We start from the raw sequence: 461,373 nt of genomic DNA, 5'->3' as shown, positions 1-461,373 counted from the left end.
AATCGCACAACAGCAGCACGCGCCGGTCGGCGCGACCGTCCAGGACCGCGCGCAGGCCCGCGATGGCGCGCTCGACGCGGGCTTCGGCGCCGTCCGTCCAGTATTCGGGGTGGCGAGGCGTCGCGTCCATCGTCATGCCGCCAACGCGCCGCTGCCGGCTGCGTCCTCGAGCGCCGCGGCGCAGCCTTCCAGATCGCCTTGCGGCGGCTGCGCGGGTCCGGCGCCGCTTTGCGGCCCCACCCAGTTATGCACGCCCGCCTTCAGTTCCACCTTGCCGGGCGCGTGCAGCTGGATGCCGCCGCCCTCGATCCGCAGGTACGCGCCGGCGGCCGTCGCCAACACCTTCTTCGACGCATTCACGTCCACCGCGCCCTGCGCCGACGCCAGCGTCACCGCCTTCTCCGCCGCCAGCCGCATGCGGGCCTTCTGGCTTTGCAGCCGCAGTTGTCCGCCCGCCGCATGCAGGCGGATGCCTTGTTCTTCAACCGCCCGGCCGCTGCCGCCCAGGCCCTTGGTGAACAGCACGACGCCTTGCGCCACGCACATCGACAGGTTCGCGCCCGCCGCCCAGTTCACGTCCGGGGCGATCTGGCACAGCGTGGCGCCCGCCACCGTGTATGCGTTGTGCGGCGTGTACTGGCCTATTCCGCTGGGCGCGCTGACCTGGATGTGCGGCGTGGTGTAGGCCGGGACACGGACCTCTGCCTCGGCCTTGGTGCCCTCGATGATCTCGCGCACCGCATCCAGCTCGTTCAGCGCGCGCGTCTTGTCTGCGTCGCCAGGCAGATTGGCTTCCTGGCGGCCGGCGCTGGCGGACAGCTCGCCCGCCTGCGCGATGGACTTTTCCATCTGCTTGATGGCTTCTTCGCTGTCCAGCAGGCCGCCGGCCGCGTCCTCGCGCTTGTCCGCGCTGATCAGCAATCCTTCCCCCGCGCGCAGCGCCAGCGCTTCGCTGGTGGCCAGCTCGGCGCCATGGCCCAGGTCCGACAGCCGCTCGTTGTCGCGCTGCTGCTTCAGATGCCCCAGATTCAGCCGCGCCTCGGCCTGCGTGGTCGACGCCGTCAGCCGCGATTGGCCCGGGGTGTCATCCTGCACGAGCTGGTTGTAGCCGCCCATGCCTTGTCCACTCGTGGCAAGCGCCTGGGTCTTGAACCCCGACATCACCACGTTGTGCGCGTGCCCCGCGTCGCTGCCCGCGAACCAGGCAGGCGCGTTGCCGGTCGCCTTGGCCGCCCCGCCCTGGACCTGGTTGTTGGCCGCGTTCTCGGCGCCGGCGCCGTTGTACAGCGCGCCCACGACGACCGGCCGGTCGATGTCGCCATGCAGGAACTGCACCAGCACCTCCTGCCCCAGCCGAGGCACGAAATGGCCTCCCCAATCCGATCCGGCGACGGGCTCGGCCACGCGCACCCAGGCGCCCAGGGCCTCGCTGGCCGGCGCGTTGTCATCGCCGGCCGGATGATCCTGGCGGTTGCTGGACGCGCTGCCGCGCTGCCAGTGAAACTGGATCTTGATGCGGTGATCGCGGTCGGTGTGGACCGGATCGCCGGTCCCCACCACCAGCGCGGTCTGCGCGCCATGGACCGTGGGCCGGGGATGCAGGCGCGCGCCGTGGCCGTCCCGCGTGCGGGGACGGTATTCCAGCGTGGCGGCAATGGCCTCGAAGCGGTTGCGGTAGAAGTCCGCCTCGCCGGCCGCCGATGCGCCGGCCACAGGTTCGCCCGCCGCGCCCAGGGCTTGCGCCACGGCCTGCCCCAGGCTTTCGTCGAAGTTGTTGCGCGCCTCGTGGCGCATGCCGATCACCACGAAATCCGCGCCCGCCCCTTGCGACGGCCCCCAGTGGCCCGTCAGCGTGAAGCGCTGCCCCGGCGCCAGCGTGCGGGCGGTGCCTTCGCCTTCGTACAGCGATTGGCGCACGCGTTGCGCCGCCAGCGCGTTGTGCGCCAGGCGCTCGCCTTGCGCGCCGTCCTCGAACAGGTACTGTCCGGGGTAGTCCGAATCGGCCAGTTCCATCGCATTGGCGAACTTGTCTTCGACCTGGGCGCTGACCTTGCGGGCCTGCATGGCGCGGTAGTCCCAGGTGGCCAGGCGCACCGCATTGGTTTTCCACGCGCGGCCCTGCCGCCAGCCCTGGATGGAATCCTGCTTCTCGGTGGCATCGGCGCGTTGAAACGGGATGCTGTCCTGCGGGCCGGGCTCGAATGCGCCATTGTGGTCCGCGATGACGATCGTGGCCGTGCCGGGCGCGTCCTCGCCGCCTTCATGCTCGACCCAGTAGAACAGCCCCTCTTCGGCCAGCAGGCGCTCGACGAACGCGAAGTCGGTTTCCCGGTACTGGATCGTCAGGCTGCGCTTGGCGTAGGCATCGCGATCCCTGACTTCCCAGCGCCACAGGGGCGCCAGCGCGCCCTGGCCCTGGTAGTCGCCAAACACGCTGTCGACGATGTCGATCACCGACAGGTCCTGGAATACGTAGCTGTCGCGCCGCTGGCGCAGCAGCGCCAGCCACGGTTCGATGCGCAGGCGGTAGCGCGCGAAGCCGCCGTTGGCGCCCTCGAACCGCGCCTCGGTCACCAGGCCGCACCAGACGCGGTGCTCGTCCGGCCCCAGGGCGGTCCGCAGCTTCACCTGCGCGGCCTGGCCGATCAGCGACTTCAGCGGAATGTGGGCATCGTCCGACAGCGCATCCACGTGCAGCACGAAGCCGCCGTCGCTCAGCTGCTCCGTGCCTTGCAACCGCTCCGCCAGCAGCTTGTCCTGCCCGAGCGGCGTCGTCAGGTCCAACAGGCGATCGGCCTGCGTAAAGCCTGCACCCAGCAGACTGGCGGCGGCGAGTTCTAGGGCCATGACTGCATTTCTCCTGGTCAGCTCATCCGGAACCGGAACTCGCCGTTCTTGCCCGCGCTCACACGGATCCTGGCGATGGGCTCACCCTGCGCCATGCGACTCAGGACGTGCTCGGCAATCTCCGGCAGCAGCGTTCCGTTCAGGATGTGGTCCACGTTGCGCGCGCCGGTATCCACTTCGGTGCAGCGGGCCAGCACGGCGTCCACCAGGCCCTCGTCCCATTCGAACACCGCGCGGTGCGTGGCCTGGACGCGGCGGGCGATGCGTCCGAGCTTCAGGCCGATGATGTGCGCCAGCGCGTCGTCGTCCACCGGGTAGTACGGAATGGTCTTCATGCGCCCCAGGAATGCGGGCTTGAACGCCTTGTACAGCTGCGGCGCCAGCAGCGCCGACAGTTGCTCGGGCGATGGGCGCTCGCTGGCCGGCTTGTTCAGGCAGGCCTGCATGATGGCGCTGGACCCCACGTTGGACGTCAGGATGATCAGCGTGTTGCGGAAATCGATCTCGCGTCCTTCCGCGTCGTCCATCACCCCCTTGTCGAACACCTGGAAGAACAGCTCCAGCACATCGGGGTGCGCCTTTTCGATTTCATCCAGCAGCACCACGCTGTAGGGCTGGCGGCGCACCGCCTCGGTCAGCACCCCGCCCTCGCCATAGCCGACGTAGCCGGGCGGCGATCCCTTCAGGCCGGAAATGCTGTGGGCCTCCTGGTATTCGCTCATGTTGATGGTGACCAGCTTGCGCTCGCCGCCGTACAGGATGTCCGCCAGCGCCAGCGCCGTCTCGGTCTTGCCGACGCCCGACGGGCCCACGAACAGGAACACGCCCTTGGGCTTGTCCGGGTCTTCCAGGCCGGCGCGGGCCGTGCGCACGCGCTGCGCGATGGCATGCAGCGCGTGGTCCTGCCCGATCACACGCTCGGCCAGCATGGGCTGCAGTTGCAGCACGGTGCGGATCTCGTCGTTCACCATGCGGCCCAGCGGAATGCCGGTCCACGCCGCAATGATTTCGGCCACGACCTGGGCGTCCACGCAGGCGGGCACCAGGGGCTGCTCCCCTTGCAGGGCGCGCAATTCGTCCATCAGGCCGGCCAGGCGCTGCTGCCCGGGCGTGAGAGCGAGCGGCGCGGAGGCCGCCTTGCGCCGGCTCGCGGCGGGCGCGGGCGCCTGCGGAGCCGGCGAATCCTGGCCCTGCGTCTCCGGGCTCGCCGCTTCCAGTTCGGCCCGCAGGGCATGGATGCGTTCGACCAGTCCGGTCTCGGCCGCGTGCCGGGCCTGCGCCTCGGCCAGCGTCGCCTCCACCGCGGCGATCTCCGCGTCCAGCTCGGCCAGCCGCGCCTGCGGCGCCCCGGTGGCGGCTTCGCGCCGCAGCGCCTCCTGCTCCGTGCGCAGCCGCGTCAGGCGATGGCGCGCATCGTCGATCAGCGCCGGCGTGGCGCTGCGGCCCAGCGCCACGCGCGCGCAGGCCGTGTCCAGCACGCTGACGGCCTTGTCCGGAAGCTGACGGCCGGTGATATAGCGATGCGACAGCTTCGCCGCGGCCACGATGGCCTCGTCCAGGATGCGCACGCCGAAATGGCGCTCCATCAGCGGCGCCATGCCGCGCAGCATCGACGCCGCCAGCGCCTCGTCCGGCTCCTCGACCTTGACGACCTGGAAGCGGCGCGCCAGCGCGGCATCCTTCTCGAAGTACTTCTTGTATTCGCTCCAGGTCGTGGCGGCGATGGTGCGCAGCTCGCCGCGCGCCAGGGCGGGCTTGAGCAGATTGGCGGCATCGTTCTGCCCCGCCTGCCCGCCCGCGCCGATCATCGTGTGCGCCTCGTCGATGAACAGGATGATCGGCGAGGCGCTCTTCTTGACCTCGTCGATCACATTCTTCAGGCGGTTCTCGAACTCGCCCTTGACGCTGGCGCCCGCCTGCAGCAGGCCCATGTCCAGCACCCGCAGCGTCACGCCGGCCAGGGCCGGCGGCACATCCTCCGCCACGATCCGCAGCGCCAGCCCCTCGACCACCGCGGTCTTGCCCACGCCCGCCTCGCCGGTCAGGATGGGGTTGTTCTGCCGCCGCCGCGTCAGGATGTCGATCATCTGGCGGATCTCGGCGTCCCGGCCGATCACCGGGTCGATCTTGCCGTCACGCGCGCGCTCGGTGAGGTTGGTGGTGTACTGGTCCAGGGCGGGCGTCTGCGACAACGCCGGCGCGGGCTGGCCGGTCTGGCCTTCCTGCGCCGCGCCTTCGGCAAAGTCCACGGCCTGGCCCGCCTCTTCCGACCCCTGCGTCAGGGCGGCGAAATCGTGCTTGAGCTCGTCCAGCCGGAACGACTCGAACAGGGACGAGCCCCGCTGCGCCAGTTGCGCCAGGTCGGGCTCCGTCAGCAGCGCCAGCAACAGGTGCCCGGAGCGGATGCGGGTCGTCTGCGTATCCAGCGACGCGATCAGCCAGGCGTGCTCGAACAGCTTGGGCAGGTGCGCCGAAAACACGGGCGTGCGCGTATTGCCGTTCCTGAAGCGGCCGATCTCGGCCTTCAGGTCGGCTTCCAGCGCATCGGTCTGGATGTGACAACGCCGCGCAATGATGCTCACATCGCTGGCCGGCTTTTCCAGGAGCGCCAGGAACAGATGCTCCAGATCCACTTCGTAATGGCCTTGGGCCATGCACAGGCTGGCCGCGCGCTCGGCGGCCTGGCGACAGGTCTGGTTCAACTTCCCGATCAAGGTCTTCAGCGGAGTGCCCATGGATCTCTATGGTGTGATGAGGTCAGTGAATGGTGTGCAGTTCGTAGCTGGCGTCGTCGCGGTCCTCGCGCGCCGGCTCGGTGCATAAAAAGGAATTCCAGCCCAGGCGGACCTCGCCGCCTTCGCCTAGCCGGCACGGCGTGACGCTCTCGCGCGCCAGCACCAGCCGCACCTCGTACTCGAAGGTCATGCCGCCGAACATCGTCAACAGCTTCTCCAGCGCCCGCGCGCGCTCGCCGCCCGGCAGGAAGTCGGTATAGGCCTGGCGCGCCAAGGGGCCGATCCACAGCCGGATGCGCAGATCGCGCTGCCAGATGCGATCGCCCGCCAGCGCGGACACGCCCAGCACGGCGCCCGGCTGTCCGAGCCGCGTGCGGTTCTGCGGCGGCACGTCATACCAGCGGCCCACGAACTGTTCCACCCGCAGCGGCACGCCGAAGTAGTCCTGCAGCACGCGCTGCAGGAACGGCGCCGACACCGGCCGCTGGCGCGCGGCCGCGGCGTAGTGGGCAACGGACTCATCGAACACCCTGCCCGCGCCGTTGTGCAGCCGGTCGCGCAGCGCCGGGTGGCCGATGCCGCCCAAGGCCAGCAACAGCGGCAGGAAATGATGGTCCTGGTCGGTCTCATGCCGCAACGGCATGCGGTACTTCTTCCAGGCGGCGTAGAACAACGCGGCCGCCCGGTTCGAGAAAATGTCGAAGAAGGCGCGCGCGCCCCGGTCGCGCCGCAGGCTCTCCCGGTTCGCCAGCATTTCCGAATAGTGCAGCGGCAGCGCGCCCTGCCCGCCCAGCAGCCCGAAGAACGCCGGCGTCACGTCCACGCGGCCCAGCCGGCCTTCGGCCACGGCGGCCTGGCGCGCCGCTTCGTCGGCCAGCACCTCGCCATGCTTGTCATACGCCACCGCGTCGACGATTTCGCTGGGCGGAAAGCCCAGCCCGGGCGCATTGGGAAAGCGCAGATGCACGGGCACCGTGTGGCGCGTCGCGCCGCGCTCCTGCCGCGCAAAGCACTGCTCCAGCAGGCGCACCGCCTGGAAAAACTTGAAGCGCTGCGGCTCTGCCAGCAGCGCGTCCATCACGCTAGGATGGCGTCGCCGTTGCATGGGGGGCATCGTAGTAATTCCTCCGCGCCGCGGCGCGACAACACGACCAATTGCACGAAACTGTTGGCGTGCACGTACAGGCCGAAGAAGCGGTTGATGACGGCCACGAACGCATGCAGGCTCGTGCCCACGAAGTGGTCTTCGTTGACGGTCAGCCGGATCTCGATGCCGCGCACGAACGTCGCGAAGGGCTCGCCGGGCATCCAGTGCGTGGCCGGCTTGTAGTCCAGGCCGACCAGGCCTTCTATCTGTCGCGCCGCCACCGCCGAGCCCGACAGGTCGTACAGGCGCAGCGTTTCCTTCAAGGCCGGCAGGCCGCTCTGCACCAGGGACAGATGGTTCAGGGCCAGATGGGAAATCAGCCGCCAGTGCGCCGCGCGCCCCTGCTGGAATCGGTGCGAATGCGTCGGCCGGCGCAGCATCCGGATGGCGCGCGCCACCGTCCCGCCTTCCAGGAACAGGTCGCCGCCCGATTGCCCCACGGCGATGTGCGACGGCAGATCGCGATTGGTGCAGGTCAGGTCCAGGCTCAGGGTTTCGGTCTGCGGCACCGACGGATCGAAATCGATATCCACGATCGATATCTCGGTTTCGTATCCCGGGCTGCGCTGGGCCATCGCGGCATCGCGCCGCATCGTCCAGTAATGGCCGGCGGACTCCGGCGACTCGCCGTGATGCAGCGAGTAGAACGGCCGGAAATCCACCACCGCGTCGCCCTGCGCGTTCTGCCGCACCTGGCGCACGCGGTCGATGGAATAGACCTCGTAGCCATAGGCACGCCGCGCATCGGCCACCACCGGATAGGACGCCGCCGCATGCGTCACGCGGATGGGGTCGGCGCGCTGGGGAAACAGGTTCACCACCGGCGTGCAGCCCAGCCGCAGATTGTCCGCCGACGTCGACTCCAGCAGCCGCGCCGTGTTGGAATCGGCGCGCACCCCGCTTACCGGCAGATGCAGCGTGAATTGCCGCACGGTGCCCAGATAGGGGCGCAGGGCCGCCAGGTCGATGTCGACGAAATTGAATTTTTCGGAAAAGACGAAGTACTCGGCCAGCAGGCGATACGCCGGATGCGAGCTGGCCGGAAAGTCGATCAGCGCGTCTTCCTCGGCCAGTCCGACCTGCGCCAGCGGAATCGCGGGCAAACGGTCCCAGCGCCCCGGCTGCCACTCCACATACGCCGCGGCCGCGCGCAGGAACAAGGCGTCGCGCAGCGCCGCCACGAACGACGGTTCACCGTGCAGGTAGACGCGCAGCCGGTCGATGCCCAGCATGCCGAAGTGCTGGTTCTCGCCCTGGCACCCCAGCGTGACCGAGAAGCGGGCGGTGACGCCGGCGGGCAGCTTGGCCGTGGCCGGCGCCGTGGCGCTGGACACGAACCCCGCGCGCTGCACCTCCACGGGCGCCAGCGCGACCTCATACGCCGTGCGGAAACGGCACGCCACGCCGCGCACCGGATGGGATTTCAGCTCGGTGCCGCGGCCGATGCGCACGGGCGCGGTCAACTGCGCCCCCGCGCCGCCCAGGTCGAACTGCGCCACACTGCAAGAGGGAAACGGCCGCAGGTAATGCGGGTACATCACCTCGAACAGCGCTTCGGTGAATTCGGGGTAGTCGTCGTCCAGCTTCTTGTTGATGCGGGCGCTCAGCAACGCGAACGACTCGATCATGCGTTCGACGTGCGGATCTTCGCAGGTCTCGCCCGACAGCCCCAGCCGCGCGGCGATCTTCGGATAGCGCTCGGCGAAGTCGCGCGACGACGTGCGCAGAAAGCCAAGTTCGCGCTCGTAATAGGGCAGCAGTTCTTCCATTGATGTCTTCCTGTCCGGCGCGCCGGGGCACCTGCACCGCGGTTCGATGCGTCAGACCGTGGCCGGGCTCTTGGCCCAGCCCTTGGTCACGGAGTACTGCAGGGTCGATGGCTGCAACGTCGCGTCAAAGGTCACGGGCTCGTGGGCGGGCCCCACGTCCAGCATCGCCGTGATCGCGAAGTACAGCACCGACGTCGCGCGGCCGTCGACCTGCAGCATCACCCGCACGTGCGTCAGCCGCGGCTCGTGCCGCGCGATCGCCTGTTCGAGCGACCGGCAGATGAACTCGCGGTCGTAGTGGCTCGCCAGGCTCAGCCCGGAGAAGTCCGACAGCCCGTACGTCAGCAGCGAACGCTGGCAGTTCGGGTAGCGCCGCAGATCTTCCGCGGTGAACACCATGCGGGTGTTCAACAGGGCCTCGATGTCGCGCGCCACCGTCTCTTTCATTTCCTCGATCGACAAGCGCCGCAGCGCATAGGGCGACTGGCCCTCTGCTTCGAACAGCTTGTCGAAGAGACTCGGTTCGAATCCTTTCATCGGGGCCTCGAAAACAAACACAGCGACGTGGCAGGGCCGCGGCCACGCCGGGCCGCGGTGTTCCTGCCAGCGGGCGCGATCAGACCGAGTAGGTCTTGTCGTTCTTGGTCAGGCTCCAGGCGCCCTGGGCGTTGCCGCCCTGGTTGCCGCCCACCTTCTGCTGCGTGTACTTCCACTGCACGGCGGCGTACTTCAGCGAGAAGGTCTCGTGCGGCAGGCCTTCGGCCACCACTTCCGGCGCCACGCGCGCGATGATCACGTACTTCAGCTTGATTTCCAGGTACTTGACGCGGTTGCCCTCGCCGTCGGCGCGCAGGAAATCGATGGTGACTTCATCGAACGTGGTGCCGCCCGAGGCGTGCTGATACAGCAGCGGGCTGACAACGTCCAGGTCCTTGGTGAAGATCATTTCCCCATGTTCGGTGCGCTCGGCGGTGTGGCCGCCCGAGGTCGAAGCGGTGGCCGAACGCGGCTGGATGATCTCGTGGCGCCACGAGCTGACTTCGATCCAGTCCGGGTGGTCCTTGTCTTGCGACTCGCCCTTGAGCGCCGGATTGCCGAACTTGACGTAGATGTCCTTCATTGTTGATAACCTCTTTCAATGGATGAGTTGTCAGTGCAATGACGCTCAGGATTTCTGGGCCTGGGCCGGCAGTTCGGCGACCAGGCGCAAGGAAATCGAGAGTTCGTCAAGCTGGAAATGCGGCCGCAGGAACGCCACGGCGCGGAAGACGCCAGGACGACCGGGCACCTCGGCCACTTGCACCGAAGCTTCGCGCAGCGGGAACTGCGCCTTCTGTTCCTGCGTCGCGTTGTCGTCCAGCAGCACATACTGCGACACCCAGCGATTCAGGAAACTCTCTACGGACTGCGCAGACGCGAAGCTGCCGATCTTGTCGCGCATCATCGCCTTCAGGTAGTGCGCCACGCGCGACACCGAGAAGATGTATTGCAGCTGCGCCGACAACACCGCGTTGGCGTTGGCGCTGTCCGTGTTGTACTTCTTGGCCTTCTGCACGGACTGGGCGCCAAAGAAGGCTGCGTAGTCCGAGTTCTTGCAATGCACCAGCGGGATCAGGCCCTGGTCGCTCAGTTCCTTTTCGCGGCGGTCGGTGATGGCGATTTCGGTCGGGCACTTGAGCGCGATTTCGCCGTCGTCCGTCTTGAACGTGTGCGTGGGCAGGTTCTCGACCAGGCCGCCGCCCTCCACGCCGCGGATCGCCGCGCACCAGCCGAAGTCGGCGAATGCCGCCGTCAGGCGCGCGCCGAAGGCCCACGCGGCGTTGCACCACAGGTACTTGGAATGGTCGGTGCCGTCCACGTCCTCGACGAAGTTGAAGCCTTCGACCGTCGTGCCCTCCACCGGGTCGTACGGCAGGCGGCCCAGAAAGCGCGGCATCGTCAGGCCGACATAGCGCGAATCCTCCGAGTCGCGGAAGCTGCGCCACTTGGTGTATTCGACCGTGTCGAAGACCTTGGCCAGATCGCGCGGGCGTCCCAGGTCGGCAAAGCTGTCCAGGCCCAGCAGCTCGGGCGACGCCGAGGCAATGAACGGCGCGTGCGACGCGGCGGCCACGTGCGACATCTGTTCGATGAAGTACATGTCCTCCGGCTGGCGCGTGATCTCGAAGTTGCCCAGCAGCGCGCCGAACGGGGCGCCGCCGAACGTGCCGAATTCCTCTTCGTACACCTTCTTGAACATCAGGCTCTGGTCGAAGTCGATCGCCGTCTGGAAATCGCGCACCAGGTCGCGCTTGGTGGTGTTGAGCACCTTGATCTTCAGCATCGGGCTGGTGTCGGTTTCCTGGCACAGGTAGTGCAGGCCGCGCCAGGTGCTTTCCAGCTTCTGGAACTCGGGCGCGTGCATCACTTCGCTGAGCTGGGCCGAGATCAGGCGGTCCAGTTCGGCGACGCGCGCGTCCAGCATGGCCGACAGGTTGTCGGACACCACGACGGTGCCTTTCATCACTTCGCGCACCAGCTCGCCAATGATGTCCTTGGCGCGGTCGTGCTCGGCGGTGGATTTGGCGACACGGCTCTGCTCGACGATCTGGTCCAGCAGCCCGCTCTGCGTCTGCGTGGCGTCGGCGGTGGCGGCGGCGTTTTGCGCGGCGGCGGAATTACTCATTGCGGCCTCCCTTGTCGGTCTCGCTGGTCAGCTGTTGCAGCTTTTCGGTGCTGGTCAGCACTTCGCCCAGCAGGTCTTCGAGCTTGTCGTTGCCGGCAAGCTTGTTGCGCAGATCGGCCAGCTTGGTACGGATGTCCAGCAGCTCGCGCAGCGGATCCACCTGCTGCACCACGGCTTCGGGACGAAAGTCCTCGATGGAACGGAATTTGAGATCGACGCCGAAGGTGCCGCCCTCATCGGTCAGGCGGTTCTTCACCCGATACGCCGCGCGCGGCTCCAGCCCGCGCATCACGTCGTCGAAGTTGTCGACATCGATGTTGACGAACTTGCGGTCCTTCAGGCGGGGCAGCTCTGCTTCGGACTGCGCCGAAAAGTCGCCCACCACGCCGACCACGAAGGGAAGTTCCTTCTGTTCGATGGCGTCGCCCTTCTCCACGTCATACGTGAGCTGAACGCGCGGCGGACGGACTTTCTGCAGTCGTTTCTGAACGCTTTCTTTCTTGGCCATGGCAGGCTCCGTGCAAAGGATCTTGTCTGTCGGTCAGGGGCGCCGCCGTGGGCCGCGCGCTCCCGGAGGTATCACTTGGTCAGCAGGTCGCCGAACGGATTCGGCGCGCGGTTGGGCGGCTGGGCAGGCGGGTTGGCGGGTTGCTGCGGGGAAGACGGGGCTGCGGACGGCGCCGGCGTGGCGGACGTGGCCGGCGAGGCGGAAGCAGCCGGCGACGCGGACGGGGCCGGGGTGGCGGCCACCGGCTCGACCTTGCGCGGTTGGCGCGGACGTTGCGGTCGCTTGCCTTCGGGGAACAACACGTCCTGGCCGAGGGTTTCGCGCATCGACGCAGCCAGCGCCACGGCGTCCGCGCGGGCGTTGCCGGCCAGCAGCGCGTCGGCGCGCAGGTCGGCCAGCGACTGCATGGCCACGCGCAGGCCCCCGACGGCACGCACCGTCTTGGCCACGAAGTCATCCGGATCGCGGCTCAGGGTTTCATCGGCGGCGACGATCGCCTGGCCGTATTTCTGCTGGTCGAAGCGGATCTTCGCGATGTAGGACCACGGCTCGCCCTTGGACGGATTGCGCTGGGCGATCTCCTCGAACTGCGCGACAGCCTGGTCGGCGCTCTTTTGCTCCAGCGTCTTTTGCGCGGCGGCCAGGGACTTTTCGTATTCGGCTTCCGACTGCGGCTTGACGGAGGCGCAACCGGCCATCAATGCAACGACACCTGCGATAACAACGAGGCGGGAAAAGGGCATTTTTTAAGCACCTAGCGGGGTTGTAACTAGGGGCCGTATTTCAACAACCTTTTGTTAGTGCAAAGCTACAGCGAGTGTCTTCATGTTACTTGCCGCCAATTTGCACGCATCATGCCGCGATCTGTATTGCTTCACACACTTCCGGTATAAAGAGCCATGTCCAAACATATCCATTTATCACGTTTGTTCACGGCCCTGGCATGCGCGCTTGCAAGCACCGCCATCACTGGATGTGCGGCCGTTTCGGCCATTGGCGCGGTCGCCGGTTTGACGGGGAATGCGATCGAGATGGCGGGCCTGAAAAAGCCCGAAAACGCGCCTGTGGAAGTGAAATTGGCGATTCACGCCGGAGAAAATTTGAATGCCGGCGCTGGCCAGCCGATGGCGGTAGTTACAAAAATATACTACCTGAAGAATCCTGAGCAATTCCAGCGTGCGCCGCTCACGCAATTGATAGACACTGCCGGGGAGAAAGCGGCGCTGGGGGAATCGATGCTGGGTTCGCGCGAGCTCACGCTCACGCCGGGACAGCGATACGAAACCGTCGAAAAAGTCCCCAAGCAAGCTGACTACATCGCAGTCGCCGGGCTGTTCTACGCCCCCGCGCCCATGCGATGGAAGTACGTATTCAAGGTTGAAAGCGTGGAAGACGACGGCATCGTATTGGGCGCGCACGCTTGCGCGTTGACGGTGGCCACGGGCAGCCTCACGCTGCCGGCGGGCATGCCCGCCTACGATCCGTCGCGCCTGTCCGGCGTGCAGTGTCCGGGTTGACGCGCATCGCGGCCGCGCGCCGTTCGTCCAACCCTTTCATCTATATAGCCATATAGAACCAGGAAAGAAGCAAGAGGGAGCGCTTATTTTGAGTTACTCAGCCAAAGTCCTTTGGGGCGAAGGTTTGTTCCTGCGGCCGCAGCATTTCCAGCGGCAGGATGCCTATCACGAAGACCGGCTGGCCGAGATGGCCCGAGCGCTGCATCCCTATGCGTGGGGTCTGCGTTCGGCGCGCTTCGATGCCGCCGCGCTCGCCAACGGCATGTTGCGCGCCACCGAAATGAGCGCGGTGTTTCCCGATGGCGAACTCTACAGCGCGCCGCATGGCGATGAGCTGCCCCCGCCCGTTGCCCTGACGGCGCTGGACGGCGTGAGCGAAGCCGTGTTCTATCTGGCGATCCATCCGCTGAAGGCGATCGGCGGCAACTACCGCGACGCACAGACCACGGGCAGCTTCGACACGCGCTACACGCATGACAATGCGCCCGCGCCCGATCTCTACACGGGCGCCGCGTCCGCCGAGCTGGCGTTCCTGCGCAAGGACGTGCGCCTGATTTCCGAATTGGAGCCGCGCGATGAGCTGCTGGCGATCCCCGTCGCGCGCGTACGGCGCACCGCCAGCGCGGGCTACGAACTGGACACCACCTTCATCGCCCCCAGCCTGTCGCTCACGGCCTCGGGCGCGCTGCACGAACAACTGCGCCGGCTGCTCGACGCCTTGCAGGCCAAGGTCAACGCGCTCTATGGCTTTCATCGCGAGCCCAGCAAGAACATCATCGAGTTCCGCTCGGGCGACGTCGCCTCGTTCTGGCTGCTGCACACGGCCAACGAAGCCTACGCCACGCTGTCGCACCTGTTCCATCACCCGCAACTGCATCCCGAACGCCTCTTCCAGGAGCTGGCGCGGCTGGCAGGCGCGCTGATGACCTTCTCCAAGGTGCATACGCTGGCCGATCTGCCCGTGTATCGCCACGATGCCCCCGGCCCGGCGTTCGCCCGCATGGACGAGATCCTGCGCGACCTGCTCGAAACCGTGATCTCGACCCGCTACTTCTCCATCATGCTCGAAGAGCTGCGTCCCTCGTTCCACATGGGACGGCTCGATTCGGAAAAGCTGGACGAGACCACGTCGCTTTATCTGGCCGTGCAGGCCGCGATGCCCGCCGCCGAGCTGTCGGAGAGCGTGCCCATGCGCTTCAAGGTGGGCGCGCCCGAAGACGTGGACAAGCTGGTGCTGTCCGCCATGCCCGGCGTGCCGCTCGCCTACACGCCGCAGGTGCCGCCCGCCGTGCCCGTCAAGCCGGGCGCCGTCTATTTCGCCCTGCAGACGCGGGGCTCGCTGTATGACCGCATGCTGCAGGCGCGCAGCATCGCCATCTATGCGCCCGCCGGCATTCCCGAACTCAAGCTGGATTTGATCGCAGTGACCCGCTGACAGGAACGACACCGCCATGACCGCTGACGCCCCTTCCCTGATGCCTGGCGCAACGCTGCCGCCGCGCGCGGCAGAATTTCACGCAAGCCGCCCCGCCAGGTCATTGCTGGACCTGATGTACGACGGCTTCCTGATGCTGTTCCTGCTCAAGCGCGGCCAGGAGCCCGCCGACGCGGCCGCCTTCTCGGCGCGCGTGCAGCAGTTCCTGGCGGACTACGAACGCGCCGCCAAGAAAATGGACATCGCCGCCGAGGACGTCTACGCCACCAAGTACGCGTTCTGCGCGGCCGTGGACGAGACCGTCCTGAACTCCCGCTTCGCGATCCGCGACGCCTGGATGCTTCAGCCGTTGCAGCTCACGCTGTTCGGCGAACAGCTGGCGGGCGAGAACTTCTTCGCCCGGCTGGAGGACCTGCGCGCGCAGGGCGCGCCGCGCCTGCAGTCGCTGGAAATCTATTACATGTGCCTGCTGCTGGGCTTCCAGGGCAAGTACCTGATCGAAGGCCAGGAAAAGCTGGGATACCTGACGGCCCGGCTGGGAGACGAGATCGCGCTGCTGCGCGGCAAGCGCACCGGCTTTGCGCCGCACTGGCCGCTGCCCGACAAGGTGGCGCACACGCTCAAGCGCGATGTGCCGCTGTGGTCGATCATGGCGCTCTTCGCATTGCTGGGCCTGCTTGCGTTCCTGGGCATGGGCCACTTCCTGAACACCGAAATGCAGACCGCGATGGCGCCCTATCACGACATCGTCAAGCTGGGCCCGCGCGCGGCGCATTTGACGATTTCGCTGCCCTAGCGGCGGCAAGCGGGCCCGAGCGGTCCGCGCGGATCGCGCCATACCCGCGATCCGCGCAAAGACCACATCGCGCGCGGCCATGTTTGCCAGCCCTTTCGTCCCTTCCGGCGCGTCCCGCGCGCCGTCGGCGCCGCCGACCGAATACCGCCTAGCCCTATGAACGCCTTGCCTTCTAACGCCCCGGCCTACTCTTCGCTGAACATCGCCACCCTGTCGCAACACGCGCGGCTGCTGCGCCTGACCACCGCGCTGGACACCGAGCTGCTCGTCGAGCACATGCGCCTGCGTGAAGGCATCTCGCGCCTGTTCTCGTTGACGCTGGATTGCCTGGCCGCCAGCGCCGAGCTGGACGTGGCGGCCTTGCTGGGCAAGGAGATCACCGTCAGCCTGCTGCAGGCCGACGGCTCGATGCGGCGCTGGCATGCGGTGGTGGAAGGCGTGGACGCGCTGGGCGCCGACGGCGGCCTGGCCCGATACCGCCTGCACGCCGCGCCGTGGATGGCGGCGCTGGCCTTGCGCCGCGACAGCTTCGTGTATCAGGACCTGTCGGTGCAGGACATCGTCAGCGAAGTGTTTTCGGATTATCCCCAGGCGGCGTTCGCCTTTGAACTGACAGACGCGCCACCGCCTCGTCCCATCTGCACGCAGTACCGCGAATCGGACCTGGAGTTCGTGCAGCGCATCCTGGCCGAGGCCGGCCTGTGCTACCGCTTCGAGCATCAGCAGGACGAGGGCCAGGCCGCCGGCGGCGGCGCGCGCCATCGCGTGGTGATTTTCGATGCGGACGCGGCGCGCCCGGAAGACCCGTCATCGCCGCTGCGCTTTCATCGCAGCGATGCCACGGAAGCCAGCGACAGCATCACGCGCTTTGCCGCCGTGCAGTCGGTGCGTCCGAACAGCGTGACGCGCGCGGCCTGGAACGAACGGTCGTTGACCGCGCACGCCGCCCAATCCCAATCGCAGGTCCGCGTGGAAGCGCTGCCCACGCTGGAGGACTACGACTACGCGGGCCACGGCCGCTACGCCGACGATGACGCCGCCGAACAGGGCGCGGCGCGTTCGCTGCGCGCGCACGAATCGCGGCTGGTGCGCTTCGAGGGCGCCGGCACGGCGCGTTCTCTCGCCCCGGGCCGGGTCTTCGCATTGAGCCAGCACGACCGTTACGCGCAAGGCGGCGGCGGGCAGGCCATCGACGAACTTGCCGGCAACCGCTATGTGCTGATCGACGTCACGCACGAGGCCACCAACAACCTGGGCAGCCAGGCCGCGCAGGTCCTGGACGCGCCCGACATGGAGCGCGGCACCTACCGCAACCGCTTCCGCGCGCAGCCCGAGGCGGCGGCGCTGGTTCCCGCCTGGCGGGCCCGTCCCACCGCGCCCGAAGGCCTGGCCGCCGTGGTGGTCAGCGCGCAGGACGCGCCCATCACGTCGGACCGCGACCTGCGCGTGAAGGTCCAGTTTCCCTGGCAACGTGGCGAAAAGCCGCTGCCGGGCGGCCTGCCGCATCGCACCCATGGCGATGCCAGCGGCAACGCGCCCGGCGACGACCGGTCCGGCACGTGGCTGCGCGTGGCCGGCGCCCAGGCGGGGCCCAACTGGGGCGCCCACCATCTGCCGCGCGGCGGCACCGAAGTGATCGTCGAATTCCTCGACGGCGATATCGACCAGCCTGTCATCGCGGGCCAGCTCTACAACGACGCCGACCTGCCGCCCTGGTCGGCCGGCGAGAACAGCGACGCCAACCACGCCGGCGTGCTGAGCGGCTGGCATAGCCAGGGGCTGGATGGCGCCGGGCGCAACCAGTGGATCTTCGACGACACCAAGGGCAAGCTGCGCACGCGCCTGGCCAGCTCCACGGCGGCCACGCAACTGGGGCTGGGCCATCTGGTGGAACAGGGCCTGGACGAGGCCAGCCGGGGCCAATGGCGTGGCACGGGCTTCGAGCTGCGCACGGATGCCTGGGCCGTGGTGCGTTCGGGCCAGGGCATGCTGATATCGGCCACGGCGCGCGAACAGGGCAAGTCGACGCAGGCCGACGCGCAGGAAGCGCTGCTGCTGCTGCGCGGTGCACAGGACGCCTCGCGCCGGCTCAACGACAGCGCGCGCCAGCATCAGGCGCGGCCCCTGGCCGCCGCCGACGGCTACGATGACCTGCTCAAGGCGCTGGACCCCGAGCAGGACGGCCGCTACCCGCGCCAGGTCAACGGCCAGGCCGCGGGCAAGGCCGCCAATGGCCAACGCACGGCCGAGGCCAATATCGAACGCATCAATGGCCCGCACCTGCTGGTCGATGCGCCGAACTCGCTGAATCTCGCCACACCGGCCAGCGCCGTGCTGCACGCGGGCGAACATCTGCATGCCACCGCGCAATCCGACGCCCATGTGGCGGCCACGCAGACCTACGCCGCCGTTTCGGCCAAGTCGGCAAGCGTCTTCGCGCAGCAAGGTCCGCTGCGCGCGATCTCGGCGCAGGCGCCCGTGTCCCTGCATGCGCACACCGATATCCTGGAGGCGCTGGCGGGCCAGGACATCACCGTGACCTCGTCGGCCGAGGGCATCGAAATCCTCGGCAACCAACGTGTCACCCTGCAGGCGGCGGGCGGCAGCGTCACGCTCGATGGCGCGGACATCGTGTTCAAGGGTCCTGGCCTGTTTTCGGTCAAGGGCGCCACGCACAATTTCGTGGGACCGGGCAGCGATGCCGCCAGCCTGCCTGCCCTGCCCAGCACGACCGTCGATGATCCGCTCATCGTGAGCGCCGAGCTGGTGCACAAGGACGGCGTCGTCGCCGCGGCAGCCAAGAAGGCCGGAGCCAGCCTGATGGCGGGCTTTGGCGGCGCAGCGGGTGCGGGGGCTGGTGAGGCTGCGGCCGCGGGCACGGGCATGGGCGCATTGGGCGATGCCGTGCCTGGCGGCTTGAGCGCGCTGGGCAAGACCGCCGCCGGCGCCGCAGGCAAGCTTTCCCAGTTGGCCGGACAGGCAAGTTCGCTGGCCGGTCAGGCCAATGCGCTGGCCGGCAAGGCAAGCGCGCTGGCCAGCCTGGCCAAGAATCCGATGGGCGCGCTGTCGGCCGCCCCCGGCCTGCTGGGCTCGGTCGCGCCGGGCGCAAGCGGCATGCTGAACAGCGCCGCGTCCGCCGTGGGCACCGTCTCCAAGGCGGCTGACCTCATCAAGAACCCGATGTCCGCCCTGCCCGCCGCCACCGACATGCGGGCGGCCGTCGCGCCGGAGGGCGCGTCCAACATGATCCGCGGCGCGGCGGGACTGGCGGGCGTGGGATCCGGTGCGGCGGGTGTCGGTGCGGGGGTGGGTGCGGGTGCGGGAGCAGAGGCAAGCGCGGCGCCGGCCTCGGCCGCTGGTGACGTTGCGGGCGAGATGGCCGCAGCCAGTACTGCCGAAAGTGCGGGCGCCAACACGGGCGCAACCGCCGCTGGCACTGTTGCCGGAGGCGCAGGCTCCACCGCAGGCGCAACCGCTGCTGGCGCTGTTGCCGGCGGCGCGGGCTCCACCACAGGCGCAACTGCTGCTGGCGGTGTTGCCGGAAGCGCAGGCGCCACCACGGGCGCAACCGCTGCTGGCGCTGTTGCCGGAAGCACAGGCGCCACCACGGGCGCAACCGCCGCTGGCACTGTTGCCGGAGGCGCCGGCGCCACCACAGGCGCAACCGCCGCTGGCGCTGTTGCCGGAAGCGCAGGCGCCACCACAAGCGCAACCGCCGCTGGCGCTGTTGCCGCAGGCGCGGGCGCCGCCACGGGCGCAACCGCTGCCGGCGCTGTTGCCGGAAGCGCAGGCGCAGCGGCCTTTGCCGGTGCGACCTCGTCCGCCCCGGGAAGTCCCGCGGCCGGAACTGGAATGGACATCGCCCAAGACAACGTGGCGACCCAATATGCAACGCAGCCTGCTCCCCCTTCGTCAACGGCCCCGACCATGACCGCGACGGCGGACGCTGCCGCGACGCCGGCATTGGCATCGGCATCGACGGCGGGCGCGGCGGCGCCAAATGCAGAGGCCGTGCCATTGGCCACTGCCGCGACGGCCGCAACGCCCGACGCATCCTCCGGCACGACGCCGATGCACGCCAGCGCGGCAACAGGCGTCGCCTCCACGGATTCCGGGTCGGGCTTGGGTTCAGGCTTGAATTCGGGCTCCGGCTCGGGTTCAGGTTCGGGTTCGGGTTCGGATTTGGATGCTGGCTCGGGCGCGGGCTCAGCCGCAGGCGACGCCTTCAGCCGCGCCGCCGCGACCGCCGACGTCTCGCAACCCTCCTCCACGGGGGTCGCATCGGGTGTCGCCCCCAACGCCATGCCAGCAGGCGCGGGCGGAGCCTTGGCTGCCAGCGCCGCCGATGCAAGCACGCCGGCAGCGTTGAACGCTGGGGCAGACGGCGCGCGTACCGCCACCGCCTTCACCGCAGGAACGGCAGGCGCGGCTGCGGGCGGGGGGCTCGCGGCTGGCGTATTCGCCGCCAGCCCAGCCGCAGGCGCGCTCGCTGGCGCAGCCGCCGCAAGCAACGGCTCGAACCTTGCCGCCGGAACCGGGGCGAACGCAACGCCAGCAGCGGCAGCAACAACGGCAGGAGCAAACGCAGCAACCACGGCAGCGACAACGCCAGCCGCAACGGCAGCAGCAACGGCAGGACCAGGAGCAGGCGCCGGCAATACGACGAACCTCGCTGGCGGAGCAACGAGCACCACCAACGCGCAAGCGACAAGCGCAAACAGCGGCGTGACGAACACGACCGACACGACCGACACGACCAACACGAACGCCCACCTGGCTGCCCGAATCGCCGAGGGCGGCATCGCCACAACGGGAGTGTCGGCGCAACACGGCGCCGGTGCCTCGCCGTCCGACTCCGCCCTGAATGCCGCGCGGCCCTGGACCGCCCCCGATTCCGCCATCACGACACAGCAGGCGGCGATGGCGCTGTTCGCGGGCAGCGCGGCGCATTCCTCCGCGGCCTCGTCCCCGTCCGCCGACAAACCGGCCTCCTATGGCGCCATCAAGCCGGCCACCCCGCCGACCGACCCGCAAGGCGGCACCGCGCAGCACGGCACGGCCCGCGACGGCACCACGGCGCGCCCGGCCAAGCGGCCTGACGCGGCATTGCTCGCCTCGCTGGCTGCGGGCGCGGGCAGCTTGCTCAGCGCCACGGCGTCGGCGGCCAGCGATGCCCGACACCTGGCGTCCGCCGCAACTACCGGCAAGGGCGCCACGCCTTTCGCGGCGGATACGCCCTCTCCCGCCTCTCCGTCCGGCGTGGCCACGTCCGGGATGCCCGGGCGCGACGCGATGCATGCCGATCTTTCCACCGCCGCCACGGCCACGACCGCCCCGATGCAGGACGGGTCCGCCGCCGCCATGTCTGCTTCCGGCACGGTGCAACAAGGTGCGCCATCGCTTGCCGGGTCCGATTCCGTCCTGATCGAAGCGCCGTCGCTTGCCGGGTCCGATTCCGCTCTGAACGAAGCCCCAACGCTCGCCGGGTCCGATCCCGTCCTGAGCGAAGCCCCAACGCTCGCCGGGTCTGACGCCGTCTTGACCCCAACGCAGACGCTGCCGACCTCCGATACCGGCTTGAACACGGCGCCCATCTTGGCAGACGCCTCCGCGCAAACGCCGGGCTTCGTGCCGGGCTCCGGCATGGCAGGCCTGCCGCAAGACGCCGGCATGCCGCCCGGAACGGGCGCAGGCATCGCAGAAACCGGCGTCGCCGCCGGCACCGCGACGTCCGGCAGCGCCGCGGCGGCAGATGCTGCGCCCGCGGTAGCCACCGGGGCCAGCGCCGCTGGCGTGGGCGCAGAAGCAGGTCCGGGCGCAGCGGCGGCGACGGGCGCGAGCGCCAGTGCGTCTGCATCCGCCCGTACAAACATGGATGCCGGAGCAAGCGCAAGTACCGGAGCCGGAGCTGCTGCGGATGCGGGTGCCAATGCTGGAGCCGCTGCCGGTACGGATGCCGGCGCTGGTGCTGGTGCCACTGCTGGTGCCGGTGCCACTTCCGGTGCGGGTGCCACTGCTGGTCCCGGTGTCACTGCCGATGCCGGTGCCACTGCCGGTCCCGGTGCTACTGCCGATGCCGGGGCAACTGCCGCTCCCGGAGCCACTGCCGCTCCCGGTGCCACTGCCGCTCCCGGTGCCGATGCTGCCCCTGGCCCAAGTGCTGGCGCTGTTGGACAAGCCCGTCCGGCCACTGGCACAGGCTCAGCCACTGGCGCAGGTTCACCCCCCATCGCCAGCCCTGGCGCGGCTTCCGCCCCCACCGTCGCTTCCCCGATGAGCGGCCCTGCGGCGACGCCAGGCGTTTCCCCCCCCAACACCGGCCCCGCCACGACGGCCCCGCCCACTGCGGTCTCCCCGGCCGCCAGCCCTGACACCGTGCTCGGCAGCACGACGGCGCGCGCGGCCGGCATGTCCGACAGCGCGCCGGCCACCCGCGCCACCGACCTGTCCGCCGCAGGCGGCGCAGGCGCGGCGGCGGGCGCAGCCACCACCGCAAGCGCCGGCGCAGCGGGCGCGTCGGCCGGCAGCTCCGGCGCCGCGGGCATCGCCGCCGTGGGCGCTGGCGGCGGGCTCGCCGCCTTTGCGCAGCAGGCCAGCGCCGCATCCACGGCCATGAACAGCGCGTCCACGTTCATGTCCGGCGGGGTCAGCGCCAACGTCAGCGCCGCCATCGTGCCCGTCATGACCCAGGCGCTCAATGCGGCGGGCGACCGCGCCGCCGCGCTGGGGTCGGCCGTCGACACCCTCTTCAACCTGCCCGACGTCAAGCAGGCCAACATCCCCGCTGTCGCCGGCGCCATCCTCAGCATGCCGGGGCTGTCGTCCTCGTCCGTGCCCGGCGTGATCGGCGCCATCCTGCAGTCCCCCACGCTGGCCACCGAGACGCTGCCCAAGGTCGCCGAGGTGCTGATGAAGATCCCCGGCGTGGCGGATTCGCCGCTGCCGCAGATCGCCCGCGATGTGCTGGACACGATCGGCCTGGGCCCCGTGGCGCGCACGCAGGGCACCAACCTGCCCGGCGGCATGCCCTCGGCGGGCGGCGCCGGCCACGGGGTGCCGGGCATATCGACGTATCGCGGCCGCCAGGACGGCGCCCGGCTGCAATACGTGAACCTCGAAACCGCGGACGAACGCTGGAACGATGGCAATGCGCTGACCACCACAGAACGGCAAACCCGCCGCCCGCGCATCCACGTGGAGTTCAACCGCCCCGGCGCGCACCGGTTCACCATCACCGTCAAGGCCGACCCCGGCAACATCGCCTACTCCACCCGCGAACGCGGCCGCCGCGCCAGCTATCAGGAACCGCACGCCAACCCGCGCAGCTACGTCACGAACGCCGACGGCACCCGCATCGTCGATGACATCGACCTGCCCGCCGCCGGCCGCAACGTCTACCTGTTCGAAGTGCGCGACGAACGCGGCCAACTGATCAAGACAGAACGCGTCGAGACCGCGCGCCGCCTGTACATCCAGGAAGTCATGTGCATGAGCGCGCGCCCGGCGGCCCACCTGGCCGACGTGACCCCGGTCACGGCGGAGTTCGCGCTGCACGGCATCGACATGATCCAGTTGCCGCGGCTGCAATTCCGGGGCCGCTCGGCAGTGGACGCCGCCGACAACGTCGACGCCCAGCAGGCCATCATGGACGCCGTGCGCCGCGTCTACGCCAACTCCCCCGGCAAACAGCGCGAGCCCTACACCCTGGTGGTGTGCCACGTCGACCGCCTGGCCGCGCCCGGCACCAGCGGCGACATGCGCATGCCGGTGCCCGCCGGCCCCGGCGGGCGCGTCATGACCGTCCCCATCGTCAACGACGACCGCACGCTTGCCAGCCTCTGGTACGAGTTCGACGACAGCGACGACTGGCTGGTCCACGCCCGTTATATCTACACGGACGCCTCGGGCGCGGAACGGTCGATTCCCATCCCGCGCCACCTGATGACGCCGATCCGCGAAAGCTCCGGCGCCGTCTTCTCCGTGAAAGTCGACCTGACCCAGATTTCGTCCACGCCCTTGCGCGGCGTGCTGAACATCCAGTTCAACACGGTGGCCGCCAGCTACGCGGGCCTGGCCATCACGGGCACCAACCTGCTGTTCGTGTCCACGCTGGACCCGTACGCGCCCAACTCGCAGGCGTATCTGACGGAAACGCTGGCGCACGAAATGGGTCACTTGCTCGGCATGGTGCCCAGCGGCCCCGACTGGCCCGGCCTGCGCAACGAAGACCCCTCGGCCGACGACTCCAAGCTGGATCCGCCGCCGCACTTCTACTACAACATGGGGGGGCACTGCTACTTTGGCCTGCCCAACCGGAATGGACAGTACAGCGATGAGATCGGGCAATGCGTGATGTACGGCATCACCTGCGCCAACATCCACTTCTGCCCCAGTTGCAGCAAGGCCGTGCGCAAGGTGGATTGCTCCGAAGGCTGGACCTCATTCTGACGAAGCCACCCGCCACCGAACACCATTGCAGCCCAATACGATTTCGACATGCCCATCATGACTACCGACTGGATCGAGCCCGCCACCTTCGCCTCGGTGCCCTCGCACTCGCAGAAAGAGCACGCCTGCATGCCGCCGCTGCAAGGCTATGACGCGCAGATGCGCATCGCCGCGCCCTCGCGCGTGAAGATCCGCGACGGCAACACGCTCACCATTCCCATCTGCGCGCGCGGCATCCTGCCCGTGGTCGACAACCCGCAACTGCCGCGCTTCGTGGCGGTGGATACGCGCACCGGCAAGGTGTATCGCGGCATCGCGTTCAACTACGTGCGTCCCAAGCTGCCCAATGTGTCGGTCGATCCCAGGGAGGGCGGCCCGACGCCCCCGAAGATCCCCCTGCCGCCCGGCATGACGGTCGAAACGCGCTTCACCACGGACATGGCCGGCGTGCTGCACCTGCCCGCCACGCCGGCGACGTATGAAGTCTATATCGAGGCCGAGGACGTGAAATCGAACACCGTGACCATCGAGGTCGAAGACGGTCAGAAGTAAAAGACGTTCAAACAAAAAAAGACGGCCCTGCTTTGCAGGGCCGTCATGCCATCACCGCCACGCCGCCGCTCAGGGCCGCACGGGCGTCATCTGCCGGATGTTCTGCTCGTTGCGCGCGGCCATCGCGTCCACCCGCTCGGCATTACGCATGTCCTTGGCGCGCTGTTCCATCTCCGCCTTCGTGTCGGTCTTGGCGAACACATCCTTGTCGCGCACGCGGAAATACATCGAGGTGCTGGCCAGCAGATGGTCAGGCCAGCTGCTCAGCATGGCGTCATGCACCAGCCAGTCGAACAGCGTCATGACCTTGGGCGGCAATTGCGTCTTGCCATCGCGCGCATCGCGCCAGGCATTCAGCAGGCGCTTCTGCACGGCGCGTTCAGCCTTCATGTCGGCAAGCGGATCGGGGAGCTTATCCACATAGTCCGGATCGCCCGGCTTTCTCCCGTAGCGCATGTTTTCCATGACGACCGCATCCGGCCCCCAGCTTTCAATCGTGCGAAGCTGCTCCGGGTTGTTGCGCTCCATATCCTGACGCCGCCGTTCGGTGTCGGCGTCTCGCTGCTCAGCCTCTTCAAGGCTCTTGTACTCCGCTTCCAGACGCTCCCACAACGGCTTGAAGCGCTGCGGCGGTGCTTCGCCCCGGCTGGCATTGGCCCGTTCGCGGCGCTCGTTGGCCAAGGCTTCCAGTTCCCGCGCGCGCGCCGTCGTCTCGGGCTTGGCACGCTGCTCTGGCGACAGCATGGACAGGCGGCGCCGCTCTTCCGCGAGTTCCTGTTCGGGGGTGAAGAAATCCCGATCTTTGATCCATTGCTCAGCAGGGTCCGATATCCCCGCGCGAAACACGGGGTCCTGATATCGCACCGCCAGCCAGCGAAGGAAGACTTCCATGTGCGGCACAAAATCGCAGCCTGGTTCATACTTGACGAGTTCGCGATAGGCGGTGACCAGCTGCTGCACGTGGTAGGTCTGGCCTTCGTCCTGCACGGGATTGGCGAGTGTCATCATCCGGTGCGCAATGGGATATGTCTCGTAGAGATATTCCATACTATGAATCGCAGCGCCGTGCGAAATAGCAAGATTCATCATCTCGCGCAACGGGAGCCGCGAGAGTTCGGTTCGAGACCCCAGAGACCCGGGCGGAGAGACACCGGTGACGTCGCCACTAGAACCCGGGTAGAGATACTGCAACCCGCGCGTCTTTTCCAGTGAGTCCAAGCGCTGATTGCGGCGTAGCTCGTGCGCAGCGGCAAAGTGCACCGCCTTCTCCACCGCAGCGGGAACCGTCAACGTCCTGTCTTTGTAGTTTTGCTTGATGATGTCCGCGACAGGGAGAAAACTCAGGAATGCGTTCTCATCCATGATGGACGCCACAGAGTCGAAAAGCCCGAGAAAGCGGATACGTATCTGCGCATCGGGCGCACCGTCTTTACCAATAATGGCCAAGTCCAGATCGTGACGCCGTCGGTATTTCTTAACTATGTCGTTGACGAACTGCTTCGCCAGCACCCCGCCTCTATCTCCACCGAATACCGAGATTTCAATGCGAACGACTTTTTCGGTCCCCGCGTTCGCTGCTTTATAGGCAACTTCGAACTGACGCTTGGCGGCTTCCAGCCTTTTGTCTACCCCTGTTCCCAGGAGGTATGCCACCGTCGCATTGTCACTCACGACCGGAACGCTTTCCAGGACAGTAGCCTTAGCGGCCTCTTTCGTGGCGGTCCATGCAGCTTTCAGCGGGTTCTTCTTGAACCCCGCCCATGCGCCACGCACTGTGGCATGAGCACGATCCTTGAATCTCTCAACATCCAGCGCATTCCAGATCCGTATCGTTTTTTCCGGGAGCGTCTGTACGTCCTTCACAACATCCTTGTAAGCCTTCACCAGCGGTTGATAAGAGCCGTCTTTGATTGAGCCCTTCACCGCCTTGCGTAGGCGTCCTGTGACATCTACGTCCGGAACTTCATCCAGACGCGTGATGTCTTTTGCTGCCCCCGTTACACTGGAGACCGTCTTATCAACCATTTTTCCCCCTGCGGTAGACAGGGCCGCCACGAAAGCGTCGGTCTTCGCCTCTTCGTTGAGTTCGACGCCCAGGCCGGAGTAGTACAACCGCAGCCAGACCTGTTTAACCGGCCGGTCGGCGTCAAATTCGGAGTAGTGAGCCATCCATAGACGGCTAACATTCGAAAGGAAGGTCGGATTGGCCTGATCCAGGTTCTTGTTTCGCCCAAACCCATCAAAGAAAAATCCTATCCGCAGCGTAATTCCGCACTCGGTGCAAGAATCCTTCGGATATGCCGCCTCGTTCTCGGCCATCGCCTTTAGCACCGAGGCCGGGGTGCGATCTTGTTCGGGCAGTTCTACGTTAGACATCCTTGTCTCCCGGCGGCGTGCCTTTCGATTTCAATTGCTCGATTTTTTCCTTGGACAACGCCGCGACAAAGCGGCCAAAGTCACCCGGCTTTCGATTTAAATTCTGCAAAACGGACGCGACATCAGGGTCGTTTTCGAAATTCGAGGCGACGACGAAATAGAGATACATATAGCCTTGCATGTCTCCTTCGTTCTCGATCCGATAACGTGTCCAAGCCCGTTTCGTCACCTTCGCAAGCACGTATCTAAGTTCGTGAATACTTCTGTAATTCACCAGATCTTCTTTGTGATTCTTGTATAGCCAGCGTGTCGTTTCAACGATTGGAATTCTGACCTGCCCTAACAACTGGCGGCTGATGGCCATCTCCATATGCTCGTCTGGGTAGATATGCAACTCCAGAATGGCCGGCCCGTCTCCCGGCGGTATCTTCGCAGGTGGGAAAGCTACCTTCGTTTCTTTGCTGAACAGCACCTCGTCAAACTTTCCGTCGTACATATGTTTGCGCATGAGGTCGGCGTCTCCGCCTTTCCACTTTACGACGAACTCCGTGCCCTTCAAGGTGTAGCAGCAGGAAACACTTCCCTCTCCACCGCCTGATGGGACCATACCCGTTGCCGCCACCCCGCCCGAAGCGTCGACAATCTGCACCAGCTCAAGATCCCAAGGCGTGTAGTTGTAGGTAACTACGCTGACCCCTTGATAAGTGGGCTCGGCGTGGCAGCCCGTTAACAGGCCAAGCCACATCAGAATTCCGATAAGTCCTTTACGCATCGATCACTCCAGATTATCAAAGGGCGCCCAATGGCTGCCGTAACATCTACGACCAGCTCTTTACGCATCCCAGCCATTTCGCCCCTCCCGACGCAGCGCCCGCGCGTCATGTCACACCACATCCGGCGCACCTTCGAGCGCTGGCGCCGTCCCGCGCCCGCCAACGCTATCAGCGCTTCTTCTCACAACGCATCGCGCAGCGTGATGATCGGTATGGCTGTCACAAATCTTTATCTCCAGGAGGCGTGCCAGACGCTTTCAACTGCGCCAGTTTCTCTTCCGGCAGCGCACCGACAGCCTTACCAAAGTCACCCGGATTTCGATTCGGATCTTTCAAAATCCCGGCGATCTCCGCGTCTTTGTAGAAATCCGAAGCCACGGTGAAGTAGAGATACATATACGCCCGCATATCGCCGGATTCTTCGATCCTGTAATTCGTCCATGCCTGCTTAACGACTTTGGGAAGCACGTCCGCCAACTCATGGATACTCTTGTACCCGACCAGTTCGTCCCGGTGGTTTCCATACAACCACCTCACGGTATCGACGATTGGGATTCTGACCTGGCCTAGTAGTTTGCGGCTCAGAGCAAGCTCCATGTGATCGTCGGGGTAGATGTGCAATTCCAAAATGACGGGTCCGTCGCCAGGAGGGGCATCCTGAGATGGCAGATGCACCGTCGTCTCTTTGGCAAAGATCACCTCGTCGAACTTTCCATCGAACATGTGTTTACGCATCAAGTCGGCATCACCACCTTTCCACTTGACCGTGAAGTCAGTGCCTTTTAGCGTGTAGCAACACGAGACACTTCCCTCACCTCCTCCCGATCGAATCATGCCGCTTCCGGCAACGCCGCCGAACGCATCTGCTATTCGAACGGATGTCAGATCCCAAGGCGTGTAGTTGTAGGTAACTACACTGACCCCTTGATAAGTGGGCTCGGCTTTGCAGCCCGCCACCAGGCCCAGGCAAAGCAATACGCCGACCAATGCCTTACGCATCTCGGCCATCCCGTCCAGCCCGATGCAGCGACTGAACCTCATCCCACACCGCATCCGGCACGGCTTCCAACGCCCGCGCCAGCCCGCCCTCGGCACCCGGCCGATACGCGCGCAGTCCCTCGCGGATCAAGGCGTGTTCATCAAAGCGCGGCGAGATCGACACGCCCCAGGCCACGTAGTCGAACGTGTCCTTGTCGCCCGCCACACCGTGCGCACGCGCACGTTCCAGCTGCGCTTCGACGCGCGGCACCAGCGCATCCTGATCGGGATTGCCAGGCAACAGGCCTGCATAAAGGCGGCGCAGCTGCACCGCCAGCTTGTCGGGGTAGTCCAGATCGAACAGCATCTGATGCTGTTCGGGCGTGAAGCGTTCGATCCCGGCCGCGCGCGCGGCCGGGAGCCGGCCCTCGCCGGCCAGCGCGGCCAGCGCGCCATCGCGCTGCGCATAGCGCAACGTGATGACGGGCGCCGCGAAGCGCGCACGCTGCTCGGGCGTCCACACCTGCAAGGCCCGCGCCAGGATGCGGCTGTCGTACCAATGCAGGAAGAACTCGCTTGCGTCCGGCAAGGCGTAGTCGCAGAAGGGGCCGAAGTGCGCAATCAGCTTTTCCAACGGCACGGCCGACGCGAAACTCATCATCGCGTAGCGGCCGCCCGGGCGTTCGTGCAGCGCCTCCAGCACGCGCACCAGCACGGTGTTGAAGTCTTCGTAGCGCGGCCCGCGCAACACGCCCTGCGAGGCGCCGTCGATCTCGATCAGCAAGGGCGCCACATCGCCATAGATGTCCAGGCCCGTCTGCGCCCAGATCGATCCAAAGCTCAGGTCTTGCGTGGTGCGCAGCCGCGCCAGCAGATCGGGATGCCCGCGGAAATCGACGATCGCATAGGCGCGCGCAGCCTCGCCGTAAGGGCCGCGGTGATGGGGCAGTTCATCGAAGGTGGAGCGCAGCGCGTCCTGCCAGGAATATTCCATCGCCGTCATGCCTTGTCGGTGATGGACTGCACGCTCTCCTGGGCATCCAGGATGCAGGTCTTGCAGACAGTGAATTGCGGGAACGGATACGGCATCTGCGTCGGCCCGGCAAATTGCTTGTTGCCGGTCTTGACGTCGATGCGGCCCGGCGCCGTCACGGTGATGTTGCCGCCTTCGATCACGATGCTGGCGCCCGCCGCGTTGGCGATGCGGATGCGCTGGGGCGAGGCGTATTCGATGCCGGCGTTGGCGCTGACCATGCGCAGGTCCTGCTGCGCCTGCACCGTCAGCGTGTCGTGTTGCGAGATGACGTCGACCTCGCCAGTGCCCGCGATGAGATCCAGCCCGGATTCCGCGCCACCCTTCTGCACGCCGGCCACGATGCCCAGCGCCTGCCCGGTATGCACGCGCAGCGAGCCGATGACGGCCAGGTTGTGGTCCTGGCCCGATGACCAATGCACCAGTTCGCCGGCCGCGACCTGGACGTTGCGCCCCGCCGCCTGCGTCAGCCCCGCGCGGCCCGCCATCAACACCAGCGGATCGGTCAGGTGCGGCACCTTGCCGTCGACCACTTCGGTGTGCTTGGCCGACGCGTCGCCCGCGGCGCCGCCCACTGCCTCACCCGCCACGGTGCCCGACACCGCGTGCGCCATGGCGGCCAGCGGCGCGCGTTCGCCATCCAGCCGGCTCGCGCCCGCCGAAGCCGTGCCGCGCGCCGAGGCCAGCCGCACGCCCTGATGCGCGCCGATCACGCCATCGAACGACTGCGCCATGATGTCGGCCTGCCCGGCCAGCGCCAGCGGCGCCGCGGCGTCGCCCGCCGGCTCGCTGCCGCCGGCGGAATACGTGGTGAGCAGCACGCCGCTTCCGCCACGCACCGCGCCGAACGCGTCGGTGCGCAGTTCCGCGCCCACCCCGCGCACGTTGCCGCGATAGTTGCCGCTCTGGTGGATCAGGTGGCCCAGGTTCAATTCGCTGGCCGCCTGCGAGGACTTGATCTGCATGCGCAACTGGCCGTCGCTGTCGTCGAACACGATCTGGTTGTAGCCGTCGCCGCCGAATTCCTTGCTCTTGAAGCCGCTCAAGGCGGCCGCGTTGCGATGCTGATCGTCGCCGCTTGCCGCGCCATGCCATGCGGGCGCGTTGCCGCTGGCCAGGTTGGCCTGCGCGCTGGGCTTGCCATCGGCCGCCGCTGCGTAGACCTCGGTGTTCATCGGCTCGCCCGCCTTGCCGCCGGGCGTGGACGGAATGCCGCCTTCGCCGCGCCCGTTGTAGAGCGCGCCCACGACCAGGGGTTGGTCGATGTCTTCATCCAGGAATCGCACCAGCACTTCCTGGCCGATGCGCGGCACGAAGCTCATCCCCATGCCCGCGCCCGCCTGGCGCTGCGCCACGCGCGCCCAGCGGCTTTTCGCCAGGCCCTCGCCATCGGATTGCCAATGGAAGCGCACGCGCACGTCGCCGCGCGCGTTGCGGTGGATCTCGTCTTCCCCGCTGGCCTCGGTGGCGCCTTCGGCGTTGGTGACGATGGCCGTGTGGACACCGACGGCGGAAGGCGCGCCCGCCAGCCTGGCGCCGCGCGCTGCCCGGGGCAAGGGGCGCCACGGCCGGTCGCAGCGCACCGCGCGGAACCGGTTGGCGTAGCCGACGTCGTGCGCGCGCGCCATCACCGCCGCCTCGGGGCGTCGCACCCCGATCGCGGCGTCGTCCTGGTCCTGGCTTATGTCCTGGCTTCTGTCCTGGCTTCTGTCCTGGCTTCTGTCCTGACTTCCGTCGTGGTCGTAGTCCGGGTCATCGTCCGACGGTTGCCCCTGGCCCGCATCGTCCTCCTCTTCAAAGCAAAGAAAGTCGTCCAACGCGCCCAGCCTGTCCGCCAGGCTGGCGTCGTTCTGTCCGGGCAGGTTGTTGACGCCCACATGTTCCACGCGGTCGAGCGCGAAGACGGGCTCAAAGCCGGATTCCCCCGCGGGCCCCAGCGGCGACATGTCTTGCAGCGTGAAGCGCGTGCCCGACCGGAAGGTGCACACATTGCCGCGGCCGACGAAGGTCTCGGCGCTGGCCTGCACCGCCTCCATCAGCAAGGTCGCCTGAAACTGGGCATGCGTCTGGTTCAGCAGTCCGCCGTGCCCCAGCGGCTCAAACCATTCCAGCCCGGCGCTCTCGTCGTCGGCGCCGCTGGCGGCGCCGGCCAACGCCTGGCCGGCAATGGCGTGCTTGCCGCTGTCATGCCAGGCCAGCACCGTCACGCTTTCCACGCTCCGGCGCATCCGGCGCGCGATGGCCTGCACGCCATCGCGCGATTCGGTGGCATGGGCGCGCTGGAAGCGCACGCCCGCGCCCGCGGACTCGGCGTCTTCGGCCAGGCCGCGGCTATCGGCAAAGATCAGCACGGCGTGGCGCGCGGGCGCGCTGTCGTCTTCGACGGTGGTCCAACCCAATCCGGCTTCCGCCAGAAGACGCGAAAGAAAGGCGTAATCGGTTTCGCGATACTGCGTGGTGTAAGGGCGCGCCGGCAGGTCGGCCAGGTGATTCTCGACGTCGGCGGACAGCTTGTAGGTGTAGCCTTCGTAGCCGTCCAGCACGTGGCGCACGATGTCCAGGACGGACTGGTTCTCATAGATACGGCTGTCGCGCCGCTGCGTGGCCAGCCACAGCCAGGGCGCCACGGTCAGGCGATAGCGCGCCATGCCCGCATTGCTGCCCAGCAATTCGGCCGCACGCACCACGCCGCTGCGGCCGGCCTCGGTGCCATCCGCGCGCGTGGTCCACAGGGTGGCGGGCCGCGTCACCATGTCGTCCAGGTCCAGCGCGGCGTCTTCGGCCAGCGCGACCACGCGCATCTCGCCCAGCATGGACAGGCCTTCGCGCGCGACCCAGCCTTCGACCTGCAGGGACGACAGCGCGCCCTCGCCATCGAGCCGGTAAAGACGGGACTGGGCGCTGAAACCGCCGCTGCTTGCGTTGACAGCCATGGAACAAAAACCTCGTGGGGACGTGGGCAATACCAGCCGATTCCGGCCGGAAGAAATTCAGGGTTCGATCGTGGCCTGCGGCGTGGGGCATTCCACTGCCGTGCCCCATTGGCCTGCGCACACGCGCAGGCGGCACTGCTCGCTCTCGATGAAGCTCAGCCTGCGGCATTCCTTCAGCCGCTCGGACAACGGCGAGCCTGGCATTTCGCGCATGAAGACGCCCTCCGTCTTATAGACGCGCGTGCCCGGCGGCGATGCCGGCGGCAGGCCGTAGCTCATGAGCGCCGACAAGAGCGCGGCATCCTTATCGGCGGGCCGGGTGTTCTTGCCCGGCACCGGCGCGGCGGGCTTGGCCGCGCGCGGCGCATTGGCCTGCTGCGCGAGTTGCGCCGCGGCCTGGCGTGTGGGACCGGGCGCGGGCGCTGCGGCGGCCGGTGACGGCGTCATCGCCAGCACGGACAGGGGGTTGGTGGGCTCGCCTTGCGGGTCGGGTTCGCCGCGTCCCAGGTTCGCATCGCGCGCGGGCGGCGCTTCATCGATGATGGAGGCCACTTCGGGCGGGCTTTCCAAGGCGGCGAGCGGATTGTTGGCGGTGGCCGCGGACGACGGGGAATTCGATGCCTGCTGCGTGGAAGGCGCGGGAGTGGAAGTGGACACGGACCCAGGCACGGACCCAGGCGCGGCGGCAGGGGCCTGCGCCACCATCGGCGCGGCGCCTTCCTCGTGAATCGTCCAGACGATGCCGCCCGCCAGCAGCGCCAGCACCACCGCCAGCGCCATCCAGCGGCGGGCGCGCGAGCCGCGCGTTGTCGTCAGGGGGTTGGCCTCGATTTGCGGCGCACGTCCTTCCAGTGCGGCCAGGATTCGCGTCGAGTCGGCATCGCCACGCGCGGCGCGTGATGCGCCGAGCAGACTCGGCGCGGTCATCGTGGGGCGAGCGTCTTTTTTCTCTTCTGCCATGCGGATTCCCGTGTCAGCAGGAGGCGTGTGCAGCCCCCCTGTAACCAAGCCCGCCGAGAATACCCGATAGGGGTCTTTCAATCATCGATTCTTGTTACGATTTCTAAGGCTCCGACGCTGTTTGCAACGCCCGAGCACTTGCCTCATGGGCGAATAGAACAAAAGATTACGCCTTCACATGAGGGACACATCTTGCTGTTGCTACTGCCCCTGTATTTTTTACTGGCGGTGGGCGTCTCCGCGCTCCTGTTTTTCCCGGCTCTGCGACAAGGCGCGGTGCGGGGATTGCGCGCGTGCGTAACGGGCGTGGCGCGGGGCGCAACGCGTGGCGCGACCCATGCGGGAGGCGCCGTGGGCGGCACCGCGGGCGCCATCGGCAAAGGGGTCGGCGCGTGGATGGACTGGGTTTCAAGGTACCGGTGGCAGGTGGCGATCGGGCTGACAGTTGTGTCCGTTCCGTCACTTTTCGCTTTCGTCATGCGACACAATCACACATTCGTTTACAGCACCTCGATGACCGGTCCGGACCCCCGGATCCAGGCCTTGCTGGAAGGCGAAAGACTGGCTCCGCCCCCCGCCCTGCCCCCCGAAGCGTTCACCACGCGCGAAGTGGAACTGGTGCGTCCGAAGCTGGGCGGCGCGAGCCGGAACTGGGATCTGCTGGATGCCGACTTCCGTCAGCGGCTGCTGCTGGCCTATCGCATCATGCGCGAGCAGCATGGCTATGAAATGGCGCTGATCGAGGGCTATCGCAGTCCCGAGCGGCAGCAAGAGCTGGCCGGCATGGGCTCGCACGTGACCAACGCCGGCGCGTTCCAGAGCTATCACCAGTTTGGCCTGGCCGCGGACAGCGCGTTCTATCGCGACGGCAAGATCGTGATTTCGGAGAAAGACCCCTGGGCGATGCGCGGCTATGAGCTGTTCGGCGAGACGGCGGAGCTTGTCGGCCTGACCTGGGGCGGCCGCTGGAAGATGATGGACTTCGGCCACGTGGAGTTGCGCCGGCCTGGCGTCATGCAACGGGCGCGGGAGGCCGCGAAATAATGGCTCGCGTGTTGAAAAAGGGGCTGCTCGTCCTGGCCCTGTTCGCCGTCGCATGGCTGGCCGTCATCATCTGGTGGCAGGAGTCGCGCACCCTGCCCACCGCCGTGGACATCGGCCTGTATCTGTTTGCGTTGCCGCTGGCGATCCTGATTGCCTTCCTGGTGGGCGCGCGTCTCGTGCGAGCCGCCCGCGCCCCCAAGGCTGCGCCCGTCCAGGCCGGAACAGATGTGCCGGCCGACGTGCCGGCCCGCCCGGCCGAACTGCGGCTCGCGGCGGTCGCCGCGCGCGCCGCCGCGGGCGCCGACGCTCCGGCCATCGTCGAGGCGCTGGCCGAACACAAGCGTCCCGAGCTGGACCCCGAACTCAAGACGCCGCAGGGCTTTCCGATCTTCGCCGCGCGCGTACCCGGCATGGACGACATGGAGCTGTACGCGGCCGCGCGCGATCTGGGCGCGCCGCCGGAAGCCTTGGCCACGGCCCCCTTGCGCGTCACCGCCTTGCTGACCGAAATCGCAAGCGCCCTGACCCGCGATGCGCATGCGCGCGTGACCGAGCTGGACGTGCCCGCGCGCGAAGAAGACTGGCCGCTGTTGCGCCTGGACGTGCTGATGCCGGCCCACTGGCCCGAAGCCGCGCGCCTGCGCGCGCTCGCGGCCGTGCGCGCGGCCGCCGGCGCCTGGCCCGATGCCCGCATCAGCACCGCCGAACATCCGGCCCAAGACGCCATGGCGGCCGACCATCTGCTGCGTCAGCTCGCCAGCGAGCCGCGCGACGCCAAAGCCCAACCGCAATGGCGCATCGTGCTGGCTGGCGACGGCTATATCGACGCGGCACAGGTCGTCCAGTGGGATGGCTTGTCCATGCTGTTGACGCACGCCAATCCGCAGGGCCGCGTTCCGGGCGAAGCGGCCGCCGGCCTGCTGCTGGCGCCGCCCGATGCCGACGCGGACCTGCGGGTCACGCTGTCGCCCGTGCTGCAGCGGCAGAAGTCGGCCGACGCGCGCGGCGCCCAGGCCGAAGCGCCGCTGGCGGACCTGGCGCGCGATCTGCTCAACGCCGCCGACGTCTCGCCCGACAGCGTCGTGCACCTCGTCAGCGACGCCGATCACCGCGGCAGCCGCCCGCTGGAACCGCTGGGCGTGGCCGCGCAATTGTTTCCCCACCTGGATGCCGGCAAAGACTGCCAGGCCGTCGGCGTGGCCTGTGGCCACACCGGCGTGGCGGCGTCGCTGCTGACGTTGGCCGTGGCCGGCGAAACCTGCCTGCGCTTCGACCAGCCGGTGCTGGCCCTTACCCTGCAAGACCCCGCATTGCGCGCTGCCGCGCTGGTCTCCCGGCCAGCAGCCAGCGCCACCGCCTGACCCCTAAAAAAAACAGCGAAAACCATGCGTAGCCCATCAGGATTGCTTTCTCGATTTTCCAGCGCCATGAGCGACGCGCGCTACTGGACCGGGCGCGCGTTCGCCAACCCGCGCACCTTCATGCTCATCGGCCTGATCGCGCTGGCCGTTTTCCTTTTCCTTTTCGCAGACACCCTGCAGATCGGCCTGTCCTGGGCGGGCGCGGCGCTGGGCGTGCTGCTGCTCCTGTGGCTCTGCGTCTACCTCTGGCGGCGGCGCCGCACGCGGCGCGCCAACCAGAAACTGGGCGACATGCTGGAACAGCAGGTGCAGGCGGGTGCCGCCGCCAGCCCCGCCGCCAACCGCAGCGAAATCGACGCGCTGCGCACCCGCCTGGCGCAGGCCGTGCGCACCATCAAGACGTCCAAGATCGGCCAGACGTCCGGCAACGAGGCGCTGTACGAGCTGCCCTGGTACATCGTCATCGGCAACCCCGCGGCGGGCAAGAGCAGCGCCGTCATCAATTCGGGCCTGCAGTTCCCCTTTGCCGACAAGAACGGCGCGGCCGTGCGCGGCGTGGGCGGCACGCGCAACTGCGACTGGTTCTTCACCACGGAAGGCATCCTGCTGGACACGGCCGGCCGCTATTCGGTGCACGAAGAAGACCGCAACGAGTGGATGAGCTTTCTGGATCTGCTCAAGCGGCATCGCCCGAAGGCGCCGATCAACGGCATCATCGTGGCGGCCAGCATCAGCGAGCTGACGGACGCCGGCCCCGAGTTCGCCATCAACCTGGCCAAGAACCTGCGCCAGCGCGTGCAGGAGCTGACCGACCGGCTGGAAGTCTTCGCGCCGGTATATGTGATTTTCACGAAGGCCGACCTGATCGCGGGTTTTTCCGAGTTCTTCGCCGATGCCGACGCGCGCGAGCGCGACCGCGTCTGGGGCGCGACGCTGCCGTACGGCGCCGACGAAAGCCGCGATGTGCTGGCGCTGTTCGACGAACGCTTCGACGAGCTCTATGAAGGCCTGAAGGAAATGGGCACGGCGCAGATCTCGCTGCGACGCAGCGGCGCCCTGCCTCCGGGGCTCTTGACCTTCCCGCTGGAATTCGCCGGCATCAAGCCGGCGCTGCGCACCTTTCTGTCCACGCTGTTCGAAACCAACCCGTTCCAGTACAAGCCCGTATTCCGGGGCTTTTACTTCACCAGCGCGCTGCAGGAAGGCGTGTCGCGCAGCACCTCGACCGAGAAGCTCGCGGAACGCTTCGCCTTGCGTCCCGCCTCGCGCGAAGCGGCGCGCAGCGTGACCTCGCACAATGGGTTCTTCCTGCGCGACCTGTTCTCCAGCGTGATCTTCGCCGACAAGAAACTGGTGCGCCAGCACGCCAGCCCGAACAAGGTCCGCATGCGCTACCTGACCTTCTTCGGCCTGGTGCTGGCGTTGGGACTGGTGCTGGGCGGCTGGAGCTGGTCGTACCTGGGCAACCGGCAACTGGCCAGCAATGTGCAGGCGGACCTGGACAAGGTGGTGCGCCTGCAAAGCGAACGCACCGACCTGCAAAGCCGCCTGGAAGCCATGGAGATCCTGCAGGACCGCATCGAGCAGCTGGACCGCTATTCGACGAGCCGGCCGCTGTCGCTGGGCCTGGGCCTGTACCAGGGCGACGTGCTCAAGCAGCGCCTGCTGGCCGAGTACTACAACGGCCTGCGCCAGTTCATGCTGGTGCCGGTCAAGGCCAGCCTGGAAGATTATCTGGGCCGCGTGGACGTCTCGCAGGCCGCGGCGGCCGGCGCCGCTCGCGCGGCGACGCCGCCACAGGCCCAGCCGGTGCGCGCCAATGCCGGCGATACGCTGTTCCAGGACGCCTCGCCCACCAACGTCGACGACGCCTATAACGCGCTCAAGACGTACCTGATGATGGCCAACCGCGAACACGTGGACCCCACGCACCTGTCCGACCAGATCACACGGTTCTGGCGCGGATGGCTGGAGACCAACCGCGGCGCCATGCCGCGCGACCAATTGATCCGCAGCGCCGAGCGCCTGATCTCGTTCTACGTGGCGCGTGCCGCCGATGCGGACTGGCCGCAGATCGAAACTAACCTCGCCATGGTGGAACGCACGCGCGGCAACCTGCGCAGCGTGATGCAGGGCATGCCAGCGCGCGAACGCGCCTATGCCACGCTGAAGGCGCGCGCCGCCACGCGCTTCCCCGCGATGACCGTCGCGCGCATCATGGGCGAGGCCGACGCCGCCATCGTGGCGGGCAGCTACGCGGTGCCGGGCACGTTCACGCGCGAGGCCTGGGAGCAGTACATCGAACCGGCCATCGGCGAAGCCGCGCGCCACGAAGTGCAGACCAGCGACTGGGTGCTGGGCGTGAATGCGCGCGACGATCTCACGCTGGAAGGCAGCCCCGAGCAGATCCAGAAGAGCCTGGCGACGATGTACAAGACCGAGTACGCGCAGGAGTGGCAGAAGATGCTGCGCGGGGTCACCATCAAGCCCTTTACGAGCTTCGATCAGGCGGTGCAGGGCATGAACCGCCTGGGCGACCCGCAGAACTCGCCGCTGGTCAAGCTCATCAACACCACGTACGAACAGACCTCCTGGGACAACCCGTCGCTGATCAACACCGGCATTGCGCAGGCGCAGACCGGCGTCGTGGCCTGGTTCAAGCGCGTGATCCTGCGCCAGAACCAGCCCGAGCCGACCGAGGCGGCGCCGGGCGGCGAGCAGATTCCGATGGGACCGGTGGGCCGCGAGTTCTCCGACGTGGCGCGCCTGGTCGTCACGCGCGACAACCAGTCCCTGCTGGGCAATTACATGAATGCCCTGTCCAAGATCCGCACGCGCTTTAACCAGATCAACAACCAGGGCGATCCCGGCCCGGGCGCGTTGCTGCTGATGCGCCAGACGCTGGAAGGCAAGGATTCGGAACTGGCCGACGCGCTCAAGCTGGTGGACGAGCAGATGCTCGCCGGCCTGACGCCGGCGCAGCGCGAGACGCTGCGGCCGCTGCTGGTGCGCCCGCTGATCCAGGGCTACGCCGTCGTCATGCAGCCGGCCCAGGCCGAGCTGAACAAGGTCTGGAACGCGCAGGTCTATCAGGCCTTCATGCAGAACCTGTCGGAGAAGTATCCGTTCTCGACCAAGGCGGGCCTGGAAGCCAGCGGCGAAGAGATCGCGCAGGTGTTCGGCCCGCAGGGCAGCATCGCCAAGTACGTCAATGAAACCCTGGGGCCGCTGACCGTGCGCCGGGGCGACATCCTCACGGCCCGCACGTGGGGCGACATGGGCATCGATCTGCAACCGTCGTTCACCGCCAACTTCGCACAATGGGTCGCGCCGCTGTCGGGTGGCGCGGCCGGTTCGGGCGCGGCCAGCCAGCCGCAGACCCTCTTCCAGATCCAGCCCAAGCCCGCGGGCGGGATCACGGAATACACCATCGAGATCGACGGCCAGCAACTGCGCTACCGCAACACGCCGCCGCAATGGGTCAACTTCGTCTGGCCCAACGCGCAAGGCGCGCCCGGCGCGCGCATCACGGCCACCGCCTTCGATGGCACCGTGGTCGAAATCGTGAACGAGCCCGGCCGCTTCGGCCTGGAGCGCCTGATTTCCGGCGCCCAGCGCAAGCCCAACCCGGACGGCAGCTTCGAGATGAGCTGGACCAAGTCCAACATCACCGTCCCGGTCCGGCTGCGCATCATCAGCAATGCCCAGGCCGCCAGCGCCGGCGGCACCGAGCCGGGCAGCCAGGGCCTGCGCAACCTGCGCCTGCCCGCCACGGTCGCGGGCACGTCCTCTCAACCCTCCGTCGCCCCGACGCCTGCCGGAGCGCAGCAATGAGCCATCCGCAGTCCCCCATGTTCCGTACGGCCTACTTCGGCAAGATTCCGTCGCGTGGCGACTTCGTCAAGAACACCTCGCATCCGCAGTTGATGGCGACGCTGGACGCCTGGGTCGCCAACACCATGGAGATCCTGGCGCAGGACCCGCACTGGAAAGCCCTGTACGACGAGGCGCAGCCGGTGCCATTCGCGGTGCTGGGCTCGCGCGGAAAGCTGGCCATCGCCGGCCATCTGCAGCCCAGCCGGGACCAGTCCGGGCGGCGCTTTCCCTTCATCAGCGCGACCTCCGTGGAAGTGTCGCGCCCGCTGGACTTCATCGCGCGCAGCCCGCTGGCCTTCAGCCGCATGTGGAATCGCATGGATGCGGCCGCCTCGCGCCTGATGCAGGAAGGCGACCCGGCTGCCGTGCTGCAGACGCTGAATGACCTGGAAGGCGAAATCCGCACGGCCGCCGATGACGGATTCGACGCCTTCATCGACCTGCAGACGATCGAGCGGGTGGAAGCCATGCTGCGCAGCAACGGCCACGCCGCCAACATGCACGACATCGTGCTGGCGCTGGGCATCCTGCTCGCGCCGGTCATGTCCAGCGGCTCATCGCAGCTGGACACCGGCCTGGCGCTGCCCCTGCCGGACGACCCGCTCTACATCAATCTGGTCGCGACCTACTGGATGACGCTCATCGCGCCGTTCCTCACCCGCGCCGATTTCGAGATCGCCATTTTCATCGGGCGGATCGCGGGCAAGCACCGGCTGGTGGTGGGCTTCCGCGGCGCATCGCCCCAGACGCTGGCGACGCTGCTGTCGACGCCGCAAACCCTGTCGCAGCACTACATCGTGCTGGAAGACGCGCCCTGGGTGCGTGACCACGTCAATGCCAGCCACGGCCTGGCCAAGCTGTCGAGCTATCTGGATCAACCGCGGCTGTCCCTGCGGCAGGCGCTGGAAACTTTCCGCGAAGTCTTTATCGGAGCCTAGGACATGCGCACTCTCTCTCTGGTCCTGGCCGCCGCCTGCTCCTGGTCGGCCTATGCCCAGGACGCGGCCACGGTGGTTCCGGCCAATGTCATTCCCCAACCCGGCCAGGTGGTCGCCAGCGGCGCGGTGCCGGACGAGGCCACCAAGGCCGACGTGCTGCAACGGCTGCAAAAAGTGTATGGCGTGGGCAACGTGATCGACCGCATCGATGTGGGCGGCGTCGTGGCACCGCCCAACTGGTCGCAACACGTCGGCAAGCTGCTGGACAGTCCGCTCAAGCAGATCAACCGTGGCCAGCTTGAAATCGACGGCACGCAGATCCGGCTGCGCGGCGAGGTGGACAACGAAGCCTCGCGCCAGCAGATCGCCAGCACCTTCGCGACTTCGCTCAATCCCACCTACAAGATCGTCAACGGCTTGCGCGTGTCGGCCAGCAAGGACGAGCAGGACGTGCTGGACAACCTGCTGAGCAATCGGGTCGTTGAGTTCGAGACCGGCAGCGCCCGCTTGACGGCGCGCGGCCGCGAGCTGCTGGACCGGGTGGCCGACGCGGTGCCCAAGCTGCGCGCCGACAAGATCCAGATCATCGGCCACACGGACAGCTCCGGCAGCCGCAGCACCAACCTGGCGCTCAGCCAGGCCCGCGCGGACGCGGTGCGGGATTATCTGGTGGACAAGGGACTGCCGGTGTCGCGCTTCGAGGCCATGGGCGCGGGCCCCGACCAGCCGGTGGCCACCAACGCCACGCCGGAAGGCCGCGCCAAGAACCGTCGCATCGAATTCCGCGCGGCGCGGTAAGGGTGCGTGGCGGGCAGCGGGACCGGGCCGGTCCCGCCACGCCGGCGCATGACAGGGGGTGCGCCCGGCCGGCGCCGCGGTCCCCGCGCGCCGGCTCGCCACGTCATGCGGCGGCCAGGCCGCCTCAACTGCCCTCGCCGGCCTTCTTGATACCGAGCAGCTCTTCCAGGCCCGACAGCGTTTCGTCGTTCTTGACCACCGTGCGCAGCCACAGGTGCAAGGACATTTCGCCCCAGCTCGCCGCCTTCTCGGCCAGATACGCGACCGGACTGTGCGGCTCGGTGCGCCGGAAGAATTCGGCCACTTCGCGCAATTGCGCCAGCGCCTGTTCGCGGGTCTGGATGGGGCCGCGCGCGGCGGCCGGTGCAGCGCCGTGCGCCGGCGCATCGACGGCGGGATGAGAATTGGTGGCGGACAAGGTGGGCTCCACTCGGACAGGCTCCGCGGGCGCGATGGACGCGGGCGGCGGGGCCGCTGCCTGGTCGGCGCGGACCAGCAGGCCGGCGTCGCGCGCGAACCGATGCACCAGCTCCCTGACAGTGCGCAGCGACTCGCGCACGCGCGAGAACGCCGGGCTGTCTTCGCCCAGCCGCTCGTCCAGCGTGCGCTCCAATTGCGCGAGCGCCTGCGCACAACCGTCGAGCTGCACATCCAGCTCGGAATAGAACGACGGCGGCGTATCGCGCCGCGCGGCATCGAAGCGGTCCAGCGTCAGCTTGCCGCGCGTCAGTTCATGGGCGTTGTCCGGCGTGCGTTTGACGGCATTGGCCAACTGGCTCGCCGCCTCCCACAGCACCGCGCCGTAACGCGCGCCATCGGCCTGGGTCAGCGGAATCTCGCCGATAAGCTGCTGCGACCGCGACAACAGCCACGCCAGATTGCCGACGCGCTGCTGCACGTCGCCATCTTCCGGCACCGGATGCAGGCCCTCCCAGTAATCGCGGCAAAGCCCATCGATCAGCAGATACCCATCGCGCAGGCCGGCAAATCCGCGCGTCTTGGCCCAGGCTTCCGCCAGCCAGGACGCAATGCGGATGTCTTTGCTGCGATCGCGCAGCACCGTCGTGCAAATGCGCGTCACCTCCGGCCAGTCGGCCTCTTTCAGGTCGATGACCCAGTCGCCCTGGTCGAGTTGCGGATCATCATGCCGACGCGCCTCGCGTATCGCGTCGAACTCAGGCGAAAAAACCAGATCGACGCCGCAAGGCGCGTCGCCGGGAATCGGTTGCAACAAGGCGTTGATGTCGGTCATAGGCGCAAGCATGTAAGTAGGCGCAAATCATCCCACAACTGTTTACGTATAACGTTCAAAGATGACACGTCCTATTACAAAGCGCATCACGATGCTTCGCTATGATTTGCGCTCTACCGAGGAGCCTTCATGACGACGAAATCGATCCGCATGCTGCCCGACGGGCGCTTCATTGCCGGCACCCCGCGCCGCGCGCCCGACGGCACCCTCGTTGGCGGAAACGGCCCGATCACCCGGGCGCCGGACGGCACCTACGTGGCCGGAACCCCGCAACGCGCGCCGGACGGCTCGTACAAAGGCGGCGGCGGCCCCGTGCGCATGGCGCCCGACGGTACCTTCGTGGTCGGCCCCGCGCGGCTCGCGCCGGACGGCTCGTATCTGTAAATCACTTTCTCGCGCGCACCATGTCCCAACGCTCCGTCATCCGCAAAGGCGATAGAACCTCGCACGGCGGCGTCGTCGTGACCGGCGACGAAACCGTCGTCATCTTCGGCCAACCCATGGCCCGCGTCGGCGACCGCGTCACCTGCCCGCAATGCGGCGACACCCACACCATCGTCGAAGGCGTGCAGAACGTCAGCTCGGACCGCATGACGGCGCTGGAAGGCATGCGCACGTCGTGCGGGGCGACGTTGATCGCTAGCCAGCATTTTTATCAGTTGGAATATGGTTGAGGGGGTGTGCGGTTGTGCCTGGGTCTATCCCTTCAAAAGGACGCTTGAAAGGCAGGTCGGAACGAGATTGGTGATCAGGCTCTGGTCCGCGATTCGCCGCACTGTCGCGCAGCCGCTATAGGTCACGCTCGCGGGTGTTCGAAGGGACCGCCACGGTGCCGACACCGCCAAGCGCGTATCGAATTTCCACCGGCTCCTTCTGGGCCAAAGTCTCAGGATTCTCCAACGCCTGGCGCGCGTGGAGGATCATTGCAGGCCCCGATGCCTGCACCACATATCGTTGCGTGGTCCCGATGATAGGGCCTTGGTACGTCTGCCCATTCATCGCTGAGTAGATCTGCACCTTGTCGCCAGCGGTGGCCTTCGCCAGGCTCACGGCAAGTTCCTGATCCAGATCCTGAATGTTCGCGCGTATCAGCCGGATCAGGCCGTTAGCGTCCCCGTGATAAGCACGAATGGACGCCTCAATCATTTCCTCGCGGTTGACCGCCTGCCAATCGATCCCGTACCCCGCCCCATGCGCAAGCTGGCCTATATACTCGCGCAGCGATCTTCCGTTCCCCTCGCGGAAGGGATGAAGGACATTCAGCTCGCCCAGGATTTCGCCTGCGCGTGCACTGAAAGCGTCGCTATCGAGCCCTTTAAGAAAGTTCTCATGGGACAAAGCGCCGGTGATCGTCGGCGCGTACGGCTTGATCTGCAAGAAGCTTGCGAAGCGCGTGTTGCCTTTCGAGATATCGACGGTTCGAATCTCACCAGCCCAGTCATACACATCGCCAAATAGGCGCTTGGTGGATGCGCTGCAAGTGAGCCAGGTCGAATGATCCGTGCACGGGCTCAACAGCCATCTCGTAGGACCGCACGGCGGCGAACGTTGCTTCAGCCCGCTCCAGCAGTTCAGGATCAGAAATTCCCAACCTGTTTTTCAGGACACCCGTCGCTGGGTCCACATAGGGGTCCAAGGTGTCTACTGGATACTTGGCCATCGTCGGCGGCGAAAGCGATCGACAGAAAAAAGCCGGCTGATTAAGCCGGCTTCTGAAAGTCGCCCGAGGCGATTCTCTGCTTCAGATGTCGAATCACATCCGCGAATTGGATCTCACCTTTGGCCACACGATGCAATTCGCTGATGGTTCGCGGGTCGGCCTCGACTCCTTCGAGGCGCTGATGGGCCACGGCGTTACGAATCGCACGGTCGGCGTCGAACTGGGTCGAAAATGTCGACATGGCGTTCCCCTGGTTAAGAAAAGCTATTTTAACTCAGGGGGCAAGGTTCCAGGGCGCGAAGCGTCCGATTCGGCACACCCGGCCGTCCATGCGCGTTGCCCTGATCGGGGCCGTCAAATGCTGCGCGAGCCGCGACGGGCAACCGTCGATCCTGACCCGCAATGACAAACGCCACCCAGGCGGGTGGCGTTTGTCATTGGTACTACTAGAGAATTCTGGTGGGCTGTGAGTGGCTCGAACACTCGACCTACGGATTAAGAGTCCGCTGCTCTACCAACTGAGCTAACAGCCCTGCAAGTCACTCACTTCGGAATCGCTGTTGCGTTTCATTATGTGTGTGCTGCGAAGAAGAAAGATTATATGGGGCTTTTTTTCTTTGTGCAAGTCGTCCTGCAAAAAATTTGATGCGGATCGGCATCACGCCGCGTAGCCGCCGTCCACGGCGAGGCTGGCGCCGGTGAGGTAGCGGCCTTCGGGGCCGGCCAGGAAGGCCACTGTTCCGGCGATGTCGCGGGGTTCGCCGTAGTGGGGCAAGGACAGCACGGCCACCAGGTCCGCGGCGCGGTCGCCGTCGGCGGGGTTCATGTCGGTGTCGATGGGGCCGGGGTGGACGATGTTTACCGTGATGCCGCGCGGGCCCAGGTCGCGCGCCAGGCCCTGGGTCAGGCCGACCAGCGCGGCCTTGCTGGCGGCGTAGAGCGCGACGCCGGCGCGGCCTGCGCGGGCGGCCAGGCAACTGCCGATGTTGATGATGCGTCCGCCGTCGAGCATGGACGCCTGCGCTGCCTGGATGGCGACGAACGGGGCGCGCACGTTGATGTCCATTGTGCGCTCGTAGTCGTCCAGGCTGGCGTCGCCGATGGCGCCGGCCAGGAAGACGCCGGCGTTGTTGACCAGGATGTCGACCGGGCCGAGTTCGCGGATGGCCTCTTTTACGGCGTGGCTGACCGCGGCGGCGTCCGCGGAATCGGCCTGGATCGCCCTGGCGCGGCGGCCCTGCGCCGCCAGTTCCTGCACCAGCACCTGCGCGGGCGCGGCGGAGGAAGCGCTGACGTAGGTGAAGGCCACGTCCGCGCCGTCGGCGGCGAGGCGTCGCACGATGGCGGCGCCGATGCCGCGGCTGCCGCCGGTGACGAAGGCCACTTTTCCGTTCAGGTTCTGCATCTTCAACCTCATTTTGTATTGATCAGTACAAATATCATCGCCGCGGCCGTCGCCTCGCGTCAACAATTTTTTATCGATCAACACAAAATAGGCCGCGCGGGTAAAATCGCGGGCATGGCTGAACGTGGGCGCCCCCGGAACTTTGACCGTGACCAGGCTTTGAAGAAGGCCATGGAAGTTTTCTGGTCGAAGGGATATGAAGGAGCATCGCTGACCGATCTGACGGAAGCGATGGGCATCAATTCGCCCAGTCTTTATGGGGCGTTCGGGTCCAAGGAGAGCCTGTTCCGCGAAGCCGTCGCGCTCTACCGGGAAACCGAGGGAGGTTCCGCGCGGCGCGCGCTGCTCGAGGCCCCGACCGCGCGCGATGCCATGCACGCGATGCTGCTTGCGTCCGCCGAACGCTTCACGACGCCGGGCCTGCCGCCCGGCTGCATGATCGTGCTGGGCGCGCCCGCCGGCTGTGAAAGCCACGCCGGCGTGGGCGATTTTCTGGGGGACAACCGGCGCGAGATGCAGAGCCGCATCCTGGCGCGCCTGAGCGCGGGCGCCGCGCAAGGCGAACTGCCCGCCGGGGCCGACCTGAAGGGACTGGCGGCCTTTTACACGACGGTGCTGCACGGCATGTCCATCCAGGCCCGCGACGGCGCCAGCCGCAAAACGCTGCAGGCGGTGGCGCGGCAGGCGATGCGCGCCTGGGACGCACTGGCCGGCGACGTGACGCCCCCCTCCGGCGCTCCCCCGGGTCGCGCCCGCAACTGACGGATGCCGTCATGTTCCGCGTTGACCTTCGGCGTCTCATCCTGTGGATCAGCCTGCTGTCGGTCATTGTGGTGCTGGCGGGCGGCCTGCACGCCAGTTACCTGGTGCAGCGCGACCTGTTGCTGCAGAACGCGCTTGAAGTGAACCGGGTGTACGCGGCCAAGCTTGCCGTCACCACCGACAGCCTGCTCAGCGACATCCGCCGCTATCTGGCGTACAGCGCCGACGCCCTGGCCGACATGGAAAGCCACCCCGAGCAGATGACCGCCGAGACACGGCGGCTCGAACAGCAGCTCGGCCACTTCAATTCCACCTTCGTCGCGTCGCCGCAAGGCAAGGTGCTGGCGGTGTCGACGTCCTACCCGCAACTGCTGGGGCATCAGCTCGTCAGCGATGCGGTCAGGGAGGCGCTGGCGGCCCGGCAGCCGACGATCAGCGAACCCTTCAAGGCGAGCAACGGCCGGTGGCAGATCCTCTACACCCAGCCGATCTTTTCGCGCGATTACCGGTATCTGGGATTCATTGCCGGTTCGCTCTACCTGCACGAGGACAACGTGCTGGACCGGCTGCTGGACCGGCACTTCTACCGCGACGGGTCGTTTCTCTACGTCATCGACCGCAAGGGCACGCTGATCTACCACCCCGATCGCAGCCAGCTTGGCAAGACCGCGCCCGACAGCGAGGTGTTCGCGCCCGCCCGGCGCGGAGAGGCCGGCGGACGGCGTTTTGTGGACGCCGAGGGGCAGGAGATGGTGGCGGGCTACGCACCCGTGGCCAGCACCGGCTGGAGCATCATCGCCCAGCGTCCCGTGGCCAGCACGCTGCAGCCGCTGGGCGACCTGCTGATGGCTACGGCGCGCAACACCTTGCCGCTGTTGCTGCTTGCCGTGGCGCTGATCTGGCTGCTGTCGCGCTGGATCGCGCGGCCGCTGGGCCAGATGGCCAGCATCGCCAAGCGCATGCAGGATCCGGATTCCGCCGACCGCATCCGCGAGGTCCGCTCATGGTATTTCGAGGCCGCGCAGCTCAAGCGCGCGCTGTCGATGGGGCTGGCGTCGATTCATCACAAGCTCACCGACCTGCGCCGCGAAAGCACGACCGATACGTTGACGGGGCTCTTGAACCGGCGCGGCATGGACGAGGCGCTTGCCCTGGTGACGGCCGAGGGTACGCCGGTGGCGATCGTGGCGGTGGACGTCGACCACTTCAAGCGCATCAACGACCGCTATGGCCACGCCGCGGGCGATCGGGCGCTGCAGGCGCTGGCGCAAGTCATGCGTGAGTGCTCGCGCGGCGGCGATGTGCTCGCGCGCACGGGGGGAGAGGAATTCGTCATGCTGCTGCCGGGCGCCAGCATGACGGCGGCCATCGCCATCGCGCAGCGGCTGCGCATGCGCCTGGCGTCCAGCGAGGCCTCGCCGCTGCCCGCCCCCATCACCATTTCGGCGGGCGTGGCGCACCATCCGGAACAGGGCGCGACGCTGGACGCCGCTCTGCAGCGGGCGGATCAGGCGCTCTACTACGCCAAGAACCACGGGCGGGACGGGGTTTGCGTGGCGGACGATGCCGTGCCGGAAGGTTTCCGGCGGGTATCCGCTCCCTGACCCGGCTTCGGGGCCGCCCCGCGCCTGAACTACTTGCCCTTGGCGGGCGCGGGCGCCTTGGGCGGCTTGCGCATCTGCTCCAGCAGCGGGCCGCAGGCGTTCTCGTCCGTGGTGCTGGGCGCGATCAGCGCCAGCAGGCCGGCCGCGGGCGTCAGCAACACCCCCAGCGCCACCATGCCCGCGCCGCGCGCCGCGAGCGGCGCCACGTGCACGCCCACGTCGGGCGACCCGAAAGACCCGCGCACATACAGCGGCGAGCGCAGCGAAAAGATGCGGAATCCCTTGCTGTCTGGCGAGATGTCCAGGTCCACCGTCTCGTCCTTGAAGTTGGCCGTGCCCGAAATGCTGATCAGCGCGTTCTCGGTATCGAAGACGAAGACGCGCGGGGTCATCACGCCACGCTTGAGTTCAAGGTCGGCCGCGCCGCAGTTGATCTGCACTTCGTCGTCGCCGAACAGTTTGGAGACGACGTAATTGGCCACGTTCAGGCCCGCCAGCTCCATCAGGCTGCGGCTGATCACGCCATCGTTGACCAGCATTTTCACGTCGCCCGTCGCGGTGCCGAGCAAGGCGGCCACGGAGTTTCCGGCGCCGCTTATCGCCAGGTCGCCGTTCAGTTCGCCCAGCGTCTTCTGCATGGATTCGGCCGACGGAAAGAGCTGCTTGAGCTGCAGGCGGCGCGCGCGCATATCGACGCGGCCCGTGAGGGGCGTGCCGGACCCGTCGAGTCGCGCCGTGGCGCTCATGGTTCCGCCCGCCATGCCGAAGCGCAGCGGATCGAGCGTGAGCTTGCCATCCTGCAGCACGACGTGCGCCGACAGGTCGGACAGCGGCAGCTTGCTGGCGTGGACGATGCGCGCGGCGTCCAGCGAGACGTCGGCATCCATGTCGCGCCAGCGGTCGGTGCGAAACGCCTGGGTGGGCAGCACCTTGCCGCCCTTGGGCTTGGCGGGCGCGTCCGCGGACTTGTCCGAGGCGGCGGCCGCCCCCCCGCCCGAAGGCACGCCGATCAGGGGCCCCAGGTCGGCCATGCGCAGGAGCTTGGAGGACAGCTTGCCGGTCAGCTTGGGACGCGGCGCACCCAGCGCGAAAGTGATGTCCCCGCGCAGGTCGCTGTCGCCGACCTTGCCGTTGAAATCCCGGTACTCGAACACCGCGCCGCCCGGATTCTGCAGCTTGGCCACGAGATGACCATCGGTGCTGTAGGGCGGCGTGTCGGGCAGCGTCACGCCGGTCAGCGGATAGAGCTGCGCCATGGAGGCGCCCGACAGTTTCAGGTGCAGGTCCAGCGCGCCCAGGTTGACGGGATCGGTCAGCGTGCCGGCGACCGACGCGCGCGTGCCGCCGATGGCGACGTCGGCCTGCAAGGGGAATGGCTGCCGGGGATCCTGCATTGCCAGCATGCCGCCGACCTTGCCCTCGCCCTTGGTCGGCAGGCCCTTGTACTTGCCGTCGACCTTCCAGCCGAACACGTAGTCGCGCGGGGCCGGGGCCGATCCGTCCTGCGGCACGAAGGACTTGCCGGCCACGTCGGCGAACGGCACGGGCTTGCCCAGCGGGTCGACCAGCACGGTCAGGTCGGCTTTGAGCATCTGGTCGACGAACCCGACGCGTCCTTTGTCAAAGCCGATCTCGTTGATGTCCAGCACCCAGGGCGACGGCTCGCCCGACTCGGGAAGGGTAAAGACCCAGTTCGCGCGACCGTCTTCCAGCCGCTCCAGGTCCGCGGCCGGCTCGGTCAGCTGGATGCGGCGGATGACCACGCGCTGGGCGAGCAGCGGCAAGGGCGCCAGGCTGAACTCGCCGCGCTTGAGCGTGGCGAAATGCGGCGCCTTGGCCCAGGGCGCGTTGGCGATCGTAATGTCGTGGGCGACCACGCGCGGCCAGGGCACCCACGACCGCCAGCCGCCTTCGCCCGTTTCGCGCTCCCAGCGCACGCTCAGGTCGCCGTTGATCGCAAAGGGCCGGCCGAGGGCGGCACTGGCCCGCTCATTGATCATGGGCTTGGCGCGGTTCCAATCAAAAGTGGCGACCACGACCACCAAGACCGCCACCAACAGGGCAATGCCCCCTACAATCCCGATCGCTATTTTTCTTGTTCGCGTCATGGTTACTATCCTTGGCTTGCTGCCGGCCACCCGGTGCCGGCCATGGTTACCACCCAAGGGTATCGCGGCCCGCAGCGCCGGCCGGACTGGGCAGCGCCATAATGTGTACGGATTTTTCCAGGCGTCGCATCGGAGAGGTCCGGCCCGGCGCAGGCGCCCGCGTGACTGGGCAGCAAGCGCCGTACCCGGGCTGCGCGCGACCGTTACAAAGAGAGATGACTCGGGCGGGTGGAATCAGCCGGATTCCCCGCAATTGCCGAATTTTTGACGACGGCGCGGTTCCAATGGCATTTGATCGAATCCGCCCGAGCCGGGCCGGACAGCAGAACAACCTGGAGGCCCGATGCGGCATTCAACCCTGATTTTCGTTGTGGCGGCCTTTGCGCTGCTGACGCTCAGCCGCCTGGCCCTGGCGCTCTGGCAATGGCAGCGCGTGCGCAATGCGGGCGGCCTCGCGCCCCTGCTGCTGCGCGGGCTGCGCATCGACGCGCATCAGATCGCGGTGCTGGCGGCGCTGCCGGCCGTGCTGTCGCCGCTGTTCGGCCACATCCCCGCCGCCGCCGCCGTGACTTCGGTGTGGTACCTGGTTGCCTTCGTCCTGCTGGCTTTCCTGGAAGTGGCCACGCCGCCCTTCATCATCGAGTACGACTCGCGCCCCAACCGGCTGTTCGTGGAATACCTGAAGCACCCGCGCGAGGTCTCGGGCATGCTCTGGCGCGGCTACAAGGGCGCGCTGCTGGGCGGACTGGGCGCCCTGGCGGTGATCGGCTGGGCCGCCTGGGCCCTGCTCGGCCACGCGCGCCCCGATGCGCCCCTGACGTGGTGGCAGATGCCGCTTGCCAGCGTGGCCATCCTGGCGGTGGTGATCCTGGCCATCCGCGGCACTTTGAGCCATCGTCCCATCAATCCCTCGTCGGTGGCCTACTGCGCCGACGGCATGCTCAATACCCTGGCGCTGAACTCGCTCTATAACGTCTTCTATGCGGTCTACAGCATGAAGAACGAGAAGTCGGCGTCCGCGGTGTATGGCGGCATGGACGACGACAAGATGCACGAAATCGTGCTTGCGCAGTCCGGCCTGCCGTATCCGCCGCGCAATCCCGACTTCCCCAGCCTGCATCCCCAGCCCGCGACGCGCCAGACGCCGCGTCCGCTCAACCTGGTGATCATTCTTGAAGAGAGCCTGGGCGCGCAGTACAGCGCCGCGCTGGGCGGGGCCGACCTGACGCCGGAGCTGGACGCGCTGGCGCGCGAGGCCTGGACCTTCACGCGCGCCTACGCCACCGGCACCCGCTCGGTGCGGGGCCTGGAGGCCGTGACCACCGGCTTTTTGCCCACCCCCGCGCAGGCGGTGCTCAAGCTGCCCCGGTCACAGCGCGGCTTTTTCTCGCTGGCCGACCTGCTGGGCCGCCATGGCTATCACTCGCGCTTCATCTATGGCGGCGAGTCGCACTTCGACAACATGAAGGGCTTTTTCCTGGGCAACGGCTTCCGGGAGATCGTGGACCGGCAGGACTTCGTCGACCCCGCCTTCGTCGGCACCTGGGGCGCGTCGGACGAGGACATGTTCAACCAGCTCGACCGCCTGCTGCGCGAGGACGGCGACCGGCCTTCCTTCACGCTGGCCTTCAGCGTATCCAACCATTCGCCCTGGGAGTACCCGGAGGGCCGCATCCAGACCGAGGGCAATCCGGCCACGGTGGAAAACACCGTGCGCTACGCGGACTGGGCGCTGGGCCGCTTCTTTGAACGCGCCAAGGCCTCGCCCTACTGGGAAAACACCGTCTTCCTGGTGGCGGCCGACCACGACTCGCGCGTGTTCGGCGCCAGCCTGGTGCCGGTGCGCCATTTCCATATCCCCGCGGTCATCCTGGGCGCCGGCATCGCGGCGCGGCGCGACGACCGCCTGATCAGCCAGATCGACCTGCCGCCGACGCTGCTGTCGCTGATCGGCGTGGATACGGAACACCCGATGATCGGGCACGACCTCACGCGCAGCACGCCCGGGCGCGCCATCATGCAGTACGACAACACCTACGGTTACCTGAAGGGCGATGACCTGCTGGTGCTGGCGCCCAACAAGACCCCGGTGCAGTACCGCTACACGGCGCCCGAAGACTACGCGCCCGTGCCGCTGGACGCGGGCCTGGCCACCGAGGCGCTGGCGCACGCGCTGTGGCCGAGCTGGGCTTACCGAGAAGGCCGGTATTGCCTGCCGTCGCAGGCTCCGGTGCAGACCGAGCCGCGCACGCAGCCGGCCAGCTGAGCCGGCGGCGCGGCGCGGCCCGGCAACGGGCAACGAGCGATGGGCGACCCGCTCCCAGCTACCGCCCCGCCGGCCGCACGAAGGCCTTGCGCTTTTTCTCGATGACGGCGTGGCAATGGCAATCGGGACTGTGGTCGTTGACCATGCCCACGGACTGCATGAACGCATAAACCGTGGTCGGCCCGACGAATTTCCAACCCAGCTTCTTGAGCGCCTTGGACAGGGCTTCGGACTGCTCGGAGGTGGACGCGCCGTAGGTGGATGCGTCGCTGGCCGGGGCTTCGAAGCGCCAGAAGTAGGCCGCCAGCGACCCCTCGCGCTCGATCATTTCCAGCGCCCGGGCCGCGTTGTGGATCATGGCTTCGATCTTGCCGCGATGGCGCACGATGCCCGGATCGGCCAGCAGCGCCTGGACTTCCTTTTCGCCAAAGCGGGCGAGCGCCGCGGGATCGAAGTTGGCGAAACCGCGGCGGAAGCCCTCGCGCTTGTTCAGGATGGTGCGCCAGCTCAGGCCCGACTGGAAGCCTTCCAGGCAGAGCTGTTCGAACAGCGCGCGATCGTCGGCCTCGGGGCGGCCCCATTCGGCATCATGGTAGGCCATGTATTCGGGGGAGGTGTCCACCCAGCCGCAGCGGGCCAGGCCATCGGGAAAATCGGTTTTGGCGGACAAGGGAATGCTCCTGAGGGCAGACGGGCCACCGATGCTACTCCAGCAACGTCCCGGGAAAAAGTCGTAGCGGCCGGCATTCAAATCCAGATAATATTTCCCGCCTTGATTCGGCGCCGGCCTGTGCCGCGCGCACCCCGGATCAGCATGGCGGTCCGGTGCGATGCGGGCCCCATGCGTCAATGCGGGGAGCCGGACAGGCCAACCCGGACTTCTGCCCCATGTCCCTGCCACTGACTACGCTCATCTCGTTCGTATCGCCCGCCGTGCTGGCCGGCGACGATCCCGCCGCCAATCCCTGCCTGGACTGCGGCGCCTGTTGCGCCCACTTCCGCGTGTCCTTCTACATCGGCGAGCTGGCCGGCGAGAACGGCGGCCAGGTGCCGCTGGACCTCGTCACCCAGATGAGCCCATTGCGAGCCTGCATGAAGGGCACGGAGTTGGGCGGAGGACGCTGCATCTCGCTGCGGGGCGAACTGGGCAAGCCCGGCATCCACTGCGCCATCTACGAAAACCGCCCCACGCCCTGCCGCGAATTCGATATCTGGATGCCGGACGGCTCGCCCAACCCGGATTGCCAGCGCCTGCGCCTGGGACTGGGGCTGGCGCCCGTCCCGCCCCGGCCCGATGCCGAGAACGATCCCGAGGGGCCGCTGCACCCGGACCAGCCCGCCGCGGCCTGAATTCCGCACCGCCCCGCCCTGCCGCCGCGCGGGGACGCCCTAGGCACGGCCCGCGAGATACCGCGTGGGCGTCATCCCGAACGCCGTGCGGAAACTGCCGATGAACGCGCTGGTGCTCTCGTAGCCGACCGACAGCGCGACCTGCGTGACCGACCCGCCGCGGAACAGCATTTCCAGCGCCCGCAACAGCCGCGCCTGCTGGCGCCACTGCCCCAGCGTCACGCCGGTTTCCCGGCGAAAGCGCCGCATCAGGGTGCGCGAAGACATGTTCAGCCGATGGGCCCATTCGTCGATGCCGGCCGTGTCGTCCGGGGTGTCCAGCAGGGTGTTCGCTAGCTCTTGCAGGCGCGGATCGGCCGGCATCGGCAAGGGCACGCACGCCTCCCCGCTGCGCTGCCTGAGCTCTTCCAGCAGCACGTCGAACAATTGCGCCTGATAGGACGGCGGCGCGTCTTGCCACGCGCCCTGGGTAAAGCGCTCGACCAGCGCCTCGATCAGCCGGGAAGAAGGCCACGACCGGCAGACCGGCGGCAAGCGCCCGCAGATGCCGGGGTGCACATGCAGGAACGATCCGCGCGCCTCGCCAAACCAACGCGCCCCGTGCAGCACGCCCGGCGGCACCCAGCCCAGGGTGCCCGGCAGCACCGACAGCACGCGCCCGCCCGACTGCACCACCACCAGCCCTTCGTGGACGAGCACCAGCATGCCCTCTTGATGCACATGCGCGGGCACCGAAATGCCCTTGGATTCGCGCCGCCTGCGCACGCTGGACGGCGTCAGGAGGACGTCGGGCAAGGTGGGAGCGGCGGCCGCTTCAAGCATGATTGGCAGGTTTGAGCTACAGGTTGTCGGGTTCCCGTTAGCGGGTCTACTTGAAAATGTACATCATTCTCATCAATCGGACATCAGCCCCCGAATGGAGAAATTTCATGGACCACACACGGCTGCGCGACGCCGGCATCAAAGCCACCTTCCCGCGTTTGAAGATCCTGGACATCTTCTACCGCCACGCGGACCAGCACATGAGCGCCGCGGACATCCACCGCCGCCTCATCTCGGACCACAGCAATATCGGCCTGGCCACGGTTTACCGGGTGATCACGCAACTCGAACAGGCAGGCCTGCTCCGGCGCACCCAGCTCGATACGCACAACATGGTGTTCGAACTCAGCGACAAAGGCCATCACGACCACTTGGTCTGCACGCGCTGCGGGCAGATCCGGGAAGCCAGCGATCCCGCCATGGCGCAACGGGTCGGGAAGATCGCCAGGCGCAGCGGCTTCGCGCTGGATTCCTACAGCCTCGTCCTCTATGGCAGCTGCGGCTGCGCGGACGACCAACCCGCCCTGCCCCACGGAGCCTTCGAATGAACCCCGATCAGTTTTTCTTCCACGACCTGACGCACTTTCCCATCGTCACAGCGCGCCACGACGGCGCGCAACCGGGTTACTCGACCGGGTGGATCCGGGAAATGGAGTGGCTGGTGGAGAACCCGCACAGTTTTGTCATGGTGGTGCCCGACATGCGGCGCGAGGCCGCGCACGAAGACCGCAAGGCCATGATTGCGTGGCAGACGGCCAACCTGCCGCGTCTGCGGGCGCGCTGCCGGGCGTTCATCGGCGTGGAGCGGGATCCCGCCGCGCGGGACACGCTGCGCAAGCGCGCCGAAAAGATGTCCCGCGCCTTCGGCCTGCCGTTCCTGACCGTGGCCACGCCGGGCGAAGCCCTGCAATGCGCCCGCGAACTGCTGGGGCAGGCGGGGCCGGGCGGCTTCAACGTGGATTGAGGGTCGGATCGCCGATTTAAGACTGGGCGCGCGCGGCCGTTGTTCAAGGCAGGCGCCGACCTTGCGCGGCCGCTTTTCGCCCACCCCCGTCCCGGCCGCCCCCGATGAATCACGCCCTCGCCTGTCTGTTTTGCCAATCCACGCTCGCGCAGGGCGCGGCGCTGCTCGAACAGAACGGCGCGGCCATCTGCAAGGCCTGTGTCGACCGGTTCTCCGTGCGCTTTGCCGAGCGCGCGTGGGCGATGGCGGCCACGCCGCAGGAGCAGCTGGATGTGTTGCTGGAAGAAAGCCGGCGCGCCCTGGAGCAGAGCGAAACGCTGGCCGAGCGGGCGCGTTGCTGCGGCCTCAGCCTGAACGAGCTGTCGGCGGCGCTGCCCGCCCGCTCGCTGTCCTGAGCGGACGGCGGGTCGCATCGCGTCGCATCGCATTGCGTCAGAACGATGTCAGAACGATTCAGAACGATCCCACCGCGCTGCCCAGCGCGATGACGGCGGCCAGTCCGATGATGGGCCCCACGATGCCCACCACGACGATGTTCATGTAGCCCTCGCGGTGCGTCGATCCGCATACGGCCAGCAGCGTCACGACGGCACCGTTGTGCGGCAGGCTGTCCAGCGTGCCCGCGCCGATCACCGACACGCGGTGCATCAGCGCCGGATCGATGCCCAGGGTCTGCGCCAGTTCCATGTACGTGCCGGCCAGCGACTGCAGGGCGATGGTCAGGCCCCCGGAGGCCGACCCGGTCAACGCCGCTAGCACGTTGGTCGCCACGGCCAGCGACACCAGGGGCCCGCCCTCGATCGACAGCACCCAGTCGCGCACCATCGCGAAGGACGGCAGCGACGCGACCACCGCGCCAAACCCGACCAGGCTCGCCACGCTCAGCAACGGCAGCGCCGACGCATTCACGCCCGCGTCCATGGTGTCCCGCACCGAAGGCAGCCGGCGGAAGTTCAGCGCCACCAGCACCGCAATCGCGGCCAGCAGCGCGGTGATCACCGACCAGACCCCGCCCACGGCCGCCAGGCTGGTGCCGCCCCAGCGCGCATCGGCAAGCCAGCCAGTGTCCATGCGCGGCAGGACGACCAGCGTCATCAGCAGATTCACCAGGATCACCACCACCAGCGGCGTCGCGGCCACCAGCGTCGAGGGCGCGTCCGGGCTGCGCTGGCCGTGCTGGATCTCGGCGGGATCGAACTCGCGCGCCACGGTCGCGCGTTCGCGCACGACCACGTCTTCGGACACGTCGACGGCCATGCCCGCTGGCGCGACATAGCCTTCACCCGCGCGCCGCGCCGCGGCCTCCGCGCGCGTCAGCCACCACAGGCCGAATCCCAGCATGATCGCGCTGGCGACAATGCCCAGCCCCGGCGCGGCGAACGGCGTGGTCGCGAAGAACGGCATCGGGATGGCGTTCTGCACGGCCGGCGTACCGGGCAAGGCGGACATCGTGAATGTGGACGTGCCCAGCAGGATGGCGGCGGGCATCAGGCGCACCGGAATCCCCGCGGACTTGAACAGGGCATGCGCCATGGGCGCCAGCACGAAGAAGGCGACGAACAGGCTGACCCCGCCGTAGGTCACGATGGCGCCGGCCAGCACCACCGCCAGGATGGCGCGGCGGGCGCCCAGCTTGCGCGTCATGGCGTCGGCGATGGCCGTGACCGACCCGCTGTCGTCCATCAGCTTGCCGAACAGCGCGCCCAAGAGGAACAGGGGAAAGAACTGCGCCACGAAGCCGGCCGCGCCGCCCATGAAGGTCTGTGTCCAGTGCGCCAGCAGCGGCTCGCCGGCCGCGGCGGCGGTGATCGTGGCGGCGGCTGGCGCCAGCAGCAGGATGCTCCAGCCGCGATAGGCCAGCCAGATGAGCAGTACCAGGGCGAGCAGGATGCCTGAGAGTCCCATGATCAGACCTCGCCCAGCATTTCATCGATGTCGAGCGTGGACCGCTTGCCCAGGTCGGCGCCGTGGGCCTGCAGAAAGCTGTCCGCCGCCTTGCGCCCTTCGTCGCGCAGCATGCACAGGAAGGCCCATTCGGCATTGAGCTTGGACGAATAGCCCAGCTTCACCATGAGGTCCGACGACACCCGGTGGATCCGCATGCCCGCCCACATCGCGCCTTCGCCGTTGCCGGGATCGGCCACCTGGCGCAGCAGCGCGATCATGCGCAGCTCTTTGAGGAGCGAGGCATTGAAGGTCACTTCGTTCAGGCGGTTCATGATCTCGCGCGCGCTGCTGGGCAGCCCCGGGCGTTCGACGGGATTGATCTGCACCAGGATGGTGTCGCGGGACTTGCATTCGCGCACGAGCGGCGTGATGGTGGGGTTGCCGCTGTAGCCCCCGTCCCAGTAGGGGTCGCCGTCTATCATCACGGCCCGGAACATGGTGGGCAGGCAGGCCGAGGCCAGCAGCACGTCGGCGTTCACCTCGGCGTTCTTGAACACGCGGCCGCGGCCCGTGCGCGCGTTGGTCGCGGTGACGAACAGGTGGATGGGCGCCCGCGCCAGCTCGTCGAAATCGATCAGTTCGTCGAGGATCCCGGCCAGCGGATTGGCCGAGGACGCGGTCAGGTCATACGGGGAAAACACGCGCGAGGCCAGGTCGAAGGCGACGAACATGGGCGAGTGGTCCAGCGACCACGAGCCCATCAGCACGTCGAGCGGACTGCGGCGAAAGGGGCTGAACGTGGCCGCCTGCGACACGCGGCGCCAGAAATCGTCGAGCGCGGCGCGGGCCCCGTCGGCGCCGCCGCGCGCGTGGCCCAGCACCAGCACCGCGGCGTTCATGGCGCCAGCCGACGTGCCCGAAATGCCGTCTATGCCCAGCCAGGGCTCTTGCAGCAGGCGATCCAGCACGCCCCAGGTGAACGCGCCATGCGCGCCCCCGCCCTGCAGGGCGAGGTCGATCAACAGGGGCTCGGGTGCTGTCGCTGACGCTTTGGATCGGGCCACGGCGGTACTCCTTGCGGGAGGCTGAGGGGTGAGCTTGCGATCGGTGTGACTGCGACATGCACCATGTTGCGCTGCACATATCGTACGGCTGTTATACGCGATGCACCTGGAAAACGGAAGGCGGCCCGCGCGCCGTCCCGCCGCGGCGCGCCGGCATGGCTTGCGAGCACCGGTATGGCCGGACCTCCCGCGGGGCGGCGCGGCGTTGACGTCAGTCCGCGCGCGCGCGCTCGCACAGTGCGCGTATCCCCGCGATATCGCCCTGGCGGGCCAGGCGGCGGAACTGTTCGCCGAGGTCCCGGAAGGCCGCGTCGCGGGCCTGCAGCGCGCGCGCCCAATCGATCAGGTCCGAGATGGCGCCGCTGTCCAGCAGCCGTTGCACCTGGGCGAGATCGGCGCCGGACAGGCGCGGCGTCTGCACCGGCGCCGGCTCGGCGTCGTTGGCCGTTTGATTGACCGGCAGATGCAGCAGCCGGCCCAGCACATGGCGCAGTTCGACCAGGCTGATGGGCTTGAGCAGACTGGCGTCATAGCGCGCGCCGTCCACGGCCAGCGTGTCATGGGGCGTTGCCGACACCGCGACGACCGGCAGGTCCGGCCAGCGCGCACGGGCGGCGGCGAGCACGGCCGCGCCGTCGGCGCCTTCCATGCGGTGGTCCGTCAGGATCAGGTCGGGACGGCGCGCGTCGCTGGCCTGGATGCGCGCCACGATACCCCGGCCATCGGATTCGCTGTCCACGTCAAAGCCCATGCTGGCCAGTTCCTCGACCAGGAATTCACGGATCTCCGGCGTGTCCTCGGCCAGCCAGAGCAGCTTGCCCGAGCCATCCAGCGTCGGCAGGACATGCGGCGCGGCCGCGATGTAATGATGCGAGATGCGGGATTCGTCCATCTTCCGGACCGGCAGCGACACGCTGACCAGCGTGCCCTGCCCCACGCCGCTCTCCACGACAATGCTGCCGTCCATGCGCTGCACCCATTGCTGGACGATGGGCAGGCCCAGCCCGACGCCCGGCTGGTTGTCCGCGGAAGCCAGCCGCTGGAAGGGTTCGAAAATGCGCTGCCGGTCCTGCGGCGCGATGCCGCAGCCCGTGTCGCGCACCGACAGCACAAGCTGCCCCGACGCCTCGCCCGCCCCGGGCTCCGTGTAGTCGGCCGTGAGCGTCAGCACGCCGCCCCGGGTGAACTTGGCGGCGTTGTCGATCAGGTTGGACAGCACCTGCCGCACGCGCTTGCCATCCATGTCCAGCACGGCGGGCACCGACGCCGACACGCGCAACAGGAACTGGTTGTTCTGCCTGGCCGCGATCGGCGCGGATTCCTTGGCCACGGCGTCCAGCAGGGCATGCACATACTCGGGCGAGACGCGCAGCGCCTGGCCGCCAGCGCCCGCGGCGTAGTCGATCAGGTCATTGACCATGCCCAACATGTGGTCGGCGCTGCGGCGGATGATCGCGCCGCGCGGCGCGTCGTCGCGCCCGCCCGCCTGGATCAGGTCCGCGAACCCGATGATCGAGGTCAGCGGCGTGCGCAGGTCATGGCTGATGCGGGCCAGGAAATCCTGGCGCACGCGGCCGGCCTCGTCGGCCTGGATGAGCGCCGCCTGCAAGGCCTGGGTGCGCTCCGTGACGGCCTGGTCCAGCCGCCTGTGTTCGCGTTCGCGCGCCTGTGTCAGTTCGCGCTCGACCGCCAGCTTGTCCTGGCGGTGCTGACGCGTGCGTCCATGCACCAGGATCGCCAGCATCAGCGAGATCGACAACAGATCCCAGGCCACCTCCGGCCCCCCCTCCCATCGTCCGGGCAGCAGCCCCAGGATGAAGGCCAGCCGCAGGAAGAAGCAGGCGCAGTACACCGCGAAGGACAGCAGGAAGATCCGGGCGTTTGCGTGTCCTCGCCGCCAGCCGTCGGCCATGGACACCAGCCAGACCAGCGCCCACAGCAGCATCAGTCCGATCAGCGTCTGCGAGGCGGCGCGATAGTCGCCCCATGCCGACCAAGCGGTGCCCGCGAGGCCCAGGGCGATCAGGGCGCCATACACCCAGCGCCAGAGCCGCACCCGGTGCAAGTCCGCGAACCGCATCACCGTGAAGCCGAACAAGGTGGCCGCCAGCGTCCCCAGCACGCTGGGCGCGCGCAGCACCGCTTCGCCCCCGCCCGTCAGCACATAGCGATAAAGCAATCCCTGGAAGGCGATGCTGTAGAAAATTTCGATCAGGATGGTGGCGCCCATCAACAGGAACACCAGGTCGCGCTGCGCCACGCCCAGCACCCCCGTGTAGATCACCACCATCAACAGCGCGCCGATCAGCAGCGCCAGGACCAGGGTGCCTTGCTGCGCATCGCCCACGAACGCGGACGGCGTCCACAAGGCCGGTTCCATGCTGATGGCCGAGCGGCTCTGCACGCGGACCAGCACCGTCATCCGCTCGCCGGGCGCGAGCAGCAGCGACACCACCGACACGGCAGACGGCACTTCGCGCAGCTCAAGCGGCTGGCGGTTGCCCGCCAGCACGACCTTCAGGGGTTGCCGCTGTCCGTTGGGATAGAGGTAGAACCGCACGTCTTCCAGCCTGGGCACGCCCAGGGACAGCCAGCGTTCCAGGAAACCCGCGGTGGGATTGTGCACGTCCAGCCTGAGCCAGAACGCCGACGCGGAAAAGCCCCGGTTCAGCCAGGCGGGCGTCACCGGCTGCCAGGGGCCGTCCAGGAGCTCACTGGCGTCCTTGGCGCCGGTCGGGTCCTCGATGCCCTGCAGTTCATGGACTAGCGGCAATTTGCCGGTCACGGCGGTCAGGTCCACCGACGGCGGCGCGGCGCCCGCGCGCACGGGCGCCAGCAGGCACGACAGCACCAGCAGCAACAACAGGGATAGCGGCAGCCATCCCGGCCAACCCAGGCGGCGATCAGGCATGAGGATCGAATTCCTGGCGCAGGGCCGTCGGCGGCATGCCGAAGCGCTCGCGGAAGGCGGTGGAAAAATTACCCCGGTTGCCATAACCCACCGCTTGCGAAATGGCCTGGATGTCCAGGCTGGTCTCGCACAGCAGGCGGCGAGCCTCGCGCATGCGCTCTTCCCGCAGAAACTCGAAGACGGTCGTTCCGGCGCAACGCCGGAAGGCCTGGTTCAGCCGCCGCGCGTTGGTGTTCAACGCCTGGGCCAGCGCCATCAATTCCGGCGTGTGATCCAGCCGCTCGCGCAGCAGCTTGCGGGCGGCGCGGAACAGGACGCCATCCAGCGTCGCCCCCGCCGCCGCGGCGGAGGTGCCATCTTCCGCCCCTGCCGCGGCCAAAGCGGGCGCGGGAGCAGGCGCGGACGCCACGCGCAGGTGTATCAGCAGGCGCAGGCGCACTTCCTCGAAATCGAACGGCTTGGCCACGTAATCCACGGCGCCCGCCGACAGCCCCGCCACCCGTTCGCCGGGCAGGGCCGCCGCAGTCAGGAAGATGACGGGGATGCCGCGCGTGGCCTGATCCGCCTTCAACAGCCGGCAGGCCGCCAGGCCGTCGCAGACCGGCATGGACACGTCCATCAGGATGATGTCCGGCTGCACCATTTGCGCTTTGCGGTAGCCGTCGTTGCCGTCCTCGGCCACATAGACGCGGCAGTCCTGGCTGGTCAGGAAGTCCACCAGCAGCATGCGGTCTTCGGGGCGATCCTCGACCACCAGCACGCGCAGGCCGGCGAGTTGGCCCGGCGCCATCGAAAGGAAGTCGTCGTTCATGCCGCGCATTCTTTCATGCCGCCCGACGCCCGCGTGGCGAACAGGAGACAGTACCGAGGCCGCTGCTCGAATAATTTTCCTTGCGGCAAACCTACCCTGCATTCCAGCAAACCTCGGTAATGGAATAACTGCGCACTTACGATAATGTTTGTTACAGCGCGAAACTAGGATAGTGACAATTCGTTCCCGGCATTTGTAGCTTGCAAGCGACAACGGGGCGGACCGTCACAATTTTTCTATCGTTCCCGGGTGTCGACCACCAGAGGGCCGACATGTTTCGGCGTTTAACAGCGACGAAGAATAGTGTTTACGCACGCCTGAATCGTATGTCAAATAGCATCTATTAAGTCGAAATGTAACAATTCGCCGTCCGAGTTTTCATGCCCCGCCTATCCCGATTCTGCCGTCCCGCCGTCCGTTTCCTGTCCCCCATTTCCCTGCAAGTCGGTCTTGCCTCAACGGTTCTGGCGCTGGTCGCCAGCCCCGTCCAGGCGCAGAACGTGCGTCCGCAACTGCCTTCGGCCGCCGAGCCGGGCCGCCCGCTGCCGCAACCCGTGCTGCCCGAAAGCACGCCCGGCGCACCCCAGGTGACCGTGCAGCAGGGCAGCGCGTCCGAGGCGCCGGCCGGCGCCGACAAGCTGAGCTTCACGCTCACGGACATGCGCGTGGACGGGGTTACGCACTACGCCCCCGCGACAGTGAGCGCGTTCTATCAGGATCTGGTGGGAAAGACGATCACGGTGGCCGATGCCTTCAAGGTGGCCAACGACATCGAACTGCTCTATCGCAATGACGGCTACGTGACCACGCGCGTCATCGTGCCGGAGCAGACCGTCGAGGGCGGCGTGTTCCGCATCGTGGTGGTGGAAGGCTATGTCTCCGATGTGATGTACGACGGCGACATCGGACCGGCGCAAGCCGCGGTCGAGAAGCTGGTGGAGCGCCTGCGCGGCGTGCGCCCGATCAACGTGGCCGAGGTCGAACGCCAACTGCTGCTGGCCAACGACCTGAATGGCCTGATCGTGCGCGCATCGCTGGAGGCTTCGCCCAAGGAAGTGGGCGGCTCGGTGCTGGTGGTGCGCAGTGAACGCAAGCCGGTCGACGCGGCCGTGGGCTTTGACAACCGTGGATCGCCCTATCTGGGCTGGAGCGAAATGACCGGCCAGGTCACGCTCAATTCGTTCGGCGCGCGCGCCGACACCTTCACGCTGAGCGGCCGCCTGGGCTTTCCCTCCTATCGCAGCCAGGCCGTGGCCGGCAACTACGACATGCTGGTCACCGACAGCGGCATGACCTTCGGCCTGGCCGCCAGCTACGCCAAGAGCGAGCCCGGCCGCGACCTCGCCCCGTTGAACGTCGCCAGCGACGTGCAGGCCTACGCGGCCACCGTCACCTACCCGCTGATCCGCTCGCGCCTGGAAAACCTGCGCGCCTTCGGCACGTTCGACGTGCGCAACGTCACCACCGACATCACCGAAGCGCCCTTCACGCGTGACCGCCTGCGCGTCCTGCGCGCGGGCCTGAGCTACGACCGCACCGACAGCTGGAACGGCATCACCGCCATCCGCGGCACGGTGCACCAGGGCCTGGACGCGATGGGCGCGACGCAGCAAGGCGCCGAACTCGCCTCTCGCGCCAATGGCCGTTCGGATTTCCTGAAGTTCACCGCCGAATTGACCCGCCTGCAGCAGTTCACCGAACGCCTGTCCATGGTGGCCACGTTCGCGGGCCAGTACAGCACCAGCCCGCTCCTGGCCAGCGAGGAATTCGCGCTGGGCGGCCCGAATTTCGGCCGCGCCTACGACGATGGCGAAATGTCCGCCGACAACGGCTTGGCCGGCTCGCTGGAGCTGCGTTACGCCGTGTCGACCGACCGCTTCCTGCCGCACGGCGCGCACGTCTATTCGTTCATCGATGGCGGCCGCATCTGGTCGCGCAGCGACAGCGCGCCCCTGACCCGCTCGAACGTGTCCTCCATTGGCGCGGGCATGCGCGCCAACCTCAGCAAAACCGTATACGCCACCTTCGAAGTGGCCAAGCCCACCAGCGGGGATGTCCTGACCCAGGGCAACAAGAATCCCCGCGTGTTCTTCAGCATTTCGGCCCAGTACTAAGCAAGCGACCGACAAGAGACCGACCATGAATGGCAAACCCCGCAGCCTCGCCCAACCCGCTCGCCGCTTGCGCCTGAAGAAAGAAGCCACCCTGCCCGCGCTCAGCACGCTGGCCATGGTGATCGGCTCGCTCGCTTCAAGCGGTGCGCACGCCAATCCCACCGGCGGCAACGTGGTGGGCGGCTCGGCCACCATCATCGACCGTGGCAACGGCACGCTGGACATCAAGCAGTCGACCGGCAAGGCGATCATCAACTGGAAAGACTTCAGCATCGGCGCCAACGAGACGGTCAACTTCCGCCAGCCCGGCAGCAAGAGCGTCACGCTGAACCGCGTGGTCGGCAATGACCCGTCGGCCATCTTCGGCCAGTTGAACGCCAACGGCACGGTGATGCTGGTCAACCCGAACGGCGTGGTGTTCGGCAAGGGCGCGCGGATCGACGTGGGCGGCCTGGTCGCCACCACGGCGAACATCAGCGACAAGGACTTCCTGGCCGGCAAGTACAAGTTCAACCAGGCCTCGTCCAAGACCGATGCCATGATCGTCAACGAAGGCACGATCAGCATCAAGGACAGCGGCCTGGCCGCGCTGGTCGCGCCGTCGGTGCGCAACTCGGGCGTGATTCAGGCCAAGCTGGGGCGCGTGGCCCTGGCTGGCGCCAACACCGTCACGGTGGACTTCCACGGCGACGGGCTGCTCAGCTTCGACGCCACCTCGACCATCAACGAACTGCCCAAGGACGAAAACGGCAAGCCGGTTTCGGTGCTGGTCACCAATACCGGCGAAATCCGCGCCGATGGCGGCATGGTGCTGATGACCGCGCGCACGGTCAAGGGCGTGATCGACAACGTCGTGAACACCGACGGCATCGTCACCGCCCGGTCGGTCGGCACGCAGAACGGCAAGATCGTGCTGTCCGGCGGCGACGCCGGCACGGTCCGGATCGCCGGCAAGGTCGACGCCACGGGCGTGGGCGCGGGCCAGCAAGGCGGCAAGGTCGTCGTCACGGGCGAGCATGTGGATGTCACCCGCACCGCGGCCATCGACGTCTCGGGCGCCGCCGGCGGCGGCGAGATCGCCCTGGGCAGCCTGGGCGTCGCGCCGGACGACGGCTCGGCCGCGTTCAGCGGCAAGTCGTCCAGCGTCAAGGTGGCGGCAGGCGCCACGCTCAAGGCCGATGCGCTGGTCAAGGGCAACGGCGGCAGCGTCACGATGTGGTCCAACGACGCCACGGCGTTTGCCGGCAGCCTGTCGGCGCGCGGCGGCGAACAGGGCGGCGACGGCGGCTTTGCCGAAGTCTCCAGCAAGAAGAACATCGGCCTGACCGGTTCGGTCGACATGCGCGCCCCCAAGGGCAAGACGGGCCTGCTGCTCATCGACCCGACCGACCTGCGCATCGTCGATTCGGGCAGCGGCTCGGGCGCGCTGGACGGCAGCGCGGGCGACGGCACCATCAATGGCGGCGATGCCAACGCCGCCAACAACACTGTGTCGCGCGGCCTGCTGGAAAGCCTGGCCGGCACGACGAACATCAAGCTGGAAGCCACCGGCCAGATCACGATCGCGGACATGGCCGCGATCAACCTGCAGACCGTGTCGGGCAACAGCTTCACGCTGCGTTCGACGCAGACGGGCGGCATCCGCTTCGAGAATTCGAACACCGAAATCAGCACCCAGGGCGGCGCCATCACGCTGGAAGCCCTGGGCGTGGGCAGCACGCTGGACAACATCGGCAAGCTGACCAGCCGCGGCGGCGCGATCACGCTGAACGCCACCGGCGACATCAACCTGGCCAACGTCATCGACGCCGGCAGCGGCGCGGCGCTGGTGCGCACCAGCGCGGGCGCCATCCGCAACACCGGCGGCGCCAATCAGGTGGTGGCGGGCAACACCGTCACGCTGGACGCCAGCGGCGGCAGCATCGGCGAGGCCGGCAACGCCGTCAACACCCAGACCGCCCGCCTGGCGCTGGCCACCGGCGGCAACCTCGCCGTGGCCAACCGCTCCGTACTGAGCTCGCTGGACATCACCAGCCGCCACGCGCAACCCGGCGTCAACAACACGTATCAGCTTACGTCCGCCGGCGGCATGGTGTTCTCGCTGACCGACACGGGCAGCTACCAGCTGAACACGGTCGCCCAGGACGGCCTGAACTTCTCGTTCACGGGCGATCGCACGATCAACGCGGGCAATATCGCGCTGGGCGCCGGCGCCCTGGCGCTCACGTCCACGGCGGGCGACATCCTGGCCCGCAATGGCTCGGACATCATCACCGCCGGCAGCATCGCGCTCAAGGCGGCCGGCAGCACCGGCAACAACGGCGCCATCGGCGCCGCGGCCCAGGCCCTGAATACGCAGACCGCCACGCTGACGGCCGCAAGCGGCGCCGGCGGCGTGTTTCTGAACAATACGGGCAGCCTGGCGCTGCGCTCGATCGACACCACCGGCTCGCTGTCCGTCTGGACTGGCGGCCCATTGACGGTCGGCGCCATCAAGGCGGGCGCGATGGCCACGCTGACGTCGGGCCTGGGCGGCATCGTCGACGACGGCGACGACGCCACCATGATCTCCGCCAACGCGCTGACGCTGTCAGCGCAGAACGGCATCATCGGCGCCGCGTCACGCAGCCTCAAGACCAATGCCAGCAGCGTGTCCGCCACCGCGGGCTCGGGCGGCGTCTATCTGGACAGCGCCAGCACCAACCTGACCATCACCCAGGCGCAGGCCAACAACGCCGGCATCGTGATCACCGGCGCGGGCAGCGTATCGGCCAACAACGTCAGCTCGGGCGGCGGCGCCATCAACCTCACCGGCAACAGCATCTCTGCCGGCCAGGTCAACGCGGGCGGCGGCAACGTCACGCTCACCGCGCGGGCGGGCAGCATCACGGGGTCGTCGGCATCGCTCATCACGGGCAATGTGGTCACGCTGCTGGCCCCGACGGCCAGCAGCGCCTACACCGTGGGCACGGCGGGCACCTACCTGCGCACGGCCGCGGGCGAAGTGAAGGCCACCGGCAACGCCATCTACCTGAGCCAGGCGCTGGGCTCCGTCCTGCTGGATGACCTGAAGGCCGCCAACGGCATTGTCGTCCTGGGCGCGGCGGACCTGACCGCCAACCGGCTGGATGCCGGCACCGGCACCCTGTACCTCAATGCCTTGGGCGGCGACATCCTGCGCGCCAATGCGAACAGCGAACTGGCGGGCAACAGCATCAACCTGCAGGCCCAGCGGCACATCGGCACGGCCAGCGACCGCATCAAGACCGCCACGACCAACCTGGCGCTGGCCAGCGGCGGCGACATCTACGTCGACAACCCCGGCAAGACGCTGACCTACCTGACGGTCAGCAACAGCCATGCCGACCCCGCCCGGCGCAATACCCTGCAGGTGTCCGCGCCCTTCCTCGCCTTCGACGTCAACGACGACCTCGGCACCGCGTATGAGCTCAAGCAGGTCTACAGCTCGCTGCTGAGTCAGTTCGCGTTCACCGGAGACCAGAACCTGAAGCTGGGCAACCTCCGCGCCGGCAGCATGGTCACGCTGACCTCCACGCAAGGCAGCATCCTGGACGATGGCATCGCGGATACGCGGGTCACGGCCAGCAACGTCAGCCTCGTCGCCAACCAGAACATCGGCACGAGCACGGACTACGTGTCGGTCAATGCGCCCTACCTGTCGCTGTCCACGCGCGGCAACCTCTACGCGACCGATATCGCCGACCTGAGCTCCCTGAGCATCACCGCGCGCCACCAGGACGCGGACGACCGCTACGTGCTGGACGTGCGCGCGCCGTCGCTGCTGTTCAACATCACCGACGACGTCGGCGGGCACACGATCCACGAAGTGCGCGACGCCAACGCGGTGAACTTCACCTTCACCGGCGACCGCGACATCACCGTCGGCAGCATCGACGCCGGCTACGGCGGCAACATCACCCTGAACGCGACCGGCGCGATTCACGACGACAGCGACAAGACCACCCAGTTGCTGGCCAACTCGGTGAGCCTGTATGCGGGACGCGGCGTCGGCGCCGCGGGCACGGGGCACCTGGACATCCTGACCAGCTACCTGTCCGGCTCGGCCTCCGATGGCGGCTTCTACGCCCAGTTGCCCAACCCCGTCGGATCCGGCAACACCACCAGCACCGTCACGCTGAACAACATCAGCGCGACGGAAAAGGTGGAGATCGACGCGCGCCAGGGCGACATGCTGGTATCCGGCGCGGTGCGCAGCTGGAACGACGACGTCATCCTGAACGCCGCCAACGGATCGATCCTGAGCAGCGGCTCGGGCAGCGCCTACGCAGGCGGCGGCGACGTGACGCTGACGGCCGCGGGCTCGATCGGCGGCGCCTACCTGGGCAGCGTTCGTTACGTGGGCATTAGCGGCCCGGGCGCGGTCAATGTCCGCGCCAATGCGGGCGGCGACGTCTACCTGAATGGCACCTCCAGCGACATCCGGCTCGTTTCGGTGACGGCGGGCGGCCAACTGGGCTACACCCAGTCGTACGGCACCACCACGGTCGGCAGCCTGCAGGCCACCGGCGCGGCCACGCTGACCAACTACGGGGGCTCGATCCTCGACGACGGCGACGCGGCCACGAAGATCCAGGCCGGCAGCATCGCGCTGTCGGCATCCGGGGCGCTGGGCGCAACGGGCGCCGCGCTGACCCTGCAGGCGCCCGACGTCAGCCTGACCAGCACGGGCGACGTTGCCGTCGACAACCTGGCCGGCCTCACGCGCCTGGCCATCACGCGCAATGGCTCGGCCTACGGAACCTATGCGATCACCGCGCCCAACCTGTCTGCCTTCACGCTGACGGACGACGCCAGCGGCATCCATCTCAAGGACATCGCCAGCGCGACGGACCTGGATTTCGGGTTCTCCGCCAACGGCAAGCACCTGCTGGTCGGCAACATCGATGCCGGCGCGGGCGGCAAGGTCACCCTGGTGTCGGGCGGCAACATCGCCAACGACGATCTGGCCAACCCCGGCGCGATCCACGCGGCGACGGTCTCGCTGACGGCGGGGTCCGGCGCCATCGGTTCGTCGGCTGACGGCGGCACGCTCGCCCTGACCGGCACGTCGGCGCTGAGCCTGACCGCCGGCAGCGACATCCACGTCGACAGCGACACCGTGCTGCGCAACCTGGCGATCAACAGCCTGCGTTCGGCGGGCACGGCCAGCACCATCGAGATCGGCGGCGGCGTGGGCCAGATCATCACCATCAGCGACGACGGCGCCACGCAGTACCTGGAAGAGATCACCGGCGGATTGACGGACTTCAGTTTCACGGGCCGCAAGAACATCCAGGTCGGGACCATCGCCGCCAGCAACTCGGTCAGCCTGACCACGGCCAACGGCGGCGTCAATTCCAGCATCACCAGCGATGCCGGCACGGGCCGCATCACGGCGGGCAGCGTCAAGCTGTCGGCCACCGGCAGCGACAGCTACCTCGCGCGCGACGCCAAGACTGGGGCGATCGGCAGCAGCACCCGCGCGCTGCGCACCGCGACGGGCAACCTGACGATCGCCAACAACGGCGACATCTACCTGAACAACGGCGGTCAGGCGCTCAACAGCATCGACCTCAACCTGACGCGCCGCGATGCCTACAGCGACGTCAATTTCGACACCAATGCGTATTCCTTTGGCGGACTGGGCGGCCAGACGCTGGCGATCTCCGGCGGCACGACCCTGCTGATCGGCGCCGACATGAGCGGCGCCGCGCTGGCCATCAACGCCGATTCGGCCATCTCGACCGCCACGATCAACACCGGCGCGACGGGGTCGGTTGCGTTGACCTCGCGCTACGCGAATTACTCGGTCAACCCGACGATCATCCGCGCCAGCGGCCAGATCACCGGCAACACCGTCAGCCTGAATGCGCTGGGCACGAACGGCAGCATCAACGTCGCGACCAACACCGACAACCTGTCGATCAGCTCGGCAGGCAACGTGTCCGTCTCCAACGCCAAGCAACTGGCATCGCTGGACCTGAAGCTGAACCACAGCAACTCCACCGGCGCCTCCACCAACACCTACGCCATCACCGCCACCGGCCTGGCGTTCTCGCTGACCGATACGGTCGGCCAGAACGGCCTGACGCTCAACAATATCTCCACCGCCGGCAACCTGGCGCTGTCCATCGCGTCCGACCGCACGCTGACGGTCAATCACATTGGCACCGGCGCGGGCGGCTCGGTCGCGCTCACCAGCAGCGGCAGCATCTATGGCGTCAGCACCAGCGCCGGCAGCCCCGATATCATCACGGGCGACCTGACGCTCAACATCACGGGCAATGGCTCTGTCACCGGTCTGATCAATACCTACAATCCGCTGTACACCAGCGTCGATTCGCTGTCGTCGAACGTCAACGGCAGCCTGTGGGTGTCCAACAACAAGACGCTCACGCTGCAGAACAACAGCGTCACCGGCTCCGCCCAGGTCAACGTCACCAACGGCTCGATCCTGCAAGGCGCCGGCACCCGCTTCGTCACCCCGGCGCTGACGCTGACCGCCTCGCAATCCATCGGCGCGGCCGGCAACGCGGTGCTGACCGACACGCGCCAACTGACCACGCAGACCGGCCGCGACCTGTACCTGGACAACGCCTCGAACCTGTTCAGCCTGAACGTCACGGCCAACCACGCGGACACCGCCGTCAACAACGTGGTGCAGGTCGCGGCCCAGGGCCTGACCTTCAACGTCACGGACACCGGCGCCTACAACCTGTTCGACGTGCGCGACACCACCGGCCTGAACTTCTGGTTCACCGGCGACCGCACGCTGAACCTCGGCACCGTCGACACCGGCCCCGCGCACACCGTCAGCCTGGGCGCGACGGGCGCGGGCAGCAACATCGTCAACCTGTCGCCCGCCTCGCACGTCACGGGCGATTCGGTGTCGCTGTTCGCCACCGGCCAGATCGGCGCGGGCCCGGCCGACAAGATCGAGACGACGACCGGCGACCTCTACCTGACGGCGGGCGGCGATGTCTACGTGGGCAACGACCGCGACCTGACCGGCCTGTCGCTGTACGCGACCGGCGTGGCGCCGGCGACCTACGACATCACGTCCAACGAACTGCTGTTCGACGTGGTCCACAACGGCCGCTTGCAGGTCAACGAGGTGCGTGACAACACCGGCCTGAACCTGTCGCTGTCCAGCAGCGTCGGCCAGGACATCGGCATCATCGACACGCTGCCCACCGGCACCGTCCGCCTGTCCTCGAACAACAGCATCCTGGGCAGCGCCGACGACAGCCAGCGCGTCACCGCCGGCCAGGTGACGATCGTCGCCCAGGGTACGGGCGGCATCGGCGCCGTGGGCCGCGAGATCAATCTGTCCGCGCCGCTGGTCAGCATCCAGAACGTCGGCGACGTCTACATCGATTCCGACACGCACATCGATTCGCTCTCGCTGTTCTCGACGGGCAACGGCGCCCGCACCTACAGCATCAACTCGCCGACGCGCGATGGCGGCAACATCGGCTTTACCGCCACCGACGGCGGCAGCGCCAGCGCGGCCGGCCTGGTGCTGGGCGACATCACGGACGCGGGCGGCCTGAACCTGTCCGTCACCAGCGACCGCACCATCACCGTCGGCACGATCGACGTCGGCTACGACAACGTGTCGCTGACCTCGCGCTATGGCTCCCTGCTGGGCGACGGCGACGGCGACACCAAGATCGACGCCGCCTCGCTGACTCTCAACGCCGCCAATGCGATCGGCGCCACCGGCGCCGGCAACGCCATCGATACCCGCGTCAGCACGCTGACCGGCCGCGCCGCCAATGGCGGGGCGTTCATCACGGTGGAAGGCAATACCAGCCTGCCCAGCCTGACCTCGACGGGCGCCAGCTCGGTCAGCAACACTGTCGGCGATATCGAACTGGGTACCGTCAACACCAACGGCAACGCGTTCTCGGTCAACAACACCGGCGGCTCCATCCTGAGCGGCACGATCAACAACGCCACCACCGTCGATCTGACGGCGAACGGCTCGATCGGCAACAAGAGCGCCATCCGGACCACCAACCTGACCGGCGGCACGACCGTCGTCACGCTGAGCGCCCGCAAGACCGACACGGCGGACGGCAGCATTGCGCTGACCGAAGCCTACGGCCTGCGGGTCGCGTCGGCGACCGCCGACGGCAACATCACGCTGACCAACGACACCGCCAGCCTCGGCCGCGACCTCGTCGTGGGCACCATCGCCACCACCGATGGCGCGGTCTCGCTGACGACCAGCCGCGGCAACATCGTCGGCGCGGACAACAGCAACCTGATCACGGCCGATAGCGTTACCCTGACGGCCAACTACGGCACCAGCCGCTCCATCGGGTCGTCCAATGCAAACCGCCTGCACCTGGACACGCCGTCGCTGACGCTGGCCACGCCGGGCAGCATCTACGTCGACAACCTGGCCGACCTGACCGACCTGACCATCAACCGGGCCAACGGACAGGGCAGCAACCTGGGCAGCGCCGGCTTCCTGACCATCGACGCCCAGAACCTGACGTTCAGCGGCGCCGACACCAGCAACACGACCGCGCTGACCATCGTTCGCGACACCACGGGCCTGAACTTCACCTACCAGGCGATTGGCGCGATCAACCTGAACGAGATCGACGTCACGCAGAACGGATCGGTCAACCTGTCGACCAATCCGTATTACTACACCGGCGGCGCGATCCAGGGCATGGTCTCGACCTCGAAGATCACGGCGGGCGACCTGACGCTGTCCACCGGATCGGGCAACACCAGCAACGCCATCGGCTCGGCCGGCAATGCCCTGAACACCCAGGTCAACAACATCACGGCCAACGCCTCCGGCGGCATCTTCCTCAAGCAGACGGGCTCGATCAACCTGGGCAACCTGCGCGCTGGCGAAGACCTGTCGGTCACGACGACCAGCGGCGACATCCTGGTGGGCTCGGTCAGCTACGGCACCAACCGCACGCTGACGCTCAACGCCCAGACCGGCAGCATCCTGGCGGGCGGCGGCGCCATCTCCGGGTCGGGCACGGGCGCCATCACGCTGACCGCGCGCGACGGCATCGGCACGCGCGACGCCGCGATCCAGATCGCCGCGCCGAACAATCCCGTGTCGGCCACCGTCACCGGCGACGGCTCGCTGTACCTGAACAGCACCTCCAACCTGCTGGGCGGCCTGACGACCTCGGTCGCCAACGGTGAAACCCGCGTCACGTCTTCCGGCAACGTGGTGGTGACCAGCATGACGTCGGCCACCGATGCCGCCGGCAATGGCATTTCGGTGAACACCACGTCGGGCAACATCATCGTCAAGAACGTGCAGGCGGGCGCCACGCAGGGCCAGATCACGCTGAACGCGGAGAACGGCTCCATCCTGGCCGACGCGGCCGGCGCCAACATCCAGGCGTATGGCGTCGCGCTCAATGGCCGTTATGGCATCGGCGCGAACACCGCGCAGGGCCGCATCAACGCCACGGGCCAGCGCGTGGAAGCCACCACCGATGGCGCCATGTACCTGGCCGCGGACAACAATGCCGTCTACTCGTACCTGTCGGGCAACGTCATCGACATCGCCGCGGCCGGCAATCTGCAGATCGCGAACGCCATCGCCGCCAACGGCAACGGCACGATCAAGATCGTGGGCAACGGCGCCAACAGCCAGTTGGTGGCCGGCAATATCGACGCGGGCGCGGGCACCGTCAACATCGACTACAGCAAGGCGGGCAGCACCATCGTCGACGACCGCGAGGAATCCACGCGCATCATCGGCAATTCGGTCACGCTGAAGGCCGGCGCGGGCATCGGCGGCGCCGAAGGCTCGGCCGACAACCTGCAGACGACCGCCGCCTCGTTGACGGCCGAAGTCACCGGCAACGGCTCGATCTACCTGGACGACAACCGCGCGGCCGGCACCACGCTCGCGTCTATCGTCACGCAGAACGGCGCCATCGGCATCACCACCGCCGGCCCCACGCTGGTCACCAGCGCCATCAGCAAGACCAACTCGACCGACAATGACATCTCGATCGCCACGTCCAATGGCGACCTGTCCATCAACACGATCGACGCCAAGTCGTCGGGCGACGTCACCCTGAGCGCGGCCGGCTCCATCCTGGGCGCCCTGGCGGGCAACCTGGTCTTCGGCAACAGCCTGACGGCCACGGCGGGCGGCAGCATCGGTTCGGCCACCGACCTGGCCACCGGCCTGGGCGGTATCGCCCTGCGCACCAACGTCGCGTCGCTGGGCGACCTGTCGACCGGCGCCGATGGCGCGGTCATCGTGCTGAACAACGTTGGCGCGCGCGCCCTGACGCTGGCGGGAGACGTGGACCAGGCGGGCGACAACAGCTCGGTCTACATCCGTTCGGCCGGCGACCTGGATGCCCGTTCGGGCCTGACCGGCACCGCCGACAACCTGCTGCTGTCCTCCGGCGGCACCCTGACCGTCGCCAGCGCCGGCGTGCAGGCCCAGGACACCGTCACGCTGGCGGGCGCGACCGACGTGGTCGCCGCGAGCGGCACGCCGCGCACCATCGCCATGCAGGGCGACACGGTGAACTTCACCAGCGGCGCCGCGGGCGGCGACACGACGTTGACGACGCAAGCCGCCAACGCCAACGTCAGCCTGACCGGCACCACGACCGCAGCCGACCTGACGCTGAACAACACCGGCGCGCTGACGGCCACGCTGAACGCGGCCAACGGCGACATCACGGCGACCGCCACCGATACGCTGAACGCTTCCGCCTCGGTCAGCGGCAGCAACCGCACCATCGACCTGACCGCGCAGCACGGCGATCTGGCGTTCGGCGCCATCGACGCCGGCGCGGCCAGCGGCAAGATCATCCTGAACGCCGCCGAGGGATCGCTGGTCGGCAGCGGCCTGGACCTGACGGCCAACAGCCTTGCACTGACCAGCCTGAACGGCATTGGGGACAAGAACGCCGCCTTCGCCACGTCGGCGCGCGAACTCGACGCCCAGGTACTGGGCGCGGGCGACATCGTGGTGGACGGCGCCGGTGCGCTGACGCTCGGCCGCATCGCGACCGCCGACGGCGATATCCAGATCGCCGCCACGGGCGATCTGACCAGCGCGGTCGGCCTGTCGGCCGGCCAGAACGGCGATGTCCTGCTGGCCTCTTCCAACGGCAACGTCTTGGTCAGCCACGCCATCGCCGCCGGTGATGTCAACGACCTCACCGTGAATGGCGCGCAGATCGCCATGACGGCCGGGGCCGTCACGGCCGGCGCCCAGTCCTACACCGGCGACGTCACCCTGAACGGCGACCTGACGGGCACGGCCATCGACATCGCGGGCAACGCCACGCTGGCCGGCGGCACGCGCACGCTGACCGCCACCGGCGCCAACGGCAACGTCGGCATCTCGGGCACGTTGAACGGTAGCGGGCTGCACGCCGCGATCGTCGCCCAAGACGGCGACGTCACGCTGGGCGGCAACGCGCTCAGCCTGGCCAGCCTGACCATCGACGCCGCCCGCATCGACCTGCAAGGCGTCGACACAGTCGGCTCCCAGCAATACAACGGCGACACCACGCTGCGCGGCGTGTACTCGGCGGCCAATGGCGCCTTCGGCGTGGATGGCGCCACCCAACTGGGCAGCGCGGTCTGGGTGCTCAACGGCGACGTCACGTTCACCGGCGAGGTATCGGGCGCCAATGCACTCATCGTCGCCACCGCCGGCACCACCACCTACGGAGGCGCGGTCGACATCGCCTCGCTGAACCACGTGGGCACGGGCCGGGTCGCCATCAATGGCGGCAGCGTCACCACGACGGGCACGCAAAATTACGCCGCCCGTGTCGAACTGGGTGACGACACGACGCTGTCCGGCAGCACGGTCACGCTGCGCGACGGGGTGGATGGCGCGCATGCGCTGCAGATCGACGGCACGGCCTCGCTGGCGGGCGCCATCGGCGCCAACACCCGGTTGGCCAGCCTGACCGTGACCGGCCCGGTCACGCTGAACACGAGCAGCATCGCCACCACCGGCGACCAGCACTACGGCGACGCGGTCACGATGACCCGCAACCAATCCCTGTCCACCACCACGGGCGACGTCACGTTCGACGGCACGCTGGACGGCGCCTACGACGTGGCCATCGTCTCGACGGCAGGCGGCGACGTCACCCTGGGCGGCGTGGGCAACGCCGGGCTGCGCCTGGGCAACCTGACGGTCGACACCGCCGGCGCGACCACCTTCAACGGCGCGGTGTACGCCGCGTCGGCGCAGACCGACGCCCCCGGCACGGTCGCCATCAATGGCGGCCTGGTCGACACCACCGGCATCCAGACGTTCCGCGAACGGGTCGTGCTGGGCGCCGACACGGTGCTCAAGGGCAGTTCCGTCAACCTGCTGGGCGGCGGCGACGGCCCGCATGGCCTGACGATCGACGGCGACGCCGTGCTGAAGGGCCCGTTCGGCGCGCAGGACGCGCTGGCCAGCCTGACGGTCAATGGCCCGGCCAGCCTGGACGGCAGCATCGGCACCACCGGCGAGCAGTCGTATAACGGCGCGGTCGTGCTGGATGGCGATGTGGCGCTGGCCACGCAGGGCGGCAGCGTCGCGTTCAACGACACGGTCGCCAGCAGCCAGGGCGATGCCCACGGCCTGTCGGTGACCGCCGGCGCGGGCAATGTCACCTTCACGGACTCGGTCGGCGACGCCGCCGGCGGCCGCCTGGGCGACATCACCATCGCCAGCAGCGGCGCCACCACGCTGGACGCCCCCGTGTACGCGGCCTCGGTCACGACGGACGCCGGCGGCACGCTGTTCATCAACGGCGGCCTGGTCGACACGACCGGCGCCCAGTCGTACGGCGAGCGGGTCGTGCTGGGCGGCGACACCGTGCTCACGGGCACCACCGTCAGCCTGCTGGGCGGCGGCGACGGCCCGCATGACCTGACCATCGACGGCGACGCCGTGCTCAAGGGCGCGTTCGGCGCCCAGGACGCGCTGGCCAGCCTGACCGTGACCGGCGCTTCCACCTTGGGCGAGGGCAGCCTCGCCACCACGGGCGACCAGTCGTACACCGGCACGGTCACCCTGGACGGCGACATGACGGTGGCCAGCCGTGACGGCGACATCCGCTTCAATGACGCGGTGGACGGCGCCCACGACCTGACGGTCTCGACCGGCACGGGCGACGTCGCCTTCGCCGGTCCGGTCGGTCAGGACGCCCGCCTGGGCAACCTGACGATCAACGCCGCGGGCGACACCGTCCTGGACGGTCCGGTCCGCGCCGCCACGCTGCAGACCCGCGGCAACGGCGACCTGCTGATCAACGGCGGTGCGGTCGACACCACGGGCACGCAGCAATACGGCCAGCACGTGATCCTCTCGGGCGTGGACACCACGCTCACCGGCACGACCGTGCAGCTCAAGGCAGGCGTGGACGGCACCGAGCCGGGGCAGCAGGGCCTGATCATCGCCGGCAACGCGGATATCCAGGGCGACGTCGGGGCCACCACCCCGCTGCGCGGCCTGGCCGTGCAGGGCGCCACCACGATGGGTCCGGGCAAGGTCGTCACCACGGGCGACCAGGTCTACACCGGCGCGGTGACGCTGACCGGCGACCGCGAGCTGACCAGCAGCACCGGCTCGGTCGTGCTGGGCAGCACGCTGGACGGCGGCAATGGCAACAACCTGGCCATCGACGCCGGCAAGAACGTGCAGGTGGCGGGCGACGCCACCGGCCTGGGCTCGCTGACCCTGCGCGCCGTCGACACGATCGTGTTCAACGGCGACGTCACCGCCTACCGCGTGCAGCAACTGGAAGCCAGCACCGCCAGCTACAACGGCGCGGTGCGCGCCACGGGCCCGGACGGCATCGACATCTCGGGCGGCAGCGTGTCGTTCGGCGATGACGTCACCGCCGACACCGGCGCGATCCGCATCGTCAACACGGATCCTGCCGGCACCACCGGCTTTGCCGCCGGTTCGACGGTCCGGGCGGCCACCGGCTTCACCCAGACCGGCGGCGCCGGCCTGACCCTGCCCGCGCAACTGCTGGTCGCCCAAGGCCCCATCAGCCTGGGCGCACCGGCCAGGCTGCAAGGCACGGCCGCCACCATCAGCACCATCGGGGACATCACCGCGGTCGGCCTGAGCGGTCCGCAAACCGCGCTGACGCTGGCCGCCGGCCCGCTGGGCGCGATCCGCATCGGCCTGAACGACGCCGACCCGAGCCACAAGCTGGACGTGGCCGACCTCATCGTTCCCACCGCCGGTTCGGCCGACGTGTGGGGCACGATCGGCGGCAAGACGGGCGCCCTGGGGGCCGCCTCGATCAAGAGCTCGCTGGCCGGCTCGCCGTTCTACCTGAACGGCTTCACGTGGGGCCCGACGGGTGCGATCAACCGGCTGGCCGCCATCACGGCGCCGAGCATGGTCATCCCGACCACGCCGACCGCCGACTCGCTGTTCCGTGGTACGGTCCCACCGGACGGTTTCGGCCCCGACGCCCTGGGCGCGTACGCCGATCCGCAGGTGCTGAAGGTGGCTGACGCCAGCGTCAACTGGCTGTTGCCTTCCGGCGTCAACGCCCTGCTGACCGTACCGGCCGGCAACAACCCGGTGCTGCAAGGCGCCGGCGACAACCCGCAACAACCCGCCGCCGAAGGCAACCCGCCTTCCGACGACGAGCGTCGCAACGACGACGCGCAAACCCGCACTCTTTGATTCGACACCATGACTACGCAGACTTCGCTTCCCCTGTTCTACGAGCAACCCCGTCCCCTGGCTGCCGGCGTGCACGCCAACCTGTCGCTGGCCGGCAACACGGGCTTTGGCTATGCCGCCCGCACCAACGCCGTGCCGCTGGTCGCCACCGAACTGCCGACCGCCTGCCGCCACTTCCCCATCGTCTTCACGGACGGGGACCAGCCCACGCCCGTCGCGGTGCTGGGCGTGCGCGGCCAGGAAAACCTGTTCGTCGACGCAGACGGCCAATGGCGCGCCGGCACCTACATTCCGGCCTACGTGCGCCGCTATCCCTTCATCTTCATGGAGAACGAAGACCGCAGCCAGTTCACGCTGTGCGTGGACGAGAAGGCGGCGTCGGTCGTCGAAGGCCGCGACAATCCGTTCTTCGACGAGGCCGGCGAGCCCACCGACCTGGCACGCAGCGCCCTGGAATTCTGCCGCGACTACCAGAACCAGCACGCCTACACGATGAAGTTCGCGGAAGCGCTGGCCGCCGCCGACCTGCTGATCGAAAACCGCGCCGACATCACCCTGCCCGACGGCCAGCGCCTGGCCATGTCCGGCTTCAAGGTGATCGACGAGGCCAAGTTCAACAAGCTGTCGGACGAAGAGTTCCTGCGCTGGCGCGCCAACGGCTGGCTGCCGCTGGTCTATTGCCACCTGCTGTCGATCAATACCTGGCCCGCCCTGATCAACCAGGTGGCGCCTGCCGCCGGCGTCGAGACCGCCTCGACCGACGCGTAAGTCCCGGCAGCGCGCCGGCAACTTGTCCCTCCCGCGGGTCCGGCCCGGCCCGCGGCGGTGAACGCGCCCGAAAGCAAAAATGGGGGCGCACCCTAAGTCGACATATAGGCGCCAACCCAGGCGTTTTTTGCGGCTTTGAAATTTTCAGCTACCCGTAAGATCGTTTACGCGCGTGGCAACAGGCAAGCTTGCCCAGCATGAAGGGCAAGCGCATTCCCCGCCTCTCCACATCCCCGCCCCCGCAGATTCAAAACCATTGACGGCGGCCGGGGGCCACCGGGCGGCGCCATCGTGCGCCGATGCCGGTCACGTGCCGCCTTGCCCGAATCACTTCCCTTCGTGCGCGCCATGGCTTTTTCAGGACTTGCGCCATTCCGCCGTAGCCCTTGTCACTACTGAAAAGCGAAATGCCTAAAAACAACCTCAAAAAACGGGCGATTGTCCTCGCCTTGCAAACGCTAGGCCTGGCCGGTTCCGGCATGCTGACCCTGGCCGCCTCGCCGGCGATGGCCCAAAGCATCACCTGGAACGGCTCTCAGAGCAGCGATTGGCAAGACCCGCTGAACTGGTCGTCGGCGACGCTGCCGGGTTCGACCGGCAATCTGTTCATCAACAGCATGACGGCCAACGCACCGGTCATCGACCACAGCAGCGCCCAGGCGGGCGTCATCTTCCTTGGCGCGATCGGCGGGCCCTCGCTCACCGTGCGCAACGCCGGCGTGCTGGTCAGCAACACCGCCATCATCAGCAACCCCACGAATGGCTATACCGCGGGCACGTCCGAACTGCAATCCGGCTCGGCCACCATCGACGGCATCGGCTCCCAGTGGACCGCGGAGTCCTTCAACGTCGGCTTTTACGGCACGGGTACGCTGAACGTGACGGGGGGCGGCAAGGCCATCGCCACCACGACCGTCTCGCTGGGCTCGCACGTCGGCTCCCTGGGCACCCTGAACATTTCGGGCGCCGGCAGCGCGTTGCAGTCCGGGCAGCTCACCGTCAGCGACAACGGCACCAGCGTCGTCACGATCTCCAATCAGGGCACGGCGCAGGCGAGCGGCCTGCTGGCGGGCAATAGCGCAGGCTCGACGGGCACGGTCAACATCATCGGCACCGGCGCGTCGCTGACGACCAGCGGCGGCATGACGATCGGCTCGCGCGGCACGGGCACGGTGGACATCAAGGGCGGCGCCACCGCCGCCTCCGGCGCTCGAACCTATGTGGGCATGTACTCGGGCGGCGTCGGCAAGCTTCTGGTTTCCGGCGCCGGCAGCCAGTTCTCATCGTTGAACGACTACATTGCCGTGGGCCTGAATACGGGCGCCAAGGGCGAGCTGACCGTGACGGACGGCGCGCTGGTCGATGCCTTTCAGGTGGTGGCCGGGTTCAACGCATCGGGCGAAGGCACCATCGTCGCGGACGGCCCGCAGACCCGGATCAAGACGTCCAGCGTCTTCCTCATCGGCTTCTATGGCGATGGCACGGCCACCCTGTCCAACGGCGCCACTTTCGAAACCGCCAACCGCCTGCGCATCGCCGATGTGGCGGGATCGACCGGCACCCTGAATATCGGCGCGGCCGCCGGCGACGCCGCCACGGCGCCGGGCGACGTGCAGGCAGCACTTGGCGTGCGCTTTGGCAACGGGACCGGCAAGCTGGTCTTCAACCATACCGGCACGGACTACGTCTTCGCGCCCGCCATCAGTTCCTTGTCGCCCGGCATGGGCGCGATCGACCTGGTGGCGGGATCGACCACCTTCACCGGCGATTCCAGCGGTTTCAGCGGTCAGACCCAGGTACTGGGCGGCGCCCTGACGGTGAATGGCGTCCTGGGCGGCACCCTGAACATCGCCAGCGGCGCATCGCTGCATGGCACGGGCCAGGTCGGCACGACCACGCTGCAAAGCGGCGCCACGCTGGCGCCCGGCCAGGCCGGCGGCACCCTGAACGTGGCGGGCGACCTGACGTTCTCGCCGGGTTCGGTCTACCAGGTGGCGGCCGATTCGCAGTCGTCGGCAAGCAGCCGCGTGGTGGTCAGCGGCACGGCCAACCTGGCCGGATCGGCGGTCCATGTCGGGCCGGACGGCGGGTTCCAGACCCGGCGCGAGTACACCATTCTCAGCGCGGGCACGGTCAACGGGCAGTTCGACACCGTGTCCTCCAACTACGCCTTCCTGGACCCGGCCTTGCGCTACGACGGCCAGAACGTCGTGATGCAGCTTGGCCGCAAGCAAGTGCCCGTGGATCCCGGCACACCCGTGGATCCCGGTACGCCCGTGGATCCCGGCACGCCAAGCACCCCGGGCACGCCCAGCACCCCGGGAACGCCCGGCACCCCCAGCACCCCGGAAACCCCGACCCGTCCCATCGCCTTTGCCGACGCGGCGCAAAGCGCCAACCAGCGCGCCGTGGCCAACGCCCTGGACAGCCTGCCCGAGGGCAATCCGCTGCACGACTACATCCTGACGCTGCCCGAGGGCGCCCCGGCCGCGGCCTTCAACAGCCTGTCCGGCGAAGCGCATGCCAGCGTCACGTCCAGCCTGACGGGTCTGAACACCACCGTGCGCGCCGTGCCCCTCGCCTACCTGCGCGCCAATCTGGGCGCGGGCATGCGCGCGGGCGCGCCGACCGCGCAAGCCGGCGGCACGCCGTCCGCGTCCGCCCTGCCTTCCTCCAATGCGCAGCCCGCCTGGGCCGAAGTCATCGGCAACTGGCAGACCTGGAAGGGCAACGGCGATTCCGCGCAAGTGCGCCAGAAGACCGGCGGCGTCTTCGCCGGCGTCGACCACGCCTTGGGCGGCGGCTGGCGACTGGGCGGCGCGCTGGGCTTTACCGACAGCAACATCCGCGTGGACGACCGGTCCTCCAAGGCGGACGTTGCCGGCTACAGCGCGGCGCTGTTCGGCGGCAAGGTGTTCGACGCCGGCCCCGGCAAGCTGAACCTGATGGCCGGCGCTGCCTACACCTGGCACGACATCTCCACCGAGCGCTACGCCAGCGTCTCCGGCGTGTCCCAGACGCTGACCGCCGACTATGGCGCCAGCACCACCCAGTTGTTTGGCGAACTCGGCTACGCCCTGCCGGTGTCCGAGCGGTTCAGCGTCGAGCCCTTCGCCGGCCTGGCCTGGAGCGATACGCGCACCCGCAGCTTCTCGGAGTCCGGCGGATCGGCCGCCTTGCACGGCCAGAGCGACAGCAACACGCAAACCACGTCCACGCTGGGCCTGCGCGGGTTGATGAACTTCACGGTGGGCCAAACCGAAGGACGCCTGCAGGCGACCCTGGGCTGGCGGCATGCCTTCGGCGATGTGCAGCCCCAGACCGTCATGTCCTTCGATGGCGGCCAGGCCTTCACCGTGGCGGGCGCACCCGTCGCGCGCGACTCGGCCCTGGCCGAGCTTGGCGTCGAAGCCGCGATCACGCGCAACGCAACCATCGGCCTGACCTACAGCGGCCAGTTCGGCGGCGGCAACCGTGAAAACGCCGGTTCGCTCCACATGACCTGGCGGTACTAAGGCGCAAGGTCAGTCGCGGACAGATGCCCGGTCCGGCGCCCGCAGGGGCGGACCGGGCATCTGTTAAAGTCGCCCACAGGCTGCGGCCGCGCGCCGCTTGCCGCCCCCAGTCCAGGCAGGTCTCCCCTCCCCCCTTCTTCTGCCGGAACCCGCCAAGACATGAATCGAATCCTCGCCGCATCCCAGGCATCCTCACCAGGCGGTCCGTGCCAGGGCTGCAAATCCGGCCAGGACGGCGCCATCGACATGGCGTTTGCCTTCCAGCCCATCGTCGACCTCACCACCGGACAGCCCTATGCGTACGAAGCCCTCGTGCGCGGACCCGACGGCCAGCCTGCCGCCTCCGTGCTGTCCCAAGTGGACGACGCCAATCGCTACCAATTCGACCAGCGATGCCGCACGACGGCGATCGAACTTGCCGCAAGCATGGGAATGGACCGATACCTGTCCATCAATTTCATGCCGAACGCGGTCTACCAGCCCGCCGCCTGTATCCGCACGACATTCGAGGCCGCCGAGCGAACCGGCTTTCCGCCCGATCGGATCATTTTTGAAACGGTCGAGGGCGAGAGCATCGTCGACCGCGCACACCTGTTGTCGATCTTCCGCGCCTACAAATCGTATGGATTTCAGACGGCCATCGACGATTTTGGCGCGGGCTACTCGGGCCTCACGCTCCTGGCCGACTTCCAACCGGACCTGATCAAGCTGGATATGGCGCTGGTGCGCGGCATCGATACCGATGTTCCCCGCCAACGCATCGTTGCGGGGGTGCAGGCCATCTGCACCGACCTGGGCATCCGCGTCATTGCCGAAGGGATCGAAACCGTGGGCGAGCGCGACTTCCTGGCCGCGCAAGGCATCACGCTCATGCAAGGGTATTTGTTCGCCAAGCCGGCGTTCAAGGCGATGCCGCCCGTTTCCAATGCCTCCTGATTGTCTTTGCGGCCCCCAGGACGGGGCGGTGGATGACGCGCCATTCATGCACACCGTGGCGGAGTCTGGCGGCAGCCCGCCGCTGTTCGAAGCGGCGTTCATGCAGGCGTGGAACGCCATGGTCATCACCGACGCAGACCTTTCCGCCGGATGCCGCGTGCTGCAGGCAAATCCCGCATTCACCGCCATGACAGGCTATACCCTGGACGAACTGCGCGGCCGCTCACTCCGCCTGCTTCAAGGCCCCGCCACCGACGCAAGCGTCATCGATGCGCTGCGGTCCTGCCTGAAAGAAGGCCGGCATTTCGAGGGCGTGGCGACGAACTACCGGAAGGATGGCTCGGAATACACCGTCCGTTGGAATATCTCGCCCGTGCACGACGGCCGCGGGACGGTCACGCACTTTGTCTCGGTGCAGGAAGACATCTCGGACATGATCCGCGAGGAACGCACCAATCGCCTCCTCGCCAGCGCGCTGGACGCAACCAGCGACCTCGTCATGCTGACCAACGCCAAGGCACAGATCATCTTTGTGAACACGGCATTCGAGAACGCCACCGGCTACCCGCTATCCGACATCAAGCACAAGACCGCGGCCATACTCAAGTCCGGCAAGCATGACGACGCGTTCTATGCAGCCATGTACCGCACGCTGTCGAGCGGCCAGGATTTCCGCGCCACCTTCATCAATCGCCGGCGTGACGGCTCGCTGTTCCATGTCGAACAGACCATCTCGACCATCTTTGACGATGACGGGCGTCCGACGCACCACATCGGCGTCGGCAAGGACGTGTCGCGCCGGGTCCAGCGGGAACAGGAGCTGTTGCGCGCGGCCACCAAGGACAAGCTGACCGGCCTCTACAACCGCCACCACGGCGAGAAAACCCTGCGCGAGGCCTTTTCCCGCGCCCAGGCCGGCGGCAATTCACTCTGCCTCATCATCGCGGACATCGATCATTTCAAGCGCATCAACGACACCTTCGGGCACCTTGCGGGAGACCGCGTTCTCTCGGATGTCGCGGGCATTCTGCGAGCGGCGGCCCGTAGCCAGGACACGGTAATTCGCTGGGGCGGCGAGGAATTCATGATCGTGCTGGCCGATTGCGTCATCGGCGACGCCGTTCTACTGGCCGAGCGCGTGCGCACCCGCGTCCATGCGCATCGAGATTCGGAAGTGGGTCCGCTGACCGTGTCGCTCGGCATCGCACAGCTGGAAGCCGGCGAAACCATCGACGCGCTGATCGCGCGCGCAGATGCAGCCCTCTACGACGCCAAACGGGCCGGCCGCAATGCCGTATCCGTCTCGCCGTGACGCGTCCGTGCGCCCGTCCGCCGTTCGCAGAAACACGGTCCGATGCAAAACGCCGCTGATCAGGTCGCGGCGTTTGATTCAATGGGATAGCCCCGGCCTCTCATCCCGAGGCGATTCGGCGGGACCGCCGGCGATCTTGCCCAACCCCGCCAGCAGCGCCTGTGTCGGCCGCGACGCCTTCCCGGTTTCCGAGCACACCAGGCCGAACTCGCGGTGGACGGCTGGCATCAGCGGCATAACGCGCAGGCCCCGCTGTTCGTCGGGCAAGGTCGATTCGGGCACCAGCGCCACCCCCATGCCTTCCCGCACCAGCACGCAGGCGCTGGCCCAATCACGGACCGTCACCCGCACGTCCGACAGGTGCAGGCCCGCTTGCGTCATCAGGCTTTGCCCGTTCACCGCGCATCCGCCCGTGGCAAGGATGAAGGGCTGCGCGGCCAGTTCTTCCAAGGTGACGCCGCGCTCGCTGGCGCGGCGGCCCAGCGGATGACTGATCGGCAGCACCGCGACCCAGGCATCTCGCCCCAATATCGCCGCGGCGCGGCCGGGCGCCGGGTTCAGCACCACACCCAATTCCACGGTTCCCGCCGCCAGCCAGTCTTCCACTTCTTCATCCGTGCCTTCCAATGCCACCAGCTCGATGCCGGGATGGCGGCGCTGAAAAGTGCGCAGCAGACCGGGCAGCAGCGTCGACATCACCGAGGGAAAGCTCGCCAGCCGGATGCGCCCGCCGTTGAGGCCGCGGCTGTCATCGGCCAGGACACGGATCGCGTCCAGACTCGCCAGCATCGCCCGCGCGTGCGCGATGACCTGCTCGCCCAAGGCCGTCACGCCGATGTGCCGCCGCTCGCGGACGAACACCTGGAATCCCAGCGCCGCTTCCAACTGCGCGATGGCCTGGCTGGCCCCCGATTGGGTAATGCCCACGCGCTCGGCGGCGCGCGAAATATTGCCCGCGTCCGCCACGGCCGCCAGCAGGCGCCAGTGCAGGAGGTTCATCATGGTTATCAGTAGCCCAGCTAATGCTCAAGAAATTGAGCATTAATTTTACGGCCTCACCCTGGACAAGCAGACTGCCACGCAGCGCCCGGCAACACGCGGCGCACCGGTTTTCAACTTTTCCTGGAGGCTTGATGAAGCTGTATTACGCCCCTCACACCTGCTCGCTGTCGCCGCATATCGTGCTGCGCGAACTCGGCCTGCCGTTCGATCTGGTCAAGGTGGACAACAAAACCAAGCAGACCGCCGACGGCCGCGACTTCCGCGCCATCAATCCCAAGGGCTATGTGGCCGCATTGGAACTGGACAATGGCCACGTCCTGACCGAAGGCCCGGCCATCCTGCAATACCTGGCCGACCTCAAGCCTGAAAGCCGGCTGGCGCCCGCTGCGGGCACATGGGAACGCGTACGGCTGCAAGAGTGGCTGAACTTCGTCAGCGGCGAAATCCATGCCGGTTCCGCGCCGCTCTTCAACGCGGCGCTGCCCGAAGAAGCCAAGGCGATCTTCCGCGAAAAACTGTTCAAGCGGTTCGACTTCCTGCAAGACACTTTGACCCGCCAGGATCATCTGACGGGCGCAGCATTCAGCGTGGTCGATGCCTACCTGTACACCGTGCTGGGCTGGTGCAAGTTCTTCGCTATCGACCTCGGCCGCTGGCCCGCGCTGCCGGCGTATGTGAAGCGCATCGGCGCGCGGCCCGCCGTGCAGGCGGCCTTGCGCGTTGAAGCCGGGCAATAACATCGCCAAGCTCGACCTCGTCAATGGTGGCCGATTGAGCTAACCCCGAATCAGTCCGTCTGAATCCACAGGTACTAAAAACTGGGTTAGGGTCACATGCAACAGATAGGTCCTCGCCCAGAGACTAAGCGAGTTCAAATTATCTGAAATTCACCTGTTTGCTCGTAACGCTGATACGCCTCCACGCTACGGCGCATATTCGGCAGCATATCGGGCAGGTCGTTCATCGAGAACCATCCCACGTCGATACTTTCATCGTCGTTGACTACCGGCTCGCCCCTAAACGATCTCGTGTGGAATACGAGGCAGAAATACTGGCATTGATCTCCGTTCGGAAATACATGGGTCTCATATGCAGGGTCGCAGCCGAAGCCAATTGGTCGCAACTCATCGACTTTGATTCCCATCTCCTCTTCAACTTCCCGGATGACCACCTCCTCCAACGTCTCGCCCTCTTCGGCATTCCCTCCTGGCAGCCCCCAAACGCGGAAGTCACTCCGGCGCTGTAAAAGTACATTGCCTGCACCGTTTTGAATGATGATCCGAGCTCCCGGCACGAGGAGCAGTCGACTGCCTACTAGCTCCCTTAGGCGGCCCAGATAGCTATCGGAAAAACTCGCCATATGTAAGTCACTCCTGGTCCTTGCCAATCCGATCCATAAAGTCGCAGCAATATTCTTCAGAGATTCGATTACTTAGCTAGTTTTCCATGAATCTAAACCGCACGCCACACGCGTAATGCCCTGCACGCAAGTCGAAAAAGTGCGCGAACCGATCATTTGCGCATTGATCCGCGTGATCCGGAACCTCCCCAGCACACGCTCAGATCTCCCCAGGTATAACGCACCCAATTTCACGCTTATACCTGTCGGATCTACGTGACAGCGTTCCCCACAAGTATCGGGCTTTGACGAGTTCGGCCGCCTCACCCCGCTGACACGCCTCATCCGCTTCGTGTTCGTCAGGCCGCCGTTTTGCCATCCGGCTTCCTTCAGCCCCCCGGTCTTCGGCTAACTCTTCCCCTTGTCGGGCGAGTAGAAGACTTCCACCTCCGAGCGCGTGCGCCCTGCCGGGCGCACCAAAGAAAAACGCCGCTCAAGAGAGCGGCGTCAGTTCTGGGTCTTGCAAGACCGGGTATTGCAGAAATTGGGGTGGTGGGTTGTGCGAGACTCGAACTCGCGACCAACGGATTAAAAGTCCGCTGCTCTACCGACTGAGCTAACAACCCGACCGAAGCCCGAAATTATGGCGGATTTGGAAGGGCTTGTCAAAAAATGACGGGCAATGGGTTGCCTGCCGCCTGATCCAAAGAAATCGGCCGCCTTGCGGCGGCCGAACTCAGCGCGGGTGATGCAGCCCTAGACCGGGATTACCAGGCCGCCACCACGGCGCCCTTGAACTTGGTCTGGATGAATTCCTTCACGGCCGGGCTGTGATAGATCGAGACCAGCTTGGCGAATTCGGGACGGTCCTTGTCCTTTTCACGCACGACCAGCACGTTGGCGTAGGGCGAATCCGGCGATTCCTGGGCGATGGCGTCCTTCGTGGGATTCAGGCCGGCTTCCAGCGCGAAGTTGGTGTTCACCGCCGAGGCGTCGGTGTCGTCCAGCGAACGCGGCAGCTGGGCGGCGTCCAGCTCGATGAAGCGCAGCTTCTTGGGGTTCTCGATCACGTCGATCGGCGTGGCCTTCAGGCCGGCTTCCGGACGCAGCTTGATCAGCCCGTTGGCCTGCAGCAGCAACAGCGCGCGGCCGCCGTTGGTCGGGTCGTTGGGCAGTGCGATGCGGGCGCCTTCCTTCAGCTCCGACAGCGACTTGATCTTCTTGCTGTAGATGCCGATCGGGAAGATCACGGTCTTGGCGATGCTGACCAGCTTGTAGCCCCGGTCGGCGTTGGCGTTGTCCAGATAGGGCTGGTGCTGGTAGCTGTTCAGGTCCAGGTCGCCCGCGGCCAGCGCCACATTGGGCTGCACGTAGTCGGAGAATTCGATGACCTGGATGTTCAGTCCCTGCTTGGCGGCCTCGGCCTTCACCACATCAAAGATCTGGGCGTGCGGACCGGCAGTGACGCCGACCTTCAGCGGCTTGTCCTGCGCCAGCGCGGGTTGGGCAAAAACGGCGGCGCCCAGGGCGAACGCGGCCAGCGACTTCAAAACCTTGATGCTCATGTTGCGATATCCCGAAATAACGGAAGTAGGAAAAGATGGACTCTGCGCCAGGACGATCAGCGATGCGACATGCGGCGCACGAAGCGGTCGCCGAGGCTCTGGATCGCCTGGACCAAAACGATCAGCACGATCACGACCGCGGCCATGACGTCCGACTGGAAGCGCTGGTAGCCGTAGCGGATCGCCAGGTCGCCCAATCCGCCGCCGCCAATGGCGCCGGCCATGGCCGAATAGCCGATCAGGCTGACGACGGTGACGATGGTGGCCGCGATGAGGCCGGGCAAGGCTTCGGGCAGCAGCACCTTCATGATGATCTGCATCGGCGATGCGCCCATGGCGCGCGCCGCGGTGATCAGGCCCGGATCGACTTCGCGCATGGCGTTTTCGGCGATGCGGGCCATGAAGGGAATGGCGGCGACCGACAAGGGCACGATGGCGGCGGTGGTGCCGATGGAGGTCTGCGCCACCAGCCGCGTGAACGGAATGATCGCGACCATCAGGATGACGAAGGGCACCGAGCGGGTGGCGTTGATGATTGCGCCCAGCACGTGATTCACAGGCTGGTTCTCGAGCATGTTGCCGCGCGCGGTCACGGTCAGCGTCACGCCCAGCGGAATGCCGACGATCACCGCGATGGCGCTGGCCACGCCCACCATCAGCAGGGTGTCAAGCAGCGACGTAATAAGCAGGTCGATCAGTTGCGGACTCATGAGCTATTTCTTCAACGGTAATGTCACGGGCGTTCAAGGCGGCGATCGCGTCCTTGAGCGCGGCGGGCGCGCCCTGGGCCAGCACGAACATCGTGCCCACGGCCACTCCCTGGATGTCTTCGACGCGCGCCTGCACCAGGCCGATGTCCAGGCCGTACTGCCTGGACAGGTCGGACAGGAACGCGCCCGACGCGTCGGTGCCGGTCAGCGACAGGCGCAAGAGGCGCACGGCCTGGCCGGGATTGGCGGCGGCGAGCGTCTGGATGCGTTCCTTGACGGCCGCCAGCGTGGCGTCGGTCAGGTCGGAGGCCGTGGCCGCCGACACCATGTTGCGCGTCACGTCGTGGCGCGGCTGGGCGAACACTTCGCGCGTGCTGCCGATTTCGACGACTTCGCCCTGCGACAGCACGGCGACGCGGTCGCAGACCTCGCGCACGACTTCCATCTGGTGCGTGATCATGACCACGGTCACGCCCGTCTTGCGGTTGATGTCGCGCAGCAGCGCCAGGATGTTGTGCGTGGTTTCCGGATCCAGCGCGGAGGTCGCCTCGTCGCTCAAGAGGACGTCCGGATTGTTGGCCAGGGCGCGGGCGATGCCCACGCGCTGCTTCTGGCCGCCGCTGATCTGGCTGGGATAGCGGTCGCGCAGATGTTCCAGGCCCACCAGCGCCAGCAGGCGCTCGACGCGGGCAGGAATCTCAGCCTTGGACACGCCCGCGATTTCCAGCGGGAGAGCGACATTGCCGTACACGGTGCGGCGCGACAGCAGGTTGAAGCCCTGGAAGACCATGCCGATGCGGCGGCGCTGTTCGCGAAGCTGCGCTTCGCTCAGACCGGTCAGGGCCTGGCCGCCGATGGAGATCTTGCCTTCGTTGGGGCGTTCCAGCAGGTTGATGCACTGGACCAGCGTGCTTTTGCCGGCCCCGCTGGGGCCGATGATGCCGAAGACCTCGCCCTGCTCAATGTGCAGGTTGATGCCGCGCAGCGCCTGGAATTCCCCGTGCGGCGTGGCGTAGGTCTTGGATAGGTTCTCGATGTGAATCATGGCAAGCGATTTTGTATCTTTTCTCTTCTAAAGAGAACGACCGTTTTTATCATTTTTAATAACTACAAGTTATATAAATTGCGGGTGCGGAACCGCGGCTCGGCAAAGACACAAAGGGCAGCCGGGAAGGAAAGCCTTCCTGACTGCCCTTTTGTCGTAGACGGCCGGCCAGTGGCCGCACCGCGTTCAGCGCGCGCGCGAAATGCGGACTTCCGCTCCTCGCCGCTTCACTTCCAGACCTTCGGACGGCGAAATCCGCAGTCCTTCCAGGCCCTTGATGTAGCTGGAGCCCTGCATCTGCATCACGCGGATCTTGTTGCGCATGACGACCGGGTTGTGCACCGGCATGCCGAACATCCAGACCTCGTCCAGGATGCGGGCCGAATTGAACTCGCCCGTATGCTGCGCGGCGGGGCCAAGACAGAGCATGTGCCCTTCGCGGCCGAAGACCGGGAACTGGCCCAGCTCGCAGTCGATGGTCCAGGTGGTGCCGCCTTCGTACCGATGGCCGGTGTTCAGATCCCACCACGCCTCGCCCTTGGGCAGGTACACGCGCACCTGGTTGCCCGGTTCGGTGATGGGCGCGACCAGCAGGGCCGGGCCCAGCAGGTATTGCAAATCCCATTCGTGGGCGTGCGGATCGTTCGGGAACGACAGGGCCATGGACCGCTGCACCGGCAGGCCGGTGCGGGCCGAGTCCTCGATGGCGCCCAGCACATAAGGCACCAGGCGATAGCGCCACTGCATCCAGGTCTTGGCGTGCGCCAGCACGTCGTCGCCGAAATCCCAGGGCATCAGGCCGTCCACGCCCTGGAAGGCGAAGTTGGCCGAGAAGATGCCGGCCGTCAACCAGCGCAGGTACAGCTCGGACGTCATGCCCGAGCGGTCGCGCGCGGCCGAACCGATGTTGTGTACCTGAACCGGTACCCCGCTGGCGCCGATCGACAGCGACGTGCGCAGCGAGTGCCGCAGGCCTTCCCAGGTATTGTCGACCTGCGGCCCCACCTGCCACGGCAGGCGCTGGGCGGCGGGGAAGAGGTCTGCGCTGGGCACCACGCCCTCGGGCGGCACCTTCAACCCGGCCACCGCGTCGAACAGCGCGCGGCGCACGAGCAAGGGGTACATGGTGCGCAGGGCCGGCCCGGTCTCGCCGTTGCGGGCGGTCACGCCATCGGGGATGGCGATCTGGGCATCGCACGCGGGCGCGTCCAGGCCGTCTTCCACCAGTTGGCGATGGCGCTCGACCCACAGGTTGTAGATGTCGCGATAGGTCAGGTCGAGCAGGCCGTAAGGCTGGCCGGAGGTGGCAGCATTGCCGTCGAACACCTGCGCCGAGCCGTCGTCCCGGGTCAGCAGCCAGCCGCGGTCTTCCAGTTCTTCAAACAGCGGGCTGGTCTTGATGACGCCCGGGAAACCGGAGGCCGCCACATGCACGTTGTGCTTGTGAAAGAGGGCCAGCATCTGCTTGGCGTCGGGAAACCGCTGGGCGTCCCATTCGAAGACCGTCTTGTCCGCCTGGAAACCCCACGCGGCCGGCTGGGCCAGCGTCACGGCGTCCACGGGGATCTGGTTTTCGCGCATGCGCGCCACCAGCGCGACCGTCTGCGTCGGCATCTCGCCGGCGGCCTGCTGCAACCACGCCCCCATCGCCCACAGCACCGGTTGCCCGGCGCGGCCGGTCAACGCGCTGTATTGGTTCAGGATTTCAGTGGGTTCGCCCGCGAAGAGGAACAGATCCAGGACGGCGTCGTCCACGGTCAGCACATAGGCGGAGTCGGCCGGCGCGACGCCCACCGAATGCTCCACGCGCCGCATCGTGTTGACGTAAAGCCCCCATCCGCGGGGGCTCCATGCCAATGGCAGGGCGCGATGCTCGGGATCGTCGGAAACCACCGATTCCTCGCGGCGGTTCAGGTCTCCGGGCGTCTCGCCCAGCCCGAAAACGCGCTCATGGGCGGCCAGGGTGAAGCAGGCCGTCCAGACGGCATCTTCGGCCTGGTCCAGCGCGTTGTGCCCGAAAGCGGGCGCATGCGCGGAAACCTCGGACTCGAAGACCAGGTCTTCGTGGCGGTACAGGGCCACGCGCACGGGATTGGTCAGGATCTCGAGGGCAACTTCGCCCTGGGTGATCCGCCAGCCGTCCCCGCCTTCGCGAGGCGCGAGGGCGGCTTCGCCCACCGCCTCCTGGCGCGCGAGCAGCATTTCGGCCACGGCGCGCGCACGCGCGCTGGGCTTGTCATCATTGAAGTGGTTCGCCTCGCCGCAGCGCAGGCGAAAAACTCCCGGCGCATGCGCCTCGACTACCAGGTGCAACCCATCGCCCGCGTCGAAATCGATGCGACTGGGGCGGGACGTCAGCAACTCGACGGAGTCGAGCTGGGTAGTATGGGCAAAGTCGAACTTGGGCGGCACAGAGCATCCCCCGGCTTAAGCCAAAAACCATCAAAAGACGCTATTTTGACGGATTTGAGCTTTGAAATAAACTCGATCCCTCTTTTGGACGGTCATTTCATCCAAAAAAGGGGCATAAAGCCCTTGGTCTGCGCCTGGCCGCGCCGACGCTGCCAATTCGCCGCCAAGTCCCCGAATTGCCGGCCCGAAGGTCAATTGCGGCCTATTGGCGTCAAATTCCGGCAATTTTTACAATTCTACGCTAGCCGGCCGCGGCGCCCGGCGCGCCATCAACTTTTTTCATCGTGGTGAAACAAGCTGGGCCAGATCGGTCTCCAGCGGCAGCGGTTCGCCCATCAGACGGGCCGCGATCAGGTCGCCCATCAGCGCCGACCAGGACAGGCCTCGCGAGGCGTACCCGGTTGCCAGCCACAGGCCGGGCGCGTGCGGCAGTTCGCCGACGGCCGGCAGACGGCCCGGCAGGACCGCGCGCCACCCCGCCCAGCCCGGCAAGCTGCCAGCGACCAGGGCGTCGTACGCCGGGAAGTGACCGCCCAGCAAGCCCGCCGCCTTGTCCAACGTGACGCGCTGGCCCTCGGCGCCTACCTTGGCCTCGGCAGCCCCGTGCACATAGGTGCTGCCGACCACGCAACCCGCGCCGACGTCGGGCAGCAGATACCCTTCGCCCCCCACGATGCAGCGCGGACCGCCGTCGAGCGCCGACGCGGGGACCAGCGTGACCTCCCCGGCCAGCGCATGCATCTGCGCAACGCGCGCAAGCGGGTCCAGCAGGCCGCTGGCCGCCAGCACGTCGCGCGCGCCGGCGGCGTTGGCCAGGATCACGGTATCGGCCCGGGCCAGTTCGACCCCCGAGGCGTCCAGCACGCGCCAGCCCTGCCCCGCGGGCGACACGCGCTCCGCCCGGCCGGGCAGCACGGCCGCGCCTGACGCGGCCAGCAGCGCCTCGATCAACAAGCCGGGCTGCACCAGCATGCCCTGCGAAAAGAACACCCCGCCGCGCGCCACCGGCAGGCCCGCCAATGCGCTGGCCTCTTCGCGCGACACCTGGCGCACCCAATCCTCCGGAAATGCCAGCGCCGCCAGCGTTCCGGCCAGCGCCGCCGACCGCCCCGCGTCGCGCTCGACCTGGACCGTGCCGCACACCCGGGGCGCCGCCCCCGCCGGCAGGCCCTGCCAGCGGGCCCACGCCCGCTCGCTGCCCGCCCGCGACAGGCGGGCGCGCGCGTTGTCATCGCGCGCCAGCACCGGCGTGAGCGCCGCCGCCACGTGGCCCGCGTGCGCCGGCGCTCCCAGCATCCGGCCGGCGTCGAGCACGGTGACGCGCCAGCCGCGGCCGGCCAGCGCCTGCGCAATGCCCGCGCCGGCCAGTCCCGCGCCCACGATCACCGCATGGCGCTCGGACGACACGGCGGCCGGCGCCGCCGCGCGGCCCGCTTCCCGGACCTGCCCCACCGTCATGTGCCATTTGCCCCCGTAACCGGGCGCGCGCCGCACCTCGAACCCGGCATCATCCAGATTCCTGCGCAGTTCCCCGGTGCAGGCCCACGTGGCGACGGTGGCGCCCGGCGCCGCCAGCCCGGCCAGGGCGCGCAGCAGCGGCGGCGCCCACATCTGCGGATTGCGCTCGGGCGCAAAGCCGTCCAGGAAAAATGCGTCCACCCGCGCGCCCAGGCGTGGAGCCAGGACCTGCGCATCGCCAAAACCCAGCGTCAGCGTGACCGCGCCATTCTCGAATTCCAGCCGGTGCAGTCCCGGCAGCAGCGCCGGCCATTGCGCGGCCAGCGCGGGCGCCAGGCCGGACAGCGGTTCTGGCGCATGGCGCGCCAGCAGCGCGCCCACGTCGTCGCGCGAAAAAGGGTGCCGCTCCATGGCCACGACGTGCAGGGCCGCGGGCCGTTGCGGATCGTCCCGCCAGGCCTTCCAGAGCGCCAGGAAGTTCAGGCCCAATCCGAACCCGGTCTCGCAAACCGTGAACGACGCGCGTCCGCGCCAGCGCTCGGGCAGGCCGTTGCCGCGCAGGAACACGTACTCGGCCTGGCCCATGGCCCCGGAGGGCGAGTGGTATACGTCCCCATAGACGGAACTGACCAGTTTTCCGTCGGCGTCGAATTCAACCATTGCAGGAGTCAGGGGAACGTAAGTCACGGCCTTCTAGTCCAATAGATACAAAAATGGCGAAGCGCGGATTATCCCGCCTCATCCCTTGTCGCGTTGGATGCGCACCACGCGGGGCGACGGATTAGTCTGATTGCCACGGGTTTGACGCATACCTGGGCTTACACTGATTTCATGGATACCTACGATCAGCCCCAATCGCTGGCTTCGCCCATTGACCTGTGCGCCGCGATCGACGCGGCCGTCACCGCCGCGCATGCGGGTGCAGCCATCCTGCAATCCTACGCGCACCACCGCGCAGATCTCGTGATCGACCGCAAGGCGCGCAACGATCTCGTGTCCCAGGCGGACCGCGAGGCGGAAGCCTCGATCATCCAGGAACTGAAGGCCCGTACGCCCAAGTTCGGCATCGTCGCCGAAGAAACGGGCGGCAAGGCGCAAGGCGCGGCCACCTGGTACATCGACCCGCTGGACGGCACCACCAATTTCCTGCACGACATCCCGCATTACGCTGTCTCGATCGCCCTGATCGCGCACGCGGGCACGTCGATGTCCGCTAACCAGACGCTGACGCAAGACACGCCCGTCATCGGCGTGGTCTACGACCCCAGCCGCGAAGAACTGTTCACCGCGGTCTACGGCGTGGGCGCCTGGCTGAACGGCCGCCGCATCTCGTGCTCGCGCACGCAGACGATCGAAGACGCCGTGCTGGCCACCGGCTTTCCGTTCCGCGATTTCTCCTTCGCCGCCCAATACATGCCCATGCTGCACGACGCGATCAATCGCGCGCGCGGCGTGCGCCGCATGGGCGCGGCCGCGCTGGACCTGGCCTGGACGGCTTGCGGCCGCTACGACGGCTACTGGGAAATGGGACTGGCGCCCTGGGACGTGGCCGCGGGCACCCTGATCCTGCGCGAGGCGGGCGGCGTGTGCTCGGACATGCACAAGCAAGATCCCTGGCCGATCGGCGGGCGCGTCGTGGCGGGCAATCCCGCCATCGAGCGCGCACTGCACGAGATGATCGCGCCGCACCTGGCCAAGCCAGGCTGAGGCCGCGCGGGCGGCCCCGGCCGCGCTAGGCGGACGTCTTGGCGGAGGTCTTGTCGGAAGGGGCGGCCTGGGCGCCGGGCCGCAATTCCCGGCGCAGGATCTTGCCCACATTGCTCTTGGGCAATTCATCGCGGAACTCCACGAAGCGCGGACGCTTGTAGCCGGTCAGCTTCTCCTTGCACCACTCCTGCACCTGCGCCTCGGTCAGCGACGGGTCCTGCTTCACGACGAACACCTTGACCGCTTCGCCGGAGTGCTCATCCGGCACACCGATCGCCGCACATTCCAGCACGCCGGGATGCTGCGCCACCGCCGCTTCGACCTCGTTCGGATAGACCTTGAAGCCGGACACGGCGATCATGTCCTTCTTACGGTCCACGATGCGCGTGTAGCCCTGCTCGTCCATGATGCCGATATCGCCGGTGCGGAAGAACCCGTCGGCGGTCATCGAGTCGCGCGTCTCGTCGGGCTTCTGCCAATACCCCAGCATGACCTGCGGCCCCCGGATGCCGACCTCGCCGCGCTCGCCCAGCGGCACCTCAACGCCGGCATCGTCCAGGATCGCCACGTCGGTCGACGGCAGGGGCAGCCCGATCGAGCCGGAATACGCCGTCGCGTTGGTGGGATTCACGGTCGCGACCGGCGACGTTTCGGACAAACCATACCCTTCGATCAGGGGCCGCCCGGTGATCTTCAGCCAGCGTTCGGCCACCTGCTGCTGCACGGCCATCCCGCCCCCGAGCGTCAGCCGCAGCCCGGAAAAGTCCAGACGGGCAAAGTCCTCGTTGTGCGCCAGCGCGTTGAACAGCGTGTTGACGCCCGGAAATATGTTGACCGGCGTCTTGCGCCACGCATTGATCAGCGACGGCTGGTCGCGCGGGTTGATGATGAGCACGTTGCGCATCCCGGCGTGCATGGCATACAGGCCGCAGACCGTCATGGCGAACACGTGATAGAGCGGCAGCGCGCTGATGATGGTGAGCTGCTTGTCACCCAGGTCGTGGAGGACCGGCTGCGCGACCGCTTCGGTCTGCAGCACGTTGGCCACCAGGTTGCGGTGCGACAGCATGGCGCCCTTCGGCACGCCAGTGGTCCCGCCCGTGTATTGCAGCACCGCCACGTCGTCCATCGAGATGGCCGGCGGGTTGAACGGCAGGTTCGCGCCTTCGTGCAGCAGCTTGGGCAGCGCCCGGGCGCCGTCGATCTGCCACGGCGGAACGATCTTCTTGATGTAGCGCGCCACCAGGTTGACCAGCGGCGCCTTCAGGCCGCCGAGCAGGTCGCCCGGCCCGGTCACGACGATATGCTTCAGCGGGCCGCGGTTGGAGACCTGCTGCAGCGTGTGCGCGAAGTTCTCCAGGATGACGAGGACCGACGCGCCGCTGTCCAGAACCTGCCGCTGCAGCTCGTCGGCGGTATAGAGCGGATTGACGTTCACGACCGTCATGCCCGCTCGCAGCGAACCCAGCATGCACACCAGATAGGCCGGCACGTTGGGCATCATCAGCGCCACCCGCGCGCCTTTGTCCAGGCCCAGGCTTTGCAGCCAGCCCGCAAACGCGCGCGCATGGGCATCGAGCTGGCCATAGGTGATATCGCTGCCCATCGCGGTGCACGCGATGCGCGCCGCATACCGCTTGCAGGCCCGGTCCAGCAAGTCGGTCAGCGAGGAATAATCCTCGGTGGAGATCTCCGCCGGAACGCCTTGGGGATAATGCGCAAGCCACGGACGCGTCATGGTATTTGTCTCCATTAAACTGGTTTTTGAATGATGATACCCTTTGTGCGTTCCCCCTATTTCACCCGAGTTCCCTCATGAAACTCCTTGAACCCATCGTTGCCTGGCACCAGGATATTTCCAAGATCCGACGCGACATCCACGCGCATCCCGAACTGGCCTTCGAAGAGTTCCGCACCGCCGACGTGGTCGCGGCCAAGCTCCAGGAATGGGGCATCGAAATCGATCGCGGATTGGGCGGCACGGGCGTCGTGGGCATCATCCGGGGCAACCAGCCCGGCGACCGCGCCGTGGGCCTGCGCGCGGACATGGACGCGCTGCCCATGCAGGAGGCCAACAGCTTCGAGCACGCCAGCAAGCATGACGGCAAAATGCACGCCTGCGGCCACGACGGCCACACCGCGATGCTGCTGGCCGCGGCGCAGTATCTGGCCCAGCACCGGGACTTCGCGGGCACCGTGTACGTGATCTTCCAGCCCGCCGAGGAAGGCGGCGGCGGCGCCAAGCGCATGATTGACGACGGCCTGTTCACGCGCTTCCCGATGGAAGCGGTGTTCGGCATGCACAACTGGCCCGGCATGAAGTCCGGCCAGTTCGGCCTGACGCCCGGCCCCATCATGGCGTCCAGCAACGAATTCTCGATCGTCATCAAGGGCAAGGGCACGCACGCCGGCATGCCCAACCTGGGCATCGACCCGGTCATGGCGGCGGTGCAGATGGCCCAATCGCTGCAGACCATCATCACGCGCAACCGCAACCCGCTCGACGCGGCCGTGCTCAGCATCACCCAGATCCACGCGGGCAGCGCCGACAATGTGGTGCCCAACCACGCGGAACTGCGCGGCACCGTGCGCACCTTCACGCTGGATGTGCTGGACCTGATCGAACGCCGTATGGAAGAAATCGCGCGCCACACCTGCGCGGCGATGGACTGCGAAGTGGAATTCAAGTTCCAGCGCAACTACCCGCCCACCATCAACCATGCGGACGAAGCGGCATTCTGCGCCGAGGTATTGCGCGACATCGTCGGCGAAGACAACGTCAACGCCAACGTGCAGCCGACCATGGGCGCCGAAGACTTCGCCTTCATGCTGCAGGAGCTGCCGGGCTGCTACGTCTGGATCGGCAACGGCACCGGCGAACACCGCGACAGCGGCCATGGCCTGGGCCCCTGCATGCTGCACAACGGCAGCTACGACTTCAACGACGATCTGCTGCCCCTGGGCGGCACCTACTGGGTGCAACTGGCGCTCAAGCGGCTGGCCAAGCCCTGATCGTCTACCCGCCGTCCTGCCCGCCGACCGCCAGGCACATCGCCAGGAAGCGTTCGGCGGCGCGGGCGGCGGCATCGGCGTGCGGCACCAGGATGCTCAGCGTCCGCGTAAGCGGCCTGGGCGACAGCCGCAGCGCCGCCAGTGCCCCGTCTTCGTGGCGCATCGACATCACCGACACAAAGCCCACGCCCAATCCGGCGCGCACCGCCTGCTTCACGCCTTCCACCCCGGCCAGCTCCAGGCCGACTGACGGCGCAAGCCCGGCGTCGGCGAACGCCCGCTCGACCAGCCTGCGCACGCCGGAACCGGGTTCGCGCATGACCAGCGGCGACGCCGCCAGGTCCCGCAGCGTCGCGCCCCCGCCGCCCGCCAGGGGATGGTCCGCCCGAACGACCGCCACCACTTCGTCTTGCCGCCACGCATGCACCGCGGTGTCGGCGGGCAATCCGGCGGGAACGTCCCCTTCGATGAACGCCATGTCCAGCGCGGGCAGGCGATTCACGATCTCGCGCGTATTGCCGTCCGACAGGTGCAGGCTTACGGCGGGGTAGGCCTGGCGAAAATCCGCCACCAGCCGCGGCAGCAGATAGCTGGCGGGCGTGGTGCTGGCCCCCAGGCGCAGCGCACCGGTTTCCAGGCCACGCCAGGATTCCCGCACGGCCTGCGCCTGCCGGTATACCTGGCGCAGTTGCCGCGCCTGCTCGGCCAGGCGTTCACCCGCCTCGGTCAGCGCGATGCCGTGCCCGCTGCGGCGGTACAGCGGTTCGCCGAACCATTCCTGCAAGGCGCGTAGCTGGCCCGAGACCGCCGGCTGCGACAGATGCAGCGCCTGTGCGGTGCGGCTGATGTTGCCGGTGTCGGCGACTGCGGCGAAGGTGAGGAGTTGATCCGGCGTCATAGGCCTTCGATATCAGCTTTTCTGATATTCAATATTTACATTGAAGATTTTTCAAATAATACGGCCGGATCTAATATTTCGTCTAGTTATGTAGTTATGCCGGAAAGGCCAGTAATGAACACCTCCACCACGTCCGCCGTCCCCCTCCCCGCCAGCCCGGCCGCCCCGGCCTCCGCTGCGCCCTCCCCCTCGGTCACGCCCTGGCGCGACAAGCTCAACGGCGTGCTGTTCGTGGGCTTGATGGCGGGCGCGGTGATGCAGCTTGCGGATCTGCCTTTCATCCGCCAGTTGGGTTTTTCGCCGCTCGTCGTGGGCATCGTCTGCGGCATGCTGTACGGGAATTTCCTGCGCGGCACCATGCCGGCCGACTGGGGCGTGGGCGTCAATTTCACGGCGCGCCGCCTGCTGCGGATCGCGGTCGCGTTCTATGGCCTGAACATCAGCATCCAGCAGATCGCGGCCGTGGGCCTGCCCGGCCTGGCGGTGTCGGTGGCGGTGGTGCTGGGGACCCTGCTGATCGGCACGGTGGTCGGCCAGCGCCTGCTGGGCCTGGACCGCGACACGGCCATGCTGACCGCCGCCGGCAGCGCGATCTGCGGCGCGGCCGCCGTGCTGGCGTTCGAACCCACGCTGCGCGCCGCGCCCCACAAGAGCGCCGTGGCCGTGGCGACCGTCGTGCTGTTCGGCACGCTGTCCATGTTCCTGTATCCGATCTTCTACCATGCGGGCTGGCTGAATTTCGACACCCAGGCGCTGGGCATCTATATTGGCGGCACCATCCACGAGGTGGCGCAGGTCGTGGGCGCGGCCAGCAACATCGACCCCGCAACCACCGAGGTCGCCACCATCGTCAAGATGACGCGCGTGGCCCTGCTCGTGCCCGTGCTGCTGGTGCTGGGCATGTACCTGCGCAGCGCCGCCACTCAGGCGGGCGGCCACGGCAAGGGCGCCAAGCTCCCCATTCCCTGGTTCGCGGTCGGGTTCCTGGTGCTGGCCATCATCAACTCGCTGAATATCATTCCGGCCGATGTCGTCACGGCCATCCGCCGGCTCGACGTCTTCGCCCTGACCATGGCCATGACCGCGCTGGGCATCGAGACGCGCTTCGCCCAGATCCGCAAAGCCGGGCCGCGGGTGATGGCTCTGGGACTGATCCTCTACGTCTGGCTGTTGGTTGGCGGCTACGGGATCGTGAAGCTGGCAAGCTGATCGCCCCGGCGTCCCGGGCGGCGCGCGCCCGTCGCGCACGCCGCCGTCTCGTTTTTCCTGCATAATCGGCTGGTTCCCTAGCATTGGAGTCGGCCGCATGACCTCCAGCACCAAAACCCCGTTCACGACTCTGCCTGCCCATCGCGACGCGGTGTTGCGCGTCATGCCGATGCCGGCCGACGCGAACATCCACGGGGACGTTTTTGGCGGCTGGATCATGTCCCAGGTGGACATCGCCGGATCCATCCCCGCTGCCCGCCGCGCGGCTGGCCGCGTGGCCACCGTGGCAGTCAATGCCTTCCAGTTCAAAGAGCCCGTGTTCGTGGGCGACCTGCTCAGTTTCTACGCCGCCATCGTCAAGACAGGCACCACGTCGATCACGGTGTCCGTCGAGGTCTACGCGGAACGCCAGCGGCTGGACGCCGAAGTCGTCAAGGTCACCGAAGCCACGCTGACCTACGTCGCCACCGACGAAGCGCGGCGCAGCCGCCCTCTCCCCACTCTTTGAGCCGTATCGCATGACGCAGTCCGCCGCCGCGCAGAAACCGCCCGCGACGCCCCGCCGCCTCGACCCGGAAGACGCCCAGACCGCCCTCGCGGAAGTCCAGGAGCGCTTGCGCCGTCAGCAACTCGTCGAGGACCTGGTGCACCGCCAGGAAGAAGGCGACGCCAAGGCGACGCTCGTCGAAGACCTGGTGCATCGCCAGCACGAGGCCGAGCTCAAGACGCTGGTCGACGGCCTGCACCCGGCCGATATCGCCTTCATCCTGGAGTCGCTGCCCAAGGACGAACGCCAGGCCATCTGGAAACTGGTCAGCCCCGAGCACGACGCGGACGTCCTGCTGGAAGTCGAAGACTGGGTCCGCGAGTCGCTGATCGAGGCGATGGACCGCCAGGACCTGGTGGCCGCGACCGAAAGCATGGACGCGGACGAGCTGGCCGACCTGGCGCCCGACCTGCCCCCGGACGTGGTGGCGGAAGTCCAGAAGGGCCTGACCGAAGAAGAACGCGCGCAGTTGCTGGAAGCCATGGGCTATCCGGAAGACAGCGTGGGCGCCATCATGGACTTCGAGATGGTGCGCGTGCGCGAGGACGTCACGCTCGAGGTCGTGCTGCGCTACCTGCGCCGGCTGCACGAACTGCCCGACCACACCGACCAGATCTTCGTCGTCGACCGCCAGGACAAACTGCAAGGCATCCTGCCGCTGTCGCGCCTGCTGGTCAGCGAGCCCGAAACCGAAGTGCGCGCCGTCATGGATTCGGACTTCCTGACGCTGAACCCGCTGGATTCGGACGCCGACGCCGCCGGCGCCTTCGAACGCTATGACCTGGTGTCCGCCCCCGTGATGGACGACCAGGGCCGCCTCATCGGCCGTGTCACCATCGCCGACGTGGTGGACGTGATGCGCGAAGACTCGCAGGAGCAGGCGCTGTCGCGCGCCGGCCTGCAGGAAGAGGACATCTTCGCCCCCGTCACCACGGCGCTGCGCAACCGCGCACCGTGGCTGCTGTTCAACCTCTGTACCGCCGCCACGGCCTCGTTCGTGGCTTCGCAGTTCGAGGGCACGGTCAGCCACATCGTCATCCTGGCCTTCCTGATGTCCATCGTGGCGGGCATCGGCGGCAACTCCGGCAACCAGACCATGACGCTCATCATCCGGGCGCTGGCCATGGGCCGCATCACCGGGCGCAACCTGTGGCAGCTCGTCAAGCGCGAGCTCTTCGTCACCTTGCTGGTGGGGTTGTGCGGCAGCGTCGTCGCCGCGCTGTTCGCGTGGGTGATATCGCGATCGGTGTCCATCGCGCTGGTCATGATGGCCGCGATGATCTGCAACATGCTGGTGGGCGCCTCGGTCGGCGTGCTGGTGCCCATGTTGCGGGCGCGCTTCGGCAAGGATCCGGCGATGGGCTCGTCGGTGCTGCTCACCTTTGCCACCGATTCGCTTGGGTTTTTCATCTTCCTGGGACTGGCCACGATCTTTCTGCTGTAGCCCGCCAGCCGGGCGCGGACCAGGGACGGCCCGGCGCCGCGCCCTCAGAACGCGTGGCCCAGCTTGCGGACCAGGTCTCCCAGCCGCCAATCGTCGATGCCATGCGCGCGCAACGCGCGCGCCGTTTCCACCACATAGTCCAGGCACGGGCCGGAATGCCCGACCGCATTGCGCACCGACGCCAGCAGGCGGTCATCGCAGAGATCGGCCGCATACTCGCGGCAGGCCCGGTTCAACAGGAACACCAGCCCGCGCACCGGCGCGGCCTCGGTGTGGCAGGTCAGCCAGCGCGGACAGTAGGCGCCCGTGACCATCTCCCGGCGCCACAACGCCTGGAAGACCTCGGGCACATCGCAGGCCGCGATCTGGAAGGCAACCCCGCGGCAGCAGCCGCCGCGGTCCAGCCCGAACACCAGGCCAGGATTGTCCGGCGACCCGCGATGGTCATGCGACCACAGGCACAGGGACCGGTGATAGCCCCGCACGGTGGCCAGCCGCCGCTCGCGCCACGCAAATCCGGGATGCCAGATCAGGGAACCGTAGGCGAACACCCACAGGTCATCGACGCCATTCCAGCCGGCCAGCAGATCATCCACCGACGCCGCTCGCCGCGATTTTTCCAATCCGCCGCAGCCGGCGGGCACTGCCAACGACATAGGGTCCTCTGATATCCCGGTTCACTCCAAGACAGGAGTGAGCGATATCCTACGCCGCCGCCCAAGCAAAAGCATTGCCAGATTGGGCCCGCGCAACACGCAGAAAGAAAATTGCATCCGCGGCGGCACGGGCGCCAGGAAAAAATTTGCGCGCCCCGCGCCTACCCCGCGCCCAGCGGCAGTTCCGTGGTGCTTTTGATGACTTCCATCGAGAAACTGGCGCTGACGTCCAGCAGGTCCACCGCGCCGATCAGCCGGCGATAGAAGCGGTCATAGGCCGCCATGTCCTCGACCACGACTTTCAACAGATAGTCGACGTCGCCGGCCATGCGGTGGAACTCCACCACATTGGGCAAGGCCATGACGGCGTTGATCAGGCTCTGGGTCCATTTCTCGTTGTGCTGGCTGGTGCGGATGGACACGAACACCGTCAGGTTCAGCCCGAGCGCGCGCGGATCCAGCAGGATGGCGTTGCGTGCGATGACGCCGTCGTCCTTGAGCTTCTGGATGCGGCGCCAGCAGGGCGTCACGGAAAGGTTCACCTGTTCGGCGACTTCGGCGACCGAACAGGTGGCGTCCTTCTGCAGCAGCGCCAGTATCTTGAGGTCCGTCTGGTCCATGGGATTCCCTGCGCAATCAATAGGTCCCGGGGTAGCCGCCCCCGTCGATCAGCAGATTCTGCGCCGTCATGTAGCCCGCGTGCGCGGAACAGACGTAGGCGCACAGGGCGCCCAGCTCTTCGGGCTGGCCATAGCGGCCGGCGGGATTGCTGCGCGCCCGCTCGTCCCACAGCTGCTCGAACGTCTTGCCGCCCGGCTGCACCATGCCCTGGATGTGGCGAGTCTGCGCATCGGTCGCAAAGGCGCCGGGCAGCAGATTGTTGATGGTGACGTTGTGGCGCACGGTCTGGCGCGCCAGTCCGCCCACGAAGCCGATCAGGCCCGAGCGCGCGCCGTTGGACAGCCCCAGCTCGGCATGCGGCGCCTTCACGCTGCGCGACACGATATTGACGATACGGCCGAACCGCCGCTCGACCATGCCATCCACCACGCGGCGGATCATGTCGATCGGGCCCAGCATCATGGCGTCCAGCGCCGCGATCCAGTCCTCGCGCGACCAGTCGCGAAAATCCCCGGGCAGCGGCCCGTCGGCATTGTTGATCAGGATGTCGGGATGCGGACAGGCGGCGATGGCGGCGTCGCGCCCCTGCGGCTGGGTCAGGTCGGCCGACACCCACCCCACCCCGATGCCGGTTTCGCGCGATATCTCGGCGGCGGCCTGCTCCAGCGTTTGCGGGTTGCGGGCCGCGATGGTCACGGCCACGCCCTCCCGCGCAAGCTGCAGCGCGCACGCGCGGCCCATGCCGCGGCTGCCGCCAAACACCAGTGCCTTCTTGCCGCCGATCCCCAGATCCATGCCTGCCCTCTCTGCTGTCGCGTTGACGGCGCCGGGCGCCCGCGGCCCGCCGCTCCGAAGCGGTCCAGTATAGGAGCCGGCCCGCCGGCGTGGAATTTTTTTCTGATCCGGCGGGCGCCGGTCCCGCCGCCCGAAAAAAATGGGGCCCCGCGAAGGGCCCCATCGGTGATGGCGGAAAGCGGCTGGCGCCTCAGCCCATCCACTGGCTCACGGGCGCCGCCGCATCCTGCAGCGGCTGCGTCACCACGTCGATCAGCGCCGGGCCGTCGTGTTCCATGGCGGCCTTGATCGCGGCGTCCAGCTTGGACGGATCTTCGACGCGCCAGGCTTTCACGCCGTAGGCTTCGGCGATGCGCGCATGGTCGGTGCGGTTGAAGTCCACGCTGTAATAGCGCTTGTCGTAGCCGGCCTTCTGGCTGGCCTTGATCCACCCGTAGACTGAATTGGAAAACACCACCATCAGCAGCGGCGCCTTGTGGCGCACGATGGTTTCAAGTTCACCCACCGTGAAGCCGAAGCTGCCGTCGCCCATCACCGACACGCACTTGGCGTTCGGACGGCCGACCCAGGCGCCCATCGCCGCCGACATCGAAAAGCCCAGCGCGCCGTGGGCGCGGTTGGTGATGAAATGGCGGCCGGGGCGCGAGACATCGTAGTAGGCCGAGAAATACGGGCACGGCGTGCCGGGGTCGGCGCAGACCACCGCGTCGTCGGGCAACAGGCGGTTCAGCGACTGCACCACGCGCTCGGGAAGAATGGGCGCATCCAGGCTGGCGGCCAGCGGCTCGAGCTGCGCGCGGCGCGCCTGTTTGGCGCGGCCGGCCAGCACCGCGCCGTCCGTGGCATCCGACGGACGGTGCTTGAGGCGCGCCTGCACCTCGGCGCCCAGCGCCTCCAGCGCGAGCTTGGCGTCGCCGACCAGGCCGACTTCGGTCAGGTAATTGGCGCCGATCACCATCGGGTCGATGTCCACGTGCAGGATCGGCACGTTGCGGTTCGGGAAACGCCAGTGCTCGGTCGAGGTCGACCCCGCGCGGCAGCCCACAAACAGCACCACGTCGGCCGCCGCCACCACGTCGCGCGTGGCCATCACGCCGCCGTTGGAGCCCACCACGCCGGCATTCAGCGGATGGGTGTCGGCCAGGCTGCCCTGCCCGCTCACGGTCACGCACACCGCGGCCTTCAGGGCCTCGGCCAGTTCCTGCAGCGCGGCGCTCGCGCCGGCGATGACCACGCCGCCGCCGCAGATGATCACCGGCGAGCGGGCGGCCACCAGGCGCTGCGCGGCGCGCGCCACGTCGGCCGGGTCCGGCGCGAAGCGCATGGCCGGGAAGCTGCCGTGCTCGGGCTGGGCCCACACATCGGACGCGTCCACCTGCTGCTTCATCACGTCATAGGGAAAGCACAGGTGCGCCGAGCCGGGCTTGCCGGTGGTCATGGCGCGGAAGGCCGCCCGCACCATGCCCGGGATCTGGTCCGCGCGGTCGATGGTGCGATTCCACTTGGTCAGCGGGCGGTACAGCGCCTCCTGGTCCAGTTCGGTCAGCGGGTATTTGCCGCGCGAACCGACCGCCACGTCCGAGGTGATGCCCAGCACCGGGATCGACGATTCGTTGGCTTCCACCAGTCCCGGCAGCAGATAGGTCGCGCCGCCGCCGCTCGGGCCTTCGCACACGCCGACCTTGCCCGTCACCCGGGCGTAGGCGTCCGCCATGTAGCCCGCGCTGCGCTCGTCGCGCGTCAGGATGTGCTGCATGCCGTGGTCCAGGCGGTACAGCGCATCGTAAAGCGGCAAGGTGGTGTCGCCGCACAGGCCAAAGATATGTTTGACGCCGTTGTGTTGCAGCATCCGCACCATGGCTTCGGCGCCGTTCATGTGTTCCATGTCATCTCCACGTATTTCAAGGGCCGCGCCCGGGCGGCGGCCTGCCGCCTCCCGGGCCTACGGCGCTCAGTTTTCCAGATTGATGTTGTTGCGCTTGATGAAGGCGTCCCAGCGCTCGTATTCCGACTTCACGTACGCATCCAGCGCCGGGCCATCGGAGGCCACGATCTCGAAGCCCGCTTCCGAGACCTTCTTCTTGATGTCCGGGTCGGCCAGTACCGCCTGGAAGTCCGCCGTCAGCTTCTTGACGGTGGCTTCGGGCGTGCCCTTCGGGGCGAACATGCCGCTCCACGAATACGCGACAAAACCGGGGAAGCCGGACTCGGCCACCGTCGGCACGTTGGGCAGGTCGGGCAGGCGCTTGTCGCCGGCGACCGCCAGCGGCTTGATCTTGCCGGCCTGGATCTGGCCGCGCAGGGCCGCAAAGCTCAGCCACGTCATATTGGCCTGGCCGCCGACCACGGCCTGGATGGCCGGCCCGCCGCCGCCGTAGGGCACGTGCAGCAACTCGACCTTGGACAGGCGCTTGAGCTCTTCGGGCGCCAGGTGGTTCAGCGAACCGACGCCCGTGGACGCGTAGTTGAACTTGTTGGGCGGCTGCTTGGCGGCGGCCTCAAGGAATTCCTTCAGGTTGTTCCCGGGCACGCTCGGGTTCGCGCCGATCACAAGCGGAAAGCGCACGGTCTGCCCGATCGCCACGAAGTCCTTGAACGTGTCATAGGGCAGCTTGGGTTTCACGGCCGGATTGATGCCGTGGTTGTCGAAGCTGACCAGCAGCGTGTTGCCGTCAGGTTCGGCCCGCGCCACGAACGCCGTGGCGATCTGGCTGGCCGCGCCCGGCCGGTTCTCGACGACCACCGCGCGGCCGCCCATCTGCTGCGACAGGCGCGGCTGGAGGATACGCGCCAGGATATCGGTGCTGCCGCCCGGCGGATACGGCACGACAAGCACCAGCGGCCGTTCTTCGGCCACCGCCGGCGTGGCGACAAAAGCGCCCCCGGCCGCGGCCAGCGTGCATACCGCCGCCAGCGCCCGCTTGATCGTTTTATTCATCAGTTTTCCCCTGCTGTTGTGGTGTTGGCCGGCACTACCGAGGCGGGTTCGGCCTGGTCCCGCATGTAAATCGTTGAAAAGCCCGTGCGTATCACGTCCGTAATCTGGTCCAGCCGCCGGCCGATGTGCGCGCTGATGAGGCCCGGCAAGGCGTCGACGTCACGCCGCTGCAGCGCGTCCACGATGCGCAGGTGTTCGCCCTGCGTGTGGCTGCGGCGCCCCTGCTGCATGTCGATCCAGCGCACGAAGTGGATGCGCGCGTTGACGCTTTCCAGCGCCCGCACGAATTCGTCGTTGCGCGAGTAGCGCGCCAGCGCCAGGTGAAAGGCTTCGTCCAGCTCGAGCAGCCGCGCGGCGTCGCTGTCGTCGGGTTCGTCGCGCGAGCGTTCGACGAACGCGCGCAGGCTGGCCAGTTCTTCGTCGGTGGCGCGCTCGCAGGCGGCGCGCACGATGCCGGCTTCCAGCACCGCGCGATATTCGTAAAGGCTGTGGATCTGCTTGGCGTCCAGCAGGCGGGCAATGAAGCCGCGATTGACCGAGCGCGTGAGAAAGCCTTCCACCATCAGCTGGTTGAGCACCTCGCGCAGCGGCGTGCGGCTGACATTCAGGCGGCGCGCAAGCTCGACTTCGTTGATGCGCTCGCCCGGCTTGAATTCAAAACGCACCGCCATGGCCTTGACGGCGCCATACAGCTCGGCCTGCGCGGCCGAGGTGCGGGCCGCGCGGGCAATGGGTCTGGTGGCAGTGTGGGGCAGCGTCATACCGGGTCGCCTGTGGCTGGGTTCCCTATGGGTTGAAGTGCATACTAAAGTGCATACACTTTGACGGGCAACTCGGGTTTGCCCGAAGGCGGCATGCGGGGCAGGCGTGGGCGTAGGCCTGGGCGGGAAAAAAATAACCCGCCTCGAGGGCGGGTTTGCCAGTGTGCGGAATTGCCGATGACGCCGGCGAAGCCTGTAACGCCGATGACGCCGATCATGCCGCTGACGCCGATGACCTGACCCAGATGTCAGATCCCGGATTCCAGCTTACAGCCCGGTATCCAGCGTGTAGTGCGCCCCATCCCGGTTCTCCAGAGTCAGCGCGGACAGGACGGGATTCGTCGCGGCATCGTCCTGCTGCACATGGATGCGCAGGTTCGCCAGCGGCACGTCCCACCCGCCATTGGCGGCTTCGGCGGTCACGCCCGCCACCAGCGCCAGGCGCTCCGCCACGCCGCGGGCATCCGCCGCGCGCGCGTCGATGCGGTGCAGGCTGCGCGCGCCATTGGGATGCGACATCAGCGCCGGCGACCAGACGCACTCCGGCGTCAGGTGACGGCAGAAGTACATGCGGATGCCGGGCAAGGGTTGCTCGGCAAAGCGCACGGTATGGAAACGGGCCTGGACCTCCTGGCCGTCCAGCATGGCGGGACGGGTCAGTTCCTGCACGGGATTCACGGCAAAGCCCGCGTCGCGCAGCCGCGTGTAGGTGCCTTCGGCGTCATAGGTGCGGAACACCAGCGCCTCGAGGCCGAAGGGCGAATCGGCGATCTCCTTGCGCGCGGGCGGCGCGCCGGGCGGCCAGCCCAGCAACTCGACATAGGTGCCTTCCAGCACGATCAGGCGGTTGCACGAACCCAGGTTGTGCACCGACTTGTCGCTCAGGTGAAAACCCTGGCGCTCGTAATGCGGCGCCAGCGCATCCAGCCGGTCACGCACCATGACGACGGCGTGGTCGAATTCAGTGCGGCCGACGGAATGCAGCATGATGGCTTTCCCCTGTGATCAGACCAGCTTGCCGTGGCACTGCTTGTACTTCTTGCCGCTGCCGCACGGGCACGGGTCGTTGCGGCCGACCTTGGGCACGGCATTGCGCACGGGCTGGGCGCCCGTTTCCTGCGCCTCGGACGCCAGCGCCTCGTCGTAGTCGGAGTGGTGGTACTGCACGTTCTGCACATGCGGTTGCGCCGCTTCGGCCTCGGCCTGCTCGACCTGCTCGGACGACTGCACGCGCACCGTCATCAGCACGCGCACCACGTCGTCGCGGACCCGTTCCAGCATGCCCGAGAACAGTTCGAAGGCTTCGCGCTTGTATTCCTGCTTGGGGTTCTTCTGCGCATAGCCGCGCAGATGGATGCCCTGGCGCAGGTAATCCAGCGCCGACAGGTGCTCGCGCCAATGCGTGTCGATCGCCTGCAGCATGATCGAACGCTCGAACTGCGACCACGATTCCTCGCCCACCTGGTCCACCTTGGCCTGGTAGGCGTCGCGGGCCGCGGCCACCACGCGCTCGCGCAGTTCCTCGTCGTTCAGGTTGGGTTCCTTTTCCAGCATCTCGGTCAACGGCAGATGCAGGTGCCAGTCGGCTTCCAGCGCCTTTTGCAGCGCGGGGATGTCCCACTGCTCTTCGACCGATTCCGGCGGCACGTAGGTATTGAACAGCTCCGTCACGGCCGCATCGCGCAGGTTGTGCACGGTAGCGCCGACGCTGGCGGCTTCCAGCACGTCATTGCGCTGCGAGTACAGCACCTTGCGCTGGTCGTTGGCGACGTCGTCGTACTCCAGCAATTGCTTGCGGATGTCGAAGTTGCGGCCTTCCACCTTGCGCTGCGCGGTCTCGATCGAACGCGTGACCATGCCGGCCTCGATGGGCTCGCCCTCGGGCAGCTTCAAGCGCTCCATGATGGCGCGCACGCGGTCGCCCGCGAAAATGCGCATCAGCGAGTCTTCCAGCGACAGGTAGAAGCGGGACGAGCCCGGATCGCCCTGGCGGCCGGCGCGGCCGCGAAGCTGGTTGTCGATGCGGCGCGATTCGTGGCGCTCGGTACCGATGATGCGCAGGCCGCCTGCGGCCTTGACCTGCTCGTTCAGCGGCTTCCAGTCGGCGCGGACCTTATCGATGCGCGCCGTCTTTTCGGCTTCGGACAGCGATTCGTCGGCACGGATCAGGTCGACCTGCTTGTCGACGCTGCCGCCCAGCACGATGTCGGTGCCGCGGCCGGCCATGTTGGTGGCGATGGTGATGTGGCCGGGCTTGCCGGCTTCGGCCACGATCTCGGCTTCGCGGGCGTGCTGCTTGGCGTTCAGGACCTCGTGCGGCAGCTTGGCCTTCTTCAGCAGGCCCGACAGCAGCTCGGAGTTTTCGATGCTGGTGGTGCCGACCAGCACGGGCTGGCCGCGCTCGTGGCAATCACGGATGTCTTCCAGGATGGCGTTGTACTTTTCGCCGTCGGTCTTGAAGACCTGGTCGTTCTGGTCCTTGCGGACCATGGGCTTGTTGGTCGGGATGATGACCGTTTCAAGCCCGTAGATTTCCTGGAATTCGTACGCTTCCGTGTCCGCCGTACCGGTCATGCCGGACAGCTTTTCGTACATGCGGAAGTAGTTCTGGAAGGTGATCGAGGCCAGCGTCTGATTTTCATGCTGGATCTTCACGCCTTCCTTGGCCTCGACGGCCTGGTGCAGGCCATCGGACCAGCGGCGGCCCACCATGAGGCGGCCCGTGAATTCGTCCACGATGACCACTTCGCCGTCCTGCACGACGTACTGCTGGTCGCGGAAGAACAGGGTGTTGGCGCGCAGGGCCACCATCAGGTGGTGCATCAGCGCGATATGGCGGGGATCGTACAGCGACTCGCCTTCGGGCAGGATGCCCAGGCGGGCGAGGATGCCCTCGGCGTTCTCGTGGCCGGCTTCCGACAGGTAGACCTGCTGGCTCTTTTCGTCGACCCAGTAGTCGCCTTCGGGTTCCGGCTCCTGCGGCTTGGGCTCGCTGGCCATGCGCTTGAGCAACGGCGGCACCGCATTCATGCGGACGTACAGCTCGGTGTGGTCTTCGGCCTGGCCGGAGATGATCAGCGGCGTGCGGGCCTCGTCGATCAGGATCGAGTCCACTTCGTCGACGATGGCATAGAACAGCGCGCGCTGGCGCCGGTCTTCAACACGGAATTCCATGTTGTCGCGCAGGTAATCGAAGCCGAATTCGTTATTGGTGCCGTACGTGATGTCGGCGGCGTACGCGGCTTTCTTTTCTTCGTTGGGCTGCTGCGGCACCACCACGCCGGTGGACAGGCCCAGGAAGCGGTACAGGCGACCCATCCATTCGGCATCGCGGCGGGCCAGGTAGTCGTTCACCGTGACCACGTGCACACCCTTGCCGGCGATGGCGTTCAGGTAGACGGGCAGCGTGGCCATGAGCGTCTTGCCTTCGCCGGTGCGCATTTCGGCGATCTTGCCGTTATGCAGGGCGATGCCGCCCAGCATCTGCACGTCGAAGTGGCGCATGCCGAACACCCGCTTGCCGGCTTCGCGCACGACGGCGAAGGCTTCGGGCAGCAGGTCGTCCAGGGACGTGCCCTGGGCGTGGCGGGAACGGAATTCTTCGGTCTTGGCCGCCAGCTCCGCGTCGGAGAGCGCGGAGATCTTGGGTTCGAGCCCATTGATCTGGGTTACCAGCTTGCGATACTGCTTAAGCAGCCGATCGTTGCGGCTACCTATGAGTTTTTTGAGCAGAGAAACCATGCGTATGTCGGCCGCACGAGCCACGCCGCACCCGAAAACGCTTGGGCAGCGTCACCCGTGACTTGATGTTATTGGTTGAGCGGGGGTCCGCTGGGAAACGAACCAGTTTAACGCACCTGGAGCGTAATAGCCTGGACCTATGACCAGGGTAGCACTGTTGGCCGGTTTGACCGGCCAACGCGGCCAGGGTTCACGGCGCGGCGGCCTGGGCCACGGCGGGCGGCGCGTGTTGATGCTGCGGCCCGAGGAAGAGACGCGGATCCAGCGGCTGGCCGGCAAGGCGGACCTCGAAATGCAGATGCGGACCGGTGGACCGGCCCGAGCTCCCGACGCGGGCCACCTGCTGGCCGCGCTCGACCAGGTCGCCCTGCTTGACCAGCAGCGAGGAAGCATGGGCATAGCGGGTGATGAGGCCGTCGCCATGGTCGATTTCGACCATGTTGCCAAACCCCGGCTGCCATTTCGCCTCCAGGACCACGCCGCCGGACGCGGCCACGATGGGCGTGCCCGACGGGGCGGCGAAATCCAGCCCCTCGTGCATGGCCGAGCGGCCGGTCACGGGATTGCGGCGCCAGCCATAGGACGACGACAGATAGGGATAATCGGTGATCGGCATGGCGGTCGGCATGCGCGCCTGATCCGCCGACCGTTTGGTCAGGGCCGCATCCAGCAGCTTCAGGTTGTCGGTCTGCTGCGACAGCCTGGCCTGGATCTCGTCGAGCTGGCGGCCCAGGGCTTCGGCGGACGCGGCGCTGGGCGGCGGATGATCGGTGAAAAGGTCGTCCATCACCTGCGTGGCCTCGGGATGGGCCGGCGCCTCGGCCTGGGCCGACGCCAGTTGCTGGGCCAGTTCCGGATCGGTGTAGGCCACGCCCGCCACCTTGGCCACGCGCTGGCCCAGGCCGTCGATGCTGACCAGCTTGGCCTGCAGCGACCCCACCTTGGCGGCCAGCAGATTCATGTTTTCACGCAGGAAATCGGCGTCGCGTCCGGGCTGCTCCGACAGCGGCCAGCCCATGGTGTGCACGGCGGGCAGGATGGGAGTGATGTATCGTTGAAGCGCCGCGCCGAAAATGGCGGCGGTAATCAGGGCGCCCCCCAGAAACAACGCCAGACGCGCGCCTCCCAGGGTGAAATGCCCGTCCTGGCCGTCGCGGGCGTGCATAATCACGATTTTCAAGGTTTGCTTCCTAAGTCTTTTAAAGCCGGCATGAATAGACCCTCTTCATACCGTCAACGTTCCGGTTCCAGCCGGCGAGTGGAAAATACCGCCCTGGGATGGCTGGGTCATGACATGCGGGGCGCCGGCGTATTGGCGACTGCCCGCAAGCATCTGCAAATTCAGTATGCGGTGGCGGCGGTGTTGCCCGCCCCGCTGGGTGCTGTGTGCCAGGTCGGCAAGCTGGAAAACCAATGCCTGCACCTGGTGGTGCCCACCGCCGCGCACGCGGCCAAAATGCGTCAATTGGCGCCGCGCGTCGCGCGGTCGCTGGCGGACCAAGGCTGGAACCTTAACGAAATTGCCATCAAGGTACAAGCGGGTTTGCCCAAACCTGGCGCCCGTCAGCCGCGCCCTCCCAAAGAGGCGCAACCCCTGGGCGACAAGGCCCTGGGCGCGTTCGAAACGCTGCATGACACGTTGCGGCCCGGTCCGCTGGCCGATGCCGTGGCCAAGCTCTTGAGGCACCACAAGCGTAGCTGAGGCACCCGGCTTTGTCAGGCAAGTCGCCTGGGTCGGAAACGTAGCGAAACCAACTTTTCAGACCGATGGCCATCGGATGGCCTACCGGATTGCGACGATTGCACTAGCGGATGGCAACCTTCGCCATCCTTGGGCAGGAACCCGCGCAGGGTTCGGGGTCAGGCCCCGTGCGCAGGTTCGTCCAGGAAGCCTGCCGTCGGGGGAAAGCCGCCCGTCAGGCCAGCTTCCATTCGTGGCGAAACGCCTGGGGCGCTTCGGCCTGCGATTCGTAGGTGACGATTTCCCAGGCATCGCGCTGCTCCAACAGCGCGCGGGCAAGCTGGTTGTTCAGGCCGTGGCCCGACTTGCACGCCACATAGCGCGCGACCAGCGGCTTGCCAAGCAGATACAGGTCGCCGATGGCGTCCAGGATCTTGTGCTTCACGAATTCGTCGTCGTAACGCAGCCCGTCGCTGTTCAGCACACGGTACTCGTCCATGACGATGGCGTTATCCAGGCTGCCGCCGCGGGCCAGGCCCATTGACCGCAGCGCCTCGACTTCATTGACGAAACCGAAGGTGCGCGCCCGCGCGATCTCGCGCACGTACGAGTGCGTCGCGAAATCGATTTCTGCAAAATTGGCCGTCGAGTCGATGGCGGGATGGCGGAAGTCGATCGAGAAGGCCAACGCGTACCCTTCATGGGGTTCGAGGCGGGCCCATTTCTCGTTGCGTCCTTCGCCTTCACGCACTTCCACCGGCTTCAGAACCCGGATGAACTGCTTGGGCGCGTTCTGCTCGACGATGCCGGCCGAGCGCAACAAATAAACAAAGGTCGCCGCGCTGCCGTCCATGATGGGGACTTCTTCGGCAGTGAGGTCGACGTGCAGGTTGTCGATGCCCAGGCCGGCCAGCGCCGACATGAGATGCTCCACCGTCGACACGCGCACGTTGCCTTGCTGCAGCACGGAGGCCATGCGCGTATCGCCCACGCCAGTGGCCTGGGCGGGCAGGTCCACGACCTGCGGCAAATCCACGCGGTGAAAGACGATGCCCGTGTTCGGCTGTGCCGGGCGCAGGGTGAGCTCCACCCGCCGTCCTGAGTGGACGCCGACGCCTGTCGTGCGGACGAGATTCTGGATGCTGCGCTGTCGGAACATGGGACTTGGGAATTTGAATCAGGAAGCCGGCAAGATGACGAGCAGATTGCCGGCGTAACCGATGTATTGTAACGCTGTCCGATCCATGTCGCCATCTGGCTGGCGTACGGATCGACCTATACCTCCGTCCCTTTTTTAACGTGCAAGGGAAACACGGACCGCTCTGCCTCCGGCTCGCCCGTGGGGACAGGCGAGCCGGAGATGAGGGAGTGCAGTTAGAGCCGGAGACCGGCTCCAGGTTCAGTCCGCCTGCTTGCGCAGGAACGCCGGGATGTCGAAGTGATCCATGCCCGAGCTTTCCAGCGCACGCACCTGGGCCGACGCCTGGCTGCGCGGATTGCGCATGACCGACGGCATGTCCAGGTTGCGATAGTCACCGCCTTGACCGGCCGGCATCGTGCCCATGGGCATGTTGTCGGTGCCGGTGCGCAGCATTTCAGCGGTGTTCTGCACCAGTTGCGGACGGGCTTGCGCACGGCCCAGGCCGGTTGCAACCACCGTGACGCGCAGGTTTTCGCCCATCGACTCGTCGTAGGCGGTGCCGAAGATCACGGTCGCGTCGTCCGAAGCGTAGCTGCGGATCGTTTCCATGATTTCGCGCGTTTCGCGCATCTTCAGCGAGCGGCTGGCGGTGATGTTGACCAGCACGCCGCGCGCGCCGTTCAGATCCACGCCTTCCAGCAGCGGGCAGGCAATGGCGTGCTCGGCGGCCACGCGAGCGCGGTCCGCGCCCGACGCCGACGCCGTGCCCATCATGGCCTGGCCCTGCTCGCCCATGATCGTCTTCACGTCTTCGAAGTCGACGTTGACGTTGCCTTCGACGTTGATGATTTCGGCGATACCCGCGCACGCGTTGTGCAGGATGTCGTCGGCGGAACGGAAGCAATCTTCCTGCGTCGCGTCCTCGTCCATCAGTTCATAGAGGTTCTCGTTGAGCACCACGATGAGCGAATGCACGTGCTTGGCCAGTTCGGCAATGCCGTCTTCGGCCATCTTCAGGCGCTTGTTGCCTTCAAACGAAAAAGGCTTGGTGACCACGCCCACGGTCAGGATGCCCAGTTCCTTCGCCACTTCGGCCACGACCGGACCGGCACCGGTACCGGTGCCGCCGCCCATGCCCGCCGTGATGAAGACCATGTGCGCGCCGTTCAGCGCGGCACGGATCTCCTCGCGCGCGGTTTCCGCCGACGCGCGTCCCTGCTCGGGCTTGGCGCCCGCGCCCAGGCCGGTACGGCCCAGACGGATCTGCACCGGCGCATTGGTAGCCGCCAGCGCTTGCGCATCGGTGTTGGCGCAGATGAAATCCACGCCGTGCACGCCGCTGCGAATCATGTGCGCGACGGCATTGCCGCCCGCACCGCCCACACCAACGACCTTGATTACGGTCCCTTTGGTGTTGTTCTCAAGCATCTCAAAGTTCATCATGATGACTCCCTCACAAGTCCGATTTTGCAAATCACAAAAATTCCCCGACAACCTATATTTTGTGAATCGCCTCAAAGCCGACGCCGACTACATAGGCCCGCCACGGGTTTGAGACGCCTCCTCTTTCTGACGCTCCCCGCAAGACTGCCGCGGTTCGCGCCAAGGAGCAGGCCCCAACCTGCACCCTTTAATTCATGAACCACTCCTTCATGCGCGCAAGCAGGCTCTTGAAATTGCCCGTCTGCGCGGCCACCTTGCGACCCCGCACACGCTGCATGCGCGCCTCCTGCAGCAGCCCCATCACCGTCGAGAAGCGCGGATTGCGCATCACGTCGGCAAGGCTGCCTTCGTACTCGGGCACCGCCACGCGAACCGGCTTGAGGAACACGTCCTCGGCCAGTTCGATCATGCCGGGCAATTGCGCCGAACCGCCCGTCAGGACCACGCCGGAAGCCAGCAGGTCTTCGTAGCCGGAATCGCGCACCACCTGCTGCACCAGCGTGAACAGTTCTTCCACGCGCGGCTCGATCACCGCGCCCAGCGCCTGGCGCTTGACCTGGCGCGGACCGCGGTCGCCCAGGCCCGGCACTTCCACGGACTCGTCCGGGCTGGCCAGCACCTGCTTGGCGACGCCGTAGCGCAGCTTGATTTCTTCGGCATCGGGCGTGGGCGTGCGCAGCATCGCCGCGATGTCGTTGGTGATCTGGTCGCCGGCGATGGGCAGCACGGCGGTGTGGCGGATCGCGCCGCCGGTGAAGATGGCCACGTCGGTGGTGCCGCCGCCGATGTCCACCAGCACGACGCCCAGCTCCTTCTCGTCGGCCGTCAGCACGGCCAGGCTGGAGGCGAGCGGCTGCAGGATCAGGTCCTGCACTTCCAGGCCGCAGCGGCGCACGCACTTGACGATGTTCTGGGCGGCGCTGACCGCGCCCGTCACGATGTGCACGCGCACTTCGAGGCGCAGGCCGCTCATGCCGATGGGCTCGCGGATGTCTTCCTGGCCGTCGACGATGAACTCCTGCGTCAGCACGTGCAATACCTGCTGGTCGGTCGGGATGTTCACCGCCTTGGCGGTTTCGATGACGCGGGCGACGTCGGTGGCGGTGACTTCCTTGTCCTTGACGGCGACCATGCCGCTGGAATTGAAGCTGCGGATATGGCTGCCGGCGATGCCGGTGTAGACGTCGCGAATCTTGCAATCTGCCATCAGCTCGGCTTCTTCAAGCGCGCGCTGGATGGAATTCACAGTGGTCTCGATATTGACGACCACGCCCTTGCGCATGCCGCGCGATTCGTGCTGGCCCAGGCCTAGCACCTCGAAGCGGCCTTCAGGCAGGATTTCAGCCACCACAGCCACCACCTTGCTGGTGCCGATATCGAGGGCGACGATAAGGTCCTTGATGTCACGGGTCATGGCGTTAGCGTTTCTTGGGAGGTTTCGGTGTGGATTTGGATTTGGTTTCCGACGCGGGCAACGGGGCCAGCGCCAGGGCGAAACCATTGGGATAGCGCAAGTCGGCCTGCGTGATGGTGCGCCCTTCCAGGCGCCCCGCCACGGCGGGCCACGCCTGCACAAAGCGTTGAATGCGAGCCGCGAACGGCAAGGCGCCGGGCAGGCCGTGCGGGTCCGGCGCGTCCGCGCCCGGATCGCGCCCCAGGTCCAGCAGCATGCCGTTCGACAGCACGACGCGCCAGGCGTAGCGCGGGCTCAGTTCCAACCGCTCCACATGCATGTCCAGCGGCGCGAACCAGCGCGCCAGCTCGGCGTAGCGCTGCACGACGAGCGCCTCCGTGCCCTCGGGCCCGGAGAACTGCGGCAGCACCGTATCGTCGTCCACCTCGCCCGTGTTGGCCGTGAACGCCTCGCCCCAGGTGTTGATCATCTGGTTCTCGTTCCACAGCGCCAGGGGCTGCTGTTCCTCGATGCGCACGCGCAGCACGTTGGGCCAGATCCGCCGCACGGTGGCATGCCGGACCCAGGGCACCGATTCGAAGATCTCGCGCGCCTCGTCCAGGTCCACCGTGAAGAAGTTGCCCTTGACGCGGCCGGCTATCGCCGAGCGCACGGCGCCCGTCGACACGTAGTGCAGGTCGGTGTCCGGCATCGATTCCAGTTCGATGGCCGCCAAGGTGAAGTACGGACGCTGCGCCACCCACACCACGCCCGCGACGAGCATGGCGCAGACCGCCAGCACGGCGAGCGTGTTGGCGATCAGGTTGGTAGTGCGAGCGTCGTTCCACACGGATTATCCAGGTCAAGCGTTGCGGGCGGGGCTGTGCACCTTGCACGAAGCCTCGGACAGGATGGCCACGCACAAATCGGCATAGCTGATCCCGACGGCCTTGGCCGCCATGGGGACCAGGGAATGGCCGGTCATGCCGGGCGACGTATTCATTTCGAGCAGCCAGGGCCGGTTGTCGCGGTCGAGGATGAAATCCGCGCGCCCCCAGCCTTCGCAGCCCAGCGCCTGATAGGCCTTTACGGCAATCCGCGCGACCTCTTCAGCCACGTCCGCCGGCAGCGCGGCCGGGCAGAAGTACTGCGTGTCGTCGGAGAAATACTTGTGTTCGTAGTCGTAGTTGCCGCCAGGCGCCGCGATCTCGATCACCGGCAGCGCGCGCGCGGCCTTACCGGAACCCAGGACGGCCACGGTCAGCTCGCGACCGGTAATGAACTGCTCGGCCAGGACTTCGCTGTCAAAGCGCGCCGCCGCGGCGTACGCTTCCTTCATGTCGGAATAGCCCACGACCTTGGTGATGCCGACGGTCGAGCCCTCGTGCGGCGGCTTGATGATCAGCGGCAGTTGCAGGCGGTCGGGGACCAGGCGCAGCTCCGTATCGGCGTCGAGCACTTCGAAGTCGGGCGTGGGCAGGCCATGCTGCAGCCAGATGCGCTTGGTCATGGTCTTGTCCATGGCCAGCGCCGAAGCCATTGGGCCGCTTCCCGTATAGGGAATGCCCAGCAATTCCAGGGCGCCCTGGATCGTGCCGTCTTCGCCGTAGCGGCCGTGCAGCGCGATGAACACACGTTCAAAGCCCTGCTGCGCCAGCTCGGCGAGGCTGCGTTCCCCGGTGTCGAACAGATGCGCGTCCACGCCGGCGCTGATCAGGGCCTCCTGAACGCCCTTGCCCGACATGAGCGAGACTTCGCGCTCGGCAGACCGGCCGCCGTACAACACCCCAACTTTGCCGAATTGCTTGCTCATGCCAGTTCTCCCACCTGGGCGGGGACCTTGCTGATCGAACCCGCTCCCATCACGATGACGACGTCGCCATCGCGCACGAAATCCACGATTGCCTGCGGCAGCTCCGCCACGTCTTCCACGAATACCGGCTCGACCTTGCCCGCCACGCGCAGCGCGCGGGACAGGGCGCGCCCGTCGGCCGCCACCAGCGGCGGTTCGCCCGCGGCGTAGACCTCGGTCAGCAGCACCGCGTCGGCAGAGCCCAGCACGCGCACGAAATCCTCGAAGCAATCACGCGTACGCGTGTAGCGGTGCGGCTGGAAGGCCAGCACGATACGGCGATCCGGCCAGGCGCCGCGCGCGGCGGACAGCGTGGCGGCCATTTCCACCGGGTGATGGCCGTAGTCGTCGATCACCGTGAAGGTGCCGCCCCCATGGCTGGCGGGCACGGCGAACTCGCCCGTCTGCGTGAAGCGGCGGCCCACGCCCTTGAACGACCCCAGCGCCTCGCAGATGGCGTCATCCGACACGCCCAGCTCGGTCGCCACGGCGATCGCGGCCAGCGCGTTGCGCACGTTGTGCAGCCCGGGCAGGTTCAACTCCACCTTCAGGGGCGGCAGCAGCGTGTCGCGATGGGTGCGCTGCACGTTGAAACGCATGCGCGTGCCGTCGGCCTGCACCTCATAGGCGCGCACCTGGGCCTCTTCGTTCAGGCCGTAGGTGGTGATTGGACGCGACACGAACGGCATGATCTCGCGCACATTGGCGTCGTCCGAGCACAGCACGGCGCTGCCATAGAAAGGCAGGCGCTGCGTGAATTCAATGAAGGCGCTCTTCAGGCGCGCCACATCGTGCCCGTAGGTATCCATGTGATCGGCATCGATATTGGTCACGATGGCCATCACGGGCAGCAGGTTCAGGAAGGATGCGTCCGACTCGTCGGCCTCGACCACGATGTAGTCGCCCTGCCCCAGCCGCGCATTGGCGCCGGCCGAATTGAGCCGCCCGCCGATGACGAAGGTCGGATCCAGGTCGCCGGCCGCCAGCACGCTGGCCACCAGGCTGGTCGTCGTGGTCTTGCCGTGCGTGCCGGCGACGGCGATGCCGCGCTTCAGGCGCATCAGCTCGGCCAGCATGATGGCGCGCGGCACCACCGGGATGCGCGCCGCGCGCGCGGCGATCACTTCGGGATTGTCGCCCGCGACGGCGGTCGAGGTAACGATGGCGCTGGCGCCCGTGACGTTGCTGGCCGCGTGGCCGATGGCGATCTTCACGCCCAGGCCCGCCAGGCGGCGCGTCACGGCCGACTCGTTCAGGTCGGAGCCGCTGATGTCGTAGCCCAGGTTGAGCAGCACTTCGGCAATGCCGCTCATGCCCGAGCCGCCGATGCCTACGAAATGGATATGTTGAATTCTGTGTTTCATGATGAACGCCCCGCTGCTTGTTCACAGACGTCGGCGATATGGGCTGCCGCATCGGGACGCGCATGCTCGCGAGCCCTGACGGCGACACCCTGCAGTTCTTGTCGGGAGCGCTGGCCCAGCCAGTCCGCCAGCCACTCGGGCGTCATGGCGGTCTGCGGCTGCAGCCAGGCGGCCTGCGCGTCGCTCAGGAAGCGCGCGTTGGCGGTTTGATGGTCATCGATGGCGTGGGGGAATGGCACGAACAGCGCCGCGACCCCGGCAGCCGCCACTTCGGACACCGTCATGGCGCCGGCGCGGCAGATCAGCAGGTCGGCGTCGGCCATGGCGCCCGCCATGTCGTCGATGAAGGCGCGGCAGTCGGCCTGAACGCCCGCCTGGGCGTAGGCCTGCTGCAGCGCGGGCAGATGTTGTTCGCCAGCCTGATGCACGACCGTGGGCCGGCTTTCGAGCGGCATGCGGGCAAGGGCCTGCGGCACGGTGGTATTCAAGGCCTGCGCCCCCAGGCTGCCCCCCACCACCAGCACGCGCAGCGGGCCGGTGCGGCCGGCATAGCGCTCGGCCGGGTTTGGCAGGGCGCACAGATCGGCGCGCACCGGGTTGCCCATGGCCTCGCCCTTGGGCAGCACGCCGGGAAACCCGCTCAGCACGCGGCGCGACATCTTGGCCAGGCACTTGTTGGCGGTGCCGGCGACGGCGTTCTGTTCGTGCACGACCAGCGGCGTGCCGCGCAGCGCGGCGATCACGCCGCCCGGGAACGCCACGTAGCCGCCCATGCCCAGCACCACATCGGGGCGCACGTCGGACAGGCGCGACCAGGCTTGCGCGAACGCGCGCAGCAGCAGGAAAGGCAGTTTCAGCAGGGCCGACGCCCCCTTGCCGCGCACGCCCTGAAAACGCAGCGGCACCAGCTCGATGCCGCGCGGCGGGACCAGCCGGCCTTCCATCTTTTCAGGGTTGCCCAGCCACAGCACGCGCCAGCCGCGCGCGCGCAGCACATCGGCCACGGCCAGCCCGGGCATGATGTGGCCGCCGGTGCCGCCGGCCATGATCAGGATGGTGCGCGAGGCGGTCATACCCGTCCTCCGCGCATCATGATGCGGTTTTCCACGTCGACCCGGATCAGCATCGCCAGCGCGCACAGGTTCATCACCACGCCCGAACCGCCGTAGCTCATCAGCGGCAGCGTCAGGCCCTTGGTGGGCAGCAGGCCGAGGCACACGCCCATGTTGATGAAGGACTGCACGCCGAACCACATCGCCACGCCGTGCGCGACCAGGCCGGCGAACGTGCGCTCCATGGCGATGGCCTGGCGCCCGATGTCGAAACCGCGGTAGACGATGATGGCAAACAGCGTGATCACCAGCATCACGCCGGCGAATCCCAATTCCTCGCCCACCACCGCCATCAGGAAGTCGGTGTGCGCTTCGGGCAGGTAATGCAGTTTTTCGACGCTGGCGCCCAGGCCCACGCCGAACCATTCGCCGCGACCCAGCGCGATCAGCGAATGCGAAAGCTGATAGGCGCTGCCGTAGGCGTTGTCTTCGTTCCAGGGGTCCAGGTACGCGAACAGGCGCGCGCGGCGCCAGGGCGACAGCCAGATCAGCATCAGGAAGGTCCCGACCAGCACGCCGAGCAGGCTGCTGAAGTACTTGCCGTTGATGCCGCCCAGGAACAGGATGCCGATCGCGATGGCCACGATCACCATGAACGCGCCCAGATCGGGTTCAAGCAGCAGCAGCATGCCCACGCCGGCCAGCGCAACAGCCATGGGCAGGAAGCCGCGGGCGAACGCCTGCATGTGTTCCTGCTTGCGCACGGTGTAGTCGGCCGCATACAGCAGCGCGGCAAGCTTCATCAGTTCGGACGGCTGGAAATTCAGCGGACCCAGCGGAATCCAGCGATGCGCGCCGTTGACTTCGCGCCCGATGCCGGGAATCAGGACGGCGACCAGCAAGGTGATCGCCACCACGAAGAGCGGCACCGCAAGGCGTTGCCAGACCCGGATGGGGATCGACAGCACGACGGCGGCCCCGACCAGGCCCGCGCTCACGAAGAGACCGTGGCGGATCACGAAGTAATAGCGGCCATAGGACGCATAGCGCGGGCCGTCGGCCAGCGCGATCGACGCCGAATACACCATCAGCAGGCCGAGCAGCAGCAACGTCGACGCCGCGATGACGAGCGGCAGGTCGAAGTTGCGCATGCGGGTACGGCCGGGCCGTACGGCATTGACGCTGGCGGTGAGGTCGGCGATCAGGCTCATTGGCAGGCCTCGGCGCGACGCACGATGGAATTCACCTGGGGAGCGGCGCTGCGGTTCATGCCACCTCCCCACGATCGCGGGCCAGGTCTTCGACCTCTTCCACGAACACCTGCCCGCGATGCGGGTAGTTGCGGAACATGTCCAGGCTGGCGCAGGCCGGCGACAGCAGCACCGCATCGCCCGGCTGCGCCAGGTCCGCCGCGGCGCGCACGGCGTCGCGCAGCGTTTCGACCGTCACGCACTGCACGCCGGTTTCCTGCAGCACGCGGCCGATCTCGGGGCCGTCGACGCCGATCAGCATCACGGCGCGCGCGTGGCGCGAAACGACCGGGATCAGCGGAGAGAAGTCCTGTCCCTTGCCCTGCCCGCCGGCAATCAGCACCACGGGTTGCCCCAGGCCCTCCAGCGCGGCCACGGTGGCGCCCACGTTGGTGCCCTTGCTGTCATTGATGTAGTCGACGCCGCCGATCGTGCGCACGAAGGCCGCGCGATGCGGTTCACCCGCGTACTCGCGCAACGCGCGCAGCATGGCGCCCCAGCCCAGATCCAGGCAGCGGGCCAGTTGCAGCGCCGCCAGCGCATTCAAGGCGTTGTGGATGCCTCGGATGCGCAAGGCGTCCACGGGCATCAGGCGGCTCATCCGGCCCTTGGCGCGCACCGGTTCGGGCGCATCCTTCTTGCGCCGCGTAGGCGGCGCGGGCTCGTCAAAATCGTTGGGTTCGCAAGACGCCAGCCAGGCAACGCCCTGTCCCAGGTCCAGGCCCATGTCGCCCACCAGCTCCGGCACGTCGCGGCCGAAGCTGCGCACGTTCATGGCATTGAGCGACGGCACCATGTCGACGGTAAGCGGGTCGTCGCGATTCACGATCGCGACGCGCGCCATCTTCAAGAGGCGCGCCTTGGCCTGCGCGTAGGCCTGCATGCCGCCGTGCCAGTCCAGATGGTCCTGGGTCACGTTCAACACGACGGCCGCATCGGCCATCAGCGTGCGCGTGGTTTCCAACTGGAAGCTGGACAGCTCCAGCACCCACACCTGCGGCAGCGATTCCGTGTCCAGCGCGTCCATCAGCGCGGACAGCGCCGCGGGGCTGATGTTGCCGGCCGCAAGCACCGTCAGGCCGCTCGCTTCGACGAGCTGGCGGGTCAGCGCGGTGACCGTGGTCTTGCCGTTGGTGCCCGTCACGGCGAGCAGGCGCGGACGGTACTCGCGCGTCGCGGCCAGATCCGCCAGCGCACGCGCGAACAATTCGATTTCGCCGACGACTTCGATGCCGCGGGCCTCGGCCTCGCGCAGCACGTCGGCGGCGGGCGCCTGCGTGGGCGCCAATCCGGGACTGAGCACGACCTGCGTCACACCGTCCAGCAGGTCCGTCGCGAAGGCGTCCTCGCAACCCAGGCGGTATTCCACGTCGCTTTGCGCCAGCGCGTCGCGCAGCGCGGCAAGACCTCCCGGTTCGGCGCGCGTGTCGGCCACGCGCAAGCGCGCGCCTTGGCGGGCGCACCAGCGTGCGGCGGCGACACCCGTCTCACCCAATCCGAGGATCAGGACGAGCGGCGCGTCAGCGCGGGAGGTTTCCATCATCGTCATCGCAACTTCAGGGTAGAGAGGCCAATCAGCACCAGCATCATGCTGATGATCCAGAAACGCACGACGACCTGGGTTTCCTTCCAGCCACCGACTTCAAAGTGATGATGCAACGGCGCCATGCGGAAAATGCGTCGACCTGTTCCATAACGTCGCTTCGTGTACTTGAACCAGGTCACCTGGATCATCACCGAAAGGGTCTCGACGACGAACACGCCGCCCATGATGAACAGCACGATCTCCTGGCGCACGATGACCGCGATCGTGCCCAGTGCGCCGCCCAAAGCCAGTGCGCCGACGTCGCCCATGAATACCTGGGCCGGATACGCGTTGAACCATAAAAATGCGAGCCCAGCGCCGCCGATGGCCGCGCACAGCACCATCAATTCCGATGCGCCGGGGATGTACGGAAACAGCAGATACTTCGAATAGTCCACGCGCCCGACCACGTAGGCGAAAATGCCCAGCGCACTGCCGACCATCACGGTAGGCATGATGGCCAGGCCGTCCAGGCCGTCGGTGAGGTTCACCGCGTTGCTGGTGCCCACGATCACCGCCCACGTCAGCGCCACGAAACCGAGCACGCCGAGCGGATAGCTCACTGTCTTGAAGAACGGCACGATCAGGTCGGCGCGCGTCGGCAAGGCCATCGTGAAGCCGCTGCCCACCCATGCCTTGAACAGGGGCCACAGTTCGGTATTGGCGGGCGCGGACACCGCGAACGCCAGATACACGGCCGCCACGATGCCGATCGTGGCTTGCCAGAAGAATTTCTGCCGCGCGGGCATGCCTTCGGGGTCGCGATAGACGACCTTGCGGTAGTCGTCGCGCCAGCCGATCCAGCCGAAGCCGAACGTGACCAGCAGCACGACCCACACGAAGCGGTTCGTCCAGTCCGCCCACAGCAGGGTGCTGATGCCGATGGAAATCAGGATCAGCACGCCGCCCATGGTCGGCGTTCCAGTCTTGACCAGGTGCGTTTCGGGGCCGTAGCTGCGCACGGCCTGGCCGATCTTCATTTCCGTCAGCTTGCGGATGACGCGCGGACCCGCCAGCAGGCCGATCACCAGCGCCGTCGCGCATGCCAGGACGGCGCGCAAGGTGATGTATTCGAACACGCCCAAGGCGCGCACATCGTCGGAAAGCAGCCGGGCGATCTCAAGCAGCATGCTGCTCTCCCTGCCCCGAGGCCGTCGTACCGTCATTCGAAGAAAAAGCCGTCACTACCCGCTCCATGCGCATAAAGCGCGATCCTTTTACCAATACGCAGGACGGGCGCAGGCCGCGCAAGGCGGCAACGACTTCGTCTACCGATGCGCAGGCGTGCGCGCCAGGGCCGAATGCGGCGGCGGCCGCCCGGCTGGCTTCGCCTAGCGTGATGAATGCGTCGAGCCCATGCTCGCGCGCGTAATGGCCCACCTCGGCATGCATGGCGGGGCCGTTGTCCCCGATTTCGCCCATGTCGCCCAGCACCAGGACGCGCTTGCCGGCCATGCGCGCAAGCACCTCGATGGCCGCGCGAACCGAGTCGGGGTTGGCATTGTAGGTGTCATCGATGAGCAACGTTCCGTCACCCATTCGCTTGTGCTGCATGCGGCCCGCCACCGGGCTGAATCCGGCCAGCGCGCGCACCGCGGTTTCCAGCGGCGCCCCCGCGGCGATCGCGCTGGCGATGGCCGCCAGCGCGTTGCGCAGGTTGTGCAGTCCGGGCACCGGCAGCATCAGATCCGCGACGCCGACGGGCGTCACGACGCGGCAGCGCGTCGCATCCACTTCCGCGATGATCTGTTCCGCATAGACGTCCAGGCCCGGCTGCAGCCCGAAACGCAGCACGCGGCGCGGCGCGGCCAGCGCGTCCCAGATGTCCGAGTAGGGTTCGTCGCCCGGATACACCGCGACGCCGTCTGCCGGCAGCGCGGCAATCGCCGCGCCGTTCTCGCGCGCGACCGCTTCGACGGTGTGCATGAATTCCTGGTGCTCACGCTGCGCGTTGGTGACCAGCGCCACGGTGGGCGCCGCGATGGCGGCCAGCTGCGCGATCTCGCCAGGATGGTTCATGCCCAGCTCGAACACGGCGGCGCGGTGCTCGGCGCGCAGGCGCAGCAAGGTCAGCGGCACGCCGATGTCGTTGTTCAGGTTGCCGGCGGTGGCCAGGCGTCCCGCCTCGCCCTGCCATTGGGCGAGCATGGCGGAAATCATTTCCTTGGTGGTCGTCTTGCCGTTGCTGCCGGTCACCGCCACCACGGGCAGCGAAAAGCGCGCGCGCCAGGCGGCGCCGATGCGCGTCAGCGCCACCCGCGTGTCGCCCAGGACGAGCTGCGGCATTCCGGCATCGGGCACGCGATGCGCGACGACGGCGGCGCAGGCGCCGCGCGAAGCGGCCTGGTCCAGGTATTCGTGCGCGTCGAAGTTCTCGCCCACCAGCGCGACGAACAGCTCTCCCTCGCCGATGCGGCGCGTGTCGGTGGACACGCCCGGCACCTGCGGCAGCAGCAGCGCCAGGCGCGCCCATTCGCGATCGTCGAAAGGCAGCTTTTCGCCGCCGATATCCTGATAGGTCTCGTGGCCCTTGCCGGCCAGCAGCACCACGTCTTCCGGGCCAGCCGCCCAGATCGTCTGCATGATGGCGCGGGCGCGGTCGACTTCGACGTCCGCGCGCGCCGCTTCGGGAATGCCCGTCAGAATCTGCTGGACGATGGCCTCGGCCGACTCGGTGCGCGGATTGTCGCTGGACACCACCACGTGGTCGGCCAGCTCCGCGGCAATGGCGCCCATGACCGGGCGCTTGCCCGGATCGCGCTCGCCGCCGCAGCCGAACAGGCACACCAGGCGGCCCGAGCGCGCCGTGGCAACCGCCCGCAGCGCCAGCAACGCGCGGGACAGCGCATCGGGCGTGTGAGCGTAATCCACCACCACCAGCGGGCCGCGGACCGTATGCGACGGCGAGTTCACCGGCTCCACGGTCTGCAGGCGGCCGTCGACGGGGTCGGTCGCGGCAAGCTCGCGCGCAATCTGCGCAAATGGCAGGCCCAGCTTGTACAGCACGCCCGCCACCAGCAGCAGGTTCGATACATTGTGCGCGCCCAGCAGGCGCGTCACGATCTGGGCTTCGCCGTGCGGCGACACCAGCGTAAAGATCTGGCCCTGCGACGTCGCCTGCAGATCGCGCGCGCGCATCGCGGCGGGAATGGCGGGATCTTCGCTCAGGCTGTAGCCCATCGGCGATACGCCGTCCGGCAGGCTTGCCAGCATCCGCCGTCCCGCCTCGTCGTCGGCATTGATCACCGCGGCGGTCAGGCCGGGCCAGCGGAAGAGACGCGCCTTGGCTTCTTCGTAGCGCTCCATCGTGACGTGGTAGTCCAGATGGTCACGCGTGAGATTCGTAAAGGCGGCCAGCGCCACGCGCACGCCGTCCATGCGGCCCTGCTCGATGCCGATGGATGACGCTTCCATCGCCACGGCCTTCGCGCCGGCGTCGCGCATCGCGGCCAGCGTACGGTGCACGGTCAGCACATCGGGGGTCGTCAGGTCGCCGCCCAGCGTCTGCCCGTCGGGCAGCACGGCGCCCAGCGTGCCGATGGTGCCGCAAGCCTTGTCGTTGCGGCTCAGCGCGTGGGCGATCCACTGCACCGAGGACGTCTTGCCGTTGGTGCCGGTCACGGCCACTACCGCCAGCGCGGCCGACGGGCGGCCGTACCAGGTATCGCCCAGTTCGCCCAGCAGCGACCGCAATCCGGTCACGGGCAGCAAGGCCGCATCGCCCGCCCCCACCGCCATCGCATCAGTGGCGGGCGCTTCGAACAGCACCGCGCTGGCGCCCAGCGCCAACGCCTTTTCTATATAGAGGCGGCCGTCGCTCGACAGGCCCGGGCAGGCGACGAATACGTCGCCGGGCTCGATGTCGCGCGAATCCAGCTTGAGATGCGCGGTCAGCGACACGCGCGAATGCAACCACGCCACGATTTCAGCAACCGTGGCGACAGGAGCAGAGAGGAAGCCTTTGGCGCTCATCTGCCTGGCTCCTTGATACCAGCAACAATCGTGGATTCGAACGGCGCGTCGGGCCGCACCCCCATCAGCCTCAGGCTCCCCCCCACGATATGGGAGAACACGGGTGCGGCGATCGCGCCGCCGTAGTAACCGCCGACCGTCGGCTCGTCGATGGACACGGCCACCACGATCTTGGGCTCCGACACCGGGGCGAAGCCCACGTACGAGCTCCGGTACCGCTGGGTGCTGTACTTGCCGTCCACGATCTTGCGCGCCGTGCCGCTCTTGCCGGCCACGCGGTAGCCCTGCACCTGCGCCGCCTTCGTGCCCTCGGGGCCGGTGGCGGCCTCCAGCATGGCGCGCACCATCGCGGTGGTCTTGGGCGTGTAGATCTTGACGCTGGTCGGATCGCTGTCGCGCTTGACCAGCGTCAGCGACACCATGTCGCCATTACGGGCGAACACGGTGTAGGCGCGCGCCACCTGCAGCAGCGACACCGACAGGCCGTAACCATAAGCCATGGTGGCCTTCTCGATCAGGCGCCAGCGCTCCCAGGGACGCAACCGGCCGGGCGCTGCGCCAGGAAATCCGATCTGCGGCGCCTGGCCAAGCCCGAGCTCGGTGAAGCGATCCCACATTTCGCGGGATTCCAGCTTCTCGGAGATCATGGTCATGCCGATATTGCTGGACTTGCGCAGCACGCCCGCCACGTCCAGCGTACCGTTGCGGCTCACGTCGCTGATCGTGCTGCCCTGATAGGTGAAGCGGCCATTGCCCGTCTCGAACAGCGTCGACGTGGTGATGCGGCCAAGATCCAGCGCCAACGCCGCGGTGAACGGCTTCATGATGGAGCCGGGTTCGAACGTGTCCGTGATGGCCTGGTTGCGCAGGTTGGCGCCATGGAAGGTATCGCGGTTGTTCGGGTCGAAGGTCGGCACGTTGGCCAGCGCAAGGATCTCGCCCGTGTGCACGTCCACGACCACGGCAGTTGCGCCCTTGGCCTGGTGCTTGTCAACGGCGTCCTTCAATTCCTTGAAAACCAGGTACTGCAGGCGGGTATCGATGGACAGGCGCAGGTCGCGGCCATCCACCGGCAAGGTCACGGCCTGCACGTCCTCGATGACGCGGCCCAGCCGGTCCTTGATGACGCGGCGGCTGCCGGGACGACCCGACAACTGCTGGTTGAACGTCAGTTCGACGCCTTCCTGGCCCTGGTCCTCGACGCTGTTGAAGCCCACCACGTGCGCCATCACGTCGCCGTCGGGATAGTAGCGGCGCGTCTCGGGCTGCTGGTGCACGCCAGGCAAGCCGAGCTGCTTGATCTTGTCGGCCACGTCCATCGAGACCTGGCGCTTCAGGTAGACGAAGTTCTTGTCCTCATCCACCAGGCGACGGCGCAAGTCGGCGGCCGGCGTGTCCAGCAGCTTGGCCAGCGCATCGATCTGCGAGGGCGTCGCCTGCTTCACGTCTTCGGGAATCGCCCAGATGGCGCGCGCCGGCACGCTCGAGGCCAGCACCGCGCCATTGCGGTCCAGGATCTTGCCGCGGGTGGCGGCCAGCGTCAGCGTGCGCTCATAGCGGCGTTCGCCCTGCTGCTGCAGGAACTCCGTCGACAGCCCCTGCAGGAACAGCGCGCGGCCGGCCAGCACGACGAATCCGCCGAACAGCAGGATCAGCACCAGGCGGGCGCGCCACGTGGGCAACTGTCCGCGCAGCACGGGATTGTCGAAGAAGGGCACGCGCTTCATTGCGCCCCTCCGGCGGCCGGCACGGGCGCCTGGTTCAGATAGAGCGTGCGATCCGGGACGATGGAGATCATCTTCAGTCCGTCACGCGCAATTGCATCGACCCGCGCATTGCGGGCCAGTTCGGCGCGCTCGAGCTGCAAGCGCCGCCAGTTGGTTTCCAGGTCGCGAGCGTGCGCCTGATCGCGGCCCAGCTCAACAAAGAGCTGGCGCGACTGATACCGGCTGGTGACCAGGGAAATGGCCGACAGCATCAGCAAAGCCGCAACGATCAGGTTGACGCGACCCATTACCGGCGCCCCCCCTTGCCACCGCGCCGCGGCGGGACGAGGTCGCTGCCGGGCAGCGAACCGGTTTTCACAAAAGCCAGGCCGCCTTCGGCTGGCAGCGGGGTTTCGGTGCGCTCGGCCGCACGCAGGATGGCCGAGCGGGCACGGGCGTTTGCCGCGACTTCAGCGTCTTCGGCAACGACCTTGCCCAGGGAACGCAGGACAGGCTGGGGCATTTCGCTTTCGCGCAGGGGCAGGCGTGCATGCGCGGCGGCCGGACGAGCCGCCGCCGCGATGCATTGCTTGACCATGCGGTCTTCGAGCGAATGAAAGCTGATCACCGCCAACCTCCCTCCCGGGGCAAGCAGGTCTAAAGCTGCCGCGAGGGTGCGCGCGAGCTCTTCGAGTTCCCGATTGATGTAAATCCGTAAAGCTTGAAAGGTGCGTGTGGCCGGATGTTGCCCCTTTTCGCGCGTGCGGACGGCGCTGGCGACGCACTCGGCAAGCTCGAGCGTGGTGCGCAGCGGCCTTGTTGCGCGGCGAGCAGCAATCGCCTTTGCAACCTGAAAAGCAAACCGTTCTTCGCCATAATCCGCTATGACCTCCCGCATCTCATCCACACTGGCTTGCGCCAGCCAATCCGCCACCGTGGGACCACGAGTGGTGTCCATCCGCATATCGAGCGGGCCGTCTCGCATGAACGAGAAGCCGCGCTCGGCATCGTCGATCTGAGGCGACGAAACGCCCAGATCCAGCATCACGCCATCGACCTTGTCGATGCCGCGCTGCTGCAATTCTTCCGCCATGGTGGCAAAGCCCCCATGCACGACCGTGACCCGCGGATCCTGCGCCGCCAACGCATCGGCGACCGCAATGGCCTGCGGGTCCTTGTCAAACACGATCAGCCGCGCCTGCTTTCCCAGGCGGCTGAGTAGCTCGCGACTGTGACCGCCGCGACCGAAAGTGCCGTCGACAAAGACGCCGCTTTCGATGCGCGTGGCCACATCCAGCCCATCCTGCGGCTGCGACCGCGCCGCGCCCTTGCCCCCGAAGCCGGGAAGCAAAAGCGCGTCCACCGTCGGCGCCAGAAGAACGGGCCGATGTTCGAATTCCATAACTCTTTCAGAACGAAAACTGGTTCAACACATCCGGCATACCCTTGGCCAGGTCTTCAGCCTCGCGGCTGGCCAGGGTAGCGGCGTCCCACAGCTCGAAGTGCGAGCCCAGACCGAGCAGCATCACATCGCGCGTCATACCGGAAGCGTTGCGCAGCTCAGGAGCGATCAGAACCCGGCCGGAGCCGTCCAGTTCCACGTCCTGCGCGTTGCCCAGCAACAGCCGCTGCAGTGCGCGGGCCGTCATGGGAAAAGCGGCGATCTGTTCGCGCTTCTTTTCCCACTCGGGCCGCGGGTACACCAGCAGGCAGCCGTCGGGGTGGCGGGTCAGGGTCAGCCGGCCTTCGGCCTGCGACATGAGCGCGTCACGATGCCGGGTCGGAATGGAGATCCGTCCCTTGGCATCCAGCGTGAGCGCGCTGCTTCCCTGAAACACCACATTTACCCCACTTAATTGCACAATTTCCTACTATTTCCCACTCTACGGTATGGCAATGGGGCGGTCAAGCGCGTGGTTGCAATTTTTTCAATCACAACAAGGACTTAGATCAACATGTAAATGCGCAAAAAGAAAAACCTCCCAATAAATCAGGAGGTTGCGACATACTCTAAAAGTCCTACTTCAGAAGTAGCGGCTAATGGGGGCCGCCTACCGCCTTACGCCGGCCCGATCCTTTCGGCTCGCGCGGCCTGCCAGCGGACTGGCACCCCGGGAGCGGGATCGAATTGGCGCAATCGGCGCCAACAGGCCGCGCGCGGTCCTCGAGACCCGCGCGCGAACGGAATTCAATGCAAGACGGGTCTATAGGCCGGATTCTGTACACCAGGTTGCCCTGGCGGACGATCATTCCTCTGCGCGGATCATTGCTGAGCCGCTGTAGCCATCTACCCGCATGCTAGGACGGAGCCGCCCTTCACGGCCGTGAGGCCGCACGCATGCCTATTTGATGTTGCTCCGGATAGAGGTTGCCGCGTTTCACCCTGCGATGCCGCCGGCCGTTGCCGGACGGCGCAATACGGAGATGGCCGTATCGGTGCGCGCAAAACGCGCCCGCGCCGCAGTCTCGTCTCTGTGGTCCTATTCCTCAGCCGCGCCCGAAGACGCAACCGGACGGCCGTTAGCCGTTACCCTGCCCTGTGGAGTCCGGACCTTCCTCGACGGGCTTGCGCCCGCCGCGATCGTCCGACCCGCCTTGCAGCCCGTATTCTATTACAGCCGGCCGCCCCGTCCCCCACGACCGCCCTGCGCCCGCGCAACCGGCCCGCCGGTTCCTGCGACAATACGCGTTGATCCGCTCCGTTGCCGCAGACACTCTCACTACATGGCCCTCGAAACTCTCATCACCTTGACCGACGTCCAACTCGCGTATGGGCACCATCCGCTGCTGGACCACGCTGACTTCGCCATCCAGGCCGGCGAGCGCATCGGCCTCATCGGCCGTAACGGCGCGGGCAAGTCCTCGCTGCTCAGGCTGCTCGACGGCCGCACCCAACCCGACGACGGCGCCATCGCACGCAGTTCCGGCCTGCGCGTCGCCACCGTCGAACAGGAACCCGAACTGAACGACGACGCCACGGTGTTTGACGTCGTATGCAACGTGGAAGGCGACCACGAAGACTGGCAGCGCCCCTCGCGCGCGCGCGCCGTGCTCGAAAAGCTGGGTCTGCCGGCGGACGTCCAGATCGCCGGCCTGTCCGGCGGAACGCGCAAGCGCGTCGCCCTCGCGCGCGCCCTGGTCGACGAGCCCGATCTGCTGCTGCTCGACGAGCCCACCAACCATCTGGACTTCGAAGGCATCGCCTGGCTGGAAGAGATGCTGCGCACCTGGAAAGGCGCCGCGGTCATCATCACCCACGACCGCCGCTTCCTCGATGCCGTGACCACCCGCATCGTCGAACTCGACCGCGGCCGCCTCCTAAGCTTTCCGGGCAATTTTTCGCAATGGCAGGAACGCAAGGCCCAGTGGCTGGAATCCGAGCGGCTGGAGCAGGCGCGGTTCGACAAGCTGCTGGCGCAAGAGGAAGTCTGGATCCGCAAAGGCGTCGAAGCGCGCCGCACGCGCAACGAAGGCCGCGTGCGCCGCCTGGAAAGCCTGCGGGTGCAGCGGGCCGAACGCCGTGAGCGCGTCGGCAATGTGTCGCTCGCGCTGGCCGAAGGCCAACGTTCCGGCAAGCTCGTGGCCGAACTCGAACACGTCGGCAAGCGTTTCGGGGACAAGATCGTGGTGGACGACTACTCCACAACCCTCTTTCGCGGCGATCGCATCGGCATCATCGGTCCCAACGGCGCCGGCAAGACCACCCTGCTCAAACTGATCCTCGGCGAGCTGCAGCCCGACACCGGCACGACGCGCCTGGGCACCAACGTCGCGGTCGCCTACTTCGACCAGATGCGCGCGCAGCTCGACGAAAACGCCTCACTCGTCGACATCATCAGCCCGGGGAGCGAATGGGTCGAGATCGGCGGCGTGCGCAAGCATGTGATGACCTACCTGGGCGACTTCCTGTTCTCGCCCGCCCGAGCAGGCTCGCCGGTACGCAGCCTGTCCGGCGGGGAACGCGCCCGACTTTTGCTGGCGCGGCTGTTCGCGCGCCCGGCCAACGTGCTGGTGCTCGACGAGCCCACCAACGACCTGGACATCGAGACGCTGGAGTTGCTGGAAGAACTGCTGCAAGAATACGCGGGCACCGTACTGCTGGTCAGCCACGACCGGGCCTTCCTCAACAACGTGGTGACGCAGACCATCGCCTACGAGGGCGACGGCCACTGGAGCGACTACGTCGGAGGATACGATGATTGGGTCGCCCAGCGCCCGGCGCCTGCCGCCGCGCCAGCCGACGCCGACAAGGCGGCCAAGCCTGCCGACGACAGCGCCGCGCGCGCGAAGGTGGCACGCCCCAAACCCGCCAAAGCGGGCAAGATCAACGCCTGGGACCTGCGCGAACTCGAAGGCCTGCCGGACGCCATCGCCGCGCTCGAGGCCCAGCAGGCCGAACTGGCGGGCAAGCTCGCGGACGGCAGCCTGTATCGCGACGCCCCGGCGGAAGTCGAGCGCATCAACAGCGAACTGGCCAAGCTGGAAGCCGAACTCGAAGAGAAGTTCGCGCGCTGGGAGCTCCTGGAAGCGCGGCGCGACGGCACGCTCTGAGATCGCCTCTATATAAATAGAACAACGCGACGCGATGAAAAAAGGGGTGACCGGCACAGCCGCTCACCCCTGTCTTTTTTCGCGGGCCGATTGCCCGAGTTCCCGCTCCGGTCCGCGTTCAGACGTGGGCGCGCCACCCCAGGGCCTCGCCGGCGGCCAACGGCACCAGCGTCGTATTGCCGAACGCCAATTCGTCGGGCACCAGATACGTCTCGCGCGACAGCGTCAACGTGCCGGTGTTGCGCGGCAGACCGTAGAAGTCCGGGCCATGGAAGCTGGCAAAGCCTTCCAATTTGTCCAGCTTGCCCACCGCATCGAACGCCGTGGCGTACAGCTCCATCGCATGCAGCGCGGTGTAGCACCCCGCGCAACCGCAGGCATGCTCCTTCAGCCCACGCGCGTGCGGCGCGCTGTCCGTGCCAAGGAAAAACCGCGGGCTGCCGCTGGTCGCCGCCTCGACCAGCGCCAGGCGGTGGGTCTCACGCTTCAGGATCGGCAGGCAATACCAGTGAGGACGCACGCCGCCCTGGAAGATCGCGTTGCGGTTGTAAAGCAGATGCTGCGGCGTGATCGTGGCCGCAATCGGACCCTCCGCGTCGCGCACGTACTCGGCCCCTTCTTTCGTCGTGATGTGCTCGAACACGACCTTCAATGCCGGAAAGGCGCGGCGCAACGGCTTCATGACGCGTTCAACAAAAATCGCTTCGCGATCGAACACGTCGATCGACGGGTCCGTCACTTCGCCATGCACGAGCAACGGCATGCCGCATTCCTGCAGTGCTTCCAGCGCCTTCGTGCACTTGCCCAGCAGATCGGTCACGCCCGCGTCCGAATTTGTCGTCGCGCCCGCCGGGTACAGCTTGACCGCATAGACGTGGCCCGACTCATGCGCGCGCACGATCTCTTCCCCCGACGTGTTGTCGGTGAGGTAAAGCGTCATCAACGGCGTGAACGAGTCCGAATTGACGTCCGTCTTCGCAAGCGCCTCCAGAATGCGGCCGCGATAGGCCAGCGCCTGCTCGGTGGTCGTGACCGGCGGCTTCAGGTTGGGCATGATGATGGCCCGCGCGAACTGGCGCGCCGTATCCGCCACCACGGCTTGCAGCGCAGCGCCATCGCGCAGGTGCAGGTGCCAATCGTCGGGGCGGGTGATCGTAAGTTGAGTCGTGCTTTGAGTAGACATGGAGGGCTTCTTAATCTGCCAGCGGCATGCCCCGTTCAGCCAGCGCGCAGAACAGTGCGCTGCCAAGGGGAATGACGGCATCGTTGAAATCGAAATTCGGGTTGTGCAACAGGCAGCCGGAATCGGCCCCGCCCTGGCCCAGGCGGAAATAGGCGCCCGGCTTGGCCTGCAGCATGAACGAAAAATCCTCGGAACCCATCGAGGGTACCAGGTCGCGCACCACGTTCTCCTTGCCGATCATCTCGGTCGCGATGTCGGCTACCAGGTTGGCGTGCTGCGGCGTATTCAGGGTTGCGGGATAGATGCGCTCATACACGACTTCGGCAGTGCCGCCGAAAGCGCCGGCAATCGCGCTTACCAGTTCGCGCATGCGCGTCTCGACCATTTCCTGGACCGACTTGCGAAACGTCCGCACGGTGCCGACCATCCGCGCTTCACGCGGGATGACGCTCATCGCGCCCGGATGCCCGGCCTGCACCGAACCGATCGACAGCACGGCCGAATCCAGCGGATTCACATTGCGCGACACGATGGTCTGTAACGCAGTGATGATCTGCCCGGCGATCGTCACGGGGTCGATCGTCTGGTAAGGATGCGCGCCATGCCCGCCTCGACCGGTGATCAGTATCTCGAAGCGGTCGGCCGCAGCCATCATCGGCCCCGGATTGATGCCAATCGTGCCGGGCTTCAATCCTGGCCAGCTATGCAGCGCATAGATCGCATCGCACGGAAAGGTATCGAACAGGCCATCTTCCAGCATGGCGCGCGCGCCACCCCGGCCTTCTTCCGCCGGCTGGAAAATCAATACCGCGGTGCCATCAAAATTTCGCGTCTGCGCCAGATACTTCGCCGCCCCTATCAGCACTGCGGTATGGCCATCATGTCCGCAGCCATGCATCAGACCGGGCTTGGTGGACTTGTGCCCGAACGTGTTGTCCTCGGTCATCGGCAATGCGTCCATATCGGCGCGCAGACCGATCATGCGCCCGCTATCGCAACGCTTGCCGCGAATGACGCCCACCACGCCGGTCTTCCCGATCCCGCGATGCACCTCGATGCCCAACGCCTGCAGCGAGCCCGCGACAATGCCCGAGGTGCGGACTTCTTCAAAGCCAAGCTCGGGATGAGCATGCAAATCGCGCCGCAGCGCCGTCAATTCGTCATGAAAAAGCCGAATCGATTCCAACGGAGATCGTGCGTACATAGGACGTTACAGAATGACGTGATAGAGGGGACGGTCTGCGCATTTTAGTTGCTACAGAGGATAAATGCCTTTGTCTTTAGGGGAGAGACACGTTATGCTCCGGCCGCAGGACAATTTTTCCAACAGCCAGAGAAGGAGCGCCGCATTATGGCCACAACCTCCAAACCCGCGACCGCGCGCAAGCCGAACGCTGCATTCATGAAGCCCCTGACCCCCAGCGCCGAATTGGCCGCCGTCATCGGCTCGGAAGCCGTGCCGCGAACCGAGGTCACCAAGAAGATCTGGGAATACATCAAGAAGCACAACCTGCAAGATGCCAGCAACAAGCGCAACATCAACGCCGATGCCAAGCTGCGCCCGATCTTTGGCAAGGATCAGGTCACGATGTTCGAACTGACCAAACTGGTCAACGCACATCTGAAGTAAGCAGGCAAAGGGCGTACGGCGTACGTCCCTGCCTTTGGATTGTCGCGACGCCCTGGCTCACTGCCGGGCGAGCTCGGCGCAATCACGCAAGTCCCCTCGTCCTGCCCCATCATCGCCACGTTCGTGGACTTTCCCTCCCTACCCGCCATAGCCTGATTCCCAAGGCGTGACGCGCTTGCTCATGCGCCTGACGGCACCAGCGCGGCCACTACGCTAGATCTTGGCGTGCAGGCCGACCAACGCGCTGAGATGCAAAAGCGGGTCCCCTGAAAGGAAGAATCCCCACGAAGCGTCAGATCGCTACGTGGGGATTGTGGTGAACCGCTCATCAACACTCGGGTTGACGCCGGCCTTCAGGCGAACTTGCGCGTATCAAGCGTATGACGTGGGCGCGCTGCCTTCCAGCAACGACAACCAGCCGCGGATCAGTCGATAGAGCACCCAAACGATCGTCGCGGCCACGCCAATCCAGCCGACGAAAATGAGCGTCGCGATCCCGCTGATCGCCAGCCACAGCAGCGCCCACCAGAAAGTGCGCAAGAGCCAGTCGAAATGCCCGGCATAGACCGTGCCGGCGGCGTCCGAGCGCTTGAGATACATGAGCACAACGGCCGCAATCGTGGCAATGCCCAGGAATCCACTCGTGAGGAAGCCCAACGCATACAAGCCGTAGGCTACGTGGGTCAACGTGCGCAGGTCCAATGTCGTACCGGGCACGGGGGTCTGGGGATCACTCACGATAACGCTCCAACGAATTGACTCGACCAATCTTACCGCACAAAGCCACCCCGACCACGGGCGTTGTTATTTCGGCACATTCAGCATTGGCGCGGCTTTGCAGGCCGACAGGCGTGCCAAAGACAAAGCCCCACCGGGTACCGGTGGGGCTTTGAGGGTAAGAGCTTGACGATGACCTACTTTCACAGACGTCCGTCCACTATCATCGGCGCAAAGGCGTTTCACTGTCCTGTTCGGGATGGGAAGGAGTGGTACCACCTTGCTAAGGTCGTCAAGCGTAGCTGCTTGAGCAGTTGACATCCGAGTCAACCGTTCGAATCGGGATCCTGCACCGAGAACCTGGCGCCAGACGCACTGCAGAAGGGTGCGGGACTGAGTCGCAATCGACCTTCTGGGTTCTCACTAAAAACAAACCCCCGCAGGGTATGCCTGCGGGGGTTTGCACAATAAAAGCCTGACGATGACCTACTTTCACAGACGTCCGTCCACTATCATCGGCGCAAAGGCGTTTCACTGTCCTGTTCGGGATGGGAAGGAGTGGTACCACCTTGCTATGGTCGTCAGGCGTAACGGGTTGAGCGGTTGCGGGTTAGGCAACGGCTCCAATCTTGGAAGAAGCGCAACGTGTGGTGGTCAGAGCCTGGGCTCGATGATCACCCACAGTGGGTGTAATTGGCGTTGGCTGGCTGCTGACGGGGCAGCCAGTAATTTGTATTGAACGACACTTGGAACGCTATACACCAGGTCATAACCATCAGTGTTATAGGATCAAGCCTCACGGGCAATTAGTATCGGTTAGCTTAACGCATTACTGCGCTTCCACACCCGACCTATCAACGTCCTGGTCTCGAACGACCCTTCAGGGGGATCAAGTCCCCGGGATACCTAATCTTCAGACGAGTTTCCCGCTTAGATGCCTTCAGCGGTTATCTCTTCCGTACTTAGCTACCCGGCAATGCCATTGGCATGACAACCGGTACACCAGAGGTACGTCCACTCCGGTCCTCTCGTACTAGGAGCAGGCTCCGTCAAGTATCCAACGCCCACGGCAGATAGGGACCAAACTGTCTCACGACGTTTTAAACCCAGCTCACGTACCTCTTTAAATGGCGAACAGCCATACCCTTGGGACCGGCTACAGCCCCAGGATGAGATGAGCCGACATCGAGGTGCCAAACACCGCCGTCGATATGAACTCTTGGGCGGTATCAGCCTGTTATCCCCAGAGTACCTTTTATCCGTTGAGCGATGGCCCTTCCATTCAGAACCACCGGATCACTATGTCCTGCTTTCGCACCTGTTCGACTTGTCAGTCTCACAGTCAAGCACGCTTATGCCATTGCACTATCAGCACGATTTCCGACCGTACCTAGCGTACCTTCGAACTCCTCCGTTACACTTTGGGAGGAGACCGCCCCAGTCAAACTGCCCACCATGCACTGTCCCCGATCCGGATAACGGACCAAGGTTAGAACCGCAAACAAACCAGGGTGGTATTTCAAGGATGGCTCCACGTGATCTGGCGACCACGCTTCAAAGCCTCCCACCTATCCTACACAGGCCGGTTCACAGTCCAATGCAAAGCTACAGTAAAGGTTCATGGGGTCTTTCCGTCTAGCCGCGGGTAGATTGCATCATCACAAACACTTCAACTTCGCTGAGTCTCAGGAGGAGACAGTGTGGCCATCGTTACGCCATTCGTGCAGGTCGGAACTTACCCGACAAGGAATTTCGCTACCTTAGGACCGTTATAGTTACGGCCGCCGTTTACCGGGGCTTCGATCAAGAGCTTGCACCCCATCACTTAACCTTCCGGCACCGGGCAGGCGTCACACCCTATACGTCGACTTTCGTCTTTGCAGAGTGCTGTGTTTTTAATAAACAGTCGCAGCCACCGATTCTCTGCGACCCCATCATGCTAAGCGCGCAGGCGCTTCACACTACCGGGGTATACCTTCTCCCGAAGTTACGGTATCAATTTGCCGAGTTCCTTCTCCTGAGTTCTCTCAAGCGCCTTGGAATATTCATCCCGTCCACCTGTGTCGGTTTGCGGTACGGTCTCGTACAGCTGAAGCTTAGAGGCTTTTCTTGGAACCACTTCCAATCACTTCGCAAGCAATGCTCGCTCGTGCCATACCCTTGATTTACGCGCCCGGATTTGCCTAAGCGCCATCTTCGATACAGCAACAGGGACATCCAACACCCTGATGATCTTCCGCGATCCGTCCCCCCATCGCACTGTACGACGGTGCTGGAATATTAACCAGCTTCCCATCAGCTACGCATCTCTGCCTCGCCTTAGGGGCCGACTCACCCTGCGCCGATGAACGTTGCGCAGGAAACCTTGGACTTACGGCGAGGGGGCTTTTCACCCCCTTTATCGCTACTCATGTCAGCATTCGCACTTCTGATACCTCCAGCAGCCTTTACAAGCCACCTTCGCAGGCTTACAGAACGCTCTCCTACCGCGTGCACTAAAAGTGCACACCCGCAGCTTCGGTTTATCGCTTAGCCCCGTTACATCTTCCGCGCAGGACGACTCGATCAGTGAGCTATTACGCTTTCTTTAAAGGATGGCTGCTTCTAAGCCAACCTCCTGACTGTCTATGCCTTCCCACTTCGTTTCCCACTTAGCGATAATTCGGGACCTTAGCTGGCGGTCTGGGTTGTTTCCCTCTTGAGTCCGGACGTTAGCACCCGGTGCTCTGTCTCCCAAGCTGTACTTGCGGGTATTCGGAGTTTGCCATAGTTTGGTAAGTCGCCATGACCCCCTAGCTATAACAGTGCTCTACCCCCCGCAGTAATACTTGAGGCACTACCTAAATAGTTTTCGGAGAGAACCAGCTATTTCCAGATTTGTTTAGCCTTTCACCCCTATCCACAGCTCATCCCCTAATTTTTCAACATTAGTGGGTTCGGTCCTCCAGCACGTGTTACCGTGCCTTCAACCTGGCCATGGATAGATCATCTGGTTTCGGGTCTACACCCAGCGACTGAATCGCCCTATTCGGACTCGCTTTCGCTACGGCTTCCCTATTCGGTTAACCTTGCCACTGAATGTAAGTCGCTGACCCATTATACAAAAGGTACGCAGTCACCCCACAAGGAGGCTCCTACTGTTTGTATGCATACGGTTTCAGGATCTATTTCACTCCCCTTCCGGGGTTCTTTTCGCCTTTCCCTCACGGTACTGGTTCACTATCGGTCGATCACGAGTATTTAGCCTTGGAGGATGGTCCCCCCATCTTCAAACAGGATTTCACGTGTCCCGCCCTACTTGTCTTACGCTTAGTTCCACACACAAAATTTCATCTACAGGGCTATCACCTGCTACGGCCGGACTTTCCATTCCGTTCGATTATCTTGCGTGCTAAAACGTAAAGGCTCTTCCGATTTCGCTCGCCACTACTTTCGGAATCTCGGTTGATTTCTTTTCCTCGAGCTACTGAGATGTTTCAGTTCACCCGGTTCGCTTCCACTAGCCTATGTATTCAGCTAGGGATACTGCATTGCTGCAGTGGGTTTCCCCATTCGGATATCTGCGGATCAAAGCTTGTTTGCCAGCTCCCCGCAGCTTTTCGCAGGCTACTACGTCCTTCATCGCCTGTGATCGCCAAGGCATCCACCATATGCACTTAGTCGCTTGATCCTATAACGCTGTAGGCTATAGGACCTGAGTATTAGCGTTTGTGCCGTTCATAAGTTTCAAAGCAGTCTGAGGCTTATCACCCCAGTCTTGAGAACTTGGAACAAAATTAATGCAATCACAACCCGTGCCCATCTTCATCAGCGAAGCTGATTACTCGATGAACACATTTTCGTTGTGCTTCTTCCAGATTGTTAAAGAACAAATATAGCTGTTGGGTAAAACCCAACTCATAGGATCGTTGATGACGACACTATGAGTTGGCCTCTACATCTACCAGGCGACTTGAAAATCGATGGTGGAGGTGAACGGGATCGAACCGATGACATCCTGCTTGCAAAGCAGGCGCTCTCCCAGCTGAGCTACACCCCCATACTTCGCTTGCCGCGAAATACCTGGTGGGTCTGGTTGGATTCGAACCAACGACCCCCGCCTTATCAAGACGGTGCTCTAACCGACTGAGCTACAGACCCAAAACCTTCTCGGATCAGCAGTCAGGAAGCTGAAGACCCAGGGAAGATTCCCTCGACCCAAGCCTACAACTGATCCCAGCTATATCAAACAACCGATAAGAGTGGACGCTTAACACGAGCACATAAGCTCTGAAAGGAGGTGATCCAGCCGCACCTTCCGATACGGCTACCTTGTTACGACTTCACCCCAGTCATGAATCCTACCGTGGTAATCGCCCTCCTTGCGGTTAGGCTAACTACTTCTGGTAAAACCCACTCCCATGGTGTGACGGGCGGTGTGTACAAGACCCGGGAACGTATTCACCGCGACATGCTGATCCGCGATTACTAGCGATTCCGACTTCACGCAGTCGAGTTGCAGACTGCGATCCGGACTACGATCGGGTTTCTGGGATTGGCTCCCCCTCGCGGGTTGGCGACCCTCTGTCCCGACCATTGTATGACGTGTGAAGCCCTACCCATAAGGGCCATGAGGACTTGACGTCATCCCCACCTTCCTCCGGTTTGTCACCGGCAGTCTCATTAGAGTGCCCTTTCGTAGCAACTAATGACAAGGGTTGCGCTCGTTGCGGGACTTAACCCAACATCTCACGACACGAGCTGACGACAGCCATGCAGCACCTGTGTTCCGGTTCTCTTGCGAGCACTGCCAAATCTCTTCGGCATTCCAGACATGTCAAGGGTAGGTAAGGTTTTTCGCGTTGCATCGAATTAATCCACATCATCCACCGCTTGTGCGGGTCCCCGTCAATTCCTTTGAGTTTTAATCTTGCGACCGTACTCCCCAGGCGGTCAACTTCACGCGTTAGCTGCGCTACCAAGGCCCGAAGGCCCCAACAGCTAGTTGACATCGTTTAGGGCGTGGACTACCAGGGTATCTAATCCTGTTTGCTCCCCACGCTTTCGTGCATGAGCGTCAGTGTTATCCCAGGAGGCTGCCTTCGCCATCGGTGTTCCTCCGCATATCTACGCATTTCACTGCTACACGCGGAATTCCACCTCCCTCTGACACACTCTAGCTCGGTAGTTAAAAATGCAGTTCCAAAGTTAAGCTCTGGGATTTCACATCTTTCTTTCCGAACCGCCTGCGCACGCTTTACGCCCAGTAATTCCGATTAACGCTTGCACCCTACGTATTACCGCGGCTGCTGGCACGTAGTTAGCCGGTGCTTATTCTGCAGGTACCGTCAGTTTCCCAGGGTATTAGCCCGGGACGTTTCTTTCCTGCCAAAAGTGCTTTACAACCCGAAGGCCTTCATCGCACACGCGGGATGGCTGGATCAGGGTTTCCCCCATTGTCCAAAATTCCCCACTGCTGCCTCCCGTAGGAGTCTGGGCCGTGTCTCAGTCCCAGTGTGGCTGGTCGTCCTCTCAAACCAGCTACGGATCGTCGCCTTGGTGAGCCGTTACCCCACCAACTAGCTAATCCGATATCGGCCGCTCTAATAGTGCAAGGTCTTACGATCCCCTGCTTTCCCCCGTAGGGCGTATGCGGTATTAGCTACGCTTTCGCGTAGTTATCCCCCGCTACTAGGCACGTTCCGATACATTACTCACCCGTTCGCCACTCGCCACCAGACCGAAGTCCGTGCTGCCGTTCGACTTGCATGTGTAAGGCATCCCGCTAGCGTTCAATCTGAGCCAGGATCAAACTCTTCAGTTTAATCTCTGTATTTGTTTCGTATTCTTGGTCTGTCTTGACTTACGCCAATTCAAACCAGGTCATACGTCGCTACTCAAAGGAAGTGAGGTATGTTCTTAAACTTGACGTCTAAGGTACTTCACTTCTAGTGAGCACTTGATTTCTTGTGCTTGCGATTTAGGCCAAAACCCAAACCGCTGCACTCGCATCAAGCGCCCACACTTATCGGTTGTTTAATTGTTAAAGAGCGGGTACTGCTAAATTCTGTACTGCTTCTGCTTTCAACTTCGGCTAACTTCGCTTTTGCGTCGTCGCTGTCGTTGCAGCAGAGAAACGAGATTATGAAGAAGTTTTTATCGCTTGTCAAGTCAGCGTGGTTTTAACTTTACGTTTTAACTTCGCTTTCTTGCTGCGACCTCTTCAGGTCTCGCCAGAGCTTTCGCCCTGCCCTAGCAGCTATCGAAACATCAGGGTAAACCCTAAAATTTCGGCAACTGCCAAGCCGGAAACTATAACACCGTTTTGCAGTTCATGCAATTGGCTTTTGCCTAACTTGCATCTAGCCCTGCAACGCTGCAGTGTTCGTGGATATTTCCACCTGGCGGCAACTCCGGAACATAGGTTCTCACTAAAAACAAACCCCCGCAGGGTAACCCTGCAGGGGTTTGCACAATAAAAGCCTGACGATGACCTACTTTCACAGACGTCCGTCCACTATCATCGGCGCAAAGGCGTTTCACTGTCCTGTTCGGGATGGGAAGGAGTGGTACCACCTTGCTATGGTCGTCAGGCGTAACGGGTTGAGCGGTTGCGGGTTAGGCAACGGCTCCAATCTTGGAAGAAGCGCAACGTGTGGTGGTCAGAGCCTGGGCTCGATGATCACCCACAGTGGGTGTAATTGGTGTTGGCTGGCTGCTGACGGGGCAGCCAGTAATTTGTATTGAACGACACTTGGAACGCTATACACCAGGTCATAACCATCAGTGTTATAGGATCAAGCCTCACGGGCAATTAGTATCGGTTAGCTTAACGCATTACTGCGCTTCCACACCCGACCTATCAACGTCCTGGTCTCGAACGACCCTTCAGGGGGATCAAGTCCCCGGGATACCTAATCTTCAGACGAGTTTCCCGCTTAGATGCCTTCAGCGGTTATCTCTTCCGTACTTAGCTACCCGGCAATGCCATTGGCATGACAACCGGTACACCAGAGGTACGTCCACTCCGGTCCTCTCGTACTAGGAGCAGGCTCCGTCAAGTATCCAACGCCCACGGCAGATAGGGACCAAACTGTCTCACGACGTTTTAAACCCAGCTCACGTACCTCTTTAAATGGCGAACAGCCATACCCTTGGGACCGGCTACAGCCCCAGGATGAGATGAGCCGACATCGAGGTGCCAAACACCGCCGTCGATATGAACTCTTGGGCGGTATCAGCCTGTTATCCCCAGAGTACCTTTTATCCGTTGAGCGATGGCCCTTCCATTCAGAACCACCGGATCACTATGTCCTGCTTTCGCACCTGTTCGACTTGTCAGTCTCACAGTCAAGCACGCTTATGCCATTGCACTATCAGCACGATTTCCGACCGTACCTAGCGTACCTTCGAACTCCTCCGTTACACTTTGGGAGGAGACCGCCCCAGTCAAACTGCCCACCATGCACTGTCCCCGATCCGGATAACGGACCAAGGTTAGAACCGCAAACAAACCAGGGTGGTATTTCAAGGATGGCTCCACGTGATCTGGCGACCACGCTTCAAAGCCTCCCACCTATCCTACACAGGCCGGTTCACAGTCCAATGCAAAGCTACAGTAAAGGTTCATGGGGTCTTTCCGTCTAGCCGCGGGTAGATTGCATCATCACAAACACTTCAACTTCGCTGAGTCTCAGGAGGAGACAGTGTGGCCATCGTTACGCCATTCGTGCAGGTCGGAACTTACCCGACAAGGAATTTCGCTACCTTAGGACCGTTATAGTTACGGCCGCCGTTTACCGGGGCTTCGATCAAGAGCTTGCACCCCATCACTTAACCTTCCGGCACCGGGCAGGCGTCACACCCTATACGTCGACTTTCGTCTTTGCAGAGTGCTGTGTTTTTAATAAACAGTCGCAGCCACCGATTCTCTGCGACCCCATCATGCTAAGCGCGCAGGCGCTTCACACTACCGGGGTATACCTTCTCCCGAAGTTACGGTATCAATTTGCCGAGTTCCTTCTCCTGAGTTCTCTCAAGCGCCTTGGAATATTCATCCCGTCCACCTGTGTCGGTTTGCGGTACGGTCTCGTACAGCTGAAGCTTAGAGGCTTTTCTTGGAACCACTTCCAATCACTTCGCAAGCAATGCTCGCTCGTGCCATACCCTTGATTTACGCGCCCGGATTTGCCTAAGCGCCATCTTCGATACAGCAACAGGGACATCCAACACCCTGATGATCTTCCGCGATCCGTCCCCCCATCGCACTGTACGACGGTGCTGGAATATTAACCAGCTTCCCATCAGCTACGCATCTCTGCCTCGCCTTAGGGGCCGACTCACCCTGCGCCGATGAACGTTGCGCAGGAAACCTTGGACTTACGGCGAGGGGGCTTTTCACCCCCTTTATCGCTACTCATGTCAGCATTCGCACTTCTGATACCTCCAGCAGCCTTTACAAGCCACCTTCGCAGGCTTACAGAACGCTCTCCTACCGCGTGCACAATGTGCACACCCGCAGCTTCGGTTTATCGCTTAGCCCCGTTACATCTTCCGCGCAGGACGACTCGATCAGTGAGCTATTACGCTTTCTTTAAAGGATGGCTGCTTCTAAGCCAACCTCCTGACTGTCTATGCCTTCCCACTTCGTTTCCCACTTAGCGATAATTCGGGACCTTAGCTGGCGGTCTGGGTTGTTTCCCTCTTGAGTCCGGACGTTAGCACCCGGTGCTCTGTCTCCCAAGCTGTACTTGCGGGTATTCGGAGTTTGCCATAGTTTGGTAAGTCGCCATGACCCCCTAGCTATAACAGTGCTCTACCCCCCGCAGTAATACTTGAGGCACTACCTAAATAGTTTTCGGAGAGAACCAGCTATTTCCAGATTTGTTTAGCCTTTCACCCCTATCCACAGCTCATCCCCTAATTTTTCAACATTAGTGGGTTCGGTCCTCCAGCACGTGTTACCGTGCCTTCAACCTGGCCATGGATAGATCATCTGGTTTCGGGTCTACACCCAGCGACTGAATCGCCCTATTCGGACTCGCTTTCGCTACGGCTTCCCTATTCGGTTAACCTTGCCACTGAATGTAAGTCGCTGACCCATTATACAAAAGGTACGCAGTCACCCCACAAGGAGGCTCCTACTGTTTGTATGCATACGGTTTCAGGATCTATTTCACTCCCCTTCCGGGGTTCTTTTCGCCTTTCCCTCACGGTACTGGTTCACTATCGGTCGATCACGAGTATTTAGCCTTGGAGGATGGTCCCCCCATCTTCAAACAGGATTTCACGTGTCCCGCCCTACTTGTCTTACGCTTAGTTCCACACACAAAATTTCATCTACAGGGCTATCACCTGCTACGGCCGGACTTTCCATTCCGTTCGATTATCTTGCGTGCTAAAACGTAAAGGCTCTTCCGATTTCGCTCGCCACTACTTTCGGAATCTCGGTTGATTTCTTTTCCTCGAGCTACTGAGATGTTTCAGTTCACCCGGTTCGCTTCCACTAGCCTATGTATTCAGCTAGGGATACTGCATTGCTGCAGTGGGTTTCCCCATTCGGATATCTGCGGATCAAAGCTTGTTTGCCAGCTCCCCGCAGCTTTTCGCAGGCTACTACGTCCTTCATCGCCTGTGATCGCCAAGGCATCCACCATATGCACTTAGTCGCTTGATCCTATAACGCTGTAGGCTATAGGACCTGAGTATTAGCGTTTGTGCCGTTCATAAGTTTCAAAGCAGTCTGAGGCTTATCACCCCAGTCTTGAGAACTTGGAACAAAATTAATGCAATCACAACCCGTGCCCATCTTCATCAGCAGCGCTGATTACTTGATGAACACATTTTCGTTGTGCTTCTTCCAGATTGTTAAAGAACAAATGTAGCTGTTGGGTAAAACCCAACTGATAGCGCTGCAAGCAGCGCTATCAGTTAGTTTCTACGCTGCGCCAAATACATGACGCCAGCCACAACAAACAACCGATAAGAGTGGACGCTTAACACGAGCACATAAGCTCTGAAAGGAGGTGATCCAGCCGCACCTTCCGATACGGCTACCTTGTTACGACTTCACCCCAGTCATGAATCCTACCGTGGTAATCGCCCTCCTTGCGGTTAGGCTAACTACTTCTGGTAAAACCCACTCCCATGGTGTGACGGGCGGTGTGTACAAGACCCGGGAACGTATTCACCGCGACATGCTGATCCGCGATTACTAGCGATTCCGACTTCACGCAGTCGAGTTGCAGACTGCGATCCGGACTACGATCGGGTTTCTGGGATTGGCTCCCCCTCGCGGGTTGGCGACCCTCTGTCCCGACCATTGTATGACGTGTGAAGCCCTACCCATAAGGGCCATGAGGACTTGACGTCATCCCCACCTTCCTCCGGTTTGTCACCGGCAGTCTCATTAGAGTGCCCTTTCGTAGCAACTAATGACAAGGGTTGCGCTCGTTGCGGGACTTAACCCAACATCTCACGACACGAGCTGACGACAGCCATGCAGCACCTGTGTTCCGGTTCTCTTGCGAGCACTACCAAATCTCTTCGGCATTCCAGACATGTCAAGGGTAGGTAAGGTTTTTCGCGTTGCATCGAATTAATCCACATCATCCACCGCTTGTGCGGGTCCCCGTCAATTCCTTTGAGTTTTAATCTTGCGACCGTACTCCCCAGGCGGTCAACTTCACGCGTTAGCTGCGCTACCAAGGCCCGAAGGCCCCAACAGCTAGTTGACATCGTTTAGGGCGTGGACTACCAGGGTATCTAATCCTGTTTGCTCCCCACGCTTTCGTGCATGAGCGTCAGTGTTATCCCAGGAGGCTGCCTTCGCCATCGGTGTTCCTCCGCATATCTACGCATTTCACTGCTACACGCGGAATTCCACCTCCCTCTGACACACTCTAGCTCGGTAGTTAAAAATGCAGTTCCAAAGTTAAGCTCTGGGATTTCACATCTTTCTTTCCGAACCGCCTGCGCACGCTTTACGCCCAGTAATTCCGATTAACGCTTGCACCCTACGTATTACCGCGGCTGCTGGCACGTAGTTAGCCGGTGCTTATTCTGCAGGTACCGTCAGTTTCCCAGGGTATTAGCCCGGGACGTTTCTTTCCTGCCAAAAGTGCTTTACAACCCGAAGGCCTTCATCGCACACGCGGGATGGCTGGATCAGGGTTTCCCCCATTGTCCAAAATTCCCCACTGCTGCCTCCCGTAGGAGTCTGGGCCGTGTCTCAGTCCCAGTGTGGCTGGTCGTCCTCTCAAACCAGCTACGGATCGTCGCCTTGGTGAGCCGTTACCCCACCAACTAGCTAATCCGATATCGGCCGCTCTAATAGTGCAAGGTCTTACGATCCCCTGCTTTCCCCCGAAGGGCGTATGCGGTATTAGCTACGCTTTCGCGTAGTTATCCCCCGCTACTAGGCACGTTCCGATACATTACTCACCCGTTCGCCACTCGCCACCAGACCGAAGTCCGTGCTGCCGTTCGACTTGCATGTGTAAGGCATCCCGCTAGCGTTCAATCTGAGCCAGGATCAAACTCTTCAGTTTAATCTCTGTATTTGTTTCGTATTCTTGGTCCGTTTTGACTTACGCCAATCCAAACCAGGTCATACGTCGCTACTCAAAGGAAGTGAGGTATGTTCTTAAACTTGACGTCTAAGGTACTTCACTTCTAGTGAGCACTTGATTTCTTGTGCTTGCGATTAAGGCCGAAACCCAAACCGCTGCACTCGCACCAAGCGCCCACACTTATCGGTTGTTTAATTGTTAAAGAGCGGGTACTGCTAATTCAATCTAATCACTGCGCCGATTTCTCAGCGCTTAGCGACTATCGAAACTTCAGGGTAAACCCTAATTTTTCGGCAACCGCCAAGCCCTCTACTATAACACAGCTTTTGCAGATTGTGCAACTGGCTTCTGCCTGATTTGCACCGCATCTTGCAACCTCGCCTCTTAGAAGCGACCCTGAACTCAGGGGCCGGTTACCGCACAGGTGGCTGGGAGTGGATTCGGGCAAACCCTGATCCGTCATCACCAGCCAAGCCCAAGACTATAGCACAATTTTTGCGGATCGTGCAACTGGCTTCTGCCTGATTTGCTCCAATCCTTGCACAAACCGCGTGGCCGCCACTGCTGAGGGCTTTTGCGGCAGATCTGGCTAAATCCGCCAGACCTGTTGCACTTGCTTGGCTTCGCTGTTCAAAACTGCTTGAGCAGCGAAGGAGCGAGACTATAGCACAGAAATTTGGCGTGTGTCGCCAGCATGACACCCATTTTGCAGAAATATGATTCTTTATGGGGACGACCTTCCAATTCGTCCCGGTCTGGTCCGTGCGTGGGACGACTCGCCAGCCTTCTTCGCTCTATCTATATAGAACGCTCTATATATAGAGCGCGCGCCGCGGGAGACATGGGCGGCGCAGGTTGGTGTGCGTGAACGGGCGCCCGCCTGCGAAGCACGTTCAACAAGACTAGAGGCGCAACTCCGTCGTTTCCTTGATTTGCTGGAGGGCGAAGAATGAGCGCATGTCGATCACGGCCGGGTGTCGCATGAGGGTGTCCATGGCGAACCGGGAGAAATGCGCGAGGTCGGCCACCTGGATCCGCATCAGATAGTCCATGTCGCCGGACATGGCGTAGCACTCGACCACTTCTGGCCAGAGCTGGACGTCACGGGCGAAGTCGCTCATGGGTGCGTGGCTGGAGCCGCTGTGTTTGTTCAGGCGGATGTTCACGTAGGCGAGCAGCCCCAGGCCTACCTTGGCGGCGTCGATCAGCGCTACGTACTTCTTGATGAAACCCTGTTCTTCGAGGCGCCTGACCCGGCGCAGGCAGGGGCTGGGCGACAGGGAAATCCTGTCGGCCAATTCCTGGTTGCTGAGGCGGCCGTCCCGCTGCAATTCGGCCAGAATCCTTAAATCTGTCCTATCAAGCTCGATTGCGGACATGTTCAACCTCATAATTTGAGTATGGAGCAATATTATTGCTCAACCTATCCCCTTTCGCGCCATGTTTGCAATCGTCTGCCCGTGCTTCGTACCTACAATCTGCGTCTAGACTTGAACAACAAGTCGTCCTCACAAAACATGCAAGGGAGCAGACTTATGAGCAGCGCTTTTCAACCGTGGGAGAACCCGATGGGCACCGCCGGGTTCGAGTTCATCGAATATGCCGCGCCGGACCCCGCCGCCCTGCGCAAGGTGTTTGAACTGCTGGGCTTCAAGGCCATTGCCAAGCACCGCCACAAGGATGTGACGCTGTACCGCCAAGGCGGCGTGAACTTCCTGATCAATGCAGAACCCGATTCCTTTGCCCAGCGCTTTGCACGACTGCACGGCCCGTCGATCTGTGCGATCGGCTTTCGGGTGCAGGACGCCAACGCCGCCTACAAGCGCGCGCTGGAACTGGGCGCTTGGGGGTTCGACTCGCATAGCGGCCCGATGGAGCTGAATATTCCGGCGATCAAGGGCATCGGCGATTCGCTGATCTATCTGGTCGACCGCTGGGCAGGCAAGGAAGGGCACGGCGGCATTGGCGACATCAGCATCTATGACGTGGATTTCGTCCCGCTGGATCCGGCCAATGCGCAGTCCGACGTCAACTGGCGCGGCGCGGGCCTGACGCTGGTGGATCACCTGACGCATAACGTGCACAAGGGCCGCATGGCGGAGTGGTCGGAATTCTATGAGCGCCTCTTCAACTTCCGCGAAGTGCGGTACTTCGATATTGAAGGCAAGGTGACGGGCGTGAAGTCCAAGGCGATGACGTCGCCCTGCGGCAACATCCGCATTCCGATCAACGAGGAAGGCACCGAGGAGAAGGGCCAGATCCAGGAATACCTGGACCTGTACCGTGGCGAAGGCATCCAGCACATCGCGATGGCGACGGACGATATCTACGCAACGGTCGAAACGCTGCGCAAGTCGGGCGTCGTCTTTCTGGACACGCCGGAGACCTACTACGAGCTGCTGGACCGTCGCCTGCCCAACCACGGCGAGGACGTGGCACGCCTGCAGCAGAATCGCATTCTGCTGGATGGTGCGCCGGGCGGCGGACTGCTGCTGCAGATTTTCACCGAGAATCAGATCGGTCCGATCTTCTTTGAGATCATCCAGCGCAAGGGCAATGACGGCTTCGGCGAGGGCAACTTCAAGGCCCTGTTTGAATCGATCGAGCTGGACCAGATGCGTCGCGGCGTAGTGAAGACCGTGGAATAAGGGCCTGCGACGCCGGCACACGGCGTTGCGCCCTGGGCGCCTGATTTTCCAACCCCGCCGCATGGCGGGGTTTTTTGTGGGCGCAACCGCCATGACAAGGCCCCTTGTCGAACGGCGAAAACACGCGCCGCGAAAAGGGGCCTCGGGGACAACGCGCGTCGTGCGACGCTTAACGCTTAACGCTTCAAGCGGTCGTGGAATTGCTTGCGGAACTTGGCGACCTTGGGCGCGATGACGAATTGGCAATAGCCTTGCTCGGGGTGCAAGGCGAAGTAATTGCTGTGATAGTCCTCGGCCTGCCAGAAGCGGGCTGGCGGGAGCAGCTTGGTGACGATGGGCGCATCATAGACCTGCTGCGCCTCGACCTCGGCAATGACGGCCTCTGCTTGCTCCCGCTGGGACTCGTTTTGCCAGAAGATCGCGGATTCATATTGCGGGCCGACGTCGTTGCCCTGGCGCCCCGGCGTGGTGGGGTCGTGGGTGGCGAAGAAGGCGCGCAGCAGATCGCTGTACGAGAGCTGCGCGGGGTCGAATTCGATACGCGCGACTTCGATGTGGCCGGTGTCCTTGCCGCAGACCTGCTCGTAGCTGGGGTTGTCGACGTGTCCGCCGCTGTAGCCCGGCAACACGCTCTGGACGCCGCGCAGGTCGGTGAACACTGCTTCGACACACCAGAAGCAACCGCCGCCTAGAACGGCGACTTCATTGCCCGGTGAGGGTTGTTCTGCCATGACGATTCCTTACTGATAGGCGGCCGCTGCGCGCGGCCCGCGCCCCCGGCTCGATGCCGGGGCATGAGATTCAAGGCTACTGCTTTGCCGGCGCCAGCGACAAGATCCATTCGGCCAGCGCGTGGGCATCTTCGGGAGACACGTGGGTCTGGGCGGGCATGGGGACGGCGCCCCATGCGCCGCGGCCACCGCCGCGGATCTTGCCCGCCAGGTAGTCCACCATGGCGTCGCCCTGCCCCGCATAGCGTTCGGCCACGCTCTGCAAGGGCGGCCCCACCCGCTTGACCTCCACCTGGTGACAGGCCATGCAGGCCTTGCTCTTGGCCAGATCCAGGCCAGTGGTTTGCGCATGCGCCGCGCCGGCACCCAGGACGCCGGCCGCGGCCACCAACAGACTAATCTTCAAATGCATCGGTTACTGCCCCACGGCTCGCGGTGCTGGCGAGCTTGCCGAACTTGGCAAGCACACCGCGTGTATAACGCGGCTTGGGCTGGACCCAGGCCTGGCGACGAGCCGCCAAGTCTTCGTCGCTGATGTTGAGCTGCAGCAGCAGCTTGTGGGCATCGATGGTAACCGAATCGCCCTCTTGAATCAGCGCGATGGGGCCGCCGACAAAGGCTTCGGGCGCGACGTGGCCCACGACCATTCCCCAGGTGCCGCCCGAAAAACGGCCATCGGTGATGAGCCCCACGGTTTCGCCGAGCCCCTGCCCGACGAGCGCGGAGGTGGGCGCGAGCATTTCGCGCATGCCCGGCCCGCCCTTGGGTCCTTCGTAGCGGATGACGACCACGTCGCCATCCCGGATCTGCTGGGCCATGATGGCTGTCATGGCGTCGTCTTCGGAATCGAAGACGCGCGCCGGCCCCGTGATGACGGGGTTCTTCAGGCCCGTGATCTTGGCGACGCACCCTTCGGGCGACAGGTTCCCCTTCAGGATGGCGAGGTGGCCTTGGGGATAGACCGCGCGGTCGATGGGCATGATGACGTCCTGGTCCGCGCGCGGCGCGTCGGGCACGTCGGCCAGGGTTTCGGCAATGGTCTTGCCGGTGATGGTGATGCAGTCGCCATGCAGCAGGCCGGCGTTGAGCAGCAGCTTCATGACCTGCGGAATGCCGCCGGCGCGATGCAGGTCGGTGGCAACGTATTTGCCGGAGGGCTTCAGGTCGCACAGCACGGGCACGCGCTTGCGGATGCGTTCGAAGTCGTCGATGGTCCAGGGCACTTCGGCGGCATGGGCGATGGCCAGGAAGTGCAGCACCGCGTTGGTCGAGCCGCCGGTCGCCATGATGACGGACACGGCGTTTTCGATGGACTCGCGGGTGATGATGTCGCGAGGACGCAGGTTGCGCTTGACCGCGTCGACCAGCACCCGGGCGGATTCGGCGGCTGAGGCGACCTTTTCGTCGTCTTCGTTGGCCATGGTGCTGGAATACGGCAGGCTCATGCCCATGGCCTCGAAAGCGGAACTCATCGTGTTGGCCGTGTACATGCCGCCGCAGGAGCCCGAGCCCGGGATTGCGCATTTCTCGATCTGCTTGAAATCCTCTTCGGGCATGCGGCCCATGGTGTATTCGCCCACCGCCTCGAAGACGGACACGATGGTGAGGTCGTTGCCCTTGTAGCGGCCCGGCTTGATCGTCCCGCCGTAGACGTAGATGCCCGGCACATTGGTGCGCGCAAGGGCGATCATGCCGCCGGGCATGTTCTTGTCGCAGCCGCCGATCACGACGACGCCGTCCATCCACTGCCCCTGCGCGGCGGTTTCGATGCAGTCGGCGATGACTTCGCGCGAGACCAGCGAGTATTTCATGCCTTCGGTGCCCATGGACATGCCATCGGAGATGGTGGGCGTGCCGAACACCTGGGGATTGGCGCGCGAGGCGCGGATCGCGTCGATGGCCGCATCGGCCAGCCGCTGCAGGCCGCTATTACAGGGCGTGATCGTCGAGTGGCCGTTGGCCACGCCGATCATGGGATTTTCGAAATCAGCTTCTTTGTAGCCCAGCGCGTAGTACATGGCGCGATTGGGTGCGCGCGCGACGCCTTGGGTGATGTGGCGGGAACGTTCGTTGTGCGGCATGGTCAGTGTCTCCTGTCGGCCGTCGGGGCGCGGACATGGCGAACGCACCCGGGGAAGCTGGCTCGCTTGCAATGCGAATCTTCAGTGCTCGCCGGTTATTATCATTCAACTTTATTGTGTCGGGCAGAACATGCTGGAATATCCAAAATTCGACCCCATCGCCCTGCAGATCGGGCCGCTCGCCATCCACTGGTATGGGCTGATGTACCTGGTGGGCTTCGCGCTCGTGTACCTGCTGGGCCGCCACCGCATCAAGAGCGGGCACACCACGTCGCTCAATGTGCGAGACCTGGAAGACCTGATCTTCTATAGCGTGCTGGGCGTGGTGCTGGGTGGGCGGCTGGGATATGTGCTGTTCTACAAGCCGGGCTATTACCTGTCGCATCCGCTGGAGGTGCTGTACCTGTGGCAGGGCGGCATGTCCTTCCATGGCGGCCTGATCGGCGTGATCCTGGTGATGCTGCTGTTCGCGCGCAAGAAGGGCCTGCCGTTCTTTGCGATCAGCGATTTCATCGCGCCGTTGATTCCGCTAGGCCTGGGCTTTGGCCGGCTGGGCAATTTCATCAATGGCGAGTTGTGGGGCCGCCCCACTGACGTGCCTTGGGCGATGGTGTTCCCCGATAGCGGCGACGGGCTGCCTCGGCATCCGTCGCAGCTCTATGAGCTGGGACTGGAAGGCATCGTGCTGTTTGCGTTGCTGTGGTGGTTCTCGAGCAAACCGCGTCCGCTCGGCCAGGTGAGCGGGCTCTTCCTGATGGGCTACGGAACGTTCCGCTTCCTGGTGGAATTCACCCGCGAGCCGGACAACTTCCTGGGTCTGCTCGCGGGCGGGTTGAGCATGGGGCAGTGGCTGTCCCTGCCGATGGTCGCCCTGGGCGCCATCATGTTCAGCCTTACTGCAAAACGATCGTCCCGTTGACCGCGACGCTGACCGTCACGTTCCCCGCTTCCAGGGGAACGCTGGCGTCGGCGCTACTGTAGGACCCGCCTTTCGCCATTGCCGCGCCCATCATGCGCGGCATCGGCACGGGGCCGCCCGATCCGCCGAGTTCCAGCTTGGACAGGCGATAGCCCGAGAAGCCGAAGGCATTGGCCGCGGCCAGTGCGCGGTCCTTGAACGCCTGGGCCGCTTCTTTCAGCAGCTTTCGTTCTTCGGCCTCGCGCGCGGCCGGCGACAGCGAGAAGCTGATGTTGGAAATGGCGGTCTTGTCGGACAGCTTGGAAGCGAGGGCCGCGGCGGCGGCGAAATCCTTGGATTCCAGCACGATCTCGCCCTGCCCGCGCCACGACGCGATCTTTCCCTTGTTGTTCATGTTGGGCCAGACGTTGAAATTGCTGGTGCGCACGTCGACGTCTTTGGTGTCGCGCGCCCGCTTGACCGCGTCTTCGAGCGCGGCAGTCAGCTTCTGGCCGGCGGTCGGCTGGTCCGGGGCCTCGACTTCCGCGGACAATGCAATGCGAACGGTGTCCTGCTTGACCTCGGAAGACGCCATGGCTTGCAGCGTCATCTCGGGCGAGCGGTTCGCAGCTTGCTCGGCGGCTGGCGTTGCGGACGGCGCCTGGGCTTGGGCGAAAGCGGGCTGGGCGGCTGCGATGGCGGCCACGGCTGCGCACGCCGCACCAAGTCTGGTGAGCGAAAAAACACGGTGTTTGAACATGGACTGGTCCTAGGAGGGAGGACGGAGGGGGGATGGCCGAGGCACCCGGGGCGGACCTGCGCGCATGGCAGGTCCGCTGGGATAGATGCCCCGCCTGTGCCGTCAAGGCCGGCATCTCGAACCCTGAGGTTCAAGGTGGTCGCGTTCCGAAGAGCATCGGGTTCGTCTGCAAGAGACAATCACTCCAGCTCTGCACTCCCGCAACCAATATGCCAAAAAGACATAGGTTCAGAGAATGTATGGCCTAGTCACGAACACGGCAGGGACAAACTGAAAAATCTTGAATACTGCTTGTGAACTGCTTATGAACGTTAGAGCAGTTTTTCCTGACCCGACAAGGCGTCATCGAGTACTGCGTTCATGTCCTCAATTCTACGCTTGAAGTCGCCGACCGCCAAACCGCCCAGCGGACCATCGGGTGCTTTCATTGCAAGCAGCTCTCCCGCGATCTGCAATGCAGCCATCACGGCGATGCGTTCATTGCTCGACACCTTGCCCGTGCCCTGGATGCGCAGCATGAGCTGATCGACGTGGCGCACGGCGGCCAACAGGGTGGGCTTTTCTTCGGCCGAACACGCAAGTGAGTACTCGCGGCCGAGGATCGATACGTCTACACGTTCCATTAGTGTTGCTCTCCGGACGGCGCACCCGGCAAGCGGGCCAGTACGGCGTCGATGCGCTCGCGGGCCGACGCGGCGGCCACACGCAGGCGCTGTAGTTCTGAGTCGCGCGATTGCAGACTGGCCTGCCATTCGTTTTCGCGGGCGGCGTAGCGGGACTCGAGCGCCTGACGCTCGGCGGTCTCGCGCGCGAGCTGTTCGCGCAGCGTGGCTTCTGCCTGCCTGGCCTGCTCGAGCATGGCGGACACGGCGCCGTCATGATCCTGCAGTTTGCTTTGCAGCGTGACGACCTCGGCTTCGCGCTCGGCGGCGCGTTGCTTGAGCGCGCGCTGTTCGGCTTCGAATTCGTTCACGCGCAGGCGCAACGTGTCGCGCTCGGCGTGGAGTTGGCGGGTGCGTTGCACCAGTTGCCCGATTCGGGCGGCGAGTTGGTCTAGATCTTGCAGCATGGGCGCTATCGTAAACCATCCTGGGTTGGACCGGGCCTCTTCACGCAAGGTGAGAAACCCGGCAATATTCAGTAGGAAATACGGGGGTGATTCGGGGCGCGAAGGTTACCGATTCTTCGAAGCCATGGAAAGTCCCATCGGTCGTAATTGCCGCATCCGGCCGATCCGGCTTTCGCCATTCTTTCTATAAACTTTCACTTAGCTTTCAAAAAGCCCTCAATCTTCCGCCCCCGTTACAAACGAGGATCGGGAGTTCCCCAATTCTAGGGAAAACCCCAGGCTTTCACCGACCTTACAGGGTTTGCATCGTGGCAGGCGTCCATTACCATTCGGCCTTCCAAGAAACCACGTCGTCGCTTTCAGAATAACTAATGGCACCCTGAAGTGCCTTTTTTGTGCCTGTCACTCGCCTTTCGGCGAGCATCCATCCGGCTACAAACCTCTTTTATCTACATGCTGTAAACAGGAGCCAACCAATCATGCAGCTACGCAATCGACAGGACTTCTGGTCGGGGGTGATGTTCATCGCCCTTGGACTGGGATTCGCCTGGCAGGCAGGCAGCTACCAAATGGGTACTGCTGCCCGAATGGGCCCAGGGTACTTTCCTTTCTGGCTAGGCATCGTTCTCGCATTGCTGGGCGCCATCGTGCTGCTTAGCTCGCTGTCCAAGAAGGCCCATGAAACGCACGTCGACAAGTTCGACTGGCGCATTGTCTTCCTGGTGGTGGGCTCCGTGGTTCTGTATGGCCTGATCCTCAAACTGCTGGGCGTGTACATCTCGGTGTTCGTGCTGGTCGTCGTCAGCAGCCTTGCCAGCCATGAATTCAACCTGAAGGTCGCCGTCGCGAACGGCATCTTCCTGGTGCTGTTCACGTACCTGGCATTCATCAAGGGGCTGGGGCTGATTTTCCCGCTGTGGCCGTCGTTTCTGGGCATGAACTAAGGAGCCACCAGCCATGGAATTGTTTGACCACCTGATGATGGGTTTCTCGGTGGCGTTTACGCCCGAGAACCTGATGTACGCGCTGCTGGGCTGCATCCTGGGCACGCTGATCGGCGTGCTGCCGGGCATCGGCCCGGTTCCCACCATTGCAATGCTGCTGCCGATCACGTACGTGCTGCCCCCGATCGCCGGCCTGATCATGCTGGCCGGTATCTATTACGGCGCGCAGTATGGCGGCTCCACGACGGCAATTCTCGTGGCGTTGCCAGGGGAAACGTCCGCGGTGGTGACCGTGCTGGACGGCCACCAGATGGCCCGCAACGGCCGTGCGGGCGCCGCGCTGGCAATTGCCGCGCTGGGCTCGTTCTTCGCCGGCTGCGTCGCCACGCTGCTGCTGGCCGCCTTCGCGCCTCCGCTGGCTGAAGTGGCCTTCAAGTTCGGTCCCGCCGAGTACTTCTCGCTGATGTGCCTGGGCCTGGTGGGCGCTGTCGTGCTGGCCTCTGGCTCGCTGCCCAAGGCGATCGCGATGATCGTGCTGGGCCTGCTGCTGGGCATGGTCGGTACCGACGTCAATTCGGGCGTTGCCCGCTTCGACTTCGGCGTGCCGGAACTGCAAGACGGCATCGACTTTGCCATCGTGGCCATGGGCGTGTTCGGTTTTGCCGAAATCATGACCAACCTGGAGCAGAAGGAAAACCGCGTCGACATCACCGACAAGATCGGCTCGCTGTACCCGAACAAGCAGGAATTCAAGGAAGCCGCTCCCGCCGTTTTGCGCGGCACGGCCCTGGGTTCGGCCCTGGGTATCCTGCCGGGCGGCGGCGCGGTGCTGTCCTCGTTTGCTTCCTACACGCTGGAAAAGAAGATCTCCAGGAATCCGGAGCGCTTCGGCAAGGGCCACCCGGCCGGCCTGGCAGGTCCGGAATCGGCGAACAACGCCGCGGCCCAGACGTCGTTCATCCCGCTGCTGACGCTGGGTATTCCCGGCAACGCCGTGATGGCGCTGATGGTGGGCGCGATGACCATCCACAACATCCAGCCCGGCCCGCAAGTCATGACGAGCCACCCGGAGCTGTTCTGGGGTCTGATCGCCTCGATGTGGATCGGCAACCTGATGCTGGTGGTGCTGAACCTGCCGCTGATCGGCCTGTGGGTCAAGCTGCTCAAGGTGCCCTACCGCATCCTGTTCCCCGCGATCCTGGTGTTCTGCACGATCGGTGTGTATTCGCTGAACTACAACCCGTTCGACATCTTCACCACGGCGATCTTCGGCATCATCGGGTACGTGTGGTCGAAGCTCAAGTGCGAAGGCGCCCCGCTGCTGCTGGGCCTGGTGCTGGGTCCCATGATGGAAGAAAACTTCCGCCGTGCCCTGCTGCTGTCGCGCGGCGACTTCTCCACCTTCGTAACGCGTCCGCTGTCGGCTACCCTGCTGGCCGTCGCTGTTTTCCTGGTGATCCTGGTGGCCCTGCCGGCCATCCGCAAGAAGCGCGAAGAGACTTTCGTCGAAGAAGACTAAGGCAAAGCCTGCCGCCCTGCGGCGGCGCCTTCGCCACAGAATCCCCGGGCCTGACCCGGGGATTTTTTTTGCGCTCGCGCAAGGCGGCGCGAAAGATACAATTAATTACTTCGGGCAACCAATCGTACCCAGTCGAGTCATCTACGTTAAGCTACGGGTTTACCCCACGCGATGATTCACCATGACTTTCGACTGGAAGAATCCCTATACGACGACCCGTACGCCCGTATTTGCCCGCAATGTCGTCGCCACCTCGCAACCGCTCGCCGCCCAGGCAGGCTTGCGGATCCTGGCGCAAGGGGGCAACGCGGTGGACGCGGCAATTGCCGCGGCATCCACGCTGGCGCTGACCGAGCCGGTCAGCAACGGCCTGGGATCGGACTGCTTTGCCATCGTCTGGGACGGCTCCAGGCTGCACGGCCTCAATGCATCCGGGCCGGCGCCTTCCGCCTGGAACGTGGACTATTTCCGCCGCAAGCACCAGGGCGCCGTCCCGGCCCGCGGCTGGGATAGCGTCACCGTCCCGGGTTGCGTGGCGGGCTGGGGCGCGCTGCACGAAAAGCTGGGCCGCCTGTCGTTCGCCGACATCCTGGCGCCCGCCATCGAGTACGCCGAACGCGGTTTCGCCATCACGCCCATCGTGCATCAGAAGTGGGCCGCGCAGGCCGACATCCTGCAGCCGCAACCCGGCTTCGCCGAACACTTCCTGCCGCGCGGCCGCGCCCCGCACATAGGCGAGCGCTTCGTGCTGCCGGGCGCGGCGGCCACCCTCAAGCGCATCGCCGCGTCCAGCGGGCGCGATTTCTATGAAGGCGAGACCGCGCACAAGCTGGTGGCGCACGCGCAAGCGCACGACGCGGCCCTCACGTTGGCGGACCTGCGCGACTACGCGCCCGAGTGGGTGGCGCCGATCAGCCAGTCGTACCGGGGCCATACGCTGCACCAGATTCCGCCAAACGGCCAGGGCATCGCGGCCCTGATCGCGCTGGGCATCCTGCAGAACTTCGACCTGGCGGCGCGTCCGATCGACCATCCCGACACGCAACACCTGCTGATCGAGGCGATGAAGCTTGCATTTGCCGACGTCTACGCGCACGTGGCCGACGCGCGCCACATGCGGATTGCGCCCGAGCAGATGCTGCGCGCGGATTATCTGGCCGAGCGCGCGCGCCTGATCGATCCGCGATCGGCCCAGGCTTTCGCGTCGGGCCATGCGCCGCAGGGCGGCACGGTTTACCTGACCGCCGCGGATCGCAATGGCATGATGGTCAGCTTCATCCAGTCGAACTACATGGGATTCGGGTCCGGCGTCGTGGTGCCCGGCACGGGCGTAAGCCTGCAGAACCGCGGGCACTGCTTCAGCGCCGACCCGGCCCACCCCAACGTGGTCGCGGGCGGCAAGCGGCCTTTCCATACGATCATCCCGGGCTTTCTGATGCGCGACGGCGCGCCGGTGATGAGCTTTGGCGTCATGGGCGGCAATATGCAGCCGCAGGGCCAGATGCAGGCCTTGGTGCGCATGCTGGACTACGGCCAGCAACCGCAGGCCGCTTGCGACGCGCCACGCTGGAAATGGAACCGAGGCCTGGAAGTGGATCTGGAACCGACGGTCTCATCCGCCGTCGCCGACGGCCTGCGCGAGCGCGGTCACGTGCTGCAGGGCATGGACGATCCCTACATGGATTTCGGATCCGGCCAATTCATCTGGCGCCTGGGCGATCCGGCCGTGGACGGCTACGTCAGCGCCAGCGACAGCCGACGCGATGGGCTCGCCGCCGGCTTTTGATTGCGTTAAGGTTAGTGTCCTGAAACAGACCTACCCTTATTGAGCGGAGTCCATTGCATGGCAACGATCGGTACCAAGAGCTACGACGCGGTCGTGGCCCAGAAAGTCGCTTTCCTCGGATTGGGCGTGATGGGCTTGCCCATGGCCGGTCACCTGGCCCGCGCCGGGCATGACGTGACCGTCTATAACCGCACGCCCGCCAAGGCCCAGGCCTGGGTTGCCGAGTTCGGCGGCCATAGCGCATCCACGCCGCGCGAAGCGGTTGCGGACGCCCAGATCGTCTTTGCCTGCGTGGGCAACGACGACGACCTGCGCAGCGTTGTGCTGGGCCCGGACGGCGCGTTCGCCGGCATGGCGCCGGGCGCCGTGTTCGTCGACCACACGACCGCGTCGGCGGACGTTGCCCGCGAACTGCATGCGCAAGCCAAGCAACTGGGCCTGAACTTCGTGGACGCGCCCGTGTCCGGCGGCCAGGCCGGCGCGGTGAACGGCGTGCTGACGATCATGTGCGGCGGGGAGCCGGCCGTTTTCGACGCCATCAAGCCCGTCGCGCAATCCTTCGGCCGCGCGGTCACGCTGGTGGGCCCCCCGGGCGCCGGACAGCTTGCCAAGATGGTCAACCAGATCTGCATCGCGGGGATCGTGCAGGGCCTGTCCGAAGCCATCGCGTTCGGCCAGGCGGCCGACCTGGACATGAAGCTGGTGCTCGACGTGATCAGCAAGGGCGCGGCGCAAAGCTGGCAAATGGAGAACCGTGGCGGCACCATGGTCGACGACAAGTTCGACTTCGGATTCGCGGTGGACTGGATGCGCAAGGACCTGGGCCTGGTGCTGGCCGAGGCGCGCAACAACGGCGCGCGCCTGCCGTTGACCGCGCTGGTGGACCAGTTCTATGGCGACGTCCAGAAGCTGGGCGGCGGCCGCTGGGACACGTCCAGCCTCATCAAGCGCCTGCGCGACTGACGCGGCAGTACTGCTGCATTTCGGCTGCAGTTCGGCTGCAGTTCGGCCAAACAAAAATGGCGAGCCTCGGGGCTCGCCATTTTTTTCGGACATGCCCTCATGGTGTAGGGCGTAGATCGCAAGGCTTGCGATTTACGTCTCACGGCCTAGGGTTCACGGCTCATGGCCCAAGGCCCATGGTTCACGCAGCGAGCGTGGCCTCGCTGGCAGCGGGCAGCAGCGCGTCGATGCGCTGCTTGGCGAGGGCCAGGCCTTCCAGCGCGGCGACTTCGCCCATGGCCATGCCTTCGGCCGCGATGAAGGTCACGTCGTGCATGCCCAGAAAGCCCAGCATCTGGCGCAGGTAAGGCGTCATCGTGTCCGAGGGCGTGCCTTCGGCCTTGCCGCCGCGCGCCGTCAGCACGACCACCTGTTTACCCTTGACCAGCCCCTCGGGCACGCCTTCCGGCGTATAACGGAACGTGACGCCGGCCCGGGCAAGGTGATCCAGATAGCTCTTGAATTGCGCCGGCAGGTTGAAGTTGTACACGGGCACGGCGAACACGATTCGGTCGGCCTCCATCAGCTCGGCCACGAGCGAATCGCTGAGTTCGACGAGGCGCTGCTGCTCCACGGTGCGGGCTTCGGCCGGGGTGAAGAGAGCGCCGGCGGTGTTGCCGTCGAAATACGGAATGGGCTGCGCGCCGATGTCGCGGACCTTGACCGCGGCTGCGGGGTTGGACGACTTGATGCGCGCGATCAAGTGATCGGCCAATTGCTTGCTGTTGGAACGCTCGCCGAGAATCGAGGAAAGGATGACCAGGGTCTTCATTGCAATATCTCCAGTGGGACCGCCCCGGGACGGGCGGCTGGACCTGTCGCCGCCGAGCCCGTCAGGATGATCGGGCGGGGCCTTGCCGCTGCGGCGGCGTTGGCAGATCCGTTGTGCATGGCGTCACTGTAGATGGGTTAATTAGATACATAAATACGGGTATGATGAACTGTTCGTTCCAAACATAGAACAATCATGCAAGATCTAAACGACCTTTACTACTTTTCCCAAGTCGTTGAGCAAGGGGGGTTCAGCGCCGCCGCGCGGGCATTGGACATCCCGAAGTCCCGCCTCTCCCGCCGGATCTCCCACCTGGAAGAGAGCCTGGGCGTGCGCCTCCTGCAGCGCACCACCCGCCGGCTGCGGCTCACGTCCGCCGGCGAACGCTACCTGCACTACTGCCGGGAAATGGCCGCATCGGCGCGGGCGGCGGACGACGCCATGCGCCAATTGCAGGCCGAGCCCACGGGCCCGGTGATCGTGAGTTGCCCGGTGTCGATCGCCCAGGATGTGCTGGCTCCGCTGCTGCCCGAATTCCTGGATGCATGGCCCGCGATTTCCGTGCAGTTGCTGGTCACGAACCGGCGCGTGGACCTGATCCGCGAAGGCGTGGACCTGGCCCTGCGGGTCCGCACCAAGCTGGACACGGACGCGGAACTGGTCGTGCGCCACCTGGGCACGGCGCGCGGCACGCTGGTGGCCAGCCCAGGTTATCTGCAGCGCCACGGCGCGCCGGACACGCCGCAGGACCTGGCGTCGCACACCACGCTGAGTTTCAGCGATCCGCAGAACGAAGTGCGCTGGCCGCTGCGCAATGACAAGGGCGAAGAGGTGCAGATCGAACTGAAGCCGCAGCTCTCGTGCAACGATTTCATCGTCCTGACGGAGGCAGCCGTGCGCGGGCGCGGCATCGCCTTGCTGCCGTCGATCGCGACGCAGGAAGAACTGCGCCGCGGGCAGCTCGTGCCGGTGCTGCCGCAGTGGCAATCGCCCGAGGGCATCGTGCACTGCATCTATCCGTCGCGGCGGGGCATGATGCCCGCCGTGCGCACCCTGCTGGACTTCCTGTCGCAGCGCCTGCCCTCGATGTACCAGCGGCTGGAGAAAGCCGCGGCGCCGACGCCTCAGTAGCCGCGCGTGCGCTCGACCACGCCGGTGATGGGCTCGCCGCGCATCAGGCGCGCGACCTTGCCCGCGATCTGCTCGATGCTTTCGTCGCGCAGCGTGCGTGCCGCGATGTGCGGCGTGACGTGGACGCGCGGGTCATGCCAGAACGGATGGTCCTTGGGCAGCGGTTCCTCGTGGAAAACGTCCAGCGTGGCCCCCGCGATTTCGCCCTCTTCGAGCATCTGCACCAGGTCGTCTTCGACCAGATGCTCCCCTCGGCCCACGTTGACCAGATGCGCATTGGGCAAGAGGCGCGACAGGGTTTCGCGATTGAGGATGCCCTGCGTATCCGGGGTCAATGGCAGCACGTTGACCAGAAAGCGCGTGCGCGCCAGGAAATCGGGCAATGCGGCTTCGCCGGCAAAGGACTGCACGCCGGGAATCTCGCGCGGCGAGCGCGACCAGCCCGCCACCGGATAGCCGAACTCGGCGAGCGTCTGCGCGACGCGCGCGCCCACCTGCCCCAGCCCCAGCACGCCCACCGGCCAATCGGCCTGGCGCGTGCCCTCGCGGGTATCCCAGTGCTGGCGCGCCTGGGCCTGGTCGAAGGCTTCGAAATCGCGCGAGACGCGCAGCAGCGCATACAGCGCGTATTCGGCCATCTGCACCGCCATGCCGGCGTCTTCGAGACGGACGATGCGCACGTGCGGGGGGATCTCCGGCATCTTCAGCAGCGCATCGACGCCCGCGCCCAGATTGAACAAGGTCTGCAGCTGGGTTTCGTGCTTGAAGAGCTCGGCCGGCGGACGCCACACCAGGGCGACTTGCGCGCCGGACGGCGGGCCTTCGGGATTCCACACCGAGATGCGGCAGCCGGGCATGGCGGCCTCGAGGCGAGGCACCCAGGAATCAGGATCGTGATGGGGACAAGCAAAGAGAATATGCATGGTGGCAGCGCGCGAGCGATGAAAACCCCAAGCATGAGGGATGCTGGCGCACAAATCAAACGGCCCGGCATGAAGCCGGGCCGTGTGCGCCTGCATCGAAAGACGGGCGATCAGGCGGTCTGCGGCACCTGGGGCTTGTTCTTGCCCTTGTTGCGACGCAGGTAGGCCCAGACCTGCAGCGCGACCAGCAAGGCGCTCGCGCCGATGAACCACGCGCTGATGGGCCGTTCGATGAACACTCCCAGGTCACCGCGCGACAACAGCAGCGCGCGGCGGAAATTCTCTTCGACCATGGGCCCCAGCACGAAGCCCAGCAGGATGGGCGCCACCGAAAACTCCAGTGTCATCAGGATGGCCCCGATCACGCCGAAGGCAAGGACTTCCCATATCTGGAAGAGGCTGTTCTGGGTGCTATACACGCCCACCGCGATAAAGAACAGCGCGGACGGGAACAGGTAGCGATACGGCACCTGCAGCAGCTTGACCCACACGCCGATGAGCGGCACGTTCAGCACCATGAGCAGCACATTGCCCACCCAGAAACTGGCGATCAGCCCCCAGAAGATGTCCGGATGCTCGGTGATGAGCTGCGGGCCGGGCTGGATGCCCTGGATCAGGAGCGCCCCCAGGATCAGCGCCATCACGGCGTCGCCGGGAATGCCCAGGCTCATCGTCGGGATGAAATCGACCTGCGTCTTCGAGTGCGACGACGCTTCGGGCGAAGCCACGCCGGCGATCATGCCGGTGCCGAATTTCTCGGGCGTCTTGGAGATCTTGCGCTCCAGCGCATAGGCGACAAACGTGGTGATGGTGGGACCGGTGCCGGGCATGGCGCCGAACAGCGTGCCGACGGCCGTGCCGCGCACCATGGGCCAGAAGGCCGTCTTCAGCTCCTGCTTGCTGGGCCGCATGTCGCGCAGGCGCAGCTTGGCGCCGCTGCCGATGATGGTCATGCGGTTCACGCTCATCAGGAAGTCCGCAACGCCGAACAGGCCCATCGAGATCGCGACCAGTTCCAGGCCGTCAGACAGGTCCAGCAGGCCGAACGAGAAGCGGATGGTGCCGGTGTTCACGTCCGTGCCCACCACGCCGCACATCAGGCCGAACAGCGTCATCGCCACGCCCTTGAGCGGCGAGCCGCGCGACATGGTGGCGCCCGCCAGCAGGCCCAGCAGCATGATCGAGAAGATCTCGGTCGGGCCGAACTTGAACGCCACCTCGACCAGCAGGGGCGATGCGAAGATCATGACGATGATGCCGACCGACGCCGCGAAGAACGAGCAGATCATCGTGATGCCCAGCGCCGTGCCGCCCTTGCCCTGCTTGGTCAATGGATACCCATCGAGGCAGGTGACCGCGTGCGGCGGATGCGAAGGCAGGTTGAGCAGGATCGCGCCGATGGCGCCGCCGTACTGCGAGCCGTAGAAAATCCCGGCCAGCATCAGGATGGCGGGCACGGGCTGCATGACGTAGGTCAGCGGCAGCAGGATGGAAATGGCCGACAGCGCGCCCATGCCGGGCAGCACGCCGATGAGGTTGCCCACCAGCACGCCGAAGAACGACCACATCAGGTTGTGCAGTTGGAACGCAACGCCAAAGCCGTACCAAAGGTCTACCAGAGCTTGAGAGATCATGGCGCTTCAACCCCAACGAAACAGCGGAAGCTGCAACTGCAGCGCCCACCAGAAAACGACGACCGCGATCGCGGACATGGCGATCGACAGCAGGATGGCCTGCTTGATCGTGTTCTTGCGGTCGCCCAGCGCCGAGATGAAGACGATGGCGAACGTGGCGGGCAAGAGGCCGCCGTAATGGCCCAGCAGCAGGAAGGCCAGGATGCCGAGCAGGATGCACACGCTGCCGCGGATGTCGGGCATGCCGGTGGGATGGCCCTCTGCCGGCGCGGGCGCGGCAGGTGCGTCCGAGCGCGCCGACAGCGCGATCAGCACGCCGGTCAGCGCCAGCAGGCCGCCGAGCGCCGCGGGAAAGAAGCCCGGGCCCATGTGGCTGAGCGTGCCGATGTGATAGTCGGTTCCGCCATAGATCGCGGCCAGCCCGATCAGGACCATCAGCGCGCCGCCGTAATAGTCCTTTCTGTTGATTGTCTTTTGCACTTCCATCCTCCTTCCTTGTGCCGGGCTGCGCCGGCCCGCGATGCGCCGCCCGAAACGAGCGACGCCCGGCCCCTGACGACAGGCCGGAACGCAGATTACGGAAGGAAGCTGCTAATCCGCTTTCTATGCGCTGTCGGGTTCCTGAATCCGGGGGTTATCCCTGATCGGCAGCGGCGACAGCCGCGAAAAACAAGGCGGAAAGGCGGGAAAAGGCGGGCGCTACTGATCGCCCTTGAGCTGGACCTCGGCAGGTCGCGGGTACTGTGAGACAGTGGGCGCCAGCGGCAGCCACAGCACCGACGCGAGGCCCACCCCGCCCTGGCTGTTGGGCTCGCCGTCGCGCAGCTCGATATCGCCGTCGTTGCGCCGGGCGTAGGCGCGCGCGATGCCCAGACCCAGACCGGAGCCCGAGGACGCCACCGGCTTGTCCGTGCCCACGCGCTCGAAACGCGTGAAGGCGCGTTTGCGCATGACCGGTTCCAGGCCGGGTCCATTGTCGGACACGGCGACCTCGACGCGGTTTTCCACCGGGCAGACGGACACCGTGATGCGGGCGCCGACCGGCGCGTAATGGATGGCGTTGTGGACCAGGTTCGACAAGGCCTCGTGCAGTTCGGCCTCGTTGCCGGACACCTGCACGGGCGTGTCCTGCCCGTCTTCGGCGTCTGCCTGCACCCAGCCCAGGTCCTGCTGCTTCTCGTGCGCCAGCGGCAGGTACTGCAGCACGACTTCGCGCGATACGGCATTCATGTCCAGCAACTGGCGCGGAGTCTGGCCAGCCTGGTTGGCATGCGCCAGCGACAGGAGCTGTTCGGTGAGGCGGCGCGTGCGCCCGAGCTGGTCGACGATGGCGCGCAGGCCTTCGCGCGCGCGCGCCGGATCGCGTTCGCGCAGCGTGTACTGCGCCTGCGTCAGCATGATGGCGAGCGGGGTGCGCAACTGGTGGGAGGCGTCGGCCAGGAAGTTCGATTGCTCGTCGAGCACCCGCCGGTAACGGGCGATGTGGTGGTTGACGGCTTCGACCAGCGGCGCGACTTCGCTGGGCACGCGCGAGGCGTCCAGCGGCGTCAGGTCATCGGAGCGGCGCGCGCGGATGTCGGCCTGCAGCCGGCGCAGCGGCTTCAAGGCCCAGGACACGCCCCACCAGACCAGCACCACGACCAGCGCCAGCATCCGCGCGTCGCGCAGGATTTCCTGGCGCCGCGCGCTGTTCTCGGCTTCGATGCGCTTGCCGGTGCTTTCGGCCACGACGACCAGCACCTGCCGATGCTGGCCCTGGTAATAGAGATCGCGCACCACGGACACGACCCGCACCGGATCGTTGCGATACACGCCGTCGTAAAAGATGGGCTGGCCGTTCGAGCGCGGCCAGGACGGCGGACGCGGCATCTCCGGCATGCCCAGCAAGGTCTTGCCCTGGGTCACGGGCACGGGCGCGTCGTCGGGCAAGGGAGGATCGATTTCCTCGATGCGGAAATACTTGCGCAGGCCCGCCCGGGATTCCAGCATGACCTGCGCATACAGCGGCGTGGCCACCTGCAGGTTGCCGTCCGGCGTGAATTCCAGGCTGCTCTCCAGCACGCGCGCCGGTTCCACCAGGGCGCTGTCGTAGGCTTCGTTGGTGATTTCCGACAGGGTGCGATAGTCGTTCAGGCTGTCGATGACCAGCAGCACCACCACGCCCGGCAGCAGCAGGATGATCAGCAGCGCGCGGATGCCGACGCGCGGCAATCCGGGTATCCGCAGGCTCACCTAGGGTTCCGCGGACTCGCTGGCGACGCCTTCCAGCATGTAGCCCAGTCCGCGCACCGTCACGATGCGCACGTCGCTGCCGGCCAGCTTTTTGCGCAGGCGATGCAGCACGACTTCGATCGCGTCCGGATTGGCTTCGCTGTCATGCGTAAAGACCTTGCCGAACAAGTGCGCCTTGTCCACCGGATAGCCGCTGCGCGTCAGCAGCGCCGCCAGGGCGGCGTGTTCGCGCGGGGTCAGGAACAGCAGGGATCCGTCCAGGGTGAAGGCGCGGCTTTCGCTGTCGTAGGACAGCGAGCCGCACTGCAGGCGCGGATGCTGGCGGCCGCGGCTGCGCCGCACCAGCGCCGTCAGGCGGGCTTCCAGTTCTTCCAGCGCAAAGGGTTTGGTCAGGAAATCGTCCGCGCCCAGGTTCAGGCCGCGCACCCGGTCCTGCAGCGCGCCCTGCGCCGTCAGCAGGAGGACGGGCGTGCGGTCGTCGCGGTTGCGCATTTCGCGCAGGACGACCAGGCCGTGCTTGTCGGGCAGGCGCAGGTCCATGACGATGGCGTCGTACTCGGTGCCGGCCATGAAGGCTTCGGCCGTGCGCGCGTCCGCCGCGTGATCGGGGACGAACCCGCTCTGGGCGAGCGCGCGCATCAGCCAGGACGCCATGTCCCGTTCGTCTTCAACCAACAATATGCGCATGACCGTCCGTTCCTTCGGGCAAATTCTCTGCTGCTCGCTGACCGTGCACCCGTTGGCGCAGGTAGCGGGTCTCGTGATGGCGCCGAAAGAGGATGGCTGACAACTCGTTCAACGCCTGGGTATAGACGTCTCGCTTGAACTCGATGACGGCATCCAGCGGAACCCAGTACTGGCTCCAGCGCCAGGCATCGAATTCCGGATGCTGCGTCGCGCGCAGGCAAACGTCGCTGTCACGTCCCACCAGGCGCAACAAGAACCAAATCTGCTTTTGTCCTTTATAGTGGCCACGCCACTCACGCCGGACAAAGTGATCGGGCACGTTATAACGTAACCAATCGCGTGTACGCCCCAAAATACGGACATGCTCGGGCTTCAAGCCCACCTCTTCATGGAGTTCGCGATACATGGCCTGCACCGGGCTTTCGCCGTACTTGATGCCGCCCTGGGGGAACTGCCATGCATGTTCCCTGATACGCTTGCCCCAAAAGACCTCGTTTCTAGTGTTGACGAGAATGATGCCGACATTGGGGCGGTAGCCTTCGCGGTCAAGCATGGGCCACCCCCACCGAATTCAATACAATTACGGTCGATTATACGTATCTGCTGCCACCTTTAAACATGCGCGCATCCAACTACCACATCAACACCCTCAAAGAAGCCCCTTCCGAAGCGGAAGTCGCCAGCCACCAGCTGATGACCCGCGCCGGGATGATCCGCAAGCTCGCGGGCGGCATCTACACTTACATGCCCCTGGGCCTGAAGATCATCCGCAAGGTCGAGGCGATCATCCGGGAAGAAATGAACGCCGCAGGCGCCATCGAGCTGCTGATGCCGGTGGTGCAGCCGGCCGAGTTGTGGCAGGAATCGGGGCGCTGGGAGCAATACGGAGCGGAACTGCTGCGCATCAAGGACCGGCACCAGCGCGATTTCGTGCTGCAGCCCACGTCCGAAGAGGTCATCACGGACATCGCCCGCAATGAAATCCACAGCTACCGCCAGCTTCCGCTGAACTTCTATCACATTCAGACCAAGTTCCGGGATGAGCGCCGTCCCCGCTTCGGCCTGATGCGCGGCCGCGAATTCACCATGAAGGACGCCTATTCCTTCGACCGCGACGAAGCGGGCGCGCAGCGCAGCTACGACACCATGTTCAGCGCCTATATGAAGATTTTCGGCCGCCTGGGACTTGAGTTCCGTGCTGTGGCGGCCGACACGGGCTCCATCGGCGGCACGCGCAGCCATGAATTCCAGGTCATCGCCGACACGGGCGAGGACCTGCTGGTCTACAACGCGGATTCGGACTACGCCGCCAACATCGAACTGGCCGAAGCCCCCTGCCTGTACCCGACCCGCGCCGCGGCCGCCCAGGCCATGGAAGACGTCGCGACGCCGGGCGCCGCCAAGTGCGAAGACGTCGCCAAGCTGCTGGGCATCCCGCTGGAGCGCACGATCAAGTCCATCGTCCTGGCCACCGATGGCGACAAGGGCAAGGTCGACATCTGGCTGCTGCTCCTGCGCGGCGACCACGAACTGAACGAGATCAAGGCGGGCAAGCTGCCCGGGCTGTCGGGCTTCCGTTTCGCCACCGAAGCCGAGATCGTCGAGCATTTCGGCTGCAAGCCCGGCTACCTGGGCCCGGTCAAGACGGCCAAGCCCGTCCACGTGATCGCCGACCGCACCGTCGCCAACATGGCCGACTTCGTCTGCGGCGCCAACCGCGAAGATTTCCACACCCAGGGCGTGAACTGGGGCCGCGACCTGCCCGAACCGGAACAGGTGGCCGACCTGCGCAACGTCGTCGCGGGCGATCCCTCGCCGGACGGCAAGGGCACGCTGTCGATCCAGCGCGGCATCGAAGTGGGCCACGTCTTCTACCTGGGCAAGAAGTACTCCGAAGCCCTGAAGGCCACCTTCCTGGACGAAACCGGCAAGCCGGCCGTCCTGGAAATGGGCTGCTACGGCATCGGCGTCACCCGTATCGTGGGCGCCGCCATCGAGCAGAACCACGACGCGCGCGGCATCATCTGGCCCCGCGCGATCGCGCCTTTCGAGGTCGTGATCTGCCCGGTGGGCTGGGGCAAAAGTGAAACGGTGCGTGACACCGCGCAGAAACTCTACGAATCGCTGCTCGCGCGCGGCGTGGATGTGATGCTTGACGACCGCGATGCCCGTCCCGGCGTCATGTTCGCCGAGTGGGAACTGATCGGCGCGCCGCTGCGTGTAACAGTTGGAGAACGCGGCCTGAACGATGGTGTGGTGGAATTGCAGGCCCGGCGGGAAACCGAAGCGGCCAAGATTCCGGTAGAGTCCGCGCTTGAAGCCGTGCTGACGAAACTCGACACGCTTTGAACCCGGCCTGAACGCCAGACATACCCTATAGTAGCTACGGACTTCCCTGCGTCCCGACCCGCCTCTTCATTACCCTGTATCGTGACCGATCCGAAGTCTGCCGAATCCACCCTGCAAGTCCGCGTCTACTACGAGGACACGGATGCAGGCGGGGTGGTTTTCTATGCCAACTACTTGAAATTCCTGGAGCGCGCCCGCACAGAATGGCTGCGCGATCTGGGAGTGAACCAATCCGGACTGGCCGCCAGCGAGCAACGGCTCTTCGTCGTCCGCGCCCTGGACATGTCCTACCGCAAACCGGCCAGGCTGGACGATTTGCTTACCATACGCAGCCGAGTCACCAAACTGGGCCGCGCTTCGATACACTTCGCGCAGCGTGCGGAACGCGACGGGGAACTGCTTGCCGAAGGCAACATCCAAGTCTGTTGCGTCGATGCCATCCACATGCGGCCGGCGGAACTGCCGGCCGACGTTCGCGCAAAACTGGAATTCATTCAGGAATAACCATGCAAGTCACCAACGACATGTCGTTGCTTTCGCTGATTTCGCACGCCAGCGTGCCGGTCCAGCTCATCATGCTGATGCTGTTGGGCATTTCGATCATGTCCTGGACCTACATCTTCGCCAAGCGCATGGCCATCAAACGGGCCCATGACCAGACGCGCCGCTTCGAAGACGACTTCTGGTCGGGCGGCGACCTGTCCATGCTGCAGCAGGCCGTGGCGTCGCGCCGCGACGAACAAGGCGCCCTCGCCCGCATCTTCGATGCCGGCATGACCGAATTCCTGAAGGCCCGCCGCGGCAACGCCAGCGGCGACGCCACCGCGGTGCTGGACGGCCCGCGCCGCGCCATGCGCGCCGCTTACCAGCGCGAAATGGACGCGCTGGAATCCCACCTGAACTTCCTGGCGTCCGCCGGTTCGGTGTCCCCCTACATCGGCCTCCTGGGCACGGTCTGGGGCATCATGCACGCCTTCATCGGCCTGTCGAACATGCAGCAGGCCACGCTGGCCTCGGTAGCCCCCGGCATCGCCGAGGCGCTGATCGCCACGGCGATCGGCCTGTTCGCCGCCATCCCGGCCGTGGTTGCCTACAACCGCTTCACGAATGACATCGACCGCATTTCGATCCGCTTTGACAGCTTCGTCGATGAATTCCTGAACATTCTGCAACGGCAGGTGCGCTAATGCCCTCGGTAAGCTCGCGCGGCAGGTCCGGCCGCCGCATGAAGGCCGACATCAACGTGGTGCCGTACATCGACGTGATGCTGGTGCTGCTGGTCATCTTCATGGTGACGGCGCCCCTGATCACGCCCGGGCTGATCCAGCTTCCGTCGGTGGGTGCCGCCTCCGACGTGCCGGTCAAACCGCTGGAAGTCCAGATTTCCGAAGACGGCAAGATCGCGCTGCGCATGCGCGAAGCCGGCGCCACCCTGCAGGACATCGCGCGCACCGAACTGGTGGCGCAAGTGCGTTCGCGCATTACCGCGGAAACCCCGGTGGTCATCGCCGCCGACGGCAAGGTGCCCTACGAGACGGTCGTAAAGGTCATGGACGAGCTGCGCACCAACGGGATCACCCGCCTGGGCCTGCTGGTGGACCAGTCCGCCGCAGCCGCCCAACAGCCCGCTCCCGCCAAGAAACGCTAACGCGCCGCCATCCGCCGGCCCGGCCGGCATGCACCGCACATGACGCCACCCATAATTCGACACCGCAGCGGCCCGCCGGCCACCCCGCCCAACAACGACAACCGGAATTCGCTCATTCTGGCCGTGGCGGTGCACCTGCTGCTGCTGGTCGCCCTGATCTTTGGCGTGAACTGGCACACCGAGAACCCTGGCCCCGTCCAGGTCGAACTCTGGGCGGACGGCAATTCGCCCGTCTCGCCGCCGCCCACGCCGCAGCCCGAACCGCCCAAACCCCAACCGAAGCCGCAGCCCGAGCCGGAGCCCGAAAAGGCGCCCGAACCGCCTCCGCCGCCGCCTCCCCCGCCCCCGCCCGAACCCGAGCCGCAAGTCCAGGCCAAGACCGAGGAGGTTGATCCCGAGATCGCCATCCAGGAGGCCAAGAAGAAGCGCGAGCAGGAAGAGAAGGCGCGCGAGGCCGCCGAGGCCGCCAAGGAAAAGGCGCGTCTCGAAGAAGAGCGCAAGCAGGCCGAACTGAAGGAAAAGAAGCGCCTGGAGCAGGAACGCCAGGCCGCCGAGAAGGCTGCCGCGGAAAAAGCCGCTGCCGAGAAGGCCGCTGCCCAGAAGGCGGCTGCCGAAAAGGCTGCCGCCGAGAAAGCCGCCGCTGAAAAGGCCGCCGCCGAGAAGGCGGCTGCCGAGAAAAAGGCCAAGGAAGAAGCTGCCAAGAAGGCGGCTGCCGAAAAGGCCGCTGCCGAGAAGGCCGCCGCCGAAAAGGCTGCTGCTGAAAAGGCTGCCGCCGAAAAAGCCGCCGCCGAAAAAGCCGCCGCCGAGAAGGCTGCCGCCGCGAAGAAGGCCGCCGCGGACAAGGCCCTGAAGGATGCATTCCGCAACGACGCCCTGGGCGCCGCGGGCATCCCCGGGGGCACTGCCGACCGCAACCAGGCGGGCGGCGGACGCGACAGCGGCTATGGCGCCAAGGTCCGCGCCTGCGTGCAACCCGGGGTGGCTTATCCGCCCCCGCCCCGCAGCGGCTCCGGAAATCCCACGGCGCAATACCGGGTACAGTTAGGCTCTGACGGGAAGGTGAATGGCGTCACGTTGACCAGTTCTTCTGGCAACCCCGGTTTCGACCGCGCGGTCGAGACGGGCATCCGCCGTTGCAACCCGTTCCCGAAGCCCTCGACGGGCCGCTACGAACCCATTATTGACGTTGTCTACAGAATGTATGACTGACAGGAGATTGACGAACATGACTCCCGCTTATAGTCGACGAGTGCCCCCCGCCACGCTCTGGAGAGCGTACGGCATCGCGCTGCTGATGGCGGCCCTGGCCTTGCTGATCGCCATGAAGCCTGCCCATGCCCAGTTGCGTGTCGATATCTCCGGCACCGGCGCTACCCAGTACCCCGTGGCCATCGCGGACTTTGCCGTCGACGACACCCATGGCCGCGCGCTGGCCGAAGTCATCCGCGCCGACCTCACCCGCACCGGACAATTCCGCCTGATCAACGCCGCGGGCTCCGGCCTGAACGTGGACTCCCCGATCGCCCACGACGACTGGCGCGGCAAGGGCGCGGACTTCATCGCCTACGGCAGCATCACCCGCGGCGCCGACGGCCGCTACGACGTGCGCTATCGCCTGGCCGACACGGTCAAGAAGTCGCAGCTGGATGGCGTGGCGTTTTCGGGCACCGAGCAGGAACTGCGCCGTGTTGCCCACCAGATCGCAGACCGCATCTACGAGAAGATCACCGGCGTTCGCGGCGTGTTCTCGACGCGTATCGCGTATGTGCTGAAGAAGGGCTCCACCTACGAACTGCAGGTGGCTGACGCCGACGGCCAGAATCCCCAGGTTGCCCTGCGCTCGCGCGAGCCGATCATCTCGCCGTCCTGGTCGCCCGATGGCTCCAAGTTGGCCTATGTGAGCTTCGAATCCGGCAAACCTGTCGTCTACGTGCACACGTTGGCCACCAGCGCCCGCGCGCCCGTCGCCAACTTCAAGGGCAACAACAGCGCCCCCGGCTGGTCGCCCGATGGCAGCAAGCTGGCCGTCGCCCTGACGCGTGATGGTTTGTCGCAAATTTACGTCGTTAATGCAGCGGACGGCTCGAATCCGACCCGAGTTACGCGTTCTCCCGGCATTGACACCGAACCGAGCTTTACGCCCGATGGGGCTTCCATTATCTTTACGAGTGACCGCAGCGGCGGGCCGCAAATCTACCAAACCGGCTCGACAGGCGGCGAGGCCCGCCGTCTCACGTTTAATGGTGGTTACAACATCTCACCCCGAATTTCCCCCGACGGATCGACGCTGCTGTACGTTGCAAGACGAGACGGCGCGTTTCGAATCGCATCCCTGAACTTGTCCACTGGCGCCGAGACTTTGCTGACTGATGGTCGTGACGATCAGTCGCCGAGCTTTGCGCCCAATGGCATGCAAGTCCTCTACGCCGCCATCCAAAATGGCCGTAGCGTGCTTGCAGGTGTTTCAAGCGATGGACGCGTACGACAGACGCTTTCGGTACTGAACGGGGAAATACGTGAACCGACTTGGGGCCCATTTACCCGATAACACGTGTGACTCTCTTTGCAAAGGAACTATCATGAAGTCGCGCATTGCCAAAAGCCTAACCATCGCCGCTCTGGCCGCCACCCTGGCGGCTTGCAGCTCCGTCCCTCTCGACGATAAAGCGGGTCAGGGCGGAGGCGCTGGCCAAGGATCCTCGGCCTCCGGCCAGATCCTTGATCCCTTCAACCCCCAAAGCATCCTGGCGCAACAGCGCTCGGTGTACTTTGATTTCGACAGCTATACCGTGTCGGACCAATACCGTGGCCTGGTCGAAACCCATGCCAAGTATCTGGCTGCGCACCAACAGCAAAAGATCAAGATCGAAGGCAACACCGACGAACGCGGCGGTGCCGAGTACAACCTGGCCCTGGGCCAGCGTCGTGCCGACGCAGTGCGTCGCATGATGACCCTGCTGGGCGTCAGCGACAACCAGATCGAAACCATCAGCTTCGGCAAGGAAAAGCCGCGCTCGACGGGTACGTCTGAAGCCGACTTTGCCGAAAACCGCCGCGCCGATATCAACTATCTGCGTTAAGCTTTTCGCTTAGTCTGGAGCCCTACCACGCGTCGGGACGGCCAGCCGGCCGTCCCGACGTTTGTTTTTATACCCGGGAATATTCATGCGCGATTACGTTCTGTCCCTGCGTCCCCTGATCATGGCCACTGGCCTGGCGCTTGCCGCCCTGACGGCGCCCGCTCACGCTTTTTCCGACGATGAAGCCCGCAAGGCCATCCTGGATCTGCGTCAGCAGGTGCAGAAGCAGAACGAGCAAAACCAGCGCGCCAGGTTGCAGCTGGCCGACCAGATCCAGGCTTTGCAACAGGAAATCGCCCAGTTGCGCGACCAGCTCGAACTGGTGTCGCGCCAGCAGCCCAGCAGCCGGCCGGGCGCCGCGCCGGGCAACGCGAATCCTCCGGGCGCGTCAGCCGGCGATCCGCAGGAACAGAGCGCCTATGACGGCGCGATGGACCTCTTTCGCAAGGGGCAGTACAAGGATGCGGCCGAATCGCTGGCCGCCTTTACCGCGCTCTATCCCAACAGCCAGCTCGCCCCCAGCGCCCAGTTCTACCAGGGCAGCAGCCGCTATGCGCTGAAGGATTTCAAGGGCACCATCGAGCAGCTGAATGCCATGGTGCAGAATTCGCCGGATAACGCCCGTGCGCCCGATGCGCTGCTGATCATCGCCGGCAGCCAGATCGAGCTGAACAACCGCGCGGGCGCCAAGGCCACCCTGCAGCGCATCGTCCGCGACTATCCGACCACGCCGGCCGCCGCCACGGCCAAGAGCCGGCTCCAACTGCTGCAGTAATGCGCCAAGCCGCCAGCGCGGCCGGCGCATACCGCCACATCCTTCGCCGCCGGGCGGGGCTTCTTGCCCTGCTGCTGGCGGCGATTCTGTTTGCGCTGCTGATCGATTTCACCGTCGGCCCCTCGGGCCTGCCCTGGCGTGAACTCTGGCAGACCTTCGTCCGGCCGGCCGAGGCCGACGCCACGTACCGCGTGATCGTCTGGGACATCCGCCTGCCCTCGGCCCTGATGGCCGCCCTGGTGGGCATGGCGCTCGGGCTGGCGGGCGCCGAAATGCAGACCATCCTGAACAACCCGCTCGCCAGTCCGTTCACGCTGGGCGTGTCGTCGGCGGCGGCGTTCGGCGCGTCGCTGGCCATCGTGCTGCAGCTCGGGCTGCCGGGCATTCCCGCCGGCTGGCTGATCGCGGCCAATGCCTTCCTGTTTGCCCTGCTGGCGGCGTTGCTGCTGGACGCGGTCGCCCGATGGGGCGGCATGAACACGTCGGGCGTCGTGCTGTTCGGCATCGCCATGGTGTTTACCTTCAATGCGCTGGTGTCGCTGGTGCAGTTCACGGCCAGCGCCGAAGCCCTGCAGAACCTGGTGTTCTGGACGATGGGAAGTCTGGCGCGATCAAGCTGGACGACGGTCGGCGTGATGGCGCTTGCGTTCGCCCTGGCGCTGCCGCTGGCCATGCGGCAGTCCTGGAAGCTGACGGCCTTGCGGCTGGGCGAGGACCGCGCCGCCAGTTTCGGCGTGGACGTGCGCCGCCTGCGCGTGTCGGCGCTGGCGCGCGTGAGCCTGCTGTCGGCCCTGGCGGTCGCCTTTGTCGGCACGATCGGGTTCATCGGACTGGTGGCGCCGCACATCGCGCGCCGGTTGTTCGGCGAAGACCACCGCTTCTATCTGCCGGGCAGCGCGCTCGTGGGCGCCGTGATCCTGTCGCTGGCGTCGATTGCGTCCAAGAATCTCATGCCCGGCGTGGTGGTGCCCGTGGGCATCGTCACCGCGCTGGTCGGGATTCCGTTTTTCGTGTCCGTCGTGCTGCGCAGGCAATTGCCATGACCGGGCCCGTCGACGCCAAATCGCACGGCGGATTGACGGTGCAGTCGCTCACCGCCGGTTATGGCGGCGAGGACGTGCTGCGCGGCCTGTCGGTTCCGGCGCTGGCTGCCGGCGAGGTCACGGCGCTGCTCGGCCCGAACGGCAGCGGCAAATCGACCTTGCTCAAGACCCTGGCCGGCCTGCTGCGGCCGCGCGCGGGCGCAGCGACGCTGGACGGGCTGGACCTGACCCGGCTGGATCACGGCGAGCGCGCCCGCCACGTCGTGTACCTGCCCCAGAGCCTGCCGGCGGCCGTGCACCTGCGGGTGTTCGAGTCGGTGCTGGTGGCGGCCCGCGCCAGCGATGCGGCGGCGCCGCCGGCGGACCTGCCCGCCATCGACCGGCTGCTGGCACGGCTGGGCATCGCGCATCTGGCGCTGCATTACCTGGACGCGCTGTCCGGCGGGCAGAAGCAACTGGTGGGCCTGGCGCAGGCGCTGATCCGCCATCCGCGCGTGCTGCTGCTGGACGAACCGCTGTCCGCCCTGGACCTGAATTACCAGTTCCATGTCATGCGGCTGCTGCGGCAGGAAACGCGCGAGCATGGGCTCATCAGCCTCATCGTGCTGCACGACCTGAACGTGGCGCTGCAGCACGCGGACCAGGCCGTGATGATCCATGCGGGGCGGCTGCACGCCGCGGGATCGCCGGCCGACGTGATCACGCCGCAGGCGCTGGCGGCCGTCTATGGGGTGCAGGCGCGGGTGGAGGCGTGTTCGAAAGGCCGCCGGCAGGTGCTGATCGACGGGCTGGAAGAACACCCGGGGTGATCGCCGCCGCGGGCGGCCGGGGCGGGATGGTCACCCGCGCAGCGCCACGTCGGCGACCGGCGCGCCGGTCATGTCCGCCAACTGCGCCGGCGTCAGATTGAACACGGTATGCGGATGGCCCGCGGCGGCCCACAGGCTGTCGTAGTTGAACAGGTCCGCGTCCAGCAGCATCACGGGCTTGACCGCGTGGCCGATGGGGCAGACGCCGCCGATCGCGTAGCCGGTCATGTCGCGCACGAAGCGCGCGTCGGCCTTGGTCAGCGCCCCGACCTGCGCCGCCACCTTGGCTTCATCCACGCGATTGGCGCCGCTGGCGATGACCAGCACCGGCGCGTCGTCGGCGGCGCGCCGGAAAATGATGGACTTGGCGATCTGGGCGACTTCGCAGCCCAGCCCCGCGGCCGCTTCCGCCGAGGTCTTGCCGGTCTGGGGCAGCACCACCACGGGCTTGTCATGCCCCATTTCCACCAGCAGGCGGGCGACGCGCTGGGCGGATTCCGGCAGGGCGGCGATGGATTCAGGCGACATCGATACGAACTCCGTTGAAATGAACCGGGCGCGCGGGCTGGCTGCGCCGGCGGACCGCAGACGAGTTTATCAGCGTCCGGCGATCCCGCCCCGCCGCCCTGCCGGGCTAGAATGCGGACCTGGCTTCACGTCCCACTCTTCATGCGTTCCGAACCCGTCCTGCCTCTGCAAACCGCCTCCATCGGCGGTTACGCCATGTCCTACACCGAGTACGGCAGCGGCACCCCGCTGGTGCTGGTGCACGGCTCCCTGTCCGACAGCCGTTACTGGAAATCGCAGATGGCGCCGCTGGGCCGTTCGTTCCGGGTGCTGGCCGTATGCCTGCGCCGGTACTGGCCCGAGACCTGGGACGGCGAAGGCGGCGGCTTTTCGATCGACCAGCACGCCAGCGACGTGCTGGAATTCATCGACAAGGTAGCGGGCGGCCCTGCCCACCTGGTGGGCCATTCGCGCGGCGGCCGCGTCGCGCTGGAAGCCGCCCTGCGCCAGCCGGACGCGCTGCGCAGCCTGACGCTGGCCGACCCCGGCCTGCCGCTGCCCGGCGGCGGCGACGAGCGCGGCGGCTTTCGCCAGCGCGCCCTGGCGCTCATCCGGCAGGGCGAGGTCGAAGAGGGGCTGGCGCTGTTCGTGGACACCGTGACTGGTCCCAACACCTGGCAGCGCATGGTGCCCTGGTTCAAGGACATGGTGCGCGACAACGTGGGCACGCTTTTCGGCCAGGTGGACGAGCGGCCGGAGACGCTGGGCCCGGCGCAGATCGGCAGCCTGACGCTGCCGGTCCTGCTGATCGGCGGCGCGCTGAGTCCCGCGCCCTACCCGGCCGTGCTGGACGCCCTGTCGCAGTGGCTGCCGCAGGCCCATCGCGTGGACATCGCGGGTTCTTCGCATGGCATGAACCTGGGCAATCCCCGCGCCTTCAACGGCGCCATCCAGGAATTCATCGGCGGCTGATCCGCGCCGGTCAGGGCTCGACCGACGGCGTGTGCTTCAGGCGGCGCAGCACGAAGGTCGAGCGGCTGTGCCGCACGCCGCGCAGCTTGTACAGCCGCTTGCGCAGGAACTCCTCGTACCCTTCCGTGCCCGCCACGGCCACCTTGATGAGGTAGTCGTACTCGCCCGTCACCAGGAACGCCTCCACCACTTCCGGAAGACGGCTGATCTCTTCGCCAAAGCGCGCCAGCGTGTCGTCGTCGTGGTGTTCCAGCGTGACTTCGATCATGACCGTGTCCGGCAGCCCGAGCGCCTTCTGGTTCAGCAGCGCGGCATAGCCTTCGATCACCCCCGACTCTTCCAGCGCTTTGACGCGGTTCCAGCAGGGCGTGGGCGACAACCCGACCGTTTCGGCCAATTTGAGGTTCGTCAGCCGACCGTCCGCGCGCAGGGCGCGCAGGATCTTGCGGTCGGTGTCGTCGATTTTGGGCAGTGTGGGCATGGTTTCCGGGTATCAGGGGGCAAAATCCCTGCTGCGACGAAGTTTACCGGAAGGATATTTTCCGATTCACGGCGAATCGGCGGAAAACAGGAAACCTATTTTGCGCGGCAGCCCGTAGACTTTCCTGCAAGACGGGCATCTATCCCGCCCGTCCGATTTCGGCGCCATCCGCTGCGGCACAACCCGGCGGCCGCGCCGGCAATTCCAACGCAGCAGCCCGCGCGCGATCCGCGCGGATGGAAACCATGTCGCACGCAGCAACCGCAAGAACCGGCCTCGGCCTGGCCGGCACCGCCATGCTTTTCACGGCCCCCGCGCTATTCGCCTCGAATATGGTGGCGGCCCGCTGGGCCCACGACGCCGGCCTCCCCCCTGTTTTCCTCGCCTTCGGCCGCTGGCTGATCGCCCTGCTCATCCTCCTGCCCATTGCCGCGCCCGCCCTGATCGCACATCGGCGGGCGTTGTGGCGCGGCCTGCCCGCGCTGCTGCCGCTGGCCGTGCTGGGCATGGGCGTGGCGGTCGCGCCCCAGTACATCGGCGCCCAGACCACCAGCGCCACCAATATCGCGCTGATTTTTTCGTGCAGCCCGCTGCTGGTGGCGCTGCTGGAAGCGGTGATCTGGCGCCAACCCCTGCCGGCGCAGCGCGCGGCCGGGCTGGTGCTGGCGCTGGGCGGCGTGCTGGTGGTGCTGACGCGTGGCGACGCCCAGGCGCTGGCGCGGCTGGCGTTCGGACAGGGAGACCTGTGGGTGCTGCTGGCGGCGACGGGCTGGGCGCTCTATACGGTGCTGCAAAAGCGCATGGCGTTGCCGGCGGTTCCCGACCGGGCGCGGCTGGCCGCGATGATGCTGGGCGGCGCGGTGGCGCTGGCGCCTTTTGCCGGCATCGAAGCCGCGACCGGCATGGCGCCGCCCTGGACGGACCCGCGCCTGGCGGCCGTGCTGCTGTTCCTGGCGGTGGTGCCCAGCCTGGGCGCGTATTACGTCTATGGCCGGCTGATCAGCCGGGCCGGCCCGGCAACCGCGGGCCTGTCGATGTTCCTGGTGCCGGTCTACGCGGCGCTGCTGGCCTGGCCGCTGCTGGGCGAAGCGCCCCGGCTGTTCCATGGGGTCGGCTTCGCGATGATCCTGCTGGGCGTCAAGCTGGCGTCGTCGCGGATGCGCCAGGCGGCGGCCCCAGCCGCCGCCTGAGATCGCGGCCGGATCGCCGCGATCAGCGGCCCATGCCTTGGGCCGCCATCACTTCCTGCGCCACCTGGCGCGGCGCTTCGGCGTAGTGCTTGAACTCCATCGTGTAGGTCGCGCGGCCCTGCGTCAGCGAGCGCAGGGACGTCGAGTAGCCGAACATCTCGGCCAGCGGCACCTCGGCGCGCACCACCTTGCCGCCGCCGCCCGCGATGTCTTCCATGCCCTGCACCATGCCCCGGCGCGAGGACAGGTCGCCCATGACGTTGCCGGTGAAGTCCTCGGGCGTTTCCACCTCGACCTGCATCATGGGCTCGAGCAGCACCGGATCGGCGCGGCGCATGCCCTCCTTGAACGCCATGGAGCCCGCCATCTTGAAGGCGTTTTCGTTCGAGTCCACGTCGTGATAGGACCCGAAGAACAGCGTGGCCTTCACGTCCACGACCGGATAGCCCGCCAGCACGCCGGCGTTGAGCGCCTCGCGGATGCCCTTGTCCACGGCCGGGATGAATTCGCGCGGCACCACGCCGCCCTTGATGGCATCGACAAATTCATAACCCTTGCCCGGCTCCTGCGGTTCCAGCTTGAGCACCACGTGGCCGTACTGGCCGCGTCCGCCCGACTGCTTGACGAACTTGCCCTCGACCTCGTTGCAGGCCTTGCGGATGGTTTCGCGGTACGCCACCTGCGGCTTGCCGACCGTGGCTTCGACGTTGAACTCGCGCTTCATGCGGTCGACCAGGATTTCCAGGTGCAACTCGCCCATGCCCGAGATGATGGTCTGGCCGGATTCTTCGTCGGTGCGCACGCGGAACGACGGATCCTCCTGCGCCAGCCGGCCCAGCGCGATGCCCATTTTTTCCTGGTCGGCCTTGGTCTTGGGTTCCACCGCCTGCGAGATCACGGGTTCCGGGAACACCATGCGTTCCAGGATGATGATGTGCGACGGATCGGTCAGCGTGTCGCCCGTGGTGACGTCCTTGATGCCGACGGCCGCGGCGATGTCGCCCGCGTAGACCTCGGTGATCTCGCGCCGCTCGTTGGCGTGCATCTGCAGGATGCGGCCCAGGCGCTCTTTCTTTTCCTTGATCGGGTTGTAGACCGAGTCGCCGGACTTCACCACGCCGGAATAGACGCGGAAGAACACGAGCTGTCCGACGAACGGGTCCGTCATGATCTTGAAGGCGAGCGCGGAGAACGGCTCGTTGTCGGCCGGGTGGCGTTCGATTTCGTTGTCGCGCGGGTCGTGTCCCTTGATGGCGGGCACGTCCACCGGCGAAGGCATGTAGTCGATGACGGCGTCCAGCATGGCCTGCACGCCCTTGTTCTTGAAGGCGCTGCCGCACAGCATCGGCACGATCTCGTTGGCGATGGTGCGGGCGCGCAGGCCTTCCTTGATTTCCGCCTCGGTGAGGGGTTCGCCGGAAAGGTACTTTTCCAGCAGGGTTTCGTTGGCCTCGGCGGCCTTCTCGACCATCTTGTCGTGCCATTCCTGCGCCTGCGCCTGCATCGACGCCGGGATGTCCTCGTACTGGAATTTCACGCCCTGGCTGGCCTCGTCCCAGATGATGGCCTTCATTTTGACCAGGTCGATCACGCCCTCGAAATGGTCTTCGGCGCCCACCGGCAACTGGATGGGCACGGCGTCGCCCTTCAGTCGTTCGGCGATCTGGCGGTGCACGCGCAGAAAGTCCGCACCCACGCGGTCCATCTTGTTGACGAAGGCCAGGCGCGGCACCTTGTACTTGTTGGCCTGGCGCCAGACGGTCTCGGATTGCGGCTGCACGCCGCCGACCGCGTCGTAGACCATGACGGCGCCGTCCAGCACGCGCATGGAGCGTTCGACTTCGATGGTGAAGTCGACGTGGCCCGGCGTGTCGATGATGTTGATGCGGTGTTCGGGGTAGTTGCCCGCCATGCCTTTCCAGAAGGCGGTGGTGGCGGCCGACGTGATGGTGATGCCGCGTTCCTGCTCCTGCTCCATCCAGTCCATCACCGCGGCGCCGTCGTGGACTTCGCCGATCTTGTGGGTGATGCCGGTGTAGAAGAGGATGCGCTCGGTGGTCGTCGTCTTGCCGGCGTCAATATGGGCGCTGATGCCGATATTGCGATAGAGATCGATGCGCGTCTTGCGGGTCATGGCCTCTTCCTACGGTTGGATGCAGATGCGTAAATATTACGCGCCATGCGGCAAGATACAAGCCTGCGACGGCCTTGCGGAGCGGGTTTGGCGGGTCCATGGGTTTGCCCGGGGCATACCAAGGTATGACCAAGGTATGGACAAACGTCTCGGCCGATGGCGCGCCCATGAAAAAGCCCCTCTTGCGAGGGGCTGTGGCGCATGCCAAGGGCGCGCGGTGCGCGCCAGGACGGCGCAATTATTTCTTTTCTTCCTTGACCCGATACACGAGCACGGCGGTGGTGGCCAGCGACAGCACCTTGGCGGTGACGCTGCCCAGCAAAAGGCGCGACAGCCCGCTGCGGCCGTGGCTGCCGATGAAGATCAGGTCGCAGCCGGTGTCGGTGGCCGCCTGCACGATGCCGTCGGCGACGTTGAAATTGGACACGGCGCGCGTATCGGCCTTGACGCCTGCGGTGTCGGCGCGGTCGCGGATCTGCTTGAGGTACTTGTCGGCTTGCTCGGCGGAGGCCTTTTCGTAGTCTTCGTCGGTAATGGCATAGGCCGCGGCCATGCCGTCAAAACCGATCGTGGCCGCGAACGGCTGCGTCACGTAGAGGCCGACGACTTCGGCGCCGACCGAGCGCGCGAAGCAGATGCCTGCGTTGGCGGCTTGCGCCGAGAGCGGGGAACCGTCGGTGGGAATCAGGATCTTCTTGAACATCTTGCCTGCTCCTGTTTTGGAGGAATCTTTATGCTACCGGAAAGCCGCGGGGTTCACATCAGGCCGAACCAGCGGGCTTGACGAGGGTCAATGCCGGGTTTATCCCAACTGCTGCGCAGCCGCGAACAGGTTCGTGCAGCGGGTGCCGGTGCGGCAGTATGCCAGCACGGGGCCCGGCAGGGTGCGCAGGAGTTCAGCGAAGCGCGCAACGTCGGCAGCGGTCATGGCGCTGCCCACGACGGGCTGGTATTCGATCTGCAGGCCGGCGGCCTGCGCGGCGCGCGAGACGTCGGCGGCGGTGGGCTGGTCCGGACCGCCTTCGAAATCGGGGCGGTTGATGATGACGCTTTTGTAGCCGGCGGCGGCCACGTCGGCCATGTCGTCGGGCCCCAGTTGCGGAGCGACGGCAAAGTTCTGGGTCAGGGGCTTGATGGGTGTGGACATGACGTTTCCTTCGATGACTTGGCGAGACAGCTGCATATTATTGATTGTAGGACCCGTTTTGCGCGAAGAGTTTTTCCAGTTCGGCCCAGATGCCCCGATGGTCCGCGATGGAGACCGAGAAGCGCAGCATGGTGGACGGCGCCTGCGACGGCGAGAACAGCGTGCCGGGCGCGAGCAGCATGCCGCGGTCGGCGGCGGCGCGGGCCAGCACCTCCGAGTCCCGCCCGCAATCGGCCCAGACGAACATGCCCGCGTGCGGCTCGTGCGGCACCGTCAGGCCCAGTTTCTGCAGCCCCTTCATGCAGCGCTGGCGCGCGTCGTCGACGCGCAGCCGAACGCGTTCGATATGGCGCCTGTACTGCCCTTCCATGAGCACGCGGTGCACGACGCGTTCGCCCAGTTCGGGTGAGGTCAGGCCGGCCAGCATCTTCAGGTCCGCCAGCTTCTGGAGCAGTTCGGGGTTGGCGGCCACATAGCCCACGCGCAGGCTGGCCGCCAGCATCTTGGAATAGCCGCCCACGAAAATGACGCGATTCAGGCGGTCCAGCGCGGCCAGCTTGATGGCGCCGCCCGGATGCAGCTCGCCGTAAGTGTCGTCTTCGACCACCATGAAATCGTGGCGCTCGGCGATGCGCAGGATGCCATAGGCGGCGCCCGCCGACAGGGTGTGGCCGGTGGGATTGTGGACCGAGCCATTGATGATGAAAAGGCGCGGCTTGTGCTGCGCGGCCAATTGTTCGAGCAGGCCGAGGTCAGGACCGTCCGGCCCGCGCGGCACGCCGATCAGGCGGGCGCCAAAGGCGGCCAGCCGGCCGAAAATCACGAACCAGGCCGGATCCTCGACCAGGACGGTGTCGCCGGGCTTGACCAGGTGCCGCGCAATCAGGTCCAGCCCGTGGGTGACGCCGTTGGTCGTAAGAAGGTTGAGCTCGGGATGCGCCGGCACGCCTTCGTTCTGCAGAATTGCGGCGATCTGCTGGCGCAGCGGCGCGAAACCCTGGGGGCTGCCGTAGCTGACGAGGTTGGCGCGCACCGAGCGTCCCACCGCGCGCACCGCGCCCGCCACCATGTCCGGATCCAGCCAGTCGGCGGGCAACAGCCCCGCGCCGCCCGGCATGCCTGGGGCGTTCGATTCGCGGAACATGCTGCGCAGCAGCCAGGCGATGTCCACCCGGGCGGGCGGGGCCAGCGTGCTGGGCGCGGCGGCGGCCACCGCCGTCAGCGGGCCGCTGCGCGCCTTCACGAAAAAGCCCGCGCCCCGGCGCGACTGGACCAGTCCGCGCGCCACCAGCCGGTCGTAGGCCTCGACCACGGTGAAGCGGCTGACGCCGGACTGTTCGGCCATCTTGCGGATGGACGGCAGGCGCGTGCCCGGCCGCAAGCCCTGCTCGTCGATGCGGCGGGCCAGGCCGTCGGCCAATTGCGCCACGAGCGTGGCATCGGCCTGGCGCACGGGTTGCCAGGGCATGGAAGACGAGGGAGGCGGAGCAACTGTCATGGAGATTCGACCAGGCCAGTGATTAAAGTGACATGCCATTGTGTACCGGTACTGTACCGATAGCTATGCGTAGAGTGACAGCAATGCCGCGCGCCCGCAACCGTGGGCGGCGCGATGCACACATTTTTCCCCGGTGCCGTCATGACCCGTCCCGCGCTTTACCCCACGTCCACGGCCTCTCCCGCCGTCCCGTCTTCTCTCTGGGAAGGATACGGCTACGGTTTCCTGGGCGTGCTGGTGTTTTCGCTGACGCTGCCCATGACGCGACTGGCGGTGGCCGAACTGGCGCCCCTCCTGGTGGGCCTGGGCCGCGCGCTGATCGCAGCCCTGCCCGCCATCGCTTTGCTGTGGCTGACCCGCAGCCGCCGGCCCAACCGCCAGGAGTGGCCGGGCGTCATCCTGGCCGCCCTGGGCATCGTCGTCGGCTGGCCGCTGGCGTCGTCGCTGGCGATGCAGACGGTGCCGGCGTCGCAGGGCGCGGTGTTCAATGGCCTGCTGCCGCTGTCCACCGCCGCCTTTGCCGCCCTGCGCAGCGGCGAGCGGCCCTCGGCCGCCTTCTGGGCCTGGGCCGTCTTGGGCGCCGCGCTGGTCACGGCCTATGCCCTGCGCCAGGGTGAAGGCACGCTGACGGCGGGTTACCTGTGGCTGCTCGTGGCCGTGGTGCTGGGCGGCCTGGGTTACGCCGAAGGCGCGCGGGCCTCGCGCACGCTGGGCGGCTGGCGCACCATCTGCTGGGCGCTGGCGATCAGCGCCCCCCTGGTGGCAGGCCCCGTGGCCTGGATGGCCGCGCAACAGCCCCACTGGCCCAGCTCGTCCGTGATGGCCGCCTGCGCCTACCTCGCGTTCGGCTCGATGTTCCTGGGATTTTTCGCCTGGTATCGCGGACTGGCCGCCGGCGGCATCGCCCGGGTGGGACAAGTGCAATTGCTGCAGCCCTTTCTCACCGTGGTGGCGGCTGGCTTGCTGTTTGGCGAAACGGTGGAGGCGGCCACGTACCTGTTTGCCGCGGCCGTGATCGCCGTTATTGCCGGCGGACGCCGCGCCATCGTAAGGACCCCGAAATGAATCTGTTCCCCGCCAACTGGGCCGATATCCCGCTGGCCTCGCTTTCCCTGCTGGGTCCCCTGGCACTGTTTGCGCTGGTCAGCTCCATCACGCCCGGCCCCAACAACGTCATGCTGGCGTCGTCGGGCCTGAACTTCGGATTCCGGCGCAGCCTGCCGCATCTGCTGGGCGTGAACCTGGGCTTCACGCTGATGATCTTCCTGGTGGGCATCGGCCTGGGCTCGGTCTTCCAGCAGACCCCCGCGCTTTACAGCGTGCTGAAGTACGCCGGCGCGGCCTACCTGCTCTACCTGGCCTGGAAGATCGCAAACTCGGGCCCCCTGGACGAGGGCGAGGCGCGCGGCAAGCCGTTCACCTTTTTGCAGGCGGCCGCCTTCCAGTGGGTCAATCCCAAAGCCTGGGTGATGGCGGTGGGCGTGGTCGCGACCTACACGCCCCAGAACGGCTTTTTCGCCAATCTGGTGATCGCGACCGTGGTCTGCGGCATCGTCAACCTGCCCAGCATCGGGATCTGGGTGACGTTCGGCACGGCGCTGCGCCGCGTGCTGCACCGCCCCGCCGCGATCCGCGCCTTCAATGTGGGCATGGCCTTGCTGCTGGTCGCCTCGCTGTATCCGGTCGTGCTGGAACTGCTGCACTGACGGACGTTCAGGCCAGCAGCCCGGCCACCACCGCCGGCGTGACCAGCACATTGAACAGGCCCGCCATCACCATGACCAGGCCCGCGACCGCGCCCTCTTCGGCCGCCAGCTCGCGGGCCTTGGCCGTGCCCGCCCCGTGCGCGCCCATGCCGAACAGCGCCCCGCGCGCCAGCGCCGAACGCAGCGCAAGCCGGCGGCACATGAACTGGCCAATGGCCGCGCCGAAAACGCCCGTGACGATGACGAACACAGCGGTCAGGTCAGGCACCCCGCCCACGTGGGACGAAACCGTCACGGCGAATGGCGTGGCCACCGACCGCGGCAGCAGGCTGAGCCGCAGGTCGGGCGGCAGGTCCAACAGGCTGCCCAGGAGCCACGCGCTGCCCCCCGCGATGCCGCTGCCCACCGCGACGCCCGCCGCCAGCACCGGCCAATAGCGCCGGATCAGCGCGCGCTGCTCGTAGAGCGGCAGCGCGAACGCCACGATGACCGGGCCCAGCATGGCCATCAGCCAGTGCGATCCGGCCATGTAGTCGCGATAGCCCGTATGCAGCGCGATCGCCAGCGCCAGCAGGAGCGCGGGCGCGACGAGCAGGGTGGAGGTCCACCAGTAGGCATGGCGGCGGTAGAAGAGGCGCGCGCACACATAGGCCGCGACCGTGGCCGCCGGCCAGAACAGCAGGTTGAACTCAGCCGACATGGCGATGCATCCAGCGATAGCACAGGTCGATGGTCAGCGCCGTGCCCGCCATGACGAGCGCGGTGCCCAGCAGAATGACGGCCAGCAGTTTCAGGCCGAGCACGCCCAGGAATTCGCGGTGGTCCAGCAGGGACATCACCGCGGGCACGAAGAACAGCAGCATTTCGCCCAGCAGCCAGCTCGCGCCGCGCTGGACATTGCGCACGCGCAGCCGGCGCGTGGCGAGCAATAGCAGCACCAGCGCCATGCCGACGACGCCGCCGGGCACGGGCAGGCCGCTGGCCGCAGCCAGGGCCTGGCCCAGCAGGGAAAAAAGGACGATCAGCGCGATCTGCAGCAGGCGGCTGCGGCGCAGGGCGCTGCGCAGGCGGACGGTGGGGCGGAAATGGGACATGGGACAGAACGGGGGCCAGCGCCTGGCGCGGGTTTTGTGTTTTGCGGTTTGCGTAATACGTTTTACGCCCGCCCATCCCATAGATAAAATGAATTCGACGAATCCACCCCATTCCACATTGGCATACCCATGGAACTGCGCACCCTGCGAGCCCTGGTCGAAGTCGTCCGCCAGGGTGGCTTCACCCAGGCGGCCAACGTCATCCATGCCACGCAGCCCACTATCAGCAAGGCCGTGCGCCAGCTGGAGGACGAGCTCGGCATGCCCCTGCTGGACCGCCAGGCGCAGCCCCCGCGGCTGACGGCCGCCGGCGAAATCGTGTACCGGCGCGCGCTGACCATGTTGGCCGAACGCGACGACCTGCATGCGGAACTGGACGACCTGAAGGGCCTGAAGCGGGGCGTGCTGCGGCTGGGCCTGCCGCTGCTGGGCAGCAGTTCCTTGTTCGCGCCGATGTTCGCGCGCTTTCGCAGCCGCTATCCGCGCATCGAGATCAGCCTCGTGGAACATGGCAGCCGCCGGCTGGAAGAGATGGTGATGGCGGGCGACATCGAACTGGCGGCGTCGCTGCAGCCCGTGCCCGACAACGTCGACTGGCAGCCCGTGGCGCGCGAACCGCTGGTGGCGCTGATGCCGTCCGACCACCCGCTCGCGCGGGCGCAATCCGTGCAGTTGCACGACCTGCGCGAATCGCCCTTCGTCCTGTTCGAAACGGGCTTCGCCCTGAACCGCATCATCCAGGACGCATGCCACCGCGCGGGCTTCTCGCCGGCCATCGCGGCGCGCAGCGGCCAGATCGATTTCATCGTGGCGCTGGTGGCCGCCGGGCTTGGCGTGGCGTTCCTGCCGCGCATCACGGCCAACGAGGCGCTGCACGCCGGGGTGGCCCGCGTGCCGTTGCGCGATGCGGGGACGGATTGGGAAATGGTGCTGGTGTGGCGGCGCGGGGGCTACCTGTCGCACGCCGCCCAGGCGTGGCTGGCGCTGACGCGCGAGGTCCACCCCGCGGCGGCGTAAGGACGAGGCACGCACGCCGCACCTGGCAGGCCGCGCCCCGTCGGCCGCCCCCTCGCCGGCCGCGCCGAGTTATGCTGATGCCGGAACCCAGCCTGACTTCCAGGGTCAGACCATTCATGCCCGCCCTGCCCCGATTTTCCGCCCGCCGACTGTTCGTCGCCGCCCTGCTCGCCGCCGGCAGCGTCGTGGGCTGCACGCAACTGGACTCCTGGCAGCGCCAGACCATCTTTTCCCCGCAATCCGAACCGCAGACCTGGTGGCGCGAGCCCGCCGCCGGCACGCAGGTGTACGACCTGACGCTGGACAACGGCGACAAGGTGCGCGCGTGGTACCTGCAAAGTCCGAAGGCGGGTGCCCCTACCGTGCTGTACCTGCACGGCGCGCGCTGGAACCTGAACGGCAGCGCCTTTCGCATCGATGGCTGGAGCCGCATGGGCTATTCGATGCTGGCCATCGACTATCGCGGCTTCGGCGCGTCCTCGCCGCGCCTGCCCTCCGAAGAAAGCGCGCTCGAAGACGCCATGGCAGGGCTGAAGGAGCTGGCGCGGCTGCAGCCCGATCCCGCGCGCCGCTTCGTGTACGGACACAGCCTGGGCGGCGCGATCGCGATCGACCTGGCCTCGCGCCCGGAACAGCCGGATTTCGCGGGGCTGATCGTGGAGTCCAGCTTTACCAGCATCGGTGCGATGCTGGCGACGCTGCGCTGGGGCAAGGTGCCCGGCGCCAGCCTGCTGGTGACCCAGCCGTTCGCCTCGGTGGACAAGCTGGCGCAGCTGCACACGCCCATGCTGTTCATGCACGGCACCGCCGACCGCGTGGTGCCCCACACCATGAGCGACGAGCTCTTTGCCGCTGCCCGCAACGTGGCGCCGGACCTGAAGCGGCTGGTCAAGATAGAAGGCGCCTCGCACTCGGGCGCCTTCCGGAGCGGCACGCAATACGAGACCGCCGTCAAGACCTTCATGCGGGACGCCAGCCAGGCGTACCAGCGCAAGAAGGGCTAGGTTTTCATGCCCGGGCGGCCGCGGCGTCGTCGCGGCGCGCCAGCCAGCCGATCACCCGGGGCCGGGCGCGGTCATACGCAAGGTTGTAGAAAAACGCGTAGGGCAGGTAGAACAGCACCAGCGCGATGTCCAGCACAAAGGCTTCCCACAGGCTGATGCCCAGCCACCACGCCGCCAGCGGGATCACGATCAGGATCAGGCCGGATTCGAAGCCGAACGCATGCACGACGCGGATGCGCAAGGTGCGCTTCCAGCCCAGGCGGTTTTCAATCCGGTCGAAGCCGGCGTTGTAGATCATGTTCCAGACCAGGGCGATCCAGGCGATCACGGCGGTGAGCACGCCCATTTCAAACAGGGACTTGCCCATCGCCCAGGCCGCCACCGGGGCGCACAGGCCGATGGCGATGATTTCAAACAGAAACGCGTGGAGAAAGCGTTCCTTGAGGGTTTTCTTGGCTTGCGTCTTCTTGGCTTGCGTCATGACCCACCTGCGGTCGGTTGCTACGGAATGACGGCATTGTCTGCGACATTTCCGTTACGATAAAGATGCTATTCATCGGAAAAACCGATACAACGCCAACCGGATATCCCGTGCGCCATTCCCTCGAATCCCTGGCCGCCTTCGCCCAGGTTGCCGCCGAAGGCTCGTTCTCGGCCGCCGCCCGCAAGCTGGGCAAAAGCCAGTCGACCATCAGCGAGACCATCGCCAACCTGGAGGTGGACCTGAACGTGGCGCTGTTCGACCGCAGCCAGCGCCAGCCCGCGCTCACCCCGGCGGGCAAGGTGCTGCTCGGGCAGGCGATGCAGGTGCTGGCCGCGAACGACCGCCTGAACCGCAGCGCCAGCCAGTTGGCCGAGGGGCTGGAGCCCCGGCTCACGGTCGTGCTGTCCGACACGTTCCAGTCGAGCACCTTCGAAGCCATGCTCAGCCAGATCGATGCGCGCTATCCGTCGCTGCGCTTCGAATGCCTGATCGCCGAATACGAGGACGTCGTGGCGCTGGTGCAGCAGGGCCGCGCGCACGTGGGCCTGATGGCGGCGCAGGAAAGCTATCCGCCGGACGTGGCGCACGCCTGTCTGGCCGAGGGGTCCGAGATCGTCCTCTGCGTGGGGCGGTCCCATCCCCTCGCCCAACTGGCATCCGTCACGGCCGACCACCTGAAGGCCGCACGCGAACTGCGCCTGAGCACCTTTGAGCTTGATGACAAAGAAGCGACGCCGGCGCGTTCCACGTGGTCGGCGCCCGGCTACCTGATGCTGCTGGAAATGGCCAGCCTGGGCTTTGGCTGGACGGAATTGCCGCGCTGGATGATCCAGCGATTCGGCGGCGATCAGCTCGTGGAACTGAAGGCGCCCGGATGGCCGCGCCACATCCACGTCGACGCGGTATGGTCCACGCGCCGCGCGCTCGGGCCGGCGGGGGCATGGCTGCTGCAAAGTCTGACGCAGCCATAGCCGGCCCGCTCAATCCGCGCTGAATCCGCGCGCGGCCGACGCCAGGCGCGCGATGCGCACGCCATTGGCCGTCAGCCACTCCCCCAGCCTGGGGCTGGACAGCACCTCGAACTCGGCGCGCCGCTGGCGGGCCAGCGCATCGCCGGGCCCGTCGCCCTGCGCGGGATGGCACATCACAAGGTCGCCGTCGCGCGCGTTGAACAGCCAGGTCTGCAGCAGTTGCGCATAGCGGCGCCGACCGCCACCGAAGGCATAGACGCCCAGCAGGCGGCGGTTGGTCCGCACGCCGCTCGAACGGGCCTCGCGCGCCAGCGCGCGCGCCCCCAGCGCGCCGATCACGCGCGCCTTGAGCGATTCTTTCAGCGGGATGCCGCACAGCATGCCGGGCGCGGTCTGGCGCAGCCAGGGCGTGCGCGTCCCGTAGCGCCGCGCAAGGAGGTCCAGGATGCGCCCGCGGATGCCGGGAAGCTGATGCACGTGCTGATGCCCGTCGACATAATCCGGCGCGCGCCCGAATGCGGCTTCGAAGGCGTCCATCTGCCGCGCAAGCTGCGCGTCGATCCAGGCCGTGTCGAGCAGGCCTGCGTAGGCCTTCAGGATCAGCGCGCCCAGCGCTGGCATGGGATCGCCATGCGGGTCCAACGTCTCCGAGAAGTTCACATGCAGGCCGATGTCCACGTCCAGCGCCGCGAGCCGCGGCGCATTGGCCGCGAACGTGGGGCCCAGCGTCAGGCAGCTCACGGCGCTGATGCGCCGCATGCCGGCCAGCGCGATCATGCCCGCATCGACGGCGGCATTCATGCCAAAATCGTCACCGCACACCACGACGCGTTTGTTCATCGACGCCCCTTTCGTTTCCTGTCCGACACATCCCTCATGCGCGCCCTCATCCGGCAGATCAGCCTGTTCATTGCCGTCGGCTGCGCCGCGGCGGCAACGCACTGGGGCGTTGCCGTGGGCTGCGTCGAAGCGTTCGGCGCCCCGCCGCTGGCGGCCAACCTGATCGGCTGGCTGATCGCCTTCGCCGTGTCCTTCGGCGGCCACTACCGGCTCACGTTTCGACATTCGCCCATACCCTGGACCGTCGCGGCCCGTCGTTTCTTTCTGATTTCAGCCATCGGCTTTGCGATCAACGAATCCGCCTACGCCTGGCTGCTGCATGCGACCACGCTGCCCTACGACACGCTGCTCGCGCTGATCCTGATCGGCCTGGCGTTCGCCACCTTCGTCGCTAGCCGGCTGTGGGCGTTCCGGCACAGACCCGCCGCCTGAGCGCCGCGTCCGCTTCCACGCGCCACATCGCGTGCCGCACACTCGCGACGACGGGCTTGACGCCCTGCAGCGGCGTGTAGACCTCGCCATCCGCATGATTGCCCCAGATCCAGAACCGCGCGCCCTCTGGCGCGGCGCACAGCCGCGCATAGAATTGCGCGGCGCTGACCAGCACCTCTTCGCCGGTGACCGGATCGAACTTCGCGGCGTCGTACAGTTCCTTGCGCCAGTTGTCGCGCACGGGCACTTCGGGATTGAGCCAGTCGTCCACCACCCAGGTCGGCCGGGGCGCGCGCGTGTACAGCGCCAGGTCGAACGGATACGCGTGCAGCGACACGAAAGTGTCCTGCGGCCTGGCCTGTTCGCGCACAACCTGCGCCAGCGGCGCGGCGCTGCCGCGTCCCTGGTTGGCGGCCACGGCGACGGCGATGACGCAGATTGCGCCGGCGACGCCCGCGCTCAGGCGCGCCAGCCGCGGCGTCTGCGCGTCGTCCTGGCCGCGTCCCGCCGCCAGAATGACTTCCGCCAGCAGATACGCCAGCGGCGCCAGCGCGGGCAGCACGTAGCCGATCAGCTTGGAATGCGGCATCGAGAAAAACAGCACCACCACCCCGAACCAGACGGCCGCCAGCCGCCGCAGGGCGCGCGCCGGCCCCTCGGCCCAGAACGCGCGGCGAAACATGCCGCCCGCCCACAGGGACCACGGCAGGCTCAGTCCAGCCAGCACCGGCAGATAAAACCACCACGACTGGGCATTGTTGAAGCCGCCGGCGGCAAAGCGCTGGAAGTGCTGGTAGACGAAGAAATAGTCATAGAAGCCGGGATACCGGATCTGCATCAGCACGAACCACGGCGCCGCGATCGCCAGGAACGTCAGCAGCGCCGACGGCCGGACCAGCGCGGCCAGACCGCGCCAGCGCCTTTCCCAGGCCAGCCAGACCAGCAGGATGGCGCCCGGCAGCACCAGGCCGATCAGCCCTTTGGCCAGCACCGCCAGCGCGGCAAGCGCGGCGGCGGCCATGGCCATCCCCCGCTGGGGCTCGCCGCGTCCGGCCCGCAGCGCGGCCTCCACCGCCGCCAGCACGCATAGCGTGATGAGCCCCGCGACCAGCATGTCCAGATTGGCGAATTGCGCGCCGCCGTAGAAGAACGGCAGGGTGCAGAGGATGAGCAGCGTCAGGCTGGCGGTGGCCGCGCCGCGATGGCGCCGCACGAAGACATACAACCCGCAGGCGCCCCCCCAGGCGGCCAGCAGCGACGGCACCCGGGCCGCCCACGCATGCACCCCGAACACCGAAAACGACAATTCGGTCAGCCAGTAGTAGAGCGGCGGCTTATGGAAGTACGGCATGCCGTCCAGGAGCGGCACCGCGTGCGAGCCGCTGCGCAGCATGTCCCAGGCCACGCCGGCATAGCGGCCTTCGTCGGGCAGCGTCAACGGGCGCAGCCAAGCCAGCCACGCCAGCCAGAACCCGGCGGCCAGCAAGAGCCGGCCCGCCGGCGGGGCCCATTCAGAGCGCGCCGGCTTGATGAGATCCGCCATGTTCAGCCCTGCGCCTTGCCTGCGGGGCGGCCGTGGCTGCGCCGCACCACGAACAGCGGCCGGCCCTTGACCTCGTCGAAGATGCGCGCCACGTATTCGCCCACCACGCCCAGGGAAATCAGGTTGACGCCAGCAAAGAAAAGCACCGCCGTGACGATGGTCGTCCACCCGGAGACCGCATTGCCCGACATCAGGTAATCGCCCACGAGAAACGCCGCATAGGCCAGCGCCAGCACGGCAAACGCGACGCCGACCAGGCTGACCATGCGCAGCGGCCACGTCGTGAACGCGGTCAGGCCGTCAAGTGCCAGCCGGAAGAGGCGCAGGCGGCTGAACCGGCTGGTCCCATGCATGCGCGCATCCGGGGTGTACGGCAGCGCCTCGGCCTTGAAGCCCACCCAGGCGTACAGGCCCTTCATGAAGCGGGTGCGTTCGGGCAGCGCGATCAGCGCGTCGACCACGCCACGGTCCATCAGCCTGAAGTCCCCGGCATGCGGCGGCACCTGCACGCCGCGCGCGTTGCTGAGCAGCGTATAGAACCAGCGCGCGCCCGAGCGCTTGAGCCAGGATTCATCGGCGCGGTCCTGGCGCACGGCGTAAACCATTTCGGCGCCGGCCGCCCAGCGCGCCAGCATCTGTTCGATCAGGGCCGGCGGATGCTGCAGGTCGGCGTCCAGGCAGATCACCACTTGGCCGCTGGCCGCTTGCAGGCCGGCGCTCAGCGCGGCCTCCTTGCCGAAATTGCGCGATAGCTGCACATGGCGGAACCCGTCGTGCTCGGTCCATTCGGCCATCAACGCCTCCGTGCCGTCCGTGCTGCCGTCGTCGGCGACGATGATCTCCCAACTGGTGCACAGCGCGCTCAGCCGATTACGCAGCAGCGGCAGCAGCACGCGCAGGTTCTCGCACTCGTTCAGGCAGGGGATCACGCAGGTGACGCGGGTGTCGTACGGAACGTCGGCCGCCTGCGGCGGCCATACCGATCTCAAGGGCAACGATTTGGCCAGCACCTGCGGCGCTGGCGGGTCGGACCGGAACTGGATATGCATGAGACTCTGAAAACACGAAATGCGCTGCGGGATGCGATGCAGTATGCGCAGGGCCTCGTCGAATTTTCATGAAATGCGATTGCCGGGCCGGTCATCAAGGCTGGTCATCAAGGCCGGTCATTAAAATGGCGGGCCATTTGCTGGTATCTGTTTTCTGTTTTCTGTTTCCTGTCTTCGGATCGTCATGCAATACCAAGTCCGTCCCATGCTGGCCAGCGACGTCGACGCCATCCTCCAGGCCCAGGCCCTCGCCTATCCGCGCTTTCTGCTGGAAGGCGCGGACTTCTTCCTGAACCGCCTCGCCCTTGCGCCGCACTATTGCTGGGTCGCCCGGCCGGACGGGGCGAATACGTCCGGCGGCTTGCTGGGCTATCTGATTTCCTATCCCTGGGACGCCGGACTGCCGCCCGCCCTGGACGAGCCGCTGGCTTCGCTGCCGGCGCAGGCCGATCATTGGTTCCTGCATGACTGCGCGGTCGTGCCGGCGGCGCAAGGCCTGGGCGTGGGCCAGGCGCTGGTGCGCACGGCCGCCGATCGGGCGATGCAGCGCGGCCTGGCGCGCGCGAGCCTGGTGTCGCTGCCCGGCGCAACGGGCTATTGGCTGCGCCATGGCTATGCGCCGGTTACGGCCGGCGCCGCCGGGCTGGCTGGCAAGCTGGCCGGCTACGGACCGGGCGCCAGTTACATGTCACGCGCCTTTCCCTTGGCGCGCGCCGGCGCGTAGCGCGACAACAGGCGTCGCGCCTTTCCCGTGTACAGCGGGGCTTGGCTGGTCGTAAGATAGGTTCACAGTCCGCGAGCGATGCGGCAGCAAATGGTTTGTATAGCCTGACTTGCTGCGCCCCGACGGGGCGCGAAGGTTCGTATGATCTCCCTTTCGCCCGTCCAATCTTTCCTCGCCTGCTGCCTGGTGCTCGTCGTCGGACGGGTCATGACCACGCGGATCGGCATCCTGGGGCGCTACAGCATCCCCGACCCCATCGTGGGGGGCCTGCTGTTTGCGGTGCTGGCCTACCTGCTGTCGACCTGGGGCGGCCTGGCCGTCTCGCTCGAGACCAGCATCAAGCCCACGCTGCTGCTACTGTTCTTCGGGTGCATCGGCCTGACGGCCAACCTCAAGCTGCTGGCCAAGGGCGGCCCCCGGCTCATCGCCTTCCTGCTGGCGCTGATCCCTTTCCTGGTGCTGCAGAATGCGGTGGGGCTGGGCATGGCATGGCTCCTGGACATGCATCCGCTCATGGGCCTCTTGGGCGGCACGATCACGCTGGTGGGCGGCCATGGCACCGGCGCGGCCTACGCGACGCGCTTTGCCGACTTCAACAACATCCAGGACGTGATGCCGCTGGCCATGACGGCCGCCACGCTGGGATTGGTGCTGGGCGGCGTCGTCGGCGGACCGGTCGCGGAATGGATCATGCGCCGGCACAAGGTGTCGGGCGGCCTGGATCAGAAGGCGGCCGAAGGGCAACAGGCCGTCGACCAGGACGAGGCGCAAACGCCGCCCACGCCCGGGACGTTCATCCTGTCCCTGACGGCGGCCTTCGTCTGCCTGGTGGTGGGCGGCTTCCTGGCGGCCATGGTGGAAGACGCTCCGGTCAGCCTGCCCAATTTCCTGTGGTGCCTGGCCACGGGCGTGGTGATCCGCAACGCCGGGCCGCTGGTGGGCATCAAGCTGGACGACCGCGCCACCGACATCATCGGAACGATCTCGCTGTCGCTGTTCCTGGGCATGACGATGATGACGCTGGACCTTTCCAGCGTCGCCCGCCTGGCCGGTCCGCTGGCGTTGATGCTGGTGGTGCAGACGCTGTTCTGCGCGCTGTACGCCGCCTGGGTCGTGTTCCGGATGCTCAAGCGCGACTACGAGGCCGCGATCATGTCCGCGGCGTTCTGCGGCTTCGCGCTGGGCGCGACCGCCACCGCCATCGCCAACATGCAGGCGCTGACGCGCCGCCACGGTCCCGCCCCCGAAGCCTTCATCGTGGTCCCGGTCACCGGCGCGTTCCTGATCGACATCCTGAACGTGATCATCCTGAGCACGCTGATCTCCTTGCCTTTCGTGGGAGGGATTTAGCCATGTTCAAAAGACTGCTGATCGCCCTGCTGTGCGTGCTGCTTGCCGCCTGCAGCCGCGCGCCGGACGCGGACGCGCTGCGCGCCGACGTCGAGCGCAGCCTGGACGCCACCTATGGGCAGGGCCTGTTCCGCATCGCCGACCTCCGGCGCATGGGATCGGCATCCGACAGCACCGCGCCGGCCGGCGAAACCCGGCGCGTGGTCTATTTCGACGTCGAACTGGAGCTTGCGCGCGATGTCTCGCTGGGCGCGTGGGACCAGCCTGGCGCGGCCTCGCTGGTGACGCTGCTGGGCGCCGGCCCCCGCAGCATCAGCGGCGTGAAATCCGGCGGCAACCAGGCCGGCGATCGCATCGTCGCCCACGCCAGCGCCATTTACCGCAAAGAAGAAGGCGACTGGCGGCTTGTGACGCCTGCCGGGTTCAAGGCCGCCGAAGCGCCCTCGCTGGACACGGGCGCGCCGCCCCCGGTGACGCGCCAGCTCCTGGACACGCTGGACCAGATCACGCATTCGGTGACCTACAGCGCGTCCAGCACGGCGCAACATGTGGTGCAGCAGGAACTGGAGCGCTCGGTGGCCCGCATCAACGGCCGGCTGGCCCGGTTGCAGCAAGGCTATCCCCTGGCCGGCGGCCCGGACCGCGGCGAATACCTGGCCTTTGCCCGCGCCCTGAGCGAGGTGGCGCGCGCGCGCCAGATTCGCGTGTCGCCCCTGATCACCGGCGGCGGCGCCGACAACATCGCGCTGCTGCGCAGCGGCGACGCCGTGGTGGGACTGGCGCAGGCCGACACGGCCCGGATGGCTTACGAGGGCAAGGGCCCGTTCGCGGGGCAAGGCCCGTTCACCAGCCTGCGCGCGCTGGGCAGCCTGTATCCGGAAATGGTCCACATCGTCGTGCGCGACGACCCGGCGCTGCGCGGCGTGGCGGACCTGAAGGGCAAGACGATCGCATTGGGTCCGGAGGGCTCGGCGGTGCGGGCCACGCTGGAAACCGTGCTGGCCGCGCATGGACTGCAGGCCGGCCGCGATTTTCAGGTGTCGGACACCCCGTTCGTCGCGGCCCTGCCGCTCCTGCGCTCCGGCGCGGTGGACGCCGCCGCCCAGGTGATCGGCGTGCCGGCCACGCCGCTGCGGGACGCGCTGATTCCGGCGCAACTCAAGCTGCTGCCCCTGGACCTGGCCGCCATCAAGACCCTGACATCCGGCGACAGCGTGCTGATGCCGCTGGACATCGCGGCGGGCACGTATCCCAACCAGCCGGAAGGCATTCCCACCGTGGGCATGGCCGCGCTGATGCTGACCACCACTGACCTGACGCGCGACGAGGCGCTGGTGGTGGTGCGCGCCGTGTACCAGGCCGGGCAGGACCTGCTGGCGGCCGGCTCGACCCAGGGATCGCAGGTGTCCGTGGCCACCGCCCGGCTTGGCCTGAGCGTGCCCCTGCACGATGGCGCCGAGGAAGGCATCGCCGCCCTGGAGCACGGCAAGCCGCAATGAGGCCGTTGCGCTTATGATGGCGCTCCATTTCAGGAATTCCGATGAACAAATTCGACCTCCAAAAGAACCAGGCCCTCAAGCTGGCCGGCCAGCTCAAGCAGGCCGCCACGCCGGACCGCTTTGGCGCCGCTTCGCAGGCGCCCGACCGCCGCGAACAGCGCAAGCTCGACCAGGCCGCCGGCCTGGTGCCGTTTCCGCTGAAACTGTCCCAGGCGCAGGCCGACAAGCTGCGCGCCGCCGCCGCCGAGCGCGGCGTATCCACCAACGACATCGTGGCCGAGGCGCTGCAGACGGCGCTGGGCGCCTGAGCGCGATGCATATCTGGGTCGACGCGGACGCCTGCCCCGCCGTCATCAAGGACATCCTGTACCGCGCCGCGCAGCGCTGGCAGGTGCCTTTGACGCTGGTGGCCAACCAGGCGCTCTACACGCCGCCGTCGCCGCTGATCCGGGCCGTGCAGGTGCCGCGCGGCTTCGACGTGGCGGACGCGCACATCGCGGAGCGCGTGCAGGAAGGCCATCTGGTCATCACCGGCGACATCCCGCTGGCCGCGCAGGTGCTGGAAAAAGGGGCGATGGCCCTCAACCCGCGCGGTGAACGCTATTCGCCGGAAACCATCCGGGAACGTCTGGCGCTGCGGGACATGATGGAAGAACTGCGCGCCAGCGGCGTGGACACGGGCGGCCCGTCGTCGTTCAGCCAGGCCGACCGCAAGGCGTTTGCGAACCAGCTCGACACCCTGCTGGCGCGGGTTGCCCGGCAGCAGGCGCAAAACGGCTGACGCCGCCAGACAGGCGGGCCGTCAATAGAAAGTGATGTAAGCCTTGTAAATGATCGCGCCGATGGCGGTGACCAGGCCCAGCCCCATCAAGGTCATGCCAAGATTGCGGTCACGAAACCCGAAGCCGATCAACATGAGCGCCACGCCAGTGACGATGATGATAAGCATGGTGTTGGTATGCGGACCCATGGCCTTCTCCTGTTTTGCGGTCAATCCTGGCGATCGACCCTGGCGATCAATCGCCGTCTTATTAATGATAGACAGGCGTGGAACAGGCTTGGCGCAACCGGAAAGGGCCGGTTTGCGGCAGATCAGAAGAAGGTTAATGAATCAAAAACAAAAAAGCCAACCGATGAAGGTTGGCTTTTTGCTTATTGCCCGAAGAAGAACAACACCGGCGCCGCGATAAAACTGTGTGCGATACGGGCATTGCTTCTCTGGGGCGCTTCAAAGGCCAGACAGCCTTGGAAGGTCTTTGGTGGGTAGTACTGGGTTCGAACCAGTGACCCCTGCCGTGTGAAGGCAGTGCTCTACCACTGAGCTAACCACCCCGAAAGAGGCGAAATAATAGCACGGATTTTTATACGCGTGCAAGCCGCCCCTTAAAAACTTCAAGCCGGCGCGGCCACGGGCGCTTCGAGCTTGCGCCACACGCACTCGCCGCTCACGGCTTTGTCCAGGGCGGCGAGATAGGCGTCGTGCTCGGCCAGTTCTTCGGCGCTGGCCTTCAGGACCGGCAGGCCGGACGCGTCGAACCTGGCCAGCACCACGCCGCCGCTGCTGGCGCCGGCATTGTCGTCCACGTCGATCAGCAGCGCGTCCTGGCCCCGCGTCATCGCCAGCCAGACTTCCGCCAGCAGCTGCGAGTCGAGCAATGCGCCGTGCAGCGTGCGATGCGCGTTCGAGATGCCGAAGCGGTCGCACAGCGCGTCCAGCGAATTGCGCTTGCCGGGGAACAGCGAGCGCGCGTGCAGCAGCGAATCGGTGACGGTTTCGCAGAAGTCGGTGATCGGGCCGCGGCCGATCTTCGCGAGTTCGGCGTTGAAAAACTTGACGTCGAACGCGGCGTTGTGCGCGATCAGTTCGGCGCCCTGGATGAAGGTGACGAATTCGTCGGCGATCTCGGCAAAGCGCGGCTTGTCCGACAGGAATTCGGTGGTCAGGCCGTGCACCGCCAGCGCCTCGGGATCGCTGTCGCGGTCCGGGTTCAGGTAGATGTGCAGGTTGTTGCCCGTCGCCGTGCGGTTGACGATCTCCACGCAACCGATTTCGACGATGCGATGGCCCTGGGCAGGGTCCAGTCCGGTGGTTTCCGTGTCAAAGATGATCTGGCGCATAACTCACTATTCCGACGCTTGGGGCTGCGAGGCGGGCGGCGTGTGCGCATGAGGCGCTTCGCTGCCGGTCTTGCCTGGCTTCTTGCGTGCGGCGGCAATCAGCGTGTAGGCCACCGGCACGACGAACAAGGTCAGTAGTGTACCCAGCATCAGCCCGCCGACCAGAACCCAGCCGATCTGCTGGCGCGATTCGGCCCCCGCCCCCGTCGACAGCGCCAGGGGCACCGTGCCGAGCACCATGGCGCCGGTCGTCATCAGGATGGGGCGCAGGCGCAGCACGCTGGCTTCGACCACGGCTTCGTACAGTTCCCTGCCCTCGTCGCGGAGCTGGTTCGTGAATTCCACGATGAGGATGCCGTGCTTGGTGATCAGCCCGACCAGCGTGATGAGGCCGATCTGGCTGTAGATCGACAGCGTGCCGCCCGTCAGCCACAGCGCCAGCAGCGCGCCGGTCATGGACAGCGGCACGGACAGCATGATGATGAATGGATTGCGCCAGCTCTCGAACTGAGCGGCCAGCACCAGGTAGATGAAGGCCAGCGCCATCGCGAAGACCAGGTAGATGCTGCCCGACGAATCGCGGAACTCGCGCGACTGGCCGTCCAGGTCCGTGATGATGGTGTTGGGCAGGACCTCGCGCGCCACCTGGTGCATGTGCTCCAGGACTTCGCCCAGCGCGTAGCCGGGCGCGACCGCCGCGTCGATCTTCACGGCACGCAGGCGGTTGAAGTGGTTGAGCGACTGCGGCGACACGCCTTCGTGCACGCCCAGCAGGTTGTCCAGCTGGACCATGCTGCCGTCACGCGCGCGCACGTAGATGCCCGAGATGTCGGTGGGATTGGCGCGGTCGCGCGGGGTCACCTGCACGATCACATCGTATTGCTCGCCTTCGTCCTTGTAGCGGGTGACCTGGCGGCCGCCCAGCATGGATTCGAGCGTGCGGCCCACGACGTCCACGTTGGCGCCCACGTCGGCCATCTTGTCGCGGTCCACGCGCACGCGCAGCTCGGGCGTGTTCAGGCGCAGGTCGGTGTCCAGGTTCAGCAGCCCCGGATACTTGCGCAATTCGGCCAGGAAGATGCCGGTCAGCCGCGCCAGCTCTTCATACGAGGCCTGGCTCATGATGAGGAATTCCACCGGCTTGGAACGCGCCGACTGGCCCAGCGACGGCGGATTGGTCGGGAAGGCGCGCACGCCCGGCAGCGACGCGAACTGCGGCTGCAACTGCTGCGTGATGGTCTGCTGCTTGCGCTCGCGTTCTTCCCAGGGCTTGAGGCGCAGGATCGCGGTGCCGTCCGTGACCGTCGGAAAGCCCACGGTGACCTGGCTGCCGCTGGCCTCGGGGATGTCGGCATAGAACTTTTCGATGCCCAGCATGCTGTCCAGCGTGTAGTTCAGCGTGGCGCCCTCGGGCGAGCTGACGAGGCCGAACACCACGCCGCGGTCCTCGACCGGCGCCAGTTCGCTCTTGACCACCTTGAACAGCACGCCACTGCCCGCCGCCACGGCCAGCCCGATCACCACCACCACCCAGCGATGCCGCAGCGACGCGCCCAGCATGCGCCGGTAGCCATTGCTCATGGCGTTGAGCCAGCCTTCGATCAGGTTGTACCAGCGGCTGTGGCTGCTTTCGTGCCGCAGCAGCACCGAACACATCATGGGCGTGAGCGTCAGCGCCACGAAGCCGGACACCAGCACCGCGCCCGCCAGCGCCAGCGCGAATTCGATGAACAGCCGGCCCGTGCGGCCCGTGGCGAAGGCCAGCGGCGCATACACGGTGACCAGCGTCATGGTCATGGCGACCACCGCGAAGCCGATTTCCTTCGACCCCCGCAGCGCCGCTTCCTTGCGCGGCATGCCGTCCTCGATGTGGCGGTAGATGTTCTCCAGCACCACGATCGCGTCGTCCACCACCAGCCCGATCGCCAGCACCATGGCCAGCAGCGTCAGCGTGTTGATTGAAAAGCCGAACAGGTACATCAGGGCGCAGGCGCCCACCAGCGACACCGGAATGGTGACGATGGGAATGATGCTGGCGCGCAGATTGCGCAGGAAAAAGAAGATCACCAGCACCACCAGGACAATGGCTTCGAGAATGGTGTGGAACACGGAATCGATGGAACGCTCGATGAACACCGACGAGTCGTAGGCGATGTTCAGCTTCATGCCCGCAGGCAGGGTTTCGTTCAGCCGCGCCACTTCCTCGCGCGCCGCCTTGGAGAGTTCGAGCGGGTTGGCGGTCGACTGCCGCGTGACCCCGATATTGATGGCCGGCTTGCCGTTAAAGCGCGACAGGATCCGGTCATTGGCGGCGGCGATCTCCACCTTGGACACGTCCCGCAGCCGCACCGGGTATCCCTTCACGTTGGCGACGATCACGTCCTCGAACTGGGCGGGGGTCTGCAAGTCGGTCGCCGAGACCACCGAGAATTCCCGGGCACGCGACTCGATGCGGCCCGCCGGAATTTCCACGTTCTGGCTGCGCAGCGCAGCCTCCACGTCCTGCACCGTCAGGCCGTAGGCCGCCAGCTTGTCGCGGTCCACGTAGATGCGCATGGACGGCAGGCGCTCGCCAAAGACACGCACTTCCGCCGCGCCCGGCAACACCGACAGGCGCGTCTTGATATAGCGGTTGATGTAGTCGGACGTCTGGATCGCCGAAAAAGAACCCGACTCCACCGCGATGTAGATGATGGGCTGGGAGTCCGCCTCGACCTTGCCGATGATGGGCTCGTCGATTTCGTCGGGCAGGAAGCGCCGCGCGCGCGACACCTTGTCGCGCACTTCGGCCGCCGCGGCATCCGGGTCGCGCGACAGGTTGAACTTGATATTGATGAGGCTGCGTTCGGAACGGCTGCGCGAGGTCATGACGTCCACGCCCTCGATGCCCGCCAACTGGTCTTCCAGCGGCTTGGTCACCTGCGATTCAATCACCTCGGGAGACGCGCCCTTGTAGGTGGTGTCCACCGACACGATGGGCTCGTCGATCTTGGGGTATTCGCGCACGGTCAGGCGCGAATACGAGATCAGGCCGATCAGCACGATGACCAGCGACAGGACCGACGCGAACACCGGCCGCTTGATACAGGTTTCCGAGATACGCATGGCGCTACCGCTGAAAGTGTGGAAGGGCCGGCGCTACGAGCCGTTGCCCACGATGGTGACGGGCGCGCCATCCGTCACGCGCTGCAGGCCCGAAACCACCAGCATGTCATTGGCGGCCACGCCGGTCAGGATCTCGACGCGGCCCTCGCGCCGTTCGCCGATGGTCACTTCGCGCCGCTTCGCCACCCCGTTCTCGACCCGGTAAACGTACTGCGTTTCGCCCGACGGCGATAGCGCGGCCTCGGGCGCGACCAGCGCCTTGTCCTCGCTAAAGAGCAGTTGCACCCGGGCGAACATGCCGGGCCGCAGCACGCCGTCCTGGTTTGCCACGGTGGCGCGCAGCAGGATGGACCTGCCGCCCGCGTCGACCAGCGGGCTCACGGCGTACACCAGCCCCCGGCGTTCCTGCCCGGGCAGCGCGTCCAGGCGCAGGGTCAACTGCTGGCCCACGCCCACTTTGCTCAGATACATCTCGGGCACGCGAAAGTCCACCTTCAGGGGGTCGATCGCTTCGAGCGGCGCCAGGTCCTGGCCCTGGTTCACGTAATCGCCGACCGACACGCTGCGCAGGCCGACGATGCCGGCAAACGGGGCGGAGATGGTCATCTTGTCCAGCCGCGCCTGCGCCAGCGCCACAGCGGCTTCCTGGACCTTGAGCGTGCTGGCCGACTCGTCGCGCGCCTGCTGGCTGACGAAGCCCTTGCCCTGCAGTTCGACGGCGCGGCGGTAATGGCTTTGCGCCAGCGTCAGGTTGGCGCGCGCCTGCGCCAGTTCCGCGCGCGGCACGGAGTCATCCAGGCGTATCAGGAGCTGGCCCTGCTTGACGGGCTGGCCTTCCTTGAATTCGATGGACTGGATGCGCCCGGCCACTTCCGGCCGCAGGACGACCGACTCATCGGAACGCAGGCTGCCGACGGCCGACAGCCCGCGCGCGAAGGGGACTTCCTGGACGGCGGCAACGGCCACCCGGGCCGGGGCGGCGGGAGCGGGTTTGGAGACGGCCTGGGCGGTCGGGGCGGGCGACGCCAGCCAGCGCGGCACAAAAACGCCGAGCGCGGCCCCCGCGGCCAACCCTGCCGCAACCGCGGCCAGCAGTACTGCTTTTTTCATGCGCGAATGTGGCGGTGATGCGGCGCGGGCCGGGCATACCCCACTCGGACGACGCCGCAGGAACTGGATTGAGGGTTGGCACTTTAGCACCCGAATTTACATACTGGAACAATCCTGAAGCCCGATGAAAGAACTAAATCCGCCCGGGGGGCCGATTCGAGGGTATGTCCTGATGCCAGCGGGGCGGGGCCGCCCGCGCTCAGCCGCGCCGGGCCGCCTGGACGCCCAGATTGGCGAGTTCGTCGGCGCGCTCGTTGCCAGGATCGCCCGCGTGGCCGCGGACCCAGCGCCAGGCCACCTGGTGGCGCCGCACCTGTTCGTCCAGCGCCTGCCAGAGCTCGGCGTTCTTCACCGGCTTTTTGTCGGAAGTAATCCAGCCGCGCCGCTTCCAGTTCGCCAGCCACTCGGTCATGCCTTTCATGACATATTGGGAGTCGGTGTGGATCGTGACGGCACAGGGGCGCTTGAGCGCGCGCAGGCCCTCGATGACCGCCAGGAGCTCCATCCGGTTATTGGTGGTCTGGAGTTCGCCGCCGTGCAGCGTTTTTTCGTGCGCCCCGGCGCGCATCAGCACGCCCCATCCGCCAGGACCGGGATTGCCCTTGCAGGCGCCATCGGTCCACATTTCCACTTTCTGTTCGTTCGATTTGCTGTCCTGCATGGTGCTGCGTGCTTGTCCTTGTGCTTGGGCTTGTGCTTATGCTTGCAATGTGATGCGGGCTTGACCGTTCAAGAGGGGTCGAAACCGTCGTCCGCGTGGCGGTTGACCACCACCGACGCGGCGCGCGCGCGCTTGGGTTTGGTCTTCCAGGCCGGCCCGATGATACGCATGCCGGCCACGCGCTTGACCGCCGACACCATGTACACCGCCCCGCCCAGGCTCCACCAGCGGGCGCCGGCCGACTCCAGGAAGTTCCAGCGCTGCAGCCATTTTTCGCTGCGGCAGGCGGGCGCGTAGCAGCCGAACTGGCTCTGATCGACCTCCAGCGACAGGAGCTTGAACCAGTCTTTCAGCCGCGCAAGCGATACCTGGGACGACGGCGGCTGCGGCAGCCAGGGCTCCATGCCCGGCATCCGGGTGCGCGCGCCCCACATGCTCCAGGGATTGAACCCGGAAATGACCACGCGGCCCTCCGGCACCAGCACGCGCTCGACCTCCCGCAGCACGTTGTGGGGCTCGGACGTGCATTCGAAGGTGTGCGGCAGGATCAGCAGGTCCACGCTCTGCGATTCGAACGGCAGGGCCTCGGGCTGGGCGACGACCGCGCGCGATTGCCAGCCGGCCATGCTTTCCTGCTGGGGGGCTTCGGTGCCCACGTAGCCCTTGAACGGCATCCGGTTGGCGCGCAGCAGGTTCATGTCGGCCAGGCCGACCTGCCAGGCGTAATATCCGAAGACGTCCGCGACGGCCGCGTCGAACTGGGCGCGCTCCCAGGCCAGCACGTACTGGCCCGGCGGCGTCTGGAACCATTCGGCCAGTTCTACAATCGGCGGAGTTTCTTCTGCCACGTTTATTCCTTCGAATCCCATGCAAGCCTTGACCGCCCCCGCAGGCGGCCGCGAGCGCAACGCCGCGGTCTTGCCTTTGCCAGCCTTCTCCGACAACTACATCTGGGCCATCGTCCGCGACGGCCTGGCGGCAGTCGTGGACCCCGGCGATGCCGGCCCGGTGCTGCGGTTTCTGGATCAGCAAGGCTTGAAGCTGCGCGCCATTCTACTCACGCACCATCATGGCGACCATGTGGGCGGTGTACCGGAATTGTCCCGCATCGAGGGCATCACCGTATATGGGCCCGCACGCGAAAAGCTGCCGCGCTGCGATGTTCCCCTCGTCGAAGGCGACCGCGTGACCCTGCCGGAACTGGACCTGGACCTGCGGGTGCTGGACGTTCCGGGCCACACGGCCGGCCACATCGCCTATGTCGGCCGCGCGGCCGGCGTCGAACCCGCGCTGTTCTGTGGCGACACCCTGTTTGCCGGCGGCTGTGGCCGGCTTTTCGAGGGCACTCCCTCGCAAATGTTTGATTCCTTGGAAAAATTTTCCGCTTTACCGGCGGATACAAAAGTTTTTTGCGCACACGAGTACACTCTAGCGAACCTTCGCTGGGCGTTGGCCGTCGAACCGGCCAACCGCGACCTGCAAACGTGGCACCTGCGGGCCCAGCAACTACGCGCGGATGGTCACCCCACGCTTCCTTCGACCATTGGGCAGGAACGCGCGACCAATCCGTTCCTGCGCACGCAGCAGCCCGACGTCGTCCAGGCCGCCGCAAGCCGGGCCGGACGCACCCAGAATACGCCGGTAGAGGTCTTTGCCTCCCTTCGTGAATGGAAGAACGATTTCAAGTGACAACCTGATGAATCTATCCCGACTCCTTCTGCCGCTCATGCTGGCAGTCCTCGCCGGTTGCGCAGGAACCAAAGCCCCCGATAGCAAGAACCTCACCACCAATTCCCAAGGCCGTTATATCGCCCGGGACACGTCCCGGACGGTCGACCTGACCAACCCGCCGGTCGACGCCTGGGACCGCATCCGCCGTGGTTTCGCCATCCCCAACCTGAACACCGACCTCTCGCAGCAGTGGACCGATTACTACGCGTCCCACCCCGAGTCGGTGCAGCGCATGGCCGAACGCGCCGGAAAATACCTGTATTTCATCGTCGACGAGATCAATCGCCGCGGTCTGCCCACCGAACTGGCGCTGCTGCCCTTCGTGGAAAGCGCGTACAACCCGACCGCGCTGTCGCGCGCGCAGGCGTCGGGGCTGTGGCAGTTCGTGCCGGCCACCGGCCAGCATTTCAACCTGAAGCAGGACTGGTGGCGCGACGAGCGCCGCGACCCCATCGCCTCGACCAACGCGGCGCTGGACTACCTGGAAAAGCTGTTTGAAATGCAGGGCGACTGGTACCTGGCCCTGGCCTCCTACAACTGGGGCGAAGGCTCGGTGCAGCGCGCCATGGCCAAGAACGAGGCCGCCGGCCTGAACACCGACTACCTGTCGCTGAACATGCCGGACGAGACCCGCAACTACGTGCCCAAGCTGCAGGCCATCAAGAACATCATCGCCGACCCGCAAAAGTACGCGGTGGCGCTGCCGCCCGTGGGCAATACGCCCTACTTCGTGACGGTGCAGAAGAACAGCGACATCGACCTGGAAATCGCCGCCAAGCTCGCCGAAATGCCGCTGGACGAATTCAAGGCCCTGAACCCGTCCTTCAACCGCCCGGTCATCCGCGGCGACCACGGCCCCACCCTGCTGCTGCCGGCCGACCGCGTCGAGATCTTCAACGCGAATCTCACCAACTACAAGGGCGACCTGACCGCCTGGAAGGTCTACCACACGCGCCGCGGCGAGTCCTACGCGTCCATCGCCAAGCGTTTCGGCGTGTCCGAGGCCACGCTGCGCGAGACCAACGACATCAGCCGGCGCCAGAAATCGGCCAATGGCCAGGCGCTGCTGGTGCCGGGCGACCCCGGCACGGGCGGCGTGCAGATCGCCTCCCTGGCCGCCCCGGTGGGCGCGCTGGATTCGGCCCCGCAGGACAACAAGGCCGCCGCGCCGCGCAGCCGCGTGTCGCAGGCGCCCGCCGCCCGCGTCGCCAGCGCCCGTCCCAACGTGCGCAGCCACAAGGTCCGCCAGGGCGACACCCTGTTCTCGCTGGCCAAGCAGTACGGCACCACCGTCGACGCGCTGCGCGCGCTCAACAACATCAAGGGCAGCGCCCTGAAGATCGGCACGCAGCTTCGCGTGCCGGGCACGAACGCCCGCGGCTGACACCCCGCCCGGGATGGCGCGGCGCCCCAGACCGGCGCCGCGCCGGTACGCCCGCTGGACCGCCAAATTCCCTAAAATAGGCGGTCTCCAGAAGGGAAAAAATCAAAGGACACATCTATGGGCTTTCTTGCCGGCAAGCGCATCCTGGTCACCGGGGTGCTTTCCAACCGTTCCATCGCCTACGGCATCGCGCGCGCCTGTCACCAGCAGGGCGCCGAACTGGCGTTCACCTACGTGGGTGACCGCTTCAAGGACCGCGTGAGCGAATTCGCCGCCGACTTCGGCAGCAACATCGTGCTGCCCTGCGACGTGGCCGAAGACAGCCAGATCGAAGGCGCCTTCGCCGAACTCGGCAAGCATTGGGACGGCCTGGACGGCCTGGTCCATTCCATCGGCTTCGCCCCGCGCGAAGCCATCGCCGGCAATTTCCTGGACGGCCTGTCGCGCGAGGGCTTTCGCATCGCCCACGACATCTCCGCCTACAGCTTCGCCGCCATGGCCAAGGCCGCCCTGCCCCTCATGGAAGGCCGCAACGGCTCCGTGCTGACGCTGACGTACCTGGGCGCCGAGCGCGTGGTCCCCAACTACAACACGATGGGCCTGGCCAAGGCATCCCTCGAAGCCAGCGTGCGTTACCTGGCCTCGGCGCTGGGCCCGCGCGGCATCCGCGCCAACGGCATCTCCGCCGGCCCGATCAAGACCCTGGCCGCCAGCGGCATCAAGGACTTCTCGGCCATCCTCAAGTTCGTGGAAAGCCAGGCCCCGCTGCGCCGCAATATCACCATCGAAGACGTCGGCAACGTCGCCGCCTTCATGCTGTCGGACCTGGCCGCCGGCGTCACGGGCGAAATCACCCACGTGGACGGCGGGTTCTCGACCATCGTCCCGGGCATGGAAGAGTAAGCACGCAAGGGGCGGCGCGCCGCCCCGCCGCGGGCGATCTGCCCCCGAACCGCGGGGATCGCCCGCCGCGTTTCAGCCGGGCCGTCCACCCGGCCTCTCAATCCTGCCGCACGATCAGCGTGGACACCTGCACGTCCACCGCCGTCATCAGCTTGTGGATCGGACACTTCTCCGCCACGGCCAGCAACTCGTCGATCTGGGCGTCGGACAGCTCACCGTGCAGCGTCAGCTTCGCGGTCAGCCTGTACACGCCGCGGCGCTCCTCGCTGGCGTCTCGCACCACCTCCACCCCGATCGACTCCAGCGGCAGGCCCTTGCGCTGCGCGTAGACCATCACCGTCATCGCCTTGCAGCCGCCCAGCGCGGTGTCGAAGTAATCGTGCGGATCGGGACCCTCGCCCTGGGGCTGCGGCATGTCCAGCGGCAGGTCGTGGCCTTCGGCCGTCGCGGTGAATTGCAGGGTCTGGGGCGCATTCTGGCGCACGCGGATGCTCATGGGGCTGTTCTCCTGTGATGGGGGTTGCCATGGTCGGCCGCAAGACCGGACGACCGGCACCAGAAGACGGTTGTAGCACTTGCACGCGGCTTTGCGGGGCCGGATCTGTCCGCTGACGAAAAGCTGAACTTAACGCCGCCGGCCCGGTCGGATAAGGCTGACTGAACGTTTACAGGAGGCCGCATGAGCGCCCGGCAATTACTCGATCAACTGTTGCAGTCCGGACAAGGCCTGCTTTCCGACACCACGAACCGCGTGCAGAACGCCACCGGCGGCAAGGGGTCGTCCTTCCTGACCGGCCTGGGCGGCGGCGCCCTGGGCGCCGGCGCGCTCGGCCTGCTGCTGGGCAGCAAGAAGGCCCGCAAGATCGGCGGCAAGGTCGCGATGTACGGCGGCATGGCCGCGCTGGGCGCGCTGGCGTATCGCGCCTATGGCGACTGGCAACGCAGCCAGGCCGGCGCCCCCTCCGCCCCGCCCCAGACGCTGGACCGCCTGCCGGCGCCCGAAGCCGAACAGCACAGCAATGCGGTCCTCACCGCCATGATCGGCGCGGCCAAGGCCGACGGCCACATCGGCCCCGAGGAAAAAGCCCTCCTGGAAACCGAACTGGCCAAGCTGTCGTCCGACGCCCAAGACCGCCAGTGGCTCGAGGCGGAGCTGTCGCGTCCGCTGGATCCCGGCGTGATTGCGCAGTCGGCCAAGACGCCCGAGATGGCGGCCGAAATGTACCTGGCTAGCCTGCTCGTCGTGGACGAGGAAAGCTACATGGAACGCGCCTACCTCGATGAACTGGCGCGCCAGCTCAAGCTGGAACCGGGCCTGAAAGAGAAACTGGAGTCGCACGCCAAGGCGGCTGCCTGAAGCCGGCCGGACCGAGCCGCCGCGCCGCGGCCTGATCCCCCCGCCGCGGCAATGCCGCCTCAGTCCGCCCGCAGGCCGATCGCCTCCGTCAGCGCGGTGTAGCGGTCGATGTCCGCCGCGATCATCTGCTGGAATTCGTGCGGCGTGCTGCTGGCGGGCGTGAAGCCCTGCTCGCGCAGGGACGCTTGCATGTCCGGCCGCCGCACGATTCTTGCCACCGCCGCGTTGAGCTTGTCGACCACCGCGGGCGGCGTCGCCGCCGGCGTCAGGAGACCGTGCCACTGGTCCAGCGCATAGCCGGAGACGCCCTGCTCGGCCACCGTCGGCACGGTCGGCAGCAGCGGCGACCGCGCGGGCGAAGTCACCGCCAGCGCACGCAGCTTGCCCGCCGCGATGAGCGGCGCGGCGCTCGATGCCGTCACCACGCCCAGGCCCACCTGCCCGGCCGCCACATCGGTCAGCGCGGGCCCGCAGCCCTTGTACGGCACATGCTGAAGCACCGCGCCTGTCGCACGGGCCAGCATCTCGCCCGCCAGATGCTGCGGCGTGCCGTTGCCGCAAGAGGCGAAGGGCAGCGGCGCGCCAGGCGCGGCCGCCGCCAGCGCGTCATCGAGATTGCGCAGCGGCGACGCCGCCGGCACGACGAACACCGACGGCACGAAGGCCACATTGATGACCGCGGAAAAATCCTGCTTGGGCGAAAAGCCCAGATTGCGGTAGACGCCCGGATTGATCGCAAACGAACTGTTCACCATCAGCAGCGTGTAGCCGTCGGGCGGCGACTCGGCGACGATGCGCGCGCCGATGTTGCCGCTGGCGCCCGGGCGGTTCTCCACGATCACCGGCTGGCCCAGCGATTCCTGCAGGCTGGCGCCGATGCGGCGGGCCAGCAGGTCGGTGCCGCCCCCAGGCGGGAACGTGACCACGATGGTGATCGGGTGCGACGGAAACGCGGCATCAGCCGGCGCTTCGCCCGACGGAGGATTGCCGCAGGCGGTCAACGACAGCGCAAGCAGAGTAAGGGACGTGAGCAGCAGACGTTTCATGATGCCAACCGATGAAGTCGCGGCGCGGGCGCTGGCCCTTGCCGCAGATTGAGCGAAGCCGGCATGGCCGGCGGACGGACTCAGGCGTCCAGGCCGATGTCGAGCACCTTGGCGCTGTGCGTCAGCCAGCCCACGGCGATCTGGTCCACGCCGGTGGCGGCCACCGCGGCCGCGGTTTCCGGCGTAATGCGGCCCGACGCTTCGGTGATGGCCCGGCCGCGCGCCATGGCGACGGCGCGGCGCAGGTCGTCCAGGCTCATGTTGTCCAGCAGCACCACGTCCACGCCCAGCGCCAGCGCCACTTCAAGCTGCTCCAGCGTGTCCACCTCCAGCTCGATCTTGACCATGTGCCCGACGCCGGCGCGCGCGCGCTCGACGGCCGTCGCCACGCCCCCGGCCAGTGCGATGTGGTTGTCCTTGATGAGCACGGCGTCATCCAGCCCGTGGCGGTGATTGCTGCCGCCGCCCACCCGCACCGCGTACTTCTGCACGGCGCGCAGGCCCGGCATGGTCTTGCGCGTGCACGTGACCCGCGCGCCATGACCAGCGATGGCGCGCGCGATGGAAGCCGTCGCGGTCGCCACGCCGCTCAGGTGACACAGGAAGTTGAGCGCGACGCGCTCGGCGCTGAGCATGGCGCGGGCGTTGCCGTGGATGCGCGCGATCTCCATGCCCGGCGCCAGGTCGCTGCCGTCTCGGCGCGACACCGTGAATTCGATGCGCGGGTCCATCACGCGAAACGCCAGGCGGGCCAGATCCAGGCCGGCGAGCACCCCTTCCTGACGCGCGACCAGTCGCGTCTCGGCAGTGGCGTCGGCCGGCACGATGGCGTCCGTCGTCAGGTCGCCGGCGCGGCCCAGGTCTTCCAGCAGGGCCGCGCGCACCAGCGGCTCCAGCATGACGTCCGGCAGTGGCGGAACAGGCAGGCGGTCGTTCGCGGCGGGCGTGGCGGCTTTAATGCTCATTTTGAGTATTTTGAAGTTAAAAAAAGGCGCGCAAACATTGCGCAACACTTATGCTAAAGACGAGCATAAGCCTTGTCAAGCGTCAAAGCGCGCGCGACAACGGCAGTTTGCTGCCCGCGATGGCGCGTTCCAGCAGCACATCGCGCCGGAACCGGAACAGCTTGGCGGGACGCCCGGCGGTGCCGGTCGCCATGGCGCCGGTCTCCTCCACCAGATCCTGCTGCTCGATGAAGCGGCGGAAATTCTGCTTGTGCAGGCCGCGGCCCGCCAAGGCTTCCACCGCCATCTGCAACTGCAGCAGCGTGAATTCCTCGGGCATCAATTCGAACACCACCGGCCGGTACTTGATCTTGGCCCGCAGGCGGGCGATGCCGGTGGCCAGGATGCGCCGATGGTCGTGCCGCATCGGCTGCCCGGGCAGCGCGGCCTCGCCGCCGCTGCGCCGCACGGCTTCGGGCACCAGCCCCGCCTCGAACAGCAGTTCGTAGCGCTGCAGCACCATGTCCTCGTTCCACGCAGCGCCGTCCAGCCCGAAGGTGATGGCCGCGCGCTGCCGGCGCCGCGCACGCACGGCGTCATCGGCGCTGTCTTCGCACCAGGCGGACAGCCGGGGCACGATCACGTCCTCGACAAGCGCAGGCGTGCCGGTGCGCCGGTCTTCCCATGGAAAGTAGCGATACCAGTCCTGCCATCCGACTTGCGCGACACCGGTCTCGCCCGCTTCACGCGTCAGGCCCAGATAGCTGACCGACATGACCCGGACGCCGGACTCGTCCGAGCGGTCGCCATCGGCAAAGGTGTAGAGCTGCTCGACATAGCCCAGCGGATGATGGGTCTGCGTCTCCACCCACGCGCGCAGGCCCGCCTGCAGCGACCGGTGGGACTGTTCGAACGGCCCCGCCGGCAAGGCGCGCGCATCGTCTGTCGTCAACACGCGCGGTTCGCCGTGGGTCACGGCGACCAGCACGGCAACGAGTTCAGCATGGACGGAGCGTTCGACGGGTTCGGTCAAGGTAGGCGCAGGATCTGGAGAGGAAAGGCGGCGGGAAGCCGCAATGAGAAGGCCGCCGCGAAAAGCCGCCGCGCGGCGCCAGGAATTATAAGGACGGAGTGCTGCAACAGCCCCTTGCAATCGTGACAACCCAATCGGCCATGAGACCGCGCGCTGGTCCTAAGATGGAATTGGACTCAAGGCGCGTCGCCATCCCGGGACGCCCACACACGGAGGGATCGCCATGTTGAAAACCGCCCCTGACCCCAATCTTGCGCCCAAGCCTGCCGACACGGACAAGCCCAGCGCCGATCCGCGCAAGGGCACCGAGGTACTGCCGATGCCGGACCAGAGCAAAGTCGTCGCCGGCATGCCGCGGCGCGGCCGCGCCATCGCGGAACCGGGCGAACCCGGCATCATCGCCCCCGAGGACGATGTGCTGGATACGTCCTACGAAAACCGCAAGGGCTGACGCCGCCCACGACCACCGCCTCCTGACGCGTGTCCCGCACCGTCAGGACGGCGGGCCATCCTTCGCCTCCACCACCCGCTGGGTCGCGCCCCACGCAGCCTCTCACGCTTCCCCCGCAAATTTCAGACTTCGCTGATTGTTCGCCTTCCGTGCGCTCCGCAGACTCTGGCGGTCACAGGAGCCAGGCATGCAGCGAAAGGAAATCATCGAAGCGGGCAAACTTGTTCTGGATGCGGGCGCGGCGCCGCGCCGCACGGACGGTCCACGAAGCATTGTTTGCGAGCACGCCGATAGCGTCGTGCCCATTGCGCAGTACATGGTCCGGGAAATGAAGACCAACCCCTTCACCATCGAAGGCCGAAAGATCGCGGCGGCAAATTCGGCCGATCCGGACGAGTGGCTCGAGCAATGGCGCAGACAGCCTTGGTATGGCCGCATCGGTGGGCCGCCCGATTACTACGGAATAGCGGCGGGACAGAAGGCGGCGGCGTATGCCCTGTGGACCGAGCGCGTCGCGCCGGGGCGCCCGTGGGATCATAAGCGCGTTTTGAAGGAAAAATTCCCGACCGAGTTGGAGCGCGGTTGGCACAAGTACCGTGACTATGAATACTTCTACGATATTTGGTCCAACATCCATTACGGTTACGTCGGGGTTGCCCTGGGGTTCAGCGCACTAGAAATGATTAATGGCGCTGGCTTGGCGCAGTATCTGCACAATCGCTGGAACGCTCAACCACAGCATGACAACCCGGAACTGGGACCATGGCCCGCCAGCGCTGACGATATTCAGGATCATCGCTCAATCAGACTTGGCGCTGAGCTCCTCCGCAATGCTCCCCCTCACGCGTTGACTGTTGAAAAGCTGCTTCAACTGATTGATTCAGCACCGCTGCCTTGGGGCACGCATGGACGCCAGGCGAAACGGGCGCATCGCTGCGCCGCAAAGTAGGGAATCTACCGAGATGCGCTGTCTGAAACTGATATGTCGCGGTCTCTGGGTTTGTTTCCTGGTTTGGTTCCTGTTCATGTGGCTCTGCAGACCGATCGTGGCGTTGCACTATTCCCCGAAAGCCGACGAGACCATCGGTTTTTTTTTGGACACTGAGTTCAGCGTTACGAAGCGCGAGTTATCGCCGGGTCAGTCGGCATTCATTCCTACCGCCATGAACCCGCCCCCTGACATGTGGGTCACGCTCTCCTTTCCCGTAGCCAGCAGAGAGGTGCTTCACATCACCGAACCATTCAGCCGCATAGACGTGTACATCGGCCCCGCAGCCCGGATCGAACGCACGGAAATCCGGCACGGCTTCTTTGCCCGTTTCTCCGCCCCCCGCTTCCACGACCAGTGGCATAAGCAAGCAGTACTAGTCCGAAACGGGCAATCTCGTCGATCAAATCCGCCATTTCGTCGAAAACCGCTTGGGTGTTGCTAGTTGAAACAAGAAAATCGTTTTCTTTCGATGGCCCTGTCCGCGGATTGTTCTTCCTTGGACAGCGCGACGACACAAAAAGAGCGAGACAAGCAACATGACCCAGACTCCCGCGCGACGACGCGCCACGCCCGGCATGCTTTCCCAACAGGGTAGTTTGAGGCTTGCAATCCTGTCTGCGCTGGGGGCTTGTGCGCTGGGTCTGCCCGGTGGCGCTCAGGCCGGCTATCAATGCCTGGGCAATCCGACCCAGAACATTCCCGCTGGCAATTACGGCTACGCCTATTCGGTGTGCGAAGGCGACGCGGGCGAGGATAAGAGCGGCGAAAAGGACGGCGACAGCGGACCGACCGTCTCGATTACCGCGGCGGGCAACTTCGGCGTCGATTCCGCCACGCAAGTGTGGCAGTACCCCATCTTCGATGAAGAGTTCAAACAAGGTGTCGTGACGGGGGTATCGGTCGGCGGCCAGGGCATCGACGAAGGCACGGCGGGCAACAGTGGCCAGATCATCGTCTGGAATAGCGCCAACATCACGCTCAGCGGCACAGGCAAGGGTTCTTTCAACAGCCTGATCACCGCAATGTCCCAGGGGGGCTTGGGCGACCAGTACAACGACAACAACGATTCAAACGGCGGTCACGGCGGTTTGGGAGAGGCGGTGTCGGTGACGAACTCCGGCGTGCTCACCGTGTACGGCACGGTACCCATCGCGGATGCGCGGGGCCTGTACGGCATCAACGCCGTGGCCGTGGGCGGCATGGGCGGCGATCAGAACGACCCCACCTTGAACTACGGCGACCAGGTCGGTGGAGACGGCGGCAATGCCAGCACCGTCACCATCACCGACAGTGGCACCGTCAATCTGGGCAGCAGCGACTCGCGTCTCAAGACCTACGGCAACGGCGCGGCGCTTTCCGCACGTTCCATCGGCGCGACCGGAGGCGACTACAACGGCAACGCCGGCACCGGCGGAACCGTGCAGGTGACCCATCACGGCACGACCAGCAGTTATTGGCAGGTGGACCAGGGCAGCAAGATCTTCGGCATCAACGCGGAAAGCGTTGGCGGCGCCGGCGTCAGCGCGAACCCCAATGACCCCGACAACAGTGACAATGGCGGCAACGGCGGCGGCGATGGCGACACGTGGACCCAGAAGGTTACCGTGGACGCCTACGGCAGCGTGCTGGTGGACGTAGCCGGCTCCAACGCCAGCGTGGCGGTCGAAGGCGCGGGCATTGCCGCGCGGGCCGTGGGCGGCAAGGGCGGCAAGGGCCCCACCAAAGACCACTCGGGCGGCAACGGCGGCAAAGGCGGCGCCGTGACGGTAAACCTGTACTCCGGCGCCAGCGTGACCACCCGCGGCGACAGCCTGCCCGCGATTGCCGCGCAAAGCCTGGGCGGCCAGGGCGGAGACGGCGGCAATGGATCGGCCCTGGCCGGACAAGGCGGCGGCGGCGGATTCGGCGGTGACGCCGGCACGGTTAGCTTGACCACGCAAGGCAGCAGCGTCATCTCGACGTCAGGCATGTATTCCTCGGGCATCATCGCCCAGTCCATCGGCGGCGGCGGTGGCACGGGCAGCGACTTCGTGTCCGTGCTGGGGGGCCAGGGCGGGAACGGCGGCAACGGTGGCGACGCGGCCTCCGTCACGGCCACCACCGCGGGCGCCATCACAACGACAGGCGATCACGCTTACGGCGTGCTGGGGCAATCCATTGCCGGCAGCGGCGGCGCGGGCGGCGCGGACACGTCGAGCCTGGTGGCGCTGGGCGGCGACGGGGCCGGCGGCGGCACGGCCGGCACGGTGACCATGACCAATGACGGCTCGATCACCACGTCGGGCTACAACTCGCACGGCATGGTGGCGCAATCCATCGGCGGCGGCGGCGGGGCGTCGGGTAGCGCGACGGGTCTGCTCAGCGTAGGGGGCGACTCGGCGGGCGCCACCGGATCCGCGGGCGGCAGCGTCGTCGTCACCAATACCGGCGTCATCACCACGGCAAGCAATGCGGCCATCGGCATCGTGGCGCAGTCCATCGGCGGTGGCGGCGGCAGTGGCGGCGACAGCATCGGCGTGCTTGGCGTCGGCGGCAGCGGCGCGGGCGGCGGCACCGGCGGCAGCGTCAACGTGCGCGATCTGGGCACGATCCGAACTTCGGGCAATTTCGGCCTGGGCGTGCTGGCACAGTCGATTGGCGGCGGCGGCGGCAATGGCGGAGACACGTTCACCGCGTCCGTGGGCGTTTCCGTGGCGATCGGCGGCATCGGCAGCGGTGGCGGAGACGGCGGTTCGGTGTGCCTGACCAACAACGGCGCTTGCGACGGCTGGAGCTCATCCAATGCCGCCAGCATCATGAGCCAGGGCGACTACGCGTCCGGTCTGGTGGCGCAAAGCATCGGGGGCGGCGGCGGCAATGGCGGCAGCGTCAAGAATGTCAGCTTCGCCTCTGTCGCCGCCCTGCAACTGGGCGGCAGCGGCAGCAAAGGAAGCGACGCCGGCACGGTCGACGTCAACTACCACGACCTGCAAGTCAGCACGGCCGGCGCGCATGCCATCGGCGTACTGGCGCAGTCCATTGGCGGCGGCGGCGGCAACGGCGGGGACTCCAGCTATGCCGATGCCACCCTGGGGGTCAATGCCGCGCTGGTGATGGGCGGCAGCGGCGGCGGCGGAGGCGGCGGCAATTCGACGACCATCACGTTGAGCAATTCCTACATCGGCACCGGCATGGCCTACGACAGCGCCAGCATCGACGCCGCCACCTATGCCCCGAATGATTCGTTCGGCGTGCTGGCGCAGACCATCGGCGGTGGCGGCGGCAACGGCGGCAGTGTGAGCGCCAAGGATCTGGTGCTGGCCGTGCCCACGGGAGAAGGATCGTCGGTAGCCCTGAATCTCGAGGCCACCGTCGGCGGCAGCGGCGGCACCGGCAGCAACGCATGCAGGTCCGACAACAGCGGCTGCGTGACGCAGGTCGTGCTGAACGAGAAGTCGTCGGTGGCCACCCTCGGCGACGGCTCGCATGCCGTGGTGGCGCAGTCCATTGGCGGCGGCGGCGGCAATGGCGGCGATTCGTCCTCGCTGGCGGCCACGCTGGGCGACGGCGACTCCATCTCGGCCACGGTCGGCATGGCCCTGGGCGGGACCGGCGCGGGCGGCGGATCCGGCGGCGCGGTCAGCGTCAGCCTGGGAGACGCCAACAGCGCCGCGGCGACCATGCCCTCCTCGCTTACGCTGCCGCCTCCTTCCAACCCGTCGCTGCAATCGACCCTCATCACGTATGGTCACTACGCCAATGGCGTGGTGGCGCAATCCATCGGGGGCGGCGGCGGCAATGGCGGCGTAGGCAGCAGCAACGCCTTCTCGAATGGCGGCATGACCAATGTGGACCTGACCATGTCGCTGGGCGGCTCGGGCGGTGGCGGCGGCCAGGGCGGCGCAGTGGATGTGACGGTCAACCCGAACTTTGTGATCCGCACCCTGGGATCCGGATCGCGCGGCGTCGTCGCACAGTCCATCGGCGGCGGCGGCGGGGTATCGCAGGGTGGCACCATCGGCCTGTCGGCCGGCCGATCGGGCGGCGAGGATGCCGGGGACGACCCGGCCGACGCAGATGCAAAAGTGCAGATCAACCTGGGCGCCACGGGCGGGTCGGGTGCGGTGGGCAGCAAAGTGACGGCGGTCATGAACGGCGCGATTCGCACAGAAGGCGGCGATGCCGACGGCATGTTGCTGCAGTCCGTTGGCGGCGGCGGCGGATTGGGCGGGTCGGTGGGCGCGGACGCCTCGTCCAATCCCATTCTGGAACGCCTGGGCGAGTCCGACGACGGCGAATCGTCCGGCAGTGACGAAGGCCACAGCTATGCATTCACGGTTGGCGTGGGCGCATCGGGCGGAACGGGCGGCAATGGCGGCGAAGTCGACCTGAGTTTCGGCGGCAAGATCCAGACCAGCGGCGACTGGGCCGACGGCATCGTGGCCCAGTCGATCGGCGGCGGCGGCGGCACCGGCGGCTCATCGAGCGCCTCGGGCAGCGATGTCCAGGCCAACATCACGCTGGGCGTCGGAGGCCGCGGCGGCGCGGCAGGCGACGGGGGAACGGTGAACTACTACCTGCCCAACTCGCATGGCAACAGCATCGCGACGGCAGGCTACCAGGCCTACGGCATGTTGCTGCAATCCATCGGTGGCGGCGGCGGCCAGGGGGGCGATGGCTCCGATCAGGCCAAGGGCGACATCACGATAGGCGGTGCGTTCGGCGGCTCAGGCGGGGCCAGCGGCAATGGCGGCAATATCCAGCCCTCGCAACTGGATGGCTGGCTGAACGTATCGACGACGGGCGACGAAGCGCCCGCACTGGCCATGCAATCGATTGGCGGCGGCGGCGGCACCGGCGGCGCAGGCAACAGCGATTCGGAAGACCTGGAAGACGGCAGCCATGCCGTGTCCCTGTCGGTCGGGGGCACCGCGGGGGCGTCCGGCCATGGCGGAACCGTCAACGCGACCCTGGGCATCAGCGCCAATACCGCTGGCGACCGCGCCTATGGCGTGCTGGCGCAGTCGATCGGCGGCGGCGGTGGCGTGGGCGGCGCTGGCGACGCCGACAACCTGACCAGCGTCCTGCTGGGCGGGCGCGGCGGCGCGGCCGGTGACGGAGAAGCGGTCACCGTCAACATCAACGACAGCGAAAGCCACATCGGCACGACCGGCGCGGGGTCCCACGCGATCGTGGCGCAGTCCATCGGCGGCGGCGGCGGCATTGCTGGGGATACCTCACGAGGCATTCAGCTGGGGACTTCCGGTTGGTCCGCCTCGGGCGGCAACGAGACCAGCAGCAATGGCAGCGGCGGCGTGGTCAACGTCACCACCAACGGCACGATCTCCACCAGCGGGGCCAATGCCTTCGGCGTGGTGGCGCAATCCATCGGCGGTGGCGGCGGGCTGGGGGGCGATGCCAGCGGCGGCTTTGCCGGCAGCACCAGCGCCAGCGACGGCACGGGCGTCGGCAGCACGGTCACGGTGACGCAGAATGGCACGATAGCCGCTACCGGCAGCGGCTCGACCGGCATATTCGCGCAGAGCGCCGGGCCGCAAGGCGCGGGCCAGGTATCGGTCACTGTCAATGGCACGGTGACGGGGGGTTCGGGATCCAATGCCTATGGCGTATGGATCGTCGGCGACAACCAGAACAGCCTGACCATCAATGAATTCGGCGTCATCTCGACGGCCGGCGGGGCCACCGGCAATGCGGCCATCCGCTACGATGGCGCCACCCTGAACCAATACGGCGACAACGCGCGCGTTGCCAGCATCGCCACGGGCGGCCGCCTGACCGTCCGCAACGCCGGCACGGTATTCGGCAACATCGAATGCGACAACGGCGCCGGCGGCGTTGCGTGCGACGTCGATAACGCCGCCAGCGGCACACTGAGCCATGCCACGCAGTATCAGGCCAACATCAACAACGCCGGCGCAGTGGTCATCGGCACGCCGGGCGCGTTCGACACGCTCACCGTCAGCGGCCACTTCGATCTGCAGTCCAGCGGCTTTCTGCTGGCCGACGTGGACTTCGATAAGCTGCAAGCGCCCCGCATGATCGTGCAAGGCGACACACGCCTGGATGGCCAGATCAACGCACGCCCCATCACCCTGCTGCCCAACCATGAAGTCACGGTCGCCACGCTGGCGGGCGACATCCAGGGCACGCCGCGCGCTTTCGACAGCCCCGTGATCGACTACGAGGCCACGCTTGCCGACCGGAACGTCCGCATCCGCGCAGCCAACGCAAACTTCGCCTCGCCGTCGATGAACCTGTCGTCCAACCCGCGCTCGGTGGCCAACCATATGCAACGCGCATGGGACCTGGGCGGCAACAGCGCCATGGCAACCTTGTTCGCAGCACTGGACATGGCATCGCGCCAGAGCGCGTCAGCCTATTCCGGCCAGTTGTCGGATTTGTCGCCCGGCGTCGCCGTCGCCCCCGCGGCCCAGATGCAGGTGGGCATGGCGCGCTTTGCCGGCGGCATGATGTCGTGCCCGGCATTCCAGGGCGTCGATGCGCTGACCGGCGAACAGGACTGCCTGTGGGGCCAGATCTCTGGCATCAACACCAACCAGGACAGCGGCAACGGCGTGTCGGGCTTCTCGTTCGACGGGGTCACCTACCAGTTCGGCGGCCAGCGACAGGTCAGCCCGGGCTGGTTCGTGGGCGGTTCGGCAGCGTATGAAAACACCCGCATGCGGGGCGATGACGGCCGTGTCAGCGGCAACGGCGACAGCGGCTACCTGGGCGTGGTCGTCAAGCGCGAAGCCGGCCCCTGGACCTTCTCCGCGGCGCTCGGAGGCGGCTACGGCCAATACGACATCGATCGCAGCATCCGCATTCCGGGCCTGGAAAGCCGGGCCAACGCGGACGTGGACGTATACGGCGCCGGACTGCGGCTGCGCGTGGCGCGCACCTTCGCGTCGTCGCAGTACTACCTGAAGCCCTTCGTCGACGTCGATGCGCTTTATTCCCGTTCACCCGGGTATTCCGAATCGGACAACGCCCTGCACCTGGATGTGGAAAGCAGCGACCAGTTCGTCATGGGCCTGTCGCCCACGCTGGAATTCGGCGGCAAGGTTCCGCTGGAGAACGGCGCCATCATGCGGCCGTATGTGTACGGCGGCGTCACCCTGCTGTCCAAGGACGAATACACCGTAAAGGCCGCGCTGCAGGGCGCGCCCGCCGGGAGCGGTTCGTTCGAGACCTCGCTGCCCATGGACAACGTCATCGGCCGTCTGGGCGCTGGCCTGCAAGTATCGAATGCAGGCGGCATCGATTTCCGCTTGCAGTACGACGGCGAGTTCGCGTCCCGGACACAAAGTCATCGGGCTTCGGTGAAGGTCATGATGCCGTTTTGAGGATGGACTAAGACCCTGAACAAGGCATCGTCTGTCTGAGTTGGGGCGCCGCTGGCAATTCGTGCATCGCCGCGCCCCACGCAGACTCTTAATCTTCCCGCGCGAATTTCAGACTTCGCTGATTGTTCGCCGTTCCCGCGCTGCGCAGACTCTGGCTGTCACAGGAGCCAGGCATGCAGGGAAGGGAAATCATCGGGGCGGGCAACCGTATTCTGGATGCGGGCGCCAGGCAGAGAATGATAGTGAGCTACCTGAAGTGGGCAAGCCGAGCAATCTGGGTTTGCTTTCTTGTGTGGATCCTGTTCATGTGGCTCTGCAGCCCCATCGTGGCGTTGCACTATTCCGCGGAAGCCACAGAGCCCATCGGCTACTTTTTGGATACCGAGTCAAGCATTACGAAGCGCGTCCTGACGCCGGGCGACTCGACATTCATCACGACTGCCATGAATCCGCCTTCCGACATGTGGGTCACGCTCTCGTTTCCAGTGGCCAGCCGAGATGTACTGGAAGTCACGAAACCATTCAGCCGGATAGACGTGTATATCGGCCCAGGAGCCCGGATCGAGCGCACTGAAATCCGACACGATTTTTTTGCGCGTTTTACCGAGCCGGACTGACGTGGCGCAAGCCTTGTCGATGTTCGGTGACGCAAAGCATACGCCCACCGCGCACCAACAAAAAAGCCGCTGAATTGTCTACGAATTGTCACGGTATGCCGATCCGAATTGATCCAAGACCTGCGACAGCCCTCGCACTTTCGCAGGCATCCTGGGACCCTAAAGGCGGCATTCTGAGCTGCACGATTGAATATCCCGTCGTGGCGGATCAAGCGGATAAGCCGGCGTACCCGCTTCGAGACTTCCTTGACCGCCAGTGGCCGGAGCCCGAACCCATTTGGATCGTTGATGCGGGGCCGCTGACGCTGGATCTCGATGATCGCAAACGTCTCGTTGAAGTCTACTTGCTGGCCAGTCCTGCCACCTGGACTTTGCAGCCAATAGAGCCGGCACAAGGCGACGTCGCGGAGCCATATCTTGAAGCCCAGTTTGACGAAGGTGGTCACGCCAAGTGCCAGCCCATACAAGAGGAACAATACGACCCGCAACAAGGCATCGTCTGTCTGAGTTGGGGTCCCGCAGACCATTGGCACATCATCTCGCCCACACTGGCGCTTGGACTCGCATCAGACGGCACGCTCATGAAGATTCAAATAAGCGAGTTTCGGCTTCCCATTCCGAAGCCCCGGCCGAAAAGCGCGTGGGAACGTCTGAAGCACAGGTTGATGCAGCTCAAAGCGGGTACATGCCTGCAATGGAAGTCAGGCCAAATGAAAATGCGGTACCTGAGTTGGATATGCCGGGCGATCTGGGTGTGTTTCCTTTCATGGATCCTCTTCATGTGGCTTTGCAGCCCCATCGTAGCGCTGCACTACTCGTCGCAAGCCACGGAGTCCCTTGTCTTCTACCTCTATAGTGATGGGACCATCACGAAGAGCGAACTGGCGCCGGGTAAATCCGATTACACCTCGACCGCCATGAACCCGCCTTCCGACATGCAGGTGATTCTTTCATTTCCCGTTTTGCGGCGAGAAGTGCTGCATGTCACCGAACCATTCAGCCGCATAGACGTGTATATCGGCCCAGGAGCCCGGATCGAGCGCACTGAAATCCGACACGACTTTTTTGCCCGTTTTACCGACCCGGACTGACGTGGCGCAAGCCGTACCGACCTTCGACGAGGCTAGACATATGCCCCGCGCACCAACAAAAAAGCCCCTGAATTCTCTACGAATTCAGGGGCTTGCATTCTTGGCGGACAGAGGGGGATTCGAACCCCCGATACGCTTTTGACGTATACACGCTTTCCAGGCGTGCGCCTTCAACCACTCGGCCACCTGTCCTACTGCATTTTCGAGCACTATTTCGGCGCCGCAGAAAATGCGAATCTGCGATTCTAGCAGAAGCCGCGCGCCCACAGCAAGCGGGCAAAGAAAAAGGGACGCACTACCCGCGTCCCTTCCCCTGCCTGCGCCTTACTTCGACGCGGGCGGGTCCTGCTCCCGGTAGGAGCTGATCGTGCCGTCCGGTTCGGTTTCTTCCAGCCGGACGCGGAATCCCCACAGGCGGGCAAGATGCTTCATGACCTGTTCGGCATCCTCGCCCGCCAGCGGCCGGCCGCGGCTTTTCAGGTGACGCAGCACCAGCGAGCGGTCGGTGTCGCGGTTGAAGCGGACGACCTGGATGTCCGGCACCTGGTTGTCGCGGTTGTGCTGCGCGGCGAGCAGGCGGCGGATGTCGCGGTAGCCTTCGTCGTCGTGGATCGCGGCCACTTCGAGCTTTGGGTTGGCCTGGTGGTCCGAGATGGCGAAGAAGCGGAACTCGCGGATGAGGCGCGGGGACAGGTACTGCGAGATGAAGGATTCGTCCTTGAAGTTGCGCATGGCGAAGTCCAGCGTCTTCAGCCAATCCCCGCCCGCGATGTCCGGGAACCACTTCTGGTCTTCCGGCGTGGGGGCCTCGCAGATGCGGCGGATGTCGGACATCATCGCGAAACCCAGCGCGTAGGGGTTGATGCCGCCATAGCCGCGTTCGTCAAAGCCGCGCTGGCTGACGACGTTGGTGTGGCTTTGCAGGAACTCCATCATGAAGCCGTCGTTCACCAGGCCTTTTTCATGCAGGCGGTTCAGGATGGTGTAGTGCCAGAACGTGGCCCAGCCTTCGTTCATGACCTTGGTCTGGGTCTGCGGGTAGAAATACTGCGCGACCTTGCGGACGATGCGCACCAGTTCCTTCTGCCACGGCGCAAGCTTGGGCGAGTACTTTTCGATGAAGTACAGCAGGTTCTCTTCGGGCTCCGGCGGAAACACCGACGCCTCGGTGCGCGTGTCCTTGTCCGCTTCCATCCGGGGGAGCGTGCGCCACAGGTCGTTGTATTGCAGGCGCGCATGCTCCTCGCGCTCGGCCTGGCGCGCGGCCTCTTCCTTGTACGAGACCGGCGCGGGACGCTTGTAGCGGTCCACGCCGTGATGCGACAGCGCATGGCAGGAATCCAGCAGCGCTTCCACGGCATCGATGCCGTAACGGTCTTCGCAGGCCATCACGTACTTGCGCGCGAACACCAGGTAGTCCAGCACGCCATCGGCGTCGGTCCACTGCCGGAAGAGGTAATTGCCCTTGAAGAACGAGTTGTGCCCGTAGCAGGCATGCGCAATCACCAGCGCCTGCATCGCCATGGAGTTCTCTTCCATGAGATAGGCGATGCAAGGATTGGAGTTGATGACGATTTCGTAGGCCAGCCCCTGCATGCCGCGGCGGTAGAACTGCTCGTTGCGGATGAATTCCTTGCCGTAGGACCAGTGCGGATAGCCAATGGGCAGGCCGGCCGACGCGTAGGCGTCCAGCATCTGCTCCGAGGTGATCACCTCGATCTGATTCGGATAGGTGTCCAGCCCGTATTCGCGCGCGATCTGGGAGATCGCATCGTCATAGGACTGGATCAGTTCGAACGTCCATTCGGACCCCTGGGAGATCGGCCGGGCGCTGCCGGCCGATTCCGGCTCTACGAGAGCACCCATGTTGGAATTCATGCGGCCTCCTTCTTGAACAGGTCGTGGAACACGGGGAAGATCTCGCCGCGATCGCAGATGCGCCGCATGACGAAATGCGGCTCCAGCTTCTGTTCATATTCCGCCCACAGGCTGCTCTTGCGCGCCTCCTGCGAGTCGGGGATTTCAATATAGGCAAAGTAGCGCGTGGACGGCAGCAGGTGCTCGGCCAGAAAGCGCGCGCTCTTGCCCGCGTCGGCGCCGAACGAGTCGCCGTCGCTGGCCTGGGCCGCGTACACGTTCCACGCGGCCGGCGGATACCGCTTTTCCAGGATCTCGCGCATCAACTCCAGCGCGGACAGCACAATGGTGCCACCGCTCTTGGGGTCGTAGAAGAAGGTGTGCTCGTCCACTTCCTCGGCGTTGTCGGTATGGCGGATGAAGACCAGGTCCACGTGTTCGTACTTGCGCGACAGGAACAGGTACAGCAGCGTGAAGAAGCGCTTGGCCAGGTCTTTCTTGCCCTCGTCCATGGAGCCGGACACGTCCATCAGGCAGAACATGACCGCGCGCGCCATGGGGATGGCCACCGATACCCGGTTGCGATAGCGCAGGTCCAGGTCATCCAGGAACGGGACGCGGGCGAGCCGCTCGCGGCAATCCTCGACTTCCTGCTCGAGCTCCTGGATCCGGGCAGCGGACGCCCCCGCCGCCCGGGCCTCTTGCAGGGCGTGTTCGGCGTCTTCCAGGTCGGCCCGCGCCTTCACGCTGAGCGACACCCGCCGCGCCAGGGACGACTTGAGCGTGCGGCTGATGCTCAGCGTGCTGGGCGACCCGGTCGTGGTGTAGCCGGCGCGCTGCCACTTCTTCTGGCTGACTTCGCCAAGCTGGTTGCGCGCCAGGTGAGGCAATTCCAGATCCTCGAAAAAGAGGTTCAGGAATTCGGCCCGCGACAGGCTGAAGGTGAACTGATCCACCGATTCGCCCTCTCCGGGTTCGGACCCGCCATCGCCCTGCCCGCCCTGCGGCCGGTCGAAGGTGTCGCCCTTGGCGAACTCGCGGTTGCCGGGATGCACCATCTCGCGGTCGCCGCCCGCGCCGTGCCGGAAGGTCGGCTCGGAGATATCGCGGGCAGGCAGGTTGATTTCACCGCCTTGATCCATGTCCTGGATCGAGCGGTCACGGATCATCCCGTGCACCGCCTTGCGGATCTGGTCCTTGTAACGCCGTAAAAAGCGTTCCCGGTTAACGGCGCTTTTGTTGCGGCCGTTAAGACGCCGATCGATCAGTGAATTCATGATTCACCTCGCTCAGGATGACTTCCTCACACGGAGATACCACTCGCACAGCAGCCTGACCTGCTTTTCCGTGTAGCCCTTCTCCACCATCCGGTCGACGAAGCTCTGGTGTTTCGACTTGTCCTCGGCCGAGGCCTTGGCGTTGAACGAAATCACCGGCAGCAGGTCTTCCGTGTTCGAGAACATCTTCTTCTCGATCACTTCGCGCAGCTTTTCATAGCTGGTCCAGTTGGGATTGCGCCCGTTGTTGTTGGCGCGCGCCCGCAACACGAAGTTCACGATCTCGTTGCGGAAGTCCTTGGGGTTGGCGATGCCCGCCGGCTTCTCGATCTTTTCCAGCTCGTCGTTCAGCGCGCTGCGGTCGAAGCTTTCGCCGGTTTCGGGATCGCGGAATTCCTCGTCCTGGATCCAGCAGTCGGCAAACGTCACGTAGCGGTCGAAGATGTTCTGGCCGTATTCGGAGTAGGACTCCAGGTAGGCCGTCTGGATTTCCTTGCCGATGAATTCCGCGTAGCGCGGCGCAAGGAAGCCCTTGATGAACTCCAGGTAGCGCCGGCGGATTTCGTCGGGATAGTCTTCGCGGCCGATCCGTTGCTCCAGCACGTACATCAGGTGCACGGGGTTGGCGGCCACTTCCGTCTGGTCGTAGTTGAAGACGCTGGACAGGATCTTGTACGCGAAGCGCGTCGAGACCCCGGTCATGCCTTCATCGGTGCCGGCGTAATCCTTGTATTCCTGCAGCGCCTTGGCCTTGGGGTCGACGTCCTTCAGGCTTTCGCCGTCGTAGACCCGCAGCTTGGAGTAGATGCTGGAATTCTCGGGTTCCTTCAGGCGCGTCAGCACCGAGAACTGCGCCATCATGTCCAGCGTTCCGGGCGCGCACGGCGCTTCGGACAGCGAGCTGTGATGCAGCAGCTTCTCGTAGATGCGGACCTCTTCGGACACCTGCAGGCAGTAAGGCACCTTGACGATATAGATACGGTCAAGGAACGCTTCGTTGTGCTTGTTGTTGCGGAAGGTCTGCCATTCCGACTCGTTGGAGTGGGCCAGGATCGTGCCGTTGAACGGGATGGCCGAGAAGCCTTCCGTGCCCTTGAAGTTGCCTTCCTGGGTGGCCGTCAGCAGCGGATGCAGCATCTTGATCGGGGCCTTGAACATTTCCACGAACTCGAGCAGGCCCTGGTTGGCCAGGCACAGGCCGCCGGAATAGCTGTAGGCGTCCGGGTCGTCCTGCGAATGGCGGTCGAGCTTGCGGATGTCGACCTTGCCGACCAGCGAGGAGATGTCCTGGTTGTTCTCGTCGCCCGGTTCCGTCTTGGCGATGGCGATCTGGCGCAGCACGGAAGGATTCAGGCGCACGACGCGGAACTTGGAGATGTCGCCGTCGAATTCCTTGAGCCGCTTGACGGCCCACGGCGACATGATGCCGGTCAGGTAGCGCCGAGGAATGCCGTATTCCTTTTCGAGCATGTCGCCGAACCGTTCGGGATGGAACAGCCCGAGCGGCGATTCGTTCACCGGCGATCCTTTCAAGGCATAGATCGGAAACTTCTCCATCAGCGCCTTGAGCCGCTCCGCAATGGAGGACTTGCCGCCCCCGACCGGTCCGAGCAGATACAGGATCTGCTTGCGTTCTTCCAGCCCCTGAGCGGCGTGCTTGAAGAACGCGACGATCTGTCCGATCACGTCCTCCATGCCGTAGAACTCCTGGAACGCGGGATAGCGCCGGATGGTCCGGTTGGAAAACAAACGGGAAAGACGTGGGTCGTTGCGCGTATCCACGATCTCAGGTTCGCCGATCGCGGCCAGCATGCGCTCAGCGGGGCTGGCGTAGGCCATGGGATCGCGCTTGGCGAGGTTCAGATACTCTTCGAGCGAGAGCTCTGATTCCTGCTCTCTTGCATACTGCGACTTGAAGCCTTCGACGATGTTTTGCACGGAAACCTCCTACAACACGCGAAAAATTCAATACGTCCCTACATGCCCATTGTGCCTCAGCGCCTGCGCTTTCCTAGACAATCTTGCGACAAGCATTTTCAGCGGGTTTTTATGTTGCTTTCGCCACACATCAACCATAAGCAGGATCGGACCCTTTCTGTTTAGGCTGCCGCCTACGGATACAAGTTCCGCCAGGATTGCAACCAACGTGAGCAAGTTCACTCGTTCGTCTTCAGCATAAGGCCGCATATAGCGTGCCTGACGCAGCCGCACATGAAATGGTCGGCAATGAAACGACGAAATGAGCGATATCCGGTGGATTCTTATGGGCCGGGAACAAACCCGGCTACGCCCGCCATGCGATCGCGGCGGACGGCCTGAACGGCGCTTTGCGTCTTCGTTCAGTAGCGTGCCTGTCGGTGATGAACTGCGCCGATCGCGGCACGGGAATCCGTGGTGACGAGGGCGCGCGGCGGCTGTGCGGTGGTCCGTGAGCGCGTAGCGCCAAGTCATGCGCCTATGCTAAGCCCAATTGACCGTTTTGTGGCAATTCATTTGCGCGCTCGCGTTTCAACGCAGCGCCGCGCACCAGCGCGGATGGCGTGCGCGCGGCTGCGGTTGGCGCACATCATGTATGCGCCACGAACCGCGCGCGACGCGTAGATGCAGGCTGCACGCGGCTTGCAAAGCATTGGCAGCCGTACTTGTGGAGTGCTAACAGCCCTCTTGGCAACGCGCACGGGCGATGTAGCAAGACGGCATGCGCATGAAGAATTAATTCATGTGCGTGAAGCAGCGCGCGCAATGCAGGCGGCGCGCCGCAACCGAACCGCTAAGACAGCGCAGGCAGCGCGACGCTATCCATCAACTGGCGCCACGTGCCGGCCACGCGCGCGCGCACGCACAAATCAGCGCCCACGCGCGCGATATCGGTAAATTCGTAGCGTCGCGCGGCGTCCAGGTGTTCGAGCATCGGCAGGCGCACCATGCCCGCCGCGTCGCCCAGCAGCACCGGCGCCAGGTACAACAGCAGTTCGTCCACGCACCCGGCGGACACCAGCGCGCCGCTCAGGCCCGCACCGGCCTCGACGTGCACCTCGTTGAACTGTTCCTGGGCCATCCAGCGCATCATCGCGGGCAGGTCGACCCGGCCAGGCTCCACGCCCGGCAGGCAGACCACCCGCGCGTTCCTGTCCGCCAGGCGCGCGGCCTTTGCGGCATCCTCGCGGGCGGTGAACACGATGACGGGCCCGCCATCGAACAGCCGGGCGGTCTCGGGGATCTCGAAACGGCCGTCCACCACGGCCTTGCGCGGCTGCCGCGGCGTATCGAGGTCGCGCACGTTCAGCCGGGGATCGTCCTTCAGGACGGTGCCCATGCCGGTCAGGACGACGCAACTGCGCGCCCGCCAGCGGTGGCCGTCGGCCCGGGCCTCGGGGCCGGTGATCCATTGCGACATGCCGTTATGCAGCGCGCTGCGGCCGTCCAGCGACGCGGCCATCTTCATCCACACCCAAGGCAGCCCGCGGCTCATGCGTGAGATGAATCCGGCATTCACGGCAAGCGCCTCTTCGCGGCAGATTCCCGTCGTCACCCCGATTCCGGCGTCGCGCAGGCGCGCCAGACCCTGTCCGTTGACCAGCGGATTCGGGTCTCCCATGGCGACCACCACGCGCGCCGGCCGCGCCGCCAGCACCGCGTCCACGCAGGGCGGGGTGCGGCCGAAATGGCTGCAGGGCTCCAGGGTGACGTACAGCGTGGAACCGGCAACCGATTCGCCGCGCGCCTGCGCGTCGCGCAGCGCGCAGATTTCGGCGTGCGGACCGCCCGGCGGCTGGGTCGCGCCTTCACCAAGCACGCGGCCGTCACGCACGATGACGCAGCCGACCCGGGGGTTGGGGGCCGTGGTGGCCATGACGGTCTGCGCCAGCGCCAGGGCGCGCCGCATCCAGTAGAGGTCGTCGGTGTCGGGGGAAATGTCCATGCCAGGGATTGTATGTCCGCGGTGCGCGCCCCCGGTCATTGGGGACGCACGAGCCGGCGTGGCGGCATGGCGATGTCCGTTTTGGGCCGCCAGCCGTCTTGGATCGCGCTCGCGCCGGCGCGGGATCGGAGTAAAAATAGCGCCATACCCCTTGAAAACCTAGGCCAGGAGGCCCGGAAATGAAACAGGCATTGATCGTCATCGACGTACAGGAATCCTTCCGTCACCGTCCGTTTTGGGACGCATCCGAGTATCCGGCCTTTGTTTCGCAAATCCAGTCCCTGATCGATGGGGCTGCCGCGCAGGATATGCCGGTGCTGCAGGTGTTCCATATCAGCCCGTCCGACGATCCCGCCAATCCGTTTTCCCTGGCGTCCGGCCACGTCAGGACGCTTCAGGAATTGCGGATTTCGCCCTCGGCCGTGTTCCACAAAACGGTCCATTCCGCGCTGTACGCCAAGGACGAAGCCGGCGCCTCGCTGCACGACTGGCTGGTCAAGCACGGGATCGAAGGCGTCATCGTGGCTGGCATCCGCACCGAACAGTGCTGCGAAACCACCTCGCGCCATGCCAGCGACGCCGGTTTCAAGGTGACGTTCCCCACCGACGCCACGCTGACCTTCGCCATGCAAAGCCCGTCCGGCAGGCACTACACGCCGGCCGAGATCCGCGACCGGACCGAGTTGGTCCTGCAAGGCCGCTTCGCCCGCATCGTGCGCGCCGCCGACGCGCTGGCGGCATAGCTGCCGGGCGGGAGGCGCAGATGATCCCGGTGCATTTCGTGGTGCCGCGCGGCATCGTCCTGCTGGACCTGGCCGGGCCGGCCGAGGCGTTCCGCGTCGCCAACAAGCTGTGTCCGGGCACGTTCGAACAGCATTTCTGCGGACCCTCGCGCGACATCGAGAGCGGCATTCCGGGCCTGCACCTGGCGCACGTTCAGGCCCTGCCCGCCCGCCTGCCCCGCAACGCGCTGGTGATTCTTTCCGGCGTGGTGGGCAAGCACACGCGGCTGGACGACGACGACGCACGCGCCATCGTGGACTGGCTGGCCGTGCGCCACCCCGCGGACGGGTTCACCCTGATGACGGTCTGCGCGGGCGCGCTGTTCGCCGCGGCCGCCGGCCTGACGCGGCAGCGCGAATGCACCACGCACCACACCTGCCTGGCACAGCTGGCCGCCATCGACCCGACCGCGCGCGTGCTGGACAACCGCATCTTCGTCGAGGACGGCAACCTGGTCAGCAGCGCGGGCATCACGGCCGGCATCGACCTGGCGCTGCACATGGTGGCCCGCCATTGCGGCCCGCGCGTCGCCAGCGAGGCGGCGCGCGACATGGTCGTCTACCAGCGTCGCGCCGGTTCCGATTCGGCGCTGTCGCCCTGGCTGGACCATCGCAGCCATATGCATCCCGGCGTCCACCGGGTCCAGGACGCGGTCATCCGCGACCCCGCCGCGCCGTGGTCGGCCCGGACCCTGGCGGACCAGGCGCACACCAGCCCCCGCCACCTGACCCGCCTGTTCCGCGAGCACGCGGGCTGCACGCCCATGGACTACCTGTATCAGATCCGAGTCGCGCTGGCGCGCGACCTGCTGCGCGACACCCGGCTGGACCTGGAGCGCGTGGCGGAGAAATCGGGATTCGGCTCGGCGCAGCACATGCGCCGCGTGTGGCGCAAATTCCAGCCGCTGACGCCCGGCTCGATGCGCGGGGCGGCGCTGCAATAACCGCCGCGCGGGGCGCTGTTGCGATCGGCGCCCCGCCGCGCTATTCCTTGCGCAGCTTGCCCGGCAGCAGCGGGCCCTGCATCTCGCGGATGGCCTCGACGAATTCGCCGATGTCTTCGAAGCTTTTGTAGACCGAGGCAAACCGCACGTAGGCGACCTTGTCGAGCTTGCGCAATTCGTTCATGACGAGCTCGCCGATATGCTCGGACGGGACTTCGCGCTGGCCGCTGGCAAGCAGTTGCTCTTCGATCCGCGCGACGGCCGCATCCACGTCCTCGGTGCTGACCGGGCGCTTGCGCAGCGCGAGGCTCAGGCTGGCGCGCAGCTTCACGGGATCGTATTCGCTGCGGCTGCCGTTGCGCTTGACGATCGAAGGCATGGCAAGCTCCACCCGCTCGTAGGTGGTGAACCGCTTGTCACAGGACAGGCAGCGGCGACGGCGGCGGATGGCGTCGCCCTCTTCCGAGACCCGGCTGTCGACGACCTGCGTTTCGGCATGGCCACAAAATGGACACCGCATGTGTGATCCCTAAAGACGCTGGTGGCGCTGGCGGCGCTGGAAGCGCTGGAAGCGCCGGAGGCAATAATTGAGCATATTGTAACGATGGGGCCAGGCAAAGCGCCCGGATGGACGATTTTGTCACTGCGGACGCGTCGCCCCCGCCCCAAAAAACCAAGGGACGGCGCCTTGCGGGGCCGTCCCTCTTGTTTCCTTCTACCGGGATGCGCGAGCGCCGCCCGCGCCCGCGGATTACTTCTTGCCGTACACCGGCAGGCGCGAGGTCAGTTCATTGACCTTGGCGCGCACGGCAGCGATGTTGGCCTCGTCGCGCGGGTTGTCCAGCACGTCGGCGATCAGGTTGGCGGTCAGCTCGGCATCGGCTTCGGTGAAGCCGCGGGTGGTCATGGCCGGCGTGCCCAGGCGGATGCCGCTGGTCACGAAGGGCTTTTCCGGATCGTTCGGGATGGCGTTCTTGTTGACCGTGATGTGGGCCTGGCCCAGCACGGCTTCCGCTTCCTTGCCCGTGATGCCCTTGGAACGCAGGTCCACCAGCATGACGTGGCTTTCGGTACGGCCGGAGACGATGCGCAGGCCGCGCTTGACCAGCGTGTCGGCCAGCACCTTGGCGTTCTTGACGACTTGCTGCGCGTAGTCCTTGAACTCGGGTTCCAGCGCTTCCTTGAACGCCACGGCCTTGCCGGCGATGACGTGCATCAGCGGACCGCCCTGGATGCCGGGGAAGATCGCCGAATTGATGATCTTCTCGTGTTCGGCCTTCATCATGATGACGCCGCCGCGCGGGCCGCGCAGCGACTTGTGCGTGGTCGAGGTGACGAAATCGGCGTGCGGAACCGGGTTGGGGTAGGCGCCGCCGGCGACCAAGCCCGCGTAGTGGGCGATGTCGACCATGAACAGCGCGCCGTTTTCACGGGCGATGCGCGCCATGCGCTCGAAGTCGATGTGCAGGGCATAGGCCGACGCGCCCGCCACGATCAGCTTGGGCTTGTGTTCCTTGGCCAGCTGCTCGACCTGGTCGTAGTTCAGGACTTCGTTTTCGTCCAGGCCGTACGAGATGAAGTTGTACAGCTTGCCCGAAGCGTTGACCGACGCGCCGTGCGTCAGGTGACCGCCTTCGGCCAGGCTCATGCCCAGCACGGTGTCGCCCGGCTTGAGGACGGCCATGTACACACCCTGGTTCGCCTGCGAACCCGAGTTGGGCTGCACGTTGGCGGCTTCGGCGCCGAAGATCTGCTTCAGGCGGTCGATGGCCAACTGTTCGACCACGTCCACGTATTCGCAACCCCCGTAGTAGCGCTTGCCCGGGTAGCCTTCGGCGTACTTGTTCGTGAGCTGCGTGCCCTGGGCTTCCATGACGGCCGGGCTGGCGTAGTTCTCCGAAGCGATCAGCTCGATGTGCTGTTCCTGGCGCTGGTCTTCCTTCTGGATGGCGGCCCAAACGTCCGGGTCAGCCTTGGACAAGGTGAGGTTGCGGTCAAACATGACGGGGGTTTCCTGAGGCGGTATGAAATGAGAAAACGGCGTCGGGTGGGTAAACCCGGAGATTGCTGTGTAGTTTACCCCGTCGCGCGGAATCAATTGCCGCCAAAATTGCGGGATCTTGGCCAAATTGCCCCGGACGGGCGCGAAAACCACGCCATCCCGGCGGGCCCGGAAACGCCCCTCATGACGACTTGAGAAAGTTTCATGCAAAGGCCCCTGCGGCGCCTTCTGCGGATCGCGCCCGTCACCGGAAATGAAAAAGGGCCGCACCAGGCGGCCCTGCGTACATGCCTGTCGACGTCAGGCCGACGTGGCCCCGATTTGCTTGGGCGCCAGCCGGGGATTGAGCGTATAGGTGCCCGTCAGCGACGCCTGCGCCAGCACGTGCTTCTGGATGGCGCGCAGCGCGTCTTCGCCGGTGAAGGAACCCTGCAGATTCAGGCTGGGCACGTCCAGCGCATACAGCGTGAAGATGTAGCGATGGACCAGGGCGTCGTTCCAGGGCGGGCATGGGCCGTCATAGCCGAAATACTCGCCGCTCATGTCGTGGTCGTTGGCGAACCATGATGAATAGGAGTTGATGCCCTGCCGCGCGTCCATGGGCGCCAGGGGGCCGCCCTTGCCGCGCGGGGTGATGCCGTTGGAGAACGCGCCTTCGTCGATCTCGCGCAGGTCGGCGGGCAGGTCCACCAGCACCCAGTGGAAGAAATCGACGCGGGGCAGGTCGGCAGGCACTTCGCGGCCTTCCTGGTTGACGTCGTCGGGGCGCGAAGGCACGTCGGGATCATGGCAGAGCAAGGCAAACGACTGCGTGCCTTCCGGAACGTTGTCCCAGGAAAACTGCGGATTGAAGTTGTCTGCCAGCGCGACGTGCGATTGCGCATCGATCCTGCCGAATGCATAGCGCTCGGGAATCGACTCGTGATCGGAAAATGACAAACTCGAAAGTTCCATGTCGTGCTCCTATAAGTGCCGCAAAGGGCGCCCAGGCCCTGTGTGTACCTTCAGCGTATCAAAACTTCGCTATTACGGGTTCAACTTAACACGCGCGAACTTGCGCTTGCCCACCTGAACGACGTAAGTCCCGGCCGGCAATTGCAACGATTTGTCTTCCACGCGATCGCCATTGACGCGGACCCCGCCCTGCTCCACGTTGCGCTGGGCCTCCGAGCCGGACGCGACAAGGCCGGCCTCGCGCAGCAGTTTGAGGATGCCCACCGGCGCGCCGCCGAGGTTGACTTCGGGGATGTCCTCGGGGATGGCGCCATCCCGGAAACGCGCCTCGAACGAGGCCAGCGCATCGTCCGCCGCCTTGGCGGAATGAAAGCGCGCAATGATCTCCTGCGCCAGCATGACCTTCGCATCGCGCGGATTGCGGCCGCCGTCGATTTCCTGCTTGAGCGCGGCGATGTCCTCCAGCGAGCGGAAGGACAACAGTTCGAAGTAACGCCACATCAGCGTGTCGGAAATCGACATGAGCTTGCCGAACATGGAATCAGGCGACTCCGAAATGCCGATGTAGTTGCCCTTGGACTTGGACATTTTCTCTACGCCGTCCGTGCCGACGAGCAGCGGCATCGTCAGGATGCACTGCGGCTCCTGTCCATATTCTTTTTGCAGTTCCCGGCCCACCAACAGGTTGAACTTCTGATCGGTGCCCCCCAGCTCCAGATCGGACTTCAGCGCGACCGAGTCATAGCCCTGCATCAGCGGATACAGGAATTCATGCACCGAAATGGGGATGCCGCCCTTGAACCGCTTGGTGAAGTCCTCGCGCTCCATCATGCGGGCCACCGTGTAGCGGGAGGCGAGCTGGATCAGCCCGCGAGCGCCCAGGGGATCGCACCACTCGGAGTTGTAACGGATCTCGGTGCGGGCCGGATCCAGCACCAGGCTGGCCTGCGCGTAATAGGTCTTGGCGTTTTCTTCGATCTGCTCGCGCGTGAGCGGCGGGCGCGTGCTGTTGCGGCCACTGGGGTCGCCGATGGTGGAGGTGAAATCGCCGATCAGGAAGATGACGTTGTGCCCCAGGTCCTGGAGCTGGCGCATCTTGTTCAGCACCACCGTGTGTCCCAGGTGGATGTCCGGCGCGGTGGGGTCCAGCCCGAGCTTGATGCGCAGGGGCACGCCCGTGGCGCGGCTCTTGGCCAGCTTGCGCGCAAACTCGGACTCGACCAGCAGTTCATCGCAGCCGCGCTTGGCTGTACGCAGATCGGCTTCGACTTCAGGAGTGATGGGGGCTTCGGTGGGTGACATGACAGGGGGACCAATGCGGCTTCAGCCGACAAAAAGGTGTAAAAAGTGACGAAAACTATCGAAAATTCTAGCCGAATCGGCTAGGATACCGGCCTAATCATACGCAACTGTCATATATACGCAGTTGCGTTCGCTCTACCATCTATTGTTCACAAGATGCGCATCCGCGCCAGCCCTTGCTCCGGAATCCGTTGCATGCCAGGGCCGTTCGTGTCACGCACCCTGCGAGCTCAAGCCACCTGAGAGGGTATTTTCACGATGAATCGTGGCCTCCACGAACTGGCGAGTGGCCTCAAGCGCAAAGTCGCTGCCGTATTTGCGCCCGTCGAGCCCAAGCCCCATCGCTCGGGACTTTTCCGCCGCACTCTTCTCGTCACCGCAATTGGTCTTTTCGCTGGCGCCGCCGCTCTCGGCATGGTGCAGCAACCCGACCGCACCGAACTCCCCCCCTCGCGCGTCATCCAGAGCATTCTGCCGCTGACCGCCGAGCAAGTCGAAGTCAGCAGCCCCAGCGCCGCCCCCTACATCAGCGAAACCCGCATCCGTCCGGGCGACACGCTGTCGGCCGTGCTGCAGCGCCTGGAGCTGGACGCGCCCAATCTGCAGTCCTTCCTGACGCACGACGCCAGCGCCCGCAGCATCTACAAGCTGTATCCGGGCCGCTCGGTGCAGGCTGCCACGGACGAACAGGGCAACCTGATCTGGCTGCGCTACATCCACACGCCCGGCAATGAATCCGACGGGCAGGTCGTGACGCGCATGCTGCACGTCGCGCCGGCCGGCGACAGCTACAAGGCCGAGGAAATCACGGAAAGCACCGACCGCCAGACCCGCGTGGCCGTCGGCACCATCAAGTCCTCGCTCTTCGGCGCCACGGACTCGGCCGGCATCCCGGACTCGGTCACCATGCAGATGGCCGACATCCTGAGCGCCAAGATCGACTTCCTGCGCGACCTGCGCCAGGGCGACCAGTTCCGCGTCGTCTATGAAGTGCGTTCCCATGACGGCCGCTACGCCGGCGCGGGCCGCGTGCTGGCCCTGGAGTTCATCAACGGCGGCAAGACCTACAACGCCGTCTGGTTCAGCCCCGACGACAAGACCGGTTCCTACTACGACTTCGACGGCACCAGCCTGCGTGGCGCGTTCCTGCGCACCGCCCTGAAGTTCAGCCGGATCAGCTCGACTTTCGGCATGCGCATGCATCCCATCCACAAGACCTGGACGGGACACAAGGGCGTGGATTACGCCGCCCCCTCCGGCACGCCGATCCACTCCACCGCCGACGGCACGGTCGAATTCTCGGGCTGGCAGAACGGCTACGGCAACGTGGTCATCATCAAGCACCACGGCAAGTATTCGACGCTGTACGCGCACCAGAGCCGCATCGCCCAGGGCATCACCAAGGGCGCGAAGGTCTCGCAGGGTCAGTTGCTGGGTTATGTCGGATCCACCGGCTGGGCCACGGGCCCGCACCTGCACTACGAATTCCGCGTGGACAATCAGCCCATCGATCCGCTGTCCGTGGACCTGCCGGTGGCCCGCGCCCTCGAACCCGCGGAAGTCCGCGCGTTCAACGACGCGGTGTCGCCGTACAAGCAGCAGATCCTGTTGCTGACGCAGTTCCAGCAGACGCTGCCCGACGCATTGACCAACGTGGCCAGCCGCTAAGGCTGGCCCAGGCAGCAATCCAGCACAGGGCGGTCCGCACGTTACAGGGCGGACCGTTCAAGCAGTCAGGCCCTTGACGGGCACCAGGCCCGCGCGACGGGCGCGGCGGCGGCGCGACATGCGACGGCCGCCTTTTTTGTTTCGAGGCGCCCGTGAAAGACATCAAGCCTTTGCAGCACGACACCGGCACGCTCTTCATCGGATTGATGTCGGGAACCAGCGTCGACGGCGTCGACGGCGTGCTGGCCCGGCTGACGCAGGGAGGTCCGCCCCAGGTGCTGGCCAGCGCCAGCCTGCCCATGCCCGAGAATCTGCGCCGCGAGTTGCTGGTTCTCAATACTTCCGGCGACGACGAGTTGGCCCGCGCCGCGCTCGCGGCCAATGCACTGGTCCGGGTGTACGCGCAGGCGGTGTCGGCCCTGCTCAAGGATGCGAATGTCGCCGCGCACGATGTGACCGCCATCGGCGCGCACGGCCAGACCGTCCGGCATCGCCCCGACCTCGGCTACACGCTGCAGCTCAACGCGCCGGCGCTGCTGGCCGAGCTGACCCGCATCGACGTGGTGGCGGACTTTCGCAGCCGCGACCTGGCCGCGGGCGGCCAAGGCGCGCCCCTGGTGCCGCCCTTTCACGCGGCCGTGTTCGGCAGCGACCACGGCCGCGCCGTGCTGAACCTGGGGGGCATTGCCAACGTGACGCTGCTGGTGCCCGGACAACCCCCGCGCGGCTTCGATACCGGCCCTGCCAACGTGTTCCTGGATGGCTGGTGCCAGCGCCACCTGGGTCGGCCCTATGACGCGGGCGGCCGCTGGGCCGCGACGGGCCAGGTGGTAGCGCCCTTGCTCGAGCAGCTCATCGCGAGCGAGCCCTGGTTCGCCCTGCCCCCGCCCAAGTCCACAGGCCGGGATCTCTTCAATATGAAATGGCTGGACGCACGCCTGGCTGCGTTCGACGGGCCGGCTCCCGCCCCTCAGGACGTCCAGGCCACTTTGCAGCGCCTGACCGCGAGGACAGTGGCCAACGCCATCGACGCGGCCGCCGCAGGCACGCAGGAAGTGTTCGTGTGCGGCGGCGGGGCCTACAACGCGGGACTGATGCAGGAACTGGCTTACTGCCTGCAACGCCCGGTGCAGGCGACCGACGCCCTGGGCGTGCCGGCCCAGCAGGTGGAGGCGCTGGCGTTCGCGTGGCTGGCGCAGGCGTTCGTCACGGGCCAGCCCGCCGGCCTGCCGAGCGTCACGGGCGCGCGCGGGCCGAGGCTGCTGGGCGCGCTGTATCCCGCCTGACACTCCTCCAGCGGCGGCAATGCCGCGCCTGAAACAAAAAACCCTTCGGCAAGCCGAAGGGTTTTTGTCTTTCGTGCCCGGCGATTACACCGAAAACGAAGAACCGCAGCCGCAGGTGGTGCTGGCGTTGGGATTGCGGATGACGAACTGCGCGCCTTCCAGGTCTTCCTTGTAATCGATCTCGGCGCCGACCAGGTATTGGAAGCTCATCGGGTCAACGAGCAACTGGACGCCATCCTTGTCCAGCACGGTGTCGTCTTCGTTCACGACTTCGTCGAACGTGAAACCGTACTGGAAGCCGGAACAGCCCCCACCCTGCACGAACACGCGCAGCTTGAGCTCGGGGTTGCCTTCTTCGGCCAACAGGTCTTTCACTTTGGCGGCAGCCGAGTCGGTAAACACCAGGGGCACAGGCGGCGCGGCCTGCAGGTCGACGGTTTCGGTCACTGCATTCATGGTTCACTCCTGGCCGATACGGCCATATTTCAGTGAGCGGCGTCGCCGCTCGTATAGTGTCACTATAGCGCAGGGCTTGACCAGACTCAAAGTTCCAGTTTGACACTGCGGGTGGCGCGGACGGTTTCGCCCTCGAGGACGCTGACGGTGACGCTTTCGGGGACAAATCCGTCGGGCACGGCCAGGAGACCCTGGCTGCGTTGATATTGATCGAACTGCAGGGCCAGCGACGCCGCCGCGAGGTTCTCGCCCGTCGGGGCGACGGGCCCTGTCTCGGCCCTGACCTGCATGGGCGCCAAATCCACGGTGACGGTTTCGCCCTTGAGCACACCGGTTGCCTGGAACCGCAACGCGCCCGCGAAAGGCGTGGCGCCATTGCGGCCGCTGCGCATCAGCAGCACTTTATAGCGCAGGCCACCGCCCTCGCGATCGATCTGCACGCCGCGGATGTCCACCGAGCCCTCAGGGCCGGGCGGCAGCAGTTGCTCGTAGAACGCAAGCTGGTCACGCACGCGGCCGACCTCGGCCTGCGCGGCGCGGAGCTGGGTTTCGAGCTCTTGGCGGGCCGACCGCTCGATGACGAGTTCGCCATCGGCGGTATCCAGCTGCCCGCGGATGTAGCGCAACTGCGTGGCCTGTTGGCGCATGGCTTCGTCCTGCGCCTCGGCCTGCTGGGCACTGATGACGATGGCGTCCTGCGGACGATAGAGCGCGCGCGCATGGAAGAATCCGGCAGCGCCTCCCAGCAACGCGCCCAGCAGCAGCATCGCGACCAGGCGCGCAAGGGCGCCATGCGTGGCACGCGGCTGGGGACGGGCGGAAGGATCTACGGACATGAAGCGCAAAGAAGGCGGCCAGCCACGCTGGCCGCCGGGGCCTTACGGCAGGATGGCGACCTGGTCCAGGCCGACTGTTTCGGGGATGCCGAACATCAGGTTCATGTTCTGCACGGCCTGGCCGGCGGCGCCCTTGACCAGGTTGTCCTGCACCACCATGACGATCAGCAGGTCGCCGTTGCCCGGGCGGCTGAGCGCGATGCGCAGGTTGTTCGAGCCGCGCACCGAACGCGTTTCGGGGTGGCTGCCGGCAGGCATGACGTCGACGAAAGGTTCATCCGCATAGCGGGCCTCGAACAAGGCCTGGAAGTCGGTATCGCGGGCTTCAGGCTGGATGCGGGCATAGATGGTGGAAAACATGCCGCGGATCATCGGCACCAGATGCGGCACGAACGTCAGCCCCACCTTGCCGCCGGCCAGCTTTTCAAGCTGCGCGGTGATTTCGGGGTGGTGGCGATGGCCAGCTACGCCATAGGCCTTGAAGTTGTCGGACGCTTCCGAGAACAGCGAACCCACCTCTGCCTTGCGGCCGGCGCCCGAGACACCTGACTTGCAGTCGGCGATGAGGGTTTGCGCATCGACGAGCGCCTTGCCGCCTTCGAGCAAGGGCGCCAGCCCCAGGAGCACCGTGGTTGGGTAGCAGCCGGGGTTGCCGATGACGCGCGCCTTGGAGATGGCTTCGCGGTTCAGCTCGACCAGGCCATATTGCGATTCGGCCAGGATGTCAGGGCAGGTGTGGGGGATCTTGTACCAGCGTTCGAACGTGGGAATGTCCTGCAGGCGGAAGTCGGCAGCCAGGTCGATGACGCGGGTGCCCGCGGCGATCAGTTCCTGGGCTTGCGCCATGGCCACCCCGTGAGGCGTGGCGAAGAAAACGACATCGCAGTCGGTCAACGAGGCCTTTTCCGGGGCGGAGAAGGCAAGCTTCACACGGCCGCGCAGGTTGGGATACATGTCGGCGACGGGCAGGCCGTCTTCCTTGCGGGACGTGATGGCAGTCAGTTCCACGTTGGGATGCTGCGACAGCAAACGCAGCAGTTCGACGCCGGTATAGCCGGTGCCGCCGACGATGCCAACCTTGATGCGGGTGTTCGATGCTTGGGCCATGATGAATGCTCTTCGGAGAACGAATAACGATTGTATCGCTCGGGAAACAGGGTATTGCACCGGCGTGCCGGAATTGGCACTGCAATCCTTTTTTCCGACCGGGCGGGTGGCGCGGAGTTCCGCGCAGGGCCGGCAGCGACAGGACATGGCCGGCCCAAAAACAAAAAGCCCGCCGAAGCGGGCTTTTTGCAGGGCATTAACGCTTGCTGAACTGCTTGCGACGACGCGCCTTGCGGAAGCCGACCTTCTTACGTTCGACTTCACGGGCATCGCGGGTCACGAAGCCAGCTTGCGACAGCGACGACTTCAGCGTGGCGTCGTAATCGATCAGGGCACGCGTGATGCCGTGACGGATCGCGCCGGCCTGGCCGGTTTCACCGCCGCCGTGCACGTTGACCTTGATGTCGAACGATTCCAGATGGCCGGTCAGTTCCAGCGGCTGGCGCACGACCATGCGGCCGGTTTCACGAGCGAAGAACTCGTCGACGGGCTTGCCGTTGACGACGATCTTGCCAGTGCCCTTCTTGATGAAAACGCGAGCCACCGAAGTTTTGCGACGGCCGGTTCCGTAATTCCAGTTACCGATCATGGCGTTTCCTTAGATATCCAGCGTCTTGGGCTGCTGGGCGGTGTGCGGGTGCTCGGCACCGGCATAGACCTTCAGCTTCTTGATCATGGCGTAGCCCAGAGGACCCTTGGGCAGCATGCCCTTGACGGCCTTCTGAATGGCACGGCCGGGAAAACGCTCTTGCATTTTCTCGAAGTTCGTTTCACGGATACCGCCCGGGTACGTCGTGTGGCGGAAGTACTTCTTGTCCTTCGCCTTGGCGCCGGTAACGACGATATCGGACGCGTTGATGATGACGATGTAGTCACCGGTATCAACGTGAGGCGTGAATTCAGGTTTGTGCTTGCCACGCAGACGACGTGCGACTTCGCTGGCCACACGACCGAGGACTTTGCCCTTGGCGTCGATCACAAACCAGTCACGTTGGACTTCATGCGGCTTGGCCACAAAGGTCTTCATGATGGTTCCTAAGAATAAAAATGTGCTCTGGCCGGAACATCCTGCCAGTGGTTCTTTCCCAGACTAGGCGTAAAACCCGGGTGAATTTTCCCAAGAACAGAAAAACCGCCTTGGAAAACCCTGAAGTTTCAAGCCTCTAAATCGCCCTCCGCCTAAGCGTTATGAATCCGCCCGTGCAAAGGTCAATATGAGGAAAGCCTGAAATTCTAACACGGATGCTCAAAAATTGGGCAAGCGAGGGGAATTCAAGCGACTGGCGGCTGACCGCCGCAGGGCGGCAGCCGCAAGGTTCATCAGGGGACACATAAGGTCCCCGCCCCATCAGGCGCCCAGGTACGCTTCCAGGACCCGCGGGTGGCCCAGCAGTTCGCGGCCGGTGCCGGTCAGCGCCATGGCGCCGTTTTCCAGCACGTAGCCATGTTGCGCGATCTTGAGCGCTTGGCGCACGTTCTGCTCGACCAGGAACAGCGTGAGGCCGTCGGCGTTGATGGCGCGCAGCGAACGGAAGATCTCCTGGACGACGATCGGCGCCAGGCCCATCGACGGTTCGTCCAGCAGCAAGAGGCGCGGCTTGGCCATCAGGGCGCGGCCGATGGCCAGCATCTGCTGTTCGCCGCCCGACAGGTTGCCGGCCATGCCGTTGATGCGCTCTTTCAGGCGCGGGAACAGGTTGAACACGTATTCCAGGTCGGTGGCGACGTTTTTCAGGCCGCGGCGATAGGCGCCCAGTTCCAGGTTTTCCAGCACCGTCATGGTGGTGAGGATCGCCCGGCCCTCGGGCACCTGCACGATGCCGCGCGCGACCAGTTGGTTCGGCGCCAGGTTGGTGACGTCTTCGCCCTCGAACAGGATGCGGCCGCGCGCCTTGGGCAGCAGGCCCGACAGCGCGAGCAGCGTGGTCGACTTGCCGGCGCCGTTGGCGCCGACCAGGGCGGTGATTTCGTTGGCGTTCAGGTCCAGGTCGATGCCGCGCACGGCTTCGATATGGCCGTAGTTGACCTCGAGCCCGCGGACTTCCAGCATGGCGCTCATTTTGCGGCCTCCGCTTGTTCGGTGTCTTCGTCGTCTTCGCGGCCCAGGTAGGCCTCGATGACCTGCTCATTGTTGCGGATGTCCTCGGGACCGCCGCAGGCGATGATCTTGCCGAAGTTCAGCACCGCGATGCGTTCGCACAAGCCCATGACGAAGCGCATGTCGTGCTCGATCATGAGGATCGTGTAGCCGCGGTCGCGGATCGCCAGGATTTCGCGCATGAGTTCGGCGCGTTCGCCGGTGTTCATGCCGGCGACGGGCTCGTCCAGCAGCAGCAGCTTGGGCTCGGTGGCCAGCGCGCGCGCCAGCTCCAGGCGGCGCTGTTCGCCGTAGGAGAGGTTGTCGGCCAGATCGTTGGCCTTGTGATCCAGGCGCATCCATGTCAGCAGCTCGTGGGCGCGCTCGCGGGCGCGCTGCTCGTGCTCGCGAAAGCCGGGCAGGCCCAGCAGCAGGCTGGGGAAACCGTAGTTCATGTGGCGGTAGGCGCCCACGACGACGTTTTCCAGCAGCGTCATCTCCTTGAAGAGACGGATGTTCTGGAAGGTGCGGGCAATGCCCATGCGCGTGATGCTGTGCGGCTTCTTGCGCAGCACGCTTTCGCCCTGGAACGTGATGGCGCCGCCGCTGGGCGGCAACAGCCCGGTGATCAGGTTGAACACCGTGGTCTTGCCGGCGCCGTTGGGGCCGATCAGGCCGAAGATGGCGCCTTCGGGCACGGACAGGCTGACGTCATGCAGCACATGCAGACCGCCAAAGCTCTTGGAAACGGAAGACAGCTCAAGCATGGCGCTTCCCTCCCTGGCGTCCTTGACGCGTCCAGCGCTTGAAACGCGCCGGATCCCAGATGCCTTGCGGCAGGAACAACACAATCACCACCAGGATCACTCCATTCGCGACCAGGCGCAGATCCGCGAATCCGCGCAGCAATTCGGGCAGCACCGTAATGATGAAGCTGCCCAGCACGGGGCCGGCCAGGCCGCCGATGCCGCCCAGGATCGCCATCGTCAGGATTTCGACGCCGCGGTCGAATCCGTATTCGTTGGGACCGATAAAGAAAGTCAGGTGCGCGTTCAGCGCGCCGGCCAGGCCGGCGATGACCGCGCCGGCCACGAAGGCCAGCATCTTGTTGGCGCGCACGTCGATGCCCATCATGCCGGCTGCCGTTTCGTCGCCACGGATGGCGTCAAAGGAACGGCCGATCTTGGACGCGCGCACGCGCCACAGCACGAACAGCACGATGATCACGGCCAGCAGCACATGCCACCACTGCGTCAACTGCGGAATGCCGTTCAAGCCCAGCGCGCCGCCGGTGACGGACTCGGTGTTCAGAATGGTCACGCGGACCACTTCACCGAAGCCCAGCGTCGCCATGGCCAGATAGACACCGGACAGCCGCAGGGTCGGCAGGCCGATCAGGGCCGCCACCAGCGCGGGCGCGGCCATGCCGCCGGCCAGCGCCACCGCGAACGGCGCGTCGTAGTTCATGGTGAGCAGCGCGGCGGCGTACGCCCCGATGCCCATGAAGGCGGCATTGGCCATGGCCAGCATGCCGCAGGCCAGCGTCAGCCAGATGGAGAGGGCCAGCAATGCGTTGGTGCCGAGGGTGAGCACCAGGTTGCCGTAAATGGCCCAGAAATTTTCGAATCCGCTCATACCTTAAGCCTTGCGTTGAACCACTTTGCCGAACAGACCTTGCGGGCGCACCAGCAGGATCAGGAACAGCAGGCCGAAAGCCACCGCGTCGCGCATGGTGGAGCCGATGTAAGCCACGGACAGCACCTCGGCAAAGCCCAGGAACAGACCGCCCAGCATGGCGCCGCGGATGTCTCCCATGCCGCCCAGGATGATGACCGCGATGCCCTTGTGCAGCATCGGCTGGCCCATCAGGGGGAAAAGCGCGTTCGAGTACAGCCCGATCAGCACGCCGGCCACGCCGCCCAGGGCGGCCGCGGCAAACGAGGTGGTGATGAAGAGCTTTTCGACGTTGATGCCCAGCAGCCAGGCGGCCTTGGGCGACTCGGCGATGGCGCGCAGGGCGCGGCCGAATTGCGTGCGGCGCATGACATACATCAGCACGGCCATCAGCGCGAACGACAGGAAGATGATCCCCAGTTCGATGACGGTCAGGTGCAGGCCCGCGACCTCGATGACTTCCTCGGGCACGGTGCCATGCGGAAAGCGCAGGTTGCTGGCGCCGAAGATGCCTTGGGCGCCGTTATTCAGGATGATGCCCACGCCAATGGTGGCGATCATGGGAATCAGGTGGGGCGCGTTGCGCTTGCGCAGCGGCTTGAGCACCAGGTAGTCGATGATGACCCCGGTAAAGCCGGCGACGAAGAACGCGACCATCAGCGCCGCCCACAGCGGCAGGCTGAACTGCTCGACCACGACCAGTGCTGCGTAGGCGCCAACCATGAACACGGCGCCATGCGCCAGGTTGATCACCCCGAGCACGCCGAAGATCAGCGTGAAGCCGAGCGCGAACAGTGCATACACACAGCCCAGCGACAAGGCATTGACGAATTGTTGTTCGAACATGATGGGACTTTCCAGATCTGATAGGGCCCCCTCGCCGTGCCCACAGCGAGGTCTTTCTGCTTTCGGGGAAGCTATTTACGTGCGACGGCCCTGCGATAAAAAGCGCCTTGCAGACGGCCGGGAGGCCGTCCGCAAGGCGCATCCCCCCGCGCGGGGATGCGTACTGCTTACTTCTCGATGACGTACTTGCCGTCTTTGGTCACGCTGACGATCGGCGCCTGGTCGGCGTCGTAGCCGGCGGGCTTGCCGGCGCGGTCGGTGGCCTGGCGGAACTTGAACGGGCCGGTGGCGCCGGTCCAGGTCACGGACGGCAGGGCGTCGCGCAAGGCTGCGCGGTCCTTGGTCAGTTCGCCGGAGATCTTGGTGTTCTTCAGCGCCTGGGCGACGATGTACATGGCGTCATAGGACTGCGCCGCGAACTGGTCGGGCGCGTTGGTGAACTTGGCCTTGTAGGCGTCGATGAACTTGACGTTCTCGGGGGCCTTGTTTTCGATCGACCACGGGCTGCCGATCCACAGATTGTTCGACGCGCCGCCGGGGGCCAGGTCGAAGATCTTGACCGAGTTCATGCCGTTGCCGCCGATGACCGGCACGTTCAGGCCGAGCTGGCGGGCCTGGACCATGATCGGGGCGCCTTCGGCCAGCAGTGCGGACAGCACGATGGCGTCGGGGTTGGTGCCCTTGATCTTGGTGAGCTGGGCCTTGAAGTCCACGTCGCCCTTGGCGAACGTTTCGGTCGTGGTGACCGGGATCTTCTGGTCTGCCAGGGCCTTCTTGAAGTTGTCGTAGCCGCTCTTGGTGAACACGTCGTCGTTGCCGTACAGCACGGCCACGTTCTTCAGGCCGGTCTTGGCCTTGACGGTGGAGATGGTGGCGGGCAGCACGTCGGCTTCGGTGACCGAGTTGCGGAACACGAAGTTGCCGATGGAGGTGATGCCGTCGGCGGTGTTGGACGTGCCGAAGACGACCGTCTTGGCGGCCTGCGCGATCGGATCGGCGGCCTGGGCCGAGTTCGACAGCGTGGGACCGAAGACCATCAGGACCTGGTCCTTGAAGATCAGCTTCTTGAAGACGTTGATGGCTTCTTCTTTCTTGCCTTGTTCGTCCTCGACCACGAGCACGATCTTGTTGCCGTTGATGCCGCCGGCGGCGTTGATCTCGTCGGCCGCGAGCTGGAAGCCGTTGCGGATCGAGACGCCGTACTGGGCAGCGCCGCCGGACAGGGCTTCCGCCACGCCCAGCTTGATGTCGGCAGCGTGGGCGGCCGGGATGACACCGGCAGCGATCAGCGCGGCCAGCAGCTTTTTGGTCTTGGATTGCATGGTTGTTACCACCTTAAAGTCTGTCTCGGAATATTGGTAATCCGGGCTGATGTAATCCTGCCGGATTGACGTCTATGCCGCCTAAAGGCCGCAAGTTTGCGCGTCAAGACCCGGGATATTACTCCTTTGTATCAGGCCGAAACTCGAATGCCGTTCAACAAAAGCCTATAAACCGCCCATTTTTTTGTAAAAAACGTGTGGTTACTAGCAAAAACCCTAGCGCTCACCGAATGCCATTCGGCACCGGCTTCCTCCTACCTCCTAGCCGACAGCGCCACGCCCAGATACTGGCCGTAAGCATTCTCGGTCAGGCGAAACCACGGCATCTCGCTGTCGCGAAAGCCCATGTAACTATCGTGCATTGCCTTGAATTTGGGGTCTTTGGCGCCCAAATCCTTGTACACCTGCTGAGTGGCCTCGAACGCCGCGTCCATGATCGAACGCGAAAAAGCGCGCACCTGGGCGCCACTTGCCGTCAATTGGGCCAGCGCCGGCGGGTTCAGCGCGTCGTACCGGGCGGTCGCGGCAGCGTGCGCGGCCAGGGCCGCGGCCTGCACCACGGCCTGGTAATGCTTGGGAAGCTCGTTCCAGGCCGCTTCATTGATATAGAGCGATAGCTGTTCACCGCCCGCCCACCAGCCGGGTGCGTAGTAATACTTAGCTACCTTATTCAAACTGAGTTTGGCGTCGTCGTAAGCGCCCGCCCCCGCCACGGCCTGCAGTCCGTCTTTTTCAAACGCCTCGGCCAGCTTGGCCGCATCCGCCTGCTGCGGCGCGACGCCCAGGCGGGCCAGCACGTCGGCGGCCAGGCCGTCGACCTGCATCTTCAGGTCTTTCAGGTCGCCGGTGCGTTTGATTTCCCGGGTGTACCAGCCGCCCATCTGCGCGCCGGTATTGCCCAAGGGGAAATTGATGATCTTTTCGGGTTTGAAGAGCTCGCGCGTCAGCCGCAGGCCGTCGCCATCGCTCATCCAGGCGTTCATCTGGCGCACATTCAGGCCGAAGGGCACGGCCGCATCGAAGCAGAAGGCGGCATTCTTGGCGTAATAGCGGCGCGAGGACACATGGCCGCATTCCACCTTGCCGGTGGAGACGGCCTGCATCAGGTCGGCCGCGGCGACGACCTCGCCGTCGGGGAAATGACGGATATTGAATCTGCCGCCCGTGGTTTCGGCGACGAACTTGCAGAAATTCTCGGCCGCCCCCACGCGCAGATCGAGGGCAGCGGGAAACCCGGAGGAAAGGCGCCAGCTCACCGACGGCATGTCCTGCGCCAGCGCGGGCGTGCTGACGGCGGCGCCGGCGACGGCGCCCAGGCCGGCGCGCTTCAAGAATGAACGTCGTTGCATCACTTTGCTCCTTTACACCGACAACTGGGACTTCGAGCAATACCCGCCGGATATTACACGCTGGCCATGGCCGGGACGGCTAGAGGAAATCCCGAGCCGGTAAGGGATTGCAAGGGGGAGTGCAAAGAGGATGGCCGGGCGGACTGCAAAGCCCGTGGGCGGCGCATTGCGCGCCGCCCGCGCACGGGATCAGGTCCCGGCGATGGCCATCTGCTCGATGAGGATGGAGCCGGTGGTCTTGGTGCCGCGCGAGATGGTGTCCGCGCCTACCGCGACGATCTGCTGGAACATGTCGGCCAGGTTGCCGGCGATGGTGACTTCCTGGACCGCGTGCTGGATCTGGCCGTTTTCGACCCAGTAGCCGAACGCCCCGCGCGAGTAGTCGCCTGTGACGTAGTTGACGCCCTGCCCGATCAGCTCGGTGACGAGAAAACCCGTGCCCAGCTTCTTGAGCATGGCTTCGAAGTCGTCGCCGCGGCGCGTCAGCGTGGAGCTGAAGACCAGGTTGTGCGAGCCGCCGGCGTTGCCGGTGGTGGCCATGCCCAGCTTGCGTGCCGTGTAGGACGACAGAAAATAGCCTTCCAGGACGCCCGCCGACACCACGTTGCGGCGGCGCGTGCGCACGCCTTCGTCGTCGAAGGGCGAACTGCCCATGGCGCCGCGGATGTGCGGGTCTTCGACCAGGTTGATGTGCTTGGGGAAGATGGGCTTGCCCAGCGAATCGACCAGGAAGCTCGCCTTGCGATACAGGGCGCCGCCGTTGACGGCCTGCGTCAGCGCGCCGACCAGGCCCAGCGCCAGCGGCGCTTCGAACAGGACGGGGAACTTGCCGGTGCGCACGCGGCGGGCCGACAGGCGCGACAGCGTGCGTTCGGCGGCATAGCGGCCGATGGCCTCGGGCGAGGCCAGCTTGGCGGGATCGCGTTCCGACGAATACCAGTAGTCGCGTTGCATGCCGTTGCCACGCCCGGCGATGGGCGCCACGGACAGGCTGTGGCGCGAATACGGATAGCCGCCCAGGAAGCCGCGCGTGTTGCCCATCACGAACTGGCCTTCGTAGGTGCCGACGCTGGCGCCGTCGGTATTGGTGATGCGCGGATCGACCTCGCGCGCGGCGCGCTCGGCCCGCAGCGCCAGCTCGGCCGCTTCCTCGGTGGTGACGGTCCAGGCGCGGTGCAGGTCCAGGTCGGGGAATTCGGTGGCCAGCTGGTCGGCGTCGGGCAGGCCGGCGGCCGGATCGGCGGCCGTATGGCGGGCGATGTGCCAGGCGGCTTCGACCGTCTGGCGCAGCGCGGCCTCGGAGAAGTCGGAGGTCGAAGCGGAGCCGCGGCTCTGGCCGGCGTAGACCGTCAGGTCCAGCGAGCGGTCGCGCGTCTGCTCTACGGTTTCGATGTCGTTCTTGCGTACCGAGACGGACAGTCCCAGGCTTTCGGAGACTTCCGCCGCGGCGTCGGAGGCGCCGATCTGGCGCGCGTAGGCCAGGGTTTGCTCGACGAGTTCGGAAAAACGTGCGTGATTCGCCGCCAGCGGCAAGGATGAGGAGGTTTTAACCATTGCAGTCCAATTTGCAGAGACGGTTATCATAGCCAAGTCTGTCATTGCGCAGTTTTCCATGAATTCCCATCCCCAAGAAGATTCCGTCGACGACGGCTACGACGAAAACGGCTACGACCGTCCCAGCAAGTCCCAGGTCAAGCGTGAAATGCACGCCCTGCTGGACCTGGGCAAGCAATTGATCGCCCTGTCGCCCGAACGTCTGAAGCAGTTGCCCCTTGAAGAGCGCCTGTACGAAGCGATCCGCATGGCGCAGCGCACCACCGGCCGCGAAGGCCTGCGCCGCCAGGTCCACTTCGTGGGCAAGCTGATGCGCGATGCGCCGGCCGACGACATCCGCCGGCAGCTCGACATCTGGGAAAACGGTTCGCGCGAGGAAACCGCCGCCATGCATCGCCTGGAAGCGCTGCGCGACCGACTCCTGGATGACGACGACGCCCTCACCCGCCTCTTGAACAACAATCCGCAGGCCGACGTGCAGCAATTGCGCACGCTGATCCGGGCCGCCCGCAAGGAAAAGCTCGCCAACGCGTCGCTGCTGCAAGGCCAGGAACCGCAGAAAAAGCACTACCGCGCCCTGTTCCAGGCGCTCAAGACCCTCACCCTCTGATATCCACCGCCGCCCGTCCATGAACGCACCGACCGACCTGCTCGACTGCATCGAAATCGAAACCGCCCCCAATCCCACGCACGCCGTGATCTGGCTGCACGGCCTGGGCGCGGACGGCAACGATTTCGCGCCCATCGTGCCGGAACTGCGCCTGCCCGCCGGACTCGGGGTGCGCTTCGTGTTCCCGAACGCCCCGGTGCAGCGCGTGACCATCAACAACGGCATGGCGATGCGCTCGTGGTACGACATCCTGGTGATGGACCTGGTGCGCGTCGAAGACGCCCAAGGCATCCGCGCCTCGGAAGCCGCCATCCACAAGCTGATCGCGCGCGAAAACGCCCGCGGCATCCCCACGTCGAACATCGTGCTGGCGGGTTTTTCGCAAGGCAGCGCCATGACGCTGCACACCGGCTTGCGCCTGACCGAGAAGCTGGCGGGCATGATGGCGCTGTCGGGCTACCTGCCCCTGGTGGACAGCGCCGAAGCCGAACGCCAGCACGCGAACGATGCGACGCCCATCTTCATGGCGCACGGCCAGTACGACCCGGTGGTGTCGCTGGCACGCGCCGAGGCGTCCTTGGCCGAATTGAAGCGCCTGGGCTACGACGTACGCTGGCGCACGTACCCGATGCCCCACTCGGTCTGCGCCGAGGAAGTGGCGGACATTTCGGCATTCCTGAATGACGTGCTGGCCTGAGGCGGCACGCGGGATGCAGGACACGGCCTAGGGACGATGGCGGGCGGCGCGCAAGGCGCGGCCCGTGTTCCTGGCCGATGGGCGCGGGGCCCTTCCGCGCCTACGATGGGAGGCGCACCCAGAAACGCTCAAAACCTTATTTTGTATACCAGACGGTATTCCAGCCTTGAATTTTCCAGGCATCGGCGACGCGCGTCCATAGAGAAAAACGCCAATCGCAAAATGCTTGTCGCCCGCTTGTCTTGAATATAGTATTCGATCCAAGCCTTACCGGCCTGGGACCTCCCCGTTCGGGCTTCCCCTGTTTTTGCTGTCGCAGTGCTGTCACGTTGCAGTCGAGTCGCAGTCGAGTTGCAGTCGATCCCCCATTGGCCATGTTGCGCCGATTGTCCGGCGTGGCATTCAAGACGCAGGAGAAAGTCCCGTGAAGACCTTGCCCTTGCCCCGCCTGGCAGGCGCGGCGCTGCTCGCGCTGCTTGCCCCCGTGGCCGCCCAGGCCGAAGCCCTGAATCCCCCCGTCAAGGTGCGCTACGAAGAGGTGGTGCGCTCCATTCTGTACGTGCCCAAATACGTCGCGCTGTCGCAGGGTTACTTCAAGGACGCCGGCCTGGACGTGTCCATGAAGACCTCGCAAGGCACCGACAAAGGCATGACCGCCCTGCTGTCGGGCAGCGCGGACATCGTGCTCATCGGGCCGGAAGCGTCCATCTATGTCCAGAACAGCGAATCCCCGGTCAAGCCCAAGATCTTTGCGGGGCTGACCGCCACCGACGGCTTTTTCCTCCTGTCGCGCAAGCCGGTCGACAAGTTCGACTGGTCCATGCTCAAGGGCAAGGAAGTCATCGGCTTTCGTCCCGGCTCCAATCCGATCGTGTTCCTGGAGACGGCGCTGCGCAAGCATGGACTGGATCCCCAGAAGGACGTGAAGCTGCTGAACAACATCGGCATCCCGGCGCGCGCCGGCGCCTGGATGGCGGGCCAGGGCGAATACGGCATCTTCCTTGAGCCCGAGGCCGGCGAACTGGTGCGCAACGGCAAGGGGCACATCGTGGCCTCCGTGGGCCATGAAGTCGGCCAGGTCGACTACACGGTCTTTACCGCCACGGACAAGTACATCCGCGACAACCCCAAGGTGATCCAGGCCTGGACCGACGTGGTGGCGCGCGCGGAAAAATACGTGAAGGACACGCCCGCCGCCACGCTGGCGCCGCAGATCATGACCTTCTTTCCCGGCATGGACCAGGCCGCGGTGACCGAGGCCATTGAGCGCTACAAGCAATACCAGATCTGGAAGACCACGCCCCTGGTGACGGCGCAAGCGATGACGCAGCTGCAGGACATGCTGGTCGCCAGCGCGGTCATGAAGGACAGCGCCCGCGTGAAGTACGAAGACGTGGTGATCGCCGACTTTGCCAAGAAGGCGCAATGATGGGCGCCGCCATCCACAACCTCAAGCCGGCGGCCGCCACGGCAAAGATCGAACTGCGCGACGTCTGTCTGTCGTACTTCACGCCCGACGGCGAGACCGAGGCGCTGTCGAACGTGTCCTTCAGCCTGGCGCCGGGCGAATTCGTCAGCCTGATCGGACAAAGCGGCTGCGGCAAGAGCACCCTGCTGTCCCTGATCGCCGGCCTGATTCCGCCCACCTCGGGCGCGGTGCTGGTCGACGGGCAGGCGGTGACCAAGCCGAATGCGCGCATCGGCTACATGCTGCAGCAGGACTATCTCTTCGAATGGCGCACCATCCTGGACAACGTGATGCTGGGCGCGGAGATCCAGGGACGGCGCGACGCGCGCAGCGAGGCCCGCGCCGTGCACTTGCTTGAAAAGTGCGGCCTGGGCGCGTTCCTGTCGCACACGCCGCGCCAGCTATCCGGCGGGATGCGGCAGCGCGCGGCGCTGGCGCGCACCCTCGTGACCGAGCCCGACGTGATCCTGCTGGACGAGCCGTTCTCGGCGCTGGATTCGCAGACGCGGCTGGCGATCTCCGACGAAGTCGTGGACATCCTGCGCCGCGAAGGCAAGACCGTGGTGCTGGTCACGCACGACATCGGCGAGGCCATCGCCATGACGGACCGCGTGATCGTGTTGTCGCGCCGGCCCGGGCGGCTCAAGAGCCAGTACCGCATCCACTACGGCGACGGCCAGGTCCGGCCCACGCCCTTCCAGGCGCGCTCGCGGCCGGAGTTCAACACCTATTTCAAACAGCTCTGGGACGAGCTGGACGTCCACGTGGAGGGCTGAGCCATGAACGCGCCGATTGCCAATACCGTCCCGCTGCGCGCCGTGCCCGGCCCCAGCGAAAAATACCTCGACTACCTGCGCCGCGACCGCGCGCGCCGCCGCAATATCCGGGTGGCCCAAGCATTGCTGCTGGCGGTGTTTCTGTGCGCCTGGGAAATCCTGCCGCGCATGCACGTCCTGAACCCGCTGCTGACCAGCTACCCGAGCGCGCTGTGGCCCACGTTCATCGAACTATGGAACCACGGCAGCCTGGGCAAGCACATCATGACGACGTTGTCCGCCACGCTGGTGGGCTTTGCGCTCAGCATGGCGATCGGCATCGTCGTGGCGGCCGCGCTGTGGTGGTCCGACTTTCTCTACAAGGTGCTGGACCCGTTCCTGGTGGTGGCCAACGCCATGCCCAAGATCGCCTTCGTGCCCATCTTCTACCTCTGGCTGGGCTCGGACTACGCGGTGTACGGCATGGCGGTGGCGATTGCCGTATTCGTGACCATCATGGTGATTTACGCGGGCTTTCGCGGCATCGACCTGAACAAGGTGAAGCTGGCCCACACCTTTGGCGCGAGCCGCTGGCAGGTACTGACCAAGGTGGTGCTGCCCGGCAGCGTCCCCACGCTGATCGCCGCCGTCAAGATGAACATCGGCCTGGCGCTGGTGGGCGTCATCGTGGGCGAGTTCCAGTCGGCGGATTCGGGGCTGGGCTTTCTCATCATGAACGGCAGCCAGGTGTTCAAGCTGAACATCGTCATGACGGCCATCGTCATGCTGGCGCTGATCTCCAGCGTCATGTACCTGATCATCTACCGCGTCGAGTCCGCCGTGGCCCGGCGCTACGGCTAAGGAGGCAGCATGGAATTCCCCCAATGGGTGAAGGATCGCGTCGTGGCCCGCCAGGGCTGCCTGCATCCCTACGACGAACTGCCCGGCGCCCGCACCGCGGTGGTGGTGATCGACATGCAGCAGTACTTCACGCTTGCGGGCTACCAGGGCGAATGCGCCCCGGCGCGCGAGATCATCGACCCCATCAACCGCCTGTGCACCGCCGTGCGCGACGCGGGCGGGGTCGTGGTGTGGGTGCAGACGGCCTCCGACAACGCGGACGTGTTCTGGTCGCACCATCACGGCGTGATGCTGACGCCCGAGCGCAGCGCCCGCCGCCTGGAGACGCTGCGCCGCGACTCGCCGGGCTTCGCGCTGCACCCGGACCTGCACGCGCAGGCCACCGACCTGCGCGTCGTCAAGCGGTTCTACAGCGCGATGGCGCCCGGCTCGTCCGAACTGGAGCCGCTGTTGCGCGGCCTGGGCGTGGACACGCTGCTCATCGCCGGGACCGTCACCAACGTGTGCTGCGAATCCACGGCGCGCGACGCGATGATGCGGGATTTCCGCACCATCATGGTCGACGACGCGCTGGCCGCGGTGACGCCGGCCGAGCACGAACACGCCCTGCACGGCTGGATGCTGTTCTTTGGCGACGTGCTGACGGTGGACGAGGCGGCCGCGCGGCTCAAGCCCGCGCAGCCGTCGCGCAAGACCGCCTGAATCTTCTGGCGGGACCGGCGATCAGGCCAGGTTCAGCCAGACCCGGCGCATCGTCGGATCCTCGGGGTCCGGATCGTTGGTGAAGCCCAGGCGGGTCATCAGCGCCAGCATCGGCCGGTTGGTCGACAGCACCAGTCCGTCGATGTATTCCAGGCCCTGCTCGCGCGCGGCGTCGATCAGCGCCGTCATGAGCTGGCGGCCAAGGCCGCGCCGCTGCCAGTCGTCGCCGATCACGAGCGCGTATTCCGCGCCGCGGCCGTCCGGATTGCGCAGGTAGTGGGCGAACCCGACCAGGACCTCGCGCGGATGGCCGCGATTGGCCGGGTTGGGCACCTGGGTGGCCGCCACCAGGGCAAGTTCCCGGTGATAGTCCACCTGCGTGTAGCGCGACACCATGCGCGGCGTGAGCTCGCGCATCATGGACACGAAGCGCATGTAGCGCGACCGCTCCGACAGGCCCCGGATGAACTCCTGCAGGGCTTCGCCATCTTCGGGGCGGATGGGCCGCAGCACCCAGGGGATGCCGTCGGCGAAGCGGCGCACCTGCACCAGCCGCGCCGGATACGGGTGGATCGCCATGTGCGGATAACCGGCGGTCTGCGGCGATTCGCAGCCGGGCGTCTCGGTCAGCGTCATGCGCAGGCCGCCGGCGCGCAGATGGGTTTCGCCCGCGTAGAGCGGATCGATGTCCAGGGATTCGATGTCGGGCAGTTCCGAGACCAGTTCGGACACCAGCACCAGCGCCTGCTGCAGCGCCTCGGCGGCCATGTGGCCGACCCGCGGCGCCAGCACGCGGCGCCACAGCCGGCTGCGCTCGATGAGCTGGCGCGCCAGGTAGCCGTTGAGCGGCGGCAGGTCCATGGCGCGCTCCGCCAGCGACAGCACGGCGTCCGGCCCGCCCGCGCCGAAGCGGATCACCGGGCCGAACTTCGGATCGCGCCGCACGCGGATCGCCATGGGCCGGGACTCGGGTTCGATGGGCGCCACGCTGGCCGGCGCATCGCTCAGCGGCACGTAGAACAGGGCAAGCAGGGTGCGGATTTCGGAGGTGTTCAGTTCACGCCTGCCATCGGCGCGCGCGCGCGCGACGATCTCGCGCGCGGCCGCCAGGTCCGGCACGTGGCCCGCGGGCTCGGGCGGCTGCGTCTGCAGCAGCAACTGCTGGTTGTAGTGGTGGGACGCCAGCACGCCAAAGGCGTCGGCGGCCGACTCGGGCGTGCGGAACGCGGACGTGCCCGCGTCGTCCAGCATGCGCCGCAGCGGACGCATGCCGGCATCGCCCATGAAACAGGTCACCACGGGCTTCTTGGCCGACGGGGCGATCTGCGCCAGTTCGCGCGCCACGGCCGGCATGTCGGCCAGCGCATCGGGCGCCAGCAGCACCAGCACGCCGTCCACGCCGGCGTCGTCCAGCACGGCCTCCAGCATGGCGCGGATGCGCTCGGGCGTCATGGGCAGGTAGGTGATGACGGGATTGGCGGTGGCGGCGTCGGGCTCCAGCATCCCGGCCAGCGCGCGCTGCGTGGCGGGCGCCAGGTCCGCGCGCAGCACGGCGGCGTCGGGGCCGATCAGGTCCATGGCGAGCTGCGGAGGTCCGCTGCCATTGGAGATCAGCGCCACGCGGCGGCCCTTGGGACGGCGCGTGTAGCCCAGCACCTTCACGGCCGAGAAGAGCTGCACGAAGTAGCGCACGCGCACCGCGCCAGCCCGGCGCAGCGCCGCGTCGAAAATGGCGTCGCTGCTGTCGGCATCGGATCGGCCCGCCTTGAGCACGATGACGGGCTTGATGCTGGCCGCGGCCCGCAGCGTGCTCATGAACTCGCGGGCGGGCCCGACGTCTTCGAGGTAGAGGACGATGCTGTCCGTGCGCGGATCGCTCGCCAGGTAGTCCAGCAGCTTGGGCAGTCCCACCACGGCCTCGTCGCCCAGCGACACGGCGGTGGAAAAGCCGATGTGCACGTCTTCGGCCCAGTCCATGACGGCAGCCATGATGGAGCGCGACTGCGCCACCAGCGCCACGCGGCCGGCGCGCGCCAGCACCGGGTGCTGGCTGAAGTTCAGGCCGGCGTGCGGCCGCTGCGCGCCGAAGGAGCGCGGGCCCAGCAGTTCGCAGCGGTTTTCCTCGGCCCAGGCCCGGCACAGCGCCAGCGTGCCGCGCGGGTACGGGTCGGGCAGTTCGTGGGGCAGCAGGATCACCGCGCGGGGTGACAGCGGCGACAGGCGGCGCAGCGTTTCGGGCAGGACGGCGGGCGATACGCAAACCAGGGCCAGGTCGGGGCGTTCCCCCGCGGCCAGGCCCTGCAGGGCGTCCGGCAAGTCGGGCGCCGCGCCGGGCTCGACGGCCAGGACCGTGGTCTTTGCCTTCAGGGCGGGAGACAGGGAACTTGCCGCGGGCAGGGGCCTGTCGGCCACGATGACCAGCGAGCCGGGTTCGAACATGGGCGCAAGAGCGTGTCTCAGCATAGGGAGGGCGGCCTGTTCACACTAATCTAAAATACCGTTCATCGTATCAAGACAAGCCCGCTGTCCGCTTGATGAGGACACTGCCCGACGCCATATTGTGGCGCCGCAGCCGCTAACATTGCCACCTATGACCTCCAACGCCCCTACTCCCATTCGTACCCGCTTCGCGCCTTCGCCCACGGGTTTCCTGCACCTGGGCGGCGCGCGCACCGCGCTGTTCTCCTGGGCCTTCGCGCGCCATCACAAGGGCACCTTCGTGCTGCGCATCGAGGACACGGACGTCGAGCGCTCCACGCCGGAAGCGGTGCAGGCCATCCTGGACAGCATGGACTGGCTGGGCATGCAGCCCGACGAAGGCCCGTTCTACCAGATGCAGCGCATGGACCGGTACCGCGAAGTCGTGGCCCAGATGCTGGCCGCCGGCACCGCCTACCACTGCTACAGCTCGCCCGAGGAAGTCGAGGCCATGCGCGAGGCCGCCCGCGCCCGCGGCGACAAGCCGCGCTATGACGGCACCTGGCGCCCCGAACCCGGCAAGACCCTGCCCGCCATCCCCGAAGGCAGGAAGCCCGTCGTGCGCTTCAAGAATCCCCAGGAAGGCGCCACGTCCTGGAACGACATGGTCAAGGGCACGATCAGCTTCGACAACACCGAACTGGACGACCTGATCATCGCGCGCCCTGACGGCACGCCCACCTACAACTTCTGCGTGGTGGTCGACGACTGGGACATGGGCATCACCCACGTCCTGCGCGGCGACGACCACGTCAACAACACGCCCCGCCAGATCAACATCCTGCGCGCGCTGGGCGCCACCCTGCCCGAATACGGCCACGTGCCCATGATCCTGGGCCCGGACGGCGAAAAGCTGTCCAAGCGCCACGGCGCGGTCAACGTCATGGAGTACGACAACGAGGGCTACCTGCCCGAGGCCATGATCAACTACCTGGCCCGCCTGGGCTGGAGCCACGGCGACGACGAGATCTTCTCGCGCGAACAACTGGTGTCCTGGTTCGACACCAAGCACCTGTCCAAGTCCGCCTCGCAGTGGGATCCCAAGAAGCTGAACTGGGTCAACGCCCACTACATCAAGCAGATGGACAACGCCGAGCTGGCCGAGCGCGTGGCGACGCGCATCGCGGCGCGCGGCGGCTACCCCGAGAAGATCGACCTGCCGGGCGTCATGGGCCTGCTGAAAGACCGCGCCGAGACGCTGGAGCAACTGGCCGACGGCGCCATGCTTTTCTGCGGTGAGTTCAAGGGCGCGCCGGCCGACCTGGCCGAGCAGCACCTGACCGCCTCCGCCCGCGAGGCGCTGGCCGATTTCGCCCAGCGCGCCCAGGATGCCGACTGGACCCGCGAGGCCCTGTCCGTGCTCATCAAGGCGGTGCTGGCCGACCGTGGCCTGAAGATGCCGCAACTGGCCATCCCGCTGCGCGTGGCGGTCACGGGCCAGACGCAGACGCCGGCCGTGGACGCGGTGCTGGCGCTGCTGGGCAAGGAAACCGTGCTCAAGCGCCTGGCCGCCATCTGAACCCAAGGTGCCTGACACCTGCGAGCGACGGCCCATGCAGCAATAGCCTGCCCCCCGGCCTCTGACGCCTAAGACGCCTCAGACAAAGGGCCTTGATCATCCGCGGATGATCAAGGCCCTTTCTGTTTTCAGGCGGGCGGGACCGCTCAGGATCGCTGCAGCGCCGCCCTCGCCTTCAGCGCCCGCGCAAAGAACGCGCCCAGCAGCGGCAACAGCACGGCCGAGCCGCCGAACAGCGCGCCGGCGCCGATCTCGTCCACCACCGCCCCCGCCAGCGCCACGCCGGCCGCCTGCCCCATGAAGAGGCAGGACGCGAACCACGCCACCGCCGTGCCGCGCGCGGACGGCACCATCTGCGTCGCGTTCGTCTGCAGCGTGGCGTGCAGCAGGTAGTAGCCAAAGCCCGCCAGAACGCTGGCCAACAGGCTCCACATCCAGACCGGTCCCAGCAGGTACGACAGGAACGCCACGCCCAGCACCAGCCCGCCCGCGATGGCCAGGCCGCGCTCGCCGAGACGCTTGAGGATGCGGCCGGCGACGACCGTGTAGATCAGCCCGCCCACGGCGTAGACCGCGACCAGCGCGCCGGCGGCGGTCAGCGAGATGTCGAAACGCGCATGCAGGTACGAGGGCGCGAAAGCCAGCGCGCCAAACACCAGCAGCCCTTCGACGAACACCGTCGCCAGCACGACCCGCGCCCACGGCGCGCCCAGCACCAGCCGGGCCTGGGCGATGAAACCCTGACGCACCGCGCCGGGATCGACCTGGGCAAAGCCCGCCGCGCGCTGGCGCCGCACTTCCAGGTGCAGCAGCACGCCCACGATGAGGTAGCCGGCCACCAGCGCCGCGAACGCCCAGCGCCAGCCCACCGTGTCGGCGAACAGGCCGCCCGCCAACTGGCCGGCGGACATGCCCAGAATGGTCCCGGTCAGAAAGCGCGCCAGCGTCGCCTGCCGGCGTTCGTAAGGCACGTTGTCGCCGATCCAGGCCATGGACAGGGGCACGATACCCGCGCCCGCCGCGCCTGACAGCGCGCGGCAGAACACCAGCACATCGAGCGACCCGGCCATGACCGCGCCCGCGCTGCCCAGCGCGCAGGCCACCGTCGCGACGCTGACGACGCGGTACTTGCCATAGCGGTCACCCACCGGACCGAAGAACATCTGCAGCACGCCATAGGCCACGGCGAACGCCGTGACCGCGCGGGCGGCCTGTCCGGTGGTGGTGCCGAATTCCGCCGCCAATTGCGGCAGCATGGGATCACAGATACGGAAAGCGCTGGCGCTGACGAAGGCGGCCAGGGCAAGCAGCGCGATCGCGCGTGCTTCGGAGGACATGGCGGGCATGGGTAACCGGCGGGGAGGCGAATGTCGAAGCCCGCACCTTACCGCAGCGCGGCCATCGTGGCGCGACCGCCGGGCGAATTGTCCGCCCGGCGCAACGGTCAGTAGGCGAGTCGATAGCCCGCGGGCATGCGGCGGGCGGTCAGCAAGGCGCCGCCCTTCCGGATTTCGCGCAGCGCCAGCTTGGTCGGCTCGACCTTCTCGACGCGGTAGCGATTCACGTAGATCGGGTCATCGGGATCGACCGGCTCGCCGGCCGATTTGGTGGTGCGCATCGTGGTGATGCCCTCGGCCACGCTCCAGCAGCCCGTCTCGCGCAGCGCGGGGCGCGTCTTGCGCCCGATCTTGAGCAGGGATTCGTAGGACATGGTGCCGTCGGCCGACAGCACGATCAGCGATTGCATGTCGCCGGCCACGTCGCGCGGGCGCGAATTGGACAACCAGGTGCCGATCATCGGATCGCCCGCCTTGGCGGGCACACAGGCCACCGGCTTGGCCGGTTCCTCGGGCGAGGCTTCGGTGATGGCGGCTGGCTTGCGGGCAGCGCAGCCGGCCAGGATCACGATGGCGCAGGCGACGCCTGCCGTACGCAAAAACACACTGCTCATGACTTCCTCAACACGTCCGTCGACGCGCCGCGCCGATCACACCGGCGCGTACCAGGCGCAACGAACTTCACGCACTCTAAATAGCCGCCTGCGAAGAATCAACGAGGATCCGCGCCGTGTGCATTTGCGCAACAGTGTTCCCGCGAGCGCGCCCGGCATCGGTGCGGAAAGCGCAAAAATGCGTTGGTTTCAAGCGACACTGCGCGACCCGCGCCGCGCCTTCTCGCGCAGCATTTCCTCCATGCGCGCGGCGGGCGGGGACAGGCTGCGTCCGGCCAGCCGGGCGATGCCCAGTTCGCGCTCGATGCGCGGCCGCGACAGGGGAACGAACGCCAGTCCGGGCGAGTCCGGCGGCACACCCAATCGGGCCAGTACCGTCACGCCCACCCCGCGTTCCAGCATGGCCAGCAGCGACATCATGTTGGACACGAACACCTGCCGGTCCAGCATGAAGGCTGCCTGCGGATAGCCCGCAAGCTGGCGATGCGCGATGGTTCCCACCAGGGGCAGGTCTGCGATCTCGCGCCAGGTCACCGACTTGCGGCCGGCCAGCGGATGACCGCGATGGCACACCAGCCCGAAGGCGTCGCGCAGCAGCGGTTCGAATGTCAGCCGGCGGTCGCGCGACACCGGACTGCACACGCCCAGTTCCACCTCGCCTGCCAGCACCATGCGCTCGACGCCTTCGGAGTTGTCGTCAAAGAGCCGCAGCGACACGGCCGGGTAGCGCTCACGATAGACCGCTACCAGTTCGGGCAGCCAGTGCGTGGCCGCGGACGCCACCGACGCCATCGCCAGGCTGCCGGCGCCGCTGGAAGCCAGCCCGCAGAGCGCGCCCGCGACGCGGTCGTGATGGTCGACCAGTTCGCGCGCCAGCGGCAGGCAGTCCTGACCGAAGCGCGTCAGCGTGCCGCGTTGGGTCGGCTCGAACAGCGGCTGGCCCAGGCGCTGTTCCATTTCGCGGATGGAGAGCGACAGCGCGGGCTGCGAACGGAACGCGCGGGCGGCCGCCGCGCGAAAGCTGCCCAGTTCGGCCACCAGCAGGAAATGCCGGTAGTGGGAGACAGAAAGTTCGGGAAGTGGACGCATCGGCGACGGGATTAGTGGAACTTATCAGAGCATAGGAAAAATAAAGTTTTCTCATCATAGGGCGGCTTTTAAGATGGCCGCAATATGACCAACGCTTCCCCGATTTCCTGCCCCTTTCCCGCCACGGACCCGCTGGATTTCAGCGCGGCCGACCGGCTTTCCGTTCGCCCCGCGGGCCAGGGCCGCCTCCTGATCGGCGCCGCGCGCCAAGGCCGTGGACCCGGCCTGCTGTTCGTGCCGGGCGCGTACCACGGTGCCTGGTGCTACGCGCACTATCTCGCGTACTTCGCGGCGGCCGGCCTGGCCTGCGCGGCGCTGGACATGCGCGGCCACGGCGCATTGCCGCAGGATGCCGCGTTCTTGCGCACCACCATCGGCGACCTGGCCGAGGACGTCGTCAGCGCGCTGGACGCGTTGGACGGGCCTGCCGTCCTGGTCGGCCACAGCATGGGCGCCCTGCCGGCACTCCTGGCGGCCGGCCGGCGCCCGGTGGCGGGCGTGGTGCTGTTGGCGCCCTCGCCCCCCGGCGACCTGCCGGGCGCGCTGGCCCTGCCCCCCGTCCCGGCGGACGTGCTTCGCGCGGCGCCGGGCGACGCCGAGATCCGCGCGCGCTTCCTGGCGACCACGCCCGATCGCGATGTCCGTGACGTGGCGCGGCGCCTGTGCGCGGAAAGTCCGCAGGTGCTGAACGACCGATACCTGCTGCGCGTGGCCGTCGACCCGGCGTCGATCCGCGTCCCCGGCCTGTGCCTGCAAGCGGGGCTGGACACGCATGACCGGCATCCGCCGGGCCAGGACGAGGCCATCGCGCGCCGCTACGGCTTTGCCCACGCCACGCTTGCCGGACAACCGCACTGCATGATGTACGCGGACCGCTGGCAGGTCAGCGCCGCCGCCATCCTGGACTGGCACCGCAGCCGGTTCGGCTGACCCGGCGCGCCCCCCCCACTACACAACGACCACAACGACAACGACGCGCCAAGGCGCACTCAGGAGACAGACCATGACCCTTATCCGCTTGCTGCGCCCGGCCCTGGCCGGCGCTTGCGTCCTGTGGGCCGCGACCTCGCACGCCGCCGGCTGGCCCGAGAAACCCGTGACGATCATCGTCCCGTCCTCGGCGGGCGGCGCGGCCGACCTGACCGCGCGGACCTTCGCCCAGTTTTTGGGCGAGAAGACCGGGCAGACGGTAATCGTCGAAGACCGGCCCGGCGCCGGCGGCATCGTCGGCACCAACGCAAGCAAGAATGCGGCGCCGGACGGCTACACCTTCCTCTTGTCCACGAACTCCACGCATTCGGCCAACCAGTTCCTGTACAAGAACCTGCCGTACGACGCGCAAAAGGATTTCGCCCAGGTGGGAATCCTGGGCACGTTCGGCACCGTGGGCGTGGTGTCGCCCGACAGCCCTTACCGCACCGTGCCCGAACTGGTGGACTACGCGAAGAAACATCCCGGTGACGTCTTCTTCGGCTACTACAGCTCGTCATCGCAGGTGCCGTCCGAACTCTTCAAGCAACGCGCCGGCGTCAACATCACCGGGGCGGCCTACAAGAACATCACGCAGATCATTACCGACCTGCGCGGCAAGCAGATCGGCTTTGCCTTCGTCGACTACCTGACCGCCATGGGCCAGATCGACGGCAAGGGTCTCATCCCCATCGCCGTGACCGGCGCGCGGCCGCACGACGCCTGGCCCAGCGTGCCGACCATGTCGACGTACTATCCCGATTTCGTCGTGGCGGGCTGGCTGGGCCTGTCGGCGCCCGCTGGCACGCCCCCCGAGATCGTCGCCAAGATGAACGCATGGATGCAGGCGGCGGTGCAGGACGAGGCCACGGCGCGCAAGCTGCGCGCCCTGGGCCTCACGCCGGAGTCGATGGACGTCGCGCGCTTTGGCGCCTTCGTGCAGGAAGACACCGCCCGCTGGAAAGAATGGATCCGGATATCCGGCATCCAGCCCCAATAACCCGGCCGCGCGGCGTCTGCTCTCTCTATATATCTGCTCTCTATATATAGAGGAGGTATCGAGGGCAGACGCGCCCCGCCTTACAGCGGCAGCCGCTGCTCGTGCTTGATCTCGCGCAGCGCCACGATGGTGCGCGTCTGGCGGATGCCGGGCATGTTGAACAGGAACCGGTGCAGGAAGCGGTCATAGGCTTCCGGGCTTTCCACCAGGATCTTCAGCAGGAAATCCGAGTCGCCGGTCACCGCATAGCACTCCAGGATCTCGGGCGCGTCGCGCACCGACCGCTCGAAGTTCTCGACCGTGTTGGCCGAATGCCGCTCCAGGCTGATCTGCGCAAACATGCAGCCCAGCCCCACCTTGCTGCGGTCGACCTGGGCGCTGTAGCCCTGGATCACGCCGCTCGCCTCCATGGCCTTCACCCGCCGCCACACCGGCGCAGCCGACAGCCCGACCTTCTCGGAAAGCTGTTGCGCCGAGGCCCGTCCGTCCTCTTGCAGGGCCTTGAGGATGCCGATATCGGTCTTGTCCATCTGTCTGTCTCCTGATTTTTATGAAAAACGAAATGTTCATTGCGAATTATAGGGATAGCACGATCCAATAACGCAATAAACCTGACCCCTCGCGAACCTATCATGGTGCCAAACACCAGGAGATTCGCCATGGACGGTACCCCCGCCGCCGCCCCCCAGCTCGACCTTGAGTACCAGCTCGCCGACAACCTCACCCGGGAGTCCGGCCGCATCTTCCTGACCGGCACCCAGGCCCTGGTGCGCATCATGCTCACGCAGCGCCGGGTGGACCGCGAACGCGGCCTGAACACCGCCGGCTTCGTGTCGGGCTACCGCGGGTCGCCGCTGGGCGGCGTGGACATGGCCATGTGGAAGGCGCAGAAGGCGCTGGACGCCAACCAGATCACCTTCCTGCCCGGCATCAATGAAGACATGGCGGCCACCGCCGTCATGGGCACGCAGCAGGCCGGCGTGCGCGCCGACCGCAACGTCGATGGCGTATTCGCCATGTGGTACGGCAAGGGGCCTGGCGTGGACCGCGCCGGCGACGCGCTGCATCACGGCAATGCCGCCGGCGCTTCGCGCAACGGCGGGGTGCTGGTGGTGGTGGGCGACGACCACACCGCGGTGTCCTCCTCGATTCCGCACGCCAGCGAAGCGTCGCTGATCGGCTGGCAGATGCCCATCGTGCATCCGACCTCCATCGACGAATACGAAACGTTCGCGCTGTGGGGCTGGGCGCTCTCGCGCCATTCGGGCGCGTGGGTCGCGTTCAAGGCCGTATCCGAGACCATCGAAAGCGGCCACTCGTTCACGCCCGCCCCGGTCCAGTCCTACCCCATGCCCGCGGACCCGGACCTGCCGCCCGAGTCGCTGGAGTATTCGGCGCGCGATTTCCTGTCGCTGGCTGTCGAGACGCGCATGAACCTGCGCCTGCAGGCGGTCGCCGCCTTCGCGCGCCGCCACAGCATCGACAAGCTGATCTGTCCGGCGCCCAAGGCGACGGTGGGCATCGTCACGGTGGGCAAGGCGCACCTGGACACCATGGAAGCGCTGGCGCGCCTGGGCGTGGACACCGTCACGGCGAACGCCCCGGTCCGGATCTACAAGCCGGGCCTGACCTGGCCGATGGACACCGGCCGCCTGCTGGAATTCGCGCGCGGGCTGTCGCACATCCTGGTCGTCGAAGAAAAAGGCGCGGTGGTCGAAAGCCAGATCAAGGACATGCTGTTCAACCTGCCGGACCGGCCGACGGTCGTGGGCAAGAAGGGACTGGACGGCGAGCCGATGGTGCCGTCGGCCGGTCAGTTGCGTCCGTCGCTGCTGGCCGCGCCGCTGGCCGGCTGGCTCTCGCGCGCCGCCGGCCTGCCCGTCAGGCGCGACCTGTCGGCCTTCGCATGCCAGGCCCCGCTATCCAACGACGCGGACGGCATGCGCCGCCGTCCCTACTTCTGTTCGGGCTGTCCGCACAGCACGTCGACCAAGGTGCCCGAAGGCAGCCAGGCGCTGTCCGGCGTGGGGTGCCACTACATGGCGGCGTGGATGGACCGCGACACGGGCGGCCTCACGCAGATGGGCGGCGAAGGCGTCGACTGGATCGGCCTGTCCCGCTACACGAAAATGCCGCACATCTTCCAGAACATGGGCGAAGGCACGTACTACCACTCCGGGTACCTCGCCATCCGCCAGGCTGTCGCGGCGCGTGCCAACATCACGTACAAGATCCTCTTCAACGATGCGGTCGCGATGACGGGCGGCCAGCCGGTCGACGGCCCGATCTCCGTGCCGCAGATCTGCCAGCAATTGCGCGGCGAGAACGTGGCGCGCATCGTGGTCACGACCGACGAGCCCGAGAAATACCAGGGCGTGGACCTGGGCCCCGGCATCAAGGTCCACCACCGCCGGGAGCTGGACGCGCTGCAGCGCGAACTGCGCGAGATCCCCGGCGTGACGGTGCTGATCCACGACCAGACCTGCGCCGCCGAAAAGCGCCGCCGCCGCAAGAAGAACCAGTTTCCGGACCCGGCGCGCCGCATGCTGATCAATAGCGCCGTCTGCGAGGGCTGCGGCGATTGCGGCGTGCAGTCCAACTGCCTGTCCGTCGTGCCGCTGGAAACGCCTTACGGCCGCAAGCGCGCGATCGATCAATCCAGCTGCAACAAGGACTACTCGTGCGCGGAGGGCTTCTGCCCCAGCTTCGTGTCGGTGATGGGCGGCAAGCCCAGAAAGAGCGCGGCGCCCAAGGCCGACCAGGAACGCCTGCAGCGACTGATCGGCGAGCTGCCGCAGCCGGACACGCCCTCGCCCGACCATCCCTACCGGCTGCTCGTCGCCGGCATGGGCGGCACCGGCGTCATCACCATCGGCGCCATCGTGTCCATGGCCGCGCACCTGGAAGGCCTGTCGGCCGCGGTGCTGGACCTGACCGGCCTGGCGCAGAAGGGCGGCACGGTCGTCAGCCACATCCGCCTCGCCCCCGCGGGCGCGTCCCCCGGCCCCGTGCGCCTGGACTGGCAGCAGGCCGACGCCGCCATCCTGTGCGATCCGGTGGCCGCCGTGGCGCCCGACTCGCTGGGCGCCCTGCGCCACGGCCACACCAAGGTCACGGTCAACACCTACGTCGCGCCGGTGTCGGAGTTCACCCGCAACCCCGATGCCGCGATGCGCCCCGAGGCGCTGCTGGCCAAGATCCGGCATGCGGCCGGCGAGGCGCACACGGCCGCGATCGACGCGCATGAAGCTGCACTCGCGCTGTTCGGCGACAGCATCCTGTCCAACATGTTCATGCTCGGCTACGCCTGGCAGCGCGGCGGCGTGCCGCTCTCGCAGGCCGCCATCTACCGCGCCATCGAGCTGAACGGCGTGGCGGTCGCGGCCAACCGCGCCGCCTTCGACAGCGGCCGGCTCGCCGCGCATCGCCCCGAGGCGCTGGAAGGCGCGTTGCGCCCGCGCGCGCAGGTCGTGCAGTTGCACGTCCCCGAAACCTTCGAACGCGCCGTGGCCCGCCGCATCGAGGACCTCACGGCCTATCAGGACGCGGCCTACGCCCGCGCATACCAGGACGTGGTCGAGGCCGTCGCCGCCCGCGAACGGGAGCTCGCGCCCGACGCCAAGACGCCGAAGCTGGCGATGGCGGTGGCGCGCGGCCTGTACAAGCTGATGGCCTACAAGGACGAATACGAGGTGGCGCGCCTCTATACCGGCGACGCGTTCAAGGCCCAGCTTCAGGGCCAGTTCGAGGGCGACTACAGCCTGCGCTTTCACATGGCGCCGCCCATCTTCGCCCGCAAGGACCCGCGCACCGGCGTGCCGCGCAAGATGACGCTGGGCCCGCGCACGATGTCGGCGTTGAAAGTGCTGACGCGGCTGAAGGGCTTGCGCGGCACCTGGTTCGATCCGTTCGGCCACACCGCCGAACGCAGGATGGAGCGCGCGCTGGTGCGGGAGTACCGCCAGACCATTGAACAACTGCTTGCGGGGCTGACCCAGGACAAGCTCGCACAAGCGGCTACAATCGCCGCCCTGGCAGAAAACATTCGCGGTTTCGGCCACATCAAGGCCGCGAACGTCGAGAAGTACCGGACCGATTTGGCCCGGCTCATGCAGAGCTATACAGCACCGGCCCCGCACGCCATCCCCCTGCGGAAAACCGCATAAACAGCCGGTCTGAGTGGTCACTGACCTGGGCGCGCCTTGCGGGGCGCGCCTAGTGCATTTGGTTACAATCTTTTGTGGGATCCGTCTTATCTTCTTCTTGTCCCTGTAAACCTCGATCACTAGAATTAGTGGCCAACGAGGGGTGCTACACTACATATTGTGGTCGCCTAAGCGCTGATTCCCGCCGGCCACGCCTTACGGACTAGCCTGTCCGGACGTTGCGACCCCCATTACAAGATTCCCATTTCGTACCTGACATGACGTCGTCATGTCGCTATCTACGCGCTTTTTCGCACAGGAGCTTCCATGCAGACTACGATCGCCTCTGTGACCCGGCCTTCGGCCGTGCCGCCCTCTCAATCCGATTCTCCCGCCGACGCCAATGGCGGAAAATGGGCCAGCTACAACATCATCCGCCGCAATGGCTCGGTGGTCGGCTTTGAGCCCAGCAAGATCGCCATCGCCATGACCAAGGCCTTCCTGGCCGTCAATGGCGGACAAGGCGCTGCCTCCGCCCGTGTGCGTGAGCTGGTCGAAACGCTGACCGCCCAGGCCGTCAACGCGCTGGTGCGCAACCGCCCGAACGGCGGCACCTTCCACATCGAAGACATCCAGGACCAGGTCGAACTGGCGCTGATGCGCTCGGGCGAGCATGACGTCGCGCGCGCCTATGTCCTGTACCGCGAAAAGCGCACCCAGGAGCGCGCCGCCGCCGCGGCCGCCGAAGGCCAGCAGAAGGCCGCCGCGCCGCAGGAGCACGTGTTGAACGTCACCGATGGCGGCGTGCGCCGCCCGCTGGACGTGGCCGAACTGCGCGCCACCATCGTGGCGGCCGGCGAAGGCCTGTCGGAATTCATCGACGCCGAAGCCATCCTGAAGGAAACGGTCAAGAACCTGTACGACGGCATCCCCGTCGACGAAGTCTTCAAGTCGGCCATCCTGTCGGCGCGCGCCCAGGTGGAAAAGGACCCGGCCTACAGCCAGGTCACCGCTCGCCTGCTGCTGCACACGATCCGCAAGGAAGTCCTGGGCGAAGAAGTCTCGCAGGACGGCATGGCCACGCGCTACGCCGAATACCTCCCCACGTTCATCGCCCGCGGCATCGAAGGCGGCCTGCTGTCGCCCGAACTGGCCAGCTATGACCTGACCAAGCTGGGCAAGGCGCTGAACGCCAAGCGCGACCTGCAATTCGGCTACCTCGGCCTGCAGACGCTGTACGACCGCTACTTCCTGCACATCCGCGGCACCCGCATCGAACTGCCGCAGGTCTTCTTCATGCGCGTGGCCATGGGCCTGGCGCTGCGCGAGACCGACCGCGAAGCGCGCGCCATCGAGTTCTACGAGATCCTGTCCTCGTTCGACTTCATGAGCTCCACGCCCACGCTGTTCAACTCGGGCACGCTGCACTCGCAGTTGTCGTCGTGCTACCTGACCACCGTCTCCGACGACCTGGAAGGCATCTACGACGCCATCAAGGAAAACGCGCTGCTGGCCAAGTACGCCGGCGGCCTGGGCAACGACTGGACCCCGGTCCGCGCGCTGCGCAGCCACATCAAGGGCACCAACGGCGAAAGCCAGGGCGTCGTCCCGTTCCTGAAGGTCGTCAACGACACCGCCGTCGCGGTGAACCAGGGTGGCAAGCGCAAGGGTGCGGTCTGCACGTACCTCGAAACGTGGCACCTGGACATCGAAGAATTCCTGGAACTGCGCAAGAACACCGGCGACGAACGCCGCCGCACGCACGACATGAACACGGCGAACTGGATTCCCGACCTGTTCATGAAGCGCGTCATGGAAGGCGGTGAATGGACGCTGTTCTCGCCGTCCGACTGCCCCGACCTGCACGACAAGGTTGGCCGCGCCTTCGAAGAAGCCTACGTGGGCTACGAAGCCCGCGTCGCCAGCGGCGAACTGAAGCTCTTCAAGAAGATGCCGGCGCTGACGCTGTGGCGCAAGATGCTGTCGATGCTGTTCGAAACCGGCCACCCGTGGATCACGTTCAAGGATCCGTGCAACATCCGTTCGCCGCAGCAGCACGTGGGCGTCGTCCACAGCTCGAACCTGTGCACCGAGATCACGCTGAACACCAACGAATCTGAAATCGCGGTTTGCAATCTGGGTTCCGTGAACCTGGTCGCACACATGAAGCCGGCTGCCGGCGGCGGTTTCGAACTCGACCACGACAAGATCAAGCGCACCGTGAGCATCGCCATGCGCATGCTCGACAACGTGATCGACATCAACTACTACGCCGTCGACAAGGCCCGCAATTCCAACGCGCGCCATCGTCCGGTGGGCATGGGCATCATGGGCTTCCAGGACTGCCTGCAGATGATGCGCGTGCCTTACGCATCGCAAGCCGCCGTCGAATTCGCCGATCGTTCGATGGAAGCCGTGTGCTATCACGCGTACTACGCATCGAGCCTGCTCGCCGAAGAACGCGGCCGCTATCAATCGTACGAAGGCTCGCTGTGGTCGCGCGGCATCTTGCCGCAAGACACGTTGAAGATGCTGCGTGATGAACGTGGTGGTCACGTCGACGTCGATGAATCGAGCACGCTCGATTGGGATGCGTTGCGCGCGCGCATCAAAGAACATGGCATGCGCAACTCCAATTGCATCGCAATCGCCCCAACCGCCACTATTTCCAATATCATTGGCGTATCTGCGTGCATCGAACCCACTTTCCAGAACTTGTACGTCAAATCGAATCTCTCCGGCGAGTTCACGGTCGTTAACGATTACCTCGTGCGTGACCTGAAGAAACTCGGTCTCTGGGACGAAGTCATGGTCGCCGACCTCAAGTACTTCGACGGCAGCCTGTCCCGCATCGATCGCGTACCTTCCGAACTCCGCGAACTCTACGCCACCGCGTTCGAAGTCGAACCGCGCTGGCTGGTTGAATGCGCGTCGCGCCGCCAGAAGTGGATCGATCAAGCCCAGTCGTTGAACATCTACATGGCTGGCGCATCGGGCAAGAAACTGGACGACACCTACAAGCTGGCATGGACGCGTGGCCTGAAGACCACGTACTACCTGCGCACCCTGGGCGCCACCAGCGCCGAGAAGTCCACGGGACGCGGCGGCGAACTGAACGCCGTCAGCGCCGGTGGCGTGTCCACTGCCTCCGCCGTTGCCGCAGCACCTGTTTTGCCGGAACCCGAAGTTCTCGGGGCGGTTTGCACCATGCGGCCGGGCGACCCCGGCTTCGAAGAGTGCGAAGCCTGCCAATAACCGCCTCCGGAGAATGAATCATGATTAATTGGGACGACGACACCATCGCCACGCAACCTGCACAACCTGCCGCGCCCGCGGCGGGCGGTCAGGCTGCGCCCGAAGTCCGGGCGGCGACGGGTGTGTTCGGCGACTCCGCCATGCCCACGCCCGCCGCGCCTGAACACGCGGCCGGGCTGGCCGCCAGCGGCGCGGCAACCTCGCAGCGCGTCAAGGTTGCCGACAAGCGCATCATCAATGGCCAGACCGACGTCAACCAGCTTGTGCCCTTCAAGTACAAGTGGGCGTGGGAAAAGTACCTGGCCACTTGCGCCAACCACTGGATGCCGCAAGAGATCAACATGTCGCGCGACATCGCCCTCTGGAAGAACCCCAACGGGCTCACCGAGGACGAGCGCCGCATCGTCAAGCGCAACCTCGGCTTCTTCGTGACCGCCGACTCGCTGGCCGCCAACAACATCGTGCTGGGCACCTACCGCCACATCACGGCTCCCGAATGCCGCCAGTTCCTGCTGCGCCAGGCCTTCGAAGAAGCCATCCACACGCACGCCTATCAATACATCGTCGAAAGCCTGGACCTGGACGAAGCCGAGATCTTCAACGCTTACAACGAAGTGCCGTCCATCCGCGCCAAAGACGAGTTCCTGATCCCGTTCATCGACGCGATCGCGGATCCCAACTTCAAGACGGGCACGCCCGAAGCCGACCAGACGCTGCTCAAGTCCCTGATCGTCTTCGCTTGCCTGATGGAAGGCCTGTTCTTCTACGTTGGCTTCACGCAGATCCTGGCGCTTGGCCGCCAGAACAAGATGACGGGCGCAGCCGAGCAGTACATGTACATCCTTCGCGATGAATCCATGCACTGCAACTTCGGCATCGATCTCATCAACACCGTCAAACTGGAAAATCCGCATCTGTGGACGCCGGAATTCCGCGAAGAAATTCGAGAACTCTTCCGCAAAGCGGTCGAACTCGAATACGCTTACGCCGAAGACACGATGCCGCGCGGCGTGTTGGGCTTGAACGCACCCATGTTCAAATCCTACCTGCGCTTCATCGCGAACCGTCGTTGCCAGCAAATCGGTATCGAACCGCTGTACCCGCAGGAAGAAAATCCCTTCCCGTGGATGGCGGAAATGATCGACCTTAAAAAGGAACGCAACTTTTTTGAAACTCGCGTGATCGAATACCAAACCGGTGGCACGCTGAGCTGGGAGTAATGCAGTTCGCCATCGAGCCCGGCGCGGGCACGTCCAATCCCCACCGGATGGACGTCGCGTTCGCGACAGGCTTGATGGCAATCTCCTTGGTCAGGGTGTCTTCGAACACGTAGAACAAGCGGTCGGCTGCCTGTGATCAGGCGCCGATCGGCGCCATTTGAAATGGCTCGCGCCAAAGGAGCGGGGGCCATATCAAATGGCTGTGCCGAATTCATTAGCGCAAACCGTCGTAGCTGTTGCTCGCACAGAACAGCGGCATGCGCCGATGAATAGCCCGGGCACGATCCGCCTTGTCGGGCGGGTCGGGGCACGGGTTTAAGTTCTGGGACCCCTGAACCTAAGGAGCATGACCATGGCAACAGCCAAGAAAGCCGTAAAGAAAGCAGCGGCCAAGAAACCCGCCGCGAAGAAGGCAGTAGCGAAGAAGGCCGCACCGGCCAAGAAAGCTGCCGTCAAGAAAGTCGCCGTGAAGAAAGTCGCAGCCGCCAAGAAGCCGGCCGTGAAGAAGGTTGCCGCCAAGAAGCCGGCCGTGAAGAAGGTTGCCGCCAAGAAGCCGGCCGCCAAGAAGGTCGTCGCCAAGAAAGCGGTAGCCAAGAAGGCCGTCGCCAAGAAGGCCCCGGCCGCCAAGAAGGCCGTTGCCAAGAAGGCAGTCGCCAAGAAGGTCGTCGCCAAGAAAGCTGTCGCCAAGAAGGCCGTAGCCAAGAAGGCCGTTGCCAAGAAAGCGGTTGCCAAGAAGGCCGTCGCCAAGAAGGCCGTTGCCAAGAAAGCGGTAGCCAAGAAGGCCGTCGCCAAGAAGGCCCCGGCTGCCAAGAAGGCCGTTGCCAAGAAAGCCGTAGCCAAGAAGGCCCCGGCCGCCAAGAAGGCGGTTGCCAAGAAGGCCGTCGCCAAGAAGGCCCCGGCTGCCAAGAAGGCTCCCGCTGCCAAGCCGGCTGTTGCCGCCAAGAAGCCTGCCGCCGCGAAGAAGCCTGCTGCAAAGAAGGCCGCTCCGAAGAAGCCCGCCACGCCGCCCACCACGGCTGCCGCCCCGGGCGCGAAGACCGCGCTGAACCCCGCCGCGTCGTGGCCCTTCCCGACGGGCGGTCGTCCCTAATCCGGACACGCCGAAGCATTAGCTTCCTCAGAGCCGCCTGGTATTTTCCGGGCGGCTTTTTTGTCTTCCCCCGCTTCGTCCCATCCAAAAGGCGGAGTCCTGCACCAGGCATCCCGTACTAGGGACGCGCGCAATTTTTACGTCTGGCCGTGCGACAATTGATTCCTCTTTTTTGGGGTGATCGCGTCCATGCTCGGTGAAATCTTCCGCTTCCTTCTCGAAATCGTGTTCACGCTGTTCGGCGCGGCGCTGATTGCCCGCGCCTGGATGCACGCGATACGGCTGCACCCCTTCAATCCGTTGGCGCGCGCGATCTACGGGGCGACCAACTGGCTGGTGATGCCGCTGCGCAAGATCATCCCCGCCGGGAACAAGATCGACTGGACCAGCCTGGTCTGCGCATGGCTTGCCGCGCTGGTCTATCTGGTGCTGCTGTGGCTGGTGGCCATCGGCGCGCTGATTCCCGTCGCCCTGCTGCCCGCCGCCATGGGCTCGGCCCTGATCATGACCGCGAAGTGGGCGCTCAACCTGGTGGTCTGGCTGACGCTGATCCAGGCAGTGCTGTCGTGGGTCAACCCGATGGCGCCCATGATGCCGCTGCTGCAGTCGCTGACCGCCCCGCTGCTCGACCCCATCCGCCGCGTCCTGCCGCGGACCTCGATCGACTTCTCCCCGCTCATTCTCCTGATCGCGGCCCAGATCCTGCTGATGGTCCTGGCCCGCCTGAGCTACGGCATGATGGGCGTGTAAACGCGCGGCGCGCCTGAGTCCCGGCGTCCCGCGCCCGTCGGGCGTTCTCGCGCCCGGCGGGTTCATCCTGGTCTACACCGGAATCGCGCTGTAGATCTCGATCAGCTTCTTGCGATCGATCTTGTGGTTGTTCGACATGGGCAAGGCCGCGCAGGCCACCAGCTCGGACGGCACCATGTAGGGCGGCAGGCGCCCGGCCAGCCGCTCCTTCCAGCCGGACAGCGCGTCCGGCGCCAGCAGCGCCGCCTCCGCGCCCAACACATCCACGCCGGTCACGAATCCAATCAGGCGCACCGCCGTGCCGTCAGGCCGGCGCAGCACCGCGCAGGCGCTGCCCTGCACGCCCGGCAGGCCATGCAGCGCCTCGTCGATCTCGGCCAGCTCGATGCGGTAGCCGTTGAGCTTGATCTGGTCATCCATCCGGCCGCGGCAGAACAGCAGCCCGCCCGCTTCCATCTGCCCCAGGTCCCCCGTGCGGAACGCACGGCGGCCGTCGGCATAGGTGTAGAGCTTGGCCGCGTTCAGGTCGGCGCGATTCAGGTAGCCGCGCATGACGTGGTCGCCCACGATGCAGATTTCGCCTTCATCCACCAGCAGCACGCTGTCGGGCTTGGCGCGTCCGACGGGCAGCGGGTCGTACGCCGCCAGCACCGCGTCGGTGACTTCGATCCAGGTGGTCGCCACCGTGGCCTCGGTCGGCCCGTAGGTGTTGAGAATGGACGCGTCCGGAAAGCGCTGGCGCAACTTCCTGGCCAGCGCCGCCGGCAGCGGTTCGCCGCAGAACAGGAAGGTGCGCAGCGTGGGCAAGGTCGCCGGCGAGAAATCGCGGTTGGCCAGTTGCTGATGCGCAAACGAGGGCGTGGACACCCACACGGTAATGCCGTGGCTGGCCAGCCGGTCCATCCACGGGCCAGGCGCGGCGATCTGCTCGCGCGCATTGAGCACGCAGCTGCCGCCCGACGCCAGCGTGGCAAAGACCTCGTACATGGACAGGTCGAAGCTGAACGGCGCCTGGTTCATGAAGACGGGCGCATCGCCCAGCCCGAAGCTGCCCAGCATCCAGTCGCCGAGCAGGCCGACGCTTTCGCGGCCGATCTGCACCCCCTTGGGATCACCCGTGCTGCCGGAGGTGAACATCACGTAGGCCAGGCCCCGCTCCTCCAGCATGGCGCCCTCGCCCGGCGTGAAACGGCCCGTCGCGGCGTCGAACACGGCGGCCGGGCGCACGATTTCGGCGATGCGGCGCAGGCGTTCGGGCGGATAGATGGTGTCCACGGGCACGAACGGGGCGCCGATGAGGAGCGCGCCGACCATGGCGACGAAGAACGCGGCTTCCTTGTGTCCGTAGATCGCCACCGGCACGTCGGGCGCCACCCCGTGCGCGCGCGCCGCGTCGGCCCAGGCGTGGGATTCGGCGCGCAACTGCGCCCAGGTCAGGCTGCGGTCCGCGGCGGCCACGGCCAGCGCGTCGCTCGCGCGTCCGTCGTCGACGAACTGGAAGGACTTCAAGTCGAAACGCATGCCGATGCTCCCGGCGTCAGATAGGGCTGCGGCCGCTGAAGACGTACAGCGCCAGCGCGGCCAGGATCAGGGTGAGCACGCGCCCGAGAAAGCGCATGACGGGACGCGCCAGCAGCGCCTGCAGGGCCGGCCGGGTGCGCGCGGCGTTGATCAGCAGGTTGTGCCCCACCGAATACAGGCCGAACATCAGGCCGCTGACGATGTAGTGCAGCGACAGGCCGTTCCAGACGCCCATGGCCAGCAGGGTCGCGAAGATGCCGATGTTCTGCGCGGCCAGGCGATGCCGGCCGAAGAACCGGGTCTTGCTCAGGGCCTTGTAGATGGGCATGAACACGACGTCGCGCAGCCATTCCGACAGGCTGATGTGCCAGCGCCGCCAGAAATCCTGCGGATTGAGGGTCGCCAGCGGATTGCGGAAGTTGATCGGCAGGGTAAAGCCGAACAGCATGCCGATCCCGATCGCCATCGTCGAATAGCCCGCGAAATCGAAGAACAGATAGGCGCTGTAGAGCGACGCGTTCAGCGCCACCCCGGTGAACGAATAGTCGTGCGCGTCCAGCGTCGCCAGGCCGTACCGCCAGACCAGCTCGGCCAGGCCGAACTTCTGGATCACGCCCACCATGATGAGCTCCAGCCCGGTCAGCCAGGTGTTCAGGTTGACGCCTTCATAGCCGCGCTTCAGGTCGGCCTGGAAAGCGCGCCAGCGGTACATGGGACCGGCCAGCAGCGTCAGCGGGAAAAACAGATAGATGAAGTAATCGAGCGGCGAGACGCGCTCGTTGCGCGGCGCGAACAGCAGCACGTCGATGGCGCGGAAGGTGGCGAACGACAGCCCGAGCATGGCGCCCAGATGCGACACCCCCGTCTTGACCAGCAGCAGCGGCGTCATGGTGATGATCACGGCGAGCCACGTGGGGATGTAATTGCGGCGCATCGCCCACAGCGCCCCGCCCGAGATGGCGAGCAGCGCGATGGGCTGATAGGGCCGCGCCCAGAACACCGCCATCCAGACGCCCAGGCAGATGACCCCGATGATGTGGCGATAGCCGATGCGCAGCGGCATGCCGGACGACCGGTACGCGACCAGGCCCAGGCCGCCGAACAGGGCGCCGCCGAAGAAGCTCAAGCTTGCGAACAGTTCCATGGCGCGCTCAGAACTGCTGGTATTGGAATTCGACCTTGATCGGCCCGCCGCTGCCCGTCGTGGGCTGCGCCTGCAGCACGAACACGAGGATCACGCCCAGGTACAGGCACAGATGCCAGAAGAAGCGGCGCGCCCACGGCGCGCCCGCATTGCGGGCAGGGTCTTTACGAAAGAATTTCATCGGGAAAAGTACTCCGCAATGCCTTGGTCGGCCATGGCCCAGCCAAGTTCGGCCAGGTGCATGTCGTCGCGCAACATTCCTGGTTCAAAGGGAATGCTGTAGAGATCCAGGCACCCCATCTGATAGCGCGTGCACATGCCAGTGATGGCGTCCACCACCGGATCGAACCGTTCGACGTCCAGGATGAGCTTGGGATTGAACGGCTGGATCACGAAGTACGCCTTGACCTTGCGCTTTTGCAGCAAGGCCATCACGCGAGAGAGGTCGCCGAGTTCGGTGCGGGTGATCGGATCGACGTCGGCGAATTCGTTGCGCGCGGGCGAGTACAGCGGCGCGAGGTACTGCTTGTAGTAGTCGTCGCGCACGTCGTAGGGGTTGTTGCCGCCCAGGGTGCGCTCGACCTCGCGCGCCTCGTGCGTGATCCTGGACCACTGCCCGCTATCCAGGCGGGCGGACTTGGGCCACGACACATAGCGATGCGCGGGGACGGACAGCTTGCTGCGCGGCTTGTCGGGGGCCGGCTCCTTGCGGGCCTCCCACCAGAGCGCCAGCTTGTCCTTGAGTTCGGAAACCTGGCCATTGGCGATGAGCCACAGCAGACCCCAGTTCGCGTTGTCGCTGATCCAGTTCTGCATCTGCTCGCGCGTGCTGGGCTGGTCCCACAGCCGGTCCCAGACCGGGCCCGTGACGTGTTCGGCGAAGGCGCTGCGCGGAAGCTGGCCGCCGGACGCGAACCAGGCCGGGGACAGCATGATCACCAGCCGCGTATTGGGCGTGAGCGAATCGGCCACCGATTCCAGCACGCTGACGATGCCATAGGACTGGAACATCGCGTGCCCGTAGGCGAGCGTGGGCACCTTCAACTCTTGCGGGAAGAAGCGGTAGGGAACGAAGCGCAGGTCGTGGCTGGAGAGTTCGGACGAACCAAGGACCACCAGCGTGCCATCGCTCAGGGCATTGCCCAGGCGGTTCAGGTTGACGTGCTGGGTGCCCCAGTCCGGGCCAAGGTTGGGCAGGTAATTGCTCTTGTCGGCCGCCACGGCGGACCGCGAGGACGCGGGATTGACGACGCGGGAGAGCAGGTCGTCCGCGCCGCAATACGCGGCCACCGCCAACGCCACGGCCGTCGCTGCCGCGGCGGCGTGCGACAGGAAGCGGGTATTACGAAGTATGGGCAGCGACATAGCCGGCTAACACGCGGACCGACTGAAGGTGCTCTGCGATTTCGGGAGCCGGAATGCTGCATCCGTACTCGGACTCGACAGCCAGCGTGATGTCCACGGCGGCGAGCGAATCGACCAGGCCGGTGGCAATCAGTTGCGTGTCGGGGGTGACTTTCTTCATGACGATCGACTCGACGATCTCGCCGATCTTGGTGTGGAGTTCTTGCTCGGTGTGCATAGGTAGTGCAGCCTAACGTCGCCTTTCGGCAAACCATCCCCCGCCCCGGGATTCAGGCGACGAGGATACAGAAAAGAGCTGAAACAAAACTGAAAATTCCAGCCAGCCAGCACGGCGTCCGGATGCAGGTGGTTACATTAAATCCGGGCTGCCGCGCCGTCGCAATCATTGCACTTCGGCCGTGGAATCGCCATGAAACTTATGGTTGAAATGGCGAGAAAAGGCTCGGAAAGGTAACGCCTTCGGGTAAATCCCGGGGAGCCGCGTTGTGGCCGAGCGACACATTTTTACGTTCAGGGAGCGCGCCGCCTCCGCCTCGCTTCGGCGACGCCACAGCCCGCGTCATGACGAAAAAAAGCCCGCGCGTGCGGGCTTTTCGGGAAGGCGGGGAAGATTACATCGGCGTGACGCGGGTGGGACCGGCGCCGCTGATGACCTGCACGCGCTGGCCCACGCTGATGGGCACATCCGCTTCCTGGGCGACCACGCGGGTTTCGCCGTTATCCAGGCGCACCGTGATTTCCAGGCCGGAGTTCTTCTGGGCGCGGTTTTCCACGGCGTTGCCGGCCAGGGCGCCGAGAATGACGCCGCCCACCGTGGCGATGGTGCGGCCCGTGCCGCCCCCGATCGCGTTGCCTGCCACACCGCCCAACGCGCCGCCGGCCACCATGCCGACGCCGCTGGATTTGTCATTCTGGATGACGATCGGACGCACGCCGGTGACCGTGCCGGTACGGACGATCTGTTCGCGTTGCGCCTGGTCATAGCTGTACACGCCGCTGGAAGCGCTGGGGTTTGCGCAACCGCCAAGGACCGCCACCGATGTCACAACGGCCGCGACGGCCAACCAGCGGCCAGTGCGCGGCGTCACCAGGGAAAAAGACTTTATATGATTCATTTGGACTCCTCGTTCGGGCACTGCCGACGGAGATTGATCATACTCCGCCCAAAAAGGCCGGCAAGCGGGACAGCAACAGACTGAAACGCTCCGCCAGAAGCTGCAAACTGCGGCAAGCAACAACGGGCTACAGCCCGTTGCCTCTTGAAGTTGCGCTGCCGGTTCGACCCCGGCATCGCGTTGCGGTTCCCGAAAATTCCGGAACGCCCGGCGCCGGTCAGGCGGGCAGATGGATGCCGTAGGTGGCGTGCAGCACGGCGTCGATCTCGGCGCGCGTCGGGGCATGATTCTGCGGGCCGCGCGAGGCGATCTTGATCGCGCCCATCACGTTGCCCAGGCGGCAACTGTCTTCCCAGTTCCAGCCGCTGGTCAGGCCATGCAGCAGCCCGCCGCGCTGCGCATCGCCGCAGCCCGTGGGGTCCACCACCTGCGACGCGCGCACGGGGGCGATCTGGATGGTCCTGCCTTCGGTGTGCAGGGTGGCGCCCTCGGCGCCGCGCGTCACCACCACGGCCTGCAGGCTTCGCGCGATGTCGGCGACGCTGCGGCCGGTGCGCTGCTCGACCACGCCCGCCTCGTAATCGTTGACGGTCAGCGCCTGCGCCAGCTTGAGCATGCGCTCGAGGTCGGCGCCGTCGAACAGCGGCATGGCCTGGCCCAGGTCGAAGATGAAGGGAATGCCGCGCTTGTGCAGGCGTTCGGCGTGGGCAAACATGCCCTCCTTCGCGTCCGGCGCCACGATGGCCCAGGCGGCGTCGGCGTCGCTCAGGTCGTTCTGCGCGGCGAAGGACATGGCGCCCGGGTGGAAAGCCGTGATCTGGTTGTCGTCCAGGTCGGTCGTGATGAAGCACTGCGCGGTGAAGGTGTCGGGGATGACCTTGACGCGGCTGACGTCGATGCCCAGGTCCGACAGGCGCTGCATGTACTCGCCCGCGTCTTCGCCGACCGTCGCGACCGGCACCGGCGTGCCGCCGAGCAGGTTCATGTTGTAGGCGATGTTGCCCGAGCAGCCGCCGAATTCCTTGCGCATGCTGGGCACCAGGAACGACACGCTCAGCGAGTGCATGCGGTCGGCAAGAATGTGCTCTTTGAAGCGGCCTTCGAACACCGCAATGGTGTCGAACGCCATCGAACCGCAGACCAGAACAGGGGTTGCCATGCTTGTCATCCTTTACGGAAAAAACTTGTCGAGTTGGTAGCCATTGACCTGTACGCCGGTCACTTCGATGGGGACGGAAATCTTCAACGCGGCTTGCGGACCGAACGGGCCGGCGAGCTGCTGCGGGGTGAGGTAGTTCTCGGGCATCAGCACCTTGCGCACGACCACCGTGTCCGACAGGTCGTTCAATTCCAGCACCAGCGCCGGCCAATGCTGGGGCTTGTCGTGGCGGTTGTGCAGCATCACGGTCAGCACCAGCCGGGTGCGCCCGTCGTCGATCGCGGCGGCGCCCGCCGGCGGCTGCAGCGACGACGAGGAAATGCTGATGAGGTCGCGGCGGCGCGCATAGCCCACGGTGCAGTCCAGGGGCTTGCAGACGGCCTCCAGGACCGGCCGCAGCGCCGGCACGGAATTGGCGATGTCGGTGCGGTACACGTACAGCAGTTGCAGGCCCAGCGCGATCAGGCCGATGAGGCACGCATAGCCCCAGAGCCTGCGCAGGAGGCCGCTGCGCTCGATGCGGTCCTGGTCCAGGAACTCGGGCGGCGCGCGGCCGACGTCCGTGGCGCTGGAATAGCGCGTGCGCGTATCGCCCAAGACCGGCTCATGGGCGCCGCCGTGGTCGAAGTCATCTTCGTTTTCGTATTCGTCGTCGCGCTCGGCATCGCGCACGTCGTCATGGTCGCGGGGCGCGTTCCAGTCGATGGCCGGTTCGGCCGCCCGCGCGGCGACGATGGGCTCGCTGCGATAGCCGGCAGGGCGTGCCGCCGGCGCGATCGGTGCGACCGGTGCGACCGGTGCGATCGGCGCGGCCTGGGCGGCGCGCCGCGGTTCGGGATCACGCAGGAACGGTTCGTCGTCGTCGGCGTAGTCCGCGTCTTCGTCCAGGTCGTCTTCGGGAAGGGTATTGTCCGGTTCCGCGCGGCGCCGGATGTCATCGCGGCCGCGCAGCACGGCGGGCGGAATCGCGGGCGCAGGCGGGATCACGGGCGCAGGCGCGGGCGGAATCGCGGGCGCAGGCGCGGGCGGAATCGCGGGCGCAGGCGCGGGCGGAATCGCGGGCGCAGGCGCGGGCGGAATCGCGGGCGCAGGCGCGGGCGGAATCGCGGGCGCAGGCGCGATCGTGGGCGCTGCGGGAATCGCGGGCGCCGCAGGAATCGCGGGCTCGTCTTCCCAAGGCAGGATCACGCGCGGTTCGACGTGGGGTTCAGGGGCCGCCGAGGCGACGCGCGAGGGCGCGGCATGCGGCGCGAGCACGGGCGCGGCGACCGCCGCGGCCGAGGACGGCAACGGCGCGCTGGCCGGCGGCGTCGGGGCGACGGGCGCTCCCGGCGCGGAGACCAGGCAGGCGCGCCCATCGAACACGGTCGAGCAGGCGCCGCAGCGCACCAGCCCGTTGCGGACCCGGAGCTGGTCAGGCACCACCTTGAACGAGGTGCCGCACTGCGGACAGCGGGTGGTCAGAGCCATGATGCGGGATCCTGCGGCCGTGGATCAGGGCTTGCGGCCGTGCAGGCAGACCCAGCCGTCGCGCGCGCGCCAGACCGACATGGCGATCCAGGGCGCGTAAGCGGCCGCGACCTCTTCGGCCTGGCGTTCCAGGACTCCCGACAGCACCAGGTGCCCGCCGGCGGCGACGCGGCCGGCCAGCATGGGCGCGAGCACCTTCAGGGGATTGGACAGGATGTTGGCGACGACCACCTCGAAGGTGCCGTCGGCCAGGGCGTCGGGCAACATGGCCTGCAGCTCGACCTTGTTGACCTCGGCGTTGAACGCCGTGCTCTGCACCGCCTGCGCGTCGATGTCGACCGCCTGCGTGGGACCGGCGCCCAGCTTGCGCGCCGCGATGGCCAGGATGCCGGAGCCGCAGCCATAGTCCAGCAGCGTGGCGCCGGCGGGCAGCTCGGCTTCCAGCCAGGCCAGGCACAGGTGCGTGGTGGGATGGCTGCCGGTGCCGAAGGCCAGGCCCGGGTCCAGTTCGATGTGGATGGCGCCGGCCTGGTCGGGTACGGCCGCCGCATCCAGGCCCGGCACGTCGGGATTGTCGCGATGCCAGCTCGGGACGATCCAGAGCCGCTCGGCGATGTGGATGGGGCCGAACTGCGACTGCGTCAGGCGCACCCAATCGGCGTCCGGCACGTCGCGCAGGGTCCAGCCGTCAAAGACCGCCGGATCGAGCTCGCCGGCCTGGGCCGCTTCTTCCATGATCTGCGCGGGATCGGCGCCGTCGGGCAGCAACGCGACGACGCGGTTGCGGTCCCAGGCCTGGACGTCGGGCTCGGTGCCGGGCTCGCCGAACAAGGGGCGTTCGACATCGGTGCCGAAGTCTGCGTCTTCGACGGAGACCGACAGCACGCCCGCCTCGAGCAAAGCGTCCGACAGGGCTTCGGCCTGCGCCTCCGAGCATTGCAGCACGAGTTCACGCATGATTTTCTCTTCCATCTGGTCAACGGGCCGCGACATGCGCCGCGGCCCGCTCGACCTTAAAACTTCAACAAGGCAAAACGCAAAAGGGGCCCCGCAAGGCCCCAAAGCTGGTCAGGGACGCTGCGCCAACTTGTGTTCCAGATAGTGGATGCTGGTACCGCCTTCGATGAAGCGGGCGTCCTGCAGCATTTCGCGGTGCAGCGGGATGTTGGTGGAAATGCCTTCCACCACCATTTCCGACAGCGCGGTGCGCATGCGGGCCAGCGCCTGGTCGCGCGTATCGCCGTAGGTGATGACCTTGGCGATCATCGAATCATAGTTCGGCGGCACGAAATAGCCATTGAACGCGTGCGAATCGATACGCACGCCGGGACCGCCCGGCGTATGCCAGTTGGTGATGCGGCCCGGGCTGGGCACGAAACGGAACGGATCTTCCGCGTTGATGCGGCATTCGATCGCGTGGCCCTTGAACGCGATGTCGCGCTGGCGCAGGGTGAACTTTTCGCCGGCGGCGATCAGGATCTGCTGCTGCACCAGGTCGACGCCGGTGATCAGCTCGGTCACCGGATGTTCCACCTGGATGCGGGTGTTCATTTCGATGAAATAGAACTCGCCGTTTTCATACAGGAACTCGAACGTGCCGGCGCCGCGATAGCCCATCTTGCGGCAGGCGTCGGCGCAGCGGTCGCCGATGCGTTCGATCAGGCGGCGGGCGATGCCGGGCGCCGGCGCTTCCTCGATGACCTTCTGGTGGCGGCGCTGCATGGAGCAGTCGCGCTCGCCCAGCCAGACGGCGTTGCGGCCGCCATCGGCCAGCACCTGGATTTCCACATGGCGCGGGTTCTCGAGGAACTTCTCCATATAGACTTCCGGGTTGTTGAACGCGGCGCCCGCTTCGGAACGCGTCATCGTGACGGCGTTCAGCAGCGCGGCCTCGGTGTACACCACGCGCATGCCGCGGCCACCGCCGCCGCCCGCGGCCTTGATGATGACGGGATAGCCCACTTCGCGCGCAATGCGAATGATTTCCTGCGGATCGTCGGGCAACGCGCCTTCCGAACCCGGCACCACCGGCACGCCGGCTTCGATCATGGCGCGCTTGGCGCTGACCTTGTCGCCCATCAGGCGAATCGTGTCGGGACGCGGGCCGATGAACACGAAGCCGCTCTTCTCGACGCGATCGGCGAAGTCGGCATTTTCGGACAGGAACCCGTAACCCGGGTGGATTGCCTCGGAATCCGTGACTTCGGCGGCCGAGATGATGGCCGGCATGTTCAGGTAGCTTTCACGCGACGGCGCGGGCCCGATGCACACGGATTCATCGGCAAGGCGCACGTACTTGGCTTCGCGGTCGGCCTCGGAGTGAACGACCACGGTTTTGATGCCCAGCTCGCGGCAGGCGCGCTGAATGCGCAGGGCGATTTCGCCCCGATTGGCGATCAGGATTTTTTCGAACATGTTCAGCTATCAGCCAATGACGAACAGGGGTTGACCGTACTCGACGGGCTCGCCGTTTTCGACCAGGATTTCTTTGATGACGCCGGCCTTGTCGGCTTCGATTTCATTGAGCAGCTTCATGGCTTCAATGATGCACAGCGGATCGCCTTCCTTGACGGTGGCGCCCACGTCGACGAACGGGGCGGCGCCCGGGTTCGGCGAGCGGTAGAACGTGCCCACCATCGGCGCCTTCACGACATGGCCCTGGATGACCGGGGCGGCGGGCGCTGCCGGAGCGGCGGGCGCCGCAGCGGCCGGCGCCACGGGCGCCGAGGGCACGCCGGCTTCGGGCTGGTGGTAGGCCACCGGCTGCAGCGTCTGCGAGAACTTGACGATTCTCACCTTGCCTTCGCCTTCGGTGATTTCCAGCTCGGCGATGCCCGATTCAGCGACCAGGTCGATGAGGGTTTTGAGTTTTCGAAGATCCATAGAAGCTGCTTCCCGAGATAGTGTCGGCGTCGTCCCAGCGTCGGGTTCGCGCCGTATAAGATGTAAAAGCGGTGGTGTTGTTGCGAGATCAGTGCCGCACTGCGTAACGCAGCGCCGCCTCGTAGCCATCCGCGCCCAGGCCGCTGATCAGGCCCAGCGCCAGGTCGGACAGATAAGAGTGATGCCTGAACGGCTCTCGCTTATACAGATTGGACAAATGTACTTCAATAAATGGGATCGCGACCCCGGCCAGCGCGTCGCGGATGGCGACGCTGGTGTGTGTGTATGCCGCTGCGTTGATGATGATGAAGTCTGTGCCGTCTTGCCGGGCCGCCTGGATGCGGTCAACCAGCGCACCTTCGTGATTGCTTTGCCACGCAGTCAGCGTGGCGCCCAATTCGCCTGCGAGCAGTTCGAGACGCTCATTGATCTGGGCAAGGGTGAGACTGCCGTAGATATGAGGTTCCCGGGTGCCAAGCAGGTTCAGGTTCGGGCCATGCAATACCAGTATGTTTTGCGCCATGCGCTTGCCAATGAGTGGATTGCCAATTGTTGGCAAAACAGCCGATAAACCAGCTTTTTACGCCAATTCCTATTATTTGTCCAACAGACTTACGCCTTCAAGGCGGCAAGGGTGCTATCCAGGTCATCAGGCTGAATTTCACCCAGTATCTTCCGGTTAATTCCGCCATCTGCGTTGAAAACAATAGTAAACGGCAGGCCACCGCTGGGATTGCCCAGCTTGCGCAGGGTGTCGATGGCGCCCGGCCCAATCACCCACAGCGGGTAGGAAACCCGGACTTTCTGGACAAATTTTTGCATGTTGGCGGCAGAATCCACGCCGATACCGACAAAGCGGACATGCGGGTATTTTTTCTGCAGGGCATCCAGTTCCGGCATTTCCTTGACGCAGGGCGCGCACCAGGTTGCCCAGAAATTGACCACCATCGGCTGGCCTTTCCAACCGGCCAGGGAATGCGAGGCGCCGTCCAGGTCCGGCAGTTGCATCTGCATCAGCGCGGCAACCGGATCGCCGGCATCGGCCCCGGCGGCGGGGCTTTTGTCCTTGCGTCCCAGCAGGGTCAGGCCGCCCGCGACCGTGGCGGCGACCGCGACGGCGGCGGAGAGAAGTAGGCGTCGATTCATGGCGCGATGATAACCGTTGCCGCCGTTTTACGCCGCACGGGCGTGGCGCCGGCTTGTCTTGCCTCTATATATACAATGCAGGGCAGGAGAATTATCAATGCACCTGCACATTCTTGGCATCTGCGGCACGTTCATGGGCGGCCTGGCGCTGATCGCGCGGGCGGCCGGCCACAAAGTCACCGGCTGCGACGCGGGCGTATACCCGCCGATGAGCACGCAGCTGTCCGAACAGGGGATCGACCTGATCGAAGGCTTCGGCCCGGAGCAACTGGCGCTCAAGCCGGATCTTTACGTCATCGGCAACGTGGTGAGCCGCGGCAATCCGCTGATGGAAGCCATCCTGGAATCGGGCGCGCGCTACGTGTCGGGCCCTCAATGGCTGGGCGACAACATCCTGCCGGGCGCGCACGTCCTGGCCGTGGCGGGCACGCACGGCAAGACGACCACCAGCTCGATGCTGGCCTGGGTGCTGGAAGCCGCCGGCATGGCCCCCAACTTCCTGATTGGCGGCGTGGCGCAGGACCTGCAGGTGTCGGCGCGCTATGACCCGGCGCGCCGCCCCTTCGTGATCGAAGCGGACGAATACGACACGGCCTTCTTCGACAAGCGCTCGAAATTCGTGCATTACCGGCCCCGCACGGCCGTCCTGAACAACCTTGAATACGATCACGCCGACATCTTCCCCGATCTGGCCGCGATCGAAACGCAATTCCACCATCTGGTGCGCACCATCCCTGGTTCGGGACGCATCATCCGCCCGGCGCAGTCCGAGGCGCTCGACCGCGTCATTGCGCGCGGTTGCTGGTCCGATACCGTCACGTTCGGCGCCGATGGGCTATGGCAGGCGGGCGCGCCGGACGCCGACGGCGCCTTCGAGGTGGTCCGCGCGGGACGCCCCGCCGGCACGGTGCGCTGGACCCTCACCGGCGAACACAACCGCATGAACGCGCTGGCGGCCCTGGCCGCGGCCGAGCACATCGGCGTGCCTGCCGAACAGGGCATCGAGGCCCTCAGCCGCTTCGGCGGCGTCAAGCGCCGCATGGAACTGCGCGGGACGGTCAATGGCGTCAAGGTCTATGACGATTTCGCCCACCATCCCACGGCCATCGCCACCACGCTGGAGGGCCTGCGCCGCCAGGTGGGGCCGGCCCGCATCCTGGCCGTGCTGGAACCCCGTTCCAATACGATGAAGCTTGGCGCCATGGCCGCCCGGCTGCCGCAGGCCCTGGCCGACGCCGACCTGGTGTTCTGCTTTGGCGCCCGCTCGGGCAAGCACGCGCTGGGCTGGAACCCGGACGAAGTGCTGGCGCCCCTGGGCGACCGGGCTTGCAGTTACGATGACATGGACGCGCTGGTGGACGCCGTGGCCGGCGCCGCCCGTCCGGGCGATCAGGTGCTGGTCATGAGCAATGGCGGCTTCGGCGGCATCCATGGCAAGCTGCTGGATGCCCTGCGGGCGAAGGGCTGAGCGGCGCGCCCGGCCGCGGCCCGGGAGACGAGCCCCCTGGCTCCCGGACTCCTGCATTCCTGGATTCCTGGATTCCCCAACGCAGACGGAAACAGCAAACATGATCCTTTATCTACACGGTTTCCGCTCTTCGCCCGAGTCCTTCAAGGCCCGCATGATGGCCGACGCCATGGCGGCGCGGGGACTGACGCACGCGTGGTCCTGCCCGCAGTTGTCCGCCAGCCCGCGTGAAGCCATCGCCCTTGCGCTGGGCATGGCGCGCGACCGCCTGGCCAGCGCCGCCTCGCCCCGCGAACTGACCGTGATCGGTTCGTCGCTGGGCGGTTTCTATGCCACCTGGATCGCCGAGCAGCTGGGCTGCAAGGCCGTGCTGCTGAACCCGGCGGTCCACGCCGCGCGAGACCTTGCCACCCAGGTCGGCGAGCACCACATGTATCATTCCGGCGCGCCGTTCGTTTTTTTGCCCGAGTACGTCGACGAACTGGCCGCCATCCATGCCCCGCGCATCACGCAACCCGACCGCTACTTCCTGGTCGCCGCCACCGGCGACGAAGTGCTGGATTGGCAGGAAATGCGCGATCGGTACGCCGGCTGTCGCCAGCGTATCGTGCAGGGCAGCGACCACGGGCTTTCCGATTTCGCGACATGGATGCCCGAAGTGCTGGATTTCGCCCTGGCCGGCGAGCCGGCACGCCCTTGATAATCAGTATCGACTTTCAACACCCATAAAGCTGCGCAAGGCGGCGCCCGTGCGCCGCCCAGGACGATTCCCACCATGTATGTGTTTTACGAAGACGACGGCAGCTTCAAGGCCGGCCATATCCTGTCCGAGACCGACGCCAGCCTTCAGGTGGAGTCGGAGTCGGGCAAGCGCAGCAAGATCAAGCGCGCCAACACCCTGTTCACCTTTACCGCGCCCGACCCGGCGGCGCTGATGAGCCAGGCGGCGGCCACCGCCGAGACGCTGGACCTGCAGTTCCTGTGGGAATGCGCGCCGCAAGAGGAATTCGATTCCCCCGCCCTGGCTGCCGACTATTTCGGCCACGCCCCCACGCCCGTCGAACAGGCCGCCCTGCTGATGCGGCTGCACGGCGCGCCGGCGTACTTCCATCGCCGCGGCAAGGGCCGCTATCGCCCGGCTCCGCCCGACATCCTGGCCGCCGCCCTGGCCGCCCTGGAAAAGAAGCAGCGCCAGGCCGAACAGCAACAGGAATGGGTCGACGAAATGGCCGCGGGCCGGCTGCCCGAGGCGATCGCCCAGGTGGCCGAGTCGCTGCTGGTGCGCCCGGACAAGAATTCGCAGCAATGGAAGGCGCTGGATGCCGCCTGCGCCAAGCTTGGCAAGACCCCGGACCGACTGCTGCTGGACCTGGGCGCCTGGCCGCATGCGCTGGCCCTGCACAAGCGCCGCTTCCTGGCGGTCAACTTCCCGCGCGGACTGGCCTTCCCCGACCTGGAACTGCCGCCCGTCGCCCAGGAATTGCCGTTGTCGGACGCGGAAATCTACTCGGTGGACGACGTCACGACCACGGAAATCGACGACGCGCTGTCCGTGTCCAGCCTGCCCGACGGCCGCGTGCGCGTCGGCATCCACGTGGCCGCTCCCGGCCTGTCCGTCACCCGCGACAGCGAGTTCGACAAGCTGGCCCGCGCCCGCCTGTCCACCGTCTACATGCCCGGGGACAAGATCCCGATGCAGCCGGACAGCGTCATCCAGGCGTTCTCCCTGGACGCCGGGCGCGCCGTGCCCGCGCTCTCGCTGTATGTCGTCGCCAACCCCGAGACCGGCGAGATCCTCGAATCGGAAACGCGCCTGGAACGCATCGTCGTGCGCGAAAACCTGCGCCACAACATGCTGGACAGCCAGGTCACGGAAGCCAGCCTCGCCGACCCGTCGGCCGACCTGCCTTACGGCCACTGGCTGCGTCCGCTGTGGAAGCTGGCGCAGGCCCTGTCCGCCCAGCGCGAAAACGTGCGCGGCAAGCCGGAAAACAATTCGCGGGTGGAATACAGCTTCTACCTGGACGGCAACCCCGACGACCCCGACACTCCGGTGCGCCTCGTCCCGCGCCAGCGCAACGCGCCGCTGGACCGCATGGTGGCCGAATACATGATCCTGGCCAATAACCTCTGGGGCGGCCTGCTGAACCAGCACGGCGTGCCGGGCATCTACCGCTCGCAACAGGCGGGCCGCGTGCGCATGAGCACGCAGGCGCTGCCGCACGAGGCCATCGGCGTGCCCCAGTACGCCTGGAGCACGTCCCCGCTGCGCCGCTATGTCGACCTGGTCAACCAATGGCAGTTGATCGCCGCCGTGGAACATGGCGTATCGGCACGGCTGATCGCCCCCTTCAAGCCGCGCGACGCCGACCTGTTCGCGATCATCGGCGCGTTCGACGCGCAGTACGCGGCCTGGGCCGAGTTCCAGAGCGCGATGGAACGCTACTGGTGCCTGCGGTGGCTCAAGCAGAACGGCGTGACCCGCACGGTTGCCCATGTCCTGCGCGAAGACCTGGTGCGCTTTGCGAACGCCCCGCTGGTCACCCGCGTCGGCGGCATGCCCGAACTGGAGCGCGGGACCGCGGTGGAGATCGACATCCTCGGGGCGGACGAGTTGACGCTGGAGCTGGATTGCCGGTACGTGGGCCAGGTGAAGGACGAGACGGCGGCGGATGCCCCGGCACCCGACGCCTAGTCCATCCGGCCGAGCTGTTACAGCCTTCGGACGGACCACGCGGCGGGTCGGGACTCGACTTACAATGCGTTCGTGCAACGCGCCGAATCTCCCTCCGTGCTGAGCCGTTACCTCTGGTGGCTGGGCGCCCCCGCCCAGCACTACCTGCGCATCGGCATCGCGATCTCGCTGTTGGTGCACGCCGGCGCGCTGGCGTGGCGCTTCAGTTCGCCCGCGCCGACGCGCCCGCCCGTGACCAGCCTGGAGGTCGTGCTGCTCAACGCCCGCAGCGAGACCCCGCCTGAAACGCCGCGCACCGTGGCGCAAAACCAGATGACGGGCGGCGGCAACGCCGAACGCGGCCTGTCCACCACCCCGCTGCCCCAGACCGGCTCCTCCGCGGAGACCATCGTGCTGGAGGCCATGCGCCAGCGCCAGGTGCAGTTGGAGGCCGAGCAGGCCAGGCTGATGACCCAGTTGCGCTCGCCGCACAATGCCGGCCCCGAGCGCCAGGCGGTCAACCCGTGGCCCGACGGCGCCGACGTGGGCCAGGACGCCCAGGACCAGGCCAGCGTCATCCAGAATGCCCAGATCGCGGCGCTGGCGGCGCGAGTCCAGCAGTACAGCGCCGAGCCGCGCAAGCAGTTCGTCGCGCCCTCCGCCGAGGCGTCGCGCTACGCCGCGTACCTGGACGCCTGGCGCACCCGGATCGAAACGGTCGGCACCCAGCATTACCCCGACGAAGCGCGCGGCCGCATCTACGGGTCGCTGCGCATCACGGTGTCGGTGCGCGCCGACGGCAGCATCGCCGACGTCGAGATCGACCAGCCGTCCCCGCACGCGGTCCTGAACCAGGCGGCGCGCCGCATCGTCCAGCTTGCCGCGCCCTTTCCGCCCTTCCCTCCCGATATCGCCCGCGATACGGACGTGCTGGTCATCACCCGCACCTGGCATTTCGTCAACGACACTCTGGAAACACAGGCCCCATGACCGAGGCGATTTCCCAAGCCCGCTACGCCGTCATCGGCAATCCCATCGCGCACAGCCGCTCGCCCCAGATCCACGCCCTGTTTTCGCGGCAGACCGGCAAGCCGCTACGCTATGAGCGCCTGCTGGCGCCGGTGGACGGTTTTGCCGACGCGGTCGCCGCGTTCGTGGCCGACGGCGGCGTGGGCCTGAATGTCACGGTGCCCTTCAAGCAGGAAGCGTATGCGCTGGCAGCCGCCCACTTGTCGCCCCGCGCGCGGCTGGCGGGCGCCGTCAACACCCTGTCCTGGCGCGACGGCGCCTGGCACGGCTGCAATACCGACGGCGTGGGCCTGGTGAACGATCTGTTGCGGCTGGGCGTGCGCCTTTCCGGCGCCGCCGTGCTGCTGGTGGGCGCCGGCGGCGCGGCGCGCGGCGTGCTGCAGCCCCTGGCCGAGGCCGGCTGCGCCCGCATCCGCATCGTGAACCGCACCGCGGCCCGCGCCGAGGAGCTGGCCGCCGCCTGGCGCGCAAGCGGCGTGTCGCCGCAAACCCGGGTGGACGCGGGCGCGCTGGCGGACGCCACCGTGCCCGGCGGCTGGAACCTGGTCATCAACGCCACCGCGAGCGGCCTGCAGGACGCGGCCCCCGACCTGCCGTCCGGCCTGTACGCCGACGGCGCCGCGGCCTACGACATGATGTACGGCGCGCAGCCGACCGCGTTCATGCGCCAGGCCCAGGCCGACGGCGCGGCGCTGACGGCGGACGGGCTGGGCATGCTGGTCGGCCAGGCCGCCGAAAGCTTCACCCTCTGGCACGGCGTGCGCCCGGACCCCGCGCCGGTGCTGGCGGCGCTGCGCGAGGCCCTGGCGGCGGGACGCTGAGCGGCATGGCGACACGCACTGGCCGCAATTGGTTCCGGATCACCACCGGCCTGCTGATGGCGCTGGTCTGCGCGGTCCTGCTGTACCAGTTCTGGCTGTTCGCCCAGGTGGTCTGGTACAACTACCGCGACCCCGGCAGCAGCGCGATCATGCGCGAAGAACTGTCGCGCCTGCGCAAGGACGACCCGGCCATCGAGCTGAAATACGAATGGGTCCCCTACGACAAGATCAGCCGGTCGCTCAAGCGCGCCGTGGTCGCCTCCGAGGATTCCAATTTCACGGGCCACGAGGGGGTCGAATGGGACGCCATCCGCAAGGCCTGGGAGTACAACCAGAAGCAGCTCGAGGCGGGACGCTCCAAGATGCGCGGCGGCTCGACCATTACCCAGCAACTGGCCAAGAACCTGTTCCTGTCCGGCTCGCGCAGCTACCTGCGCAAAGGCCAGGAACTGGTATTGGCCTATATGATCGAGCATGTGATGAGCAAGGAACGGATCCTGGAGCTCTACCTGAACGTCGCCGAATGGGGCGTGGGCGTGTTCGGCGCCCAGGCCGCCGCCAAGCATTATTTCAATACCACCGCCGCCAACCTGGGCACGAGCCAGTCGGCCCGGCTGGCGGCCATGCTGCCCAATCCGCGCTTCTATGACAGCCACCGCCGATCCAACTACCTGAACTCCCGGGTCGGGGTGCTGACCCGCCGGATGCAGATGGTTGACATTCCCTGAAAGGGAAACCGGACAAATCGGTCCTATTGCGCCCTACCCGGCCGGCGGGATTTGTTAAGCTTTCACGTTTACGCGCTTCACTCCCCTTTTCCCCATGCGTACCGCACGTCGCTACCTGGCCCGCGAGGTCTATCGCTCTTGCGCAGTGGTCCTCCTGGCCCTGCTGGGCCTTTTCACGTTCTTTGCCCTGGTGGACGACCTGGACAACGTGGGCGACAAGTTCTCCATGATGGCCCTGCTGTACATGCAGGCGCTGGCGATCCCCACCCGGCTCTACGACCTTCTGCCCATCGGGCTCCTGATCGGCGCCATCCTGGCGCTCGCGGGCCTGGCCCAGCGCAACGAACTGGTGATCCTGCGCGTATCGGGGGTCAGCGGCATGCGCCTCTTGCGCATGCTGTGGGTCGTCACGATCCCGCTGATGATCGGCGCGGGCCTGTTGTCCGAATACGTCACGCCCTGGGCCGAAATCAAGACCGGCGAGGCCAACCTGATGTTCCGCGGCAAGGCCGGCGGCGACCGTCTCAAGAGCGGTTACTGGTTCAAGGAACCCACCGCCAACGGCGGCACCCGCATCATCAACATCGCCGAACTCAAGGGCGACGGCCAGGTGGCCGGCGTGACCCTCTACGAATTCAAGAAGGACCTGACGCTGTCGGCGCTGTCCACCGCGCCCACGGGCACGTTCACGCGCGGCGACCTGGTGCTCAAGGACGTGGCCGAGACGCGCCTGGACAATGAGGCCGCCTCGGCGCTGGCCAATGCGCGTCCGCCCAAGAACCCGCCCGCCACGGTCGTGAAGCTGCCCGAACGCTCCATCGACACCACGCTCAGCGCCGAGCGCCTGCTGGCGCGCGTGCTGACCCCCGAGCGCATGTCGATCATCACGCTGCTCGACTACGTGGACTACCTGCGCGACAACCAGCTGCAGTACGGCCGCCAGGTCGTCGCCCTGTGGCGCAAGCTGGCCTACCCCTTTACCCTGCTGGTGATGATCACCATCGCCGCGCCCATCGGCCTGATGCAGACCCGCCGCGGCGGCGTCGGCGCCAAGGTCTTCGTGGGCATCCTGCTGGGCGTGGGCTTTTTCATGCTGAACCAGTTGGCGCTGAACGTCGGCATGCTGGGCAAGTGGCCGCCCTGGCTGACCGCCCTGGGGCCGAACCTGGGCGCCATGGCGCTGGCGCTGGGCGCCATGAGCTACATGGAATACCGTCACACCATTACCCGTCTCTTCCAGCAACGTTGGCCTTGGAGCAAGAGTCCCGCATGAACGGCAGTATCTGGATGATCGGCGACGTGCAGGGCTGCTGCTCGCCGCTGGATCGCTTGCTGTCCCACCCCGACCTGGTCGGGGACCCCTTGTCGCGCTTCTGGTTTGCCGGCGACCTGGTCAACCGCGGCCCGCAATCGCTCGACACCCTGCGCCGCATCATCGACCTGGGCGACCGCGCGACGGTGGTGCTGGGCAACCATGACCTGCACCTGCTGGCCACGGCCGCGGGCGTACGCAAGCCGTCAAAGTCCGACACGCTGGAGCCCATCCTGCGGGCGCCGGACGCGGCCGACCTGATCAACTGGCTGCGCGCGCGTCCGCTGGCGCATTTCGAGCAGAACCACCTGCTGGTCCACGCGGGCACGCTGGCCAAATGGGACGTCGCCAAGACGCTGTCCCTGGCCAGCGAAGTCCAGGACGCGCTGCGCGGTCCCAACTGGCAGAAGGCGCTGCAAAAGATGTACGGCAACGAGCCGGCCACCTGGAAGGAAGACCACAAGGGCGGCAAGCGGATGCGCGTGATCATCAACGCGCTGACGCGGATGCGCCTGTGCACGCCCAACGGCCACATGGAGTTCGCCACCAAGGTGACGCCGGGCGCCTGGCCGCCCGGGCTGGTGCCCTGGTTCGACGTGCCCAACCGCGCGACGCGCGACGTGACGACGGTGTTCGGGCATTGGTCGACGCTGGGGCTGCTGCAGCGGCCGGATGTGATCTGCCTGGACACCGGCTGCGTGTGGGGCGGGTCCCTGACGGCCTTGCGCCTGCAGGATCGCAAGCTGGTGCAGGTGAAATGCTCGCAGTTCCAGGATCCGCTGGCCGAATGAGCCTATCGCGGGGCGGCACGCCGCCCCGCACCCGCTGCACCCCCTGACACGCGACGGCCGCCCGCCCCTCAGTGGCGGATTTCGGCCAGGAACTTCTGCGCCCGGGCCGTCTGGGGCCGCGTGAAAAAGTCTTCCGGCGTGCCGGTTTCGACGATGCGCCCCGCGTCCATGAACCACACGCGGTCCGCCACCTCCCGCGCGAAGCCCATTTCGTGCGTGACGCACACCATCGTCATGCCGTCCTTCGCCAGGCCTTTCATCACCTGCAGCACCTCGCCCACCATTTCCGGGTCCAGCGCGCTGGTCGGCTCGTCGAACAGCATGACCGGCGGGCTCATCGCCAGCGCGCGGGCGATGGCCACGCGCTGCTGCTGGCCGCCCGATAACTGGGCCGGATAGGCCTGCGCCTTGTGCGCCAGGCCCACGCGCTCCAGCAATTGCATGGCCCGCTCGCGGGCTTCGGGACGGCGCGCGCGCTTGAGCTGCAGCGGCGCCAGCATCAGGTTCTCGATGACGGACAGGTGCGGAAAGAGGTTGAATTGCTGGAACACGAAGCCGATGTGGCTGCGCAGCGTGTCCAGATGGACGTCGCTGCCATAGATGTCCTTGCCGTCGACCTCGATCACGCCCTTCTGGATGGGCTCGAGCCGGTTCACCGTGCGAATCAGCGTGGACTTGCCGGAGCCCGAAGGCCCGCACACCACCACGACCTCGCCCTGGGCAACCTGGGCGGTCACATCGGCCAGCGCCTGATACTCGCCGTACCACTTCTGCACTTCGGAAAATCGGATCATGTCGGCACCACTTTTTGCATGGGCGCAAGTCCGGCGCGCCGCCTGCCGATACGGCGTTCGGTCAGGTGCACCAGGGAACTCAGGCCAAAATTCAGGACGAAATAGGTCAGCGCCAGCAGCCCGAAGACCTCGAAGGGCTTGGTCAGCAGCACGCTGTTGATCTGGTTGGCGGCATAGGTCAGCTCCTGCACGCTGATCACGTACGCCAGCGACGTTTCCTTCACCGTGGACACGAACTGGCTCAGCATGCTGGGCAGCATGTTGTAGAGCGCCTGCGGCAGGATGACCCGTCGCATGGTCTGCAGGTACGACAGGCCGAGCGCCCGGCTGGCCTCCTGCTGGCCGGGCGGCAGGGCCTGGATGCCGGCGCGGATGATCTCGGCCAGATAGGCGCTTTCGTAGCAGACCAGCGCGACCACCATGGTGGTCGTGCCCGCGACGGGACGGCCGATGATGAGCGGCACGAAGAAGTACGCCCAGAAAATGAACATCAGCAGCGGCAGCCCGCGCACCAGATAGACCACGGCCGAGGACGGCCAGTAGAAGATCCGGTAGGGACTGATGCGGCCCAGCGCCAGCAGCACGCCGCACGGCAGCGCCAGCGCCAGGCTGACCGCGGCCAGGCCCAGGGTGGCCGCCAGGCCCCCGATGGGGCCATGCGGATACTGGCCGATCAGGAGCAGCAGCCAATTGTCTTTGAGGATGTCCCACATGGTCAGCGCACTCCCAGCGGACGGTAGCGTCGTTGCAGGATCGCGCCGCCGCCCATGATCAGGAACGACAGCACGAGGTAGATCACCGTCACCACGGCATAGGCCTCGAAGGTGCGGAACGTGTTGTTCTCGATCTCGCGCGCGGCCGCCGTCAGCTCGGTCACGCCGATGGCCATCGCCAGGCTGGTGTTCTTGAGCAGCAGCAGGGTCTGGTTGAGCAACGGCGGAATCGCGATGCGGAACGCCTGCGGCAGGATGACCTTGCGCATCGTCTTCAGAAAGCTCAGGCCCAGGGCGCGCGACGCCTCGACCTGCCCCGGCGGGATGCCGCGCACCGCGCTGCGCAGGTCTTCGCAGACATAGGCCGACATCACCAGCCCGATCGCGATGCAGGACAGGATGAATTCGCTGCCGTGGCTGTTGAGCCAGTCGGTCACGCCTTGCGGCAGCAGCGCCGGAACGCCGAAATACCAGAACAGAATGTGCACCAGCATGGGCACGTTGCGGTGGAACGCGACATACGTCGCGACCACCCCATTGGCGATGGGCGAGCCCGTCAGGCGGATCACCGCCAGCAGGCTGCCCACGAAGAACGCCAGGATCCAGGCCAGCCCGGCCAGCGCCAGGGTGGTGATCAACCCCCTGAGCAGCCAGTCCGGATACTCGCCCTGGAAAATGGCGCTGAAGTCGAAGATGTAATGCATCGAACCAGGCTCCAGCACGCGCGGCGCGTCAACCCTTGATGGCTTCGATGCGGAAGTCGCGCTTGATGTTGAACTGCGTGCCCGCGCCGAACCACTTGTCGAAGGTCTTGGCGGCCTGGCCGGATGCCTCCATGCCGTCCAGCACCTTGTTCACCTGGTTCAGCATGGCGGTGTCGCCCTTGCGCACGCCCACGCCCCACGGCTCGACGAAGAGCGCCGGCTCCAGGATCTTGACCGGGACCGCGCTGGAGGCGGCCTGGTTCTGCAGCTTGACCAGCATCAGCTCCGACCCGACGAAGCCGCTCACCTTGCCCTGCTGCAGGGCCAGGAAGGCGCCGCTGGGATCCTTGAACGTGACGGGTTCGACATTGGGGATGTGCTTGCGCGCGCCTTGCTCGGACGACGAGCCGCGCACCGCGCTGACCCGCTTGCCGGCCAGGTCCGCCGGCGCCTTCAGGTCCTTGTCCGATGCGCGCGACAGCACCTTCTGCAGGCTCACGAAATGCTGGTGCGAATAGTCGATCTGCTTGGCGCGCTCCGGCGACCAGCCCAGGTTGGCGGCCACCACGTCCACGCGGCCGGCGATCAGCTCGGGGATGCGGGCCTCGACGGCGATCAGCTTGAGTTCGAGCGGCACACCCAGGCTGTCGGCCAGGGCCTGGCACACGTCGACTTCATAGCCGACGATGCCGCGGGTCTTCGGATCCTGGAAGCTGAACGGCTCGGCCGTCCCCATGGTGCCGCAGATGAACTTGCCGCGCGCCTTGATGTCCTGCAGCGTGTCGGCGTGGGCGGCGGGCGCGAGCGTGGCGGCCAGGCCGACGGCGGCCACCAAGGAGGAGATAACGGTTTTCATGCGATTTCCCTTTGGAATATAGGTCTGGGTACTACCGAAAAAATCGGGGGTTCAGGTCAGCGCGGCGCAGGCCTGGCGAATGCGGCGGCAGCCCTCTTCGATGTTCTCCATCGAGGTCGCGAAGCTCAGCCGCAGGTACGGCGACAAGCCATAGGCGGCGCCGTCCAGCGCGGCCACGCCCGCCTCGTCCAGCAGGAACATCACCACGTCCAGGTCGCTTTGCAGCGTGCGGCCGGACGGCGTGCGCCGGCCGAGCAGGCCCTCGACCGACGGGTAGACGTAGAACGCGCCTTGCGGAACCGGGCAGCGGATGCCGGGCACCTCGTTGAGCAGGGCCACGATGCGGTCGCGCCGTTCATGGAACAGGGCAGCCGCGTCATGCACGCATTGCTGGTCGGCCGACAACGCGACGCGCGCGGCCGACTGGCTGATCGCGCTGACGCAGCTCGTGCTTTGCGAGATCAGCGTGGCCATCGCCTTGATGAGAGGCTTGGGGCCGCCCGCGTAGCCAAGGCGCCAGCCGGTCATTGCATACGCCTTGGACACGCCGTTGATCGTCAGCGTGCGCGCGGCCAGCTCGGGCGACACGGCGGCGGGCGACATATGGCGCGCCCCGCCGTAGGCCAGGTGTTCATAGATCTCGTCGGTCATGAGCCAGACCTGCGGATGCCGCGCCAGCACCTGCGCCAGCGCGCGCAGTTCGTCCGCGTCGTACATCGCGCCGGTGGGGTTGCTTGGCGTGTTCAACAGCACCCACTTCGTGCGCGGGGTGATGGCGCGTTCCAGCGCGGCCGGCGTCAGCTTGAACCCGTCGGATTCCGGGCAGGCCACCACCACCGGCGTGCCGTCGTTGACCAGCACCATGTCGGGATAGGACACCCAGTACGGCGCGGGAATGATGACTTCGTCGCCCGCCTGCACCGTGGCGGCCAGCGCCGTGAAGATCAGCTGCTTGGCGCCCACGCCGACGATGAGTTCATCCAGCCCGTACGCCAGGCCGTTTTCGTGCTGGAACTTGGCACGCACGGCCTCCAGCAAGGGCCGGGCGCCGACGGACGAGGTGTAGCGGATATCGCCGCTGTTGAGCGCGTCGATGCCGGCCTGGACGATATGGCCGGGCGTGGGCAGATCCGGTTCGCCCACCGTGAAGTCGATGATGTCGCGGCCCTGCGCGCGCAACTGGTCCACCCGGCTCTTGGCCATCATGCTGGGCGACGGTTTGATGGCGCGGGCCCGTTCGGCCAGGAATTCGCTTGCGGCGGCGTTCATGCCAGCCCCTTCGCGGCAAAGGCGGCCTGCATCCAGCTCTGCGTCTTCGCGCCGGTGGCGATTTCGGCCATGATGCGCGCTTCCTTGTCGGCATGGGCGCGCGCCGCGGCGATCAGCGCCTCGGCGTCCGACGGCGCAAAGCTCACCAGCCCGTCCTCGTCGCCCACCAGGATGTCGCCGGGCTGGATCACCTGCCCGCCGATCGAAACCGGCACATTGACCTCGCCCGGGCCGTCCTTGTAGGGACCGCGATGGATGTGGCCGCGCGCATAGCACGGGAAGCTGTCGGCCTCGAAGGCCGCGACATCGCGGATGGCGCCGTCGACGACGACGCCTGCGCAGCCGTGGATCTGCAGGTAGCGCTTCATGATTTCGCCGAGCACGGCGTTGGACAGGTCGCCGCCCGCGTCGATCACCAGGACGTGGCCCGGCTCGATCTGCATCATGGCCTTGTAGATCAGCAGGTTGTCGCCGGGCCGGGTCTTGACGGTCAGCGCGGTGCCCACCAGCTTGCCGCCGCCGCTGTAGCGGCGCAGGCCGGTGATGCCTTCGCGGCGCGCGAGGTTGTCGCTCAGATGCGGGGTGACGATGCCGGCAAGCGCTTCGAGGATGGAAGCGGGAGCGACGGGGGATGCCGGCAATATGCGTGCGCCGGTGGAAATGGAAGCCATGACGGTCTGCGAGTCCTGAGTCGAAAGCCTGCCGTTCCCCGGGGTGCCAAGCCAAGTGTACGGACGGCCAGAAATGAGTCAGACCGAATGGTGCGAGCTTTTGCGGTTCCGAAAAAGGGATTAAATTTCAGCGAGCTTCATCTATTTTTGGAATATAGGGGTTACCCCTTAATGGAAATTTCGGAATGAACAACCCCTCCTGCGGCGCCTGCGCATGCTGACTTTCAAGCAAATCGAGGCCTTGTACTGGACGGTGCGGCTGGGCACGTTTTCGGCCTCGGCGCAAAAGCTGCACACCACGCAATCGGCGATCACCAAGCGCATCCAGGAGCTGGAAGCCGACTTCGATATCGCGCTTTTCGACCGATCCGGACACCGTGCCGAGCTCACGGCGCGCGGCCACGAAATCTATGCGCTGGCCGAACAGATGCTGGGTCACCGGGACCGCCTGCTTGCGCGGCTGAAGGGGCAGCACACGCTGACGGGCACCTTCCGTTTCGGCATCACCGAAATCACGGCGATGACCTGGCTGCCCGCCCTGATCCGCCTGCTGCGCGCCCACTATCCGCGCATCACGCTGGAACCGCACATCGACCTGGGCGCCGACCTGCTCAAGCGGTTGCAGGCGGGACAATTGGACATGGCTTTCCTGCATGGGGAATTCGCCGAACCGAACCTGCAGGTCGTGGCGCTGCAGCGCCTGGAATTCGCGTGGATGGGCAGCCCCGACCTGATCGACGCCAGCCGCATCTACACGCCCGCCGACATCGCCCGGCTGCCGCTCTTGCGCCAGAGCCGCGAGTCCGGACTGAACATGATCTACGACGGCTGGCTGCGGCCCCACACGGCCGCCAGCAACATCTTCACCATCAACAGCCTGATCGCCATGGCGGGCCTGACGGCCGCCGGCTTCGGCGTCAGTTGCCTGCCGCGCGACTACTTCGCCGACATGGTCGCCGCCAGGCAACTGGTGATTGCGCGGACCAGCGTCGCGCCGCCCCAATCGGTCTACAGCGCGATGTTCCGCCGCGACGCCGATGTGGCGTTTTGCGAAAGCGTGGCGGAACTGGCCGAGAGCTGCTGTGAATTTTCAGCGGGGTGGCGGTAGTCCGGGCCGAAGACTCAGAGCACGCTCAGAATCGCGTCCCGGGCCTGGTGCGACAGCTCAAGCCGCGTCGGCAGGCTGCCATCGGGATGACGCGCCGCCAGCGGCGGCAGGAATACGACTTCAACGGCCAGCCCCGTCACGCCCAGCACGCGCCAGAGATTGGCCACCAGCGACTCCTCGCCGACGAATGCCGCGTAGCCGCTGCGCTTGCCGTGCTGCAGGAATCGCAGCGCGACGGGCTGGATTTCCACGGCCGCCGAGCGCGCGGGCTCGAACAGGCTGGCGTGAAAGGGCAGCAGATCGAAGCCTTCGCTCGTCGTGCCCTCCGGGAACAGGCCGACGGCGTCGCCCTGCTTGAAGCGGACCTGCATCGATTCGCCCATCGCATGCACGGCGTGGCGTTGGCCGCGTTCGATGAACAGCGTGCCCGCGCCGGCGACCAGCCACCCGATCACGGGCCAGGCGCGGATTTCGCTCTTGGCCACGAACGACGTTGCACGGGCCGAGTTGAGCACGAAGATGTCGATCCACGACACGTGGTTCGCCACCAGCAGCACTGGGCCTTCCAGGCGCGGCTCGCCCTTGAAGTAGACCTTCAGTCCACAGGCCGCCATCAGCCAGCGCGACCAGCGGCGGTTCAGCCGCGCGCGGGCCGCGGGGCGCATCAGGGGATAGGCCAGGCCCACGCAGAGCAGGCCGAACACGATCAGGGGCAGGACAAGGCTCAGCCGTAGGACAAAGCGCAGCAGCTTCAAACTGGAGTCTCCCAGGCCGGCTCGCCACCGACCACGGTGGCGCGTACCCGGCCGGGCAGCATCATACCTGCGAAAGGTGTATGGACGCCGCGGCTCTGCAACGCGCCGGGCATGACCATCCATTCGGCGTCCAGGTCCGCCAGGCACAGATCCGCCGGCGCCCCCACGCCCAGGTGGCCGCAAGGCCCGATGCGCGGCGCGACGGCGGCCAGCACGGCGGCCGGGCCCGAGGTCACGCGCGCAAGGGCTTCGCCGATGGGCCGGCGGCTGTCGCGCGCCCACTTCAGGGCCAGCGACAGCAACAGCTCCAGTCCGGTCGCGCCGGGCGTGGCGGACGCGAACGGCGCGGCCTTGCCGCGCGCGTCGACCGGCGTATGGTCCGAACACAGGGCATCTACCACGCCGTCGGCCAGGGCAGCCTGGATCGCGTCGCGGTCGCGCTGGCCGCGCAGCGGCGGATTCAGGCGATGATTCGTGTCGAAAAAGCCGATGTCCACGTCGGTCAGGTGCAGGCTGTTGGCGGACACGTCGGCCGTGACCGGCAGGCCCTCGCGCCGGGCCGCGCGCAGCAGATCCAGCCCCGCCGCCGTGGACAGGCGCGCCAGATGCACGCGCGCGCCCGTCGCGCGCTGCAATTCGAAGATCGTGTGCAGCGCCACGGTCTCCGCCTGCGCGGGCAGGCCTTCGAGGCCCAGGCGCGCGGCGTAGGGACCGCTGGCCGCCACGGTCTCGCGTGCCAGCCAGGGGTCCTGCGCACGCAGCCACAGCGCCTGGCCCAGGCCGCTGGCATAGTGCGTCGCGCCCCACAGCACCCGCGTATCGGCAACGCCGGATTCGCCCTGCGAGAAGGCGATGCAGCCCGCCTGCGCCAGCAGCGCCATTTCCGTCAGCGTCTCGCCGGCCAGCCCCACGGTCATGGCCCCCAGCGGATGGATCGCGCATTGCCCGGGCTGGGCATGGCGCATCAGCGCCTCGACCTTGCCGGGCTCGTCGGGCGGGCCTTCGGCGTCGGGCGGCAGCACCAGCCGCGTCACGCCGCCGGCCAACGCCGCGCGCAACTCGGCGGGCGCGAAGCCCGCCTGGCCTGTATGGCCCGTATGGCCCATCTGGCCCATCTGGCCGGCATGCCCCGCATGCCCCGCTTGCGCGACGCGCGCCGACAGGTCGATCAGGCCCGGCAGCACCGCCAGGCCGCTGGCGTCGATGCGGCGGTCGGCCTGGAATCCGTCGGGCGCCGCGCCCACCGCGACGACGCGGCCTTGCGCGAGGTAGAGATCGTGCTGGCCATCCACGCCGTTCGCGGGATCGATCAGGCGGCCGTTGGCGATGTGCAGCCTCATGTCAGGTCTCCGGCGAGCACGCGCAGGACGGCGGCGCGCAGCGGCTGCGCCAGCGCCGCGAGACGGGCCTCGGCAGGCTCCAGCCCGGCCGCGATGTCGCCGTCCACTTCCACGCCGGGCGCCAGCCGGCCGGCGGGCAACACCATGACGTCAGGCTTGGCGAGCGCCAGCGCAGCCGGCGTCAGTCCGTGGGTGCAGGCGTACTCGCGGGCGGATGGCAGTTGCGCGCCGCTGATGTCTTCAACGTTCAGCGGCAGCGCGATGACCACATCCGCGTCGCGCAGGCTCTCCTGCAGGGTCGCGCACGCGCGCACACCCAGTTGAGGCAGGCCCTCGGGCAGCAGCGTGCGCGGCGCCGCAACGCGCACTTCGGGCACGCCCAGCGTGGTCAGCAGATGGATGGCGGACCGCGCCAGGCGCGAATGGCGGATGTCGCCCAACAGGGTCACGACGAGGCGGGTGAGGTCGGGCTTGGCGTCGAGGATGGCCTGCACCAGCGCCAGCGCAGGCACAGGATCGGCGTGCCGGCCGTCGCCCGCATTGAGCACATGCAGGCCGGTCGCGGCATGCGCGGCGGCGCAGTGGGCCGCGCCGCTCTGGGCGTGGCGCAGCACCAGCACGCCCGGGGCGAGCGCGCCGACTGTTTCGGCGAGCGCCTCGTCGGCGCCTGCCTGCAGCGGCACCGGCAGCATAGACAGGCTGGCCGCGGCGGCGGCGTAGGCGTCGCGGTCGGCGGCGTGCGCGTCGGGCAGGCACAGGAACACCGGCATGCCCGACGCCGCATGCGGCGTCGCATCGGCGGCGCACGCCTGCGCGCGCGCCATCTCCAGCAGCCGTTCGACGTGACGGCGCGGCAGGCCCTCGGTGGTCAGCAGATGCGTGAGTTCGCCGCGGCGATCAAGTTGCGGATTGAGCATGGGCAGGACAGGCCGCGGCCATCACGCCGCGGGCAAGGCATCCAGATAGCGTTGCAGGATAACCGCCGCGGCCATCGCATCGTCGGCGGCGTGCGTGCCCAGCAGGCGTTGCGCCTCCATGCTGGAGCCGCGTTCGTCCACGAGTTCGACGGCAACGCCGAAGCGGCCATGAAGCTGGTTGGCAAACCGCCGGCAGCGGGCCGTGGCGGGCTGCTCGCCGCCCTCGGCGTCCAGCGCCAGTCCGACCACGACGCGATGCGGCTGCCACTCCTGCAGCAGCGCCGCGATGCGGCCGAAGCGGGCATCGCGGACCTCGCTGAAAATGATTTCGAGCGGGCGCGCCTGGCGCGTCAGCGTGTTGCCGATGGCAATGCCGATCTTCTTCTCGCCGAAGTCGAAGGCCAGCAGCGTTTCTTCAGGCATGGCCCGCGTCGCCGGCCAGCATGACGGGATCGATGCCCAGCAGCTTGAGCGCGGCGGGATAGCGTTCCTCGGGCGGCACCTCGAAGATGATGTGGGCGTCCGCGCCCACGCTCAACCAGGCGTTCTGGCCCATCTCGCTTTCGAGCTGGCCCGCGCCCCAGCCGGCATAACCCAGCGTGACCAGCATGCGCGCAGGACCGTTGCCGTCGGCCACGGCCTGCAGCACATCGCGCGAGGTGGTCAGCGCCATGTCGCCCAGCTTGATGCTGGAGCTGTAGTCGCCGGCGGGCGCGTGCAGCACGAACCCGCGATCCGTCTGGACCGGTCCGCCGAAAAAGACGAACGTGTCCTTCACCGGTCCGATTTCCAGCGTCAGGTCGATACGCTCGAACAGCGTGCCCAGGGTCAGGTCGGTGGGCCGGTTGATGACCAGGCCCAGCGCGCCGCGTTCGGTGTGTTCGCACACGTAGATGACGGAGCCAGCCAGGCTTCCTTCCACCATGCCCGGCATGGCGATCAGGAACTGATTGGCGAAATTGGCCGCCTGCGTCGTGGCGTCTTCGTGGTGCTTTTCCGTCATGGCAACCCCTTCATGGGTAGTCTGGATGAACCGTTGGAGCGATCGCTCGCGCGCGACCCGGCAGGCCGGGCGGCACTCCGACGGTTACGAGGGATGGGGCATGACCCATCTTACGGGCCCTGGCGGAATATGTCGGCGGAACGGCTTCAGATTTCCATCAGCTCAAAGTCCTCTTTGCGGGCGCCGCATTCGGGACAGACCCAATTGGGCGGCACGTCTTCCCAGCGGGTGCCGGGCGCAATGCCCTCGTCGGGCAGGCCGGCCTCTTCGTCATAGACCCAGCCACAAATCAGACACATCCAAGTACGCATAGTTCTCTCTTACATCAATTCCCCGCCGGCGAGCCCGCGGCGGGGCAAAGGTGGGGGGCTTCCATTAGAATGGGGACAATCTTACCGAAACCCAATAGGGGTTCCCCTGATTCATGCCAAATGATCCGGGGGAGCCCCCGATCAAGCGCAGTCAAGTGGCCCCCGTTACTCCCCCTCTCGTTTTGGTCTTCGGCCCGCTCGATCCTTCGGGATCGGATGGACTGCCCGCAGACGCCGTCACCTGCGCCCGCCTCGGCTGTCATGGCCTGGCGGCCGTGACCGCGCTGACCGTGCAGGACACCGCCGGCATCGAAGAAATCCACCCCGTCTCGCCCGACCTGCTGGACGACCAGGCGCGCTGCCTGCTCGAAGACATGTCGGTGCAGGCCATCAAGGTGGGCGGACTATACACCGCCGAAACGGCCAGCGTGGCCGCGCAGGTCGCCGCCGACTACAGCCAGGTGCCGCTGGTGCTGCACCTGGGCCAGCGCGCCCAGTTGCCCGCCGACGCGGCCGACGAGGACGAAGCCGACGACCTGCTGGCCGCGACCCTGGAACTGGTGCTGCCGCAGACCGATCTGCTGGTCATCGAGCACCTGCGCCTGGCGCAATGGCATGCCGACGGCGACATCGATATCGGGGACGCACCTACGCCGATGCATGCGCTGGTGGCCGCCGGCGCGGAATGGGTCCTGGTGCTGGGCAGCCCCCAGCGTCCCGGCCACTTCGCCAATGTGCTGCTCGGCCCCGGCGGCCAGACGCATACCTGGCCCTGGCAGACGCCCCCGGACCGCAACGGCGACGCCGGCGGACTGGCGGCCACCGCGATCACCGCCATGCTGGCGCGCGGCCTGGAGATGCCCGAGGCGGTGCGGCAGGGCCTGGCGCACGCCGACGCGTCTGTGGCGGCCAGTTTCCTGCCGGGCATGGGCCGTCGCATCCCCAACCGGATCCTGCCCCAATGAAACCGCTACGATTTCCCGCCGGCCTGTATGGCGTAACGCCCGAATGGGACGACACCGACCGCCTGCTGCAAGCCGTGCGCGATGCCGCCGCGGGCGGCATGCGCGCGCTGCAACTGCGCCGCAAGGACGTGCCCGACGCGGTGCGCGCCGCGCAGGCTCGCGCGCTGGCGCCGCTGTGCCGCGAACTGGGCGTGGTGTTCCTCATCAATGACGACTGGCGCCTTGCGCTGGAGGTCGGCGCCGATGGCGCCCACGTCGGCCGCGACGATGAAAGCCTTGCGCACATCCGCCGCGAAGCCGGTCCCGACCTGATCCTGGGCGGCTCCAGCTACGACGATCTGGCGCGCGCGCGCGAATTGCTGGACGGCGGCGCCGATTACATCGCGTTCGGCGCCATGTTCGCGTCCACGGTCAAGCCCGACACGGTGCGCGCGCCGCTGTCCGTCCTGACCGAGGCCCGCCGCCTCGCGGACGAGCGCGACGCGCCGCGTCCCGCCGTGGTCGCCATCGGCGGCATCACGCCCGCCAACGCTCCGCTGGTGGTCCAGGCCGGCGCCGATTCCATCGCCGTCATCACCGCCCTGTTCGAAGCGCCCAGCATCCGGGCCGCCGCCGCAGCCTGCTCGGCGCCCTATTCTCCCAACTTCCACCGCAAGCCTTGATCGCCATGTCCAGTAACGCTCAGCTATTCGAACGCGCCTGCCGCAGCATCCCCGGCGGCGTCAACTCGCCCGTGCGCGCCTTCCGCTCCGTGGGCGGCACGCCGCGTTTCATCAAGCGCGCGCAGGGTCCGTACGTGTGGGACGCGGAAGACAAGCAGTACATCGACTACGTGGGCTCCTGGGGCCCCGCCATCCTGGGCCATTCGCATCCTGAAGTCGTGCGCGCGGTACAGGAAGCCGCCGTCAACGGCCTGTCCTTCGGCGCCCCCACCGAAGCCGAAATCGAGCTGGCCGAAGTGCTGATCTCGCGCCTGCCCTCGCTGGAACAGGTGCGCCTGGTCAGCTCCGGCACCGAGGCCACCATGACGGCCATCCGCCTGGCGCGCGGCGCCACCGGCCGCGCCAAGATCGTCAAGTTCGAAGGCTGCTACCACGGCCATTCCGACAGCCTGCTGGTCAAGGCCGGCTCGGGCCTCTTGACCTTCGGCAATCCCAGCTCGGCCGGCGTGCCGCCGGAATTCGTGTCGCACACGCTGACCCTGGAATACAACAACCTGGACGCGGTGCGCGAGGCCTTCGCCCAGCACGGCGCCGACATCGCCTGCATCATTGTGGAGCCGGTCGCCGGCAACATGAACCTCATCAAGCCGGCGCCCGGCTTCCTGGAAGGGCTGCGCGAGGTCTGCACGCAGCACGGCGCGCTGCTGATCTTCGACGAGGTCATGACGGGCTTTCGCGTCGGACCGCAAGGCGTGCAGGGCCTGACCGGCGTCAAGCCCGACATCACCACGCTGGCCAAGGTGATCGGCGGCGGCATGCCGGTGGGCGCCTTCGGCGGCAGCGCCGAGGTCATGAAGCACATCGCGCCGCTGGGCGGCGTCTACCAGGCCGGCACGCTGTCGGGCAATCCGGTGGCCGTGGCCGCGGGCCTGGCGACGCTGCGCCTGATTGCCGCGCCGGGCTTCTACGAAACGCTGTCGGCCCAGACCGCCAAGCTCGCCCAGGGCCTGCAGGCGCGCGCCCGCAAGGCCGGCCTGCCGTTCTCGGCGGATTCGGTGGGCGGCATGTTCGGCATCTATTTCAGCGACTCGGTGCCGGCCTCGTTTGCGCAGGTCTCGGCGTGCGACACGGCGGCGTTCAACCGCTTCTTCCACGCCATGCTGGAGAACGGCGTGCATTTCGCGCCGTCCGCCTTCGAAGCGGGCTTCGTGTCGGCCACGCACGACGACGCCGTCATCCAGGCCACGCTGGACATCGCGGAAAAGGTGTTCGCGGGCCTTTGAGTCCGCCGGGAGCGGCGCCCTCGCCCGCTCCCTTCACGGCGCCTTGTACTGCTCGTACAGGGCGGTCACGTTCTTCACGTAGGCCTGGGTTTCCGCATAAGGCGGCACCGCGTCGTACTTGCGCACGGCCCCCTCGCCCGCGTTGTAGGCGGCCAGCGCCAGGTCCAGGCGGCCGGGATACCGGTCGATCAGCCGGCGCAGATGGCGCGAGCCCGCCTGCACGTTGGTCGCCGGATCCACCAGCGCCCGCTCCACATCATCCACCGACAGCAGCGGCGCGGCCGTGGCCGGCATGAGCTGCATCAGGCCCAGCGCCCCCTTGGGCGAACGCGCATCGCTGCGAAAGCCCGACTCGATGGCGATGATCGCCGTCAGCAGCGCCTGGTCCACGCCGGAGTCCAGCGCGGCGCGGGCGATCAGATTGTCATGCTTGGTCGTCGGCTTGACCGTGCTCCAGCGCAGCGCCGGCTCGGCGGGCGCGCGGGTCTGGCGGCGCGCGCCGTCGCCGGCTTCGGGCTCACAGGTCAGGCACAGCTTTTCGGCGCCCGTGCGCACCGCGGTGCGCGCCTGCGCGCGCTTGTAGTATTTGCCGGTGCCGGCAGGCACCTTCATCGACCGCCACACGCCGAAGGGATCCTTGTAGCGGTAGGTCTCGGCGGCCTGGGCCGTCGCGGTGGTCGCCAGCGCCAGAGCGCCCGTCGCCAGCGCCGCCACCGCCGCCATCCCGCCGGCGCGCGCCAGGAGGGCGCGCGTGGCCGAAAGAAGGGGAGTGGGTGGTTGGGACATGGGACGGGGCTCCGGCGGCGTCCTGCGACGCGTTGGCGAGCCCCTATGCTGCTTGCGCCATCCCGGTTTTGTCTTTCCTGCCGATGCCCTAGACCGCGCCGGCGCGCCCGCGTCCCGGGGAAAAACGGGGACATCACTAGGCCATCAGGCGGAGAAAATTGGCCCTACTGCGCAGTAACCTTCATGCCAGGCCGGAATATGACGTAATATTTCGTTCAATTACTAAATGATTGAACCTGGCCGTTCGTGCCGGGACCGGAGAGAGGGTGAAATGGGCGCAGAAAACATGCTCCAGTTGCTGCTGGATGCCGACACCAACGTCCTGACGGCAGTCTATACGCCGCCACCCCGCCCGGCCGACGACGCCCAGCCGGCCGCGGGCGCCGCGCCCGCGGAGGACGGCGGACACGCCCCTGATCACGCTGAAAGCCCCCTCGCCCAAACCCTCGTCCAGACCCGCGAACAGCCCGGCGAACACGACGCCGACATCGCCGTCGCCGACGAAGACGAGGCCCCGCCTGCCAACACCGAGCTGCCGACCTGGGACATCCTGGTCGCCGCCGCCGCCGCCCAGGGCTGGGGCGCCGAGGCCCTGGACAACCACGCCATCCTGGCTTTCATCGACCTGTGCCGCACGGCCACCGACACCGTGCAAAGCCCCGTCGGCCAGGTCGTGGACGGCAGCTTCGATATCGAACTGAACGCGACCCGCATGGCCGCGACGCTGACGCTGCACCCGCCCAAGGGCGGCAAGCCCGTCACGCTCGAGGCGGTGCGCCAGGCGCTGGCCGACCAGGGCATCGTCCATGGCGTGCTGGACGCCGCGCTGGCCGAGGCCGTCGCGCTCGGTCGCGCCGAGACCATCATTGCCGCGCAAGGCACGCCGCCCACGCGCGGCACGCCAACCCGCTTCGAAAGCCTGCTGGACCGCCTCAAGCCCCGCGCCGAGGACATCGACGAACTGGCCCAGGTGGATTACCGCGACCTGGGCAGCCTGCTGCTGGTGTCGCCCGGCACCCCGCTCATGCGCCGCATTCCGCCGCTGCCGGGGGTGGACGGCACCAACGTGCTGGGCGAAGCCGTGCTGCCCGACGAACTGCCCGACACGCCCTTCTCCAAGGAGCTGTCGGGCGTCGAGGTCGACCCGGAGGATCCGCTGCTGCTGCGCGCCGCCATTGCCGGCACGCCCACGCTGATCACCCACGGCGTGCAGGTGAACCCGATGGTCGAGGTGGACGCCGTCAACCTGTCCACCGGCAACATCACGTTCGAGGGGTCGCTGCAGGTGCGCGGCGACATCGCCGCCACGATGGAAGTGCGCGTCACGGGCGACGTGGTCGTCAACGGGACCATCGAAGCCGCGCTGGTCGAGGCCGGCGGCAGCGTCACGGTCAAGGGCGGCATCATCGGCATGGCCGAAACCCTGCACGACGCCACCGCCACGCCGCGCACCGCGCACATCGTCTGTGGCGGCACGCTGCGCGCGAAGTTCATCGAGAACGCCGTCATCAGCGCGGGCCAGGACATCGACGTCGAGCGCGAAATCCGCCAGAGCAACATCGCCGCCGGCGGCAGCGTGAACGTCGGCCCGCCCAATACACAACAAAGCGCCATCACGGGCGGCGAGACGCGCGCCCTGCTGGCGGTGCGCGCCGGCACCATCGGCTCGCCGGCGGGCATCCCGACGCTGGTGCAGGCCGGCCTGGATCCGCACGCCGACATCAAGCGCTCGGCGCTGACCCGCAAGCGCCTGAAGATGAACGAGGACAAGGCCAAGCTGGAACAGTTGCTGATGTTCCTGCAGGCCAACCCCCAGCGCGCCACCGGCGACGTGGTCGAGCGCGCGCGCAACACGCACACCAAGCTCATCAGCGACCTGGCGGCGCTGGAAACCGAGGAAGCCCAGCTTGCGCGCGACCTGCTGCCGCAGCAGAACGCCACCATTGCCGCCACGCGGCGCTTCTGTAGCGGCACGAAGATCCAGCTGGGCAACAAGATGCAGGAATTCCTGGAAGACCAGGTGGGCGGCAAGGCCGGGCTGGAAGAAGGCGAGATCGTCATCCGCTGAAGCCTGGGCAGCGGCGTCTGGCATCTACACCATCACGCCCCGTCGCCGGGCATCAGCTCCTTGAACCACACCCGCGGCGAGATGCCGCGGTCCGGTCCCAGCACCGAAAATCCGCCGTCCACCGGGATGTCCACCCCGGTCATCCACGACGCCGCGTCGGAACACGCGAAGCACACCGCGGCGGCGATCTCTTCGCCGGACCCCACCCGCCCCAGCGGATGGAAATGCGCGCCCACGGCATCGGCGGTCGCGCGCGACCCGCCCGACAACTGCTCCACCGACGGCGACCACGTCCAGGCGGGCGACACCGCCAGCACGCGCACGCCCGCCGGCGCCAGCTCCACCGCGAAGTTCTTGGTGATCTGCAGCAACGCGGCCTTGGACGCCGGGTACAGCGCCCGTCCGGCGGCGCCGAACTTGCCGCCCGTGCTGCCCATGTTCACCACCACGCCGCCGCGCGGCAGAAATGGCGCGGCCAACTGCGTGAAGATCGCCGCCGACACCAGGTTCGTATCCAGCGTGCGATGCCATTCCTCGCGCGAGGACGCCAGTCCGCGATCCGCATACTGGCAGGCGTTGTTGACCAGGATATCGAGCCGCCCGAAGCGCGCGCGCGCGGCGTCGATGCAGGCCTGGATCTGGCCGTCCTGGCCGATGTCGGTTTCGCAGTACAGGACGCGTTCGCCCAGCGCCCGGGCCAGGGCCTCGCCCGCCTCGGCATTGCGGCCGACCAGCACCACATTGGCGCCCGCCGCCGCGAACCCGCGCGCGATATCCGCGCCCAGCCCCTGGGTGCTGCCGGTGACGATGGCGGTCTTGCCCGCCAGCCCGGGAAAGCCTGAGAAATCCATGAATGTTCCTTGTCAGTTCGGCGCGGCGGCCCAGCGCAGCGCCTCGTCCACCGTGCCCGTCTGCGCGATCAGCCGCATGCTGGCCAGCGATGCCGCATGCACCGCGGGGTCGGCGGACGCGCAGGCGTCCTGCGCGACCATTACCGAAAAGCCGATGTCGGCCGCATGGCGCACCGTCCCCTCCACCACCGAATGCGTCGCCACGCCGGCCACCACCAGCCGGCGCGCGCCCAGCAGCCGCAGGGTTTCCTCAAGCGGCGTGCCATAGAACGCGCTGATGCGCGTGTGCTTGACCACGAACTCGCGCGCGCTGCCCGCCAGCGGCTCCAGCCCCTCGTAGAACGCGCTGCCCCACTGCCCCTCCGGCACCGCGCCAATCGCCGCCACGCTGCGGAAAATCTGGCAATTGGGCAGCAGATCCGCATAGTCGGGGCGGAACGCGATGCGCACGTGCACGATGGGCAGCGCCTGCGCGCGCGCGCCCGCCAGCAAGGCCGCGGCGTTGTCCAGCAGGCGCTGGCGCGCCTGGCCATCGGCATCCAGCCCGACGCGGATCTTGCCGTCCGGATGCAGGACGTCATTCTGGTAGTGCAGCGCCAGCACCGCGGCGTCCGTGCCCGTCACACGAACACCTCGAAGGCGTCATGCGCATCGTCGCAATTGACGAGGTCCACACGCTTCATGCGGATGCGCCAGCCGTCGCCCTCGGCGGCCAGCTTGTGGGTGTAGCGCCCCGCCAGCTGGCGGGGCTGGCGCTTGCGCCATTCGGTCATCTGGAAGACGGAATGGACCACCAGGTTGCCGCCCGCGTCCACGCCCTCGACCTGCACCCCGCCCACCAGCCGCGCGCTGCGCGTGGGCGGCTGCTGCGACCAGTTGCGCGGGTGCTCCAGGCGCCGGATGCGCACGTCGCGCAGCATGCGGTCTTCCCAGAACAGCGAGATGTAGTCGTAGGGACTTTCCTGGCCCGGCTTGCGCGGCATCCAGTACATGCCGTCCTGCGTCCACAGCGCCTGCCAGTCGTCATAGCGCCGCTCGTCCAGCAGGCGCGCCTCCTGGTACAGGAACTGGGCGATGCGATGGTGGGTATCAACCGGCACGTCCGCCGGGGCGAGGTCCGCCGTGCTGACGTCGAAATCAAGATCTAGCAGCATGCGCCGTCTCCCTTGTTGGCCGCGGCGGGCGCGGCGACCGTGCCCGCGCCGTCCTCCATGTACGCCTTCCAGGCGCGGAACTGATTGCGCATGGGCAATTCGCTGGTGCCGTTCACCGACACCATGCCGTCGGCGTCGACGCGGTCGGTGCCGTGATAGCGGTGCATGCTGACCCAGTCGCCGCCGCGCGTCGCGTTGCCTTCCTGGCAGCGGTTGTAGAGTTCGATGTCGTCCGGCATGACGTTGGACGACGGCGAGTTGATGACGTTGGCGTACAGCATGGCGCGCTTGAACACGCCCTCCGGCGCGCCCTTGCAGCGGAACGTCTGGATCTCGATCAGCGTCCGGTCCACCGCGACCGGGCGGATCACCCGGAACTGCTGGAACACGGTGTGGGGAGAACCGCTGCCATAGATGACGGTGTTGTGGCGGTTCATGCCCAGGATCTCGCGGGCGCGCTGCTCGCCATACGCGGCGGTCAGCGATTCGAAGTGCGCGCGCGACACGGGATCGCGTTCAGCGGCGCCCGGGTTGAAGATGCCTTCCATGTAGCCGTGGCCGTTGTCGTAGGCGCGCAGCTCCAGCTTTTCCCAGAACTCGTAGGGCTCGCCGTTGCCGTCCATGATGTGCAGCTCGAGCGGCATCTCGCCCATTTCCTTGGCCTCGTCGCGCGCGGCCGCATAGGAAGATTCATGCGTGACGCGGGCGTGCATGGTGTCGTGCAGGTTTTCGTAGAAGACCTTCCAGTTCGACCGCTGCATCACGCGAAAAATGCCGCCCGCCACCTCGACCTCGCCCACCGGCGACCGGTCGCACAGGTTGTCGATGGACGAACGCACGCCGCCCAGGAAGTCCTCCAGCGCCTGGCCCTCGCTGGCCTGGCTGGCGAAGACAAAGCCGCGGTAGCTGTCCACGCGCGGCAGGCGGCGCATGGAAAACGACGGATCGGCCGGATCGTAGGACGTGCCCTCCAGCCCCTGCTTGAGCGGCACGCCCAGGTGGCTGCCGTCCAGCTTGAAGGTCCAGGCGTGATACGGGCAGCGGAAGAACTTGCCGGCGCAGCCTTCGCCATCGGCCACCACCTTCGCGCCCTTGTGCGGACAGCGGTTGTACAGCACGTGCACGCGGCCGTCGGCGGCGCGCACCATCAGCACGTCCTGGTCGCCCAGGCGCGTGGTGTGATAGTCGCCCGTCTTGGGCACCTGGCTTTCATGGCCCACGTAGATCCAGGCGCGGCCATAGATGCGTTGCATTTCCAGGTCGAAGATGGCCGGATCGGTGTAGATGTCCCGGTGCACGCTGTCGCCGCGCACCAGGGACGCAAGTTGCTCGTCGGTATAAGGCATGTCGTCTCCCTACTTGTTCTCGCTGTCCTTCCAGCGCGCCATCAGCGTGTTGGAAGGCAAGGTCTCGTCCAGCAGCTTGGCCGCCGTCTCGCGCCCGGCCGTGGGCAGGCCCTTGGGATCCAGCAGGCCCACCTGCACCAGCACGCTGGCCTGGTCCCAATAGATGTGCTCGTGATAGAGCTTGTCACCGCGGAACTTGACGATGGCCACCAGCGGGATCTCCACGTAATTGCCCGTGGGCGCCACGCCGGGCAGCATCCAGTCGATCTCCGTGGTGTGGGTGAAGCAGAACAGCAGCTCGTCGACGATCTGCGTCGCACCCACCGTGCGCGACAGCGGCACCAGCCGCGTGTCGGGCGGATTGCTGTTGACGAAATGATGCTGGTAGAAGCGCGACAGCTCCTTGTGGCCCACGCCGCCCGTCATCGTGGGGATGTGGTTCACGTAGGGCTCGGCCACCATCGTCGCCATGGTCGCGGCCACGTCGCGCGTGCCGAATTCGTATTCGCAGTGCTTGTCCCACAGGTAGGAATAGTCGAATTCCGGCCCGATCGTGCGCTGCAGCGCCGCCATGCTGCGCTGGTGCGCCATCAGCGCCGAGGGCTTGTCGTAGTGTTCGCCGCCCGTGCGCGCGAACGCATGGTCCACGCCTGGATACACGTAGAGTTCCACGCCCGGCTTGCCGCCCAGCGCCGCCAGGATGCGCTGGCGCGCCTCGGGCGGACAGAACCCGTCCTGCTCCGCGATGTGCAGCACCAGCCGGCCGCGCAGGCTGGCGGCCTCGTCCAGGCTGTCCTCGATGCCCACGCCGTAATAGCCCACCGCCACGTCCGCGTCCGTTCGGCACGCCGCCAGATAGGCCAGCTTGCCGCCCAGGCAATAGCCCAGTACGCCCGCGCCGCCTTCCTGTTCGGGCAGGGCCCGCAGCGCGGCGAGCGTGGCCGCGATGTCCTTCACGCCCAGGTCCACGTCAAAGCCCTTGTACAGCTCGAACGCGCGCGGCATGTCCGCGGGGCCGTCCGTGAGCTGGATGCCGGGCTGCTGGCGCCAGAACAGGTCCGGCACCAGCACCACATACCCTTCCTCGGCCAGCAGCTGGGCGCTGCGGCGCATGAAGTCGTTGACGCCGAAAATCTCCTGGCACAGCACCAGGCCCGGACCGCGGCCCGAGGCCGGCACCGCCAGATAGGCGCCGAAGGACTTGCCATCGTGCGAGGCAACCGTCACCTCGCGCGTCGTAATGCGATCAGTCATGCGTATCTCCTGAATTGCGAAGCGCCGGCGGCCTACTTCATCTGGCACGCGGCGGCGAAGGGATCCTGGTATTGCGTCAGCACCGTTCCCGACAGCTTGTTGTGCAGCTTGCCGCCGGCGTCCGCCTCGACGACGCGCAGGTAATAGTTCTGGACCGGATACTGGTTGCGGTTGAACTTGAAATCGCCGCGCACCGACTTGAAGTCCGCCCGCCGCAACGCCGGGCGCAGCGCCTCGGCGTCCAGCTTGCCGCCCGTCTGGCGCACCGCGCTGTCCAGCAGCATCGCCGCGTCGTAGCCCTGCGAGGCATACAGCGACGGGCTGCGGTTGTAGGTCTTCTTGAAGTCTTCGACGAACTTGCGGTTGGCGGGATTGTCCAGGTCAGCCGCCCACTGCGCCGTATTGCGCAGCCCCTTGATCGGCGCGCCCACCGCCGCGATCGTGTCCTCGTCCCCGGAAAAGCCGGGCGCCAGCAGCGCGATGTCCTGGGACAGGCCCGCGCCATTGAACTGCTTGATGAAGTTCACGCCCATGCCGCCCGGCAGGAAAAAGAACACCGCATCGGGCTTGCTGGCGCGCAGCCGCGTGATCTCCACGCCGTAGTCCAGTTGGCCGAGCTGGGTGTAGATTTCCTCGGCCACGCCGCCCTTGTACAGGCGCTTGAAGCCGTTGAGCGACTCGCGGCCGCCCGGGTAGTCCGGCGCGATCAGCGCCACGCGCTTGTAGCCCTGGTCCGCCGCGTACTTGCCCATGGCGGCCGGGATATCCTCGTTCTGCCAGGCCACCGCGAAGAAATTCGGATTACAGCCCGCGCCCGCGTAGTTCTCCGGCCCCGTGTTGGTGCTGAGGTAGATCGTGTCCGATTGCAGGATCGCGGGCATCACCGGCAGCAACACGTTCGAAAACACGATGCCCGTCATCACATCCACGCGGTCGCGCTTGAGCAGCCGTTCGACCGCCTGGCGCCCGGTATCGGCCTTCTGCTGATCGTCGGCCACCACCACTTCCGCCGGCACCCCGCCCAGCTTGCCGCCCGTATGCTGCAGCGCCAGGTTGAAGCCATCGCGGATCTCGTTGCCCAGCGCCGCACCGGGCCCGGACAGCGTCGTCAGCAACCCGACCTTCACCTTGTCCGCCGCCGACGCGCCCGCCGCCGCGGTCAGGCAAACCAGCGCCGCCAGCGCACGCCGGCTCCATCGATTCCGATTCATGTGCCACCCCGTATTCGCCGCCAGCCGCGCCGGCGGAAAGCTGACAGATCCCGTCTGCCGTCGGTACACGCATGCCGCCGATCCAAGCCGCCCAGCTTACGCGCCGCGGCGCCTTCATTGCCACACAGGCCCGCACACCGTCCGCGGCGCCTTGCAGGCAAGATTAGGCCTGCGGCCTGCCGCGTTCTATCCGAATACCGCCACGCTTATCCGGGATTCACTTAATTCCCAATGCGGCCCGTTTAAATTACGCTGGCCCAAGATACGGGATCGGTCCCGTCCCGGAGGCTTCCATGCACGGCTGGTCCCGACTTGAGCTGGCGCCCTTGCTGACACGGCGCGTCTTCAGCTCCACGCAGCAAGACGAGACCCGCGCGCGCGTGTCCGAGGCCCTCAAGGACCACCGCCTCACCTGGAAAGGCGGCCGCGTGGACGCCGAACTGAACCGGGGCCGTTTCGGCTCCCTGACCCTCTGTACGCTGCGCTACGGCGCCGAAGTCCACATCGAACCCGACCGCCTCCAGGACTTCATGCTGGTCCAGGTGCCGCTACGCGGCCGCGCCCGCATCGAATGCGGCGACGAAGGCATCAACGCCGACCCCGATTGCGCCGCGGTCATCGCCCCCAACCGCCGGCTGCGGCTGCACTGGGAAGCGGGCTGCGAACAACTGCTGCTGAAGATTCCGCGCGGCAAGCTCGAAGCCATGGGCCAGCGCGCCTTCGGCGACGCCGCCACCCGCCCGCTGGACTTCAGCCCCGCCCTGCGCCTGGACACCCCCATTGGCGCGGCGTGGCGCAGCATGATGGCCAGCCTGATCCACCTGCTGCCCACCCTGGACGACGGCGCCCGCCGCCCCCCCGCCGCGTGGCTGGAGCACCTGGAGGACACCCTGGTCCTGCACCTGCTCTACAACCAGCCCAACACCTGGCAGACCCCGTCCGCCGAGGCCATCCCGCGCCGCCTCTGCGTGGCCGAGTCCTACATGCGCGACCGCCTGGGCGCGCCGCTGACCCTGAACGACATCGCCCGCCACGCGGGCGCCAGCGTCACCGCGCTGACCCGCCTGTTCCAGGAACACCGCAACACCACGCCCATGAACGCGCTGCGCGCCTTCCGGCTGGACGCGGCGAGGAGCCGCCTGAAGGCCCAGCCGGACGCGAGCGTGACGGAGGTCGCGCTAAGCGTGGGCTTTGGACATCTGGGGCGGTTTTCGGAGTACTACCGGGAGCGGTTCGGCGAACTGCCGAGAGAGACGCGGCGCATGGGGGGGTGATGATGCGGCGGTGAAAAGCCCCCAAAGCACCGAAGGCCCGCCGCCTCCGCCCTCCGGTGCCGGCCGGACAGCAAAAGCGGCGAACCTTCGATACCCCGTCACATCGAGGAAACCCTACTGCGCAGGCACCACCGCAGTGACCTCGATCTCAACCTTTGCACGATCCTCCACCAGATCGGCAACCTCCACCGCCGTCATCGCGGGGAAATGCCGGCCGATCAATTCACGGTAGTGCTTGCCGATGGCCGGATACGCCGCCACGTACGCGTCCTTGTCCGTCACATACCAGGTCATCCGCACGATATGCTCGGGCTTCGCACCGCCTTCGGCCAGGATCTGGACGATGTTCAGCAGCGTCTGGCGGACCTGGTCCGCCAGGTCATCCGATTCGAACTGCTGCTGCCCGTTCCACCCCACCTGTCCGCCCACGAACACCAGCTTGCTGCCCACCTGCATCTCGGTGAGCACACCATTCGAATAGCCCCGGGGCGCCATCCAATCCGGCGGTTGCAGAATTTTCATAACGTCTCATCCTAATGATCAATTAAACAAAGACAGGGCGGCGTCCGCTTATGCCGCGGTTGCCAGATATTCCTGCATGCGCTCCCGCAGATCCGCGGGCAGCGGCATCGACTTCATCGTCCGCAGGTCCACCGTCACGATCGTCAGCGTCGCCGACAACCGCAACTGGCCGTCCGGCCCCTCGAAGCGCACCAGCGCCTTGAAAGACGCGCCGCCGATACGCTGCACCGCCAGCGTCTGGCGCAGCTTCTCGTGCCAGCGGCTGGGCGCGCTGAAATCGCACGTCACCGACGCCATCGGCGTGCCGATGTGCCGTTCGACGTGCAGTGCATGAAACGGCAGCCCCATGCCCTTGTCGAACCACTCCTCGACAAAATCATTGATCATCTCGAAGTAGCGCGGGTAGAACACGATGCCCGCCGGATCGCAGTGACGGAAGCGGACTTCTACCTGACTCTCAAAGGGTGCTGCCGAATGGGGTGCTGCCATGATGTTTCCTTGATGCCTTTTCCTGCTCACGCCATCTTGCGCAGCGCAAAGCGCTGCAGCTTGCCGGTCTCGGTGCGCGGCAACGTCGCCACGAATTCGATTGCGCGCGGATACTTGTAGGGCGCGATGCTGGCCTTCACGAACGCCTGCATCTGCGCCACCAGCTCGGCGCTGGGCGCGTAGCCCGGCTTGAGCACCACGAACGCCTTCACCAGCTGGCCGCGCTCGTCGTCCATCGCGCCCACCACGCCGCATTCCGCCACGGCCTCGTGGCGCAGCAGCGCGTCCTCGACCTCGGGACCGGCGATGTTGTAACCCGCCGAGACGATCATGTCGTCATTGCGCGCCTGATAGAACAGATAGCCGTCGTCGTCCTGCACGAACGTATCGCCCGGCAGGTTCCAGCCTTGCTGCACGAACCGGCGCTGGCGCTCGTCGGCGAGGTAACGGCAGCCCGTCGGCCCCTTGATCGCCAGGCGGCCCACCGTGCCGTTGGGCACGGGCTTCATGTCGTCGTCCACGATCTGGGCCACATAACCCGGCACCACCCGGCCGATTGCGCCGCGGCGCACTTCGTCCGGCGGGCTGGATACGAACACGTGGATCATCTCCGTGCCGCCGATCCCGTCGATCATCTCGATCCCCGTTGCTTCCTTCCAGAGCTGGCGCGTCGCATCGGGCAAGGCCTCGCCGGCGGATACGCTTTTCTTCAGCGATGACAGGTCGAACTTGCCCACCAGCGCCGCCATCTGACGGTAGAAGGTCGGCGCGGTGAACACGATGGTGGCGCGGAAATCCTGGATCAGTTCCAGCAGGCTTTCCGGCGACAGCTTCTCGGACAGCACCGTGCTGGCGCCCACGCGCAAGGGAAAGCACAGCAGTCCGCCCAGGCCAAAGGTAAAGGCCAGCGGCGGCGTGCCGCAGAAAATATCGTCCGGCCCCGGCTTGATCACATGCTTGGGAAACAGGTCGCACATCGCCAGCACGTCGCGGTGAAAGTGCATGCAGCCCTTGGGCGAGCCCGTGGTGCCGCTGGTGAACGCGATCAGGCAGACGTCATCGGACGCGGTGTCGCAGGCCTGGAAGGTATCGGACTTGCCCGCCGCCAGCGTGTCCAGCGCATCCGGCGCGGTGTCGTTGAAATACATGATCTGCGCCAGGCCGGCGCAATGATGCTCGTGATCCGGCTGCGCGCAGAACTGCGCCTCGTCCTTGAGCCGCACATCGCACAGCACGGCCTGGATCTGCGCCTTCTCGATGATCTGCTTCAGTTCCTTGGAACGCAGCAACGGCATCGTGGGCACGGTCACCAGGCCCGCCTTGATCGCGGCCAGCCAGGACGCGGCCATCATCGGATTGTTCGGACCGCGCAGCAGCAGGCGGTTGCCCGGCACCAGCTTCATGTCCTCGGTCAGGACGTGCGCGATGCGGTTGGTCAGCGCGGCCAGCTCGCGGTAGGTCATCGAGGCCGGCTTGCCGTCCTGGCGCCAGCGCAGGGCCACGCGGTCGCCGTGGCCGCGGTCCACCATGGCGTCCACCAGCTCCACGGCGCAATTGAAACGCTTGGGATAGGCCACGTCGGGGCCGTCCAGCAGGAACTCTGGCCATTGATCGCCCGGGGGCAGGTTGTCCCGGGCGAAGGTGTCGATGTGGGCGGATACTTCCATGAAAATTCCCCTTGGCTAGTGCGATGCGGTTTACGTTGCGAAGGCAGGCGCTCGGTGGCCCCTTTACGCCTTCAGCAATTCACGGGCGATGATCAATTTCTGCACTTCCGTGGCGCCTTCGTAGATACGCAGCGCTCTGATTTCCCTGTAAAGCTTCTCCACCGGCATCCCCGACACCACGCCCGCGCCGCCGAACATCTGCAATGCCCGGTCGATCACGGTCTGCGCCGATTCGGTGGCCGTCATCTTGGCCATCGCGGCTTCGCGCGTGGTGCGCAGCTTCTGCACGTCGCGCATCCACGCGGCGCGGTACGTCAGCAGCGCCGAGGCGTCGATGGCCGTGGCCATGTCGCCCAGCGCCGCTTGCGTCAATTGCAGGTCGGCCAGCGTCTGGCCGAACATGCGGCGCGACTTGGCGCGCGCCAGGCCCTCGTCCAGCGCGCGGCGCGCAAACCCCAGCGCCGCCGCCGCCACCGACGCGCGGAAGATGTCCAGCGTCATCATGGCCAGCTTGAAGCCCTGGCCCGCATCCCCCAGCCGGTGCGTGGCGGGAATTCGGCAGTTGTCGAAGGTGATGGTCGCCAGCGGGTGCGGCGCGATCAGCTCGATGCGCTCGGTGACCTCGAAGCCCGGCGTGCCGGCATCCACCACGAACGCGCTGATGCCGCGCGCGCCCGGGGCTTCGCCGGTGCGCGCGAACACGCAGTAGAAGTCGGCGATGCCGCCGTTGGAGATCCAGGTCTTGGCGCCGTTGAGGACGTAGTGATCGCCGTCCAGCCGCGCCTCGCACGCCAGCGCCGCCACGTCGGAGCCCGCATCGGGCTCGGACAGCGCAAAGGCCGCGATCGCCTCGCCGCGCGCCACGCGCGGCAGATAGTGCTGACGCAGCGCATCCGACCCCATCAGCGAAATCGCGCCGCTGCCCAGGCCCTGCATCGCAAACGCAAAGTCCGCCAGGCCTTCATGGCGCGCAAAGGTTTCACGCAGGATGCAGACGGCGCGGGAGTCGACCTCGGGCAGCGCGCCGCCCCAGGCCCCGTCCGGGCCGCCCGCCACCGCGTAGCGCAGCCAGCCGGCCTCGCCCATGGCGCGAACCAGCTTTTTGCAGGCCGCGTCGGCGTTGTGATGGTCGACGTCGCCCAGCGATTTTTCGCACCAGGCGTCGACCTCGTGCGCCAGCTTGCGGTGCGTGTCGTCAAAAAAGGGCCAGTCCAGCCAGCTTGCGTCGCGCATCGTCAATTCCCCTCGAAGACGGGCTTCTGCTTGGCCACGAAGGCCTCGTAGGCGCGATGGAAATCGCGCGTCTGCATGCAGATGGCCTGGGCCTCGGCTTCGGCCTCGATCGCCTCGTCCACGCCCATGTTCCATTCCTGGTGCAGCAGCTTCTTGGTGACGCCGTGGGCGAACGTCGGGCCGGCGGCAAGCTGCGCCGCGAGCGTCTGGGCCGCTTCCAGCAGCTTGCCGGAATCATGCAGCGCATTGAAAAAGCCCCAGCTGGCGCCCTCTTCGGCCGTCATCGCGCGGCCCGTGTACAGCAGTTCGGAGGCGCGGCCCTGGCCGATCATGCGCGGCAGCAGCGTGCACGCGCCCATGTCGGCGCCCGCCAGGCCCACGCGGGTAAAGAGAAACGCCGTGCGCGCGGCGGGCGTGCCCAGGCGCATGTCCGAGGCCAGCGCCACCATCGCGCCCGCCCCGGCGCACACGCCGTCCACCGCCGCCACGATGGGCTGCGGGCAGGCGCGCATGGCCTTGACCAGGTCGCCCGTCATGCGGGTGAAGTCCAGCAGTTCCGGCATGCTCATCTTCGTGAGCGGGCCGATGATTTCATGCACGTCGCCGCCCGAGCAGAAATTGCCGCCCGCGCCCGTCACCACGATCACCTTGACGTCGGTGGCATACACCAGCGAACGGAAGAGATCGCGCAGTTCCGCGTACGAATCGAAAGTCAGCGGATTCTTGCGCTCGGGACGGTTCAGCGTGATGGTGCCGATCTTGCCGTCGTCCGACACCTGCCACAGGAACGTCTTCGCCTGGTAGCCGGCGAGGGGACGCTTGTGGTGCTTCATGGTGTGCTCTTCGGGCTGGGTGCTCATGGTGTCTCCGTTCGTGAATGCAGGGTGGGTGGCTTGCCGGCTTCAGCCGGTCATCACTTCGCCGCCGTCCACGGCGATCGCCTGGCCATTGACGGAGGCGGACGCCGGCAGGGCCAGCCACGCGACCGTCTCGGCCACTTCCTCGGGCTGCACCAGGCGGCCCTGCGGATTGCGCTCGGCCAGCTTGAGGCGGGCGGCTTCCGGCGTCATGCCGGTCTTTTCGACGATATTGGCGACCGCGCCGCGCACGATGTCGGTCTCGGTGTAGCCCGGGCAGACCGCGTTGACGGTCACGCCCTTCTGGGCGGTTTCCAGCGCCAGCGAACGGGTCAGGCCGATGACGCCGTGCTTGGCGGCGCAGTAGGCGCTTACATACCCGTAGCCGATCAGACCCGCGGTGCTGGCGACGTTGATCACGCGGCCCCATTTTTCCTGCAGCATGCCGGGCAGCGCCGCCTGGATGCAATGGAACGTGCCGGTCAGGTTGACGGCCAGCATCTGATTCCAGAGCGCGGCGTCGGTGCGGTCAAAGCGCTGGCTGACCGCCTGCCCGGCGTTGTTCACCAGGATCAGCACGGGGCCGAACTCGGTCTCGGCCTGCGCAAAGGCGGCGCACACCGAGGCCTCGTCGGCGATGTCCGCGCTGACGGCCTGCACCTGGCCCAGCCGGGCCAGTTCGTCGGTCGCGGCGTCCAGCGCGCCGCCGTCGCGGCCCAGCAGCGTGACGCGCGCGCCGCGCTGCAACAGCGCCCGCGCGCTGGCCAGGCCGATGCCGCGGGCGCCGCCCGTCACCAGGGCGTGACGCCCGGCGAGCGGGTGCGGTTGAGTGCTCATTTGATATCCAGTTGCGCCATGGCGGCGGCGCGTTCAAAGTTGGTTTCAAGCTGGCGCTTGCCGGCGAAATACTGGCTCGGCCAGGAAACATCAACATAGCCCACCCGGGCCGCTTCGCGCAGCGTCCAGGAGGCGTCGGCCAAATGGGGACGTGCCAGCGCGCAGAGGTCGGCGCGGCCCGAGGCGATGATGCCGTTGGCGTGATCGGCTTCGAAGATGGCGCCCACCGCGATCGTCGGAATGCCGGCCTCGTTGCGGACCCGGTCGGCGAACGGGGTCTGGAACATGCGGCCGTAGACGGGCTTTTCTTGCTTGCTGACCTGGCCCGATGAGCAGTCGATCATGTCGGCGCCCGCGGCCTTGAAGTGGCGCGCGATCTCGACCGCATCGTCCGGCGTGATGCCGCCTTCCACCCAGTCGTGGGCGGAGATCCGCACCGACATGGGCTTGTCCTCGGGCCAGACCGCGCGCACGGCGTGGAAGACCTCGAGCGGGAAGCGCAGGCGGTTTTCCAGGCTGCCGCCGTACTCGTCGTCGCGATGGTTGGTGAGCGGCGAAATGAAGCTGGACAACAGATAGCCGTGGGCGCAGTGCAGCTCCAGCCAGTCGAAGCCGGCGGCCGCGGCGCGGCGGGCGGCGGCCACGAAGTTGTCGCGCACCTGGTCCATGTCGGCGCGCGTCATGGCGCGCGGCGTCTGCGACACGCCTTCGATGTACGGCAGGGCCGACGCCGACACCAGCGGCCAGTTGCCTTCGGCCAGCGGATGATCGATCTTCTGCCAGCCCAGCTGCGTGGACCCCTTGCGGCCGGCGTGGCCAAGCTGCATGCCGATGCGCGCGTCGCTGTTGCTGTGCACGAAGTTCACGATGCGCGCGAACGCCTGCTGCTGCTCGTCGTTCCACAGGCCCGGGCACCCCGGGGTAATGCGGCCGTCGGGCGACACGCAGGTCATTTCCACCATGACCAGCCCGGCCCCGCCCATGGCGCGGGCGCCAAGGTGGACCAGGTGGAAATCGCCGGGCACGCCGTCCGTGCACGAATACATGGCCATGGGCGACACCAGGATGCGGTTCTTGAGCCGCACGCCGCGCACCTGGTAGGGCGTGAGCATCGGAATGGCCGGACGCCGGCCTTCGGGGGTGGCGGCGCCGGCGCGCTCGGCGATCCAGCGCTCAAAGCCTTCGAGCCAGGCCGGATCACGCAGGCGCAGGTTCTCGTGCGAGATGCGCTGCGAACGGGTCAGCAACGAGTAGGCGAATTGTTCGGGATCCAGGTCGGCATAGCGCTCGACGTTCTCGAACCATTCGGTGGAGTTGCGCGCGGCGTTCTGGATCTTCAGGACTTCGACGCTGCGCACTTCTTCATAGTGGTGCAGGCCGGCCTCGACGCTGCCTTCCGCGCCGCTCAGGCAGCGCGCCAGTTCGATGGCGTCTTCGAGCGCCAGCTTGGTGCCGGAGCCGATGGAGAAATGCGCGGTGTGCGCGGCATCGCCCATCAACACGACCGGCACGCGGCGCATGCCGCGCGCGGTGTCCAGATTGTTCCAGTGGACCCAGGTGTTGCAGATGACGCGCGGGAAGCGGATCCAGATGGCCGAGCCGCGCAGGTGCGAGGCATTGCTGATCAGCGCGTTGCCGTCGAGCCACGGGGCGAACAGCTTTTCGCAGTAGGCGATCCCCTCTTCCTGGCTCATCTTTTCGATGCCGGCGGCCTGCCAGGTTTCTTCGGGCGTTTCGACGATGAACGTGGACATGCCGTCTTCATAGCGGTAGGCGTGCGCCTGGAACCAGCCGTGTTCGGTCTGGACGAAGGCGAACGTGAACGCATCGAAGACCTTTTTGGTGCCCAGCCACACGAAGCGGCAGCGGCGCTGGTCGATGTCGGGATGGAAGGTGTCGGTGTACCGGGTACGGATCTGGCTGTTGATGCCGTCCGAGGCGATGACGAGGTCGGCGTCGTATTCGCGGGCGATGGCCTGGTCGTCCTGGACGAAGTTTTCGAACACCAGCTTGACGCCGACGTCTTCGCAGCGGGCCTGCAGGATGTTGAGCAGCTTCTTGCGGCCGATGCCGATGAAGCCGTGGCCGCTGGTGCGGATGCTGCGTCCCTTGAAATGGATGTCGATGTCATCCCAATGGTTGAAGGCATCGCCGATGGTCTGGGCGGAGACCGGATCGGCCTCGCGCAGGTTCTGCATGGTGGCGTCGGAGAACACGACGCCCCAGCCGAAGGTGTCGTACGGGCGGTTGCGCTCGATGACGGTGACTTCGTTGGCGGGATTCTGCAGTTTCATCAGCAGACCGAAATACAGGCCGGCGGGACCGCCGCCGATGCAGACTATCTTCATTGCCGTATACGCTCCAAGGGTACGCGACAGTCGCTCGTTGATGCTGGAGCGCAAGCCGCAGATATTTAGGTCTGGATAGTTTAGGCTTGAAATATATACCCGAAGTTGTGGGTGTGCAAATGAGGGAAAGTATTTAGGACGGAGTTAAAGGGGGACGAATTGGTTGTAGCGTTTTATTGGTTGCGGCGCGTTTTTTGAGTTCTTGATACGCCCCTCGGCGCGGACGGCAGGGCCGCGAGCGCCCACGATTGCGGTCCGGAGCCTTCGCTCCGGACTGCCCCGTCGTCATCCTCGTCCTCGCCTTCGGCGACTCCTACGGATTCCCTCGGGCGCATCGACGGCGCTCGCGACCCTGCCGCCCGCACCGAGGAGCTGCGATGTGCCGGTTTGGGGCGCTGCTAGACCTGTGGTCAGGGACGATTCTTGCGAGGCCCGCCGAGTCGCGGCCGCGCGGGCGGCCACGATCGGCATACGCGTTGTGGGGCGTCGGGGGGGTGTGCGCTGTCGCGCTGGCGGGGACTAGTTTGCTAATGGCTCCAGCATCGCCGAAGGGGGGGAAGGTGATGGACGGCGCGCGGCGACGGGACGCTACAGCTTGCCGACCTGTACGCGCGCCGCCCATCGGGCACTGGGTTCAAGTGACGATTAGTGGCGAGCTGCGCCAAGGTGTCTGAACGCTGATCTCGACAAAACCCCAGAAACCAGCCCCCCCTACTCGCGAAGCGTCATCACCCCAACGCAAGACGCCGCGTAAGTCCCCGAAGGCCGCCCGCGCGGCCGACCGGGGACGGGCCCCGCAAGATGCTCCTGGCCCGAAAAACTCGGCGCAAAAATGCGAAGCACGCTGACCTGCCCAGCGGCCCCACACTGTCAATTGCTCGAGTCCGGTGCGGTGGCGGCGCGGGGTGCGCGGGGCGTCGATAAGCCCGAGGGAATCCGTAGGAGTCGCCGAAGGCGACGACGAGGATGACGACGGGGAAGTCCGGAGCGAAGGCTCCGGACCGCAATCGTGGCCCCGCGCGCCCCGCGTCGCCACCGTGCCGGACGCCTCAAGAACTCAAATCCCCAAGAGGCAAAGACACGTCAAGCCCAACCCCGCGACTACCCCCGAGCCCGCAGCCATTCCTCCAGATCCCCCGCCGGCAACGGCGGTGAAAACAGGAACCCCTGCCCCGCCGCGCACCCTTGTTCGATCAGGAACCGCCGCTGCTCCTCATTCTCGACACCTTCCGCAACCACCGGCAGGCTCAAGCTCTCGCCGATCCGGATCACCGCGCTCGTCAGCGCCCGGGCTGCGTCATCGCTCTCCAGCCCCTGCACAAAGCTGCGATCCAGCTTCAGTTCATCCACGATGAGCCGGCGCAAATGGCCCAGGCTGGAATACCCCGTACCAAAGTCGTCCATCGAAAGGCGTACGCCCAACCGATGCAGCTCCGCGATCGTGCGCAGCGTGCCCGCCGTCGCGTCCAGCACCACGCCCTCGGTGATCTCCAGCATCAGATCCGCCGGCGCGAGCCCGAATTCGGCCAGCGTCGCCGCGATCATCCGCGGCAGGTTCAGGTTGTGGAAATTCGTCGCCGACAGGTTCACCGACACCGACGGCACGCGCAGGCCGTTGTTGCGCCAGATCGCCAATTGCGAGCAGGCCTCGCGCAGCGCCCAGTCGCCCAGGTCGCCGATCAGGCCGCATTCTTCAGCCAGCGGCACGAAGCGCGCCGGCGAAATGTCGCCCAGCGTCGGATGGCGCCAGCGGGCCAGCGCCTCGACCCCGTACAGGCTGCCATTCTTCAGCCCCACCTGCGGCTGGTAATGCAGGCGCAACGCCTTGGCCTCCAGCGCATCGCGCAGGGCCGCCTCCAGCGCCAGCCGCTCCTGCGCCTGGCGATTCATTTCCGCGCTGAAGAACGAAATGCGGTTGCGCCCCGCCGTCTTCGCCTGGTACATCGCCATGTCGGCATGGCGCAGCAGCGTATCCATGTCGCGGCCGTTTTCCGGGAACACGCTGATGCCGATGCTGACCGACGGGTTCAGCGTGATGCCTCCCACCGAGAACGGCTGCGCCAGCGCCACCAGGATATGTTCGGCGGCCGCGGTCAGGCGGCCGTGCTCGAACTCCGGCATCAGCATCACGAACTCGTCGCCCGACAGGCGGCCCACGATATCGGTCGCGCGCGCCAGCCGGCGCAGGCGCTGCGCCACATCGCGCAGCAGCGCGTCGCCGATCGGATGGCCCAGCGTGTCGTTGACCTGCTTGAAGCGGTCCAGATCCAGGAACAGCACCGCCACCCGCTTGCGCTCCGGCTCCGCGCGCGCGATGGCCTGCTCGGCCTGCGCCAGCAGCAGATTGCGGTTGGGCAGCCCCGTCAGCTCGTCATAGAACGCAAGCTGGCGGATGCGGGCGCGGGCTTCCTCGCGCTCCAGCGCCAGCGCGCACAGATACACGCACACATCCACCAGGCGGTGATGGAAATCGTCCGGCAGCCGGCGTTCGCGGAAATAGAAGGCAAACGTGCCTATCACCCGGCCGTCGCTCGACTTGATCGGCGACGACCAGCAGGCCTTGTATTCCTCGGGCAGCGGCAGATGGCGGTAATCGTCCCACAACGGATCCGTCGCGATATCCGGCACGATCACCGGCCGCCCCAGAAACGCGCTGGTGCCGCACGCGCCCACCTGCGGGCCGATCGCCACGCCTTCCAGCGCGTCCGAATAGGCCTGCGGCAGACTGGGCGCCGCCAGCGGCCGCAAGAGGCCCGCGTCGTCCACGCGCACCACCGAGGCCGCCACTTCGGGCGCCAGGCGCTCGACCTCGCGGCACACCATATTCATGACCTCGACCACCGAGGCCTCGTTCACCATCGCCTGCAACACCCGGCGCTGCAGCACCTCGTGCACCTTGGTCGGCGTAATGTCCGTCAGCACGTCCACGATGTTGACCAGCGTCCCGCGCTCATCGAACACCGAGTTGGCCATGACCGACACCCACAGCGGCTTGCCGCCGCGGTCGTAGACCAGCACGTCCTTGTGATAGCCCTCGCGACAGGCGACGCGCCGGTGCAGCTCCTCGCGCGTGCCGCCATCGGGGCGGCCGCCGGACAGCAGCTCGCCCAGGTCCTGGTGCAGGGCATCGCCGCGCGAAAAGCCCAGCATGCGCTGGAAGCCATCGTTAACGTAGACGATCCGCCCGTCGCAGCCGGAAACGGCCACCGCGTTGCCCGTCTCGTTGATGCCCAGCATCAGCAGGCGGATCTCCTCCTGCCGCTCGGCATCCGCGATCGACTTGCGCGAAATCACCGACACGCGGGCGATATCGCCGGCGTCGTCCGTCAGCGGCAGATAGGTGGCCTCGATCCAAAGAAAGCTGCCGTCCTTCTTGCGGTATCGGCAGGTGCCGGAAAAATGCTGGCCGCGGCGCAGCCGGGCCCAGACCTGTTCGCCGCTGCCCGTGCCCTTGCCTTCGTCCATGCTGTCGCACAGCATGTCGTGGCGCAGCGCCTGGGCCTCTTCGCGGGTGTAGCCCACCGCGGCCAGGAAATTGGTATTGCCGTTCAACAAGGAGCCGGTCGCGTCGAAGTCGAACAGCAGCAGCGCCCGATCCATCGACGTCAGATAATTGCCCACATGCCAAGCAGTGCCCTGGGGGTTCGTGTCCGAACCGCCAAGATGAGAATCAAGCATAAGGGGCTCCAACCCGGATAACAGCTGTTCCGGTTTCATTAGCGCCTCGGAAAACCAAGCGCGACGCGATCGCGTCCGTCCTGCTTGGCCAGATACAACGCCTGATCCGCCCGGCTGAGCGTCTCTGAGAAGGTTTCGCCCAACTGGTGATATGCCATGCCGATGCTGACCGTCAGCCGCAGGACGTCGTCCCCGGCCGTGACCGCCAGCCCGCGCACGTCGCTGACCAGCCGGTCCATGACCGCCTGGGCCGCTTCCGGCTGCGTCTGGGGCAGCAGCACGAGGAATTCCTCGCCGCCCCAGCGCCCGCAAAGATCGTATTCGCGCAGGCTCTCGACCAGCACGCCGGCCAGCTCGACCAGCGCGCGGTCGCCGGTTTCATGGCCGAACCGGTCATTGACCGCCTTGAAGTGATCCACGTCCAGCATGGCGACGACGAAGCTGTCGCCGATGCGCGCGGCGCGCTGGACTTCCTGTTTGATCATCTCCATCAGCGCGCGCCGGTTCAAGAGGCCGGTCAGGGGGTCGCGGCTGGAGGTTTCCTCGAGGGCGCGATTCAGGTCGCGCATCATATTCTGGTAGTGATCCGAGATCCGCGCGATACGGGTCAGGCGGCGCAGCTGGCGGTCGAACTGGTCGCACAGGCCCAGTTCGCGCTCGTGCGCCATGCTCTGGTAGGCGTCCGAAAGCTGGGTCACGCGCTGGATGCGCGCCATCTGCTCTTCGGTGTGCCGCCAGAGCGCTTCCAGCGCTTCGCGCAGCGGATGGCCGGCATGGGCCGGGTCCGCCAGCAATGCGGTGATACGCTGATCGAGTTCGGCGGCGCCCGGCTTCATTATCGGCCAACCACCGAAAACGGGAAGGTGCAGTCTTCCTTGAATTCTTCGGCCAGTTCGCCGACGCGCTCATTGCGCATGTCGTAGAACCAGGTCACGCCGACCTCGCGGCCCTTGCGGTGCGCGGCCTCCAGCACGTCGAAGATGTCCATGACGGACTTGATGCTGCTGGTGTTCAGGTACAGCAGTTCCAGCTCCAGCTTCAGCGGCGCGTCGCTGGCCTGCACATAGGTCTCGACCCATTCAATGACCGGGCCGAACAGTTCGAAGGAATTCTCGGGATAGGAGTCGCCGCGCATCGCCAGCACGCCGGCGGCAGCGTCGGCGGCGATGGCGGGCGTGGACTGGGTCCCGGGAATGTTCAGGTCTTTCATCAAATACTCCGAAAATAATCCTTTGAGCGCACGCCCTCAGACCACGACGCTCAGGCTGAAGAAGGCCTTGCCCGGCTGCGCGGCGGGCGTCAGGCTGGCTTCCAGCGGAGCGCCGGCGCGGCGCGCAATGTCGATCAGACCCAGCCCCGCGCCCGACGCCACGCCCTGCGTGCGCGGCTTGTGGAGCTGTGCCTTGTATTCGGCCTTCAGGGCCGCCTTGTCCAGCGCGGCCAGTTCCTGGATGCGGGCGACCAGGCTGTGGCCGTCCTGCGCATCGACCAGATTCCCCGCCGACACCACGTAGCGGCTCTCGTCGCGGCGGCCGATCACCACCGTGGCCGAGGCATCCACGTCGCCGTTCAGCGCGGCGTACTGGCGGATGTTCTGGATCATCTCGATGTAGACCGAGAACACGTCCATCGCTTCGGCGGGCCGGACATGCTCGGCGTTCAGGTAGTTCTTCAGCGCATTGCCAATTTCCTCGATCAGGCTGCGGGAGATCGGCCCGTTGAAACACAGCAGGGTGCGGTTCTGGTCGAATCGCGCGCCCAACGCGTAGAGATCGGAGGCATTCATGGAGGGTACCGCCTTGATAACGATTATTCGAAACGGAAAGACAGCAAGGTGATGTCGTCGCGCTGGGGCCGGCCACCTTGGTACTCGGCGAGCGCCTGGCTGAACGCCGCCGCCTGTTCGGTTAACGGCCGGCGCGCGTGCGTCTTGAGCATTTCGGCAAAGCGCGTGTTGCCAAAGCCGAACCCATGCTCGCCGCCCGCCTGGTCGAGGAAACCGTCGGTGGCCAGGTAATACGTCCAGCCCGGCTCCATCTGCAAAGCAATGTTCTCGTAAACCCCCATACGCTTGTCGCCCAGTGCGCGCTTGCCGCCGGGCACTTCGCGCAGGCTTTCGCCGTCGCTTGCGTACAGGCTGATCTTGGCGCCTGCGTACAGCAAGGTCCCGGCCTGGCGGTCAATATATACCAGCCCCGCATCGGTGTTGGTGGCCAGGGCCCGGGGCAATTGCGCGTCCGCAAGCATGGCGCGGATGGCGTTGTCGGTGCGCGTCAGGATGCCGGCGGGATCGCCCGGTCCGACTTCCGTGATCGCCAGGTCGATCGCGGCGCGCGCCAGCATCGTCATCAGCGCGCCGGGCACGCCGTGGCCCGCGCAGTCCATGATGCCCAGCAGGCAATTGGCGCCGTCCGAGCGGAACACGTAGAAATCGCCGCCGACCACGTCGCGCGGCTTCCACAGCACAAAATGGTGGGCGCCCAGCGATTGGGTGAGCTGGCGGTCCGGCAGGATCGCGCGCTGGATCAGGCTGGCGTAGTCGATGGAATCGTCGATCTTCTTGTGCGCCGCGGCCATCGCCCGGTTGGCGTCTTCCAGTTCCGAGGTGCGTTCGCGCACCTTGGTCTCCAGTTCGGCCGTGTGCTTGCGCACCTTGTCGGCCATGACGCCGAACGCGCGGCTCAGGTCGCCGATCTCGTCCTGGCCGCCCGGCGGCAGGCGCACGTCGTAGCTGCCGTTGGCGATGGCGCGGGCCGACTGCTGCAGGCGCCGCAAGGGACGCAGCATCAGGCGTTCGATGGCAAAGCCAAAGCACAGCAGCATGGCGGCGAACAGCACCACCAGGCCGATCGCGGCCGGCCACAGCCAGCCCGTGTCCAGCACGCGGGCCGCGCCCAGGTCGACCACGGTCATCACGTGCCAATGCAGTTCCGGCATGTACGCCACGGCCGCGAGCTGGCGCACGCCGTCCATCTTCACCCAGGCCGACTGCACGGACTGCGGGTCCGCCTGGGCGGCGTGCATGGCGGACAGCAGTTCGGCGCGCCCCTCGCCTTCGTCCAGCAGGTTGAACACCGTGCCCTTGCCGCCCGCCCCGGACGCGCCGGAGTTGTAGGCGATCAGCGCGGGGTTCATGTGCGCCTGGATCGCGCCTTTCTCGTCCACGATGATGGGCGTGACGCCGGGCTGCCCGCTGTTGACGAATTCCTTCAGGAAGCCGCCCACGTCCAGGCCGGCGCCGGTCAGGCCCATGACCTTGTCGCCATCGCGGATCTGCACGTTGATCCAGACCTTGGTGGTCTTGAGCTTGAGGTCGGGATTGACGTTGATGTTGTAGCGCGCGGGCGACTTGAGCGTGGCGTAGAACCAGCCGTCGTCGGCGGCGCTGGGGCTCAGCGTATAGCGCGGCGCCTCGGACAGCGGCTTGTCGTCGTTGAAGTAGTAATTGCCGGAGGTCGCGCTGGCAATGAAGTAGGCGCCGCCCAGCAGATCGCGACGGTAACCGTCGGCCTCGCGGAAGAACAGCTCGCGCGCGGCGGGATCGTTTTCATTGCGCAGCCAGCGGCGCGTGACCTCGCTGTCGGCCAGGCGCTGCGACAGCGCCAGTTCGCGCGACACCGGCGCCAGCACGCGCTGGCGGTTCAGCTGCGTGAAATTGTCGGCAAAGGCGCGGCCGAAGTGCTCGCGCACGCCATCGAGCACCTGCCAGCCGATCAGCGCGGCCGGCGCCAGGGCGACCAGGCACGCCAACAGCAGCGCCATTAATGATTTCCTGCGCAAACCCCATTTCGCCATGCAAAGTCTTCCTGACAGCCTGATGCGTTGTCACGCGCGAAAAAGGGGACACAGGCTGCCGCGCTGGCCGTAAAGGCGCGCTGCCCGTGCTTGTGCCCCGCCTTATGAGCCATGAGCCTGATGGCCGGCGCACCCATGGCATACCGGCGCGGCTAGTGTAGATGGCGGTGGGGTTTATTGATACAGGTGCAAACGTCTGGATGCGTTCGAGACACCTTAAGTTTCACGCGAGCAATATATATCTTGATTTATTGCGTTTTATGTCATGGCCTGTTACGACTTCGGGAACGGGTTGCGGCTTAATTACTACACCTCATAACACCCCCGCTACACGCCCAGGTAACGTTCCCAGAGGCTGCGGTCGGCGTCGAGCGACGCCGAATCGCCGGTCCAGACCACCTTGCCCCGTTCCAGGATGACGTGGCGGTCCGCCAGGCTGAGCAACCTTTCGACATATTTGTCGATGACCAGGATGGTCTGGCCCGCCTGCCGCAGGCGCGCCAGGCAGTTCCAGATTTCTTCCCGGATCTTCGGCGCCAGCCCCTCGGTGGCCTCGTCCAGGATCAGCAGGCGGGGGTTGGTGACCAGCGCGCGGCCGATGGCCAGCATCTGCTGTTCGCCGCCCGACAACTGGTTGCCCATGTTGCGGGCCCGCTCGGCCAGCCGGGGAAAGAGTTCGAACACGCGATCGGGCGTCCAGGGTTCGCCGATGTCCGGATTGCGCGCCGCCACGAAGGCCGTCAGGTGCTCGCGCACCGTCAGGTTGGGAAAGCACTGGCGTCCTTCGGGCACGATGGCCACGCCGGCCCGCGCGATGCGGTCGGAACTCCAGCCGCTGATGTCCTGGCCCGCGAAGTGGATCTTGCCGCCGCGCAGCGGCAACTGGCCGAACAGGGTGCGCAGCAGCGTGGTCTTGCCCATGCCGTTGCGGCCCAGCAGGGTCACCACCTGCCCCGCGCCGATTTCCAGGTCCACGCCGAACAGCACCTGGCTGGCGCCGTAGCCGCTCTTGGCCGATTCGATGGTCAGCATCACGCGGTCTCCTCGTCGCCCAGGTAGGCCTGGCGCACTTCCGGATTGGCGCGGATCTCGTCCGGGGTGCCCGAGGCGATCACCCGGCCGTACACCAGCACCGACAGGCGGTCCGCAAGGCGGAACACCGCCTGCATGTCATGTTCAACCAGCAGCATCGCGGCGCGTCCCCGCATGGATTCGATCAGTTCGGTCAAGCGGACGGTCTCGTCCGGCCCCATGCCGGCCATGGGCTCGTCCAGCAGCAGCACCTTGGGCCGCGCGGCCAGCGCCAGCGCGAATTCCACCTTGCGCTGCTCGCCGTGCGGCAGGGTGCCCGCCGCGCGGCCGAGCAGGCTGGCGTCGATGGCGCATTCCCGGGCCAGCTCGCGCGCCTGTTCATACAGCGCGGACTCCGCCGCGCGCGGCTTCCAGAAGCGGAAGCTGCTGCCGGCATGGGCCTGGACGGCCAGCACCAGGTTATCCAGCACGCTGGACTGCTTGAAGATATTGGTGATCTGGTAGGACCGCGACAGGCCCGCCGCCACGCGCTGGTGGGCGTTCATGGCGGTGACGTCGCGGCCGTCGACCTCCAGCGTCCCCGAGTCGGCGGCCAGCGTGCCCGACAGCAGGTGGATCAGGGTGGACTTGCCCGCGCCGTTGGGGCCGATCAGGGCATGGATCTCGCCTGGCTCCAGCGACAGCGACACATTGTCGGTCGCCACCAGCGCGCCAAAGCGGCGCACCAGTCCGCGCGCCTGCAGGGCGTGCTTTCCGCCGCCCGCGGCGCGGGTCGTGGCATTCATCGGATTGCTCATGAGCCCACCTTGCCGGATTGCGGGGCAGCGCGCCCGCTGAACAGCGGCCCGAAAAGGCCGACCAGGCCGCGCGGCGCGCCGAACACCACGCACAGCAGCAGCACGCCCAGGGGCAGGTGCCAGTATTCGGTCCACAGGCGCAGCACCTCTTCCAGCGTCAGCATCACGACCGCGCCGGCCACGCCGCCATAGCGCAGGCCGATGCCGCCCACCAGCACCATGATCAGCAGGTTGGCCGACTGGGTCCAGTGCATCAGGCTGGGAGAAATGAAGAGGTTGTGGTTGGCCAGCAGCGCGCCCGCCAGCCCGGCCGCCGCGCCGCTCAACGTGAAGGCCATGAGCTTGATGCGGTAGACCGGATATCCCATGGATTCCATGCGCGATTCGTTCTCGCGGATACCCTGCAGCGCCATGCCGAAGCGCGACGCGACGACGCGGCCAAAGACCCACATCAGCAGCGCGAAAAGCACCAGCACCAGGTAATAGAAGCTGACGTCGTTGGCCAGGTCGATGCCGGGCAGGCTGGAGTAGCCGGGCAGGTTCAGCCCGTCTTCGCCCCCATACTGGCGCAGCGAGATGAAGATGTAGAACAGCATCTGCGCGAACGCCAGCGTGATCATGATGAAGTACACGCCGCGGGTGCGCAGCGAGATAGCCCCGGTGATGCAGGCCAGCACGCCCGCCAGCAGCATCGCCACGGGCCAGGAGACGAGCGCGGACGTGACGCCCGACATGGCCAGGATGCCCACCGCATAGGCGCCCGCGCCGAAGAACGCCGCGTGGCCCAGCGCCACCATGCCGCCATAGCCCAGGATCAGGTTCAGGCTGGTCGCGGCCAGCGCGTAGATCAGCACGCGCCGCACGAAGGAAATGTAGAAGTCCAGGCCCAGCATCGGCGCCACCAGCGGAAACACCGCCAACGCCGCCAGCAGGACCACGGTCCAGAGTTTGGTCTTCATGGTCAGCCCCGCGCCGGAAAGAGGCCAGAGGGCCGGAACACCAGCACTGCCGCCATCAATACGTAAATGGCGATGGCCGCGAGCGTCGGACCGACGCTGGAGGCCACGGCCGGCGAAAACACCTGGCGCAGCAGCATCGGCAGGAAGGCCCGTCCCGCGGTGTCGACCATGCCCACCAGCAGGGCGCCGACGAAGGCGCCGCGGATCGACCCGATGCCGCCGATGACGATGCACACCAGCACCAGGATCAGGATTTCCTCGCCCATGCCCACCTGCACCGAGGTGATCGGCCCCAGCAGCGCGCCGGCCACCGCGGCCAGCATGGCGCCCAGCACGAACACGCCCAGGAACAGCAGCGGCACGCGCACGCCCATCAGGGTGGCCATCTGGCGGTTGGAGGCGCCCGCGCGCACCAGCACGCCGGCGCGGGTCCGCGTCACGAACCAGTACAGGCCCACGGCCGCGGCCACGCCGAAGACGATGATCATCAGGCGGTAGGCGGGGTACATCAGGTCGGGCAGCAGGCGCACGGGGCCGGACAGCATCGCGGGCATGTTCAGCATGACCGGCGCCGGGCCCCAGATCATCTTGACCAGGTCATTGGCGATGAGGATGACGGCGTAGGTGCCCAGCACCTGGGCCAGGTGGTCGCGCAGCGCCAGGCGGCGTATCAGGGAGAGTTCCAGCACGACGCCCACCAGTCCGGTGGCGACCGCGGCCACCAGAACGGCGGCGGTGAACGAACCCGTGCGTTGCATCGTTTCGGCGGCGACATAGGCGCCTGCCATGTAGAGCGAGCCGTGAGCCAGATTCATGATGTCCATGATGCCGAACACCAGGGTCAGCCCGGCCGCGATCAGAAACAACATCAACCCAAACTGCAGACCGTTCAGCAATTGCTCGACGATCAGCGTAAACGTCATGAAAACTTCCCCCTTGCCGCGCGTCGCCGAAGACGAGCGCCGGTCACCAAAGCCATCTGAATCTGCATCAGCGGCACATCACCCCCGCGCACGAGCCGCCGCCCCCAAGCGGGGTCGCGCGGATCCGGCTTTGCCGGTCCGCTGCGACGCCCCCTGGGGGGAAGCGCGCAGCGCTTCGGGGGGGTCACATCTTCTTGCAGTCGCCGACGTAGACGTCCTGGTACTTGTCGAAGACCTTGCCCACCAGCTTGTTGGTGATGCGGCCGCTGCCGTCCTTTTCGACGACGCGCAGGTAGTAGGCCTGGATGGGGTAGTGGTTCTTGCCGTAGGTGAAGCTGCCGCGCACCGACGGGTAATCGGCCTTTTCGAGGGCCTTCACGATGGCATCGCGGTCCGAGGCCTTGCCGCCGGCCTGCTTGACGGCCGCATCCATGGCCATGATCACGTCGTACGCCTGGGCGGCGTAGACCGACGGGTAGCGGCCGTTGTATTCCTTGCGGAAGGCGTCGACGAAGACCTTGTTCTGCGGCACGTCCAGGTCATGCGCCCATTGCGCCGTGTTGTACATGCCCAGCATGGGGTCGCCCACGGCCTGGATCACGTCTTCGTCGGCCGAAAAGCCCGGGCCGATCAGCTTGACGCTTTGCGACAGGCCGGCGGACACGAACTGCTTGACGAAGTTGATGCCCATGCCGCCCGGCAGGAAGATGTAGACGGCGTCCGGCTTGGCCGCGCGGATCTGCGCGATTTCGGCGGCGTAGTCGATCTGGCCGAGCTTGGTGTAGACCTCGTCGCCCGGCGCGGTCTTGTAGCCGCGCTTGAAGCCGGTCAGCGCATCCTTGCCGGCCGGATAGTCCGGGGCCATGATGAACATCTTCTTGAAGCCGCGGTCGGCCGCGACCTTGCCCGCCGCTTCGTGGAAGGCGTCGTTCTGGTACGACGTGCCGAACCAGTAGTTGTTGCACTGCGCGCCGGCGAACTGGCTGGGGCCGGGGTTGTTGGACAGGTAGGGCACCTTGGCGGCGAACAGCGCCGGGCCGACGGCCAGGGCCACGTTCGACCCGATGGGGCCCGTGAAGAAATCGACTTTCTCGCGCTGGATGTAGCGCGTGACCAGTTGGCGGGCCTGATCCGGATTGCCGCCCATGTCGGTCTGGAGGAATTCCGCGGGCTGTCCGCCCAGCTTGCCACCCAGTTGCTTGATGGCCAGGTTGAAGCCGTCGCGGGCCTCGGCGCCCAGCGCCGAGAACGGGCCCGAAATGTCGTTGGCGATGCCGACCTTGATGGTATCGGCGCAGGCCATTGCCGGAACCAGGGCGGCGGCAGCCAGGAAGGAAGTGATCAAACGCATGGTGGTGTGCTCCGTGCGCGAGCCCGCGCAGAGGGTGTTCTTTTTGAAGGTGCGATGCGAACGACTTCTATGCCCGGCCGGCCGGCGCCTTTGCGCCGCCGTCAGGCCGGTGCGGGCAAGGTACTTTGCCTGCAACGCCGCGGTCCCGTCATGCAGCAGGGGGAACGCTGGCGTGGTTCATAGTTTAGGTTTAAAGTATTCGGCAAAACAAGTCTAGGGTTTTTACCGAAGGGTTTTTACTAACGGTCTTTGGTCCGAGATTTCTGGTCCAAACGCGTTAATGTGCAAGCCTTCCCCGGCAACCCCAGCCCGCGAGCCCGAACCTCGAACCTACCGCCATGGTCACTCTCTACCGCAACTACGACCGCGCCGAACTGGACGTCCAGTACAACGCTCGCGCGACAGTACCCGACATCCAGCCGATACTCAAGAAATACGCCGACGACAGCGCGACCGCGCGCCGCACGCTGGACTGCGCGCTGGACGTGCCGTTCGGCGATCATCCCGACGAGCTGCTGGACATATTTCCAGCCGCGGGCGCCGCGCCCGGCAAGCCCGGCGCGCCCGTCTTCGTGTTCATCCACGGCGGCTACTGGCGGCTTCTTTCCAAAAACGAATCCAGCGGCATGGCGCCGGCATTCACGCAGGCGGGCGCCGTGGTCGTGTCGGTGAATTATTCGCTGGCGCCGGCCGTCACCCTGGACCGCATCGTGGACCAGAACCGGCGCGCGCTGGCCTGGGTGTACCGCCACATCGCCGAATACGGCGGCGACCCGGCGCGCATCCACGTTTGCGGCAGCTCGGCGGGCGGCCACCTGGTCGGCGCGCTGCTGGCCGGCGGCTGGCATGCCAGCTACGACGTCCCCCCCGGCGTGGTCCGCGGCGCCGCGCCCCTGTCGGGCCTGTTCGACCTGCGCCCGCTGGTGCATACCCACATCAACGAATGGATGCGCATGAGCGAGGCGGACGCCATCCGCAACAGCCCGGCGCTGCACTTGCCGCCAAATGGCTGCCCGCTGATCGTCAGCTACGGCGAATCCGAGACCGACGAATTCAAGCGCCAGAGCGACGATTATCTCGCCGCATGGCGCGAGCGCGGCTTTCCCGGCAGGTATGTCCCGATGCCGGGCACCAACCATTTTGATATCGTCCTGACGCTCAACGATCCGACCAGCCCGCTGACCCTGGCCATCTTCGAACAGATGGGTCTGGCGCCCTCCCGCCCACGCATTCCCGGTAATCTTCCGAGCCATGACTGACACTCCCGACCTGGAATCGCGCGCCGCGCCCGACGACCACCACGCGCTGCGCCTGTGGCTGCGCATGCTGACCTGCGCCAATCTCATCGAAGGCGAGATCCGCAGCCGCCTGCGCAACGAATTCGACACCACCCTTCCCCGCTTCGACCTGATGGCGCAATTGCAGCGCGCGCCCAAGGGCATGAAGATGGGCGAGCTGTCGCGCCACATGATGGTGACCAACGGCAATATCACCGGCATTACCGACCAGCTGGAAAAGGAAGGCCTGGTGGTGCGGACCAAGGTGGAGTCCGACCGCCGCAGCTCGCTGATCAAGTTGACGCCGCAAGGCAAGAAGAGCTTCGCGCGCATGGCGCGGGCCCATGAAAACTGGGTCAAATCCATGTTCGCCGACCTGCCCGAGGGTAGCCGCAACGCCTTGTTCCAGGCGCTGGGCGAACTGAAGCTGCAGGTGGTCGCCACCCGGTCGGCCGCGGCCCGGGACTGACGGGCGTTCCGCGAAGTATCCGGCGCGGGATCCGGTGCTGAATTTGGTGCTGATTTCCGCGTGCCGGATTGGCGCATAATTGCCGCCATGATTCCGGTTTCCCTCCCTGGCGGTAATTTCTACGTGCTGATGGCGGTCTCGCTGGCTTGCCTCTCCACGCTGCTGACCTGGCTGGCCGTGTTGGCCACCTCGGGCGGCGCGCGCGAATGGCTGGCCGACCACCGGCGCGCGGGCACCCTGCTGATGACGCTCCTGGCCGTCGTCGGCGCCCTCTTTCCCTATCAGCAATTCAGCCAGTGGTTCGCGGCCCGGCAAGACGCGCAGGCCGACGACGCCCGCAAGACGGTGCTGGCCCAGCCCACGCAACTGGCGGGGGTGGAAATGCCCGCCGGCACCACGCTGCGCCTGGGCGCGCCGGGCGACCTGGCCTCGTTCGACCGGGCGGTCTTTCCGGACGCCCATCCCGCGCTGATCCAGGGCGTCGCGGCCACGCGGCTGTTCCGCTACCCCGCCACCGCCAAGCAGCCTGAAACCCTGTCGGCCGAGATCGCCCGCGACCAGGCGCTGGAGGGCTGGCTCTGCGCCCACGGCCATCGCATCGAATTCGTGCTGCATGACGGCCATCCCCAGTTCTCCAGCTGCCACCTCGCCGTCGGCAATACGCTGGACCAGCAGCCCGTGCCCGCCGGCGCCTGGCTGAAAGTCGAGGCGGCCGCCCGCGGCACCCCGATAGACAAGGCCGGCACGGCGCCGCGCTGGCTGCTGCGCACCGAGGGCAGCGATTCCATGACGGTGGCGCAGATTCCGCTGCTGAAGGTCGACCTGCAACTGGACGCCCAGCGCCGGATGCTGGGGTTCGAAGGTCTCGCGGCTCGCGACACCGTGCTGGGCGAGATGACCTATCCGCCCGGCACGCGCGTGCTGGCCGCCAGCCCCCGCCTGCAGGGCGCGCAGCCGGGCGACCTGCTGTTCTCGCCCTCGCGCGGGCGCTCGGCGCGCCGTGCCGGCGGCGAAGACGTCCCGGCGGGCAAGTCCGTGCTCCAGGCGCCCGACGGCACGGTTCGCAGCGTGCTGAGCAACCGGGAAGCCGGGGTGCTGGACGTGGCCGCGATGCGCATCGGCCCCTGACGCGGCCATCGGCCCGCGCGCGGGCCGGACGCGGCTCCCCTCGGATTGCCGAGGGGGCCGGCCCCCGCCCCCGGATCCGGTGGGATAATACGAAGCTTTCCCGCACGCCGCCGTGCCTGGCGGCGGTTCCGTCCCGCTCACTCCAAGAGACGAAGTCATGGCCGTTAATCTGCAGATCCCCTCCGAGTCCGAAATTTTTCCTGTTGCCGGCGTAGAAATCGGCGTCACCGAGGCCGGCATCCGCAAGGCCAACCGGCGCGACCTGACGGTGTTCCGCCTGGCCGAAGGCACCAGCGTGGCGGGCGTCTTCACGCGCAACCGCTTCTGCGCCGCCCCCGTGCAGGTCTGCCAGGCCCACCTGACCGCCGGCGGCCCGATCAGCGCGCTGGTCATCAACACGGGCAACGCCAACGCCGGCACTGGCGAAGAGGGCCTGCAAAAGGCCAAGGACACCTGCGACGCGCTGGGCAAGCTGCTGGGCGTGCCGGCCGCCCAGATCCTGCCGTTCTCCACCGGCGTCATCCTGGAACCGCTGCCCCTGGACCGCCTGGTCGCCGGCCTGCCCGCCGCAATCGCCGACCTGGCCGCCGACCACTGGTCCAGCGCCGCCCACGGCATCATGACCACCGACACGCTGCCCAAGATCTCCTCGGCCCAGGTGCAGATCGACGGCAAGACGGTCACCTTCACCGGCATCAGCAAGGGCGCCGGCATGATCCGGCCCAACATGGCCACCATGCTGAGCTTCCTGGCCACCGACGCCGGCATCGCCCAGCCCCTCTTGCGCAAGCTGGCCGTGGAAATCGCCGACGCCTCGTTCAACCGCATCACGGTCGACGGCGACACCTCCACCAATGACTCCTTCATCATCGCCGCCACCGGCAAGTCGGGCGTCAACGTCGACAGCGAGTCCGACGCCGCCTACGCCGCCGTGCGCGAGGCCCTGACGGCCGCCGCGCTGGACCTGGCCACCAAGATCGTGCGCGACGCCGAAGGCGCCACCAAGTTCATGACCATCCGCGTCGAAGAAGCCGGCACCACCGAAGAGGCCCTGAAGGTCGCCTACGCCGTGGCGCACTCGCCGCTGGTCAAGACCGCCTTCTTTGCCTCGGACCCCAACCTGGGCCGCATCCTGGCCGCCGTCGGCTACGCCGGCATCGACGACCTGGACGTGTCCAACATCCGCCTGTGGCTGGACGACGTGCTGGTGGCCAAGAATGGCGGCCGCAACCCCGACTACCAGGAAGCCGACGGCCAGCGCGTCATGAAGCAGGCCGAGATCTCGGTGCGCATCGCGCTGGGCCGCGGCCAGGTGAGCGACACCGTCTACACCTGCGACTTCTCGCACGAATACGTGTCGATCAACGCCGACTACCGCTCCTGATCGACATGACGGCCACCGAGTTCACCACCCTCATCCAGCGCGCCGAGCGCGTGCTGGCGCAACTGGAAGCCTTCCTGCCGCCGGCCCCGCCCGAGATCGACTGGACGGCCCATGCGTTTCGCTGGCGCAAACGCGGCGCGCGCGGCTGGCTGGACGCCGTGCGCCACGTGGCGCGCATCGACATGCAGGACCTGCAGCACATCGAGCGCCAGAAGGCCACCATCGACCGCAACACGCTGCAGTTCCTAGAAAAGAAGCCCGCCAACAACGTGCTCATGACCGGCGCGCGCGGCACGGGCAAGAGTTCGCTGGTCAAAGCCATGCTGGCCGCCTACGGCGACCGCGGCTTGCGCCTGATCGAAGTCGACAAGTCCGACCTGGGCGACCTGGCCGACATCGTCGAACTGGTCGCCGCGCGGCCCGAGCGCTTCATCGTGTTCTGCGACGACCTGTCGTTCGAGGAAGGCGAGGCCGGCTACAAGGCGCTCAAGTCGGTGCTGGACGGCTCGGTGTCGGCCTCGGGCGACAACGTGCTGATCTACGCCACGTCCAACCGGCGCCACCTGATGCCGGAATACATGAGCGAAAACCTTCAGGCCAAGCACCAGCCCGACGGCGAGATCCACCCCGGCGAAACCGTCGAGGAAAAAATCTCGCTGTCCGAGCGCTTCGGCCTGTGGCTGTCGTTCTATCCGTTCAAGCAGGACGACTACCTGGACATCGTGTACCACTGGCTGCGCGAACTGGGCTGCCCCGAAGCGCACATCGAGCCGTCGCGCACCGAGGCGCTGCAATGGACGATCGAGCGCGGCTCGCGCTCGGGCCGCGTGGCCTATCAATTCGCGCGCGACTGGGCGGCCCGCCATGTCTGAGAAGATCGTCGACGTCGCCGCCGGCTTGATCCTGCGCCCCGACGGCAAACTGCTGCTGGGCCAGCGCCCCGAAGACAAGCCCTGGTCGGGCTGGTGGGAGCTGCCCGGCGGCAAGCTCGAACCCGGCGAAACGGTGCTGCAGGCGCTGGCGCGCGAACTGCAGGAAGAAATCGGCATCCGCGTCACGCAATCGCGCCCCTGGGTCACCTATGTCCACGCCTACCCGCACACCACCGTGCGGCTGGCGTTCTGCCACGTCACCGGCTGGGAGGGCGACCCGCAAAGCCTGGAGAACCAGCGCCTGGAGTGGGTGGACCCGGCCAACGCGGCATCGGTGGGGGATCTGTTGCCCGCCACCCTGCCGCCGCTGCGCTGGCTGCAATTGCCCACCACCTACGGCATCAGCGCCATCGGCTCGCGCGCGGGCATCGCGCCGTTCCTGGGCCGGCTTGAGGCGGCGCTGGCGCGCGGCGTGCGGCTGGTGCAGTTCCGCGAGCCGCAATGGCCGGACGGCGTGGGCGCCAGCTCGCTGCACGAAGTGCTGCAACAGGTGCTGAAACGCTGCCGCGCCGCCGGCGCGCGCGTGCTGGTCAACAGCATCCATCCCGTCGCCTGGTGGAAGGAGGCCGACGGCGTGCACCTGCGCACAGCGGACGCCCTGCGTCTGTCCGCGCGTCCCGAACTGCCCAAGACCGCCCTGGTCGGCGTGTCCGCGCACGACAACGCGCAGGTCGTCCATGCCCGCGAACTGGGCGCGGACTTCGCCGTGCTCGGCCCCGTGCTGGATACGCCCAGCCATCCCGGCGCGCCGACCCTGGGCTGGGACGGTTTCGTCGAAGGCAACCGCGACGCCGGCATTCCGGTGTTTGCGCTGGGCGGGCAATCCACGCAGACGGTTTCGCAGGCGCTGCGGCACGGCGCGCACGGCATCGCCGGGATACGCGCCATCCTCTAACCGTCTTTCGCGCATTTCGCGCATTTCGCGCTTTGCGCACCGGAACGGCCCATGCCATGCGCATGGGCCGTTTCGTTTGCGTCCGGGCGGGAAAGCGCGCATAGACCGGATCGACGCGCCCAGGCACCCTGTTGCCGACGCCGACCGCCGCGGGCGGACGGGCCTGTTGAGTCTGGCAGAAAGACTCATGGCATCGAACCGAGGAAACCATGTCTGAAATCGCATTTGCCACGATGGCCGAACTGGCGGAGGGCCTGGCCCAGGGCCGCTACAGCTCGGTGGAACTGACGCGCCACTTTCTGGACCGCATCGCCCAGGCCAATCCGGCGCTGGGCGCCTTCGTCAGCGTGGACAGCGCGGGCGCCCTGCGGCTTGCCGAAGCCGCCGATGCGCGCCGGCGCGCGGGCTATGGCCTGCTCGGCCCCCTGGACGGGGTGCCGGTGGCGGTCAAGGACTTGTGCGACATCCAGGGGCAGATCACCACAGCAGGTTCCGAGGCCTGGCGCGAACGGCGCAGCGGCGTCACCGCCACCGCCGTCGCGCGCCTGCTGAATGCGGGCATGGTGATGCTGGGCAAGACCCACATGGTGGAGTTCGCCTTCGGCGGCTGGGGCACCAACCCGGTCATGGGCACGCCGCGCAATCCCTGGGACCTGCAGCAGCCGCGCGTGCCGGGCGGCTCGTCCAGCGGGTCGGGCGTGGCCGTCGCGGCCGGCCTGACGCCCGCGGCGCTGGGGTCGGACACCGGCGGCTCGGTGCGGATACCGGCGGCGCTCAACGGCGTGACCGGCCTGAAGACCTCGCGCGGACTGATCAGCCTGCATGGCGCCGTGGCGCTGTCGACCACCCTGGACACCCTGGGTCCGCTGACGCGCGACGCGCGCGACGCGATGCTGCTGACCGCCCTGATGGCGGGCCCCGATGCGCAGGATCCGCTGACGCTGGGCATCCCGGCCTTCCAATACCGCGAGCCCGCCCCCGGCGCGCAGCCGCTGCGCGGCGTGCGCATCGCCCTGATGCCGCTTTCCCAGCATCCGATCGCCGTGGACGCCGACGCGCTGTCCGCGCTGGACGACGCGCGGCGGGTGCTCGCCGCACTGGGCGCGGAAGTGACGGAGACGCCCCTGCCCTTCGATTTCCGCGAGATGATGCAGCGCAACGGCCAGATCATCGCCGCCGAGGCCTATGCCGTCCACCGCGGCTACATCGAAGATTCCGCCCAGCCCATCGGCCAGTACGTGCGCGCCCGCGTGCTGTCGGGCAAGGGCCTGTCGGCCGCCGACTACATCGCCGCGCTGCAGGCGCACGCGCAGGCGCGCCGGGACTGGCTGGACTGGATGAGCGACTTTGACGCGGTGCTCACCCCCAGCACGCCCTTCGGCGCGCGCCGGCTGGACGAGGTGGACGAAGCGGCCACGCCGCTGGCCGCCTTCACGCGCGCCGGCAACTACGTCAATGCATCCGGCCTGGCCCTGCCCGCGGGTTTCACCGCCGACGGCCTGCCGCTGGGCGTGCAGTTGCTGGGCAAGCCCAATGACGAAGGCGTGCTCGGCAAGATCGGCATGGCGTTCCAGGCCGTGACCGACTGGCACCGCCAGCGGCCGGATTTGAAGGCGGTCGGACTGTAGGACGGCGCGGATCGCTCGGCCGGCGGCCTGCCGTCAGCGCACCGGGATGCCCGTGCGGAGCCTTAACCGCCGCAACTAGGGAGACCGGGGCGCCGGGGACTGGGCCGGGAGACTCTGCGACCCGGAAGCCTGCGGCCCCGGGGTCTGCGCCGCGTCCACGCGCGCGGTCTGCTCCGCCGGCAGACCTTCCCACCCGCCGCCCAGCGCGACGATCAGGTTGACGCTGGCCAGCAGCCGGTCGCCCAGCAGGCTCAGGGCGTTGCGTTCGCTGTTGAGCGCCGTGGCGTCCACCACGGCCACGCTCAGGTAGTCGACCAGGCCGGCCTTGTACTGGTTCTGGATCAGGCGCAGCGATTCGCGCGCCGATTCCAGCGCGCGGCGCTGCACGATCTGCTCCTGTTCCATCACGCGTAGCTGGATCAGGTAGTCCTCGACCTCGCGCAGGCCGGTCAGGGCTGCCTGGCGGTAGGCCGCCGCCTGCGCGTCGTACGATGCGCGGGCCTGTTCGACCTGAGCCTCGCGCGCGCCGCCGTCGAAGATCGTCAAGGCGAGCGCCGGGCCCAGGGACCAGAAGCGCGCGGGCGCGGTCAGCAGCTCGGCGAACTCGCCGTTGCGAAAGCCGCCGTCGGCCGACAGGATCAGGCTAGGGAACCAGGCGGACTGCGCCACGCCGATCTGCGCATTGGCGGCGGCGGCGCGGCGTTCGGCGGCCGCCACGTCGGGACGGCGCTCCAGCAGCTCGGACGGCAGGCCGACCGGTATCTGCGGCAGCTTCAGCGCGAAGACCGCCGGCGGCAGGCTGAACTGCGACGGCGCCTGGCCCATCAGCACGGCGATCGCGTGCTCGTACTGCCCGCGCTGCCAGTCCAGGTCGATGGATTGCGCGCGCGTGCTTTCGAGCTGCGTGCGCGCCACGGCCACGTCGGCCTGGCCCGCGACGCCGACCTCGTAGCGGTTCTGCGTGAGCTGCAAGGACTTTTCATAGGCGGCCACGGTCGCGTCCAGCAGGCGCTTCTGCTCGTCCAGCACGCGCAATTGCAGATAGGTCTGGGCCAGCGCCGCCTGCGCGCTCAAGCGGGTCGCGCCCAGGTCGGCCAGGCTGGCGGCCGCGCTGGCTTCCGAGGATTCGACGCTGCGGCGCACGCGTCCCCAGAGGTCCAGCTCCCAGCTCACGCTGCCGGTGACCGAATACTGGTTGTACACGCTGCTGCCCGATCCGGACGACGAGCCGCTCTGGCTGCCGCTGCCCGCGCGCGTCATCCCTGCCCCGGCCCCGACGGTGGGATAAAAGCCCGAGCGCGCGCCGCGCACCAGTCCCAGCGCCTGGCGGTAGTTGGCCACGGCCTGGGCGATGGTCTGGTTGGACGCGTTCAGCCGGTCCATCAGCCCGTTCAGGACGGAGTCGTCATAGACTTTCCACCATTCGCCGCGCTCGGCCTGGTCGCGCGGCTGCGCCGGTTTCCAGCCGGGCACTTCGACCTGGCCTTCCTTGTAGGCGGCGCCCACGTCCAGCGCCGGGCGCTGGTAGTCGGGCCCGACCGCGCAGGCGCCCAGCAGCGCGCACAGCGCAATCGTGGCCGCGGCGCGGGGAAGGCAGGCGTGGGGAAACGGCTTGGTACGGATCATGTGTGTTCGATGGAAGCGGATTTCCCGCCCCGCGAGGCGCGCCGGCGCGCGGCCCACAGGCGGAAGCGGTCCAGGTAAAGATAGACCACGGGCGTGGTGTACAGCGTCAGGATCTGGCTCAGCACCAGGCCGCCCACGATGGTAATGCCCAGCGGCTGGCGCATTTCGACGCCCGCGCCGGTGGCCAGCACCAGCGGCAGCGCGCCGAAGATGGCCGCCATGGTCGTCATCATGATGGGGCGAAAGCGCGTCAGGCACGCCTGGAAGATGGCGTCGCGCGGCGTCATGCCGTGGTGGCGCTCGGCGTCCAGCGCAAAGTCCACCATCATGATCGCGTTCTTCTTGACGATGCCGATCAGGAGGAACACCCCGATCAGCGCGATCAGCGTGAAGTCGTAGCGCACCAGCAGCAGCGCGAGCAGCGCGCCCAGGCCCGCCGACGGCAGGGTGGACAGGATGGTGAGCGGATGAACGAAGCTCTCGTACAGGATGCCCAGCACGATGTACATGGTGACCAGCGCGGCCAGGATCAGCCAGGGCTGCTGCGCCAGCGTTTCCTGCAGCGCGGCGGCGGTGCCCTGGAAGCCCGCCTGGATCTGGTCGGACGGCAGGCCGATGCGGGCCACGGCGTTGTCGATCGCGGCCGTCGCCTGCCCCAGCGACACGCCGGGCGCGAGGCTGAACGAGATGGTGTCGGCCACGAACAGGCCCTGGTGACTGACGCTGAGCGGCGCGTTGGCGTTTTCGAGCTTGGTGAACGCCGACAGCGGCACGCGCGCGCCGTCCGCCGTGATGACCTCGACCTGGCGCAGCGATTCGATGTCCTGCGCGAACTTCGGGTCCACGCCCAGCACCACGTGGTACTGGTTGAGCGGCCCATACATGACCGACACCTGGCGCTGGCTGAATGAATTGTTCAACACCGTGGAGATGGTGGCCATGCTGATGCCCAGCCGCGTCGCGGCTTCCCGGTCGATGACCAGGTTGATCTCGCGGCCCCGGTCCTCGACGTCGGCGTCGACGTCGGTGATCTCCGGGATCTTGGCCATGGCCTGCTGCACCTTGGGCATCCAGGTGCGCAGCAGTTGCAGGTCGCCGGACATCAGGGTGTAGTCGTACGAACCCTGGCTCTGGCGTCCGCCGATGCGGATGTCCTGCTGCGACACCAGGAACATGCGCGCGCCCGGCATGTTCTGCAGCTTGGCGCGCAGGCGGTTGATGACCACGTCGGCCGACACCTTGCGTTCTTCCAGGGGCTTGAGCTGGATCTGCATGAAGCTGCTGTTGCTGCCGCCGCGTCCGCCCGCGTAGCCCGTCATGCTCTGCACGGCCGGGTCGGCCAGCACCACCTTGCGCAGCGCCTCCAGCTTGGGCACCGTGGCCTGGAACGACGTGCCCTGGTCCACGCGGAAAAATCCCAGGAGCTGGCCGGTGTCCTGCTGCGGGAAGAAGCCCTTGGGCACCACGGTGTACAGGTAGATGTTCAGGCCCACAGCGACCGCCAGCGTCAGCATCATCAGGCGGCCGTGCGCCAGCGCCCAGCCCAGCGACACGCGGTAGCCGTCCTGCATGGACTCGAAGGCGCGCTCGGACCAGCGCGCCAGGCGGCCCTGCGGCTTCTCATCCTTGGGCTCCGGGCGCAGCAGGCGCGCGCACATCATGGGCGTGAGCGTCAGCGACACCACCAGCGACACCAGGATGGCGGCCGACAGGGTCACGGCGAACTCGCGGAACAGGCGTCCGACCACGCCGCCCATCAGCAGGATGGGAATGAACACCGCCACCAGCGACAGGCTCATCGACAGCACCGTGAAGCCCACCTCGCGCGAACCGCGCAGCGCGGCGCGCATCGGCGACATGCCGCGCTCGACGTGCCGCATGATGTTTTCGAGCACCACGATGGCGTCGTCCACCACGAAGCCCGTGGCCACGATCAGGGCCATGAGCGAGATGGTGTTCAGCGTGTAGCCGCACAGGTACATGATGCAGAACGTGCCGATCAGCGACACCGGCACCGCCACGCTGGGGATGATGGCCGCCCGCCAGCGGCGCAGGAACAGCAGCACCACCAGCACCACCAGTCCCACGGCGATGACGAGCGTCAGCTCGGCCTCGTGGAGCGACGCGCGGATGCTGGGGGTGCGGTCCTGCGCGACCGTCATGCTGACGTCGGCCGGCATCAGCGCCTGCAGCACCGGAAGCTGCGCGCGCACGGCGTCCACGGCTTCGATGATGTTGGCGTCCGCCTGCCGCCGCACGACCATCAGGATGGCGTTGCGGTCGTTGTAGAAGCCGGTCTGGTAGAGGTCTTCGACCGAGTCCTCGACCCTGGCCACGTCGGAGACGCGCACCGGCCTGCCGTCGCGCCAGGCCACGATCAGCGGCCGGTATTGTTCGGCCCGGCTGAGCTGGTCGCTGACCATGATCTGCCAGTGGTAGCGGTCGTTCTCGAGCACGCCCTTGGGCCGGTTGGCATTGGCGTTGGCCAGCGTGGCGCGAAGCTCGTCCAGCGACACGCCCTGGTTGGCCAGCGCCCCGGGCAGCACCGTGACACGCACGGCGGGCAGCGAACTGCCGCCGACCGTGACTTCGCCCACGCCGTCCACCTGCGAGAGCTTCTGCGCCACGATGGTGGAGGCCAGATCGTAGAGCTGGCCCTGGCTGAGCGTGCCGGACGTCAGCGCCAGCGTCATGATCGGCGCGTCGGACGGATTGGACTTGTGATACGTGGGATTGCTGCGCAGGCCGGTGGGCAGCAGCGAGCGCGCCGCGTTGATGGCCGCCTGCACGTCGCGCGCGGCGCCGTTGATGTCGCGCGACAGGTCGAACTGCAGCGTGATGCGGGTGGAGCCCTGCGAGCTGCGCGACGTCATTTCCGTGACGCCCGCGATGCTGCCCAGCGACCGCTCCAGCGGCGTGGCGACGCTGGACGCCATGGTCTCGGGGCTGGCGCCGGGCAGGCTGGCCGACACGGAAATGGTGGGGATATCGACCTGCGGCAGCGGGGCCACCGGCAACAGGAAAAACGCCAGCATGCCGGCCATCACGACCGCCAGGCTCAGCAGCGTGGTCGCCACTGGCCGGACGATGAACGGGGCCGACAGGATCATCGGGCGTCTCCGGCGGGCGCCGACGCGGCGCCGCGCCAGCGGCGCGACATGCGGTCGAACATCAGGTAGATGACGGGGGTGGTGAACAGCGTCAGCACCTGCGACAGCAACAGGCCGCCCACCATGACCAGGCCCAGCGGCTGGCGCAATTCAGCGCCCGTGCCGGTGGACAGCATCAGCGGCAACGCGCCGAACAGCGCGGCCAGTGTGGTCATGAGAATCGGCCGAAAGCGCAGCAGCGCGGCCTCGTGGATGGCCTCGCGGGGCGACAGGCCGCGCTTGCGCTCGGCGTCCAGCGCGAAGTCGATCATCATGATGGCGTTTTTCTTGACGATGCCGATCAGCAGGATGATCCCGATGATGCCGATCATGTCGAGCTCGGTGCCGCTGATCAGCAGCGCCAGCAGCGCCCCCACGCCCGCGGACGGCAGCGTGGACAGGATGGTGATGGGATGGATGTAGCTTTCGTACAGCACGCCCAGCACGATGTACATCGTGACCACGGCGGCCAGGATCAGCCACAGCGTGCTGGACAGCGAATTCTGGAACGCCAGCGCCGCGCCCTGGAAGCGCGTTTCCACCCCGGCCGGCATGCCGATTTCGGCCTCGGCCGCCGCGATGTTCTGCACCGCATCGGACAGCGACGCGCCCGGCGCCAGGTTGAACGACACCGTCACCATGGGGAACTGGTCGAGCCGGTTGACGGCCAGCACCGTCCTGCCTTCGCTGATGTGCGCCACGGACGACAGCGGCACCTGCGCCCCCGAGGACGTGGGCACGTGGATCTGGCCCAACGCGCTGGGCGACATCTGGAACTGCGGCTGCACCTCCAGCACCACCCGGTACTGGTTGGACTGCGTGAAGATCGTGGAAATCAGCCGCTGCCCGAAGGCGTTGTAGAGCGCCTCGTCGATGACGGCGGCCGTGATGCCCAGGCGCGAGGCCGCGTCGCGGTCGATCTCGACCCAGGTCTGCAGGCCGTCGTCCTGCAGGTCGTCGGTGACGTCCATCAGCCCGGGCACGCTGCGCAGGCGGTCGACCAGCTTGGGCGTCCATTCGCTCAGGACCTTGAGGTCCGGATTGGACAGGGTCATCTGATACTGCGTGCGGCTAACCCGGTCTTCGATGGTCAGGTCCTGCACCGGCTGCATGTAGACGGTCAGGCCGTCCTGGCGGTTCAGGGTCTCCTGCAGCCGGGCCATCACGGCGCGCAGGTCGCTGCTGCGCTCGGCCTGAGGTTTCAGCGCGATCTGCATGCGGCCGGCGCTGAGCGTGGCGTTGCTGCCGTCCACGCCAATGAACGACGACACGGCCTGCACGTCGGGATCTTCCAGCACCAGCCGGGCGGCGGCCTGCTGGCGCTCGGACATGGCGGCAAAGGAGATGGACTGCGGCGCCTGCGTGATGGCCTGGATAAGGCCCGTGTCCTGCTGCGGGAAAAAGCCCTTGGGCACCACGAGGTACAGCAGCACGGTCAACGCGAACGTGGCCACCGCCACCACCAGGGTCAGCGTCTGATGGCGCAGCACGACCTGCAACATGCGGTCATACGCGGCGATGACGCGGTCGATGAAGGCGCCCGTGGCCTGGTGAAAGCGTCCGTGCCGGGTTTCGGATTCCGGGCGCAGCAGGCGCGCGCACATCATGGGGGTGAGGGTCAGCGACACCACTAGGGAAATCAGGATGGCCACCGCCAGCGTGATCGCGAATTCGCGGAACAGCCGGCCCACGACCTCCGTCATGAAGAGCAGCGGGATCAGCACGGCGATCAGCGACAGGGTCAGCGAGATCAGCGTGAAGCCGATCTGCGAGGCGCCCTTGAGCGCGGCCTGCATCGGCTTCTCGCCTTCTTCGATGTGGCGCGCGATGTTTTCGATCATGACGATGGCGTCGTCCACCACGAAGCCCGTGGCGATCGTCAGCGCCATCAGCGTCAGGTTGTTGATGGAAAAGCCCGCCAGATACATGATCCCGAAGGTGCCCACCAGCGACAGCGGCACGACGACGCTGGGGATCAGCGTGGCCGTCAGGCTGCGCAGGAAGATGAAGGTCACCATGACCACCAGCCCCACCGCCAGCAGCATCTCGAACTGCACGTCGGCGACGGAGTCGCGGATGGTCTGGGTGCGGTCGGACACCACGGCCACGTCCAGCGTGGCGGGCAGCGCGGCGCGCAGTTGCGGCATCAGCGCCTGGATGCGGTCGACCACGTCGATCACGTTGGCCCCCGGCTGGCGCTGGATGTTCAGCAGGATGGCGGGCTTGTCGCCGGCCCACGCGGCCTGCCGGGTGTCTTCCGCGCCTTCGACGGCGCGCGCCACGTCGGCCAGGCGCAGCGGCGCGCCGTTCTTGTACGCGATGATCAGGCTGTTGTAGTCGGTGGGCGACTTGAGCTGGTCATTGGCATTGATGGTGGTGGAGCGCTGCGGCCCGTCCAGGTTGCCCTTGGGCTGGTTGACGTTGGCGCCGACGATGGCGGTGCGCAGGTCCGACAGCGACAGGCCATTGGCCGCCAGCGCCTGCGGGTTCACCTGGACCCGCACGGCCGGCCGCTGGCCGCCCGCCACGCTGACCAGGCCCACGCCGGGAATCTGCGACAGCTTCTGCGCAACGCGCGTGTCGACCAGATCGCGCACCTGCGGCAGCGGCATGGTGGGCGAGGTGATCGCCAGCGTCAGCACGGCCGCGTCCGCGGGGTTGACCTTGTTGTAGGTGGGCGGCACCGGCAGGTCGGACGGCAGCAGGTTGGACGCGGCATTGATCGCCGCCTGCACCTGCTGCTCGGCCACGTCCAGCGGCAGGGTCAGGTTGAACTGCAGCGTGATGACCGACGCGCCGCCCGAACTGGTGGACGACATCTGGTTCAGGCCGGGCATCTGGCCGAACTGCCGCTCCAGGGGCGAGGTGACCAGGGAGGTCATCACGTCGGGACTGGCCCCGGGGTACAGCGTCACGACCTGGATGGTCGGGTAGTCCACTTCCGGCAACGCGGAAACGGGCAGGAACCGGTAGGCGATGAGGCCCGCGATCAGGATGGCCACCATCGACAGCGTGGTGGCCACGGGGCGCAGGATGAAAAGGCGCGACGGGCTCACGGCGTTCTCGGCTTATTTGGAGGCGGGCGTGGTGCCGGCCGGCGCGCCCGCGCCCAGCGTCTTGTCGCGGGTGGCGGGGATGACCTGGGCGCCGCCCACGATTTCCACCTTGGCGCCCGCGCGCAGGCGGTCGGTGCCTTCGGTGACGACGCGGTCGCCCGGCTGCAGGCCTTCATTGACGGCGACCATGCCGCTGTTGATGGCGCCCAGCTTCACCTGGCGCACCGCGATCGTGTCGTCGGGCTGCACCAGGAACACGAACGCGCCGGCCGAGCCTTGCTGCACGGCCGCCGTCGGAATGGCGGTCACGTTCTTGCGGGTCAGGACGTGCAGCCGCACGTTGACGAACTGGTTCGGGAAAAGCGCGTCGTCGGTATTGTCGAACCGGGCCTTGAGCTTGAGCGTCCCGGTCGCGACGTCGATCTGGTTGTCCAGCGTTTCCAGGATGCCCGAGGCAATGCGGCGGGTGTCGGCCCGGTCATAGGCATCGACCGTCAGCGTCTTGCCGGCCGCCAGTTCGGCGCGCACGTCGGGCAACTGGGTTTCAGGCAGCGTGAACACCACGGAAATCGGCTGGGTCTGGGTGATCACCACCAGGCCGTTGGTGTCCGAGCTGGAAACAAGGTTGCCGCGGTCGACCTGGCGCAGGCCGAGCCGCCCGCTGATGGGCGCGGTGATGCGCGCGTAGTCGAGCTGCAGCTTGGCGTTGTCGACGTTGGCCTGGTCGCTCTTGACCGCGCCCTCGTACTGGCGCACCAGCGCGGCCTGCGTGTCGACCTGCTGGCGGGCGATGGAGTCCTGCTTGTACAGGGCCTGGTAGCGCTGCAGGTCGCGCCGGGCGTTTTCAAGCTGCGCGAGGTTCTGCATCTGCGTGCCGCGGGCCTGGTCCAGGGCAACCTGGAACGCGCGCGGATCGACCTGCGCCAGCAGGTCGCCGGCCTTGACCTGCTGGCCCTCCTGGAAGGCAACGTCCACCAGCTCGCCGCTGACGCGGCTTCTGACGGTGACGGTGTTGTAGGCGGTGACGGTGCCCAGCGAGCGCAGGAAGATGTCGATGTCCTGCTGGGTGGCGGTGGCGATACGAACCGGGACGGGCATGTTGGCCATGGCCGCCATGGGCGGCCTGCCGCCGGGGCGCCCGCCGGGTCCGCCCTGCTTGGCCGAAGGCCGCAGCACCATCCAGGCGATTGCCGCAACAACGAGCAGCAGCAGGACCAGGCCGACGATGCGGCGGCGGCTCCAGCGGGCGGATGGGGATACAGGACGGCTATCGGACATGGAAACGGTTCCGGCACACTCGGAAGGAAAGCCGTATTGTCTACTAGACCGTCCCGGTTTCGACGCCCGGGGCCCTCAGGCTGAAACTACCCGCAACAGCTATCCGGGCAGCGAAACCGTGCGTAACTTGCGCCTACGAACTGCACAGGGTCATCGCGAAAGGCACGTCGCGCGCCACCTGCTGGGGCTTGAACTCCCCGTCCTGGGTGGAAAAACGTATCCAGATCATGTACTTATTGGCGCTGATCTCGGGAAAGACCCCTTGCGTGGGATCCACCCAGACGCGCAGGAGCTGGAACTGCTTGCCGCCCAGCATCTGCTGGTAGGCGCCCTGCTCGGCGACGATGTCGGTCTTGCGCCCGGACTCGCGCAACAGGCGCAGCGCCAGCGTCAGGCCGTCATAGAGCGCCACGAAGGGCGACACCCAGGCCTGCAGATCCGCGCACCGGGCGGCTTCGGACTTGTTCTGCCAGGCATAGTAGGAAGGCATGTCCACCTGCGTGGCGCTGCCCGGCACCGACAGCCGGCCGCGCAGGCTGGTGAGCCATTCGTTTTCGCGCAGCGATTGGCCGGTCTTGCCGGGCGCGGCCAGCGCGCCGGCCACCTTTTCCAGATCGCGCAACATGCTTTCGAGCGCGTCCTGCGCCACGCCGGGATGATCGCGCAGGCCGACCAGCGCGAGTCGCTGGCGTTCGAGGTCTTGCAGCACCGATCCCTTCACGTCGGTGCGTTCGCACGCATCGAGCAGATCGAACAGTGACGTGACGGCAACCTGATGCTGGCGTGAGTCACCCTCGCGAGCAAAGAAGAACAGCCTGTCGAACAGGTATTCCAGCCGCAGATAAGCACGGATGCGCTCATTGAAGGGATATTCGTAGACGATCACGCTGTTTTACAGGCCCTATCAGTGGTTGGCCGGCGGGGCCAAGAATTTTCAGGGTTGCCGGCAGCCGCTGGCTTACCGGCCCGTCGTGGCCGCCAGCGCCAGCCAGCGGTCATGCAGGATCAACGCCCGCGCGCGCAACTGGTCCGGCGTTGTCGTGGCGTCGTTGAGTATGACGTCATCGGCGACCTCCAGCCGGCGTGCCCGCGCAGCCTGTGCCGCCATGATACGCCGGATGTCAGGCTCCGTCAGCCCGCTGCGCTGACGCACCCGGGCCACCTGCGTATCGGGATCGCAATCGACCACGCAGATACGATCCACGCGCGAGCGCCAACGGTCCAGGGACTCGACCAGCAGCGGCACCACGAAGACGAGATACGATCCGCGCGCGGCGGCGGCCTGGCGCTCGGTCTCGCGGCCGATGGCAGGATGCAGCACGGCCTCCAGGCGCCGCCGCACCTGCGGGTCGGCGAACGCCTGCGCGCGCATCCAGGCGCGGTCGAGCGCGCCCTCGGGCGTCAGCGCCTGCGGACCGAATTCGCGTTCGATGGCCGGCATGGCGGCGCCCCCCGCGGCAGTGAGCGTATGCGCGATCGCGTCGGTATCGACCAGGGCCGCGCCCCACTGCGCCAACAGGTCCGCCACGCGGGATTTGCCCGATCCGATGCCGCCCGTAAGACCGATCTTGAACATGCTGCCTTTCCTCAGTTTGCGTTGCTGGCGGCTGCCTTGCCGAGTCCGGCGCGCAGGCCATCCGGTTCACATCTGCCGGGGTTCACATCTGCCGGGGTTCACGTCTACCGCATGAACCCCAGCACGCCCTGGTCGCCGCCCAGCAGCAGCATGACCAGGCCCGCCAACGCCAGATACGGTCCGAAGGGCAAGGGCTGGCCGCGGCTGGCGCGGCCGGTCAGGGTCAGCGCCCCGCCGATCAGCACGCCCACCAGCGACGCGCTGAGCAGCAGCATGGGCAAGGCTTCGATGCCGAACCACGCGCCCAGCGCCGCCAGCAGCTTGAAGTCGCCCTGGCCCATGCCTTCGCGCCCGGTCAGCAGACGGAACACATGAAAGATAACCCACAGGAACAGATAGCCGGCCACCGCGCCGATCACCGCGGTCTGCAGGCTGGTGAACGCCCCGAACAGATTGACCAGCAGGCCCGCCCACAGCAGCGGCTGGGTCAGGACGTCGGGCAGCAGCGTCGATTCCAGGTCGATCCAGGCCAGCGCCACCAAGGCCGCCGACAGGCCCATGGCCGCCAGGGCGATCGGCGTCGCGCCAAAGCGCACCGCGCAGGCCGCGAACAGCGCGCAGCTCAGGAGTTCGATGGCGGGATAGCGCCACCCGATGGCCGCGTGGCAGGCAGCGCACCGCCCGCGCAGCAGCAGCCAGCCCAGCACGGGGAGCCGTCCCACGCCGGTGACCGGCGCCTTGCAGGCAGGACAATGCGAGGCCGGCGACAGCAGGCCATAGCGGTCCGCGGGCCGCGGCTTGCCCATGGCATCCAGGCACTGCGCCTGCCATTCGCGTTCCATCATGCGCGGCAGCCGATGGGTCAGCACCGTCAGCCAGTTGCCGACGAACAGGCCGGCCAGCGCGGCCAGGCCGATGAAAACGCCCAAAGGCATGTCGAAGACTTGCCACATCGCGGTCACGCCGGTTTCAGGTTTGCAAGCGCCTGCCCATCCGCCTTGCCGGCGATGGCGCAAGGGATGAGTGGCCGCCCGCGGCCATGTCGTAATTTGTGCATAAGCGCCGGCGATATCCTGGAACGGCTTAGGGGAACGTATCGAATCTTCGCATAAGTGCGTAAAATCGGAGACAGACTCAATTCACGGATAAGCTGCCATGGCCGCGCGCGTCGACATCGTTTCCCGCTCCCGCAAACTCAGCGTCATGGGGCTGCTGATAGCGGGCACCGTGGTAGGCGTATCGGGCTGCGCCAAGCAGAAAGCCGAAGGCTATTACGACCTGCCCCCCGAAAGCACCGTCACCGATGCGCAGTATCAGGGCTCCGGCGCGGGTTACCGCAGCGTCATCCGCGCCCCGTCGCAGGTGCAGATCGAGCTCAAGCCCGACGCGCGCCGTCAACAGAACCAGAATCAGCAGGCCGTCCCGGCCGGCCAGACCACCGAAGACGGCCAGGCCATGCCCGAAGGCGCCGACAGCGGCGCGGGCGGCTCCGGCGGCGCATCGGCCCCGGCGGCCGCGGCCCCCGCCCCGGCGCAAAGCGGCATCACGCACAGCCTGGTGCCGCAGCCCCAGACCTATATGGGCACCCTGCCGTGTTTTTCGCCGGCCATGCAGTGCACGGCGCAGCGCGTGACGCTGACCCTGGCGCCCAACGGCCGTTGGCGCGGCCGCACGGCCTACCTGGACAACGACCCCAAGAAGGGGCCGCCGGTATCCGAGCAGGGCTGCTGGGACGCCACCGACGAACGCCCGCCCCGCGTCATCCTGATGGACGGCCAGGGCAACGTCCGCGTGGAATTCTTGGTCGCGGCCAACAATGTGCTGCGCGTGCGATCCATCGGCGGCCAGACTCCCAACCTGAACTACAACCTGACCCGCCAGCCGGATCTGGACCCGATCGACGAATTGGCCAGCGCCCCGGCACCCAAGTGCCCTTGATGCCTCGTCGCGACAACTGACCGCCGCATTGCCGGCACAAGATAGCCCGGGCCTGACGGACGCCATGTTCGCCAGGCCCGGATTCATTTCGGGCTCGATTCGGGCGGATGCGCGCCTGCGCGTTGCGGGCCGGACGGCGCAGGCGAACCGGGCGGTGCAAGCGAACCGGGCGGCGCAGGCGGACAGGGGTCGTAGGCGCGGACGGGCTCGTGCAGGACCCGGGTATCCAGGGCCGGTCGGTCCGGCGGCGGCAGCGGGTGGTGGGCTGCGCGTTGCGCCCCCGGCACCGGCGAGGCGCCCGATCGGGCATGCGCGCACAGGCGGCAGGCAAGCTGCATGGCGTTGCGGGCGTCGAGCTTGGCGAAGATGCGGGCCCGATGGGCCTCTACCGTGCGCAGGGAAATGCCCAGGTCGATGGCGATGACCTTGTTGGCGCGGCCCGCCGCCACGTACTCCACGATCTGGCGTTCGCGGGCGGTCAGGGAGGACAGGACGGTGTCGAGATCGGGATGGGGAGAGAGCATGGGGCGACTCGCTTGCAACGGAGGATTGCAAGCAGTCTGCGCCGCCAGCGCGCTATGCGTAAGCTGGCAATTCTGACAGGGGCGGATAAAAACGCCCCTCCCCGGCGGGCCGGGAAATCAGGCCGTGTAGGCCAGCTCCAGGTTGTCGATCAGGCGCGTGGAACCCAGCTTGGCGGCGGCCAGCGCCACGACGGGTTCGCCGGCCTGCAGGTCGGCCGCCTCGGGGCGCTTGAGGTCGCGCTGGCGGCGCAGGGCCACGTAATCCACCTTCCAGCCGCGCCGCGTCAGGCGGTCGGCGGCTTCGCGTTCCAGCGCGGCGGCGTCGCGTTCGCCAGCGGCCAGCCGGCGGCCGATCTCCTGCAGCTCGGCGTACAGGGCCGGCGCCTCGGCGCGCTCGGCGTCGGTCAGGTAGCGGTTGCGGGACGACAGCGCCAGGCCGTCGGCCGCGCGCACGGTCTCGTGGGCCAGCACCTCGACCGGCAACTGGAACTGACGGCACATGTTGCGCACCACCATGAGCTGCTGGTAGTCCTTCTTGCCGAAGACCGCCACGCGCGGCTGCACGCAGGAAAACAGCTTGAGCACGACCGTGCTGACGCCCTCAAAAAAGCCGGGGCGGAACTCGCCTTCCAGGATGTCGCCCAGGTCGTCCGGGGGCTGCACGCGGTAGCTCTGCGGCTCGGGATACATTTCGCGCTCGTTGGGCGCGAACAGCACGTAGACGTCGCGCGCCGCTTCGAGCTTTTCGATGTCGGCGGCCAGCGTGCGGGGATATTGGTCGAAATCCTCGTTCGGCCCGAACTGCAGGCGGTTCACGAAAATGCTGGCCACGACGGGGTCGCCGTGCTGGCGCGCCAGCTTCATCAGCGCAAGGTGGCCTTCGTGCAGGTTGCCCATGGTGGGCACGAACGACACGCGGTTCTGGCCGCGCAGGTGATCCCGCAATTCCTGGATGGTGTGTACGACTTTCAAGGGACTCTCCGGGGTGGGTGGCAGCCCGATAGGATCAGGCCGCTACCGCCGCCACGCTGGTGTAGGCCAGGCGCACGTAGATCGGCGCATACGGCTCGGCCTGCGTGATCTCCAGCAACGATTCGCGCGCCAGCTCCAGCATGGCGATGAAATGCACGACGACGACCGCCGCGGGCGCGCCCTCGCGGATGCGCTCCATGAACAGGTCGCCGAACTCCATGAATCGCACGTCGTTCAGCCGGCGCAGGATGTGCGTCATGTGATCGCGCACCGAGAGCTGCTCACGCGTGATGTGATGGTGCTGGTTCAGCTTGGCGCGCTTCATGATGTCGGCCCAAGCCGCGCGCAGGTCGTCCACGCTGACGTCGGGCAGCGCGCGCTCGACGCTCAGGTCGGCCACGGCCTGGCTGCTGACAAAATCGCGGCCCAGTTGCGGCAGCTTGTCCAGCTTCTGGGCGGCCAGCTTCATCTGCTCATATTCGAGCAGGCGGCGGACCAGTTCGGCGCGGGGATCCTCGGGCTCTTCGCCGGTGTCGGTCTTCTTGACCGGCAGCAGCATGCGCGACTTGATTTCGATGAGCATGGCCGCCATCAGCAGGTATTCGGCGGCCAGTTCGAGGTTGGTGATGCGGATCTGGTCCACATACGACAGATACTGCCGCGTGACATCCGCCATGGGGATGTCCAGAACGTTGAAGTTCTGCTTGCGGATCAGGTAGAGCAACAGGTCCAGCGGCCCTTCGAACGCTTCGAGGAAGACTTCCAGCGCATCGGGCGGGATGTACAGGTCCGTCGGCATCTGGAACAGCGGCTCGCCATACAGGCGCGCGAACGCCACGCTGTCGATGGTGTCGGGCGTGCTGTCGACGGACGGTTCCACTAGCTTGGCCAGGGCATCGCCGGGCACCGAGGGGGTCTGGACCATATTTGCCGCAAGGGTATCAGTCTGCCTGATACACGTACGGCCGTTGCGGCACGCGGGCCGCGCGGAAGCCTTCGAGCAATTCCTGGTCCTGCGGCTTGTCCCAGAGGCGGGCGCGTCCCTCGCGCTGGCGCTCTTCGGTGCCAGGGTGGGATTGCTTGTAGTCCTTCAGGAACTGGGTGATCTCGGATTCGTAGTTGGTTGCCATGGCACCAATTTCATTAGGTTGCAGATGTCCGGAGTTTACTTCACGGCGGCCCGATCCCCGGCGTTACAATCGTCAGGCTCCCATCGCCGCCTTCCGACATGCCCGCAGAATCCGCCGCCGCAGCCCGCCCCGTCCCGCCTTCATCCCCGGACGCGGTACGCGCGGCGCGCATGATCCCCTTCATTGTCGGGTGCGCGCTCTTCATGCAGATGCTGGACGCCACGGTGGTGGCGACCGCCCTGCCCGCCATGGCCCGGGCGTTGGGGTCCACCCCGGTGCGGCTCAACGTGGCCATCACCTCGTACCTGCTGGCCGTCGCCGTCTTCGTGCCCATCAGCGGCTGGGCGGCCGACCGCTACGGCGCCCGGCGGGTGTTCATCGCCGCGATCGGCCTGTTCACCCTCAGTTCCGTCGCCTGCGCCCTATCACAGGACCTGCCGCAGCTCGTGCTGGCGCGCATCGTCCAGGGCATGGCGGGCGCCATGATGGTGCCGGTCGGGCGGATCATCCTGCTGCGCACCGTGCCCAAGCACGACCTGCTCAAGGCCATGTCCTTCCTGTCGATCCCGGCGCTGCTGGGGCCCGTGATCGGCCCGCCGCTGGGCGGTTTCATGGTCACGTATATGTCGTGGCACTGGATTTTCCTGATCAACATCCCGATCGGCATCCTGGGCATCTGCCTCGTGCTGCGCTTTGTCGCGGAGATCCGCGAAACAGGGACGCCCCGGCTGGACTGGATCGGGTTCCTGCTCAGCGCCACCTGCCTGGCTACGCTGGTCAGCGGCTTCGAGGCCATCGGCCGCGACGTGATGCCGCTGCCCATGCTGCTGGGCCTGATCGCCGTGGGCATCGTCTGCGGCCTGCTCTATGGCGTGCACGCCCGCCGCGTCGAGCATCCCATCATCGACCTGTCCCTGATGCGGATCCCCACTTTCGCCATCTCCACCCTGGGCGGCAACCTGTGCCGCTTCGCCGTGGGCGCCACGCCGTTCCTCCTGGCCATGCTGCTGCAGGTGGGCTTCGGCCTCACGCCGTTTTCGGCCGGCCTCATCACCTTCGCCAGCGCCGCCGGCGCGCTGCTGATGAAATTCGTCGCCACCCCCATCGTGCAGCGCTTCGGCTTTCGGCGCGTGCTGACCCTGAACGCGCTGCTGACGGGCGCCTTCATCATCGTTTGCGGCGCCTTCAATGCGGCCACCCCGGTGTGGCTGATGATCGCCATCCTGCTGGTGGGCGGCTTCTTCCGGTCGTTGCAGTTCACGGGGGTAAATACGCTAACCTATGCCGACATCCCCGCTTCCAAAATGAGCCGCGCCAGCAGCTTCTCGGCGATGGCGCAGCAACTGGGCATCACCTTGGGCGTCGGGGTGGCCGCGGTCACGCTGAACATCAGCATGTCATTGCGCGGCGCCGAAACGCTGGCCGTCAGCGACGTGGTCGCGGGCTTTGTCGTCATCGGCCTGCTGTGCATGGCATCGACCTTCTCCTTTAGACGCCTCGACCCGCTGGCCGGGGCACACCTGAACGGCGCGAAAAACAGTGACGACGAATGAATTTGTCCTAGCCCTGGACCAGGGCACGACCAGCTCCCGGGCCATCGTGTTCGACCGCGACTGCGTGGTCCGCGGCGTCGGCCAACGCGAATTCCGCCAGCACTACCCGCGTCCGGGCTGGGTCGAACACGATGCCAACGAGATCTGGCACAGCCAGCTCGACGTCGCCCGCGAGGCCCTGCGCAATGCCGGGGCCACGGCGGCCGACATCGCCGCCATCGGCATCACCAACCAGCGCGAAACCACCCTCATCTGGGAACGCGCCACCGGCCGCCCGCTGGCCCGCGCCATCGTCTGGCAGGACCGCCGCACCGCGCCCCTGTGCGACAAGCTGCGCCAGGACGGCCACGGCGACTTCCTGCAGGCGCGCACCGGCCTGGTCGTGGACGCCTACTTCTCGGGCACCAAACTGGCATGGCTGCTGGAGCACGTGCCCGGCGCGCGCCGCATGGCCGAACGCGGCGAGCTGGCCTTCGGTACCGTCGACACCTGGCTCATCTGGCAACTGACCGGCGGCGCCGTCCACAGCACCGACCCCAGCAACGCCTCGCGCACCATGCTCTTTGACCTGCACACGCAGGACTGGAACGACGACATCCTGGCGCTGCTGGACATCCCGCGCAGCGTCCTGCCCCAGATCGCGCCCAGCAGCGCCATCGTCGGCGACGCCCTGCCCGAATGGCTGGGCGGCTCCGTGCCCATCGCCGGCGTCGCGGGCGACCAGCAGGCCGCCCCCTTCGGCCAGGCCTGCTTCACGCCGGGCATGGCCAAGAACACCTACGGCACCGGCTGCTTCATGCTGATGAACGTCGGCGACAAGCCCGTCCAGTCCAGGAACAACCTGCTGTCCACCGTCGGCTGGGGCCTGCCTCAGCCCGGCCAGGACAAATGGAAACCCGCCTACATGCTGGAAGGCGGCGTCTTCGTGGCCGGCGCCGCGGTCCAATGGCTGCGCGACGGCCTGGGCATCATCCAGCGCTCCGAAGACATCGAATCCCTGGCCGCCAGCGTCTCGGACACGGACGACGTCTTCATGGTCCCCGCCTTTGCCGGCCTGGGCGCACCGCACTGGGACCCCTACGCCCGCGGCACCCTGGTGGGCCTGACGCGCGGCACGACCCGCGCCCACATCGCCCGCGCCACGCTGGAATCCATCGCGCTGCAAAGCGCCGAACTGCTCACCTGCATGGACGCCGACAGCGGCATCGCGCTGACCGAGCTGCGCGTGGACGGCGGCGCCGCTCGCAACGACCTCCTGATGCAGATGCAGGCCGACATCCTGGGCGTGCCGGTCGTGCGCCCCCGCGTCCCCGAATCCACCGCCCTGGGCGCGGCGGGCCTGGCGGGGCTGGCGGTCGGCTTCTGGTCCGGCCAGGACGAATTCGCGTCCAAATGGCACGCCGAACGCACCTTCGAACCCACCTGGCCCCAGTCCGTCAGGGACGCTCGCATGAAACGCTGGCGCCAGGCGGTGGAACTGTCGAAAGGCTGGTCCGCAGGGGCGGGGAAGTAGGGGCGGGGAAGTAAAAGCGGGGGGAAGCCGGGGCGGCGGCGGCCATCAGGCCGCCCGCACCCCGATCGCCACCACCCTTGCGCTGAAGTCCTTCAACAACTCCTCCCGCATCGCCTCCGCCCGCGCCATCGACGCCTCCTTGACGTGCCCGTATCCCCGGATCTCTTCGGGCACGCTGGCCAACGCCACCGCCCGATCCAGATTCCCCCGGTTCAGCTTCGACAGGATCGCCGTCATCGTCTCGCGGTACTCGCGGATCAGTTCGCGCTCGGCCCGCCGCTCCTGCGTATAGCCGAACGGATCGAACCGGGACCCCCGCAGGAACCGCATCCTGGCCAGCGCCCGGAACACCTTCAGCATCCCGGGCCCATACGCCCGCTTCACCAGATGCCCGTCCTTGTCGCGCCGCGCCAACAGGGGCGGCGCCAGGTGAAAGCGCAGCTTCCAGTCCCCTTCGAACTGCTCGCCCACCCGCTTCAGGAACTCGCCGTCCGAATACAGCCGGGCCACCTCGTACTCGTCCTTGTACGCCATCAGCTTGAAGTAATAGCGCGCCACCGCCAGCGCCAGCCGGCTGGTGCCGGTGGCCTCGCGCTCGGCATGCGCCACCTTGTCCACCAGATCCGTGTACTGCTTGGCGTAGGCCTCGTTTTGATACTGCGCCAGGAACGCCTTGCGCACCGCCACCACCTGCGCCAGTTCCCCGGCGGGCTGTTTCAGGTCGACCACCGGGCCCGGCGCGCGCGGCCGCGTGATCTCGATGATGTCCTCCGGCGGCGCAGGCGGCACCCCGCCCGTGGCCATCAGGCGCGCCACCGCCGCCGGCTCGTGCGCCGCGCGCCGGCCCCACGCAAACGCGGCAAGATTGGCCGACACCTGCTGGCCGTTCAGCTCGATCGCACGCAACAGCGCCTCGCGCGACAGCGGAATCCAGCCCTTCTGGAAGGCATAGCCCATCATGAGCGGATTCGAATAGATGGCGTCGCCCAGTAACACCACCGCCATCGCCGCCGCATCCACCGCGTCCAGATTGTCCTTGCCGCAGGCGTCCCGCAGATCCGCCGTCAGCGTGGTCCCCGGCAGCGTCCAGGACGGGTTGGACACGAAGGCCGCCGTCGGCGCGGTCTCGCTGTTCAGCAGGACACGCGTGCGGCCGGGACTCACCCGGGCCATCGCGTCGGCGCTCGTCGCCACCACCAGGTCGCCGGCCAGCAGCAGATCGGCCTCGCCCATCGCCACCCGCGTGTTCAGCAGGTGATCGGGCGAGCCGGCCAGGACGACGTGCGAAAACACCGCGCCGCCCTTCTGCGCCAGCCCCGCCATGTCCAGCACCGAACAGCCCTTGCCCTCCAGGTGCGCGGCCATGCCCAGTAGCTGGCCGATGGTCACCACCCCCGTGCCGCCCACGCCCGCGATGAAAACGCCATAGGGCTGCGCCAGGTTCTGCAGACGCGGCAGGGGCACGTCCTCGTCGGGCGAGCCGCCCGCCTGCGCCAGCGCGGCCGGCTTTCTGAGCTTGCCGCCTTCAACGGTGACCAGGCTCGGGCAAAAGCCCTTCAGACAGGAGAAATCCTTGTTGCAGCTGGACTGGTTGATCTTGCGCTTGCGCCCGAACTCCGTTTCCAGCGGCTCCACGGACAGGCAGTTCGATTTCGTGGAGCAGTCGCCGCAGCCCTCGCACACCCGTTCGTTGATGACTACGCGCCGCGCCGGATCGGGATAGGCGCCGCGCTTGCGGCGGCGGCGCTTTTCGGTCGCGCAGGTCTGGTCGTAGACCAGCACCGACACGCCGGGATGTTCGCGCAGTTCGCGCATCACCGCGTCCAGTTCGTCGCGGTGGCGCACCGGCACGCCCGGCGCCAGGTCGGACACGTCCAGGTATTTGCCGGGATCGTCGGTCACGACCACGATCTTCTCGATGCCCTCGGCGGCCACCTGGCGCGTGATCATCGGCACGCTGATCGGGCCGTCCACGGGCTGCCCGCCCGTCATGGCCACCGCGTCGTTAAAGAGGATCTTGTACGTGATGGGCGCCTTGGCCGCCACGGCCGCGCGTATCGCCAGCAGTCCGGAATGGAAATACGTGCCGTCGCCCAGGTTCGCGAAGACGTGTTTTTCCGTGGTGAATGGCGCCTGGCCCAGCCACGGCACGCCCTCGCCGCCCATCTGCGTGTAGACGTCGGTGTTGCGGTCCATCCACCTCACCATGTAGTGGCAGCCGATGCCGGCCATGCCGCGCGAGCCCTCCGGCAGGCGCGTCGACGTGTTGTGCGGACAGCCCGAACAGAACCAGGGCTTGCGCTCTTCGACGACGCGCGGGCGCGCCAAAGCCTCCTCGCGCGCGCGGATGAATGCCAGCCGCGCCTCGATGCCCGCGCGCACGTCGTCCGGCAGGTCAAAGCGCAGCAGGCGCGCCGCGATCGCCTTGGCGACCATGGCGGGCGAGAACTCGTAATGCGCGGGCAGCAGCCAGTTGCCCTGCGGCACCGACCATTCGCCGCCGTCCTTGTCGTCGAACTTGCCCACCACGCGGGGAATCTTCTTGCCGCTGCCGATCCAGCTGAACAGCTCTTCCTTCAACTGGTATTCCAGCACCTGGCGCTTTTCCTCGACCACCAGGATCTCGTCCAGCCCCTCGGCGAATTGCTGCGTGCCCGCGGATTCCAGCGGCCACACCATGCCCACCTTGAACAGCCGCAGGCCGATGCGCCGGCACACGTCTTCGGACAGGCCCAGGTCCGACAGCGCCTGGCGCGTATCCAGGTAGGCCTTACCCGAGGTCATGATGCCGAAGCGCGCATCGGCCTGCGGCACGTGCCAGGGTTCGCGGTTCAGCCCATTGGCGCGGGCATAGGCCAGCGCGGCATACAGCTTGTAGTCCAGCAGCCGCGCTTCCTGCTGCAGCGGCGTGTCCGGCAACCGGATGTTCAGGCCGTCGGGCGGAAGCTGGAAATCCTCGGGCAGCGCGATGCGCACGCGATGGGGATCCACGTCGACCGACGCCGACACCTCGACGATGTCGGTGATGCACTTCATGCCCACCCACACGCCCGCATAGCGGCTCATCGCCCAGCCATGCAGGCCGTAATCCAGCACCTCCTGGACGCTGGACGGAAACAGCACCGGGATCATGCAGGCCTTGAGGATGTGATCGCTCTGGTGCGGCAGGGTGGAGGACTTGGCCGGGTGATCGTCGCCCGCCACCACCAGCACGCCGCCGTGGCGCGAGGTGCCGGCCGCGTTGGCGTGCTTGAAGACGTCGCCGCAGCGGTCCACGCCCGGGCCCTTGCCGTACCACATGCCGTAGACCCCGTCGTACTTCGCGCCGGGAAACAGATTGACCTGCTGCGTGCCCCACACGGCGGTGGCGGCCAGGTCTTCGTTGATGCCGGGCTGGAACTCGACGTGGTGCGCCTTCAGGTGCGCGGCCGCCTTCCACATGTTCTGGTCGACGCCGCCCAGCGGCGAGCCACGGTAGCCCGACACGAAGCCGGCCGTGTTCAAGCCCGCCCGCAGGTCGCGCACCCGCTGCATCATGGGCAGGCGCACCAGGGCATGGATGCCGCTCATCCAGGCGCGGCCGGATTCCAGGGTGTATTTGTCGTCGAGCTGGACGGATTCGAGCGCCGCGCGGACGGCGGGCGTAAGGGGGGCATTCATGTCTGCTCCAAGCTTCTGATGCCCCCACCAGCTTCTCGCGGCGCCCCAAAGCACGCGCGCGGGCCAACAAGGGCCGTGAAAGTGAAGTCCTGATGCGTTCGCGCTTCTTCGGGCCGAATCGCGCTGGCCGCGCCCGCCGCCCCGAAAACGGGGCCGGCAGGCGCGGGTCCTTTCGGTTGTAACCGCTGGCCCCCGGCCGGGCAATAGGGCGATGCGATAATTGCCCGCATGGACTTCGCCCCCCGCATCGTCGCCTGGCAGCGCCAGCATGGCCGCCACGATCTCCCCTGGCAAAACACCCGGGATCCCTACCGGATCTGGCTATCCGAGATCATGCTGCAGCAGACGCAGGTAGCCACCGTCATCCCCTATTACGAACGATTCCTGCAACGCTTTCCGGACGTCGCGGCGCTGGCCGCCGCCTCGCAGGAAGACGTGATGCCGTACTGGGCCGGGCTGGGCTACTACGCGCGCGCCCGCAACCTGCACCGCTGCGCGCAGGAGATCGTGCGCGACTGGGACGGACGCTTTCCGCCCACGGCCGAGGGCATCGCCACCCTGCCCGGCATTGGCCGGTCCACCGCCGCGGCCATTGCCGCGTTCTCGAACGGCGAGCGCTCGCCCATCCTGGACGGCAACGTCAAGCGCGTCTTCACCCGGCACTTCGGCATCGCGGGCGATCCGGCCAGGCGCGAGGTCGAGCAACGCCTGTGGGCGCTGGCGCACGCGCAGGTGGATGCCGCGCCGGGGCTCGACATGGCGGCGTACACGCAGGGGCTGATGGACCTGGGCGCCACGCTCTGCACGCGCGGCAAACCCGCGTGCGACCGCTGCCCGGTGGCCGACACCTGCGTCGCGCGGCGCGAGGGCCGCCAGGCCGAGCTGCCCACGCCCAAGGCGCGCAAGGCCATTCCCGAACGCGAGACCTGTATGTTGGTGCTGCGGCACCGGGGCGCCTTCCTGCTGCAGCAGCGCCCCGAGCCCGGCATCTGGGGCGGACTGTGGAGCCTGCCCGAATTCGACGTGGCGGGCGATCCCGACAGCGCATCGCGCGCGCTGGGGCTGGAGCCCGAACAGCGCTTCGAACTGGCCGCTTTCGCGCACACGTTCACGCATTACCGGCTGCACATCCGTCCGTGGCTCGTGCCCGTGCGGGCGGTCGGCGTGCGTGAATCGGCGCTGCCGCAGCGCTGGGTGCCGGCCGACAAGCTGGGAACCATGGCGCTGCCCGCGCCGGTCAAAAAGCTGCTGCAGGGCCTGGTGGACGCCGGGATGCAGGACAGCTTGTTTGGCGAGGAAGATGCGGCCTAGGTGTCAGACACCGGCCGACGATCACTCGCCCGCCCCGCTCAACAGCATCACCAGCTTCAAGTCCGGATGCGTCGCCAGCCGGAACGTGATCTGTTGATACGCCAGTCGGCCGCGCCGCGGATGCTGGAATTCGCGCAGGCCGCCTTCGCGCTCGACCACCGCATGGCGCGTCCACCAGTGTGAAAACACCACGCTCTGGCGGCTCAGGCTGTCCAGCAGCGACAGCACCGCCGGCTCGTCCAGGTGCGCGCCCGCGTCGGCGCGGAACTCCGCCACCACGCGGCGCGCGCGCTGGTCCCAGTCCACCACCAATTCGCGCGCGGCGGGATCCAGGAAGATGTAGCGCAGCAGGTTGGGCTCGGGATCGCGTTCGGGCCAGTTGTCGAACAGGTCGATGAGCGGCGCGTTGCAGGCCAGCACGTTCCAGGCGCGGTCCAGCACATAGGCCGGCGCGTCGATCGCGTTGACGCATTCCTGCAGCGGCCCGGGCGCGCCGCCCGCGTCGTCGCGGGCATGCTGGGGATCGGCGCAGTCGGCCAGGTCGAAGAGGTAGGCGCGCTCCGCGCGCGCCAGTTGGAGCACGCCCGCGATGCGCGACCACACCGACGGCGACACCGACACCTCGCGCCCCTGCTCGATCCAGGTGTACCAGGTGACGCTGATGCCGCAGAGCTGCGCCACCTCTTCGCGCCGCAGCCCCGGCGTGCGGCGGCGCGAGCCTTCGGGCAGGCCGGCCATCTGCGGCGTGATGCGCGAGCGCGCGCTGCGCACGAACTCGCCCAGCGCATGCCGGCGCAGGTGAGCGCCATCTTGGCCGGGAATGGCGGGCTGGGGGGAAGTAGTCATACCAGGATAAGCAATGGGCTTGTACGTGTATACGGGCCCGCCTATCTTAGCGCCTGCACCCCTTCCGCACGCCAGAAACAAGGATTTCCCATGACCGCCAGTTCCCACGACGCCGCCGTCGATCGCCAATTCAGCCCCCGCGCCGCCGCCTACCTGACCAGCGCCGTCCACGCGCAGGGCGAGGACCTGCTGCAGATGGCCGCCATCGCCGGCCGTCACCCCGGCGCGCGCGTGCTGGACCTGGGCTGTGGCGGCGGCCACGTGAGCTTTCACGTCGCGCCGCAGGTCGCGCACGTGACCGCCTACGACCTGTCGCAACAGATGCTGGACGTGGTCGCGGCCGAAGCCGCCAAGCGCGGGTTCGGCAATCTGGTCACCTGTCAGGGCAAGGCCGAGTACCTGCCGTTTGGCGACGGCGAATTCGACCTGGTGATGTCGCGCTATTCCACGCATCACTGGCAGGACGCCGGGCGCGGCCTGCGCGAAGCCTTCCGCGTGCTCAAGCCGGGCGGCACCGCGGTGTTCGCCGACGTGGTGTCGCCGGGCGAGCCGCTGCTGGACACCTGGCTGCAGACCATCGAAGTGCTGCGCGACACCTCGCACGTGCGCGACTACTCGGTGGCCGAGTGGACGCGCATGCTCACCGAAGCCGGCTTCACACTGCACGAACTGGCGCCGCGCCGCCTGCCGCTGGAATTCCAGTCCTGGGTCACGCGCATGCGCACGCCCGACACGCTGGTAGCCGCCCTGCGCCACATGTTCGAGATTGCCCCGGACGTGGTGCGCGCGCATTTCGACGTGCGCGACGACGCTTCCTTCACCAGCGACACGGCGACGATCGTGGTGAAAAAGCCGGCCTGATTCAACCCGGCGGCGGCGGATACCCGGCGGACAGGGTCCCGGCCACGCCCAGGCTGCGCAGGGACTGCGCGGCCTGCGCCAGTGCCTGCACAAAGCGCGGATCCTGGCCGAGGTCGCCAAACACCGGTTCCAGGCCCGCCATCGCGCCCGCCCACGCCAGCATCGCCGCCGGCCCCTCGCCCGCCTGACGCGCCGCCATCTCCGCCTGCGCGTGCTGACGCGCCAGCGCCTCGGCCATCGGATCCTGAATCTCGTAAGCCCGTCCGGCCTGATCCGATCCGCGCAGGAAATACAGCCACCCCGCCACCGCCAGCGCCAGCCCCGGGATCGGCGCCTGCGCCGCCAGCCGGTCCCGCACGGTGCCCAGCAGGCGCTGCGGCAGCTTCTGCGAGCCGTCCATCGCGATCTGCCGCGCCTGGTGGCGAAGCGCCGGGTTGGCAAACCGCTGCAACAGCCCGTGGCGATACTGCGCCAGATCCAGCCCGGGCAGCGGCGGCAGGGTCGGTTCGATCTCCTGCCGCATCAATTCGCTCAGGAAACGTCGCATGCCGGGCTGCGCCATCGCCTCATCGACGGTGGCCCAGCCCGCCATCACCGACAGATAGGCCAGCGCGGAATGCGCGCCGTTGACCATGCGCAGCTTAAGCGTTTCGAAGGGCGCGGCGTCGGCCACGAAGCGCGCCCCGCCCGCGGTCCAGTCCGGCCGGCCCGCCGCGAAGTCGTCTTCGACCACCCATTCCAGATAGGGCTCCGCCATCACCGGCCAGGCGTCGCGCACGCCCAGCGTCGCCGCCGTATCGCGCCGGTCCGCATCGGTCGTGCGGGGCACGATGCGGTCGACCATCGAGCACGGAAACGCGCACCCCGACGCGATCCATTCGGCCAGCCCGGCGTCGACCCGGGCCGCGAACGTCAGCACCAGCGCGCGCAGCAGGCGGCCGTTGGCCGGCAGGTTGTCCAGCGACATCACCGTCAGCGGCGCGCGGCCCGCCGCGCGGCGGCGCTGCAGGCCGTATGCCAGGAAGCCGATGACGCTGCGGGGCGATTCGGGGTGCGCAAGGTCGTGCGCGATGTCGGGATGGGCCAGGTCCAGCCGTCCGCTGGCCGGATCGTGGCAATAGCCTTTTTCGGTGACCGTCAGGCTGACGATGCGCGTGTCCGCCGCGGCAATCCGTTCCAGGACGGCGACGGGTTGCTCGGGCGCCACCAGCGTCTCCCGCAGGCAGCCGATCACGGCCAGGCGCTGCCGGGGCGCGCCGCCGCCGTCGGCGTCGCGCAAGGCCAGCGTGTACAGGCCGTCCTGCGGCGCCAGCGCATCGCGCGTGTCGGCCTGGCGCAGGGACACGCCGCAGATGCCCCAGTCCGGACCGGCCCCGGCGCGCAGCGCCGCGTCGTTCACCGCCGCCAGATGGGCGCGCGCAAACGCGCCCAGGCCCAGATGCACGATGCCGCACCGGAGCGCCGACCGGTCATAGCCCGGACGCGCCACATGCGCGGGCAGGCCCGGCAGCGCGGCGGCGCCCAGGCGCTTGCCTTCGCCTACCAGTTCCATAGCGTGCCGTCGTGCTGCAGCCGGTTCACCGGCAGATAGGCGCGCCGGTAGGGATATTTGGCGGCCAGCGCCTCGTCGATCTCCACTCCATGCCCCGGCACGTCGCCCGGATACAGCATGCCCTGGTCGAACGTGTACGCGTGCGGGAACACCGCGTCCGTTTCCTCCGTATGGCGCATGTATTCCTGGATGCCGAAGTTCGGCACCCACAGGTCGAAATGCAGCGCCGCGCCCATGCAGACGGGCGACAGGTCGGTGGCGCCATGGCAGCCGGTGCGCACCTGGTAGAGCGAAGCCAGGTCGGCGATGCGCCGCAGGTGCGTGATGCCGCCAGCGTGGACCACGGTGGTGCGGATGTAGTCGATGAGCTGGTTCTGCACCAGGTCCTTGCAGTCCCAGATGGTGTTGAAGATCTCGCCCACGGCCAGCGGCGTGGTGGTGTGCTGGCGGATCAGCCGGAACGCTTCCTGGTTCTCGGCAGGCGTCGCGTCTTCCATCCAGAAGAGGCTGTAGGGCTCGAGCGACTTGCCCAGCCTGCCCGCCTCGATCGGCGTCAGGCGGTGATGCACGTCGTGCAGCAGGTGGTGTTCAAAGCCCAGTTTCTCGCGGATGCGCTCGAACAGCTGGGGCGCATGGCGCAGGTATTTTTCGGTGGACCAGTCGTGCTCGCTGGGCAGGTCGGCGTCGGCGGGCTCGTAGAACAGGGCGCCGCGGCCCACCCCATACACCTTTTCCAGCCCGGGCACGCCGCTTTGCGCGCGAATGGCGCGGTAGCCCATGTCGGCGTAGCGCAGCACCTCGTCGACGGTGTGGTCGATGTCCGAGCCGTTGGCATGGCCATAGACCATCACGCCGCTGCGGCTCTTGCCGCCCAGCAGCTGGTACAGCGGCAGGCCGGCAGCCTTGGCCTTCAGGTCCCACAGCGCCGTGTCCACGCCCCCGATGGCGGTCATGGTGACCGGCCCGCGCCGCCAGTAGGCGCCCTTGTACAGGTACTGCCAGATGTCCTCGATCTGATGCGCATCGCGCCCGATCAGGCAGGGAATCACATGTTCGGTCAGGTAGGCGGCCACCGCCAGTTCGCGTCCGTTCAGCGTCGCATCGCCGATGCCGGTCAGGTCCTGGTCGGTTTCGATCTTCAGGGTCACGAAGTTGCGGCCCGGAGAACAGACAATCACGCGTGCATTCGTAATCTTCATCGTGGACTTCCGGCTACGTGGGGGGGAATGGCCGCGCGCGGCGGCCGGCGGGTCAGAACGTCACCATCACTTTCATCGCCTGCTGGCGGTCGCCCGCCAGCGCAAAGGCGTCATGCACGCGCGCCACCGGCATCGCCGCCGTCAGCAGCGGCGATACATCCAGCAGGCCGCGGCCCAGGCAATCCACGGCCATCGCGTATTCGTCCACGAAGCGGAAGCTGCCGATGCAGGACAGGCTCTTGACCATGATCTGGTTGAACGGGCAGCCCTCGCTGCTGCCGCTCAGCGTGCCGACGGTGACGACCACGCCGCGCGGGCGCGCCGCGCGCAGGCAGCTCGCCAGGCCCGCGTAGCTGCCGGAAGCCTCGAAGCACGCGTCCACCGAGCCCTTGCCCGCGGCCAGTTCGTCCAGCGCGCCCGGGTCCGCGGCCGCATTGATGGTGCGCGTCGCGCCCACGCGGGCGCAGGCCGCGAGCGTCTGGTCCACGATGTCCACGGCGATGACGTGGCTGGCGCCCGCCAGGCGCGCGGCCATCACGATGAGCGCGCCGATGGGACCGGCGCCGACCACCATAGCCGTCCTGCCCAGCAGCGACCCGGCGCTGCGCACCGCGTGCAGGGCGACCGCCAGCGGCTCGGCAAAGGCGGCCAGCTCGAAAGACAGGGAATCCGGCACCGGCAGGCACTGCCGTTCCTGCACGATGACCTCTTCGCGCATCGCGCCCTGCATGTGCGGATAGCGACTGGCGCTGCCGAAGAAATGCACGGACTCGCAGTGATTCGAATCGCCCTGGCGGCAGTAGCGGCACACGCCGCAGGTGCGCGCCGGGTCCAGCGCGACGCGGTCGCCCGGCTTGACCGCCGTGACCGCCGCGCCGACCTCCAGCACCTGGCCGGACGCTTCGTGGCCCGGCGTGAGGGGCTCGCGGATGACGAAGTCGCCCACCCTGCCGTGCCGGAAATAATGCAGGTCCGACCCGCAGATGCCGACCGCCTTGATGCCGACGCGCACCTGCGACGGCCCCAGCGGCTGCGGATCCTGTTCGTCCAGGCGCAGGTCCTGCGCCCCGTGGATCATGCAATTGAGCATCAGCGCCACCCCTGCGCGAATTCGCCAATCACCCGTTCCAGGTGATCGCGCATGGCCTGCCTGGCGCCGGGCGCGTCGCGGGCCACCAGCGCGCCGAAGATGCGCTGGTGATCCGCCTGCGATGCCTGGCGCAAGGCCTGTGTATGGAAATGCTGTTCGATCTTTTCCCAGACCGGTCCCTGGGCCTGGTCCCACATCGACGTCACCGTCGCCAGCAGCACGCTGTTGCCGGTGGATTGCGCAATGCCCAGGTGGAACCGGCGGTCGGCCTCGGCGTTGGCAGCCTTGTCCGTCATGCGGTCGCGCATGGCCGTCAGCGCCTCGAAGATGCGGTCCAGGTCCGCGTCGCTGCGCGTGGACGCCGCCAGCCCGGCGATCTCGGATTCGATCAGGCAACGGGCCCGGAGCAGTTCGAACGGGCCGGCGCCCGGCTCCTGCAAGGCGGGCGGGCGGTTGGCGCCGGGCTCGCAGACATAGATGCCCGAGCCCCCGCGCACTTCCACCACGCCCTGCAGCTCCAGCGCGATGATGGCCTCGCGCACGGACGTGCGGCTGACGTCGAAGCGTTCGGCCAGCGCACGCTCGGCCGGCAGGCGCTGGCCCGCGGCGAATTCGCCTTGCGCCACCAGCGCGTGGATCTGGGCAGCCAGGCGGACATAACCGCGGTCTGGCGCGGGCCGGCTGGCCGGGACGTCGGGCTTGGAGAGCGGTTGCAGCGTCATGGCGCCTCAAATTGGTTAGACCAAATCGTATTTGGTCCACCAATTTCCGCCATCCTGGTTTTCCACTATGGGCCCGGCGTGCGCCCTCGACAGCGACGGCAACGACCTTGTATAGATACGGGTCGACCGACAGCCCCAGGAACCCGCCATGCCCCGCACGACCGACCTGCCCTTGCCGTCCGCCCTGGCGGACCTGACCGTCGCCGAAGCGGCGGCGCTGATCCGCGAGGGCCGCCTCACCAGCCTTGCGCTGACGCAGGCGTGCCTGGACCGCATCGACGCCCGCCAGGATCTGAACGCCTTCATCACCGTCGACCGCGAGGGCGCGCTGGCCCAGGCGCGCGCCTACGACGCGGCGCCCGGCAAGGGTCCGTTGGGCGGCGTGCCCATCGCAATCAAGGACAACATCCACGTCGCGGGCCTGCCGAACACGGCCGGGACCCCGGCCCTCAAAGATTTCCGGCCGGCCCAGGACGCGCCCGTCGTGCAGCGCCTGCGCGAAGCCGGCGCGGTCATCCTGGGCAAGACCAACATGCATGAACTGGCGTTCGGCGTGTCCGGCTACAACACGGCCTTTCCCGGCCCGCAGGGCGACGGCACGCGCAACGCCTACGATGCCCGCCTGATCGCCGGGGGGTCGTCATCCGGCAGCGGCGCGGCGGTAGGCGCGCGACTGGCGCCCGCCGCGCTGGGCACGGACACCGGCGCCTCGGTGCGCCTGCCGGCCTCGGTGAACGGCGCGGCCGGCTTTCGCCCGACCGTGGGCCGCTATGACGGCGCGGGCATCACCCCGATCTCGCATACCCGCGACACGCCGGGCCCCATCGCCAACGGCATGGCGGACATCGTGCTGCTGGACGGGGTCCTCACCGGCCAGACGCAGCCGCTGGCGCCCCAGCCGCCCGAGTACATCCGGCTGGGCCTGGCCCGCTATTTCTGGGCCGATCTGGACCCGGCGGTGCAGGCGGTCGCGCAGGACGCACTGAATCGGCTGCGCGCGGCGGGCGTGACGCTGGTGGAGCTGGACATGTCCGACCTGCCCGCCGCCAACGCGGCCGTGGGCATGCCGCTGTGCCTGTACGAGCAGAAGCCCGACCTGACGGCCTATCTGGCGCGCTACCACGTGGGGGTGAGCTTTGAGGCGGTGGTGGCGCAGATTTCCAGCCCCGACGTGAAGGGCATCTTCGACAACCTGATCGTGCCGGGCGTGCTGCCCACGCCCGACGGGCAGATTCTGGCGCTGCAGCCGCTGTACCAAAGCGCCATCGCGACCGGCCGCCGCGAACTGATCGACGTCTACCGCCGCGCCTTCAAGGAACATGCGCTGGACGGCCTGCTGTTTCCGACCGTGCCGGTCCCGCCGCCAGCCGCGACGCCCGAGGCGAGCAGTTTCGAGACCTTCGCCCGCCTGGCGCGCAACGTGGACCCCGGCAGCAACGCGGGCCTGCCCGGCCTGAGCGTGCCGGCCGGGCTGTCCGCGCAGGGCCTGCCCGTGGGGCTGGAGATCGACGGCCTGCCGGGCGAGGACCGCAAGGTGCTCGCCATCGGCGTGGCCATCGAATCGATACTGGGGCGCATCGCCGCGCCGGATCGCTGACTAGCCCAGATTCGGCGCCAGCGTGCGCTTCAGGTCCTCGATGCTGCGTCCGCTGCGGCGGGCGTAGTCTTCAAGCTGGTCTTCGCCGATGATGCCCACGTTGAAGTACTGCGACTGCGGGTGGCTGAAGTAAAAGCCCGACACGCTGGACGCCGGGTACATGGCGTAGCTGTCGGTCAGCATCATGCCGATGTCCTCGCCGTCCAGCACGCGGAACATGTCGGTCTTGACCACGTGTTCCGGGCAGGCCGGATAGCCGGGCGCGGGACGGATGCCCACGTACTTCTCGGCGATCATGTCCTCGTTGGACAGGGCCTCGTCGGGCGCGTAGCCCCACAGGTCCTGGCGCACGCGCGCGTGCAGGCATTCGGCGAAGGCTTCGGCCAGGCGGTCGGCCAGCGACTTGAGCATGATGCTGGAATAGTCGTCCAGCGCCTTCTCGAATTCCGCTTCCTTCTTCTCGATGCCCAGGCCGGCAGTGACCGCGAACATGCCGATGTAATCGAGCTTGCCGCTGGACTTGGGCGCGATGAAGTCGGACAGCGACTTGTTGCTGACGCCTTCGCGCTTGGCGCCCTGCTGGCGCAGGTTGCGGTACGTGAACAGCACTTCGCTGCGGGTTTCGTCCTTGTAGACCTCGATGTCTTCGTCGTTGACGCTGTTGGCCGGGTAGAACCCGACGACGCCGTTGGCGGTGAGCCAGCGGCCTTCGACGATGCGTTTCATCATGGCCTGGCCGTCGGCAAAGACCTTGCGCGCCTGCTCGCCCACCACCTTGTCGTCCAGGATGGCGGGGAACGGGCCGAACAGGCTCCAGGTCTGGAAGAACGGGCCCCAGTCCACGTACTTCGCGATCTCGGCCAGGTCGTAGCTCTTGAAGGTGCGGCGGCCGATGAACTTGGGGCGCGGCGGCGTGTAGCTGTCCCAGTCGATCGCCGGACGCGAGGCGCGCGCCTCGGCCAGCGGCAGGATGGGCGTCGCCTTGCGGTTGGCGTGGCGGCGGCGCACGTCTTCGTATTCCGAGGCCAGTTCGGCCAGGTACGCTTCCGACTGGTCCGACATCAGGTTGGTGGCCACGCCCACCGAACGGCTGGCGTCCGGCACGTAGATGACCGGGCCTTCGTAGTTGGGCGCGATCTTCACGGCGGTGTGCACGCGGCTGGTGGTCGCGCCGCCGATCATCAGCGGCACCTTGCGGCTGCGGAAATACTCGTCGCGCTGCATCTCGGACGCCACGTACGCCATTTCTTCCAGGCTGGGCGTGATCAGGCCGGACAGGCCGACGATGTCGGCGTTCTCTTCCTTGGCCTTTTCCAGGATCTGCGCGCAGGGCACCATCACGCCCATGTTCACGACTTCGAAGTTATTGCACTGCAGGACCACCGACACGATGTTCTTGCCGATGTCGTGCACGTCGCCCTTGACGGTGGCGATGACGATCTTGCCCTTGGCGCGCACGTCGCCGCCAGCCGCTGCGATCTGGCGCTTTTCTTCTTCGATGAAGGGAATCAGGTGCGCCACCGCCTGCTTCATCACGCGCGCGGATTTCACCACCTGCGGCAGGAACATCTTGCCCTCGCCGAAGAGGTCGCCCACGACGTTCATGCCGTCCATCAGCGGGCCTTCGATCACCTCGATGGGCCGTCCGCCGCGCGCCGCGATCTTCTGGCGCACCTCTTCCGTGTCTTCCACGATGAACGCGGTGATGCCGTGCACCAGCGCGTGCGACAGGCGCTGCTCGACGTCGGCATTGCGCCACGCCAGGTCTTCTTCCTTCTTGGCGCCCGAGCCCTTCACGGTGTCGGCAAACTGCACCAGGCGTTCGGTGGGCGTGCGCTCGTCGTCGGGGTCGGTCTTGCCGACCGGCTCGGCGCGGTCCAGCACCACGTCTTCCACCAGGTCGCGCAGCTTGGGATCCAGGTCGGCGTACACGCCCAGCTGGCCGGCGTTGACGATGCCCATCGTCATGCCTTCCTTGACCGCGTAGTACAGGAACACGGTGTGGATGGCTTCGCGCATCGGCTCGTTGCCGCGGAACGAGAAGCTGACGTTGGACACGCCGCCCGAAATGCGGGCGTAGGGCAGGTTTTCGCGAATCCAGCGCGTGCCTTCGATGAAGTCCACGGCGTAATGGTTGTGCTCGTCGATGCCGGTGGCGACCGCAAAGACGTTCGGGTCGAAGATGATGTCTTCGGGCGGGAAGCCCTCTTCCTCGACCAGGATCTGGTAGGCGCGGCCGCAGATTTCCTTGCGGCGCGCCAGCGTGTCGGCCTGGCCCTGCTCGTCGAACGCCATCACCACCACGGCGGCGCCGTAGCGGCGGCACAGGCGCGCATGATGGCGGAAGGGCTCCAGCCCTTCCTTCATGGAAATGGAGTTCACCACGGCCTTGCCCTGCACGCACTTCAGGCCGGTCTCGATGACTTCCCACTTGGAGCTGTCGATCATGACCGGCACGCGCGCAATGTCGGGCTCGGAGGCGATCAGGTTCAGGAAGCGGTGCATGCAGGCCACCGAATCCAGCATGGCCTCGTCCATGTTGATGTCGATGATCTGCGCGCCGTTCTCGACCTGCTGGCGGGCCACGGCCAGCGCCTCGTCGTATTTCTCTTCGCGGATCAGGCGGGCGAACATCTTGCTGCCCGTCACGTTGGTGCGTTCACCCACGTTGACGTACAGCGTGTCCTCGTCGATGTTCAGGGCTTCCAGGCCTGACAGCCGGGTCTTGACCGGGATCTCGGGCACGACGCGCGGCGTCAGCGCCGCGACTTTCTCGGCAATCGCGCGGATGTGATCCGGCGTGGTGCCGCAGCAGCCGCCCGACATGTTCACCAGCCCGGCGCGGGCAAATTCCTCGAGCAGGGCCGAGGTATCGGCCGGCGTCTCGTCAAACCCCGTTTCGGCCATGGGATTGGGCAGGCCGGCGTTGGGATACACGCAGACGTAGGTGTCGCAGATCTTGGCCAGCTCGGCGACGTAGGGGCGCATCAGCGCGGCGCCCAGCGCGCAGTTCAGGCCAATGGTGACCGGGCGCGCGTGGCGCACCGAGTTCCAGAACGCCTCGACCGTCTGGCCCGACAGGATGCGGCCGGACGCGTCGGTCACGGTGCCCGAGATCATCACCGGCAGGCGGATGCCGCGCTGCTCGAAGACTTCTTCGGTGGCGAAGATGGCGGCCTTGGCGTTCAGCGTGTCGAAGATGGTTTCGATCAGGACGATGTCGATGCCGCCGTCCAGCAAGCCGTTGAGCTGTTCGATGTAGGCGACGCGCAGCTCGTCGAAAGTGACGTTGCGCGCGCCCGGGTCGTTCACGTCGGGCGAAATCGACGCCGTCTTGGGTTGCGGCCCCAGCGCGCCGGCCACGAAGCGCGGCTTGTCGGGCGTGCTGTAGGCGTCACAGGCCTGGCGCGCCAGCTTGGCCGACTCCAGGTTCAACTCGTAGGCCAGTTCCGGCAGGTCGTAATCGCCCTGGGCGATGGTGGTGGCGCCGAAGGTGTTGGTCTCGATGACGTCGGCGCCGGCTTCCAGGTACTGGCGGTGGATTTCCGAGATGACGTCGGGGCGCACCAGCGACAGCAGCTCGTTGTTGCCCTTCACGTCCTTGCCGTGGTCGGCGAAGCGCTCGCCGCGGAAGTCCGCTTCGCCCAGCTTGTAGCGCTGGATCATGGTGCCCATGGCGCCGTCCAGGATCAGGATGCGCTTGCCCAGCAGGCGGGCAAAGTCGCCGCCGCGGGTATAGGCTTCGGGAGGGTACGGCAGGCGGGGATACGACACGATCAGGTCCAAAGGGGGTTGGCCACGGCAGCGCGGGTGTGGCTAAAACGCGAAAAACGCCGGAAAAACAAGCCCTGATCGTAACAAAATGGGCTTGCGCGCGCCTCACGGTGATACAGTTTCGGCCCCGAACCGGTGCTTTCGGCGCACTAGGCCGGGCAAGGACGCAACACTTGCCCGCCGCGCGCGAAAGGTAAACGGGAAACAGGAAGACGCCCTCCCCGGGGCCGCCGCGCCGCCCACAAGGCGCCCGGCAGCTCCCCATGTCCAGCCTGTGCTGCCCCCGCAACGGTCCCCATGCGCGCAGATGCGCCCATGGCAGCCCGATACCGGCCTGTTCGCTCGTCAGGATGCCTCTCCCACGCCACGCGGCCTCACGGCCCGCCCGGCGCCTGGGCATCCTCCCCATCGTGAATGGCCTGCGGGGTCGCGGGTCGCTTCGAGGTCAAGTAGATGAAAGTCCGCTCCATCCGGCGCTACGCCGGCGCATTGCTCTGTTCCGCCCCGGCCATCGCCGCCGCCCAGCAAACTGCTCCCGCCCCGCAAGAACTCGACGGCATCACCGTCACCGCCCAGCGCGTGCCCACCGACGGCCGCACGCTGCCGGTGTCGATCTCGGTCATCACCGCCCGGGACATCGCGGCCAGCAGCGCCCGCACCATGCAGGACCTGCTCTCGACGCAGGCCGGCATCAACCTGATCAACACCACCAGCTCCAGCGACAACGCCATCGTGGACCTGCGCGGCTTCGGCATCACCGGCGCGAGCAACACGCTGATCCTCATCGACGGCGTCAAGCAGAACACCAACGACCTGTCGGCGCCCAGCCTGGGCGTGGTGCCGCTGGACCAGGTCGAACGCATCGAGATCGTGCGCGGCAGCGGCTCCGTGCAGTACGGCGGCGGCACCACCGGCGGCGTGATCAACATCATCACCAAGTCCGATTTCACGAAGGAGCCGGTGACCGCCCGCGCCACCGCCACCTTCGGCAGCTACGGCCTGCGCCAGTACGACGCCGCCGTCGCCATGAACAATGAAAAGGTGGGCGTGGACGCCTACATGCAGTCGCTGCACAGCGACGGCTACCGCGACCACAGCGGCGAGCGCCGCGAAGGCGGCGGCGGCGGCATCACGTTCCGCCACGACGACGGCTCGATCCGCCTGTACGGCCGCACCACCACGCAAAAGCTGGAACTGCCCGGCCCGCGCACGATCAACCCCTTCACGGGCGTCAACGAATACCAGGACGATCCGCGCGGCTCGAAGAACGACGTCGACTACGTCAAGACCACGACCACCACCTTCGGCCTGCAGCTCGAACAGGCCATCGGCGCCGGCGTGTTGTACTCGGACCTGTCGACCCGCGAAAAGAAGCTCAGCGGCCTGACCTACGACGGTTTCGGCGACACGCTGCGCGACCAGAAGCTGGAAGAGAACATCGCCAGCGTGCGCTACCGCCTGCCGATCAACGGCGGCCACAGCATCGTCTTCGGCGCCGACGCGCAGGAAGCCAAGACCACCGCCGACCAGAACGCGTACTACGACTTCGAGCCGTCGCAATGGCAGTCGCGCCAGCACCAGTACGGCCTGTTCGCCGAAGGCCAGATCCGCGCCACGGACAGCACCTACGTGACGATGGGCGTGCGCCGCCAGTATGCATCCGACGACCTGGACGTGATCTCGGGCTCCGGCACGCCGTCCAATCGCAGCAACCACCTGACCGCCTGGCAACTGGGCGTGCGCCAGGACCTGTCCGGCGGCTTCGGCGTGTACGGCAAGGTGGGCCGCAGCTTCCGCCTGCCCAACGCCGACGAACTGCTGTCGGTCCAGTCGCCGCTGGCGCCCCAGACCTCCATCGACAAGGAACTGGGCGTCACCTGGCAGTCGGCCACCAGCAGCGCGCGCCTGTCGTACTTCCACTATGACCTGACCAACGAGATCCAGTACAACCCGCTGGCCGACGGCTTGTGGGGACCGGGCACCGGCGCCAACACCAACCTGGATCCGACGCGCCGCCAGGGCATCGAGCTCGAAGGCCACACCGCCATTTCCAGCAGCCTTACCCTGGACGCCAACCTGACCTGGATGGAAGCGCAGTTCCGTTCCGGCACCTACGCCGGCGTGGACCTCGCGGGCAAGACCGTGCCGCTGGCGCCCAAGTGGCTGGCCAACGCGGCCGTGACGTGGCGCCCCACCGATGCGTTCCTGTGGAACGTGTCGGCCCAATACGTGGGCAAGTCGCGCATGGACAACGACCAGGCCAACCAGTTCGACAAGCAGCTGGACGCCTACGTGCTGTTCAACACCAAGGTGGCGTACAAGTTCACCCGCAACATCGAAGGCGCCATCGGCGTGAACAACATCTTCGACCGCGAGTACGCCACGTACGGCATCCGCGGCGGCAACGCCTCGTTCGAAATGCTGGGTCCGGTCGCCAACTACAGCCTGTACCCCGCCCCCGGCCGCAACTTCTACGCGTCGCTCACGCTACGCTATTGATTGCTGCCCGGCGCTTGCGCCAACCCGACGGAGCCGCCGCATGACCTCCTACCGCGTCCTGACGACCGCCGGATTGGCGCTGATGCTGGCGCTCGGCCCGGCGCTCACGCGCGGCGCGCCGGCCATCCAGGTCCAGGATGACCGCGGCCGCAACGTCGCGCTGGAGGCGCCCGCGCGCCGCGCCGTCACGCTCGCCCCCCACGCCACCGAACTGGCCTACGCCGCCGGCGCGGGCGACTTCCTCGTGGGCACCGTGCGCGGCAGCGACTATCCGCCCGCTGCCCGCACGCTGCCGGTGCTTGGCGACGGCACGCAGCCCGACGCCGAACGCGTGGCGGCCGCCCGTCCCGACCTGCTGATCGCCTGGCAGCCGGGCGCCGCCGAACCGCTGGCGCGCGTGATGGACAAGCTGGGCGTGCCGGTCTTCTACAGCGATCCGCTGACGCTGGCGGCCATACCCGGCGCGGTGGAGCGCATGGGCGTCCTGTTCGGCACCGAAACCGTGGCCAACGCGGCCGCGCGCGGCCTGCGCGCCCGGCTGGACGCCCTGAAGACGCGCTATGCCGGCCGCCGGCCGGTGCGCGTCTTCGTGCAGGCGGGCCTGAATCCCATCTACACGCTGAACGACGCCAGCATCGTCAGCGACGCGCTGCGCCTGTGCGGCGGCGTCAACGTCTTTGGCCAGGCGTCCATCGTGGCCCCCCAGGTCACCCTGGAAGGCGTGCTTGCGGCGCGGCCCGAGGTCGTGCTGGCCGGCGTTGCCGGGGCTGAAGACACGCGGGCGAACCTGGCCGCATGGCAGGCGATGGGCCTGCCGGCGGCGCGCCAGGGCCACGTCTACGGCATCGACGCCGACGCGCTGTACCGGCCCGGGCCGCGGCTGATCGACGCGGCCGAGTCCCTCTGCGCCGACCTGGACCGCGTGCGCTGACGCGCGCGATCCGCAAATAGTGGAACGCGCCGGGCGGGGGCCTGTCCTGCCCTTGCGCGTCCTGCTTTATCATTCGTGCACCAACAGCCAGTCCCCCGCGGGCCTCGCATCGTGCGCGCCCGCCCTTTGAAGCACCGCCATGACCACACAAGACACCCTCACCATCGCCGGCCGCGCCTATTCGTCGCGCCTGCTCGTCGGAACCGGCAAGTACAAGGACTTCGAACAGACCCGCGCGGCGCTGGACGCCAGCGGCACGGAAATCGTCACGGTCGCCATCCGCCGCACCAACATCGGCCAGAACGCCGGCGAACCGAACCTGCTGGATTACGTCCCCACCTCGAAATTCACCCTGCTGCCGAACACGGCCGGCTGCTACACCGCCGACGACGCCGTGCGCACGCTGCGCCTGGCGCGCGAGCTGCTGGACGGCCATGATCTGGTCAAGCTGGAAGTGCTGGGCGACCCGCACACCCTCTTTCCCAACATGCCCGAAACCCTCAAGGCCACCAAGACGCTGGTCGATGAAGGCTTCAAGGTCATGGTCTATTGCACCGACGATCCCATCCAGTGCCGCATGCTGGAAGACATGGGCGCCGTGGCCGTCATGCCGCTCGCGTCCCTGATCGGCTCGGGCATGGGCATCCTGAACCCCTGGAACCTGCGCCTCATCATCGACCAGGCCCGCGTGCCGGTCGTGGTGGACGCCGGCGTGGGCACGGCGTCCGACGCCGCCATCGCCATGGAGCTGGGCTGCGACGCCGTGCTGATGAACACCGCCATCGCCGCCGCGCGCGATCCCGTCCTCATGGCCAGCGCCATGAAGAAGGGCGTGGAAGGCGGCCGCGAGGCCTTCCTGGCCGGCCGCATGCCCAAGAAGCTGTACAGCGGCGCGCCCAGCTCGCCCACCGAAGGGCTGATCACCGCCGGTCCCGCCAAATGAACTCCCGCCAGCCGGCCGCCAGCGGCCGCCCCATCCCCAACGCGCTGACCATCGCGGGCGTCGACCCGTCCGGCGGCGCCGGCATCCTGGCCGACGTCAAGGCCATGAGCGCGCTGGGCGCCTATGGCTGCGCCATCATCGCCGCGCTCACCGCGCAGAACACGCAGGGCGTGACCGGCATTTCGCCCGTGCCGCCCGCCTTCGTTGGCCTGCAGATCGACACGCTGTTCACCGATGTGCGCATCGACGCCGTCAAGATCGGCATGCTGGGCCAGCGCCCGGTCATCGAGGTAGTGGCCGAAAAGCTCGCCAAATGGACGCCGGCGCACGTGGTGCTGGATCCGGTCATGGTCGCCAAGAGCGGCGACCTGCTGCTGGAAAACGACGCCGTGGGCGCCATGCGCGAAGCCATGCTGCCCCTGACGACCCTGCTGACGCCCAACCTGCCCGAGGCCGGCGTGCTGCTGGAAGAGCGGCCCGTGGAAACCGTCAAGGAAATGCGGCGCGTGGCCGAACGCCTGCGCAACAAGCTGGCGCATTCGGGCGAGCGCTGGGTGCTGGTCAAGGGCGGCCACCTGCCCGGCAGCGAAACCATCGACCTGCTGCACGACGGCGATCGCATGATCGAACTGCCCGGCCACCGCATCGACACCGCCAATACGCACGGCACCGGCTGCACGCTGTCGGCCGCACTGGCCGCGCTGCTGCCCCAAATCGGGGACGTACCGGAATCGGCCAAGCGCGCCAAGGCCTACCTCACCGAGGCCATCCGCCACGCGGAGCGCCTGTCGGTGGGTTCCGGCCACGGTCCGGTCCACCACTTCCACGCCTGGTGGTAGGGGCTCCCGGCCCCACGCACGGCGGCGCCCCGCGGGGCGCCGTCCGCGTGGCCGGGACCGTGCGCCGCGCCTGAAACATCTGCCGCGCGGGCGCGCCGTCACAGGACGCTACGAATCGGTACAATGGCCTGTTGATTCCTCTGTTTTTTCTGACCGTCATGAACGCTTCGACCCTGCCCGACGTAGAACAAGCCCGCTTCAATATGGTGGAACAGCAGATCCGCCCGTGGGACGTCCTGGACGCCAACGTGCTGCAAGCGCTGTTCGATGTGCGCCGCGAACAATTCGTTCCGCCGGCCCTGCGCGCGCTGGCGTTTTCCGACCTGGAGCTGCCGCTGGAGATCAATGCGGTCAACACGCGCCAGACCATGCTGGCCCCCAAGGTCGAAGCGCGCCTTGCCCAGGAACTGCTGCTGACCAAGTCCGACTGCGTGCTGGAGATCGGCACGGGCTCGGGCTACCAGGCCGCCCTGCTGGCCTACCTGGCGCAGCAGGTCACCTCGGTTGAAATCGACAGCCGCCTGGTGACCTTCGCGCAGCAGAACCTGCAGATGAACAACGTCACCAACGTCAAGGTCGAAACCGGCGACGCCCGCAATGGCTGGGGCTCCACCGAATACGACGCCATCCTGGTCACCGGTTCCGTGCCGGTCGTGCCGGACGCGCTGAAGTACCAGCTGCGCGTGGGCGGCCGCCTTGTCGTGGTGGTTGGCCAGGCGCCCGTCATGACGGCCTGTCGCATCACCCGCACCACCGCCGCCAGCTTCGAAACCGTGAACCTCTTCGAAACGGTCATCAAGCCGTTGCGCGGCGTCGCGGTGTCCCAGTTCAAGTTCTGACCCCGCAAACCCGCCGCCATCCGCCCGGCCCCCATGGGGCCGGCGTCGCGTCCGGCGGCCCGGCGTATCGTTGAATGATCATGCGCGTCCGATCGCTTACGGCTTTACTGGTTTTCACCTGCGCCGCAAGCGTCGGCCCGCTGACGGCGTCCGCCCAGAACCTCATGCAGGTCTGGCAGGCCGCGCTGGGCAACGACCCCACCTATGCGGCCGCGCGGGCCAATTACCGCGCCGGCCTCGAAAAAGAACCGCAGGCGCGCGCGCTGCTGCTGCCGCTGATCACCGCCGAGGCCGGCGGCGCCTACCAGGAGACCCGCAGCACCCGCGGGCTGTCCTATGCCTACAGCGGCGGGCGCGGCGTGTGGGACCTGGCGCTGACCCAACCGCTCTTTGACTGGGGCCGCTGGCAGAATTTCGAGCAGTCCAAGCTCATCGTCGCCGACGTCGAAGTGCAGCTCCAGCAGGCCTACCAGGACCTGCTGCTGCGGGTCGCTGACGCCTATTTCAACGTCCTGTATGCCCAGGACACGCTGACCGCCACCGAGGCCGAAAAGGCCGCCGTCGCCGGGCAGCTCGAATCGGCCAAGCGCAACTTCGAGCTCGGCAACGCCACCATCACCGACACTTACGAGGCGCAGTCGCGCTATGACCTCGTCGTCGCGCAGGAACTGCGGCTGCAGAACGACCTGGAAGTGCGCCGCGACGAGCTCGCCAAGATCATTGGGACGCCGCCTGGCGCCCTGGCCGAGCTGCCCTACGGCGTGAAGCTTCCCGCGCCCCAGCCTGCCCGCATCGCCGACTGGAGCAACCAGGCCGAATCCTCCAGCCTGGAGGTGCTGCGCGCGCAACTGCTCACCCGCATCGCCGGCCGCGAGATCCAGATCGCCAAGAGCGGCCACTACCCCACCCTGAACCTGCGCGCCACCAGCGGCAGCGCCAGCGACGCCGTCATGCGCAATGCGGCGCCCGGCAAGCCGATCGACAACACGATCGGCGTGGTGCTGTCCATACCGCTGTACTCGGGCGGCGGCGTCTCATCGCAGGTCACGGAAAAGGTCGAGCTGGAACAGAAGGCGCGCTACGACTTCGAAACCGCGCGCCGCCAGGCCGTGCAGGCCGCGCGCCAGTACTACACCGGCGTCACCAGCGGACTGGCGCGCATCCAGGCGCTGGAGGCCGGTGAAAAGTCCAGCCGCGCCGCCGTGGAAGCCAACCGTACGGGTTACGAGGTCGGCGTGCGCATCAACCTGGACGTGCTCAACGCCCAGCAGCAGCTCTACGCCACGCAGCGCGACCTGGCGCTGGCGCGCTACAGCACGGTGCTATCCGGCCTGCGCCTGAAGGCCACCAGCGGCATCCTGGCCGAGACCGACCTGGAAGCGATCAACCGGCTGCTGCACATGCCGCGCTGAACGCGGTTGTGGCAGGGATCAACTCGCCTGGATTTTCTTCACCAGCGCCGTCGTCGAGCGCTCGAATTCAAAGGGAATCGCCACCGCGCGGCCGCCCCAGGTCCTGACCAGCGCGGTCTCGGGCAGCTTTTCCATGTCATAGTCGCCGCCCTTGACGATCAGGTCAGGCTTGAGCTGGCCGATCAGGGCCTCGGGCGTGTCCTCATGGAAGGACGTGACCACGGTGACGAAGCCCAGCGCGGCCAGCAGCGCCGCGCGGTCTTCCATGCGGTTCAGCGGACGCTCGGCGCCCTTGCCCAGGCGGCGCACCGATTCGTCGGTGTTGACCGCCACCACCAGGGTGGCGCCCAGTTGGGCCGCCTGATCCAGGTAGGTCGCGTGCCCGCGATGCAGGATGTCGAACACGCCATTGGTGAACACCAGCGGCCGCGCAAAGCGGCCGGCGGCGACGGCGGCGACGCAGTCGTCGCGGGACAGGACCTTGGATTCGAAACGGGCGGCAGACATGCGGCGATTATAGGAGGGATCAGGCGCCCGCCAGGATGATCTCTTTGTCCTTGGGCACGATCAGCGCGGTCATTTCCTTGCGATAGCGGTTCAGGTCCTTGACCGTCTCGAAGCTGCGATCCATCAGCTTGGACAGGATGTGCAGGATGCGCGAGGCGACCTTCTGCTCCCAGACGCCGTCAAAGCGGATCTGCGCGTCCAGCCAGTGCTCCAGCCAGCCCGGCTCGGGCAGGCGCGACTGCACCGTGTCGTTGGGGAACAGGTCCTTGTTGACGTGCAGGTTGGTGGGGTGCAGCGCCTGCTGCGTGCGCCCGGCCGACGCCATCAACACGCCGATCTTGGAGAACGCCAGGCGGGCCTGTTCGCTCGTGTCCTGCCCGCGGTCGTGCAGGGCGCGGCGCATGTACTGCAGGTAGGCGCCCGCATGGCGCGCCTCGTCCTGGGCCACGGTCTTGTAGATGGCCTTGATGACCGGCTCGGTGTGCCATTCAGCGGCGCGGCGGTACCAGTGGTTCAGGCGGATCTCGCCGCAGAAGTGCAGCATCAGGGTTTCGAGTTCCGGCGCGGCGTCGAACTCGAAGCGCACGTTGTGCAGCTCTTCCTCGGTGGGCACGAGGTCCGGGCGGAAGCGCCGCAGATACTCGATCAGCACCAGGGAATGCTTCTGTTCCTCAAAGAACCAGACCGACATGAACGCGCAGAAATCGCTGTCGCCGCGGTTGTCGCGCAGGAACATCTCGGTGGCCGGCAGCGCCGCCCACTCGGTGATGGCGTTCATCTTGATCGTGTGGGCCTGCTCGTCCGAGAGCTTGCTGCGGTCGAAATCGCCCCAGGGAATGTCGTGCGCCATGTTCCAGCGCACGGCTTCCATGGTCTTGAAGAGTTCAGGATAAAGCATGTTCTGCCCTTGTATTCGTCCCCCTAGTGGGGCTATGAGAATGAGTGAATGGCGCGCGCGTCTTGTAGGCGTGGCGCTGCATTCCATCCACCGCAGCGCTATTTTTCGCCGTCTCCCGCGAAGCTATGATGACCGTTTCATGAATGAAACATGACAGTAGAGGTCTAGATCATCGCGCCGCCTATCGGGTCAGGGCCCATAAGGCGACCCCGACGGCCAGCGCCAGCACACCAACCAGCGCTGCAACCAGCCGGTTGTTCTGCTCTTGTGCGCGGCGCAGCTGGATCATCTCGGCCAGCAGGGCTGGCGAGACGTTGGGCCGGCTCAGGTGGTCATGGACCAGCCTGGGCAGCGCGGGTAGCATCTGCGACCACTGCGCGGCTTCTTTTTCCAGGCTTTGCCGCAGGCCCTTGAGCCCGACGCGCTGGCGCATCCAGCGTTCCAGGTAGGGCTTGGCGGTCTTCCAGAGATCCAGGTTGGGATCGAGCTGGCGGCCCAGTCCCTCGACGTTCAGCAAGGTCTTTTGCAGCAGCACGAGCTGCGGCTGGATCTCGACGTTGAACCGGCGCGAGGTCTGGAAGAGCCGCAGCAGCACCTGCCCCAGCGAGATCTCCGACAGCGGCCGGTCAAAGTAGGGTTCGCAGACGGCGCGCACCGCGCCCTCCAGTTCTTCTTCGCGCGTGTCGGCCGGCACCCAGCCCGACTCGATGTGCAATTGCGCCACGCGGCGGTAGTCGCGGTGGAAGAAGGCCAGGAAGTTCTGCGCCAGGTAATTCTTGTCGAACTCGGACAGCGAGCCCACGATGCCGAAGTCCAGCGCGATATAGCTGCCCAGCGTGTCCGGGCGGTCCGACACGTAGATGTTGCCCGGGTGCATGTCGGCGTGAAAGAAGCCGTCCGTGAAGACCTGCGTGAAGAAGATCTCCACGCCGGTGCGCGCCAGCGTCGGGATGTCGATGCCGGCCTGGCGCATGCGCTCCACCTGGCCCACCGGCATGCCGTACATGCGCTGCATGGTGAAGACGGTGGTCGCCGTGTATTCCCAGATGACCTCCGGCACGATCAGCATGTCGCCGCGGCCGGACTCGGGGCCGAAGTTGCGGCGCAGCTGGCTGCAGTTGGAGGCCTCGCGCACCAGGTCCAGCTCGTCGTGCAGGTATTTGTCGAATTCCGCCACGACCTCGCGCGGCTTCAGGCGGCGGCCGTCGGCGCCCAGGCGCTCGATGATGCGCGCCACCACTTTCAGCAGCGACAGGTCCTTTTCGATGATGCTGAGCATCCCCGGGCGCAGCACCTTCACGGCCACTTCGCGGCCATCGTGCAGCACCGCGAAGTGAACCTGCGCGATGGAGGCCGAGGCCACCGGGTCCACGTCGAACTGCGCGAACAGCTTTTCCGGCGGCGCGCCCAGCGCCGCCTCGATGCAGGCGGCCGCCTGCGCCGACGGGAACGGCGGCACGCGGTCCTGCAGCAGCGCCAGTTCGTTGGCGATGTCGGCGGGAATCAGGTCGCGGCGGGTGGACAGCACCTGCCCGAACTTCACGAAGATGGGGCCCAGCGATTCCAGCGCCAGGCGCAGGCGCTGCCCGCGCGGCAGGCGCGGGCGCGTGCCCAGGCGTATGACGCGCAGCAGGCAGGTGGCCAGCGGATGATTCAGGCTGGACAGCACCAGCTCGTCCAGGCCATAGCGCAGCGAGACGACGATGATGCGAAAGAGGCGCAGCAAGGGGAACATGGATCAGGCGCCCCGTTTCGCGCCGGCCGTGGCCAGGCGGGTTTGCAGGGCGGCCGCCGAACGCGCCAGCGCATCGGCGCGGGCGTTCAGTTCGGCCAGGTCCAGGCGCCATTGTTCCAGCGCCGGGCGGCCCGCCAGCACGCCGCTTTCTTCAGCCAGGTATTCCGAGACGTTCTGGGCCAGGCGCTGGCCGGCCGTGCGGGCGCCGCCCGCCACGGCGCGCGCGCCGCCCACGATGCGCAACGCGGCGATGTCGCCCACCACGCGCGCCAGCGCGTCTTCCGGGTCCCAGCGCAACTGCTTGGAGAGGTCCGCCACCACCTGCGCGAGCGCCGCGTCGCCGGAGATGTGTGTCGCCTCGGCGAAATCGGGCTTCTCGTGCCCGGCGCCCAGGCGCGGCAGCGGCAGTTTTTCGGGAGCCACGGTCAACGTGACATCGGGCACCACGGCCGGGTCGGCCTGGTCAGCCAGGCCCTCGCTGTCGATCGACAAGCCCAGCGTGAAGCCGCCCACCGCAAAGCGCACCGTCTTGCCGGCATGCCGGGCCAGGCGCTCGCGCGCCCAGTCCTCGCGCCGCAACAGGGCGTTGAGGGCGCTGATGGCCAGGCGCGTGGGAGTGGGCAGGAACGGAAAAGGCAGCATGGCGGTTGCAAGGACCCCGGGAGGGCTTGCCGAAGTTGATGGGTAAATCGGGAGTGTAACGGGTTAGATGGGAGCCTGTTTTGCCCAGGCGCATGGAAAAACCGGCCCTTTGGGGGCCGGTTCGAGCGGACGCCTTGCGGCGCCCGCGGCAGAGGATCGGTCGATCCGGTGCGTCAGGCTCAGCTGGCGTGCTCGACCGGGATCTGCTGGATGCCGGCCAGCAACCAGCCGCCGTTGGCCGGCTTGAACAGGTTCCAGACTTCTTCGAAGCGGAAGGCCTCGGCGCCCGGGGCCTCGCGCAGCATGCCCGAGAAGCGCACGCTGGCCAGGTGGCCGTCGGAGACGGTCTCGATGCCCAGCATCTCGGCGTTCAGCAGGACCACTTCGGTCTTGTTGGGCGCCGCGCCGCGCTCGGCCAGCTGGGGCTTGAGCTCGGTGATGAGGTCATCAGTCAGGAACTCGCGCAGGCCATCGGTGCTGCCGCTGTCCCAGACGGCCTGGATGCGGACGAACTGTTCCTTGGCTTGCTTCAGGAAGTTCACCGTGTCGAAATCGCCCGGCACGAACCAGTTGTTGTCATCGCCCGCGGCGGGCAGGACGGCCGGCGGCGCGACAGGCGCTGCAGCCACCGGCGCGGCGGCCGCGGGCGCGGCGGCGCCCGGCTTCAGCGATTCACGCCACATCGGCTGCTGTTGCTGGCCCGAGGCGTTGTTGGCCCCACCGAACGCGCCTTGCGTCGCGGTGCGAGGACCGGCGCCGCGCAGGCGGCGAATGATGAACATGACGGCGAAGACGACGGCGGCGATCAGCAGTGCGGACGACAGGAACTCCAGGAAGGCGCCCGACAGGCCCATGCTGGAGAGCAGCGCCGCGATACCCAGGCCGGCGGCGATGCCGGCGATGGGGCCCAGCCAGCGCGACGCGCCGCTCTTGGCCGCAGCGCCTGCGGCGCCGGCCGTAGCCGCGCCGGCGGCTGCCGGAGCGGCGGTGGCGCCCGCCGTATTGTTGGTGGCAGCCGGCGGCGTGGTGGCCTGGCGCTGCGTCGTCACATTGGAGGATTGCCGGCCGACGCTGGCGCCGCCACCCGCACGGCGGGCTTCAGCGTCGAACGACGCCGTCACCAGCGCCGCGCCGGAAACGGCGATGAGCGCCGCGGCGACAAACCGCGAAAGACAGAACTTGGACATAGGTTTGCTCCCTCGTACTCGCGCCCCCGTTGCCCCGAGCAACGGGAGGGCCCCGCAATACGCGGGACCATCTGCGCGACTTTCTTACAGTTATCTGAATGGTGTAAGAATAACGGACAAGCCTGCGCCCCACAAGTTCCCCGCGGGCGAGCGCAATGGCCGTCGACGCCGGGCGTCAGCCCAGGCGCACCCCTTCGTGCAGGGCGGCGATGCCGGCCGTCAGGTTGAAGTACTGCACCCGTTCCAGGCCGGCGGTGCGCAGCATGTCGGCCAGGGTCTCCTGGTCGGGATGCATGCGGATGGATTCGGCCAGGTAGCGGTAGCTGGCCTCGTCCTTGGCGATCTTCTTGCCCAGCCACGGCAGGACATTGAACGAATACCAGTCGTAGGCCGGCGACAGCGGCTTGGCGATGCGCGAGAACTCCAGCACCAGCAGCTTGCCGCCCGGCTTGAGCACCCGGGTCATCTCGGCCAGCGCGCGGTCCTTGTGGGTCATGTTGCGCAGGCCGAAGGCCACGCTGACGCGGTCGAAATAGCCGGAAGGAAACGGCAGGCGCTCGGCGTCGCACACGGCGGTGGGCACCAGCAGCCCGGCGTCGGTCAGGCGGTCACGGCCCACGCGCAGCATGGAATCATTGATGTCGGTCAGCCAGACCTCGCCCGTGGGACCGGCGCGCTTGGCGAAGGCTTTGGCCAGGTCGCCCGTGCCGCCGGCGATGTCGAGCACCTTCATGCCGGGGCGGATGGCGGCGCGGCCGATGGTGAAGGCCTTCCAGACGCGGTGCAGGCCGGCCGACATGAAGTCGTTCATGACGTCGTAGCGCTGGGCGACCGAATGGAACACTTCGGCGACCTTGCGGGCCTTTTCGCTTTCGGGGACCGACTGGAAGCCGAAGTGCGTGGATGCCGAGCCGGCACCGGCGGATTGTTGCGATTCGGAGGGGTTTTGCATGGTGGATTCCCGATATATCGTTCAATGGTAGCCTATCGGGCGCGCGCCGGCGGCAGACGGACCTGCCAGAAGGCGCGCCGCGGTCACATACCTGAAATATTGCGGCCATACTATCGCAATGTTCGCGCCGCGCCGGCGCTCCGAAGTGTGCCAAATTCAATATGTCCAGCACCATCCTCGTCGTCGAAGACGAACCCGCAATCCAGGAATTGATCGCCGTCAACCTGTCCTTCGCCGGGCACAAAGTGCTGCGCGCCTTCGACGCCGACCAGGCTCAGACGCTGATCCGCGCCGAGCTTCCCGACCTGATCCTGCTGGACTGGATGCTGCCCGGCACGTCCGGCCTGGCGATGGCGCGCAAGCTGCGCAACGATGAGCGCACCCGCGCCGTCCCGGTCATCATGCTGACCGCCAAGGGCTCCGAGCAGGACAAGGTGGACGGCCTGGAAGCCGGCGCCGACGACTACATCACCAAGCCGTTCTCCCCCAAAGAGCTGATGGCCCGCATCAAGGCCGTGCTGCGCCGCCGCGCGCCCCAGCTCACCGATGACGTCATCGACGTGGGCGGCCTGAAGCTGGATCCGGTGACGCATCGCCTGTCGGGCAACAGCCAGGCGCTGCAGATCGGCCCCACCGAATTCCGCCTGCTCCATTTCTTCATGACGCACCCCGAACGCGTGTTCTCCCGTTCGCAGCTCCTGGACCAGGTCTGGGGCGACCACGTGTTCGTGGAAGAGCGCACGGTCGACGTGCACATCCGCCGCCTGCGCAAGGCCCTGGAACCCAGCGGCCATGACGCGCACGTGGAAACGGTCCGCGGCAGCGGCTATCGGTTTACGGCACAGCTCCCCACGCGGTAAAACTTGCGCACGATGATCTGGCTGCGCACTCTATTTCTGGTCGCCCTGTGGGCGGTGGTTGCCTTACTGGCGCAATGGCTCATTGGAGACCCGGCGGGCTGGATCGTGTTCTCGGCGGCGCTGACCGCCATGCTGCTGTGGCGCAGTTGGCGCCTGACGCTGGTGTCGCGCTGGGCCAACCAGCCGGACACCGCGCCCCCCGCCTCGGTGGGACCCTGGGACGACATCCTCGCCCCCCTCTATCGCTACACCCGCGCCCGCGCGCGCGAACTGGCCGAAACCCGCGACACCATGCAGGGCATGCTGGCGGCCGCCCAGGCCCTGCCCGACGGCGCGGTGACCCTGAACGAAGACTTCCAGATCGACTGGTGCAACCGCATGGCGCGCCAGCACCTGGGCCTGCGCCTGCCCGCCGACCGCGGCCACAACCTGCTGAACCTGCTGCGCGCGCCCGAGTTCGTGGAGTACGCGCATCGCCCGTCCTGGCCCGAGCCGATCCTGGTGCGGCTGGGCCAGCAGGGCCAGGAACGGCTGATGATGATGCAGCTGACGGCCTACGCCAGCAACCAGCGCCTGCTCATCACCCGCGACGTGACCCAGATCGAACGGCTGGAAACCACGCGGCGCGACTTCGTCGCCAACGTGTCGCACGAACTGCGCACGCCGCTGACGGTGCTGGCGGGCTTTCTGGAAACGCTGCGCGACCTGCCCGACGACGCGCTGCCCCAGGAACAGCGCGAACAGTACATCGACATGATGCACGAGCAGGCCCAGCGCATGCAGGCCATCGTGGAAGACCTGCTGACGCTGTCCACGCTGGAATCGTCCCCGGGCAGCGATCCGCGCGCCGTCAATATGGGCGCGCTGCTGCAGAAGGCGCGCCAGCAGATCGAGGCGCTGTCGGGCGGCCGGCACGAACTGGTCTGGCACATCGATGAAACGCTGGACGTGCTGGGCGCCGAGAACGAACTGACCTCGGCCTTCTCCAACCTGCTGACCAATGCCGTGCGCTATACGCCGGACGGGGGCACCATCACCGTGCGCTGGGAACGCGAGCCCGAGGGCGGCGCGCGCTACAGCGTCCAGGACACGGGCATCGGCATTCCGGCGCGCCACCTGCCGCGCCTGACCGAACGCTTCTACCGCGTGGACCGGGGCCGGTCGCGGGCGGTGGGCGGCACCGGCCTGGGGCTGGCGATCACCAAGCACATCGCCATGCGGCACGACGCGGAACTGCTCATCACCAGCGAACCGGGCAAGGGCAGCGTTTTCACCCTGCGCTTTCCGCCCGACCGCGTGGCCATCGACGAAACGGCCTGACCGGCGTGCGCGCGGCGCGAGTGGTAAATTTTTGGCCATGCGCATCCTGGTCATCGAAAACGAACCCAAACTGGCCGACTACCTGAAAAAGGGCCTGTCGGAGCAAAGCCATGTGGTCGACGTAGCCCGCGACGGCGTGGACGGCCGCCATCTCGCCCTGGAGGGCGCCTACGACCTGGTCGTGCTGGACGTCATGCTGCCCGGCGTGGACGGCTTCGAGATCCTGGCGTCGGTCCGCGCGCGCAAGGACACCCCGATCCTGATGCTGACGGCGCGCGACGCGGTGGAAGACCGGGTCCGCGGCCTGGAAGGCGGCGCCGACGATTACCTGGTCAAGCCCTTTGCGTTCTCGGAGCTGGCGGCCCGCGTGCAGGCGCTCCTGCGGCGCGGCCGCTCCCAGGAACCCACGCTGCTGCGCCTGGCCGACCTGGAACTGGACCTGGCGCGCCGCCGCGCCCAGCGCGGCGGTCAGCGCCTGGACCTGACGGCCAAGGAATTCAGCCTGCTCGCCCTGCTGCTGCGGCGGCAGGGCCAGGTGCTGTCGCGCACCACCCTGGCCGAACAGGTCTGGGACATGCACTTCGACAGCGACACCAATGTCATCGACGTAGCCGTGCGCCGGTTGCGCGGCAAGCTGGACGACCCTTACGACACGAAATTGCTGCACACCGTGCGCGGGATGGGATACGTGCTGGAATCGCGCCCCCCGGCGGACGGCGCGGCGCGCGGTCCCGCGGCGTGAAGCGGCCACGCATGCGCTCGATGCAGGCGCGGCTGACCGTGCTGCTGGGCGCCATCGCCCTGCTCGTGTCCAGCCTGGCCGGCGCGACGCTGTTCTGGGCGCTCAAGCGCGAAGTCGAACGCCAGGAGATCACCGAGGTCAGCGGCAAGCTCGAGCTGATCGACCACCTGATCGACATGCAGAACAGCGCCAGCGGCCTGAACGACCTGGCCGCCACCTTCGACCAGATGCGCGCGGGACAGGCGCAACTGGGCATCTGGATCGAGGACGCCCAGGGCAAGGTGGTGTACGGCGGCGCCGCCCCCGAAACGCTGGAGACCACGGACGGCCGCCAGGTCCTGCTGCAGGCGCCCGACGGCGGCCGCATGCGCGGGTTGCGCGTCGCCATGAACGACCGCATCCTGCCCGGCGGGCAACTGACCGTGGCGGTCAGCACGCGCACCAGTTCGCAGTTTCTCTACGCCTACGGCACCGCGCTGGTCCTGATCTGCGCACTGTGGGTCGGCGCCACCGTCGTGCTGGCCGCCTGGGCCGTGCGGCGCAGCATGTCCCCGGCGCGCAGGCTGTCCGAGCAGGCGGCCGCCATCCAACCGGACAACCTGGCCCGCCGCCTGCCGCTGGCAGACACCGACCGCGAGCTGCACGAACTGGTGCGCTCCTTCAACCGCACGCTGGACCGGCTGCAAGCGGCATACCAGCAGATGGAGGGCTTCAACGCGGACGTGGCGCACGAACTGCGCACGCCGCTGGCGACACTCATCAACGGCACGCAGGTCATGCTGTCCTCGCCGCGCGATGCCGCGGCGCTGCGCGACGCGCTGGAATCCAATCTGGAAGAACTGGAAGACCTGAAGACCCTGGTCAACGACATGCTGTTCCTGGCCCGCGCCGACCGCGGCGAGCGCGCCGCCGATCTGGCTTCCGTGTCGCTGGCCGCCGAGTCGCGGCGCGTGGCGGAATACTACGACGCCACGCTGGAGGAACACGGCGTGCGGCTGCGCTGCGAGGGCGATGCCACCGTGGCCGCCAATCGCGGGCTGGTGCGCCGCGCGCTCGCCAACCTGATCTCGAACGCGATCAAGGCCACGCCACGGGGCGGCGAGATCGTGCTGGCGTGCTCGCCCTTGGACGCGGGCGCGCGCGTGGAGGTGCGCAATCCCGGCCCGCCCATCCCGGCCGCCGACCTGCCGCGCATTTTCGACCGCTTCTTCCGGACCGGCCAGGCGCGCGCGCCTCGCAGCGAAGGCCACGGGCTGGGTCTGGCCATCGTGCGTGCGATCGCGCGCATGCACGGCGGCGAGGCCGATGCGAGGTCCGACGCGTCCGGCACCGTGGTCGGCATCACGCTCCGAAGCGCCGACCTGCCCGGCGCTTGCGCGAACATGACAAAAACGTAATCTGCGGGACAGGATCGGGTCACCCGCGCCCGCGTAGAGTGCCATCACGGTCACACCGAAAGGATTCTCGTGAAAGGCACTCTGCTACGCACCCCGCTCGTTGCCCTGGCGCTGGCCCTGTCCGGCGCCGCCCTCGCCGCCGGCGGCCACGCCCCTGGCCATGAGGGCCACGCCATGCCGGCCGCCGCCGGCCCCATCGGCAAGCCGGGCGACCCCGCCCGCGTCACGCGCACCATCGACATCGACATGTCCGACGCCATGCGCTTTTCGCCCGCCAGCATCGACGTCAAGGCCGGCGAGACCGTGCGCCTGAACGTGCGCAACAGCGGCAAGATCCGCCACGAGCTCGTGCTGGGCACTGACGCCGACCTGAAGGCGCACTACGCCATGATGATGAAGGATCCCGGCATGCGGCACGAGGAGGCCAACGCCATCTCGCTCGACGCCGGCAAAAGCGGCCAGATCGTGTGGCGCTTCGACAAGGCCGGCAAGGTGTCGTTCGGCTGCCTGGAGCCCGGCCACTACGCCGCGGGCATGAAGGGTTCGGTCTCGGTGCTGTGACATGACGGCGCTCTCTCTTCCCTCGCGCCGGCGCTTCGTGCATGGGCTGGCCGCTGGCGGCGCGCTGGCCGCGCTGGGCGGCTGGCGGTCGGCCCTGGCCTCGCCCCCGCCGCCCCAGGAACTGCGCGGCACCGAATTCCACCTGGACATCGGCGAGACCCCGGTGAATTTCACGGGCGCCGCGCGCATCGCCACCACGGTCAATGGGCAGCTTCCCGCGCCGCTGCTGCGCTGGCGCGAAGGCGACACGGTGACCCTGCATGTCACCAACCGGCTGCGCGAACAGACGTCGATCCACTGGCACGGCATCCTCCTGCCCACGGGCATGGACGGCGTGCCAGGCATGAGCTTTCCCGGCATCGATCCCGGCCAGACCTTCACCTACCGCTTCGACGTGCGCCAGAGCGGCACCTACTGGTATCACAGCCACTCGGGATTCCAGGAGCAGACCGGCCTGTACGGCGCCATCGTCATCGACCCGCGCCGCCGCGATCCGATCGCCGCTGACCGCGACTACACGGTGCTGCTGTCGGACTGGACGGACGAAGATCCGATGCGCGTGTTCAACAAGCTGAAGGTCATGCCGGCCTACTACAACCGCATCCAGCCCACCGTGCAGAGCCTGGCCGCCGACGCGCGCGAACAGGGCTGGCGCGGCGCGCTGGCTGAACGCCTGATGTGGGAACAGATGCGCATGGACCCGACGGACCTGGCGGACGTGTCCGGCGCGACCTACACCTACCTCACCAATGGCGCCACGCCGGCGGGCAACTGGACGGGCCTCTTCAAGCCGGGCGAACGCGTGCGGCTGCGATTCATCAATGGTTCGGCAATGACGTACTTCGACGTGCGCATCCCCGGCCTGAAGATGACGGTCGTGGCCGCCGACGGGCAGGACGTGCGGCCGGTGGAGATCGAGGAATTCCGCATCGGCGTCGCGGAAACCTATGACGTAATCGTCGAACCCCGGGAAGACCGCGCCTATACGATCTTTTCGCAGGCCATGGACCGCTCCGGCTACGCACGCGCCACGCTGGCGCCCCGGACTGGCATGCAGGCCGACGTCCCGGCGCTGGATCCGGTCCAGCGCCTGGGCATGATGGACATGGGCATGGCGCATGGCACGGGCGCGGAACACGGCGCGCCGGGCAAGGACGCCGCGCACGTCGCCGCCGGCGAGGCCGCGAGCCACGGCGCGATGCCCGGCATGGAACACGCGAACGTCCATGGCGCCGGCGCGGACCAGGGCGGCATGGTCGAGGTCCGGCACCCCTACCCCGCCGAGCGCGGCGTAGGCAATGCCATGCTGCCCGACGTGGTCTCGACCCGGCTGGACGATCCCGGCGTCGGCCTGCGCGACAACGGCCGCCGCGTGCTGACCTATGCGGACCTGCGCTCGGTGCGCGAGCCGGACGACAATCGCCCGCCGTCGCGCGAGATCGAGCTGCACCTGACGGGCAACATGGAACGCTACATGTGGTCGTTCAATGGCGTGAAGTTCTCGGACGCCCGGCCCATCGTGCTGCGCTACGGCGAGCGCGTGCGCTTCGTGCTGGTCAACGACACGATGATGACGCACCCCATCCACCTGCACGGGCTGTGGAGCGACCTGGAATCGCCCGACGGCGCCTTCCAGGTGCGCAAGCACACGATCTCGCTCAACCCGGCGCAGCGCATCAGCTATCGCGTGAGCGCCGATGCGCGCGGCAACTGGGCCTACCACTGCCACCTGCTGTACCACATGGAGGCCGGCATGTTCAGGGCGGTCGTGGTGGAGTAATCGATGAAACCCCTCAAATCCAGGCATATCCCGCTGGCCGCGTGCGCCATCGCCATCGCGCTGACCGGTCCCGCCTCCTGGGCGCAGCCGAGCGCGGCCGACCACGCCGGCATGGATCACGGCGCGATGAACCACGCCGCGCCGCCCGCCCCCGCGCCACCTGAACACGCCGGCATGGACCATGGCCCGGCGGACCCGGACGGGTCGTCCGCCGCCCCGCCCGTCGGCAGCCTGCCCGCCAGCGACGGCGCGGGCGAGCGCGGCTACGACAGCTATGGCATCCATCCGCACATGATGGACAACGCGCCGACGTGGCAGGTCGTGTTCGACAAGTTCGGCGCATCGCGCAATCGCGACGGACACAACGCCCTGGAGTGGGATGGCCGCTTCTGGTTCGGCACCGCCACGGACCGCCTGCTGCTCAAGAGCGAGGGCGAACGCGAAAGCGGCGGCGGCTCGGACGGCAAGGTCGAGGCGTTCTGGAGCCATGCCGTGTCGCCGTTCTGGGACCTGCAGCTGGGTGCGCGCCGCGACATCGGCGCGGGCCCCAAGCGCAACTGGGCCGCCATCGGCATCGAAGGCGTGCTGCCCTACGACATCGAACTGCAGGCCACCGCCTACGCGGGTCCGTCGGGCCGCAGCGCGCTGGCGCTGAAAGCCGAATACGACCTGCTGCTGACCCAGCGGCTGATCCTCACCCCCGAACTGGAGGCCAGCCTCTACGGCAAGGACGATCCGGACCGTGGCGTCGGCGCCGGTCTTTCGGCCGGCTCGTTCTCGCTGCGCCTGCGCTACGAGGTCACCCGGGAATTCGCGCCATATGTTGGCGTATCCTTTGAACGCAAGTTCGGCCAGACTGCAGGCTACGCGGCGGACGCGGGCGAAAGCCGGTCCCAGGCCGCCGTCATGGCGGGCGTGCGCTTCTGGTTCTGACCGGCGCGGCCCCACGGACAACCTCACGCATTGCACGGAGCATCATGAACGTTTCCCGCCTTACACGCCGCCTCGTCATCGCCGCGGCCCTGTGCGCCCCCGCCATCCTGGCCGCGCAAACGCCGGTCAAGGTAGAGGTCTGGAAAACGCCAACCTGCGGCTGCTGCGAAGACTGGGTCCAGCACATGCGCGACAACGGCTTTGCCGTGATCACGCATGACGTCGACGACACCGGCCCCATCCGCCGCAATGCGGGCATGGCGGACTATGGGTCGTGCCACACCGCGATGGTGGACGGCTACGCCGTCGAAGGCCACGTGCCGGCCAGCGACGTGCGCCGGCTGCTGCGGGAAAAGCCGGACGCCGCGGGCCTTGCCGCGCTCGGGATGCCGTTGGGCTCGCCGGGCATGGACGGCCCGGAATACGGCGGCCGCAAGACGCCGCACGATGTCGTGCTGGTAGACAAGCGCGGCGGGGCCAAGGTGTTCCAGGCGTACCGCTAGGCAGCGGGCGCGGGCCGGGCGCGCCAAGCGCGCGCGCCCTTGCAATGAAACAATTCACCCACACCGCCTCAATGGCTACTCGCCGCACTGCAGCAGAAATGGTCCACAATAAATAAAACCGTTTCTCACCCACCCCCTGGCAGTCATGGCAAAAATCGTCCTGTTCGAGAACATCCATCCCAGCGCCCGCGCCGTCTTCGAGGCAGCCGGCTACACCGACATCGTCACGCACGCCGCGGCCCTGCCGCCGTCGCAACTGCACGACGCCCTGCGCGGCGTGCAGGTGGCGGGGATCCGTTCTCGCACCCACCTGGATGCCGCCCTGCTGTCCGGCAACCCCGACTTGCGCGTCGTGGGGTGCTTCTGCATCGGCACGAACCAGGTGGACCTGGATACGGCCATGCAACGCGGCATTCCGGTTTTCAACGCGCCGTTTTCGAACACGCGCTCGGTGGCCGAGCTGGTGCTGGGCGAGGCCATCCTGCTGCTGCGCCGCATTCCGGAAAAGAACGCGCGCGTGCACCTGGGCCACTGGGACAAGAGCGCCGCGGGCGCGTTTGAAACGCGCGGCAAGACGCTGGGCATCGTGGGCTACGGCAACATCGGCTCGCAGATCAGCACCCTGGCCGAAAGCCTGGGCATGCGCGTCATCTATCACGACGTGGAAGCCAAGCTGCCGCTGGGCAATGCCCGTCCCGCCGGCACGCTGAACGACTTGCTGGAGCAGGCCGACGTCGTCACGCTGCATGTGCCCGGCGGCAAGTCCACCGAAAACATCATGAACGCCGAGACCATCGCACGCATGCGTCGCGGCGCCATCCTGATCAACGCTTCGCGCGGCACGGTCGTGGACATCGCCGCGCTGCACGCGGCGCTGAAGTCCGGGCACCTGGCCGGCGCCGCGCTGGACGTGTTCCCCACCGAACCCAAGGGTCCGGACGAGCCGCTGGCCAGCCCGCTCATCGGGATGCCCAACGTCATCCTGACCCCGCACATCGGCGGCAGCACGCAGGAATCGCAAGAGAACATCGGCCGCGAAGTGGCCGAGAAACTCGTGCGCTTCCTGCAGGCCGGCACCACCAAGGGCGCCGTCAACTTCCCCGAACTGCCGTTCCTGGAGCAGGCCGGCGGCACGCGCATCCTGCATGTGCACCGCAACGCGCCGGGCGCGCTGGGCGCGCTGGACAACCTGATGGCCCAGCACGGCCTGAACATCGTCAGCCAGACCCTGCAGACGCGCGGCCAGATCGGCTACGTGATCACCGACGTGGAAGGCCAGGTGGACGACATCGTGATGACCGCCCTGCGCGATCACCCGATCACGGTGCGCTGCGACCGGCTGTAACGGCAGGCGCCCCTTCGGCACGGGAGCCCCGGTCGGGGCTCCTTTTCTTTTGACGCCCCAGGCGGGCTTGCGGCGCGACGCATCAAGGCTCGGAAGCCGCGCGCAGCAGGCATTCCGCGATCTTGTCGCGCACGCTGCCCGGATCGAAGGGCATGCGGCCGATGATGCCAATTTCGCGATGGAAGGCCAGGTCACCCAGCGGCAGGAGCCGCAACCCCGTCATGTCCAGCCGCCGCAACCGCGGCAGCAGCGCGACCCCCAGCCCATGACGCACCATGCCCGCGATGGCCTCGATCTCGTCGAGTTCCACGGCCTCGTGCACATTGATGCGGTGCTTTTTCAGGAATATGTCGACGACGCGGCCGCCGAACGACGCGCGGTCGTAGCGGATGAAGGGCTGGGTCGCCAGCAATTCCCGCCAGGGTGCGACGGGCATGGATTCCGGCATCGCCAGCATCACCGGCTCGCTCATCAGCGGCTGCCAGCCCAGTTCCGGCGGCAAGGCGAAAGGCGGACGGATCAGCACGGCAAGATCCACCTCGCCGGCGTCCACCTGGCCCAGCAGCGATAGCGAGACCCCGGGCACGATCCGCACGCGCACGTCGGGATAGACGGCCCGGAATTCACCCACCGCGTGAACCAGCAGATCCTGCTGCACGGAGGCGATGGCCCCGATCCGCAGCAACCCGCTGACATGCCCCCCGCCCGCCGACGCCGCCATGCGCTCGGCCATGGCGACCAGCTCTTCGGCCTGCGGCAGCATTTCCCGGCCCTGGGCGTTCAACACCGCGGCCCGCGGCCCGCGGTCGAAGAGTTCCACCCCCAGGTATTCCTCCAGGCGCTTGATCTGGGCGCTGACCGCCGACTGCGTCAACCCGAGCTGCGCCCCGGCACCCGTAAAGGTGCCGTCCCGGGCCACGGCGATAAAGGTCTTGAATTCCTTGATCACGATCAAAATTTTCGATGCTAAGACTCGAAAAATATCGTTTTGCTATAAAAAAAACAATACCTAAACTATGCCCTGGTGCTACCGCCGCCGCGCTTGCGGCGGCGCGCCGTCCGAACGATCATTTTTCTTTTTGCCTGACCCGGAGCCTTGCATGTCCGCTCAAACCAACCTGCCGCCGTTCCACCTGGCCTTCCCCGTCCGCGACCTGGCCGAAGCCCGCGCCTTCTACGGCGAAAAGCTGGGCTGTCCCGAGGGCCGCAGCTCGCCCGAATGGATCGACTTCAATTTCTATGGCCACCAGATCGTGGCTCACCTGGCGCCCAGCGAATGCGGCCACAAGGCCACCAGCGCCGTGGATTCGCATAATGTGCCCGTGCGCCATTTCGGCGCCGTGCTTTCCATGGAACAATGGGAAGCCATGGCCAAGCGCCTGACCGACGCCGGTACCGAGTTCGTCATCGAGCCCTACATCCGTTTCAAGGGCGAAGTGGGCGAACAGGCCACCATGTTCTTCCTGGATCCGTCGGGCAATGCGCTGGAATTCAAGGCGTTCAAGAACATGGATTCGTTGTTCGCCAAGTAACCCGTCACTACAGGTTTCGTGCCGTTGAACGTCAATCCCGTCCCCCTTTCTCCGGCCGAAACCCGCTGGCGCATCCTGCCCCAGGGTGACCGCTGCCTGATCGTCTCCTTCGGCGACCAGATCGACGCAGCCATCGGCCGCACCTGTCTGGCCGCCGCCCGCAAGCTGCGCGATGCGCGGCTGCCGGGCGTGACCGACGTGGTGCCGTCCTTCGTTGCCGTCGCGGTGCATTACCGGCCGGGCGGACACGGCGAAGGCCCCACCTACGCCGCGCTTTCCGAGCAGATCCAGGCGCTGCTGGCCGCTGGCATTCCCACCGGCGACGCCGGCGGGCGCGAGGTCGACATCCCCGTCTGCTACGGCGGCGAGCACGGCCCGGACCTGGACGACGTGGCCCGCGCGGCCCACCTGACCCCCGAGGCCGTGATCCGGCTGCACAGCGAGCCCCGCAGCATGGTGTTCATGCTGGGATTCGCGCCCGGCCATGCCTATCTGGGCGTGCACGACGAAAAACTGAACATTCCCCGCCGCCCGTCGCCGCGCACCGCGGTGCCGCCCGGCGCGGTGGCGATCGCCAACCGGCAGACCGTCATCTACCCCAACCGGCTGCCCGGCGGCTGGAACATCATCGGCGCCACGCCGCTCGTCATGTTCGATCCGGCGCGCGAGCCCGCCGCCCTGCTGCAACCGGGCGACACGGTGCGGTTCGTGCCGATCGCGCCTGACGAGTTCGACCGCATCCGGGGAGGCCGGCCATGAGCGTGACCGTGATCAAGCCGGGCATGCTGTCCAGCTTCCAGGACCGCGGGCGCGAGGGCTATCAGCACCAGGGCATCCCGGCCGCGGGCGCGATGGACGAACGCGCCCACCGCCTGGCCAACGCGCTGGCGGGCAACGACGGCGATCCCGCCACGCTCGAGATCACCCTGGCGGGGCCCACGCTGCGCTTTGACGCGCCGGCCTGCTTCGCGCTTGCCGGCGCCGATCTGGGCGCCACCCTGAACGGCAAGGACATCCCGCTGCTGCGTCCGCTGGTCGCGCGCGCGGGCGACGTGCTGGCCTTCGGCGCCCGCCCTGCCGTCGGCGTGCGGGCCTATCTGGCCGTGCACGGCGGCTTTGCGCTGACCCCGGTCATGGGCAGCGAGACCACCTATCTGCGCAGCGGCTTCGGCGGCTTCCAGGGACGCGCTCTCGCCAAGGGCGATGTGATCCCCCTGCGCCGCCCGCTCGCGCAAGATCGCGACCTGGCGGCGTTGCAGCAGGCGCTCTGGAATGTGCGCGTCTACCTGCCTGCGACGCTGGGCAACAAGCCGCGCGACGCCATCCGCTTTCTGCCCGGGGTGCACTGGCCGGAATTCTCGCAAGCCAGCCGCCAGGCCTTCTCCGAATCCGAATTCCGCATCAGCCCGCAGTCCGACCGAATGGGCTATCGCCTGATCGGCCCCGCGCTGTCGATGAACCAGCCGCGGCAGATGCTGTCCGAGGCGGCGTGCTTTGGCACCGTGCAAGTGCCTTCGGGCGGCGAAGCCATCATTCTCATGGCCGACCGGCAGACCACCGGCGGCTATCCCAAGATCGCGCAGATCGCCACGGTGGACCTGCCCGCCCTGGCGCAATACGCGCCCGGCCACGCGCTGCGCTTCCAGCGGATCGAACTCGACGAAGCGCAGCGCCTGGACGGCGAGCGCGAGCGCGCCTTCGTCCAACTACACGAGGCGCTGGCGCCGCTGCGCGCGCTTCTGGCCTAGAAAGGAACCCGCCATGACCACCCGCATCGACTTGAACTGCGACATGGGCGAAAGCTATGGCGCCTGGACCATGGGCAACGACGCGGCGGTGCTGCAATACGTCAGTTCCGCCAATATCGCCTGCGGCTTTCACGGCGGCGACCCCGCCACCATGCGCAAGACCGTGGCGGCGGCGCTGGCGCAGGGCGTGGCGCTGGGCGCCCACCCCAGCCTGCAGGACCTGGCGGGCTTTGGCCGCCGCGTCATGCAGATCAGCCCCGACGAGGCCTATGACATCGTCGTGTATCAGATCGGCGCCCTGGCCGGCGTGGCGGCGTCCCAGGGCGCGCGCCTGCATCACGTGAAGGCCCACGGCGCGCTCTACAACATGGCGGCCAAGGACGAAAAGCTGGCGCAGGCCATCTGCCAGGCGGTGAAGGACGTGGATGCCTCGCTGATCCTGTACGGACTGGCCGGCAGCAAGCTGATCGACGCCGCGGACGCAATCGGCCTGGCGGCCGCCAACGAAGTCTTTGCAGACCGCTCCTACCAGGACGACGGCTCGCTCACGCCGCGCACACGCGCCGGCGCCATGATCGAAGACGTGGATGTCGCGGTGGCGCAGGTCGTGCGCATGGTGCGGGAAGGCTTGGTGCGGTCGGTGGACGGCAAGGACTTGCCGGTGCGGGCCGACACGCTCTGCATCCATGGCGACCAGCCCAATGCGCTGGTCTTTGCCGATGGCATCCGCCGGGCCCTGGAGCAGGCGGGCATCGAAGTACGCACGCCGCCGCGCCGCTGACGCGCGTCAGGCGGCGTCCAGCGACGCTTCGCGATAAGCCTGCAGGATCGCCGGCAGCACTTCCACCAGATAACCGCGGGTCAGGTCGGCCGCGCGGTCGAAATCCCGGCTGGCCAGCGCCTGGATGATCGCTTCGGTGTAGGCGGGAATCTTGATGGTCTCCAGCGACTGCCGGGCCAACAGATAGCCCAGCGGCTCGATCTGTTCGTACAGCTTGCTGAGCATGCTGGTGAGCGGCGCATTGCCCGTGTAGCGCGCCGCCGCCAGGTAGAACTCGCGCGAGGCCGCGATGAACCCGCGCACATCGCGCCGGTCCATTGCCGCCACGATCGTCTCGTGACAGGCGCCCAGCTCGGCCACCAGCGGCCCCACGTCGGGCATTTCCGCGACCTGGCGGATGCCGTAGGCCTCCAGTTCGGCGCGCAACATGTACAGATGGCGGATCTGGGTTTCGGTGTAGAGCGTGACCCGGAAGCCCTTGCGCTGGATGTGCGTCACCAGGCCACTCAACTCCAGCAGGCGCAGCGCCTCCCGGATGGGGCTGCGGCTGGTGCCGAAACGTTGTTCCAGTTCCTGTTCCCGCAACGGCTGCCCGGGCCGGATGGTGCCGCTCACTATCAATTCACGAATCTGTTCCTGCAGGAAATATGGAATCGTGGCGGGCGCTTTGACGTCCAATCGGCTCCCCTTCTACTGCGCAATGCATGGTATGAGACCGTGACAAGATACTAGAAATCTATTGAAACACAAGCAGAAATACTGTTTCATCCGGGGAAAGTGTGGATCGCGGTCGCGAGTTGTTTTCGCAGCGTTTCCGGGTTGTTTCCGCGCCGACTCAGGGTTGTGTGCAGGCCGCTTCCCGGTTGTTTCCGGAGCATCCCCGGGTTGTCCCCGGGGGCTTCGGGGTTGTCCCCGGGTTGTGTCCGGGTTGTCTCCGGGTTGAGCCCAGGTTGGGCTCCCTCACTGGCGGGTTGCTCCCCGCAGGCAGGCCCCGCGCGTCAGTCCCAGTCGTCCCGATACACGAACTTCGGCATCTGCCAATTGAAGCGCAACGCCATCAGGCGCATCGTCAGGCCTGCCGCCAGCGCAATCGGCACCGAGGCGTTGGCGGACAACCCCAGCGACATGGACCCCAGATACAGGGCGCCGGTCACCAGGGACACGCTGGCGTAGAGTTCCTTGCGGAACAGCAGCGGCACCTCGTTGCAGAGCACGTCCCGCAGCACCCCGCCGGCGCACCCGGTGATCATGCCGCTGATGAGCACCACCGTGATCGGCAACTGCATCATCTGCGCCACCTGGCAGCCGATGACGGTGAACGCCACCAGCCCCAGCGCGTCGGCCAGCAGGAACACGCTGCGCAGCCGCCGCATGACCGGCGCGATCAGCGCGGTGAGGATCGCCGCGCCGCCCGTCATCCACAGGTATTCGGGATGGACCACCCAGGTCAGCGGATAGTGCCCCAGCAGCACGTCGCGCAGCGACCCGCCACCCAGCGCGGTCACGCAGGCGATGATGCAGACACCCATCCAGTCCATATCGCGGCGTCCCGCGGACAGCGCGGCCGTCATGGCCTCGGCGACGATGGCGACCAGGTACAGCGTATGCAGCAGGGCGGGCGATAGATCGGTGAACATAGGGTGGGCAGGAACTGAGGCAGGCCCCATTGTATTGAGCCTTTCCCGGGGCCGCGCCATTGCCTGCGCGCGCCGCATCCCGTACCCTCGGATCTGCGTTGATATCGATCAAGCCCAGCCTCGTGTCGCAGCGAGACAATGGAGACGAGCCCAACCGGGCGCTAATGGGCCAGGCAGCGCGGACGCGGGAGCCGCCTCTCTGGCCATCACCGGGAGATTAGGTATGACACAGCAAATTGGCCCCATCCTTCTGGCCACGGACCTGAGTGCGCGCGGCGACAGAGCCCTGGATCGCGCCCTGCAGTTGACCAAGGAACTGAACACCAGGCTGATCGTGCTGCATGTCATGGAATCCCATGCCACGCCGGCGCGGCTGACCACGCCGGTCTGGCGTCGCATGTCGCCTGACCACAAGGCCCTCGTCGAACGCGAGCTTGCCGAAGACGTGGCCGCCGCCGACGTCCCCGCCGAAGTGGTGGTCGCCAAGGGCGACCCCGTCGCCAGCATCCTCGAAACCGCCGACACCTTCGGCTGCTCGCTGATCGTGGCCGGCATCGCCCGCCAGGAAACGCTGGGCCGCCTGCTGCTGGGCACCACCGTCGAAAAACTGGCCCGCCAGGCGCGCCAGCCGGTGCTGGTCGTCAAGAACCGTCCGCGCAGGCCCTACCGCGACGTGCTGGTCGCCACCGACTTCTCGGACGGCTCGCGCCAGGCGTTGCGCGCGGCGCTGCAACTGGTCCCCAATGCCGAACTGACGCTGTTCAACGCCTACGAAGTGCCGTTCCAGAACCTGAACGTGCCCGATGACGCCGTCGTCAGCAGCTTCTACAAGACCGCGGAACAATGCGCCCAGCGTTTCATCGCGGAAACGCCCGAACTGCCCAAGGGCATGCCGACCAAGGTCGTGCTGGAGGCCGGCCAGCCCGAAACCGTGCTGGCCGAGTATTCGTTCACCCACCGGTCCGACCTGGTCGTCACCGGCACCCATGGCCGCACGGGCCTCCTGCGCACCGCCATCGGCAGCGTGGCCGAGCGGCTGCTGGAATCCCTGCCCAGCGACGTGCTGATCGTCAGGCTGTCCGGCGAGGCGTAGTCGGCGCCACGCCGCGGCCAACAAAAAAAGGCGACGCTCGCGCGCCGCCTTCGTGCAGGGCGCGGCGTGGCGCGGGCTACGCCTCGCCCTGTTTTTCCATGGCGTCGATGGTGCCGCGCAAGACCTTCAGCAGCACCAGGCCGGGCACGGCGATGGCCACCGTCAGCAGGAAAAACCCGGGCCAGCCCAGGTGCAGGACCAGCGGCGGCGTGAGCGGCCCGGCCAGGTACGTGCGGCCCACGGCCGACAGGGCCGACAGCAGCGCAAACTGCGTGGCCGAGAACCGCTGCCGGCACAGCGCCATCAACAGGCCCACGAAAGACGCCGTGCCCAGGCCGCCGCACAGATTCTCGATGCCCACGCCGGTCGCCATCAGCCAGATGTTCTTCGGGCTGACCGCGATCAGCCAGTACGCCAGGTTCGACACCGCCTGCAGCAGACCGAACGCCATCAATGAGCGGTACAGCCCCCAGCGCGCCATGACCGAGCCCCCCGCCAGCGCGCCGATGATGGTCGCGGCCAGCCCCAGCACCTTGTTCACGGTGCCCACCTCGGTCGGCGTGAAGCCCGCGCCGCGGATGAGAAAGGTGGTGGACAGGGCGCCGGCGAACGCATCGCCCAGCTTGTACAGCACGATCAGCAGCAGCACCGCCAGCGCGCCGCGCCGGGTGAAAAATTCGTGCAGGGGTTCGGCCACGGCCTCGCGCAGGCTGCGCGGCGCGCGCGCGACATGCTCGGGCTCGGGCGCCCACAGGGTGGCCAGCGCGCACAGCAGCATCAGCCCCCCCATCAGGATGTAGGTCTGGCCCCACCCTATCCATTGGTCCGCCATGATGAGCGCAAGCCCGCCCGACACGATCATCGCCAGCCGGTAGCCCATGACCTTGATGGCCGCGCCCGCGCCCCGTTCATCCTTGCGCAGCACGTCGGTGCAATAGGCATCGAAGGCGATGTCCTGCGTGGCCGATAAAAAGGCGACCATCACCGCCAGCAGCGCCAGCGGCATCAGCGCGGACGAGGGCGACAGCGCGCCCATCGCCACGATCGCCACGGCCAGCAGCAATTGCGTGACCAGCATCCAGCCGCGACGGCGGCCCAGCAGGGGCGGCACAAAGCGGTCGACCAGCGGGGCCCAGAGAAACTTGATGGTGTAGGCCGTGCCCACGAGGGTGAGGAAACCGATTTCCTGCAGCGGAACGCCTTCGACGGTGGCCCACGCCTGCAATGTGCCGCTGGTCAGGGCGAGCGGCAGGCCGCTGGCAAAACCCAGGACCAGCAGCGGGGCGACGCGGGGGCTGGTGTAGACGTTGGATACAGCGGTGATGACGGTCTCCTGAAACGTGGCCGGCGGCGTCGCAGGCGCTGGCCGCGGGCTTGCGGCATTTTAGGGCCTGTTCGTCCGCGCCGTCAGGAGCAGGCGTGTCGGAATGTCAGGGCGACGCGAAGCGGTACACCGCCAGCGTGCTGCGCCAGCTCGGGAAGAGCCGGACTTCCTTGCCTTCGTTGAACGTGGCGCGCTCCAGGATGCGCAGGTCCAGCTCGCCGGCAAGCTGTTCGAAGTCGCGCAGCGTGCACAGGTGGATGTTGGGCGTGTTGTACCACTGGTAGGGCATCTGGCCCGTCACCGGCATGCGGCCGCGCAGGATGGCCCAGCCATGGGGCCAGTAGCCGAAGTTGGGAAACGACACCACGCCGTGGCGCGCGACGCGGGCCATTTCGCGCAGGATGTGCTCGGTCCGGTGCATCGACTGCAGCGTCTGCGACAGCACGACCGTATCGAACTGCTTGTCGTCAAAGAGCGCCAGGCCGTCTTCCAGGTTCTGCTGGATGACTTCGACACCGCGGCGCACGCAGGCGATCACGCAGGTATCGTCCAGTTCGACGCCCGCCCCCTTCACCTGGCGATGGTCGCGCAGATGCGCCAGCAAGGCGCCGTCGCCGCAGCCCAGGTCCAGGACGCGGCTGCCGGGTTCGATCCATCCGGCGATGCGCGCGAGGTCGGGCCGCAGCGCGCCGTGCGCATAACGGGGTGTCACGGACGTCATTGGGGTTGTCCTTCGGTCAGGTCGGCCGCATCCAGGCCCAGCTCGCGCGCGATGCGTTCGTAGTAGCCCCGGACCACGGCATGGTAGCGGGCGTCTTCCAGCAGGAAGGCATCGTGCCCGTGCGGCGCGTCGATCTCGGCGTAGGTGACGGGGCTGCCGTTCTTGAGCAGCGCGCGCACGATCTCGCGCGAGCGCTCGGGCGGAAAACGCCAATCGGTCGAAAACGACACCAGCAGGAAATTGGATTTGGCGGGCGCCAGCGCCCGGGCCAGGTCGCCGCCCGTGGTGCGGGCCGGATCGAAGTAGTCGAGCGCGCGGGTGATCAGCAGATAGGTGTTGGCGTCGAAATAGCGGGTGAACTTTTCGCCCTGGTAGCGCAGGTACGACTCCACCTCGAACTCGACGTCGTAGCCATAGCGGTAGGCGCCGTTCTCGGCGGGCGCGCGCTGCGCGCGTCCGAATTTTTCGGCCATGTCGTCATCGGACAGATACGTGATGTGGCCGATCATGCGCGCCACCGACAGGCCGCGGCGCGGCACGGTGTCCTGCGCGTAGTAGTCGCCGCCGTGGAAATCCGGGTCGGTGATGATGGCGCGGCGCGCCACTTCGTTAAAGCCGATGTTCTGCGCGGACAGGCGCGGCGTGCTGGCGATGACGATGCAGTTGGCCACGCGCTCGGGCAAGGTGATGGACCAGCTCAGGGCCTGCATGCCGCCCAGCGATCCGCCCATCACGGCGGCAAAACGTTCGATGCCGAAGTGGTCCGCCACCCGCGCCTGCGCCCGCACCCAGTCTTCCACCGTCAGCACCGGGAACGCGGCGCCCCAGGGCTTGCCGGTCTCGGGGTTGATGCTGGCCGGCCCTGTCGAGCCGAAGCAGGAGCCCAGGTTGTTCACGCCGATCACGAAGAAGCGGTTGGTGTCCACCGGCTTGCCCGGGCCCACCATGTTGTCCCACCAGCCGAGGTCGGCGGGGTTGTCCGCGGCCTGCCCCGCGACGTGGTGCGAGGCATTGAGCGCGTGGCAGATGAGGACGGCGTTGGTGCGCTGCGCATTGAGCGTGCCGTAGGTCTCGACGGCCAGCTCGTACGACGCCAGCGATTGGCCGCTCAGCAAGGGCAGCGGCTCGTCGAAACGAATGAAGGTGGGGGAGACGAGGCCGACCGAACCGGGATCAACGGTATCGGCGGTCGTGACGGTTGCGGGTACGAACCCGCTGGCCGAATCACCGGCCAAATTCTGGGCAGGAGTGGTCATACGGACCTCTTTAGCTGGATTTATTGGAAGGCGCCCGCAAGCGGATCAGGCAAATCGGCGCCGAAAATGGGTAGTGCGGCAGGAATTCTAGCACTGCTTGCAGGCGGGGCAATCCGCCGCCCGCCACGCGATCGGGGCCTCTCGCCCCCGCGCGGCGGATGCCTGAATCCCTGCTTCAGGACGCGGCGCCGGCCTCCCAGGGCTCCTGGCCCAGGTATTCGTAGCGTTCGGTATTCACGCGCGACACCCGCCACTCCACCGGCTGGCGGTTGTACGAAAACGCGATGCGGCGGATCTCCAGCAGTGCGCTGCCCTCGGGAACGCCCAGGCAGCGCGCCTGCGTACGCTCGGCCAGGCAGGTCCGCAGGCGCTCGTCGGTGGCAATGACGTTCACGCCGAAGAGGTCCTGGTACAGCGCGTACAGCGTACTGGTGCGTTCGCGCAGGTGCGCTTCGGTCAGCCCCGGAAAGCGCGATTCCGGCAGGCAGACGTCGTCGGCCATGACCACGTCGCCGTTGAGCGACAGCACGTTCAGGAACTCGTACACCAGGGCGCCCGCCGGCAGCGCCAGCTTTTCGCGCGCCACCGCCGACGCCTTCACGCGGCGAAATCGCACCAGTTGGGTGGTCGGATAGGACTTGCTGCCATCCTGCCCGACGATGCGGAAAAACTTGAAGAAGTGGTGGTTGCGCGTGTGCACCGCCACATAGGTGCCGCGCCCCTGATGGCGCACCAGGATGTTCTCGGCCGCCAGTTCGTCGATGGCCTTGCGCAGGGTGCCGATCGATACGCCGAACCGCTCGGCCAGGTGTTTCTCGGGCGGGATCGCCTCGCCCTGCTTCCACTCGCCCTGCGCCAGCGCGGCAAGCACGGCCTGCTTGACCTGTTCGTACAAGGGACTGCCCAAAGGCACAGTCGGTGACAGGCTGGTGTTCATGGGTGCATCGCAATATTCACGGACCCCCAGTGTAGCGGCGCGGGTCGGATCCTCTCAAGTCATGTAATTCATCTATATGATTTAGTTGACTTTGAAAAAACACCGGCCTAAGATTTCCTGGCCGTTGTGATCCGCGCCGCGAGCAACAGCCCGGCGGCGCTCCTGACCCCAGAGAGGAAGACAATGATTCACGCCGTATTGCACGATGCGAAGGACACGGTGGCGGTCGCCGTGGTGGAGGGCCTGACCGCCGGAACGGAACTGAACGCCTGGATCATGGATGAAGACAAGATCATCCATGTGCGCGCGTCGCAGGACATTCCCATCGGCCACAAGGTGGCGATGAAGGACATGGACGTCGGCGACACGGTCTTCAAGTATGGCGTGGACATCGGCCGCGTGGTGGCGCCCATCAAGGCCGGCCAGCACGCCCATGTGCACAACATCAAGACCAAGCGCTGGTAAGCGTCCCCCCATCGCACAGGAATCCACCATGTCCATCATCAATGCCCAGACCACCTTCCAAGGCTATCGTCGCGACAACGGCCGCGTCGGCGTGCGCAACCACGTCATCGTCCTGCCCGTGGACGACATCTCCAATGCCGCCGCCGAAGCCGTCGCCAACAACATCAAGGGCACCCTGGCCCTGCCTCATCCCTATGGCCGGCTCCAGTTCGGCGAAGACCTGGAACTGCATTTCCGCACCCTGATCGGCACCGGCTGTAACCCCAACGTCGCGGCCGTGGTCGTGATCGGCATCGAGGAAGGCTGGACCAAGCGCGTCGTGGACGGCATCGCCGCCACGGGCAAGCCCGTCATGGGCTTTTCCATCGAACTGCACGGCGACCACGACACCATCATGCGCGCCTCGCGCTGCGCCAAGGAATACGTGCACTACGCCACGGCGCTCACGCGCAGCGAATGCCCGATCTCGGACCTGTGGGTCTCGACCAAGTGCGGCGAATCCGACACCACCTCCGGCTGCGGCGCCAACCCCACGGTCGGCAACGCCTTCGACAAGCTCTATGCGCTGGGGTCCACCCTGGTGTTCGGCGAGACGTCCGAACTCACCGGCGGCGAACACATCGTGGCCGAGCGCTGCGCCAACGATGCCGTGCGTGAAAAATTCATGTTCATGTTCGACCGCTACCAGGCCATGATCGACCGCTGGAAGACCAGCGACCTGTCCGAGTCCCAGCCCACCAAGGGCAACATCGCCGGCGGGCTGACGACCATCGAGGAAAAGGCGCTGGGCAACATCCAGAAGATCGGCAAGAAATGCCGTGTGGACGGCGTCATCGACAAGGCCGAAATGCCGGACGGCCCCGGCTTGTGGTTCATGGATTCGTCCTCGGCGGCGGCGGAAATGGTGACCCTGTGCGCCGCGTCGGGCTATGCCGTGCACTTCTTCCCCACCGGCCAGGGCAACGTCATCGGCAATCCGATCCTGCCGGTCATCAAGATCTGCGCCAATCCACGCACCGTGCGCACCATGTCCGAGCACATCGACGTGGACACCAGCGGCCTTCTGCAGCGCGAGATCGACCTGAACCAGGCCGGCGACAAGCTGCTCGAATGCATGCTGGCCACCGCCAACGGCCGCTGGACTGCCGCCGAGGCCTTGGGCCACCGCGAGTTCGTCCTTACGCGGATCTTCGAAAGCGCCTAGCGCCCGGCCCGGCCGGCGCGTCAAGGAGGACGCGCCGGCCTCCCCTCGCGGCATCATCGCGGCATCACCTACAAGAACCATCAGACCCGGGCGCAGACCGCGGCAGCATAGGCGTATGCATTCCTACCCGGGCGTTATCCCCAAGGAGGAAGACAGATGAGTAGCGAACCGCATTACCCCCTGCAAGATGCGCAGCGCCGTCGCCTGCTGGGCGCCCTGGGCGCCGCCGGACTGTGTGCGCTGGCCCCGTGGGAGCGGGCGCTGGCGCAGAAAGGCGCCTGGCCCGAACGCCCCATCAACTACGTGGTGCCCTTCCCGCCCGGCGGGCTGACCGACGTGGCCGCGCGGCAGGTCGGCAAGGCGCTGGCGGACGCCGAACGCTGGAACGTCGTGGTCGAGAACAAGCCGGGCGGCAGCGCCAACATCGGCGCCGCGCATGTCTCGCATTCCGCGCCCGACGGCTACACCTGGCTGGCCATCACCCTGTCGCATGCAGCCAACGCCACGCTGTTCGCGGGCAAGGCGGGCTACGACCTGACCCGCGACCTGACCCCGCTGGCCGGTCTGGCCTCTTCGCCCATCATGGTGGTGGTCAACGCCAAGAGCCCCATCAAGAGCATGGACGACCTGGCGCGCGCGGCCAAGGCCAAGCCGCTGTCGGCAGGCTCCAGCGGCAACGGCACGCCGCCGCACCTGACGCTGGCGCTCTACCAGAAGCTCACCGGCGTCCCGCTGATGCATGTCCCGTACAAGGGCGGCGCGCCTTCGCTCACCGACCTGATCGGCGGACACCTGGACGTGGTGTTCTCCAACTATCCCGAATCGCTGGCGCACGTGAAGAACGGGTCGCTGCGCGCGCTGGCGATCACCACGCGCAAACGCAGCAATGACTTACCGGACCTGCCGACCACGGCCGAAGTCGGCCTGCCGGACCTGATCGTCGAAAACTTCACCGGTGTGCTCGCGCCCGCCGGCACGCCGCCCGAGCTGGTCCAGCGCATCGGCAGCGCGATCGTCAAGCAGGTCTCGCAGCCCGCCATGCAGCAGGCCCTGCAGCAACTGGGCTTCGTGCCCCAGCCGCGCGGTCCGCAGGAGTTCGGCGCCTACCTGAAGTCCGAGGTCGACCGCTGGGCCAAGATCATCCGCGACGCCAACATCCAGGTCGCCTGAGCGGCCACACTGCCCACCACGAAGAGGAGCCCGGCAGATGCAAGTACTGATATCGGAGTTCATGGACGCGCCCGCGGTCGATGCCTTGCGGCAACGGTTCGACGTGCGCTACGAGCCTGACCTGGTCGAGCGGCGCGGCGCGCTGCTCGACGCCGCCGCGCACGCTGACGCCCTCATCGTGCGCAACCGCAGCCAGGTGAACGCCGAGCTGCTGGCGGCCGCGCCACGCCTGCTCGCGGTGGGCAGGCTGGGGGTCGGGCTGGACAACATCGACCTGCCCGGCTGCGAGGCGCGCGGCATCACGGTCATTCCCGCGACGGGCGCCAATGCCCGCGCCGTGGCCGAGTACGTCATCGGCACGATGCTGTCGCTGTTGCGCGGCGCCTACGCATCCACGGCGGACGTCGCGGCGGGCAAGTGGCCCCGCAACGCGCTTTCCCAGGGCCTGGAGGCGCACGGCCGCACGCTGGGCGTGGTGGGCTTCGGCGGCATCGGCCGCCTGGCCGCCCAGCTCGCGCGCGGATTGGGCATGCGCGTCGTGGGCAGCGACGCCGCCCTGCCGCCCGGCCATCCCGTCTGGGGAGAAGCCGGCGCCGAGCCGCTGCCGCTGGACGACCTGCTCGCCCAGGCGGACGTGGTGACGCTGCACGTGCCCCTCACGCCCGAGACCCGGCACCTGCTGGACGCCGCGCGCATCGACCGCATGCGCGCAGGGGCCGTCCTCATCAATACCTCGCGCGGCGGCATCGTGGACGAAGCCGCGCTGGCGGACGCGCTGCGCGCCGGGCGGCTGCGCGGCGCCGCGCTGGACGTGTTCGAACAGGAACCGCTGCCCGCGGGCAGCCCGCTGGCGCAGGCGCCGAACCTGATCCTCACCCCGCACATCGCCGGCCTCACCCAAGAGGCCAACACGCGCGTTTCCGACATGGTGGCCGCCGGTGTGACAATGGCGCTTGACGCCCGCGCACGCTGACGAGGCGCGGCGCGCCTCCCACGACAGGAAGGATATGGCTCACATCTATCTGGACGAACTCCAACACCTGGCCGCGGCCGGTCTCGCCGCCGCCGGCGCCAATCCGGCCATGGCCGACAGCACCGCGCGCGCCCTGGTCTTCGCGGAAAGCCAGGGGCTCAGCTCCCATGGGCTGTCGCGCGTGCCGTTCTACGCGGGGCACTTGCGCACCGGCCGCGCCATCGGCTCGGCCGTGCCCCGCATCGTGAACGAGCGCGGCGGCGCGGCCCTGATCGACGCCGGCTCGGGCCTGGCCTTCCCGGCCTGCGCCCTGGCGGTCGAACAGGCCACCGTGCGCGCCCGAGAACATGGCGTGGCGTTCGTCGGCGTGGCCAACAGCCATCATTTCGGCGAGGCCGCCTACCACCTCGAAGCCCTGGCCGATGCCGGCATGGTGGGGCTGGCGCTCAGCAACTCGCCCGCCGCCATGCCGGCCTGGGGCGGCAAGCGCCCGCTGTTCGGCACCAACCCCATCGCGGCGATCTTCCCGCGCCGCGGCGGCGCACGGCTGGTCATCGACCTGTCGCTGTCGCAGGTGGCGCGCGGCAAGCTCATGATCGCGGCGCGCGACAACCAGCCGATCCCGCTGGGCTGGGCGCTGGATGCGCAGGGCCAGCCGACCACCGATCCGAAGGCGGGTCTTGCCGGCAGCATGCTGCCCGCAGGCGGCGTCAAGGGCGCCATGCTTGCCCTCATCGTTGAACTCATGGCGTGCGCCCTGACCGGCGCGCGCTTTGGCAACGAAAACGAGTCGTTCTTCGTGGACGAAGGCGGCCCGGCGCGCCTGGGGCAGGCGTTCATGGCGATCGACCCCAATGCGTTGGCGGGCAACGACGTGTATCTGGAACGCGTGGAAACGCTGGTCGACGCGATGCTCGAGGACGAGGGCGTGCGTCTGCCGGGCGACCGCCGGCGCAAGCTGCGCGACGAGGCCGTCAAGCACGGCCTGGACCTGCCCGATGCGCTGATGGCGCAACTGCGCACGCTGGCCGGCGCCGGGTGACCGGCCGCCGGGCGCCCTAATGCCCGTGGGTGAACCACAGCATCAGCGGCGCCAGCAGCAGGAACACCACGGTGGACACCAGCACGGCGCCCGCCGCGGTATCACCCAGCGGCGTGTAGCGCCGGGTGTACATGTAGCTGACCACCGCGCAAGGCATGGCCATCTGCAGCGTCAGCGCGCCGGCCAGCACCGGCTCCAGGTCCAGCGCCCATGCCACCGCCAGCCCCGCCGCAAGCCCCACCACCAGGCGGATCGCCCCGACCTTGGCGCCGTCGCGCATGCCATTGGAGGGAATGAGCGCAAGCGCGTGGCCCAGGCTCAGCAGCATCAGCGGGACGGTGACCGCGCCCAGCATGCGCGCCGTCTCGATGACCCACGCCGGGACCGGGATGTGCAGCAGGCGCATCGCCACGGCCACCACCGACGCCAGCAGAATCGGACTCTTCCAGCTTCCCTTCGTGTTCACGCCCGGCAGCAGGCGCACCGCGATGGTGTGCATCACGAACGAGTTCACGGCGAAAAACGCCACGGCCACGGACAGACCGGCGTCGCCGAATGCCAGCTGCGAAATCGGCAGCCCCAGGTTGCCGGCGTTCGGCAGGAAGGCCGTGGGCAGGAGGCTCAGCACCGGCAGCTTCCAGGCCTTGAGCAACGCCGCGCTGACCAGCGCGCACAGCAGCAGGGCGATCAGCGTCGCGGCGGCCACGTCGGCCAGCGCGCGGTCGTCCAGGCGGGTGGTGACGAAGGTATGGAACACCAGCGCGGGCGTGGTGACGGAGGTCACCAGCGTGGTGATGAAGCTGCCGCCGAAGGGCAGATCGCGCTTGCCCCAGAAGATCCCGATGCCCACGCAGGACAGCAGCGGCAACATCAGCACGATGGCTGACAAATAGAACTGCGCGATGGCCAACATGCAACTATTCCGTCAAAGATAAAAAGACCGATGCGTCACGGCATCGTTGCTTGCGCGGGCCGGGGCCGACGCCGCAGCATGAGGCCTTGTCCACAACCGGGCGCCCGCCCCCGCCGCCATGTCCGCCACACCGATGCGCCTTCTTGCCCACCCATCGCGTTGCGCCATCCGCAGCGCCGTCCCGCCGTCAGGCGTGGGCCTGTCCGACCGCCAGGCCGCGTGCCTGCGATGGTCGGCCGCGGGCAAGACCAGCTGGGAAACGTCCCGCATATTGGGCGTCAGCGAAAGCACCGTGAATTTCCACCTGCGCAACGCCTGCGCCCGGTTGGGCGTGCGCGGCCGGCGCGCGGCGGTGGTCGCGGCCCTGCGGCTGGGCCTGCTTGAACCGCTCAAGGCTTGAGGACGACCGACCGCAGGAACTCGCGCGCGCGCTCGGCGGGCAGGCTTTCCTCGGTGCCGGCGGCCACCGCCTCGATCAGCATGGTGTCGGTGACCCAGACCTTGGCATGCAGCCATCCCGGCTTGCCGACCGCCTTGCCGTGCACCTCGATATCCTGTCCGAAGGCGGGCCATTCCTTGGGCGGCGGCGCCTGCATGTTGGCGTAGAGCGATCGCATCAGCGCCACGCCCAGCGCCTGCCGCGCCGCGGGGCTTGCCGCGATCTCGGGCGGCAGGGGCGCCGACCCCACGGCAAACACCGCTTCGCCGACGGTGGCGCTGGCCAGGGTGAAGGGCAGCGTGTGCGTGTCCAGCCTCAGTTCCCGGGTTTCGGTCGACACGCGGGCGGGGAACGCCGCGCGCACATGGCCGTCGGCCACGTCCATCTCGCGCCAGTTGTAACTGGGCGAGCAGGCGGCCAAGACCAGCGCCAGCGCCAAAAAAACGCCCGCTTTCTTGAACATGAAACGAAACAGCGATGAAATCGTCATTACCCGAGAACCCGCAAGGTCCAGTCATTTCGAGGAATCCAGAAATTGTCGCCGATTTCCATGGCCCCCGCGCCCGACGGCACGCCGCTCGCCAATTATTCCTGGCCGGCGGCGCCCAACGTGCCGCTGCCCATCGCGGGCGGGGAAGCGCCCGGCGCGGGCCGCCCCAGCATCTACCTCCTGCATGGCCTGAGCGAACATGCCGGCCGCTATGACCGGCTGGCGCGCTGGCTGACCGCCCACGGCTGGACGGTGGGCGCGCACGATCACCGCGGCCATGGCCGCTCGGGCGGTCACCCGGCCACGCTGCGGCACCAGGAAGACCTGGTCACCGACGCCGTGGACAGGCTGCACGCCTGGACGCGGGCTTGCGGGCGGCCGCCCATCCTGTTGGGCCACAGCCTGGGCGCGCTGGTCGCCGTGCGCATCGCCCAGCATCGCCTGGCTCCCCTGGACGGGCTGGTGCTCAGCTCGCCGCCCTTTGCCGTCAATGTCCCGCTCTGGGTGCGCCGCACCCTGACATGGATGTCCCTGCACGCGCCCGACCTGCGCGTGCCGCACGGCCTGGCCCCGGCGCGCATCTCCCATGACCGCGCCGTCGTGAAGGCTTACCGCGCCGATCCCCTGGTGCGGCGCCGGATGACCGGCCGGCTGGCCCGCTTCGTGGACGACGCCGGACGGCAGGCCCTGCACGAAGCCACCCTGCTGCCCTGCCGCACCCTGCTGATGGTGGCCGGCGACGATTCCATCGTGGCCGCCGAAGGCAGCCGCCAGTTCGCCCAGCGGGCGCCCGCCGAACTGCTCACCCTGCGCTGGTACGACACCGCCTGGCACGAGATCTTCAACGAGACCGCCCCCATCGCCGATCCGGTCTATGCTGACCTGGACGAATGGCTGGCGCGGACCGCCCAGGCATTGTCCCTGTCCCCAGTACTGGTTCCCTCAGCACAGGAGGCCAGCACCCCGTAAAATCCGGCGACAGCCCCCAACGAGAAGAATCCGTGACCGATACTGCCGCCAACCGCCTCGCCCGCCTAGAGGCCAACCGCTCGCTGCTGACCCAGACCCTGCGGGGCATCGAGAAAGAAGGCCTGCGCGTGGACGAACAGGGCATCCTGGCCCGCACGCCGCATCCCGCCGGCCTGGGCTCGGCGCTGACGAACGAACACGTCACCACCGATTATTCCGAATCGCTGCTCGAACTGATCACGGGCACGCACCAGGACGTGGACGCGCTGCTGTCCGAGCTTGCCGATACCCACCGCCACGTCTACGGCGTGCTGGACCATGAACTGATCTGGAACCAGTCCATGCCGGCCACGCTGCCGCCCGAACCGGAAATCCCCATCGCCTGGTACGGCACGTCCAACACCGGCATGCTCAAGCACGTCTACCGCCGCGGCCTGGCCGAGCGCTACGGCAAGACGATGCAGTGCATCGCCGGCGTGCACTACAACTTCTCCCTGCCCGAAGCCCTGTGGTCGGTGCTCGATACGCAGCCGGGCTCTGACCAGGACCGCCGCTCGCGCGGCTACATCGGCCTGATCCGCAACTTCACGCGCTATTCGTGGCTGCTGATGTATCTGTTCGGGTCGGCGCCCGCGCTGGCCAGCGACTTCCTGCAAGGCCAGGACCATGCGCTGGAAAAGCTGGGCGACCACACGCTGTACCTGCCGTACGCCACCAGCCTGCGCATGAGCGACCTGGGCTACCAGAACAAGGCGCAGTCGCAGCTCAAGCTCTGCTACAACGACCTGGACACCTTCCTCGGCCGCCTGTACGGCGCCGTGACGCAACCCTGGCCTGATTACCAGAAGATCGGCACGCATCGCAACGGCGAATGGATCCAGCTCAACACCAACGTGCTGCAGATCGAAAACGAGTACTACTCCAGCATCCGCCCCAAGCGCGCCACCGGCCGCTGCGAACGCCCCATCACGGCGCTGGCCGAGCGCGGCGTGCAGTACGTGGAAGTGCGCTGCCTGGACATCGATCCGTATTCGCCCGTGGGCATCGAGCCGGCCACGGCGCGCTTCGTCGACGCTTTCCTGCTGTTCTGCACGGCGTCCGACAGCCCCTTTTTCCCGGCCAACGGCTACTGTCAGCGCAGCGCCGACAATTTCTCGATCGTGGTCAAGGAAGGCCGCAAGCCCGGCCTAATGCTGGACCGCGAAGGCCAGGCCATCGGCCTGTCGCAATGGGGCCATGAACTGCTGGACCAGATCGCGCCCTACGCCGCGCTGTACGACAGCGTGATGGGCGGCAGCGCGTATGCCGACGCCCTTGCCGCGCAGCGCGACAAGCTCGACCGTCCCGACACCACGCCGTCGGCGCGCCTGCTGGCCGAATTGAAGGACAGCGGCCTGTCGTTCCACGACTACTCGCTGGCGCTCAGCCGCAAGCATGCGGACACGCTGCGCGCGCAACCGCTGCCGGCCGATGTGGCGGCGGCCTATCAGCAGGCGGCGGTGCAGTCCGCCGCCGAACAGCTGCGCCTGGAGCAGTCGGACACCGAGGATTTCGACACCTACGTGAGCCGCTATCACGCCGCGCTGAAAGCGCCGCGCAAGTAAGGCGTATCAAATAAGGCGTATCGTTAGGGCTCGGTCCGCGCCGCCTGCCGGGCAGGCGGCGCGAACCCTTACCAGTCATATCAGGAGGTTTTATCCATGCGCCGCACCGCAACATTCCTGCTGGCCCTGGCGGCCAGTGTGGCGGGCATCGCCCATGCCGCGCCGCCGCCCATGCAGACCGTGGAATCCGTGGATCTGAAACGCTACGTCGGGATGTGGTACGAAATCGCCAACTTCCCCATGTTCTTCCAGCGCAACTGCGTGGGAGACACGACGGCCGAGTACACCGCCAACCCCGACGGCACGATCGGCGTGAACAACCGCTGCCGCACCAAGGACGGGGATATCGATTCGGCCTCGGGCACCGCCACGGTGGTCGAAGGCAGCAACAACGCCAAGCTCGAAGTCTCGTTCTTCAAGCCGTTCAAGGGCGATTACTGGGTGATCGGCCTGGACCCGGACTACCGCTGGGCGGTCGTCGGCACGCCCGACCGCAAGTACCTGTGGATCCTGTCGCGCTCGCCGCAACTGCCCAAGGAAGAACTGGACAAGGCGCTGGCCGCCGCCACGGCGCAGGGCTACCAGCTCGACGAGCTGCGCTACACGCCGCAGAAGTAAGCGCCGTCCTCAGCCCGCGTAATCGCGGGCCAGCCTGACCACCGTCACACCCGGCTTGAGCTGGCGCAGCGACGGCATGATCAGCGTGCAATGGTCGTAGGGCGTGACCACCGGCTGATCGTCGGCCCAGCCGATGGTCGTCCCGGCCTTTTCAAACGTTTCCAGTCCCGACCACGGGCCGGCAAAGCGCACGTTCATCGAGGGCGCCACCACAGCGTCCGTCACTTCCAGGACACGCTGGCTCGCCGGGTCGGCCAGCAGCCAGCCTTCGGGCAGGTCCGACGCATCGGCCACGCCCGACGCCACCAGCATCCGCGCCACCATGTCGCGCGCGACGTCCCGCGACGACAGATCGCCATGGAACCCGCATTCGATCAGCAGCGCGCAGGCGTCGTCGCGCGCCGGATCGCCGAACTGCTCGAAGTCGCGCATGCGCACGCCGTCCTTGTGGCCGGCGTCGACGATCACGTGCTGCGGCGCCTTCAGGCGGCGGGCCAGCGCGATATTGCGCGGCAGCACGCCCGTCAGCAGCAGCGGCGCGCCGGGTTCGTGCATGGAATGCAGGTCCAGCAGCCAGTCGGCGCGCCGCACCCAGGGGCGCAGTGCGGCGCCGCGCTGGCGGTCCGGCGTCGTGGGGTTGTCCAGGCGCTCGGCGCTCCAGACACGGTTCATGTCTTCCTGCACGAAGCGCGACGCATCGTGGTTTGCGTGGTCGAAGCGGTCGAACGCATCCAGGTTGCAGAACGCCAGCGTCAGGCTGCCGCGCCGCGGGCGCAGGCCCGAGGCCAGCAGATCCTTCAACGCCCACGCGCCGCACAGCTCGTTGCCGTGCACCAGCGCCGACACCATGAGCGCCCGTCCCGGCACGCCCGAATCGAAATGCCACACGCCGGGCGTATCGGTATTGCCGGCGCGCTCGGCGGCGAGGTCGGGAACGGGAAGCTTGAATTCCATGGTGATATCCGCTTGATGCCTGGTGTTGCGATGTCGTGATTTGTGGCGCGGCCTTACTGCGCCTCGATCTTGGCGGCCTTGACCAGCGCGCCGTACTTCTTGGTTTCTTCGGCCTGGAAGGTCACCGGATCGATGCCCGGCTTGGCCACTTCACCGCCGGCGTCCTGCAGCTTGGAGCGGAACTGCTCGGACTTCAGGGATTCATCCAGCGCGGCGCGCAGCTTGGCCACGACCGGCTCGGGCAGGCCCGCGGGGCCATACAGCGCAAACCACAGGTTGATGTCGACCGACTCGAAGCCCTTTGTTGCGGCCAGCGGCGCGATCTCGGGTGCGGCGGGCGAACGCTTGTTCTCGGTCAGGCCCAGCGCAACGATGTTGCCGCTGCGCACTTGCGGCAGACCCGAGGACAGCACCAGCATGCCGAAATCGAGCTGACCGCTCATCAGGTCGGTCACCAGCGGCGACACGCCGCGGTAAGGCACGTGCTCGGCGCGCGTGCCCGTCGCCTCATTGATCATTTCGCCGGCCAGGTGCAAGGTCGTGCCCACGCCCGACGACCCGTAGTTGAACGTGCCCGGCGCCGCGCCCTTGAGCTTTTCGAGATACTCGGCGGCGGTCTTCACGCCCGAGTTCTTGCTGGCCGCCAGCAGCATCGGCTGCGACGCCACGATGCCCAGCGCCGTGAAATCCTTGGCGCTGTCGTACTTCACGGCGGTGTTGATCATGCGGGCGATCACCATCTCGTTGGTGGAGCCCAGGAAGATGGTGTAGCCGTCCGGCGCGGCGCGCGCCACGCGCTGCGCGCCGATCGTGCCGCCGGCGCCGCCGACGTTCTCGACCACGACCGTCTGGCCCAGGCGCTTGCCCAGTTCTTCGCCCAAGAGGCGCGCGGTCAGGTCCAGGCTGCCGCCTGCGGGGTAGCCGACGACCAGCGAAATGCTGCGGGCCGGGTAATCGGCCGCGCTGGCGGGTGCGGCGGCCAAGGCCGACGCCGCACAAAGCGAGACCAGCGCCGCGCGCAGCGGATGCAAAATGGATTTCATGATTTCTCCCTGGGGTGCTGTGGGTGGACGGCGTAGCCGTCTCGTTTGAGTTTCGGAGGGTATTTTCGAGCGCGCCCCCGGCCCCGTCCGTGCCAAGACGGCACATCTTTGTGCTAATCCGGTTTTGGGTCCGGCAAGTCAGGCTTTGCGGTTGGCGGTCGCTTCCCAGGCGGCTTCGGCCAGGTCCGTCAGCCGGGCGCGCGGGCGATACAGGCGGACCTCGAAGGCGATCTCATCGCTGCGCCCGCCCAGCGCGGCCAGCGCGCCGCGCCGGCAGTCAGCCGCGACCATGGACCAGGGCAGCCAGGCCACGCCCACGCCCTTGGCGACCGCGCCATGCGCGGCGTCCAGCGAATCGCTGCGCACGAAGGGCGTCAGGGCGTAAGGCGTGGCCTCCAGCCTGTCGCCCACGATGCGCTCCATCGCCAGGCCGCCCGTGTAGGTAATGAGCGGCACGGGCGCGCCGCCCTCATGCAGCAGATAACGCGGCCGTCCGCGCGTGTCCATCTGGCTGACCGGCACCAGCTTGTCCGTCGCCAGCGTCATGTAGCGATAGCGCGACGGGCTGAGGGGCACGGACAACGCCGGATGCTCGTAGCAGCACAGCAGGTCCACCTTGCCCTGTTCCAGCCGGATCACGAGGTCCTGCGCCTTGCCGGTGGACAGTTCCACCTGCGTGCCGTCGGTCAGCACCTTGGGCGCGCGGTGCCGCAGCCGCGCGATCCAGTCGGCCACCAGCGTGCGCGCCAGGCTGCGCCCCGTGGCGATGCGCAGCACGGCCTCGCCGCCCGCGCCCGAGCTGCGGATGCGGTGGCGGACCAGCCCCATCTGCTCGATCACCTGCGTCGCGGTCTTGAGCAGCGTCTCGCCTTCCGGCGACAGCGTCACCGGCAGGCGCTGGCGCTCCACCAGCGCCGTGCCGGCCCACGCTTCCAGCGCGCGGATGCGGCGGCCGAAGGCGGGATGCGTCACGTGGCGCAATTCGGCCGCGCGCACGAAGCTGCCGGTCTGCGCCAGCGCGATCAGGTCTTCCAGGAGTTTGAGGTCTGCCATGGACCGAAAGCTTACGGCATCGCGCGATTGGTGCGGAACTAGGCCGCTTGCTGACCCGCGGGCAGGGTCAGGATGCGCTCGATGACCTGCGCCGTCTTGCGGTAGTGCGCGGCCAACAGCGCCACCGCGCGGTCGGCATCGCGCAAGACCGCGGCATCCAGCAGCGCGCGGTGTTCGTCATCGACGTCGCGTTCCGACCCGTAGGCCATGGCCTGGGCGCGCGCGGGCCGGCGGTAGCGTTCGGTCTGCGCGTAAAGCTGGGCGGACAGGTCCAGCAGCCAGGGCGACCGGCAGGCGCCGATCAGCGCCTGGTGGAAGTCCTGGTGGCGGGCCTCCAGCGCGTCCTCGCGCTCCTGGTCCAGGACGGGCGCGTCGTCCGCGCGCCGCGCGGCCAGCGCCAGCGCGTGGAACGCGCCCACCAGCCGCGCCTCCCAGGCGTCGTCGGCGTTGGCCAGCGAACGCCGCAACGCGTCGCAGTCGATCAGGATGCGGGTTTCGCAGGCATCGCGCATTTCCTCCACGGACAACGGCGCGATCCGGAAGCCGCGCGACGTGGTGGTCAGCACCATGCGTTCGCTGCGCAGCCGGTTCAGCGCCTCGCGGATGGGCGAAAAGCTGCCGCCATAGCGCTGGCGCAGCAGCTCCAGCCGCAGCGACTGGCCCGGCGCGAACGCGCCGCGCATGATGTCGCGGCGCAGTTGCCGGTAGATCTGTTCGGACAGTGTGATGTCTTCGACCTGCGCGTCGCCCTGCGCGGCCGCGGCCGCGTCCGCGCGCGGCGCCTTGATTCGAGGCTTCACGCTGCGCTCCTAGACGGCCACCACCGGATGGCGCAGCGTGCCGATCCCTTCCACGCAGGCGACGACCACGTCGCCTGGCCACAGGAATTCCTGCGGCTTGCGCCCCGCGCCCACGCCCTCCGGCGTGCCGGTGGCGATGATGTCGCCCGGTTCCAGCGTGATGCCCGCGCTGATGTCGGAGATCAGGAACGGCACCTTGAACAGCATGTGGCGGGTATTGGAGCCCTGCTTCTTCTCGCCGTTGACCGTGAGCCACAGGTCCAGCACCTGCGGGTCCGGGATTTCGTCGGCCGTCACGATGCAGGGGCCGAACGGCGCGTAGGTGTCCTGGCCCTTGGAATAGATCCACTGGCCGGCGCGCCGGCAGTCGCGCGCGCTCATGTCCAGCATCACGCTGTAGCCGAACACATGGGACAACGCATCGGCCTCGGCCACGCGCGAGGCGCGACGCCCGATGATCACCGCCAGTTCCACTTCCCAGTCCAGCTGCTGCGTGATCCTGGCGTTGTGCTCGATGGCGTCGCCCGGCCCGATCACCGTCGTGGGCGGCTTGGAAAAGATCACCGGCTGCTTGGGCAGGTCGGCCGACGTGTCCAGCGTGCGGCTGGATTCCGCGACGTGCTCGACATAATTCAGGCCGATGCCGAAGATGTTCTTGCGCGGGCGCGGGATGGGCGCCAGCAGCTTCACGTTGTCCTGCGGCAAGGCCGTGCCCACCGGCCAGTTGCCGCGGAACGTATCGAGCAGCCGCGTCGCCTGCGCGACCGCGACCGGCCCCAGGTCGATGAAGTCCAGCATGTCGTCGGGCAGGTTCACTCCACCCTCCTGCCCCAGCAGGAAAAGATCGACCACATAGCCGTCGACCAGCGCGCCCAGGCGGGCGGCGGCGGTGGGATGAGCGCGAAAGGTCACCAGGCGCATCGAGAACTCCAGAAAGTCAAAGTGTGGGGGGAACGTCCGCCGCAACGCGGCGGCGCGCAGGCAGCGGAATCTTCTAGATCAGTCGTTGATGGCCGCCGTTGTCCTGTACCGCTTCCTCGCGGTACAGCGCGAGCGAGCGCATGACGGGCAGGTCGTTGAAACAGAACAGGCAGGCGTCATCGTTGGAAGACAGGTTGGCGTGCTCGTGGATGGCCCAGGACGGCACGCAGAAGATGTCGCGCTCGGTCCAGTCGTAGCGCTTGCCGTCGATCACGGAAAAGCCGCTGCCCTTGGCCACCTGGTAGATGAAGCTGCCGGTGTGCCGGTGCGCCTGGGTGTGTTCGCCGGGACGCAGCAACTGCATGCTGGCGCCGATGGTCGGCATGACCGCGCCGCCCGTGGCCGGGTTGACGTATTCGAGCAGGATGCCGTCGTAGGGGCTGCCCGCGGTCGTGCGCGCGTAGCGGCGCAGGGCCTCGTAGGTGGGCTCCCATTCATATTTGAAGAGCGGGGAATAGGGCTTCGTCCAGCCCGACACCTGCGGCCGCAGCGCCACCCCGCCCCACGCGCCGCTGGTGTCGTCGACCGGGTGCGTCACGGTCTGGTTCAGGTCGGGATGCACGGCATAAAAGCCCGCTTCCAGCGCATTGACCAGCGGAATGTCCAGCCCGTCCTGCCAGATGCAGGTCGTGCCGTCCTCGGCCACGCCGTGCTCGTGCCAGGTGCCGTTGGGCGTCAGCACGAAGTCGTTCGCGCCCAGCGTCATCTTGTGGCCGTCCACCACGGTGTACGCGCCCTGGCCTTCCATGATGAACCGCAGCGCGGAATGCGAATGCGCGTGCGCGGACGCCAGCTCGCCCGGCTTCATGACCTGCAGGCCGGAATACAGCCAGCCCACCGCCGCCGCCACGTCCCGCCGGCCCGGATTGTTCAGGTAGATGACGCGCCGGCCGGCCTCTTCGGGCGACACCAGTTCGGCCGAGCGCAGCACATGCGCGCGCAGATCCTGATAGCGCCAGACCACGGGCACGGACGCCGACCGCGGCGCCCAGGGCTCGATCTTGTTGGCCACCGTCCAGAGCGCGCCCGTTTCCAGCCGCGCAAGCTCCTGGTAGTAGGCCACCCGCTCCGGCGAGTCGGCCACATTGGCTCGGCCCGCCGTGTGCTCGCGGTAGGCGTCGTAGCGGTTCGCTTCCATCGCTTGCCCCTGGTTTTATAAAACACTGAGGATTTTCGAAAATATTAAGAGGCGGTCCGGTCGACGGGCAATCCCAAGACGCTAGGGGTTTTCCTGTAGCAGGCTGGTGCGGGAAAAATAGTTGGCCGCAACGCCGACAATACTGTACAAAAACACAGTGCGACGTGATACATTTCGCTCGCCCGACCAACTGTCGTCCAGGGGAGAATTCCTGTGTCAGAAGCTGCTCATCTCGTTCAGTACATCGTCGTTCCCTACCGCGCCGCCGCCAATGGCGTCGCCCCCGGGGAAATCCGTCCGGCCAGCAGCGAATTCGGAGCCATCCGGATCGCAAACTCCATGGCCTCCAAGTTCGCGGGCGTCGCCGCCTATGAAGTCATGATCGACAAGGAAACCGGCGACATGGAATCGCCGCGCATCCTGATGCAGATAGGCACGGTGCCGTCGCTGGACGATTAGTCTCCGGGGCGCCGCCCCGAGGGACGAGCGCGCAGCGGGTGGTACGCTCGCAGCACGGAATCGTTCCACCGGGCGCGGCGCACAGCCCCCGGACCTGTCATGCAAAGGAGAAAAGATGATTGCTCGTTGGCGCTGGGCGCTCAGGCAATTGACCAGGCGCCTTTGGTTCAGGGCCAGTCTTTTCTCATTGCTGGGCGTCGCCACCGCGCTGCTCGCCATCATTTTCAAGGGCGCCATTCCTGAAACCTTGCCCGCCCGCATCGGTGCCGACGCGGTCGACAAGATCCTGGGCATCATTGCGTCCAGCATGCTGGCGGTGACCACCTTTTCGCTCAGCACCATGGTGGCGGCCTACGGCGCGGCAAGCACCGGCGTGACGCCTCGCGCAACCACCCTGGTCATGCAGGACACCACCACGCAGAACGCCCTGGCGACGTTCATCGGTTCGTTCCTGTTCAGCCTGGTGGGCCTCATTGCGCTGAGCACGGGGGCCTATGGCGCGCAAGGGCGGGTCTTGCTGTTCACGGTGACGATTGCGGTGGTGATCCTGATCGTCTACACGCTACTGCGCTGGATCGACCATCTGTCCAAGCTCGGACGGGTCGGCGAAACCATCGACCGCGTCGAAAGCGCAACCATCGACGCCCTCCGCCACCGCGTTCAATGGCCTTACCTGGGCGGCACGCCCTATCCGGCGTCAGGCTCGCCCCCCGCGTCGGCGCAGGCCGTGTCATGCGACCGGACAGGCTACGTGCAGCACGTCGACGTGCAGGCGCTGGGCCGGATCGCGCGTGAACATCAGGCCTCGATCTACCTTGACGTCCTGCCGGGCGGATTCGCCCATGCCGGCATGGCGCTGGCGTGGATCGTGCCCCAACCCGGCGAGGAGCCGGCCGCGCACGAGGCCCTGCACGAAGCCATCCTCGGCGCCATCACCCTGGGAACGCATCGCACGTTCGAGCACGACCCGCGCTTCGGCTTGTCGGTGCTGTCCGAAATCGCGTCCCGCGCCTTGTCGCCGGCCGTGAATGACCCCGGCACGGCGATAGACGTCATTGGCCGGGGCGTCAGAAGCCTGACCTGCTGGGGGCAGCCGCCCGACTCGCCACCGGAGGCCGACCCCGACTGCCAGCGCATCTACGTGCACCCGCTGGACGTGGACGATCTGTTCGACGATTTTTTCGGCCCCATCGCGCGTGACGGCGCGGGTCTGCTGGAAGTCGACACGCGCATGACGAAGGCGCTCCTGAGCCTTGCGCAGATCAATCCGCCCCTGTTCAAAGCGGCCGCGTCGCGCCATGCCGCGCGCTTGCTTCAACACGCCGAACACGCGCTGGTGCTGGACGAAGACAAGCGACGGATCCGCGAGCTGGCGCAACCGCTGCTGCGACGCGAAGCGCATTGAAGGCACGGCAAAGCGAGGGGAAGGATGGGACGCGAAGCCTGCGGCTCGCTATGCGCCGCCAGGCTGCGCTCGGAGGGAGCAAGTATTGGCGACGTGGGGGGCAAGAGAAGGGTGCAACAGCGGGGTGCAAGGTGGACCGAAGATCCACACAACCCATTGATCTGGTGGCGCGCCCGACAGGAATCGAACCTGTATCAAGAGCTTCGGAAACTCTCATTCTATCCATTGAACTACGGGCGCAGCGCAAGGAGGCGGTATTGTACCCACTTTTGCGGGATCTGCATGAAGTGGATCAAATCTTCCGTCAATCTCCGCGAAAACCCGCTCAGTGTCATTGGACCGGCGTCCCTGACACCGTTATATAATCCAGCGTTTGCTTGCAGGCGGGCATGGTTTGCCGCCGACTTGTGCAGTACTGATTTTCTGTTGCCGCCGCCAGGCGCCCCACCCGTTAGCAGGATTTGGTCATGAGCAACGAGCAGGAACACATAGAAGAGCACTCCTCCCCCATCAAGACCCCGAAGCAACTGATCGTCACGATCATCCTGGCTTTCGTGGTGCCCATCGCCATCATCATCCTACTGGTGAACATGGTCGTCACCGGCACCAAGACCAACGCCGGTTCGGATGCCCTGTCCGGTGAAGCCATTGCCCGGCGGATCGCGCCGGTTGCCGGATTCGAGCTCGTTGACGCCAACGCCCCCAAAGTTTTCAAGACCGGCGAACAGGTTTTCGCCGCCGTCTGTACGGCCTGTCATACCGCCGGCGTGGCGGGCGCGCCCAAGCTGGGCGACAACGCCGCTTGGGCGCCTTTCATCAAGGCCGGCTACGACGAAATGCTGAAGGTCGCGCTGCACGGCAAGGGCGGCATGCCCGCCAAGGGCGGCAACCCGGCCCTGTCCGACTACGAAGTCGCGCGCGCCGTGGTGTACATGGCCAACAAGTCCGGCGCCTCGCTGCCCGAACCCGCTGCGCCTGCTGAAGACGGCGCCAAGAAGGAAGCCGACGCCGGCGCCGCCCCCGCCGCACAGGCTGCCGCCCCGGCCGCAGCACCGGCTGCCGCAGCACCGGCTGCCGCAGCACCGGCAGCCGCCGCACCCGCAGCCGCCACGCAGGCTCCCGCCCCCGAGCAGAAAACCGCCGCCGTCAACCCGGCCGGCGAACAGCTCTACAAGACGGTCTGTTTCGCGTGCCACGCAACGGGCGTGGCCAATGCGCCCAAGTTCGGCGACAAGGCCGCCTGGGCTCCCTACATCAGCACCGGCATGGACGCCATGGTGAAGGTCGCCATGACGGGCAAGGGTGCGATGCCTCCCAAGGGCGGCGCGGCCAACGCCTCGGAAGACGACATCCGTGCGGCCGTGCAGTTCATGGTGAATGCCGCGCAGTAATACCCCGCCGGCAAGACAGGCCACAAAAAACAGCCCCTTGAATCATCAAGGGGCTTTTTTGTGGCCGATTTGCCTGGAAAAGTGCCGACGCATCGGGCTGAACCGGTGTCTGACACCCTGGAGAGAGGCTCGTCAGCTTGAGGCAGCGTCTCGGCGGGTATCAGGCACCTTGCCCGGTGATCACTCCGCCGTCGACTTCAAGAGCGACATGCCGAGCTGTACGCGGCGCTGCAGCCAGAGGCTCGGACGATAGCGGGGATCGCCCGTCACGCGCTGCATGCTCTTCAGGATCTCCAGGATGCGGTCGGCGCCCAGCTTGTCGCCCAACGCCAGCGGACCCACCGGATAGCCCAGACCCAGCGTGACGGCCAGGTCGATGTCTTGCGGCGTGGCGATCTGCTGCTGCGCGATATCGCAGGCGATGTTCACGATGTGCGCCACGATGCGCTGCGCGATGAAACCGGCCGAATCGTCGGCCACCGTCACCGGCACCCCGTCCGAGGCCAGCAGCGCATGCGCGGCGTCGCGCCATTTGGCTTCGGTGGCGGGCGAGGTCATGATCGTGCGGCGCTTGGCGCTGTCGAACGCGTACAGCGTGTCCAGGCCGACCGTGCGGGCGGCGTTCAGGCCCTGCGCGGAGACCGTGGTGGACACGTCTTCGCCGAACGGCGTGACGATGATCAGCGCATCGGCGTCCGGCGTCGAGCCCGTGACCAGCGTGCCGCCCAGCTTTTCGATCAGCGCGGACGCGCGCGCGTAGCCTTCGCCATGCTTGGGGCTGACCCAGACCTTCAGGCCTTCAGGCAGCGCCGGCACAGGCGCTTCGGCCGGCACCTGCTTCTGGCCGTCGGCATAGACGTAGAAACCCTCGCCGGCCTTGCGGCCGATCAGCCCGCCGGCCAGGCGCACGGTCGTGATGGGCGACGGCCGAAAACGCGGCTCGTCGAAGAACTGGCGATAGATGGATTCCATCACCGGATGCGAGACGTCCAGCGCGGTCAGGTCCAGCAGCTCGAACGGCCCCATGCGAAAGCCGGCCTGCTCGCGCATGACGGCGTCGACCTGGGCGAAGGTGGCCACGCCCTCCTGCGCCACGCGCAGGCCTTCGGTATTCATGCCGCGGCCGGCGTGGTTGACGATGAAGCCGGGCATGTCCTTGGCGCGCACGGGCGTGTGGCCCATGCGGCGCGCCAGGTCCGCCAGCGCATCGCCCACTTCCGGCGCGCTGCGCAGGCCGTCGATGACCTCGACCACCTTCATCAGCGCAACCGGGTTGAAGAAGTGATAGCCGGCCACGCGCTGCGGACGCTTGCAGGCGGCCGCGATGGCGGTGATGGACAGCGACGACGTATTGGAAGCCAGGATGCAGTCATCCGAGACCACCCCTTCCAGCGCCGCGAAGAGGTCGCGCTTGACGTCGAGCCGCTCGACGATGGCCTCGACCACGAGCTGGCAGGCCGACATGTCGGTCAGCGCGGTGGCCGATTCCACGCGCTCGAGCGCCGCCTGCGCGTCAGCCGCGGACAGCTTGCCCTTCTGGGCCAGCTTCTCCCAGGTCTGGCGCAAGGATTCGCGCGCCGCCGCGATGGCGTCGGCGCTGGTGTCGTACAGGCGCACCCGCAGGCCGGCCTGCGCCGCGATCTGCGCGATGCCGCGCCCCATGGCCCCGGCGCCCACGACGCCGATGGTTTGAATCTCCGTCATCAACTTTCTCCTGCCTCTATTGGAATGGATCGTGCGCCAGGCGCGGCGGACGCGACGGGGCGGCGCCATGCCGCCCGGGGGTCGCGTCAGCTCCGGGTCTGCGCCAGCGCCTGGATTTCTTCGGCCGACAGTCCCAGCTTTTCGGACAGGACCTGCTCGGTGTGCTCGCCCAGCATGGGCGGCGCGCGGCGGTATTCGACCGGGCTGCCGGAAAACTTCAGCGGGCTGGCGGCCATGGGCACGGTGCCCGCCGCGGGGTGCGGCAGCTCGCGCTTCATGTTGCGGGCCAGCACGTGCGGATCTTCGTAGACCTGGTCCAGCGTGTTGATCGGACCGGCCGGCACGCCCACCTTTTCCAGCGCGGCCAGCCAATGGTCGCGCTCGCCCGTGGCCATGCGCTCGGCCAGCAGCGGCACGAGTTCCTCGCGGTTCTTCACGCGCTGCGGGTTGGTCGAAAAGCGCGGGTCGGCGGACAGTTCGGGCAGGCCGATGGCGCCGCAGTAGTTGCGGAACTGGCTGTCATTGCCGACCGCCACGATGAGGTGGCCGTCGCTGGCCGCGAACACCTGGTAGGGAACCAGGTTCTGGTGCGCGTTGCCGGCGCGGCGCGGCGCGACGCCGGAGGTCATGAAGTTCAGGTTCTGGTTGGCCAGCATGGCGACCTGGCAATCCAGCAGGGCCATGTCGATGTGCTGGCCCAGGCCGCTGCGTGCGCGCTCGTGCAGGGCGGCCAGGATGCCGACGGTGGAATACATGCCAGTCATCAGGTCGGCCACGGCCACGCCCGCCTTCTGCGGGCCGCCGCCGGGCAGGTCGTCGCGCTCGCCGGTGATGCTCATCAGGCCGCCCATGCCCTGGATCATGAAGTCATAGCCGGGGCGGCTGGCGTAGGGACCCGTCTGGCCGAAGCCGGTGATCGAGCAGTAGATGAGGCGCGGATTGAGCTCTTTCAGGCTGGCGTAGTCCAGGCCGTATTTGGAAAGGCCGCCGACCTTGAAGTTTTCGACCAGGATGTCGCTCTGCAAGGCCAGTTCGCGCACCAGCTCGGCGCCGCGCGGCGACGCGATATCCAGCGCCACCGACATCTTGTTGCGGTTGGCCGACAGGTAGTAGGCGGCCTCGGTAGTGTCCCGGCCCGCTTCGTCCTTCAGGTACGGAGGCCCCCACGCCCGCGTGTCGTCGCCCGAACCGGGCCGTTCGATCTTGATCACCTCGGCGCCGAGATCGGCCAGGTTCTGGGTGCACCAGGGACCCGCCAGCACACGGGTCAGATCCAGCACACGTATGCCGGTTAGGGGAGCGGGACGTTGCGACATCTGTAATCTTTTCGCTAGAAGGGAAATGAGAACTTCCGGCCCGCGCCGTTGCGCAGGCCAGACTGGAATTCCGTCATGCCAGAAGGCGGCCCGCGCGGGCCGCATCCCGATCAGCATTCGTCAGACTGGATATTAGCCTTTCGAACGCATTGGCCGGCTTGCGGCCGGCGGAAAATCAGGAATGGGCCTTGATGGTCTCGCGCGCGATCACCAGTTGCTGGATCTGCGACGTGCCCTCGAAGATGCGGAACAGGCGCACATCGCGATAGAAGCGCTCGACCGCGTATTCGGACATGTAGCCCGCGCCGCCGTGGATCTGCACTGCGCGGTCTGCCACGCGGCCCACCATCTCCGTGGAGAAAAGCTTGCAGCAGGCGGCCTGCATGGTGGTGTTCTCGCCGCGGTCGCGCATGCGGGCGGCGTCCAGCACCATGCAGCGGGCCGCGTAGAGCTCGGCCTGGCTGTCGGCGATCATCGCCTGGATGAGCTGGAATTCGGCGATGGGCTGGCCGAACTGCTTGCGTTCGGTGGCGTACTGCACCGCGTCGCGCAGCAGGCGGTCGGCGATCCCCACGCACAGCGCGGAAATATGCAGGCGGCCCTTGTCCAGCACGCGCATGGACGTGCGGAAACCATTGCCCTCTTCCCCGCCCAGCAACGCGCTGGCCGGCACGCGGCAGTTGTCGAACACGACGTCGCTGGTCAGCGCCCCGGCCTGGCCCATCTTCTTGTCCGGCTTGCCGATGATCAGGCCGGGCGTGCCGGCTTCGACCAGGAAGCAAGAGATGGAATTGGCCCGGCGCTCGGGCGCGGTGCGGGCCATGACCGAGAACAGGCCCGCGATGGGCGCGTTGGTGATGTAGCGCTTGGTGCCGTTGAGCACGTAGAAATCGCCGTCGCGCTCGGCGGACACGCGCAGCGACATGGCGTCGGAGCCGGCGTCGGGCTCGGTCAGGGCGAACGACCCGATCAGCTCGCCGCTCGCCAGCTTGGGCAGATAGCGCGCACGCTGCTCGTCGGTCCCGGCCAGCACGATGGCCTGCGAGCCGATGCCGATGTTGGTGCCGGCCAGCGAACGGAACGCGGGCGAGGTCTGGCCCAGTTCGAACACGACGCGGACCTCTTCTTCCATCGTCAGGCCCAGGCCGCCGAAGTCCGGCGAGATGGACAGGCCGAACAGGCCCAGGTCGCGCATTTCATTGACGATGTCGGGCGGCACCTGGCCGCTGGCGGCCAGTTCGTCTTCGGCGGGAATGAGGCGCTCGTGCACGAAGCGGCGCACGGCGTCGATCAGGAGATTCAGGGTTTCGGTATCGAGGGCCATGATGGAAGTCTCACTATGTTGTATGCGGATTCGGGTCGAGGATCGGTATGGCGGCGCGTTCAGGCGCGCATGCCGCCCACCAGCAGATCGAAGTAGCCGGCGGCGATGGTTTCGGCGCTGTCGCCCTGGCCGGGCTTGTACCAGCGCACCATCCAGTTCAGCATCGAGAGCACCGCGCGGCCCGTGGCGGCCACGTCCTGCGCACGGAACGCGCCTTCGGCCACGCCTTGGGCGATGACCGCGCGCAGGCGCTTTTCGTAGCTGTCGCGCAATCGGGCGGCGTCCTCGCGTTCGGACAGCGCCATGCCGGAATACCCGACCAGCATGGTCACGAACTCGGCGTGATGCTGCTCGAAATACCGGGCGTGGCCCACCATGAACGCGCGCAAGCGCGCTACGCCGCCCTCGGCGCCGGCGACGTCGCGGCCCACGGTCTGGGTCAGTCCGTTCAACACCTCAAGAATGATGGCGTCGTAGATGTCCTGCTTGGTCGGGTAATAGTGATAGATGGCCGCCTTGGACACGCCGAGGGCGGCGGCCAGGTCCGAGATCGAACTGCCGTCGTAGCCGCTGCGGGCGAACAATTTGGCGGCTTCTTCCAGGATGCGTTCGCGCGGGGCGGCCAGCGTGGGGGGCCGGCCGGCGCGGGCGCGTTTCTGGGCGGGAGGGGCGGTGATCGCCATGACAGCCTTTGGAGGGGCGGCGCGGGGCCCGGGGGGGTTCTGGCGAACCGCCATTGACAGCCATTCCGCGCATGCCGTTAAATAAAGATTAATTAATTACCGGACGGTCGGTAGGTAATTAATATACTCCAAAAACTACGACGAGACGACGCCCATGCCCCATCCCCTCGTGACTGATTTGTATGGCCAGATGTCCCTGCCGGTCATCAGCGCCCCGATGTTCATCGTCTCCAACCCCAAGCTGGTCATCGCCCAGTGCACGAGCGGCATCGTCGGATCGTTTCCGGCGCTGAACGCGCGGCCGCAGACGTTGCTGACCGACTGGCTCGACGAGGTCCAGGCGGGCCTGGCTTCGCACCGCGAAGCCAACCCGGGCGACCGCGTCGCGCCGTTCGCCGTCAACCAGATCATCCACCAGTCCAACGACCGGCTGGAACAGGACCTGGCCGTGTGCGCCAGCCACCGGGTGCCCCTCATCATCACCAGCCTGCGCGCCCCCGGCGACCTGGTGAAGGGCGTGCACGACTGGGGCGGCAAGGTCTTCCATGACGTGACGACGATCCGCCACGCCGAAAAGGCGCTGGAAGCGGGCGTCGACGGCCTGATCCTGGTTTGCGCGGGCGCGGGCGGCCACGCCGGCACCCTGAGCCCCTTCGCCCTGATCTCCGAGGTGCGCCGCTTCTACGACGGCCCCCTGATCCTTTCCGGCGCCATCACCTCGGGCGCGCACATCCTGGCCGCGCAGGCCATGGGCGCCGACTTCGCCTACATGGGCACACGCTTCATCGCCAGCGAGGAAGCCAACGCCAGCGAAGGCTACAAAAGCGCCATCGTCGAGGCCAGCGCGTCGGACATCCTGTACACGCCCTTCTTCACGGGCATCCCGGGCAACTACCTGAAGGCCAGCATCGCCGCCGCCGGCCTGGACCCGGCCAATCTGCCCGCGCCGGACAGCGGCGCATCCAACTTCGGCTCCACCCGCGTCAAACCCTGGAAGGACATCTGGGGCGCGGGCCAGGGCGTGGGCGGGATCGCCAGCGTCGAACCGACCCGCACCATCGTCGACACCCTGCGGCGCGAATACGCCGAGGCCAAAGCCCGCCTGGCAGCGGGCCCGCACGCATGAGCGCCGGCCTGAAGGTTCAGCGGGAGGGCGCCGTCCTCACGCTGGTCATCGACCGCCAGGACCGCCGCAATGCCCTGGACACCGCCACCTATGCCGCGCTGACCGAGCAGATCTCGCTGGCAAGCGCGGACGTGGCGATCTCGGCGGTCATCCTGACCGGCGCCGGCGAACACTTCACCGCGGGCAACGACCTGCGCGACTTCCAGGCCGAACGCGGGACGGGCGACAGCGCGGGGCTGACCTTCCTGCGCGCGCTGACCACGGCCGACGTGCCGGTCATCGCCGCGGTCGAAGGCTACGCCATCGGCATCGGCGTCACCCTGCTGCAGCACTGCGATTTTGTCCACATCGGGGAAGGCGCCACCCTGCGCATGCCGTTCGTCGCGCTGGGCTTGTGCCCGGAGGGCGCATCCAGCCTGCTGATGCCTCGCCTGGTCGGCCGCCGGGCGGCGCAGTGGCTGATGCAGGGCAAGGCGTTCACGGCGCAGGACGCGCTGGAAGCCGGCCTGGCCACCTCGGTCACGCCCAAGGGCCAGGCGCTGGACGCCGCCCGGGCCACCGCAGCCGACCTGGCCAGCCAGCCCCCCGCCGCGCTGCGACTCACCAAGGCCATGATGAAGCGGGCGGACCGTCAGGCCATCCAGGAAACGCTGGACTACGAAGCCCAGCAGTTTCGCGCCCGCCTGCAGACCGACGAGGCGCAGGCGGCGTTCGCCAGGTTCTTCAAGAAGTAGCGCGTCAGAACGGCGAATCGGGCCGGAAGTTCGGCGCCCGGCGTTCGCGCAGGGAATTGATGCCCTCGCGCACGTCCGGGCCGCCAAAGCCCATGAATTCCAGCGCCAGCGACGTATCGAAGGTCGGTCCGGCCATGCGCAGCCAGTTGTTCAGCGAATATTTGGTCCAGCGGATGGCGGTCTGGGACCCCGCCGCCAGCTTGTTGGCCACCTCGAACGCCTTGGCGACCAGTTCGGCCTCGTCCACGCACAAGGACACCAGGCCGATGCGCTCGGCCTCCTCGCCGGACACCGTTTCGCACAGCATCAGGTAGTACTTTGCCTTGGCCATGCCGCACAGGAGCGGCCAGACGATGGCGGCGTGGTCGCCCGCCGTGACGCCCAGTCGGGTATGGCCGTCGATGATCCGGGCATCGCGCGCCGCGATCGAGATGTCGGCCAGCAGGCCCGCCACCAGCCCCGCCCCCACCGCCGCGCCGTGCATGGCGGACACGATGGGCTTGCTGCAGTTGATGATGTTGTAGACCAGGTCGCGCGCCTCGCGCCAGACGCGGGTGCGCACGTCGAAGTCGTCCGCCATCTGCTGCACCAGCTCCAGGTCGCCGCCCCCCGAAAATCCCTTGCCCTCGCCCCGGATCACCACCACCCGCGTGTCCGGATCGGTGTCGATGTCGCGCCAGATATCGGCCAGCTCGCGGTGCATCCGGTCGTCGGCCGTGGACAGCTTGCCGGGCAGGCCGCCCTTGGTCCCCATGATGAGTTCCAGCACGCCGCCGGGGTGGCGGCGCAGCTTCAGGGATTCATAGGCTGAATAGTGTTCCAGCGTAATGTCGGTCATTGTCTGCTCCGGATCGTCTCTTGGTTGTTCGGCGGACCGCCCACGGCAGCCGCGTTTTTGCGCACTATAGTGGATACGCCGCCCTCGCCACGACGATTCCTCCCGGAGCTTCAGCCCATGAACACCCCCGCCGCCCCGATCGACCGCGCCACGCTGCCCGCCCTGTTCGCCCCGCGCGCCCAGGACACGCACAAAGGCAGCTTTGGCACCGTGGGCGTGGTGGGCGGCGGCCCGGGGATGACGGGCGCCGCCCTGCTCGCCGCCCGCGCCGCCCTCAAGACCGGGGCCGGCAAGGTGCTGGTGGGGTTCGTCCAGGACACCCCGCCCCTGCCCTGCGACCCGATCCAACCCGAACTGATGCTGCGCGACTTCCGCTCGCTGCTCGAAGAAGACTGGGGCGTCACCGCCTGGGTCGCCGGCTGCGGCATCGGCACGGGCGCGCTCGCCGCCAACGCCCTGTCGGAACTGTTCGTGCTGCGGCGCGAAAATCCGCTGGTGCTGGACGCCGACGGCCTGAACCTGCTGGCCCGGGGCGAGATCCGTCCGACGTGGGGCGCGGGGCCCGTCGTGCTGACGCCCCACCCCGCCGAGGCCGGCCGCCTGCTCGGCACCGCGGCGGCCGAGGTCCAGCGCGACCGCCTCGCCGCCGCCCGGCAACTGGCGCAGCGCTACCAGGCCTGGGTGGTGCTCAAGGGCGCCGGCACGGTGGTCTGCGCCCCCGACGGCGCCTTGCGGGTGAACACCAGCGGCAATCCGGGGCTGGCCACCGCCGGCACCGGCGACGTGCTGGCCGGCATGCTGGGCTCGCTGCTGGCCCAGAAACTGCCGCTCGACCAGGCCGTGCACGGCGCCGTCTGGCTGCACGGCGCGGCGGCCGATGCGCTCGTCGCCCGGGGCATCGGCCCCATCGGCCTGACCGCCAGCGAACTGGCCGATGCGGCCCGCGCACTGCGCAATGGCGGCTAAGTCCATGTCGCACAAACATTTTTACAACATACTAGGGTTTTCCCTGAAAAGCGCATTGCTTTTGCTCTAGGGTTATCCCTATAATGGTTTACCCCAAGACGAAACGGACTGGAGCAAACCATGAGCGAACTGACCTTGAACAACACTGCCCGCCTGACCGACGCGCTGGAGCGCGACCTGCTCCGCGGCGCCCTCGAAAACCAACCCAATTCCCACCCGCTGACCAGCCTGAAGAAGGCCGGCCAATCCGTGATCGCAGCCGTTGCCGCCGTGTTCGCGTTCATCGACGAAGTGAACGAATCGATGAACAAGGCACGCGCCGCCAGCTCGCGCTTCTCCGGATCGCAGTGGTAACAACAGCCGCGCCGGGCTGATTCGCGACAGATCTCCCGCGAATCAGCCCGGCGCGCTGCCGTTGCGCCGCCCGCCTGCCCCTCGGCACGCGCCCGTCGCAACGCTTCGGCGCCCCCGCTCCCTCTCCGGCGCCATCGCGCCGCGTACGGCCCCAGGAGGGGCCGCGCGGCGCCCTCTCTCTCCCCTTCTCGGCGTTTTCCCTAGCGCCTCGTTCGCCGCTGCGCATTGACAGCGCGCGAAGCCCCTACCGATAATCGGCCCCTTGCCGTCGTGCCTGGCGACGAATTCCCCGCGAGCCCGCTGGACGACACTGCCGTCCCCTGGTCGCGGCACGCCGTCAAGCATGATCCGGTTCGTTCCCCATCCGGAGTTGTCACCATGAAGTTGCGCACCACCCTGGCCCTTGTGGCCGCCGCCATTCCCCTGGCAGCCGCCCAAGCCCAGTCGCTGAAGATCGGCCTGTCGGCCGAGCCCACTTCGGCGGATCCCCACTACCACAAGATGACGCAGAACGACGCGTTCTCCGCGCACGTCTACAACTCGCTGGTGGGCCGCAGCGCCGACATGAAGCTGGTGCCCCAGCTCGCGACCTCCTGGAAGACCCTGGACGACCAGACCTGGGAATTCAAGCTGCGCGACGACGTCAAGTTCTCCAACGGCAAGCCGTTCACGTCCGAGGACGTGCTGTTCACGATCTGCCGCACGCTGAACAACGAAACCAACGTGTCGCAGTCCTACATGGACATGACCAAGCGCATCACCGACGTCCAGACGCCGGACGCGCACACCGTGATCATCAAGACGGGCGAGCCCTTCCCCCTGATGCCGGCCGAACTGGCCCGCTCGCTGCCGATCATCTGGAACGGCATCGTCGAGCACGGCAAGCTCACGTTCGACCCGAAGAAGGGTTGCGGCGTGACGGGCGCCTGGCCCACCGTGGCGGACTTCAACAACGGCAAGGACGCCATCGGCACCGGCCCGTACCTGATGAAGTCCTACGTCAAGGGCACCGGCATCGAGCTGGTCCGCAACGAAAACTACTGGGGCGAGAAGCCGCACTGGAAGGAAGTGAAGTTCGTGCCGGTGCCCGCCGCCGGTCCGCGCCTGACGGGCCTTCTGTCCGGCGACTTCGACATGATCGAGAACCCCGCCGCGCGTGACCTGCCGCGCCTGAAGGAGAACCCGAAGTTCGGCTTCGTGGCCACGCCGTCCACCCGCCTGGTGTTCTTCCAGCCGGACGTGGCGCGCAACCCGAGCCCGTTCGTCAAGAGCGCCGACGGCAAGAACCCGCTGCAGGACCTGCGCGTGCGCAAGGCCATCAACATGGCCATCGACCGCAAGACCATCACCGCCCGCATCATGGACGGCATGGCCACCCCGGCCTTCCAGTACATGCCCGACGGCATGTTCGGCGCCCTGCCCAAGGCCCCGGAAATCAAGTACGACCCGGAAGGCGCCAAGAAGCTGCTGGCCGAAGCCGGCTACCCGAACGGCTTTGAACTGACGCTGTCGTCCACCAACGACCGCTACGTCAACGACGGCCAGGTCGCCCAGGCCGTGGCCCAGTACCTGTCGCGCGTCGGCATCAAGACCAATGTGGACGCCATGACGGCCTCCATCTACTTCCCCAAGCGCGCCAAGCGCGAATTCAGCTTCTCGATGGGCGGCTGGCCGGCGGAAACGGGTGAAGCCTCGGCGCTGTTCCAACTGTGGGTTGCCTCGCTGGATTCGCCCAAGAGCCTGGGCACCAGCAACTATGGCGGCTTCTCCAATGCCGATTTCGACAAGGTCTACAAGCAGGCCATCGTGACGGTCGACCCCGCCAAGCGCGAAAAGCTGCTGCAGGAATCCACCCAGATCGCCCTGGACAACGTGCCGCTGATCCCGCTGCACTTCGAAAGCAGCATCTGGGCCTTCCGCAAGGGCATTACGTACGAAGGCCGCCGCGACCAGTACACCCTGGCCACCTCGGTCAAGCCCGACGCGAAGTGAGCAGGCAGGGCTGAGTGAAGAAAAAACGGCTGCCTCGCGCAGCCGTTTTGCCTTGTGGCGCAGCGCGCGCCCTCCGGTTTCGCGCCGCCCCTGGCCGCAACCCCTATACAATCTTCCCGCTTCATCGGAATTGCCATGCCCACGTCTTTGCCTCCGTCTTCCCCCCCATCCAGCCTTCGTCCGTTTCTTCTGGCCTGTCCGGACCTGTCGGCGGAGCGCGTGGGCAATACCGATACCCCGGGCGTCTGGCACTTCGATTCCGGCGCCCCCGGCAAGCGGGTGATGCTGACCGCGCTGATCCACGGCAATGAGCTCTGCGGCGCCTGGGCGCTGAAGGACCTGCTGGCGGCGGGCCTGCGGCCGCGCCGCGGCACGTTGACGCTGGCCTTCTGCAACCTGGCCGCCTTCGACCGTTTCGACCCCGCCAACTACGCGCCGGCCCGCTTCGTCGACGAGGACATGAACCGCGTCTGGAGCGAGGACAAGCTTTCCGTCCCCACCTCCCAGGAACGCCGCCGCGCCGCCGAGCTTCGTCCGTGGGTGGAGCAGGCGGACTGGCTGCTGGACTTCCATTCGATGAGCAATTCCGACGTGCCGCTGCAACTGACCGGCCTGGAACAACGCAACATCGACCTGGCGCTGGCCCTGGGCAATCCCGCCACCATCATCGCCGACGCCGGCCATGCCGCCGGCGTGCGCATGCGCGACTACGGCCGTTTCGGCGAGGCCGGCGACAATGGCACCCGGTCCCTGCTGATCGAATGCGGCTTCCATGGCGCGCCCGAGGCGCGCGGCGTGGCGGTCGACCAGATGGCGCGCTTTCTGGTGCAGGCCGGCGCCGTCGACCGCAGCGACATTCCCACGGCGTGGTTCGCGCCGGGCGCGCCGATGCAGCGCGCGCTGCGCGTCACGCACGCCATCGCCGCCAAGAGCGCCGACTTCCGTTTCGCCGAGCCCTGGAAAGGACTGGAAACGCTGGCGACGGCGGGCACCGTGATCGGCTGGTCCGAAGGCGAGCCCGTCACCACGCCCTATGACAACTGCGTGCTGATCATGCCGTCCACCGCCAACCTGCGGCCGGGCGTCACGGTCGTGCGCCTGGCGCAGCCCATCGTGTGAGACTGCGCGGCCCCGTCAAGTAACACCGCCGCCCGTTCGATGCGCGGCCTTCCCAACCCCTGAGCCCACCAAGGAAATCATCACGTGGCCTTGTTCATCCTACGCAGACTGATACAGAGTCTGTTCGTGCTGCTGGCCGTGTCGGTCGTGGTCTTTTTCGCGGTCTACGCCGTGGGCGACCCGATCGAGCTGCTGGTCAGCCCCGAAGCCAGCCAGGCCGCGCGCGAGGCGATGATCGCCCGCCTGGGCCTGGACCTGCCCGTGTGGCAGCAATACACCGGATTCCTGTGGCGCGCGCTGCACGGCGACCTGGGCACGTCCTTCGTGCACGGCATCCCGGCGATCGAACTGATCGTGCAGCGCATCCCCGCCACGTTCGAACTGGTGGTCGTGGCCATCCTGCTGACCTGTGTGATCGGCATTCCGCTGGGGCTGGTCGCCGGCCTGTACCGCGACGAGTACCTGGGCCGCGGCATCATGGCCTCGTCCGTGCTGGGCTTTTCGCTGCCGAATTTCTGGCAGGGCATGATGCTGATCCTGCTGTTCGCGGTGTGGCTGGGCTGGCTGCCGGCCACGGGCCGCGGCGACACGGTCGACGTGCTGGGCGTGCGCCTGTCCATCCTGACCGCCGACGGCTGGTCGCACCTGATCATGCCGGCCATCAACCTGGCGCTGGCCAATATCGCGCTGGTGCTGCGCATGACGGCCTCGGGCGTCGTGGAAGCGCGCAGCCAGGACTACGTGAAGTTCGCGCGCGCCAAGGGCGTCAAGCCGGGCCGCATCGTGCGCCGCCACATCCTGCGCAACATCCTGATCCCCGTGGTCACGGTGATCGGCATGGAGTTCGGCACGCTGATTGCCTATTCCACCATCACCGAGACCGTGTTCGCGTGGCCCGGCATGGGCAAGCTGCTGATCGACAGCGTCTACCAGCTCGACCGCCCCGTCGTCGTCGCCTACGTGATGCTGGTCACGCTGATCTTCGTCGTCATCAACCTGGTTGTGGACATCCTGTACGCGGCGCTCGACCCGCGCGTGCAGCTCGTGGCCCCCGCTCAATAAACCGCCATGGCAAATACTCCGAATCCTGGCCGCACCCGCACCGTCCAGCCCCTGGCCGAGACGCCGCGGCGCGCCGCCATCCTCAAGAAACTGCACGCGCGCCCGACGGTGCGCGGCTCCGTCATCGCGCTGGCCATCCTGGTGATCCTGGTGGTCTTTGCGCCCTTCTTCGCGCCGCAGAACCCGTACGACCTCGCCGGCCTGTCGATCATGGACGGACGCCTCGCGCCGCGCCAGGCGTTGATGGACGGCAGCATCGCGTGGCTGGGCACCGACGACCAGGGCCGCGACATGCTCAGCGCCATTCTGTACGGCCTGCGCATCAGCCTGATGGTGGGCCTGTCCGCCGTGGTGCTGGCAACGGCCATCGGCGGCGCGATCGGCCTGGTGGCCGCCTATGTGGGCGGCTGGGTCGACACGGTGCTGATGCGCATCGTCGACTTCATCCTGGGCTTTCCGACCATTCTGGTGGCGCTGGTGCTGCTGGTGGTGCTGGGGCGCGGGGTCGACAAGGTGATCCTGGCGCTGGTGCTGGTGCAGTGGGGGCATTACGCGCGCATCATGCGCAGCCGCGCCCTGCAGGAACGCCGCAAGGAATACGTCGAGGCCGCCGCCAACCTGGGCTTTCCGGCCTGGCGCATCATGCTGTTCCACCTCTTGCCCAACTGCCTGGGCCCCGTGATGGTGTTCGCCACCATCCAGATCGCCACGGCGATCGCGCTGGAAGCGACGCTGTCGTTCCTGGGCGTGGGCGTGCCCATCACCGAACCGTCGCTGGGCCTGTTGATTTCCAACGGCTTCCAGTACCTGCTGTCGGGCGACTACTGGATCAGCCTGTTCCCGGGCATTGCGCTCCTGGTGCTGATCCTTTCCATCAACATCGTGGGCGACCGCCTGCGCGAAAGCCTGGACCCCCGACGAGCATGAGCGACATTCTTCTTGACGTGCGCGGCCTGCGCACCGCATTCCATACCGAGGCCGGCGCGTGGCTGGCGGTCGATGGCGTCGATCTCACGGTACGCCGTGGCGAGATCGTGGGTCTCGTCGGCGAATCCGGTTCCGGCAAATCCGTCACGGGCTTTTCGCTGCTGGGTCTGATCGACCCGCCGGGCGAAGTCGTGGACGGCGAGGTGAAGTTCAAGGGCACGGACCTGCGCAAGCTGTCCGAAGAGCAGATGCGCCAGTTGCGCGGCAACCGCATCGCCATGATCTTCCAGGACCCGCTGATGACGCTGAACCCGGTGCTGCGCATCGGCGAGCAGATGATGGAGGCGATCCTGACGCATGAAGACGTGCCGCGCGCCGAGGCCGAGGAGCGCTGCCGCGAGGCGCTGGCCATGGTGGGCATCCCGTCGCCGGAAAAGCGCCTGAAGAGCTATCCGCACGAGTTTTCGGGCGGCATGCGCCAGCGCGTGGCGATCGCCATCGCGATGCTGAACAAGCCCGACCTGATCATCTGTGACGAGCCCACCACAGCGCTGGATGTGACCATCCAGGGCCAGATCCTCTACCGCATGCAGCAGATCTGCCGCGAGCACAACACCGCGCTGATCTGGATCACGCACGATCTGGGCGTGGTCGCCGAACTGGCGGACCGCGTGGCGGTCATGTACGCGGGGCGTATCGTCGAAAGCGGTCCGGTCGAACAGGTGCTGGACGCGCCGCGCCACCCCTACACCCGGGGCCTCCTGGACTCCATGCCCGGCGCCACGCAGCCGGGCGCGCGCCTGCACCAGATCAATGGCATGGCGCCCAGCCTGGCCGGCCGTCCGTCGGGCTGTGCGTTCCGGCCGCGCTGTACCCATGCGGTCACGCGCTGCACCGAGCAAGCCCCCTCCGTCACCACCGAAGGTCCGCGCAGCTATCGCTGTTACGTGCCGATAGCCCGCGAGGCACAGTAAGCAATGAGCCAAGCCGATACCCCCGTCATCGAGCTCAAGAACGTCCACAAGCGCTTCGAGCAGCGGCCCGACCTGGCCCAACGCATCCTCGCCCTGACCGGCCGCCCCATCGACCGCCGCACCGTGTACGCGGTCAATGGCGTGGACCTGTCCATCCAGCGCGGTGAAGTCGTGGGCCTGGTGGGCGAGTCCGGTTGCGGCAAGTCCACGCTGGGCCGCGTCGTGGCCGGCCTGCATCGCCAGACCGAAGGCGAGCTGCTGTACCAGGGCGCGGACGCGAACCGCCTGCGCGGCGCCGACAAGCTGGCCTACACGCTGGGCGTGCAGATGATCTTCCAGGATCCGCAGGCCTCGCTGAACCCGCGCCAGCGCCTGCGCCAGATCCTGGGCGAATCGCTGAAGGTCCACAAGCTGGCGCCCCCGGCCGAGATTCCCGGCCGCATCGACCAGGCGCTCAAGGAAGTGGGCCTGGACCCGGAGTACCGCGACCGCTTCCCGCACCAGATCTCGGGCGGCCAGCGCCAGCGCATCGGCATCGCCCGCGCGCTGATGGTGGCGCCCAAGTTCCTGGTCTGCGACGAACCTGTGGCGGCGCTGGATGTGTCGATCCAGGCGCAGGTGATCAACCTGTTCATGGACCTGCGCGAACAGCACGGCTTCACGTACCTGTTCATCAGCCATGACCTGGGCGTGGTCAAGCACATCTCCGACCGGGTCGCGATCATGTACCTGGGCAAGATCGTGGAGATCTCCACGTCGGCCGAGATCTTCGCGCGGGCCAATCACCCGTACACTCAGGCCTTGATGGCTGAAGTGCCCGACGTGGCGCGCCGCGGCCGCAAGTTCACGCCGATCAAGGGCGAGATCCCGTCGCCGCTGAACCCGCCGCCCGGCTGCACCTTCAATCCCCGCTGCCCCCACGCCATGCCGCGCTGCCGCGAGCAGGCGCCGGTCCTGAAAGAAATCTCGGCGGGCCACTGGTCGGCCTGCCACCTGAACGAAGCGAGCGCCTGATGAAACCCTCCGAGATGTCCAACGTCGATCGCATCGCCATCGAGCTTGGCCATGCCGGCCGCAACGCCATCCTGTACGTGGACGAGGACCGCAATTCGGACCGTCCGTTCAAGCTGCAGACCTACCGCCCCTACGGCTATACGCCGGACCGCCCGGTGGTGATCGTGCAGCACGGCGTGCTGCGCAATGGCGACGAGTACCGTGATTTCTGGGTCGAGGCCGCCGACAAGCACAAGCTGCTGATCGTGGCGCTGACGTTCTCCAACGAGATCTGGCCGGGCGTCGAAAGCTACAACAACGGCCGGGTGTTTACGGCCGGCGGCAATCCTCGTCACATCGACGGCTGGACCTATGCGCTGGTGGGCAATGTGATCAAGGACCTGATCGCCGGCGAGATCACCGACGGCCAGAATGTCTATCTGTTCGGGCACAGCGCGGGCGGCCAGTTCGTCCACCGGCTGATGAGCAGCCAGTCGCACGCGCCGTTCAAGGCGGTGGCGGCCGGCAACCCCGGCTGGTACACGCTGCCGACCTTCGACTATCCTTTCCCGGAAGGCATGGACGGCGTCGGCCTGACCGAGGATCACCTGGTGAAGCTGCTGGCGTATCCGATGACCATCCTGGCGGGCGACAAGGACATTGCGACGGACGATCCCAATCTGCCGTCCGAACCCGCGGCGATGCGCCAGGGTCCGCACCGCTTTGCTCGCGCGCAGCACTATTACGAATTCGGCCGCCAGGAAGCGGAGCGCCGCGGCGTGCCGTTCGGCTGGACGCTGCAGGTGGTGCCCGGCATCGGCCACGACGGCCGCGCCATGTCGGCCGTCTGCGCCAGCCTGTGGTTCGACGGCAAGATGCCGGACGACGCCGAACTCGCACGTCTCGCCGGCCAGCAGGTCGCCTGATTTTTTTTCGTTGCTGAACACCGATACCGCCATGTCCACTACCCAGAGCACTGAACAGATCGTCGCCGGCATCCAAGGCTGGCTGCAATGCGAATCGCCGTCGAACTTCCCGGAAGGCATCGCCGCGATGGCGCGCATCATCGCCGACTATGCGGCCGCCGCCGGCCTGACGGTGGAGCTGTCGTCGCTGGGCCCCACGACGGGCCCGCTGCTGTATGCGACCAACCGCGCGCCGGGCGATACGCGCCCGGGCATCCTGATCCTGGCGCACATGGACACCGTGCATCCGGTGGGGACGCTGCTGGAAAATCCCGTGCGCATCGAGGGCGACCGTCTCTACGGTCCCGGCAGCTATGACATGAAGGCGGGCATTTATCTGGCGCTGACCGCCCTGGCCGGCGTGGCGCGTCCGGGCGCGACGCAATTGCCGGTGGACTTCCTGGTGGTGCCCGACGAAGAAACCGGCAGCCACGCGTCCCGCGCGCACATCGAACGCTTTGCCGCCAACGCGAAGTACGCCCTGGTCTGCGAACCGGCCCGCCCCAACGGCGGCAAGTGCGTGACGGCGCGCAAGGGCACGGGGATGCTGAACCTGAACGTGAAGGGCCGCCCGGCGCACGCGGGCATGCAGCACGAGAAGGGCCGCAGCGCGATCCGCGAGATGGCGCACCAGGTGCTGGCGCTGGAAGCCATGACCGACTACGAACGCGGCATCACCGTGAGCGTGGGCACCATCGCGGGCGGCACCGTGACCAACACCGTGCCGGCCCTGTGCCGCTGCGTGGTGGACTTCCGCGTGCCGGACATGGGCGCTGCACAGGACGTGCTGCGCCGGATGCGCGAGCTGTGCGCGGTGGGGCCGGACGTCGAACTCGACATCGACGTGGAGCTGAACCGTCCGCCAATGGTCAAGACCGAGGCCGCTGCCGCCTTGCTGGCACTGGTGCAAGGCTATGCGGACCGTGCGGGGTTCCTGCTCGAGGACGCGCCGATGACCGGTGGCGGCAGCGATGCGAACTTCACGTCGGCGATGGGGATTCCCACGCTGGACGGGCTGGGGGCTGATGGGGATGGGGCGCATACGTTGAATGAGTACATTCTGGTGTCGACGTTGGAGCAGCGGTTGAAGTTCTGGGAATTGTTGTTGCGGGAATTGGCTTAGGTTTTATTGGGGCGAGGGGGTTTGGGCTGGCGGTGGTCTGGGTTCTTTTGACGCCCGGCGCGGCGTGGGCCTGGGGCAGGCGGGGCTCCGGTTGCGGTCCGGAGCCTTCGCTCCGGACTACCCCGTGCTCATCCTCGTTGCCGCCTCCGGCGGCTGCCTTCGGATTCCGCCGGGCGCACCTAAACGCCCCGCCCACCCCAGGCCCACGCCACACCGGGCTCGGGTGGTTTCAGCTTTGCCGGCGCTGGGACGAGGTGGGTTCTTTAGGTTCTTGCCTGCGTTGGTTGGGTGTTGGAGCGTCTTGCGGGGCCCGCCCCCGGCCGGCCGCGCGGGCGGCCTTTGGGGGCTTACGCGGGGTCTTGCGTCGGCGTGATGACGCTTCGCGTGTGGTGGCGCTGTGTTTGGTTTTTTGTTGAGGCTGACTCTCCCCTGCCTTGAGCAAGCCTCCCGTGGCCAGCGCGTAAGCGCCCCCGCCTCGACGTCCAGACGCCCAAATGCCGGCGAGCCGCCGCCCGCGCGGCAGCTCGTCGGCGACCCCGCAAATCCCCTTCCCTGACCACAGGTCTTGTAGCGCCCCATACCCAGACACGCGCAGCACGGCGTCGCGGCCCCGGCGACCGCGGCGTCGGGCGACCTACGAAGATCTGACGAAGGTCCGACGCAGATCAACCCCGAAACACCACCAAAACAACCACTTTCGTAATCACAAAAACCACTATCGCAATACCACCAACACCCCAAAACATTCGCCTAGAATGTCGCCCACTCGACATCCCCACCCGCAATTCCCATGTCCCACACGCCCACCAGCGCCATCGCATACGGCCTTGCCACCCTTGCCGCCGACGGCACCATTCTTGATACCTGGTATCCGCGTCCCTCCCTGGCCGACAACTCGCCGGCGACCGGAACCCGTCATCTGACCCCGGAAGAGGCACGCGCCGCGCTGGGGGAACATGTGGCCACGGCGCTGGTGCGGGACACGCGCCGCAAGGTGGATATCGTGGCGGTGCGCACGGCCATTGCGTCGCTGGACGAACCGCCCGTCGATGCGCATGACGCCTACCTGCGGCTGCATCTGCTCAGCCACCGGCTGATTCGCCCGCACGGCGCCAATCTCGACGGCCTCTTCAACGTGCTGGCCAATGTCGCGTGGACCTCGGTCGGGCCGTGCGCGGTGGATCAGGTGGACGCGTTGCGATGGCACCTGCGCGCCACCGGTCAGGTGCTGGAGATCCGAGGCGTGGACAAGATTCCCCGGATGACGGATTACGTCGTGGCCAGCGGCGTGCGCATTGCCGACACGGCGCGTGTCCGGCTGGGCGCGCACCTGTCGCCGGGCACGACCGTGCTGCACGAAGGCTTTTGCAATTTCAATGCCGGCACGCTGGGCGCGTCGATGGTCGAAGGACGCATCAGCGCGGGCGTGACGGTGGACGACGGCACCGATATCGGCGGCGGCGCGTCCATCATGGGAACCATGTCGGGCGGCGGCAAGCAGGTGGTGTCGATCGGCAAGCGATGCCTGCTGGGCGCCAATTCAGGCCTGGGCATTTCGCTGGGCGATGACTGCGTGGTCGAAGCGGGTTGCTACGTCACCGCCGGCACGCGGGTGCTGACGCCGGAAGGCGCGGTGGTGAAGGCGGTGTCGCTGGCGGGCCAGCATGGGCTGTTGTTCCGCCGCAATTCCCAGACCGGCGCCGT

General features: G+C 66.8%; 379 protein-coding genes, 7 tRNA genes, 7 rRNA genes, 2 other RNA genes, 1 pseudogene and 1 riboswitch (2 of these 397 running past the window's edge). Of the genes and pseudogenes, 163 read left to right on the top strand and 233 right to left on the bottom strand.

What is annotated here, in order from left to right:
• The 10 genes from BXA00_RS13380 to BXA00_RS13335 form a co-directional block, all read right to left on the bottom strand.
• Positions 1–136, bottom strand: the beginning of a protein-coding gene (locus BXA00_RS13380) for a DUF4123 domain-containing protein (protein ID WP_076518926.1). 812 nt of this gene lie to the left of the window's left edge; 136 of the gene's 948 nt are visible here — the first part of the coding sequence; the start codon lies at positions 134–136; its stop codon lies off the left edge, out of view.
• Entirely contained in the window at positions 133–2,847 is a 2,715-nt protein-coding gene (locus BXA00_RS13375; protein WP_076518925.1) for a type VI secretion system Vgr family protein, read from the bottom strand. Before BXA00_RS13375 ends, BXA00_RS13380 begins: the two co-directional genes overlap by 4 nt.
• Positions 2,848–2,864: 17 nt before the next feature.
• On the bottom strand, positions 2,865–5,582 hold the full coding sequence (gene tssH / locus BXA00_RS13370) for a type VI secretion system ATPase TssH (RefSeq protein WP_076518924.1): 2,718 nt from the start codon (positions 5,580–5,582) through the stop codon (positions 2,865–2,867).
• A gap of 22 nt (positions 5,583–5,604) precedes the next feature.
• Positions 5,605–6,696: a type VI secretion system baseplate subunit TssG gene (tssG, locus tag BXA00_RS13365; protein WP_076521940.1), complete on the bottom strand. Its 1,092-nt coding sequence runs from the start codon at positions 6,694–6,696 to the stop codon at positions 5,605–5,607.
• On the bottom strand, positions 6,660–8,498 hold the full coding sequence (gene tssF, locus BXA00_RS13360; RefSeq protein ID WP_076518923.1) for a type VI secretion system baseplate subunit TssF: 1,839 nt from the start codon (positions 8,496–8,498) through the stop codon (positions 6,660–6,662). Before tssF ends, tssG begins: the two co-directional genes overlap by 37 nt.
• Before the next feature lie 51 nt (positions 8,499–8,549).
• Positions 8,550–9,035 carry a type VI secretion system baseplate subunit TssE gene (gene tssE / locus BXA00_RS13355; RefSeq protein ID WP_076518922.1) on the bottom strand — a complete coding sequence of 162 codons (486 nt, stop codon included), beginning with the start codon at positions 9,033–9,035 and terminating at the stop codon, positions 8,550–8,552.
• Positions 9,036–9,114: 79 nt separating this feature from the next.
• Positions 9,115–9,618, bottom strand: coding sequence for an Hcp family type VI secretion system effector (locus BXA00_RS13350; RefSeq protein WP_076518921.1), 504 nt, complete (start codon positions 9,616–9,618; stop codon positions 9,115–9,117).
• 45 nt (positions 9,619–9,663) lie between these two features.
• Entirely contained in the window at positions 9,664–11,163 is a 1,500-nt protein-coding gene (tssC, locus tag BXA00_RS13345) for a type VI secretion system contractile sheath large subunit (protein ID WP_076518920.1), read from the bottom strand.
• Positions 11,156–11,671, bottom strand: a complete 516-nt coding sequence (gene tssB, locus BXA00_RS13340; protein ID WP_076518919.1) for a type VI secretion system contractile sheath small subunit — start codon at positions 11,669–11,671, stop codon at positions 11,156–11,158. Before tssB ends, tssC begins: the two co-directional genes overlap by 8 nt.
• 71 nt (positions 11,672–11,742) lie before the next feature.
• Positions 11,743–12,414, bottom strand: a complete 672-nt coding sequence (locus tag BXA00_RS13335; RefSeq protein ID WP_231952253.1) for a hypothetical protein — start codon at positions 12,412–12,414, stop codon at positions 11,743–11,745.
• A gap of 156 nt (positions 12,415–12,570) precedes the next feature.
• On the opposite strand from BXA00_RS13335, the gene tssJ reads away from it, so the two are divergent.
• The 5 genes from tssJ (at position 12,571) to BXA00_RS13310 (ending at position 24,419) form a co-directional block, all read left to right on the top strand.
• Positions 12,571–13,188 carry a type VI secretion system lipoprotein TssJ gene (tssJ, locus tag BXA00_RS13330; protein ID WP_076518917.1) on the top strand — a complete coding sequence of 206 codons (618 nt, stop codon included), beginning with the start codon at positions 12,571–12,573 and terminating at the stop codon, positions 13,186–13,188.
• An 88-nt stretch (positions 13,189–13,276) separates the two neighbouring features.
• Positions 13,277–14,623, top strand: coding sequence for a type VI secretion system baseplate subunit TssK (gene tssK, locus BXA00_RS13325; RefSeq protein ID WP_076518916.1), 1,347 nt, complete (start codon positions 13,277–13,279; stop codon positions 14,621–14,623).
• Positions 14,624–14,639: 16 nt separating this feature from the next.
• Positions 14,640–15,419, top strand: a complete 780-nt coding sequence (locus tag BXA00_RS13320; RefSeq protein ID WP_076518915.1) for a DotU family type IV/VI secretion system protein — start codon at positions 14,640–14,642, stop codon at positions 15,417–15,419.
• A gap of 156 nt (positions 15,420–15,575) precedes the next feature.
• Entirely contained in the window at positions 15,576–23,867 is an 8,292-nt protein-coding gene (gene tssI, locus BXA00_RS13315) for a type VI secretion system Vgr family protein (RefSeq protein ID WP_076518914.1), read from the top strand.
• A 48-nt stretch (positions 23,868–23,915) separates the two neighbouring features.
• Positions 23,916–24,419, top strand: coding sequence for a hypothetical protein (locus tag BXA00_RS13310; protein WP_076518913.1), 504 nt, complete (start codon positions 23,916–23,918; stop codon positions 24,417–24,419).
• A 69-nt stretch (positions 24,420–24,488) separates the two neighbouring features.
• Here BXA00_RS13310 and BXA00_RS13305 read toward each other — a convergent pair whose 3' ends face one another.
• The 6 genes from BXA00_RS13305 to BXA00_RS13280 form a co-directional block, all read right to left on the bottom strand.
• Positions 24,489–26,795: a phospholipase effector Tle1 domain-containing protein gene (locus tag BXA00_RS13305; RefSeq protein WP_076518912.1), complete on the bottom strand. Its 2,307-nt coding sequence runs from the start codon at positions 26,793–26,795 to the stop codon at positions 24,489–24,491.
• The gene (locus tag BXA00_RS13300) at positions 26,788–27,567 is read right to left on the bottom strand and encodes a DUF3304 domain-containing protein (RefSeq protein WP_076518911.1); all 780 of its coding nucleotides are present in this window, start codon (positions 27,565–27,567) and stop codon (positions 26,788–26,790) included. The genes BXA00_RS13305 and BXA00_RS13300 overlap by 8 nt, the downstream gene beginning before the upstream one ends.
• A gap of 220 nt (positions 27,568–27,787) precedes the next feature.
• Positions 27,788–28,567, bottom strand: a complete 780-nt coding sequence (locus BXA00_RS13295; RefSeq protein ID WP_076521938.1) for a DUF3304 domain-containing protein — start codon at positions 28,565–28,567, stop codon at positions 27,788–27,790.
• Positions 28,560–29,549: a DUF4123 domain-containing protein gene (locus BXA00_RS13290; RefSeq protein ID WP_231952252.1), complete on the bottom strand. Its 990-nt coding sequence runs from the start codon at positions 29,547–29,549 to the stop codon at positions 28,560–28,562. The genes BXA00_RS13295 and BXA00_RS13290 overlap by 8 nt, the downstream gene beginning before the upstream one ends.
• Positions 29,546–32,512, bottom strand: coding sequence for a type VI secretion system Vgr family protein (locus BXA00_RS13285; RefSeq protein WP_076518910.1), 2,967 nt, complete (start codon positions 32,510–32,512; stop codon positions 29,546–29,548). The genes BXA00_RS13290 and BXA00_RS13285 overlap by 4 nt, the downstream gene beginning before the upstream one ends.
• 57 nt (positions 32,513–32,569) lie before the next feature.
• On the bottom strand, positions 32,570–33,472 hold the full coding sequence (locus BXA00_RS13280; protein WP_156902793.1) for a hypothetical protein: 903 nt from the start codon (positions 33,470–33,472) through the stop codon (positions 32,570–32,572).
• A 192-nt stretch (positions 33,473–33,664) separates the two neighbouring features.
• Here BXA00_RS13280 and BXA00_RS13275 point away from each other — a divergent pair, with 192 nt between their 5' ends.
• The 5 genes from BXA00_RS13275 to BXA00_RS13255 all read left to right on the top strand — a co-directional run bounded on the left by BXA00_RS13275 (position 33,665) and on the right by BXA00_RS13255 (position 41,489).
• On the top strand, positions 33,665–34,516 hold the full coding sequence (locus BXA00_RS13275) for a M15 family metallopeptidase (RefSeq protein WP_369825607.1): 852 nt from the start codon (positions 33,665–33,667) through the stop codon (positions 34,514–34,516).
• Positions 34,516–35,877, top strand: coding sequence for a hypothetical protein (locus BXA00_RS13270; protein WP_076518908.1), 1,362 nt, complete (start codon positions 34,516–34,518; stop codon positions 35,875–35,877). The genes BXA00_RS13275 and BXA00_RS13270 overlap by 1 nt, the downstream gene beginning before the upstream one ends.
• Positions 35,878–35,943: 66 nt before the next feature.
• A complete protein-coding gene (tssM, locus tag BXA00_RS13265) occupies positions 35,944–39,711 on the top strand; it encodes a type VI secretion system membrane subunit TssM (protein WP_231952251.1) in 3,768 nt (1,255 codons plus the stop codon).
• Positions 39,708–40,691, top strand: coding sequence for a type VI secretion system-associated protein TagF (tagF, locus tag BXA00_RS13260; protein ID WP_076518907.1), 984 nt, complete (start codon positions 39,708–39,710; stop codon positions 40,689–40,691). The genes tssM and tagF overlap by 4 nt, the downstream gene beginning before the upstream one ends.
• A 3-nt stretch (positions 40,692–40,694) precedes the next feature.
• Positions 40,695–41,489 (top strand): OmpA family protein, encoded by a 795-nt coding sequence (locus tag BXA00_RS13255; protein WP_076518906.1) that lies wholly within the window; start codon positions 40,695–40,697, stop codon positions 41,487–41,489.
• Positions 41,490–41,613: 124 nt separating this feature from the next.
• Here BXA00_RS13255 and tssA read toward each other — a convergent pair whose 3' ends face one another.
• Entirely contained in the window at positions 41,614–42,741 is a 1,128-nt protein-coding gene (gene tssA / locus BXA00_RS13250) for a type VI secretion system protein TssA (RefSeq protein WP_076518905.1), read from the bottom strand.
• A gap of 129 nt (positions 42,742–42,870) precedes the next feature.
• On the opposite strand from tssA, the gene BXA00_RS13245 reads away from it, so the two are divergent.
• Together BXA00_RS13245 and BXA00_RS13240 are read left to right on the top strand one after the other, a co-directional pair.
• Positions 42,871–43,125, top strand: a complete 255-nt coding sequence (locus tag BXA00_RS13245) for a hypothetical protein (protein ID WP_076518904.1) — start codon at positions 42,871–42,873, stop codon at positions 43,123–43,125.
• Between the two features lie 20 nt (positions 43,126–43,145).
• On the top strand, positions 43,146–43,415 hold the full coding sequence (locus BXA00_RS13240; protein WP_076518903.1) for a PAAR domain-containing protein: 270 nt from the start codon (positions 43,146–43,148) through the stop codon (positions 43,413–43,415).
• A gap of 115 nt (positions 43,416–43,530) precedes the next feature.
• Here the strand turns inward: BXA00_RS13240 and BXA00_RS13235 are convergent, their stop codons facing one another.
• The 4 genes from BXA00_RS13235 to BXA00_RS13220 all read right to left on the bottom strand — a co-directional run bounded on the left by BXA00_RS13235 (position 43,531) and on the right by BXA00_RS13220 (position 45,806).
• The gene (locus tag BXA00_RS13235; RefSeq protein ID WP_197685575.1) at positions 43,531–44,256 is read right to left on the bottom strand and encodes a Fic family protein; all 726 of its coding nucleotides are present in this window, start codon (positions 44,254–44,256) and stop codon (positions 43,531–43,533) included.
• Positions 44,257–44,441: 185 nt separating this feature from the next.
• Positions 44,442–44,642: an antitoxin VbhA family protein gene (locus BXA00_RS13230; protein ID WP_076518901.1), complete on the bottom strand. Its 201-nt coding sequence runs from the start codon at positions 44,640–44,642 to the stop codon at positions 44,442–44,444.
• Positions 44,643–44,858: 216 nt separating this feature from the next.
• Positions 44,859–44,934, bottom strand: a tRNA-Lys gene (locus BXA00_RS13225).
• 125 nt (positions 44,935–45,059) lie between these two features.
• Positions 45,060–45,806, bottom strand: a complete 747-nt coding sequence (locus BXA00_RS13220) for an SDR family oxidoreductase (RefSeq protein WP_076518900.1) — start codon at positions 45,804–45,806, stop codon at positions 45,060–45,062.
• 114 nt (positions 45,807–45,920) lie between these two features.
• On the opposite strand from BXA00_RS13220, the gene BXA00_RS13215 reads away from it, so the two are divergent.
• Both BXA00_RS13215 and BXA00_RS13210 read left to right on the top strand, forming a co-directional pair.
• On the top strand, positions 45,921–46,568 hold the full coding sequence (locus BXA00_RS13215) for a TetR/AcrR family transcriptional regulator (protein ID WP_076518899.1): 648 nt from the start codon (positions 45,921–45,923) through the stop codon (positions 46,566–46,568).
• A gap of 11 nt (positions 46,569–46,579) precedes the next feature.
• Positions 46,580–48,172, top strand: a complete 1,593-nt coding sequence (locus tag BXA00_RS13210) for a diguanylate cyclase (protein ID WP_076518898.1) — start codon at positions 46,580–46,582, stop codon at positions 48,170–48,172.
• 29 nt (positions 48,173–48,201) lie between these two features.
• Here BXA00_RS13210 and BXA00_RS13205 read toward each other — a convergent pair whose 3' ends face one another.
• Positions 48,202–50,280, bottom strand: a complete 2,079-nt coding sequence (locus BXA00_RS13205) for an AsmA family protein (protein ID WP_076518897.1) — start codon at positions 50,278–50,280, stop codon at positions 48,202–48,204.
• A gap of 343 nt (positions 50,281–50,623) precedes the next feature.
• On the opposite strand from BXA00_RS13205, the gene BXA00_RS13200 reads away from it, so the two are divergent.
• Complete coding sequence (locus BXA00_RS13200; RefSeq protein WP_076518896.1) at positions 50,624–52,546, top strand: LTA synthase family protein; 1,923 nt, start codon at positions 50,624–50,626, stop codon at positions 52,544–52,546.
• A 58-nt stretch (positions 52,547–52,604) separates the two neighbouring features.
• Here the strand turns inward: BXA00_RS13200 and BXA00_RS13195 are convergent, their stop codons facing one another.
• Positions 52,605–53,216, bottom strand: coding sequence for a DNA-3-methyladenine glycosylase I (locus tag BXA00_RS13195; RefSeq protein WP_076518895.1), 612 nt, complete (start codon positions 53,214–53,216; stop codon positions 52,605–52,607).
• Positions 53,217–53,434: 218 nt separating this feature from the next.
• Between BXA00_RS13195 and BXA00_RS13190 the strand changes: the two genes are divergently transcribed.
• On the top strand, positions 53,435–53,896 hold the full coding sequence (locus BXA00_RS13190) for a YkgJ family cysteine cluster protein (RefSeq protein WP_076518894.1): 462 nt from the start codon (positions 53,435–53,437) through the stop codon (positions 53,894–53,896).
• A 39-nt stretch (positions 53,897–53,935) separates the two neighbouring features.
• Here BXA00_RS13190 and BXA00_RS13185 read toward each other — a convergent pair whose 3' ends face one another.
• Complete coding sequence (locus tag BXA00_RS13185) at positions 53,936–54,718, bottom strand: AraC family transcriptional regulator (RefSeq protein ID WP_076518893.1); 783 nt, start codon at positions 54,716–54,718, stop codon at positions 53,936–53,938.
• A 107-nt stretch (positions 54,719–54,825) separates the two neighbouring features.
• On the opposite strand from BXA00_RS13185, the gene BXA00_RS13180 reads away from it, so the two are divergent.
• The 3 genes from BXA00_RS13180 to BXA00_RS13170 all read left to right on the top strand — a co-directional run bounded on the left by BXA00_RS13180 (position 54,826) and on the right by BXA00_RS13170 (position 56,077).
• Complete coding sequence (locus BXA00_RS13180) at positions 54,826–55,266, top strand: Fur family transcriptional regulator (RefSeq protein WP_076518892.1); 441 nt, start codon at positions 54,826–54,828, stop codon at positions 55,264–55,266.
• On the top strand, positions 55,263–55,682 hold the full coding sequence (locus BXA00_RS13175) for a hypothetical protein (protein ID WP_076518891.1): 420 nt from the start codon (positions 55,263–55,265) through the stop codon (positions 55,680–55,682). The genes BXA00_RS13180 and BXA00_RS13175 overlap by 4 nt, the downstream gene beginning before the upstream one ends.
• A 104-nt stretch (positions 55,683–55,786) precedes the next feature.
• Positions 55,787–56,077, top strand: a complete 291-nt coding sequence (locus BXA00_RS13170) for an MSHA biogenesis protein MshH (RefSeq protein WP_076518890.1) — start codon at positions 55,787–55,789, stop codon at positions 56,075–56,077.
• A 58-nt stretch (positions 56,078–56,135) separates the two neighbouring features.
• On the opposite strand, the gene BXA00_RS13165 is transcribed toward BXA00_RS13170, so the two are convergent.
• The 4 genes from BXA00_RS13165 to BXA00_RS13150 all read right to left on the bottom strand — a co-directional run bounded on the left by BXA00_RS13165 (position 56,136) and on the right by BXA00_RS13150 (position 62,364).
• Positions 56,136–57,587, bottom strand: a complete 1,452-nt coding sequence (locus BXA00_RS13165; protein ID WP_076518889.1) for a GntP family permease — start codon at positions 57,585–57,587, stop codon at positions 56,136–56,138.
• 2 nt (positions 57,588–57,589) lie between these two features.
• Complete coding sequence (locus tag BXA00_RS13160; RefSeq protein ID WP_076518888.1) at positions 57,590–58,633, bottom strand: patatin-like phospholipase family protein; 1,044 nt, start codon at positions 58,631–58,633, stop codon at positions 57,590–57,592.
• Between the two features lie 211 nt (positions 58,634–58,844).
• Positions 58,845–61,544, bottom strand: coding sequence for an ATP-binding protein (locus tag BXA00_RS13155; RefSeq protein WP_076518887.1), 2,700 nt, complete (start codon positions 61,542–61,544; stop codon positions 58,845–58,847).
• The gene (locus BXA00_RS13150) at positions 61,537–62,364 is read right to left on the bottom strand and encodes a DNA-binding response regulator (RefSeq protein WP_076518886.1); all 828 of its coding nucleotides are present in this window, start codon (positions 62,362–62,364) and stop codon (positions 61,537–61,539) included. Before BXA00_RS13150 ends, BXA00_RS13155 begins: the two co-directional genes overlap by 8 nt.
• A 371-nt stretch (positions 62,365–62,735) precedes the next feature.
• Here BXA00_RS13150 and BXA00_RS13145 point away from each other — a divergent pair, with 371 nt between their 5' ends.
• From BXA00_RS13145 to BXA00_RS13120, 6 genes are all read left to right on the top strand, one after another.
• Positions 62,736–64,469, top strand: a complete 1,734-nt coding sequence (locus BXA00_RS13145; RefSeq protein ID WP_083714252.1) for a ShlB/FhaC/HecB family hemolysin secretion/activation protein — start codon at positions 62,736–62,738, stop codon at positions 64,467–64,469.
• 25 nt (positions 64,470–64,494) lie between these two features.
• Positions 64,495–79,170 (top strand): filamentous hemagglutinin N-terminal domain-containing protein, encoded by a 14,676-nt coding sequence (locus BXA00_RS13140; RefSeq protein WP_083714251.1) that lies wholly within the window; start codon positions 64,495–64,497, stop codon positions 79,168–79,170.
• A 9-nt stretch (positions 79,171–79,179) separates the two neighbouring features.
• On the top strand, positions 79,180–79,938 hold the full coding sequence (locus BXA00_RS13135; protein WP_076518884.1) for a SapC family protein: 759 nt from the start codon (positions 79,180–79,182) through the stop codon (positions 79,936–79,938).
• 449 nt (positions 79,939–80,387) lie between these two features.
• Positions 80,388–83,453: an autotransporter domain-containing protein gene (locus tag BXA00_RS29440; RefSeq protein ID WP_304528811.1), complete on the top strand. Its 3,066-nt coding sequence runs from the start codon at positions 80,388–80,390 to the stop codon at positions 83,451–83,453.
• Positions 83,454–83,612: 159 nt separating this feature from the next.
• Positions 83,613–84,389 (top strand): EAL domain-containing protein, encoded by a 777-nt coding sequence (locus BXA00_RS13125; RefSeq protein ID WP_076518882.1) that lies wholly within the window; start codon positions 83,613–83,615, stop codon positions 84,387–84,389.
• A 28-nt stretch (positions 84,390–84,417) separates the two neighbouring features.
• Positions 84,418–85,701, top strand: a complete 1,284-nt coding sequence (locus BXA00_RS13120) for a diguanylate cyclase (RefSeq protein ID WP_231952250.1) — start codon at positions 84,418–84,420, stop codon at positions 85,699–85,701.
• A 78-nt stretch (positions 85,702–85,779) separates the two neighbouring features.
• Here BXA00_RS13120 and BXA00_RS13115 read toward each other — a convergent pair whose 3' ends face one another.
• On the bottom strand, positions 85,780–86,703 hold the full coding sequence (locus BXA00_RS13115; RefSeq protein ID WP_172805875.1) for a LysR family transcriptional regulator: 924 nt from the start codon (positions 86,701–86,703) through the stop codon (positions 85,780–85,782).
• A 131-nt stretch (positions 86,704–86,834) separates the two neighbouring features.
• Here BXA00_RS13115 and gstA point away from each other — a divergent pair, with 131 nt between their 5' ends.
• Positions 86,835–87,440 carry a glutathione transferase GstA gene (gstA, locus tag BXA00_RS13110; RefSeq protein WP_076518879.1) on the top strand — a complete coding sequence of 202 codons (606 nt, stop codon included), beginning with the start codon at positions 86,835–86,837 and terminating at the stop codon, positions 87,438–87,440.
• A gap of 134 nt (positions 87,441–87,574) precedes the next feature.
• Here gstA and BXA00_RS13105 read toward each other — a convergent pair whose 3' ends face one another.
• From BXA00_RS13105 to mnmC, 7 genes are all read right to left on the bottom strand, one after another.
• Positions 87,575–88,063: an NUDIX domain-containing protein gene (locus tag BXA00_RS13105; protein ID WP_076518878.1), complete on the bottom strand. Its 489-nt coding sequence runs from the start codon at positions 88,061–88,063 to the stop codon at positions 87,575–87,577.
• A 529-nt stretch (positions 88,064–88,592) separates the two neighbouring features.
• Positions 88,593–88,668, bottom strand: a tRNA-Lys gene (locus tag BXA00_RS13100).
• Between the two features lie 141 nt (positions 88,669–88,809).
• Complete coding sequence (locus BXA00_RS13095) at positions 88,810–89,607, bottom strand: MetQ/NlpA family ABC transporter substrate-binding protein (protein WP_076518877.1); 798 nt, start codon at positions 89,605–89,607, stop codon at positions 88,810–88,812.
• 56 nt (positions 89,608–89,663) lie between these two features.
• A complete protein-coding gene (locus tag BXA00_RS13090; RefSeq protein ID WP_076518876.1) occupies positions 89,664–90,317 on the bottom strand; it encodes a methionine ABC transporter permease in 654 nt (217 codons plus the stop codon).
• Entirely contained in the window at positions 90,274–91,362 is a 1,089-nt protein-coding gene (locus tag BXA00_RS13085; RefSeq protein ID WP_076518875.1) for a methionine ABC transporter ATP-binding protein, read from the bottom strand. The genes BXA00_RS13090 and BXA00_RS13085 overlap by 44 nt, the downstream gene beginning before the upstream one ends.
• Before the next feature lie 186 nt (positions 91,363–91,548).
• On the bottom strand, positions 91,549–93,774 hold the full coding sequence (locus BXA00_RS13080) for a glycoside hydrolase family 31 protein (protein WP_076518874.1): 2,226 nt from the start codon (positions 93,772–93,774) through the stop codon (positions 91,549–91,551).
• Between the two features lie 279 nt (positions 93,775–94,053).
• Positions 94,054–95,892, bottom strand: coding sequence for an FAD-dependent 5-carboxymethylaminomethyl-2-thiouridine(34) oxidoreductase MnmC (mnmC, locus tag BXA00_RS13075; protein ID WP_076518873.1), 1,839 nt, complete (start codon positions 95,890–95,892; stop codon positions 94,054–94,056).
• Positions 95,893–96,063: 171 nt separating this feature from the next.
• On the opposite strand from mnmC, the gene BXA00_RS13070 reads away from it, so the two are divergent.
• Entirely contained in the window at positions 96,064–96,939 is an 876-nt protein-coding gene (locus BXA00_RS13070; RefSeq protein WP_076518872.1) for an inositol monophosphatase family protein, read from the top strand.
• A 25-nt stretch (positions 96,940–96,964) separates the two neighbouring features.
• Here BXA00_RS13070 and BXA00_RS13065 read toward each other — a convergent pair whose 3' ends face one another.
• Positions 96,965–98,677, bottom strand: a complete 1,713-nt coding sequence (locus tag BXA00_RS13065; RefSeq protein WP_076518871.1) for an AMP-binding protein — start codon at positions 98,675–98,677, stop codon at positions 96,965–96,967.
• Positions 98,678–98,754: 77 nt separating this feature from the next.
• Between BXA00_RS13065 and BXA00_RS13060 the strand changes: the two genes are divergently transcribed.
• Positions 98,755–99,951, top strand: coding sequence for a M20 aminoacylase family protein (locus BXA00_RS13060; protein WP_076518870.1), 1,197 nt, complete (start codon positions 98,755–98,757; stop codon positions 99,949–99,951).
• A gap of 4 nt (positions 99,952–99,955) precedes the next feature.
• Here the strand turns inward: BXA00_RS13060 and BXA00_RS13055 are convergent, their stop codons facing one another.
• On the bottom strand, positions 99,956–100,849 hold the full coding sequence (locus tag BXA00_RS13055) for a LysR family transcriptional regulator (protein WP_076518869.1): 894 nt from the start codon (positions 100,847–100,849) through the stop codon (positions 99,956–99,958).
• Between the two features lie 114 nt (positions 100,850–100,963).
• Here BXA00_RS13055 and BXA00_RS13050 point away from each other — a divergent pair, with 114 nt between their 5' ends.
• From BXA00_RS13050 to mgtE, 3 genes are all read left to right on the top strand, one after another.
• Positions 100,964–102,058 (top strand): YeiH family protein, encoded by a 1,095-nt coding sequence (locus BXA00_RS13050; protein WP_076518868.1) that lies wholly within the window; start codon positions 100,964–100,966, stop codon positions 102,056–102,058.
• A 97-nt stretch (positions 102,059–102,155) separates the two neighbouring features.
• Positions 102,156–102,566 carry an acyl-CoA thioesterase gene (locus tag BXA00_RS13045; protein ID WP_056320808.1) on the top strand — a complete coding sequence of 137 codons (411 nt, stop codon included), beginning with the start codon at positions 102,156–102,158 and terminating at the stop codon, positions 102,564–102,566.
• A 10-nt stretch (positions 102,567–102,576) separates the two neighbouring features.
• Complete coding sequence (gene mgtE / locus BXA00_RS13040) at positions 102,577–104,049, top strand: magnesium transporter (protein WP_076518867.1); 1,473 nt, start codon at positions 102,577–102,579, stop codon at positions 104,047–104,049.
• A gap of 44 nt (positions 104,050–104,093) precedes the next feature.
• Here mgtE and BXA00_RS13035 read toward each other — a convergent pair whose 3' ends face one another.
• The 9 genes from BXA00_RS13035 to BXA00_RS12995 form a co-directional block, all read right to left on the bottom strand.
• Complete coding sequence (locus tag BXA00_RS13035; protein ID WP_076518866.1) at positions 104,094–104,705, bottom strand: gamma-glutamylcyclotransferase; 612 nt, start codon at positions 104,703–104,705, stop codon at positions 104,094–104,096.
• Between the two features lie 161 nt (positions 104,706–104,866).
• Positions 104,867–105,325 carry an Lrp/AsnC family transcriptional regulator gene (locus BXA00_RS13030; RefSeq protein ID WP_076518865.1) on the bottom strand — a complete coding sequence of 153 codons (459 nt, stop codon included), beginning with the start codon at positions 105,323–105,325 and terminating at the stop codon, positions 104,867–104,869.
• 16 nt (positions 105,326–105,341) lie between these two features.
• Positions 105,342–106,121, bottom strand: a complete 780-nt coding sequence (locus BXA00_RS13025; protein ID WP_076518864.1) for an SDR family oxidoreductase — start codon at positions 106,119–106,121, stop codon at positions 105,342–105,344.
• Between the two features lie 190 nt (positions 106,122–106,311).
• Positions 106,312–108,006 carry a thiamine pyrophosphate-binding protein gene (locus BXA00_RS13020; RefSeq protein WP_076518863.1) on the bottom strand — a complete coding sequence of 565 codons (1,695 nt, stop codon included), beginning with the start codon at positions 108,004–108,006 and terminating at the stop codon, positions 106,312–106,314.
• A 66-nt stretch (positions 108,007–108,072) separates the two neighbouring features.
• Positions 108,073–109,059, bottom strand: a complete 987-nt coding sequence (locus BXA00_RS13015) for a tripartite tricarboxylate transporter substrate binding protein (RefSeq protein WP_083714250.1) — start codon at positions 109,057–109,059, stop codon at positions 108,073–108,075.
• Positions 109,059–109,820 (bottom strand): GntR family transcriptional regulator, encoded by a 762-nt coding sequence (locus tag BXA00_RS13010; protein WP_076518862.1) that lies wholly within the window; start codon positions 109,818–109,820, stop codon positions 109,059–109,061. Before BXA00_RS13010 ends, BXA00_RS13015 begins: the two co-directional genes overlap by 1 nt.
• Positions 109,821–110,087: 267 nt before the next feature.
• Positions 110,088–110,807: a VOC family protein gene (locus tag BXA00_RS13005; RefSeq protein ID WP_076518861.1), complete on the bottom strand. Its 720-nt coding sequence runs from the start codon at positions 110,805–110,807 to the stop codon at positions 110,088–110,090.
• Positions 110,808–110,825: 18 nt separating this feature from the next.
• Positions 110,826–113,561 carry a preprotein translocase subunit SecA gene (gene secA / locus BXA00_RS13000; RefSeq protein ID WP_076518860.1) on the bottom strand — a complete coding sequence of 912 codons (2,736 nt, stop codon included), beginning with the start codon at positions 113,559–113,561 and terminating at the stop codon, positions 110,826–110,828.
• 190 nt (positions 113,562–113,751) lie between these two features.
• Entirely contained in the window at positions 113,752–114,726 is a 975-nt protein-coding gene (locus BXA00_RS12995) for a M23 family metallopeptidase (RefSeq protein ID WP_076518859.1), read from the bottom strand.
• A 129-nt stretch (positions 114,727–114,855) separates the two neighbouring features.
• On the opposite strand from BXA00_RS12995, the gene BXA00_RS12990 reads away from it, so the two are divergent.
• On the top strand, positions 114,856–115,263 hold the full coding sequence (locus BXA00_RS12990) for a DciA family protein (RefSeq protein WP_083714249.1): 408 nt from the start codon (positions 114,856–114,858) through the stop codon (positions 115,261–115,263).
• A 214-nt stretch (positions 115,264–115,477) separates the two neighbouring features.
• Here BXA00_RS12990 and lpxC read toward each other — a convergent pair whose 3' ends face one another.
• From lpxC to rnpB, 16 genes are all read right to left on the bottom strand, one after another.
• On the bottom strand, positions 115,478–116,401 hold the full coding sequence (lpxC, locus tag BXA00_RS12985; RefSeq protein WP_056320776.1) for a UDP-3-O-acyl-N-acetylglucosamine deacetylase: 924 nt from the start codon (positions 116,399–116,401) through the stop codon (positions 115,478–115,480).
• Between the two features lie 240 nt (positions 116,402–116,641).
• Complete coding sequence (gene ftsZ / locus BXA00_RS12980; protein WP_076518858.1) at positions 116,642–117,826, bottom strand: cell division protein FtsZ; 1,185 nt, start codon at positions 117,824–117,826, stop codon at positions 116,642–116,644.
• A 187-nt stretch (positions 117,827–118,013) separates the two neighbouring features.
• The gene (gene ftsA, locus BXA00_RS12975; RefSeq protein ID WP_006217473.1) at positions 118,014–119,240 is read right to left on the bottom strand and encodes a cell division protein FtsA; all 1,227 of its coding nucleotides are present in this window, start codon (positions 119,238–119,240) and stop codon (positions 118,014–118,016) included.
• 4 nt (positions 119,241–119,244) lie between these two features.
• Positions 119,245–120,069, bottom strand: a complete 825-nt coding sequence (locus BXA00_RS12970) for a cell division protein FtsQ/DivIB (protein ID WP_076518857.1) — start codon at positions 120,067–120,069, stop codon at positions 119,245–119,247.
• A 12-nt stretch (positions 120,070–120,081) separates the two neighbouring features.
• Positions 120,082–121,032: a D-alanine--D-alanine ligase gene (locus BXA00_RS12965; protein WP_076518856.1), complete on the bottom strand. Its 951-nt coding sequence runs from the start codon at positions 121,030–121,032 to the stop codon at positions 120,082–120,084.
• Complete coding sequence (gene murC, locus BXA00_RS12960; RefSeq protein ID WP_076518855.1) at positions 121,029–122,435, bottom strand: UDP-N-acetylmuramate--L-alanine ligase; 1,407 nt, start codon at positions 122,433–122,435, stop codon at positions 121,029–121,031. Before murC ends, BXA00_RS12965 begins: the two co-directional genes overlap by 4 nt.
• The gene (gene murG, locus BXA00_RS12955) at positions 122,432–123,508 is read right to left on the bottom strand and encodes an undecaprenyldiphospho-muramoylpentapeptide beta-N-acetylglucosaminyltransferase (protein WP_076518854.1); all 1,077 of its coding nucleotides are present in this window, start codon (positions 123,506–123,508) and stop codon (positions 122,432–122,434) included. The genes murC and murG overlap by 4 nt, the downstream gene beginning before the upstream one ends.
• Positions 123,505–124,698 (bottom strand): putative lipid II flippase FtsW, encoded by a 1,194-nt coding sequence (ftsW, locus tag BXA00_RS12950; RefSeq protein WP_076518853.1) that lies wholly within the window; start codon positions 124,696–124,698, stop codon positions 123,505–123,507. The genes murG and ftsW overlap by 4 nt, the downstream gene beginning before the upstream one ends.
• 55 nt (positions 124,699–124,753) lie before the next feature.
• A complete protein-coding gene (gene murD / locus BXA00_RS12945; RefSeq protein WP_076518852.1) occupies positions 124,754–126,286 on the bottom strand; it encodes a UDP-N-acetylmuramoyl-L-alanine--D-glutamate ligase in 1,533 nt (510 codons plus the stop codon).
• Positions 126,283–127,452 (bottom strand): phospho-N-acetylmuramoyl-pentapeptide-transferase, encoded by a 1,170-nt coding sequence (mraY, locus tag BXA00_RS12940; protein ID WP_076518851.1) that lies wholly within the window; start codon positions 127,450–127,452, stop codon positions 126,283–126,285. The genes murD and mraY overlap by 4 nt, the downstream gene beginning before the upstream one ends.
• Positions 127,442–130,294, bottom strand: coding sequence for a bifunctional UDP-N-acetylmuramoyl-L-alanyl-D-glutamate--2,6-diaminopimelate ligase MurE/UDP-N-acetylmuramoyl-tripeptide--D-alanyl-D-alanine ligase MurF (gene murF, locus BXA00_RS12935; RefSeq protein ID WP_076518850.1), 2,853 nt, complete (start codon positions 130,292–130,294; stop codon positions 127,442–127,444). Before murF ends, mraY begins: the two co-directional genes overlap by 11 nt.
• The gene (locus BXA00_RS12930) at positions 130,291–132,021 is read right to left on the bottom strand and encodes a penicillin-binding protein 2 (protein ID WP_076518849.1); all 1,731 of its coding nucleotides are present in this window, start codon (positions 132,019–132,021) and stop codon (positions 130,291–130,293) included. Before BXA00_RS12930 ends, murF begins: the two co-directional genes overlap by 4 nt.
• Positions 132,018–132,308, bottom strand: coding sequence for a cell division protein FtsL (gene ftsL, locus BXA00_RS12925; RefSeq protein WP_076518848.1), 291 nt, complete (start codon positions 132,306–132,308; stop codon positions 132,018–132,020). The genes BXA00_RS12930 and ftsL overlap by 4 nt, the downstream gene beginning before the upstream one ends.
• Positions 132,308–133,402 carry a 16S rRNA (cytosine(1402)-N(4))-methyltransferase RsmH gene (gene rsmH, locus BXA00_RS12920; protein ID WP_076518847.1) on the bottom strand — a complete coding sequence of 365 codons (1,095 nt, stop codon included), beginning with the start codon at positions 133,400–133,402 and terminating at the stop codon, positions 132,308–132,310. The genes ftsL and rsmH overlap by 1 nt, the downstream gene beginning before the upstream one ends.
• Before the next feature lie 7 nt (positions 133,403–133,409).
• Positions 133,410–133,838 carry a division/cell wall cluster transcriptional repressor MraZ gene (gene mraZ, locus BXA00_RS12915; RefSeq protein WP_056322651.1) on the bottom strand — a complete coding sequence of 143 codons (429 nt, stop codon included), beginning with the start codon at positions 133,836–133,838 and terminating at the stop codon, positions 133,410–133,412.
• 353 nt (positions 133,839–134,191) lie between these two features.
• An RNA gene (gene rnpB / locus BXA00_RS12910) (RNase P RNA component class A) lies at positions 134,192–134,597 on the bottom strand.
• Between the two features lie 127 nt (positions 134,598–134,724).
• On the opposite strand from rnpB, the gene BXA00_RS12905 reads away from it, so the two are divergent.
• Entirely contained in the window at positions 134,725–136,551 is a 1,827-nt protein-coding gene (locus tag BXA00_RS12905) for an ATP-binding cassette domain-containing protein (RefSeq protein ID WP_076518846.1), read from the top strand.
• Positions 136,552–136,669: 118 nt separating this feature from the next.
• On the opposite strand, the gene pyrC is transcribed toward BXA00_RS12905, so the two are convergent.
• Entirely contained in the window at positions 136,670–137,749 is a 1,080-nt protein-coding gene (gene pyrC, locus BXA00_RS12900; protein WP_076521932.1) for a dihydroorotase, read from the bottom strand.
• Positions 137,745–138,938 (bottom strand): M20 aminoacylase family protein, encoded by a 1,194-nt coding sequence (locus tag BXA00_RS12895; protein WP_076518845.1) that lies wholly within the window; start codon positions 138,936–138,938, stop codon positions 137,745–137,747. Before BXA00_RS12895 ends, pyrC begins: the two co-directional genes overlap by 5 nt.
• A gap of 147 nt (positions 138,939–139,085) precedes the next feature.
• On the opposite strand from BXA00_RS12895, the gene BXA00_RS12890 reads away from it, so the two are divergent.
• Complete coding sequence (locus tag BXA00_RS12890) at positions 139,086–139,364, top strand: SWIB/MDM2 domain-containing protein (protein WP_006217453.1); 279 nt, start codon at positions 139,086–139,088, stop codon at positions 139,362–139,364.
• 372 nt (positions 139,365–139,736) lie between these two features.
• Here the strand turns inward: BXA00_RS12890 and BXA00_RS12885 are convergent, their stop codons facing one another.
• The 11 genes from BXA00_RS12885 to BXA00_RS12835 all read right to left on the bottom strand — a co-directional run bounded on the left by BXA00_RS12885 (position 139,737) and on the right by BXA00_RS12835 (position 153,009).
• Positions 139,737–140,102 carry a hypothetical protein gene (locus BXA00_RS12885; RefSeq protein ID WP_076518844.1) on the bottom strand — a complete coding sequence of 122 codons (366 nt, stop codon included), beginning with the start codon at positions 140,100–140,102 and terminating at the stop codon, positions 139,737–139,739.
• 163 nt (positions 140,103–140,265) lie between these two features.
• Positions 140,266–140,378, bottom strand: a 5S ribosomal RNA gene (rrf, locus tag BXA00_RS12880).
• A 176-nt stretch (positions 140,379–140,554) separates the two neighbouring features.
• Positions 140,555–140,667, bottom strand: a 5S ribosomal RNA gene (gene rrf, locus BXA00_RS12875).
• 199 nt (positions 140,668–140,866) lie between these two features.
• Positions 140,867–143,751 (bottom strand): 23S ribosomal RNA (locus BXA00_RS12870).
• 293 nt (positions 143,752–144,044) lie between these two features.
• Positions 144,045–144,120: transfer RNA gene (locus tag BXA00_RS12865), tRNA-Ala, on the bottom strand.
• 24 nt (positions 144,121–144,144) lie between these two features.
• Positions 144,145–144,221 (bottom strand) — tRNA-Ile (locus tag BXA00_RS12860).
• Positions 144,222–144,353: 132 nt separating this feature from the next.
• Positions 144,354–145,884, bottom strand: a 16S ribosomal RNA gene (locus BXA00_RS12855).
• A gap of 657 nt (positions 145,885–146,541) precedes the next feature.
• Positions 146,542–146,654, bottom strand: a 5S ribosomal RNA gene (rrf, locus tag BXA00_RS12850).
• Between the two features lie 199 nt (positions 146,655–146,853).
• Positions 146,854–149,736: ribosomal RNA gene (locus BXA00_RS12845) — 23S ribosomal RNA — on the bottom strand.
• A gap of 342 nt (positions 149,737–150,078) precedes the next feature.
• Positions 150,079–151,609: ribosomal RNA gene (locus BXA00_RS12840) — 16S ribosomal RNA — on the bottom strand.
• The 16S, 23S and 5S rRNA genes sit together here with 2 tRNA genes alongside, the layout of an rRNA operon.
• Before the next feature lie 923 nt (positions 151,610–152,532).
• Entirely contained in the window at positions 152,533–153,009 is a 477-nt protein-coding gene (locus BXA00_RS12835; RefSeq protein WP_076521931.1) for an Lrp/AsnC family transcriptional regulator, read from the bottom strand.
• Positions 153,010–153,165: 156 nt separating this feature from the next.
• Here BXA00_RS12835 and hppD point away from each other — a divergent pair, with 156 nt between their 5' ends.
• On the top strand, positions 153,166–154,278 hold the full coding sequence (gene hppD / locus BXA00_RS12830) for a 4-hydroxyphenylpyruvate dioxygenase (RefSeq protein WP_076518843.1): 1,113 nt from the start codon (positions 153,166–153,168) through the stop codon (positions 154,276–154,278).
• Positions 154,279–154,454: 176 nt separating this feature from the next.
• Here the strand turns inward: hppD and msrA are convergent, their stop codons facing one another.
• From msrA to ilvD, 3 genes are all read right to left on the bottom strand, one after another.
• Positions 154,455–155,009 (bottom strand): peptide-methionine (S)-S-oxide reductase MsrA, encoded by a 555-nt coding sequence (msrA, locus tag BXA00_RS12825; RefSeq protein ID WP_076518842.1) that lies wholly within the window; start codon positions 155,007–155,009, stop codon positions 154,455–154,457.
• 76 nt (positions 155,010–155,085) lie between these two features.
• Positions 155,086–155,421 (bottom strand): c-type cytochrome, encoded by a 336-nt coding sequence (locus BXA00_RS12820; RefSeq protein ID WP_076521930.1) that lies wholly within the window; start codon positions 155,419–155,421, stop codon positions 155,086–155,088.
• Entirely contained in the window at positions 155,405–157,090 is a 1,686-nt protein-coding gene (ilvD, locus tag BXA00_RS12815; protein ID WP_076518841.1) for a dihydroxy-acid dehydratase, read from the bottom strand. Before ilvD ends, BXA00_RS12820 begins: the two co-directional genes overlap by 17 nt.
• A 130-nt stretch (positions 157,091–157,220) precedes the next feature.
• Between ilvD and lgt the strand changes: the two genes are divergently transcribed.
• Positions 157,221–158,009: a prolipoprotein diacylglyceryl transferase gene (gene lgt, locus BXA00_RS12810; RefSeq protein WP_076518840.1), complete on the top strand. Its 789-nt coding sequence runs from the start codon at positions 157,221–157,223 to the stop codon at positions 158,007–158,009.
• Here the strand turns inward: lgt and BXA00_RS12805 are convergent.
• The 4 genes from BXA00_RS12805 to BXA00_RS12790 all read right to left on the bottom strand — a co-directional run bounded on the left by BXA00_RS12805 (position 157,984) and on the right by BXA00_RS12790 (position 159,817).
• Positions 157,984–158,748 carry an SIMPL domain-containing protein gene (locus tag BXA00_RS12805; protein ID WP_076518839.1) on the bottom strand — a complete coding sequence of 255 codons (765 nt, stop codon included), beginning with the start codon at positions 158,746–158,748 and terminating at the stop codon, positions 157,984–157,986. The two genes, lgt and BXA00_RS12805, sit on opposite strands and share 26 nt — an antisense overlap.
• An 83-nt stretch (positions 158,749–158,831) precedes the next feature.
• Positions 158,832–159,017, bottom strand: a non-coding RNA gene (ssrS, locus tag BXA00_RS12800) — 6S RNA.
• 42 nt (positions 159,018–159,059) lie between these two features.
• Positions 159,060–159,371, bottom strand: a complete 312-nt coding sequence (locus BXA00_RS12795) for a cell division protein ZapA (protein WP_076518838.1) — start codon at positions 159,369–159,371, stop codon at positions 159,060–159,062.
• Positions 159,371–159,817, bottom strand: coding sequence for a hypothetical protein (locus BXA00_RS12790; RefSeq protein WP_076518837.1), 447 nt, complete (start codon positions 159,815–159,817; stop codon positions 159,371–159,373). The genes BXA00_RS12795 and BXA00_RS12790 overlap by 1 nt, the downstream gene beginning before the upstream one ends.
• A gap of 479 nt (positions 159,818–160,296) precedes the next feature.
• On the opposite strand from BXA00_RS12790, the gene BXA00_RS12785 reads away from it, so the two are divergent.
• The 4 genes from BXA00_RS12785 (at position 160,297) to BXA00_RS12770 (ending at position 165,029) form a co-directional block, all read left to right on the top strand.
• Positions 160,297–160,761, top strand: coding sequence for a tripartite tricarboxylate transporter TctB family protein (locus tag BXA00_RS12785; RefSeq protein WP_076518836.1), 465 nt, complete (start codon positions 160,297–160,299; stop codon positions 160,759–160,761).
• 13 nt (positions 160,762–160,774) lie between these two features.
• Positions 160,775–162,280, top strand: coding sequence for a tripartite tricarboxylate transporter permease (locus BXA00_RS12780; RefSeq protein ID WP_076518835.1), 1,506 nt, complete (start codon positions 160,775–160,777; stop codon positions 162,278–162,280).
• Positions 162,281–162,461: 181 nt separating this feature from the next.
• Entirely contained in the window at positions 162,462–164,066 is a 1,605-nt protein-coding gene (locus BXA00_RS12775) for a gamma-glutamyltransferase family protein (protein ID WP_076518834.1), read from the top strand.
• Positions 164,067–164,123: 57 nt separating this feature from the next.
• Positions 164,124–165,029 carry an NAD(P)-dependent oxidoreductase gene (locus tag BXA00_RS12770; protein WP_076518833.1) on the top strand — a complete coding sequence of 302 codons (906 nt, stop codon included), beginning with the start codon at positions 164,124–164,126 and terminating at the stop codon, positions 165,027–165,029.
• Between the two features lie 181 nt (positions 165,030–165,210).
• Here BXA00_RS12770 and BXA00_RS12765 read toward each other — a convergent pair whose 3' ends face one another.
• Complete coding sequence (locus tag BXA00_RS12765; RefSeq protein WP_076518832.1) at positions 165,211–165,840, bottom strand: FMN-dependent NADH-azoreductase; 630 nt, start codon at positions 165,838–165,840, stop codon at positions 165,211–165,213.
• A 195-nt stretch (positions 165,841–166,035) separates the two neighbouring features.
• Here BXA00_RS12765 and BXA00_RS12760 point away from each other — a divergent pair, with 195 nt between their 5' ends.
• Positions 166,036–166,971, top strand: a complete 936-nt coding sequence (locus BXA00_RS12760) for a LysR family transcriptional regulator (RefSeq protein WP_076518831.1) — start codon at positions 166,036–166,038, stop codon at positions 166,969–166,971.
• Here the strand turns inward: BXA00_RS12760 and BXA00_RS12755 are convergent.
• From BXA00_RS12755 to BXA00_RS12730, 6 genes are all read right to left on the bottom strand, one after another.
• The gene (locus tag BXA00_RS12755; protein WP_076518830.1) at positions 166,965–167,894 is read right to left on the bottom strand and encodes a glyoxylate/hydroxypyruvate reductase A; all 930 of its coding nucleotides are present in this window, start codon (positions 167,892–167,894) and stop codon (positions 166,965–166,967) included. The two genes, BXA00_RS12760 and BXA00_RS12755, sit on opposite strands and share 7 nt — an antisense overlap.
• A gap of 110 nt (positions 167,895–168,004) precedes the next feature.
• Entirely contained in the window at positions 168,005–169,528 is a 1,524-nt protein-coding gene (locus BXA00_RS12750) for a tripartite tricarboxylate transporter permease (protein WP_076518829.1), read from the bottom strand.
• Between the two features lie 6 nt (positions 169,529–169,534).
• Positions 169,535–170,014, bottom strand: coding sequence for a tripartite tricarboxylate transporter TctB family protein (locus tag BXA00_RS12745; protein WP_172805874.1), 480 nt, complete (start codon positions 170,012–170,014; stop codon positions 169,535–169,537).
• A gap of 213 nt (positions 170,015–170,227) precedes the next feature.
• Positions 170,228–171,760, bottom strand: a complete 1,533-nt coding sequence (locus BXA00_RS12740; protein ID WP_231952249.1) for a sensor histidine kinase — start codon at positions 171,758–171,760, stop codon at positions 170,228–170,230.
• The gene (locus tag BXA00_RS12735; protein WP_076518827.1) at positions 171,761–172,447 is read right to left on the bottom strand and encodes a response regulator; all 687 of its coding nucleotides are present in this window, start codon (positions 172,445–172,447) and stop codon (positions 171,761–171,763) included.
• The gene (locus BXA00_RS12730) at positions 172,428–173,000 is read right to left on the bottom strand and encodes an RNA pyrophosphohydrolase (protein ID WP_056327909.1); all 573 of its coding nucleotides are present in this window, start codon (positions 172,998–173,000) and stop codon (positions 172,428–172,430) included. The genes BXA00_RS12735 and BXA00_RS12730 overlap by 20 nt, the downstream gene beginning before the upstream one ends.
• A 65-nt stretch (positions 173,001–173,065) precedes the next feature.
• On the opposite strand from BXA00_RS12730, the gene BXA00_RS12725 reads away from it, so the two are divergent.
• From BXA00_RS12725 to BXA00_RS12680, 10 genes are all read left to right on the top strand, one after another.
• On the top strand, positions 173,066–174,796 hold the full coding sequence (locus tag BXA00_RS12725) for a proline--tRNA ligase (protein WP_076518826.1): 1,731 nt from the start codon (positions 173,066–173,068) through the stop codon (positions 174,794–174,796).
• A gap of 81 nt (positions 174,797–174,877) precedes the next feature.
• Complete coding sequence (ybgC, locus tag BXA00_RS12720) at positions 174,878–175,300, top strand: tol-pal system-associated acyl-CoA thioesterase (protein WP_076518825.1); 423 nt, start codon at positions 174,878–174,880, stop codon at positions 175,298–175,300.
• 2 nt (positions 175,301–175,302) lie between these two features.
• On the top strand, positions 175,303–175,983 hold the full coding sequence (gene tolQ, locus BXA00_RS12715; RefSeq protein WP_056327907.1) for a protein TolQ: 681 nt from the start codon (positions 175,303–175,305) through the stop codon (positions 175,981–175,983).
• Positions 175,983–176,444 carry a protein TolR gene (gene tolR / locus BXA00_RS12710; protein WP_076518824.1) on the top strand — a complete coding sequence of 154 codons (462 nt, stop codon included), beginning with the start codon at positions 175,983–175,985 and terminating at the stop codon, positions 176,442–176,444. The genes tolQ and tolR overlap by 1 nt, the downstream gene beginning before the upstream one ends.
• Before the next feature lie 39 nt (positions 176,445–176,483).
• Positions 176,484–177,653 (top strand): cell envelope integrity protein TolA, encoded by a 1,170-nt coding sequence (tolA, locus tag BXA00_RS12705; protein WP_076518823.1) that lies wholly within the window; start codon positions 176,484–176,486, stop codon positions 177,651–177,653.
• Positions 177,654–177,669: 16 nt separating this feature from the next.
• A complete protein-coding gene (gene tolB, locus BXA00_RS12700; protein ID WP_076518822.1) occupies positions 177,670–178,992 on the top strand; it encodes a Tol-Pal system beta propeller repeat protein TolB in 1,323 nt (440 codons plus the stop codon).
• Between the two features lie 31 nt (positions 178,993–179,023).
• On the top strand, positions 179,024–179,524 hold the full coding sequence (pal, locus tag BXA00_RS12695) for a peptidoglycan-associated lipoprotein Pal (RefSeq protein WP_076518821.1): 501 nt from the start codon (positions 179,024–179,026) through the stop codon (positions 179,522–179,524).
• A gap of 85 nt (positions 179,525–179,609) precedes the next feature.
• Positions 179,610–180,299 (top strand): tol-pal system protein YbgF, encoded by a 690-nt coding sequence (gene ybgF, locus BXA00_RS12690; protein WP_076518820.1) that lies wholly within the window; start codon positions 179,610–179,612, stop codon positions 180,297–180,299.
• Positions 180,299–181,342 (top strand): iron ABC transporter permease, encoded by a 1,044-nt coding sequence (locus BXA00_RS12685; RefSeq protein ID WP_076518819.1) that lies wholly within the window; start codon positions 180,299–180,301, stop codon positions 181,340–181,342. The genes ybgF and BXA00_RS12685 overlap by 1 nt, the downstream gene beginning before the upstream one ends.
• Positions 181,339–182,151, top strand: a complete 813-nt coding sequence (locus tag BXA00_RS12680; protein ID WP_076518818.1) for an ABC transporter ATP-binding protein — start codon at positions 181,339–181,341, stop codon at positions 182,149–182,151. The genes BXA00_RS12685 and BXA00_RS12680 overlap by 4 nt, the downstream gene beginning before the upstream one ends.
• A 30-nt stretch (positions 182,152–182,181) precedes the next feature.
• On the opposite strand, the gene BXA00_RS12675 is transcribed toward BXA00_RS12680, so the two are convergent.
• The gene (locus BXA00_RS12675; RefSeq protein WP_076518817.1) at positions 182,182–182,679 is read right to left on the bottom strand and encodes a YbaK/EbsC family protein; all 498 of its coding nucleotides are present in this window, start codon (positions 182,677–182,679) and stop codon (positions 182,182–182,184) included.
• Between the two features lie 141 nt (positions 182,680–182,820).
• On the opposite strand from BXA00_RS12675, the gene BXA00_RS12670 reads away from it, so the two are divergent.
• Entirely contained in the window at positions 182,821–183,630 is an 810-nt protein-coding gene (locus BXA00_RS12670) for an alpha/beta fold hydrolase (protein ID WP_076518816.1), read from the top strand.
• Between the two features lie 10 nt (positions 183,631–183,640).
• On the opposite strand, the gene BXA00_RS12665 is transcribed toward BXA00_RS12670, so the two are convergent.
• Positions 183,641–184,111 (bottom strand): Lrp/AsnC family transcriptional regulator, encoded by a 471-nt coding sequence (locus tag BXA00_RS12665; protein WP_076518815.1) that lies wholly within the window; start codon positions 184,109–184,111, stop codon positions 183,641–183,643.
• Positions 184,112–184,356: 245 nt separating this feature from the next.
• On the opposite strand from BXA00_RS12665, the gene BXA00_RS12660 reads away from it, so the two are divergent.
• A complete protein-coding gene (locus BXA00_RS12660; protein ID WP_231952248.1) occupies positions 184,357–185,301 on the top strand; it encodes a DMT family transporter in 945 nt (314 codons plus the stop codon).
• A gap of 22 nt (positions 185,302–185,323) precedes the next feature.
• On the opposite strand, the gene fusA is transcribed toward BXA00_RS12660, so the two are convergent.
• From fusA to BXA00_RS12640, 4 genes are all read right to left on the bottom strand, one after another.
• On the bottom strand, positions 185,324–187,435 hold the full coding sequence (gene fusA / locus BXA00_RS12655; RefSeq protein WP_076518814.1) for an elongation factor G: 2,112 nt from the start codon (positions 187,433–187,435) through the stop codon (positions 185,324–185,326).
• 238 nt (positions 187,436–187,673) lie between these two features.
• Complete coding sequence (locus BXA00_RS12650) at positions 187,674–188,138, bottom strand: universal stress protein (protein ID WP_076518813.1); 465 nt, start codon at positions 188,136–188,138, stop codon at positions 187,674–187,676.
• Positions 188,139–188,237: 99 nt separating this feature from the next.
• Positions 188,238–188,582, bottom strand: a complete 345-nt coding sequence (locus BXA00_RS12645) for a TIGR01244 family sulfur transferase (RefSeq protein ID WP_076521927.1) — start codon at positions 188,580–188,582, stop codon at positions 188,238–188,240.
• Between the two features lie 37 nt (positions 188,583–188,619).
• Complete coding sequence (locus tag BXA00_RS12640; RefSeq protein ID WP_092580012.1) at positions 188,620–190,035, bottom strand: PLP-dependent aminotransferase family protein; 1,416 nt, start codon at positions 190,033–190,035, stop codon at positions 188,620–188,622.
• Between the two features lie 186 nt (positions 190,036–190,221).
• On the opposite strand from BXA00_RS12640, the gene BXA00_RS12635 reads away from it, so the two are divergent.
• Together BXA00_RS12635 and BXA00_RS12630 are read left to right on the top strand one after the other, a co-directional pair.
• Complete coding sequence (locus tag BXA00_RS12635) at positions 190,222–191,145, top strand: DMT family transporter (protein ID WP_076521926.1); 924 nt, start codon at positions 190,222–190,224, stop codon at positions 191,143–191,145.
• Entirely contained in the window at positions 191,142–191,786 is a 645-nt protein-coding gene (locus tag BXA00_RS12630; protein WP_076518811.1) for a LysE family translocator, read from the top strand. Before BXA00_RS12635 ends, BXA00_RS12630 begins: the two co-directional genes overlap by 4 nt.
• A 7-nt stretch (positions 191,787–191,793) precedes the next feature.
• On the opposite strand, the gene BXA00_RS12625 is transcribed toward BXA00_RS12630, so the two are convergent.
• Both BXA00_RS12625 and BXA00_RS12620 read right to left on the bottom strand, forming a co-directional pair.
• Positions 191,794–192,486, bottom strand: coding sequence for an LrgB family protein (locus BXA00_RS12625; protein WP_076518810.1), 693 nt, complete (start codon positions 192,484–192,486; stop codon positions 191,794–191,796).
• Positions 192,476–192,880, bottom strand: coding sequence for a CidA/LrgA family protein (locus BXA00_RS12620; protein ID WP_076518809.1), 405 nt, complete (start codon positions 192,878–192,880; stop codon positions 192,476–192,478). Before BXA00_RS12620 ends, BXA00_RS12625 begins: the two co-directional genes overlap by 11 nt.
• A gap of 129 nt (positions 192,881–193,009) precedes the next feature.
• Here BXA00_RS12620 and BXA00_RS12615 point away from each other — a divergent pair, with 129 nt between their 5' ends.
• Positions 193,010–193,897, top strand: coding sequence for a LysR family transcriptional regulator (locus BXA00_RS12615; protein WP_076518808.1), 888 nt, complete (start codon positions 193,010–193,012; stop codon positions 193,895–193,897).
• A 116-nt stretch (positions 193,898–194,013) separates the two neighbouring features.
• Complete coding sequence (locus BXA00_RS12610; protein WP_076518807.1) at positions 194,014–194,901, top strand: alpha/beta hydrolase; 888 nt, start codon at positions 194,014–194,016, stop codon at positions 194,899–194,901.
• A gap of 4 nt (positions 194,902–194,905) precedes the next feature.
• Here the strand turns inward: BXA00_RS12610 and BXA00_RS12605 are convergent, their stop codons facing one another.
• A complete protein-coding gene (locus tag BXA00_RS12605) occupies positions 194,906–195,382 on the bottom strand; it encodes a multidrug/biocide efflux PACE transporter (protein ID WP_076518806.1) in 477 nt (158 codons plus the stop codon).
• 110 nt (positions 195,383–195,492) lie between these two features.
• Here BXA00_RS12605 and BXA00_RS12600 point away from each other — a divergent pair, with 110 nt between their 5' ends.
• Positions 195,493–196,356 (top strand): LysR family transcriptional regulator, encoded by an 864-nt coding sequence (locus BXA00_RS12600; RefSeq protein ID WP_076518805.1) that lies wholly within the window; start codon positions 195,493–195,495, stop codon positions 196,354–196,356.
• Between the two features lie 9 nt (positions 196,357–196,365).
• On the opposite strand, the gene BXA00_RS12595 is transcribed toward BXA00_RS12600, so the two are convergent.
• A complete protein-coding gene (locus BXA00_RS12595) occupies positions 196,366–197,196 on the bottom strand; it encodes a ChbG/HpnK family deacetylase (protein ID WP_076518804.1) in 831 nt (276 codons plus the stop codon).
• Between the two features lie 36 nt (positions 197,197–197,232).
• On the opposite strand from BXA00_RS12595, the gene BXA00_RS12590 reads away from it, so the two are divergent.
• Positions 197,233–197,628, top strand: a complete 396-nt coding sequence (locus BXA00_RS12590) for a GtrA family protein (protein ID WP_076518803.1) — start codon at positions 197,233–197,235, stop codon at positions 197,626–197,628.
• Here the strand turns inward: BXA00_RS12590 and BXA00_RS12585 are convergent.
• Together BXA00_RS12585 and BXA00_RS12580 are read right to left on the bottom strand one after the other, a co-directional pair.
• Positions 197,588–199,171: a glycosyltransferase family 39 protein gene (locus BXA00_RS12585; protein ID WP_076518802.1), complete on the bottom strand. Its 1,584-nt coding sequence runs from the start codon at positions 199,169–199,171 to the stop codon at positions 197,588–197,590. The two genes, BXA00_RS12590 and BXA00_RS12585, sit on opposite strands and share 41 nt — an antisense overlap.
• Positions 199,172–199,173: 2 nt before the next feature.
• Positions 199,174–200,220, bottom strand: coding sequence for a glycosyltransferase family 2 protein (locus BXA00_RS12580; RefSeq protein WP_076518801.1), 1,047 nt, complete (start codon positions 200,218–200,220; stop codon positions 199,174–199,176).
• A 205-nt stretch (positions 200,221–200,425) separates the two neighbouring features.
• On the opposite strand from BXA00_RS12580, the gene BXA00_RS12575 reads away from it, so the two are divergent.
• From BXA00_RS12575 to BXA00_RS12555, 5 genes are all read left to right on the top strand, one after another.
• Positions 200,426–200,944 (top strand): GNAT family N-acetyltransferase, encoded by a 519-nt coding sequence (locus BXA00_RS12575; protein WP_076518800.1) that lies wholly within the window; start codon positions 200,426–200,428, stop codon positions 200,942–200,944.
• A gap of 141 nt (positions 200,945–201,085) precedes the next feature.
• On the top strand, positions 201,086–202,294 hold the full coding sequence (gltS, locus tag BXA00_RS12570) for a sodium/glutamate symporter (RefSeq protein ID WP_076518799.1): 1,209 nt from the start codon (positions 201,086–201,088) through the stop codon (positions 202,292–202,294).
• Positions 202,295–202,296: 2 nt separating this feature from the next.
• Positions 202,297–203,793, top strand: a complete 1,497-nt coding sequence (locus BXA00_RS12565; RefSeq protein WP_076518798.1) for a TAXI family TRAP transporter solute-binding subunit — start codon at positions 202,297–202,299, stop codon at positions 203,791–203,793.
• A 41-nt stretch (positions 203,794–203,834) separates the two neighbouring features.
• A complete protein-coding gene (locus BXA00_RS12560; RefSeq protein WP_076518797.1) occupies positions 203,835–204,101 on the top strand; it encodes a hypothetical protein in 267 nt (88 codons plus the stop codon).
• Between the two features lie 5 nt (positions 204,102–204,106).
• Positions 204,107–204,574 carry a YaiI/YqxD family protein gene (locus BXA00_RS12555; RefSeq protein ID WP_076518796.1) on the top strand — a complete coding sequence of 156 codons (468 nt, stop codon included), beginning with the start codon at positions 204,107–204,109 and terminating at the stop codon, positions 204,572–204,574.
• A gap of 21 nt (positions 204,575–204,595) precedes the next feature.
• Here BXA00_RS12555 and BXA00_RS29085 read toward each other — a convergent pair whose 3' ends face one another.
• The 7 genes from BXA00_RS29085 to BXA00_RS12525 all read right to left on the bottom strand — a co-directional run bounded on the left by BXA00_RS29085 (position 204,596) and on the right by BXA00_RS12525 (position 211,635).
• Positions 204,596–204,763 carry a hypothetical protein gene (locus tag BXA00_RS29085; RefSeq protein ID WP_092579650.1) on the bottom strand — a complete coding sequence of 56 codons (168 nt, stop codon included), beginning with the start codon at positions 204,761–204,763 and terminating at the stop codon, positions 204,596–204,598.
• 287 nt (positions 204,764–205,050) lie between these two features.
• Positions 205,051–205,125, bottom strand: a tRNA-Val gene (locus tag BXA00_RS12550).
• Between the two features lie 60 nt (positions 205,126–205,185).
• Positions 205,186–205,911: a DNA polymerase III subunit epsilon gene (gene dnaQ, locus BXA00_RS12545; protein WP_076518795.1), complete on the bottom strand. Its 726-nt coding sequence runs from the start codon at positions 205,909–205,911 to the stop codon at positions 205,186–205,188.
• A 6-nt stretch (positions 205,912–205,917) separates the two neighbouring features.
• Positions 205,918–209,016: an efflux RND transporter permease subunit gene (locus tag BXA00_RS12540; RefSeq protein WP_076518794.1), complete on the bottom strand. Its 3,099-nt coding sequence runs from the start codon at positions 209,014–209,016 to the stop codon at positions 205,918–205,920.
• 33 nt (positions 209,017–209,049) lie between these two features.
• The gene (locus tag BXA00_RS12535) at positions 209,050–210,126 is read right to left on the bottom strand and encodes an efflux RND transporter periplasmic adaptor subunit (protein WP_076518793.1); all 1,077 of its coding nucleotides are present in this window, start codon (positions 210,124–210,126) and stop codon (positions 209,050–209,052) included.
• Positions 210,127–210,325: 199 nt separating this feature from the next.
• Positions 210,326–210,787 carry a ribonuclease HI gene (rnhA, locus tag BXA00_RS12530; protein ID WP_076518792.1) on the bottom strand — a complete coding sequence of 154 codons (462 nt, stop codon included), beginning with the start codon at positions 210,785–210,787 and terminating at the stop codon, positions 210,326–210,328.
• Positions 210,788–210,855: 68 nt separating this feature from the next.
• On the bottom strand, positions 210,856–211,635 hold the full coding sequence (locus BXA00_RS12525; RefSeq protein WP_076518791.1) for a class I SAM-dependent methyltransferase: 780 nt from the start codon (positions 211,633–211,635) through the stop codon (positions 210,856–210,858).
• Between the two features lie 19 nt (positions 211,636–211,654).
• Between BXA00_RS12525 and gloB the strand changes: the two genes are divergently transcribed.
• The 3 genes from gloB to fabI all read left to right on the top strand — a co-directional run bounded on the left by gloB (position 211,655) and on the right by fabI (position 214,805).
• Entirely contained in the window at positions 211,655–212,476 is an 822-nt protein-coding gene (gene gloB / locus BXA00_RS12520; RefSeq protein ID WP_076518790.1) for a hydroxyacylglutathione hydrolase, read from the top strand.
• Positions 212,477–212,483: 7 nt separating this feature from the next.
• Entirely contained in the window at positions 212,484–213,902 is a 1,419-nt protein-coding gene (locus BXA00_RS12515; protein WP_076518789.1) for a transglycosylase SLT domain-containing protein, read from the top strand.
• Positions 213,903–214,019: 117 nt separating this feature from the next.
• Positions 214,020–214,805 carry an enoyl-ACP reductase FabI gene (fabI, locus tag BXA00_RS12510; RefSeq protein ID WP_076518788.1) on the top strand — a complete coding sequence of 262 codons (786 nt, stop codon included), beginning with the start codon at positions 214,020–214,022 and terminating at the stop codon, positions 214,803–214,805.
• 97 nt (positions 214,806–214,902) lie between these two features.
• Here fabI and BXA00_RS12505 read toward each other — a convergent pair whose 3' ends face one another.
• Positions 214,903–215,301, bottom strand: coding sequence for an OsmC family protein (locus BXA00_RS12505; protein WP_076518787.1), 399 nt, complete (start codon positions 215,299–215,301; stop codon positions 214,903–214,905).
• 183 nt (positions 215,302–215,484) lie between these two features.
• Here BXA00_RS12505 and BXA00_RS12500 point away from each other — a divergent pair, with 183 nt between their 5' ends.
• Entirely contained in the window at positions 215,485–216,162 is a 678-nt protein-coding gene (locus tag BXA00_RS12500; RefSeq protein ID WP_076518786.1) for a tellurite resistance TerB family protein, read from the top strand.
• A 59-nt stretch (positions 216,163–216,221) separates the two neighbouring features.
• Here BXA00_RS12500 and BXA00_RS12495 read toward each other — a convergent pair whose 3' ends face one another.
• From BXA00_RS12495 to BXA00_RS12485, 3 genes are all read right to left on the bottom strand, one after another.
• On the bottom strand, positions 216,222–217,208 hold the full coding sequence (locus BXA00_RS12495; protein WP_076518785.1) for a tripartite tricarboxylate transporter substrate binding protein: 987 nt from the start codon (positions 217,206–217,208) through the stop codon (positions 216,222–216,224).
• An 80-nt stretch (positions 217,209–217,288) separates the two neighbouring features.
• Entirely contained in the window at positions 217,289–218,173 is an 885-nt protein-coding gene (nadC, locus tag BXA00_RS12490) for a carboxylating nicotinate-nucleotide diphosphorylase (RefSeq protein WP_076518784.1), read from the bottom strand.
• A gap of 82 nt (positions 218,174–218,255) precedes the next feature.
• Positions 218,256–219,185 (bottom strand): hypothetical protein, encoded by a 930-nt coding sequence (locus BXA00_RS12485; protein WP_076518783.1) that lies wholly within the window; start codon positions 219,183–219,185, stop codon positions 218,256–218,258.
• A 223-nt stretch (positions 219,186–219,408) separates the two neighbouring features.
• On the opposite strand from BXA00_RS12485, the gene BXA00_RS12480 reads away from it, so the two are divergent.
• The 5 genes from BXA00_RS12480 to BXA00_RS12460 all read left to right on the top strand — a co-directional run bounded on the left by BXA00_RS12480 (position 219,409) and on the right by BXA00_RS12460 (position 229,681).
• Positions 219,409–219,636, top strand: a complete 228-nt coding sequence (locus BXA00_RS12480) for a hypothetical protein (protein WP_076518782.1) — start codon at positions 219,409–219,411, stop codon at positions 219,634–219,636.
• A 187-nt stretch (positions 219,637–219,823) separates the two neighbouring features.
• A complete protein-coding gene (locus BXA00_RS12475; RefSeq protein ID WP_076518781.1) occupies positions 219,824–220,585 on the top strand; it encodes a polymorphic toxin type 44 domain-containing protein in 762 nt (253 codons plus the stop codon).
• Between the two features lie 578 nt (positions 220,586–221,163).
• Complete coding sequence (locus BXA00_RS12470; RefSeq protein ID WP_076518780.1) at positions 221,164–227,973, top strand: autotransporter outer membrane beta-barrel domain-containing protein; 6,810 nt, start codon at positions 221,164–221,166, stop codon at positions 227,971–227,973.
• A 173-nt stretch (positions 227,974–228,146) separates the two neighbouring features.
• Positions 228,147–228,590, top strand: coding sequence for a hypothetical protein (locus BXA00_RS12465; RefSeq protein WP_083714248.1), 444 nt, complete (start codon positions 228,147–228,149; stop codon positions 228,588–228,590).
• 95 nt (positions 228,591–228,685) lie between these two features.
• Positions 228,686–229,681 (top strand): hypothetical protein, encoded by a 996-nt coding sequence (locus BXA00_RS12460; protein ID WP_156902791.1) that lies wholly within the window; start codon positions 228,686–228,688, stop codon positions 229,679–229,681.
• Positions 229,682–229,782: 101 nt separating this feature from the next.
• On the opposite strand, the gene BXA00_RS12455 is transcribed toward BXA00_RS12460, so the two are convergent.
• From BXA00_RS12455 to ribD, 5 genes are all read right to left on the bottom strand, one after another.
• Positions 229,783–229,873 (bottom strand) — tRNA-Ser (locus tag BXA00_RS12455).
• Positions 229,874–230,005: 132 nt separating this feature from the next.
• Positions 230,006–231,559, bottom strand: coding sequence for a SpoVR family protein (locus BXA00_RS12450; RefSeq protein WP_172805873.1), 1,554 nt, complete (start codon positions 231,557–231,559; stop codon positions 230,006–230,008).
• On the bottom strand, positions 231,556–232,815 hold the full coding sequence (locus BXA00_RS12445) for a YeaH/YhbH family protein (RefSeq protein WP_076518778.1): 1,260 nt from the start codon (positions 232,813–232,815) through the stop codon (positions 231,556–231,558). The genes BXA00_RS12450 and BXA00_RS12445 overlap by 4 nt, the downstream gene beginning before the upstream one ends.
• 12 nt (positions 232,816–232,827) lie before the next feature.
• Positions 232,828–234,744 (bottom strand): PrkA family serine protein kinase, encoded by a 1,917-nt coding sequence (locus BXA00_RS12440; protein WP_369825613.1) that lies wholly within the window; start codon positions 234,742–234,744, stop codon positions 232,828–232,830.
• A gap of 841 nt (positions 234,745–235,585) precedes the next feature.
• Positions 235,586–236,737 (bottom strand): bifunctional diaminohydroxyphosphoribosylaminopyrimidine deaminase/5-amino-6-(5-phosphoribosylamino)uracil reductase RibD, encoded by a 1,152-nt coding sequence (gene ribD / locus BXA00_RS12435; RefSeq protein WP_076518776.1) that lies wholly within the window; start codon positions 236,735–236,737, stop codon positions 235,586–235,588.
• A gap of 179 nt (positions 236,738–236,916) precedes the next feature.
• Here ribD and BXA00_RS12430 point away from each other — a divergent pair, with 179 nt between their 5' ends.
• Both BXA00_RS12430 and BXA00_RS12425 read left to right on the top strand, forming a co-directional pair.
• Positions 236,917–237,480 (top strand): cysteine hydrolase family protein, encoded by a 564-nt coding sequence (locus BXA00_RS12430; protein ID WP_076518775.1) that lies wholly within the window; start codon positions 236,917–236,919, stop codon positions 237,478–237,480.
• Between the two features lie 20 nt (positions 237,481–237,500).
• Positions 237,501–238,463, top strand: coding sequence for a GlxA family transcriptional regulator (locus BXA00_RS12425; protein WP_076518774.1), 963 nt, complete (start codon positions 237,501–237,503; stop codon positions 238,461–238,463).
• A gap of 40 nt (positions 238,464–238,503) precedes the next feature.
• Here BXA00_RS12425 and nrdR read toward each other — a convergent pair whose 3' ends face one another.
• The 4 genes from nrdR to tyrS all read right to left on the bottom strand — a co-directional run bounded on the left by nrdR (position 238,504) and on the right by tyrS (position 242,721).
• Positions 238,504–238,983: a transcriptional regulator NrdR gene (gene nrdR / locus BXA00_RS12420; RefSeq protein ID WP_076518773.1), complete on the bottom strand. Its 480-nt coding sequence runs from the start codon at positions 238,981–238,983 to the stop codon at positions 238,504–238,506.
• 231 nt (positions 238,984–239,214) lie between these two features.
• On the bottom strand, positions 239,215–240,465 hold the full coding sequence (gene glyA / locus BXA00_RS12415) for a serine hydroxymethyltransferase (protein WP_076518772.1): 1,251 nt from the start codon (positions 240,463–240,465) through the stop codon (positions 239,215–239,217).
• 300 nt (positions 240,466–240,765) lie between these two features.
• Entirely contained in the window at positions 240,766–241,419 is a 654-nt protein-coding gene (locus BXA00_RS12410; protein ID WP_076518771.1) for a YbhB/YbcL family Raf kinase inhibitor-like protein, read from the bottom strand.
• A gap of 72 nt (positions 241,420–241,491) precedes the next feature.
• Positions 241,492–242,721: a tyrosine--tRNA ligase gene (gene tyrS, locus BXA00_RS12405; RefSeq protein ID WP_076518770.1), complete on the bottom strand. Its 1,230-nt coding sequence runs from the start codon at positions 242,719–242,721 to the stop codon at positions 241,492–241,494.
• A 258-nt stretch (positions 242,722–242,979) separates the two neighbouring features.
• On the opposite strand from tyrS, the gene BXA00_RS12400 reads away from it, so the two are divergent.
• Together BXA00_RS12400 and BXA00_RS12395 are read left to right on the top strand one after the other, a co-directional pair.
• A complete protein-coding gene (locus tag BXA00_RS12400) occupies positions 242,980–244,389 on the top strand; it encodes a peptidoglycan DD-metalloendopeptidase family protein (protein WP_076518769.1) in 1,410 nt (469 codons plus the stop codon).
• Between the two features lie 152 nt (positions 244,390–244,541).
• Positions 244,542–245,675 (top strand): anhydro-N-acetylmuramic acid kinase, encoded by a 1,134-nt coding sequence (locus tag BXA00_RS12395; RefSeq protein WP_076518768.1) that lies wholly within the window; start codon positions 244,542–244,544, stop codon positions 245,673–245,675.
• A gap of 84 nt (positions 245,676–245,759) precedes the next feature.
• Here the strand turns inward: BXA00_RS12395 and erpA are convergent, their stop codons facing one another.
• The 12 genes from erpA to pmbA form a co-directional block, all read right to left on the bottom strand.
• Positions 245,760–246,131, bottom strand: coding sequence for an iron-sulfur cluster insertion protein ErpA (gene erpA, locus BXA00_RS12390; RefSeq protein WP_057286972.1), 372 nt, complete (start codon positions 246,129–246,131; stop codon positions 245,760–245,762).
• A gap of 86 nt (positions 246,132–246,217) precedes the next feature.
• Complete coding sequence (locus tag BXA00_RS12385; RefSeq protein ID WP_076518767.1) at positions 246,218–246,967, bottom strand: DUF6776 family protein; 750 nt, start codon at positions 246,965–246,967, stop codon at positions 246,218–246,220.
• A 42-nt stretch (positions 246,968–247,009) separates the two neighbouring features.
• A complete protein-coding gene (gene argC / locus BXA00_RS12380; RefSeq protein ID WP_076518766.1) occupies positions 247,010–248,074 on the bottom strand; it encodes an N-acetyl-gamma-glutamyl-phosphate reductase in 1,065 nt (354 codons plus the stop codon).
• 196 nt (positions 248,075–248,270) lie between these two features.
• Positions 248,271–248,663, bottom strand: coding sequence for a 30S ribosomal protein S9 (gene rpsI / locus BXA00_RS12375; protein ID WP_076518765.1), 393 nt, complete (start codon positions 248,661–248,663; stop codon positions 248,271–248,273).
• 9 nt (positions 248,664–248,672) lie between these two features.
• Positions 248,673–249,101 carry a 50S ribosomal protein L13 gene (gene rplM, locus BXA00_RS12370; protein WP_008163100.1) on the bottom strand — a complete coding sequence of 143 codons (429 nt, stop codon included), beginning with the start codon at positions 249,099–249,101 and terminating at the stop codon, positions 248,673–248,675.
• A gap of 321 nt (positions 249,102–249,422) precedes the next feature.
• Positions 249,423–250,133 (bottom strand): ABC transporter ATP-binding protein, encoded by a 711-nt coding sequence (locus tag BXA00_RS12365; RefSeq protein WP_076518764.1) that lies wholly within the window; start codon positions 250,131–250,133, stop codon positions 249,423–249,425.
• Entirely contained in the window at positions 250,130–250,918 is a 789-nt protein-coding gene (locus BXA00_RS12360) for an ABC transporter ATP-binding protein (protein ID WP_076518763.1), read from the bottom strand. Before BXA00_RS12360 ends, BXA00_RS12365 begins: the two co-directional genes overlap by 4 nt.
• Positions 250,911–251,786, bottom strand: a complete 876-nt coding sequence (locus tag BXA00_RS12355) for a branched-chain amino acid ABC transporter permease (protein WP_076518762.1) — start codon at positions 251,784–251,786, stop codon at positions 250,911–250,913. Before BXA00_RS12355 ends, BXA00_RS12360 begins: the two co-directional genes overlap by 8 nt.
• Before the next feature lie 3 nt (positions 251,787–251,789).
• Complete coding sequence (locus BXA00_RS12350; RefSeq protein ID WP_076518761.1) at positions 251,790–252,671, bottom strand: branched-chain amino acid ABC transporter permease; 882 nt, start codon at positions 252,669–252,671, stop codon at positions 251,790–251,792.
• A gap of 167 nt (positions 252,672–252,838) precedes the next feature.
• Positions 252,839–253,993, bottom strand: coding sequence for an ABC transporter substrate-binding protein (locus BXA00_RS12345; protein WP_076518760.1), 1,155 nt, complete (start codon positions 253,991–253,993; stop codon positions 252,839–252,841).
• Between the two features lie 254 nt (positions 253,994–254,247).
• The gene (locus tag BXA00_RS12340) at positions 254,248–255,342 is read right to left on the bottom strand and encodes an ABC transporter substrate-binding protein (protein WP_076518759.1); all 1,095 of its coding nucleotides are present in this window, start codon (positions 255,340–255,342) and stop codon (positions 254,248–254,250) included.
• Between the two features lie 189 nt (positions 255,343–255,531).
• A complete protein-coding gene (gene pmbA, locus BXA00_RS12335; RefSeq protein ID WP_076518758.1) occupies positions 255,532–256,896 on the bottom strand; it encodes a metalloprotease PmbA in 1,365 nt (454 codons plus the stop codon).
• 58 nt (positions 256,897–256,954) lie between these two features.
• Between pmbA and yjgA the strand changes: the two genes are divergently transcribed.
• From yjgA to BXA00_RS12305, 6 genes are all read left to right on the top strand, one after another.
• Positions 256,955–257,506 carry a ribosome biogenesis factor YjgA gene (yjgA, locus tag BXA00_RS12330; RefSeq protein WP_076518757.1) on the top strand — a complete coding sequence of 184 codons (552 nt, stop codon included), beginning with the start codon at positions 256,955–256,957 and terminating at the stop codon, positions 257,504–257,506.
• Between the two features lie 19 nt (positions 257,507–257,525).
• On the top strand, positions 257,526–258,203 hold the full coding sequence (locus BXA00_RS12325; RefSeq protein WP_076518756.1) for an alpha/beta hydrolase: 678 nt from the start codon (positions 257,526–257,528) through the stop codon (positions 258,201–258,203).
• A 424-nt stretch (positions 258,204–258,627) separates the two neighbouring features.
• The gene (locus tag BXA00_RS12320; RefSeq protein ID WP_076518755.1) at positions 258,628–259,632 is read left to right on the top strand and encodes an ABC transporter substrate-binding protein; all 1,005 of its coding nucleotides are present in this window, start codon (positions 258,628–258,630) and stop codon (positions 259,630–259,632) included.
• On the top strand, positions 259,632–260,447 hold the full coding sequence (locus BXA00_RS12315; protein WP_076518754.1) for an ABC transporter ATP-binding protein: 816 nt from the start codon (positions 259,632–259,634) through the stop codon (positions 260,445–260,447). Before BXA00_RS12320 ends, BXA00_RS12315 begins: the two co-directional genes overlap by 1 nt.
• Before the next feature lie 3 nt (positions 260,448–260,450).
• Complete coding sequence (locus BXA00_RS12310) at positions 260,451–261,287, top strand: ABC transporter permease (RefSeq protein WP_076518753.1); 837 nt, start codon at positions 260,451–260,453, stop codon at positions 261,285–261,287.
• Positions 261,288–261,296: 9 nt separating this feature from the next.
• A complete protein-coding gene (locus tag BXA00_RS12305) occupies positions 261,297–261,989 on the top strand; it encodes a cysteine hydrolase (protein WP_076518752.1) in 693 nt (230 codons plus the stop codon).
• Between the two features lie 21 nt (positions 261,990–262,010).
• On the opposite strand, the gene BXA00_RS12300 is transcribed toward BXA00_RS12305, so the two are convergent.
• On the bottom strand, positions 262,011–264,452 hold the full coding sequence (locus BXA00_RS12300; RefSeq protein WP_076518751.1) for a GNAT family N-acetyltransferase: 2,442 nt from the start codon (positions 264,450–264,452) through the stop codon (positions 262,011–262,013).
• A gap of 127 nt (positions 264,453–264,579) precedes the next feature.
• Between BXA00_RS12300 and gltX the strand changes: the two genes are divergently transcribed.
• Positions 264,580–265,986, top strand: coding sequence for a glutamate--tRNA ligase (gene gltX, locus BXA00_RS12295; RefSeq protein ID WP_076518750.1), 1,407 nt, complete (start codon positions 264,580–264,582; stop codon positions 265,984–265,986).
• 146 nt (positions 265,987–266,132) lie between these two features.
• Here the strand turns inward: gltX and BXA00_RS12290 are convergent, their stop codons facing one another.
• The 3 genes from BXA00_RS12290 to BXA00_RS12280 all read right to left on the bottom strand — a co-directional run bounded on the left by BXA00_RS12290 (position 266,133) and on the right by BXA00_RS12280 (position 269,026).
• Positions 266,133–267,332 (bottom strand): MFS transporter, encoded by a 1,200-nt coding sequence (locus BXA00_RS12290; protein WP_076518749.1) that lies wholly within the window; start codon positions 267,330–267,332, stop codon positions 266,133–266,135.
• A 98-nt stretch (positions 267,333–267,430) separates the two neighbouring features.
• Positions 267,431–267,937: a hypothetical protein gene (locus BXA00_RS12285; protein ID WP_076518748.1), complete on the bottom strand. Its 507-nt coding sequence runs from the start codon at positions 267,935–267,937 to the stop codon at positions 267,431–267,433.
• 189 nt (positions 267,938–268,126) lie between these two features.
• A complete protein-coding gene (locus tag BXA00_RS12280; protein ID WP_076518747.1) occupies positions 268,127–269,026 on the bottom strand; it encodes a LysR family transcriptional regulator in 900 nt (299 codons plus the stop codon).
• An 84-nt stretch (positions 269,027–269,110) separates the two neighbouring features.
• Between BXA00_RS12280 and BXA00_RS12275 the strand changes: the two genes are divergently transcribed.
• Both BXA00_RS12275 and BXA00_RS12270 read left to right on the top strand, forming a co-directional pair.
• Complete coding sequence (locus BXA00_RS12275; RefSeq protein ID WP_076518746.1) at positions 269,111–269,956, top strand: alpha/beta fold hydrolase; 846 nt, start codon at positions 269,111–269,113, stop codon at positions 269,954–269,956.
• A gap of 73 nt (positions 269,957–270,029) precedes the next feature.
• Complete coding sequence (locus BXA00_RS12270) at positions 270,030–270,995, top strand: tripartite tricarboxylate transporter substrate binding protein (RefSeq protein ID WP_076518745.1); 966 nt, start codon at positions 270,030–270,032, stop codon at positions 270,993–270,995.
• Positions 270,996–271,075: 80 nt separating this feature from the next.
• On the opposite strand, the gene BXA00_RS12265 is transcribed toward BXA00_RS12270, so the two are convergent.
• Positions 271,076–271,525 carry an Lrp/AsnC family transcriptional regulator gene (locus BXA00_RS12265; protein WP_008159001.1) on the bottom strand — a complete coding sequence of 150 codons (450 nt, stop codon included), beginning with the start codon at positions 271,523–271,525 and terminating at the stop codon, positions 271,076–271,078.
• A 129-nt stretch (positions 271,526–271,654) separates the two neighbouring features.
• Between BXA00_RS12265 and BXA00_RS12260 the strand changes: the two genes are divergently transcribed.
• From BXA00_RS12260 to BXA00_RS12240, 5 genes are all read left to right on the top strand, one after another.
• Positions 271,655–275,161: an indolepyruvate ferredoxin oxidoreductase family protein gene (locus BXA00_RS12260; protein ID WP_076518744.1), complete on the top strand. Its 3,507-nt coding sequence runs from the start codon at positions 271,655–271,657 to the stop codon at positions 275,159–275,161.
• Between the two features lie 306 nt (positions 275,162–275,467).
• Positions 275,468–278,395, top strand: coding sequence for a ribonucleoside-diphosphate reductase subunit alpha (locus tag BXA00_RS12255; RefSeq protein WP_076518743.1), 2,928 nt, complete (start codon positions 275,468–275,470; stop codon positions 278,393–278,395).
• A gap of 20 nt (positions 278,396–278,415) precedes the next feature.
• Positions 278,416–279,615: a ribonucleotide-diphosphate reductase subunit beta gene (locus BXA00_RS12250; protein WP_076518742.1), complete on the top strand. Its 1,200-nt coding sequence runs from the start codon at positions 278,416–278,418 to the stop codon at positions 279,613–279,615.
• 352 nt (positions 279,616–279,967) lie between these two features.
• A complete protein-coding gene (locus tag BXA00_RS12245; RefSeq protein WP_076518741.1) occupies positions 279,968–280,705 on the top strand; it encodes a histone H1-like DNA-binding protein in 738 nt (245 codons plus the stop codon).
• A 189-nt stretch (positions 280,706–280,894) separates the two neighbouring features.
• Positions 280,895–281,455, top strand: a complete 561-nt coding sequence (locus BXA00_RS12240) for a YggT family protein (protein WP_076521923.1) — start codon at positions 280,895–280,897, stop codon at positions 281,453–281,455.
• Between the two features lie 72 nt (positions 281,456–281,527).
• Here the strand turns inward: BXA00_RS12240 and BXA00_RS12235 are convergent, their stop codons facing one another.
• The 13 genes from BXA00_RS12235 to BXA00_RS12180 form a co-directional block, all read right to left on the bottom strand.
• Complete coding sequence (locus tag BXA00_RS12235; protein WP_076518740.1) at positions 281,528–282,976, bottom strand: D-alanine--poly(phosphoribitol) ligase; 1,449 nt, start codon at positions 282,974–282,976, stop codon at positions 281,528–281,530.
• 16 nt (positions 282,977–282,992) lie between these two features.
• Entirely contained in the window at positions 282,993–284,120 is a 1,128-nt protein-coding gene (locus BXA00_RS12230; protein ID WP_076518739.1) for an MBOAT family O-acyltransferase, read from the bottom strand.
• A 7-nt stretch (positions 284,121–284,127) separates the two neighbouring features.
• The gene (locus tag BXA00_RS28835; RefSeq protein ID WP_092579810.1) at positions 284,128–284,301 is read right to left on the bottom strand and encodes a hypothetical protein; all 174 of its coding nucleotides are present in this window, start codon (positions 284,299–284,301) and stop codon (positions 284,128–284,130) included.
• Positions 284,298–285,485 (bottom strand): D-alanyl-lipoteichoic acid biosynthesis protein DltD, encoded by a 1,188-nt coding sequence (locus tag BXA00_RS12225; RefSeq protein WP_076518738.1) that lies wholly within the window; start codon positions 285,483–285,485, stop codon positions 284,298–284,300. The genes BXA00_RS28835 and BXA00_RS12225 overlap by 4 nt, the downstream gene beginning before the upstream one ends.
• Entirely contained in the window at positions 285,463–285,702 is a 240-nt protein-coding gene (locus BXA00_RS12220) for an acyl carrier protein (protein WP_008159625.1), read from the bottom strand. Before BXA00_RS12220 ends, BXA00_RS12225 begins: the two co-directional genes overlap by 23 nt.
• Positions 285,703–286,096: 394 nt before the next feature.
• Positions 286,097–286,600 (bottom strand): glycine zipper 2TM domain-containing protein, encoded by a 504-nt coding sequence (locus BXA00_RS12215; RefSeq protein ID WP_076518737.1) that lies wholly within the window; start codon positions 286,598–286,600, stop codon positions 286,097–286,099.
• A 217-nt stretch (positions 286,601–286,817) separates the two neighbouring features.
• Entirely contained in the window at positions 286,818–287,759 is a 942-nt protein-coding gene (locus BXA00_RS12210; protein ID WP_076518736.1) for a carbohydrate kinase family protein, read from the bottom strand.
• Positions 287,760–287,771: 12 nt separating this feature from the next.
• A complete protein-coding gene (locus BXA00_RS29435) occupies positions 287,772–289,229 on the bottom strand; it encodes a DUF3426 domain-containing protein (RefSeq protein ID WP_076518735.1) in 1,458 nt (485 codons plus the stop codon).
• Positions 289,230–289,253: 24 nt separating this feature from the next.
• Positions 289,254–290,186 carry a 50S ribosomal protein L11 methyltransferase gene (gene prmA, locus BXA00_RS12200; protein ID WP_076521922.1) on the bottom strand — a complete coding sequence of 311 codons (933 nt, stop codon included), beginning with the start codon at positions 290,184–290,186 and terminating at the stop codon, positions 289,254–289,256.
• Positions 290,187–290,297: 111 nt separating this feature from the next.
• Positions 290,298–291,644: an acetyl-CoA carboxylase biotin carboxylase subunit gene (gene accC, locus BXA00_RS12195; protein WP_076518734.1), complete on the bottom strand. Its 1,347-nt coding sequence runs from the start codon at positions 291,642–291,644 to the stop codon at positions 290,298–290,300.
• Positions 291,645–291,653: 9 nt separating this feature from the next.
• Positions 291,654–292,112, bottom strand: a complete 459-nt coding sequence (accB, locus tag BXA00_RS12190; RefSeq protein ID WP_076518733.1) for an acetyl-CoA carboxylase biotin carboxyl carrier protein — start codon at positions 292,110–292,112, stop codon at positions 291,654–291,656.
• Between the two features lie 88 nt (positions 292,113–292,200).
• Positions 292,201–292,635, bottom strand: coding sequence for a type II 3-dehydroquinate dehydratase (aroQ, locus tag BXA00_RS12185; RefSeq protein WP_076518732.1), 435 nt, complete (start codon positions 292,633–292,635; stop codon positions 292,201–292,203).
• Positions 292,636–292,724: 89 nt separating this feature from the next.
• Positions 292,725–293,258 (bottom strand): TlpA disulfide reductase family protein, encoded by a 534-nt coding sequence (locus BXA00_RS12180; RefSeq protein WP_076518731.1) that lies wholly within the window; start codon positions 293,256–293,258, stop codon positions 292,725–292,727.
• Positions 293,259–293,355: 97 nt separating this feature from the next.
• On the opposite strand from BXA00_RS12180, the gene mpl reads away from it, so the two are divergent.
• The 8 genes from mpl to BXA00_RS12140 all read left to right on the top strand — a co-directional run bounded on the left by mpl (position 293,356) and on the right by BXA00_RS12140 (position 302,081).
• On the top strand, positions 293,356–294,726 hold the full coding sequence (gene mpl, locus BXA00_RS12175; RefSeq protein ID WP_076518730.1) for a UDP-N-acetylmuramate:L-alanyl-gamma-D-glutamyl-meso-diaminopimelate ligase: 1,371 nt from the start codon (positions 293,356–293,358) through the stop codon (positions 294,724–294,726).
• A 100-nt stretch (positions 294,727–294,826) separates the two neighbouring features.
• Entirely contained in the window at positions 294,827–295,426 is a 600-nt protein-coding gene (locus BXA00_RS12170; protein ID WP_076518729.1) for a YqiA/YcfP family alpha/beta fold hydrolase, read from the top strand.
• 75 nt (positions 295,427–295,501) lie between these two features.
• Positions 295,502–297,421: a ribonuclease catalytic domain-containing protein gene (locus BXA00_RS12165; protein ID WP_076518728.1), complete on the top strand. Its 1,920-nt coding sequence runs from the start codon at positions 295,502–295,504 to the stop codon at positions 297,419–297,421.
• 72 nt (positions 297,422–297,493) lie between these two features.
• Complete coding sequence (locus BXA00_RS12160; protein WP_092579826.1) at positions 297,494–298,390, top strand: TonB family protein; 897 nt, start codon at positions 297,494–297,496, stop codon at positions 298,388–298,390.
• Entirely contained in the window at positions 298,387–299,250 is an 864-nt protein-coding gene (aroE, locus tag BXA00_RS12155) for a shikimate dehydrogenase (RefSeq protein WP_076518727.1), read from the top strand. The genes BXA00_RS12160 and aroE overlap by 4 nt, the downstream gene beginning before the upstream one ends.
• Before the next feature lie 5 nt (positions 299,251–299,255).
• The gene (mtgA, locus tag BXA00_RS12150) at positions 299,256–299,978 is read left to right on the top strand and encodes a monofunctional biosynthetic peptidoglycan transglycosylase (RefSeq protein WP_076518726.1); all 723 of its coding nucleotides are present in this window, start codon (positions 299,256–299,258) and stop codon (positions 299,976–299,978) included.
• A 94-nt stretch (positions 299,979–300,072) separates the two neighbouring features.
• On the top strand, positions 300,073–301,251 hold the full coding sequence (lptG, locus tag BXA00_RS12145) for an LPS export ABC transporter permease LptG (protein WP_076518725.1): 1,179 nt from the start codon (positions 300,073–300,075) through the stop codon (positions 301,249–301,251).
• A complete protein-coding gene (locus BXA00_RS12140; RefSeq protein WP_076518724.1) occupies positions 301,248–302,081 on the top strand; it encodes a symmetrical bis(5'-nucleosyl)-tetraphosphatase in 834 nt (277 codons plus the stop codon). The genes lptG and BXA00_RS12140 overlap by 4 nt, the downstream gene beginning before the upstream one ends.
• A 68-nt stretch (positions 302,082–302,149) precedes the next feature.
• On the opposite strand, the gene BXA00_RS12135 is transcribed toward BXA00_RS12140, so the two are convergent.
• The 6 genes from BXA00_RS12135 to BXA00_RS12110 are packed head-to-tail and all read right to left on the bottom strand — an operon-like array spanning position 302,150 to position 307,088.
• Positions 302,150–302,875: an amino acid ABC transporter ATP-binding protein gene (locus tag BXA00_RS12135; protein WP_076518723.1), complete on the bottom strand. Its 726-nt coding sequence runs from the start codon at positions 302,873–302,875 to the stop codon at positions 302,150–302,152.
• Positions 302,872–303,588 carry an amino acid ABC transporter permease gene (locus BXA00_RS12130; RefSeq protein WP_076518722.1) on the bottom strand — a complete coding sequence of 239 codons (717 nt, stop codon included), beginning with the start codon at positions 303,586–303,588 and terminating at the stop codon, positions 302,872–302,874. Before BXA00_RS12130 ends, BXA00_RS12135 begins: the two co-directional genes overlap by 4 nt.
• A 2-nt stretch (positions 303,589–303,590) precedes the next feature.
• Positions 303,591–304,292 (bottom strand): amino acid ABC transporter permease, encoded by a 702-nt coding sequence (locus BXA00_RS12125; RefSeq protein ID WP_076518721.1) that lies wholly within the window; start codon positions 304,290–304,292, stop codon positions 303,591–303,593.
• Between the two features lie 28 nt (positions 304,293–304,320).
• Positions 304,321–305,148, bottom strand: coding sequence for an ABC transporter substrate-binding protein (locus BXA00_RS12120; protein ID WP_076518720.1), 828 nt, complete (start codon positions 305,146–305,148; stop codon positions 304,321–304,323).
• 51 nt (positions 305,149–305,199) lie between these two features.
• Positions 305,200–306,417 (bottom strand): aminotransferase class I/II-fold pyridoxal phosphate-dependent enzyme, encoded by a 1,218-nt coding sequence (locus BXA00_RS12115; protein WP_076518719.1) that lies wholly within the window; start codon positions 306,415–306,417, stop codon positions 305,200–305,202.
• Entirely contained in the window at positions 306,414–307,088 is a 675-nt protein-coding gene (locus BXA00_RS12110; RefSeq protein WP_076518718.1) for an RraA family protein, read from the bottom strand. The genes BXA00_RS12115 and BXA00_RS12110 overlap by 4 nt, the downstream gene beginning before the upstream one ends.
• A 214-nt stretch (positions 307,089–307,302) precedes the next feature.
• Here BXA00_RS12110 and BXA00_RS12105 point away from each other — a divergent pair, with 214 nt between their 5' ends.
• Positions 307,303–308,196 carry a LysR family transcriptional regulator gene (locus BXA00_RS12105; protein WP_076518717.1) on the top strand — a complete coding sequence of 298 codons (894 nt, stop codon included), beginning with the start codon at positions 307,303–307,305 and terminating at the stop codon, positions 308,194–308,196.
• A 14-nt stretch (positions 308,197–308,210) separates the two neighbouring features.
• On the opposite strand, the gene BXA00_RS12100 is transcribed toward BXA00_RS12105, so the two are convergent.
• From BXA00_RS12100 to BXA00_RS12075, 6 genes are all read right to left on the bottom strand, one after another.
• Positions 308,211–308,951, bottom strand: a complete 741-nt coding sequence (locus BXA00_RS12100) for a 1-acyl-sn-glycerol-3-phosphate acyltransferase (protein WP_076518716.1) — start codon at positions 308,949–308,951, stop codon at positions 308,211–308,213.
• On the bottom strand, positions 308,948–310,291 hold the full coding sequence (locus BXA00_RS12095; RefSeq protein WP_076518715.1) for a dihydroorotase: 1,344 nt from the start codon (positions 310,289–310,291) through the stop codon (positions 308,948–308,950). Before BXA00_RS12095 ends, BXA00_RS12100 begins: the two co-directional genes overlap by 4 nt.
• Complete coding sequence (locus BXA00_RS12090; protein ID WP_076518714.1) at positions 310,288–311,208, bottom strand: aspartate carbamoyltransferase; 921 nt, start codon at positions 311,206–311,208, stop codon at positions 310,288–310,290. Before BXA00_RS12090 ends, BXA00_RS12095 begins: the two co-directional genes overlap by 4 nt.
• 21 nt (positions 311,209–311,229) lie before the next feature.
• Positions 311,230–311,631, bottom strand: coding sequence for a Holliday junction resolvase RuvX (ruvX, locus tag BXA00_RS12085; protein ID WP_076518713.1), 402 nt, complete (start codon positions 311,629–311,631; stop codon positions 311,230–311,232).
• The gene (locus BXA00_RS12080) at positions 311,624–312,211 is read right to left on the bottom strand and encodes a YqgE/AlgH family protein (protein ID WP_076518712.1); all 588 of its coding nucleotides are present in this window, start codon (positions 312,209–312,211) and stop codon (positions 311,624–311,626) included. The genes ruvX and BXA00_RS12080 overlap by 8 nt, the downstream gene beginning before the upstream one ends.
• Before the next feature lie 146 nt (positions 312,212–312,357).
• A complete protein-coding gene (locus BXA00_RS12075) occupies positions 312,358–312,522 on the bottom strand; it encodes a rubredoxin (protein ID WP_003814980.1) in 165 nt (54 codons plus the stop codon).
• A gap of 113 nt (positions 312,523–312,635) precedes the next feature.
• On the opposite strand from BXA00_RS12075, the gene BXA00_RS12070 reads away from it, so the two are divergent.
• The 3 genes from BXA00_RS12070 to hemL are packed head-to-tail and all read left to right on the top strand — an operon-like array spanning position 312,636 to position 315,432.
• Positions 312,636–313,487: a hydroxymethylpyrimidine/phosphomethylpyrimidine kinase gene (locus BXA00_RS12070; RefSeq protein ID WP_156902790.1), complete on the top strand. Its 852-nt coding sequence runs from the start codon at positions 312,636–312,638 to the stop codon at positions 313,485–313,487.
• Complete coding sequence (gene thiE / locus BXA00_RS12065) at positions 313,484–314,149, top strand: thiamine phosphate synthase (RefSeq protein ID WP_076518710.1); 666 nt, start codon at positions 313,484–313,486, stop codon at positions 314,147–314,149. The genes BXA00_RS12070 and thiE overlap by 4 nt, the downstream gene beginning before the upstream one ends.
• Positions 314,150–314,154: 5 nt before the next feature.
• Positions 314,155–315,432, top strand: a complete 1,278-nt coding sequence (gene hemL / locus BXA00_RS12060) for a glutamate-1-semialdehyde 2,1-aminomutase (protein ID WP_076521920.1) — start codon at positions 314,155–314,157, stop codon at positions 315,430–315,432.
• 33 nt (positions 315,433–315,465) lie between these two features.
• On the opposite strand, the gene BXA00_RS12055 is transcribed toward hemL, so the two are convergent.
• Positions 315,466–316,218 (bottom strand): lytic transglycosylase domain-containing protein, encoded by a 753-nt coding sequence (locus tag BXA00_RS12055; RefSeq protein ID WP_076518709.1) that lies wholly within the window; start codon positions 316,216–316,218, stop codon positions 315,466–315,468.
• 271 nt (positions 316,219–316,489) lie between these two features.
• Here BXA00_RS12055 and BXA00_RS12050 point away from each other — a divergent pair, with 271 nt between their 5' ends.
• Complete coding sequence (locus tag BXA00_RS12050; protein ID WP_076518708.1) at positions 316,490–318,286, top strand: DUF342 domain-containing protein; 1,797 nt, start codon at positions 316,490–316,492, stop codon at positions 318,284–318,286.
• A gap of 32 nt (positions 318,287–318,318) precedes the next feature.
• Here the strand turns inward: BXA00_RS12050 and BXA00_RS12045 are convergent, their stop codons facing one another.
• Genes BXA00_RS12045 through BXA00_RS12020 form a run of 6 tightly spaced genes read right to left on the bottom strand, consistent with a single transcriptional unit; the run spans position 318,319 to position 324,102 of the window.
• The gene (locus BXA00_RS12045) at positions 318,319–319,137 is read right to left on the bottom strand and encodes an SDR family oxidoreductase (RefSeq protein ID WP_076518707.1); all 819 of its coding nucleotides are present in this window, start codon (positions 319,135–319,137) and stop codon (positions 318,319–318,321) included.
• A gap of 12 nt (positions 319,138–319,149) precedes the next feature.
• Positions 319,150–319,761 (bottom strand): cysteine hydrolase family protein, encoded by a 612-nt coding sequence (locus tag BXA00_RS12040; protein WP_076518706.1) that lies wholly within the window; start codon positions 319,759–319,761, stop codon positions 319,150–319,152.
• A complete protein-coding gene (locus BXA00_RS12035; protein ID WP_076518705.1) occupies positions 319,758–320,291 on the bottom strand; it encodes an aromatic-ring-hydroxylating dioxygenase subunit beta in 534 nt (177 codons plus the stop codon). The genes BXA00_RS12040 and BXA00_RS12035 overlap by 4 nt, the downstream gene beginning before the upstream one ends.
• Entirely contained in the window at positions 320,282–321,637 is a 1,356-nt protein-coding gene (locus tag BXA00_RS12030) for an aromatic ring-hydroxylating dioxygenase subunit alpha (protein WP_076518704.1), read from the bottom strand. Before BXA00_RS12030 ends, BXA00_RS12035 begins: the two co-directional genes overlap by 10 nt.
• A gap of 9 nt (positions 321,638–321,646) precedes the next feature.
• Positions 321,647–322,891, bottom strand: a complete 1,245-nt coding sequence (locus BXA00_RS12025; protein WP_076518703.1) for a dienelactone hydrolase family protein — start codon at positions 322,889–322,891, stop codon at positions 321,647–321,649.
• A 32-nt stretch (positions 322,892–322,923) separates the two neighbouring features.
• On the bottom strand, positions 322,924–324,102 hold the full coding sequence (locus BXA00_RS12020; RefSeq protein ID WP_076518702.1) for an ABC transporter substrate-binding protein: 1,179 nt from the start codon (positions 324,100–324,102) through the stop codon (positions 322,924–322,926).
• 293 nt (positions 324,103–324,395) lie between these two features.
• On the opposite strand from BXA00_RS12020, the gene BXA00_RS12015 reads away from it, so the two are divergent.
• A complete protein-coding gene (locus tag BXA00_RS12015) occupies positions 324,396–325,376 on the top strand; it encodes an AraC family transcriptional regulator (protein WP_076518701.1) in 981 nt (326 codons plus the stop codon).
• A gap of 114 nt (positions 325,377–325,490) precedes the next feature.
• Here the strand turns inward: BXA00_RS12015 and BXA00_RS12010 are convergent, their stop codons facing one another.
• From BXA00_RS12010 to BXA00_RS11930, 17 genes are all read right to left on the bottom strand, one after another.
• Positions 325,491–325,898: a RidA family protein gene (locus BXA00_RS12010; RefSeq protein WP_076518700.1), complete on the bottom strand. Its 408-nt coding sequence runs from the start codon at positions 325,896–325,898 to the stop codon at positions 325,491–325,493.
• A gap of 48 nt (positions 325,899–325,946) precedes the next feature.
• Complete coding sequence (locus BXA00_RS12005; RefSeq protein WP_076518699.1) at positions 325,947–326,387, bottom strand: thioesterase family protein; 441 nt, start codon at positions 326,385–326,387, stop codon at positions 325,947–325,949.
• Between the two features lie 26 nt (positions 326,388–326,413).
• Entirely contained in the window at positions 326,414–328,054 is a 1,641-nt protein-coding gene (locus tag BXA00_RS12000; protein WP_076518698.1) for an AMP-binding protein, read from the bottom strand.
• A 63-nt stretch (positions 328,055–328,117) separates the two neighbouring features.
• Complete coding sequence (locus tag BXA00_RS11995; RefSeq protein ID WP_076518697.1) at positions 328,118–329,287, bottom strand: acyl-CoA dehydrogenase family protein; 1,170 nt, start codon at positions 329,285–329,287, stop codon at positions 328,118–328,120.
• Between the two features lie 2 nt (positions 329,288–329,289).
• Complete coding sequence (locus tag BXA00_RS11990) at positions 329,290–330,147, bottom strand: enoyl-CoA hydratase family protein (RefSeq protein ID WP_076518696.1); 858 nt, start codon at positions 330,145–330,147, stop codon at positions 329,290–329,292.
• 42 nt (positions 330,148–330,189) lie between these two features.
• Positions 330,190–330,981, bottom strand: a complete 792-nt coding sequence (locus tag BXA00_RS11985; RefSeq protein ID WP_076518695.1) for an SDR family NAD(P)-dependent oxidoreductase — start codon at positions 330,979–330,981, stop codon at positions 330,190–330,192.
• The gene (locus tag BXA00_RS11980; RefSeq protein ID WP_076518694.1) at positions 330,978–333,329 is read right to left on the bottom strand and encodes a bifunctional salicylyl-CoA 5-hydroxylase/oxidoreductase; all 2,352 of its coding nucleotides are present in this window, start codon (positions 333,327–333,329) and stop codon (positions 330,978–330,980) included. The genes BXA00_RS11985 and BXA00_RS11980 overlap by 4 nt, the downstream gene beginning before the upstream one ends.
• 1,101 nt (positions 333,330–334,430) lie before the next feature.
• Positions 334,431–337,007 carry an EAL domain-containing protein gene (locus tag BXA00_RS11975; protein ID WP_231952244.1) on the bottom strand — a complete coding sequence of 859 codons (2,577 nt, stop codon included), beginning with the start codon at positions 337,005–337,007 and terminating at the stop codon, positions 334,431–334,433.
• Positions 337,008–337,045: 38 nt separating this feature from the next.
• A complete protein-coding gene (gene siaD, locus BXA00_RS11970; RefSeq protein ID WP_076518692.1) occupies positions 337,046–337,843 on the bottom strand; it encodes a biofilm regulation diguanylate cyclase SiaD in 798 nt (265 codons plus the stop codon).
• On the bottom strand, positions 337,843–338,217 hold the full coding sequence (gene siaC, locus BXA00_RS11965) for a biofilm regulation phosphoprotein SiaC (RefSeq protein WP_076518691.1): 375 nt from the start codon (positions 338,215–338,217) through the stop codon (positions 337,843–337,845). Before siaC ends, siaD begins: the two co-directional genes overlap by 1 nt.
• A 36-nt stretch (positions 338,218–338,253) precedes the next feature.
• Positions 338,254–338,793, bottom strand: a complete 540-nt coding sequence (gene siaB / locus BXA00_RS11960; RefSeq protein ID WP_076518690.1) for a biofilm regulation protein kinase SiaB — start codon at positions 338,791–338,793, stop codon at positions 338,254–338,256.
• 23 nt (positions 338,794–338,816) lie between these two features.
• Positions 338,817–340,802, bottom strand: coding sequence for a biofilm regulation protein phosphatase SiaA (siaA, locus tag BXA00_RS11955; protein WP_197685573.1), 1,986 nt, complete (start codon positions 340,800–340,802; stop codon positions 338,817–338,819).
• Positions 340,803–341,129: 327 nt separating this feature from the next.
• Complete coding sequence (locus BXA00_RS11950) at positions 341,130–341,834, bottom strand: ABC transporter ATP-binding protein (protein ID WP_076518688.1); 705 nt, start codon at positions 341,832–341,834, stop codon at positions 341,130–341,132.
• Positions 341,834–342,631 carry an ABC transporter ATP-binding protein gene (locus BXA00_RS11945; RefSeq protein WP_231952243.1) on the bottom strand — a complete coding sequence of 266 codons (798 nt, stop codon included), beginning with the start codon at positions 342,629–342,631 and terminating at the stop codon, positions 341,834–341,836. Before BXA00_RS11945 ends, BXA00_RS11950 begins: the two co-directional genes overlap by 1 nt.
• Complete coding sequence (locus BXA00_RS11940) at positions 342,628–343,590, bottom strand: branched-chain amino acid ABC transporter permease (protein ID WP_076518686.1); 963 nt, start codon at positions 343,588–343,590, stop codon at positions 342,628–342,630. The genes BXA00_RS11945 and BXA00_RS11940 overlap by 4 nt, the downstream gene beginning before the upstream one ends.
• 2 nt (positions 343,591–343,592) lie before the next feature.
• Positions 343,593–344,513, bottom strand: a complete 921-nt coding sequence (locus BXA00_RS11935) for a branched-chain amino acid ABC transporter permease (protein ID WP_076518685.1) — start codon at positions 344,511–344,513, stop codon at positions 343,593–343,595.
• A gap of 184 nt (positions 344,514–344,697) precedes the next feature.
• Positions 344,698–345,864, bottom strand: a complete 1,167-nt coding sequence (locus BXA00_RS11930) for an ABC transporter substrate-binding protein (RefSeq protein WP_076518684.1) — start codon at positions 345,862–345,864, stop codon at positions 344,698–344,700.
• Positions 345,865–346,202: 338 nt separating this feature from the next.
• On the opposite strand from BXA00_RS11930, the gene BXA00_RS11925 reads away from it, so the two are divergent.
• The 7 genes from BXA00_RS11925 (at position 346,203) to BXA00_RS11895 (ending at position 353,577) form a co-directional block, all read left to right on the top strand.
• Positions 346,203–347,123: an alpha/beta hydrolase gene (locus tag BXA00_RS11925; protein WP_076518683.1), complete on the top strand. Its 921-nt coding sequence runs from the start codon at positions 346,203–346,205 to the stop codon at positions 347,121–347,123.
• Positions 347,116–347,610: a MarR family winged helix-turn-helix transcriptional regulator gene (locus BXA00_RS11920; RefSeq protein ID WP_076518682.1), complete on the top strand. Its 495-nt coding sequence runs from the start codon at positions 347,116–347,118 to the stop codon at positions 347,608–347,610. Before BXA00_RS11925 ends, BXA00_RS11920 begins: the two co-directional genes overlap by 8 nt.
• A gap of 87 nt (positions 347,611–347,697) precedes the next feature.
• Positions 347,698–348,738, top strand: coding sequence for a hypothetical protein (locus BXA00_RS11915; protein WP_076518681.1), 1,041 nt, complete (start codon positions 347,698–347,700; stop codon positions 348,736–348,738).
• Between the two features lie 157 nt (positions 348,739–348,895).
• Entirely contained in the window at positions 348,896–350,122 is a 1,227-nt protein-coding gene (argJ, locus tag BXA00_RS11910; RefSeq protein ID WP_076518680.1) for a bifunctional glutamate N-acetyltransferase/amino-acid acetyltransferase ArgJ, read from the top strand.
• A 5-nt stretch (positions 350,123–350,127) separates the two neighbouring features.
• On the top strand, positions 350,128–350,994 hold the full coding sequence (locus BXA00_RS11905) for an ATP-binding protein (protein WP_076518679.1): 867 nt from the start codon (positions 350,128–350,130) through the stop codon (positions 350,992–350,994).
• The gene (locus BXA00_RS11900) at positions 350,987–351,949 is read left to right on the top strand and encodes a Nudix family hydrolase (RefSeq protein WP_076518678.1); all 963 of its coding nucleotides are present in this window, start codon (positions 350,987–350,989) and stop codon (positions 351,947–351,949) included. The genes BXA00_RS11905 and BXA00_RS11900 overlap by 8 nt, the downstream gene beginning before the upstream one ends.
• Positions 351,950–352,158: 209 nt before the next feature.
• Positions 352,159–353,577: an amidase gene (locus BXA00_RS11895; RefSeq protein WP_076518677.1), complete on the top strand. Its 1,419-nt coding sequence runs from the start codon at positions 352,159–352,161 to the stop codon at positions 353,575–353,577.
• A gap of 75 nt (positions 353,578–353,652) precedes the next feature.
• Here BXA00_RS11895 and BXA00_RS11890 read toward each other — a convergent pair whose 3' ends face one another.
• The 7 genes and pseudogenes from BXA00_RS11890 to BXA00_RS11860 all read right to left on the bottom strand — a co-directional run bounded on the left by BXA00_RS11890 (position 353,653) and on the right by BXA00_RS11860 (position 365,215).
• Positions 353,653–355,203, bottom strand: a complete 1,551-nt coding sequence (locus BXA00_RS11890; RefSeq protein WP_076518676.1) for an efflux transporter outer membrane subunit — start codon at positions 355,201–355,203, stop codon at positions 353,653–353,655.
• On the bottom strand, positions 355,200–358,313 hold the full coding sequence (locus tag BXA00_RS11885) for a multidrug efflux RND transporter permease subunit (RefSeq protein ID WP_076518675.1): 3,114 nt from the start codon (positions 358,311–358,313) through the stop codon (positions 355,200–355,202). Before BXA00_RS11885 ends, BXA00_RS11890 begins: the two co-directional genes overlap by 4 nt.
• Positions 358,310–361,408: an MdtB/MuxB family multidrug efflux RND transporter permease subunit gene (locus tag BXA00_RS11880; RefSeq protein WP_076518674.1), complete on the bottom strand. Its 3,099-nt coding sequence runs from the start codon at positions 361,406–361,408 to the stop codon at positions 358,310–358,312. Before BXA00_RS11880 ends, BXA00_RS11885 begins: the two co-directional genes overlap by 4 nt.
• Before the next feature lie 12 nt (positions 361,409–361,420).
• Entirely contained in the window at positions 361,421–362,686 is a 1,266-nt protein-coding gene (locus BXA00_RS11875; RefSeq protein WP_076518673.1) for an MdtA/MuxA family multidrug efflux RND transporter periplasmic adaptor subunit, read from the bottom strand.
• A 133-nt stretch (positions 362,687–362,819) separates the two neighbouring features.
• Positions 362,820–363,572: a cell division protein ZapD gene (gene zapD, locus BXA00_RS11870; RefSeq protein ID WP_076518672.1), complete on the bottom strand. Its 753-nt coding sequence runs from the start codon at positions 363,570–363,572 to the stop codon at positions 362,820–362,822.
• Positions 363,569–364,262: pseudogene (gene coaE / locus BXA00_RS11865) on the bottom strand (dephospho-CoA kinase). Before coaE ends, zapD begins: the two are co-directional and overlap by 4 nt.
• Before the next feature lie 104 nt (positions 364,263–364,366).
• The gene (locus BXA00_RS11860; protein ID WP_076518670.1) at positions 364,367–365,215 is read right to left on the bottom strand and encodes an A24 family peptidase; all 849 of its coding nucleotides are present in this window, start codon (positions 365,213–365,215) and stop codon (positions 364,367–364,369) included.
• Positions 365,216–365,417: 202 nt separating this feature from the next.
• Between BXA00_RS11860 and BXA00_RS11855 the strand changes: the two genes are divergently transcribed.
• Positions 365,418–366,200 carry a copper resistance protein NlpE N-terminal domain-containing protein gene (locus BXA00_RS11855; RefSeq protein ID WP_076518669.1) on the top strand — a complete coding sequence of 261 codons (783 nt, stop codon included), beginning with the start codon at positions 365,418–365,420 and terminating at the stop codon, positions 366,198–366,200.
• An 83-nt stretch (positions 366,201–366,283) separates the two neighbouring features.
• Here the strand turns inward: BXA00_RS11855 and BXA00_RS29380 are convergent, their stop codons facing one another.
• The 4 genes from BXA00_RS29380 to BXA00_RS11835 all read right to left on the bottom strand — a co-directional run bounded on the left by BXA00_RS29380 (position 366,284) and on the right by BXA00_RS11835 (position 368,826).
• A complete protein-coding gene (locus tag BXA00_RS29380; protein WP_083714247.1) occupies positions 366,284–366,724 on the bottom strand; it encodes a response regulator transcription factor in 441 nt (146 codons plus the stop codon).
• 117 nt (positions 366,725–366,841) lie between these two features.
• Positions 366,842–367,696: a pantoate--beta-alanine ligase gene (gene panC, locus BXA00_RS11845; protein WP_076518668.1), complete on the bottom strand. Its 855-nt coding sequence runs from the start codon at positions 367,694–367,696 to the stop codon at positions 366,842–366,844.
• A 34-nt stretch (positions 367,697–367,730) separates the two neighbouring features.
• A complete protein-coding gene (locus BXA00_RS11840; protein WP_076518667.1) occupies positions 367,731–368,621 on the bottom strand; it encodes a ScpA family protein in 891 nt (296 codons plus the stop codon).
• 16 nt (positions 368,622–368,637) lie between these two features.
• A complete protein-coding gene (locus BXA00_RS11835) occupies positions 368,638–368,826 on the bottom strand; it encodes a DUF3460 family protein (RefSeq protein ID WP_076518666.1) in 189 nt (62 codons plus the stop codon).
• A gap of 98 nt (positions 368,827–368,924) precedes the next feature.
• On the opposite strand from BXA00_RS11835, the gene BXA00_RS11830 reads away from it, so the two are divergent.
• Positions 368,925–370,379, top strand: coding sequence for a DHA2 family efflux MFS transporter permease subunit (locus tag BXA00_RS11830; protein ID WP_076518665.1), 1,455 nt, complete (start codon positions 368,925–368,927; stop codon positions 370,377–370,379).
• Positions 370,366–371,892, top strand: a complete 1,527-nt coding sequence (glpK, locus tag BXA00_RS11825; RefSeq protein ID WP_076518664.1) for a glycerol kinase GlpK — start codon at positions 370,366–370,368, stop codon at positions 371,890–371,892. The genes BXA00_RS11830 and glpK overlap by 14 nt, the downstream gene beginning before the upstream one ends.
• A gap of 45 nt (positions 371,893–371,937) precedes the next feature.
• On the opposite strand, the gene BXA00_RS11820 is transcribed toward glpK, so the two are convergent.
• Positions 371,938–375,552, bottom strand: a complete 3,615-nt coding sequence (locus BXA00_RS11820) for an indolepyruvate ferredoxin oxidoreductase family protein (RefSeq protein WP_076518663.1) — start codon at positions 375,550–375,552, stop codon at positions 371,938–371,940.
• Positions 375,553–375,780: 228 nt separating this feature from the next.
• On the opposite strand from BXA00_RS11820, the gene mutY reads away from it, so the two are divergent.
• On the top strand, positions 375,781–376,863 hold the full coding sequence (mutY, locus tag BXA00_RS11815; protein WP_076518662.1) for an A/G-specific adenine glycosylase: 1,083 nt from the start codon (positions 375,781–375,783) through the stop codon (positions 376,861–376,863).
• A 21-nt stretch (positions 376,864–376,884) separates the two neighbouring features.
• Here mutY and BXA00_RS11810 read toward each other — a convergent pair whose 3' ends face one another.
• Positions 376,885–377,709, bottom strand: coding sequence for a helix-turn-helix transcriptional regulator (locus tag BXA00_RS11810; protein WP_076518661.1), 825 nt, complete (start codon positions 377,707–377,709; stop codon positions 376,885–376,887).
• 90 nt (positions 377,710–377,799) lie between these two features.
• Between BXA00_RS11810 and BXA00_RS11805 the strand changes: the two genes are divergently transcribed.
• Complete coding sequence (locus BXA00_RS11805) at positions 377,800–378,570, top strand: class I SAM-dependent methyltransferase (RefSeq protein ID WP_076518660.1); 771 nt, start codon at positions 377,800–377,802, stop codon at positions 378,568–378,570.
• Position 378,571: 1 nt separating this feature from the next.
• Here the strand turns inward: BXA00_RS11805 and BXA00_RS11800 are convergent, their stop codons facing one another.
• The 4 genes from BXA00_RS11800 to BXA00_RS11785 are packed head-to-tail and all read right to left on the bottom strand — an operon-like array spanning position 378,572 to position 383,133.
• Entirely contained in the window at positions 378,572–380,122 is a 1,551-nt protein-coding gene (locus BXA00_RS11800) for a mannitol dehydrogenase family protein (protein WP_076518659.1), read from the bottom strand.
• On the bottom strand, positions 380,110–381,321 hold the full coding sequence (gene manD, locus BXA00_RS11795; protein WP_076518658.1) for a D-mannonate dehydratase ManD: 1,212 nt from the start codon (positions 381,319–381,321) through the stop codon (positions 380,110–380,112). Before manD ends, BXA00_RS11800 begins: the two co-directional genes overlap by 13 nt.
• 52 nt (positions 381,322–381,373) lie before the next feature.
• Complete coding sequence (locus BXA00_RS11790; RefSeq protein ID WP_076521919.1) at positions 381,374–382,411, bottom strand: L-idonate 5-dehydrogenase; 1,038 nt, start codon at positions 382,409–382,411, stop codon at positions 381,374–381,376.
• Complete coding sequence (locus BXA00_RS11785; RefSeq protein ID WP_076518657.1) at positions 382,411–383,133, bottom strand: FadR/GntR family transcriptional regulator; 723 nt, start codon at positions 383,131–383,133, stop codon at positions 382,411–382,413. Before BXA00_RS11785 ends, BXA00_RS11790 begins: the two co-directional genes overlap by 1 nt.
• 148 nt (positions 383,134–383,281) lie before the next feature.
• On the opposite strand from BXA00_RS11785, the gene iaaH reads away from it, so the two are divergent.
• Complete coding sequence (gene iaaH, locus BXA00_RS11780; protein WP_076518656.1) at positions 383,282–384,730, top strand: indoleacetamide hydrolase; 1,449 nt, start codon at positions 383,282–383,284, stop codon at positions 384,728–384,730.
• Here iaaH and metH read toward each other — a convergent pair whose 3' ends face one another.
• Positions 384,731–388,504: a methionine synthase gene (gene metH, locus BXA00_RS11775; RefSeq protein WP_076521918.1), complete on the bottom strand. Its 3,774-nt coding sequence runs from the start codon at positions 388,502–388,504 to the stop codon at positions 384,731–384,733.
• A gap of 453 nt (positions 388,505–388,957) precedes the next feature.
• On the opposite strand from metH, the gene BXA00_RS11770 reads away from it, so the two are divergent.
• The 6 genes from BXA00_RS11770 (at position 388,958) to BXA00_RS11745 (ending at position 395,967) form a co-directional block, all read left to right on the top strand.
• Complete coding sequence (locus BXA00_RS11770; protein ID WP_076518655.1) at positions 388,958–391,003, top strand: TonB-dependent receptor; 2,046 nt, start codon at positions 388,958–388,960, stop codon at positions 391,001–391,003.
• A gap of 40 nt (positions 391,004–391,043) precedes the next feature.
• On the top strand, positions 391,044–391,934 hold the full coding sequence (locus tag BXA00_RS11765; protein ID WP_076518654.1) for a cobalamin-binding protein: 891 nt from the start codon (positions 391,044–391,046) through the stop codon (positions 391,932–391,934).
• A 139-nt stretch (positions 391,935–392,073) separates the two neighbouring features.
• Positions 392,074–392,877 (top strand): thiazole synthase, encoded by an 804-nt coding sequence (locus BXA00_RS11760; protein ID WP_076518653.1) that lies wholly within the window; start codon positions 392,074–392,076, stop codon positions 392,875–392,877.
• Positions 392,874–393,716 carry a bifunctional hydroxymethylpyrimidine kinase/phosphomethylpyrimidine kinase gene (gene thiD, locus BXA00_RS11755; RefSeq protein ID WP_076518652.1) on the top strand — a complete coding sequence of 281 codons (843 nt, stop codon included), beginning with the start codon at positions 392,874–392,876 and terminating at the stop codon, positions 393,714–393,716. The genes BXA00_RS11760 and thiD overlap by 4 nt, the downstream gene beginning before the upstream one ends.
• Positions 393,717–393,874: 158 nt before the next feature.
• Complete coding sequence (locus BXA00_RS11750) at positions 393,875–394,555, top strand: protein-L-isoaspartate O-methyltransferase (RefSeq protein ID WP_076521917.1); 681 nt, start codon at positions 393,875–393,877, stop codon at positions 394,553–394,555.
• Positions 394,556–394,635: 80 nt separating this feature from the next.
• Positions 394,636–395,967: a TolC family outer membrane protein gene (locus BXA00_RS11745; protein WP_076521916.1), complete on the top strand. Its 1,332-nt coding sequence runs from the start codon at positions 394,636–394,638 to the stop codon at positions 395,965–395,967.
• An 18-nt stretch (positions 395,968–395,985) separates the two neighbouring features.
• Here the strand turns inward: BXA00_RS11745 and BXA00_RS11740 are convergent, their stop codons facing one another.
• The 6 genes from BXA00_RS11740 to ubiE all read right to left on the bottom strand — a co-directional run bounded on the left by BXA00_RS11740 (position 395,986) and on the right by ubiE (position 401,888).
• Positions 395,986–396,474: an adenylyltransferase/cytidyltransferase family protein gene (locus BXA00_RS11740; RefSeq protein ID WP_076518651.1), complete on the bottom strand. Its 489-nt coding sequence runs from the start codon at positions 396,472–396,474 to the stop codon at positions 395,986–395,988.
• 19 nt (positions 396,475–396,493) lie between these two features.
• Positions 396,494–397,372, bottom strand: coding sequence for a ferritin-like domain-containing protein (locus BXA00_RS11735; protein WP_076518650.1), 879 nt, complete (start codon positions 397,370–397,372; stop codon positions 396,494–396,496).
• Positions 397,373–397,553: 181 nt separating this feature from the next.
• The gene (ubiB, locus tag BXA00_RS11730) at positions 397,554–399,107 is read right to left on the bottom strand and encodes a ubiquinone biosynthesis regulatory protein kinase UbiB (RefSeq protein ID WP_076518649.1); all 1,554 of its coding nucleotides are present in this window, start codon (positions 399,105–399,107) and stop codon (positions 397,554–397,556) included.
• 3 nt (positions 399,108–399,110) lie between these two features.
• On the bottom strand, positions 399,111–399,749 hold the full coding sequence (locus BXA00_RS11725) for an SCP2 domain-containing protein (RefSeq protein ID WP_076518648.1): 639 nt from the start codon (positions 399,747–399,749) through the stop codon (positions 399,111–399,113).
• A 179-nt stretch (positions 399,750–399,928) separates the two neighbouring features.
• Positions 399,929–400,936 carry a Tim44 domain-containing protein gene (locus tag BXA00_RS11720; protein ID WP_076518647.1) on the bottom strand — a complete coding sequence of 336 codons (1,008 nt, stop codon included), beginning with the start codon at positions 400,934–400,936 and terminating at the stop codon, positions 399,929–399,931.
• A gap of 175 nt (positions 400,937–401,111) precedes the next feature.
• Entirely contained in the window at positions 401,112–401,888 is a 777-nt protein-coding gene (gene ubiE, locus BXA00_RS11715) for a bifunctional demethylmenaquinone methyltransferase/2-methoxy-6-polyprenyl-1,4-benzoquinol methylase UbiE (RefSeq protein WP_076518646.1), read from the bottom strand.
• A 161-nt stretch (positions 401,889–402,049) separates the two neighbouring features.
• Here ubiE and phoB point away from each other — a divergent pair, with 161 nt between their 5' ends.
• The 9 genes from phoB (at position 402,050) to serA (ending at position 411,329) form a co-directional block, all read left to right on the top strand.
• Positions 402,050–402,748 (top strand): phosphate regulon transcriptional regulator PhoB, encoded by a 699-nt coding sequence (gene phoB / locus BXA00_RS11710; RefSeq protein WP_076518645.1) that lies wholly within the window; start codon positions 402,050–402,052, stop codon positions 402,746–402,748.
• A 12-nt stretch (positions 402,749–402,760) separates the two neighbouring features.
• Positions 402,761–404,068 (top strand): phosphate regulon sensor histidine kinase PhoR, encoded by a 1,308-nt coding sequence (phoR, locus tag BXA00_RS11705; RefSeq protein ID WP_076518644.1) that lies wholly within the window; start codon positions 402,761–402,763, stop codon positions 404,066–404,068.
• Between the two features lie 37 nt (positions 404,069–404,105).
• Entirely contained in the window at positions 404,106–404,810 is a 705-nt protein-coding gene (locus tag BXA00_RS11700) for a heavy metal response regulator transcription factor (RefSeq protein WP_076518643.1), read from the top strand.
• A 20-nt stretch (positions 404,811–404,830) separates the two neighbouring features.
• Positions 404,831–406,207 (top strand): heavy metal sensor histidine kinase, encoded by a 1,377-nt coding sequence (locus tag BXA00_RS11695; protein ID WP_369825612.1) that lies wholly within the window; start codon positions 404,831–404,833, stop codon positions 406,205–406,207.
• 69 nt (positions 406,208–406,276) lie between these two features.
• Positions 406,277–406,768: a plastocyanin/azurin family copper-binding protein gene (locus BXA00_RS11690; protein WP_076518641.1), complete on the top strand. Its 492-nt coding sequence runs from the start codon at positions 406,277–406,279 to the stop codon at positions 406,766–406,768.
• A gap of 1 nt (position 406,769) precedes the next feature.
• Positions 406,770–408,548 (top strand): copper resistance system multicopper oxidase, encoded by a 1,779-nt coding sequence (locus tag BXA00_RS11685; RefSeq protein ID WP_076518640.1) that lies wholly within the window; start codon positions 406,770–406,772, stop codon positions 408,546–408,548.
• Between the two features lie 3 nt (positions 408,549–408,551).
• The gene (locus tag BXA00_RS11680) at positions 408,552–409,481 is read left to right on the top strand and encodes a copper resistance protein B (protein WP_076518639.1); all 930 of its coding nucleotides are present in this window, start codon (positions 408,552–408,554) and stop codon (positions 409,479–409,481) included.
• A gap of 44 nt (positions 409,482–409,525) precedes the next feature.
• Positions 409,526–409,984 (top strand): DUF411 domain-containing protein, encoded by a 459-nt coding sequence (locus BXA00_RS11675; RefSeq protein ID WP_083714245.1) that lies wholly within the window; start codon positions 409,526–409,528, stop codon positions 409,982–409,984.
• Between the two features lie 145 nt (positions 409,985–410,129).
• Positions 410,130–411,329 (top strand): phosphoglycerate dehydrogenase, encoded by a 1,200-nt coding sequence (serA, locus tag BXA00_RS11670; RefSeq protein ID WP_076518637.1) that lies wholly within the window; start codon positions 410,130–410,132, stop codon positions 411,327–411,329.
• A gap of 82 nt (positions 411,330–411,411) precedes the next feature.
• Here the strand turns inward: serA and BXA00_RS11665 are convergent, their stop codons facing one another.
• Positions 411,412–412,278 carry a LysR family transcriptional regulator gene (locus tag BXA00_RS11665; protein ID WP_076521915.1) on the bottom strand — a complete coding sequence of 289 codons (867 nt, stop codon included), beginning with the start codon at positions 412,276–412,278 and terminating at the stop codon, positions 411,412–411,414.
• A 151-nt stretch (positions 412,279–412,429) separates the two neighbouring features.
• Here BXA00_RS11665 and BXA00_RS11660 point away from each other — a divergent pair, with 151 nt between their 5' ends.
• The 4 genes from BXA00_RS11660 to BXA00_RS11645 are packed head-to-tail and all read left to right on the top strand — an operon-like array spanning position 412,430 to position 415,390.
• A complete protein-coding gene (locus BXA00_RS11660) occupies positions 412,430–412,861 on the top strand; it encodes a VOC family protein (RefSeq protein ID WP_076518636.1) in 432 nt (143 codons plus the stop codon).
• Between the two features lie 24 nt (positions 412,862–412,885).
• Positions 412,886–413,620 carry a 5-oxoprolinase subunit PxpB gene (gene pxpB / locus BXA00_RS11655; RefSeq protein ID WP_369825606.1) on the top strand — a complete coding sequence of 245 codons (735 nt, stop codon included), beginning with the start codon at positions 412,886–412,888 and terminating at the stop codon, positions 413,618–413,620.
• Positions 413,617–414,609 carry a biotin-dependent carboxyltransferase family protein gene (locus BXA00_RS11650; RefSeq protein WP_076518634.1) on the top strand — a complete coding sequence of 331 codons (993 nt, stop codon included), beginning with the start codon at positions 413,617–413,619 and terminating at the stop codon, positions 414,607–414,609. The genes pxpB and BXA00_RS11650 overlap by 4 nt, the downstream gene beginning before the upstream one ends.
• Before the next feature lie 13 nt (positions 414,610–414,622).
• Positions 414,623–415,390: a LamB/YcsF family protein gene (locus BXA00_RS11645; RefSeq protein ID WP_076518633.1), complete on the top strand. Its 768-nt coding sequence runs from the start codon at positions 414,623–414,625 to the stop codon at positions 415,388–415,390.
• Positions 415,391–415,396: 6 nt separating this feature from the next.
• Here the strand turns inward: BXA00_RS11645 and BXA00_RS11640 are convergent, their stop codons facing one another.
• Entirely contained in the window at positions 415,397–416,068 is a 672-nt protein-coding gene (locus tag BXA00_RS11640) for a GntR family transcriptional regulator (protein ID WP_076518632.1), read from the bottom strand.
• A 320-nt stretch (positions 416,069–416,388) separates the two neighbouring features.
• Positions 416,389–417,027 carry a trimeric intracellular cation channel family protein gene (locus BXA00_RS11635; RefSeq protein WP_056564767.1) on the bottom strand — a complete coding sequence of 213 codons (639 nt, stop codon included), beginning with the start codon at positions 417,025–417,027 and terminating at the stop codon, positions 416,389–416,391.
• Between the two features lie 223 nt (positions 417,028–417,250).
• On the opposite strand from BXA00_RS11635, the gene BXA00_RS11630 reads away from it, so the two are divergent.
• Positions 417,251–418,120, top strand: a complete 870-nt coding sequence (locus BXA00_RS11630) for a universal stress protein (protein WP_076518631.1) — start codon at positions 417,251–417,253, stop codon at positions 418,118–418,120.
• 76 nt (positions 418,121–418,196) lie between these two features.
• On the opposite strand, the gene BXA00_RS11625 is transcribed toward BXA00_RS11630, so the two are convergent.
• From BXA00_RS11625 to BXA00_RS11610, 4 genes are all read right to left on the bottom strand, one after another.
• The gene (locus BXA00_RS11625; protein ID WP_076518630.1) at positions 418,197–419,444 is read right to left on the bottom strand and encodes a muropeptide transporter; all 1,248 of its coding nucleotides are present in this window, start codon (positions 419,442–419,444) and stop codon (positions 418,197–418,199) included.
• A 106-nt stretch (positions 419,445–419,550) separates the two neighbouring features.
• Entirely contained in the window at positions 419,551–420,165 is a 615-nt protein-coding gene (metW, locus tag BXA00_RS11620; RefSeq protein WP_076518629.1) for a methionine biosynthesis protein MetW, read from the bottom strand.
• On the bottom strand, positions 420,162–421,421 hold the full coding sequence (locus BXA00_RS11615) for a homoserine O-acetyltransferase (protein ID WP_172805872.1): 1,260 nt from the start codon (positions 421,419–421,421) through the stop codon (positions 420,162–420,164). The genes metW and BXA00_RS11615 overlap by 4 nt, the downstream gene beginning before the upstream one ends.
• Positions 421,411–421,492, bottom strand: a riboswitch (SAM riboswitch). (Overlaps the previous gene by 11 nt.)
• 104 nt (positions 421,493–421,596) lie before the next feature.
• Positions 421,597–422,358, bottom strand: a complete 762-nt coding sequence (locus BXA00_RS11610; protein ID WP_076518628.1) for a GntR family transcriptional regulator — start codon at positions 422,356–422,358, stop codon at positions 421,597–421,599.
• Positions 422,359–422,541: 183 nt separating this feature from the next.
• Here BXA00_RS11610 and BXA00_RS11605 point away from each other — a divergent pair, with 183 nt between their 5' ends.
• From BXA00_RS11605 to BXA00_RS11585, 5 genes are all read left to right on the top strand, one after another.
• Positions 422,542–422,823, top strand: coding sequence for a UxaA family hydrolase (locus tag BXA00_RS11605; RefSeq protein ID WP_076518627.1), 282 nt, complete (start codon positions 422,542–422,544; stop codon positions 422,821–422,823).
• 28 nt (positions 422,824–422,851) lie between these two features.
• Positions 422,852–424,027, top strand: coding sequence for a UxaA family hydrolase (locus BXA00_RS11600; protein WP_076518626.1), 1,176 nt, complete (start codon positions 422,852–422,854; stop codon positions 424,025–424,027).
• A 156-nt stretch (positions 424,028–424,183) separates the two neighbouring features.
• Entirely contained in the window at positions 424,184–425,197 is a 1,014-nt protein-coding gene (locus BXA00_RS11595) for a tripartite tricarboxylate transporter substrate binding protein (protein ID WP_076518625.1), read from the top strand.
• A gap of 37 nt (positions 425,198–425,234) precedes the next feature.
• Entirely contained in the window at positions 425,235–426,170 is a 936-nt protein-coding gene (locus BXA00_RS11590) for a hydroxyacid dehydrogenase (protein ID WP_076518624.1), read from the top strand.
• Positions 426,171–426,204: 34 nt separating this feature from the next.
• Complete coding sequence (locus tag BXA00_RS11585; RefSeq protein ID WP_076518623.1) at positions 426,205–427,212, top strand: Ldh family oxidoreductase; 1,008 nt, start codon at positions 426,205–426,207, stop codon at positions 427,210–427,212.
• Between the two features lie 16 nt (positions 427,213–427,228).
• On the opposite strand, the gene BXA00_RS11580 is transcribed toward BXA00_RS11585, so the two are convergent.
• The gene (locus BXA00_RS11580) at positions 427,229–428,125 is read right to left on the bottom strand and encodes an AEC family transporter (RefSeq protein WP_076518622.1); all 897 of its coding nucleotides are present in this window, start codon (positions 428,123–428,125) and stop codon (positions 427,229–427,231) included.
• 118 nt (positions 428,126–428,243) lie between these two features.
• Here BXA00_RS11580 and BXA00_RS11575 point away from each other — a divergent pair, with 118 nt between their 5' ends.
• Entirely contained in the window at positions 428,244–428,525 is a 282-nt protein-coding gene (locus tag BXA00_RS11575; protein ID WP_083714244.1) for a helix-turn-helix domain-containing protein, read from the top strand.
• Here BXA00_RS11575 and BXA00_RS11570 read toward each other — a convergent pair.
• A complete protein-coding gene (locus BXA00_RS11570) occupies positions 428,515–429,054 on the bottom strand; it encodes a hypothetical protein (RefSeq protein ID WP_076518620.1) in 540 nt (179 codons plus the stop codon). The two genes, BXA00_RS11575 and BXA00_RS11570, sit on opposite strands and share 11 nt — an antisense overlap.
• Positions 429,055–429,099: 45 nt before the next feature.
• Between BXA00_RS11570 and BXA00_RS11565 the strand changes: the two genes are divergently transcribed.
• The 3 genes from BXA00_RS11565 (at position 429,100) to BXA00_RS11555 (ending at position 432,245) form a co-directional block, all read left to right on the top strand.
• The gene (locus tag BXA00_RS11565; protein ID WP_076518619.1) at positions 429,100–430,023 is read left to right on the top strand and encodes an alpha/beta hydrolase; all 924 of its coding nucleotides are present in this window, start codon (positions 429,100–429,102) and stop codon (positions 430,021–430,023) included.
• Positions 430,024–430,055: 32 nt separating this feature from the next.
• On the top strand, positions 430,056–431,627 hold the full coding sequence (gene gshA, locus BXA00_RS11560; RefSeq protein WP_076518618.1) for a glutamate--cysteine ligase: 1,572 nt from the start codon (positions 430,056–430,058) through the stop codon (positions 431,625–431,627).
• A gap of 96 nt (positions 431,628–431,723) precedes the next feature.
• Positions 431,724–432,245: a lipocalin family protein gene (locus BXA00_RS11555; protein ID WP_076518617.1), complete on the top strand. Its 522-nt coding sequence runs from the start codon at positions 431,724–431,726 to the stop codon at positions 432,243–432,245.
• 9 nt (positions 432,246–432,254) lie between these two features.
• Here BXA00_RS11555 and BXA00_RS11550 read toward each other — a convergent pair whose 3' ends face one another.
• From BXA00_RS11550 to BXA00_RS11525, 6 genes are all read right to left on the bottom strand, one after another.
• On the bottom strand, positions 432,255–433,199 hold the full coding sequence (locus BXA00_RS11550) for a succinylglutamate desuccinylase/aspartoacylase family protein (RefSeq protein ID WP_076518616.1): 945 nt from the start codon (positions 433,197–433,199) through the stop codon (positions 432,255–432,257).
• Positions 433,200–433,252: 53 nt separating this feature from the next.
• Positions 433,253–434,242: a tripartite tricarboxylate transporter substrate binding protein gene (locus BXA00_RS11545; protein WP_076518615.1), complete on the bottom strand. Its 990-nt coding sequence runs from the start codon at positions 434,240–434,242 to the stop codon at positions 433,253–433,255.
• Between the two features lie 138 nt (positions 434,243–434,380).
• Positions 434,381–435,295 carry a LysR family transcriptional regulator gene (locus BXA00_RS11540; RefSeq protein ID WP_076518614.1) on the bottom strand — a complete coding sequence of 305 codons (915 nt, stop codon included), beginning with the start codon at positions 435,293–435,295 and terminating at the stop codon, positions 434,381–434,383.
• Between the two features lie 38 nt (positions 435,296–435,333).
• Positions 435,334–436,095: a GntR family transcriptional regulator gene (locus BXA00_RS11535; protein WP_076518613.1), complete on the bottom strand. Its 762-nt coding sequence runs from the start codon at positions 436,093–436,095 to the stop codon at positions 435,334–435,336.
• Positions 436,096–436,104: 9 nt separating this feature from the next.
• Complete coding sequence (locus BXA00_RS11530; RefSeq protein ID WP_076518612.1) at positions 436,105–437,016, bottom strand: fumarylacetoacetate hydrolase family protein; 912 nt, start codon at positions 437,014–437,016, stop codon at positions 436,105–436,107.
• A 73-nt stretch (positions 437,017–437,089) separates the two neighbouring features.
• A complete protein-coding gene (locus tag BXA00_RS11525; protein WP_076518611.1) occupies positions 437,090–438,214 on the bottom strand; it encodes a cupin domain-containing protein in 1,125 nt (374 codons plus the stop codon).
• Between the two features lie 213 nt (positions 438,215–438,427).
• Here BXA00_RS11525 and BXA00_RS11520 point away from each other — a divergent pair, with 213 nt between their 5' ends.
• Together BXA00_RS11520 and BXA00_RS11515 are read left to right on the top strand one after the other, a co-directional pair.
• Positions 438,428–438,673, top strand: coding sequence for a hypothetical protein (locus tag BXA00_RS11520; protein ID WP_056327580.1), 246 nt, complete (start codon positions 438,428–438,430; stop codon positions 438,671–438,673).
• Between the two features lie 115 nt (positions 438,674–438,788).
• Positions 438,789–440,078, top strand: a complete 1,290-nt coding sequence (locus tag BXA00_RS11515) for a DUF2254 domain-containing protein (RefSeq protein ID WP_076518610.1) — start codon at positions 438,789–438,791, stop codon at positions 440,076–440,078.
• Positions 440,079–440,243: 165 nt separating this feature from the next.
• Here BXA00_RS11515 and BXA00_RS11510 read toward each other — a convergent pair.
• Positions 440,244–440,318 (bottom strand) — tRNA-Arg (locus BXA00_RS11510).
• A gap of 227 nt (positions 440,319–440,545) precedes the next feature.
• Here BXA00_RS11510 and BXA00_RS11505 point away from each other — a divergent pair.
• Positions 440,546–441,469 (top strand): cytochrome c5 family protein, encoded by a 924-nt coding sequence (locus BXA00_RS11505; RefSeq protein ID WP_076518609.1) that lies wholly within the window; start codon positions 440,546–440,548, stop codon positions 441,467–441,469.
• 180 nt (positions 441,470–441,649) lie between these two features.
• On the opposite strand, the gene BXA00_RS11500 is transcribed toward BXA00_RS11505, so the two are convergent.
• The 4 genes from BXA00_RS11500 to BXA00_RS11485 form a co-directional block, all read right to left on the bottom strand.
• Positions 441,650–443,173 (bottom strand): 3-hydroxyacyl-CoA dehydrogenase, encoded by a 1,524-nt coding sequence (locus BXA00_RS11500; protein ID WP_076518608.1) that lies wholly within the window; start codon positions 443,171–443,173, stop codon positions 441,650–441,652.
• Between the two features lie 86 nt (positions 443,174–443,259).
• Entirely contained in the window at positions 443,260–444,489 is a 1,230-nt protein-coding gene (locus tag BXA00_RS11495) for a CaiB/BaiF CoA-transferase family protein (RefSeq protein WP_076518607.1), read from the bottom strand.
• Positions 444,490–444,664: 175 nt separating this feature from the next.
• A complete protein-coding gene (locus BXA00_RS11490; protein ID WP_076518606.1) occupies positions 444,665–445,813 on the bottom strand; it encodes an acyl-CoA dehydrogenase family protein in 1,149 nt (382 codons plus the stop codon).
• A 59-nt stretch (positions 445,814–445,872) separates the two neighbouring features.
• On the bottom strand, positions 445,873–446,496 hold the full coding sequence (locus BXA00_RS11485; protein ID WP_076518605.1) for a TetR/AcrR family transcriptional regulator: 624 nt from the start codon (positions 446,494–446,496) through the stop codon (positions 445,873–445,875).
• A gap of 154 nt (positions 446,497–446,650) precedes the next feature.
• Here BXA00_RS11485 and BXA00_RS11480 point away from each other — a divergent pair, with 154 nt between their 5' ends.
• The gene (locus BXA00_RS11480) at positions 446,651–447,622 is read left to right on the top strand and encodes a nitronate monooxygenase family protein (protein WP_076518604.1); all 972 of its coding nucleotides are present in this window, start codon (positions 446,651–446,653) and stop codon (positions 447,620–447,622) included.
• Positions 447,619–448,356, top strand: coding sequence for an enoyl-CoA hydratase-related protein (locus tag BXA00_RS11475; RefSeq protein WP_076518603.1), 738 nt, complete (start codon positions 447,619–447,621; stop codon positions 448,354–448,356). The genes BXA00_RS11480 and BXA00_RS11475 overlap by 4 nt, the downstream gene beginning before the upstream one ends.
• A 4-nt stretch (positions 448,357–448,360) precedes the next feature.
• On the opposite strand, the gene BXA00_RS11470 is transcribed toward BXA00_RS11475, so the two are convergent.
• Complete coding sequence (locus BXA00_RS11470) at positions 448,361–449,194, bottom strand: enoyl-CoA hydratase/isomerase family protein (protein ID WP_076518602.1); 834 nt, start codon at positions 449,192–449,194, stop codon at positions 448,361–448,363.
• Between the two features lie 117 nt (positions 449,195–449,311).
• Here BXA00_RS11470 and BXA00_RS11465 point away from each other — a divergent pair, with 117 nt between their 5' ends.
• The 11 genes from BXA00_RS11465 to dapD all read left to right on the top strand — a co-directional run.
• Entirely contained in the window at positions 449,312–450,160 is an 849-nt protein-coding gene (locus BXA00_RS11465; protein ID WP_076518601.1) for an NAD(P)H-hydrate dehydratase, read from the top strand.
• Between the two features lie 120 nt (positions 450,161–450,280).
• A complete protein-coding gene (locus BXA00_RS11460; protein ID WP_076518600.1) occupies positions 450,281–450,514 on the top strand; it encodes a hypothetical protein in 234 nt (77 codons plus the stop codon).
• Positions 450,515–450,892: 378 nt separating this feature from the next.
• Entirely contained in the window at positions 450,893–452,506 is a 1,614-nt protein-coding gene (locus BXA00_RS11455) for an ABC transporter substrate-binding protein (protein ID WP_076518599.1), read from the top strand.
• A 135-nt stretch (positions 452,507–452,641) separates the two neighbouring features.
• On the top strand, positions 452,642–453,625 hold the full coding sequence (locus BXA00_RS11450; protein ID WP_076518598.1) for a succinylglutamate desuccinylase/aspartoacylase family protein: 984 nt from the start codon (positions 452,642–452,644) through the stop codon (positions 453,623–453,625).
• A gap of 84 nt (positions 453,626–453,709) precedes the next feature.
• Complete coding sequence (locus tag BXA00_RS11445; RefSeq protein ID WP_076518597.1) at positions 453,710–454,687, top strand: ABC transporter permease; 978 nt, start codon at positions 453,710–453,712, stop codon at positions 454,685–454,687.
• A 6-nt stretch (positions 454,688–454,693) separates the two neighbouring features.
• Positions 454,694–455,614: an ABC transporter permease gene (locus BXA00_RS11440; RefSeq protein ID WP_076518596.1), complete on the top strand. Its 921-nt coding sequence runs from the start codon at positions 454,694–454,696 to the stop codon at positions 455,612–455,614.
• Positions 455,611–456,588, top strand: a complete 978-nt coding sequence (locus BXA00_RS11435; protein WP_076518595.1) for an ABC transporter ATP-binding protein — start codon at positions 455,611–455,613, stop codon at positions 456,586–456,588. The genes BXA00_RS11440 and BXA00_RS11435 overlap by 4 nt, the downstream gene beginning before the upstream one ends.
• 3 nt (positions 456,589–456,591) lie before the next feature.
• Positions 456,592–457,602, top strand: a complete 1,011-nt coding sequence (locus BXA00_RS11430) for an ABC transporter ATP-binding protein (protein ID WP_076518594.1) — start codon at positions 456,592–456,594, stop codon at positions 457,600–457,602.
• A complete protein-coding gene (locus tag BXA00_RS11425) occupies positions 457,602–458,507 on the top strand; it encodes an alpha/beta hydrolase (RefSeq protein ID WP_076518593.1) in 906 nt (301 codons plus the stop codon). The genes BXA00_RS11430 and BXA00_RS11425 overlap by 1 nt, the downstream gene beginning before the upstream one ends.
• A 31-nt stretch (positions 458,508–458,538) precedes the next feature.
• Complete coding sequence (locus BXA00_RS11420) at positions 458,539–459,669, top strand: M20 family metallopeptidase (protein ID WP_076521913.1); 1,131 nt, start codon at positions 458,539–458,541, stop codon at positions 459,667–459,669.
• Between the two features lie 790 nt (positions 459,670–460,459).
• Positions 460,460–461,373 carry the 5' portion of a 2,3,4,5-tetrahydropyridine-2,6-dicarboxylate N-succinyltransferase gene (gene dapD / locus BXA00_RS11415; RefSeq protein ID WP_076518592.1) on the top strand. The gene runs 64 nt beyond the window's last position, so 914 of the gene's 978 nt are visible here — the first part of the coding sequence; the start codon lies at positions 460,460–460,462; the stop codon falls past the right edge of the window.

The organism is Achromobacter sp. MFA1 R4 (assembly GCF_900156745.1).
Classification (GTDB): domain Bacteria; phylum Pseudomonadota; class Gammaproteobacteria; order Burkholderiales; family Burkholderiaceae_B; genus Achromobacter.
This window is presented reverse-complemented; position numbering and strand designations above follow the sequence as displayed.

Coding starts and splice junctions, on each gene's coding strand:
- BXA00_RS12790 (WP_076518837.1), bottom strand. CDS start 159,817: ATGCTGCAAGATCTAGACCAACTCGCCGCCCGAATCGGGCAACTGGTG.
- BXA00_RS12965 (WP_076518856.1), bottom strand. CDS start 121,032: ATGAGCAAGCAATTCGGCAAAGTTGGGGTGTTGTACGGCGGCCGGTCT.
- BXA00_RS11500 (WP_076518608.1), bottom strand. CDS start 443,173: ATGACGGAGATTCAAACCATCGGCGTCGTGGGCGCCGGGGCCATGGGG.
- BXA00_RS12310 (WP_076518753.1), top strand. CDS start 260,451: ATGAACGCGCCGATTGCCAATACCGTCCCGCTGCGCGCCGTGCCCGGC.
- BXA00_RS11505 (WP_076518609.1), top strand. CDS start 440,546: ATGAGCAACGAGCAGGAACACATAGAAGAGCACTCCTCCCCCATCAAG.
- BXA00_RS11740 (WP_076518651.1), bottom strand. CDS start 396,474: ATGTCTGCCGCCCGTTTCGAATCCAAGGTCCTGTCCCGCGACGACTGC.
- argC (WP_076518766.1), bottom strand. CDS start 248,074: ATGGCCCAAGCATCGAACACCCGCATCAAGGTTGGCATCGTCGGCGGC.
- BXA00_RS13135 (WP_076518884.1), top strand. CDS start 79,180: ATGACTACGCAGACTTCGCTTCCCCTGTTCTACGAGCAACCCCGTCCC.
- BXA00_RS11785 (WP_076518657.1), bottom strand. CDS start 383,133: ATGACGCTGCAACCGCTCTCCAAGCCCGACGTCCCGGCCAGCCGGCCC.
- BXA00_RS13205 (WP_076518897.1), bottom strand. CDS start 50,280: ATGACGCGAACAAGAAAAATAGCGATCGGGATTGTAGGGGGCATTGCC.
- BXA00_RS12805 (WP_076518839.1), bottom strand. CDS start 158,748: ATGTTCAAACACCGTGTTTTTTCGCTCACCAGACTTGGTGCGGCGTGC.
- BXA00_RS11630 (WP_076518631.1), top strand. CDS start 417,251: ATGACACAGCAAATTGGCCCCATCCTTCTGGCCACGGACCTGAGTGCG.
- argJ (WP_076518680.1), top strand. CDS start 348,896: ATGGCCGTTAATCTGCAGATCCCCTCCGAGTCCGAAATTTTTCCTGTT.
- BXA00_RS12035 (WP_076518705.1), bottom strand. CDS start 320,291: ATGCTGCTAGATCTTGATTTCGACGTCAGCACGGCGGACCTCGCCCCG.
- BXA00_RS12990 (WP_083714249.1), top strand. CDS start 114,856: ATGCGGGGCGCCGGCGTATTGGCGACTGCCCGCAAGCATCTGCAAATT.
- BXA00_RS12605 (WP_076518806.1), bottom strand. CDS start 195,382: ATGACGCAAGCCAAGAAGACGCAAGCCAAGAAAACCCTCAAGGAACGC.
- ftsA (WP_006217473.1), bottom strand. CDS start 119,240: ATGACCCGTGACATCAAGGACCTTATCGTCGCCCTCGATATCGGCACC.
- BXA00_RS11450 (WP_076518598.1), top strand. CDS start 452,642: ATGCCCACGTCTTTGCCTCCGTCTTCCCCCCCATCCAGCCTTCGTCCG.
- BXA00_RS13070 (WP_076518872.1), top strand. CDS start 96,064: ATGGATACCTACGATCAGCCCCAATCGCTGGCTTCGCCCATTGACCTG.
- ilvD (WP_076518841.1), bottom strand. CDS start 157,090: ATGCCGCACAACGAACGTTCCCGCCACATCACCCAAGGCGTCGCGCGC.
- ftsZ (WP_076518858.1), bottom strand. CDS start 117,826: ATGATGAACTTTGAGATGCTTGAGAACAACACCAAAGGGACCGTAATC.
- BXA00_RS11895 (WP_076518677.1), top strand. CDS start 352,159: ATGTCTGAAATCGCATTTGCCACGATGGCCGAACTGGCGGAGGGCCTG.
- siaD (WP_076518692.1), bottom strand. CDS start 337,843: ATGAAGCCGGGCGCCGCCGAACTCGATCAGCGTATCACCGCATTGCTG.
- BXA00_RS11475 (WP_076518603.1), top strand. CDS start 447,619: ATGAGCGCCGGCCTGAAGGTTCAGCGGGAGGGCGCCGTCCTCACGCTG.
- BXA00_RS29435 (WP_076518735.1), bottom strand. CDS start 289,229: ATGGCTCTGACCACCCGCTGTCCGCAGTGCGGCACCTCGTTCAAGGTG.
- tssA (WP_076518905.1), bottom strand. CDS start 42,741: ATGACCGACATCAACGCCTTGTTGCAACCGATTCCCGGCGACGCGCCT.
- BXA00_RS11985 (WP_076518695.1), bottom strand. CDS start 330,981: ATGAGCACTCAACCGCACCCGCTCGCCGGGCGTCACGCCCTGGTGACG.
- murG (WP_076518854.1), bottom strand. CDS start 123,508: ATGACCGCCTCGCGCACCATCCTGATCATGGCCGGCGGCACCGGCGGC.
- rnhA (WP_076518792.1), bottom strand. CDS start 210,787: ATGCAGGACAGCAAATCGAACGAACAGAAAGTGGAAATGTGGACCGAT.
- BXA00_RS13270 (WP_076518908.1), top strand. CDS start 34,516: ATGGCTCGCGTGTTGAAAAAGGGGCTGCTCGTCCTGGCCCTGTTCGCC.
- BXA00_RS11660 (WP_076518636.1), top strand. CDS start 412,430: ATGTCCGCTCAAACCAACCTGCCGCCGTTCCACCTGGCCTTCCCCGTC.
- BXA00_RS12795 (WP_076518838.1), bottom strand. CDS start 159,371: ATGGAACGTGTAGACGTATCGATCCTCGGCCGCGAGTACTCACTTGCG.
- BXA00_RS11940 (WP_076518686.1), bottom strand. CDS start 343,590: ATGAAGACCAAACTCTGGACCGTGGTCCTGCTGGCGGCGTTGGCGGTG.
- BXA00_RS13105 (WP_076518878.1), bottom strand. CDS start 88,063: ATGGCGAGTTTTTCCGATAGCTATCTGGGCCGCCTAAGGGAGCTAGTA.
- BXA00_RS11720 (WP_076518647.1), bottom strand. CDS start 400,936: ATGTCCAAGTTCTGTCTTTCGCGGTTTGTCGCCGCGGCGCTCATCGCC.
- BXA00_RS12540 (WP_076518794.1), bottom strand. CDS start 209,016: ATGCGTATCTCGGAAACCTGTATCAAGCGGCCGGTGTTCGCGTCGGTC.
- BXA00_RS11935 (WP_076518685.1), bottom strand. CDS start 344,513: ATGACGTTTACGCTGATCGTCGAGCAATTGCTGAACGGTCTGCAGTTT.
- phoB (WP_076518645.1), top strand. CDS start 402,050: ATGTCCAGCACCATCCTCGTCGTCGAAGACGAACCCGCAATCCAGGAA.
- BXA00_RS12105 (WP_076518717.1), top strand. CDS start 307,303: ATGCTGACTTTCAAGCAAATCGAGGCCTTGTACTGGACGGTGCGGCTG.
- accB (WP_076518733.1), bottom strand. CDS start 292,112: ATGGATCTTCGAAAACTCAAAACCCTCATCGACCTGGTCGCTGAATCG.
- iaaH (WP_076518656.1), top strand. CDS start 383,282: ATGCCCCGCACGACCGACCTGCCCTTGCCGTCCGCCCTGGCGGACCTG.
- BXA00_RS12285 (WP_076518748.1), bottom strand. CDS start 267,937: ATGAGCAGTGTGTTTTTGCGTACGGCAGGCGTCGCCTGCGCCATCGTG.
- BXA00_RS11595 (WP_076518625.1), top strand. CDS start 424,184: ATGAGTAGCGAACCGCATTACCCCCTGCAAGATGCGCAGCGCCGTCGC.
- BXA00_RS12450 (WP_172805873.1), bottom strand. CDS start 231,559: ATGAATTCCAACATGGGTGCTCTCGTAGAGCCGGAATCGGCCGGCAGC.
- BXA00_RS11585 (WP_076518623.1), top strand. CDS start 426,205: ATGGCTCACATCTATCTGGACGAACTCCAACACCTGGCCGCGGCCGGT.
- nrdR (WP_076518773.1), bottom strand. CDS start 238,983: ATGCGGTGTCCATTTTGTGGCCATGCCGAAACGCAGGTCGTCGACAGC.
- tssJ (WP_076518917.1), top strand. CDS start 12,571: ATGTCCAAACATATCCATTTATCACGTTTGTTCACGGCCCTGGCATGC.
- BXA00_RS12625 (WP_076518810.1), bottom strand. CDS start 192,486: ATGTCGGCTGAGTTCAACCTGCTGTTCTGGCCGGCGGCCACGGTCGCG.
- BXA00_RS12425 (WP_076518774.1), top strand. CDS start 237,501: ATGATCCCGGTGCATTTCGTGGTGCCGCGCGGCATCGTCCTGCTGGAC.
- BXA00_RS12580 (WP_076518801.1), bottom strand. CDS start 200,220: ATGCATATCCAGTTCCGGTCCGACCCGCCAGCGCCGCAGGTGCTGGCC.
- BXA00_RS13155 (WP_076518887.1), bottom strand. CDS start 61,544: ATGCCTGATCGCCGCCTGGGTTGGCCGGGATGGCTGCCGCTATCCCTG.
- BXA00_RS13050 (WP_076518868.1), top strand. CDS start 100,964: ATGAACACCTCCACCACGTCCGCCGTCCCCCTCCCCGCCAGCCCGGCC.
- hppD (WP_076518843.1), top strand. CDS start 153,166: ATGAGCAGCGCTTTTCAACCGTGGGAGAACCCGATGGGCACCGCCGGG.
- tolA (WP_076518823.1), top strand. CDS start 176,484: ATGACGCCACCCATAATTCGACACCGCAGCGGCCCGCCGGCCACCCCG.
- BXA00_RS12780 (WP_076518835.1), top strand. CDS start 160,775: ATGGAATTGTTTGACCACCTGATGATGGGTTTCTCGGTGGCGTTTACG.
- BXA00_RS11575 (WP_083714244.1), top strand. CDS start 428,244: ATGTCCGCCACACCGATGCGCCTTCTTGCCCACCCATCGCGTTGCGCC.
- BXA00_RS12620 (WP_076518809.1), bottom strand. CDS start 192,880: ATGTCCCATTTCCGCCCCACCGTCCGCCTGCGCAGCGCCCTGCGCCGC.
- BXA00_RS12070 (WP_156902790.1), top strand. CDS start 312,636: ATGCCAAATGATCCGGGGGAGCCCCCGATCAAGCGCAGTCAAGTGGCC.
- gstA (WP_076518879.1), top strand. CDS start 86,835: ATGAAGCTGTATTACGCCCCTCACACCTGCTCGCTGTCGCCGCATATC.
- metW (WP_076518629.1), bottom strand. CDS start 420,165: ATGACGTCCGTGACACCCCGTTATGCGCACGGCGCGCTGCGGCCCGAC.
- BXA00_RS12055 (WP_076518709.1), bottom strand. CDS start 316,218: ATGTCCCAACCACCCACTCCCCTTCTTTCGGCCACGCGCGCCCTCCTG.
- tssM (WP_231952251.1), top strand. CDS start 35,944: ATGAGCGACGCGCGCTACTGGACCGGGCGCGCGTTCGCCAACCCGCGC.
- BXA00_RS11490 (WP_076518606.1), bottom strand. CDS start 445,813: ATGGCCCTCGATACCGAAACCCTGAATCTCCTGATCGACGCCGTGCGC.
- BXA00_RS12785 (WP_076518836.1), top strand. CDS start 160,297: ATGCAGCTACGCAATCGACAGGACTTCTGGTCGGGGGTGATGTTCATC.
- BXA00_RS12245 (WP_076518741.1), top strand. CDS start 279,968: ATGGCAACAGCCAAGAAAGCCGTAAAGAAAGCAGCGGCCAAGAAACCC.
- BXA00_RS13025 (WP_076518864.1), bottom strand. CDS start 106,121: ATGGATCTGGGGATCGGCGGCAAGAAGGCACTGGTGTTTGGCGGCAGC.
- BXA00_RS11810 (WP_076518661.1), bottom strand. CDS start 377,709: ATGACTACTTCCCCCCAGCCCGCCATTCCCGGCCAAGATGGCGCTCAC.
- nadC (WP_076518784.1), bottom strand. CDS start 218,173: ATGAGCATTAAAGCCGCCACGCCCGCCGCGAACGACCGCCTGCCTGTT.
- ruvX (WP_076518713.1), bottom strand. CDS start 311,631: ATGCCTGAAGAAACGCTGCTGGCCTTCGACTTCGGCGAGAAGAAGATC.
- mpl (WP_076518730.1), top strand. CDS start 293,356: ATGCACCTGCACATTCTTGGCATCTGCGGCACGTTCATGGGCGGCCTG.
- BXA00_RS11515 (WP_076518610.1), top strand. CDS start 438,789: ATGATTGCTCGTTGGCGCTGGGCGCTCAGGCAATTGACCAGGCGCCTT.
- BXA00_RS12075 (WP_003814980.1), bottom strand. CDS start 312,522: ATGCGTACTTGGATGTGTCTGATTTGTGGCTGGGTCTATGACGAAGAG.
- BXA00_RS13210 (WP_076518898.1), top strand. CDS start 46,580: ATGTTCCGCGTTGACCTTCGGCGTCTCATCCTGTGGATCAGCCTGCTG.
- BXA00_RS12025 (WP_076518703.1), bottom strand. CDS start 322,891: ATGACTGATCGCATTACGACGCGCGAGGTGACGGTTGCCTCGCACGAT.
- BXA00_RS12560 (WP_076518797.1), top strand. CDS start 203,835: ATGAACAAATTCGACCTCCAAAAGAACCAGGCCCTCAAGCTGGCCGGC.
- BXA00_RS12565 (WP_076518798.1), top strand. CDS start 202,297: ATGTTCAAAAGACTGCTGATCGCCCTGCTGTGCGTGCTGCTTGCCGCC.
- BXA00_RS11545 (WP_076518615.1), bottom strand. CDS start 434,242: ATGAAATCCATTTTGCATCCGCTGCGCGCGGCGCTGGTCTCGCTTTGT.
- tssF (WP_076518923.1), bottom strand. CDS start 8,498: ATGGAAGAACTGCTGCCCTATTACGAGCGCGAACTTGGCTTTCTGCGC.
- BXA00_RS13020 (WP_076518863.1), bottom strand. CDS start 108,006: ATGGAACACATGAACGGCGCCGAAGCCATGGTGCGGATGCTGCAACAC.
- BXA00_RS12665 (WP_076518815.1), bottom strand. CDS start 184,111: ATGCCCACACTGCCCAAAATCGACGACACCGACCGCAAGATCCTGCGC.
- BXA00_RS13320 (WP_076518915.1), top strand. CDS start 14,640: ATGACCGCTGACGCCCCTTCCCTGATGCCTGGCGCAACGCTGCCGCCG.
- BXA00_RS12500 (WP_076518786.1), top strand. CDS start 215,485: ATGAGCGCCCGGCAATTACTCGATCAACTGTTGCAGTCCGGACAAGGC.
- BXA00_RS12575 (WP_076518800.1), top strand. CDS start 200,426: ATGCTGGCCAGCGACGTCGACGCCATCCTCCAGGCCCAGGCCCTCGCC.
- BXA00_RS11975 (WP_231952244.1), bottom strand. CDS start 337,007: ATGCTTGATTCTCATCTTGGCGGTTCGGACACGAACCCCCAGGGCACT.
- BXA00_RS12135 (WP_076518723.1), bottom strand. CDS start 302,875: ATGATCCGATTTTCCGAAGTGCAGAAGTGGTACGGCGAGTATCAGGCG.
- BXA00_RS12460 (WP_156902791.1), top strand. CDS start 228,686: ATGCCGATCCGAATTGATCCAAGACCTGCGACAGCCCTCGCACTTTCG.
- BXA00_RS11525 (WP_076518611.1), bottom strand. CDS start 438,214: ATGGAAGCGAACCGCTACGACGCCTACCGCGAGCACACGGCGGGCCGA.
- BXA00_RS11945 (WP_231952243.1), bottom strand. CDS start 342,631: ATGAGCAATCCGATGAATGCCACGACCCGCGCCGCGGGCGGCGGAAAG.
- BXA00_RS11680 (WP_076518639.1), top strand. CDS start 408,552: ATGAAACCCCTCAAATCCAGGCATATCCCGCTGGCCGCGTGCGCCATC.
- aroE (WP_076518727.1), top strand. CDS start 298,387: ATGACCGAGGCGATTTCCCAAGCCCGCTACGCCGTCATCGGCAATCCC.
- lgt (WP_076518840.1), top strand. CDS start 157,221: ATGCTGGAATATCCAAAATTCGACCCCATCGCCCTGCAGATCGGGCCG.
- pmbA (WP_076518758.1), bottom strand. CDS start 256,896: ATGGTTAAAACCTCCTCATCCTTGCCGCTGGCGGCGAATCACGCACGT.
- BXA00_RS11885 (WP_076518675.1), bottom strand. CDS start 358,313: ATGATCCTGTCGGCCCCGTTCATCGTCCGGCCAGTGGCGACCACGCTG.
- siaC (WP_076518691.1), bottom strand. CDS start 338,217: ATGAAAGACCTGAACATTCCCGGGACCCAGTCCACGCCCGCCATCGCC.
- hemL (WP_076521920.1), top strand. CDS start 314,155: ATGTCCAGTAACGCTCAGCTATTCGAACGCGCCTGCCGCAGCATCCCC.
- BXA00_RS11820 (WP_076518663.1), bottom strand. CDS start 375,552: ATGAATGCCCCCCTTACGCCCGCCGTCCGCGCGGCGCTCGAATCCGTC.
- BXA00_RS12820 (WP_076521930.1), bottom strand. CDS start 155,421: ATGCATTTGAAGATTAGTCTGTTGGTGGCCGCGGCCGGCGTCCTGGGT.
- BXA00_RS11905 (WP_076518679.1), top strand. CDS start 350,128: ATGACGGCCACCGAGTTCACCACCCTCATCCAGCGCGCCGAGCGCGTG.
- BXA00_RS11615 (WP_172805872.1), bottom strand. CDS start 421,421: ATGACCACTCCTGCCCAGAATTTGGCCGGTGATTCGGCCAGCGGGTTC.
- ubiB (WP_076518649.1), bottom strand. CDS start 399,107: ATGTTCCCCTTGCTGCGCCTCTTTCGCATCATCGTCGTCTCGCTGCGC.
- BXA00_RS12140 (WP_076518724.1), top strand. CDS start 301,248: ATGAACGGCAGTATCTGGATGATCGGCGACGTGCAGGGCTGCTGCTCG.
- BXA00_RS13150 (WP_076518886.1), bottom strand. CDS start 62,364: ATGCGCGGCATGAACGACGACTTCCTTTCGATGGCGCCGGGCCAACTC.
- accC (WP_076518734.1), bottom strand. CDS start 291,644: ATGTTCGAAAAAATCCTGATCGCCAATCGGGGCGAAATCGCCCTGCGC.
- BXA00_RS13140 (WP_083714251.1), top strand. CDS start 64,495: ATGAATGGCAAACCCCGCAGCCTCGCCCAACCCGCTCGCCGCTTGCGC.
- BXA00_RS12050 (WP_076518708.1), top strand. CDS start 316,490: ATGGGCGCAGAAAACATGCTCCAGTTGCTGCTGGATGCCGACACCAAC.
- BXA00_RS11920 (WP_076518682.1), top strand. CDS start 347,116: ATGACTGACACTCCCGACCTGGAATCGCGCGCCGCGCCCGACGACCAC.
- tssE (WP_076518922.1), bottom strand. CDS start 9,035: ATGAAAGGATTCGAACCGAGTCTCTTCGACAAGCTGTTCGAAGCAGAG.
- BXA00_RS11770 (WP_076518655.1), top strand. CDS start 388,958: ATGAAAGTCCGCTCCATCCGGCGCTACGCCGGCGCATTGCTCTGTTCC.
- BXA00_RS12115 (WP_076518719.1), bottom strand. CDS start 306,417: ATGAACGCCGCCGCAAGCGAATTCCTGGCCGAACGGGCCCGCGCCATC.
- BXA00_RS12610 (WP_076518807.1), top strand. CDS start 194,014: ATGCCCGCCCTGCCCCGATTTTCCGCCCGCCGACTGTTCGTCGCCGCC.
- tolB (WP_076518822.1), top strand. CDS start 177,670: ATGACTCCCGCTTATAGTCGACGAGTGCCCCCCGCCACGCTCTGGAGA.
- BXA00_RS11840 (WP_076518667.1), bottom strand. CDS start 368,621: ATGGTCCAGACCCCCTCGGTGCCCGGCGATGCCCTGGCCAAGCTAGTG.
- BXA00_RS12680 (WP_076518818.1), top strand. CDS start 181,339: ATGACCGGGCCCGTCGACGCCAAATCGCACGGCGGATTGACGGTGCAG.
- yjgA (WP_076518757.1), top strand. CDS start 256,955: ATGAATTCCCATCCCCAAGAAGATTCCGTCGACGACGGCTACGACGAA.
- BXA00_RS12095 (WP_076518715.1), bottom strand. CDS start 310,291: ATGAGGCTGCACATCGCCAACGGCCGCCTGATCGATCCCGCGAACGGC.
- BXA00_RS11835 (WP_076518666.1), bottom strand. CDS start 368,826: ATGGCAACCAACTACGAATCCGAGATCACCCAGTTCCTGAAGGACTAC.
- BXA00_RS12385 (WP_076518767.1), bottom strand. CDS start 246,967: ATGTCCGTAGATCCTTCCGCCCGTCCCCAGCCGCGTGCCACGCATGGC.
- BXA00_RS12995 (WP_076518859.1), bottom strand. CDS start 114,726: ATGCACGCCCGCGACGGCCAGGACGGGCATTTCACCCTGGGAGGCGCG.
- secA (WP_076518860.1), bottom strand. CDS start 113,561: ATGGTTTCTCTGCTCAAAAAACTCATAGGTAGCCGCAACGATCGGCTG.
- ybgF (WP_076518820.1), top strand. CDS start 179,610: ATGCGCGATTACGTTCTGTCCCTGCGTCCCCTGATCATGGCCACTGGC.
- BXA00_RS12630 (WP_076518811.1), top strand. CDS start 191,142: ATGAATCTGTTCCCCGCCAACTGGGCCGATATCCCGCTGGCCTCGCTT.
- BXA00_RS11735 (WP_076518650.1), bottom strand. CDS start 397,372: ATGCTTTATCCTGAACTCTTCAAGACCATGGAAGCCGTGCGCTGGAAC.
- mtgA (WP_076518726.1), top strand. CDS start 299,256: ATGGCGACACGCACTGGCCGCAATTGGTTCCGGATCACCACCGGCCTG.
- BXA00_RS13245 (WP_076518904.1), top strand. CDS start 42,871: ATGACGACGAAATCGATCCGCATGCTGCCCGACGGGCGCTTCATTGCC.
- BXA00_RS13190 (WP_076518894.1), top strand. CDS start 53,435: ATGTCCCTGCCACTGACTACGCTCATCTCGTTCGTATCGCCCGCCGTG.
- tolQ (WP_056327907.1), top strand. CDS start 175,303: ATGCAAGTCACCAACGACATGTCGTTGCTTTCGCTGATTTCGCACGCC.
- BXA00_RS12045 (WP_076518707.1), bottom strand. CDS start 319,137: ATGGATTTCTCAGGCTTTCCCGGGCTGGCGGGCAAGACCGCCATCGTC.
- BXA00_RS12930 (WP_076518849.1), bottom strand. CDS start 132,021: ATGAAGCGCGTGCCCTTCTTCGACAATCCCGTGCTGCGCGGACAGTTG.
- BXA00_RS12110 (WP_076518718.1), bottom strand. CDS start 307,088: ATGGCTTCCATTTCCACCGGCGCACGCATATTGCCGGCATCCCCCGTC.
- glyA (WP_076518772.1), bottom strand. CDS start 240,465: ATGTTTGACCGCAACCTCACCTTGTCCAAGGCTGACCCGGACGTTTGG.
- BXA00_RS12230 (WP_076518739.1), bottom strand. CDS start 284,120: ATGGAACTGTTCGCAAGCTTGAGCTTCTTCGGCGGCGCCCTGTTCGGC.
- BXA00_RS12165 (WP_076518728.1), top strand. CDS start 295,502: ATGTATGTGTTTTACGAAGACGACGGCAGCTTCAAGGCCGGCCATATC.
- BXA00_RS13095 (WP_076518877.1), bottom strand. CDS start 89,607: ATGAGCATCAAGGTTTTGAAGTCGCTGGCCGCGTTCGCCCTGGGCGCC.
- BXA00_RS12895 (WP_076518845.1), bottom strand. CDS start 138,938: ATGTACGCACGATCTCCGTTGGAATCGATTCGGCTTTTTCATGACGAA.
- BXA00_RS11950 (WP_076518688.1), bottom strand. CDS start 341,834: ATGCTGACCATCGAATCGGCCAAGAGCGGCTACGGCGCCAGCCAGGTG.
- BXA00_RS13220 (WP_076518900.1), bottom strand. CDS start 45,806: ATGCAGAACCTGAACGGAAAAGTGGCCTTCGTCACCGGCGGCAGCCGC.
- BXA00_RS13375 (WP_076518925.1), bottom strand. CDS start 2,847: ATGGCCCTAGAACTCGCCGCCGCCAGTCTGCTGGGTGCAGGCTTTACG.
- BXA00_RS11760 (WP_076518653.1), top strand. CDS start 392,074: ATGACCACACAAGACACCCTCACCATCGCCGGCCGCGCCTATTCGTCG.
- BXA00_RS28835 (WP_092579810.1), bottom strand. CDS start 284,301: ATGAAATTCTTTCGTAAAGACCCTGCCCGCAATGCGGGCGCGCCGTGG.
- BXA00_RS12030 (WP_076518704.1), bottom strand. CDS start 321,637: ATGCCTTATACCGACGAGCAACTTGCGTCCCTGGTGCGCGGCGACAGC.
- gltS (WP_076518799.1), top strand. CDS start 201,086: ATGATCTCCCTTTCGCCCGTCCAATCTTTCCTCGCCTGCTGCCTGGTG.
- tyrS (WP_076518770.1), bottom strand. CDS start 242,721: ATGTCACCCACCGAAGCCCCCATCACTCCTGAAGTCGAAGCCGATCTG.
- BXA00_RS12835 (WP_076521931.1), bottom strand. CDS start 153,009: ATGTCCGCAATCGAGCTTGATAGGACAGATTTAAGGATTCTGGCCGAA.
- BXA00_RS13305 (WP_076518912.1), bottom strand. CDS start 26,795: ATGTCTAACGTAGAACTGCCCGAACAAGATCGCACCCCGGCCTCGGTG.
- BXA00_RS12125 (WP_076518721.1), bottom strand. CDS start 304,292: ATGCATTACATCTTCGACTTCAGCGCCATTTTCCAGGGCGAGTATCCG.
- BXA00_RS11650 (WP_076518634.1), top strand. CDS start 413,617: ATGAGCGTGACCGTGATCAAGCCGGGCATGCTGTCCAGCTTCCAGGAC.
- manD (WP_076518658.1), bottom strand. CDS start 381,321: ATGAAGATTACGAATGCACGCGTGATTGTCTGTTCTCCGGGCCGCAAC.
- BXA00_RS12745 (WP_172805874.1), bottom strand. CDS start 170,014: ATGGAAGTGCAAAAGACAATCAACAGAAAGGACTATTACGGCGGCGCG.
- BXA00_RS11460 (WP_076518600.1), top strand. CDS start 450,281: ATGAGCGAACTGACCTTGAACAACACTGCCCGCCTGACCGACGCGCTG.
- ubiE (WP_076518646.1), bottom strand. CDS start 401,888: ATGCAAAACCCCTCCGAATCGCAACAATCCGCCGGTGCCGGCTCGGCA.
- BXA00_RS12090 (WP_076518714.1), bottom strand. CDS start 311,208: ATGCTCAATCCGCAACTTGATCGCCGCGGCGAACTCACGCATCTGCTG.
- BXA00_RS29380 (WP_083714247.1), bottom strand. CDS start 366,724: ATGCTCTCTCCCCATCCCGATCTCGACACCGTCCTGTCCTCCCTGACC.
- BXA00_RS13290 (WP_231952252.1), bottom strand. CDS start 29,549: ATGACGGCGATGGAATATTCCTGGCAGGACGCGCTGCGCTCCACCTTC.
- mutY (WP_076518662.1), top strand. CDS start 375,781: ATGGACTTCGCCCCCCGCATCGTCGCCTGGCAGCGCCAGCATGGCCGC.
- BXA00_RS11700 (WP_076518643.1), top strand. CDS start 404,106: ATGCGCATCCTGGTCATCGAAAACGAACCCAAACTGGCCGACTACCTG.
- BXA00_RS13085 (WP_076518875.1), bottom strand. CDS start 91,362: ATGATTCACATCGAGAACCTATCCAAGACCTACGCCACGCCGCACGGG.
- BXA00_RS11590 (WP_076518624.1), top strand. CDS start 425,235: ATGCAAGTACTGATATCGGAGTTCATGGACGCGCCCGCGGTCGATGCC.
- ribD (WP_076518776.1), bottom strand. CDS start 236,737: ATGGACATTTCCCCCGACACCGACGACCTCTACTGGATGCGGCGCGCC.
- BXA00_RS12015 (WP_076518701.1), top strand. CDS start 324,396: ATGCACGGCTGGTCCCGACTTGAGCTGGCGCCCTTGCTGACACGGCGC.
- BXA00_RS11645 (WP_076518633.1), top strand. CDS start 414,623: ATGACCACCCGCATCGACTTGAACTGCGACATGGGCGAAAGCTATGGC.
- BXA00_RS13060 (WP_076518870.1), top strand. CDS start 98,755: ATGAAACTCCTTGAACCCATCGTTGCCTGGCACCAGGATATTTCCAAG.
- BXA00_RS11790 (WP_076521919.1), bottom strand. CDS start 382,411: ATGCTCAATTGCATGATCCACGGGGCGCAGGACCTGCGCCTGGACGAA.
- siaB (WP_076518690.1), bottom strand. CDS start 338,793: ATGAATGCCTCCGATCTCTACGCGTTGGGCGCGCGATTCGACCAGAAC.
- BXA00_RS12505 (WP_076518787.1), bottom strand. CDS start 215,301: ATGAGCATCCGCGTGCGCCAGAATGCGCCCCAGACCCTGCAATTCACC.
- BXA00_RS12470 (WP_076518780.1), top strand. CDS start 221,164: ATGACCCAGACTCCCGCGCGACGACGCGCCACGCCCGGCATGCTTTCC.
- BXA00_RS11695 (WP_369825612.1), top strand. CDS start 404,831: ATGCAGGCGCGGCTGACCGTGCTGCTGGGCGCCATCGCCCTGCTCGTG.
- BXA00_RS12755 (WP_076518830.1), bottom strand. CDS start 167,894: ATGCATATTCTCTTTGCTTGTCCCCATCACGATCCTGATTCCTGGGTG.
- BXA00_RS11425 (WP_076518593.1), top strand. CDS start 457,602: ATGAAACCCTCCGAGATGTCCAACGTCGATCGCATCGCCATCGAGCTT.
- BXA00_RS13015 (WP_083714250.1), bottom strand. CDS start 109,059: ATGAATAAAACGATCAAGCGGGCGCTGGCGGCGGTATGCACGCTGGCC.
- BXA00_RS12775 (WP_076518834.1), top strand. CDS start 162,462: ATGACTTTCGACTGGAAGAATCCCTATACGACGACCCGTACGCCCGTA.
- BXA00_RS11890 (WP_076518676.1), bottom strand. CDS start 355,203: ATGATCCGTACCAAGCCGTTTCCCCACGCCTGCCTTCCCCGCGCCGCG.
- BXA00_RS13005 (WP_076518861.1), bottom strand. CDS start 110,807: ATGCTGCATTCCGTCGGCCGCACTGAATTCGACCACGCCGTCGTCATG.
- BXA00_RS13255 (WP_076518906.1), top strand. CDS start 40,695: ATGCGCACTCTCTCTCTGGTCCTGGCCGCCGCCTGCTCCTGGTCGGCC.
- BXA00_RS12475 (WP_076518781.1), top strand. CDS start 219,824: ATGCAGCGAAAGGAAATCATCGAAGCGGGCAAACTTGTTCTGGATGCG.
- BXA00_RS12120 (WP_076518720.1), bottom strand. CDS start 305,148: ATGAAAACCGTTATCTCCTCCTTGGTGGCCGCCGTCGGCCTGGCCGCC.
- BXA00_RS13215 (WP_076518899.1), top strand. CDS start 45,921: ATGGCTGAACGTGGGCGCCCCCGGAACTTTGACCGTGACCAGGCTTTG.
- BXA00_RS12250 (WP_076518742.1), top strand. CDS start 278,416: ATGATTAATTGGGACGACGACACCATCGCCACGCAACCTGCACAACCT.
- mnmC (WP_076518873.1), bottom strand. CDS start 95,892: ATGGTTGAATTCGACGCCGACGGAAAACTGGTCAGTTCCGTCTATGGG.
- BXA00_RS13310 (WP_076518913.1), top strand. CDS start 23,916: ATGCCCATCATGACTACCGACTGGATCGAGCCCGCCACCTTCGCCTCG.
- gloB (WP_076518790.1), top strand. CDS start 211,655: ATGCAAGCCTTGACCGCCCCCGCAGGCGGCCGCGAGCGCAACGCCGCG.
- BXA00_RS11990 (WP_076518696.1), bottom strand. CDS start 330,147: ATGAGCACCCAGCCCGAAGAGCACACCATGAAGCACCACAAGCGTCCC.
- mraY (WP_076518851.1), bottom strand. CDS start 127,452: ATGCTGCTTGAGATCGCCCGGCTGCTTTCCGACGATGTGCGCGCCTTG.
- tssC (WP_076518920.1), bottom strand. CDS start 11,163: ATGAGTAATTCCGCCGCCGCGCAAAACGCCGCCGCCACCGCCGACGCC.
- BXA00_RS11555 (WP_076518617.1), top strand. CDS start 431,724: ATGCGCCGCACCGCAACATTCCTGCTGGCCCTGGCGGCCAGTGTGGCG.
- BXA00_RS12215 (WP_076518737.1), bottom strand. CDS start 286,600: ATGAATCATATAAAGTCTTTTTCCCTGGTGACGCCGCGCACTGGCCGC.
- BXA00_RS13035 (WP_076518866.1), bottom strand. CDS start 104,705: ATGTCGTTGGCAGTGCCCGCCGGCTGCGGCGGATTGGAAAAATCGCGG.
- BXA00_RS12685 (WP_076518819.1), top strand. CDS start 180,299: ATGCGCCAAGCCGCCAGCGCGGCCGGCGCATACCGCCACATCCTTCGC.
- BXA00_RS11600 (WP_076518626.1), top strand. CDS start 422,852: ATGTCCATCATCAATGCCCAGACCACCTTCCAAGGCTATCGTCGCGAC.
- BXA00_RS13045 (WP_056320808.1), top strand. CDS start 102,156: ATGACCTCCAGCACCAAAACCCCGTTCACGACTCTGCCTGCCCATCGC.
- BXA00_RS11465 (WP_076518601.1), top strand. CDS start 449,312: ATGAACACCCCCGCCGCCCCGATCGACCGCGCCACGCTGCCCGCCCTG.
- BXA00_RS11455 (WP_076518599.1), top strand. CDS start 450,893: ATGAAGTTGCGCACCACCCTGGCCCTTGTGGCCGCCGCCATTCCCCTG.
- murC (WP_076518855.1), bottom strand. CDS start 122,435: ATGAAACACAGAATTCAACATATCCATTTCGTAGGCATCGGCGGCTCG.
- BXA00_RS12430 (WP_076518775.1), top strand. CDS start 236,917: ATGAAACAGGCATTGATCGTCATCGACGTACAGGAATCCTTCCGTCAC.
- BXA00_RS13010 (WP_076518862.1), bottom strand. CDS start 109,820: ATGACGCTGCCCCACACTGCCACCAGACCCATTGCCCGCGCGGCCCGC.
- BXA00_RS11495 (WP_076518607.1), bottom strand. CDS start 444,489: ATGTCGCAACGTCCCGCTCCCCTAACCGGCATACGTGTGCTGGATCTG.
- BXA00_RS11420 (WP_076521913.1), top strand. CDS start 458,539: ATGTCCACTACCCAGAGCACTGAACAGATCGTCGCCGGCATCCAAGGC.
- BXA00_RS12615 (WP_076518808.1), top strand. CDS start 193,010: ATGGAACTGCGCACCCTGCGAGCCCTGGTCGAAGTCGTCCGCCAGGGT.
- erpA (WP_057286972.1), bottom strand. CDS start 246,131: ATGAATGCAGTGACCGAAACCGTCGACCTGCAGGCCGCGCCGCCTGTG.
- BXA00_RS13170 (WP_076518890.1), top strand. CDS start 55,787: ATGAATCACGCCCTCGCCTGTCTGTTTTGCCAATCCACGCTCGCGCAG.
- gltX (WP_076518750.1), top strand. CDS start 264,580: ATGACCTCCAACGCCCCTACTCCCATTCGTACCCGCTTCGCGCCTTCG.
- BXA00_RS12170 (WP_076518729.1), top strand. CDS start 294,827: ATGATCCTTTATCTACACGGTTTCCGCTCTTCGCCCGAGTCCTTCAAG.
- BXA00_RS11635 (WP_056564767.1), bottom strand. CDS start 417,027: ATGTTCACCGATCTATCGCCCGCCCTGCTGCATACGCTGTACCTGGTC.
- BXA00_RS12400 (WP_076518769.1), top strand. CDS start 242,980: ATGAATCGTGGCCTCCACGAACTGGCGAGTGGCCTCAAGCGCAAAGTC.
- BXA00_RS12360 (WP_076518763.1), bottom strand. CDS start 250,918: ATGCTTGAGCTGTCTTCCGTTTCCAAGAGCTTTGGCGGTCTGCATGTG.
- BXA00_RS12300 (WP_076518751.1), bottom strand. CDS start 264,452: ATGCTGAGACACGCTCTTGCGCCCATGTTCGAACCCGGCTCGCTGGTC.
- BXA00_RS13115 (WP_172805875.1), bottom strand. CDS start 86,703: ATGATGAACCTCCTGCACTGGCGCCTGCTGGCGGCCGTGGCGGACGCG.
- BXA00_RS11550 (WP_076518616.1), bottom strand. CDS start 433,199: ATGGAATTCAAGCTTCCCGTTCCCGACCTCGCCGCCGAGCGCGCCGGC.
- ftsW (WP_076518853.1), bottom strand. CDS start 124,698: ATGAGCCTGATCGCCGACCTCACCGCCAGCGTCAATGCCGTACGGCCC.
- BXA00_RS12480 (WP_076518782.1), top strand. CDS start 219,409: ATGTTGAAAACCGCCCCTGACCCCAATCTTGCGCCCAAGCCTGCCGAC.
- BXA00_RS12270 (WP_076518745.1), top strand. CDS start 270,030: ATGACCCTTATCCGCTTGCTGCGCCCGGCCCTGGCCGGCGCTTGCGTC.
- BXA00_RS12340 (WP_076518759.1), bottom strand. CDS start 255,342: ATGCAACGACGTTCATTCTTGAAGCGCGCCGGCCTGGGCGCCGTCGCC.
- BXA00_RS13145 (WP_083714252.1), top strand. CDS start 62,736: ATGCCCCGCCTATCCCGATTCTGCCGTCCCGCCGTCCGTTTCCTGTCC.
- BXA00_RS13030 (WP_076518865.1), bottom strand. CDS start 105,325: ATGGACCAGACGGACCTCAAGATACTGGCGCTGCTGCAGAAGGACGCC.
- BXA00_RS12020 (WP_076518702.1), bottom strand. CDS start 324,102: ATGAATCGGAATCGATGGAGCCGGCGTGCGCTGGCGGCGCTGGTTTGC.
- BXA00_RS13180 (WP_076518892.1), top strand. CDS start 54,826: ATGGACCACACACGGCTGCGCGACGCCGGCATCAAAGCCACCTTCCCG.
- BXA00_RS12350 (WP_076518761.1), bottom strand. CDS start 252,671: ATGTTCGAACAACAATTCGTCAATGCCTTGTCGCTGGGCTGTGTGTAT.
- tssB (WP_076518919.1), bottom strand. CDS start 11,671: ATGGCCAAGAAAGAAAGCGTTCAGAAACGACTGCAGAAAGTCCGTCCG.
- BXA00_RS13295 (WP_076521938.1), bottom strand. CDS start 28,567: ATGCGTAAGGCATTGGTCGGCGTATTGCTTTGCCTGGGCCTGGTGGCG.
- thiD (WP_076518652.1), top strand. CDS start 392,874: ATGAACTCCCGCCAGCCGGCCGCCAGCGGCCGCCCCATCCCCAACGCG.
- BXA00_RS13300 (WP_076518911.1), bottom strand. CDS start 27,567: ATGCGTAAAGGACTTATCGGAATTCTGATGTGGCTTGGCCTGTTAACG.
- BXA00_RS12645 (WP_076521927.1), bottom strand. CDS start 188,582: ATGTCCACACCCATCAAGCCCCTGACCCAGAACTTTGCCGTCGCTCCG.
- rpsI (WP_076518765.1), bottom strand. CDS start 248,663: ATGATCGGTAACTGGAATTACGGAACCGGCCGTCGCAAAACTTCGGTG.
- dnaQ (WP_076518795.1), bottom strand. CDS start 205,911: ATGCGCCAGATCATCTTTGACACGGAAACCACCGGACTGGACCCTGCC.
- fusA (WP_076518814.1), bottom strand. CDS start 187,435: ATGACCCGCAAGACGCGCATCGATCTCTATCGCAATATCGGCATCAGC.
- BXA00_RS13055 (WP_076518869.1), bottom strand. CDS start 100,849: ATGACGCCGGATCAACTCCTCACCTTCGCCGCAGTCGCCGACACCGGC.
- phoR (WP_076518644.1), top strand. CDS start 402,761: ATGATCTGGCTGCGCACTCTATTTCTGGTCGCCCTGTGGGCGGTGGTT.
- BXA00_RS11855 (WP_076518669.1), top strand. CDS start 365,418: ATGGCCGCGCGCGTCGACATCGTTTCCCGCTCCCGCAAACTCAGCGTC.
- BXA00_RS11805 (WP_076518660.1), top strand. CDS start 377,800: ATGACCGCCAGTTCCCACGACGCCGCCGTCGATCGCCAATTCAGCCCC.
- BXA00_RS13285 (WP_076518910.1), bottom strand. CDS start 32,512: ATGGCTGTCAACGCAAGCAGCGGCGGTTTCAGCGCCCAGTCCCGTCTT.
- BXA00_RS11685 (WP_076518640.1), top strand. CDS start 406,770: ATGACGGCGCTCTCTCTTCCCTCGCGCCGGCGCTTCGTGCATGGGCTG.
- BXA00_RS11725 (WP_076518648.1), bottom strand. CDS start 399,749: ATGCTGCCTTTTCCGTTCCTGCCCACTCCCACGCGCCTGGCCATCAGC.
- BXA00_RS12080 (WP_076518712.1), bottom strand. CDS start 312,211: ATGACGGAAAAGCACCACGAAGACGCCACGACGCAGGCGGCCAATTTC.
- BXA00_RS12535 (WP_076518793.1), bottom strand. CDS start 210,126: ATGAAAAAAGCAGTACTGCTGGCCGCGGTTGCGGCAGGGTTGGCCGCG.
- BXA00_RS12290 (WP_076518749.1), bottom strand. CDS start 267,332: ATGCCCGCCATGTCCTCCGAAGCACGCGCGATCGCGCTGCTTGCCCTG.
- BXA00_RS12670 (WP_076518816.1), top strand. CDS start 182,821: ATGCGTTCCGAACCCGTCCTGCCTCTGCAAACCGCCTCCATCGGCGGT.
- aroQ (WP_076518732.1), bottom strand. CDS start 292,635: ATGGCGCAAAACATACTGGTATTGCATGGCCCGAACCTGAACCTGCTT.
- BXA00_RS13185 (WP_076518893.1), bottom strand. CDS start 54,718: ATGCTTGAAGCGGCCGCCGCTCCCACCTTGCCCGACGTCCTCCTGACG.
- BXA00_RS13350 (WP_076518921.1), bottom strand. CDS start 9,618: ATGAAGGACATCTACGTCAAGTTCGGCAATCCGGCGCTCAAGGGCGAG.
- BXA00_RS12260 (WP_076518744.1), top strand. CDS start 271,655: ATGGACGGTACCCCCGCCGCCGCCCCCCAGCTCGACCTTGAGTACCAG.
- rplM (WP_008163100.1), bottom strand. CDS start 249,101: ATGAAGACCTTTGTGGCCAAGCCGCATGAAGTCCAACGTGACTGGTTT.
- BXA00_RS12725 (WP_076518826.1), top strand. CDS start 173,066: ATGCGCGCATCCAACTACCACATCAACACCCTCAAAGAAGCCCCTTCC.
- BXA00_RS12585 (WP_076518802.1), bottom strand. CDS start 199,171: ATGGCGGATCTCATCAAGCCGGCGCGCTCTGAATGGGCCCCGCCGGCG.
- BXA00_RS12750 (WP_076518829.1), bottom strand. CDS start 169,528: ATGATCTCTCAAGCTCTGGTAGACCTTTGGTACGGCTTTGGCGTTGCG.
- BXA00_RS12275 (WP_076518746.1), top strand. CDS start 269,111: ATGACCAACGCTTCCCCGATTTCCTGCCCCTTTCCCGCCACGGACCCG.
- BXA00_RS13240 (WP_076518903.1), top strand. CDS start 43,146: ATGTCCCAACGCTCCGTCATCCGCAAAGGCGATAGAACCTCGCACGGC.
- BXA00_RS12730 (WP_056327909.1), bottom strand. CDS start 173,000: ATGCTTGACCGCGAAGGCTACCGCCCCAATGTCGGCATCATTCTCGTC.
- BXA00_RS12225 (WP_076518738.1), bottom strand. CDS start 285,485: ATGTCGCTGCCCATACTTCGTAATACCCGCTTCCTGTCGCACGCCGCC.
- BXA00_RS11750 (WP_076521917.1), top strand. CDS start 393,875: ATGAACGCTTCGACCCTGCCCGACGTAGAACAAGCCCGCTTCAATATG.
- BXA00_RS12675 (WP_076518817.1), bottom strand. CDS start 182,679: ATGTCGCCTGAATCCATCGCCGCCCTGCCGGAATCCGCCCAGCGCGTC.
- BXA00_RS12735 (WP_076518827.1), bottom strand. CDS start 172,447: ATGCGCATATTGTTGGTTGAAGACGAACGGGACATGGCGTCCTGGCTG.
- BXA00_RS11875 (WP_076518673.1), bottom strand. CDS start 362,686: ATGTCCGATAGCCGTCCTGTATCCCCATCCGCCCGCTGGAGCCGCCGC.
- BXA00_RS12635 (WP_076521926.1), top strand. CDS start 190,222: ATGACCCGTCCCGCGCTTTACCCCACGTCCACGGCCTCTCCCGCCGTC.
- BXA00_RS12280 (WP_076518747.1), bottom strand. CDS start 269,026: ATGCGTCCACTTCCCGAACTTTCTGTCTCCCACTACCGGCATTTCCTG.
- BXA00_RS11860 (WP_076518670.1), bottom strand. CDS start 365,215: ATGTGGCAAGTCTTCGACATGCCTTTGGGCGTTTTCATCGGCCTGGCC.
- BXA00_RS11480 (WP_076518604.1), top strand. CDS start 446,651: ATGCCCCATCCCCTCGTGACTGATTTGTATGGCCAGATGTCCCTGCCG.
- BXA00_RS13200 (WP_076518896.1), top strand. CDS start 50,624: ATGCGGCATTCAACCCTGATTTTCGTTGTGGCGGCCTTTGCGCTGCTG.
- BXA00_RS12650 (WP_076518813.1), bottom strand. CDS start 188,138: ATGTTCAAGAAGATCCTGATTCCCACCGACGGTTCCCCGCTCTCGGCG.
- BXA00_RS12410 (WP_076518771.1), bottom strand. CDS start 241,419: ATGGAACTTTCGAGTTTGTCATTTTCCGATCACGAGTCGATTCCCGAG.
- tagF (WP_076518907.1), top strand. CDS start 39,708: ATGAGCCATCCGCAGTCCCCCATGTTCCGTACGGCCTACTTCGGCAAG.
- BXA00_RS12010 (WP_076518700.1), bottom strand. CDS start 325,898: ATGAAAATTCTGCAACCGCCGGATTGGATGGCGCCCCGGGGCTATTCG.
- BXA00_RS11430 (WP_076518594.1), top strand. CDS start 456,592: ATGAGCCAAGCCGATACCCCCGTCATCGAGCTCAAGAACGTCCACAAG.
- BXA00_RS12445 (WP_076518778.1), bottom strand. CDS start 232,815: ATGAATTCACTGATCGATCGGCGTCTTAACGGCCGCAACAAAAGCGCC.
- BXA00_RS13165 (WP_076518889.1), bottom strand. CDS start 57,587: ATGGGACTCTCAGGCATCCTGCTCGCCCTGGTACTGCTCATCTGGCTG.
- BXA00_RS12210 (WP_076518736.1), bottom strand. CDS start 287,759: ATGGCAACCCCTGTTCTGGTCTGCGGTTCGATGGCGTTCGACACCATT.
- BXA00_RS12305 (WP_076518752.1), top strand. CDS start 261,297: ATGGAATTCCCCCAATGGGTGAAGGATCGCGTCGTGGCCCGCCAGGGC.
- BXA00_RS11995 (WP_076518697.1), bottom strand. CDS start 329,287: ATGCGCGACGCAAGCTGGCTGGACTGGCCCTTTTTTGACGACACGCAC.
- rsmH (WP_076518847.1), bottom strand. CDS start 133,402: ATGGAATTCGAACATCGGCCCGTTCTTCTGGCGCCGACGGTGGACGCG.
- BXA00_RS12130 (WP_076518722.1), bottom strand. CDS start 303,588: ATGTGGGACATCCTCAAAGACAATTGGCTGCTGCTCCTGATCGGCCAG.
- BXA00_RS12235 (WP_076518740.1), bottom strand. CDS start 282,976: ATGCGTTTCGACTTGAAGTCCTTCCAGTTCGTCGACGACGGACGCGCG.
- BXA00_RS11570 (WP_076518620.1), bottom strand. CDS start 429,054: ATGACGATTTCATCGCTGTTTCGTTTCATGTTCAAGAAAGCGGGCGTT.
- BXA00_RS11580 (WP_076518622.1), bottom strand. CDS start 428,125: ATGTTGGCCATCGCGCAGTTCTATTTGTCAGCCATCGTGCTGATGTTG.
- BXA00_RS13280 (WP_156902793.1), bottom strand. CDS start 33,472: ATGGCAGAAGAGAAAAAAGACGCTCGCCCCACGATGACCGCGCCGAGT.
- BXA00_RS11830 (WP_076518665.1), top strand. CDS start 368,925: ATGCCCGCAGAATCCGCCGCCGCAGCCCGCCCCGTCCCGCCTTCATCC.
- prmA (WP_076521922.1), bottom strand. CDS start 290,186: ATGCGTGAACTCGTGCTGCAATGCTCGGAGGCGCAGGCCGAAGCCCTG.
- BXA00_RS12495 (WP_076518785.1), bottom strand. CDS start 217,208: ATGAAACGTCTGCTGCTCACGTCCCTTACTCTGCTTGCGCTGTCGTTG.
- lptG (WP_076518725.1), top strand. CDS start 300,073: ATGCGTACCGCACGTCGCTACCTGGCCCGCGAGGTCTATCGCTCTTGC.
- lpxC (WP_056320776.1), bottom strand. CDS start 116,401: ATGTTCCGACAGCGCAGCATCCAGAATCTCGTCCGCACGACAGGCGTC.
- BXA00_RS11900 (WP_076518678.1), top strand. CDS start 350,987: ATGTCTGAGAAGATCGTCGACGTCGCCGCCGGCTTGATCCTGCGCCCC.
- murD (WP_076518852.1), bottom strand. CDS start 126,286: ATGACGATGATGGAAACCTCCCGCGCTGACGCGCCGCTCGTCCTGATC.
- BXA00_RS11540 (WP_076518614.1), bottom strand. CDS start 435,295: ATGGCAGACCTCAAACTCCTGGAAGACCTGATCGCGCTGGCGCAGACC.
- BXA00_RS11925 (WP_076518683.1), top strand. CDS start 346,203: ATGGTCACTCTCTACCGCAACTACGACCGCGCCGAACTGGACGTCCAG.
- BXA00_RS12255 (WP_076518743.1), top strand. CDS start 275,468: ATGCAGACTACGATCGCCTCTGTGACCCGGCCTTCGGCCGTGCCGCCC.
- BXA00_RS12765 (WP_076518832.1), bottom strand. CDS start 165,840: ATGAAGACCCTGGTCATCCTTTCCTCGATTCTCGGCGAGCGTTCCAAC.
- BXA00_RS11530 (WP_076518612.1), bottom strand. CDS start 437,016: ATGCGCCTGGTGACCTTTCGCGCTCATCCCACCGCCGCCGCCCGCCTG.
- tssG (WP_076521940.1), bottom strand. CDS start 6,696: ATGCCCCCCATGCAACGGCGACGCCATCCTAGCGTGATGGACGCGCTG.
- BXA00_RS12905 (WP_076518846.1), top strand. CDS start 134,725: ATGGCCCTCGAAACTCTCATCACCTTGACCGACGTCCAACTCGCGTAT.
- BXA00_RS12595 (WP_076518804.1), bottom strand. CDS start 197,196: ATGAACAAACGCGTCGTGGTGTGCGGTGACGATTTTGGCATGAATGCC.
- tssH (WP_076518924.1), bottom strand. CDS start 5,582: ATGGGCACTCCGCTGAAGACCTTGATCGGGAAGTTGAACCAGACCTGT.
- serA (WP_076518637.1), top strand. CDS start 410,130: ATGGCAAAAATCGTCCTGTTCGAGAACATCCATCCCAGCGCCCGCGCC.
- BXA00_RS12590 (WP_076518803.1), top strand. CDS start 197,233: ATGCGCGCCCTCATCCGGCAGATCAGCCTGTTCATTGCCGTCGGCTGC.
- BXA00_RS12220 (WP_008159625.1), bottom strand. CDS start 285,702: ATGCACACCGAGCAAGAACTCCACACCAAGATCGGCGAGATCGTCGAG.
- tssI (WP_076518914.1), top strand. CDS start 15,576: ATGAACGCCTTGCCTTCTAACGCCCCGGCCTACTCTTCGCTGAACATC.
- BXA00_RS11980 (WP_076518694.1), bottom strand. CDS start 333,329: ATGAAGATAGTCTGCATCGGCGGCGGTCCCGCCGGCCTGTATTTCGGT.
- BXA00_RS12515 (WP_076518789.1), top strand. CDS start 212,484: ATGAATCTATCCCGACTCCTTCTGCCGCTCATGCTGGCAGTCCTCGCC.
- BXA00_RS11930 (WP_076518684.1), bottom strand. CDS start 345,864: ATGCGTTTGATCACTTCCTTCCTGGCTGCCGCCGCCCTGGTTCCGGCA.
- BXA00_RS11765 (WP_076518654.1), top strand. CDS start 391,044: ATGACCTCCTACCGCGTCCTGACGACCGCCGGATTGGCGCTGATGCTG.
- BXA00_RS12180 (WP_076518731.1), bottom strand. CDS start 293,258: ATGAATCGACGCCTACTTCTCTCCGCCGCCGTCGCGGTCGCCGCCACG.
- BXA00_RS12365 (WP_076518764.1), bottom strand. CDS start 250,133: ATGAGCGCCATGCTGGAAGTCCGCGGGCTCGAGGTCAACTACGGCCAT.
- thiE (WP_076518710.1), top strand. CDS start 313,484: ATGAAACCGCTACGATTTCCCGCCGGCCTGTATGGCGTAACGCCCGAA.
- BXA00_RS29085 (WP_092579650.1), bottom strand. CDS start 204,763: ATGGGTCCGCATACCAACACCATGCTTATCATCATCGTCACTGGCGTG.
- BXA00_RS13230 (WP_076518901.1), bottom strand. CDS start 44,642: ATGTCGACATTTTCGACCCAGTTCGACGCCGACCGTGCGATTCGTAAC.
- BXA00_RS12465 (WP_083714248.1), top strand. CDS start 228,147: ATGCAGGGAAGGGAAATCATCGGGGCGGGCAACCGTATTCTGGATGCG.
- BXA00_RS11485 (WP_076518605.1), bottom strand. CDS start 446,496: ATGGCGATCACCGCCCCTCCCGCCCAGAAACGCGCCCGCGCCGGCCGG.
- BXA00_RS11470 (WP_076518602.1), bottom strand. CDS start 449,194: ATGACCGACATTACGCTGGAACACTATTCAGCCTATGAATCCCTGAAG.
- tolR (WP_076518824.1), top strand. CDS start 175,983: ATGCCCTCGGTAAGCTCGCGCGGCAGGTCCGGCCGCCGCATGAAGGCC.
- BXA00_RS11435 (WP_076518595.1), top strand. CDS start 455,611: ATGAGCGACATTCTTCTTGACGTGCGCGGCCTGCGCACCGCATTCCAT.
- pal (WP_076518821.1), top strand. CDS start 179,024: ATGAAGTCGCGCATTGCCAAAAGCCTAACCATCGCCGCTCTGGCCGCC.
- BXA00_RS11440 (WP_076518596.1), top strand. CDS start 454,694: ATGGCAAATACTCCGAATCCTGGCCGCACCCGCACCGTCCAGCCCCTG.
- BXA00_RS12355 (WP_076518762.1), bottom strand. CDS start 251,786: ATGAGCGGATTCGAAAATTTCTGGGCCATTTACGGCAACCTGGTGCTC.
- BXA00_RS11800 (WP_076518659.1), bottom strand. CDS start 380,122: ATGGAACTGGTAGGCGAAGGCAAGCGCCTGGGCGCCGCCGCGCTGCCG.
- BXA00_RS11610 (WP_076518628.1), bottom strand. CDS start 422,358: ATGAACACCAGCCTGTCACCGACTGTGCCTTTGGGCAGTCCCTTGTAC.
- ftsL (WP_076518848.1), bottom strand. CDS start 132,308: ATGGGTCGCGTCAACCTGATCGTTGCGGCTTTGCTGATGCTGTCGGCC.
- BXA00_RS13090 (WP_076518876.1), bottom strand. CDS start 90,317: ATGAGTCCGCAACTGATCGACCTGCTTATTACGTCGCTGCTTGACACC.
- BXA00_RS12325 (WP_076518756.1), top strand. CDS start 257,526: ATGAACGCACCGACCGACCTGCTCGACTGCATCGAAATCGAAACCGCC.
- BXA00_RS11675 (WP_083714245.1), top strand. CDS start 409,526: ATGAACGTTTCCCGCCTTACACGCCGCCTCGTCATCGCCGCGGCCCTG.
- BXA00_RS12315 (WP_076518754.1), top strand. CDS start 259,632: ATGGGCGCCGCCATCCACAACCTCAAGCCGGCGGCCGCCACGGCAAAG.
- BXA00_RS11605 (WP_076518627.1), top strand. CDS start 422,542: ATGATTCACGCCGTATTGCACGATGCGAAGGACACGGTGGCGGTCGCC.
- msrA (WP_076518842.1), bottom strand. CDS start 155,009: ATGGCAGAACAACCCTCACCGGGCAATGAAGTCGCCGTTCTAGGCGGC.
- BXA00_RS13125 (WP_076518882.1), top strand. CDS start 83,613: ATGAATCGAATCCTCGCCGCATCCCAGGCATCCTCACCAGGCGGTCCG.
- BXA00_RS12345 (WP_076518760.1), bottom strand. CDS start 253,993: ATGCAATCCAAGACCAAAAAGCTGCTGGCCGCGCTGATCGCTGCCGGT.
- BXA00_RS13065 (WP_076518871.1), bottom strand. CDS start 98,677: ATGACGCGTCCGTGGCTTGCGCATTATCCCCAAGGCGTTCCGGCGGAG.
- BXA00_RS13175 (WP_076518891.1), top strand. CDS start 55,263: ATGAACCCCGATCAGTTTTTCTTCCACGACCTGACGCACTTTCCCATC.
- fabI (WP_076518788.1), top strand. CDS start 214,020: ATGGGCTTTCTTGCCGGCAAGCGCATCCTGGTCACCGGGGTGCTTTCC.
- BXA00_RS11915 (WP_076518681.1), top strand. CDS start 347,698: ATGATTCCGGTTTCCCTCCCTGGCGGTAATTTCTACGTGCTGATGGCG.
- mgtE (WP_076518867.1), top strand. CDS start 102,577: ATGACGCAGTCCGCCGCCGCGCAGAAACCGCCCGCGACGCCCCGCCGC.
- siaA (WP_197685573.1), bottom strand. CDS start 340,802: ATGGCGAAATGGGGTTTGCGCAGGAAATCATTAATGGCGCTGCTGTTG.
- BXA00_RS13335 (WP_231952253.1), bottom strand. CDS start 12,414: ATGCCCTTTTCCCGCCTCGTTGTTATCGCAGGTGTCGTTGCATTGATG.
- murF (WP_076518850.1), bottom strand. CDS start 130,294: ATGAGCGCCAAAGGCTTCCTCTCTGCTCCTGTCGCCACGGTTGCTGAA.
- BXA00_RS12660 (WP_231952248.1), top strand. CDS start 184,357: ATGTCGCACGCAGCAACCGCAAGAACCGGCCTCGGCCTGGCCGGCACC.
- BXA00_RS12890 (WP_006217453.1), top strand. CDS start 139,086: ATGGCCACAACCTCCAAACCCGCGACCGCGCGCAAGCCGAACGCTGCA.
- BXA00_RS12240 (WP_076521923.1), top strand. CDS start 280,895: ATGCTCGGTGAAATCTTCCGCTTCCTTCTCGAAATCGTGTTCACGCTG.
- BXA00_RS12000 (WP_076518698.1), bottom strand. CDS start 328,054: ATGGAAGTATCCGCCCACATCGACACCTTCGCCCGGGACAACCTGCCC.
- BXA00_RS12555 (WP_076518796.1), top strand. CDS start 204,107: ATGCATATCTGGGTCGACGCGGACGCCTGCCCCGCCGTCATCAAGGAC.
- BXA00_RS11745 (WP_076521916.1), top strand. CDS start 394,636: ATGCGCGTCCGATCGCTTACGGCTTTACTGGTTTTCACCTGCGCCGCA.
- BXA00_RS12265 (WP_008159001.1), bottom strand. CDS start 271,525: ATGGACAAGACCGATATCGGCATCCTCAAGGCCCTGCAAGAGGACGGA.
- BXA00_RS12760 (WP_076518831.1), top strand. CDS start 166,036: ATGCAAGATCTAAACGACCTTTACTACTTTTCCCAAGTCGTTGAGCAA.
- BXA00_RS12770 (WP_076518833.1), top strand. CDS start 164,124: ATGGCAACGATCGGTACCAAGAGCTACGACGCGGTCGTGGCCCAGAAA.
- BXA00_RS12005 (WP_076518699.1), bottom strand. CDS start 326,387: ATGGCAGCACCCCATTCGGCAGCACCCTTTGAGAGTCAGGTAGAAGTC.